The organism is Stieleria neptunia, from assembly GCF_007754155.1.
Classification (GTDB): Bacteria; Planctomycetota; Planctomycetia; order Pirellulales; family Pirellulaceae; genus Stieleria; species Stieleria neptunia.
Genome location: NZ_CP037423.1, coordinates 7,669,022 through 8,130,394, shown reverse-complemented (window position 1 = coordinate 8,130,394; position 461,373 = coordinate 7,669,022). Strand labels below are relative to the sequence as shown.

Sequence of the window (461,373 nt, the reverse complement as noted above, 5' to 3'; positions counted from 1 at the left end):
CTTGCACGTCGATCACGTTGGATCCGAATTGCGGCATGTGTCCTCGACCGGATTTCAGTGCGCGATAGAGCAGCACGCTGCGCTGCGGATCGCCCGGCGCGACGACGCGCGCGTCGGCAATGCCGAACGTTCCTTGAGCCGGTGGTTCGTCGAGATAGTTATTGAATTCCAATGACTTCGTCACATTGAAATTAAAATTGGCGGTGCCGCCGCCCTGTTTGCGATGGCAGGTCGAACAGTTCAGGGCGAGGTAAGATCTGGCCCTGTCCTGGATCGGCTGGGTCTCATCGTGTGGTGATGCGAGCGGTGGTTTCGCGGGAACCGGTTCGCGAAACAATCCCAGCTCGGCCAATCGGGTCAGCTGGTTGTCTTGCAGGGAACCGATGTTTAATTGTTCTGGCCAGAAGGCGTGCACGGTCCCGGCAGCCCAGATGTGACAGAGCAGGCACTCGCTGCGGCTGGCATGCCGCCAAGTCTGCGTCCGCATCCCGCCGGGAAACCGGTCGTCTTTGATGGTTAACTTGCGTTCGGTTGCGATGTCGTCTTGCAGCACCGCATCGGATTGATCGTCGTTCCAGACGTAGTTGTACGCTTGCCATTCGTCGCCGAGCAGATGCAGCAACTGGGTTTCCAAACGCCGCTCGGTCGCCGGGTCAGCCGGATCGCTGCGATAGGTGACCGTTTTGGCGATGACGGTGTCGGGAGGGAATTGGAAGCGCCCCGCCAGTTGTCCGGTTTGCCAATCGTCTCGATCGTACAGCGTCAGTTGTTCGTCGCCCGGGATCGCGATCCACTGACGGGATCGTGTTCCATCGGCCCAGTGGTGCGCGCTGATGCGGTACTCGACGACACCCTCGGCCGGCGTCAGAGAGACAACGTCGGCGAACAGTCCGGTCTGGCTGAGTCGCGTCGGAAACGATTGACTGGCCTCGGTGACCGGATTGGGCTGCAACCGCAGGATCGTGCCGTCGTAGCCGACGATCAGCACTTCGCCGCTCGGATCCAGCATGAAACAAATGACTTGCAGCGGCGTGTCGACCAGTTCTTTTTGCCACAACACGCGATCACCTTCGGGCTTCAGCGCCCACACTTTGCCGGTCATCCAATCGCCATAGATGTAGGCTCCCTTGAGTTCCGGCAATCGATCGCTGTTCCAAAAATGGCCGCCCGAGATGGATCGAGAATCCAGGTGGGTGTGTTCGAACAATGGCGGTGTGATCGGGATCTCGGGTTGTACGTCTGGCTTGACCGGTTGGCTGCCCTCCATCACGCTCCAGCCATGGTTGCGGCCCCGAGCGACGCGGTGAATCATTTCGCGCATTTCCCAGCCGACGTCGGCCGCCAACAGATCGCCGCTGTCGGGGTCAAACGCGATCTTCCAAGGGTTGCGGAATCCGTAGGCCCAAATCTCGGGGCGAGTTTTGTCGCGACCGACGAACGGGTTGTCCGCCGGAATGCGATAGGGTTGGTCGGCGGTCGGGTTGTCGACGTCGATTCGCAAGACCGCTGATTCAAGGTCGCTCAAGTCTTGGCCGGTGTTGTTCGCGTCCGGCGGATAGGGCGGCTGGCCGTCGCCGATCGAAACGTAAAACATGCCATCGGGTCCGAACTGCATCGAGCCGCCGGTGTGCCCCGAACCGCTCCATTTCGCCAACACGACCCGGCTGGTCAAATCGATCGTCGGGACGGTGGGATCGAGTACCTTGAAACGTACGAGCATGGTGGCCGGGTCATCGCCGCCTCGAAACGAATAGGTGACGAAACACCAAGGCTGGCCCGCAAGGTCGTGATGAAACTGTGTCGCCAGCGCTTGCGAGATCGGACGTTCGTGACACTCATTCAGGTCCAGGCACGGTTCCGCCGTTGCGTTTTCTGGATCGTTTTCGAAGGAGACGATCTGACCCTTGAGCTGTGTCGCAATCCATCGCTCGGCCTCCGGCAGCCAGACGATGTCCGTCGGGTGATCGAGCTGGACTCCGGCGAACACGCGTTGAGTGGTGTAGGGCAATGGTGGAGCGGGGCTGCCCTGGATCTTGGAACTCGTCCAAGGCACCTGCCGCGCCGGTGGCGTCTCCTCGCCGACCAGTCCGATGGGTGGCAGAGCGACGAAACAGACAGCGAGAAAGGAACCAAACGTACGCACGATGAAAGGTCTCTGCGGATCGGGAACTCCAGCGACAAGATTGATTTTTCAATCATACCAGGAACCTGCGCCGCGGCGTGACGGATTCCCGACCGGCTCAGAGCGTTCCCAGCCGTCCCAGAATTGCTTTCCGCAAATTGGAGAGTAGTCGGATGTAACGCAGCAGCAGCAGAACCATGATCACCAACAGGACGACACCGAACAGTCCCGCGATGATGCCAACGAAGTAGCCGGCGACCGCGGCAGCGATCCCTACGACAAACAAGACTGCCACCATCACCATCAGTGACTTCGCGTTCCCTTCCAAATCAGGACGTTGTAGGTGCGCGGAAAGGCGTTTTAGAAAGAGGACAAACAGCGCCGTTGCGGTCAACGACAGCAAGTTCCCTAGGCTTTGCGACCAAAATGGTACCGCGACAACCCACGAGATCGTCCAAATCAAGATGGCGGCCAAATCGAACGCGACCGCGGCGTTGATCAACCCCCTGGCTCGGCTTGCCTGGGGGATCGCCAGACAGAAAACGCGACCGATCAATCCCAGCACAATGCCGAGCATCATGACCAAGCCCATCGCGAAGGAAATCCAGTTCATCGTGCCCATGCTCGATCCACGCATCATCAGCGGCAAAACGAAGCGGCCACCGACGACCGACAGCACGATCAATGCGATGCTCCAGTAAACGAGACGCAACCCGGTTGCCACCCGCGCCATCGCCTGCGGGAAAGCGAACGCCGACATCGGATCAAACGAGTCATCAGGAATCGTCTGCGTTGGAGCGTACGGATTGAGTGGGGCTTGGGAGTGCGTCATGGTTGAAGGCTAAAGCTGGAACGGTGACTGCGTCGCGGCGATGGGGGCAAGACGATGGGGGCAAGACGATGGGGGCAAGATGATGGAGTGGCAGAATGATGGAGTGGCAGAATGATGGAGTGGCAGAATGATGGAGTGGCAGAATGATGGAGTGGCAGAATGATGGAGTGGCAGAATGATGGAGTGGCAGAATGATGGAGACAACTGCGGCACCGCAGGTCATATTTTGATCGAACGCTCCACCCCTATCTCCCTATCTCCTTGTCTCCTTGTCTCCCTATCTCCATCACTCCATCTTCTCCAAGGGCCCACCCGCGATGCCATCAGGGCCGCGGCGGCGGAGTGACCACCGCGGTGTCGAACAGACTCGGTTCGTTTGATTCCTGCTGTTCCAAGTCATGGGCGAGTTGCTCGGCGATCCGCTTGAAGACCGATGCCGAAGCACTGGGCAGTTCTCCCAGAGCCTGATGCGTCTCCTGCATGTGCCGGCCGAGCTGTTGTTTACTGACTTCGCCGGGGTCGATCCGCAGAAACGTGCCGGTGGAGCTGGGGGCTTTGGAAAGCAGTGTCAGGTATTTATCGAGAGAGGTCGCCGTCAACAACCTGGTCCGTGCCGCTTCATCGGCGGCGACATGAAATCGCTTCATCGTGCCCAGGCGTTGAAGCTTGAGCAAGCAACCCAGGAAGGTGCTGTCCAGGTATTCGCACCCCAGCAAGTCGACGGTCACCGTGGCAGCGGGATCTTCGACCAGGCATCCCTTGACGAATTCCGCAAACGCGGGGCTGTGGGTCGCCGTCCCTTTTCCCTGAACACGAACCACAAATCCATTTCTGGTTCGCGAAACACACAGATCACAGCGTAACGTCATCGGACCCACCTCCGCCAAGGAATCTCACTCGCTCCAGCACAACGAAAGCCTAACAGAGTTTTTTGATCGCAGCAAATGTTGTGAACGGGTGGCGCCACCCGGCGAAAACGGCGTTGAACGGCTCGTTCACGGCGGCGATCCGCGGGCCACCTCCCTGGCGGTGTGGCTATGATAGGGCGGAACGTTACCACCATGACACCGGAAGGCCGTTTGAATGTTGATCGTTTATCTGTTGTGTTTCTGCTTGGTCTCTCTGACCGCGTTCAGCGCTCTGCCTGCGGAGGTGCGGTCGTTGATTCTCGACAACTGTCGGAATTCGCAGGGACGTTTGAGACCTCGCTACGTGGCCCGAGAGATGCTTTCCGTCGCCAGGTTTTACGCCCAGATGCTGTTTGCCGCGTCACTGGTCGCTTGCGTCGTCCTGATCGCCGCGGTGTGGATCGACGATTACATCAAGTTGCAGCTCATCGCCGAGGCGCTGGAAAAATTCGAGCCGGACGCTGCCGCGTGGGAGGAGAATTTGAAGGCGGGCCCGAACAGCGTCAGCTCGCAATTCACTCAACACCATATGATGCAAGGTGGAACACAAGCCGGCGCCAAAATGCTGATGTGGACGTTGTGGAGACTGGTCCCGGTGGCGACCGTGCTGGTCTTCGCCGGGATGCTGCTTTATCTGCGATTGATGTCACAGAGTTTCAATCGCGCGCTTCGAGACCTGGTGCGCGAAGAATCGGCGCGAGATTTGAGGCGAATCCGACGTCGCTATTTGCAGAACACGGCTCAATCGCAGCGACCCGGTTGACGCAGCGACCCGGTTGACGCAGCGACCCGGTTGACGCAGCGACCCGGTTGACGCAGCGACCCGGTTGACGCAGCGACCCGGTTGACGCAGCGACCCGGTTGACGCAGCGACCCGGGCGCGGGACGTCGATTGTCGAAGTGGCGGAGTTGATCGTAGCGGAAGTCGTCAAGACTTTCGCGAGCCGCCGGCCCTCTCTGGCGTTTGCTTGCTGCGCAAACGCCGTCTCTCCCAGAGGGAGAGAATCTAATTCGGTTGCCAAATCTTGCGGTCCAAGAATCGACGTCCCACGCCCGGGCCGCATCGACGCCAATGGGGTTTTGACGACCCGCTGTCAGTTCTGAAAGAACTCGTGCTTGGGATCGCCGGCACTGATCAGGTAGGCGACCAGATCCAGGATCTCGTCTTGGGTCATTCGGTTGAACAATCCTTCCGGCATCGCCGACGTTTTGGAGACCATCATTTCTTCGATCGTCTTGCGGTCGATGTTGACGCGAGCATTGGGATTGGTCAGATCGGTATTGAGCGTCATCGAATCGCCGTTCAGGTTGACCACGACACCGACGTGAATGCGGCCGTCGTCGGTCAGAACTTTGACTGCCGAAAACTGGTCGTTGATCACCTTGCTGGGATGGATCACTTGATCCAACAGATCGTGCGGCGAGTAACGGCGTCCGGCCGACGTCAGGTCGGGTCCGGTCATGCCGCCTTGGTCGCCGAATCGGTGACAGGCATAACAGCCGGTCGCGGCGAACATTTTTCGACCATTTTCAAAGTCGCGTTGCTGCAACCCGGTGCGAGCGGCGGCCGACAATTCTTCCAGCGTCCACTTCGTTTCGGGGCGGCCCTCAAAGATCTGGCCCAAGTTCTCCAACGCGGACTTTTTGACCGGCTTGCGGGCCAACAGTTCCGCCATCTCGGTTCGTTGCGTTTCACTCAGCGAGGCCACCGCATCGTCGCGAATGAATTTGATGAACTGATCGAAACTGGCACCGCCTTTGTAATTGGCCGCCTTCAAAAACCACTCGAAGTACGCGGTGTGCAACTCGGGCGTCCAGCCGGCTTTCAGCATGCGAATCGAACGAGCATATTGCATCTGCTCTTCTTGCGTGGGGGCGTCGTGGATCAACGCGATTGCCTTTTCAGCGACCGTCGGCGATTGCAGCCAGGCGAGCGTTTCGCACAACAACCAATTCAATTCCGGCGTCGCGGCCGGAAACAGCGGGTCCAACTTGGCGATCAAGCGGTCGACCATGGCGTCATCGGGACGGCCGAATCGATTGAAAATGATTTGCGTTGCCCGGTGGAGTGTCAGTTGCTGCGTTTCGGTCAGGCTTGGCACGTCGATCGCGATCACTGCGTCCAGCAATTTGTCTCGCATCTGGGTGTCGACCGCGGCAGTCGAATCGTCGCGATGTTGTGGGCAAACGCCCGCCACGCGCGCCAGGGCCAGCAGCGCTTCGACTTGCTTGGCTGGGTCCGATTCGTTCAACGCTTTGTCGGCCCATTGATCGATCGGTTGGTGCTCGATGGCGGTGCGGGCGGCAAATCGAATGAAGCGATCTTGATCGGAAAGGTACGGCCACGCGACCGAGATCGCTTGGGGGGCCTGTTGACCATGAAAGGCTTCCAGCATGTGTCGAGTGTCGCGGGCTTTGTTTTTTGCCGCCTTGGCTTGGACGGGTTCGGTCGACTGATCGCCGACATAGGTCACGCGGTACAGGCCCGATTGCACGCGTCGCCCGCCGATCGTGAAATACATCGCCCCGTCTTGGGGACAGATGATCGCATCGGTGATCGGCAGTGGGGCGCCGGTCACGAACTCTTCTTTGGTCGCGGTGTACGACGACCCGCTCGGTTCCAGGTGAATCGCGTACAGTTTTCCCCAGCTCCAATCGAGTGCGTACAGGGCGTCTTGGTACTTGGCGGGGAATTTGGCACCGTAGCCGAACGTCGTGCCGGTCGGAGACCCCGGGCCGATATCAAGGACGCCGGGCAGGTTGTCGGCGTAAAACGGCATTCGTTTTCCGGCACCGTTTCGCCAGCCGAACTCGGCGCCACTGGTCACGTGGCAAATCCGCGTCGGGCGATACCACGGCGTGTTGAAGTCGTATTCCATGTCGGCGTCATAGGTGAACAGCTCGCCGTCACGATTGACCGCGGCGTCAAACACGTTGCGAAATCCGGACGCGTAGGCTTCGAAGGTTTGCCCGTCGGGAGAGACACGGTAGATGATGCCGCCGGGGGCGAGCACGCCGCGGTTGTGTCCGCGTCCGTCGGGCATGCTGGGCAACAAGTGGTCTTCGCCCCAGACCTGACGCACCGGCGAGCTGTCCGCCAGCGGCGGCGGCGTCGTGTTGTTGCCGGTGACCAGATACAGTGCTTTTCCGTCGGGGGTCGGCATCAGTGCATGAACGCCGTGATCGCTTCTGGATTTGACTTCGTGAAGCAATTCGACCTTGTCCAAGCTGTCGTCGCCGTCACTATCGCTGACCCGGTACAGTCCGGAGGGGATTTTTTGTTCGTAGTCGTTGACGCCGACGTAGAGCGCTCCGAAGGCCCAGACCATTCCGTTGACCGCTCGGATGTCGGCCGGGACTTTTTCGACGTCCGCGGTCTGGAGGGTTTCGCCGGCCGGCGGCGGTGTGATGCGATACAAGCCGCCGAATTGATCGCTGACCAGAATCCGGCCTTTGTCGTCGGTGCAGAGATTGACCCAGGAGCCCTGTTCTTCGCCGGGAACCGAATACAGCAGTTCCACTTCAAACCCCTCGGCAGCCTTGATCCGATCGATCGGAGTCGCGGTATTGCCGCCGATGGCCGGACCGACGGTCTTGGACCGCGCCGGTTTTGCTGCGGCTTTGCGAGCCTTGGCTTTGGCTGCCCCATTTTGGGCCGCCGCATCGGGGACGACGAAGGCAACGCAGAGTGCCGACAGGCAGATCGCAGCGACGTTCCGGCTGGTCGTCAGCGCCGCCGGGGAGGGGATCAATCGGAGGGAGGCTGGGTTCATTTCTGTTCTGGTTTCGCGGAGAGGATGGCGTGCGAGTGGGTGGGGGACGACGCTCTGGACCGAGCGGGAGCGATTGCGTCAGAGAGTGTTCCGCTCGGGGCCCCTTATGTTACACCGTCGGCCCGTGGATGACAGGCTGGAAGCCTTTTCCACTTGATTTCCCCTCGGAGCGGAAAAGGGGGCAGGTACCAAAAACCAAATGGCCCGCAGGGTGCTTCGCATTTTTGGTACCTGACCCCTTTACCGCGGTACCCTAAGTATAAAAGTTGACGCAGCACTAGCGGACGCGGCGCATGTAGTTGACGAGGTACTTGTCGATCTCGGCGACCGAGGCGTCGAAGGTTTCTTCGAACATTTCGATACGTTCTCGCGCGGTCAATTCGGCCATCGGTTTTCCGCTGCTCAGTTTCCGCAAATACTCCACGTACTCTTCCCGTCGCGTTTTGAGCAAGAAATAGGTCAGTGCCCAGCTCTCGGCGTAGGCATCGGTGGCGGTATCGGAGCTGCGAAACCGATCGTCGTCGGACAGCAACGTGACGAGCGAATTGGGGGGACGGACCGGCAAGTAATTTCGCCAGCGTTTGAGATTCACCTGGTTGACGCGACCGATCCCGCGCCAGCGTGACGCACTTTGGAAATCGGGCGATTCAAAAAACATCGCCAACCCTTCGCTGATCCACATCGGGTTGTCGGCGAATCGTCGTTGCAGGCCGCAGTTGTAGGCCAGTTGATGCGTGGCTTCGTGAATGATGGTCGCGACGTTGCGTTCCAGGTTGGGCATGTTGAACGTCGTCATCCGGTTGCTGGACAGGTGGTAGTAACCGATGACCAATTGGGCCGTGTCTCCGACTTCCGCTCCGGCGTGTTTTAAAAAGTCGTTGCGGTCGGCCAGCACCAGGGCGACCAGCGGAAACTTGGGCTCGGGCAGCCGCCAGCGTTGGTTTTTCCAGAACGTGTAAAAGCCTTTGTAGAGTTGCTCGAACAGCAATCCGACCTGTTTGACGTAGGCATCGGATGTGTTGTGGGCGATCACATAGTGGGCGGTTCGATAGATGGAAAAGCCGTGGGGCAACTCCTGTTTCATGCGTTCGGCCATCTCGTCGGCCGTCACCGGCTGCATCGCTTCGTCGTCGGAATTGCGTTCAACGATTTGATCGGGCTGGATCATCCAAATCCGGCCGTCGTCACTTTGCAGCATCAACCCCCCGTCCTGTGCCTCGACCAGGATTTCGCCGACGACGGTGCGTGTCGGCATCGGCGCACCATTGACCAGATCTTTTTTGTCCGATCGAAAGGTCACGGTTTCCACGCCGATGGCCGGGGTCGCCATCACGGTCAGGCCGGTGAAGCAGAGAAGACAAATTCGAATCGCAATCGCGTGGGCGTTGATCAACTTCAATTCGAGCATCCTTGGATTGAGAATCCATCGAGGGGGGGCAGGCGGCAAGTGGCCGCTTCCGTCTGCTCCAGTGTACGTTATCCGGCAGAGCGCTTCCAACGAATGGAACAAACGATCGTCACCCCGATGATCGAAATGACGTACCAGAACGCCAAAGCGGCTTCCTGATTGCGTGCACCGCTGTGCAGCAACGCGAACAATCGGGTGCCGACGGTCACGACACCTGGTGGCAGGACGGGCAGCGTCGCCGGGACATCTCCGCTGGCCATCACCGCCGCGGCGACCGCCGCGATCGCCAGCGGCTTGGCCAAAAGCGGGCGTTCGATCCACCAGACGCGGCCGATCCAGCCCAGATCGAGTTTCGCACTGTCCAGGATCGAGGTGTCGATTCCCGCATAACCGGCTCGCAGGATCCAGTAGGCGACCGGCACGGCGCGGGCCAACAAGGCCACCACGGTCGGTAGTAACGTCTGATGGTAGAGGGTTTGCAGACCCGGCACGGACAGCGTGAACAACCGCACCACCGTCAAGCCGACAACCGGACCGGGAATCAGAAACAGGATCAGCGAAACGAGGTCGACGGTGCGGCGCAGCCGGGGGCGTTGCCGCGTGGTCGACGCGACCACCCAAGCCAGGGGGAGACAGACCGCGGCGGTCAGCGCCGCCAGGACCGCCGTCCAAAGGTACTCCCTGGAGAATTCTTGCGGCGCCGACCCCAGCAACCCGATCGCCTGCCGCAGTGACCAACCGACCGTGAACGCCGGGTCGGAATCCGCGGACACGGTGATCCGGTGTCCGATCTTGACCCACAAACCGCCCAGCGGGAACGCAAACATCATCGTCGCCAGCACGATCGCGGCCGGCGCGGCGAGGTGGCCAAGCATGCCCAAGGGTTCGGCCGCGTCGCCGGCGGAGCGATTTGATTCGAGCAGTTGCACGTCCAACCGACGGCGGCGAGACACGGCGACGGTGCTGATGATCCCGATCGCCAGCACACAGGGCAGCACCAGGACGATCATGATGGACGTGATCGAAGGTTGGACGGCATGAAACAGGTAGAACTCGTCGGCCAGGGTCCGCACGCCGTACAGGTCGACGACCGTCATTTCGGTGGCGGCCAAAATCGCCGTCGCCAGCAGCCCCGTCACCACCCAGGGCGCCGCGATCGGCAACCGGATCCGCCACCAAGTCCAGATCGGTCCGCCGTCGAGTCGACTTTGATCGATCACTTGAGAAGGGATCCGCGAGGTGCCGAACCAGGTCGCCAGCGACACCAGGGCGGCCCCCAACAGTCCGTGGATCCAAACGCAGGCGACCAGTCCGCCGTATCGGCCGGCCAGCCCGGTGTAGGTGCGTGAGGCGGTTTGGGAAAACGTCAGCCAACCGAACTTGCCCGCCGTCGCCTCCCAAGCGGCCGCGTGCAGAATCATCGGGGTGGCGATGCAGGCGACCAGGCTGATCAGGCAATACCCGATGACCGCCCGGCCGACGCGGCGCTGGCGTGGGACCAACGAAATGAAAAACGCCAGCGTGATCCCGATCCCCGCGGCGACCAGAACGCTGAGCCCCATCAGCTGGAGCGTCAACAGAAGCGGACGGAACCAATGCATCAACTAATACACGCGGATTTCGATGGCCGTCGATTCGCTCGGGCGTTCCATGATGGTTTGCTCGTAGGTCGGCGGCCCGACCAGGCTCCGCGCGTTATTGGAAAAACCGTACGGTTCCACCGGGGCATTGAACAACGCCCGGTTCAGTTCGCCGTTGTCGTCCATATCATGGTAGGCCGCGATCGCGAATTGTTCCGGCAAAATGGCGAGCTGGATTTCCCAAACCACGAATCCGTCGATCGGCACCAGGGAGTCCTTGATGATCGCCCGTTCGGGATTCCCAAAACTTTCCGGGGAATCGTAAACCGCGATCCGAATCGGGCCTGCGGAATCGATCTGATTGGTCGTGACGCGAATCAGGATCACGTCGGGCGGCAGCGGTTGGACTTGGTCGGTGTCGGCCACGGCGCCCAGATCGACGTCAAACTCGGTCGGGTCGGGCGGGCTGGCCCAAATCATCGCCAACCCGATCAAGAAAATGATGCCGGCGAACAACAGCAACAGGTTGCCGTGACTTTCTTTCCAGGCGCGGCGGTAGCGGCCTTTCTCGTTCGGAGATCGGAACGGGAGTTTGTCTTTCTGAACTAGCATGCGATCAACGGCCGGGGGAGTCACCGAAGTTGAGTTCCAACTGAGTTTCGTCGACGGCTCCGCCGAACTCACGGTACATCAAACTGGGCTGAATGTCGCGGCTGTGCTGGTACTTGTCGCTGCAATACGCGGCACCGTCGCCGCTGAGTTCTTGATAGTAGATTTGGCAGATCTGCATGCCCGGAACGATCCTGACCGGTTGGACGCAATACATTTCCAAGGTCCAGGTGCCACAATAACCGACATCGCCGATCGACCCGCCGGGGTTGATGAACAAACCCAGCCGGCCGAGTGAACTGCGGCCCTGGATCAGCGGCACCAGACCGCGGGTTTCGGTGTATTCGACGGTTCGCCCGAGGTACAGCACGTTGGGCTGCAGCGTCAGCCCTTCGGCGGGGATTTCCAACCGTCGATAACGGTTGGGGGTGGCGACGTCGAGCACGATTTCCTCGTAAACCAACAGTTCGTCGTGCAGCGCCAGGTTGTATCCGTTCGGATTCAACCGGTCGGCATCAAACGGTTCGATTTTGATCTGGTCATTTTTCAGCCGCCGGTGAATCTCGTCGCTCGATAGAAGCATCGCCGTTCCGAATCGATCCAAATGGAAAAACCCGAGCCGGCAAACGATGCCGAGATCGGGCTATCCAGAGTGTAACAAAACCTCAGTGACGTCGAGCGAGAGGCCACTATTTTCGTCGCTTGGCGGAGACTTTTCCGCTGACGAATACCTTGAGCGAATGGCAGGGCATTTCGACGGCCCGATTGCTGGGCGGCATCGGCCCATTCAAATTGGGATAGATGTCGTTGGGGGAATCCGCGGCGGTGTCCAGGAACAGGTTCCATTTCATGCCACGCCCGATCGCCGGCATTTGCTGGGTGCGGTCGTCCCCGGTGCTGTTGAACAACATCACCAAATCGCGGCCGAGCCCGGCGGGATCTTCCGCGCGGCTCGGGGCGGCAATGTACGCCACCATGCTCAGGTGGTGTTGTCCCCAGTCCAACGGGCTGCCGTCATCGGCGTACCACGAAACGTCACGGATCAGGCGGCCGTCGACGGGCTGGCCGGTCAAAAAGTGGATTCGTCGCACGGTCGGTTGCTGGCGTCGAAACTGAATCAGCGTTTGGACGAATCGCAACACGTCCTTGTTTTTCTCGACCAACCGCCAATCGAACCAACTCAGATCGTTGTCTTGGCAATAGGCGTTGTTGTTGCCGCGGGCGGTGCGTCGGACTTCGTCACCACTGACGATCATCGGAACGCCTTGAGACAACAACAGCGTGGCGAGCATGTTGCGGACTTGTCGCCCCCGGATGGTGTTGACCCCTTTGCGACGCGTCGGGCCTTCGACCCCGTAGTTGTCGCTGATGTTGTGATTGTCACCGTCGCGATTGTCTTCGCCGTTGGCCGCGTTGTGTTTCTCTTTGTAACTGACCAGGTCATTGAGCGTGAAACCGTCGTGGCTGGTGACGAAGTTGATGCTGCAAAACGGCGGGCGTCCGGCATGCTCGTACAAGTCGCTGCTGCCGGCCAAGCGGGTCGCCAACGCGCCCAAGGTTCCGCCATCGCCACGCCAAAATCCGCGTACGTCGTCGCGGTAGCGGCCGTTCCATTCCGCCCAGCGGTGATTGCCGAACGAGCCGACTTGGTAGGCGCCGGCCGCGTCCCAGGCTTCGGCAATGATCTTGGTGTCGGCCAACAATGGGTCTTCGGCGATCAGCTCCACCATCGGCGGGTTGGGGACCAGGTTTCCGCCCCGGTCGCGCGACAGAATGCTGGCCAAGTCGAAACGGAAACCGTCGACGTGATAGTTGTGCACCCAATGCCGCAGGCAGTGGAAAATCATCTCGCGGACGACCGGGTGGTTGCCGTTGAGCGTGTTGCCGCAGCCGCTGTAGTTGGTGTAGTGCTCGCCTTCGCTGAGGATGTAATAGACTTGGTTTTCCAGTCCCTTGAACGACAACGTGGGGCCCTGCTCGTTGCCTTCACAGGTGTGATTGAACACGACGTCCAAGATCACTTCGATCCCGGCCGCGTGCAGTGCCTTGACCATCTGTTTGAATTCGTTGACTTGGGCGCCGGGCCGTTTGTCGTGGGCGTATCCGCGGTGCGGCGAAAAGAACGCCATCGGGTCATAACCCCAGTAATTGGGGCGTTGCGGCGGGTTGCCGTAGATGTCCAGGATCGGGAATTCGTTGACCGGCATCAATTCGACGGCGGTCACGCCCAGCGATTGCAGATAAGGGATCTTTTCGATCACACCGAGGTAAGTGCCGGGGCACTTGATTTTCGCGGTGCGGCTTTTAGTGAATCCGCGAACGTGCATTTCGTAGATCACCGATTCGCTCAATTCACGCCGCAAGTGCCGGTCGCCTTCCCAATCGAAGTCGTCTTTGACGACGACACACTTGGGTGGGCGAACGACGCCGTCGGTGCTGCGTCCGAAGGTTCCCGCGAGCGCCTGGGCATAGGGATCGATCAGGCGGGCGGCCGAGTCGAATCGTTGCCCCTTGGCCGGATCCCACGGTCCGCTGGCTTGGTAATGATACAGTTGGCCCGCTTCCAGCCCTTTGAGGTTCAGGCTCCAAACGTCGCCCCAGCGGTCGGTCTCGCGATCAAACTCGATGATGTCGGCCGGTTCCTGGTCGGTGACCTTGTTGTACAACAGCAAACGCATTGCGGTTGCCGAGCGGCTGAACACCGAAAACTGGACGCCGTTCTCCTGCAACGTTGCACCGAACGGCGGTTGGTAGGTGAACTGAAGGTTTCCGGTCGGTTGTCGCATAAGCATGTTGTGAGTGTCTCCTGCAATCCTTTCTAAACGCGTCTGTGGGGTGGCACACCATGTGCCATCTCCAATACGCCTGCATCACGTGCTTGCACAATGCTTGCCAGAAACCCTACCACCTGCGGGCCCGAGATCAGAAACCCTCGGGCCGGAGATTGGAAAACAGGCAGGCAGCCGATCACGCGATGACGCCTAGCGATGGATTGCCGAAGAAACCTCAGGAAACAGTTGGTGAAACGGTGACGGTCGGGACTATCAGCCGGGTTTTGGACCCGACATCTTTTGGTCAACCGGCACAGTTTACCGTTTTTCGGCGTATTTGGCGGCCTCAATGACGGCCGGCGGACGCCCGCAGGAGTGGGCGGATCATCGCAGCGCACTACACCGCCGATAATGGCGTTCTGATTGCCAGACGGCTACCAGAGCCGGGGCGGGGATGTCAAACTGGCTTTTGCTGACCAGACTTTCACTTCAATCTTGACTGCTGACCCCCCCTCCATGGCTGCGACTTATAAGGACGCCGGCGTTGACCTCGACGTTTACGCCGAATCGATGCGGCGTTTGCCCAAACTGATGCACCGCACTTTCTCGCCGCGCGTGCTGGCCAGCGATGGTGGGTTTGCCGGGCTGTTTCAGCTCGATTTCGCCGGCAAACTGTTCGCCCGCAATTACGAACAACCCGTTCTGGTCAGCGGCACCGACGGCGTCGGGACCAAGCTGAAAATCGCCCAAACCACCGGCATCCACCACACCGTCGGGATCGATTTGGTGGCGATGTGTGTCAATGATCTGCTCTGCACCGGCGCCGAACCGCTGTTTTTTCTCGATTATGTCGCGATGGGCAAAGACGATCCGGCGCGGTTGGAACGGATCGTTCAAGGGATCAGCGACGGCTGCGTCGCCGGCGACATGGCCTTGCTGGGCGGCGAAACCGCGATCATGCCGGACATGTACGGGGATGACGACTATGACCTGGCCGGCTTTGCCGTCGGTGTCGTCGAACGAAAACGATTGATCGACGGCAAACAGATCGGCGAAGGCGACGTCGTGCTGGGGATCGCATCCAGCGGGCTGCACAGCAATGGTTTTTCGCTGGTCCGAAAAATCATCGCCGATGCCGGCCTGACCTGGGATTCCACCCCCGACGCCCTGGGCGGCAAGACCATCGCCGAGGAATGCCTGACGCCGACTCAGATTTACGTCGCGGCCGTTCGCGCGATCCAAAATCACTACCGCGTCAAACAAGTCATCCACGGCCTGGCCCACATCACCGGCGGCGGGATCGAAGAGAATCTCGATCGCATCCTGCCCCCCGGCGTCGATGCCGAGATCGATCCCCAGTCCTGGGAACCGTCGGCGGTGTTCCGCTTTCTGCAGCAAACCGGCAACGTGGCCGACGCCGAAATGCGACGCGTGTTCAACATGGGCATCGGCATGGCCATCATCGTCAGCGATTTCTACGCCGCCAGTATCCAATCCCAGCTGACCGAGCTGGGGATTCAGGCCACGCCGATCGGACGGATCACCTTCGGAACCGGCAAGGTGCGCTACGTCTAGTGCTTCGTCAACTTTTATTCTTAGGGTACCGCGGAAAAGGGGTCAGGTACCAAAAATGCGAAGCACCCTGCGGGCCATTTGGTTTTTGGTACCTGACCCCTTTTCCGCTCGACAAACGCGGGCTCGAAAATTGAAAGCTGACAAAGCACTAGCCGTACACGAATTCGATCGGTGCCTCGATGTCGGGATGAATGCTTTGGTGAACCGGGCACTTCCGCGCAGCCGTCTCCAGTCGGGTTCGCATCGCGGCGTCGGTGACCGAGCCGGCCGGGAGTGTCACGACGGTCCGCAGCCCCCCGATGCGACGCACCGGTTGTTGGATCATCTCTTTGGTCACCGAGACCTCTGTCCCGGTTAGATCCAATTCGTGGCGCTCGGCGACGAGTCCCAAGATGGTCAGAACACAGCTTCCCAGTGCGGTGGCGACCAGGTCTGTCGGGGAGAACGATTCCCCCTTGCCGCCGTTGTCCAGCGGTGCGTCCGTGGTCAGTGTTTTGCCGCTCGGGCCGTGCGTGGCGGTGCATCCGAGCTGGCCGGTGTACACCCCGTGAATCTCAACAGCCATGTTTGCTACTCCTCGTCGCGCTACAGTAATTCGTGACGCCGCCTGAGACGGCATCCCCATTGATAGCCGAACAGATCGTCGGGGTGGATCCGGGGAGAGCGTTCAACCGCTGTGAAAGGTATGAGATTTTGGAAAATTTTCAGAAAACAAAACGTTTTTTCGAGCGTCTGATTAGCGTTAAGAGACGATTGCGGTAGATGGAACAACATTACGCGTTTTTACTGAATCCGAAAACTTGACTCCGATTCGGGTCGACGTAGGTGTTGCCGCCTGATATTTCTGCGTCCCAGCAAAATTTGCATTTTTGTTTGTCACTTCTGCGGCCGAAGTTCGCTTGTTCCCTTAGCTGAAAAACCCTTCTGCCGCTTGGGAGATAGCCCGATGGCTACTACACAATTTTCTGATTCGCGAGTCACCAACCTGATTCAGCGAATCGACACGGTTCTGTGTGCCCACCACGAGCTCTGCAACCATCTCGCAGACCTCAAAATTTCGATGGAGGGTTCCCGCATCGTGCTTCGCGGTCACCTGCCGTCGGTGGCACTCAAGCAAGCCCTGGTGCCGGCGATCCGCCAAGCCGGCGTGCTCGGCCAGGTCTGCAATTGCGTCGAAATCGCTTGAGACCGGATCGGCGTCAGCCGCTTTCGTGAACGTCTTCCGCTATCCGCTCCTGTTTTTTATGAGCGGAACGGCGCGAGCGGTCTATCGATTTAGTGGGATTGGTCGAGTCAATGGTGAGCCGCTGGCCGTAAGGCCTCGGGCGGGCGCCTGGATGCCCGGCCGCTTACGCGTCGCGGCTCACTCACTAAACCGACAGCCCGCGAGCCGTCCGGTCTATCAAGCTGTTTTCAAGCGAAACCGGTACGCCAGAAACGCGATCGGTACCAGGATGACGGCCCAAGGGATCACGGCGACGGCGAAGAGGACCAATCCGGTCGCGATCTGGACGATGGATCGGGTCGAACCGCCCCAGACGGCCGCGATTCGGTCGGTCAACGTCGGTGCCGCCGGCGGCTGGTAGGTCGCTTCTTCGACCACCCGCAGGGTCACCGTGGCCAGCGACGTTTGGTCCTTCAACACACGCATCCGGCCTTCCATGCGTTCGATCTCTTCACGGACGCGCGAAAGTTCTCGTTCGATTTCCATCAAATCGGTCAGCTTGCCGGGGCGTTCTTCCAGCATCGCCAGGATGCGTTCTTCCAGTTTCTGTTTGTTGCTGATGCGTGCTTCTAAATCGACATAGGCCTCGGTGACATCGTCGGACGTCTCGCTGCGGGAGCGTGCAAAACCGAGCGAGTCCAAACCGGAGAGGAAGGCGTCGTAATTCGCCACCGGAACGCGAATCACCCAGGTTCCGCCGCGGTGGTCGCCGTGCCGGCGGTCACTGCTGCGTTCGGAGGCATAGCCGCCGTGGCTGCCAATCACGCCGGAGATTTGTCGCTCGAAAACGGCGAAATCGTCGACGACCAATTCGACATCGGCGGTGTAGATGATCTTGCGGTTGGACACCGATCGCTCGACCGCTTCGCCCCCGGCAACCAGCGCGACGGGGATGGTTTCACCCGCCGCGGGCGCTTCGGCATGCTCAAGCACGCTGTCGAAATCCGCGCGATCAGCCTGCTGACCACATCCCAACAGCGGCAAGCAGACGGCGAGGGCTGCAAGGATGGTTTTCCAGTTGGCTCGTTTGATCACGTTTTCGTCCTCGGAGGGGGCCGTACGGGCTAGCACTACCGATCAGACGAGCGGGGAATCGATTCGGATTTCCGCAAATGGGAAATGTCCTGGAATTTCACCGCGTCCGCAATATTTTTTCCATCTTTCGCCCCTTCGCCAACTCGTCGACCAGCTTGTCCAAGTATCGGACCCGCTGGGTCAACGGATTCTCAATCTCCTCGACCCGATGACCGCAGATGACGCCCGTGATCAGGTGCGCGTTCTCGTTGACCTTGGCGGCCTGAAAGAATTGCTGGAACGTCGATTCGCCGCCGATGTGTTTCTGCAGCGTCTTTTCGTTGAAACCCGTCAACCATTTGATCACCTGATGCAGCTCTTCCTTGGTCCGGCCTTTCTTCTCAACCTTCGTGACATAGTGCGGGTACACGGACGCAAACGTCATGTTGGCGATGCGTTCATCGGTGTTGTTGGTGCGGTTCATGATGTTCAACTATTTCATCGTAGTGGTGGACGCTGACGTATTTACTCCGTGCCTCGCAGCACATCGGCCAAGTTCAGGTAGGTCGCCGGGTTGATGCTGGAGACAAATGCCGTGATCGCCTTCTGTGCCTCGGTGTCGTACCAAAACAGTCGTGATGTAATCGATGTGCCGTCGTTTCCCTCAATGAAAAAGCGACCGCCACGGATCCCGGTTCGACTCGCATCAATATCGCTCCATGCCAGAAATCGAGCGGTTGAAATAAACATGAATCCGGGACCTTCAATCCCCTGCGACGTGAGAATCACTCGCAAATTGGTCATGTCCTTCAATGACCAGAGTGCATACTTCAACACGTAGAGCAATGCGATCCAGCCGTATGGGTACCCAAGCAGCAGCGTTCCGATGTAGATCGAGATGCCGGCGGTGGAAGCAAGCCAACAGTTGTTGATGAAGAACCGCCATCGGACGACGTGGAACTCGCGGGGTTCTAACTCAGAGGTGGTGGAAAATGGTTCGTGGATGCTCACATCAACGACAGCGAATCGATTGTGATCGATCCGCTTTTGCGGAGGTATGGAGTTGGGGTGTCTGCCGGCGCCATCTCAGCACGAGGCGCGCCAGCGACAGGAACAGATTAGAGCGGATCCCGTCGGTCGATTCCAACGTTCGGGGCCCATGCGAATGATAAAAACCGATCGTCCTAAGCTGGATGGTCCCTTTCGCCGATCCCCGGACATCGCGGGGGCCCAGCAGGCGACTGCGAAGTCGCCCTCGCTCCGCTTGCGGAGCAGGTTTTACGCCGAGAGGGGTTGCAGCAACGAGACGGTGGTCGCCTTGACGCACCACCGGAATCCCAAACTCGATTGCCGATTGACCCCGGATGGGGTCACAGCATTGAGACGCTGCGATCCCCGGGGACGTCAATTGTATCAGTGACGGATTTGATCGTAGCGCAAGACGCCAAGGCCTGCGCAGCGCCGGCCCTCTCTGGTGTTTGCTTGCAGCGCAAACGCCGTCTCTCCCAGAGAGGGTTCTTCGTGGATTTTAGTGGCTAATCACTCAGGACCCAGGTTTTTTGAGGCATTGCTGCGATGTCCGAATGGGTGTTGGACGACAAACGCTCGGTTCAAACGCCCCTCCGGCGACGCGGGCCGGTGGAGGGCACGAAGCACCTTCGCCGCATCGCAGACCAGGTGATTCCTAGGCGGGTTGCTCCTCCGCAGATCCAGTCTCCGCTACAGCTGGCTTCGCCATCAGACCGAACAGAACCATCGGACATCGCAGTCATCCATTCGACGTCCTTCGGGGTCGATTGGACTGTTTTTTACCGTTCCGGCCGCGGTAGGTCTTCAGTCGTCAAACAGCTGCTCAAGTCGCGCCCTTCGCTGCTGTCGATGGTTCATCCCCGCGGCGCGTTGAAGCAGGGCCCAGGGCGGAATCATGGTCGCAGCGATCGTTGCCAACAAGAGCAAGAGTTGCCAGGGTGTTGGGTCAGTGACCGTGGTGTTGCCGTACGTCAATTCCCCGCCATTTCCGAAGCCGGCCACCAGCAGAATGCCCGCAAAAACAAGCCCCACGATCGTGAACGAACTGATGAGTCGTGTGAGGGCGATGGCGATGCGGAATTGCATCGCGACCAACACGCCAAGTCCGGTCAACAACAGCGGCGTCCATTGGGCAGTTGCTACGGAGTAGGATTGTGAAAGAAGATTGATCGCGAAGAAATGCAAAAGTCCAAAGACAATCAGCCAACTCCCCGCGACTGTGTTGAGATGCGTTACGGTCCATTCCGACGGACGAGCTTCTTCGACAGTCGACGGAGCATAGGGATTCGTCACGAGAGATCAATTCAGTAGGGGAACGAATTGCGATGGATCCGCGCACGCGGAGGAAAGGAGGGCGAACGAGCGCCCGGTTTCCTATTATTGCAGCATCCGTCCGATGCCGGCCGAACGGTCTTTGCGTTTCGCGTCGGGGTCGGTGTTCATGCCCTGGAACAGTCGTTCGATGGTTTGCCCAACGCCGTCGAGCGCCCGGCGTTCGATGTTGGGGTCATCCAGCGGTCCCGTCACGTCGACCGTCCACAACGTGTAACGCTGGTCCATCAGCGGACGCAGGATACGCGTGAACGTGTTGCGGGGGGAGACGCGGGTGTTGAAGGTCAGGTCGAGTTCGCGGCGGCGATCGAGCATGCCGTTTCCGTGCAATGCGATCAGGCTGCCCCACAGTTTCAGGTCATCAAAAAAGATCTCGTTCTCGCTCAGCCGGTAGTTGATGTCGGCGTTGGTGAACGCGACGTCTTCGGTCGGCGTGATCGACAGGACGTTCAACAATTGCATCAACACCGGCACCTGATAGAGGTTGGCATCGGTGATGACGGCATGGCCTTGGCCACGCAGCAGGTCGGTGGTCCCGAGCACGCCTTCCAGATTCATGCTGCCGACGAGCGAACCGGTCAAATCGCTCATGCCCTGCCCCAATTCGGCCAACAACACCGGAAGCTTGGCCTGGATCAGCGCCAGCCGCACATCAAAATTGGCGTCGGACAAGGTCACGTTGCCATCCATACGAATCGTGCCGTCGAATAAACGGCCTTCGATCGGTTGTTGGAACTCGCCGTTGCGACCCATGCCCCCCAGGCGAAGACGATCGTCGCGGATTTGAAACGGGCCGCGCAGCTGCGTGATTTGCAGATCATTAATGTGCAGCGAATCGATCCGGACTTCGCCCTCGGCGGCGATCTCGCGCGCGTCCTTGTGCCCCTTGACCAACAACTCTCCGCGCAGCCCGTGTACCGGACCGACGTCGCCGATCCGATTCCCTTCCAGTTGAAATTGCAGATCCCAGCCAAAGATCGGATCGGGATGGCTGTCATCAGAGAGCAGCGTTTCGGTCAATCCGCTCAGGCCGACCGGTCCGCGGAGGTTCAATCCACGCATGGCACCTCGCATCTGTTGGGGCAATGCGTTGATCAATTCGGCGTCGGGGATCAATCGGCTGCCGTTATGCACATCGACACTTAGCAGCCAGCGTCCGTCGTTGATTTGCCAGCAGCCACCGTCGGCGGAGACGGCGGACCTGCCGTGCTCGGCCCGAATCGAGTCGATCATGACGCGGCCGCCTTCATACCGAACCGCGGCTTCGACGATGTCCAACCGGTACGGCAAGGCGATCGGTTGCAAACGCAGCGTGTCCGAGCCGATGCGTTTGGAATCAAATTGGTGCGCGGCGACGTTCAGCTTCAACGGGCTATCGGGGACATCGCGAACCAATTTGATTCTCAGCGAATCGAGCACTCCACTGGGTGCGAGGTTGTCCCAGGTCTGTTGCGAAGCCGGCGGAAGCGAACTGCGAAGGGCTTCGTCGAGCGAAATGCGGGTGGCATCGAAATCCAAGACCAGCGATGGCCCCGAGAACGACGTGCCGGATGCCTCGTTTCCGGGTTCGTCGCGGCGGGGAGGAACCCGGTAGTCGCCTTCGCACCGAATCACGCCGCCGTTGGCATTGGATCCTTGAAATCCAGTGAGTGTCACGTGATCGTCGACGACGCGAATGTCGCCGGTGACGTTGTACAGCGGATACGGAAACGCATTGAACCGGAGCGTCGCATCACTGACTTTCAGCTCCATGTCCTGATGCTTGACTCCATCGGCATCGGTCCGCATCGTGCCACGGACCAGATGAATCGCTCCGAGTGGGTTCAGCGAACGAATGAATCGCTCCAGCGGCGTGACCTCGCCTCCGCGCGGCGACAGCGCGTTCAATAGTTCTCCATCAATCGCAATCGGTCCGGCCATCGCCACGGAAAACACACGTTGCTGCTGCGAATCAGGGCGCAGGGGCAGATCAAACACACACTGCATCAGTTGGCCACCGATCCGCCCACCGGCCAGTTTGGTTTGGACACGCTGGTCCTTGATCAACAATTCTCCGGTGATCTGCTGAACCGGGTAGGGGAATTTCTCATAGTTCAGGTCGACGCCCTTGCACGTGATTTCGGCAGTCGTTTCGATCTGGTCACCGACCACGTCAAAGTGTGCGTGGGTGACGTCGATCAATCCACGCGGCTCGAATTTTTTCCAGCCGGCTTCCAACCGCTGGGGGATCACGGCGGCGAACCGCTGGTCCAGCAACAGGTTGTAGGCCGAGACATCGAGATGGGCTTCGATGGGGTTGGAATAACCGACGGTGTAGCCGTCCAGCTTGATCCGCGCGTCGCCCCAGAACGCCTGGCAGGATTCCAGTTGCACACCGCTGGGACGACAACTCAGCACGCCACGAATGTCTTTCACCGGCATCGATGACTTGGGGTGCCGAAACCGGCCGTCGTGAATGCGACTGCGGGTCGCGAAGTTGATCGGATGGCCGGGCTGAATCCGCGCAATCGCCGTCGTGTCGGCCACCAATTCCAGTCCACGAAGCGGTTTCAGTTTTTCTTGCACTTGTGCCGGCAAGCGATCGATCAGCTCACCGGTCAGCTTGCCACCGCGAACCTCGCCGCGCAGATCGGTTTGTTTGTCGTCGCTGGTGATCTGCAACGCAAAATGCTCGGCAAACGCGGCGGTGCCATTGGCGGTGATGGTCGATGAGCATGAACCGGCGGCTCCGGCAGGATCCGTCGCGCATGCGAAATCCTTTAAGATCACCGCTTGAGCGACATCAATTTCGATCGGACGCGAATCCGGCGACTCGTTGGCCAACACCAGTTTCGCGTTGCGGACCTCCATCCTGGGACAGGCGACTTTGCCAAACGTCGGCAGCGGCCACAGCGATTCCAGCGACAGTTTGCCCTGTTCATCCAGCCAAGCGTGGGCGCGGACGCCACTGATCACAATCCGACGCGTGACCAGCGGGTTTTCGTTTTCCAACAGTTTTGAAACGTCGGCGCTCGCCACCACAACGATCTGACCAATCTGCACCAACTCGCGTGACGCGTCCGCGGAGATGCCCAGACGATCACTCAAGCTGCGCACTCGCCGCGTCGCAGCCGACTCGGACTTCTGCGGCTGCAAAATCCGGATGTCATCCAGGATCAATCCGATGTTCGGTTCGAAACGGCCCCGACCGATCGAGATTTCCAGATCCGGGTAGTGGTCGCGAAACGTCTGTTCGACATGACGTCGAACCTGCTCCCCCACGGTCTGCGGGGCGATGAAGCGAAAGATGAAAACGATCGCCGCAATCAACAGCGCAACGACCATCCATCGAGAGGACTTTCCCGACGATGTGATGTCGTTCGATTCGGCTTCCTTGCCGCTCAAAGAGTCTCTAGCTCCTGTGGAATGCGAGCCAGCATGGGGACGGATCGCCGGTCCGTCGTCCTGTTGGGCGTCTGGCGGATTGGCAATCCGCCAGACGCTCCGATAGTAGTCCCTGTTTTACGGGGCGAGCCAGCCCAAATACTGCCAAAAACGGTAAAGCCAGGGAGACTGCCAGGGACCGTCCAGCGAGATCGACATCGACGTCACGCTGGCTGCTAGCAAAACGTACGCCAGCCATCGCCCCCACGGGCGATCACTGAGCCACTCCGCAGGCCCGGCGATCGCGAACAACCACAGCGGAGCAAACCACAGCATCCAACGAAAACACACGCTGACCCCGCCGTAATTGCGGTCGATCTCCGGCCGAAGCAGATAAAATACGGCACAGACGACGGTCGCCAGTGCGATCACGGCGAGCAACAGACGCAGCTCGGTGGAGCGTGATGACAGCAATCCCAGAAACCCGATCGGCATCAGCAACCAGATCGGGGTCAGCGAGAAAATCCCATAGTGCCCCACCGTCATGTTGGCGAAATAGACCAGACGAGACGGTTCGCCGACGTCGACGCCTCGGCGTTTCCCATCGACCCAGTAGCTGGACGGATAGTCGTACCAGTCGTCCCAATGCCGCAACTGCGAAACTCCGTCGGCGTTGCGAATCAGACCGAATTGTTGTTTCCCATCGACGACCACGCGGGTCCGCCGGGGATCGCGTGACGGGCCGGTTTCGATCTGGGATTGTTCGGACGCCAAATCCTCCGCCACGAGTGCCGAACGCAATTGATCGTCGGTCGGTTCGGCTTGGTCGAGTGTGGTGATCAGCGCGCCGTCACCGCGGTGCGTGTAGGGCGGCCGCAGACTTTGGTGGGCGATCCAATTGGTCGCAAAAAATGCGGCCGCGACCACCAGCACGCCGGCGGAGTAGGCCGGGAGTGCCCGCCGCTGGACCAGCAACAACAGCCCGCCCCAGAAAACGGTCATCGACAGCGCCGGCAACTCATTGGCGGCGGTGAATCCGCCCGCCAGCCCCGCCAGCAACCACCATCGGTGGCCGGTCGGCACCTGGAGCGATCGGACGAAGATGAACAGCACCACCGCAGCCGACGCGGCCGCCGGCAAGTGATTGTTCAGCGCCACCGAAAACGGCAGCAGCATCGTGCCGAAGCAGACCGAGGCGGCGAGGAAACATTTGGCCCAAACGGAATGCGTGACGCGGTCGAGGGCCAGAATCGTGCAGAGCAAAAACACCAACAGCGTCGGGACGTTGACCAGCCACAGGATGACGCGGCCGACATAGATCGGATGGTCGCTCAGCCACATCCCCATCGTCCGCGACACACACCAATACACCCCGGCGTAAATCGTCGGCAGCAGCGGCGGCTTGCTGCTGTAGTAGTGCAGTTGCCCGTCGCGGCCGCGATGCCGAACCAGATCGATCGTCGCCCAGGGACGGCGATTCTGTTTGATCCCACGACGCTCCAAGAACGGATCGATTTGATAGGTTCCGTTTTCGACCAACGCGGCAATCGTACACCAGCGGGATCGATCGTTGGCGCTCAAGAACGGCGTGTCGCCTTCTCGGCTGATGACGGTGGCGATGCGGCCGGAGACGACCGACAGCGCGATCACGATCAACAACGTGTAGACGCCGGCGATCGGAATTCCTTTTTCGCTGGCGTCCTTCATCGTTGACCTCCGCCGGTTGATGCCGCTGACGCGTCGGTGTCTTGCAGGATGCTGTACGGGTACTTGGATTGCTCGGAAAGCGAAACGATCAGCTCGGCCAACAGCCCGGCCAGGAACATCTGGGCTCCCAACAGCAACGCGGTGATGCAGTAGTAAAACAGCGCCGAGGCGTGCAGATCGACGTCGGTCATCGATTCCAATTGTCGCGAGATCACCCACATCGCGGATAGATAAACCAGCCCGAAACCGCCGGTCAAAAAGAACAGCAAGCCGATCGCTCCGACGAAATGGAAGGGCCGCTTGCCGAACGTGGTCAAGAAAAAGATGGACAGCAGGTCCAGGAATCCTTTGGCCAATCGCGAGACGCCGTACTTGGATTGGCCGAACTGGCGGGCGTGATGAACGACGGGGATTTCGGCGACGCGCCAGCCCCGGGCGGCTGCCAGGACGGGAACGAAGCGGTGTCGCTCGCCGTACAGCGTGACGTCTTTGGTCACCGGCCCGCGGTACGCTTTGAACCCGCAATTGTGGTCGTGCAAGTGCACGCCGGTCATCCGGCTGACCAGCCAATTGAAGACCTTGCTGGGCAATGTTTTGTCGAGCGCGTCTTTGCGTTTCTGTTTCCAGCCGCTGACGACGTCAAAGCCCTCGTTCAGTTTGTCGATGAACGCGGGGATCTCTACCGGATCGTCTTGCAGATCGGCGTCCATCGTGAACACGACGTCGCCGGTGGCCTGGGCAAATCCGGCCGAGAGCGCCGCCGCTTTGCCAAAGTTTCGTCGGAACCGGATACCGCGGACGTGATCGTGCTGGGCTGCAAGCGTTTCGATCCGGGACCACGTTTGATCGGTGGAACCGTCGTCGATAAACAGCACGTCGTGGGGCAAATCGATGCCGCCGCAGGCCTCGCCGATCTTTTCGACCAACGTGTCCACGGTGTCTTGTTCGTCCATTGTGGGGATCACGAACGTCGCGGATCCCGGAAAACCATTCATCAAAGCAGTCTCATCAAGCGATTGACCTGTCGAAAAGGGGGACGGGGCATCCTAGCAGAAATGCGGTCGTTTTGTCCCGCCGGTGCGGTCGGTGGCGACTGCAGAGGGGGGGCCGGTGGGCTGGAGACGGACCGCATCGACTTTGGCACTGAAGGTGTTAGCGGAACGGCGCGAGCGGGCTGTCGATTGAGTCGGGATCTGCTGAGTCAATGGTGAGCCGCTGGCCGTAAGGCCTCGGGCAGCGTCGCAATGCCCGGCCGCTTACGCGTCGCGGCTCACAAAAACGACAGCCCGCGAGCCGTCCGGTTTCAGCGTGAAAGACCGGAGGGCTCGCGCCCTGCCGCTAACAAAAAACACCCCCGCGGCACTCAGCTTCCGCCCCAGACCAATTTCAGGTAGCGAATCTTGTTAAAGCTGCTCCTGCTTGGGATCTTTCACATGATCCACTCCGTCCTACAAACGCTCCATGATCCCGCGATAGGCGGCTTCGTCGATTTCGTCGGTCAGGAAGCGATAGGTCGCCACGTACTTGCCCACCCGTGCCAGGTCGCGCTGGAAGCGTTCACCGCGGAGCAAGACCCGGTCCAGGGAGAGGTTGTCTCGCAAATCGGACAATTTGACTTGCCGGGCGAGTTCGTTTTCTCGCAGCCGAATCACATAATCTTGGTACGACGTCTCGCTGCGGTGGGTCATCCGATCGACGCCGCGGACGACGGAATCGCTGAACCCCTGTGATCGAAGATCGTCCAGGGTGACTGACGTGTCTTCGACCAGATCGTGCATCACGCCGATCATTTTGGCGTCCAGCGAGTCGACGCCCATCATCACGCGGATGCAGTGCAAGATGTACGGTTGGCCCGACTTGTCGGTGATTCCGGCGAAGTGTTTTGCCGCCAGGGCGATGGCGTCTTCCAGCGTCGCTGACATGATGTTGGTTTCCTTGCGGTTGGAGCAAATGGAGTGAAATCGTGTCGGCCGATGCCAAGACTGGAACACGATTTGCGAATCACAGCAACCGCGGCGAGTGTTGTGCCAAAAAGACCTCCCGCTGTCACGCAATCGTCCTTTTCACCGCATCGCCGAGCCATGCACGCAGCTACTGAGACTTACGGAGCCCCCGGCCACGCCGCGGCCTATGAAATGACGCCGACCCATCCGGTGCTGGTCGGGTATCTCTACTGGATCCTCGGCATTTTTGGTGCCCATCGATTTTATTTTGGCCGACCGATCACGGGAGTGCTCTGGTTTTTCACCGGCGGCGTGTTCTTGGTCGGCTGGATTGTGGACCTGTTCCTGATCCCTTCGATGGCCGACGACGCGTCGCGACGGTACCGCAGGGGACGGGTCGATTACACGCTTTGCTGGGTGCTGCACACGTTCCTGGGCCTGTTCGGCGTACACCGCTTGTACATGGGCAAAATCTTTACCGGTGTGCTGTTCTTGCTGACCGGTGGGCTGCTGGGAGTCGGGTTCGTGTATGACCTGCTGACGTTGAATGAGCAGATCGATGAACTGAATGCGTGGGAGTAGGGGGAGGAAGTGGGATAGGCTTCCAGCCTGTCATGAGTCTCGTGACGGGGCTCCGCCTCGTCACGCACTGCTCTTGAGGCTCCGCCTCGCGTTCGCATGGGTCGAAGGCGGAGCCTCCGGGACCTTGCGTTCCCAGGCGGGAGCCTGGGAACGAGTTCGGTGTACTCGTGACGGGGCTCTGCCTCGTCACGCACTGTGCTTGAGGCTCCGCCTGGGCTGCGCAAAACCGACCGGTTTTGTGTTGAAATTGCTATTTGAGAATTTGACGGAATTGGTTCTCTTATATGCAGTTTTTCCGCGTCATGGAGGTTCAGTCATGTCTCAAGCCACGATTGAGTATAAGTCACCTGTTTCCAAACTTCTTGGTTCGGCACGCCGTGGACGAGAGAAATGGAAGAACAACGCCATGCAATCCAAGCGGTTGATTAAGGAACTCAAGCAAAACCTCTGCAATGCGAGAGAGAGCCGCCAGCGATGGAGAGGCGAGGCAAGCCAACTGCGGCGGCGCGTCGCCGAGCTGCAGAGTGAATTAGAGCAGTTAAAAACGCGGAGCAGCCCCTGAAGAATCGCCCGACGCAGCCGTCGACTCAATTGCTGCCGCCGGCCCCCCAACATTCTTTTTCGTTGAGTCTCGTTGTACTCACGATTTCTTGGGTGCTCCAAGCAACCATCAGCTATCGAGCTTGTGAGAAAATTGCCCGCACGCTAGGCACCATCCATTCTGGATTGTCTCACGCCCCTACGGCAAACACGATTCAGAACTGGACGCTGCGACGGGGGCTGCATGAATTAACGCGTCCCAAAGAACAGGCCGACGATTGGATTCTCCTGGTCGACCACACGATCCAATTGGGAAACGAGAAATGTCTTTTGATCGTTGGGATTCGCCTTGAACATTGGCTCAATCTCGATCGGCCTATCCGACTGAGCGATCTCTCGGCCATCCTGATCGAGATTGTCCAGACATCCAACGGCAAGATTGTTGCCGAGCAACTGAAGAAAGCTGCTGACCGAGTCGGTCAGGTCAAGGCCATCATTTCCGACCAAGGTTCCGACTTGGTCAACGGAATCGCTGGTTTTCAACAGGAAAGCGAGTCGACGATCGCATTGACCGACATGTGTCACCGAACTGCGACGGCACTCAAACATGTCCTGCAGAAAGACCCTCAATGGGATTCGTTTCTCGGGCACTGTGGAAAGACACAACCGAAAGCCAAACAGACTGAGCTGGGATCGTTGTTGCCTCCCAAACTCAAGGTCAAGGCACGCTTCATGAATCTGCACAGTCTGATCGGGTGGGCAGAGCGGATGTTGCGTCTGCTTGACACCCCCCATGAAGAACGTCAGCAACAAGATCGACTTGGTCGCCTGGAAGAGAAATTCGCTTGGGTGCTTGACTATCGTGAATCGATCGCAGTCTGGGCACGTCTGATGCGGATGGTCGACAAGACGTTAGAGCACTCACGAACAGTCGGTTTTAACGCAGACTCGGCTGCTTCCCTGGCTGAAAAACTTTCGTGTGATGTAGGCGATTGGCAGAGCCAAGCGTTTCGCGACGAGATCGTCTCGGCGATCGAAGAGAATTCAAGCATTCTTGCCCCCGGGGAGAGGTTGCCGGCGAGCAGCGAAATCCTTGAATCCTTGATCGGTAAGGGCAAGCAGATGGGTCGACAACATTCTCGCAGCGGTTTCACCCGCAACGTCTTATCAATGGCTGCCAGCGTCGCCGACGTCAGTGCGGAAGCCATTGAAACGAGCCTCGCCTCCGTTACCCACAAAACCCTATGCAATTGGGTGAAGGACAACCTCAGACAAACCATGACGATGTTCCGCCGCAGCGTACTACCGTCATCCCCAGGAACCGATACGGCCTAAATCTGCTATCCTTCTGAGTTGCAATTTTGCGCAGCCCAGGCTCCGCCTCGCGTTCGTGTCGGTCGGAGGCGGAGCCTCCGTGACCTTGCGTTCCCAGGCGGGAGCCTGGGAACGAGTTCGGTCTACTCGTGACGGGGCTCTGCCTCGTCACGCACTGTGCTTGAGGCTCCGCCTCGCGTTCGTGTCGGTCGGAGGCGGAGCCTCCGTGACCTTGCGTTCCCAGGCGGGAGCCTGGGAACGAGTTCGGTCTACTCGTGACGGGGCTCTGCCTCGTCACGCACTGTGCTTGAGGCTCCGCCTCGCGTTCGTGTCGGTCGGAGGCGGAGCCTCCGTGACCTTGCGTTCCCAGGCAGGAGCCTGGGAACGAGTTCGGTCTACTCGTGACGGGGCTCTGCCTCGTCACGCACTGTGCTTGAGGCTCCGCCTCGCGTTCGTGTCGGTCGGAGGCGGAGCCTCCGTGACCTTGCGTTCCCAGGCAGGAGCCTGGGAACGAGTTCGGTCTACTCGTGACGGGGCTCTGCCTCGTCACGCACTGTGCTTGAGGCTCCGCCTCGCGTTCGTGTCGGTCGGAGGCGGAGCCTCCGTGACCTTGCGTTCCCAGGCAGGAGCCTGGGAACGAGTTCGGTGGCTCACGTATCTGTTGGCGGCTACCGCCAATCCCTGCAGACCTCTAAAAGCCCTGGCTCACCAGCGTAGCTTCGCGCGCTGGAGTATCGCCAATGAATTGGGTCGTCGACATAACCTCGCTTGACCGGGTTGTGGTGGATGTAATCCAGTTTCTGCCACATCATCTCGTCGGTATCGATGCGTTTGGGATGACTCCCTTCTTGCCAGAGTTGGTGGTCTTGGTCCTTCTTGAAACGCTGCTTGAAAAAACGGAGTTGGTCGAGCAAAGTCTGGTAGCCTCGTTTCTGCATCTGACGAAGAATTCGTGTTGCGGTGTATGACTTGAATTCCCCCACACGCTTGCCGAGTGAAGGTCCCAGACCGATCCAGTGCAGGTGGTTTTCGAGGATGACCCAACCTAAGATTTCAATGTCGCGTTCCCGCTGCAGGAACCGCCAAGAATCAAGCGTGATCTCCACAAAGTCTGGATTGGAAAAAACCGGTAGCCATGCGTTGATGGTGCACGTCAAGAAATGGGGATAATGATCCTCACCGAATTTGTAACGTGATCGGCCCATTGAATGTCTCCTACGCGATTACAGTAATGGATGAGCTGTTGAATTTGCATAGGTGTGCTATGCAACCTTGTTTCATCAGCGCATCCGATATCGCGGGAGAGGCGGAGCCTCAGCGACCTCACGTTCCTAGGCAGGAACCTAGGTGCGGGATCGTTCTCGTGACGAGAATCCCCAGAGACATACGTCTCAGGCATCTTGCTTTAATGGTCGGAGGCGGAGCCTCCGGGACCTCGCGTTCCCAGGCGGGAGCCTGGGAACGAGTTCAGTGTACTCGATTCTACTCGTGACGGGGCTTTGCCTCGTCACGCACTGCTCTTGAGGCTCCGCCTCGCGTTCGTGTCGGTCGGAGGCGGAGCGTCCGTGACCTTGCGTTCCCAGGCGGGAGCCTGGGAACGAGTTCAGTGTACTCGATTCTACTCGTGACGGGGCTCTGCCTCGTCACGCACTGCTCTTGAGGCTCCGCCTCGCGTTCGCATGGGTCGGAGGCGGAGCCTCCGGGACCTTGCGTTCCCAGGCGGGAGCCTGGGAACGAGTTCGGGTTTACGCGCCGAGTTGATCTCGCATCGACGTCTTGGCGGCGTCGAGTGCGGCGGGCAGTTTGCTGGGGTCTTTGCCGCCGGCTTGGGCCATGTCCGGTCGACCGCCGCCGCCACCGCCGACCATCTTGGCCGCGGCGCCGACCCATTGGCCCGCTTTCAAGCCCTTGTCGACCAGCGTGTGACTGAGACCGCCCACCAGCACCACCTTGTCGCCTTGCACAGTACCGAGCAGTACGGCCGATCCGCCCGAGGATTTCTTGCGGATCTGATCGATCCAGCCGCGCATCACGTTCGGGTTCGCACCGGGGACTTCGGCGACAACGATCAAATCGTCGCCGACCTTTTCCCCTTTGCCGATCAAGTCGTCCGCGGTGATCTTTCCGCCGGCGGTGGCTTGCTTCAATTGGGCGACCAAGCCGGCGCGGTCGGCGAGCATCGAATCGATTCGCGAGAGCACGTCATCTTGAGACACATTCAATCGCCGTGTGATCTCACGGACGCTGGCCCGGACGCTGGGATAATCGCCGACGTCCGCGGCGGGGCAATCCTTGGCGACGGCGAAGGCGTCGGCATGCTCGGACGGTTTACCACTGGTGAGTTCCTTCTTCAGTTGTCGGACTTCGCCGGCCAACTGTTCAATCGCACCGCCGGCATGTGCGGGGTCGGTACCGAGTCGCGCGGCGATGTCGCCGAGCAACGCTTGCGTCTGTTGGCGATGCTGCTCGGCGCGGGCGCCGGTCAGGGCGACGATTCGACGGGTGCCGGCCGAGACGCTTTCTTCGGCCATCAATTCGAACGTTTGCACGCTGCTGGAACGGGTCACGTGTGTCCCCGCACAAAGCTCTTTGCTGTAGTCGCCGATGGAGACCATGCGGACGGGATCGGGGTACTTTTCACCGAACAACATCATCGCGCCGGCCTTGCGAGCTTCGGCCAGCGGGATGGTCTGCCACGAGACCTCGGCGTCTTCGCCGATCCGCGTCATGACGTCGCTTTCGATTTTGACCAAGACGTCATCGGGGATCGGTTTTTGGTTCGTGAAATCGAAACGCAATCGATCCTCTTCGACTTTGCTGCCCTGTTGTTGGGCGTGGTCGCCGATGTTGGTGTGCAGCGCGTGGTGCAGGATGTGGGTGGCGGAATGGGCGCGTGCCAGCGCGCCGCGTCGTTCGGTATCGACGACCGCTTTGCAGCTCGCGCCTTCTTTGATTTCACCCTTGGTCAGCGAGCCGTGGTGGACGATCAAGCCGCCGTGTTTTTGTGTGTCGTGGACGATGAATTCGAAATCGTCCGAGCGGATGACACCGGTATCGCCGACCTGGCCACCCGATTCGCCGTAGAACGGGGATTCGCTGAGCACCAAACGAAATTCAGCGTCGCCGGGACGGCTGATCCGGCTCAGCAATTGCCCTTCGTCGTCTTTGTCCTTGCCGTCGCCGGTGATGATGCCCTTGATCGTCGCGGTCGTCTCGGTCGTGTCGTAGCCGACGAACGGTGTTTCACGCAGCGCTTCTTTGAGTGTTTCCAGGGGACCGGTCTGGAACAGTTCGACTTGCCCGGCACCGCTGGCGATCGCGTGTTCGTGCATCGCGTCGCGATAGCCCGGCCAGTCGAAGGTGAAGTTCTTTTCGGCGGCCAGGGTTTGCAGCAATTCCGGCGGGACGCCATAGGTCGTGTTCAGTTCGGCGGCTTCTTTGCCGGGGACCATCACCGCGTCTTCGTCGTTCATCTCCTCGAACAGTTGTCCGATACGTTTCATGCCGCCGTCGATGGTTCCGAAGAAAGCATTCTCTTCCGACGCGATGACTTCGCTGACGCGCTCGACGGTTTCGCCCAGTTCGGGGTACGCGGTTCGGCTGGCGTCGGCGACGGCGGCAACGAGCTTGTGCAAGAAGGGCTCGCGGAGGTTCATCTGGTAACCGTCCAACACCGCGCGGCGGATCAGACGACGGACGACATACTTGGCCTTGTCGCGTCCGGGGTAGACGTTCTCGTGAATCGCGAAGGCACACGCCCGTGCGTGGTCGGTGATCCGTCGCAGGCGTCGTCCGTTGTCGCTGTCGGGGTCGTAGTGCACGCCGACGACATCGGCGGCGGCATCGACGATCGGCCGCAGTGAATCGATGTGGAAGTTGGTCGAGACGCCTTGCAGGACGCTGGCGGTTCGTTCCAGCCCCATGCCGGTGTCGATGTTTTGGCTGGGCAGGGGTTTCAGGTTGTCCGGCGGATCGCCGACGCGATTGAATTGGGTAAAGACCAGGTTCCAGATTTCGACGTCGCTGCCGTCGTCCAGGTGATAATAGATTTCGCTGCACGGACCACACACCCCATCGGGGCCTTCGCTGGGCGCCGAGGCGGGCCAAAAGTTTTCGTCTTCGTCCATCCGAACGATCCGCTCGTCCGGCAAGCCGATCGATTCTTTCCAGATCCCGTAGGCCTGGTCATCGTCTTTGTAGACCGTCACGGACAATTTGGCGGGGTCGATGGCCAGCCATTTTTTCGCCGTCAAGAACTCCCAGGCCCACGCGATGGCTTCCTTTTTGAAATAGTCGCCGAAGGAGAAATTCCCCAGCATTTCGAAAAAGGTGTGGTGATAGGCGGTCCGGCCGACGTTATCGATGTCGCCGGTGCGGAGGCATTTTTGGCAGGTCGTCGCGCGGGTGAAATCGAGTTTCACTTTGCCCAGAAAGTGATCCTTGAACTGGTTCATCCCGGCCGGGGTGAACAGGACCGAGGGGTCCCAGGTGGGGACCAACACATCGCTGGGCTTTCGGACGCAGCCCTTGGATTCAAAGAATTCGAGATATTTTTCGCGGAGTTCGTCGGTTTTCATGGGTCAACGCACGGAGATTGAAAGAAGTGCAGTGCCGCCGATGATATCGGATGGATCCGATTTCTCGTAGACGGAGCGTTACAGCTTTTCCGCCGGCGTCGGCACGTTGGCGATCCGGATCAGCAAAACGGTTTGCTGTTCCATTTGGTCGACGTTTTTGCCGCCGAACATCTCCGTGCCGAGCCCCTTCCGATCGGCCGTTTCGGAGATCACAAACAGGTCGCCCTCGCCGCCGATCAGTTCAAATTCCATCGCGTCGAGCGACCAGGATTGACGGCGGACGTCGATCCGCAAGGCCGCGTCCCCCTGGACCCAATCTTGTTGCATGTCGCCGTGCTGGATTTCGGGCCGCACCCGCAAGCGGATTTGCGCGGCGGAGCTGCCCGGCTGTGGGGTGACCGCCAGCAGAAACTGGGGGTCACGCAGCGTTTGACCGATCGGTTGCGGTTCCTCGTGAATGATCACCACGTGGTCGCCTTGCACCGGCAATCGAACCGGCAATTCATAGCGTTTTCCCAATCGCATCGGGATCGTCTTGGAGCCTTCGCTTTGGTGGCTGGCGACCGAGACCGAGCTGAGGAATTCGGCGACGACGTCGGGCGGCTGGGCCGATTGCAGCGAATCGAGTTTGCCGACCAATCGATCCAGCTGAGCCGCTTTCCCGATCCGTAACCCGTTGTGCCGGAGCACCGTGCGGGTTTCCGGCGGCAGCACCGTTTCATCGACCCATTGCCACATCGATTGCAGCTGATCGGGATCGGCCGGATTGAAGCGGATTTGGACAAATCGCGTTTCCAGCTCGATCGAACGGGGGATTTTTTTCAGCGGCAACGCGGCCGTCCGGGTGTCGTGCTGCGACTCGTCGCGGCCGGGCCAGCTGGACCAGGACGCACAGCCGGCCAGCAAGACGGGGGCGGCGAGCAGGGGGGCCAGAAACAGGGGCATCGCCAGGGGGCAACGGCGGCGGGTTTTGCCGAGTGGTCGACTCGATCGCGGCGGGTTGTGGCAGCGCGGCATGGAGAGCATATCGGCAAAGAATCGGATGTGTCGGGGGCCAACAACGGCAGCGGCCCGTCAGCGTCAGGGTGAACGTCGGCGACCGCGATCAGGCGTCGTTTCACGCCCCTGAACTACGAATTCTGCGGGCTCCGCGTCAAGACAAGGCCGCCGCAGATTCCTCTTTTCGTGAAACACGACTTTCACTAAAGTGCCCCGATCCCGCATCCCAGCTGCCTGATCCCCGCAACGTCGAAATGAATTTTGGCCGTCGTTCAGGTCGCTGAAAATGTATTGTTGCTGTGGCCAAGGAGGAGCCCGACCATGTTGTTGGACCGGATCGATATCGATACTCACGGCCCCCTGACTCGCGTCGAGCTGGGGCCATTTTCAGAATCCTTGAACGTGATTTGCGCGCCGGAGGGTTCCGGGAAAACCGCGATCGTCCGCTTCATCCGGGACTCGTTGATCCGACGCGACTACCCGCTGGGGATGATGAGTTCCTCGGCCGGCCGCGTGGTCTGGGCCGACCGCAACGGAAAAATCCATTGCCGGCGTGAGCATGACGGAACGCCCAGCGGACGACGGACCATCGAATTCGAATCCCGTGGCGAGGCCGCGCATCGATTCGATTGGCTGCACGGCAGCTGGATCAACGGGATCGCCGATTCGACCGACGCGACGCGTGCCTTGGAATCGATTCGCATTCCCGAATCGATCGTCGACGGCATCGTCACCGACACCGCCGTGATCAGCGTTTCCCGAGTTATCGGGGCCTGCCTGCGGAGCGGGCTGGGCGACCCCGCCTTGTTCGCCGGATTGCCGGTCAACCGTTCGATCGTCAGCGGGCTCTCACCGGCGGAATCCGCCGACCAACACACACCGCGGCGGGCGATGCGAGATGAATTGGCCCGCATCGAAGCGGAATTGGCATCGATTCGGCAGACGTCCACCGGCCCTGCGGACACGTTCGACGAGGGTTCCGGCTACCTGTATCCCTCCCTGTCGGACACGCAGTCCATCGCGGCGCGGCGGCGGCAGTTGCAGGCACGTCTGGCGGCCCTGCATCGCGCACAACAATCGGCACAGGCTTCACCCCAGCGGCGCGACCACGGCGCAGCGTTCGGCGCCGAGCTGGCGGAGCTTCACGATCAGATTTGGCAGCTTCGTGTCCGGCACAGTGAGCTGTCTCGCTGGCTGGCCCATCTGCAATTCGATCGCAATCGCGTTCGATACACCGCACCGATCACCGCGTCGCCCTACGCCCGCGACGCGCACGCCGATCTGGCCGGTGGGCTGGCGATCGGCCACGGGGCGGCGCTGGACGTCGACGCCGAATTGCGACGCAAACTGATCGACGTCGATGCCCAAATCACCCGTTGGCGTCGGGTGATGACGGAGTTGTCCGGTCTGCGCGAGATCATTTCATCCGATGTTCACCGTGACGCCGTCGGTCGGCCGCTGGGTGACGCCACCGCGCTGCCGATGTCCGAGCACATGCTGCGTCGCGAACGCATGCACCATTTCCTTTCGTCGCTGGACCGCTACGCCGGAGATCCCTCGGCGGCGGCGTCGTGGTCGGCATTTGCCGCCGGCGCACGTCCGACACGCTGGCCGGACGAAATCGATCTGCGGATCGAAGCGATCGTCCGACAAGTCGATTGGCTTGCCGCACGCTATGATCAACCCCACTCGGCGGCGCCGGTCTGGTATCGCGACCTGCCTGAGGATCTGGCCTATCGGGGAAGTCGCTCGTTGGTGCATTCGCTCCACGCGATCCGTGACGACTTGCAAAATGTTCGCCGACATGGATTCCGGTTTGCCCATTCGGCAACCGAACCATCGCGTGAAGCACGTGCCGCCGAACACGCCCTGGCCGTGCGTCGAGACCATGAACTGTACGATTTGCGACGCAGCGAACAGTGGGTCGTCGCGACGATCGAGCGGCTGCTGGCCTATCGCGAAGGCCTGGTTCGCAACCGCCAGCTGGCCGAACGGCTTCGCTATCCGTCTTGGATGGACGAAGCCTATCATCGGCAAACCTGGTCGGCTTGGTACATCAATCACCTGGATGGTGAAGCGATCGCGCGCGGCAAAGAACTCGATCAAGTCACCGCACAACTCGATCGCTGTGTCGCCCGGGCGGCGCAGTTGCGTCGTCAGATGCTGGCCCAACCGATGCACCCCGTCGCCGCACCACCGTCGGCCTACGCTGGGTTGGGCGATCCGGGCTTGGGTTATCTGGGCCTCGGCGATCTGGGGCCGAGCGGCTTCGCGGTGGATCCGTCGATGCTGCAAATGGAAATCGACGCGGTCGAATCCGAATTGCGAGCACTCGATTCGCTTCCCCAGCCGGACTGGGCCGATACGCCGCGAATGAAGTGGCTGAAACGTCGTCGAGCCGAGTTGATCCAAAGGCTCGGGGTGCCCCAAGCGGCGTCCCGCTCGGCGTCTCCGTTGGCCGATGAAGCGAGCCAATGGCTGGTCCGTCTTTCCGGCGGCCGGTTGTCGCGGCTGGATTGGAGCGACGCGGATTTCACCACCGCCCCCGGCCAGGTCGAGGCCGCGACGCGAGTCGGATTTGCCAAGATCGACGGCCGTGAAGAAGCGAACTGCCCCGCGGCCGATCGGGCGCTGGCGGCTCTGGCGCTGCGGATGGCCGCCGCCGACTTGCTGGCCCGAACCGGACGCGCGATCCCGCTGGTGATCGAAGTCCCGCGCGAACTGGTTCGCCTCCAGGATGTCGGCGACGCGTTTGGGGCGATCTCCGCCAGCGACGCGGCCTTCCCCATCCAGACCGGCGGTTCACCAGCGGTTGGCGTCAACCTTTCGGTGCTCGCGGCACTGGATGATTTCGCCAAGAATGGACGGCAAGTCGTGATGCTGGCCAGTGACTCGATGTTTGCCGACCAGGTCGCTCGCCACGGGGGCCAGGTTTTCACGATTCATGGTCAACGCGTTCAACATGAGCACCGGCCGCTGTGGAGTCCCCATTTTTCGGACGAAGGCTACGCCGGCCCCCACGCAGCGTCGCACTTGCCGCCGAGTTCCAATGGTCTGGGGGCCGATGGCGTGGTTCCCCATGACCCGATGCCGCATAGCGATGCCTTTGTGGACCGCTATCACGACGAGTACTTTGATCACCTGCCGATCGGTGCCTCGCTTGCCGACATCAATCGCAACCTGGATGCCGTCTGGCAGGAAGCGTACGGAATTTCGCCCTACGCTGAATCGCTGTCTGGCCGACACAACGCTCACGTCGCGCCTCATTCTCCGTCTCCGCGCTCGCCCTACGCAGAGTCGCCCTACGCAGAGTCTCCCTACGCAGAGTCTCCCTATTTGGGGGCTGGTTACATGGGGCCGGCGTCATCAGCCGCACCGGTTGCTCCCGCCACGCAGACGCAGACCTACCGGGCGTCGATGCCAGCGGGATCGCCCGGCCCGATGTTCGTTGATCCGGCGCAACACGACTCGGGGCATTGGCATGACGGGTATTATTTTGCCGATTCCTACACGACCGCGCCGGCTGCCCCGTCGATGCCGGCAACGCAGTCGATTCACGGTTCCCCCGCCGCGGCGTCTCGGTCGGCGTCGGGCCACCTGCAAGCCAAGACGGCAGACGCCCGTTCGACGACCCCGCAAGGGCCGGTGTCACCGTTTTTCCTGTCCGTCGACAGCCCCATCGATCAAGCGCCGTCGATCGACGCGGTCGCCGCGGCGCGGTTGCGAAGGTTACAGGTCACCCACATCAATCATCTGATGAACCAGGACCCCAACCGGCTGGCCGATTCGCTCGGGCTGGCCGGCGTGACGGCGGCGACGATTCGGCGTTGGCAGGCTGAAAGTCGCTTGGTTTGTCATGTTCCCCAGTTGCGTGGGTTTGACGCCCGGGTGCTGGTCGGATGCGGGATCGCCGATGCGGGGCATTTGGCATCGATCGACCCGGCCGACCTGCTCGATCGTGTGGAAGCGTTCCTGGCGACCGAACGCGGACAACGGATCCTGCTCAGCGGTACCAGTTACGAGCTTTCGCGGATCACCAGCTGGATCGCAGCGGCAAACGTGGACACCGACGACAACCCGTTGGGCATGATGCGCGACCACCAGACCGTCGATGGCCGGGTGCTCCGCCAGCCACACGATCGCAAGTCGCTCGACGCCAAACTGGACGACGATCGCTACGAATACGAATTTGTCGATGACAGCGGTAACGTCGTCCGCGCCTCGTCCAATCGGTCTCGATCAACCCGGCGTTCGTCCGGCACGCGGCAACGCAGCGGCGGACTGTCCGAACGATCCAACGGGTCCCGAAATGGCAGCCGATCGATCAACGGTGCAGCCCGCAGTCGCGACACCGGTTCCGACGGCCGTCGTCGCCGCGCCAGCCGGTCGGGATCAGGCCGCCAAGCCGATGCGCCGGAAACAACGGATCAGGGCTATCGGACCAGCGGTGACGAAACCGACCGGAGCGATCGCACGCGAAGCCGTCGCGGCGGCGACGCGCGGTCGCGTCGTTCGGCAAGCCGTTCGGCCAGCCGTTCTTCACGACGTGGAGCCGAGCGTTCGTCCTCCGAGCATGCTTCATCTTCAGAACGTGCGTCGTCCTCAGATCGTTCGCCTCGACGGGAGCGGATGCGTGATGAGACGCGTTCGTTCGACTCCGCAAACGACGACAAGGAACTTCGGTTTTACCTGCAACGCGAGAGTCCCATCGTGGACGCGCCGTCGATCGGATCGCGGATGGCGGAAAAGCTCGAGGCGGTCGGAATCTTCACGGTCGATGACTTGCTCAATGCCGATCCGACGGAGGTGGCCGATCAATTGAATCATCGTCGGATCGACGCCGAAGTGATCACGGCATGGCAAAACCAAGCGATCCTCGTTTGCCGAGTCCCGATGTTGCGTGGGCACGACGCGCAATTGTTGGTGGCGGCGGATGTCACGACGGCGGAGGAAGTCGCAGAGTACGACCCGAGCGAGTTGTTTGCGTTGATCGATCCGGTCGCCCGCAGCAACGAAGGCAAACGCATCATCCGCGGAGGCCAGTTGCCGGATCTGGATGAGATCACCGAGTGGATTCAGTATGCGGCGTTGAGTCGCGAATTGGTCGCGGCGTAGGGCGTGGGGCACCACCTCGTTCCAAGGCTCCGCCTTGGGACGGGCATCGCCGGAGGCTCCGCCTCCCGGTGACAAGGCGGAGCCTTCGAGCCATGGCGTTCACAGGCGGAGCCTGGGCTGCGCAAAATTGCAACTCAGAAGGATAGCAGATTTAGGCCGTATCGGTTCCTGGGGATGACGGTAGTACGCTGCGGCGGAACATCGTCATGGTTTGTCTGAGGTTGTCCTTCACCCAATTGCATAGGGTTTTGTGGGTAACGGAGGCGAGGCTCGTTTCAATGGCTTCCGCACTGACGTCGGCGATGCTGGCAGCCATTGATAAGACGTTGCGGGTGAAACCGCTGCGAGAATGTTGTCGACCCATCTGCTTGCCCTTACCGATCAAGGATTCAAGGATTTCGCTGCTCGCCGGCAACCTCTCCCCGGGGGCAAGAATGCTTGAATTCTCTTCGATCGCCGAGACGATCTCGTCGCGAAACGCTTGGCTCTGCCAATCGCCTACATCACACGAAAGTTTTTCAGCCAGGGAAGCAGCCGAGTCTGCGTTAAAACCGACTGTTCGTGAGTGCTCTAACGTCTTGTCGACCATCCGCATCAGACGTGCCCAGACTGCGATCGATTCACGATAGTCAAGCACCCAAGCGAATTTCTCTTCCAGGCGACCAAGTCGATCTTGTTGCTGACGTTCTCCATGGGGGGTGTCAAGCAGACGCAACATCCGCTCTGCCCACCCGATCAGACTGTGCAGATTCATGAAGCGTGCCTTGACCTTGAGTTTGGGAGGCAACAACGATCCCAGCTCAGTCTGTTTGGCTTTCGGTTGTGTCTTTCCACAGTGCCCGAGAAACGAATCCCATTGAGGGTCTTTCTGCAGGACATGTTTGAGTGCCGTCGCAGTTCGGTGACACATGTCGGTCAATGCGATCGTCGACTCGCTTTCCTGTTGAAAACCAGCGATTCCGTTGACCAAGTCGGAACCTTGGTCGGAAATGATGGCCTTGACCTGACCGACTCGGTCAGCAGCTTTCTTCAGTTGCTCGGCAACAATCTTGCCGTTGGATGTCTGGACAATCTCGATCAGGATGGCCGAGAGATCGCTCAGTCGGATAGGCCGATCGAGATTGAGCCAATGTTCAAGGCGAATCCCAACGATCAAAAGACATTTCTCGTTTCCCAATTGGATCGTGTGGTCGACCAGGAGAATCCAATCGTCGGCCTGTTCTTTGGGACGCGTTAATTCATGCAGCCCCCGTCGCAGCGTCCAGTTCTGAATCGTGTTTGCCGTAGGGGCGTGAGACAATCCAGAATGGATGGTGCCTAGCGTGCGGGCAATTTTCTCACAAGCTCGATAGCTGATGGTTGCTTGGAGCACCCAAGAAATCGTGAGTACAACGAGACTCAACGAAAAAGAATGTTGGGGGGCCGGCGGCAGCAATTGAGTCGACGGCTGCGTCGGGCGATTCTTCAGGGGCTGCTCCGCGTTTTTAACTGCTCTAATTCACTCTGCAGCTCGGCGACGCGCCGCCGCAGTTGGCTTGCCTCGCCTCTCCATCGCTGGCGGCTCTCTCTCGCATTGCAGAGGTTTTGCTTGAGTTCCTTAATCAACCGCTTGGATTGCATGGCGTTGTTCTTCCATTTCTCTCGTCCACGGCGTGCCGAACCAAGAAGTTTGGAAACAGGTGACTTATACTCAATCGTGGCTTGAGACATGACTGAACCTCCATGACGCGGAAAAACTGCATATAAGAGAACCAATTCCGTCAAATTCTCAAATAGCAATTTCAACACAAAACCGGTCGGTTTTGCGCAGCCCAGGCGGAGCCTGGGAACGAGCCGCCGAGTGATCCTTGATCCACCACCGAACAATCACAACTCGGTTGGGCGTCCGTACGCTTGCTAGCAAACCGTAGCTCCCGCAGGCCAAGGGTGATTGCCGCAAAACGTTCGATTTTCGATCCAGGCTCTTTGCCAACGGCTTGATCATCGCTTACTCTCTCGTCAATTCTTGCCACCCTTCATTTGCCCGACCAAAAGGAGTTTGGAATGAGCACGCGAATTCCACTGAGCCGCGCCGACGAGGAAGCTCGTTTGCGCAAAGAGCGTTTGGATTTGAGTATCGCCGAGATGGGGCTGTCGGTTCGGACGACGAACTGTCTTGAAGAAACCGGTATCCTGACGGTGCGTGATCTGCTGGGCGCGACGCCCAAGCGGCTGCTGTCGATCAGCAACTTCGGCGAGAAGACTCTCGGTGAAGTTTACGCCGCGTTGGAAGAGCTGGGATTCTTTCGTCCCAGCCGACGACCTCAGCAACCCCGTTGACATGGCGCGCTTTCTTCGACCCTGGAGCAAGAAACGGGGAAAGCGGTTCATCGGCACGGAGCTCCGCAGCCTGCTTTGGGAAACCGCCTTTTACAGCGGTGTTTTCTTAGTCGGGGTGTTTGTCGTGTCGTTGGTGGTGATCAGCCAGCTGTCTTCCTGGGACCAGCTGGAGACACTCAAAGAACTGACGAAAATCCAGCCCGAGGCCGTCACGCCTGAAGAGCTTGAGGGGGGCGGCTTGGCGAGCTGGATTTTCGGCATTTTAGGGGTCGCGGCGATCGGATCCGGCGCGGGCGGTCTGATTTATCGCCTGGTTCGCGTGGGGGCCAGCAATGAGCGTCGTTCGGCGATGGCCAAACGGGCTTCATCGATCGAAATCATCGTGCCTTCGGCGACTGACATCGAAAAGATGCCATCGGTGCCGCGGGGCAACGCGCTGACGGACAGCCCGGGGGAGCGGCTGACGTACCGTTTGGCGGCCGAGGGGACGTCGGGCAACGAACTGGTCGGGCCGGCGCTGCTGGCGCTGCTCTGGAACGCGGTCTGGTTCGTCTTGCTGGCCGTGGTCGTGCTCGGATTCTGGCATTCGAGTCCGCGTTATATTCTGACGGGACTGCTCGTGCCGTTTGGCGGGGTCGGTTATTGGTCGTTTCGATATTTTCTGGCCCAGTTGCGTCGATCGGCGGGGATCGGGCCGACGATTGTCGAAATCAGTGACCATCCGCTCTACCCAGGCTGCAAATACCGCCTCTTCGTTTCACAATCCGGACGGCTTCGGCTGCGTCGGCTGCGTGTTCGTGTCGCGTGCGAAGAAGAAACGGTGTATCGTCAAGGGACAGATGTCCGGGTCGAGCGATATGAAGTTTTCACGCAAGAATTGTGTGCCGAACGCGATGTTCGAGTTGACCCGCAGGCACCTTGGGAGCAACAATTCACGATCGACCTTCCATCCAATGTGATGCACTCCTTTGTGGCATCCCATAATGCGGTGCGATGGAAAGTGATCGTCTCTGGAGAAGCCCGTCCGTGGCCATCGTTCTGCCGAAGCTATCCCGTCGTCGTTCATCCTCCGGGTTTGCCTCCGAAACGCAGCCCGCGATGAGTGTGTCGCTATGCCGCGAGGACGGCATCTACGAGGGCGGGAAAGAGCTCTCGGCGACCTGGCGGGTTTCCCGCGTCACCCTGGATTCGCTCAGTGCGATCGAGATCTCCGTGCTCTGGTATTCCGAGGGCAAGGGCGACACCGACCTGCATGTCCACCACTTTGAGCGGTATGAGGAAGAGCAGATTCGCCGTTTCGGGCTGGCCGACAAGCACTCGCTGGCCTGCTTGCTGCCGGCGACGCCGTTGAGCTATCACGGCCGGCTGATCCGACTGCGGTGGTGCGTCCGGATGCGATTGTTCCTCAGTGACGGCCGAGAGATCGTCACCGACCAGCCGTTCTACCTGGTCGCTCCCCAGTCGATCCAAAGGGGCACCGCGATCGTCGTCGGCGACGAACGCCGGAGCCGTCCCCAGTAGTGGCACCCTAAGGTCGATCCGTTTCGCAGGTACGATGGCCCTTCCGCGCCGTCGTCCGTTGGACTCTGCGCGACGACCTGGAAAGGACGTCGTACAAACGATCCGGTCGCCTCGTGCCGGAGGCGGGAGCCTCTGTGACCTCGCGTTCCCATGCGGGAGCCAGGGAACGAGGTGCGTGATTGGCCTTCGCAGGTACGATGGCCCTTCCGGGCCGTCGTCCGCTGGGCTCTGCGCGACGACCTGGAAAGGACGTCGTACAAACGATCCGGTCGCCTCGTGTCGGAGGCGGGAGCCTCCGTGACCTCGCGTTCCCAGGCGGGAGCCTGGGAACGAGGTGCGTGATTGGCCTTCGCAGGTACGATGGCCCTTCCGGGCCGTCGTCCGCTGGGCTCTGCGCGACGACCTGGAAAGGACGTCGTACAAACGATCCGGTCGCCTCGTGTCGGAGGCGGGAGCCTCCGTGACCTCGCGTTCCCAGGCGGGAGCCAGGGAACGAGGTGCGTGATTGGCCTTCGCAGGTACGATGGCCCTTCCGGGCCGTCGTCCGCTGGGCTCTGCGCGACGACCTGGAAAGGACGTCGTACAAACGATCCGCCTCGCCTCGTGTCGGAGGCGGGAGCCTCCGTGACCTCGCGTTCCCAGGCGGGAGCCTGGGAACGAGGGGCGCAGCAAGTCATTTCAGCATCGACAGGCTGGAAGCCTATCCCACTTTTTTGTCCGCGCGTGATTAGCCTTTCATCGCATCGACGACGGCTTGACCCATGTCGGCCGGGGTCGGGGCGACGGTGATCCCGGCGGCTTCGAGCGCAGCGACCTTTTCCGTCGCCGTGCCCTTGCCGCCGCTGATGATCGCGCCGGCATGGCCCATGCGTTTTCCCGGAGGTGCGGTGCGGCCGGCGATGAAGGCCGCGACCGGTTTGGTGACGTGTTCTTTGACAAACGCGGCGGCTTCTTCTTCGGCCGATCCGCCGATCTCACCGATCATCAAAATCGCTTCGGTTTGATCATCGGCCTGGTAGCGTTTCAGCAGATCGATAAAGCTGGTTCCGACGATCGGGTCTCCGCCCAGTCCGACACAGGTGCTCTGGCCGAGTCCGAGTGCAGAGGTTTGCCAAACGGCTTCGTAGGTCAGCGTCCCGCTGCGGCTCATCACGCCGACTTTACCGGGGTTGTGGATGTAGCCGGGCATGATCCCGATCTTGCACTGGCCGGGGGTGATCAAGCCGGGGCAATTGGGGCCGATCAAAACCGCATCGCTGGCCCGGATCTTTTCGTAGACCCGCACCATGTCGACGACCGGGACGCCTTCGGTGATCGCGGCGATCACTTTGATGCCGGCATCGAGGGCTTCCAAGATGGCATCGGCGGTGAACGGCGGGGGGACAAAGATCATGGTCGCGTCGGCGCCGGTTTCGCCGACGGCTTCTTCGACGGTGTCAAAAACGGGGATCCCTTCGACGTCTTGGCCGCCCTTGCCCGGCGTCACGCCGCCGACCATTTGGGTGCCGTAGTCACGGCAGCCCAGGGTGTGGAATTTGCCCGCACTGCCGGTGATGCCCTGGCAGATGACTTTCGTACTCGCGTCAATCAAAATACTCATCGGAAGGTTCGTCTCAGTCGAGTCAGGTGTGCGTTGGGTTGGATGGTGAAGCGCGGTGAAACGCTTCGGGTTTCGGCTCTGGGGCGTCCCGGAGGAAGCTTGAGAGCTCGGGTTTCAGAATTGGGAATCAAACCCCGGTCGCGGCGACGATCTTCTTGGCCGCGTCGGTGATGTCGGTGGCGTTGATGACATCGACATCGCTTTCGGCCAACATCTTGCGTCCCTCTTCGACTTCGGTGCCTTCCAAGCGAACCACCAGTGGGACATCAAAGCCGACGGTCTTGCTGGCCTCGATCAGTGCACCGGCGATGGTGGTGCAGCGGGCGATGCCGCCGAAGATGTTGACCAGCACACCCTTGACGTTGGGGTCGGACAACAGGATCCGAAAGGCTTCAGTGACTTGTTCGCTGTTGGCGCTGCCGCCGACGTCCAGGAAGTTTGCCGGTTGGCCGCCGTGGTACTTGATGATGTCCATGGTCGACATCGCCAGCCCGGCGCCATTGACCAGGCAGCCGATGTTGCCTTCCAGTTTCACATAGCTCAGTCCGGCGTTGCCGGCGCGAAGTTCGCTCTCCTCTTCTTCGGCCAGGTCGCGGAGGTCGCTGTAGTCGGGATGGCGGAACAGGGCGTTGTTGTCGAAGGTGATCTTGGCGTCCAGGGCGATCATTTGGTCGTCGCCGGTGATGACCAGCGGGTTGACTTCGGCCAGCTCGCAATCCGAATCGACGTAGAATCGGCACATCGCCGGCATGAACTTCGCCGCCGCCTTGGCCGCCGCGCCGCTGATGCCCAGCTTTTTGCAGAGCTTTCGCACCTGATACGCTTCGAGCCCGACGGCGGGATCGAAGTGCTCTTTGTGGATCAATTCCGGTGTGTTTTCGGCGACCGTTTCGATCTCCATCCCGCCTTCGGTGCTGACCATCAGCACCGGTTTGGCGGCGGCGCGATCGAGCACGATGCCCAGGTACAACTCGCGGGCGATGTCACAGCCCGCTTCGACGAACACCTTGTTGACGGTTTGCCCGGCCGGTCCGGTCTGGATCGTGACCAGCTTTTTCCCCAGCAATCCTGCCGCGGCCGCCCGCGCTTCGTCGGCACTTTTGGCCAGCACCACACCGTGCTGCTTCGGGTCGTCGATGATCGTGCCCTTGCCCCGTCCACCGGCGTGGATCTGTGCCTTGACCACTGCGATCGCGCCGCCCAGTTTGTCGTAAGCCGCGGCAGCTTCATCGGGTGTGGTGGCGACGACGCCGTCCAAGACCGGCACTCCGGCCTGTCGGAAAAGTTCTTTGCCTTGGTATTCGTGGATTTTCATCGAGGTTTCGATCCGCGTGCGTGGAAGACGATGTTTCGGCGGGACGGCTGCGCCAGCCCGAGCCCCAGTTCCCGACAGCTCCAGCTGCCGAGAAGTCCCGAAGTGTGTGAGCCCCAGACCTTTGTATCGCAAGGACAGGTCGTCAGCGACAGACTCCCTTCGCAAAGGCAGACTGTCCCTGCGGCAAACATCCCAGCAAATGCTGTACCCTGGTGCTCCGGCTACGGGTCCGCGAATATACGTTCGCGGCGCAAGCGCCGGAACCATAGGCAGCGTGATTACGTCATCAGCAACGTCAAAGAAATGCCCGACTACCTTCGATTACACGCCGACGACAACGTGGTCATTGCGACCGAGTCACTGGACGCCGGCCGAGTCGTCCGGGTCGACGGAAATCCGATCACGCTGGCCGGCCCGATCGCGACCGGGCACAAGTTTGCGATTCGCCCCATCGCGGCCCAGTCGCCGGTCCGCAAGTATGGCCAACCGATCGGAATCGCTCGGGAATCGATCCAACCAGGCTGCCACGTCCACACCCATAATCTGCAAGACCAGCACACCGTTGCCGAGACGATCACGTCGACCCATCCGCCTGCAAAACCTTCGCCCCTGCGACGTTCTTTCCAGGGTTACGTTCGACCCGATGGGCGGATCGGCACACGCAACTACGTGGCGGTCTTGTCCACGGTCAACTGTAGCGCGACGGTTTGTCACAAGATTGTTGCGAGATTTGACGAACAACGGATGCGGCGTTGGCCGAACGTCGACGGAGTGTTCGCGGCGTCACACACGACCGGCTGTGCGCTCGAGTACGACGGACGCAAGCATCAAATGATCGCCCGAACGATGGCCGGTTACGCCGACCATCCCAACGTCGGCGGACGGCTGATCATCGGTTTGGGTTGCGAGCAAAACACGCCCGCCTATCTCGCCCAGCACCACGGGATCGTTCCGCTGCATGCTCCCGACGGTCGACCGCTGACCCGTGACGAAGGTGTTCCGATGCTGACCATGCAAACCGAAGGCGGGTCGCAGGCCACCATCGAACGGGGCGAACGGATGCTGGAGCAACTGCTGGATTTGGCCAACCAAGCCACCCGCAGCACCGCCGATGCGTCGGCACTCTCGATCGCCGTCGAGTGTGGTGGCAGCGACGGCTATTCCGGAATCACCGCCAATCCGGCCATCGGGATCGTCTCCGATCGAGTGGTCGCCTGTGGCGGCACCTCGATCATCTCCGAAACGACCGAACTGTATGGCGCCGAACACTTGTTGTGCGATCGCAGCCGGTCGCCCGAGGTCGCGCAGAAATTGGTCGATCGGTTGCATTGGTGGCAGCGGTACGTGGCCTACTACGGCGGCGAGCTGAACAACAACCCTTCGGTCGGAAACAAAGCCGGCGGATTGTCGACGATCACCGAAAAATCACTCGGCGCGGTTTCCAAAAGCGGGGCGACGGCGTTGGAAGCGGTTTACGACTACGCCGAACGTGTGACCGCCAAGGGGCTGGCGGTGATGGACACGCCGGGATTTGACCCTGCCAGCGTGACCGGCAAGGTCGCCGGGGGAGCCAATTTGGTGATGTTTTCCACCGGCCGCGGCAGCTGTTTCGGCTGCAAACCCGCCCCGGTGATCAAAGTGGCCTCCAACAGCGAATTGTTTCACCGCATGCGCGACGACATGGATCTGGACGCCGGCGAGGCGATCAGCGGCAAATCGATCGAGCAACTCGGCGACGAATTTTTTGAGTTCGCCTTGCGGGTGGCCAGTGGCGAACCAACGGCCAGCGAGCGGAACGGATTCGGCGACCATGAATTCGTCCCCTGGACCGTCGGCCCCACCCTGTGACGGGGAGTCTTAGGGGCCGTTCACTTCGGGGGCCGTCGCTACGGAAAGCAGCCCAAGGATATAACGCTGTGAAGCATTTTTTAGCGGTAGGGCGCGAGCGGGCTGTCGATTTAGTCGGGATCGGTTGAGTCAATGGTGAGCCGCTGGCCGTCAGGCCTCGGGCAGCGTCGCAGTGCCCGGCCGCTTACGCGTCGCGGCTCACAAAATCGACAGCCCGCGAGCCCTCCGGTGTTTTTGCAAAGAGGAAGAACCGGAGGGCTCGCGCCCTGCCGCTAAAACCTTGAGAAACACATGGGGGAAATGCTTCGCAGCGCTGCCATCGGAGGGCCATTTTTTCAGAATCCCCGTTTTTTGGGGCCCGTCGGTTTGGCAAACCCCTCTCTCACGTCACGATCTCCGCGCCAGCCCGAGTCCAGAGATTCGACCGCAGCCTAACCGTGGCGTAAACTAAAAGCCCCCGCGCCGTGTCGCCTCGCACGCGCAAGCAGCGAATCGTTCCGGGACCGCGGATCCGGATCGGATCGGTGAACCGAATTCTCCCCAGCCGAACTCCCAAAAGGCACACCAGCATGATGGCGCGATTCTTCTCTTCGACCCGCTCGGGGCACGCTGTGAAGCATTTTTCCCCTGTGTTTGTTGAGGCTAGAGCGGCAGGGCGCGAGCCCTCCGGTTTTTCCTCTTTGCCAACAGACCGGAGGGCTCGCGCCCTGCCGCTAAAAAATGCTTCACCGCGTAGCCGCTCGGGCCGTCTGTTGTTTGCAATGTTGCTGTTGGCTGCGCCCCTCTGTGTCTCGCAAGCGGCGTTCGGACAAGGCGCAGGATTAGGGCCGAGTTTGGGCCGCGAACCGATCGGCAGCGGTTATCCGTCGCCGGAGTATTACTTTGCGTTGGAGGTTTACCGCAGCGGTGATCTGGAACGGGCCATGGACGCCTTTGACGTGGCGATCGCGCGGACCCGGAAAGACATCAACGGGCATTGGATCGATGCGATTCCGGTGTTCGCGATGATGGGCGAATGCCAGTATCGGCTCGGTGACCTGGAAGGCGCGATGCAGAGTCTGGATATGTCGTTGAAGATCGCGATTCGATACCGCGGCTGGCTGGGGCGACCGGTGTGGACGGAAGTCCTGATGTCGCAGTTCAAAAATTCACCGAAGCAGTACTTGTGGCCCGAGGCCAACGCGGTCAATCGATTACCCGTCACGCGAACGATCAAGTTCTACTCCGGCGAACAAATGACCGAAGCCCGCTTGGCTCAGGGCGGCGTCATCGAAGAATTGAACATCAAGCCGATCGACGCGATCGAGATTTTGCGCGGGCTGGCGATCGCGTCCTACCGTCGTCGCATCATCCTGGGGCCGCTTGCCGAAGGGGACGCGTTGGCGACGCAGTTACTCGATAGCACCAAGTATCCCGCGGGGCTGCAATTGCCGATCGCGCGCAGTCTGATCGGTGCGATGCGGGCCGCCGAGCGTTTCGGCGCGATGCAAGATGAAGAGGCCGTGACCGATGCCGCGACCAAGGCCACGTACAACGGTGGCGTCCACCCGATCACGCCGATCACCGGGCTTTGTGCCGCATCGGCGCTGGCCGGATCGGACAAGCCCGCCGCGGCGATCCCGCTGTGCTTGGCGATCACGAACCAAGCCGCGTCGATGGATTATTTCGAATGGGTCGGCGAAGCGTTGCAGTTGGCCGCGGGATGTGCGACGTCCAAAGACGCCGCGGTGATCCAGCAGGCCGGACAAGTCGCGGCGACCAACCTGTTGCGGAAATCGCGATTGGCCGCACTGCATTGTCTGATCGCGTCGGCGGATGCCGCGGTCACCGCAGGCGATTTTGCTTCGGCCCAGGCGCGTTTGGGCGAAGCGAAATCGATCGCGATGCGGCGCGACGTGGTGCAACCCCGGCTGGATGCCTACGGTGCCTACGTCGCCGCCCGCTTGGCCACGCGCACGGCAAACGCATCGGCTGATTCCGGTGGGGGCCGCCCCTGGGACGATAGCTTGTCACAGATCTTTAACTTTGCGACCAACAGCCGAATGCGAAAACGTTCGCTGATTTCGATGCCGCGACTGTATCAATTGCAGCGTGTGCGGCTGGCGTTGGGGCGAAACTTGGATGGCCAGTCCGCCGATGTGTTGTTGTCTCGCTATGCCGATGATCCCTCGATCGATGTTTGGCGGCGCGACCCCGTCGATGCCATTGCCGGCGTGATCGCCGATCGCGATTCGTTGCGGCTGGCCCGCTTGCGAACGGCGGCCTCACGCGACAGCGGCCAAGACGTGCTCGCGCGCATCGAAGACCTGCAAGCGGGGCGGGTCCGCAGCCAGTTGCCGTTGGGGGGACGCGTGATGCAAGTTCGTGCGCTTTCGCGGATGCCGGATGAATTGCTGGAAAAGAAGGTCGTTGAATTTCGTAACGCCGCCGCTCAATCGATTCGTGACCTCCGCACCGCCGCCAAAGCCGCGTTGGATGCCAAGCCCGCCGCCGGCGCCGATCCGGCACTCGTTCAAAACCGCATCGATCAACTGGATGCTCAAGCTTGGGCGATTGCCATCGATCGCAATGAGCTGCCCGTCGTGATGCCTCATCCGCTCGATGACAAACAACCCACCGCGGTGCTGGCCGACGACGTCGGCATCCTGGCGTTTTGCGAGGACGGCAATGTGCTGCACGTCGTTCTGTGCACCAAACAGAAATCCACGTATTGGGCGATCAAGGGTTCCAGTCGCATCGCCGGCGAGATCGCCAAACTGACCCGTGGGATCGGGGCGGCACCGACGCGCGGCGCCCGGCTGCCCGAAGACGACCGCTGGCGGGACGACGCGGTCGCGTTGCGCGACCGTCTGATCGCGACCGGGACCGGGCCGCTGGTCACCGGCCGACTGGCAGGAATCAAACACCTGGTGGTGATCCCCGATTCGCTGCTTTGGTATCTGCCGTTTGAGCTGCTGCCGACCGACGGGCCCGATTCGCCGCTGTTGGGTGATTCGATCCAGGTGTCTTACGCCGCCACGCCTTCGCTGGCGATCTATCCGACGGCTTCAAAATCCACCAATCCTGTCATCGCCATGACGGCCGGAAAATTCTTCGCCCCCCGCGAAGCAGAAACCAATGCGTCGTTGGTGCAATCCATCCTCGATTCCATTCACGCCGGTGCCGCCGTCCGTCTGCCCGCCGATGCGTCGATCCCGACCAGCCGCAGCGGCGAGGTGGCCGGGCATCTGCTGGTCGGCGAACCGGTGACGCCCAACCCCGCTTCAGTACTCGATTCGCCGCTTGCCGCTTACGAAACGTCGCTGCGACAAGGCCGACTGCGATCCTGGCTGGGCTATCCCCCGGGAACACCCGCCAGTGTGTTCCTGCCCGGTTTCCGTTCCAACCTGGACACCAGCCAAGGCGTCTCGGGCCATGAGATCATGCACACGATCGCCGCGTTGCAGTACAGCGGCGTCCGTGATGTGATCCTTAGCCGGTGGGCGGTCGGGGGAGAATCGACGGCGATCCTGTTGCGTGAATATGTCCAAGAGTTGCCGTTCTTGGGTGCCGCCGATGCCTTGGCCCGAGCCAGGAGTGTCCTGCGTCGCAGCGAAATTTCGCCGCTGGGCGAACCTACCCTGTCCGGATCCGATCAAGAACGGGAGACACTGACCGGAAACGAACCGTTTTTCTGGTCCACCTACCTGCACGCCACACCGCTGAATTAACGCGTGGACACGACACACGAGATGATGACCGTCACAGGCGACGCCCTGGCGACGCTGCCGGTCGGCGATGACCTGTCGCCGATCACCGTGATCGGGACCGAGCCGATCCGCCAGTCCTTCGGCGGCGAAACGCTGGCTCAGGCGATCAACAGTCGCCGCGCACCGGGCGTTTCGCGCGTCGTGCTGAATCCCGACGCCCATGTCGGCTACGGCGCGCCGGTCGGCTGTGTGATGGTCTCGCCGACCCATGTCTATCCCGGCCCCGTCGGCGTGGACATCAAGTGCAGCATGAGTTTGTTGCAGATGGATTTGCCGGCCGAAGCGATCGAGTCGTTGCCGGTTCGGAAAAAGCTGATTCGCGCGATTTGCAAACGCGTCCCCACCGGCGCCGGGCGCGGACAACGTCACGCCCCCAAGTCTCGCCGCGTCGACGGCAAACTCGGTTTCCAAATCGCGACCGAAGGCGCTTCGAAACAGGTGCTGAAGAAACTCGGGATTCCAAAGTCGTGGGCCGACGCCTGCGAAGATGCCTTTCACACGGCACCCGATGGCAGCTCCGACACGTTGGCGGCGCGGCTGGAATGGATGGGACGCAGCTGCGATAAACTGGATCGGATCGAATCAAAGTATCGGCAACTGGGCAGCTATGGCGGCGGCAATCATTTCGGCGAAGCCGAAGTGGTCCGTGTCGTCGACTCGCAACGCGCGATCGCGGAAGCCTTCGGGCTCAAGGATGGATGCGTCGCTTTTTTATCGCATTGTGGTTCGCGCGGATTCGGGCATGACCTGGCCGTGGCGCAGTTCCGGGCATTGAAGACGGTGTTTCAAAAGCAGGGGCTGGCGTTCCCCGCCGGTGATCCCCAGTTGGTCTACGCGCCGGTGGATTCACCCGAAGGCCGTGACTATCTGTGCGACATGGCGATGGGAGCAAATTTTGCCACCGTCAATCATCTGCTGATCAACGACCTGGTCCTGGAAGCGTTCCGCGAAGTCTTTCCCGGCGTGCGTGGTGAACTCGTTTATTTCATTTCGCACAACATCGCCCGTCAAGAACCGATCGATGGACAGGTTCAATGGGTCCACCGCAAGGGGGCCACGCGCGCGCTGCCGGCCGGGCACTCACAATTGCTCGGCACGCGGTTTGAATCGACCGGTCACCCGATCTTGTTGCCGGGTAATCCACGCGACGGGTCCAGCGTGATGGTTGCCAACGTGGGAGCGGCGGCCGCGGCGTTCAGCGTCAATCACGGTGCGGGACGTCGGCTCAGTCGCACCAAGGCCAAGAAACAGTTGCTGCAACACGAAATCGATCGGGGTTTGGCAGAGCACGACGTCGTCAGCAATTGCAGCGTCTATCCTCGCGACGAAGCACCCGACGCGTACAAGGATTTCGAAGAGGTGCTGCGGAGCGTGCGTCAGGCCGGATTGGCCGAAGAAGTCGCTCGGTTGAAAGCGAAATTTGTGATCAAAGACGGCGCGGCCGCCGACGACTAGAATGGGCGGCGATCTTGCCCCGCCCATCACATCGCTTTCAGGATTTAAGCTCCGTGAGATTTGCCAACCGGTTCCCTTCCTTCGGACTTTTCGTTACCTCTGTCTTTCTCTTTCAACTCGCCTCAGCCGGATCCGCGGTACACGCGCAACAATCCCATTCCCGATCCTGGTCCATCTTTGCCGGAACCGGAAAACCGGATTCGCCGATCGCCGTCCAACCCTCGGATCCCAAGACGGTCGCACTGCAAAACGTTTACGGCATCGAGGTCACCGCCGACGGGATCTTTTTCAGTACCGTCGATGACCATTCGATTTGGAAATCGGATCACGACGGGACGACGATTCGGCGGATCGCCGGCACCGGAGAAAAGGGACTCAGCGGCGACGGCGGCCCCGCAATCGAAGCGACGTTCAATGCGCCGCACGAAATCCGGGCCGATCGTGACGGCAACTTGTTTGTCGCCGACACACGCAATCACTGCATCCGCCGAATCGATGCCGCCAGCGGAGTGATCGAGACCCTCGCCGGCGATGGAGTCGAGGGGTTTCGTGGCGACGGTGAGACCGGAGACAAGGCCCGCTTCAGTCAGCCCCACAGCATCGTGCTCGACGGCGACGGAGGCTTGTTGGTGGCCGACACCACCAATCATCGGCTGCGGCGAATCGATTTGGAAACCCGGATCGTGACCACTGTTTCCGGAGACGGCCAACGCAAGCTGCCCCAAGAAGGCAAGTTGGCATCCGAGGTTTCTGTCTTCGGTCCGCGGTCGCTGGCCATCGACGCGCAGGCGATTTGGTTGGTGCTGCGCGAAGGCAACAGTGTCTGGAGAATCGATCGTCAATCGGGATGGATCAATCGTGTCGCGGGAACGGGGAAACAAGGGCACAGCGGTGACGGCGGCGATCCGTTGTCGGCAACGTTCCGGGGACCGAAAGGCATCGCCGTGGATTCCGCCGGCAACCTGTTGGTGGTCGACACCGAAAACCAGGCGATGCGTTACGTCGATCTGGGGAACAACGTCATCGATACGATGAAGATTCCCTTCAAAATGAAACGCCCCCACGGAACCGCTGTGCTGTCGCGGGAAGGCAACCAGGATGTGTATTTCGTTTCCGATTCAGAAAACCACCGCGTGCTGGCCGGGCGGTAAAGTTTCGCTATAAATGCGGATCCAGGGAATACGCTTCGAAAACCGCCCCAGACGCACAAGGAATAGGTCGCGACGCCATGGACGAACAAACACTGAAACGAATTGCCGACGAACTCGATCTGCCGTTCAACAAGGTCCGTGCGGCGATCGAACTGCTCGAAGCCGGCAACACCATCCCTTTTATCGCACGCTATCGAAAAGAAGCGACCGGCACGCTCGACGAAATCCAGTTGCGGGCGATTGAAGACGCGCTCGAGCGAGCCAACGCGCTGGCGGCCCGTAAGGAGACGGTGCTGAAAACCATCGATCAACAGGGGCAACTGACCGACACGCTGCGAAAGCAGATCGAACAATGCGTCGACCTTCGCACGCTCGAAGCCATTTATCTGCCGTTTAAACCGAAGCGTCGCACACGGGCCACGATCGCGCGGGAACGCGGACTCCAGCCGTTGGCTGATCTGATCCTCAGCCAGAAAAAACTCAATCGTTCCAAGCAAGACGTTCTGCAATCCTTCGTCGCCCCGGACAAAGAAGTTCCCGACGGCCAGTCCGCGCTCGCCGGGGCGATGGACATCATCGCCGAGCAGTGGTCGGACGACCCTCAAACGCGGACCTGGCTGGCTGATCAGGCCAGCAAGTTCGGCAAGGTCACCTCGGTCGTCAAACGGGGAAAGAAATCCGCCGAAGGTGCAGAGAAGTTTGACCAGTATTTTGAACGACAAGAATCCGTCAACCGCATCCCCGGGCACCGGCTGTTGGCGATGCTGAGGGGATCCGCCGAAGGGATTCTGCGTCTGGGCGTAGCGTTGGAGGGTGATCGAGAGCTGACGGATTTGAAACGAAAGCTGGTGCCCAACCGCAACGGTGACTTCGCGGCCGAACTCAATGAATGCGTCGAGGATTGTTACGAGCGACTGTTGATGCCGGCCACCGAATCGTCGGTGCTGGGGCAATTGAAAGAACGCGCCGACGCCGAAGCGATCGAAGTGTTCGGCAAAAATTTGCGTGAGTTGCTGATGGCGCCACCGGCGGGCCCACGCGTAACGATCGGGATCGATCCCGGGTTTCGAACCGGCTGTAAAGTTGCCGTGGTCGACGGGACCGGGAAGTTTCTAGAGAACGCCACGATTTATCCCACGCCACCCAAAAGCGAGACGAAAGCCGCCGGCGACAAACTGTTGGCGTTGATCAAGAAACATCGTGTGGAACTGATCGCGATCGGCAACGGGACGGCGTCACGCGAAACCGATGCGTTTGTCACCGCGTTGATCCGCGACCATCAACTGGACATCACCAAGGCGACGGTCAGCGAATCGGGGGCGTCGATCTATTCGGCCAGTGAGATCGCGGTGAAGGAGTTTCCCAACTTGGACATCACCGTCCGAGGCGCGATCAGTATCGCGCGGCGTCTGCAAGACCCGTTGGCCGAACTGGTCAAAACCGATCCGAAATCCATCGGCGTCGGACAGTACCAGCACGACGTCAATCAAACCCAGCTGCGAAAGTGCTTGGACCGCACGGTCGAGTCCTGTGTCAATCAAGTCGGTGTCGATCTGAACATGGCCAGTGTTTCGCTGCTGTCGCACGTCGCCGGGATCGGGCCGAAGCTGGCCGAGCGGATCGTGGACTATCGCGATTCCCATGGCCGATTTTCCAGCCGATCGGAGCTGACGTCGGTCCCCAAACTGGGCAAAAAAGCGTTCCAACAAGCGGCCGGATTTTTGCGGATCCGCGGCGGCGATCAACCGTTGGACCAATCCGCGGTTCACCCCGAATGCTACCCGTTGGTCCAGCGAATCGCCAAACAATTGAAATCCGACGTGTCGGCGATCATCGGAAATCCACAGGTTTGTCAAAAGATCCGTGCCGAGGAGTTTGCCGATCAAACGTTTGGCATCCCGACGATCCAAGACATCTTGGCGGAATTGGGCAAACCCGGACGCGATCCACGCAGCGAGTTTCGTGCGGTCAAGTTTGATGATTCGGTCAGCGAAATCGGCGACGTCAAACCCAACATGGTCCTGGAAGGCGTCGTCACCAACGTGACGCATTTTGGCGCGTTCGTCGATCTGGGCGTCCACCAAGATGGGCTGATCCACATTTCCCAACTGGCCGATCAATTTGTTTCCGATCCCAACGCCGTCGTTTCGGTCGGAGACGTGGTTCGGGTCAAAGTGCTGGAAGTGGACATCGCCCGAAAGCGGATTTCGTTGACCAGAAAGTTTTGACCCGGCTGCGATCGGTTGATCTATAATCTGGCCCTCTCCTTTTTCCACCTACCGTTTTGAGACACCTGATGCTGCGCCGATCCTTGACCTCTCTGCTGACCGTTTGCGTTTTCTCACTGTTGTCCACCCCCGTGACCCATGCCGAAGACGGTTGGACGGAATTGTTCGATGGAAAAACCTTGGACGGATGGTCCGTCAAAAGCGGCTTTGCAACGTACAAGGTCGAAGACGGCGGGGTGATCGCCGGCAAAACCGCTGCGGGCAGCCCCAATTCGTTCTTAACCAGCGACAAGCAATACGGCGATTTTGAATTGATGTTCGAAGTCAAAGTCGATGACGGACTCAACTCCGGCGTCCAGATCCGGTCGCTGCTGAAAAATGTCGACGCCAAGAACTCCCACGGCGGTCGTCTGTATGGACCGCAAGTCGAAATCGAATCCGGACCGGGACAAGCCGGCTTCATCTATGGCGAAGCCACCGGACGGGGTTGGTTGTCGCCCGAGCCCCAGTCGAAAGACCCGTCGGTCAACCAGCACGACCACTTCAAAAACGGCCAATGGAATCAGTACCTGGTCATCGCCCAAGGGCCGAACATCAAAGTCTGGATCAACGGCGAAATGATCGCCGATCTGACCGACGCTGAAATCTACAAGACCCATCCCAAGGGCATGATCGGGTTGCAGGTCCACGGGATCGGCAAAAACAAAGAGACCTACGAAGTCCGCTGGCGCAACTTGAAGATCAAGCCGCTGTAACGCGACCGTGTTGTCACCGCGTAGGGCATGCTGTGCATGCCAACGACCTGGATCGCGGACTCAAATCGGCGGGCTGCCGTGCGACGTTGGAAACGCCAGCCAGAGGGCAGTCCCCAGTTCCCGATTTGAATGAACCCACCGATGGCAGAGCGAACCCACGGATAAAAAGCAGCCAGGGATCCGTGGGTACGCCCTGCCATCCGTGGGTGTGATCGGTTGCTGAGACCGGACGGCTCGCGCCGTTCCGCCAACCCCTTCCAATGATTGTTAGCGGCAGGGCGCGAGCCCTCCGGTCTCCCTTCGGTGCCAAGGCTTGCCCCGAAGGGTCACCGCATCTCCGAGCGATACCATCCATCCTCTCGCGAATCGACGTGCACGTCGGCGCGGAATAACGACGAGATCCGCGGGCTGGTTAGCCCGTCGGCCTTGGGGCCGTCGAACGTCACCCGTCCCTGATCCAGCAAGATGACGTGATTCATCGCCGGTGGGATCTCGTCGATGTGGTGGGTGACCAAGACCATCGTCATGGCATCTTGCTTGGTGATCGAATCGAGGATGTCCAGAAACAGGGCGCGGGCGGTCATGTCCAAGCCGTTGGTCGGCTCGTCGAGCACAAAGATGTCTGGATCGTGCACGATGGCCCGAGCGATCATCACCCGTCGTCGTTCACCGGTGGACAGCGTGCTCAGCGTTCGACGGCTCAGGTCCGACATCTTGACCGTTTCGATCGTGGCGGCGATGGCATCGGCCATGGCTTGATCCACGCTGGGGCCAAATTCTTTCAAACGCGTGGCCGTGAATCCGCTGGCGACCGCCTCGGTGACCGTCATGCGACCGGTACGGCCCGAGCTGAACTCGTAATCCAACGCCGGCGTCACGATTCCCATGCGACGACGCAGCCGGCTGACCTCCCAATCGGATTCCCCCAAAATCCGGACCGTGCCCTGGTGACCCTGATCTTCGACGGAGGGATAAAAGTCACGCGTCAGCAGTTTCAGCAACGAGCTTTTCCCGGACCCGTTGGGCCCCAGCACCGCGGTGTGGCGTTTGCGGGGGATGCGGACCGATACCCCACGCAGAATGTGAGTCTGTTCCCGAAAGACCGACACGTTTTCGATTTCAATCAGTGTTGTATCCAAGGTGGGGGTCTGCTCCAGAAAGAACGAAAAAACGACGACGGGGCGGGCGGAAGACGATTCGGAATCAAATTAACAAGTGTCGGCGATCAGCTTGTACAATATGCGCCACCCGGGCCGTTTCGTCCTCCCGGGTTCCCCCACTTCCCACCTCGTATCCGCCCGATCCACCGTGAATCTTTTTCGATCGACCCTGTCACGCATCCTGCCGGTCGCCTGCATCGTTTTCGTCAGCCACAGCGTGGCTTGCTCCGCTGAACCGGAGGCCGGTAAGACCGCAGCGGCGCGGCCCAACGTGTTGATGATCGCCATCGACGACTTGAACGATTGGGTCGAACCCCTCGGCGGCCATCCGCAGGTCAAAACACCGGCCATGGCCCGGCTGGCATCCCGCGGCGTCACATTCACCAACGCCCATTGCCAGGCGCCGCTGTGCAATCCCAGTCGAACTGCCATCATGACCGCGCGTCGTCCCACCACAACCGGCGTTTACGGGTTACGACCATGGATTCGGGACGTGGACGAATTGTCCGGCCTGGTCACCATGCCGCAACATTTCAGCGCCCATGGCTACAAGAGCTTGATCGGTGGCAAGATTCACCACGGTGCAAACGGACGTCGCAAGAAGCCGGCACAAGAGGCCGACGTGTGGGGGCCGCCGTCGTCGGTCGGTGCACGGCCCAAACAAAAACTGATCGGACCCACCCCCGGCGGCAACAACCCGCTGATGGACTGGGGAACGTTTCCGCACAAGGACGAGGACAAGGGCGATTGGGCGATCGCCAGTTGGGCGGTTGACCAGCTTGACGAATTATCCAAGACACCGGACCAACCGTTCTTTCTGGCCGCCGGATTCTTCCTGCCGCACGTGCCCTGCTACGTGACGCAAAAGTGGTACGACATGTACCCGGAGGAATCGTTGATCCTGCCACCGATTTTGAAAGGTGATCGCGACGACACGTCTGAATCGTCGTGGTACATCCACTGGTACCTGCCCGAGCCCAGAACGAGTTGGTTGCGGGAAAACAACCAGTTGAAGAACCTGACGCGTTCGTATCTCGCGTCGGTCAGTTTCGTCGACAGCCAAGTGGGACGCATCTTGGATCAATTGGACGCCTCCGGTTTGGCCGACAACACGATCGTCGTCTTGTGGAGTGATCACGGTTATCACATGGGCGAAAAAGCGATCTCGGGAAAGAACAGTCTGTGGCGTCACAGCACACGCGTCCCGTTGATCGTTTCGGTCCCCGACGGATTGACCGCGTTTGACGTCCCCGAAGCGGCCAAGTGCAATCAGCCGGCCGAGTTGATCGATCTGTACGCGACGCTTTCCCAATTGACCGGATTGCCGATCCCCGACGGGCAACAGGGGCTCAGCTTGGTGCCGCAGCTTGTTAATCCCGACCAGCCGCGCGAGCGTCCCGCCATTTGCACCCACAACGCCGGCAACCACTCGGTCTGTGACACCCGCTGGCGTTACGTGGTCTACGCCGACGGTGCCGAAGAACTGTATGACACCGTCGCCGATCCGTTTGAGTACACCAACCTGTTGGCCCAACGCGACATCAGCGACCAGCAGTCGGCGCGTTACCGCAACGTGATCGACCGCTTGAGTGCGTTTCTGCCCGAGCAGGAAGCCCCGCTCGCCCCCGGCAGCGCGGCGCGAATTCTTGAAAAGCGTGCCGACGGGTTCTACTGGGAAAACAAAAAGATCGTGCCCGAAGACAAGCTGTAGTGGTTCGGGGCGAAGGGGATTAGCGGAACGGCGCGAGCGGGCTGTCGATTGAGTCGGGATCTGCTGAGTCAATGGTGAGCCGCTGGCCGTCAGGCCTCGGGCAGCGTCGCAGTGCCCGGCCGCTGACGCGGCGCGCGGCTCACAAAAACGACAGCCCGCGAGCCGTCCGGTTACGCTTCAAAAACACCTCCAAAGACCGGAGGGCTCGCGCCCTGCCGCTAACCCAAGGCACACCCCGTCCGTAGCGCGCGCTACAGCGCCGCGGTGTACGCGAACGCGAGCGCACCGATCACGGGGGACTCGTCACCACAGCTTGAAAACTCCAGGCAATCCAGGTCGCGGAATCCATCGAGTGCGTGTTGGCGATACGCTTCTTCGGCGATCCGCTTGTAACGCTCTTTGACGTCGGCGGAGAGGTCACACACGCCGCCGCCGATAATCAGCAGATCAAAATCGCCGACGTAATTGAGGTCCAGCAGGGTGATCCCGAGGGCACGTGCTTGGTCATCAAACAATTCCAGCGCCAGGGCGTCGCCTTGGGATGCCAGCCCCCGCAAGGATTTGGCTTTGTCGCGGGTTGATCCGGCAACCGATTGCAGCGGATGGTCCGCCCATTGCGGCAGTGTTAGCCGGTATTCCAATTGGTGGGTCAATCCGGTCAGCGAAATCGCCGACTCGGCGGTGCACATGGCGTTGCCGACGCGCAGTTGTTGGTCATGTTCGTAGCGAAACGCATAGGGCGGAAGCAGCAAGTGTCCCGCATGGCCGGCTCGTCCTTCTTTCCCGCGCACCACGCGGCCGTCTTGGACTTGCCCGCCGCCCAGCCCGGTGCCGACGATCAGCATGAACAGCGACGACAACGCCTTGGGGCCGGCCGCCATCGGTCCGACACGATTCCATGTCACCGCACCGCTGCGAATTGAGTACTCGCCGTAGGCCGCCGCCTGGCCGTCGCCGATGTAATGAACCGATGCCCGGGGTGACCACTGGCGAATCTTTTCTTCCAGGGCGGCCCGAAAGGGAAAACCGTTCCACAACGCGGGGTCCAGGTTCGGCGTATTGCGGAGCACGCCGTCCAGCGTTGCCGGTCCCGGCGTCGCCAAACCCACATCGATGATGTCTGCGGTGGTTCCGCCGATCTCGGTCAGATGCGTTTCGATCTGATCCAAAATGGCTTGGGACGTGCATTGCGGGCCTTCCGCTGTTCGCGATTCGAACTGGTCCGAAACCACGACGACTTCACGCGTGTCATTTCCGATTGCGATCGTTGTGGTCGTGCCGCCTACATCAATGCCGATACGATACTTCACTGCTTCGGTGTCCGTTTGCAAGGCCAGCGACGTGGCTTGGACGGGAAAAACCCCCGTCCTCAGCCGGCGTGTCATTCGAGGAGCGTTCCGCCGGTCGGTTTTCAAGCATCCCGGCGGAAGGATGATCGGCAAGCATAAGCGTTTGTGCGAGAGTTTCCAAACCCACTGAGTGAAACGCCCGAATGCGTTCGAAGTTTCCGTCCTTTTTGTATGGGATTCACTTCGTTTTGTTAAAGAAGATCACCAGATTCTTGGTTTGACGCGCCGCGGCGACCAGATCGACCTTGCCGTCGCCGTTCAAGTCGCCCGCCTTCAGATCTTCCACGGCAACCCGTTCGCCGGAGATCCGCGTTTCACGCCACTCGGTTCCCTCGTCGTTTGTCGGTGTAAACATCTTGATTCCCGGCACGCCCGGCTCATTCATCGCCCGCCAGCCGACGACGATTTGATCGGACCCGACGCCCAGGTAATCGGCGACTGCCAGTGCATGTCCGTCTTTCAGTTCATTGCTCAGCACCGGAAGCGGCGTCCAAAGCTCGCCCTTTTGATCCGGTTGCCGGTACGCGGCGCAGCGTTGACCGTGCTTGGGCTCGACCGTGGCGATGAAACGTTGGCCGCCGGGCAGGCGTCCGTCGCGAATCTCACCGGCGAAGGGGGCGGTCAGCTGGGTCGATTTCCAACCGTCACGCTGCCGGTCGAAGTGCCAAACGCCTTCTTTGGCGGCAATGATCAGTTCCTCTTCGACATCGTCGTCCCAATTGACCGGATGGAAGTTGTGCGACAGGTGCAGGAAATCACTGACGACATCGTACCGCCACGGGGCGTCGGGATTGTCGGGTTTTGAATAGGCCAGCACCTTCAACCCCGGACCGTCTCCGTCCACGCTGCCTTTGCCACGCAAGGGTTTGACCACCAACTGGTACTCGTTGTTCGTCCCGCGTACCCAGTGCATGCGGTGGGTGCTCGGCTCGTTGTGCAGCTTGACCGCCCGCCACAACTGTGTCCGGTCCTGCGGCGGAACAAGATAAAACACCGCGCCGTCTTTGACGCTCTCGCGATAATTCCATTGACCGCCGACTGCGATTTCACACTTGCCATCGCCGTCGATGTCGCGTGCGGTGACGCACACGTTGTCGCGTTGGGTCAGGTCGCGTGCGATCACATGTTTTGTCCAGCTGGGATTCTCGTACCACTGGATCGTGTTCTTGTCGGCCAGCACGATGTCTGTTTTTTCGTCGCCGTTGACGTCGGCCAGTTGGATGCCATAACCGATTTGGATTTGGTCAATTTCCACCGCATCCCACGCGAACTCTGGAATCGGCTCGGCAAACGCAGTCGGCGCGATCAGGCAGAACAGGGCGAGCGAGAATTTCCACATGACGGTTGTTCCTGGTCGAAAGGGGCACAAAACAAGTGGGATAGGCTTCCAGCCTGTCGACGCAGATCGGTGGGATAGGCTTCCAGCCTGTCGATGCAGCGATGACGCGCCCGGAAACCTCTCCCACGTTTCCGATCCGGTCTCTCGCCTGCGCGCGATCCATCGGTTGCCGTGTTCCCGCATCATAGCACGGATTCTGCAATAATTGGCTGGCGACGCTCCAGACCCTCCCCACCGAAACCGCCCCCAGCGAACTCACCATGAACCACTTTCGATTCCGGCCGGCGTTGGTCATCGCGGCAGCCTGGCTGGCATACGGCCTGTCCTTCTCAGCCGCGTGCCCCGCCGCCGAACGCCCGAACGTTTTGTTTCTGATTTGCGACGACTTGAATTGTGACATCGGTTGTTATGGACACGACCAAGGACCGCCGGAACAATTAGTGTCGCGGGTTTTCGCTGGATGGGGTAGACTTTCCGCGTCTCAATCCACCAGCGAGGGTGCCAAGGATGGCGTTTGTATTCGAAAATCAGCTTGACGATCTGGCTGCCAAGCGAGCAGTCGATTTTTATTCAACCTTGTCCGAAAAGGATCGCCGTCGGTTCGCGGCTGTCGAGGCACAGCGTCTCGGGCGAGGAGGTGTACCGTACATCAGTCAATTACTGGGCTGCTCGACTCGCACCATCGAACGAGGTATCGCTGAGCTCGATCAACTCTCCAATGATCCGGCGAAAGGTAGGATACGGCGGCCAGGTGCTGGACGAAAAAAAAGATCGAAACCGATCCCGACCTCGAAGACAATCTGAACGAACTATTGAGCGTTCGTGTTGGAGGCGATCCTGATGAGCCCGACGTGGTTTACACAAACCTGGCCTCCACTGAAATGGCTGAGAAGGCGGCCGAGGCCGGCACCCCTGTGAGCGACAAGACGGTCTCCGCTTGGCTGAATAGCTTGAAGATCGGTTTTCGAAAAATGATCAAAACGATTTCCGGTGGCTTGTCAGCGGATCGCGAGCAGCAGTTTGATCTCATCGCAGGACATGTGGAGAGCTATCAGGCTGCCGGCAATCCGGTCTTTTCGATCGACACAAAAAGCAAAGAATTCCTGGGCCGTCTTTACCGGGCCGGTCGCATTCGCACCACAGAGCCCATTGAAGCGTTCGACCACGACTTTCCGAGTTGGGCTGATGGCGTTGTGATTCCTCACGGAATCTACGACATCGGACGAAATGCTGGGCACGTCAACATTGGACTCTCTCACGAGACGAGTCGCTTCGCGACCGATAGCCTCAAATGGTACTGGAACCGGATAGGGAAACGTTGTTATCCGGATACCAATTCCATTTTGCTATTGTGCGATTGCGGCGGTAGCAACTCAGCTTCAAAATACATCTTCAAGCACTACCTTCAAAAGTTGGTCGACACGATCGGCATCGAAATTCGGGTAGCCCACTATCCAAGCTACTGTTCAAAATACAATCCGATTGAACGCCGTTTTTTTCCGCATCTTGGACGTGCTTGCTCCGGGATGCTTTTCGATAAGTTGGAAACAGTTGTCAAGTTGATGCGGAACACATCGACTCGGACCGGCCTTCGCACTACGGTCAACGTCTTGCGAGGGTTGTACGAGACGGGTGAGAACGCGACCGCAACAATGAAAGCAGCTCTGCGTACAGTTTTTGACGAACAAATACCGAGATGGAACTATCGATTCTCGCCAATTAACCGACACTAATTGTTCCGGCGGTCCCAAGTCAAAACGCCGCACATCGACGCGCTGGCGGAGCGCGGGGTCCGCTTCGCCAACGCGCATTGCCAATATCCGCTCTGCGGCCCCAGCCGAGCCTCCTTCATGACCGGCTGGTATCCCGACCAAACACTGATCCACCGAAACGCGATCCATCTTCGCGAGCGCGCCCCCAACGTGAACACGATGTCCCAGCACTTTCGTGACGCCGATTACTTCGCCACACGAATCGGCAAGATCTATCACTACAACGTGCCGCTGCACATCGGCACCGGCGGGCACGACGATCCCTATTCGTGGAACGAAACTATCAATCCACGCGGACGCGACGTGATCGATCAAGACCAGGTGATCACCTTGCGGCCGGGACAATACGGTGGGACGCTCAGCTGGCTTGCCGCCGAAGGCACCGATGCCGAACAGACCGACGGCATTGCGGCGGCCGAAACGATCAAACGATTGAAACGGTACGCCCAAACCGGCGAAAACTTTTTCATGGCCGTCGGTTTGTATCGCCCCCACACGCCCTACGTCGCGCCCAAGCAATACTTCGACCTGTACCCGATCGATCAGATCGATGTGCCGACCGTGCCGAAGGGTTACTTGGAAACGATCCCCAAGCCGGCGGCAAAGTCGTTGAGTCGAAAAAAGGAACAGGTCAACCTCGACCCCAGCGTTGCCCGGCAAGCCATTCAAGCCTACTACGCATCGATCTCGTTCGCCGATGCACAGTTGGGATTGATTCTTGACGCACTGCGGCAAACCGGACTCGACGACAACACCATCGTCTTGTTCACTTCCGACCACGGGTACCACATGGGCGAACATGGCCACTACCAAAAGACGACGTTGTTCGAAAACGCCACGCACGTCCCGTTGGTGATCGCCGGCCCCGGCGTGCAGGCCGGCGGCGTCGCCGAAACGATGGCCGAAATGGTCGACTTCTACCCCACGCTGTCCGAGCTGGCCGGACTGCCGGTTCCCCCATCGGTCTCCGGGGTCAGCCTGGTGCCGGCGCTTCAAGATCCCACCGCGATCGTGCGTGAATCGGCTCTGTCCCAGTACGACATCGGCTACAGCATCCGAACACCGGGCTTTCGCTACACCAGTTGGGGAACCGATGGCAGCGGTGGCGTCGAGCTGTACGACGTTTCAAAGGACCCCGCCGAGATGAACAACGTGGCCGACGATCCGTCTTATGAAACGCAGCGCCGGCGGTTGGCGGCACACTTGCGCGACCGAATCGAACAAGCGGGCGCCGTCCCGGCGGGCAGCCGACGTGTCAAAGTGCAATTTGACCGCCAGCTGCGATCAAAGAACTGAGGCGCGGCTCGGCGGTTCGAATTCGGGTTCCTGGGTGGTCAGCCATTGATGCAGGTGACCGGCAAGGCTTTCACCGACTTGTTGTTCATCACCGGTCACCACGTGGGCACCGGCGATCAGAAAGTCGTCGGTGTGAACTTCATAGCGGGACCGAACGATCACATGAACGAACGGTGCGTTGCGGCGGACATGCTTTAGAATCGTCATCGCGGATTGGTGATGGGGAACGGTGATGACAATGGCTTTGCATTCATGCAGACGTGCGTGTTCGAGCACGTCGCTCTGTGTGGCATCACCGATCTCCGCATGAAAGCCCAATTGTTGGGCTTTGCGAACGCCGACTTGATTCAATTCGATGATCGTGACCCGCAGCCCTTTGTCGACCAGGGGGCGTGCGGCGATCTGGCCGGCCGGACCGAAACCGATGATCGCAACATCGGGCGGCGGCGTGCGTTCGCTGGTGTCGTCGGCGGTTTGCCGCTGTGCCCCGGTCAGGTTTGCCACCCAATTCCCCAGACGCGGCGCCGCCGGCACCAAGAACGCGCTCAGGAAGAACGACACGATCGACGCAGAGACGACCAAGGCATAGGTGTCTTCGGTCACCACGCCACTGATGCGTCCAATGCTTCCGAGCACGAAGGCGAATTCGCCGACCTGTGCCAAACACAGTCCCGTCGCAACGGAAACCCGTGTGGTTTGGCCCAGCAGGGCAAAGATCACCCAGATCACCAACAGTTTTCCGATGATCAAGGCGGCGACGACCAACGCAACGATGTGACCGTTTTTCACAATCCAAATCGGATCGGCCACCATCCCGGCGGCGCCAAAGAACAGCGTCAACAAGACGACCTGCAGCGGAGAGATGTCCGCACGAATCTGGGTGGCGAACGCGGAGCTGCCCAACAGCATGCCGGCGACAAAGGCACCCAGCGCCGGCGAAATTCCGGCTTCATGGGATGCCCAGGCGGCGCCCAGGCCTGTCACGACGGCGAAGATCACCGTCAGTTCGCGATTGCGGTGCAACGTCAACGTGCCCAGCGTCAGCACCGCGATTTTGGTCAACAGCATCAATCCGACGATCAACCCGCCCGCCATCAACAGCAAACGGCCGATGTTCCAGAGGACCTCGCCGGCACTGCCTTCGCCGCCCAAGATCGTCATCAACAAGGCCAAGGGCACCACCGCGATATCCTGGGTCAGCAAGACGCCCAAGCAGTTCCGCCCATGCGGCATCTCCACCTCACCACGCTCGGACAAGATTCGGAGCACCACCGCCGTGCTGCTGAGCGCGATCATCGCCCCGAACGCGATCGATTCCTTGCCCCCCAATCCGAACAGCCGGGCTCCGGCAAACGCCAGCAGAATCGTCAACACGACTTGGGACATGCCCCCCAACAGCGGTTTCGCGCCGAGCTTTTTCAGCCGCTCGACCGAAAACTCAAGCCCCAAACTGAATAGCAGCAATGCGACACCCAGCTCCGCGATCGCCTCGATCTCATGTTCCGATCCGATCGCGTGAATGCTTCCGGGCCCACCCAGCATCATGCCCGCAAACAGGTAACCCACAATCGGGCTCTGCCCGAATCGCGAGAACACGCCGCCGACCATCAGGGACGCCCCCAACAGCAGCACGATGTCTCGAAGAATCGTCCAAAGTTCCATAAGTCCTTCTGTGTCGAACAAACGTGACGGCTGGGTGACGGATCGGACTGAAATGTGGCGGTCGTTCCATTTTTTGTCACCACAGCTCGCCGCGGTTTCCAGAGTAGCGGTGGGGGCCGGCGCCTAGAACCCGGCCTACCGTCAGGTCAAAACCCGCAATCGTTTCGCAGGTTCGCCCCTTGCGTTTCCGGTGGGGCGCTCACGCGACCACCGGTGAGGTGCGTTGACTCCGAGCCGAAAACCAGGCGTTGACCAGGCGGGAGGATGGAGAGGGCCGGAACGGCGATTGACGTGGGGCGTCCCCCCCGAAAATGCCGCGATCGGCGTCGCCGCGACGAGTGCTCGCGAATTTTCGTAAAATTGGGGCGTCGTAAAGGGTGGTCTCGACAGACTATCCTGTAGCGTCGCGTCAGGAGCCGTTTGACCGTCATAGTTGGATCTCCCGCCCTCCGGGAACTGCACTGTCGCCCATTGAATCTGGGCGACCGGGGTGGGGACGTCCGATGGAGACCGACGGTCGACCGATCTTTATTTCGTCGATCGTCCCATGGATCGGGAAGGGACACTGGCAGGATGCCAGGGCCGTTCGACAAAACGTTTTCACGCGTTGGTTTGGTTCGTGGATTTTAAGCAATTTTTTGGCAGCGTCGTTCCCCCAACGGATCACTACGTTGCGATTCTCCGGCATTGGGCCGAGCATCGCAGCGATTCGGTGGCGTTCCGTTTCACAGACGTCGAGACACACGACACCTCGCTCACCTACGATGAGCTGTGGCGGGAAGTCCGCGCGCTGGCGGGGTACCTTCAGGGCAAGTGTCGGATTCGGCCGGGCGATCGAGTCTTGCTGTTGTATCCGCCCGGTTTGGATTTCATCGTCGGTTTTTTCGCCTGCCATGCGGCCGGTGCGATCGCCGTCCCGGCGTTTCCCCCACGATCCAATCGCAAAGCGTCGCGGATCCGATCGATCGTCGTCGATGCCGACGCCAAGTGGGCGTTGACGACATGCGGCATTGCCGAACGTCTGACCGGCCAAACCTGGCACGAAGACCTGGTCGGCGTGCAGATTCTGGGCACCGACAGCCCCGGCTGCCGCGACCTGGATCGCTACCGTGAACCGGCGATCGACGGCAACACCCTGGGGGTGCTGCAATACACTTCCGGTTCGACCGGATCGCCCAAGGGCGTGATGTTGACTCAGCGGAATCTGGTCGCCAATGCGGAACTGATTTGGCACGCGTTTGAACCCCAACCGCAAACGATCGGATTGTCCTGGCTTCCCACCTACCACGACATGGGCCTGGTCGGCGGCATCCTGATGCCGCTGTTCCTCGGATGCACCAACGTGCTGATGAGTCCGATGACGTTCCTGCAACGGCCGGTGCGCTGGTTGCGCGCGATCACCGAATACGGCGTCACGGTCACCGGTGGCCCCAATTTTTCCTACCAGTTGTGTGTCGACAAGATCGGCGAGCGGGAAATGGAAGGGTTGGACCTGAGCACGTTGGAGATCGCGTTCAACGGTGCCGAACCGATTCGGCCGAACACCTTGGAAGCGTTTCGCCGCAAGTTTGAACCCTACGGTTTTCGATCTTCGGCGAGCTTGCCGTGTTACGGGATGGCGGAAACGACGCTGATCGTCACCGGCGGCCCGAGCGATCCGCGTCCGGTGATGCGCTCCTTCGATCGCTTTGAACTCGATAAAAAGCATGTCGTCCCACGTGCCGAAGACGATCCCGCGGCACGCAAGTTGGTCGGCTGCGGTGCCGTGCTACCCAACGAAACGGTTCTGATCGTTGACCCCGACACCCGCCAGGTGCTCGCCGACGACCAGATCGGCGAGATCTGGGTGGACAGTCCCTCGGTCGGCGCCGGCTATTACCAGCGGAAAGAGGCGACCGAACGAACCTTCCGAGCGATGACCGAAGACGGCCGCGGCCCGTTCTTGCGGACCGGCGACCTGGGTTTTTTGTACGAAGGCCAACTGTACGTTTCCGGCCGCCTGAAAGACATGATCATCGTCCGCGGGGTCAATCGGTATCCCCAGGACATCGAAGAAACCGTCGAACGGGCCAGTTCCATCGTCCAGGCCGGAGCGGTCGGCGCGTTCGCGATGGAAAATGACGGTCGCGAACAATTGACGATCGTTGCCGAAGCGGCCCGGATCCGCGACGTCGATTGGGACGCCCAAATCCAAGCCATCCGGCGCGCCGTGACCGACGAACACGATCTGCCACCCGATGCGGTTTATCTGGTCCGCAACAGCAGCGTGCCGAAGACCAGCAGCGGAAAAATTCAGCGGCATGCCTGCCTGCACGCCGTTCGTGACAACGAACTGAAATTGATCGCCAAATGGGTCCGCTGGGAGGAAGTCGCCGGGATCGGCGTGGCCGCCAGCGAAGCGATGCCGATGATGCAAGCCGCCGCCGCCGGAGGGCGGGGCGAAAGCATCAGCGATGCCGACGTCAATCCGCTGGTCGTCGCGGCCATTCAATATCAGGTGCGGAGCGTCGCCGGTGAACGCGCCAAGTCGTTGAAACTGGACACCAACATCGTGCTCGATCTGGGGTTGGACAGCCTGGAACGATTGGAGATCGCACGCAATCTCGAACGGACCTTCGGCGGGCGATTCCCCGAACAGGTTCTCGACGAGATCGAGACGATCGGCCAAACCGCGCTGGCCGTCCAGCGGTATCTGCCACCGGGGGCCGATGCACGCGCCGAAGCGATGCTCTCCGGGACGCCCGACGTCCCCACCGAAACGCTCTCTGCCGGCGCCGAACCACGACCGGCCCCGCAGGAAGTGGCCGTGGAACCGGAGGATCGGGTGGAGCAATTCGCCGAGTATCGCCGGCTGAAGGCGACGATGGAACAGATGCGAATGACGGGCGTGCCCAACCCCTATTTCACCGTCCACGACAGCATTGTCGCCGATACGACCGTCGTCAACGGACAAAAACTGATCAGCTTTGCGAGCTACAACTACCTGGGGCTGAGCGGTCATCCGGACGTCTCCCAAGCCGCCGCCGATTCGGTCAAACGGTACGGCACCAGCGTCTCGGCCAGCCGGCTGGTGTCCGGTGAAAAACCGATCCACGGCCAATTGGAACGGAAGATTGCGGAGTTCATCGGAGTCGACAATTCGATTCTGATGGTCGGCGGTCACGCGACCAACGAAACGACCATCGGTCACTTGGTCGGCGAAGGTGATTTGATCCTGCATGACGCGCTGTCACACAACAGCATCGTGCAAGGCGCGTTGCTCTCGGGCGCCCGACGCCGACCGTTCCCGCACAACGATTACGAAGCCCTGGATCGAACGCTGGCGGAAGTCCGTTCGAAGTACCGTCGTGTGCTGATCATCGTCGAAGGCGTTTACAGCATGGACGGTGACTTTAGCAACGTGCCCGAGTTTATCGCGGTCAAGAAACGACACCAGGCGATGTTGATGGTCGACGAAGCCCACAGTTTCGGAACGATGGGTCCGCATGGCCGCGGCATGGCCGAGCATTTTGACATCGATGCCCGTGACGTTGACATCTGGATGGGAACGCTGTCCAAATCGGCGGCCTCCTGCGGCGGTTACATCGCCGGTTCCAACGCACTGGTCGAACTGTTGCGCTACACCGCCCCCGGATTTGTCTTCAGCGTCGGCATGCCACCGGCTCAAGTCGCCGCGGCACTGGCAGCGATTGAAACCCTGGAGAAAGAACCCGATCGCGTCGAGCGATTGCGGGAACGCAGCGAATTGTTTTTGACGCTCTGCAAAGAAGCCGGACTCGACACCGGGGCCAGCGGGGGCACACCCGTGGTGCCCGTGATCACCGGCAACTCGATGGTCGCCTTGCGTTTGTCCAACCGCTTGAAAGCCGATGGAATCAACGTCCAACCGATCCTCTACCCGGCCGTCGATGAATCCGCCGCCCGCCTGCGTTTCTTCTTGACCAGCGAACACTCCGAGGAGCAGATTCGCTTTGCCGTCTCCCGCACCTCGCACCACCTGGTTGAACTCGGTTTCGGCGCCGCCGCATCGGCGTAGGTGACGCCGGCCCTCTCTGGCGTTTGCTTGCTGCGCAAACGCCGTCTCTCCCAATGGGAGAGAATCTAAATCGTCACCACGCCCAACCGCCGCAACCAATCGGCGCACAAATCGGGCCATTGTTTTGCCCCCGGCAACTGCTGGGCCAGTCCCAGTCCATGCCGGCCTTCGGGGAACACGTGTAACTCAGCCGGAACGCCGTGCCGAACGCAGGCCAGGTAGTAATCCAAGCTGTTCTGAACCGGGACCGCCGTGTCGGCACCGGTGTGGAACAGAAACGCCGGCGGCGTGTTCTCGGTCACCTGTCTTTCGTTGGACAGCGATTCCAGCAAGGCCGCGTCTGGCTCCGCGCCGATCAGGTTTCGTTGGCTGCCCTTGTGCGTGTACGGCTTGCCAAACGCGACCACGGGGTAGCACAGGATGCTGAAATCCGGTCGTGACGAAACGCGTGCAATCGGGTCTTCCGAGGCAGGATCGGCGTCGGCAAAGTGTGTCGAGACGGTCGAACACAGGTGGCCACCGGCGGAGAATCCGATCACGCCGATCCGCTGCGGATCGATGTTCCACTCTTCGGCCCGGGCCCGCAAGGTTTGAATGGCCCGCTGGGCATCCATCATCGGCGCGGGGTGCCCGTAGCCTTTGCCCGCATTGCCTTTTCCCCGCAACCGGTACGTGCAGATCGCCGAACTCACGCCCATGGACTTGAACCATTCCGCGAATTGATAGCCCTCGTGATCCATCGCGTGCCCGCCGTATCCGCCACCCGGCAAAATCACCACCGCTGCGGTCGGCGCATCCGACTCGACTCGCGTCACGATCAATTGCGGAACGTCGCCTTCACCGCGGAGTGTGGTGCCGGGCGGCAGGTCGGGCCACAGCGATTCGGTCGTCGAGCCCGCAGGCGGCGCGGCTTGGGAAACAGAGACTGCGATCGAAAGGAATGCCAAACAACAAAGTCGAAATCCAAAGTTCATGAAAGGAATGCCAAAGTGTGAAAGAGTTGCAAGTTTGTCATGGTGCACGTGATGCGAGACACAGTTTACACACCGCGGCGCCCACCGCGCCATCAGAACCACCCGCGGGCGATCATCGCATCCCGAATTCACGTCGGCGGCGTGCCCATCCAAAGCTTGGAGTCTTTACGTACGACTTTCAGGCCCGGAGGGCCGGTAGAGTGTCTGCCGGTGGTGTCAGCCACCGGGGGTGGATCCCTCGGTTATGCCCAAGGCCCAGCGGGCCGACACAATCTTCGTCAATTGTATTACTGAGCGTTTACGTTTCTAGTGAAACGCCACACCGCAGAGCGGTGCCACAACACAGCCCGGGGTCGCGGAGCGCACCCCGGGTTGTGTTGAAATGGGAACTGGAACCCCAGCGGGGTTCAACAAATGACGCGATGTGATCCGGGGGACAACCTGCGTGAATCCGGCAAAACGTCTTGTTCAACCCCGCTGGGGTTGGCGGCCGAATGGTGGCCGGAACTTGGGGTGCGCTAGCGCGACCCCAAGCTTTGCTGTGGCACGCCGCTGGCGTGAAACCGCTGCCTCGGTGGAACGAGAATTGCGTCAGTAAATCAATTGAGGTCCCTCTGAGGCTTCATTGCGGATGTCCAGCGAAAACGGCAGCGCGATGGACGCGAGATGCCCACGGCAATTCCGATCGATTACATTGGCAAAGAACGATGGTTGACGTGCGTCCCCGTTGGCAGTGCGTCCCCGTTGGCAGTGCGATGCCGGCGATTGGATCATCTCGCTGACGCCGTCTCATTCGGCAAATCCCGTGTGCGAGTTGAACACTGATGTTCTGAAGAAACCAAAAAACTGTCTCCGTGTGCATTTTGCGCCTAACAAAGATGGACCCCACGCGTCGTCGTGGTGTGAACCTGTGTTGCTCAACCGTACATCCACCCAAAGAAGGACCATCTTATGTGTTCTCGACCTTCGCTCGTCACGTTCACTTCGATCGCCTTGCTGGTTGTAGGCACCGCGACAACGAGCCATGCGATGATCGGAATCAACGTCGTCACCCGAAAGGAAGCGAAAGCACTTGGCATCGACATTGGTGCAAAACCGAACGGACCGAAACAGGTTTGGGGCGAACTCGAATTCAAGGCCGAAGGCAAGCTGAAGGGCTTTCAGCATGTCAGCATGGAGATCAGGGACGGCAAAGAATTCATTGACATCACCAAGCTCCGCAAATAGCTCTTTGCAACCGGTTATCCGACAGACTCACTCCGATGACTGAACGTACGAAACGTTGGACTGCATTTTCGTTGCGATCACTGCTGATTTTGGTGACGATCGTCGCAGCGATACTCGGCCTGAGGACTCGCGCAAAGCATTTTCGCAATCTCGCGGCCGAGCATCATTTCAAAGCCATGGATGCCGGATATCAAGCCGCTGCGATTCAACGGCCCGTCGATCTGCGATGGGAATGGAAACGCCCGGCACCGATGAAGATGGATCATGCTACCATTAGCAAGGCCGCTCCTTTTTGGCAGGTCTCGAGGTATCACGCAGAACAACGAGACGTCTATCTCGCCGCAGCGCAACGACCGTGGCTGCCGGTTCAGGCAATGCCACCGAATCCATCGCCAGTCGTAGTACCCGATGGAGACGGACCGGCCGCACAATGGTGGAACGCCATGTTTGGTGCCTACGCTGAGCACAATCAGTGCCTGCTGGAACCACACATGGGTTTTCCTCCAGCCGATGATCAGAATCTAAACTACGCTCAGACGTTGCTGACGGCCGAGCAATTCTCCTCGCTGCAGAGTCGTTTCCGAGAGCGTCGTGGAATCGCCATCGGCCGCTAGTGGGCAGTCGGTTTTGTGAGTCGCGGGCGCGTAAACAACCGGGCACTGCGACCGGGCACTGCGACGTTGCCCGAGGCCTTACGGCCAGCGGCTCACCATTAACTCAGCAGAACCCGACTCAATCGACAGCCCGCTAGCGTACGATCTGACGAAGCGGCAGCGTCAAGTAGATGGACGCACCGCCCAAGACGGATGTGCCGACAACCAGCCGGCCGGCGTGCCCTTCGACGATCCGGCGGGCCGTGGCCAGGCCCAGGCCGGTTCCGATGGTTTTGGTGGTGTAAAAGGGTTCAAACACCTTTTCCTGATCCGCCGCAGGGATCCCCGGGCCGTTGTCGCTGATGACCATGGTGATCGCCGGACGCCCGCTCAATTGAGCCGACTGGTACGAAACATCGACCAGCGTGGTTTTGGAGCCGGATTCGGCCGCGTTACTCAAGATCATTTTCAAGGTTTGCCAGATCGCGTCTCGGTCCATTTCGCAATCCAGATCGATCCCTTGCAACAGATGTTGCAGCTTCAGTCGATCGTCAAAAGGGGGAAGGGATGCCCAAGCCTCCTCGACCACGTGGTCCAACCGGCCGACCGAAAACGACAGTTGGATCGGCTCGGCATAGCGTTGGACCTCTTGGTACATACCGACCAGGCGTCGTTGGGCGAGCTCGATGCGGTCAAGCAACTTTGTCGCCTCGGCGTCTTGCTCGATCGAATACCGCAGCAAATCGATAAAACCTTGGGCGCGATGGAGCGAGTTTCGGCCCTTGTGGCTCAATCCCTTCATCGCTTCACCGATCGCCGCCAGCCGCGTCGACTCGACCAGTTTGTTTTCCACCAGCTTGCGTTCGGTGATCGTCAGGTGGGCCGTCACCGCCTTGTCGGGATCGTTTTTCAAGGGTGAAGCATGCAGCATGAACCACCGCTGCTGTGTCGGCGAATGGCAGGGGTACTCGAGTGTGAACACCTGTCGCTTGCCGTGGAGCACGTCGCTGATTCCTTGGAAGGCCTGTTCGGCGTAAAACACGTCCGGGCCCTGAGTCGATCGGCAGACTTCCAGATAGTTTGCCCCGACGCCGGTCGCCGGGGGCCGGCCACCGTTCTGCATCGCAAAATCGTCCCAAGCTTGGTTCGTCGCAGCAATCGTCCCCGTTGAATCAATCACCGCCAACGACACCGTCAGCGAATCGAGCACTTTTGCCGCCAAGTCCAGACTCGGATGGATCCGCGTGGAACCATTCAACGCGTTGGTAACTGCCATTGGATGCTCATGGGACAGTGGTTCGTTTCCAGCGAAACCGGCGACTGTTGATTATAGCGCTCTTTGATGCGCAGCAACGCACAAAACTTCGACTTAATGTGCGAGATAGGCATCCATCTCCGTCCTGCGCCGCCGAGTTGGTTGTGGTGCACGTCGCATACCAAGCACATCTGGATCTGTTTGCATGGAATTAGGCGCGCACACTGGCCGGCGCGCTGAGCGTCGTTTCGACGATTCGAAACTTCATGCCGCGGATGGCCGCGCCGCCGTTGTGAAAGCAAAGCCCCTGGTACTGAATGCCGTCCAGATCGACATGCGTGTGTCCGAAGTAGACATCTGTCACGCCATCGGTCAGCCCATGGCCGATTCGTTCGACGTACGCGTTGATCCGCCGCAGCACTTTCATCTCTCGAATCGAGAGCACCACCAATCGATGCAGCCGCGCATGAATCGCCATGTCATAGGCGACGTGCCACATCCCGGTCTTTTTCTTCTTCCGCTCGAATTTCTGCCGCCTTGAATCCAATCGTGCATGATCGAGCGGCCCGTCGGCAACGTCGCCGTGCAAAAACAGGCAGTTGTCCAGACGGGCGAAGTAGCGATGCCGCGTGAAATTTGGATGTCGCGATGCCAACGCATCCAATTGCTCGACGAACTCGGGGCGTGAATCATGATTGCCCAGGATGTAGTGGTACTCGCAGTTGGCGTTTTGCTCCAACAGGTCCTCGATCCACTCGACGGCCTTTTCCACCGACCGCTCATCGCTCTCGTGGGTGCTCCACTTGAAATCAAAAATGTCACCGCCCAGTACAACCGTGTGCGTCTGACGAACCTTGTCGCGCAGTTCCGGCAGGATCAGGTCTCCGGTCGACCGATTGGAGAACAGATGCAGATCCGAGAGGAAATAAGCGTTTGTCGTTTCCGATTCACTCATCATTCTGCTCTGACTCCCTTTACGCACACGTTGCGGTAACGCTGTGAAGCACTTGTTAGCGGTAGGGCGCGAGCCCTCCGGTGTTTTGGAAAAGATGAAGAACCGGAGGGCTCGCGCCCTGCCGCTAGAACCTCAAGAAACACATGGGGAAAATGCTTCACCGCGTTGACGTTGCGGGTTGCGAACATTGCGCGTCACTCCACTTGTCGATGCCGGACATCCAGGGTCAACGGCCATCCCGGGATTTGCTCCTGATCCGGTTTGCGATCCGAATTCAGCGTGTGTAATTGTAGCGTGATCCGGCTGTTGGGTTTGTCGAACAGGACCATTCCATAGCCTTGCTTGCCCGGCGCGGTGGCGGCAACGGTCAGCTTGTTGCCGAAGCGGTCGTGGTGGTTCCCGGAGCCTTCGATCCCAGGGATTTCGCGGCCCTGGGCAGCCTCGCTCGGCCCCCAGCGGCGGTTCTGTTCGGAGGCAAACGCTGGCACCGAGAACGACCACGGACCATCGCCCCAGTCCTCGATTGCTAATTGTGCCAACGTTCCGTAGTGGATGTCGCCGGAAAGCATCACGGCCTGTGACGGCGCGATCGCTCGCAACGCCCGGTCCCGAGCCGATTGCGGCCAGCCGTTGGAATCCATGTCGCCGAAGCGTGTGTCGTAGTTTGCGATGTTGACCAACGGAGACTGATTCAGGACGGCGGCCAACTGTTTGCGTTGCTCGACCCGTCGGGCCCAGGTGCGAACAAAGTCTTCTTGGGCTTGACCGAGTAATTGCAGGTCCGGCCGGTCCAGCTTGGCCGCGTCGAAGGCCGGATCCATGATGACTTCCAGGGTCCGATTGGGGGCATCGGATTCGGGATCCTCGATGGCCGCCGAGAGCACCTCGCTGGGCGGAGATTTGAATTTCCGATCCTCGAGAATCGCCAGGGAGACCCCGCCATAGTCGAGTGACGTGAAGTACGCGTTGATGCCGTCGCCCCAGGGGCCCGGAGACGCGGGGTCGGGTAGATGGGCGGTTTGAGTCAACTCGACCGCATTGACCCACATCGGATCTGCCGGATAGCCGCCCGTGGTGCGGTCGCCCGTCATCCGCCGCCCGCCGTCGCCCCACAAATCGTTGGCATACACGTCGTGGTCATCGGTGATCATGATCGACGGTCGGTCTTTCAACAGATCACGAAAAATCAGTCCGAACTTTCGCCACTTGGCCAGATAATTGGCCATCCCGGCGGCGACTTCCGATTCGTCTTGCGGCGTGATCACTTCGCCGCCCGCATTGCTTTCATAGATTTGATCCCCGGCAAAAAACACCAGGTCGGGGGCTTGCCCGATCATTTGGGCGACGGCTTCGGTGTACGGAAAGAACTTGTCGTTGACGCAGGCCACGACCATCAATTTCACCACCGGCTGGTCCGTCGGTTCCTTTCGGATCACGCCCTGCCAACGGCTCTGTCCGCTGACGACGCGATACGGCACGCTCTGCGTTGGATCCCAATCTTCCAACCGGAACGTCGCCATCGAAGTCAGCGGATCAACGGGTGCCTCCGCTTCGGTCGACCACTGATTCTGACGATAAAGCTGCAATCTTACCGTCGCATCGCTGGGATGGAGCGGACTTGCGTCGGTGTGGGCGGTCAATTTGACGGTGCCGTCGCTCAGTCCGTACTGCGTCCAAAGAACCGCCGGCGTCTGATCGTCCGCGTTGGGCAAACGCGTGACCGTCACGAAATAGGCGCCGTGTCGCTTGCCCTCGGGCGTGACCAGCCAAGTCGACAGTTCACACGGTCCGGCCGGCAATTCCAACTCGAACTCGGCCGACGTTGCCTGTCCGGGATCCTCGATCGGCCGCTCCATCGTTCGACCAGCGATCTCGATTCCGGCGGCGGTGGAATCGATCGGTCGCTCCAGGTAGTCCGGCCAGCGCGAAAGTGAAAACCGATAGTTGCCGGCCTCGGCCACTTCGATCCACCAGGGACCATTGGCGATCATCCGTTTAACGACGTGGGCGTGTGCCCACGGCGGGTTTCCACCGGACATCACCCATTCCTGGCTGGTCAAATGGGTCGGATTCTCCCGCTCGGATCCGATCAAGATGCGAGTCGGTTGCATGCCGGTTTTGACCGAATCGAACCAGTCGAGGTGGGCTTGATTGAGGCTCGCGAAGACGTCCGGATGGTCCTCGGCCACATTGTTTCGCTGCGTCGGGTCGTTCTGCATGTCATACAATTCGCGGCCTTCGACGAGATGCCAGCGCTGTGTCATCGCGACACCGATTTCCCACGGATCGCCCGGTTTGACGTAGCCGTTTCCGCCGTGCATCTGACTGTGCAGCACACGCTCCGGCCAATCCGGGTTGGCATGCCGATTTGGGTTGAGAGGGCTGATCAGCGGCACCAACGAGCGTCCATCGAGTGCGGGCCAATCGGCCGGGCGGGTCAGACCGCACAGATCGATCAAGGTGGGCGTCAAATCCAAGTGGGCCGCCAGCGTGTCGATCCCGCGTGGCGATCCCAGATTGCCCTTCGGCCAGCGGATGAACAACGGCACGTGATGGCCGCCATCGTACGCCGAACTCTTTCCGCCACGTCGGCCGGCATTCTCGCGGGCGTCGACGGGCCAACCGGTGATGCGTCCTCCCTTGCCAAAGATCGTTCCGGCCGACGTGCCGTTGTCGGTCAAGAAGATCAGCACGGTGTTGTCGGCAAGTTGCTCGGTTTCCATCCAACGCAGCAACCGCCCCAGGTTCCAGTCGAAGTTCGCGACCATCCCCTTGAAAGCCGCTTGGGTTTTCGGCAGCCCCGCATCCAGAAAGGGCTGTTTCCATTTGTCAGCGACCAGATACGGACCGTGCGGCGCGTTGGTTGCCAGATAAACGAAGAACGGTTTATTGCCGCCGGCATCGCGCGACGCTTCGCTCATGAAGTTCATCGCTTCGTCAAACCAGACGTCCGTGCAATAGCCTTCGAATGGCTTCCAGCGATCTCCGACCAGATACGTGTCGTCGAAGTAGTCGTTCGTCCAGTAGTCCGAAATCTGAGTCAGTCCGCCGCAGCGGTGCCAAACGGATCGATCAAACCCGCAATCCATGGGACGTGACGGGGCACAATCGCCGAGGTGCCATTTGCCGAACATCCCTGTCGAGTAACCGTTTTGCGAAAATAGATCCGCCAACGTTTTTTCGCGTGGGTGCAGCGACGTGCGACCGGACGAGGTGCGATAGGCGCCGGTCCGAGCCGGGTAGCGGCCGGTCATCAAGGCCGCGCGTGTGGGCGTGCAATACGGCGAGACATGGAAATCGGTAAAGCGGATGGATTGGGCGTGAAGGGCGTCCAAGTGCGGCGTCTGTAAATGCGGGTCGCCGTGGCACGACATGTCGCCGTACCCTTGATCGTCCGTCATGATCAACACGACGTTCGGTCGAACGCCTGTGACAGCACCGCGCGCGGATTGGCCCACAACGGATGCGATCAAGACCACGCATGCAGCCACGGGCACCATGGCCAATCGCTCGGGCAGCAGGTGATCGAAAAGCAGACCATTGCCCGCGGAATGCCGAAACGAAGAGAAGATCATGATGGCACTGATGAGGTGTCGAAGAGATGACGGCGGTGTATTCACTTCCACTGCACTATAACAAAGTTGACCTGCCAACGAGCTTCCCTCCCGCGGTCCAACAACCGCGGCCATGCCGATCGTAATCTTCGCCATGCTCTTTCGGCGACTTCCCCCCGGAATGAGTAAGATAAGTTGCGACGATGCTCGCCCGCTTGTCGTCGAGCCTGAAGTCAACAGAATGTGATTACCAATTGACGCTGGTGAATTATAAAAAACCTGTCACAGTCGCGCGACAAACACGGTATGATCACAGCTTCGAGAGAACTGTTTTTCGATGACGGGGTTGCTTACCCGCGGCCGCCCAAACGCGGTCCAATTCATTCGGAACGACGCGATCCGAGACAGGAGTTCGGGGTGGTAAATTCGGCTGACTTGATGAATCGACACGGCGGTATCAAGTTGCTCTGCATCGACGATGATGTCCTAGGGCTCAAATCGTTGACGGTGCTCATGCAAACCTTGGGCTATCAAATTGATTGCGCCGAAAACGCGGTCACCGGATTGGAAATGATCCGCGCGGGAGACTATGACCTGGTCATGACCGACATGAATATGCCCGGGATGAATGGTCTGCTGCTGACTCAAGAGATCAAAAAGATCGTACCCGAAACGCCCGTGATCGTGATCACCGGTAGCATCGACATGGGGGATCGTGATCTGTCGTCTGCCGGCCACCCCGATTGCGTGCTCGTCAAGCCGCTCGATCTGCACGAATTCTCCGAGCAATTGAATCGCTTGTTGCATCGTGAAGCGTTGCCCGAGAGGGACTGAACGGTTCAGCCTACGTCATGCCTGCGCTCCGGGCCCGGGGATGCCGGCACCATGCTTGCCGGTGGCGTTACGGCCAATACCATCTCATTTGGCCTTGGAGCCGTTAGCGGAACGGCGCAAGCGGGCTGTCGTCTTAGTGAGCCGCGACGCGTAAGCGGCCGGGCATTCTGGCGCCCGCCCGAGGCCTGACGGCCAGCGGCTCACCATTGACTCAGCAGATCCCGACTCAATCGACAGCCCGCGAGCCGTCCGGTTGCATCGTGAAAGACCGGAGGGCTCGCGCCCTACCGCTCTTGCACGATCTCCGTTACCCGATCGCGGAGCGGATGCGATCGACCAATCCGTTGTCGCGGTCACGACTTCCGGGCAACAGGTACGTCGACGCGGCCAGATAGCTGTTGCGGAAATTCGGCGAGACCGCATAAAAATCTTCCAGCACCGCCGAACTGAATTTGTAGTCGTGGGAATCATTGCCTTTCAGGAACACCAATTGGCGGGCGGTGTGAATCATCTGGTCGGCCTGACCGCCGGCGGCCAGAAACTCCATCGCGCCGCGTGATGCTTCTTCACGATCGTCGTTGATCAGTTCAAAAATCTTAGCCACCGACGTCGCCTGCTCGGGGGCATCCATCTGTTGCAACTGGTCGATGCTGCGGGTCGCCACCTTGCCGCGCGACTGCATCGACGATCGGAAATGGGGAATGAACGCGGCGTTCTGCAACAGCAGCCGAATCCGAGTCTTTGGATCGCGGGCCGTCCGATAGGAGTACTGCATCGCGTTGGTGGTCGTGGACGAATGCAGCGAGATGATGCCCGGTTGCTGCATCAGCATTTCACCGGCCGACAAGAACAACGCGTCGGCGATCGATTGGGGATGGATGCCGGATTGAATCAGTTTGGCCGTCTCACGCACCGCCTGTTCGGGCGTGGCATCACGCAAGGTTTGCAAATGGGCCAGCGAGGCCGACGAATCCAGTTTGCCGCTGTTCCAGCGATCATCGAAACCGTCGACCAACGCATCCGTCACCCGCCATGCCGCGTCAGGCGCCAAATCGCTGGTCGCCGGATTGGGTTCCCCATGATGGTTCAACAGCGCGTAGGTCAGCGAACGCAAGACGGGTTCGGCATATCGCCAGCCGATACATTGCAAGGTGCGAAAGCTGTTGGCCACGAAGATGGCTTTGTGCCCGATGCTGCGAAAGTCGCGGCATCCGTAATGGGCCATCAATTCAAACACTTCGTTCGCGCCGGCGGACCGGGCCAATCCCGCGACCGCGGCATCGGCGGCATCGACGTCCCAGTTGTCCATCGCATCGATCAATGCTTGTCGCGCCAAATGGGGCGCCGGAACCGACGCTTCGTTCACCGCGGACATCGTCCAATTGCCTTCCCGGACGTCGCGGGCTTGGGATGATTTAAAGTAATCGAGCGCCCAGAAGATCGGCAACCAACGGTCTTGATCGGGCGAAGCCAAGCTGGCCAGGTGCGCCGAGTTGACCACCAGCACCGCGTGGAATTTGAACCCCACGCTCGGCCTCGGTTCGACGTTGCGGACGCCGGCCAACAGCAACGCCGTCAACACTTCACGATACGACGTACCGCCGCGGACTTTGCCCGCAAACACTTCCACGACCCGGTTGCGCGGTGTGTCTTCGAGCAATCGCACCAACGGTTCGATGTCGTCGCTGAAACGGACTGCTTGTTGGTCAAGTGCCGCTTCGGCCGCGCTCACACGCGGCAAATGGTTGATGATGTCAAGCTCACTGAATGCCAATGCCGCCGTTGCACCGCCACACACGCCCAAGAAGCTTCGCCGCGGGGTGCCTGCTGTTCGATTCATCGTCTTGCTCCGCAATTGCCTAGAACCTCAAAATGAGTCCGCCAACTCGCCATCGTAACCGATTGCACATCACGTATCGAATCCGTCGACTCGGTTGTGACCGAATCACTCGTCCGGGTCGATATCCTGACGCGATTCCCTGCGGCTGAATTGCTGTTCCAGCCGATACAGCAGCGGAAAGGTGATCCGGAACAACCACGCGACAACCAGAACGACCAAGACCGCAATGTACGCAAATTCACCGACGAAGTAAGAAGCCGATAGGTAGACCGCGATCAGCCCGATCGTACCGAAGAGTTTTGTGGGATGATTCAACAGCGTTTCCTCAGGCGTCAGACATTGGTGTCTACAGATCTTGCGACTTGTGTAGACATCAGTCGGGGATCTAATGCGTCAGCGAAAGCAGGTACGCCAACAAATCTTTGGTTTGCCCCTCATCAAGCGTTTCATGAAAATTGGCCGGCATGGGCGAGGTGCCGACGTTTTTTTGTCTTGTGATCTCATCGACCGGAACACTGATTTCTTTACCTGTCTGATCGACGATCACCAGCTGTGTTCCGTCGGTCCGCTTGATCAACCCGCTGTAAACTTGCCCGTCCTCGGTCAACACCACGCTGGCGCGGAAGGCGGCATCGATGTTGCGGTTGGGGGTCAGGATGTCTTCGATCAACCGATCCAAGCCGCGGTTGCCGATGCCGTCCAGGTTCGGCCCGACCGCGACTCCCTTTCCCGCGACTTGATGGCACACGGCGCACTGTTTGGCGAACAACTGGCTGCCGGCGATCGCGTCACCTCCGCCGACCAGATATGCGGCTTTGCGAGTGTTCATCGCAGCGATCAAGGTTTGATCTTCGTTCGGCAAATTGTTTGTTAGCTCCGAGATCCGCTGCGATTGTGCCTTCGTCGCCAGACTCTCCAATTTGCCGCGGACCGCCGGAGCGACCAGCAAACGCGGTGACGCTTGGCCTGCTTCGACCAGCATCAAGAGTGTTTCCACGCCGGCTTGGTCCGAGGAAAGCTTGCCGGCGATCCGTAGTTGTTCCGCCGCGGTCGCCAGCTTGGTGACTTTTCCAAGCGTCTCGCCCACCGCATCGTCGTTGTGACTCAACAGAACATTGGCCAATTCGCCACGCAGGGTGCGGTCAACGCCGTTGATCGAGAGCGACTCGGCGACCGCGGAACGTTGCGGCGTGGGATCGAAGGCGACCAACGCGGCGGCAAATTCAGCCGCCAACGCGGCGCTGGCATCCGGGTCCGCAAGAATCTGCTTTGCCACGCCGGCGAGTGCGCCGATGCGAAACTCACCGATCAGCCGGGCCGCCTTGCTGAACCGAACGACCTCGTTGCTCGGGTTCAATCCGTCGACCGAAAAACGTCCGACGGCCATCCATGCGTAAGCCCCTGCCGTATCACCATCAACCAGTTCGACGAACACCTCGCGACCGGCCGCTTCGCCGGAGTTCCAAGTCACCTTTTGCGCGGTGTCGTTCCGCGGGGGACTCCAGGTTTGCAGGACCGCTTGAGTCGCGGCGTCCCGCACCCGCACCAGGTTCAAACGCTGAATCGGTTTGTCGGGGTACCCGTCGTGGCCGGCCAAGTAGAACGAGAATTCCGCTGGCAGACGAAACGAGTCACTGCGATAGATCCCCGTTTTTGATTCCCCGCTTGGAAAGCTGCTGTGTAGCTTCGACGCTTGCTCACCGTCAGCAGCATTGCGTTTCGTCGACAGCACCCACGGATTGCCATGGTCGGGTGTTCCGGGGTAGGGGAAAAAGGTCCAACCGATTTGCCGGGGTCTTTCGGGCAGGGTATCGCCTTCGCCAGGAATGCCCAGGTACGACCGAGCCAATCGGGTTGCCCAAGCGACCACGACCGGCGGAGATGCGATGCCGCGCTGGCGAAGTCCCGTTTGGATCGAACGCAGCAGTTCCTCCTGGAAGTCAGCGTTTTCAGCGAACCGCGTTTGCGCCATCTGTGCGATCGTGCCCAGGTGTTCCGGCGACGCGTAACGCGCCGCGAAGGACAGGTAGGTGGAAAGTTGATCGGGCGCCAAGCCTTGCAGTTCGGTCACGTGTGCCGCCAGAAACTCGCCGGCAAAGTCGGTTTTGATGCCCAGGCACAGATCGATGACCGCCGTTATGTCGCGAGGCGATCGCGACGCGGTGAAGACACGAAATCGTTCGGCATCGCTCAGGTGATCACGCAGCGTCATGCGAATCGCATGCCTCAAGTGTGGATCCGACGCCGGCGCCGCGTGCAGCGTTTTCATCAGCTCCGTTGTCAACGGCAACGAGGGAAACACCGCCGTGGCCAGCGCGGCACGACGGCGCACCATGGCATCGGAATCGTGCAGTCCGACGGCCAGCAATTCCTGCAACGACCCGTCTGCGTCGCCGCCGGCACCGATGATCTGCATCACGTGAGCCCGCACTCGGGCGCTTGCATCCTGCGCAGCGGTTTGCAGATCGCCGTCGGTGATCGCGGCCAAACGGTGCAACACCCACAACAAGTGAATTTTGGTGTCGGGGTGCTTGCAACGCGCGAGCGTTTGACGAACGGGTTCGATCGCCTCCGCACCGAATTGATCGACCAGTTGATCCGATGCGATCGAGCGCCGAGTCAAATTCACCGAATCCAATTGATCGATCGCGTGCGTGATCGGGGAACCACCATCGCGCATCTTTTGATGCATCGATGTGACCGCTGGCACGTCGCGACGCGTTCGGTCATCGTCGTCATACACGATCCGCCAGATGCGGCCGCGATGGCGATCGCGGCCGGGGTGATCGAGTCCGACTTCGTAGTGGCCGATGATGCGGTTGTAAAAATCGGCAACGTACAGGGCTCCATCCGGACCGACCTGCAGATCAACCGGACGAAACCATGGGTCGCCGGAGATCAGGAAATCGGATTCTTCTCGCGCCGAAACGGTTGATCCGCTGTGATGAATCGAGTTGCGATTGACCCGGCTGGTCATCACGTTGCCGCCAAAGGCGTTGCCGTGAAAGACCGGCGGAAACGCATCGTCGTGATACAACGCAATCCCGCCGATCGCCGTGCTGCCGTGCAAATGATCCATCACGTTGGGGACGAAACCGAGTCCGTCGTGGGGCTTGCCGAAACCCTCGTAAACGCCGCCGGGCATCAGCAACGTGATCGGTTTGGTGTGGCAATCGGCGGTGAATAAATCGCCGTTCGGATCGATCGCCATCCCGAACGGATTGACCTGGCCGTCGGTGAAATGTTCGATCCGCGAGCCATCGGTGCGAATGCGAAACGTGTTGCCCGAATGCATCGTGACGTGGTTGCCATCTTTGCCGGCCACCGAGGACTGGTTGTTGAACCCGTGACAGGCATACAGCCAGCCGTCGAATCCGCGGGTGAATCCGTTGCACATGCCGTGCGTGTCACGCGAGTAGTCGAACGGGCCGTAAAGGACTTCGCGCGTGTCGCATCGGTCATCGCCATCGGTGTCACGCAACAACCAGATATTGGGGATGCTGTAGCAAATCACGCCGTCACGATAAGGATACAATCCGATCGGGATATTCAGTCCGTCGGCGAAGGTGGTGATTTTGTCGGCGCGACCATCACCGTCGGTGTCGTCCAGAATTTTGATCGTGTCACGCCCCTTTCCTTCGGCGGCGGGAAACGGGTATTCGACACTGCTGCTGACCCACAGCCGTCCCTTGGCGTCAAACGCCATGTTCATCGGTTTGGCGATCTCGGGTTCGGCCGCGACGAGTTGGGCTTTGAACCCCGCCGGCAGGACGAAGGTCTGTTGTTCTTCTTCAGGCGTCAGCGGCTCCGTCGTCCTGACCGCGTTCTTAAACTCGTCACTGCCCACCCGATGCGGTGCGGCGGTCGACGGCGTCGGTGGCGTTTCGGCCGTGCCGCGATTGAGCAGCACGTAGGTGCCCAGTTTGTTGCCGACCAGGACATCGACGTGACCGTTGCGATCAATGTCCGCGGTTGTCAATTGAGTCCCAACGCCGACGCGAACGTCGATCAAATGGGGCTGAAAGTCGACGCCGTAATCGGATCGCACGGTACGCAGCCAATACAGCACCGGCAATTCGCTGGCGCCCGGGTCGTTGCCGCCGTGCGCCCAGAACCGTTTGCCCGTCACGATGTCCATGACGCCGTCGCCGTCGATGTCCGTCAAGGCAACCGCGTGCATTTGCGATATCGCCAGACCGTACGGATTGTCGGCCGGTTGGCGTCCCAGGATTGGGTGTTCGACAAACAGAAACTCGTCGCCGGTGCCACGTCGCTCGAACCAACTCAATCCATAGCCGTGTGCGTTTTGGACGGAGAGGACGTCGTTGTCACCGTCGCCGTCAAAGTCATAGGCGAACATTTGCGAACCGCCCGATGCGGCAAACTTTACCGGGTGAAACTTGAACAATCCGCCTGCCGTTTCGGTTTGTTGCCACCAGCCGTCTTTTTCCAACAGGTCCGGTTTTCCATCGCCGTCCACATCTCCGACCCCCAGGCCGTGCGTGAATCGCCCGTAGCCCCGATTGTCGCTTACAGCGGTGAATTGCCATGCCGCCGTCGGGTCGGATTCGTCGGGCTTGGCATAGCCATAGCGTCCCTGGTGAATGCAAACCAGTTCGTCGATTCCGTCGCTGTCGATGTCCGCAAACGTCGGTGATTCGTTGTCCACGCTCGGCAAGGCGTGATGGCTCTTCCAAGCCTTCGATCGGTCCTCGCCGCCGGGGTTTTCGTACCACACACCGGCCGTGCCAGGCATCGGGATCGAGAAGATGTCGACGTGTCCGTCGCCGTTGAAATCGCGTGCGAAGGAAAAGAAGTGATCGGAGTAGCCTTTGATCGAGTAATCCTTGACCGCTGCGTAAGCATGCCGCGTGCGGAATTCGGGGCCTTCGTACCAGTAGGGGCCCGAAACGATGTCATGGTGCCCGTCACCGTTGAGATCTGCGGCGTCGGCCCCCTCGCTGTGAAAGGATTCGCTGAGGACGATTTTTTGGAACCGCGACGAAGGCGTCTCGGCGGCAATCGAGGACGACAACATGGCCACGACGAGCACGACCCGTATCGTGAACGAGAACAAATCGCAAGAAGGTTTCATCGGCAGATCGGGCGAGGGCTGAATCGTGGCAGGGAGAGGAAAGGCAGGTAAGGGCTAACCAGGATAACCGATGTCGAGCGCCGTAGGCTTGATTTCTCCCCTCGTTGCCGGGCTCCGCCTTGCAACGCAATGCCCCAGAGGCTCCGCCTGGGGGCGGCGATAAATCGGTTCATTCCTATCCGCATCGGGCAACAGTCTACCGGTCCATCATTCTGCCTTGAATCATTCTGCCATCCCTCCCCAGATTCCCAGCGACTCGATGGGGCTCGGCGAAGCGGGGGCAGCGCGACGCTGGAAACGCCAGGCTGAGGACAGCGCCCGGTGCCCGATTCGAATGAACCCACCGATGGCAGAGCGTACCCACGGATGAAAAGCAGCCGGGGATCCATGGCTTCCCCGCACGACACGTGTGTCTTGATGGCCGCGATCTGATAAAGTGTCCGGGCCGTCGAAAGACACACCACTGGACAGGTCGTTGCCGCTGGAGATCCATTGGGGCGCGGCGGGCAAACACAACGGCAACGGACGGGCAGGAAAATTTCGACGGCGAGACCACCACACTCCATGACTTTATCAGCCAAGCTTGTCGGACGAATCGCCGGGCCCGTTCTGTTCTTTTTGATCTTGCTGTTCTTTCATCCGCAAGGGTTGACTCCGGAAGCCAACGCGGTGCTTGCCGCGACGAGCTGGATCGCGGTCTGGTGGGTGACCGAAGCGATCCCGATCGCCGCGACGGCGCTGTTGCCGATCGTGCTGTTCTCGCTGACCGGCGCAGTGAAGTTGCAGGCCACCACGGCGCAGTACGGCCACCGTTACATCTTTCTGTACATCGGCGGATTCCTGATCGCGATCGCGATCGAGAAGTGGGATCTGCATCGGCGGATCGCACTCAACATCATCCACCTGATCGGGACGAACATCACCAGCATCATCTTGGGGTTCATGGTCGCCACGGCGGGGTTGTCGATGTGGATTTCCAACACCGCGACTTCGGTGATGATGTTGCCGATCGGAATGGCGATCGTGGCCCAGTTGCGTGACAACCCACAAACCGATGCCGGCGAGAACGAGGTGTTTGGCAAGGCATTGATGTTGGCGATCGCGTACAGCGCGTCGATCGGTGGCATCGCGACCCTGATCGGAACCCCGCCCAACTTGGTGCTGGCCGGTGTGGTTCAAGAAGTTTATGGGGTAGAAATCAGCTTCTTGCAGTGGTTCAAGTTCGGATTGCCGATCTCGCTGATCTTGCTCACGCTCTGCTGGGTCTATCTGACGCGTTTCGCCTTTCATTTCCGCCACAAATCTTTCCCCGGCGGGCGTCAGGAAATTCAAAAGCAACTCGACGCGTTGAAGTCGTTTTCGCTCGAAGAAAAACTTCTGCTGGCGGTGTTTTCGATCACCGCAATTGCTTGGATCAGCCGCTCGTTTGTTCAAAACCAACTGGGGCTTTTGCCGCTGCTCGATGACACGATCATTGCCATGACCGGCGGGTTGTGTCTGTTCTTGATTCCCAGTCGCAAGGTGGACGCCGAGGGAAAACGCGAACCACTGCTGGTGTGGGAAGACACCAAACAGCTTCCCTGGGGCATCGTCTTGCTGTTTGGCGGTGGGATGGCGCTCGCCGAAGGGTTCACGTCCAGCGGCTTGGCGGTTTGGATCGGTTCACAAACGACGCTGTTACAATCCGTCTCGATGCTGTTGCTCGTGCTGATCTTGGTCGCGTCGGTCAACTTTCTCACGGAAATCACATCGAACCTGGCGACGACGTCGATGTTGTTGCCGATCCTGGCGTCGATGGCGGTTGCGATGAACGTGCACCCGTTTTTGTTGATGGTCGGCGCGACGGTGGCCGCGTCATGTGCCTTCATGCTGCCGGTCGCAACGCCGCCCAACGCCGTCGTGTTCGGATCGGGATACTTGAGGATTCCCGACATGGTACGTGCCGGGATCTGGATGAACGTGATTTCAATCCTGCTGTTAACGGTCATTGTCTACTGGGTTTTGCCGGTGGTCTGGGGCATCGAGATCAGTGAGTTCCCGGAACAGTGGCGTTAGCAAGGAATGGGAGATCGATGTCGCATTTTATGACACTTTCCACGTCGTCCAACGGGCGTATTGAATCAAATGTGGTGGCGTTCAGCGAGAAGTGTCCATCTTATGGGGAAGCCTGTCCCATTGATTGACCGCTCTGCAGTTGTGCGTGAAACCACTCCCTCAGTGCCTTTCTTTCCGGGACGTCGTACAACACCCAAGTGTCCGTATGATCCCAGCCCTCCAGCGGTTGAAAGCTGAAGTTCCCATCGGGCATCACGTCCGCCAGATAGCGTCGTGTGGCGTCGACCGATTGCTCGTGACTAATGAATTGGGGTCGGTCACCAAGTCGACGTAACCGCTCCGCCGCCGACGCTCGATCGCTGTCGGGGTACGGCCATGACTTGACGCCATCGTAATGGCTGTGACAGATGAAGCCTCGCCACAGCGACGCGATTTGGTCGTCATGCAGACCGATGAAATTGCAGGCGATTGCTCCGCGGGAAAAACCGGCGATGAAAACGTTGTTCGCGTCGCCGCCGAAGTCATCACAGATGCTCGCCACGGTGTCCTCGCAATACCGAACGGTCGCGTCGACATCGCCCCACCACGTCTCCTGATTTCGCATTTCTGTCTTGTTCACGTAGGGCATGCAGACCCAGATGACACCCTTGCCGCCGGAGATTCCGTATCCGAGATTGCTGCCTTCGACCGTTCCGGGGCTGGTCCGGTACTTGTTACCGGCGTATTCAACGATCACCGGATAGGACTGGCCCGGTTGCCAATCCGTCGGCAAATAAAGCAGGTGATAGACGTTCGAGCCCGCGTAATCCGGATGAACTTGTTTGACACGTTTTCCCGCCGCCGGATTTCCATCGCTGACCGCAGGCGTCTGCAAGTCGGGCGTTCGATCGAACGACTGGGCGCAACACGTCCGCTGCCCGATCCCCAACACACCACCAAACACCAGCATCAGTAACGACAGCCGCAGCCCCGGCATTTTTCGACTCATTTTTCTGCCCCACGTTTTTCTGCCATCTTCCTACGGCTCCTTCATCGTTCTCATGTCACCCATTTTCGGACCGAATCCGAATTCCGCGGGTCAATCAGCTTTCAGGTAGTTCACTCGCAGATCATCCGGCAGCGGAGTGACTTGGTTTTCAGCTCCCCAGAGATCCCACGCCGCACCGAGTTCTTTGACCAGCTTCGGATGTTCGCCAGCCAGGTCATTCATTTCGGTGCGGTCCACGGTGAAATCGTAGAGTTCCCAAGGCTGGTCATCGAGCGCGACGAGTTTCCATTTCCCTCGACGCACCGCCCGATTGCCCTGGTGTTCAAAAAACAGTGTGCGTTCGGTGTTGGAGGCGTGGGCAGGTGAGTGGTTGATCTGGTCGATCAGGTCGATGCCTGGCAGGGGCATGCTGCCGTCGTACGTCGCTCCGGAAACCGCGACCGCAGTCGGCAGCAGATCGATCAGGTGCATCGGGCGGTCGACGATCGATCCCGCAGCGGGCGTGAGACCGGCCGGCCAATGAACGATCCCCGGCGATGCGATGCCGCCTTCATGATTGAAGTGCTTGTACAATCGCCAGGGCGTGTTGGCGGCGTTCGCCCAACCGGATCCGATGCTGTGAAACGTTCCCGGCCCGCCCATCTCATCCAGCATGGCCCCGGTATGCAAAATGTTCTGATTGCTGGAGACGATGTCGAACCCGAAGGGATCCCATTCAAAGCACGCTCCGTTGTCGGACGTGAAAACGATCAGCGTGTTTTCCAGTTCGCCGGCGTCTTTCAGGTCATCGATGACGCGTCCGATCTGTTGATCCATGCGATCGATCATCGCCGCGTAAATCGCCATCCGTCGGGCGAGGTCCTGTTGGCGGTCGCGGGAAAGGCTTTCCCAAGCCGGGTTCACGCCGATTTTGATTTCGCCGTAATTGCGCCAATGAGAACGTGCACTCAATTGTGTCTCATCGGGTACGATTCCGAGTTCTTTCATTCGTGTTAAACGTTCGGCACGCAGTTCGTCCCAGCCGTCTTGGTACCGATCGGCATACTTGGCAATCTCATCGCGGGGCGCATGCAAGGGGAAGTGCGGCGCGTTGTAGGCCAGGTACACGAACCAAGGTGTTTGCGGCGTGGTGCGGGCCAGCGAGAGGCATTGAAGCGCGTGATCGGTGACCGCGTCGGTCGCGTAGAATTCGTCGCTTGCGTCTCGTTTCGTCGACTTGCCGACCGGGCGATGAATCAAGTGGTCGGGGTCGAAGAAACGTTTCGCACTGACCAGCGTTCCATAAAACGCTTCGAATCCATGCCGCGTCGGGTCATCGGTGCCCAGGTGCCACTTCCCCGACATGAACGACCGATAGCCCGCCGACGCCAGGACTTGCGGGATGATCTGCGCGTTTGCCGAAACGACGCCGCGGTACCCCGGGCGTCCCAGATCGTTGGTCGTCATGTGGCCCAGTCCGACGCGATGGGGATACTGGCCCGTCAGCAAACTGGCGCGGGACGGACAACACCGACCGGTGTTGTAGAACTGCGACAGTCGCACGCCCCCGGCGGCCAGCGCATCGAGCACCGGCGTGTTGATCTCGCCGCCGTAACAACCCAGGTCGCTGTAACCGAGGTCGTCCGCCAAGATGTAGAGAATGTTGGGTGCGTCCGGGTTTGCCGCTGTGACGCGACCAACAACGCAGCACAAGACGAGTAACGGAAAGAGTGATCGAAGCATCAAAGGACCTGAAAAAGGTGTCCGACACCTTTTTGGAGGAATAGGCAAAATGGCCTGAGTTGGTGTCGGACGCGCTTTGGTGCGGCGCTAGCGGACCAGGCCTCGGTAGGGCATCGGGCCGGCGGTGTCGCTTTGGTAGCTGGCGGGGACTTGATAGTGGGTCGGTGCGACGACTCCGGCGCTGGCCGGCGCGAGGGTGGTCAGATCGATCGCGTTGGCGGCACCTTGCGGCATCACGAACAAGTTCGGGTCGCCGCTCAGGATCTGGTTGACCGCGTAGACGCCCACATCGATCTGCATCGACAACGGCTCTCCGACGCGAGGCGTCAGCGAAAACTGAACGGTGTGCGGCAACGAGCAATTGTGTTCGACATAGAACTGATGATTCGACGCGTGACTTTCCGCGATCGGCTGACCGCCCGACGGAGCGTACAAGAACTGATCGGTCACGTGTCCCGCGGCGGCGTCGATGTAACAGACGCGTTGGAACGTTCCGGCGGGCATCGGCAGGGCAGAACGAATTTCCAGCTTTCCATCGGGCCGCATGACCGGACCTTGGAGGACTTGGGCGGGATCGATTTGCACCAAACCGAGCGCGTCGGTCACCCAGGTCGGATCGACCGGCAGCACGGCGCGGTCGAGTTGTTGGCGGTATTGATCGTGACGGGCGAAGTACAACAGCCGGCTCATCCCCTCGGGGACTTCGAACCAGAACAGCGAATTGTTACTGCCCATGTCCAATCCGGATCCCATCACGATCGGCAGATTTGCCTTGAGCCGAAAGTCGCGTTCTTTGCGCAGGTTGATCGTCGCTGACAATTTCGGCAGCGCGGGCATGCTGAGGACATCGACCGAAGCGGTGTTGGTGGACAGTTCTCGGATCGCCGAGGTGCGATTGACCGCCGCGGCGACGAGTTCCAGGTTCGGCGTTTGCGGCAGCACCGGTGGCGGGGGCGGCAATTGGAGCGTGGTGTCGCGTCGGGCGCACGTGGCACCGCCGGAGACGAAGCAGACGCCGAGCATCAGCAGCCAAGTCAGGGCACGCATCCTTGCGTCAATGAGTCTCATCGATCATTCCTGTTGAATTTCGCTCGCTTCGCAATACAACAACTCGCTCAGCGATTCGCTCAACGATTCCGCTTCACGCTTGGCGATCTGGCACTCCGCCACGTCGATCGTCGAACCATCTTCGACGACTTCCAAGTGCATCAGCTTCGGTCCCGCCGTTTCTGAATCCGGCCCGTCGGGATCGCCGGCGGTGAGCGGTGGGCCGGTGATGACGCGGACGAATCGTCGACGGAGCAGAATCAGCGCCAACAGGTACCGCGTCTTCGCCTGTTCGGGCATGTCTTCCATCTGACGCAACAGGCCGATCAGCACCGCGCGCGGCGCCAGCACCAGCTTTTTTTCACCGGCGACCGGCATCCGGCATTTCCAATGACCCAGGCTGCCTTCGGGGGGGCCTTTCCAGCCCTCGGCGCTGTAGTCGCGGCGCTCGTAATCCTCGTCGTCGTTCTGCAGCACGACGCTGTAGTACCACTCGCCGTCTTTCAGCGGTCGCTTTTCGCGGTAGCACTGGCGGCTACATCGGCCAACTTTAATTTCTCCCAACATGTCACCGGTTGTAGCACAGCGGGGGGAGCGCTCGAAAGATGCGTTTCTTCGCGATCCTCCAGCCTGGGCATTGGTGTCGACACAAGTCGCAAGCGTCGAATTCACCCTCCCCTCGGGACGTCGCTACTTTTGCTGCAGGACTTGGCAACCGATTTAGATTCTCTCCCTCTGGGAGAGACGGCGTTTGCGCAGCAAGCAAACGCCAGAGAGGGCCGGCGGCTTGCGAAGGTCTTGACGACTTCCGCTACGATCAACTCCGCCACTTAGACAATCGACGTCCTCCGGAAGGGTCGCGGAGGAGTAGGCGCTCCGAGAGGGGAGGGTTGTTGCAACGCCAGAGTTGCTAGCCACGATGGAGCATCAATGCCGGAAGCCCTCCCCTCGCTCCGCTCGACCCTCCCTGCCAGGGAGGGTGACGTCTGACGCGGGAGCTCTGTGCCGTGTCCATGGCCCCTCGGCAGCGGGGCGGCGTGAATCCTTTGGGGATTCGTCCTGCCATGAGCTAAAATGGGGTACAAATTGTCCCTTTGGCCCGTTCAAGGGTGACGGATTCCTCTTCAAAACACGGCTAGGTCTGGCTTTCATGCATTCGCGATTCTCGATGTACTCCACAGTAATTCGACGGCCGATTTCGTTGCTGGTTCTGATGTTCACAATTTCCAGCCTTTGGCCCGTGCTGGCAACGGCCCAGAAACCGAAACCGAAGAAGAAACCCGCCCCCCCAAAGATCCGGCTTCCCGAAAGTGTGCGGACGCGGCCGTCGCATCTGATGGACGTCGCACCGGCGTCACGCGAGCGACGGACGGAACTGGAGCTGGCCGCCGCCCAATTGGATTCGCTGATCGAGGGGAAACTGACCGAACTGGGACAGTCGCCGAATCCCTACGTCGAAGACGACGTATTTTTGCGGCGGATCTACCTGGATGTTGCGGGACGAATTCCGACGCTCGCCGAAGCCCAAGCCTTTCTGGATTCCAACGACCCCGACAAACGCATCGAGCTGATCGACACGTTGCTCGGCAGCCCGGATTACGTCAGCCACACGTACAATTTTTGGGCCGACACGTTGCGGCTGCGTGAGCGTCCCCAGCCCAACATCGTGGCCGAGCCGTTTCTGGCGTACGTCAAAGACGCGATCCGGACGAACAAGCCGTACGACGAGTGGGTCTACGAGATGCTGACCGCCGACGGCAAGGTTTGGGAAAACCCTGCCACCGGTTACCAGCTGCGTGACGACGGCATGCCCTTGCCGTACATCGACAACACCGTGCGGATTTTTTTGGGCACCCAAATCGGTTGTGCCCAATGCCATGATCATCCCTTTGACCAGTGGAGCCAGTATCAGTTTTACGAGCTGGCGGCGTTGACGGCCGGGACACGGACACGCATCAAGCGTGGCGATCCGGGATACGAAAAGACGAACCCCGCCAACGCGATGATCAGCGAAGCTCGGAAACACTACGACAAGGGGCGTGTGCCCGGCGCGTTCCAACGGATGATCCGCGCGAACAGCTACAGCGTTTCGGAGGTCAAGGCGACGCTGCGATTGCCCCACGACTATGCCTACGCCGACGCCAAGCCCAAATCGGTGGTCGAGCCGGCGGTCTTGTGGGGCGAGATTCCTTCCAAAGCAAAGAACGCTTCGCCACGCCATCAGTTCGCCGCCTGGTTGACCAGCCCGGACAACCAACAATTTCAGAACATGATCGTCAACCGATTGTGGCAGCGTTTCATGGGCGTCGGGTTCGTCGAACCGATCGACGATTTCCGCGACGAGCATCCTTGCGTGAACGAGCCGGCGATGGAATACCTGGGCAAGGAACTGGTGCGATCGGGGTTTGACCTGAAGGACCTGATTCGCATCATCCTCTACTCCCGCACCTACCAAAGTGTTGCCTCGGACTATGCCTTGACCAGCGGCGAGCCCTACTACTTTCCCGGCCCGACCATTCGCCGCATGACGGCCGAACAGGTCTGGGATTCGATGTTGACGTTGGCGGTCCGCAATCCGATGCCGTTTCAACGTCCCGGTGCCGAAGAATTGAAACCGTACTTGGACGTCGATTTTGCGAACCTGACCTTTGATCAAGCCAAATCCCAATCGGAGCGGTTTGCCAAAACGTATTTCCTGTCGGCCTACAAGCGTGAATTGAACAAACACGCCTACCAGGGCAACATCCTGTGCCGGGCCAGCGAGCTGCCGGCGCCCCAACGTGCGGACCATTTTTTGCGTCAATTCGGACAGAGCGATCGGGAGACGATTGACGGGGCGGAAAAAGAAGCGACGGTGCCACAGATCTTGGCCATGTTCAACGGCCCGATCACCCACGTGATGCTCGAACGCGGTTCGGCGATCGTCGACGACGTGTTGGCGATCGACAGCACACGCGACCGAATCGATGCGATCTTTATGAGCGTGTTGGCGCGACGACCGGTATCAAAAGACCGACTGCTGGCCGCCCAGGAACTGTCGCGGACGCCCAACGACAACGTCGGTTATGGAAACATCATCTGGGCGCTCTTGAACACGCGCGAATTCTTGTTCGTGCAATAAAACATCCTGTCTGAATACGTCCCTGTTTGAAACCTTCTCTGTCTGCAACCTGTCTGAAAAAGCGATCGATATGCCTCTTCCAGAAACGACCAACGAGTGCCGCCGCGACTTCATGCGTAAGGTGGCCAACCAATGCCTCGGTGTCTCCTTCGGCGGCGCCGTCGGTTCCGGCGCGATGGCGTCACTCGGCGAAGCCAAGGCGGCCGGCACCGCGGCGGGAAAAGCGAAGCATATCATCTATCTGTTCATGGAAGGTGCGATGACGCACCTGGACACGTTCGATCCCAAGACGGGCGTCCCCGAAGCCGGCGAAACCAAGCCGATTCAGACCCGTGTTCCCGGCATCGCCTATGGCGACCGCTTTCCCAAACTCGCGTATCTGGCCGGCGCGATTGCCGTCGTTCGATCGCTGAGCACCGAGACCGGGGCTCACGAGAAAGGCCAGTATTTGATGCGAACGAGCTACAAGAAAATCAACAGCATCCAGCACCCGGCGATGGGCGGTTGGATGTTGGCCGAACAGGGACGACTCAATCGCGAGCTGCCGGGCAACTACGTGATCGGAAGCGCCAACCGACATCCCGGTGCGGGATTCTTGGAACCGTCCCTTTCACCGGTTCCCGTCGCCAGCCCCAGTGCAGGGATTCAAAACATCAAACTGCCCAAGTACCTGCCGGACGAACTGTTCGCCAGGCGGTTGATGTTGGCCGAACGCTTTGACACCAATTTTCAGACCTCGCATCGGGGTAGCACGAAAATCGAAGCCTACAACCAGCTGTACCATGAAGCCCGCAATCTGATGGGCAGCGATCACTTGAAAGTGTTCGATATCAAACAGGAACCCCAAGCCGTTCGCGACGCCTATGGGAACAACACGCTGGGGCAAGGCTGTCTGCTGGCACGTCGATTGGTCCAAGGCGGTGCCCGCTATGTTGAAGTGTCCTACGGCGGCTGGGACATGCACCAGGACATTTACTCGCGGCTGAACGATCGAGCCGGACACTTGGACACCGCGCTGGGAATCCTGCTGAAAGACTTGCACCGCACCGGATTGCTGGATGAAACCCTGGTCGTGTTGACGACCGAATTCGGACGCAAACCGTCGATTAACGTCAACGGTGGGCGTGATCACCACCCCGGCGCGTTTTGTTCGCTGTTGATGGGGGCCGGCATCAAGGGCGGCCAAGTCTATGGGGCCAGCGACAAAAAAGGATTTTCGGTCGACAAGGACCACGTTTCGGTCAGCGATTTCAACAAGACGATCGCTGCGGCGGCCGGTTTGCCGCTGCAGAAAGAGCAATTCGCCCCGAACGGACGCCCCTTCAAGATCGGCGGCGACGGCGATCCGATCGCGGCGCTACTGGCGTGACTGAATGCTGGCGTGACCGAATGTGTCCGGCGCCCCCTGATACTTCTTTCGCACGCAAACCACTGCCCGTGACGGACGCTTCGGCCGACCCAATTTGCCGCGTCCGGTTTGCAAATCAACCTTCAGGGGGACACGCCATGAAAAACGTACTACGACGCGCCATGTTCGATTCGGAAACCTTTGTCGTCGAAATGGTCTATTCCGATTCCAAAGGAAACCGCACCCGACGAATCGTCAGCCCGATTCGTTTTGTCGGCAGCGATCGCTTCTTGGCGCTGTGTCTGTGCCGCGAAGAACCGCGTCAGTTCTACCTGTCGCGGTGTGAAGATGTGCGGCTGATCCCGGCCGCCGAAGTGATCATGCCGATGCCGATGCAGACGATCGAACCGGCAACGCCCGTGCCCGCGGTTCCGGCGACAGCCGTTTGCGACGCCGGCGTCGCCTGCATCGCCTAGGACGCGACGAAAAAGTGGGATAGGCTTCCAGCCTGTCGATTCCGGGATGACAGGCTGGAAGCCTATCCCACGCGATGACAGGCTGGAAGCCTATCCCACTTTTTACCCACAGCCTTCTCCCCGCATGCCGATCCCCGTCCGCGAAACGTTTCCCACCGACCGCCAGGACTTGATCGTCCAGGTGACCGATGACGGCAGCTTGACGTTGGTGCGTGCCGGCAGCGACGACGCCTTTCACAGCGGCTGCGGCGCGGCGTCGGAAACCAGGCATGTTTACCTACGCAACAGCGGTGTGCTGGACCGGCTGCGGGACCGAAAGCAGACCCGGGTGCTGGAAATCGGCCTGGGAACGTCGATGGCGATGTTGATGACGCTCGACGCGGCCGTCGCCCGAGACACGGTGCTGGAGTATGTCGCCATCGAAACCGACTGGATCAGTGCGGCGACGTTGGAATACTTGAAGCCTCGCGATTGGACCGCGCGTCCCGACCTCGTTGATGCCTATTTGGACTTTCGCCGCTCGCTTCCAGACGAGGTTCCGCCGGGAACGTATCGATGGCGGTTCGATGCACGTCGAACGGTCGTCATTGAAGTGTCCGATGTGCGGGATTGGAGTGACGCGACGAGGTCGCCATTTGATGCGATTTACTACGATCCGTTTTGTTGCGAGAGCGCACCGGAACTTTGGACGAGTGACTGTTTTCGATCCATGCGTCGGTCGATCCGTGACACCGGCAAACTGACCACCTACAGTTGCAGTCGACCCGTTCGAGACGCATTGGAACAAGCCGGATGGCAGGTCCAGCGTGTTCCGGGGCCGGTGGGCGGAAAACGCGAAGTGATCATCGCGTCGCCGGTCTAGCTGTTAAACTCTCTGCGTGTTGCTTGGTCCCACCATTGCCAGAGAACGGTCCGTTACGATGCCCTGCCTGCGACTGCGAAACCTGCCCGTCATCCTGCTGCTCGTTTTAGCACTCTCGCCGCTGCGGTCGGTCGCGGGTGATCGCCCGAATGTCGTGCTGATCATGACGGACAATCATGGCGCATGGACACTGGGCTGTTATGGCAATCGCGACATCCGCACGCCGAACATTGACCGTCTGGCATCCGAAGGCACGTTGTTCACCCGCGCGTTCGCGTCCAACCCCGTTTGCTCGCCGACCCGTGCAACGTTTTTGACCGGATTGTTGCCGTCGCAACACGGCGTGCATTGCTTCCTGGGCGGTGGGCGTCTGCAAGTCGGTCCCGATGCTCGTTGCACGCTCGATCAAGTGACGTCGTTGCCCGAGGTTTTGCGCGATTCGGGGTATGCCTGCGGATTGGTCGGCAAGTGGCACCTCGGTGACAACCTGCGACCCCAAGAAGGTTTCGACGACTACTGGATCACCATGCCCCACGGCGGAACGAGTACGTTTTACGATGCGCAAATCATCGAAGACGGAAAGATCCGCAAGGAGCCCGAGTACTTGACCGATTTCTGGACCAAGCACGCCGTTCGCTTTATCGAGTCACAGTCGCAGCAGGACGATCCATTCTTTCTGTTCCTCTCCTACAACGGACCCTATTCCTTAAGTCGTTTGCTGCTACGTGAAGGTCGCAATCGCCACGCGGACTACTACGCCGACAAAGACCTGTCGTCGTTCCCGCGCGAACCGACGCATCCTTGGCAATTCAGTAACCGCGATTACCACAACAACCCTGTTTCCATCCGACGTGTTGCAACGGAAGTCAGCGGCATCGATGACGGCGTCGGCACGGTCATGGAAACGCTGAAACGTTGCGGTCTCGATGACAACACCCTCGTGGTCTTTGTTGCCGACCAAGGCTGGGTCGGTGGCCACGGCGGCTTTTTCGGTATGGGCGACCACACGCGGCCCGTCACCGCCCGCGACGGCATGATGCAAATCCCGATGATCTGGCGGCACCCCGACGGGATTCGATCCGACGCCCAATCCGATCGGATGGTCACCAACTACGACTTCATGCCCACGTTGCTGACGTATCTGAATTTGGCGGACAAAATGCCCTCCAGTCCGCCATCGCCCGGTCATGATTTCAGCGCCGTCCTGACCGGCGAATCGGATGGGGCGGGGCCTGAAAAACCGGTCTTCTACGAGTTCGAAGGGCTGCGTTGCATTCGCACCGAACGTTGGAAATACATTCACCGCCATCCCAACGGACCCCACGAACTCTATGACCTGGAATCGGATCCCGACGAGTTTCATAATCTGGTCCACGACGCGACGCATCGTGCAACAGCCGCAAAGCTGAAAGGTGAGCTCGATGAGTTCTTCGATCGCCACGCGGTGGAGCGATACGACATGTGGAACGGGGGCGGTTCACAAACCAGACTCTTCGTCGGAATCGATGAAGAACTCGCGCAGTCCGAACCGGTTCCGTCGCCGCCATTGCAGGCCGGCTTTCAACCGGCGGAGATCAAATTGCCCGAAGGGTTTTCGGCAGAACTCGTTGCCGGGCCTCCCTTGGTCACGCATCCCACGATGGGCTGTCTGGACGATCGGGGGCGACTGTTCATTTGCAACAACGCCGGGGTCAACCTGAGCGCGGACGAGCTTGAGGAACAGTTGCCCAATTCCATCCGCATGCTCGAAGACAGCGACGGCGACGGACGCTTTGATCGGTCGACGGTGTTCGCCGACCAGATGACGTACCCGATGGGAGGCGTGTGGCACGATGGAGCGTTGTACGTCGCCTCGCCGCCCAACATTTGGCGACTGGAAGACACCGACGAGGATGGCGTCGCCGATCTCCGTGAAAAGATCGTGACGAAGTTCGGCTACACCGGCAACGCCGCCAGCATCCACGGATGCTTTTTCGGACCCGACGGGCGTTTGTACTGGTGCGACGGGTACCACGGCCACGAATTCAAAGACGACGACGGCAACATCACCAGCAAACGCAACGGTTCGTATTTGTTTTCCTGTCGCACCGATGGTTCGGACGTCCGCATTCACTGTGGCGGCGGCATGGACAATCCGGTCGAAGTCGACTTTACCGACGAAGGCGAGATGATCGGAAGCGTCAATATCCTCTACAACCGCCCGCGCGTTGACGCACTGGTGCATTGGCTTTACGGAGGCGCCTACCCCCACCGAGAACGCGTGTTGGAGGAATTAAACGTCACCGGCGATTTGCTCGGTCCGATCCATCGTTTCGGGCATGTCGCCGTCTCGGGGATCACCCGTTACCGCAGCGGCGTCATCGACCATCGATGGCGTGATCAATTCCTCGCAACGTTCTTCAATTCCGGTAAAGTGGTTCGTGTGCAACTGCAGCGGAATGGATCGACGTTTCAAGCAACCCAGCAAGAGTTGCTGGCAGGGACGAGTGACGATTTCCATCCCACCGATGTGATCGAAGACGCCGACGGCAGTTTGTTGGTTGTCGATACCGGCGGATGGTTTTATCGCGGTTGCCCGACATCTCAAATGTCAAAACCCGATGTCCTGGGAGGCATCTATCGGATTCGCCGCGATGGCATGACGACGCAAGTGGATCCCTGGGGCAAGCGGATCGATTGGAAGGCTTTGTCCGACGCCGCGTTGATCAAGCATCTCAATGACACGCGCTATCGGGTGCGTGATCGGGCGATCGGTGAATGTGCGCGGCGGGGCGAGCGGATCGTGCCGGCATTGGCGCGATCGATGAAAAGCGACATCCGGGTCCGCCAAAACGCGCTTTGGGCGTTGACGCGAATCGTGGGCAACGATGGCTCGTTAAGTGCCGCCCGAGCGGCGATTCGCACTGCCCTGGACGATCGCGATCCGAGCGTCCGTCAAATCGCCTGCCGATCGATCGCCACCTACCCCGACGCCGACGCGGTTTCTGCGTTGATCGAACGTTTGGCCGACGATGTGGCGCCGGTTCGCCGTGAAGCCGCCAAAGCACTCGGCCGTATCGGTCAGGCCGATGCCGCTACCGCCTTGATCGCCGCGCTGGCCGAAGGCCGTCAACTCGATCGATCACTCGAACACGCGATCACCTACGCACTGATCGAAATCAACGATCTCGATGCGTTGCAGATGGGATTGCGTCATGCTTCACCGCGTGTACGGCGAGTTTGCGTCGTCGTCCTCGATCAAACCGATGACGTCGTCGTTTCGTCTGACGCCATCGCCGAGATGCTCAACACCGACGACGTCGATCTGCGACGGACAGCGGTCGGAATCCTCTCACGGCGGGCGCGGGCCGCAAAACTCAGCGAGAATCCAGACGCGGGACTCGCCGGGACGGCAACGCTGGTCGCCGAGCAGATGCGTCGCTGGTTGGACCAGCCGGATGCGTCGGCGACCCACGCGTCGTTGATCATCGAACTCGCCTCCGCCTTCGCGGCGACCGAGCCCGTGGCGGCGGAGATCGGGCGGGCGCTCGGGCGCGGACTCGACGATGCGGAGCCTGCCCCGTCTCGCGAGTTGCTGTTGACCGCGATCGGCCGTAGCGACAACCCGAGTCTGCATCCGAGTTGGAAGGAACCGTTGACACGCGCCTTGCGGTCCGACCGAACGGAAACCGCGCGGCTCGCCATCGCCGCGGTGACTGCCATCGGAACCAACGCCTTCGATGAAACATTGGTTGCGATCAGTCGTGACGAAACGCAATCGGGGATCAAACGCGCCAGTGCCTTGGCGGCGATGGAAAACAACGCGGCATCACTGAGCGGCGACCGTTTGGCGATTTTGCTGGAACTGCTCCGCGGCGGCGCGCCCACCGAAGCCAGCCAGGCGGCGCAGATGATTGCGACGTCTCGGTTGACGTCGGATCAGTTGCAGACGTTGGCGCCCTACTTGTCGGCTGCCGGCCCGGCCGCACTGCGAGACTTGATCCGGCCCTATGGTCGAACGCTTCCGGTCGACGTCGCCGAAGTCCTGTTGGACGCGCTGGAAACGGCTCGCAGCTTCGATCGCCTTCCCGCCACCGAGGTCTCCGACGTGATCAAGCGATTCCCCGCTGAACTGTTGCCCCGCGCAAACGCATTGCTCGATCGGCTGCAATCGCTTGATGATCAACGCGTTCAAAAACTGGACCGCTTGATTCCGCTGGTGCAAGCCGCCGATCCCGAGCGTGGTCGAGCGGTGTTCGCTTCGGAAAGATCGAAATGTGCCACGTGTCATCGCGTGGGAGCGGTTGGTGGGACGATCGGTCCCGATCTGACGACGATCGGAGCCAACCGGTCGGTGCACGATTTAATGGAGTCGATCGTTTTTCCGTCGGCAAGTATCGTGCGGCAATATGAATCGCACACGGTGTTGACCGATTCCGGTCAGGTCTATTCCGGCGTGATCACTCGCGAGACGGCCGACTCGATTCACTTGCAACAACAAACGGGCGATCCGATCGTGATCGGGCGCGACACGATCGAGGAACTTTCACCGAGTACGGTTTCGATCATGCCCCAAGGGATGGAAACAACGCTCAGCGAACAAGAACTCGCCGATCTGGTGGCGTGGTTGAGGGATCTGGGGAGATCGTAGCATCCAAACTCGTTCCCGGGCTCCGGCCTGGGAACGCGGGGTTTCGGAGGCTCCCGCCTCCGACGGTAGCGAGGCAGGAGCCTCGCGAGCAGTGCGTTACGAGGCGGAGCCTCGTAACGAGTTAAGTCGTTACGAGTGACACTCGTTCCCGGGCTCCGGCCTGGGAACGCGAGGTTTCGGAGGCTCCCGCCTCCGACGGTAGCGAGGCAGGAGCCTCGCGAGTCAGTGCGTTACGAGGCGGAGCCTCGTAACGAGTTAAGTCGTTCCGAGTGACACTCGTTCCCGGGCTCCGGCCTGGGAACGCGAGGTTTCGGAGGCTCCCGCCTCCGACGGTAGCGAGGCAGGAGCCTCGCGAGTCAGTGCGTTACGAGGCGGAGCCTCGTAACGAGTTAAGTCGTTCCGAGTGACACTCGTTCCCAGGCTCCGGCCTGGGAACGCGGGGTTTCGGAGGCTCCCGCCTCCGACGGTAGCGAGGCAGGAGCCTCGCGAGCAGTGCGTTACGAGGCGGAGCCTCGTAACGAGTTAAGTCGTCACGAGAATTACTCCAACTTCGCCAAATCGGCCCGCGTGTCTTCATACGTCGCGTGAAACTCCAACGCATGTGGATCTGGATCTTTGCCCCAGATCTGGCAGGCTTTCGCGTAGAGTTCGGGCCACCAATTGCGATGCTGCGTCAGGCCTTGGTCACGGTACGATTTCCAATGACTGAGCACCTTGGACCAACAGTCATCGCCATAGTCGAGCGCCTCCTTGAGCGTCGTGTACCTCGGGACATACCAACGGCGGCCGATTTGGGCGTGCAAGACTTCATCGGCCCAATCGAAATCTTGGAACAGGGCCGACAGTGGATCACCGCTTTTGTTGGCGATTTCCCATTCGTAACGTTTTCCGTTGCGCGGCATCAGGTTCTGTTCGATGAAGAACAAAACTCCGTGGCGTTGACGGGCGTCGAGTTGCAAATTCAGATTGCGCGACCAAGTGAAATTGATCGGGATCGTACGCCAATCGATTCCCAACGCCACAAAGCCGACTTCGCCCATCATCGCGTGACGGGCTTCGTCCCACAGTTGGCGTGACATCTCCATGTGGAATTCCCAGGGTTCGTCTGCGCGCAGTTCCACCAGGATGCTGGCCATCATTTCCGGAACATCGATTTCGCGAAGCCGTTTGTAGTACATCATCAGCGTCTTGTCTTGCGGCGAGAATTGTTCGTCGTACAAGAAGACTTCCGGGTTGACGCCGGCGTTGTAGCAATCGCAAAAGCGTTCGTCGCGGCGCGGTTCTTTGTCGTACTGGTAGGGTTGGGCACTGTGCCAGGGTTCGGGGACCGCTTCGTCGGCCGATTCGACGCCGTCGAGTTGGCCGGCGGCTTGCAGGCACTGTTCCAAGTGTCGGATCCAGGGCTCGCGATCGACTTGCGTGGAATCGGCTTGCTGGGAATCGCTGTCCAGACAGCGGAGGGCTTCGGCGCCGAAGCGGACAACGTCTTCGAGTTCAAACGCGATCAGTTTGGCGACGCGAACGGTCGGCGCGTCGGCCAGGGGATGCGCGTCGGTTTGCAATCGCCGGCAAGCCTGTCGCACCGCGGGCAAGACGACGCCGTAGAGACCGGCCAGCAATTCCGGCGTCGATGGCGCCGCGACGACTTCATCCATCAAACGCTCGAGCGCCGGATCCGGGATCACATCCAGCCCCAGCGGCGGCTCGCGCATCTCACCGACGCGACGACGGATCAACGTCACCTGTTCGGCACACAGGTAAGCGTGGTAGCTGAACGCCGTCTTCAGTTCGTAAATCGGCTCCGCGGTGATCTTGGCGGTCAACGTCTCGTGCAATCGTTTCAGGACGTAGTGAAGTCGTTTCAGCCGTCGCAAGCTTTGATCCAGATCCCAATCGCCGTCGACCGCACGCGCCATCGAACACAGTCCGGCCAGCGGTGGGATGCCACGATAGGATTCGTAGTCGCCATGTTCACGCATTGTTTTTCTCCCTGAGGTGCTACGATTCTAACGGCCCATCGGTCTTACTCGCGAGGATGATGATGTCCAAATCAAGGCAGGTACGCGGATTTGACAGGCTGGAAGCCTCTCGCACGTGCACGACACGTGTTCGCCGCTCGGCTTCGGTGTAAACTTGAATCCGCCGTGAAACGGATTCCATGTACGTTCTCGCCCCCCGTTCGCAATCAAAGATGTCTGTGCCATCCAACCCCGCCGATCACCGCACCGACCCGGCTAAACCGCTCGAGGATCTCGAGGACTGGGAGGCGGATCTGGTGCGTCGCTATCCCGAACCGAACAAGCCGACCGACGAGTTTCGAAATTATGGTGAAGACACGAAGCCGGGTGTCCGTGAGTTTTATCAGCTGAACCACCGGTATCAGACTTACGATTTTGTGCAACAGAAACGCGAACAGTTCCTTCCGCTGCGGCATTGCAAGATGACGGTCTGGGAAGCGATGGAGTATCTGAACCAATTGGTCGACGAGAGTGATCCCGACACGGATCTTTCTCAGATCGAGCATCTGTTGCAGACCGCCGAATCGATTCGCGCCGACGGCCATCCGCGCTGGTTTGTCCTGACGGGGTTGATCCACGATCTCGGCAAGGTGTTGTGCCTGTTCGGTGAACCCCAATGGGCGGTGGTTGGAGACACGTTTCCGGTAGGTTGCCGGTTCTCTGGGCGGATCGTGTTTCCGGAATTTTTTGCCGAGAACCCCGATTCGACCGACCAGCGGTACAACACCGAGTACGGCGTCTATTCGCCCGGCGTCGGGCTCGACAACGTGTTCCTTTCGTGGGGGCACGACGAGTACTTGTACCAGGTCGTCAAGGATCGGCTGCCCGCCGAAGCACTGGCGATCATCCGTTACCATTCGTTTTATCCCGGCCACCGAGAATCGGCGTACGACCATCTGATGAATGATCACGATCATCGGATGTTCAAATGGGTGCGGGCTTTCAACCCGTATGACCTGTATACCAAAAGCGATAGCCGGCCGAACGTGGATGCCTTGCGTCCGTTCTATGAAGAACTGATAAATGAGTTCCTTCCGGGGACGCTCGATTGGTGACCGTTGATCCCGATACGGTATCCTGTGGGCCGGACGTATCCCTTTTTATTCGAGCGGTTGTCGCGACATCGACGTGATCAATCCGGTCCACCGAGTTTCTTGCCGTGCCCTCCACCGATTCTGACATCGCCTCGGCAGACGCTCCTTCCGACGGCAGTAATCCCCGTTCGCGACTGTTGCTGGCCGCGGTCGCGGCGTTCTGCACGTACTTTTGCATGTACGCGTTTCGAAAACCCTTTACCGCCGGAACGTACGAGGGTCAGGAACTGTTGGGGATGGGGCTGAAATCGGTCCTGGTCATTTCGCAACTGGCCGGCTACATGATTTCGAAATTCGTCGGCATTCGAGTCGTCTCGGAAATGCCGCGTCATCGGCGTGCCATCGCCATCGTGGGGCTGATCCTGACGGCGGAATTGGCGCTGGTCGGATTTGCCTATGCGCCGCTCACGTTCAAGGCGCCCTTGTTGTTCTTGAACGGCTTTCCGTTGGGAATGGTGTTTGGGCTGGTCCTGGCCTACTTGGAAGGCAGGAAACAGACCGAGGCGCTTTCGGCGGCGCTGTGTGCGAGCTTTATCATTTCGTCCGGTGTGGTGAAGTCGATCGGACGTTGGGTCATCCAGGACTGGGGCGTCAGCGAGTTTCAGATGCCGATGCTCGTCGGGCTAATTTTCCTGGTTCCGCTGCTGGTTTCGGTCTGGTTGCTCCAGTCTACACCGCCTCCGGATCAAACGGATCGCCGACATCGCAGCGATAGAGATGCGATGACGCGGCAGGATCGGAGTCGATTTTGGATGGAGTATTGGCCGGGGTTGTCGCTGTTGATTTTCGTCTACGTGGCGTTGACCGTCATTCGTACCGTCCGAGACGATTTCGCGGTGGAAATCTGGCGCGACCTCGGGGTCGGCGAAACGCCTTCGGTTTTCGCGCGTTCCGAAATTGTTGTCGCACTGCTGGTCACGGTGTTCAACGCCTTTGCGGTTTGGATCCGGCACAACATGGCGGCCGTTCGAATCGTAACGATCTTGATGTGCGGTGCGTTCGCCATCGTCGGTGCGTCGGCGATCTTGCAGTCCGGCGGCCTGATCTCCCCGTTCATGTTCATGGTTTCGTGCGGCGTGGGCATGTATGTCCCCTACGTTGCGTTTCACACCACCGTCTTCGAACGACTGGTCGCGGCGTCCCGTCACCCCGCCAATGTCGTGTTTTTGATGTATGTTGCCGACGCCGTCGGTTACTTGGGGTACGCCGTCGTGTTGTCGATCCGAATGACGCTCCCGTCTCCGGATTCCGTCTTGCCGTCGTTTCGCATGCTTCTGCTGGTTTCAAGCTTCGTCTCGGTCGCCGCCTTGTGTTTCTCCCTACGCTATTTCCGCACCGTGATTGAAGTCGACGGCGTGGAAGTCGACGGCGAACGGAATCCGATGGCGGCGCATGCGGAACCGGTGCAAACCGTGGAAGCCGGGGGCGGCAATGCCTGAACGTCGCCCTTCCACGCCAGCACCGATGCAAGCGTCGAGTCAACCGTCGACTTGCCGAGCGGCGGTCTTTCATCGGGCCGGCCAACCGCTTGCATTGGAAACGTTTCCGCGACCGAGTCTGTTGGCCGGTGAAGCACTGGTTCGGATCCGGCTCTGCACGATCTGCGGCAGTGATCTTCACACCCTAAAAGGGTTGCGAATCGAACCGACGCCATCGATTTTGGCCCACGAAGTTGTCGGTGAAATCGTCGAACTCGCCGAACCCGTTCCGCAGGACGTCGAGGGGCAACCGCTTGAAGTCGGCGATCGCGTCACGTGGTCGGTCTGCGTCAGTTGCTTTGATTGCGACCGCTGCCGATCGGGCATGCCGCAGAAGTGTCGTCACTTGGTGAAATACGGCCATTCGGTCGCCGCCGGGCGCGAGGCGCTCAGCGGCGGGCTGGCCGAGTCCATTTTGCTGCGACGCGGCACGACGATCGCCCGGTTGCCGGCTGAGTTGCCGGACGAAGTGGCCAGTCCGATCAACTGTGCGACGTCCACCATCGCGGCGGCGTATCGGATGGCCGGCGACGTTTCCGATCAACGCGTTTTGATCTTCGGCGCCGGCATGCTGGGATTGACGGCCGTCGCCATGGGCAAGGAGTCCGGGGCCAAGCAGGTGACGATTTGCGACGTCGACCCGCAGCGGCTGGAGCTGGCCAAACGGTTTGGCGCCACGGACACCATTGCGGTCGACTCGATCGGATCACTTGACGGCCCCTTCGATGTCATCTTGGAATGTTCCGGTTCGCCCGACGCGATCGAAACGGCGTGTCGAATCGGCGATGTCGGTGCACGGGTGATCCTGGTCGGTTCGGTGATGGAATCACGGCCGGTGCAGCTGGATCCGACCAACATTGTTCGCAAGTGGATGTCCATTGTCGGCGTCCACAACTACGCGCCGGTCGATTTGCGTCGCGCGATCGACTTCATCAGCCGATGTCACCACAAGTACCCGTTCGCCGAACTGGTGGCACGGACGTTTGACCTGTCAGAGGCCAACGCCGCGATTGAATTTTCCATCCAGCATCGCCCGATCCGCGTCGCGGTGCGTCCCAGGGCTGTGCATCCCAGGCCGCAAACACCATGACAACAACCGAACAGATCATTAAGTTGTTTGATCGCAAGGGAGATTCGGAATACGGGGGCGAACCGGTGACGCAACGCGAGCACGCGTTGCAAGCGGCGTTTCTCGCCCTTCAGGCCGATGCAAAACCGTCGTTGATCGTCGCAGCCCTGTTGCACGACATCGGGCATTTGCTGCATGACCTGCCCGACGATGCACCGGATGCGGGGATCGACGATCATCACGAGCGATCCGGGGATCACTTTTTGCGTCCGCTGTTTTCCGATGCCGTCACCGAACCGGTCCGGATGCACGTTGAAGCGAAACGGTATCTTTGTGCCGTGGATCCGGACTACATGAGTGCGCTCAGCGAACCGTCTCGGGTCAGTCTGGCCTTGCAGGGCGGACCGATGACGGCGGAAGAAGCGGAACAGTTTATCGTCCAACCGTTTGCCGAGGACGCCGTCCGGTTGAGACGCTGGGACGATGAAGCCAAAATCGCCGGTCTGGAAACCCCGCCGCTGGATCGATTCGCCGAATTCCTGACGCAGCAGCTGGTGTCCACCGATCGGAAGTAAACCTCCCGTGAGGAGGTCGTGCGTTCTTTGAATCGTTGAAAATAAGACACTTCTCGCTGAACGCCATCTCATCGCGACGAACGCCCCCGATCGGTTGCACGGACGTCTCTGAATCTGTCGAGTGTCGCGAGAAGAAGGCTTCCTTTGGTGCGCCGAAAGGGCCGGAGACCACTAAAATGAAAGTGGCGATTCACCGTTCGACCTCCCCCTCACTTCGCTCATTCGGCCGGCCAACCCGCGCGACGCAGTCCTCCCGGGTTTCGGTTTTCCTGCGTTTTCGTGTTGAATCGATGCACGACCCCGACCGCCGTGGGCTCTCCTGATCAGTGGACCATGATTTCGCAGCGCGTCGGGTACGCGCCCATCGCCCAGGAACCTCCCCATGACGACGCCCAGCAGTCTCAAAAAGCCGCTTCTTTACCTGTTGATCGGTTCCGTGCTGTTGAGCGCGCTGTTGGGGATCGTGCTGGTGCTGCGGGGGAACTGGGGGTGGTTGGAAGTCCGCGTGATCTTGACCACGGTGATCATCGCGGTGGCCAGCGTGTGCGGGTTGGCTTGTGACCTGTCCCGCACCCCGTCGGGATTCAATGCCATGCCCAAGTCCGGGTTGGTGCTGACGGCGGTGACGACCGTTTTGCTGTTGTTTGGGATTTGGTGCGAAATCGGCTCGGAAGCCTACTGGAAGACGACGACCGTGTTGATTTCGATCGGTGTTGCGACGATCCATGTGTCGCTGCTGTCGATCGCCAAGCTGGCCAACCGATTTCGCTGGGTCTACTTCATCGGATCCCAGATCATCTTTGGTTTGGCCTTGTTGATCGCGGCGGTCATCGTCTTCGAAATCAACTCGGAACTCTTGTGGCGATTTCTCGCAGCCCATTCGATCGTCGTCGCCGCGATCTCGATCGTGATCCCGATCCTGCACCGGATCAGCAAGACCGACGCCAACCGTGGCGATCTGCTGATGCCGGTCGAAGCGAGGAACGTCGATTCGATCGATCGACAGATCGCGCAACTGGAAGAACGCCTGGCCCAGCTGCGAACGCTGCGGGAACAAATCGTCGGCGGGACACTCCGGTAACGGGAACCGCACCGCGTTCTAGTCGCGTGAAGTGTACGCGTGTCAGGTGGTGCAGGACGTCGCGGGGGAGTGCCACTAGGCTGGAATTCGCTCCCCGGCTGACCAATCGCGAGGCGGACAAAAAAACTCTGCAAAAATGACCACCCGATGGCGGGTGTCGGTCATGGTCTGCGAGAAGCAGGGTAAGGGCACCCCTCTCTTCCCACTTTTCGCAGGATCCGACCTATGTCATCGCGATTTCTAGCATTGGTTTTTCTTCTGACAACCCTGGCCGGTTTTGCTTCGGCGCAGCCAGGCGATCACGCGTTGAAGAAATTGCAGCAGCGCAGTGAAGCGTTCGAGAAACATTTCAACGGCCATGACGCCGACGCCCTGTCCACGCTCTATTCGAAGGATTGCGACGTCGTGCACAACGGAATGCCTCGCGTCGGGCGCGAGCACATGAGGCGTGAGTGGCAGAACTACTTTGATGCCAACCCCAACGTGCAGACGACGATTCGACGCGATGTGGGGTCACCTCGGTTGATTGATGAGAACACGGGCATCGAAAGCGGTCGTTGGGAAGACTCCCATCACCGCCAAGCGGGGCTGGTGACCGCCGGGAACTACACTTCGGTCTACAACAGAATCGATGGGGATTGGCAAATCGTCCACGAACGCGGTTGGCCGGACCCGACGGCACCTCTGTCGACGGGAAAGTCCGTCAGTGATGAACGTCTGATGCCCGAGGACGTCTATCGACAACTCGATCGATTGACGGGGCGTTGGTCCCTGCAGTCGACGTTCCAGGGTAAATCGTCTCGAACCGAAGGTTTGGTTCGTTGGGCCAAAGGCGGGCACTGCCTTCAATGGGAATTTTCTGGCCCCGATGCTGTTACCGGCGTGGTCTTCTCCGCGAACGGACTGATCGGATACGACCCGGTGACAGAAAAGGCGATCGAATACACGTTTTCTTCGGACGGCGACACGTCAAAATCGACCTTCGATTTCTCCGATCCCGATAACTGGATCTGCAAGGGTGAGTACTCCGAGAGGACGGTGGGCGGGAAATTCCAGCCGGCGACCGCAACTCGCGAATTCGCTTGGAAGAGTGACAACGAGTTGGTCATGGTGAAACGCGATTGGGTTCGGGACGGCAAAGCGATGCCTGAGATCACCACGGTTGCAAGCCGAACGTCGATCGCGATGCCATCGCAACTCGCCGAAGACTTGGAGACACTCCTGGGGCAGTGGGAATGTAAAGTGATGATCGGAGACGAAACGAAAGTCAAGCAATTTGACGCCGCTTGGCAACCGGGCCGCAACGCGATCGTTTATCGACAAATCAATCCAGAATCTGGCGCCTTTGACGATGCGATCGTCGGATGGGACGCGGCGAGTCAATCATTAGTTGAACATGGTTTTCGGTCGGACGGGTCAAAGTGGGAAATCCGCTGGTCAGACATCGGATCTGGTGTTTGGAAGGGAACGGGAACCAGTACAGTAGACGGCCAGACTCACCACTTCGCCTGTCAACTGACATTTGCTGGCGGAAAATCGGAGTACCGCGGTTCGTGGATGGGGAAACCCATGATGATCAAACGCACCAAGAAGCAGTGAGTCCGTGTGGTGAATCATCACTCAGAATCGGCGATCGTCGCTACAAATGCTCCGCACCGCTATCACGATCTGGACGCGTTTCGCGGCTGGGCGGTGCTGTTGGAAATCGTCTTGCGAAATCGAATGACGCTCGATGAGTTGATTCCGAGGGCCTTTGCGGATCCGGTGCGATACACGGCATCGATCATCGCATTGAAGGCGGTTTATCGTGCGATCGACGCACTGGCGATGTGGACGCTGGTGTTTGGCTTCTTGAGGTTCTTTCAGACCTACTTCCACCACCCCAGCGCCAGGCTGCGATACATTTCAGATTCATCGTATTGGCTGTACTTGCTGCACTTTCCACTGACGATCTGGATCGCGATGTATTTTTCGCAATTGCAGCTGGGGCCGATTGCGAAGTTCGTTTGTTCCAATAGAGTGACGCTTGGCTATCGTTGAGAGACTAACTCGTGAGTTCGGACGATATACTTTCGTTGTCAGCTGAGGAGCGAATCGACCGCATCGCGGACGCTTTCGAATCAAAGTTCGAGTCTGGTTCAAACGCATCGATTGAACAATTTTTAGATGGATGTCCGTCGGACGAACGCGACACCCTGCTGACGGAATTATTGACGACGGAAATCCAGATTCGTCATCAGCGCGGTGACTGGATCAATTTCAATGAGTACCACACTCGATTTCCTGGCGACACGAAAATCGTCGCGGAGGCGATCCGCAATGCGTCTGTCGCAGCCCGGCCGCCTCAGGTCGAACACGCCGGCAAATCGCCGGTCGAAAATGATCTACACTCGATCGGACGGTTTCACATCATTGAGTGCGTCGGCGGCGGGGGATTTGGACGTGTTTGTCGCGCCGTCGATCCGCGACTCAATCGCGTGGTTGCGGTCAAGTTACCGCACTTGGCGGGCAAGATCACCGGTGCGACGATCGACGTGTTTCTTCGCGAGGCGCGATCGGCCGCCCGATTGAATCATCCGTCGATCGTCACCGTCTATGAGGCGTTCGAGGAGAACGGCATTCCGGCAATTGTTTACGAATACGTCCAAGGCCAGGATCTTTCAACGTGGGCCAAAAGCCGAAAACTGTCCGCGCGTCGGGCGATGGAGATCATCGATGAGATCGCGGCGGGGGTTGCCCACGCCCATCAACGCGGTGTCATTCACTGTGATCTCAAGCTTGCCAACGTGCTGATCGATCACAGCGGTACGCCGCGGGTGACGGATTTCGGATTGGCAATTTCCGAATCCTTCCAGCAACGTTCCATGGGATCTCGCGTCGGTACGCCGATCTCCATGTCTCCCGAACAAATCCGAGGCGATGATAGGATCATCGATGAGCGGACCGACGTCTGGGGCCTGGGCGTCATGCTGTACGAATTGTTGACGGGGGGGCGCCCTTTTGTTGCACCCACGACAAACGAATTGTTCGAAAAAATCAGCAATCAGAAAATACAGATCCCATTCCCCAACGCCACCGAGATCCCGACGTCGGTGCAGAAACTTTGCGCGTGTTGTCTTGCAAAACATCCGGACGATCGATTCGATTGCGTCGATGACTTGCGCGCAGCGATCACACGTTGCCTTGAAGAACTGTCATTGGATTCACCAGAATTGGGGCCGGATGGGGATTTGATCTACCCGGGGCTCCGTTGCTTTACCGACCGCGACGCGAACGGTTTCCGAGAGCTGCTTCCGCTACCAGGGGAGCAAAACGGCAACGCGCCGTCGATTCAAGGATGGGTCTCTCTGCTTGAAGGAAGCGCAAAGCAAAAGGACTTCTGTGTTGGATTGATCTATGGTCCTTCAGGTAGCGGCAAGTCATCCCTGGTCCGTGCCGGGTTCTTGCCGGCTCTTGATCTCAACCGCGTTCTCCCGGTCTATCTCGTCGCATCACAGAACGACACCGAAACCGCTTTGACCCGGCGACTACGGCGAGCCATGCCCGGACACGAGCATCACACGTCATTGCCCGAACTGCTCGCATCGGTGCGCGACTCCGATCCTGCTCGTAAACTTTTGATTGTGATCGACCAGTTTGAACGTTGGCTGATTTCTGATCGATCCCACATCGACCCTGTCCTGGTGAAGGGATTTCAACAGTGTGACGGAAGTCGAGTTCAAGCTTTGCTGATCGTTCGCGATGACTTTTTTTCGAGTGTGAACCAGCTTTTTCAGACACTGGACCAACCGCTCGCCGAAGGCAAGAACTATTGGTTGATCCAGCCGTTCACGCCACGACATGCGCGACGCGTTCTTACCCGGCTGGGACAGGCATTGGGCAAATTGTCGACCCAGGTCTCGTCGTCACAGTCTCGATTTCTTGATCAAGCGGTTGCAACGCTGTCGCAGCAGGAAGGGATCAGTGCCGTCCGAATCGCGATGTTTACTCAGATGATGGCCGACAAACCGTGGGAATCGGACAGTATCGCTCAAGTTGGCGGTTTGGATGGATTAGGCGTGAGTTTCTTGAATGACGTTCTGGCGCTCGAGAAAACGGGGTTGTCTGTCGCCGAAGACCTCGCCCTGTGTCGCATCATGGGGAGCTTGTTGCCGGATTCCGATACGGCGGATCTCAGCGGTGCGGCGCGTCCCGTTGAATTTCTCGAGGTGGTGACGAGAGGACTGTACCGCAAGTCATTCCAACGGATTCTCACCCTCCTTGACGACAAACTGAAACTCATCACCGCCGTCGAACTGGGCGAAGATTCAAGTGACGAGGGATCGGTTTCCGGTCGCCCGGCCTATCAGTTGGCGCATGACTACCTTGTTCCCGCGATCAGAAAATGGCTCACCGCGAAACAACTCGAGACACGACGAGGCCGCGCCGAACGAAAGCTCAAGGAGTTGTCTGTGGCTTGGCAACGACGACGCGAAAATCGATTTCTGCCTTCGTTGATCGAGTATTCCGGAATTGTGTTGTTCTCCGAACGATCGATTTGGTCACAAGACGACATCGCATTGATGGTCAAAGCATCTCGACGTCATTTCGTACGCTTGGCCGGCATGGCAACGCTCCTCTTGTGCGCGTACGGGATGTTCGGCCATTTCGAACGACGCCGAAACCGGGAGCAATTGATCCAACGTTTGATCGATGCGGACATCCATCATCTTCCCAGGATCTCGCGCGAATTTGAGAAGCAAGGCATCCATTTTGACGATCCATCGATCGGACTTATTTTAAACGGAATGGCGTCCGATGAAATCAAATTGAAGTTTGGTCTGGTTTTCTTGGGGCGGTCGGATCAGGCCGAACCGCTGATCCGCGATTCTGTCTTCGCAGTTGCCGGGCCACAGAATCTACCGGCGATCAGCGAATTGATTGCCACCCGTCATAACCGTCTTGCCCGGTTCTTCCAAAACACGATCGTCGATGAGACGTCTGAACCGTCCAACTTTTTGATCGCATCCGGCCTTCTTGCGAGGATTGGCGGCGATGATGCCGCGATCTGGGACTCGGTGGCAAACCGTTTGGCGAGCGAATTAACGAACCAAAATGCCATCACGCTGCCCGTCTGGGAGAAGATTTATCGCCCGATCCGGCACCATCTTGCCGAGGCTCTGACGCAAATCTATCGCAACACTGCCGGCGACTACTTGCCATCCCAGGTGGCCGTCGCAACAGACTTGCTTGCCGTTTACGCCGTCGATGACACCGAGCTACTTTGCGAACTGGTGCTCGATGCCGATCCCGGCCAATTCAGAAAGCTGATCGGGCCATTGCGTCGGCGCGGAAGCAGGGCGCGAGATCGGTTCCTCGCGGAACTCAAGCACCCGCGCAAGTATTACTGGTCTGCCGACGAGATCGATCACCGTGACGTCGATCCAGAGCTTCACTCCGCCCTTGAACGCGCCGATGGCATGGTGACGAAAGACTTTGCGATCTGTCAAACGATGACGCGTCGGCAGTTTGATTCGATCCATCCCCAACTCGAGCAACTCGGTTTCCGGGCAACGAGAGTGCGACCCTACCGTGACGCAGCGGCAACCCGTGTTGCGGCGATTTGGCGACGTGACGCGTTGCCAGCGACGGTTGAATTGGGGCTTGATCGGCGTTTGCTCCGCGAGCGTTTCATCATCTATCAGTTCAACGGTTTTCAGTTGTCTGATGTCGCCGGCTACACCGTTGAAACGGATCGTGGCGTGATTGAACGATTCGCCGTGGTCTGGAGCCGACAACCACCAGGTGGCTCGGGGGAACAAGACTTCTATGCGGGAGTCTCTGAAGCCGAACGATGGCGCCGAGAGCGGACGCTGATCGATCGCAGGTTCAAACGGACCGTCTCGGTGCACGCCTACAATGGGCCCGACGGAGACATTCGGTATTGCGGCGTACAACAGATGGCAGCGGGACTGCCGACGGTCGAAACTTCGCTTCATTCAACTGCCCTCGCCGAGCATGAAGATCGTGTACGGCTTACTTGTGACATTTGCGTCAGCATGACTCCAGAGAGTCTTTCGTCCCGAAGCTACTGGCAACAGAGGCGTGACGACTGGGGCAACAGCGAGACCCGCGATATCTATCTGCAAGAAGAGCGGTTTCGATTCGAGCTGGGACGCGCCGACTTTTACCTCGGCAACGATGCAGAATCGCTGCGGAACCTGGATGAGTACATCAAACGCAGGCGGCACCATCGCGAAGCGTATCGACTCCGTGCGTTATTGCACGCGAGGGGCGGACGCCGAAGGGAGTCACTCGATGACCTGTGGATGCTCGAGCGGCTCGACGAACCGGAGCGGCGACTGGTGGCCACCAAAATTTTGGTCTCAGCACACCTGGCGATGGACCGCTGGCCCGTCACCATGATCGAACCGTCGGCAGAGCAGGAAAGCGACGTGGCGGTGCTTTTGGATGCCGCTGGCGTGTACGCCAGATCTGCCGGGATCATCCGAAGTCGCGACAACGAATCCGCCCGGCGATGGGCCGCTCGATCGATTCAGTTGCTTCGTCAAGCAATGCGGGCAGGCTTTGAAGATGCAACGCGGTTGCGATTGGATTGGATGTTCGATCCGATTCGAACGTCACCGGAGTTCATTCAATTGCAGCAAGAATTGCCCCCAGGAGTCGTCTACACTCGCTTCCGTTCCAGCGGCATGTGGGCCGACGAAAAAATCTTCCAGGGGAAGCTTGTTGGGGAACATACCGCGGATTTCAAAGTAGTAGCGCGAGAGCACTATCGACCGAATTCCATCAGCGTCACCGATATTGCCGGTCGATTCACCGCGGCGTCTGTCTGGCGGCGGCGGCGCGATGCGACTCGGACCCCCGAATCGTTTGAGCCGCGAAAGGCAAATGCGGTGGTCGCACTGTATTGTTTGAGAGAACTTAACTCCGTTTGGAATGTCTTGGAGTCTAGCGACAGTCCAGGAATCAGAACCGAAGTGATTGCCAAGCTGGGGCCATTCGGCTGCAACCCATCACCTATTCTGGATCGACTTGCGTCCGAAACCGATACGGGCGCCCGTCATGCCATGATCCTGGCATTGGGGCATTTCTCGCTCTCGCATCGGCAGCAATCTCGCTTGCTTGATCAATTAGAACACTGGTATGTCAACGACCCCGATCCCGGAATGCACGGAGCGATTGACTGGCTGCTACGTCGATTGGGATACGAATCAGAAGTGCAACAGTTAGACGCAACCTTGGCCGACGGAAAAATCCATCCGCAACGAGATTGGTTTGCGACTCGCCATCAAGGTCACGTTTTGGCGATCATCAGAGGGCCGGTGCGATTCATGCAGGGTACACCTCGCAAATTCTTGAGTCCGACAAACGCCCGCTGGGAGTCTCAGGCACCGACACGGATCAATCGATCCTTTGCGATGGCGACCAAGGAAGTCACGGTTGCGCAGTTCCTCGAATTCCTTGCCGACTTGCCACGCCCGATGAATCGCCTTCCCGACGGAATCAATAAAGATCCAAAATGTGCGGTCGCAAAGGCGAACTGGATGACGGCGATGCTGTATTGCAAGTGGCTGAGTGAGAAAGAGGGGATTCCAGAGGATCAGCACTGCTTTCCGACGATCCCCGAGGAAAAGTACCAAGAGCCGGTCGAACTTCCACACGATTACCTTCGCCGCACGGGTTATCGGTTGCCGACACAGTCCGAGTTCGAATTCGCGGCACGCGGGGGCACGACCACTCACCGTTTTTTTGGCAACTCTGACAATCTCCTTCATCAATACGCTTGGCACCTTGACAATGCCCCCCATTATGCCAGCCGCGTAGGTTTGCTGAAGCCCAACGCGTACGGACTGTTCGACGTGCTCGGCAACCTACGCGAATGGGGGATAGAAACCAGCTATTCCCGACACGGTCTCGGGCCGAAGGGCGATGACGTGGAAGATTTGACAAAAATCCACCCCACAATCCCTCAAAAACGCGTTGCGAACAACGCGAGTTTCCAAAGAATTGCGCGCAGCGTTTACGGATCAAAGACCGGCAGCAGTACTCCGTACAATTTCGGCGTCACAATGGGTTTCAGGATTGCGAGGACGATCGAGGACTTTCGGCCTCCAGCCATCGACGGCGAATGAGTGCAAGCTTGCGTTCAACCGAGCGCAACGAACAACCGAGTCGACTTGCAATCTCTTCGTTTCGCGATCCCGCCATTCTCGCCAACGCAATCTCTTTTAGACGAACGTCATCGAGTTGATCGAGTCTTCGCCGGAATTCCTCTTTGAAGATCATTGCTTGCTCCGGCGTCGGCTGCAGATCGCCGACTCGGTCGACCGGTGAGTCCGCGTTATTGGCAGCCTCGTCCACCATCTCGTCGGGGCCTGCCTTCGCCTCTGGACCACGCTTGATCGCGGTACGCCGTCGCTTTTCATCGATCGAGCGGCGAACGGTCAGCATCGCCAAGACTTGCCAAAGATCGCCTCGATCGTCGAGTCGCTGGAATCGTTCGTCCTGTATTCCCTTTAAAAGATCGTAATACGCTAACGACGCGACATCTTCGGGCTCGGTGAATCCTGGTTGGTCAACACCTAATCGGTCACGCGCCAAGCCGACCAGACGCTTCGTATAGCGGAACCATAGTTCATGCTCGGCGAAAGATTCACCTTCCTTTAGCCGACCGATATATTTCGTGACGGAGCCTTCTTCGGAGCACTCGTTCATAAAGTCGAATCGCGTGAGGATGGTTGGTGAAAGAGATCGCTGTGATCATGCCGGGCGTGGCCAAAAGTAAAGTGTAGCAACAGAAGTCGCGATGGGCCGTCGCAATTCTCATCGGGCGATAGGATCGCAACCGCAGATGCCGGCGAGTGATCGGACGATCGACCAGCGGCCCTTCGTTTCGGTTGGACGAATTGTACGTGATCAGCGACACGCCGATCCGCGAAGACAAGGGACCGCAAGGGCCGCGCGGACGTGTTAAGCTAATGCTTTGTCAATCTTCAAAAGCGGCGTCAGTTCCCAGCTTGCAGTTTCGTTTCACTGGTGAAACGCAAGCTGGAAGCTTACGCCACTTTCTTACTGAACTTAAAACTTAACGTTGACGAAGCACTGGGGTTTCAATCACCCTTTCACTTTTGCAGGCGGGCACGATGGGCGTTGTTGTTGCACTTGACCAGGGAACCACGAGTTCGCGGGCGATCGCGTTTGAGCAATCGGGGGCGGTGTTGGGCGTCGCCCAGCGTGAATTCACGCAACATTACCCTCGGCCCGGTTGGGTCGAACATGACGCCGACGAAATTTGGCAGTCACAACTGGCCGTCGCCCAGGAGGTGATGGCGTCCTGCGGTCTGTCGGCCGACGACGTCGCTGCGATCGGGATCACCAACCAACGCGAAACCGTTTTGTTGTGGGATCGATCCACGGGCCAGCCGATTCATCGCGCGATCGTCTGGCAAGACCGGCGGACGTCGGAATTCTGTGATTCACTTCGCGACCAAGGGCATTCCGATCTGATTCAGTCCAAGACCGGACTTCTGATCGATGCTTACTTTTCGGCGACTAAGATTCGTTGGTTGTTGGACCAGGTGCCCGGTGTCAGGCAGCGGGCGGAACGCGGCGAGATCGCGTTCGGCACGATGGACAGTTGGCTGATCTGGAAACTGACCGGGGGTCGCGTTCACGTGACCGACATCACAAACGCGTCGCGCACGATGTTGCTGGACATCGCAACCGGCCAGTGGGATGACGAACTGTTGGAACTGTTAAACATTCCCGCCGCAATCCTGCCCGAGGTGCGTCCGTCCAGCCATGTGTATGGAGAGACCGAAACGCAGTGGTTCGGCGGTCCGATTAAAATCGCCGGGGCCGCCGGCGATCAACAGTCCGCATTGTTCGGCCAAAACTGTACGCGACACGGGATGGCCAAGAACACGTACGGGACCGGTTGTTTCATGCTGATGAATATCGGCGACCAGCCGCAGGTGTCCAAACACCGACTGTTGACCACGGTTGCCGCCAGTGCCGCGTCGAAGCGAGAGTATGCGCTCGAAGGCAGCGTGTTTGTCGCCGGTGCCGCCGTCCAGTGGCTGCGCGACGGATTGGGGATCATCGAATCGTCGTCTGAAATTGAACCCCTGGCCCGCAGCGTGCCCGACAGCGATGGCGTCTATGTTGTTCCGGCGCTGGCGGGGCTGGGCGCGCCGCATTGGGATTCCTACGCCCGCGGAACCATTGTGGGGTTAACGCGGGGGACCAATCGCGGGCACATCGCGCGGGCGACGTTGGAAGGGATCGCCTACCAAGTCGCCGACGTCTTGGACGCGATGCAGCAGGACGCCGGAATCTCGATCAAGGAGTTGCGTGTCGACGGCGGCGCCTCGGCGAATGATCTGTTGATGCAATTCCAGGCCGACATCATGAAGACTCCCGTGGTCCGTCCGCAGATGACAGAGACGACTTCGATGGGCGCGGCCTATCTGGCCGGACTGGCGGTCGGTTTTTGGCAGGATCTGGACCAAATTGCATCGATCTGGAAAACCGATCGGGTCTTTGAACCGGCGATGTCGGACGCGGACGTGGCGCTGCGACGAGAGCGTTGGGCCGAGGCGCTGCGGCGTTCCAAATCTTGGCAACCGGAGCAACAGCATGACGCGACTTGATCGGCCCGAATCGATTGCCAAAATCCGCGACCGTCAAACGCCGTGGGACGTCGCGGTGATCGGCGGGGGCGCGACCGGTGTTGCCGTGGCACTTGATGCCGCCAGCCGTGGATTGGACGTGGTGCTGCTGGAGCGATACGATTTCGGCAGCGGGACGTCCAGCCGTAGCACCAAACTGGTTCACGGCGGCGTGCGGTACCTGAAGCAGGGCAACGTGACGCTTGTCCGCGATGCGCTTCGTGAGCGATCCTTGTTGCTCGAAAACGCGCCCCATCTGGTCCACGACCAAACGTTTTTGATTCCCTGCCGAAACCTTTGGCAATGGATGTTTTATGGCGTGGGGCTGAAACTCTATGACTTGCTCGCCACGCGAAACCGGTTTGGCCGTTCCCGTTGCATTTTCGCACGACGGGCGCTCGAATTGTCGCCCGCGTTGCGAAACGAGCGACTGCGTGGTGCGGTGCTTTATCATGACGGGCAATTTGATGACGCGCGATTGTTGATCGACATGGCCCGTGCGGCGGCGCAGCACGGCGCCAGCTTGGCCAACCACATGGCGTGCACGGGATTCATCAAAGACGACCGAGGTCTGGTCGCCGGTGTCGTTGCGGCCGACCAGGAATCGGGCGAATCGTTTGAGATCGCAGCCAAGACGGTCGTCAACGCGGCCGGTCCGTTTTGCGACGCGGTTCGATTGCTCGACGATGCGGAGTGCCAGCCGATGGTCGCCGCCAGCCAAGGGATTCATCTGGTTTTGCCCAAGGAACTTTATCCCGGCGAAACCGCGATGATCGTTCCCAAGACTTCGGATGGACGCGTGATTTTCTTTGTCCCCTGGCACGATCACATCCTGGTCGGAACCACCGATACCGCGATCCCCGACGCCGTTGCCGAACCGTCGCCCCAACCGCAAGAGATTCAGTTCTTGTTGGAGACCGCGGCGGAGTACTTGTCACGGCCTCCGACGATCGCCGACGTGTTGAGCATTTTCACGGGAGTCCGGCCGCTGGTCAAAGGCGACAAGTCCTCGCGAACGGCATCGCTTTCACGAGATCACGTGATCCGGCTCTCGGCGTCGAAACTGATCACGATCACCGGAGGGAAATGGACCACCGTGCGAAAGATGGCCGAAGACTGTGTCGACAAGGCGATCGAAACGGGCAATCTGTCCGCCGCAAAGTGCGTGACCGAAACGCTGCGGATCAATGCTCCCGATCCAGCCGCGATCGTCCAGTTGGAAAACGACGATCCCACGCTGGCCCAGCCGGTACATGAGTCGCTGGCCATCCGTCGTTCCGAGGTGATTTGGGCGGTCCGCAACGAAATGGCACGAACGGTCGAAGACGTGCTGGCCCGCCGGACCCGGACACTGTTTCTCAACGCCCGACTTGCATTGGATGCGGCACCCGCCGTCGCGGAGATCCTGTCCGACGAACTGGGAACCGATTCGGCGTGGCGCGATGAGCAACTCGCGGCGTTTGAGGCGGTTGCCGCGCACTACCTTCCGGCTTGAAAATACGTTGAAAGACCGGAGGGCTCGCGCCCTGCCGCTAACAAAACGCATTTTGTCCTGGCCAGATGGGTTTCGTCGCGTTGATTGGCGAGCTGAACGGCGTGCGGTGGAGATGGTATCTTAGGTGCGCCAGAAGGTTGGGGGTTTCCCACCCAAAGCATTCGAAGGGACAGGCGGCAGATGAAAGTTGGCATCACCAAGGAAATCTATTCCGGCGAGTGTCGTGTGGCGGCGACACCGGAAACGGCGCGACGATTGATCGGAAAGCTTGGGTTCGAGGTTCTGGTGGAATCCGGTGCGGGAGATGCCGCGAGCTTTCATGACGAAAGCTATCGCGAAGCCGGTTGCACCGTTTGCGGTGAAGCGGTCGAGATCTGGACAGGAGCCGACATTGTGTTGAAGGTCCGCAGTCCGCAGGATCGAGAGATCCAGCAGCTGCGGGCAGGCCAAACGCTGATTTGTTTCTTGGCACCGGGCCAGAACGAAGCGTTGTTGCAGAAGATCGCCGCCCGGAAAGCGACGGCGCTGGCAATCGAAGCGGTGCCACGCATCAGCCGGGCGCAGAAACTGGACGCGTTGAGTTCGATGGCCAACATCGCGGGGTATCGGGCCGTCGTCGAAGCCGCGGGGTTGTTCGGGCGTTTCTTTACCGGACAGATCACCGCGGCCGGAAAAGTCCCGCCGGCCAAGGTGTTGGTCATCGGCGCGGGCGTCGCGGGACTGGCCGCGATCGGGACCGCCAGGGGATTGGGGGCGATCGTGCGTGCCTTCGACGTGCGTCCCGAAGTCGCCGACCAGGTCAAAAGCATGGGTGCCGAATTCCTGATGTTGGAATTCGATAGCGACGAGCAAGGCGGGACGTCGGGGGGCTATGCCAAGACGATGAGCAAGGAATTCATCGATGCCGAGATGGCGCTCTTTGCCGCCCAGGCGAAAGAGGTGGACATCATCATCACCACGGCACTCATTCCAGGCAAACCGGCACCGAAATTGATCACGCACGAAATGGTCCGTTCGATGCGTCCGGGCAGCGTGATCGTCGATTTGGCCGCCGAACAAGGCGGTAATTGCGAGGCGACGATTCCCGATGAGGTGACCAAGGTCGAAGGCGTGCACATCGTCGGCTACCGCGATCTGACCAGTCGACTGGCACACACATCCAGCCAACTGTATGGGACCAATCTTTATCATTTGCTCGACGAGATGGGCGGCGCGGAGAGGTTCAGCGTCGACATGACCGACGACGTGATCCGCAGCGCGACGGTCGTCAAAGATGGTCAGGTCACCTGGCCCCCGCCGCCGGTTTCCGTCTCCGCAGCCCCCAAAGAGAAAGTGGTGGAGTCGGTCGCACCGTCCGCCGTGGTGGAAAAGAAAATTGGGACCTTTGACATCGCGTTGATGGTGATCGCGGCGGTGTTGTTGGTTGCAGTCGCGTTGACGCGCGATCAGGGTTTCATCACCGATTTCACCGTCTTTCTATTGGCCTGTCTGATCGGGTGGCAAGTGATTTGGAACGTGACCGCCTCGCTGCATGCCCCGTTGATGAGTGTCACCAACGCGATCAGCGGCATTATCATTGTCGGCGGGATGGTACAAATCGGGGCGTCCAACCCGGTCGCGGCATGGCTGGGCGGGCTGGCAATCTTTGTCGCGACGATCAACATCGCCGGCGGCTTTCTGATCACGCACCGCATGCTCAGCCTATTTCGCAAGTGATTTGGCTGCCCGTCTGATGTTGGATGTTCTGTTGTTTGAATGATCGTTTGCTCCCGTACGTAATAAACATGCCGTTTTCCCACCCACTCGTGATTGCTTCTCAGACGCTGCCCCTGAACCAGTCCCTGGCCACGGTCGCGTACATCGTGGCGGCGGTCCTGTTCATTTTCTCCTTGGCCGGGTTGGCCCATCAGACGAGTGCCAAGCGTGGCAATCTGCTCGGGATCATCGGCATGGTGCTGGCGGTCGGGGCGACCATCTTTGGCGTGATGAACGGCGGATACCTCTGGATGGCGGCCGCGATTGTCCCGGCGATCTTGATCGGCGTCCGGTTGGCCGCACGGTTATCGATGGATCATCTGCCGCAACTGGTGGCGATCCTTCACAGCTTTGTGGGATTGGCCGCCGTTTTCGTCGGCATCTCCAGCCACATCGAACCCGGGATCGCGGTCCCCGACGGCGAGATGCTGATTCACAAAATCGAGATCTACGTCGGCGTCTTCATTGGCGCGTTGACCTTCACCGGATCAATCGTCGCGTTCTTGAAATTGGCCGAACTTATCGGTGGTCGAGCGGTGACGCTGCCCGGTCGCCACGTCTTGAACCTCGTCCTGATGATCACCTGTGTCGGTTTGGGAATCTGGTACTGCCGTGTCGAGGGTGATGATGCGCTGGTACCGCTGTTGATCATGACCGCGATCTCGTCACTGATCGGTGTTCACTTGGTGATGGCGATCGGCGGTGCGGACATGCCGGTGGTCGTTTCGATGCTCAACTCCTATTCCGGCTGGGCTGCCGCGGCGGCCGGATTCATGCTGAAGAACCACTTGCTGATCGTCACCGGTGCACTGGTCGGCAGCTCGGGCGCGATTCTGTCGTACATCATGTGCGCGGCGATGAATCGGAGTTTTTTGAGCGTGATCATGGGCGGGTTCGGCAGCGGCGCGGGCGGGCCGGCCGCCGTGGTCGAAGGCACGACGAAGGAGTTCAGCGTCGACGAGACGGTCGCGATGCTGGAAGAAGCACAAAGCATCGTGATCGTTCCGGGCTACGGCATGGCGGTCGCTCAAGCACAACATTCCCTTGCCGAAGTCGTCAAGACGCTGCTCAAACGCAACAAAGAAGTCCGTTTCGCCATCCACCCGGTCGCCGGACGCTTGCCCGGGCACATGAACGTGTTGCTGGCCGAAGCCAACGTGCCGTACGACATCGTGTTGGAAATGGACGAAATCAATGAAGACATGTCCGATACCGACGCGATCCTGGTGATCGGGGCCAACGACATCGTCAATCCGGCCGCACTGGATGATCCCAATAGCCCGATCGCGGGCATGCCGGTGATCGAAGTCTGGACGGCCAAAACCTGTGTGGTGATGAAGCGCGGCATGGCCACCGGATACGCCGGCGTCGGAAATCCGCTATTCTTTAAAGACAATACGTACATGTTGTTCGGTGACGCCAAGCAAAACGTCGACGCGATTTTGCGGGGGCTGCAACGTTGAGGACCCGTGGGAGCGTCTTCCAGGATCGTCATTGCAGCATCGACAGGCTGGAAGCCTATCCCACGTGATCACATCCGCTGCTGAGCTGTTCCGTTCACATTGTTTCTCTCCTCGATGAGGTGCACGAGTGATTCGCATCATCCACCACACCGCGCTGGCGGCCATGCTCGGTGTCTTCGGTTTTTCCAACGTCGACGCGGCGGAGGTTTCGACCACGTCGTTGCGCCAGCAAACGCGGACACAACTGCGTCTGGAAGCGAACGCAACCGCAGGCCAAGCCCGTGACGATGCGGTCGCCGCACTGTGTGATTTGTACGTCGTGCTGCGAAGCGATCCACGGTACGCGACCAGCGAAATGCTCCAGGGCGACGCCACGAAAGTGCGACGACGATTGCTGACCGTCGCACGACGAATGGAAATTCAACTCGGGCGAAAAGGGATCCCCCGTCCCACCGGGTTATCGGATCAAGTGGATGCGGCGATCAACGCGGCACTCGACGATCCGAGCGATTCGACGAGTCCCGATCCCGCCCAGCCGTCGACGAATCACCGAGCCGGTGGGGCCGCCGCCGCGGGTGCCGGATGGCAACTCGTCGTCTTGATTGAACGGATCGTGGCACCGGATTTCTGGGAATCGCGTGGAGGCGTCGGCTCGATTCACTACTTTGCGATGCGTAAGGTCCTGGTCGTGCGAGCGACAAGTGATGTGCACCAACAAGTCAAAGATCTGCTGACGGCACTGCGGTAGGCGGGTGAGCCGTGCGGTTTCACCGTGAAAGACCGGAGGGCTCGCGGTCCGTCGATCAAATGGGATTTGTCCAGGCAATCAGAGGAGATTTGGGTGTCGTACGCTGACGAAATTGAATCCGGGAATTCCGGTTCCCGGTCGCGCCGCAAAACCATCGTTGCGATTGCCGTCATGGTCTGGGTCGCGATTGCGGTCGGGCTCGTGTTCTTTGCCAAGACCTCTGTGGAAGGAACCCGGTTGGTGTATCAGATCGAACCGTCGGATGTTCGCGCAGACCAAATCGTCTCGGCTGTCGAGCGACGGTTGGACGGTTTCTTCGATGGGGCGAAGGTGATCCGAGTGGTGGACGACGGAACGAGATTGCAGATCGATTTGGAAACCACCCAGAGCATGCAAGTCGATGCGATCGCGACGATGCTGCACCACGAGGGACACTTGCGATTTCTGGCCTTGGCCCAACCGGGGCGTCACAATGCCGTGATCGATGCGGCAAGGGATCAGGTCGACAGCGGTAATCTTGCGCGGGAGGTTCGCGACGAATCGGACGCGTCGGTCGGCAGATGGGGGTTGATCGACCAGACCGTCGATCGGGCAACGGGTTGGCCGAAGTTGAAGATCGAACCGAAGGGATTGATCCTGCGAAACTCGAAAACCGGTGCGCTGGTCGACTTGGCGTCGTCGCTTCAAACTTCCCAGGGGCAAGTCGAAGTGGGGCAATGGATGTTCGACAACAACGTCCCCGGACTGGACGCGTTGGTGATCGTCGAACCGGATCTTCAGCTGGACGGAGATTCGCTCAGCTTCGCCGCGATGACCGAAGATGCCAATGGTCAATTGGCGGTCTCGCTGGAGTTCACTCAGCAGGGCAGCACCGCGTTGGAAACGTTGACCAAACGCTATCTACCGGTCGGGCAACGGCAAACCCGACTCGGAATCGTCTTTGACGACCTGTTGATCACTGCGCCGAATATTCTGCAGCCGATCCGCAAGCAGGCAGTGATTACAGGCGACTTCGAAAAAGCCGAGATCCAGGCCATCATCGCCGTGCTCAAGGCCGGACGTCTGCCGATCGAGTTGCCCGAGAGACCACTGAAGCGAGAACCGGTCAGGCTGACCAAGCCGATGTTGAAGTGGCCGCTGTGACACGCACCGGTCTCAGCAAGTTTGAACTTTTCACGATGTCGAAGAAAATTGTTGACAGCGGCTCGGCCGACCGTCAGACTGACTTTGAAGTGTTAAAAATTTCTTGTCAGCGTTTCGGTCGAGGTGGTGTCAATGGCGGTGGAGCAACTCAGTCGTCGCGAGCGGGAAATCGTCGACATCTTGTATGCCAAGGAGGAAGCGACCGCGGCCGAGGTGCGGCTGGCCATGTCCGGGGATCCGTCCGACGCCACGGTTCGGACGCTGTTGCGGATCTTGGGCGAAAAGGGGTTGGTCAAGTTTAAACGTCAGGGGAGGCACTACCGGTATCGGCCGGTGCAGCCCAAGAAACGGGCGGCGAAACAGGCGTTTCGGCACGTCTTGAATGTCTTCTTTGGTGGATCGGTGGAAGCGGCCCTGGCCTCGCACCTGTCCGATCCGAAAACGCAATTGGATCAAGACGAATTGAATCGATTGCGTGAATTGATTTCCGAAGCCGAGCGGGGGGAAACGACATGAGTGAGTGGTTACACCGCTGGGATCTGATTGATCAAACGCATCCGGCGTTGGCAACGTTGATCCTCTGGGTCTTGCGTGCGGCGATGATCGTGATGGCCGCGTGGTTCATGGACCGTCTGGCGAGCAAGTGGTCGTCCGGTTTTCGTCATTGTGTCTGGATCTGTGCCTTCGGCGCGCTCGTTCTGTTGGTGCCGCAACTGCTGACGTCCTTTCCGATCCGGATTCCGGTTCGCGTGTTGCAATCATCCGCCTCGCCAGTCAGCCTGCCAACGAATGACGTCGCCGTCACGTCGGACCGACAACGCGCGGCGAGTTCGGTCACGGCTGAGCGACGGCGGCGTGAGACGAACGGTCCCATCTCGGACGCTCCCGTCCCCGCGCATTCGGCTGCCCCTCCGGTCCCGTCGATACCGGTGGGGGATGCCGTTTCGCCGGTGTCGGATGCATTTTCGGCAAGACCGCCCGAGCAACGTTCCGTCCCGGTCACAGCGGCGTCGTCGTCGGTTGCGTTGATCATGATCATGATCTACTTCACCGGGCTACTGGGATGGATTGTCAGGATCGTTGTCAGTTGGGTCAGATTGAGGCGTTTTGCGACCGAAGCCATCGAATTGACTGCGGAGCAGTGGCAACTCGCCCAGATCTGCGCACGGCGTTTGTGCCTGAGCGGAACGCCGCAGTGTCGCATTTCAGCATCTGTTTCATTGCCGCTGACGTTCGGAGTGCTGCGTCCGATGGTGTTGGTTCCGATCAGCTTTCGATCCTTCACTGTCGATCAGCAGCGGCATTGCCTGTTGCATGAAATGGCGCACGTTGCCCGGCGTGACTCATGCTGGAATTGGCTGGCGGAAATCACGTCGGCCGTCTATTGGTTTCACCCGTCGGTCCATTGGGCTCGCCGGAATCTGCGGCGGTCACGAGAGGACGCCGCCGACGATGCGGTCTTGCGCTCCGGCGAGAGCAGGGCCTCCTACTCTCGAAGTCTGCTGGAGATCACGCAGGGCATCGCTGCGGTTGCCCAACCACCGGCGGCGATTTCGTCCGGTACGAACCTGCAATACCGCATTGGACGGATGTTAGCTCGCACGTCGAAGGACAGCCGACCGCCTCGTTGGACGATCGCCGCGGTCGGCCTGGGTTTTTTGCTGATTGCATTGTCGGGAATCAGCTTGGAAGCCGTGGTTGCCCAAACATCCCCCGCCGTCGTTGAGAACAATGCGGTCCCGTTGGCCTCACCACCTCAGGATCGCGTCGCCGCGGACGAGGGCTTGTTTCAACGATTTCAAACCGTCGAACTCGCAAAGCCGGCGGGTGAAGCCTCTCAACAGGTCAACCTTGAATTGGTCGGCCGGGTGACCGATGCCAACGGTCCCGTGCTTGGGGCGGTCGTCTTGATTCGCGAATTTGTTTTCTCCCGCGGCCCGGACGGCAAATACATCTCGCCGCCGATCGTTGCCCGAACGACGACCGGTCAGGATGGCCGCTACCAGGTCCAGGGGTTTCCGACCATCCGCCTGAAGTCACTCGGTCGTGCCCGTTGGGAGATTTTGGTGGCCGATAAAACCGACCGACTCGGACTCGGCGTTTACGCTCTGTCACCGTTCGATCGCCGATCCCCCGCGTTGGGGACAGCATCGGTCGATATCCGACTACCTGGCAGCGAAGAAATTGCAGCACGAGTCGTGACGCCGACCGGAAGCGGAATCAGTGATGTCCGTGTCGCCGTGAAAGAAATCACCGTGCCGACGAGCGCCCACTCCAATGCCGATCCGTTTTCCGATCCGTTTACGCGGCGAAGAGGAGATCCCTTCACCAACGAACCCCACGCCTATCGCTTTCCCTCTGACAAAATCCAGCTGGTCGCAAAGACAGACGACGACGGCCGGGTCGCCTTTCAAATGCCGGAACGTGCATCGCTGGTGTTGGGAATTCGACGGGAGGGTTATTTCCCGCGTCTACACAGGGTCTCAGCGCCGGGCTATGCGACGGGCCTACGAGGAGCACCAGTGATTGAAGAGTCCGTCTCACCCGCAACGATCGAACTACGGAAACAGCTTTTCGTTTCGGTCGCCATCCATGATGATGCCGGTGCCCCCGTCAAACAGTACACGCTCTCCGCGTTGACGCCACAGGGCAAATCGCCGTCGCAGCGATTTCAGATTTCCGAGGACGGAAGGATGCGGACGACCGTTGAGTTCTTGCGTGGGACGTCGGACGACAACGGACAGGTTCAATTCATCGCACGTTTTCCGTTCGAGTCCGGTTTGCTGCCCCGCTCCTATGCGGTGCCGGCCGAATCAGTGATCGATCGACGCGAACTGCGTTTGCAGGCACAACATGGAATCCGGGCGTCCGGTCGAGTCGTACGGAAGGACGATGGCACCGGCATCGCCAACGCCCAAGTCTGTTGGCATCGCCAAGCGGGACGCATCGAAGATTCGCTCCTCCGTTCCACAACCGATGCACAAGGCGAGTGGCGGATGGTGATCCCGAAGGAAAAGGGCTACCTATCGGTCGTCGGTAGTTCGCCTGGATTGAATTTCCTTACGATTGATCAGTTCAATGTCGAGTCGTCAAGGCAACGGCAATTGACCCAAGCGATTGATGCTCGCGACCTCTTCGAGATAAGGGTGCCAGAATTCCAGATCCAAAGCATCCCCGCTCGATGGGTGACGGTCGTCGACACCAACGGATCGCCCGTGGAAGGTGCTTGGGTTCAATGCCAGTTTATCGAGACGCTCGATCGCGATCACCGAACCTATCACTTGTCTCAGACGTTGGCAGAGTCGGCGAAGACAGGGCCGGACGGTCGGTGTTCCTTGGTGCTGCGTCGATCGGCATGGGAACATGGAACGGTCAGCGTGATGAAAACCGATTACGAAGACGCCTCCCCGCGTCCCCGATTCACGGCGGCCCAGGCAACGATCAACCCCAACTCAAACGCCCCCATCAAGCTCGTTTTGCGTGATCCTTGGCTCGTCAGCGGGCGAGTGATGCTTGACGGCAAACCGGCCACCGGGCTTCATGCCGGGCTGACCACACGTCTGATCGGATCGGGAGACTTCGGTCAATTCAAGACCGATACCGTCCCGATCGGGGACGATGGCAGTTTCCAGATCACCGCCGTCGCGGGCTTGGAATACGCCGTCGCCGTGCGCAACGACTCTGACACAGGGCGAAAATACTTCTACTGGCAAACGCCGATCGAAATGAATGCCTCGGGCCGTCTCAACGTCGGAACGCTTCGCGTTTCAAGTGATCAGCTCAAGACACATCAACAGATGTACGACGAGCGTTACAAAACGGAAATTGGCAACACCGATCGCGGATGAAGCATTGAGCGGATAAAATGTGTCCGATCCTAACAGTGGGATAGGCTATCAGGCTCGTCATTTCCGCATCGACAGGCTGGAAGCCTATCCCACTTATTTCTCGCAAGGAACACACGATGACCGAACCGGAAACCACGCCCGAGCCCGAAGGCCCTTCCAAAGAAGAACTTCGGATGGCGATGAAGGCGTTTCGTAAACGATTGAAGCTGATGAAACTGGACGAAGAATCCAGCCTGGGGCATGGGCCGATGTCATCCGGCAGGAAATCCGGCATCGCCGCGATCCGTCCGCCGGATCAATTTCCCAAAGAGGTTTGGCAAGCATTGGCCCGCCAAGGAAAACTTCGCCACGACGGCGGCGGGTTGTATGCGATCACGGAAACCTAGTGGTCGGTCAGGCTTTCGATTGAGGGTGCCGCGGTCAGCGGATCGTTGTACGACGTCCTTTCTAGGTCGTCGGGGCGAGCCCTCCGGACGACGGCCCGGAAGGGCCATCGTACCCGGGAACGCGGTCGTCCTAAGCTGGACGGTCCCGCAAGGTTGGACACCAACGGCACCTGCTGTCGCAGGAAAATCGCAAGCTGGAAGCTTACGCCACTTTTGCCAGCGCGTGGATCGCTCTTACTTCTCCAACCGAGCGCCTTCGAAGGTTTCTGCCTGGGGAAAACCGATCAGCCATTTTGCCTGGATGACCGCTTGTCCGGCGAAGTCGGACGCGTCGAGCAGGTGTGACGGAGACGCTTTGATTTTGCCTGCGGTGTCCACGTATGCCTTGACCATGTACTCGCCCGGAACAAGCGGAAACGCATCGTCGGTAAGCTCTTGATCCGGCCCCAGATTCGACGCGATCACCAACAACGCTCCGTTGACCATGCCTCTGGGGGTCACCACGGATTGCGTGAACGCGACGGGATCGGGTGACCAATTGCCGGACGAATCTTTGCCGTGCACGAACAGCTGGACGACAGAGCCCGGTTTCCAATCCGCCGGCGTCCCTTTGACCCGCAGAATCCGCTGGGTGGGGATCCAGTTGTCCGAGGGTAATTCGTCGGCCGTCGCGTATTGGTCACCGACGACTGCGGCGTAGTCTTCCAGCCAAGCGACGAACAACTTGTACGAGTGGTCATCGACGTGCATCTTGATGCCGCCCATGTGGGAAACCGGGTCGGTCGAAGACGGCTTGCCCAGGGTGCCGTCGTCTTGCTTGGGCGGCAATTTGGCGGTCGGCTTGAGCACCAACAGACTCTTGGCGGGTTCCCTCAAGTTGATCAACGGGAATGTTTTACCGTTTTGCTTGCGGCTGCTGGCGACCAATGCCGCAAGGGTTGCTTCGGGGGTTTCGCGAAACAGATTCATCCGCGCGCCATAGGTTTTGACAAGTTCGCCGTGGCGCTCGGCCGGCTTTTGATGTTTCGGATTGTCGGCGTCCATTTCGTCGGGCGTGTGACAGGGGAAACAACGCATCCGCTGCGACCAAACGTTGCGGGTGAAGGCTTCCAGAACACGACTCTTGCGGGCATGACGAACGACTTCGATGGGTTTGGCCGGACCGACCGCCGCGAGTTGCTCGGGCGCCGAGCGTGAAACCAGGTCGGGGTCACTGCAACAGGCTTTGATCCACGCGGAGAACGCTTCGTATTCGGCCTTGCGTGTCTTCTCATGAATCCGCTTGGCCAACGGATCGGAATCTTTTTCGCCCATCTGAATCAACGTCAAAATCTTTGACTGTTCGGGAGCCTCGACATCGACCAAGCCGTCCGCCCGCAACGCGAGGAACGTTTCGGTGTGCGAGGGCAGGATGTAGTCCTTGATGTCGACCGACGAAAGGTGGCACTGCACACAACTGGACGGATTGGGCGAGCGAAAGATCGGCATGATCCGTTCTTCGAACAACTGCAGCGCCGTCGTCGGCTCGGATGCCTGTACCAAGGCTGTTGGAGACGCCGCGCAGCTGACGGCCGCCACCAGTGTCAAGAAAGTCATCCGAATCCGCGTGGGGAATGATCGTTTCGTCATGATCGTGCTCGAAGGAGGGGCGGTGTTGAGTTCGAAGAACGCGACCGAGTCGTTGCGTTGCGGCGCGGGATGGCTTCATCATATCCGAATGCTTGGCTTGGCAACGCACGGAACATAAGTGGGATAGGCTTCCAGCCTGTCGATGCTGAAATGACAGGCTGGAAGCCTATCCCACTTTCATTCTGCTGGTTGCCTATTCGCCGCGGACGTGGGCGATGGCTCGTGGGATCACCCCCGACTGACCCGGGGTGCTCTCGAAATGTGGGCTAATGGCGAGCATTCGCCCGTGGCCATAACGGGCGAAAACGATTGCCGGGGCGCCGATCATGGTGTTTTTTTGCGGCTCGTAAATCCCGTTCTCGCTGCGGAAGTAAGCCCACGGTTCATATTCCGGTAACGCGTCGTTGTCTCCCGGTGAAAGGATCGGGCCGTTTTGGTACTGAATCGACTGCGTTCCGGAGACGCCCAGCACCTGCGATCCCTGGTCGGTCAGTTCGACGTCGACATCGGTGGCGGGGCCGCGATACCACATCGACTTGCGGCCCTTGCCGGGGATCTCCACCGTTTGGTTGAACACGGCGGCATTCATCAGGTTCAGCGACCATGAATAGTGCGACGAGCACAGGTAGGCGCCGGCGCAGATTCCCACGACGCCCCCGCCATCGCGAATGAACTGGCGGACGTGATCGCGACCGTCCGGGCCGATCGCCTTGCCCTGTTTGCTTCCCGAGCCGCCGGGGAACACCAGGACGTCGAATTGATCCAACACTTCCGGACGGATGTCGTGCCGCCCGACCTGTCGCACCCGCAGCTCCGGCCGGCCCTCGAGAACCTTCAACACTTTCGCTTCGTTGGCTCCCGAATCGTCGAACAACGCCACGTTCGTGATCCCGCGCGACGGCTGCGGGGCCAAGTGATCGACACAATCCTCCGCAATCACGTCGATCGATAAGAGCGCAGTCGAAACCATCCGTCGATGCTGTCGCGTCCGACGCGAAAGGGGCTGATCTTTGAACGTCGTTTCAAAAATAAAACTCACGGCGCCCAGTTGTTCGTGACACGCTCGGGCCAGGCTGCCGACCACGGGACCGCTTTTGGCCAACACGTCGAAATGACGTTGCGGATCGACGTCTGCATTGACGGCTTGTTGAATCCGTTTGGCAAAATCACGTTGGCCGGGAAAGGCGATCACACTTGAGCCGACCGAGTCGGCGTTGAGACGATGGAAATCAAATCCCTCGTGAAGATCGAAGACCCAATCGGGCTGGTGATCCGTGATGAAGTCCCAGATCGCTCGGGTGTGTTCGGTCAACGCTTCGTCTCGCTCGGACGTCGGAAAGCTGCGGTTGAGGTCGCGGCGCTGGCGATCGTTCCGATGGTCCGGCGTCCAACGGATGTTGGCGGCCAGACCCAGCCGATTGATCTGCGGCAGGACCACCAGTTTTCCGCGTCTGATGGGCCAGTGACGAATCTGCTCGGCGGCTCGGAATCCCGCCGGTTCATTCCCGTGCACGCCGCCGGTGATCAACACCGTCGGGCCGTCCTGTCCGCTGTCGATGACATACCAGGGCGTTTCCCACGTCGTGCCCGTGCCCAGCGTCCCGGACGTGGCCGTCGGAGGCTGAATCGATGCGGCGACTTGGGCTTCCACCGGTGCGATTTCGCCCCCGGCGAGCCCGAGTGCCGAAATGAGGATCAAGAGCGCGGACAGGAGACGGCCGGTGAAGCGATGGGGGATTCGTGGTTTTTGCATGAAGCTAGCTGCCTCGGTCACGCTCGTAATTTGCGCGCTCGGATCGTGGGTATAGGCGTGGTCGGTCAACGTTGAACTTGCATCGGCGGCTTACGGTTCGACCTCCCCTCGCTTCGCTCGACCCTCCTGCCAGGAGGGTGACGTCCTGCAGCAGGAAGTTGGCCAAAATGTCCGGGGACTCTTCGATTCTCGATCAGCCCACCGATGGGCCGAGACCAAGTATAAATGTCACGTCCGCTCCGTGTTCATTCATTCATTCAACCAGCCAATTCACGTGGTCCCCATGCGCTCCCTGTCGATTCGTTCCTTCGTCCTCGTTTGCACACTGATTCTGGCGGGCAATTCGCCGGCCCAGGATCTTCCGCGCGACACGACCACGTGGCAGTACTCTGCCGATCAATTGCGACCGTTTTGGAAAGGCGACGTCGTCGAGCAGGAATCCGTGTTGTTTTTGCGTGATTCCGAGTCGGGGGAAGCACGAGGTTCGATGCTGTTTCCGATCCGCGAAATCATCTCGGTGCGCAGCTCATCGGGTGACATCACGTATCAGCCAGGCGTGGACTATCGATTCATCCCCGGCACTCGCGAGATCGTCATTCCCGCCGGTTCACGCGTGCTGACGACTCCACCGTCGGCGCTGCGGCGTCCGGCAAATTCACAGAGGCATCAATTGACGCACCGGGATGGGAACGGCGAGATCCTGTTCGGCGCGAAATTGGAATACCATCAAATGCAAACCCATGTCACCTACAAGAAAGCCGACACGGTGTGGCCGGTCACGATGCCGGTGTTCGATCCCGATTCGCTTCCGATCACACTGAAGAAATTGCGTGACCGACAGCCGGTTTCGATCGTCTTGCTGGGGGACAGCATTTCGACCGGCTGCAACGCATCGGGCTGGGGCGGAGCAGCCCCGTTCCAACCGGCCTACCAAGACTTACTCGTCCAGCATCTGCGCGAACATTATCAGGCGGACGTTGTGCTGACGAATCTCTCGGTCGGCGGCAAATCGACTCCGTGGGGCGTGACCATGATCGATCAAGTCACCGAGCAGCGGCCCGATCTGGTGATCTTGGCCTTCGGGATGAACGATTCCGCGGGACGCTCGCCCGAGGAATATGGTCAGAACACGGCCGCCATGATCCAGAAAACACGAGTGATTTGTCCCCAGGCGGAATTCATCTTGATCGCTTCGATGACCGGCAATCGCGACTGGGTGCGGCTGAATCACGACGTGTTTCCGAAGTACCGCGATCAATTGGCGTCGCTTTGTGAGCCCGGTATCGCGCTGGCGGATCTGACCAGCGTGTGGGGTGAGTTCATGCAGCGGAAAAAGGACTGTGACCTGACCGGCAACGGCGTCAACCATCCCAACGACTTCGGGCATCGGGTTTACGCCCAAGTGCTCTCCGCATTGCTGGTCCCCTAGTGCTTTGTCAGCTTTCAATTTTCGAGCCTGCGTTTGTCGAGCGGAAAAGGGGTCAGGTACCAAAAACCAAATGGCCCGCAGGGTGCTTCGCATTTTTGGTACCTGACCCCTTTTCCGCGGTACCCTAAGAATAAAAGTTGACGAAGCACTAGGCATTGCGTCGAATGCCGCCTCCGTTGACACCAAACGGGTTGTTCATGGTTAGCGGCAGGGCGCGAGCCCTCCGGTCTTACACGTCGAAACCGGACGGCTCGCCGGCTGTCGATTGAGTCGGGATCTGCTGAGTCAATGGTGAGCCGCTGGCCGTAAGGCCTCGGGCAGCGTCGCAGTGCCCGGCCGCTGACGCGGCGCGCGCGGCTCACAAAATCGACGGCCCGCTTGCGCCGTTCCGCTAACACGTTCGCGCCCTTCGGTTGAGCTTGATCGGGCGAGCGTTCAATCTGCCACGACATCGCTGGTCGGGTGGCCCCAGCGATCGCCATGCAAACGCGACACCTTGCGGCGGACTTCGGCCGGATCAAACCGCGCCGTCAGTCCTTTCAGGTAGTCGTTGCGTTGGGATTCGGAGTCGAATTCCAGCGGGCGTTTTTCGAACAGATCGTCGAGCGATTTCATGCGATGACGTTCCATGAAGTTCCGCAACCCATCGATCAGCGTGCGGACCACCGTCGGGCCATCGCGACAGACCGCCGAGGTGACCATGGCGACGTCGGCGCCGGCCAACAAGGCCTTCACGACATCGATGCTGGTGCCGATCCCGCCACAGGCGGCCAACGGCATGCCAGGACAGTAGCTGTGGACTTGCATCACCGGCCCGATGATCTTGCTGATCGTTCCCGGTTCGGTGAGCGTCCACTCGGATTTCAGCTGGAACGTGTCCAGGGAGATGTCGGTGTCGGGTAATCGGCCGAACAGAATCAATCCCTGCGCGCCCGAGAGCAACCGACAGGAAAGTTGGCTGAGCCGGGTGTAGCTGCGATGCAGTTTGACGAACAGCGGAATCTTGATCGCGTGATCGATTTTCGTCACCACCTCGACGACCGCGTCTTCGACCTCGCGTGCGGTGCCGTACACGCTCGGCGGAGGCGGCTGCAAACACAACTCGATGGCCGCCGCACCGGCCTGCTCCACCTCCTTGGCAAACTCCAACCAATGGCCGCCACTCTCTCCGTTCAGACTGGCGATCGCGGGAATCGAAAGCTGTGTCGAGGCACGTGTGACCATTTCCAGGTAGGACTCGGCATCCAATCCGGCATTCTCCACCGGAACGCGTCGGCTGCGTTTGAGCAACGCTTGTTCCTGGGCCGAAAACGCAATGCCGTTGCGATCGTTCCACAACAAGACCTGCTCTTGAAAGAGAGACGGCAGCACGATCGCCCCTGCACCGGCCGAAACCAACGCGACCTGGCTCGGCTCCTCCGCCGTCATCGGACAGGAGCCCACCACGATCGGTGATTGAAGATGCAAGCCGCCAAAATGGGTGCTGAGATCGATGCTCATCGAATTACCTGATCAAATGTAATCTGCGTGATCGATTGGCAACGCCAGTGAAAAGAACTCGCGCGGCCGTCATGCGGCTTTTGACTCGGACCTGTCTCCGCCGACTATCACGTCATCATAGCCTGCAGCGCTGCATCTCTTGTGCCGAGGCGATTCCGCTGCGTGATTTCCAATCGACTCGATCTTGCTATCAATCACACCGCTCAGGGGTAAGCCGATCGAGCGGCGGTCTGACTTCCCTTAGCAACGTGCCGTCAGCGACTGTCTCGGGTTACGTCGCTGACGTCGACAGCCATGGCGAGAAGGGATGGCAGAATGAAGGGATGGCAGAATGAAGGGATGGCAGAATGATGGGGTGGCAGAATGATGGGGTGGCAGAATGATGGGGTGGCAGAATGATGGGGTGGCAGAATGATGGGATGGCAGAATGATGGGATGGCAGAATGATGGGGTGGCAGAATGATGGGATGGCAGAATGATGAGATGGCAGAATGATGAGATGGCAGAATGATGAGATGGCAGAATGATGGGGCAACCGTACGATTCTGGCTCCGCCCTCTGAGCGGTCATTCCATCATTCTGCCCCGTATCATTCTGCCACTTCAATTCACTTTTTCGTTCCGCCCTCTCGAACACGAAACGCCTGTTTAGCAACAAACGGGAATGCTTGTACGGATTTCGCTTCCGCCCGACCCGAGGCGATGCTGACCGACCACACACAGTGCCGTTCCAGGCGGCGGGTATTCAGTCAACCTGCAATAATAAAATGCACGGGCGAATCCGCACAGTGGTTTGAGGGCGTCAGACGCTTACGTGCGAACTCGCACCTTCGACGCGACGTTTGACTTTCTGTTCGGCGAACGGTGCCTGGCGAATATCACGCACACCGACAGCGCCGCGTTTCTGCCGACCGCGGCGGAAATCCCGATCCGACCGCAAGCGGAGACGTGCGCGCCGCACAGGCCAACCGGACGCTTGTGGAATTGAAACAGGGGCACGTGCGAGGTGCCAAGGTGATCGTGATGGACGCTCCGTAATGCGGCCAGGCTGAGTCACGTGGGGTGACGTTGAGTCGTAAATCCTTGCCCCGCTGTCGCAGTTTCCCCTCATGGTTTTCATCGGCATCACTATGATGCAATCCCACCCTAACGCAACAGATCGAGGACGAAGGTTGCGGCTGAAAAAACTGCCGGATCCGTGATCGTCCTTCTTCAGGTAGAATACCGTCTGGTTTGCGTGTCCCGGCTCGATCAACGTGGAGAAGAAGTGACTTCGATTCGGCAATTTGTTTGGCGCTGTGTGTTGACCTTCGGTTTCTTGGCCTGCCCATGGGTGGGGATTGCTGCGGCCGAGTCGCCGGCGGTGTCACCGACCCAGGAACAGTTGGAGTTCTTTGAAAAAGAAGTCCGCCCGCTGTTGGCAGAGCATTGTTATTCGTGTCACAGCACGAAATCCAAGAAACTACAGGCGGGGCTGCGGGTCGACAGTTTGGCGGCGATGCTGCGCGGCGGCGATTCCGGTGAAGCGGTCGTCCCCGGCGATGTCGATGGCAGCTTGCTGATCGAAGCGGTCCGCTACGATTCCTACGAGATGCCGCCCAAGGGGAAACTGCCAGAACAGGACATCGCGACGCTGGAGCGGTGGGTGGAGATCGGGGCACCGTGGCCCCACGAAGACGCGCCGGAGGAGGCGGCGACACGGCCCGAATTTGATCTCGAACAACGTTCACAAGACCACTGGGTCTGGCAACCGATTCGGTCACCCCAGCCCCCTGCGGTGAAAAACAAGTCCTGGCCGCGACAGCCGCTGGACCATTTCGTGCTCCACCGGCTTGAACAGGCGGGGCTGGAACCGTCCGCCGACGCAGACCGATCGGCGCTGCTGCGACGCGTGTCCTTCGATTTGATCGGCTTGCCGCCGACCCCCGAGCAAGCCGAACGGTTTCTCGGCGACAAGTCTCCCCAAGCCATGGAACGGCTCGTCGACGAGCTACTCGACTCCCCACATTTCGGTGAGCGGTGGGGGCGGCATTGGTTGGACCTGGTCCGCTACGCCGAATCACGCGGTCACGAGTTTGACAATGATGCGCCCAACGCATTCCAGTACCGCGATTACATCATTCGCGCGCTCAACGCCGACGTGTCCTACGACCAATTGATCCGCGAACACATTGCCGGTGACTTGCTGGAACAGCCGCGGACGAATCCCGACGAAGGATTCAATGAATCGATTCTCGGCACCGGGTTTTGGTTTCTCGGCGAGTGGGTCCATTCACCGGTGGATATTCTCAAGGACGAGAGCGACCGCTTTGACAACATGATTGATGTCATGTCGAAAGCGTTCCTGGGTGTGACCGTGTCCTGCGCCCGTTGCCACGATCACAAATTTGATGCCATCTCGACCGCCGACTACTACTCGCTGACCGGTTTTCTACAGGGCAGCGATTACCGCCAAGTCCGCTTCGAATCGATCCAGCACAATCGCAAAATTGCCGATGCGTTGTCTGCGATCGACGCCAAATACCGAGACTCGGTCCGGCAGCTGTTGGCGGACCGTCAGTTGACGCCCAGTACGAGCGAACTCAGTCCCAACGAGCCGATCGCAAGCGACTTGGCGGCGGCGATCGTGGTCGATTACGGAACGATTTCCTCCGCACAGTACCACCAAGACGGCTTTTTGTTCGGAGACCGGCCGCAGCAAGTCGGCCAGCCGATCGTGGCGATGCGAGACGATAAGCCCGTGATCGAATTTTCCACCGCGGCGGCTGCGACAAGCGATCCCTTCTGGAATGGCCTGCAATCGGTCAGCGAAAAAGGGATGAACAGCCGAAACAAACTCGCCAATTTGCCTCGCAGCGGCCGCACCTTGCGAACGCCCACTTTTGAATTGACCGATGGCAACGTGGCCTGCCTGGTGCAAGGCGCCGGCCACGTCGTTGCCTGTGTGGACTCGCATCGTTTGATCGCCGGCCCGTTGCACGGCGAGACGATCAAGGCGATCAAGCCGACCGATGATTGGGTGCAATTAAATCTGAATCGTTACGTCGGCCATCGGCTGCATCTGGAATTCACGCCCGATGAAAATGCCCAACTGGAAGTTTCGTTGATCACCCAAGGGGCCTCCAAACCAATTCGAAAACGTCTGCAAAAACGGCAGCAATCGATCGCCGCGGGCGTGGAGAAGATGGCGAGTCGGGCCGGCGACATCCTGGCGGACGAACTTTCCGAAATCGCCCGCTTGTGGTCTCAAGAACGATCGCAACTGCAGTCTCAGATCATGCACCGCTCTCGACTGGCCATGGCGATGCTGGATGGGACGGGCGAAGACGCATCCATTTACATCCGTGGCAATTCGTCGAAGCCGGGTGAGGTCGAACCACGACACTTCTTGACCGCGATTTCCGGTGACGACCCGATGGAAATCCGGTCGGGCAGTGGACGACGAGAACTGGCCGAGCACATCAACGATCCCGGAAATCCGCTCACGCCCCGCGTCATCGTCAATCGAATCTGGCATCACTTGATCGGCCGAGGCATCGTGCCCACCACCGACGATTTCGGCGTGTTGGGCCAGCGACCGACACACCCGGATTTGTTGGATCACCTGGCGACCCAATTCCGTCACGACGGGCAAAGTCTCAAACGGTTGATCCGATTGATCGTGCTCTCACGCACCTATCGGATGTCCAGCCATACCGATGAAGCCGCGTTGGCCGCCGATCCCAAAAACCAGCTGTTTCATCACCGCCCTCCCAAACGCCTCGAAGGCGAAGTCATTCGGGACGCGTTGTTGTCGATCTCCGGAGCCTTGGACCCGACGCAGTTCGGTGAGCCGATTCCGATCCATCTGACGGCGTTCATGGATGGTCGCGGCCGACCGGGGCGGAGCGGCCCGCTCGATGGGGAACGTCGACGCTCGATTTACACGTCGGTGCGACGCAACTTCCTCTCGCCGTTCATGTTGACCTTCGATACACCGGTTCCGTTCAGCACGATGGGGCGACGCAACGTCTCCAACGTCCCCGCCCAGGCGTTGATTCTGATGAACGATCCGTTGGTGGTGGAATTGGCCGGCCAGTGGGCCGAGCGTGCGATCTCGCTGCACTCTTCCCGCCAGCCGCGGATCCGCTGGATGTATGCGTCGGCGTTTGCCCGACAACCGACTGACAAAGAACTGGCCATCGCCGATGCATTCTTGGACTCCCAACGCGAAGCCCGCCAAGTGGATCCGGACGACGCCGAATTGTGGGGCGATTTCGCCCACGCACTGATCAACACCAAGGAGTTCATTTTTCTGCGATGACAAATCACTCTCTCTTTCCCTGCCAACGCTATCAGACCCAGCCGACATCGCGTCGTGACATGCTGCGACGCTGCGCGAGTGGCTTTGGGGCCGTTGCGTTGGCCGGTTTGGCACAGGATGCCGCTTATTCTTTGGAATCGACGCAAGCGGATGAACTCGGCAAAGCCGGTCACGGACCGCATCACCAAGTGCGTGCCAAGAACGTCATCTTCTTGTACATGGACGGCGGACCGTCGCAGGTCGATACCTTTGATCCCAAACCGCTGTTGACCAAATTCAACGGCAAAGATCCCGGCAGTTTGTTCGACGTCGAACCCACGCAATTCAACAACAACGGCACCGTGCTGGGGAGCCCGTGGGAGTTTCAACAGCACGGCGAATCGGGCATCCCCGTCAGCAGTCTGTTTCCACACGTGGCGACCTGTGTCGACGAGTTGGCGGTGGTGCGTTCGATGGTTTCCGAGTTTCCCGAACACACCTTCGCCAACTACTTCTTGCACACCGGCAGCGGTCTGCAGGGGCGGCCCAGCATGGGCGCCTGGGTCAATTATGGCCTGGGCAGCGTGTGCCAAAATTTGCCCGGTTTTGTCGTCATCAACGGCGGACTGATCCCACCCGGCGGGCTGGATTGTTTCGGCAGCGGATTTCTGCCCGCCAGTTACCAGGGATCGGTGTTCAAGCCTTCCGGAAGCGGCGTCGCCAACATCGCTCCGACCGAGCCGTCTGCGGAACGACAGCGTGAGAAACTGGATCTGATCGGCAGGCTTGATGGCTTTGCCGCCGAACAGTTTGGCCGGCACGATAGCCTGGATTCGGCGATCCAGAATTACGAACTGGCCTATGCGATGCAGATGGCAGTTCCCGAAGTGATGTCGATCCAAGACGAACCCGCCCACGTGCAAAAGATGTACGGGATGGAATCAAAGTACGAGCCGACCCGGATCTATGCGGCGCAGTGCTTGATCGCTCGTCGCATGATCGAAAGTGGAGTGCGGTTTGTCGAGCTGACGTGCCCCAAGGTCGGCGGCGACCGCTGGGATCAACACGGCAATCTGAAACAGGGGCACGAAAACAACGCCCGCGCCGTCGACCAGCCCATCGCCGCGCTGCTCAAAGACCTTCGCCAACGCGGAATGCTGGACGAAACGCTTGTCGTTTGGGCTGGCGAATTCGGACGCACGCCCTTTGCCCAGGGGAAAGACGGACGCGATCACAACCAATTCGGGTTTACCATTTGGATGGCCGGCGGTGGCGTCAAACGCGGCACCACCTACGGCGCAACCGACGAATTCGGTTACAAGGCGATCGAAAATCGCGTCGAGGTCCATGACCTGCACGCCACGATGCTGCACCTGATGGGCGTCGATCACACCCGCTCGACCTTCCGATTCGGCGGCCGCGACATGCGACTGACCGATGTCAAAGGCCACGTGGTGCATGACATCATCGGCTGATGCCCTTCCACCTCGTTCCCAGGCTCTGCCTGGGAACGCGATGCTCTGCCGGCTCCCGCCGGCCGTGCGGCCAGGATAGGAGGCGGAGCCTCCGAAACCTTGTGTTCCCAGGCTGAGCCCGGGAACAAGTGGTAAGTGGGGTAAGCATCCTGCTTGCCATCCTGGCCGGCTCCGCCGGCGTCCCCTTCGCTTGACCGCCGGCTAATCGCAACCGTCCATCCCAACTTCCCCAACATTCCCCCCGTGCGAAATGAATCTCCAACACCCCATCGCGTCCGCTGAAGATCAGCCGAGTGCCGCCACTGAAACACTCCGCGATCCAAACACGATCGCGCGTGCCCAGCGCTGCCGCAATCTCATCCGATCAATAACCGCCGTGTTGTGCTGCGCGATCACCTTCTCCGTGTCCCCCGCTGCCGAGCCGGTGACCCACGGTTTTCTCGCTTGCGGCAAAGCGACGTACATCGTCGACGGCGACGGAAACAAAACATGGACTTACCCGCACGCGACGCGCGACGGATACGTGCTGGACAGCGGCAACATCGTTTTGACGCTCAACAAAGGCAAACGATACGCCGGCGGTGCGGTCATTGAGATCACTCCTGACGGAACGGAAACGCTGATCTGGAAAGGCACGCAGTCGGAAGTCAACAGCGCCCAGCCGACCGCCGACGGCACGTTCGTGATCACCGAAGCCGGAAAACAACCGCGATTGATCGAGGTGGATCGTTCCGGCACGGTGCGGGTCGAGTTCCCGTTGGCCTGCCAAAAGGAGAACCATCACATGCAGACGCGGATGGCCAGAAAGCTGGCCGACGGGACGTACCTGGCGCCCCATCTGTTGAATTTTGCGGTCTTTCATTACGACGCCAAGGGCCGCATCGTCGACCAGTTGGACACGACCGTGCCCGGCGATAGCGAGCATGCGATCCACACTTGGCCCTTCACCGCGATCCGTCACGGCGACGGACACACCTTGGTGTGCTGCACACACGGAAACCGAGTGGTCGACTTCGATGCGTCCGGCAAAATCGTTTGGCAGTTGACCAACGACGATCTGCCCGGACCCTGGTTGCAAGATCCCTGTGGCAGCCAGGTGTTGCCCAACAGCAACGTCGTGATCACCAGCTACGCCGGCGGACGCAAGAACCCTGCGGCGCCAAAGGTGTTTGAAGTCACACGCGACAAACAAGTGGTTTGGAAATATGCCGATGGCAAAAAAGTCGGCATCCACCACTTTCAAATCCTCGACACCAACGGTGAAAAACTGACCGGGTTGCCGTTGAAGTGATGGCGGGCATGCTGCCTCTGCTTCCCACGTCATCCCCCTTGTTCCCAGGCTCCTGCCTGGGAACACACGGTCCCGGAGGCTCCCGCCTCGCGCGTTACCAGTCAGCCGGCGGGAGCCGGCACTGCATTGCGTTCCCAGGCGGAGCCCTACGCCGTGAACGATTTGTTAGCGGCAGGGCGCGAGCCCTCCGGTGTGTTGGCAACGATGCGGAACCGGAGGGCTTGCGCCCTTCCGCTAACACCTCGTAAAACATCCCCCTTGTTCCCAGGCTCCTGCCTGGGAACACATGGTCCCGCAGGCTCCCGCCTCGCGCGTTACCGGTCAGCCGGCGGGAGCCGGCACTGCATTGCGTTCCCAGGCGGAGCCGGGGAACGAGTGGGAGTGGCCACCGGTCACGCACAGCGTGACCTACCCCTCCTGCTTCAACTTGCGGTAGATCGTTTTTCGATCCAGTCCGAGGATCCTCGCGGCTTGCGTCTGGTTGCCTCCGACGGCTTCCAGGACGTGGTTGATGTAGCGGCGTTCGACCTCTTCCATCGGGACCAGTTCACTCGGATCCAGGCCGCCGATGAACAGCGTGGTGGCGGAAAAGTTGCTGATTTTTTCCGGCAGGTCTTCGATCGTGATCTTGTCGTAACGCGTCAGCGCGACGGCCCGTTCGATCACGTTGCGCAGCTCGCGAATGTTACCGGGCCAAGAATAGCCGAGCAATTTTTCGGCCACGCCTTCGGCAAATCCGTCCACCGACTTGCGTTCGGATCTGGCAAATTGTTTCAAGAAATGTTCCGCCAGTCGCAACGTGTCGGTTCCCCGGGCTCGCAGCGGCGGCAATTGGATGCCGATCACGTTGATCCGATAAAACAGGTCCTCGCGGAAACGCCCCTCGGCGACGGAGGTTTCCAAGTCGCGGTTGGTTGCCGTCAACACGCGGACGTCAAAAGGAATGTCCTTGTCGCTGCCCACCGGACGGACCGATCGTTCTTCCAGAGCGCGCAGCAATTTGACTTGCATCGGCATCGGCATCTCGCCCATTTCATCCAACAGCAACGTTCCGCCGTCGGCTTCGAGAAACAGGCCCCGGCGTTCGCTCCGTGCATCGGTGAAGGCTCCCTTGACGTGGCCGAACAGTTCGCTTTCGAGCAAGGTTTCGCTGAGCGCGCCACAGTTAACGGCGACAAACGGTTTCTCGCCGCGTCGGCTGTTGGCATGGATCGACCGGGCGACAAGCTCCTTGCCGGTTCCGCTTTCGCCACAGATCAGAACCGCGGCCTCGGATTGTGCGACACGCTGCAGTTGTTCGTACAACTGGGCCATCGCGGGACTTTTGCCGATCATCTCGCCGAACGCGCCGACTTCATCGCTCGACGCGTTCAGCAATCGGACTTGCTCGGAAAGCTGGCGATGCTCGATCGCCCGCCGCAACGTGATCGCCAGCAAGTCCATCTCGATCGGTTTGGTGATGAAGTCGTACGCGCCGGCTCGCATTGCCGTGATCGCCGTTTCCAGCGTTCCGAACGCGGTCATCACGATCACCGGCACATCGGGCCTGGTTTCGCTGAATTGCTGGCACAGTTGCAATCCCGTCGTGCCAGGCATTTTGACATCGGTGAGCACGACATCAAAGTTTTCCTCGTGCAAGGCTTCCACCGCTTCGGCCGCTGACAGGCACCAGCGGCTGTTGATCCCCCGCAGTCGCAGATCGGTCTCGATCAACTCGCACATGTTTCGTTCATCGTCAACGATCAAGACGTTTGCGTTGGGCATGGTTCTGTTCATGATGGGGCGGCGGCGGATTCGGTGGCGGGGCCGTCGGCGGCGGGTAGGGAGACGCTGAAGGTGGTGCGTACGTTTTCTTCGCTTTGGACTTTGATGTCGCCGCCGTGTTCTTGCACGATCCCGTAGGCGATCGACAGTCCCAGCCCCGTTCCCTGGCCGATATCCTTGGTGGTGTAAAACGGTTCGAACACATGATCGAGTTGGTCCGGCGGGATGCCTCGGCCATGATCGGTCACGTGGACCAGGATCCGATCGCCCGGCGAGGTCTGTGGTCGCTGGAGAGCCACGGTGGCCGTGCCGCCCTCGGGCATGGCCTGGACCGCATTGGACAAAAGATTGGTCAACACCTGCTGGATCTGAGTGGCGTCACCGTGGATCGGGTAAGCCTGGTCCGTGCACTGGAGGTTGATGTTCACGGACGACTTGTCCGCGATCGGTTCGATCAAATCGCAAGTCGTTCGCGCGATTTGGCCGAGATCGATCCGCGTGTGGGTCGTCGGCGATTGTCGTGCGAAATCCAACAACTGACGAATCAACGTGGTCATCCGCTCGGCTTCGGACTTGATCGTCTGGGCGCTTTGTCGGACTTCCTCGGGTGACAGTTTTCCGCTCGCGATCAGACCGGCCCGCCCCGCGACGACATTCAACGGCGTGCCCATCTCGTGCGCCATGCCGGCGGCCAGCGTGCCGACGGTTCCCAGCCGATCGGTGTGCCGAATCGTGTTCTGTTGCTGGTTCAGCTGTCGGCTCATCTGGCTGATCGCCTCGGCCAGCGATCCGAGTTCGTCGTTTCGCTTGAGCGCGGGCGGTTGAGGCAACTTGCCTTCGCCGATTTGGTGGACTTGATCGATCAGCTGGCCGAGCGGTTTGCCGACCAGCCGGACGCCGCCGAAGTAGATCACCATGCCGGACAGGGCGGCCACGCCTAATAAAGACATCAGGGAAGCGATCATGGAATCGCGAATGAATTGGTCATGGTGTTCCATCGATTGAGACACTTCGACGCCGCCGGCTTGCGACCCGTCGATTTCCAAGGGGACAAACGTGTGGGCAACGGTTTCGCCATCTTGGTCGGAAACGGAGATCCGCGAAACCTTTCGCGACGTGATCTTGGTTTCCGAATCGCCGGCCGGCACGCCTTCGACCCAACGCAATTCTTGGCCGGGAATATGACGCGCGGTGACCTCGATGGCTTGTTGGATGGTCACCACACCGCCGTTGCGGTAGGCATCGTCGATCGCGGGCTTGAGCGCCCCGACGACGTCGTCGACGTGGTTGGCACGCAGCTCCTCGTCCCACCTCAGCTGTCGTCGAATGGTTTGCCAGGAAAACAGGGCGACGATGCCCAACACGCCCAGCATGAAAAGCAGGATTAATTTGGCGGCAAGTTTCATCGGTCATTCCTCGTCGATCGAAGCGAGCCACCAGGATACCCGTTGGCAACGACCGTCAAAACGTGGGCCGTTAAAAGAGCTGCCGCGGAAAAGGGGTCAGGTACCAAAAATGCGGAGCACCCTTCGGGCCATTTGGTTTTTGGTACCTGACCCCTTTTCCGCTCAAAAAGAGCGACCAACGCCGCGGGGACGTTGGTCGCATTGGGTTCGCGCCTCCTAGCTCGGGTGGGATGTCTTATCCTTCGATGACAACGAAGCGGGAGCCTCGCTCGCTGCGAACCAACAACAGCAGGGTTCCGTCCTCGTCCGATTTGACCGCGTTTTCAAACTCGGCCATCGTCGAGACGTCTTGACGATTGACCTGGGCAATCACCATCCCGGGGCTCAGCCCGGCTTGCTCGGCACGACTGCCCTCCTGGACTCGCGTGACCACCACGCCCGCCGATTCCTCCAAACCGAGTTGCTTGGCAACGTCGGCGGTCAACGGAGTGACTTCGATGCCCAGCGACTGCATCTTCACGCCGCCGGGTTTCTGTTTCGGTCCGGCAGCGGCAAAATCATTCGGTGCCGCTTCGGGTTCGTAGCTCAGCGCGACCGTTTTCCCGTCACGGACGATCTCGACCGAAACCGTTTGCCCGATCGCGGACCGTTCGACCGCCAGTTGCAATTGTTGCGGGGTCGCGACCGTGGCCGTTCCGAATTTCACGATCACATCGCCAGGCTGGAATCCCATCTTGGCCGCCGGCGTGTCGGGGAACACGTTGGTGACCGCGACACCGGCTCGGGGTGAAACGCCGAGCTGTCCGGCCAACTCATGGGACACCGGCTGAATGGCGACGCCCAAGTAAGCCCGCTGCACCGTGCCGCTGGCAACCAGTTGGTCGCTGACCCAACGGGCCATGTTGGACGGCACGGCGAACCCCACACCGTTGTTTCCGCCGCCGCGCGAGGAGATCGCGGTGTTGATCCCGATCACTTCGCCGTACAGGTTGACCAACGGACCGCCGCTGTTACCGGGGTTGATCGCCGCGTCGGTTTGAATGAAATTCTCGCGGGCGGTGATGCCGATCCCGCGATTCTTTGCGCTCACGATCCCCGCCGTGACGGTACTCTCGAGCCCGAACGGTTGTCCGAGTGCGACGACCCAGTCACCCACCGACGTGTTGTCGCTGTCGCCGAGTGTTGCGGCGGTCAGCGAATCGTCGCCGTTGATCTTGACCACGGCGATGTCGGTTTTCGGGTCCGTGAACACTTCGACCGCCTCAAACTCGCGACCGTCGTGAGTCTTCACGATCACCGTCCCGCCGCCTTCGACGACATGATTGTTGGTCAGCACGATTCCCGACGCGTCGATGATCACACCCGATCCGATGCCGCCTTGAGAGCGCGGAGCTTGGCGTGGCGTCGTGCCCGGTCGCATCGGGATCTGGCCGTCGCGGAACATGTCTTCAAACGGAGTCCCTTTGAAGGGATTGGGTGTGTTCATCGAGTTGCCGTCGGGAGCGGCTTTGGCCGCACGCCAGGACGTATCCGGACGGTTCTCGATGGCGACGACGGCCGGCAGCACACGATCGGCGACGTTGCGAAACGCTTGCGAGAGTGAATTGGCGATGTTCAGCTGTTCGGGCGTGATCGCCGGTGACGGCGCGGGGCGTGTCGCCGCTGCCGGCGCCGGTGTGGTATCAAGTTTGGTCGCCGGAGCGGCCGCCATCAGCAGACCGGTTGCTGCCAAGGCCAAGGGGGCCGCGACGAGTGCTGTCCTCAGACGGCTCTTGTATTTCTTCATGGTTTGATGTCCTTCAATCAGACGGAGGAGGTTGCAGCGGCAACACGCCGCGTCATCGACCTGTCTGAAAGGCACGCCGCGTACCAGAGCGGTATTGTTTCACTCGGAATTCGCGTTCGACCCGTCATTTACGACGCGAAACAAGTTTCATTGGTGGGATGAATCGACTGACACCATCCAGTCACTTCGTCCCAAAAAGTCGCGGCGGGGCAGAATGCCCCAACACACCACGCCGTCATCGGCGGGTATTCTTTTTGATGCCGTGGCGATCACATCGACGAGAGTGCACTCGCTGTCGGATGACATCTGCCTTGTGCGACGTTTCACACCTTGATCATAAAGCCCGACCCCATGTTGCGAATCCTCTTTCTCTCGCTCCTCTTGACGCCCCTCGTCGTTTGCCAACGGTCCCATGCCGATAGCCCGGGCGAGCAGGCCATGCAGCAACTGCTCGATCGCGATGCCGTGGTGATCCCACTTTGGCCGGACGATGGGGGGCCGCCGAATCAGACGCAACCGGTCGCCGCCGAGACCGTCGCCGATTCCAAGAGCGGCAAACCGGCGATTGGCAACGTCACCAAACCGAGCATGGTTCTGTTTGCCCCGCCACCGGGCGTCGAAGCGACCGGGACCACGATCCTGTTCGCGCCCGGTGGAGCCTATGGACGGCTTTCCTTGCCCAACGCCGTCGATGTCTGCCACTGGGCCGGAGCCATCGGCGCCCACTGTGCCGTGCTGAAGTATCGCGTTCCCAGAGCGGCGGATGATCCCGGTCATCGTGTGCCACTGAGTGACGCCCAACGCGCCGTGCGGCTGTTGCGAACGGGCGCGGCCGATCTCGGCATCGATGGGAACAAGATCATCATGATCGGATCCTCCGCAGGCGGTCACTTGGCGTTCAATTTGGCCAACAATCACGACGAGTCGACGTACCCTGCACAAGACGCCGCCGACCAACACAGCGCACGTCCCGACGCGGTCGTTTTGATGTATCCGGCCTACCTGACTCAGCCGACGGGTTCGTTGACCGCCGACCCAAGCTTACACCTGGACCGATTGAGCCCCGAACGGACGCCGCCGACGTTGATGACGGTCACGCGAAGCGACAAATTCACGTTTGGGGCCGTGAACACGATGTTGCGGCTGAGACAGGCGAAGGTACCGGCGGAGCTTCACGTGTATCCCGACGGCGGCCACGGCGGCTGTTTTGACAAGTATCCGTTGATGGAATTTGTCCGTCCGGCCGCCCGGTTTTTGAAGGATCATGGGATGTTCACCGAAACCATGCAGCAACAGAGCAATGCGTTTCTCGATCGCCTGCAAGCCACGTTTTTGAAACGAAATCCCGTCTCGGGTGATGTGGCAAAATCGGCTGCGGCGGAAATCGAACCGGTGACACCCTCCGCGGATTGGACCGCCGGCGACCGGCAACTGGCGGCGCTCCGCAAGCCGGCACCGGAAATCATTTCGCTCTGGCCGGGTGACGGCAAACGGGCCGATGATCCCGGTGCAGAGCTAAGTGAAGAGCTGCCCCAGCGGCCCGATGGGCTGGTTCGCATCACCAACGTCTCGCGCCCGACGATCCACGTTTGGCGGCCGGAACGCCCCGACGGTCGGGCTGTGATCCTCTTTCCCGGCGGGGCCTACAACGCCTTGGCGGCCGAACACGAAGGCACTCAGATCGCTCAGTGGCTGTGCGACCAAGGCATCACTGCGTTTGTTACCAAGTACCGCGTCCCGCGTCGCGAAGGAATGGACAAACACGCCGTCGCATTGCAGGACGCACAGCGGGCGATCCGGCTGGTGCGCAGCCGGGCAGATTCGTTCAACGTCGACCCGCAACAAATCGGGGTCCTCGGGTTCTCTGCCGGCGGCAACTTGGCGACCTTGACCGTGCATCTTTCTGACCGGCAAAGTTACCCGCCCGGCGATTCCATCGATGCAGTTCGTGCCAATCCCGATTTCGCGATTCTGATTTATCCCGCCTACCTGACCGCCGACGACACGGCTGATGGCCTGGATCCATTGATTCAACGCCTGAAATCAAGCAACGATTACCCGCCGATCTATTTGGCGGTCGCGGCGGATGATCGGTTCGCGCCCGATTCGTTGCACTACCTGCTGCATCTGCAACGTGCCAAGGTGCCGGCAGAATTGCACGTCTACGCCAGCGGCGGCCATGGCAAGGGGCTACGTGAGATCGGAGGCCCGTTCGCCCAATGGACGCAGTCTTGTGCGCGTTGGTTGGCGGATTTGCAAAACGGAACCACCAACGTGATCGTCAAAGGAAGTCGCTGATCCAACGATCTGTCCTGAAGCTCCACCTACCAGCCTTGTCCGCCCGCGATCTCGCAGAAGGCGAGTCGTTCAAGCCCGGCGGGCTGACAGAGTGGTTGCCGGGCCCGTCAGGACGTCAATTTTTTTGCTGCAGCCTTCGCAACCCATTTAGTTTCTCTCCCTCTGGGAGAGACGACGTTTGCGCAGCAAGCAAACGCCAGAGAGGGCCGGCGGAAGAATCAGTGGGATAGGCTTCCAGCCTGTCATGGCGAAAACGACAGGCTGGAAGCCTATTTCGCAATCAATCCCCGCCACCTATTCTTCCGACGGTCCTGAGACAATCGACGCCCCCGATTCTCCCTCCGGTCCCGGACGAATGCGCAGCGAATCCCGGCACCCCGCCGAGCGCAGCTTCCGGGAAAAATGGAGACTCCAGAGACCGACCGAACAACCGGCAGCGATCGCTGGGGCAAGTCGGTTGGCTGTATTTGCTATGCCGTCTGCTGACGAAGACGATTTTCGACAAATGCGAATCGGTCATCCGCGATTGCCAACACATTATCAATCGGGACTTCCCAAGGTTTTTTGGTCGGCTGGAGCTCGTGCCCGTTCGGATTGTAGATCGCCGTGACATAGCCGATTCGCTCCAACTCCTCGATAAATTCGGAGGTACTGATGCCGTGGCGTTTGGAATACCCAGCCATTTCGATCAGCATGACGGGAGGGTTATGGCTCTTGGTCCATTCTGAGGCACCTCTGATCGCAAACGGTTCGTAACCCTCGATGTCGAACTTCATCATTGCGTACGGAATGTCGTCGAGGATCCGATCCAATCGCCCAATTGGAATTTGAGTGTCCGTGGTAGTCGAAGAGCCGACGATGTGTGACGTACAGTCATCGCCGTCTGCGGAAAAAGCAGCCGACCCTTCGACGTCGGCGAGCCCGATCTCATGTACGGTGACATTATCCGCGGCATTGAGTGCGAGCGATTCACGCAACATTGCGGCGACCTGGGGATTCGGCTCAAACGCATGGACATGACCGCTGTCGCCGACGACCGACAGAGCCAAAAGTGTGTAGAGTCCGACGTTTGCTCCCGCGTCGACAAAGGTGTCACCGGGGCGAAGGTAGTCGAGGATGAATCGCATCTCGCGGTAATCGGGCAAACCGGAAAAATAGATGGCACGCGATGCGGAATGGTTCGTCGGATGGCAACGCAGAATCTTTCCGTGGTAGGAAAGGTCACGTGGACGTCCTGTCAGTCGCTTTGAAAACTGCCAGCGGACGGCGCGCATCAGTGCTTTGACGCGTGCGTTGTGATTCGCCGGATGACTGACAATGGCGTGAAGGAGTTGGAGCATCGACGTGAGGCAGAACGAATGGCGATCGATCCGCGCAGGAGGAATGAGAAACGATCGGGCGTCAGGACTTTGACGCCCCCAAAGGTGGGCCGGTCAGCATAGCTGATTAGAACGGTTCATGTCATGGCTCTCCATTCTTTCGAGTCGCAACCATAAAGTTGAGTGGCTGATCGGTTGGTATCAACACCAGCGAATCCCCTTTCGTTTCCGCTGCGACGTACGGCTTACCTGAAACCACAACCGACCCAGCGGCAACAAGGTACCACTGCGGCATCGATTTGCTCCCATCATCCGGTCTGGGGACTTGGACTGTGTCCGCATCAATGAAGTCCCATTGTGCGGATTCAATCCTTCCGTCTGAACTCTTTCGTTGAACGTCCCAGATACCGAGAAGATCAACGTCAGGGCTGATCAGTGTTAAGTCTTCCTCGAGCTTCTCGGATACCGGTTTCAAAATACTTTTGAGACGCTCCTCTCGTCGTCGTCGCATGTCTTGCCGTTTGGCTTGCGCTTCGACAACCGCAAGCTTGACAAAGGATAGATCCGCCAGGAAGTTCGCCACTCCGTCTTGAACACCAGAAGTCGCATTGACGTAGATCGCTTCCACGTGTGGAAACACGCCAATGCAGCATGAGCCGCCCAGGGATTCCCATTCGCCGGGAAACACTGACGTTTGAATGGCTGCCCGTAGTCCAGTTGGTCTGCGGCGGCTTCGGCATCTTTGCCGGTGGACCGGAGGAGATCACCGACTTCGTAAAATTTTGGATAAGGATCCTCTGACTTGCGTTTCGCCTGACCAGACGCGTATCCTGCTCGGAATCCGACACGGTTGCCGGCAAGGAAACCCGCGATGCAAAGGCAAGCAAACAGCATGAAAGCAATCGAGAAACGAAGGTAGCTGCGGTTCAAAGTGAGACTCCGGTTGTGAACGAGTTTACGTCGGGCGAATGTCCACGGTTGATCGGGCCGCGGCGAACGAAATCGTGTTATCGGCTGACGCCGACTTCGTCACTCCGTGTGAATCCGTTGGTCACGCGTCCGGCCTTGTGCCACGTACGAGCGGCATGTAGAGCTGGTACCCAGGAGGTGGCATCGTCCATTCAGTACATGGGTGACACGCGAACCGCCGTCGCATCGCTATGATCACAGCGACTGCCATGAGAATGTGGGCAATGATGATCGGCAACAATGTCAGTTCGACGAACGGGGCAACAATAGCGCCGCCGATTGCAATCCCCACAACTCCTGAGCAAATCAAGCGGGCTAGCGGTCGCGACAGTATAAGTGTGCGTTTGGGAACTCTCCAGTGTTTTGCCATGCCGTCGGCCTTGGCCGTTGGCAAGAAGTAAACAAACGGGACGCCAAAGAGAGAGCCGACCGTTGCAATCAGTAACAAGTCATCGGGAATGGGAGGGAAACCAAGTGGTTGTGCGCTGAGAAGGGCGAAATGTAATGCCCCTTGGATCGCGAATAAGAATACGCCCCATCGAAAAACAAGCGGGTCGAATCGGCCAAGATGCAACGCAATCCAAGATGAATAGTTATCCAATTCTGACTCAGCGGGAAATCAGGAGCGGCAGTTTCGCGTAAGGCCCACTATACCCAGGGTGCGAAGCCCGTCGGGCTGACAGAGTGGTTGCCGAGCCCGTCAGGGCCCGGACTCCAGTGTAACGTCTGGCAGGCCTGGAAGGCCGAGACAGTGCGCGCTGGGGCATGGACTCTGTCGCCCCTCCAGGGCTGCTGCAGCGGAACGCACTCTCATCCGGCGGCTTACACCGCCGGCAGACACTGTGCCTGCCCTCCGGGCATCGTCGGTATCCCGCAGGGATTTCAGCAAGTAGCCGGGGGTCAGCGCAGCGCCACCTCCGGACCACGCCCTAACTCCTCCCCTCGACCCCGGGCGGGGTCGCAGCGAGTTCCGGCACCCCGCCGAGCAAGAGTCAGCGTGCGACGCGTCGTGTCCACTATCTCAGGGTGCGAAGCCCGTCGGGCTGACAGAGTGGTTGCCGGGCCCGTCAGGGCCCGGACTTCAGTATAACGTCGGCGCAGGCCTGGAAGGCCGACACAGTGCGCGCCGGGGCGAGGCCGCGGCATGGACTCTGTCGCCCCTCCAGGGCTGCTGCAGCGGAACGCACTCTCATCCGGCGGCTTACACCGCCGGCAGACACTGTGCCTGCCCTCCGGGCATCGTCGGTATCCCGCAGGGATTTCAGCAAGTAGCCGGAGGTCAGCGCAGCGCCACCTCCGGACCACGCCCCCAATCCTCCCCTCGACCCCGGCTGGGGTCGCAGCGAGTTCCTGCACCCCACCGCGACCGCACGTCAACCGTCGGGGCGGTAAGCAATTCGATTCAGTTCAACGAACGCGATCACCGCGAATGAATCACCACGTCAAGAACCTCAACTCGGCGTCTCACGTGCATGGTCTGCTTCTGCTTGCCCGTTCTTGGTTGCATTCAACATGATGGCAGTAAGTGAGAACAGAACTGCGTCAACGATCCCCTAGCCGTCGCCTCAGGTTGCGGGCGGCTTCTTGAAGGACCAGTGGCAACTTGCTGCGGACGTAGTTGGAACCGGCGAACCACTGCTCCGGCTCCGCCATCACAAAACGCGCTTCGACGAACACGGCGTCCATTCCCTCCAGCGAGGTCGCTGTCAGCCAACCCCGAAACCCCGAATACTCTCCGCCAACCCCGCGTCCATCGGTGGCCTGCCAACGGTTGTCGAATGCCTCAACGAGCGAGATGTCGATCCGGTTTTGCGTGGCGGATGAACGCTGCGCGATCCGCAGCAATCCCGTCAATCGAACCTTGTCTAGCAACTCGAAATCCAGCTTTCGGTAGCGGACCTGTGGCCCGGCGTCGTCGATGCCAAGACTCTGCAACGTCTCGGCCGGGACGTCGGCCACATCGGGTGAGGTTGCGGCAGTCTCGTCGGCAACTTCCCCGCTGAGTCGCCGAGCAATATCCTGGTCCGAAAACGATTGCAAGCTCTCGTGGATGATGAAGACGACATGGACATCGTGTCCCAAACGGTCGCCGGCATCGTTGGTGATGTATCGCAAGTAAATGCGCACCGGTGCGACGACTGAATCGCGGGCGAATTGGCTGAAACTCAGTCCCCGCAGTAGCGGCGTGATCCGGCGTTGCTGCGCATCGGCATCCAAATCGGGGCCGAGCGTCGGCTCGGCCAACGTGACCGATTGATCGCCGATTTGGACGGTCGTTGGGGGCGTTGAATTAAGCGGCGAATCATCGCCGAGGGCAGCGTCGTGCCAGTTAAGGCCGGTCAGTACCGCGAGCGTCAGATAGAACGTGACGGCGAGCGGCTTGAGGATTTGATCGTTCATCGGCGCAGGCTGGGGCGGTAAGATTCGCCGTTCTTGCCTTTCCTCGTGCTCTGTAAGCTTTGTGTGTTTGGGTTGCGTTTGTCGAACGGACAAGAGTAACAAGGGATTCGGCAACCGTTGGTGTTTAGCCGTGAGGCGATTCCCGGTCGCTGCTAGGCAGCGACAGTGGGCGGCTAAAGCTTGCACACCAACACATATGAGTGGCCCCTTTTCCGGAGCAGCCTCGACAGGCTGGAAGCCTATCCCACGGGGTCAGTTGACGAAGCCGGGGTAGCGGGTTTGCAGTTCTTGGCGGGCTTCGGCGGCGCGTTCGGTTCGTCCGACTTTGGGCCACAGTTCGACGAGTCGGCTGAGCGCGGTGGCGTGGGCGTCGGGTTGGCCGGAGAACATCAGGTGCGTGTGCAGGTAGGCCAAGATGGCGCCTTCGATATCGCCGGCGGCTTCGTAGCTGGCTCCTTGGGCGTTGTAGATCTTGGCAGACATTTCGATATCGGTGGGGTTCAGTTCGCTGATCAGTTTGTCGGCCAACTCCAGTCCCTGTTTGCCTTTGCCGCCCTTGGCCAGCGCGACGGCTTGGCCCGCTTTGGCGAGCGTTTTCAGTCGCAGCGCGCTGGTCGAATTGACCTCCACGGACGCGACATCCGAAAACGCTTTCTCCGCTCCCGGAATGTCGTCTTGCTCCAGCATCGTGACGCCGATCAGGTAACGCGATTGGATTTTGGACTCCGTCGACGGTGCTTGGGCGAGGGCACCGTAGAACTGGAGCGCTTTGGCGTGCTGTTTTTGCGCCAGCGCGAGATCGCCCAACAGTTTGGCGACTGAATAGAAGTGGAATGAATCACGATTGCTGGTGGCGAAACTGATTCCTTCGGCTGTCGCGGCTTTGCGATCGCCTTGTCCGGCCAAAGCCAACTTGGCACGAGAGAGGAACCGATAATACGCGGCGTCAACTTTGATCAGTTCTCGTGAGAGCGTGTTGAAGTCGAGCGCCTTCAATTCGTCGAGTGCCTGTTCGTATTGGCCGTCGATGGCAAACTCGCGGGCGCGTGCCAAGGGCGGCGGATCGCCTTGGAAGGCGACCTTGCGAATCTCGTCTTCGCTGAAATTTTTCGTGTTCGCTCCGACCTTCAGTTGGATGCCGTTCTTGGTCACCGTTGTGATGGTGCCGCTGGACGCGGTCCCGGAGTCGTAGGTGTAGACACGATCGAGTTGCGCCTGGGCATCCTCGATCATGAGACCGAAGCTGAAAACGGCGGCAACAACGGAGAGGCAGAGTAGGCGAGGGTGGGTCATGAATCGTGTTATCGTGGGACGCAAAGGTTGAACGTGTTGTCAGTGGATAAAAGAGGCGGCGGACTCTAGTTCGGTTGAGGTTGGGGCTTGGCGATCCCGACGGGGTTTTGGCCGACCGAGCGTTGCGCTTCCTTCATCAGCGCGTCGTACTCGGCCCGTCGTTTGGGACCGCCGAGGTCGGGGAACAACGTGGCCGCTTCTCGAATCACCTTGATCGCTTTCTTGGTATCGTCGTCCCGCTTTCCGGCTTTTCCCATCAGGTACAAGCAGAGAGCGACGTGGTAGCGGGATTCAAAAAATTTCTCCTTAAAGTTTTCATTGCGATTGATCATCTTGCTGGTCTTGCTGCTGATCTCCGCCCAACCCCAGATGACATTCTTTTTGTCCTTGCCCGGACGAGCGCCTTCCAAGGCGGCCCGGTAGGCTTTGTAGGCGATGTTGGGCGGCAGGCTGCCGGCCCAGGATTCGTAGGCCTGGGCGGCTTCGACCTGGGCTTCCAGCATCAGCGGTTTTTGCTTCAACAATTTGTCAAACGTGTCGATCGAGTCCTTGTACTCGCCCACCAACCGCTGGGAGAGTCCCAACAGATAGGCGGTCGTCGGGTTGTCTTGATCGGGCAGCGCTTTAAACGTTGCGACGGCTTGGTTCAACAAGTCCTTGGCCTGACCGGTCGCCTTGACCTGACCTTGCTCCATCGAAGCCTCGCCCATCGACATCAGCGTCTGGCCGACCCACCGCAGGGTCGCGTTGTCGTTGGTGGCGTCGGAGATGCGTTGCAGCATCACACGAAATGCTTCGATCAACTTGGTCTTTCTGGCCGGCGTGGCGGTGTCGAGTTGTGATTTCAGATCGTTGGCCAAACGCATGTAGGTCTGTGTCAGCCTGGTTTGCGATTCTTCTCCCTGGTACGCCTTGCGAAGTTTTTCCATCGTGGCGGTCATCCGATCCAGATAGGATTCCGGCGTGTCCGACTCGAGCATCTGTCCGACCAAGGCCTTCAGTTCGGTGCTGTACAACTCACCGGCGAAGGATTCCGACTGCTTGCCGAGTTTGGTGATCCATTCCAGTGGACCGTACTTCGGATGATCAAGGACCTTGAGGGCGGCGGCGCTGTCCTGTTGCATCAGATGAATCTTGGCCAGCACCGTGGCGGCTTGCATGCCCTCGACTTCGATCAGATTGCCTTCGATCTCGTCCAACCCGGATTGCAGATTCTGCTTGGCGCGGTCCAACAATCTCTCCGACTTGGCGTCATCGCTCTCTTGGGTCCGTGCCACGATCGATTGGTTCCACAACAGCTGACCGAGCAAGCGTTTGAACGATGCCCGTTCGTTGCCGGCGGCCATCTGATCGATCAACTGCTGGGCGCCGTCGAAGTCGTCTTTCTTGAGCAACAATCGGATCTGCAGACCTTGGGCGGCGGCGGCGTTGGGGTCATCCGGCCAGGTCTTGGCCAAAAAGTTGCCGAGTGATTCCAGCTGCCGGATCAAACCTTCGTTGGCATCATCGGGGACTTCGGCCAACAGCAACTGCATGCTGGTCAGCGCCATCAAGCCGCCTTTGAGTCCCAGTTCGGTGCCGGGGGCATGGCGTGCCAAGAAGTTCCCCACCACCACGGTCTCACGAAGCCGCTTGGACTGGTACAGGAAGTACGCCAAAATCTGACGCGCCTGGTTAAGCGATTCGATGTTGGTGTCGGGCGTCACCATCGCCAACCCGCCGCGAAGGACTTGCACGCCGATTCGATACGATTCGTCGATCTGCTTTTGAATGTCGTCGATCTGTTGTTTCAGTTGAGGCGTTTGCTTCTGGGCTTGGATGACCTTGAGCGCTTCTTCCAAATCGCTGGTCACGTTCAAGACCTGCGTCGCCTTTTCCATCGCATCGTCAAAGCTGGAGGGGGGCTCCGCGGTGGGCAGTGTTTCGGCTTCCTGCTCGATCCCCAAGTCGGCCAACATCGCTTTGGCCTGTTCGACGTGCGGCCCGGGCACCTTGCTCGCGGCCCGCAACAGGTCGCGGCCTTCGGATTTGGCGCGACCGATCTCACCTTTTTTCAAACTGTCGTCGGCCGCTTTGGCGAGATAGGCTTTGGCCAATTGAATGCGAAATTCCTGCACCACCGGCAGAGACTCCTCGTTGGGGCGGATCTCCTTGACCCAGTTTGCGGTGCGGTCGATTGCTTCTTGGTAGGCCGGCGGGTCGGCGGCCAGCTTGAGTCGAATCACGCCCGCGGCGGACGTGAATTTGGCTTCGCGAAGTTGGTCGACGGCAGGTTCTTCGAGCATCCGCAGATAGTTGTCCAGTGCCGCATCGGACTTGCCGAGGATCTCGTTCAAATCGCCGAGATGGGACAACGCGATCGCGCCGGGAGAGTAGGTGGCATACTTTTTGTTGAGTTCCTCGAAGCGTTTGACGGCGTCTTGGAGTTGTTTTTTGCCGTCTTTGGCCGGTTCCGCGTGCGTCTTTGCGGCGAGCTTGATGGCATCGGCGGCGTTGAGCTGGGATTGCAGGAATTCGAATCGATATTGATCGCGGAGTGCGGCCGCGTCGGGATCTTTCTCGGGATCGATTTTCTGGCCCCGCATCGATTCCAGTTTTCCCCTCAGGTCACTGACGATGCCGTCGAACGTCTTGGCGGCCGCCAAATAGGACTCGCGGGCTTGCCGTTTTTCGGTTTCGACGGGGTCGCCGGCCAGCAGTTGAGCCGCCCGAATCATTTGCAGCTTGCCCAACTGCAGCCGCGCTTCGCTTTGACGCGGGTGGCTTTCGCGGGTGAGAAACTCCTGGAGCGAGGCTTCGGCATCGGCGAACGCCTTGTCGCGGTCGTCGGGGTTGCGAGAGTTGAGTGCCGTCTCGATGTAGGTCTGCGCTTTCTCGAGCGGAATGGCGGCCACGAACGAGGGATCCACGCCCGGCAGCTTCTCCGCCCGATCCAGGTAGCTGATCGCGGTATCAAAGTAGCCGACGTTGCGAAGTTGTTTGACGAAGGCTTCGGCGGGTTCGCCCTCGCCACGCACGTCTTGCGTCATCGCCAACGCAAACAGCAAGCAAGCTGCGACGACCGAAAGGCGGCCAATGGGATTTGACGGCCGATGGAAACACGACTTCGGCCGGCTGTGGCGCATAAGATTCGTCATACCGCGATTTGTCGAAAAGTGATCAGATTGAAGAAAGAGGTTAATCTAGCGTAAAGTCGTCCCTGCAGTCATTCAAGCGCACGCCCCCCTTCGGTCCGACGAGTCATGCGAATCCCATCGCAATTTAACGATTCCAGCCTTTATCGCCCCAGGCGAGGGGAGGGAAATCCGAAAAAGCGGACGTCAGCCCCCGGCGCGGCGGACAACCGGCGGCGGCTGATTCGGCTGGGCGTGGTGTTGCTGTTGGTGATCGTGGTGATGCGCGAGGCCCGTCGGCCGGGACTTTACCAGACCTTTTTTGTCGCCCCAGAAGAAACCTGGGTGCCGATCGAACCGGCAACCGAGCCGGCGTCGGCCCTGGCCCAGCGGCGCGACACATCCGGTGATGTTCCGGCCAACCGTCCGGCCCGCGAAGACGCGACCCCATCCGCCGCGGCAACGTCCCTTGCGACGGATTGGGAATCCGCCCCGCAGTGGGTCGACGCGATGGAGCTGTCGTTGCAACGGGCCTGGATCCAGTCGTTGATCCAGCTGCAATCGGTCGGCCGGCAATCCGGTGGCGATCGGGAACGCTTCAACTGGGGCGGCTTGTCCGTCGACCAACTCGATGCGTCGGCCGAACGATTGCAACAGCAGTCGCCACCCCAAGACGGCGAGGCGAAAACGAAGATCTTGGCGGCGCTGCAGACGCTGCGCACCTGTGCCGAAACGGGCGAGTGTTCCCGGACCATGTGGAATCAGATTTCGTCCTGGGCATCGCCGTTGCTGGATGCCCTGCAAACCGCGGCCTTTCAACGCGTCGACGACGGAACGTTTTGGAGCAGCGCCGACAGCGATGCGTTTTACTTGGGTCTGGCTCGTGCCGATCAGCTTGCCGCCGATCAGGGCGTCACGACGGGCACGCTGCCGCTGCTGCAACAACCCGAGGTCTATCGCGGTCAGACGGTTCGACTGGTCGGTCGGTTGCAACTGGCGGAGAAGAAAACCGCCCAAGCCAATCGCGTCGCAATCGAAAGTTACTGGAAACTGTGGATCATTCCCGCCGACGGCGGCATCCGCCCGACGATCCTGGTGACGCGACAACTGCCCGAGGCCATCGCGGACTCGTTGACCGCCGACGGATCATGGGATCGACAATCCAATCCCGCCAACCCGGACGGCCAGATCGCCGCGGTCGGTCGGTTCATCAAGCGGCTGCCCTATCGATCATCGATCGGTGCCGACTTGGCACCGGTGGTGATCGGTCGACTCGTCGGAGCCAAGGGGGGCGCAGCGGCGACGGATGGGCAACCGGCAGGGAACGCCGACGGCGGACCGGATGCAAATGCTGATAAGGTGATGGGGATCACCGGGATCTTGCTCGCGGTGCTTGCCGGCATCGCGTTGGCCGGAGGGTTGATGTACCGCAGCGCCCAAGATGCCAAGCGAACCCGAAACTTGCGGCAACAGGCCGGCGACGATGTTCGACTCGACCTCGATGCCCTCACCCACCACGACTCCGAAAAGCAGGGAACGCCATCATGAGATTCGTTTGGACCAGAATGGTCTTTGGCACCCCTGGCACGGGCATGCGTGTTGGTGTGCAGGCTTTAGCCGCCAACTGTCGCTGCGATGCAGCGACCGGGAATCGCCTCAAGGGACCGTCCAGCTTCAGGCGACCGCTTTTCCGAGTACGACGGCCCTTCCGGGCCGTCGTCCGGAGGACTGTCTCACTGATGATCGCGATCGCTTCGACGTTGTGCTTTAGCGGGCAGTCGCCGGCGCAATCCGCCATCGATCTGCTCAGCGGTTTTGACGCCCAGCGGATTGAAGCCTGTTATCCGGTCAGCGATTCCAACGTGGCCGGTGAAATGTCGCGGCTGTTGTTTCGAATGCGCAAATCGGATGAAGACGCGCTGGCATCGCGATCGGCCGGTTCGATCACCGACCCGACCGTTGCGGCCGAGTTGACCACCGGCGATGCGGTTGAAGTCGAAGGCACGATCGAGGCCGTTCGTCAATACAGTGTCCCCGAATCGTTGACCGAGTTCCTGGAGTTGGAAACGTTTCAAGAACTGGTGCTGGCGCTGCCGGATTCCGAAGATTCGATTGCGGTTTTCGCACCGTCGCTGGTCGGCAAGATTTCCGAAGGCGACCGAGTCAAAGCGAATGCGATCGTGATCGACGCGTCGAGCGCCGAACAAGTCTTTGCGGCCGGGCGTGTCGCGTGGTTCCCGGCGATGGCCGAAAGTGTGGGCTGGAAGCTGCTCGCGCGCCAGGGTGTGGACTTGAGCCGCATCGCCGAAGCGGCATCCAGGAATCGTCGGTCGCTGGAAGCCGCCGACGGCGACGCGTTTTACTCGATGCTCGCGGCCGCCAAAAACCTGAACACCGACCCCTTTGATCCGGCCACCTCCCCGGATCCCCTGGCGATCGAGCCGGTGGAATTGCTGCAGTCCCCGCAGGACTATCACGGGCAGTGGATCCGAATGAACGCATCGACGGTTCGGATCACACGCATCAGTGTGTCCGATCCGGCGCGGCGGGCGCAACTGGGCCAGGACCACTATTACCAGGTCGACGCCAGCGGCGATCTGGGCAATACGATCATCCAATTGGCGCGCAGCGAGGACGATCCCGGCGAGCCGATTCGGATGAGCGGTTCGTATCCCGTCTCGCTGGTCGCGGCCTCGTTGCCGAGTTTTCTGATCGAGCAGCTCGGGGACAACGACGCCGTCGTCACCATGCTCAGCCACCCCGTTGCGATCGAAGGATTCTTTTATCGTTTGTGGAGCTACAAGAACGAATTCATGACCCGCGAAGGTGGCGGCAAACAGGTCGGTCCGTTGATCGTCGTTTCGGCCTGGCAGTCGATGGCCCCGCCGGCGAGCGATGACGGCCAGGTTCAAGTGATCGGATACGCGTTGGCGGTCGGGATCGCGGTCGCAATCCTGGCCACGATCTGGTGGACCCGGCGCAACGCCAAAGAAGACGCCAAGGCGCGTGAGAGCACACTCGATTCGATCAAGATCGATCTGTAGCCTTGGACGCTCCAACCGGTCCCCAGGCTCCGCCCAACGCGTGAACGATGGATTGCCTGTGTTTGACAAGGCTGTCTTTTTTGTGAGCCGCGACGCGTCAGCGGCCGGGCACCGCGACGCTGCCCGAGGCCTTACGGCCAGCGGCTCACCATTGACTCAGCAGATCCCGATTAAATCGACAGCCCGCTCGCGCCGTTCTGCTATCACGTTCAGAGCCAAAGTTAGCGGCAGGGCGCGAGCCCTCCGGTCGTTCAAAACACCGATCGGCAGCGACACGCTACACTGCCTCCTCTTGACCGTGACGGCTGCTCTGAGACGATGGGCGTTTGTGACGATGGGCGTTTGTCAGTCGTCTTTCCCTATTCGCCCCTTTCCCTGAATCAAGAATCAACCATGCGTCGCGCAAAAATCACCGTCATCGGAGCTGGTAACGTCGGAGCAACCTGTGCACATTGGTGTGCCGCTGCGGAGCTCGGTGACATTGTCCTGTTGGATATTCCCCAAACCGAAGACATGCCGGCCGGGAAAGCACTCGACCTGATGCAGTCGTCGCCGATCATGGGATTCGATTCCACGATCGTGGGAACCACCAGTTACGACGACGCGGCGGACAGCGACGTGATCGTCGTCACCGCCGGAATCCCGCGAAAACCCGGCATGAGCCGCGATGACTTGCTGAGCACCAACGCGCGGATCATCACCAGCGTCGGCGAAGAGATCAAGAAATCCAGCCCCAACGCCGTCGTGATCGTCGTCAGCAACCCGCTCGACGCGATGGTCCAGCAGATGTGGAAGGTCACCGGTTTCGATCGCTCCAAAGTCTGCGGGCAAGCCGGCGTTCTGGACACCGCGCGATACCGCACGTTCTTGGCGATGGAACTGGGCGTCAGTGTCGAAGACATCAGCGCACTGCTGATGGGCGGTCACGGCGACACGATGGTTCCGATCCCCAGTTGCACCAGCGTCGGCGGGATTCCGGTGACCCAGTTGATCGACCCGGCACGCCTGGAAGAAATCGTCGAGCGAACCCGCAAGGGCGGTGCGGAAATCGTCTCGTTGCTGAAGACCGGTAGCGCCTACTACGCCCCCGCGGCCGCCTGTGCCCAGATGGTCGAAGCGGTCGTCAAAGACAAGAAACGCTGCATCCCCGTCGCCGCACTGTGCGAAAGCGAATACGGCGTCGGCGGCTACTACGTCGGTGTGCCCGTGATCATGGGCAGCGCCGGTGTGGAAAAGGTGATCGAATTGAACCTGACCGAATCCGAAACGGCTGATTTCCAAAAGAGCGTCGACGCGGTCAAGGGCTTGGTCGCATCGATGGACGCGTTACTCGCCGGTTAGCATCACGCCGGCAAACGGGTGCGTTGCACCCGATCCTCGTTCCAATCCGATCCTCGTTCCAAGGCTCCGCCTTGGAACGCATTGCCGGTGTGGCTCCGCCACGCGTTGGGGACGATTCGGAGGCGGAGCCTCCGGATCAGTGTGTTCCCAGGCAGAGCCTGGGCTGCGCAAAATTGCAGCTCAGAAGGATAGCAGATTTAGGCCGTATCGGTTCCTGGGGATGACGGTAGTACGCTGCGGCGGAACATCGTCATGGTTTGTCTGAGGTTGTCCTTCACCCAATTGCATAGGGTTTTGTGGGTAACGGAGGCGAGGCTCGTTTCAATGGCTTCCGCACTGACGTCGGCGACGCTGGCAGCCATTGATAAGACGTTGCGGGTGAAACCGCTGCGAGAATGTTGTCGACCCATCTGCTTGCCCTTACCGATCAAGGATTCAAGGATTTCGCTGCTCGCCGGCAACCTCTCCCCGGGGGCAAGAATGCTTGAATTCTCTTCGATCGCCGAGACGATCTCGTCGCGAAACGCTTGGCTCTGCCAATCGCCTACATCACACGAAAGTTTTTCAGCCAGGGAAGCAGCCGAGTCTGCGTTAAAACCGACTGTTCGTGAGTGCTCTAACGTCTTGTCGACCATCCGCATCAGACGTGCCCAGACTGCGATCGATTCACGATAGTCAAGCACCCAAGCGAATTTCTCTTCCAGGCGACCAAGTCGATCTTGTTGCTGACGTTCTTCATGGGGGGTGTCAAGCAGACGCAACATCCGCTCTGCCCACCCGATCAGACTGTGCAGATTCATGAAGCGTGCCTTGACCTTGAGTTTGGGAGGCAACAACGATCCCAGCTCAGTCTGTTTGGCTTTCGGTTGTGTCTTTCCACATTGCCCGAGAAACGAATCCCATTGAGGGTCTTTCTGCAGGACATGTTTGAGTGCCGTCGCAGTTCGGTGACACATGTCGGTCAATGCGATCGTCGACTCGCTTTCCTGTTGAAAACCAGCGATTCCGTTGACCAAGTCGGAACCTTGGTCGGAAATGATGGCCTTGACCTGACCGACTCGGTCAGCAGCTTTCTTCAGTTGCTCGGCAACAATCTTGCCGTTGGATGTCTGGACAATCTCGATCAGGATGGCCGAGAGATCGCTCAGTCGGATAGGCCGATCGAGATTGAGCCAATGTTCAAGGCGAATCCCAACGATCAAAAGACATTTCTCGTTTCCCAATTGGATCGTGTGGTCGACCAGGAGAATCCAATCGTCGGCCTGTTCTTTGGGACGCGTTAATTCATGCAGCCCCCGTCGCAGCGTCCAGTTCTGAATCGTGTTTGCCGTAGGGGCGTGAGACAATCCAGAATGGATGGTGCCTAGCGTGCGGGCAATTTTCTCACAAGCTCGATAGCTGATGGTTGCTTGGAGCACCCAAGAAATCGTGAGTACAACGAGACTCAACGAAAAAGAATGTTGGGGGGCCGGCGGCAGCAATTGAGTCGACGGCTGCGTCGGGCGATTCTTCAGGGGCTGCTCCGCGTTTTTAACTGCTCTAATTCACTCTGCAGCTCGGCGACGCGCCGCCGCAGTTGGCTTGCCTCGCCTCTCCATCGCTGGCGGCTCTCTCTCGCATTGCAGAGGTTTTGCTTGAGTTCCTTAATCAACCGCTTGGATTGCATGGCGTTGTTCTTCCATTTCTCTCGTCCACGGCGTGCCGAACCAAGAAGTTTGGAAACAGGTGACTTATACTCAATCGTGGCTTGAGACATGACTGAACCTCCATGACGCGGAAAAACTGCATATAAGAGAACCAATTCCGTCAAATTCTCAAATAGCAATTTCAACACAAAACCGGTCGGTTTTGCGCAGCCCAGGCAGAGCCTGGGAACAAGTGTAAAACGCTGTGGGCGTAGAGGGTTCACGAGACCGGCAAACGGGTGCGTTGGATGCGGTGGTTGTTGCTGTCCAGCACGTGCATCCTGTTTTTCGAATCGACGACCAGCCCCCAGGGCTGGTAGAGCTGGCCGATTTCGAACCCCGGCGCGCCCCAGATCGACAGCGGCGTGCCGTCGGCGGCCAGGCGTTGAATCCGCTGGTTGCCGTATTCGCACACCAGCACGCCGCCGTCGGCCAGCAGCGCCAAGTCATAGGGATAATGGAACTGGCCGGGTTGCTGGCCTTGTTGGCCCCAGGCGTCGATCCAGCGTGGCGCCGGGCCGCTGATGTCGTAGCGTTGAATCCGATGGTTACACGCATCGGCGATCCACAACACGTCGCCGGCGATCACCAGGCTTTGCGGACGAACAAATTTTTTCTGCTCGCGTCCCGTCCCGCCCCACTGGGTCATGAAGTTGCCATCGGGATCAAATTTCTGGATGCGGTCGGAATCGCCGTATTCGCCGATGTAATAACAGCCGTCGTCGTCCGAAACGGCATCGGTGACGAAGGCGAATTGGCCCGGGTCTCGCCCCGGCTGGCCGCCGATTTCTTTGGACTCGATCCGTTGGCCATCGAGGCGGTAGACCAGCATGCGATAATAGTGGGTATCGGCGACGAGTAACAAATCGTCTTCGGGGCGTCGCCCGTGTTGGATCGCCAGCCCCGTCGGCCGCCCGTTTTTCGTCTCCGGCGTTCGCCATTGGCGCAACCAATTCCCGTCGCGATCAAAGACTTGGATGCGACCGGTGGTATCGACGATGTAAAGCTGATCGTTGCGATCGATGGTGATGGCGCGAGGCTTGAGGAAACGGCCCGAGCTCTGTCCCCGTCTGCCCCAGACCAATTCCGTCTGGCCGTGTCCGCTGGCCGGCACACAGCCCGTCGCGGCGGCGGTGAGCAACGCTGCGGTGCCGAGCCCTGCCCGCTTCAGCATCGCGCGACGCGGCATCGGGGTTGATTGTCGCAGGGCCGGTTGTCGCAGGTGTCTCATCGGATCCGATTGACGTGTGATCGTTTTTTGCGGGGGACGCTCTCATTCTACAGGGCTTTTCCCGTTCGTCCGGTTGTGGACTTAATTTTGCGGCTCTTACAATGTCGGCACTCGATCCGGGGCGCGGGCCCTGCTCGTCTTTGACAGACTCATTCGTCGGCATTCATGACCAAAGTTCTTGATCTTCGCGAAACCGACGACCCCAGCGACATCATCCACCGCACCGTCCAAGCGTTGACCGAAGGGCAGGTGGTGGCGTTTCCGACCGACACGGTGTATGGGGTGGCCGCACATGCGTTGGATGCCCAAGCGGTGGAGAAATTGATCGCGATCAAGGGGCGGGGCGAGGCACCGATGGCGATTTCGGTGCGGAGTCGTCAGGCGGCCGAAGATTTTTTCTGTGAAGCGTCCCCGGTCGCACGTCGGCTGAGCCACCGCTGTTGGCCCGGTCCGTTGACCCTGGTCACCCCCTGTGAAAACGACCACTCCGCGGTGCACCAGTTGCCCGCCTCGGTCCGCCGGCGGATCGCCGGACCCAGCGGGGGGGTCGGGTTTCGCGTCGTCGACCACCGAATTTTGCAGTCGATTCACCGATTTATGGCCGCCCCGTTGGTGCTGACGAGTGCCAATTTAACCGGGAAACCGACGCAAACGACCGCCGCCGGCGTCCTCGAGCAGCTCTCCGGCACGCTACCACTGCTGCTCGACGACGGCCCCACGCGTTATGGTGGGGCATCCACGGTGGTCCGGGTGATCGGAAAACGTTGGGAACTGTTGCGAGAAGGAGTGATCGAGCGAGCCGCCATGAATCAATTCGTCAAACCCGTTATTGTAATGGTATGCACCGGCAACACCTGTCGCAGCCCGATGGCGGAAACCCTGATGCGTGAACTACTGCGAAAAAAGATGGGTCGGGAAGATGCCGTCCGGGTGCTTTCGGCCGGCGTCGCCGCCTCGGCCGGTGGCAGCGCGAGCCCACAATCGATCGAGGTGATGGGAGAGCGTAAACTGGACTTAACCGGACACGCCAGCCAACCGCTTGGTGATGACATCATGAACGTCGCCGATCTCGTCTTGACGATGACCCGTTCGCACCGTGCGGCCATCTTGGCCGCGTGGCCCGACATGCACGATCGGGTGTTCACCTTGCGTCACGACGGCGGCGACATTTCCGATCCGATCGGGATGCCCGTCGATGCGTACCGACAGTGTGCCGACCAGATGGAAGGCGAGCTGGAAAAATGGTTCGAGCGTCTGGACGACGACTTTTTTCCCGAGGTCTCCGACGGAGATCAGGAGTCTGCGTAATGCGTATTTCACTCGGCAGCGATCATCGCGGCGTGCAGATCAAAGCACGCCTGATCCAATCCCTGACCGCCAACTCGTACGAGATCCTCGACGAAGGCACCTTCAACGACTCCTCGGTCGATTACCCGGACTTTGCCGAAGTGGTCGCCCGGCGCGTCAGCGACGGCCAGGCGGATCGAGGCATCCTGATCTGCGGCACCGGCATCGGCATGGCCATCACCGCCAACAAATTCGCCGGCGTCCGCGCGGCGCCCTGTTACGACGAAGTGATGGTCGAAATGAGCCGGCGGCACAACGATGTCAACGTGCTCTGTCTGCCCGGCGATCTGATCGGCGAACGTTCCATCGACGACCTGGTCCTTCGCTGGCTGCAAACCGAATTTGACGGCGGCCGCCACGCCGAACGGATCGCCAAGATCGAGAAGATCGAAAAGGAAAACGTAAACGGCCCCAATTGCCACAGCAACAACCGTGCGGCCGGTCACACGACCGCGGCGGATTCCCAGGCCTCATGATCGCCAACTGGACCGATCTGATCGGAAACCGCCACCTGGAACAGTGGTTCGGTAACTCGATCCGGCAACAACGCTTCGGCGGCAGTTTCCTGCTGGTCGGCCCGCCCGGTGTCGGCAAACGCAGCGTCGCCACGTTGCTGGCCCGGACGCTGTTGTGCAGCCGCAATCCGCCCGAGGCGATGCACCCCTGCGGAACCTGTGAAGCGTGCGTCCAAGTCGACGCCGAAACCCATCCCGATCTGATTCGCATTCGCAAACCGAAAGACAAAACGGTGATCCCCGTCGACCTGTTGATCGGTCGCCCGGAAGTACGGATGCAAGAAGGATTCTGCCGCGATGTCCGGCTGAGTCCGTATTGTGGACGCCGCAAAGTCGCGATCCTGGAAGACGCCGATTTTCTGAACGAAGAAGGCGCCAATTGCCTGCTCAAGACGCTCGAAGAACCGCCCTCGGATGCCGTCATCCTGCTGGTCGGCACCAGCGAACAGAAGCAATTGCCCACCATCCGTTCCCGCTGCCAAGTGATTCGGTTTGCGCCCTTAAACGCCGAAGAAGCGACACGGTTGATCCGCGACGTCCAGCAAATCCCCGCCGACCCGGCCGAAATCTCTCACGCGGTCGAGATCGCCGGCGGAGACGTTCCGGCGGCACTGCGTCTGCTCAGCGACGACTCAAGACGCTTTCGCGATGCCCTGATCGGCGCCCTGGCGAACCCCTTCCCCGATCCGATCGCGATCCGACGGATCGTCACGACACGAGTGGACGAAGCCGGGAAAGAAGCCCCGAAAAAACGCGCCGTGTTGCGCGACGTTTTTTCGATGGCCATCGGACACTATCGCAAGACGATGCGAGAAGAAGCCTTCGCCTCGGCCCCGCGACCGATCACCCTGGCGCGGCTGGATCGCAGCGTACGAGCACTCCGCGAACTCGAACGGATGGCCAATGTCTCCACCCTGGTCGATTGCTTCGCCGCCGACATCGCCGCCGGGCAAACGGGTGACCGGGGTGAAATCGGCTCCTAAAGCTCCATCATTGTTGCCGGGCTAAGCAAGGAAAAATAATACCCACTGATGGCAGCGCGAACCCACGGATGACAGAGTGCCAAAAATCCGTGGGTCCGCGCTGCCATCCGTGGGCTCACTGGTCACTTCATCGCTACGCAAGTTACAGCCCGAAAGTCAAAGCTGACAAAGCACTCGCATGACAGCCGAAGCCGTCACCGTGGAACTCTGGGCGGCCCGTCTGCCGGGCCCCTTCCGATTTGCCGAGCATTGCTGGCTGCTGATCCGTCGCGGCGACCAATGCGACCGCTGGGAAGTCTGGCAAGACGCGGATTTCGGCGGAGAAAGCTGGGGGCATCTGCATCGAAATCTGATGGCACCGACCGCCGGCATTCGCAACCACCCCGCGTACTTTCTGCATCGGTGGTGCGATCACGAAGCCGCTCGGATTGCGATTCGGACCGACGCGGCGCCCGATTCCTATCCGTGGTGCAGGACCTATCGCTACGTCCCCGGCCCCAACAGCAACACCTTCGTCCAGTGGTGCCTGGAAGACCGCTATCGACTTTCCTGGCGAAGCGTCGGAGCGGGGTACGCGCGACGGATGCGGAAAGATGGGTCAAAACAGGGGTGGGGCAAACAATGATCAGACTCCGGGAACGGTGTCCCTCAGCCGGCCCCAATCGTTTGACCACTCAATCTTTTGACCAGTTCTTCCCCTGGCACCGCACCGCCGCCTGACCGGTGCCGCCATCTCACTCCCCGTGAATGTAGCCTTGCGGCGAAAGTCTCAAGTACTTGCCTTCATGGATTCTCCACAGCCCGGTGCGTCCGACGATTTTTCCGATCGCGGTCAGCGGGGCCGGCAGGTCGGCCGCCAGCAGTTGTTCGGCGTCGGCCGGTGCGACGGTCAGCAACAGTTCGAAATCCTCGCCGTCGCTCCAGGCGTGTTGGAACGGCTCGCGGCCCGTCTTGGCGGACAGCTTGATCGCATCGGGGTGGATCGGGATCGCGTCGACATCCAGTTCGACGCCGTATCCGCTGCTGGCGCACATCCGGTCCAGGTCCAGGGACAGGCCGTCGCTGACATCGATCGCCGCGTGGACGGTGGCCTGTTTTCGAATCGCCGAGGCGAGTTCGATGCGCGGGGTCGGCCGCAGGTGCCGTCCTCCGATGCTGCCGCCAAAGCCGCCGCTGGCCAACACGACATCGCCTTCGACGGCACCGCTCCGCAACCAGGGATCGCCGTCGCTCACGTGGCCGAGCAAGGTGATGCTGATCGCCAGGGGGCCGTCATAGGTCGACAGATCTCCGCCGGCGATGGCGACGTCGAACTGCTTGGCCGCTTCGAGGATCCCTTCGTAAACCTCTCCGGCGATCTTCGTGGCGTTTTGTTTGGGCAGGGTGAGGGTGACCAGGGCGCTGGTCGGGATCGCTCCCATCGCGGCGATGTCACTCAAATTGATCGCCATCGCCTTAAAGCCGACGTCAGCCAGGTCGTGTTCGTCGATCGCAAAATCGACGCCGTCGATGATCTGGTCCGTGCAGACGATGGACGGCGAGGCGGGGGATTGGATCACGGCGGCGTCGTCACCGATCCCGACGGTGACCTGCGGCAACGACCGCGTGCGGCCTTTCAAATAAGCGAGAAAAGACTGTTCCATGATTTGATACTCTCCTGGGGTAGGCTTCCAGCCTGTCATTCCAGCGTCGACAGGCTGGAAGCCTATCCGACTTATTTTCCGCCCGTTGCTTAGCCGATGGAAAAACCACGATTGCGTTGCAGCGAATCTACCCACGTCACTTCGCAATCGTCGATCGAACCGGCCGGCCGCGACTCGATCCGGCGGATCAGTTCCTTTAACTGGCTCTTGGGCCCATCGGCGTCGACCAAGACGCTTCCGTCGGGCTGATTGCGAACGAAGCCATGGATATCCAGGCCGCTGGCGTGAAACAGCACCGTCGCTCGAAACCCGACGCCTTGAACGCGGCCACGGTAGCGTGCGATCAAACGAACGTTCATCGCAGCGCCGTATCGATCTCGTCGTCATCGACCGTATCGACCGGAGCGGTCGGCTCGGCGTCGGACGGGGTCTCTGGCTGGGTCTCCGGCGGTGGCTCGGGAGGCTGCGTCCGCTGGATCACCACCATGCACATGTCGTCAAACGGCGGGGCGTCACCGACGTGTTTCAGCACCGCCTCGACGACGCGGTCTTTAATCGCCCCGGCTTCGCTCTCCATTGCGGCGAGCTTGCGAATCGATTCGATCCCGAACTCGTTGTCCTCGGCGTCCATCGCTTCGTTGACGCCATCGGTGTACATCAACAGCACGTCACCGGGTTCCACCTCGACGCGGACCGCTTCGTATTCGATTCCGGCATAGATTGCGATCGGCAGCCCTGATTCTTCGCCGCCGGGTTCGGTGATTTCGCCGCTGCGGGCGTGCCGCCAAATCGGAGGCATGTGCCCGGCGTTGACGATCGTCACGTGGGGGCTGGCCGGATCGACGACGACCAGCAAGAACGTCGCGAATCGCTCGACGCCCAGCTCGCTCATGCGATCGTTCAATTTTTCGATCGCCCGGGCGACGTCCGGGTCACCGGCCAAGCAGAACCGCGTTTCGGCGGACAATTTGGCCATGTACATCGCCGCCGCCACGCCGTGTCCGACGACATCGGCGACCACGATTCCGATTTTCCCGTCGGACAACTGGATGTAGTCGAAGTAATCGCCTCCGATGTGATTGGCCGCCTGGTAATAGCTTTCCACGGCGTAGCCGGTCGCGTCGGGCGACCGCTGGGGCAAAAACGCCTTTTGGACATCCGTTGCCAGCTTCAGGTCTTGCTCGACCTCGCGTTGTTGCAATGCCCGTTCGTGCATCTGAGCGTTGGTGATCAGAATGCCCGCCTGGGCCGCAATGCCGGCCAACAGATCGATGTCCTCTTCGACGAACTGGCCACGCCCTTGGGTGGAATCGATTTGAATGGCCCCGAACCGATTGCCGTCGGAGTCGCCCAGCGGTGCACAGATCATGCTCTTGATCGAAAAGTCTGCGATCGATTCGCTGCTGTCGAATCGGCTGTCCTGCATGGCGTCAAACGACAGCAGGGCTTCACCGCTTGAGATCACGCGGCGAATGATGGTCCGGCTGATCCGCACCGTTTCGGTTTCGTCACGAGCCTGACGGGTTTTGATCCAGCGGGTCTGCAGCCCGCCGTCTTCGGTCTCCATCACGATGAAACCGCGGTCGGCCGAAGGAAAGATCGCGAACAGACTGTCCAGAATTCCCGGCAACACGCTGTCCAGCGAGAGCGTGTTGCTGAGGTTGCGGTTGATCTTCAGCAATGCCTCAAGCTTCGCCTCGGGCGTCGCTCTCATCTTCAGGCCTTCGCCCGATTTTTCGAACTCCACCTGCGGTGTGACGACGCGCGAGTTATCCGATTCGTCGTCGACCATCACGATTCCGAAACTGGAACCGCTGAACGTCAATTCCGAAGCCCCGCCGGCCGCGAATTCGGGATAGCTATCGCCGTGGAAGATCAGTTCGATATCGCTGATCCGGATCCGGTCGCCCTCCCGCAGCACCTGGCCGCCGGAGAGCAGCTGGCCGTTCAGGAAGGTGCCGTTGCGGCTGCCTTGATCGAACACCGTGTACTGGCCGTTCTGGCGAACGACCTTGGCATGGAATCGGCTGACGGCGCCGGCATCGACCACGATATGGCAATCGGGATGGCGTCCGATCGAAGTCTCTTCCTCGGCCAGTTCAAAACGTTCCGGCCCGCCGCTGATCGCGCCAGCGGCGGAGTCCACGCCTGTACCGAGTGCACTACTTCCGACACTAGTTGACAAAAACGCCATCGATCCGTTGGCCCCTCAAAAGGTTGCCGGTGCTCGTAGAACCAGGTCCGAATCAATCCTTGTCTTGATCGGACGAACCCGGCAGCGGCGACTCGGGGACGCTGTTGTCCTCGTACTTCGCTTCCGGAATTTCCGAATCGGCTTTCGTTCCGAAGACGCTGTGCGACACCGGATAGGAGTCCTTGGTCGGATCATCCATCTCAGCCGAAACCTCTTCTTCGGTAACCTTGGCGTTCTCGACGACCAATTCGATCACCTTTCGCTCGACGATTTGATTGCGCAGTGCATCCATCTGTCCGGTCTTTTCCAGCCGCGCCCGGGTGGCTCGCAGACTTTGTCCGGACTGCTGCGAAATCAACATGATTTCGTTTTCGAATTCCTGCGGCTCGGCGTCGATCGACTGCTCTTCGGCGATCTGCTCGAGCACAAAGTGCTCACGCAACGCCGTCTCGGTCGACGCACGGGCGTTCTGCTGCAGTGCATTGACGATCCCGCGGATCGTCGTGTCGTCGAATCCGTTGCGACGCATTTCCAACACGCGTCGTTGCAGCTCGCGATTGGTTTGACGACGCACCAGGTCTTCGGGCAAATCAAACGTGACCGACTCGGCCAACAGGTTGGTCACCTTTTGGCGAACGGCTTGTTGGGTGCGGTATTCGGCTTGACGAACCAGCGAATCTTTGACGAATTCGCGAAGCTCTTCTTCGGATTCAAAGTCGCCGAGTTCTTCGAGCACGTCGCTGGTCAGTTCGACGTTTTCGAGTTTCTGAACTTCCACCAGTTCGACTTCGGCCGTGATCGTGCGGGCGTCGTCGGCATCGCCGTCCGACTCACCCAGCTTGACCGCCGTGGTCACGGTATCGCCTTCCTTCTTGCCGGCGACATCGGCGCCGAAGGATTCGCAGACGGCGTCACTGAGCGACAGTGCCTGCGCCAACGTGATGTTTTCTTCTTCCATCGTCGAAATGACTTCGTCGCCTTCTTTGAAGCGAATCGTGACGACCAGCTTGTCGCCCAGTTCAGCCGGTTCGTCGGTCGCTTCAAAGGAAGCCCGGTCATTGAGCACCCGCTGCAACGCCGCGCTGACCGCGTCGTCGTCGATGTTTTCGACCGGCTTGGTCAGCTCCAGCCCTTTCCAGTTGGGAGTCTCAAACTCGGGACGCACTTCGATCGAGAATTGGAACGAGAAGGGGCCTTCGCCGGGATCGGGGATCGAGTTGTAGTCGAAGTCCGGCTCGCTGATCGCCGAAAAGTCTTGGCTTTCGGTGACCTGCGAAAGGCTGTCCATCAACAACTTGCCTTTGACCTGCTCGACCACTCGGTCTTTGAACTGTTTTTCCACCAGACGGCGCGGTGCACGCCCGCTGCGGAAACCTGGCACCTGAGCCTCCGGCACCAATTCATCATACGCGTCCTTCAGGTAGCGTTTGACTTCGGACTCGGGAACAGTCACGACAACATCGCGGACACACGCCTGCGGGGAGCTGACCTGGACCTCCAGTTGGAGTGGGGTCGCTTCTTCGGCGTTTTCGGGGGAATCTATGGACGTGGACATCCTGTAACGCACCTTGGACGGGAACGGGGTGAACAAAATTAGTGTGTCTGCCGCAAAGCGTTTTTTCGCAGCAGCGAAATGCTCTGTTTGCTGGAGAAGCCCGTAATCTATCGCGGTCGAGTCAAAATCGGCAAGTCGCCGCCGCGATTTTACGCTGCTTCCGGCCATTCTCGCACAATCGTCAGGATTTCTGAAAACAATCTGCCTCAAGTTTCCCCGAGGGCTTGCCGATTCTCACAATCTGTTGATAATCTCCCCGCACTGACAGAAATGACGCGGCTGTAGCTCAGTTGGCAGAGCATCACGTTGCCAACGTGATTGTCGTGGGTTCGAATCCCATCAGCCGCTCTCAAATGCGAAAAAGGCACCCCGGTTCCGCCGAGGGTGCCTTTTTTCGTGTCTGCACTGCGACGCCAGCCGGAAGGAGGGCGCCAGCCGGAAGGAGGGCCTCGGTCGATACGGGCCGTGGGCCGTGGGCGACCGTGTTTTTCGGCAGCCATTTCTCAGGTAGCCGTGGGCGAAGGGGGGGGGGCGAGATTGCAAATTGCAAATTGAATATTGGGTATTGCGAATTCTAGGAGAGTCGCGGCGGAACCCGCTCTCGCGGCCCAGTGCAGAAAGTCGCAGATTCACAGATCGCGCTTCGCGCCTGCCAGCACTGCGCCGGCCGGGGCGAAGCCTCGCCACTGGTCGACACAAGGGAGGCCAGTTGCCCTTTTGCAATGTTCATTTTGCAATTTGCAATTTACCACCACGGCCAACCGGCGCCGCCTCGCTATTCTCGCCTGCCAACGCTGCGCCGGCCGGGGCGAAGCCTCGCCACTGGTCGGCACAAGGGAGGCCAATTGCCATTTTGCAATGTTCATTTTGCAATTTGCAATTCGCCACCACGGCCAATCGGCGCCGCCTCGCTATCCTCGCCTGGCGGCGCTGCGCCGGCCGGGGCGAAGCCTCGCCACTGGTCGGCACAAGGGAGGCCAATTGCCCTTTTGCAATGTTCATTTTGCAATTTGCAATTTGCCACCACGGCCAACCGGCGCCGCCTCGCTATTCTCGCCTGCCAACGCTGCGCCGGCCGGGGCGAAGCCTCGCCACTGGTCGGCATGAGGGAGGCCAATTGCCCTTTTGCAATGTTCATTTTGCAATTCGCAATTTGCCACCACGGCCAACCGGCGCCGCCTCGCTATCCTCGCCTGCCAACGCTGCGCCGGCCGGGGCGAAGCCTCGCCACTGGTCGGCACAAGGGAGGCCAATTGCCATTTTGCAATGTTCATTTTGCAATTTGCAATTTGCCACCACGGCCAACCGGCGCCGCCTCGCTATCCTCGCCTGCCAACGCTGCGCCGGCCGGGGCGAAGCCTCGCCACTGGTCGGCACAAGGGAGGCCAATTGCCATTTTGCAATGTTCATTTTGCAATTTGCAATTCGCCACCACGGCCAACCGGCGCCGCCTCGCTATTCTCGCCTGCCAACGCTGCGCCGGCCGGGGCGAAGCCTCGCCACTGGTCGGCATGAGGGAGGCCAATTGCCATTTTGCAATGTTCATTTTGCAATTTGCAATTTACCACCACGGCCAACCGGCGCCGCCTCGCTATTCTCGCCTGCCAACGCTGCGCCGGCCGGGGCGAAGCCTCGCCACTGGTCGGCACAAGGGAGGCCAATTGCCATTTTGCAATGTTCATTTTGCAATTCGCAATTTGCCACCACCGCCTATCAGCGCCGCCTCCCTGCTCGGCATCGGCCCCCTGCTCGGCAGCCGCGATCGTTAAAGATCCGCCTTCTCGTTTCCCTGCTCGTCGTAGCGGTTGAAGGCAAAGTAGGCAAAGGGCACGGGCAAACAGGGGATCAGCAGATAGAAAAACCTCCCGACCGTGACCGCCAGGACAATTGTCAGTGCCAAGAAGCCGATCCAAACCCACCAAGTGTCACGCCAGAGCCCGCCGAGCTGATTCACGATACAAATACTCCATCTGATTTTAGTTTCGCCGTTTCCCCACCGATCTATCCGATCTGCACCGAGAGCAGGCTGTCATATATCTGATAGCGGCCCGCCAGATGCGTGTCGACGTGGCAAATCGCCCAAGGCGGCGGTTTTGGGTCGTACCGGCAGCCTCGCCAGACCCCGTGAAATCCCACCGCAACCAATTTGAAGAAACTTTTCATTAGTTTTTGCGAAGAGCCGTTGACGCTCACCAGAGCCGCCCCTACATTCTCGCCCTCCCGTGAGACGAACGTCGCTCGGGAAACACCTCGCCGACCGGCCAGGTGTCACCGTCCATTGTTTCGCCACTCATTTTTACTGGAAGCGTACTGTGTCAGCCGGAGCCAACGAAGTCATTCGGATCCGTATGGAAGCATACGATCACTCCGTGCTCGATCAGAGTGCCCAGGAGATTGTGGATACGGTCAAGCGAACGCACAGCGAAGTCCACGGGCCGATCCCGTTGCCGACTCGCATCGAGCGCTACACCGTTCTTTCAAGCCCGTTTGTGAACAAGAAGGCTCGTCAGCAGTACGAGATTCGAACCCATAAACGCTTGATCGACATCGTTCAGGCAACTGCCAAGACGATCGAAGCACTGAACAAACTGAGTCTGCCCGCCGGGGTGGATATCAAAATCAAAGCTTCGGCTCGATAGCACGGACGTCGCTCGTTGCGACGTTTCGCCCTTGCCTCACCGCCTGGCGCGGTGCGGGTCGATGCCCCAAAGTTTTTTTAGGTCCGGTATTCCGCATGAACGGATATCGCTCCCGATAACCCTAGCTGCCAGTCGCCTGTCGCAGGCGATGCAAGCTTCCGGTTCGGGGCGAGAAGTTCAACACCCAGATACGAGCGATAAATGACCGCGGCGAAAGCCGGGGTGCTAGAGCTATGTCACCATCAATACTTGGTCGCAAAATCGGAATGACTCAGGTCTACGAAGAGGACGGTACCGTCGTCCCCGTGACCGTGGTTCAGGCCGGCCCGTGCAATGTGCTCCAGATTCGCTCTGCTGATCGCGACGGCTATAGTGCTGTCCAACTGGGTTTTGAAGACAAGCCGCGACGACTCGCCAGTCGGGCGGAGCGTGGTCACGTGGCCAAGCTTGATAGCAAGCGGTCCAAGAAACGTGCCGACGCCGGCGTCGAGTTGATTGAAAAGGCCGGTTGTGAGCCGCAGCGATTCGTTCGCGAATTCCGCGGCGAAACCGACTTGTCGGTCGGTGGCACCGTTACGGTCGAGTCTTTTGAGGGTGTGAAACGCGTCGATGTGACCGGCACCAGCAAGGGCCGCGGGTTTTCCGGTGTCATGAAGCGGCACAATTTCTCCGGCCAGCGTGCCACGCACGGCGTGAAGAAAGTGCACCGCCACGCCGGTGGTACCGGTTGCAGTGCATCGCCGAGCCGTCTGTTTAAGGGTATTCGCATGGCGGGCCAGTATGGAAACGCCAAAATCACGACGCGGAACCTGGAGTTGGTGCGAATCGTCGCCGAAGACAATTTGTTGTTGATCCGCGGTGCCGTCCCCGGGCCGAACGGTGGCCTGGTGACGATCCGTCAAACGAACAAGGTGGGTTAGTCCCGATGGCAACACTCTCAATCGTCAACGAGTCCGGCGAAGAAGTCGGAACCTACGAAATTGATTCTGCCGCGATCGCGGACCGGATCAGTAAGCAGTTGCTTCACGACGCAGTGGTGATGTACCAGGCGAATAATCGCCAGGGGTCGCACAACACGCGGACGCGTGGCGAAGTCAGCGGTACCAACAAAAAGATGTACCGCCAAAAGGGCACGGGCCACGCCCGGGCCGGTTCCAAGCGGACCAACGTTCGCCGCGGCGGTGGTGTCGCACGCACGATCAAGCCGCGTGACTACAGTTACCGGTTGCCCAAGAAAGCGTTGCGGCGCGCCACTCGTATGGCGATTCGCAGCAAAATCGATGACGGCGAGATGCTGGTCATCGATCAGCTCAACTATGACGCTCCGAAGACATCGAAGCTGGCGACGACGCTGAAGAAACTCGGCCTCGGAGCGACCAAGACGCTGATCGCGACTGCGGACGTTGATGCCGCGGTGTACAAGAGCGGCCGAAACATTCCCGGGGTCGACGTCCAGCCGGTTCGCCAGTTGAACGCACTCTCGGTGCTTCGGCCCCAGCGAATGCTGGTCACCAAGGCGGCGTTGGACAAGATCAAAGATGGCTCGTTTGCCGACGGGCAGGCCGTTTAGGTCCGACCGCACCCCCATACTAATACAAGAAGAATTTGAGCGATGGCAAGAATTCAACCACCTGCCCAGCCGGAAACGAAGATCAAGCTCGAGCCGCACCAGATCCTGTTGCGTCCGCTCGTGACTGAAAAAGGCGTTCACCGCGCGACACGGCATAACGAATACGCATTCGAAGTGCACCGCATGGCCACCAAGCCTGAGATCAAGTCGGCTGTTGAAAAGCTGTTTGATGTCAAGGTCGAAAAGGTTTGCACGCAGAACCGCAAAGGCAAGTTTCGCCGCACACGCAACGGTCTCGGGCGGACGTCCGACTGGCGACGGGCGATCGTTCACTTGCACGAAGATTCCAAGATCGACTTCTTCTAGGCCGTCAATCGCCTTTTGAGAAGTTGTTCAGCCACTCGCCCCACCCGGGTCGGGCGTTCAGAAACCAGTTATTTCCTAACAGCCAGATAGAACTCAGCGATGGGAATTCGCATCTACAAGCCGACCAGCCCCGGTCGCCGAAATGCATCGGTCAGCGATTTCGCTGAACTGACGCCCGGCTACACCGTGGAAAAGTCGCTGCTGAAGCCGAAACGAAAGACCGGTGGTCGCAACAACCAAGGCAAGATCACTGCCCGGCATCGCGGCGGCGGTCACAAGCAGATGTACCGCTTGATCGACTTCCGTCGTGTCAAGGACGGCGTGGCGGCGACGGTCGATTCGGTTCAGTACGATCCCAATCGGTCGGCTCGAATCGCATTGCTGAAGTACGCCGACGGTCAAAAGACCTACGTCGTGGCTCCCTCGGGACTGAAGGCCGGCGACAAGCTGCTCAACGGACCGGAAGCCCCTCCGACACTGGGTAATTGCCTGCCGCTGAAGAACATTCCGCTGGGCACCACGGTGTGCTGCATCGAAATGCGAATCGGTGGCGGTGCCGTGCTGTGCCGATCGGCCGGGACGGGTGCCACGCTGATGGCCCGCGAAGCGGATTGGGCGCAATTGCAACTTCCCAGTGGTGAAGTGCGGCGTGTCCCCAGTCGTTGCCGGGCAACGATCGGGCAGGTCGGCAATAGCGAGCACATGAACGTGGTCCTGGGTAAAGCCGGCCGAGCTCGATGGCTCGGGCGTCGCCCCCACGTGCGTGGAACCGCGATGAACCCGATCGATCACCCGCACGGTGGTGGTGAAGGCCGAACCAAGGGCGGTCGTCACCCGGTCAGCCCGCAGGGCAAGAGTGCCAAGGGTGGAGCCACGCGCCAGAAACGTAAACCAAGTAACAGCTCGATCGTTCGTCGTCGCAAGAGCAAGCGATACGGTCAGTTGAAACTGCACAAGTAATCAGGTAGCTGAAGAACGATGAGCCGCAGTAGCAAAAAAGGTCCCTACGTCGACCCGAAGCTGTACTTCAAGGTGCAGAAGCAGGCCGAGGAAGGCAAAAAGACGCCGATTAAGACTTGGGCTCGTGCCTGCACGATCGTTCCCGAGTTCATCAATCTGACGTTCATGGTCCACAACGGACGGGCACACATTCCCGTCCAAGTGACCGAAGACATGGTGGGTCACAAGTTGGGCGAATTCGCTCCGACTCGGACGTTCAAGGGTCACGGCGGCAAAAAGAAATAGGTCGATACGATGTCAACATTTGTAGCAAGCCATCGCAACGCTCGGATCAGTGCACAGAAAGTGCGTCTGGTTGCCGACCTGGTGCGTGGCCAATATGCCGACGAAGCGCTCGATACGCTCAAGTATCAGCCGCAACGCGGTGCCCGCATGCTGGAAAAAGTGATCCGCAGTGCCGTTGCCAACGCACTCGATCCGGACCAGACCGGCGGCAGCCCGCACCGGATCGACGAACTGGTTTTGACCGATGTGCGAGTCGACGGCGGGGCGATGTTCCGGCGGATGCGCCCCAAGGCGCGTGGCAGTGCCCACATCATCAAAAAACGCAGCAGCCACATCAGCGTCAAAGTGACGCCGATCGACGAAATTTAAGCCCCTCGGAAACAGCACAAGCAAAGAGTCGTAAACGATGGGACAGAAAGTCAATCCAATCGCGTTTCGAACCGGTGTCACCCGCGGCTGGTGCAGTCGATGGTACGCGTCGAAACAAGATTTTGCGGACCTGTTGGTCGAAGATCGCAAGCTGCGAAACTTCATCACCAACCACCCCAAAAAGAACCAATACAAGAACGCCGGAATCGATCGCATCGAGATCGAACGAACGCGTGACGAAGTGCGAGTGATGATGTACGTCGCTCGGCCCGGTTTGATCATCGGCAAGAAAGGCCAAGAGATCGAAATCCTGCAAGCCGAATTGCAGAACTTGATCGGCCGCCGCATCAATTTGAAGGTCGAAGAGGTCGGGCGCCCCGAGTTGCAAGCTCAACTGGTGGCCGAAGACATCGCACAGCAGTTGCAGAAGCGATCGAGTTTCCGGCGGACGATGAAGCGATCGCTCGAGCAGACGATGGACGCCGGTGCCAAGGGCATCAAGATCCAGCTGGCCGGACGATTGGGCGGAGCCGAGATGGCACGCCGTGAAAAACAAAGCATGGGCTCGATTCCGTTGAGCACGTTGCAAGCGAAGATTGATTACGGAACGACTGAAGCGATGACGCCACAGGGGCACATCGGAATTCAGGTCTGGATTAACCAAGGTACTTACGGAGACGACAACGATGGCGCTGATGCCCAAACGGGTCAAGCATCGAAAAAGCCAAAGAGGGCGCATAAAAGGTAGTGCGACTCGTGGCAACACGGTCGTCTTTGGTGATTACGGGATCCAATCCTTGGAACCCGGTTGGATCAAGGCGACGACGATCGAGGCCGGACGGATTGCAGCTCAGCAGTACGTCCGCGGCGAAGGAAAGCTGTACATCCGAATCTTCCCGGACAAGTCCGTCACCAGCACCCCGCTGGAAACACGGATGGGTAAGGGTAAGGGTGAACCGGATTTCTGGGCCGCGGTCGTCAAGCCGGGGACCGTCCTTTACGAACTCGGCGGTGTGACCGAACAGCAAGCCAAGGTTTGTTTCGCCCGATTGGCGAGCAAGCTGCCGGTGAAAGTACGATTCGTCGAGCGACGGTCGTTCTAACTAGGGAATCAGAGAATGGCTCTGATTCGATTGAGACAATGAGTAGCCGACGGGCGGCAGACGCCCACGGACCCGACCTCCACTTTTGTTTACCGAAGGCCTGGTCATGACCAGCAACAGCGAACTGAGAGAGATGAGCGACGAACAGCTCGAAGCGACCGCGGCCGAAGCGGCTGCCGACTTGTTTCGACTGCGTTTTCAGTCTCAGTCGGAGCGTTTGAACACGCCCAGCGACATCCGCAAGAACCGACGTTTGATCGCTCGCGTCAAGACGATTCAGACCGAGCGAAGCAAAGCAGCCAACAACACCCCAGCCGAAGCGTAGCACCATGCCAAAACGCGTAGTTTCGGGCATCGTCACCAGCGACAAGATGAATAAGACGCGCCGCGTCGAAATCAACCGTCTGGTGAAGCACCCCAAGTACAAAAAATACATCAGCCGTCGAACGGTTTGCCACGTCCATGACGAGTCAAACGAGTCGGGCGTCGGTGACCGCGTCGAGATCATCGAATCCGAACCGCTGAGCAAGTTGAAACGCTGGCGTCTGGTTCGAGTGATCGAGAAGAGCACCGAAGTGGACTTGGTCGCCTTGCGTGCCGCACGTAAGGAAGCTGAACAAGCAGAGGCTGCGTCGGCCGGATCCGAGAGCGAAAGCGAATAATTTTTCAGTTGAATAACCAGCCATGATCCAACAAGAAACCCGTCTCGATGTTGCCGACAACACCGGTGCTCGTCAGGTGATGTGCATCAAGGTGCTCGGCGGCAGCCGACGCCGATTCGCCCGCGTGGGCGACGTCATCATCTGCAGCGTCAAAAGCGTGATCCCGGGCAGCGAGATCAAGAAGAAGGCGATCGTGCGAGCGGTCATCGTTCGGACGAAAACCCCGACCCGCCGCAACGATGGCAGCTACATCAAATTCGACAGCAATGCTGTGGTCCTGATCGATAAAGACAAAGCGCCTCGCGGCACGCGGATTTTCGGTGCGGTCGCCCGGGAACTGCGTGAGCAGAGCTTCATGAAGATCGTCAGCCTGGCCAACGAAGTGGTCTAACCATCCAAGCAGCCGGAGTCGCAGACTCCGAGTCTCGAAACAAATCACATTGGGTGCCCCGTCGCCCAGTCCATGCAGAGTATTCCAGTCATGTTGCTCAAAGTAGAAGACGAAGTGCTAGTGATCGCCGGCGGTGACAAGGGTCATCGCGGGAAGGTGCTGGTCGTCGATCGCAAGAAAAACAAAGTTGTCGTCGAAGGCGCCGGCTTGGTGCGGAAACACGTTCGGAAAAGCCAGAAGAACCCGCAAGGGGGCCGTCTGAGCAAAGAGATGCCGATTCACGCCAGCAACGTGATGGTCATCGATCCGACGACGAACGAGCCGACACGGGTCGGAGTCCGCTACCTGGACGACGGCACCAAGGAACGATTTGCAAAGAAAAGCGGTGCAAGCCTGGGAAAAATCTCCCCGCCCCGTGACAGCTATAAGAAGGCGTGAACCGAACCATGGCAGATAAACCAAGACTCCAAACGGCCTACGAAGATTCCATCCGCTCCCAGTTGGTGGAACGCTTCGGCTACAAGAACCCGCACCAAGTTCCGCGTCTGGAAAAGATCACGCTGAACATGGGTGTCGGACAAGCCATCGGGGACAAGAAAATCCTCGACCTGGCGTACGATGCAATGACCCAGATCGCCGGTCAAAAACCGGTGATGACGGTCGCCCGAAAATCGATCGCGAACTTTCGCTTGCGTGAAGGCATGCCGATCGGATGCATGGTGACCCTGCGTCGACAACACATGTATGAATTCCTGGACCGGATGGTCTCGATCGTGCTGCCCCGAGTCCGCGACTTTCGCGGAATCAGCCGCAAAGCGTTCGACCGCCGTGGGAACTATACGATGGGGCTGACCGAGCAATTGGTCTTTCCCGAACTGAACCCTGACAAGTTTACCCGCCCGCAGGGCATGAACATCACGTACGTGACGTCGGCCAAGACCGATGATGAAGCACGAGCGTTGTTGGAATTGTTCGGCATGCCGTTCAAAGCGGCACCGGGAAAAAGCGACGCTGCGTGAGCGACGTTTTAACAGTCACTTTATTTTGCGAACCGTTTCACAGCTGCAACCCCAAGACAGCCAGTGGCAAGTAAATCAAAAATCGCCAAGGCAAATCGGAAGCCGAAGTTCAGTACCCGGCGCGAGAACCGGTGCAAGTTCTGTGGTCGACCTCGTTCGGTCTACCGCAAGTTCGGTTTGTGCCGAATCTGTTTCCGCGAGAATGCGAACTTGGGTTTGATCCCCGGTGTTCGTAAGGCCAGTTGGTAAAGCAACGGAGCGACGAAAAGCCATGATGACAGACCCGATTGCCGATATGTTGACCCGAATCCGCAACGCCGTTCGCGTAGAACGTGCCTTTGTGGACATCCCTTCCAGCCGCGTAAAGCGGGGGATTGCCGACGTGCTGAAGCGCGAAGGTTTCATCTGGGATTGGGCGGAGGTCGAAGAAAGCCCCGTCAACGTGCTTCGCCTGGAACTGAAATACGGTTCCAACGGCGAACGCGTGATCCAAACCATTCGCCGAATGAGCAAACCCGGACGCCGTTTGTACGCTCACTGCAAGGACCTGAAACCGGTCTTGGGCGGGCTGGGCATCACGATCATCAGCACCAGCAAGGGTGTGATCAGTGACCGTGAAGCTCGGCGAGAAAAGATCGGCGGCGAAATCCTTTGCGAAGTCGCCTAACACCCGTACAAATAACGTTTTCAGCAAGTGATCTGAAATGAGTCGTATCGGAAAAAAACCAGTCCAGATCCCCAGCGGTGTCACCGTCGGCGTTGCCGATCGTGTCGTCACCGTCGAGGGTGCCAAGGGCAAGCTGACCTTTACCCATCGTCCCGAGATCTCGGTCAACGTCGAAGGTGATGCCGTCAACTGCTCGCGCAGCGGTGAAGACCGAACCAGTCGAGAGTTGCACGGGTTGACCCGCGCGATCATCGGCAACATGGTCGAAGGCGTCAGCAACGGCTACGAAAAGAAACTTGAGATCGTCGGCGTGGGATACCTCGCCAGCATCTCCGGCGATACGCTGCAACTGCGTGTCGGCTACGCTAACGAGCTGCACCGCAAGATCCCCAGCGATCTGACCGTGACCTGCCCCGACCAGACGCACGTCGTCGTCCAGGGCTGTGACAAGCAAAAGGTCACCCAGTTCGCCGCCGAAATCCGATCGCTTCGCAAGCCCGAACCCTACAAGGGCAAGGGGATTCGCTACCAAGGCGAACAAGTTAAGATCAAACCCGGTAAGTCGGCGACCAAGTAAACCCGTCAGACCCGTTTCAAATAACGAAAAGAATCGGCCGCGATACAGGACGGCACTTCCATGGACAAAAACAAGAAACTCGGACAACGACGCGTTCGTCGACGCAACCACGTGCGGAACGTGCTCCGCGGTTCCGCGGACCGGCCCCGCCTGTGCGTGCAACGCACGCTCAAGCACTTTTCCGTTCAACTGGTCGATGATTCCAGCGGACGGACCTTGGCCAGTGCCAGCACGCGAGACAAAGCGCTCCGCGAATCGGTCAAGGTTGGTGGCAACTGTGAAGGTGCCGCCGAAGTCGGCAAGGCCATCGCTGCCAAGGCGGAAGCCGCCGGGATCAAGGAAGTCAAACTGGATCGCGGGCACAACAAATATCACGGACGCGTCAAAGCGTTCGCAGACGCCGCCCGTGAAAGCGGGCTCGTGCTTTAAACCAAAAGCAGAGATTACGAAAACCAATTCAACTTGCCGTACCCCGAAAGGGCGGCTAACCGAGGGTCGGAACAATTAGTAGCGGAAGTAACCAGAATCGTCGTCGTGGCGGAAAGCAAGCGGAAGAGTCGAAAGATGACGGCTTGCTCGATCGCGTGGTGAAGATCAAACGCTGTGCAGCTGTGGTCAAGGGCGGTCGTCGCTTCAGCTTTGCCGCCATGGTCGTCGTCGGTGACGGCCAGGGGAAAGTCGGATGGGGTTACGGAAAGGCCAATGAAGTGCCCCCGAGCGTCCAGAAAGCAACCAAACAAGCCACCCGTGACATGGTCAAGGTGCCGCTGGTCGAAGGCAGCATCCCCCACCAAGTCTGGGGCAGTTTCGGTGCCGCAAAGGTCACGTTGATCCCCGCCGGGGCTGGTACCGGGATCATCGCCGGCCAGGCCGTGCGTGCGGTTTGCGAAGCCTGCGGCATCCACGACATTTTGACAAAGTCCTACGGCACCAATAACCCGGTCACGCTGGTCAAAGCCACCGTCGAAGCCCTCAAGCAACTGCGGACGCGTGAAGAAACCGCCGCACTGCGTGGGCTGACCGTCGAAGAACTGTCGTCCTAAAAAATACAAACAAGATTGACGCGTCCGGAACGAATGAAGCCGCGACGCAACTTGCAACATTGCTTACCTGGGTTTCGTTATGAACCTGAATGATGTCCATCGCGGAATTCAAAAGAACCGCAAACGTAAACGTATCGGGCGTGGTCCCGGCAGCGGCACCGGCAAAACGTCCGCCCGCGGTCACAAGGGTCACAAGAGCCGTAGCGGGTACAGCCGTAAACCCAGCTTCCAAGGCGGGGCGATGCCGATGTTCCGTCGCGTCCCCAAACGCGGGTTCAACAACCGTTGGGCGACGACCGTGTTTGCGGTCAACGTCGGCAAGCTGAACGATCACTTCGACGACGGTGCCGAAGTCACGTTGGAAGCGATGGCCGCCAAAGACGTCGCCAAGGGGACCTTCGACGAAGTCAAGATCCTCGGCGACGGCGAATTGACCAAGAAGCTGACCGTGTCGGCGCACCGGTTCAGCAAGTCGGCCGAAGAGAAAATCACCGCCGCCGGCGGGACCGTCAACAAGCTGGCTCCCAAACGGACCCCCGACGAACGCGTCGCGGCCCTGAAGCAAGCCTGATCGTCGGATCGCTCGGCCGGCGAGCGAACACTCGCTTGAGACAACGAGCCACCGAATGAATTTTTCAGAACGTCAGTCGCCCCCGCGGACTGGCGTTTTGTTTTGAACGGGCGTTGCCCTCGCCATGGATCGCCAAAACCACTAAATTTCCGCAGGCGGCACAAATTCGGCCGATCGCCAGAGTTGCCGCGTCCCAATCAACGAAAGACGGATCGAGCGAATGCTTGAAAAACTGCGAATCATGTTCACCATCCCCGAGTTGAGGAAGAAAATCTTCCTGACCCTGGGATTGCTGGCCATTTATCGGATCGGTTTCCACATCCCGCTGCCAATGGTGGACAACGCCCCGACGGATTCGGCCGGCGGTGGTGCGGCCGATTTCTTGGAAAAAGTCAGCTTGTTTGCCGCCAGTGATCTTCGTCAATTGACGATCTTCGGCCTCGGCATCATGCCCTACATTTCCGCCTCGATCATCCTGCAGTTGCTCGGAACGACCGTTCCCGCACTGGCGGAATTGAAAAAGGAAGGCCAGGCGGGGCAGAAAAAGATCAACGAATACACACGCTATCTGACCGTCGGCATCTGTCTGGTGCAGAGCTGGATCTATGTCTCGGTCATGCTGTCCGCCAGTGGACCCGGCGGCGGCAACATCAACGCCAACTTCTTGAACGAAGCCGGCACGGGGCTGTACATGCCCTGGCAGTTCGTGGCCGTCGCGGTGATGACCTGCGGCAGTGTGTTCCTGATGTGGCTGGGCGAACAAATCGACGAACACGGGATCGGCAACGGCATCAGTCTGTTGATCATGGCCGGGATTCTGGCCCAGATGCCCAAAGCCCTGTACGAATTGATTCGCAACATGGAAACCCAGTTGACCGGGCTGAGCCGCGGTCAGGTCGGGATCGAGACGTTGATCTTGCTGTTTGTGCTGTTCATCGGCGTGGTCGTCGGGGTGGTCTTCATCACCCTGGGCCAGCGTAAAATCCCGACCCAATCGGCGAAATTCACCCGCGGCCGCAAGGTCTACGGTGGAACCCGACAACACCTGCCGCTGCGGATCAATCAGGCCGGCGTGATGCCGATCATTTTTGCCAGCAGCTTGTTGATGATCCCCGGCGTGTTCTTCGGCTTGATGGCCGGTGCATTTGAAACCGGCGGCGCGATCTTCAAGGGATTGAACCTGGTCAGTCTGACGATGCAGGACCAGGCGTCGTATTTCTTCAACCTGCTGTACGTCGCGTTGATCTTCTTCTTCTGTTACTTCTGGACCGCGATCACGTTCAACCCGAAAGAGATTTCGGACAACCTGCGGGACAGCGGGACGTTCATTCCCGGCTATCGGCCCGGAAAACGGACGACCGACTACTTGGAAAAAGTCATGGTCCGGATCACGTACGTCGGTGCAGGGTTCCTGTCCATCGTCGCGATCGTCCCGACGATTGTTTATGGCTCGCTCGGTGTGCCCTATTCGATTGCCGGATTCTACGGCGGGACGGGGTTGTTGATCGCGGTCAGCGTCGCCTTTGACCTGGTCCAGAAAATCGATAGCCACCTGGTGATGCGAAACTACCGCGGCCTGTTGGAAGGCGCCGGCGGTGGCGTCAGCCCGGTCGTCTAATCAAATCGTGGCGTAAGCATCCTGCTTGCGAATCCAAACAAACTTCGCAAGCTAGAAGCTTACGCCGCCCTCCTCGCTCGAAGCGATCAAACCAGTGCGTCTCGTCTTTATCGGTCCACCGGGTGCGGGCAAGGGCACGCAGTGCAGACGGCTCAGTGGCGAGTTTCAGATCCCGCACATCTCTTCGGGTGACATGCTGCGGGCCAGCCGGGATGATTCAAGGATCGGTAAGCTGATCGCCGGTTACATCGACGGCGGCAACCTGGCCCCCGATGACTTGATGATGCAGTTCATCATCGATCGGCTCCGACAACCCGATTGCGAAAACGGGTACCTGCTGGACGGATTTCCCCGCACGGTCAATCAGGCCGAGATGCTGACCGGATTCTTGACCGAGCGTGATCAACGGCTCGATTCGGTGGTCAATTTGATGGTGGACGAAAACGCGCTGGTGGAACGCTTGCTCGCCCGGGCGGAATCGGAAGGACGCGCCGACGACACCCCGGAAACGATTCAGACCCGGTTGAAGGTGTTTCGAAACCGAACCGAACCGGTGTTGAAGTATTACCGCCAGCGGGGCATCGTGATCGACGTCAACGCCGCCGGAACACCGGACGACGTGTTCGCAGTCGTCCGCGATGCGCTCGGCTAAGGTTGGTGTCCAGGCTTTAGCCCGGATATTGCATCCGCTGAGTGGTTGACTGTGATTTTGGACTGAGTTACGGCGGCGTTGCCTATTATGGCCGATTTTCGCTGCAATTGATTGGCTTTGGGCAGAGGCCCCCCACCCCCAGAGGACAAAATTGTCGCTGGGTGATGAATCGCGATGCGATGGGGGTAGCTAGTCGCTACGACAAAGACGCGTCAGCACCTGATTGAACAGCGGTTCCCAGGGGCAGTGGCTGCAGAGATGAAAGATCACACGACGGCAAGTCACACGCACGCGTGCTGCAATTTTCAATAGACGCAATCGAATTGTGTCCACGCGTAGACGACTATGTTTCGTTCCACTCAGGCCCAGGCGACGCACCCCATCGAGTAGAACGTAAGCAAATGATGAAAGCATCACGCGGAACTGATTGGCAATAAAACGGGTGCAACTGGTGCGATCAGCGAACAGGCAAAGCTGTTGTTCTTTGATCCGATTCTCCATCTCGCCACGCATGCAGTAGTGCTCTCGATAAAACTTCTCCGGGTCAAAGGCGACAGAACACCATGTTCCTGGAGTCTTAACTTGCAACGGTTGCCTTTTGCCGTTGACCATCGGTCGATGGTAGGTCGTGTCGACAATGCCATCACTTGAGAAACGGTTTGTTACGACGAAGCGAGGATTGGGGCCTTTGCCAGTGTACTCTGCTTTGCCGACCACCCAGCGATGGCGGTCCCAAGTCCTGCCGGTGCGATAGCGAAACCATTTGAAGCAGGCTTGTTTCCCACCCCGGTGTGATCGAAGGATTCTTGCCCGTGTCATTTCGCAAGCAATTTCCTTGACTAAAACCTTATTCTTGGGCAAACCAAAGATGTAGTGGACATCGTTTTTGTCGCACCAACGCATCAGGCGTTCGATCGCAAAGCCTCCGTCACCACGAAGGGTAATTTTGACCTGAGGCCATCGTTTGCGGATCCTTGCGACGAGTAATTTTGTGATCCCGCGTGCGTGGTGTGCATCACCGAGATTGGCCGCACGAAGATAAGAGACGAGAAGTTGGTCGCCGCAAAATACGTACAGCGGTTGGAAGCAGTAACTGTCGTAGTAGGCATTGAAAGCCCTTCTTTCTTGCTCGCCGTGTACCTTGTCGTCCGTTGCGTCTAGATCGAGCGTGATTTCACCAGGCGGGGTGTCGAAGCTGTCAAGGAAAATATCAACGAGGATCTTGCTGAGCTCGAAGAGTTCTTTTTTGCCGATTCGATTTTCAAATCGCGAATGCGTCGAGGGACTTGCCAGAGTGGGATCTTCATCGTCGTCCGCCCCGGCATTGATTCGAGGGGTCCGTCCGGCGGCGACTTGAAAGGCGGCATCGTTGCGAAGATGCTGTTGATCGTTTGCATCTTCGTATCCTGCAGCGATCGCAAAGATTCGACTGATGAGGATTTCCGCTTGCGAATGCTTGGTGTGAAACGGATCACGTGGGTCGTCGATGGCTTGGTCAATCCGCTCGATCAAATTGAGCTTTTTGTCGACTTCACGAAGCAGGACGAGGCCTCCGTCGGAGGTGAGCGATCCGCCGTTGAAATCCACCTCAACGGCCTGCCTGCGGAGGCGTTTCAATGCGGGACGTTTTCGATTACGCTTTGTCATTGCCGAAAGCCTTGGTTTCGTGTTCTGTGAAGTGTCGTAACTCCAATAGATACACGAACTAAGGCTTTCGCGCTATAGGGGGAATCGTATCAGCGGATGCAATATCCGGGTTAGAGACCGTCCAGCTTAGGGCGATCGCTTTTCTGACGTACGATGGCCCTTCCGGGCCGTCGCCCGTGGGGCTCTGCGCGACGACCTAGAAAGGACGTCGTACACCCCTCCGCCGACCACCTCTGGCGTTTGCTTGCTGCGCAATCGCCGTCTCTCCCAGAGGGAGAGAATCTAAATCGGTTGCCAATATCCTGCGGTAAAAGAATCGACGTCCGAAGCAGCGAAACACCAACGGATTTCCGTCGCAACGCGATCCACCATCATAAAATGGTCAGCTGCGGGCGCCTTTTTTGCCCTCGGGCGCTACAATGGTGACTGCGGCGTGCTGCCTCGCCGCGTCTGCTCCGCTGTTCCGCTCCGCAAGTCGTTTGAACATGAAATCAGCTGCTCCATCCGCCGTTTCCTGTACGCCTCGGTTCCTCGCGCTGTCGCTGGCGCTGATGCCGGCGATTTTGTTTGCGTTGTGCGGTGGTGATCGTGCCCGGGCCCAGCAGGGCCGTTTCGGGGTGGGGTTTGATCAAAACATGTCGCGGTTCATTCCGCCGCCACGATTGCTGAATCAGCGATTGAAGGACGCCGAGGAGGCGATCGCCGACGCCAGGTACAGTGACGCGGTGGTTGTCTTGGGCGACTTGCTCGAACGCCACGTCGACCCGACAAACGATCCGACGATCGCAGGCCAAGACTTTTTTCTGGAGATCCGCGACAGCGACCAGCAGCGGTTGGACAAGAGTTTTTTGCGTCATTGCCGCGATTTGATCGGGGCGTTACCCAGCGACGCGTTTGCCACCTACGAGCTTCGCTACGGCGCACTGGCCAAACAATTGCTCGATGACGCGACGGGTGACCGCGATTGGAAACGTCTCCGCAGCGTCCGCCGCAAGTACTTTCACACCGCGGCCGGGTATCAGGCGTCGTTGATTTTGGCCCAGCGCGAGATGTACCTGGGGCATCCCCTGGCGTGCTCGTTGTTGCTCGATGATGTGGTGGCCAGTCGACACGCGGTCGATCAACTCGGCGACGGGTTGTTGGCGATGCATGCGATCGCCTGTCGTTTGGCCGGTCGCACGGTCCCGCGTGATCTGGGGTCGATCAGCGTGCAATGGAATGGGGACGACGCCCCGACCGCCGAAACCGTGACCGATTGGCGGAGCTGGATCGATGGGCACTATCAAGTGCCCCAAACCGATTCGATCAGCCGTTCGACCGACTATCCGTTGCTGGGCGGATCGGCCTCGCGAAACGAAACCGCCGACGGCCAGCTACCGCTTTCGACGCCCCGCTGGATGCTGGAAACCACCGCGACTCCGTTGGAAGAACAACGGTTGAGGCAAAAGGCGGAGGAGTTGGCGGCCAGCGGTCGATTGGTTCCGCCCAGCTGGACACCGATCCGAGTGGGCAATCAGTTGTTGATGCGGACGACCGAACGTCTGCGGGGCGTGGACTATCGAACCGGAAAACGGGTCTGGCAGTATCCTTGGTTTCAAACCGACGTTTCGGCCGACAATGAACAATACGACGCGATGCTGGGGATGGGATCCTCTGATCCGCCGGACCGTCTCAGCCGCCGGGTGTGGAATGATTTACCGTACGGTCAAATCACCAGCGATGGCGAGCGGGTGTTCTTGCTGGACGACCTTTCGCCGTTTCAGATGTTGCAAATCAATCCGCTGATGGGGGTTCGCAACACGAGCACGGCCGACGGCGGACGCAACACCTTGGTCGCGTTGGAATTGGAAACCGAAGGCAAGACGCTGTGGCGTCTGGGCCAAAACCCGACCGTCGAAAGTGAGCTGAACCAGGCGTTCTTCTTGGGGGCGCCGATTGCGGTCGATGGGGCTCTGTACGCGATGGCGGAAATCGCCGGTGACATCATGCTGGTCAGCCTGGATCCGGCGACGGGAAACCTGTTGTGGCAGCAACAACTGGTGGCGATCGAGGGTGCCGGGATTCAGTTCGACGCGATCCGACGCATTTCCGGCGCGACGCCCAGCTACCACGAGGGCGTGTTGATTTGCCCGACGGGCGCCGGCGCGACGGTCGCGGTCGATCTGGCCGACCGGACGCTACGTTGGGGAAATCCCTATCAACGCCGCGCGATGGGCAGCATCATGTTCAACTCGCGTTCGGGGAAGTCATCCGACCAGTTGTTGCAGCGCTGGCACAACGCCGCCGCAACGGCCAGTGGTTTGAGTGTGCTGGTCACACCGGCCGCGACCGACAACCTGTACTGCTTTGAACTGGTCGATGGCAAAAAGCGATTCAGCAAATCGCGACAGGCCGCGTTTTATGTTGCCGGAATTCGCGACGACCAACTGTTGATGGTCAGTGCACGTGAAGTCGTCAGCCATGACCTGGAAAACGGGCGACTGAATTGGCGGACCGATCAGCGTTTGATTTCCGCCGGGCAACAGATCGTCGGCCGGGGCGTGTTCGGCGATCAATCCTACATCGTTCCGACCAGCGGCAACGAGTTGGTCGAGATTTCGTTGGAAGACGGCTCGCTGGTCGATCGCGTGACGGCCCAGTTCCCGCTCGGCAACCTGATCGCCATCGACGGTGAGATCATTTCACAGGGCCCCACACGGCTGGTCGTCGCCCTCGGTAAAAAAACGTTGGGACCGCGTGTCGAACGGATTCTTCAAGACGACCCGGACAACCTGGACGCGCTCGTCCAAAAAGCGCTGTTGTTGAGCGAACGGGGCGAGCGTCAAGAGGCACTGAAGGTGCTGCAGAAAGCACGCCAGATCGATCCCGACAGCGACGACGTGCTGATGTTGTCGATTTCTTCCATGCTGGGTGAGATGCGTGAAAACCCGACGCCGCCGCCAGGTTTAGAAGAGGAACTCGATGCGTTGATCGACACGCCGGCGCAACGCTTGGAGTTCGTGGCGTTGAGAATCCAATCGGCACTGCGAAACCGATCCGTCCAGGCGGCGACGAAGCGGTTGCTGGAATTTTCCAGCGTGATGACCAACCTTTCCCTGGTCGGCAATGAAGACGATTCGATCCTCCGCGACCCCACACGCGATTGTGCACTCGACAGCTGGGTCTCCGCGCGAGCCGCCGAGGTGATGCGGATCGCCGAAGAAGACAACCAACTCGACAGCGTTGAACAGGAACTAAAAGCGCATCTGGAAGCGATGCCCGCCGATTCGAGCAAACGGTTGTCGGTCATGAGCGGGCAATTCGGCCCCCTGGGCATTGATGAGCTTGTCGTCTCGCTGGCCAAACGACGGGTCGCCGAGGACGAATTGTTTTCGGCCGAACGCTTGCTGTTGGGGCCGACCCTGCCGTCTCGGCTTGTTGACCAGCAACAGTGGCGTTACACGCCGCGGCGCGCCGCCATGCTCGGAGAGGTCTACAGCGAAGGTTCGCTGTACCAAGATGCCGTGGCCGTCAGTCAGACGATCTTGAATCCCGTTGCGGAAGACGAAGACTCCGCCGATCTGGCTGCGGATTTGAAAACCAAGGTGCGGGACATGCAGACGCTCGCCGAAGACCAAATCGCCGCTCAGACGCTGCCGCTGGATGTCACCGCGCCGGTCTCGCTGTCGTGGCAATCTCAATCGCTGCCGGGCGGGGGACGGTCGACGTTTCTGCAAGCGGTGGTCGACCCGACGCTCTACGGCGGACGGACCTTTCAAGGCTGGAAAGTGGTCAACCGTGGCGGTTCGGTGATGTTCCAGAACCCCAATGGCGACGTGATCCCGTTGCCGATGGATGAGTTTCGTGCGGCAAGGATTCAAGACCGCAAGGCCAAGATCAGCGGCGGGCTGATGATCCTGGAGCGTCCGGGGCGAATCTCTGCGGTCGACCTATTTGCGATGCAGGGCAGTCGCCGCAGCGAAGCGTCGTTGTGGTCGCGCGACTTCGGGGCCGACGGGGCAACCAACACCCAGCGCAAGATCGAAACGACCGTCTTCGGGGATTCCAATTTTTCCTACCCGACCAATTCCGGCGCGGCCAATCAGATCAGCGAGTTCCGCGTCGGACCGGTGCTGGGCGATCGCGTTCTGGTGTTGCAAGCGGGTGACTTGATTGCCGTGGATACGCAAGACAAAGAAACCCTGTGGCGAAATTCTTCGGCGCCAACGATTGGGCACATCGTGGTCAACGACAGCCGCGTCGCCGTTGTATCCTACGTCAAAGGAATCTTCGCTTCGGTGTCACAGTTCGACCTGTATGACGGTCGCAAAATTGATTCGGCCGACTGGCCCTACGGCAAGGTCTGGGCAACCAGCGGGAAACACGTCTTGGCCTATGACGTCGATCCGAAATCCTCCGCGGCGATGGTGCGTTTGGTGGATCCCTTCAGCGGCCAAGTCGCTTTGGAACTCGAAGCGTTGATCAAACAACCGCTGACCCAGGGGGCCGGCCGAGGTTGTGGACGAATCTTGCAAGACCGCTATCTGGTGCTGTTCGATAGCACGGGGCGACTGGTGATTTGGGACCTGCTGAGCGCGACCGAGCTGTGTCGCCACGAGCTCGGCGAGATGCCGGAGCTGCAATCGATGTACGCGATGTGGATGGACGGCCAGATCCTGGTGCTGCCGGCCAACGCCGTCGTGCGTCAAAAAGGCGACATGCTGACCCAGCACGGTGAAACGCACCGTACCGTGCACCAGATCATCGCGGTCTCGACGCAATCGGGGGAGATCAATTGGACCCGTGATTTCCAACACGATCCCTGGGGCATGACGATCGACCAGCCGTATGGATCGCCCGTGGTGTTGTTGGCCCGTTCAAAAACCATTTACGAGATCAACAAATCAACGCCCAAGATGGACGTCGCGATGCTGCGTCTGACCGATGGCGAAACGATCCACGAACAGTTGGAGCGAGTTGTTTCGCCACAGTCGACCGGGCTGACCACCTTCCTGACCGCCCAACCGGAACTGCGCCGCGTTCGAGCGACGATCGACGGTGAAACCTTGATCTACACGTTCGGTGAATCGCCCCAGCCGATCCAACAACCGGTCGATTGAGCCGGATCTTGGATCCCGCCGCCGGCGACCGTTTTTTGTTCGCGGCAGGGCGCTCGCGGGCTGTCGATTGAGTGGAATGGGTTGAGGCAATGGTGAGCCGTTGGCCGTAAGGCCTCGGGCAACGCTTGGATGCCCGGCCGCTTACGCGTCGCGGCTCACTCACTAAAACGACAAGCCGCTCGCGCCGTTCCGCCAACTCCTCCGGTGGCGTCGGGCTGCCCGATGCCGGAAAACCTCGCGGCTGCCGATCCGCAGGGCTGATCGGATCCCCCTCATTCGGCGAGGCGTGCATCACGCCATCATCGGCGGACAACGGGCAGCTCGGCAACGCTAGCGATGATAGGCATTGACGCTCCGGGAAGCTCCCCCAGGCTAACAGGGCGCAGGTCGGCGATTCCTTTGGCTGAGGTGCCATCGGGCAGCCGCGCGTCTGCTATTCTTTTCGTGTTTTCGTCATTTTGTCTCCAACCACCCAGATTTTTATGTCGCTCCTTCGTGAAAATCTCTCACTGTTCCATGATGCGGATGAATTACAGCGTGCCGTCGGTTGGGACAAGTCGCTCACCACCGACCCGGTCGAACGTGACAACCTCCGCACGTACTTGGTCTTACAACTGGCTGCGGCCGGGCTGCTGGGCCGTGACAATGAACTCGGCAACGCGATGACCAAGTTTTCGAGTGGGATTCTCGATAACATTCGTGAAAAATCGCGTTTGCTCTCCTCGCACCGCGTCCCCGTCGACACTCGAATCGAAACGTTCCTCAACGGCTATTTTGCCGATGAACTGCGCAACGGAACCCTTCATCTTCCGTCCAGCTCGTTGACGTTGGACCGTCACGGGATGGCCCGCAAATTGAGTCTGCCGATCAACGGAGACTCCTTTGAAAACGATCTGGTCAGTTCCTATCGCTGCACCAATGGGGTGTTGAACAATCCACGTGCGGACCGTCGGACGACCGCGGGGACGTTCCATGTGGTCGAAGGCGGGCTGCCGATTCCCGGTGACAAGCGTGCCGTCCCCAAGGGCGTGTTCGTCAAACTGTTCCGGGCGGCGATGAATCCGCCGAAAGATCTGATGCTGCTGCCCTACACGAGCGAGTTGAAGGACCCGGCGCACACCTGGGTCTCACTGATGTTGCGGCCGTTGGTCTGCCCGGAGGTTCCCGGGTTCACCAACGCGCTGTCGATGGAGACACGATTCTTCGCACCGGCCAGCTTGGTGAGTAACCTGGATTTTGTGGAATCGATCTTCGGCAACGGAGGCGATCCGCTGATCCCCGAAAACGATGCCGGACTCGATGTGAAATCCTGGACGGGGCATACGGGCTGCGTGATTTTGGCCCCCCACCTGACCAAGTTGACGAAGAAGGAACTTGGATTGCCGCATGAGAGCAGTGCGTCGGAGCGGCAGCGCCGCGACGGGATGTGTTGGAGTGATGAATCGGAATGCTACAACAACGGCACGGCGTTCAAGTTGACCTGTCGCGACCGCCGTGGCGTGGTCGTCACGCTGATCGCGGACAACTACTACGGATACTGCAAGAAAGAGGTCAAGACGCAGATCAGTTACGCCTGCAATCTGATGGGGCGATCGGAAGAGGAGCACGCCGGCGGAGCGCTCGCGTTCGCGTCGTATTCATTGGGGGAAGAATTCCAAGTCGACAGTCAACGCTACAACGGGCGGACGTTTGATGACGTCGTCCGCGACTATGCGGAATTTGTCGATGCCAAACCCGAAGGCTACGGCGTTGATCGCAACGACGAGTCGATCATCTACATTCCCGAGAATGCCAAGGTGACCTTGGAAGAGCGGTGCATCAAGTGGACACGCGACGGCAACGAACACCGGATTCCGCTTTCACCGGACCAAATCTACATCGCCCCGAGCGGCTATAAAATCCGCTTGGAAAAACACCCCAACGCGCCCTCCTGGCGACTGGTCGGAACGGTCGGCGAAGGCGTTTTCTGTCACAAGCCCTGCACCGTCAGCGGTGGCGGCAAGAGCGAGATCAGCAAGAGTCTTCGCGACTACATGCTCTACGGCCCGATCTTTGTCGGCGACCGAGACGATGACTTTGCCAAACTGGACGATATTTTCGAGAAGGATTACTCCCAACGCTGGTCGGACAGCTATTCCGGACGAACCGATTACACCGATGGACCGAGCCGCAGCGTGTTGAGCCCGGCGCGGAGTCTCGGCAGTGTGATCAAGCTGCTGACGCCGTCACCGGATTACAACGACGATTACAATCGCTGGCTCGAAGGCATTCCCGAACGCGTTTACTCGATGGCCTTGATCATCAAACGATTCACCAAGGAAGGCGAAGCGTCGAATTGGAAAGATCGATTCGGCGTGGACATCGTCAACGGTTCGCCCGGACACGAATTGAAGATCGGCGATCGAGCTCTGGTGGGGACGTATCTTCGTGTCGGCTTGGATAACAAACGCTGGAGAACGTTCAAGGTGCGTCAGGATTTCATCCCGGCTGCGAAGGTGCAGCGTGAAGACGACATCAGCGCCAGCACCGTCGTCCCGGCCGACCGCATCGAAAACCTTGGCGACAGCGTCATTCCCGCGACCAGCTACAAGTTTATCGAAAACTGCGAGTACCGCTTGTTCCAACGTCCCGATGATGCCATCCATCGAGGATTGGACAAACAGACCGAATGGGACTTGTCCCGGCCGGCCAACTTCATCAGCAATTTCCATCCCTTGACCCACGATGAAGTTCGCGACATCGTGCTCGATGCGATCGAGTTTGACAAATTCACCGGCCCGATGGCGGATCTGCTCACCAAGGCCTACGAGCAGGGGGACAGCTACGTCGTCAGCACGGCCAATCCCCGCCTGGTCGACGGCAAACAGACGAAAAACCCACGCTACTTGCAAGACCGGCCCGACATGGTCTTCGCCCGCGAAACCTATGTGGCCCGGCGCGGGGTCCAGTTCAACCGAGGACTCGGCCCGGATGAACCGATCCATATCCCGGTCGGCGCCGTGCTCGGAGGACGCCGGAACAATCCGCCGGAGCCCGAAAAACGAATTCGTTCGTTGGCTGTCTACTCCCCGCTGCATTATCAAGAGTTGCCCGAATTGGTGATGGACTACCTCTGTTCATTGACCGGCAAGAGCCCCAGCACCACCGGTGCCGGCAGCGAAGGCGCACTGACCAAGGGCCCCTTCAATGCCCTGATGCCGTCGACCGACATGAACAACATGATCGTGTCCATGATCCTGACCGGGCTGGGAGGCTACAGCACCGCCGCCGGTCACATCGGACCGCGGTTCGAAGTCGGACACGACATCTCGTTGCTGATCCCCGAGGTCTGGTGCCGATTGACCCCGGAAGAGCGATCGCCGCAACACATGATCGACAACGGAATGCTGGAACGCATCGAAGATTTCCAACACAACGGTGTCGACATTCCCGCCAGCCGACTCGGATATCGCATCACCCGGCGATTCGTCCGCACCTACATGGCGCGCGTGTTCGATAACCCCAGCAAAGTCTTTACCGACGATATCCTGAAACCGGAACTTCAAGACCCCGATTCGTTCGCCGACGGAATCCTGCATATCGCTGAGGCGCATGCCAAAGTTGCCAAGCTCTACATGGAAGACGGCGGGTACGAGTTGGCCTGCCCGCCGCTCCGGGCCATCGTCAGTATCCTGGCGACAGGCAAGTACGAAGGCAAAACGATCGACGATCCCGAGGTCCGCAACCTGTTCACTTTGGACAACATGCTGCAAAGCGATTGGTATCGTCGTCGCCTGGTGGAACAACAACAACGTGACATCCAGCATTGGACCGACTGCATCGAGCGGATTGAACGGGCGATCGAAACCCTGGACGGTGACCGCCCGCGGATCGATCTCGATCTTGACGAGCGCCTGGCCTACGCCAAAGAACGATTGGCCCAAGCGGAATCGTCGACGTATTTGAAGAGCCTGGTCGGAACGCTCGGCGCCGATCCGATGCGGGTGGCCGCGGACGATCCGGTCCTGGCCGACCGGATGGCCGGCGTTTGATCACCTCCGATGCGGGACCGCCACGATGAAAGTGCTCGTGCTGACCGGCGCCGGGATCTCCGCCGAATCCGGGATCCCGGTTTTCCGCGGCGCAGACGGATTGTGGGAAGGGCATCGGTTCGAGGACGTCGCCACACCGCAGGCGTTCGACCGCAACCCCGATCTGGTGCATCAGTTCTACAACGCTCGACGCCGCAAGCTGCTCGATGAATCGATTCAGCCCAACGCGGCACACGTCGCGTTGGCAGGATTTGAAAAGCAGCACGACGATGCGTTTTTGCTGGTGACCCAAAACATCGATGACCTGCATCAGCGTGCCGGCAGCCGGAACGTCTTGCCCATGCACGGCGAATTGCTCAAAGCACGTTGCATGTTGACAGGCGAACTGTTTGATTGGCGCGGCGATCTGAGTGTCCGAACGCCGCACCCGACCGAACCCGATTTGGTCGGCACGCTGCGACCCCACGTCGTCTGGTTCGGTGAAATGCCGATCGGTCTGGATCGCATCGCCGACTTTGCCGCGGACTGCGATTTATTCTTGGCCATCGGCACGTCGGCCGTCGTTTATCCGGCCGCGGGCATCGTCGCAAGCACGCCCCGGCATTGTCGCCGCGTGGAAATCAACCTGGACGACACGCCCCAAAGCGACCAATTTGATTTGACCATTCGGGGCAAGGCGTCGATCGAAGTGCCGAAGTTTCTCGACTCGTTGAAAACATCCTCGATCGGCTGAGGATCAACGTGTTGCCGGGCTCTGAGGGTGTTGGCGAGCCGTCCGGTTGCACCGTGAAAGACCGAAGAGGCTTGCGCCCTACCGCCAAAAAATCTTTGACGGCGCAGGACCCCATCATTCTGCCCCGAATCAATCTGCCATCCCTGCCCTGACTTCCCACCGACTGGACAGCCCACTAACGCCGTTCTTGCTTGGTGGCATGTTCCTGCATCAACGCATCGAACTTGCTCCATCCCATCTTGCAGCCGTTCGTCGTGCCTTTGGGAAACCAGACCAGCGAGCCGTTGGAAACCGTCAACGTGCCCAGCACGCTGCCGTCTGCCTTGACCGTGAATTCGATGTCCGCGCGACCGAGGGGGCGTTTGGGAACATCAAACTCGACTTCATGCTTTGCCATCGGGATTGTCCTTGATCACGGAATCAAAGCGGCCCCACTTCGCCAACTCCACTGTCACGGCGGGGCGCGCAGGCTGCGGATGATCCACATCATACAACACGTCGCCTGCCCTTCGGGTAACGCTGTGCAGCATTTGTTAGCGGAACGGCGCAAGCGGGCTGTCGATTTAGTGAGCCGCGACGCGTAAGCGGCCGGGCACTGCGACGTTGCCCGAGGCCTTACGGCCAGCGGCTCGCCATTAACTCCGCAGAACCCGACTAAAACGACAACCCGCGAGCCGTCCGGTTGCGTTTCAAAAACACCGCACGACCAATAGGTGTCGGTTTTCGTAGTGGAGGTTCTTCGCGGATCTTAGTGGGTAATCACTCAGGACCCAGGTTTTTTGAGGCATTGCTGCGATGTCCGAATGGGGGTTGGACGACAACCGCTCGGTTCAAACGCGCCTCCGGCGACGCGGGCCGGTGGAGGGCACGAAGCACCTTCGGCGCATCGCAGACCAGGTGATTCCTAGGCGGGTTGCTCCTCCGCAGAGCCCGTCTCCGCTACAGCTGGCTTCGCCATCTGACCGAACAGAACCATCGGACATCGCAGTCATCCCTCAAAAAACCTTCCCCGAGTATCCGAGAGCAGCCAGTAAATTCGCGGAAGAACCCGTAGTGGACGCGGTTACGAGTCCCTCGCGATAGGACTCGTAACCTCGTCCACTACCCTGTAATGGACCGAGCGTTGCTAAATGCTTGAGTGCCAAAGTGGATGATGTGCAGTGCGAATCGGCGCGGCCGGTTTCGAAGGTGTGCGTTGAGCGGTTGAGTTGGTTCGCTAGCGCGCGGATTGGCACGTTTTTGACCGCAAGCATGCGATCAGAATGGTCGGTTCGCTTCGGGCGTACTCAACGAATGTTTTTCCTCGGGACCCGGATCGGATGTCGGCAACCGCAGTCCGCCTCACTGCGATGCCTGGTTGCGGTCAGACGTTGACCTGGATTGGCGGCCTGGATTTACAGGGCGGCTTCACCGGTTTCGTCGGTGCGGATTCGCACGACGCGTTCGAGGGGCGTGACGAAAATTTTTCCGGCGCCGATGTGTCCCGTCTTCGCGACCTTGCAAATCGCCTCGATGACCGGGTCGACCAAGGCGTCTTCGATCGCGACTTCCAGCTTGACCTTCGGGTTAAATTTCACGTCCACGACCGCCCCCCGATACATTTCCGTATGCCCTCGTTGGTGTCCGTAGCCCTTCACCTCGGTCGCCGTCGCTCCTTTGGCGCCGATTTCGGCCAGGGCGTCCCTCACCGCGTCCAGTTTCAAGGGGTTGATGATTGCACTAACAATTTTCATCGCAGAGTTCCTCCGGGATAGGGGTCAGTCTCAGTTCTCTGCATCATTGGAGGCAATTTGCGTGCCAAATCGATCACTGCACGAGGATCGAGAAATCCGCCATCGTGGAGTAAACGGCAAACACGATCGCGATCAGCAGCAAACCGACCGGTTTGGCAAATCGCCACGCCGTCATGTCCACCGCGCCGACATCCTCCTGCACAAATTCCGTCTCGCGCGGTTTGATCTCGCCGATCACCAGCATCAGAATCAGCAACCAGGCGAAGACGATTCCCAGGAAATGGTACTCGTGCAAGGACGAAACGATTTTGTCGAAGGGGTGCACAAAGTAGCCGACGGCAATCACCGTAAACCCGGCGATCAAACCGACCTTGGCCGCCAACGGGGGAACCCGCTTGGTGAGCATGCCGATCAGCACCACCGCAAAAATGGGAATGAAATACATGCCGTTCATCTTCTGCAGGTAGCCGAAGATGCTGGTGGTGTTGGCCAGCAGCGGTGCGATCGACATGGCGACCACCGCGACGATCCATCCGAAGATCTTTCCCGAACGGACGACCGCCTGCTCACTGGCGTCTTTCTTGATCACGTTCTTAAACAGCCCCAGGCTGAACAGCGTGCAGGAACTGTTCAGCGCCGAGTTAAAGCTGGACAAAATCGCTCCGATCATCGCGGCGGCAAAGAAGCCCGTCAGCGGGGCGGGAAGCACCTTGTTGACCAACATGCCATACGCCTGGTCGGCCTTGATGTCATCGCCGGCGAACAAGCTGTACGCCAACATGCCGGGGATGACCAAGTAGAGCGGCCCCAGTAACTTCAACGCGCCGGTCAACAAGACCCCTTTTTGACCTTCGGCCAAGCTGCTGGCGCCGAAGGTCCGCTGGATGATTTGCTGGTTGGTGGTCCAGTAGAACAAGTTCAGCAAAAAGATGCCGCTAAAAATCGTGCCGAACGGTACCGAACTGTCGTCGCCGCCGACCGAGTTGAATCGATCGCGTTGTTGTTCCACCAACAAGCTCGCGCCTTCGGAAATCCCCCCCTCGCCGCCGAGCTGCGCCAGTGCGAAGGCGGTGATCATGAAGCCGCCGACCAGCAGACCGACGCCGTTGATCGTGTCGGAAACCGCGACGGTGCGCAGCCCACCAAACAACGCGTACACCGAACCGATCAGACCCACCGCCCAGACGATCAACCACAGCGCCATGGTGCCGGGGTCCATCCCCACGCTCTCGGGCAAACTGCCCAACATCGAAGGCACATCCAGAATGCCGACCATCCCTGTCGCGCCCGTGTACAGAATGATCGGCAACAAGATGCCGACGTAGGCCAACAGAAAAATCAGGTTGGTGATCACCTGGGTTTGATGGTCAAAGCGGATCTCCAGGTATTGCGGAACGGTGGCCACGCCGCTTCGCAAAAACCGCGGCAAAAAGAACCAAGCCATGAACACCAGCGCCACCACACAGACCACCTCCCAGACCATCACACACAGTCCGTCGGTGAAGGCCGCTCCGTTGAGCCCGACCATTTGTTCGGTCGAGAGGTTCGTCAGCAGCAGAGAGCCTGCGATCAGCGGAAATGTCAGCGAACGCCCGCCCAAAAAGTAGCCGGTGCTGCTGCCGTGGTCGTCTTTGCGAGTGATCCACCAGGTACACAGGCCCACGAGCCCCGTGAAAAAAAGGAACGAGAGAAGGGTGACCAAATACACAAGATTGTCCCTGATGGCCCGAAAGCCGTGAATGAGTCGGAAGGAGAGCGTGCTCGGAAGAGTGCCACGGGGCGCGGGCCGTGGCGTCTTCTCGCCGCATCGCCCGCTCGTCCAATGCGACCAGAATGTCGGTAGTCCACAATGTAGCGACCTTGTCCCCGCGTCGCTTGCTTGCACGACGGATTCTCGGCCCGACGTCGTGAAAGCCGTCGACGGCCCGACCGGTTCGTTGCCCCGCACGGTCAAGCCGTCCGCACGGTCAAGCCGTCCGCACGGTCAAGCCGTCCGCACGGGCGCGCGGTCCGGAGCATCCGATCGATCGGGCGTGTGCGACATGTCTCAGCGACATCGGCAAACTCGCGGAAAACGAACGACTGCTGAAAATCGCCGAATCACGGTCTGGCGTCGGAGGCGTGTTCCACGGTTTCTCGCCGCTGCGGCCGGGGTTCGCCCGACTGCGCCCGCCCGGCCCCATGGAACGCCATTTGCATTCCTTGACCGACTTTCACCTTCGATTCCGGCGTGATCATGCTCGGCGTGTTCAGCCGGCATCGTCGCGCTCGCTGCCTACCCCCAGCCCACCCCATCCCCATCTGATGGTTAGGAGTTAACCATGGTCCAAACCCCAGCTTCCTCCGAAACGTCCCGTCGCCAATTCATCCAACGATCCGGTGCCGCGGCGGTCGGCGCGACGATGTTCGGGCAATCCATTCCGGCGGTCCACGCGGGTGAAAACAACACGATCCGGTTGGCACTGATCGGTTGCGGCGGACGCGGCAATGGCGCCGTCGTCAACGCGCTCAACACCAGCAATCAAGGCCCGATCGAACTGTATGCCGTCGCAGATTTGGAAGCGAGCAAGATCGATAACTCGCTCAAACCGCTGGCGAGAAAGTTCCCCGACCGGATCAATGTCTCCAAAGACCGACAGTTCCTCGGATTCCAGGCCTACAAGGCTGCGATCGACGTGCTGCGCCCCGGCGACGTCGCGCTCTGCACCACGCGCGCCTACATCCGTCCGGTGCACGTCGAATATGCCGTCCAAAAGGGCATCAACGTGTTCATGGAAAAACCGTTCTCGCCGGATCCGGTGGGGCTGCGGCGGATGCTCAAAGCCGGCGAACTGGCCGAGCAGAACGGCGTCAAGATCGCGGCCGGTCTGCAATGCCGACACTCACCGGCACGGGCCGCGTTGATCGACAAGATCGCCAGCGGCGCGATGGGCGAACTGTCCTACATCCGGGCCAATCGATTGACCGGCAGACGCTGGCTGGGCGACCAACGCGACAAGTCAAACCTGTTCGGCGAACAGCTCAAATTCGGCAAGGCCCAACTGATGTGGGTCGGATCCGGGCACATGGTCGATAACTTGATTCACCAGATCGATGAATGCTGTTGGTTGATGGACGATTGGCCCGTCAGCTGTCACGGCATGGGCGGTCGCGAAGTCAACAGTGAAGATCGTGGCCAGAACAACGACCTCTATTCGATGGAGTACACGTTCCCCAATGGCAAGAAAGCGTTTTGCGGCTTCCGTCGCGCCAAGAACGGCGACAACGACTTTGCCACCTACGTTCATTGCAGCAAGAAAGCGGGACAGTTCTCCGGCAACGTTCACAAGGCGACCGTCCACATGTTCAAGGACCATCGGATCGCCAAAGACAACATCGAGTGGACGCCCACTCCCGATGCCGAAAACCCCTGGGACTACGAATGGATCGACTTCATTCAAAGCATCCGTAACGACCGGCCGCACAACGAAGCCAAACGCGCGGTGTACGCCGACTTTGCCTCGCTGATGGGCCGCGCTGCGGCGCACTTGAATCGCACCGTGACGTGGGACGAAGTCACCCAGTCAAACTTCCAATTCTGTGACTACCTGGATGATTTGACCGAAGAGAGCGAACCGCCGGTGAAAGCCGACGAGAACGGTTTCTTCCCGGCGCCCGAAGCCGGCGAGTGGGTCGAACTGTAACGCTGTCCTCCGCCGCAAGGGCTCGCGACCGACGCGAGCCCGGCGGCGCACGCATCCTCCGGCCGGCTTCCCATCTATTGATCAACCCATCTTTTGACCGACCCGTCTCTCATCGATCCGCGTTTCGCGAATCGCCACCCTGATGCCCCATCCACATGCAGACTACGGACCCGTCGATTTCGGCATTGCTCCACTGATGTTCTATTATGAAGTGACGCAGGCCTGCGATTTGGCTTGCCAGCATTGCCGCGCCTCCGCACAACCGGCTGCCGCCCCCGGGCAGCTCACGCCCGTCCAATCGCGGGCCCTTCTCGACCAGGTCGCCACCTTTCCGCGACCGCCCGTCGTCGTGTTCACCGGTGGCGATCCGCTCAAACGCCCCGATCTGTTGGATTTGATTCGCCACGCCCGTGACAAGGGATTGCAAATCGCCCTGACCCCGTCGGCGACACCACTGGCCACGCGTGAAGCCCTGCAGCAGGCCCGCGATGCCGGCGTCAGTGTGCTGGGCATCAGTCTGGACGGCAGCGACGCCGAGACCCACGATGCGTTTCGCGGTTGGGAAGGCAGCTTTGAGCGGACGCTGCGGATGTTGGCCGATGCGCGTCAGTTGGAACTCCCCGTTCAAGTCAACACGACCGTCACCCGCCGCAACGTGCACCAGATCGATGCCATGGCGGAGCTTTTCGCCGATCAACAGATCATGATGTGGTCGGTCTTTTTCCTGGTGCCGGTGGGACGCGGGACGATGGAGGAGCGGATTTCGGCGGCCGAGTACGAGCAGGTCTTCGAAAAACTGTGGACGCAATCGCAACGGCGTCCCTATGGGATCAAGACAACCGAAGCACCCCACTATCGACGCTTTGTGATGGAACGGGGAGGCGACCCGCTGGCCTCGTCTCAACCGGGGCGGCGACGGCGTGCGCCGTTAGGCGTCGGCGACGGCAAGGGCATCATGTTTGTCAGTCACACCGGACAAATCTATCCGGCCGGTTTCCTGCCGCTGGAGTGCGGACGGTTTCCCGAAGACAGTGTTGTCGAGATCTATCAAAACCATCCGACGTTTCGTTCGCTGCGTGACCCGCAACAATTCAGCGGCAAGTGCGGCGTGTGCGAGTATCGAGATCCTTGCGGCGGCAGCCGTTCGCGCGCCTACGCCGTCTTCGGCGACCCGCTGGCCAGCGAACCGGATTGCGTCTACACGCCGATTGGAACAGACGCCGTGGCGAACCTTTCATGAACCCGAACCAACAACGCGTCGCCATTGTCGGTGGGGGAATCAGCGGTCTGGCCGCCGCTCACCAGTTGAGCCGATCGGACGCATCCCTTGAGATCATCGTGTTTGAAGCGAGCGATCGGCTGGGCGGCGTCCTGCAAACCGAACACACCGACGGTTTTTGCATCGAACTCGGTCCCGATAGCGTGCTCAGCCGAATGCCATGGGCGATGAACCTGTTTCGCGATCTGGGGATTGCGGACCAGTTGATCAGTACCAATCGATCGCACCATGGGGTCGACGTGGTCTGTCGCGGGCGGTTGGAACGGTTGCCCGATGGCTTGGCCGTGATGGCGCCGCAGCGAATCTGGCCGATGGTGACGACGCCGATTCTCAGCTGGCGCGGCAAACTCCGGCTCGCCGCCGAGCGTTTTCTTCCCAGACGCCGTTCGACCGACGATGAAAGTCTGGCCGCGTTCGCCTGCCGCCGACTCGGTCGCGACGCATTTGAGCGTCTCGTGCAACCGCTCGCCGGCGGGATCTACATGGGCGACCCGGAACAGCTCAGCATCAACGCGACCTTTCCCCAGTTCGTGGAGATGGAATCCAAGTACGGCAGTCTGATCAAAGCAGCCAGGGCCGGCGCCAAGACGCAACGGGCGGGAGCACCGGGCGCCAAGCACCAACGGCCGGGCGCGGGCGGCCCCGAGTACAGTTTGTTCGTCGCGCCGCGGCGTGGCTTGGGCAGCGCGATCGAGGCGTTGGCCGCCGGCTTGGAGAACAGTCGCATTTGCACCGACCATCAAGTGTTGTCGCTGTCACGCGATCACGACGGTTGGGTGCTGCAAGTCAAACCCGCCGGGAACGCCGAAACCCGGCAGGAAGCGTTTTCAGCGGTGATCCTGGCCGTGCCGGCGCATCACGCCGGTTCGATGCTGCAATCTGCCGACGATGAACTTGCGCAGGCGTTGAGCGAGATTCCCTACGCGGGATGTGTCGTGGTCAATCTGGCCTACGATCGAGACGCGTTTCCTTGCGAGCTGGATAATTTTGGCTTCCTCGTGCCGCACGTCGAACAACGGCCCGTGCTGGCCTGCACGTTCAGCAGCGTGAAGTATGCCGGTCGGGCACCGGATGGAAAAGTCTTGTTGCGAGCGTTCCTCGGCGGGGCCTGCCGCGAGGAAGTGATGCAGTGGTCCGACGAGACGATTGTAAAGACCGTTCAAGATGAGTTGGGGCGATTGATACACGTCAGCAAGCCACCGTTGTTTTCGCGAATCAAGCGTTGGCATCGTGCGATGCCGCAATGCGTGCTCGGGCATGCGCAACGCGTCGAACGCATCGAACAGCTTGCCGCAAAACACCCGCGTTTGGAACTGGCCGGAAATGCCTATCACGGCGTCGGCATTCCGCATTGCATTCGCAGCGGACAGCAAGCGGCCGATCGGGTGTTGAACAGCTTGCAAGCGAGCTGAGCGTGGCCGATTGGACTCGAACCGAGTCGGCTTGATCGATTCCGTGAAGTCTTGCAGACAATCGTAGGTGCGCGAGATGAAGAAACGTCGACGTCCCCGCGTCTCTCAGTTCCGGTTCGCTACCCGAAGGCTTCCGTAGTGCGCTGACGATCGCGTCCTAGGATCAACTGGATCGCTCGGGGAAAGTGTGTTGCCCCGAACAGTTTGGAGAGATGGTCCCAAGACAAGGAGCCGATCATGAGCTTCGGTGAGAGCGACTTCAATGAAAACGCAGAAATCAGACCCTCTGCGGACGAGGGAGGCGGGTTCGATACGCCGCCGACGCCCGAAGGCCAGGTGAGCGACTCCGACTCGGAATTCGACCCGCCGCCGTTTGGTGATGAGGAGGGCGGCGAGGCGATCGAATCGAGTGCCGCGGCCGATCGGGTGCGCGAGATCAAATCACAGATCGAACAGCGGCTCGCCGAGGCGGCATCCTCCAATGCGATGTCGCTGGCCAGCGCACGGCATCTCGACAGCGCCGGTGTCCAAGGCGTCGGAATCTCCGGTGGCGTCATCCCCGGTGAACCCAGTCTGATCGTGTATGTCGAGAGCGACGCCGACCAGGAACAGGTCCGTCGCGAGATCGTCGACACGATGGGAGTCCAAGCCGCATCGAGCGATGACATGCCGATGGAGATCGAGGTCACCGGTGAGATTGTGCCGTACACGACGAATCGATCGAAGTTTCGGCCGGCTCCGGCAGGCGCCTCGGTCGGTCACTACAAAATCACCGCCGGCACGATCGGAGGCTGGGCCCGCGGTCGTGATCGTACCCGTCGACGACGTCTGCTGATGGTTTCCAACAATCACGTCCTGGCCAACTCGAATGATGCCCGGTTCGGCGATTCGATCATCCAACCGGGACCGGCCGATCAGGGCGTGAACCCCGCCGATCGCATCGCCATTCTGGAGCGTTTTGTGCCGATCGACTTTAACGCCGGTGCCATCAACCTGGTCGACGCCGCCACCGGATGGTGCTGGCCCAGTCGCGTCCGGCGTGACCACGTCTACCATCGTGGCGGTTCGACGGCACGTTATTTCAAAATCGGCAATTCGGTGATCGAACCGTCGGTCAATCTGGTTGTGGGAAAGACCGGGCGAACGACCGACCTGACCCAAGGAACCATCCGCGCCACGGGTGTCTCGATCAACGTCAATTATGGGGCCGCGGGTGTGGCGCATTTTCGCGACCAGTTCTCCGTGCGATCGACGACCTCCGGAACGTTCTCCGCCGGCGGGGACTCCGGTTCCATCGTCTGGCAGTGGCGGTCGGGGTTGCCGCCGGTCGGTCTGCTGTTTGCCGGTGGCGGCGGCACCACGTTCTGCAACCGAATATCGCGCGTCGTCTCGGCGCTCGACATCACGCTGTATGAACTCAGCTGAGAATTGATTCCGTGTGTGATCCGCCGTAGGATGGGATAGATTGATCCGGACGCCGGCGTCCGGTTGATCCCGAACCCGCGCCCGTTGCGATCGCCGTTTTGCGTCGGTCGATCGGGCGGCACACAACCCATGAGGGAATCCCGCATGAGTCTCAATGAGAATGCAGCCATGCCCTATCATCCCGCCGACGACGAACCGACCGGGACGGCTGCCGCCATTCAAGTTGCCTTGGCCAAGGCGGAAAAGCAGTTGTCGCACCGCAAGGGCGTGATGGGCATGGGGATGACCAAGACGCCGAGCGGCCGCGACGCGATCGTGGTTTACGTCGACCAACAACAAACGATTTCACAACTGCCCGCCGAGGTCGATGGCTTTCCGATCGTCGGTGATGTCACGGGCGAGATCCGAGCGTTCTGATCCGAGCGTTCTGAATCGAGCGCACGCCCAACCGTTCAATCGAAATCGCCACGTTCACTTCAGTGAGGTCCATCCCCGTCGGCACAACAACGTAAACCCTCTCCTCGCTACGCTCGACTCTCCCAGGGGGAGAGTGACGAAAACCCTGTCTTTTTAAACGACTTCAAAACCGGACGACCTCTCCTCTTGAGGCCCACCGCTGGAAGACACCATGCCCCGCCAATCCAGACCCGTGACGTCGCGTGAATACAAGGTCATGCTTCGGGCAAGCAGATTCGTGGGGAACGGTCAGGAGGTTCTCGCCGCAACGGAACACTTTCGATCGGTGTTCGCCCGGGCCATCGGCCACGCCGTCGCGAAGCAGTCGGACGATCCGGCCGTCCGCGGTGTATTCGAACCGAAACAGGACGACAAGCAGGCCACGGTGCAGTTCTATGACACCAAAGACCGCCGGTTGCGCAACGCCGGTTTTGTCTTTCGGCAGCGTCAGCCTCTCTCGGGAGGACCACTTGAACTGACGCTGAAACGCCGCCATCGTGATCGCTTCTTTGTCTCGGGCAGCAAGACGGGAGGCAAGACGAAGTTCGAGGAAGATATCAAGGCGACTGTGGACCACGAGTTTCTTTCGCTGTACAGCCTTTCGGGAAAAGTCACGGACGTCGATGCGGGCACCGAGTTCCACGCGTTAAAAGACATCCGCCGCGTTTTTAAACCTGTCAAATCACAACTCGGCGATGCCTATGAGGGCCGCAAAGAACTGCTACGCGTCTGCGATTTCATCGCCAACCAAACGGTCTTGGAAGGCGTTGAATTTCAAGCCAGCGACAAGGCCCGCGCCCAGTGCGCGGTGATCGTCTGGCATCGAAAGGGAGGAAACGCCGCGTCGCCGGACGTCGTTGAATTCAGCTTTCGCTATCGCGACAAGGGGTTGGGGGCCAAGCAGGAACCGTTTACGACCGAGATGGCGGAGCGTTGTTTCAAGATTCTGCAAGTCTTTCGCGACGAACGTTCACCACTCGCGGCTTGGGTTGATTTAAACGGCCCGACCAAGACGTCCTACGCCTACGGTCTCACGCGAGCCTAGTGCTGCGTTGCAGCTCGTTTTTTGGATTGTCCACGGAAACGGGGTCAGGAACCAAAAACCAAACGGCCCGAAGGGTGCTTCGCATTTTTGGTTCCTGCCCCCGTTTCCGATCCAACGCGCCACCCGAAGATTAAGTTGCAAGGCAGCACTAGCCGCAGAGCATTCTGCGGCGTTTGAACCGAGGCGATCCGACTGTCAACTCCTTGAGCAGTGTGCAGCGCGTTTGTGCTGCGTGTTTGAGCAACGCGGTCGAAGAAACGGCCCACCTGTTTTGATCGCATGCCCCATCGGCAACCGCTAGCGTTCCGATTCAGGAGCGATCTCCACCCCAGACCGGGTGGGCGGAACGATTCGGAATCCCGGCACGATGTTTGCAAATCCGAGCGATGTTTGCCATCGAAATCGATGGATGCGATCGAACAATCACTTCATCACAAACACGGAGTTGCAAAATGCAAAACCACATGTTGAGTCATCGATTCGTAGAGTTCGTCGAACACGTTCAAGCCACCTATGCGGCCGGTGGACGAATGCTGCAAGTCCTTGATTTGCGACTCGCATGTCGGGCGCAGCGTTTGACCGAGTATCCCGATTGGTCGACATCCGACCTGGAACTGATCGAACGGGAAGCGGCGCGCTACCGCAATGAAACAGAACTGTCCCAGGTCCTTTCTGGTGAGGCGGCGCCGGAATTGATTGAAGTGAACTCCTGGATGAATTCACCGTCACCCTTTGCGTGGACGTGATCGTTCTGCAATGCTTTTCGCGCCCTACCGCTAAAGAACTTCACCGCGTAGCCTTCTTCTGCCCTCTCTTCCGTTCCCGTCCCTTCGGGTCCAAGGTTCTTCGGGTCCCACAATCCTTCATGCCATTCGGCAGGCCTTACCAGGCCGTCTGGCGCCGTCGGATTGTTGCTGGATGACAGCGGCATGCGCTCATTTTGATGGTCAGGGTTTTGCCTTCGTTATCCATCGGATGTCTTGTCGTGGGTGTCTGCGCGGACTGTCTATCGTCTGGCAAATTGAGGCTCATGCAGAAGTCTCGTTGGGTTTTCCGCGCCGCCACGGACCGGGTGTAGACCGAGCCATTGATGTCCGAAGCAAGCTAATGAACAAATACTCATCTTGCCGCAAGCGTCTCGTCAACGATGCCCGGCGGTTTTTTTCCATCAATGGCACTCGCTCCCAGCGGCGCGGATGCAGACCAAGGAGTGGACATGAACACTTTCACGACACGAAACCTGGCCCTGAATTGTGGTTTCGTCACCCTCGTCACGCTGGCAGTCGGCTGTGCGACGACCAGCACCAGCAACACGGCTCGAACGGGGACCGAGCAACTGCTGATCTCCGCCGCCATCGATCGGGCGATGTCGAACGTCACGTTCGATGACTTCAAAGGCTACCGTGTCTATGTGGATGAGAAGTATCTCGATTCAGTGGACAAGGGATACTTAGTCGGTTCGTTGCGTCACCGCATCTTGCAGGCAGGCGGTTCGCTCGCACCGGCAGCCGACCAAGCCGATCTGGTCTTGGAAGCTCGCAGCGGCGGAGTCGGCACGGACACGCAAGAGAGCTTTCTCGGAATTCCGTCGCTGGGCATGCCGGGGTTGCCGATCGAATTGCCCGAAATCAAACTCGCTTCGCGAAGCACACAGATGGGAACGGCCAAATTGGGCTTGGTTTGCTACGACGCCAAAACCGGACGCGCGCTCGGCAACGGTGGCGAGTCCACAGCACTGACGCACAACAACGACACCTACGTGATGGGGATCGGACCGTTTCGAAGCGGAACCGTGCTCAAGCAGCGTGAGCAGTCGGTCGGATTCAATGGAGTCGGCGGCAGTTTTATGAGCAATCCGATCCACGTCGCTCGGCGGCAACCGGTTCGTATGCTCGACAACCTCGGCGGTGACGGCTACGAATCGGCGATCGCTGAACTGCCGACGACGCAGAGACGCTAGGCATCGACTCAGGTCAACCCTTTGGCGTTTTCGACCGTCTCCGCCATGGTAAACATCGCCTCTTCCTTGGGGTCTCGCGAAATCAACTTACAGGCTTCGAGGATGTCTTTCAGATGCTCGCTCAAGCCGCACAAGATGATGACGGGCTCGTCGAGATGTCGTCGCAAGCCCATCAGAGCCAGAAACCCGACGCTTCCCATGAATCGAACCTGGCTCATGTCGATCACCAAGCGTTTCGCTTGATTCTCTTTCGCCAATGCGATCATCTCGCGGCTGATCGTGGAGGCGGTTTCGGAATCTCGGATTTGATCGGTCTGAATGTCAAGCACGAGGCTCGTTCCATCAAACGATGCCTGCACGAATGGATTTTCATTTTCGGTCATGGTGGTGCCGCGAGAAGCGAAATGCGTTGAGACGATCCGACGCTATTCTAAACCCCAGATAGACGGAAAAGTTGCTGGGCGAAAGTTGCCGGCGGTGGCGGCAAAGTCGGCGAACTCGTTTCGCGGCGGATTTGAGCGGTCCTACGAGGTCACGCAGTTTTTCCCACGTGCTTTGGCCCGATAGAGTGCCGCGTCGGCGTCGGTGACCAGCGACAGGGTATCGGCAGCGGTCTTGGGAAAGCAGGCCACACCGATGCTGATCGTGGGCCGCAGTGCGACTCCATTCTTTTCAAATCCCGCCGATTCGACCGCCACGCGAATCTGTTCGCCGATCCCGAGTGCGGCCTCCAGGTCGAGACCGGGCAAGAACGCGCTGAACTCATCGCCGCCGAACCGGCACGCCTGTCCACGGGATCCCAGCACTTTGGCAATCAACCGCCCGGTCTCACCGATCACGTGTGCGCCGTAGAGATGCCCGTAGGTGTCGTTGATCTGCTTGACGCCGTCCATGTCCATCATCAAAACGGCCAGCGGAATCGCGCGGCGTTGCGAAGTCTGCAGCGAAAACTCCAACGCTTCGTCAAAGCGACGCTTGGAGGGTAGATCGGTCAGCGGATCGCTGCCGATGAGGGTTGCGACTTCGCTGTGAAAATCGATGTCCAGCTCGTCGGCCAGGGAAAATCGAATCACCGTTTCCCCGACGAAGATTCTGTCACCGTCCCGCAGCGTCCGGCGACCGATTACGGACGTGGAGTTGACACGCGTTCCATTGGTGGAATTTAAATCCTCCAGAACAAATTCGCCGTCACCGTTGGGGGTGATCGCGGCGTGATGCCCGGACACCTTCAAGTCGTGCAGCGGAAACGTGCATGTCGGGCTGCGGCCGATCACCGTTCGCCCCTCCAGAAACGCATTGACGCCGAAGTCGGCGCGGCTGCGAATCACATTCAAAAACGCTCGCCTGGGGGCTTGGCGATCCGCAGGCATCACCCCTTCATCGACCCGGAGGGTTCCGGCTTCGAACGTTTGTGTGTCCGAATACTTGGCAGACGGTTCGGAGGAATGGAGGCTCATATCAAATCGAATGCTTGCAATGAAACGTACGTACCGCAACGGCACTCCCCAGGTGTATCAAGTCTTGCGCTTCCGCGTCACCAGCGATTTTGCGTTGCCACCCATCAGAGTGCAGCTCGCGGTTTGCGATTGGCATGGCGTTCGATACCGCTGCACGCGCGATCTTTAGCAATCACGAACAGAGCTGGGACTGTTACCGACCCGGATCAATACCAGCAGATGATCGCTTGTGCGCCGACGGTGCTATGCGGCATCGGGATAGTACCGCTGAAGAACGTCTTCACTGCGGGCTTCAAAACGAGACAAAATTTGAGGGTCGACCTCTTTGCGAAAGGAATCCGTTTTGCCTTGGCGTACGAAACAGGCGGGTTTGGTAAAGACGCCCTCGTTGGCTCGTCTCCAATCACTTCGTTGTTCGACGGCTTTCATGTGGTCCAACGATGTCAGTCGGACCACCTCCTGGATCTGTTGATCGCTCCGTTTGAGATCAAGAAACTCACAGATGCGTTTCAATTGCGTTAGTTTGTCGCTTTTGAGTTCTTCGTAGCGAATCCATAGAATGTTGGCACCAAAAGGGTTCGATTCCCAGGCGGCGACGTGTTCATGCCATTGCCCACCCTGAATTTGTAGCTTTCCAGAAAACACGGATTCATGTGAAATGTCCTGTCCCATATTTTTCAGCATGTGGTAATAGGACAACATCGCCTCACGTCCATCGCGCATGACGTAGATGACATTGCGATGCTGGGCTTTCGGAGGTTCGTGGGTTTTCAGGAAGCAACGATCTCGATGCCGGAAATAATGCGTGTTGGCATGGACATCCGGCACCAATAGCTGAACAAGAGTACGACCGACGTTCTCGTTAAGCCCATAGACCAAGTGGGCAATGATGTGCTGAAGAAGCGTGTTTCCAGATTTGGGGTATCCGGCAATGAAAACATCGTCGGGTAACGTTTCGTCAATCGGGAAAAGACGATCGGGAAACGAGACGGGTGAGTCCGTGGAAGATGGATCCATCCTGGATTCCGCTGAAATTGATTGCATGAGACTGTCAGAAACAGCGCCGAGGTATACGGAACTTTTCGGAAATCCGGAAGAGCGATCGCAATTGCTAGCTATCGCGGAGTGCACCCCACGTTTTGCCATCATCATTCTGCCGCGGCCTCAACGTCGGGTGCCCGACGCGGCCCCCGATCCCGTTGCAGCCTGAGACGTTTCGGTCTGTTGTTGCAGATACCGCATCACGGTGTCGGTGATGTTGATGCCGGCGTCGTGATAGACGACGTTCCTCATGACGTGCCGAATCACCGAATCGTTTTGCTGCGGATCGACGTCGTCGCCGCCCAAACGCAACACCACGTTGATGTTGTTGTGGACGGCAACGGCCTTCACCGCAGCCTGCAGTCTCTGATAGCCGTCGTAATAGATTTTCGCCTCGGCTTCACTCATCGCGCTGTGTCGGCGTCTCATGTCCAACCGCAACTTCGAATCCATCTCCGCAACGAGTTCCTCTTGCCGGTTGTATGCCGCCGTTCCGGGCGTCATCGATTTCAGTCGGATGGCAGCCTGGTTCAGTGCGTCCCGCTTCTGTTTCACCTCCGCCTCGTGCTTTGCCAGCTCGGCTTTGACCTTGCGGACTTGGGCCTGGATCGAAGGTAGATTTTTAAACACATGGCTAACGTCGATCACCGCAATCCGGTGACCGGGTTGATCCATTGGCGAGACTTGTTGGGCCGAGGCGGTCTGTTGGGCCGAGGCAGTCTGTTGGGCCGAGGCAGGCGATATCGCCACGGAACCAACGGCGAGCACGGCACACGCCAGGGCGGCTCTGCCGAACGCTCGCCGCGTTGCACTCCGTTGCCCCGAACATCGTTCGACTTCCATTGAACCACCGGGGGAGATCTGAGATTGAAACATGGTCGAATTCCTCCTGAATTCTGTTTGCGGGTCATCCTGACTCTTCGCAGCCCGTTCGACTCAATTGCCCCAGCGGGTCGGTCCAACGGCCGGCTGCCACCACCAAAGCAACCGGCATGCCAAAAGCTTCCGCCACGCATCCGCAAAGCCTGATCGGGGGCCATGGCGGAATGTCTCAGCGGTGTGGACGGAGGCGGAAATCGCGGTATTTCGATTGGGCCCAATCAGTCCAACGAAACCGGAGTCCTCGGAAAGGCCCCATTTTTCAAACGATTGTAGATTTTACACTCCCGACGTCGGCCTCCCACAAGGGCAACGCTGTGAAGCATTTTTTTGCGGTAGGACGCGAGCGGCCTGTCGATGGAGTGTGATGCGACTAGCGGACCGTTGTACGACGTCCTTTCTAGGTCGTCGTCGGGAGTCCAACGGACGACGGCCCGGTAGGGCCATCGTACTCGAGAAACCGGAAGTCCAACGGACGACGGCCCGGAAGGGCCGTCGTACTCGAAAAACCGGAAGTCCAACGGACGACGGCCCGGAAGGGCCGTCGTACTTGAAAAACCGTTCGTCTAGCTTTCAGTTTTTGATGGCGTTGAAGAATTCGGCCCGGGCTCGGGAGCGGTCTTGTTTGAGTTGTTCGAATTGCAGCATCTGGTCGCGTTGCTGATCGAGCTGCATTTGCTGTTGCCACAGCTTTGGCGACTCCGTGCTGTCGGCCTGTTGGATGGCTTCATTGAGTTTCGCGTAAACCATCGCGCTCTCTTCCGGAATGTACTGTGCGGCGTTCATCTTGACGATGTCGATGCGATCGGGCAACGCGCGTTGGGTGGCAACGAGGTTGCCGATCCCTGATTCCTCATCGTCAAGAATTCCATCGATGATCTCGGTCAATTTGGCGAATTGTTCATCCTTGCCATCGACCGCCATCGAACTGGACCGGGCGATTTCGCGGACGGCCAACAGCAGTGTGACGGGGCGGACAAGCGTCTCGCTCAGTCGGGCGATCTTCGTTTGTTCGTCAATGTCATCGATTTGATTCCACGAATCCTGTAACAGTCGCACCTTCAAATCCGCTTGCTGCAATTCCCTCTTGGCACGGCGCAGCAGTCGTCCGGTGAGTCCCGCGATGTCGTCGTTGGAGAATCCGTTGAGTCCCTTGATGCCGATACTGTCACGGTACTCATCGAGGATCGCATCGAGTTCCTTTCGCCAGCGGAAGACTTCGGAGAGATACATCGCGATCACGGTGGATTTATCGTCCGGCCCGAGTGCCAGAGCCGTCATGACATCGGATCGTGTATCACGGAGATGGTTGCAGGTAAACCGAAACCGAACGACGGATAACGGCTGTTCGCCGAATTGCCGAGGCTGGAAGACGGCGGTGGTTGCCGCAACCAATTCCTCTTTGGTGAAATCAAAACGGATCGGATCGGCCCGCAGCGTTTGGGGATCACGTTCAATGGTGGCGACCATGCGGGATTCGAGCGAGTCCGACAACGACCGTTCGATGTCCATTTGCTGTTGATCACTGGTGCGCAGCGCGTTGGTGTACACGGCGTTGTTGAGTGCGCTCAGCGGACGTGTTGCCGAGGCGAGCGGTCCGCCACGCGAACCCGACGGCTTGGCCCCCGAGTCGATTTCGATGAAGACGACGCCACGCCGGCGAAGTCGATCCAGGACCACGGATTCTCGCCCGCGCGGATCGGCCGCGGCCTTCTTCTCCAACGATTGGATGACGGCATGCAATGAGTCGATGCCCGTGTTGTCGACGACACCTCCGTCGAGCAGCCGCAGCGTCTTGCGTTGACTCTGACCGCGAATCGGGGGCGCTTTCTTGTGGATTTTTAACGCCGGTACCGACGATTCGGACAGCATTGGAACACTGAATCCGAATGGGAAATTCGAGGAGAGTCGGACCGCCCGTGTCAGCGAGAGGTTCGGGACCGGGTCCGCGGCGAAATCACACAACGGTAACGGCGCGTATTCTGCATCACGACCCGCTCCGGACGTATCGGCATGCGGCGACCCGACCAACGACCCTCGGGTAAGCCTGGGGAATCCGACAATCACACGACGCCCGCCGTCGGCGTCGCTGGTGTTGAACAGCACCGAAGGCAACGGGCGCCGCGGATCCGAGGCGGTGTTCGGCGGATCGGATGAAGCGACGTCTGTGGCGACTTGGTGCGATCCCCGTTGGTGCACCGCTCCCCAGCCGAATCGATGGCGCCAAAAGTGATACAGCCCCTGGCCTCGCGTTGCCAGCGGGGTGATGAAACCGCGCAGGATCGGCGCCATAAAATCCATCGACATGTCGTCGGCCATCCGCGATGAAAACGCTTGCGTGACCGTAGCGGTGTCCTGGTCGTTCTCCAATGATTCCCAATCGGCCGTCTCACGCAAACGGTCGACCTGATTGGCCACTTCCTGCAGCCGTTTCTGTTCCTCCTCCAAGACCCTCGCGAGCAAGATTTCGGACGTCTCATTGGTTTTGGACTTGGCTTCTGCGGCCTGTGACGCTGCGCTGTCTGCCCATTGTGCCAGTTTGCGACGCGTCAAATCCAGCAAGTCGTCGCGAACGCTGTAGCGAAGATCCGGCAACGTGTCGTCCGCCGGAAACCCGTTGTTCCAGACGTATCGCGCGCTGGCGAGGCTGCCGCCGGACACGCAACTGATCAAGACAATGTGATCCCCCCAAGTCCCTTGGTCGACCGAGTCGGTGAGTTCCACCCGCCGCGCCTCCGGAAAATCCGCCATCGGCTCGGTGGCGAGCATTTGCAGTACCAGGGAGGTGAACAGCGCCGCCCGTGAACCACCGCCGCTGGCGGCGACCATCACGACCGGCCCCTCCGGCGTCGTGCGAATCCGCTCGTCCAGGACGGCCAAGAAATCAGCCGGCGGCGGCGATTTTTCGGCAGACACCTGCTGTGAGCCGTCTTCGTGGTCGGAAATGGTGCCGAAACTGCCGTAGATCAACATCACCACGATCAACGCGACGGTCAGAAACCTGGCCGGCAAAGGTGTGGTTTTCTGCAGAAAATCGACCAGCCAAGCGATGACGATCCAGAGGATCGCGACATGAATCAGCGCCGCAATGCTGTAGAGACGATACGAAGCCCCCGGGACTTCGTAACTCGCTGTGACCCAAAGCGTCTCCAAGATCGTGCCCATCACCGCCAACCACGACAGCACCTCGCCGCAGGCCTGCCAAGCCGATCGGGGTTGAATATCCGGTTCCGCTGTCAGGGACGACGCGCGTTGCATTCGTCTGGACAAGGTCTTGCCGACCAACATCCGATCGGCGCCAAGAAACTTGCCGACGATCAACCAGATGGAGACGAAAACCAGCCACAACCCCACGGTTTTGACGAACCCGCCGAACAACACGTACGGCGTGTTCAAATCAATGCCGACCGAGAACAACAACCCCAGTCCGATCAGCAACAGGACAAATGGGACGGCATAGCCGAAGGATCCCCGGGCCAATCGCGACAGTTTCCGGGCGATCCACAGCAACCAGCCGTTGACGAAGTCAGCCGGTTTGAACAGTTTAAAAAACTGCGCGTCCGGCCAGATGAATCGCACCAGTGTTGTGGCATAGATGTAGGCCAACCCAGCCAGTAACAACAGGAACCAGAACGTCCACAGATTCCAGCTGGGCGTCGGCCGAATCAAATTGGTGACCTGCGGCACGAAAAACAGCATGAACACCGAAACGCACGACGCGATGATCAGGAACAGGTTGTCGCCGATCGCGTCGCGCAGTCTGCGAAATCCGGATTCCCCGTCTCGTGTCTGGCCTGCTTCATTTGACATGGCCCCCATCCCCCCCTTTTCGATCCGCGTTTGGCAACAAAACAAACCAGCCCGCTGGGGGGATTATAGGGCATCCCCTGTTCGAAAGCACGCGCAGAAGCATGCAAAATCCGAAACACCCGAGTCGATTGTTTCAAACGGCTCGGAGGCTTCGCGGTATCGTTTGCGTTCGCCTGTTTTGTCGCTGCATCAGATTGCCGCAATTCACCCGAGTGAGGGACGAAGGCTATCGAAGCATGTTCACGATTGAAACCATTCCCAAGCAATCGATTTCGCGTCAGAGCCGATGGATCTATCACATCTTCGTCAGGAATATGCACTCCAATCACTCGACATCGATCATGTCGATCCGAGCCCCTTGGTTCAATTCGAGCATTGGTACCGACAAGCGACAACGGCTGCATTGCTGGAACCCAACGCGATGGTCTTGTCCACGGTCGATCCCGATGGCCAGCCGACGCAACGGACGGTGTTGTTGAAGTACTTCGATGCGACCGGATTTGTCTTCTTTACCAATCACGGCAGTCGAAAGGCGCGACATATCGCACTCAATGCGCGCGTCTCCATCCTGTTTCAGTGGCTGCCCTTGCAGAGGCAAGTCGAAATCGGCGGGACGGCCGAGCGGGTCAGTACCGCGGAATCGCTGAAGTATTTCATGACACGACCACGTGGCAGCCGACTCGGCGCGTGGGTTTCGCACCAAAGCGAGGTCGTGTCATCACGGTCGCTCTTGGAAGCCAAAATGCAGGAAATGAAACAGCGATTCGCGTCCAAAGAAGTGCCGCTGCCAAGTTTCTGGGGAGGCTACCGCGTCAAACCGACGCGTTTCGAATTCTGGCAGGGACGTCCGAACCGACTGCACGATCGAATCTGTTACGAACCCGACGAACACCAAGACTGGGAACGCAAACGCCTTGCACCCTGAAAAAGGTGTCCGACACCTTTTTGGCAGCCTGGGTAAGCTACCGTGTCAAACCGACACGTTTCGAATTCTGGCAGGGACGTCCGAACCGACTGCACGACCGGATCTGTTACGAACCCGACGACGACGACGACGACTGGGAACGCAAGCGTCTTGCGCCATAGAAAAACGTTTGGGCAGTCCGGAATGAATGGCAGAAGGATGTGGGCAAAACGATGTGGGCGGAATGCGGGTTGAATCCTGCAAGGTGTCTTCCGGGCTGATTGTCTGACTTATCATTCTGCCCCGAATCATTCTGCCATCCCACTCCCCACTCCCCACTTCAGCCCGGCCCGTGATCGTTGCCCGCGTCGCCGAACCCGCGCAGGCTCCGCAGTCGCTGCAGCAGCTCCGCCATTCCCTCGCCGGTCTTGGCGGAAACGTCGAAGGTTTCGATTCCCGGCCGGACGGATTGCAGGCTACGCTTTGCCTCGGCGGCGTCGAATTCGACGGCGGCCGCCAGATCCATTTTGGTGATCACAGCCACGTCGGCGGTGTTAAAGATGGTGGGATATTTGAGCGGTTTATCTTCGCCTTCGGTCACCGAAAACAGGACCAGACGCAATGCTTCGCCGAGGTCCCATGTGGCGGGGCAGACCAGATTGCCGACGTTTTCGATGAACAAGAAATCGAGTTCGTCGGTGTTCCACCCCTGCAGCGCGTCGGCGACCATGTCCGCTTCCAAATGGCACACCGTTCCGGTCGTGATCTGCTTCGTGGGGACTTCGGCGCGGGCCAAGCGTCGGGCGTCGTTGTCGGTGGCCAGATCGCCGACCAGCGCGGCAACTCGGTAGTTCTCGCGCAGCCGCAGCAACAAGTCTTCCAACAGGGCCGTTTTACCCGAGCCGGGGCTGGACACCAGACTGACGACCGTCACGCCGTCCTGCCGGAACCGCTCCCGCAGCTCCCTCGCCAACACATCGTTCTGTTTCAAGATCTTCGTGCGGACTTCGACAAGACGGGTTTGAGAATTCATGCTTTGATTTCCGGTTCAGCGATTTCCAACGCAGTGATTTCCATCTCTCGCCCCGCGACCACATGGTTGGAGGGCGTTCGGCAGACCGGGCAGACGAGTTCCTGAATCGACTCGACCGGTTGTTCGGCCTGACAGGGTTCACAGTAGATGACGATCGGCACGTCTTCCACCACCAGTCGCGAATCGGGCAAGGACGAATGCTCTCGGGCAAGATCGAATGCGGACAGCAACGCGGATTTGACGATCCCGGAAAGCGGGCCGAGTTTGATATGGACGGCTTCGACGCAACCGATGTTCCGACGTTCGGCTTCTTCGGCCGCGACGTCCAGGATATTCAGTGCGATGGAGAGTTCATGCATCAGCGATCACCTGCTTTGACTCGATCACCCGCAGCGTCTTGGCGACCATGGTCGCGACAGCCGATTCCGCCTCGGGGGTCAAACAGCGATCGCTCAACTCGAACGTCCGACCTGGAAAGGTGATCGCGAACGCTTCCGGAACGTCATCATACAAACGACGCGTGAGACTCAACAATGTGCCGAGACTCAACTGGTGCCCGAGTGCCTCGGCGGCATGGGTTTCCTGCAGCCGTCGGACGAGGACCCGATCGGCAGGGCCTTCGATGGACGCATCCAGGAAAACGGCGCGTCCTGTTTTGCTGAGTTCCAGTGCCAGATCGGGTGTCGGCTCGCACCGGTTGATGACGCGGACCGCTTGCGGATCAACGACCTGCCGCACCCGTTCGGCGGCGATGGGCCCGAGCGCATCATCACCGCGTAGAGTATTGCCGAGACCGATGACGAGCGCCGCGAGTTTCATGGGATGTGTCGTTCTTCACTTGTTCCCGGGCTCCCGCCTGGGAACACAAGGCCGATGTGGCTCCCGCCACACGCGGTTTGCGGCCAGGAGGCGGGAGCCTCCAAGACAGTGCGTTCCCAGGCGGGAGCCTGGGAACGAGTTAATGTGGGATGCTTCTTGTTAGCGGCAGGGCGCGAGCCCTCCGGTTTTTCACGCGCCGCGGGCGGCGTCACCGGACGGCTCGCGCCGTTCCGCTAACACCTACAGCGTTCACTTGTTCCCAGGCTCCTGCCTGGGAACACCAGGCTGGCGTGGCTCCCGCCACACGCGGTTTGCGACCAGGAGGCGGGAGCCTCCAAGACGGTGCGTTCCCAGGCGGGAGCCTGGGAACGAGAGACTTGATTTACGAAACCTCACGCAGCAACTGATCCAAAACCTTTCCGCGTGAATCGTGCAATTCGATTCGCAGCGGCATTTGGCCGAAGGCGTGCGAGGCACAACTCAAACACGGGTCATAGCAGCGGATCACCGCCTCGACTCGATTGAGCATCCCTTCCTGCATGTTGTTGCCGTCGACGAAGTGTTCGGCCGCCTGCTTGATGCCGCGATTCATCGCCAGGTTGTTGTGACCGGTCGCGATGATCAGGTTGGCCCACGTGATCAGACCGTCGTCGTCGATCTTGTAGTGGTGAATCAACGTCCCCCGGGGCGCTTCGGCAACACCGATGCCCTCGTCGCGGTTGCCACGTGCACGGGCTCGAACCCGCGTGTCCAGGATGTGGGGATTGTCCAGCAACTCCTTCATCCGTTCCAGGGCAAAGATGATTTCAACGAGTCGGGCGAAGTGAAAGTGAAAGCTGCTGCTGACCGGACGACCGTGCTGCAAGGCGCGAAACTCGTCCAGCGCCGCGTCGGCGAGTTTGGTTCCGCAGAAGTCACAGTTGTTCAATCGAGCCAACGGTCCGACACGGTAAATCCCCTCGGGGTAGCCTGCCGGCAGATAATACGGAAACTTCATGTATGAATACGGTTCGACCGCTTCACCGATGACGCGTTCGTATTCCTCCAGCGGCACCATGTCTTCGACGATCGCCCCGCTGTCGTCTTTGATCCGGAAGAAACCGTCGTAGTGTTCCAGCCCGCCGTTGGGTTGGATCAGGCTCAGGTACATCGTCGGGAAATTGCCGAAGTGTTCGATTTCCTCGGAAAACTTTCCGATCAAGCCCTTGAAGGATTCGAAGGTCCGCTGGGCGATCTCCAAGCCTTCGGGCAGCATCGCCAACATTTCGGTTCGCTTCTCTTCGGTGATCGGCGCGCTGACGCCGCCGGGGACCATCCAGCCGGGATGGATCTTTTTGCCGCCCAGAATTTCGATGATCGTTTGGCCGATTTGCCGCAATCGGATTCCGTCTTTGGCCAATTGGGGATCGACGGCCAACAGCCCAAAGATGTTTCGCGACTTCGGATTCGAATCCATGCCCAACAGCAGGTCGGCCGAAGAAAGATGAAAGAACGACAGCGCATGGGATTGCATCAATTGAGCCAGGTTCATCAACCGCCGCAGGTTGGCCCCGGTCGGCGGAATCGTCACGCTCAACAGGTGATCGCAGGCTTTGGACGAAGCGACCAGGTGGCTGACCGGGCAAATGCCGCAGGTCCGGGCGGTCAGCGCGGGCATTTCGGGGAACGGCCGTCCCTCGCAAAATTTTTCAAAGCCACGGAACTGCGTCAGGTGGAATTTCGCATCATCCACGTTGCCGTCATCGTCCAGGTGCAGCGTGATGTGCGCGTGACCTTCGATGCGAGAAACGGGATCGATTTTGATCGTGCGTCCCATGGCGGACTTCAGGCTCCGAAGCGGGTGATTTGGGTGGGATCCGGGGTGCGGCCTGCGATCAATTCGGTCAACACGTACCAGATGGTGTCCGCCGACGGAGGGCACCCCTGGACAAACAAGTCGACGTTGACGACATGATGAATCGGCACGACGGTCCGCAACAGCGTCGGCAAGCTTTCGGTGGGCCGGCCCGGTTGTGCCTGGACCGTTTCAACAAACGCGCGGTCAAAAACCTCGTCCAAATCGAACGTGTTTCGCATCGACGGCACATTGCCGCTGACGGCGCAGTCGCCCAGGCTGATCAGATACTTGCAACGCTCGCGGAACATCTTGGCTACCTGCAAATTCTCTTCGGTGCTGACCGCGCCTTCCAGAATCCCGACGTCGACGTCGCCGGGCAATTCTTTGGTGTCGACGATCGGGCTGTAAACGATGTCGACTTTCTCGGCCAACTCGATCAGCCGTTGATCGAGATCCAGGAACGACATGTGGCAGCCCGAGCAGCCGTCCAGCCACGCGGTCGCCATCGTGATTTTTGCTGATTCGCTCATTGGTTGCCCCGCATTTGGGCCAGGTACGGCAAGAACTCGTCGTGTTTTTCCATTTCTCCGGCCGCCGTCCCTTTCTTGACCAAGGCTCCGGTCGGACAGACCTGGACGCACTTTCCACACGAAGTGCACGAGCTGCTGTCACCCCAGGGCTGGTTCAAATCGGTGATCACCTGGCACTCAATTCCGCGGCCCTTGACGTCCCACGTGTGGGCGCCTTCGATTTCATCACAAACGCGCACGCAGCGGGTGCACAGCACGCAACGGTTGTGGTCGACGCGATACATTTCGTGCGTCGAATCGATGGCGTAGGGCTGATTGCGATAGGGGACGCGGACGTGATCCATGCCGCACTCGGCGGCCAGATCTTGCAGTTCGCAATGGCCGTTGGAAACACAGACGCTGCAAACGTGGTTGCGTTCGGCGAACAGCAATTCCAGGATCGTGCGTCGATAGCGTTTCAGCCGGTCGCTATGGGTCGTGATGACCATGCCCTCGCTGACCGTCGTCGAGCAGGCGGAGACCGGCCGGGGGTAGCCTTCGATTTCGACGACACACAATCGGCAGGCGCCCCACGTACTGAGCCCTTCCAAGAAACACAGCGAGGGGATGCGAATGTGGTTTGCTTGAGCGACGTCCAAAATGGAGTCCGTTTCGCGGGCGCCGATGTCGTGTTCATTGATCTTCAGCGTGACGACGCGGACTTTCACGCCGGGCGCGGTGGTAACGGGCGGTCCAGGCATTCAATTGTCTCCCGTCACGACAGGTAGAAGTGGCCAGCGTTCGGATTCGGGACGCAGCTTTTCATCGTACTCGTGCCGGAAGTAGCGCAACGTGCTCAGCACGGGATTCGGCGCGGTCTGCCCGAGTCCGCATAGGCTGGTGGCTTGGACGACGTCGCAGAGATCTTCCAGTAGATCGAGGTCCGTTTGCGTCGCCCGGCCTTCGGCGATTTTGTCCAGCAACCCGTGCATCTGAACCGTGCCGGCGCGGCAGGGGACGCATTTGCCGCACGATTCGGTCATACAGAATTCCATGAAGTAGCGCGCGACATCGACCATCGACGACGTCTCGTCCATCACGATCATCCCGCCCGACCCCATGATCGAACCGGCCGAACGCAGCGTGTCGTATTCGACCGACATGTCGAGGTGTTCTTCGGGAAGACATCCGCCGGAGGGCCCGCCGGTTTGCACCGCTTTGAACCGTCGCCCATCGGGGATCCCGCCGCCGATTTGTTCGACAATCTCGCGCAAGCGGATTCCCATCGGGACTTCGATCAGGCCGGAATTCGCGATCCGTCCGGCCAAGGCAAAGACCTTCGTGCCGGTCGACTTCTCGGTGCCGATTCCCTTGAACCAGTCTCCGCCGCGGGCCAAAATCGCAGGGATATTGGCCAGCGTTTCGACGTTGTTGATCAGCGTCGGACACTCCCACAGCCCCTCCTCGGCCGGATACGGTGGCCTGGGGCGCGGCTGGCCACGAAGCCCTTCGATCGACGCCATCAACGCGGTCTCTTCGCCGCACACGAACGCGCCGGCTCCCAGACGGATTTCGATTTCGAAATTGAACGTCGTGTCACTGATGCGGCGACCCAACAACCCCTTCTTGGTCGCTTGTTTGATCGCCTTCTTCAGCCGCTCGACGGCCAGCGGGTACTCGGCGCGGATGTAGACGTAGGCGTGCTCGGCTCCGATCGCATAGCCGGCCAACGCCATCCCTTCGAGCACGCGATGCGGATCCGATTCCAACACCGCTCGGTCCATGAAGGCACCGGGATCGCCTTCGTCGGCATTGCAGATCACAAACTTGTGCGGCTCGGGCGCCATCGCGACCGTGGACCATTTCAGCCCCGCCGGATAACCGCCGCCGCCGCGTCCCCGCAATCCACTCTGCTTGACCTCGCGAAGAACGTCCGCCGGCGTCCTTTCGGTCACCGCCCGCACCAACGATGCATAACCGCCGGCTGCGATGTAATCGTCGATGTGTTCCGGATCGATGACGCCGGAATTTTTTAGCACGATGCGTTGTTGGCGGGCAAAGAACGGAATGTCCGTCGAGCAGCGCAGACGTTCCAGCGGATCGCCGTCCAGACTGGAATACAACTCCGCGGCGTCGTCCGGCGTGACGTCTTTGTACATCACCTCGGTTTTCGGCTCGGTCGCGTCGACGCTGACCAAGGGGCCGGCCGAGCAGAGCCCCATGCAGCCGACCGATTTGACGTGAACCCCGCCCTCGGCGTCCTGTTCGGCATGCTGCCGAAGACCGTCCAGCACCGCGCCGGCGCCGCTGGATTGGCAACTGGCCGCCATGCAGACGCGGACACAGTGTCGCTGTTTTTTTTCAGCTTCGGCAGATTGTTCGGCGATCTCCGCCAGGTCTTCCAGGTTCATTCAGAGGACCTCCTCAATCTCGGCGATCAATCCGTCTGGCGTCTGTTCCCCGAGAACGTCTCCGTCCAGGACGACCGTCGGGGCAACGCCGCAGGAGCCGATGCAGCGAGCGCTCAACACGGACAACGCGTCGTCGGCGGTCGTCTGCCCCGGCTTGATCCCATAACGGTTCTCGATCGCCGCCACCAAATCGCGAGACCCCTTGATGTAGCACGCCGTTCCGGTGCAGACCACACAAGTGTGCTCGCCCTGCGGTTTAAGCGTGAACAAGTGGTAGAACGTGGCGACCCCGTAGACCTTGCTCAACGGCAGCTGCAACGACATCGCGACGTAACGGAGGGAACGGTCTTCCAGATACCCGAAATAACTTTGCACGGCATGCAACGTTTCGATCAACGCATGCCCCGAGTAGCCGTTGCGACGCATCGTGACGTCGATGATCTTCCAACGTTTGTCGTCGTCGGGCGGTGCGACCACGGCGGATCGTTCCGTTCGCGGACGGTCCATCAACATTGTTTCCGCTCCGTCTGTCGAGGTGCCATTGCGGGATTCATTCTCTGTGTCGACCTCTCAACACGATTAACGTTTCGATCGAACCTCGCACGCACACGCGCTCACCACTCGGCGGAGGAACGGGGGAACAATGCTTGCCGTGAGCAACTCCTGTTCCCAAGCATTCCGTTGTGCCCCAGAGGGCCGTCGCCCAAGGCCATCTACTTTGGCACTGAAGGAGCGAGCGGAATGGCGAGCCGTCCGGTCACCCTTCAAAAACACCGTGAAAGACCGGAGGGCTCGCGCCCTACCGCTAACAAGAAACACCCCGTTTGGTGTCAGAGCAGGTGGCATTGAGACGTCGACTGCGAAGCGCGCCCATTCGCCCAGCCGCAGCCATCACAGCACGCGAACGCGATCACTCCTGTGCCGAGCCGCACAGTCAGAACGTCACGTGGAAGCCAGCGTCGTGGGCTCGCCAACCAAAGCGTATCGCTGCCACGATCCAGCGTTGAGCGTGTGGATCGCACGGTCCACCGTGAACCCGAGCGACACCGGCTGTCGCAGTGGAATGTGGTTCACCGAGAACACAACAAAAAAGCCCGTCTTCTCGCAACAAGTTAAGACGTCAGTTCGTCATTGAGGTGAAGTCACCCTCCTGGCAGGAGGGTCGAGCGAAGCGAGGGGAGGTCGAACGGTGAAACGCCTGTTTCACTTCACTCTTGATGGGCGCCCCCAAGCAACAACGCAAACCCTCTCCTCGCTACGATCGACTCTCCCAGGGGGGCTTCGTCGATATTAATGGCTAATCACTCAGGACCCAGGTTGTTTGAGGCATTGCTGCGATGTCCGAATGGGTGTTGGACGACAACCGCTCGGTTCAAACGCCCCTCCGGCGACGCGGGCCGGTGGAGGGCACGAAGCACCTTCGCCGCATCGCAGACCAGGTGATTTCTAGGCGGGTTGCTCCTCCGCAGAGCCCGTCTCCGCTACAGCTGGCTTCGCCATCAGACCGAACAGAACCATCGGACATCGCAGTCATCCCTCAAAAAACCTTCCCCGAGTATCCGAGAGCAGCCACTAAAATCCGCGAAGAACCCCCAGGGGGAGAGTGACAAAACCCTCCACGATCAATGACTTGAAAACGAGAGAGAAGCAAGAAGCTTTTTTCCAAAATCCTCTTAAGGCCTTCGCACCCTGATCTCGCAGGAATGGGTGCAAGCTCCCTTTGCGATCATGCCACGGTGACAGGCGGCCAGCCGCCACGCGACCCAACGCACGGCACCAAGCCGCATCGCGATCGCGGGAATCTTGCGAATCCACCCGGTCAATGCGGTCGATCCGGCGGATCGATCTCACGGTGGTAGACGTGATACCGCTAAACTCGGGGCTGCGAAATTCACGCAGCCTGGACGCACACCCCCCAAAGATGATGGATCAACCAGCAACAACCAGGCGACGCGCAAAACGCGGTCGGACAGCGGATCAACGGAGACGCCAGTTTCGCACCAGCATCGAAGCACTCGAACCGCGACGGCTGCTGGCCGTCAACGCGGTCGGTCCGGGCAACAATGTCTTTGCCCCCACCCCCGGCAACGATCTCTATGAATTCGGCACCGCCGACTGGAACGGAACGAACATCAATGAATCCGCCGCCGCGGACGGATCGCTGGACACGCTGGATTTTCGCAACGTCATGGAAAACCTGACGTTTCGTATCCAAGCCAAAAACCGCGTGGAAGTGACCAGCGCGAGCGGCAAGAAAGCGACGGCGACTCATGTCGAGCAGTTTGTTCCCGGCCCGATGGAAAATGTTTTCATCGTCGAACAAGGCGCGGCACTGGACCAGGGCGCCATCCTGGGCAACGGCCGCGCAGGGTTTCCGGTCTCGCCCAGCCAGATCGTGTTGGCGTACACCAGCGACTACGAAAACCCGAACAAGTTGTTTGCCAGCGGCGTGACGAAACCGCTGACCTTGGATCGGAATGCCGGCCCGACCACAACTTCGGCGGGCGTTCGCTTTGACGTCTTGGAGGGGAGCATCGAAATCGTCGGCGGCCGCGGAAACGATACGCTCACCGCGCGTTCCGACACCGATCAGAACGTCGTCCGCGGCGGCAAGGGCAACGACCGCATCGTCGGCGGTGACCTCGTCGACGGTCTGCTCGGTGACGCCGGCGATGACACCTTGCTGGGCGGCGGTGGGCATGACCGAATTCCAGGGCTGTTCGGTTTCGACGCCGCGGCGCTGTTGGGCGGCGGCGGGAATGACCAGGTGTTTGGAGGTCCCGGAAATGACGTCGCATCCGGGGATGACGGCAACGACTCGCTGTACGGAGACGCCGGCGACGACGAATTGTACGGCGGCCCGGGTGCCGACAAGCTGTTCGGCGACCACGATTCGTCCGACGCGGCGGCCGACTTCGCCGTCGGAAACGATACCTTGGAAGGTGGCCCCGGCGATGACCGTTATTATTTCGCCGCCAACTCACCTGCAGAGGGTTGGGGCAAAGACCGGGTCGGCGAGGCGGCCGGCGAAGGAACAGACACGCTGGACTTCACGCCTGTCACCACCGATCTGACGATCACGCTTGGGGAACCGACGAAATTCATTCAGGTCACAACGCCGGCGGAGAGTGGCCAGGTTCATGAAGTTGCAGCGAGCAACCACATCGAGCGAATCATTTCCGGTTCGGGGGCCAACACCATCGTCGTGCGTGACGCGTTCGGTGACTCACTCGCCGTGGACGGTTTCTTCAACAAGACGTTCACGATCGCCAATCCGCTGATGCCCAGCGACGATCCGACGGCGGTGTTGGATCTGTCGCAGCTGACCAGCAACGTAAAAATCACGCTCGCCAAACGCGATTCCGGTCGCCCGGTGCACAACAACGTCACGGTCACGTTTCAGTCGGGAAAGAAACTGTGGGTGACGAACGTTCGCAGCATCATCGGCACCCAGGCTCGAGACGAGGTGACGGTGGAGCAAGGCGCCCGGTTGGCCGGTGACCTGGACGGCGGAACCGGCGGCGCGGAATACCTGTACGTCCCGGACGATCCGCCAAGCAGCGGTGCCGATGGGAACTTGGATCCCGAAGACGCCACGGCCATCGATACGATCACCGCCGCGTTTCCCCAACTGTTTTCGCCCAACCCCTCCGGCGTGCGTTTTTCGATCGGGACCGACACCGGCGACTTCCCGGCCATCGGTGGAACGGCCAGCAACGTCGTGGCGGTCAGCGGCGGACGCGGCGAAGACTTTTTGTTCGCCGAAACGACCGGCAGCAACTTGAGCGGCGGCGATGGAAACGATGCCGTGGTCGGCGAAGCCGGCGATGACGTGCTCTCCGGCGGCGATGACGACGACTATGTGTCCGGCGAAGCCGGCGCTGATCAAATCAGTGGCGACTCCGGCGATGACGTCCTGCTCGGCGGCCAGGGCAACGACAGCATCGACGGCGGAAGCGGTGATGACACGATCGTCGGCGGATCGGGCGATGACACGCTGGCCGGCAACGGCGGTGAAGACACGTTCGAATTCGAAGACGGTTTTGGTGACGACACCATCACCACCGGGCTGTTGGAATTTCGTACCGACAAACTGGATTTCAGCAAAACGACGACTGATTTCACGTTCGAAGTGAAATCCCAACAGATCGCCGCCAGCGATAGCCTGGGCAATCAGGTCAGCACCGAAGGCGGGCTGGGCACGGCGGTGAAAACGGTGATCACGGGGACGGGCAATCAAACCATCCAGATCGGCAATCGCTGGAAAGACCTGCACTTTGACACCTCCACGCAGCGACAACCCGAGACCCAGCTGACCTTCGACTTTTCCGGCTCGGCCATCCCGCTCAAATTCGAGCCCTTTCAAAACGACGACGGCTCGGTTGGCATGCGGATCAAGCGGGGACAAGTGCTCACCGACGCGATAGAGAATGTTCTCCCCTCGCAAATCGACGATTACTTCTTTGACAAGTACGCCGACTCGATCTGGATCTCCCACGTCGATTCCGACACCACGATCATCAGCGGCATCAACGAAAACACCTATCTAAACGAAATCGATGTCGACTTCCCCGGCAAATTGATTCTGGCAGACGGTTTTCGACACCGTTCCGTCCCCCGCACCGAGTTGTCGGTGCCCAACGGTCAAAACGTCGGTCACACCGTCGACATCACCCACGGAATCTACAACACCAGCAACACCGCCGACCTGCGAACGGAGACCGTCAATGGTCTGAAACTGCAACTGGATTCGGCCGGGAACCAACGCATCACCGGCGTCGAATACGCCGGCGGTTGGAACAAGTTCTACGGCAACAGTCTATCGAATCGATTCATCCATGAGCGACCATTGCCGGGGCTGCACATGATCGCCGGCGGAGCCGGTGCGGACACCTACAGCTTTACCAATTTCTGGGGCGCCGCTGCGATCGTTGACTATCCCGATTTGGAACTCAACGGCGAGCCGATCCCCGAATCGCTCGACACCCTGGATTTCTCCCGGATGGTCGGCAGCCTCGTCGTCGACGTCTACTCCTATGGTGTGGACGATGCCTTCGATGCAGCCCACGAAGCGATCGCTGGTCCCGGCCAGACGTTCTTCGAAGATCCTATCGGCCCCAATCTGAACACCAATTTTATCATCGTCCGCGATGTGACTCCCGACGCTGTCTTGAATCAATGGCTCGGTGACCCCGAAACAGGGCCGATCACCGACTTCCTACGCGACAAAGCCAGCTTCCTGGTCGCGATGGACATCGAGTCGTTGCAGGGACCGGAACTGGGCAACATGACGGTTCGCTTCCACGGTGACGCGACTCTTCGGGGCACCATCAATTCGGGCAACAACGGAACCGTGACCCTGGACTACTCGGATTACGCGTCGGCAGCGTCCAGCGACGTTCCGACGGTCGACGTTCTGGCAGACCGACATGTGTTGGGCAAGACGGTCGACGGCGAGCGGCATCCATACCTTCAAGAGCTGTTGAACAAGACACAAACCTACGTGCTCGACGGCGACATTCTGCCACCGTCGCTTGCCACGGCGGCGACTACATCCGGCCGGGCTTCGGGCGTCAGCGGTCACCGGTTGCAAGGTCTGACATCGCTGTTGGATGTCACCAAAATCGTCGGTTTCGATAATCCCGTTTCCGGCGTGTTGGAACAGTTCGGCGTTTCGGGGCTGACCAAGGTCATCGGAAGTTCCAAGCCCGATCGCCTGATCAGCGACAACCTGGACATCGAATTCGTCGCGAACCAGGGCGACACGATCAAAGGCGTCTTGAATCTGTTCGAGAGCGGCGTTGACGATGACCTGACGATCGACATCGACACCCACAGCGTCACCCACCAACCGGGATCGACGCCCGAAGAGTTTTTGACGTGGGAGGACGGTTCGGATGTCGTCTCCGGGCACGGGAACGACACGATCATCGGATCCAGCGGCGACAACGTGTTCTATTTTGCCGCCACCGGTGATTCAGACGGCTGGGGACACGATGTTCTGCGTTCCAATGCGACCGCGTCAGAGACCGATACCCCAGTCGGACGCGATACGATCGACCTGACCCGCATTCCCCGCGACTGGACGTACGAAATCGTGACGTCCGGCACCGACATTGTTTTCCAGTTTGCCGACGGCGAAGGCGTCAGTCTTCCACACACGATCACGATCGTGCCGAATCAGAAATTTGACCTGCGAATCCGTGACCAGGACGGAACGATCGCGAGGGACAAATGGCCGATTCAAGTCATCGTCCCTACGCCGGGAACGGTCGACGGACCGCTTCCGGCCGTCGGTTCCAACGGGCGACTCTCGGCCGCGATTCCCGATTCGATCACTGCCTTGCCGACCGGTCTGGTCGATCAAGCCCTCACGGTATTCAACGGCACGACGCTGCGGCTGGTCGACAACGACGGCAACGAAGTCCTGGTCGGCTTGACCGCCGGCCCTGCGGACTCGGGCGAAGCTTACGAGATCAAAACGGACTCCGGACAGGTCCTGCTGGTCAGCAACAATCTGCCGTTTCTGATCCGGGACCTTCCCGACGGCCAGCTGTCCGACCGCAACAATTCAGGCGATGTCCTGATCGATCATACCGGCGGTGATTTCGGATGGGATGACACCGGATCGGCAACGGTTCAAGCCGATCGCATGGATCTGCTTTCGGTTTTGATTCACGAAATCGGCATTCTGTTGCAACAGGTTCCCACGCAAACCGAGCTTGCACCCGGTGTGGCCAGTCGCGGTGTGGATGCCACGATCACGATCGATCCGCTGGCCAACGATCCGCCGCCGCTGGTTGCCGGCGAAGCCCCGGCAGTTCAGCTGGACGCCTCCACCGACCTGACACCGATCATCGCCGAAGCCGTCTCGCGATGGCAGGGCGTGGTCGGCGGTTACACGGTCATCGCCGGCGGCGGTGCGACGATTTCCGTCGAAACGCCGACGGTGGTTGTCAAACATCTTCCCTTGGGCGAGGTCTCACGATCGCTTCCCGATGGCACGATTCAAATTGATCCCACGGCGGCAGGGCACGGATGGTTTATCGATCCCAGCCCCGACGCCGACCTCGACAACGAACGAATCGATCTGTTGCATGTGATCATGCACGAGATGGGGCGTGCGATCGGGCTGGGCAGCGATGCCAACGCAGCCGCGCTGATGCACGAAACGGTTTCACCGGGAACGCGAATCGATCCGCCGACCGACCAGCACGTCGTCTCGTCCGCCACGGCCGATCAAGCGAAACTGGAAATCGGCTTGGAGGCCTTCGCGGGCTGGGTCGCCGGTGCCAACAACGGCGAAAGTCTAGCCAATCGGTTCGTCGAAACGCTCAGCCCACGCGTCTCGATTCCGTTGTTGGGATCGCTGTCGGTGGCGGATCTGTTCGGCATCGACTTGGATGGGAAGGTGTTTGCCGGCGATCTGCAAACGGGATTGCGGAACGACATCCTGACGCCGATCCAAAACGCGTTTGCCGCCGCGACCGTTGGAAACGAAGTCACCAACGTGACACTGGCCGGATTGGACCACATTGATTTTGCCGCCAGCAACAATCCGATGTCGTTCGTCGCCAGCGTCGACCTGTCCGCGTTTGATTACAACCAAACGATCCCGATTAATTTTGACGAGCTGCGGTTGGGCGGATTTGATCCCAGCGCATTCGGTTTCAACGTCAACAGTGACACGCCGCCGGTCGTGAACGTCAACGCCGGCATTGAGCTGACGTTTCAGTTCGGGATCGATTCCGGCGGGCAGTTTTACGTCGATTCGCCTGCGTTGGTCGCCGATCTACAAGTCGACACCGGACGCGACGTCGACGGGAATTTGGTGCCGTTCGACTTGGACGTCAACCTGGGACCGGTTGGGTTGAGCGTCGTCGCAGGGACGGCGGAAATCGGCGGCACGATGATCTTGGAAACCAACGAGCGGCTCTCCTACCGCGACTTGGTCAACGGCACCTCGCTGGCCAGTCAATTGCTGCCGCGACTGGGAACCGATTCGATCGTCGACATCAATTTGCCGATCCAGTTGAACGGGTTTCTCTCCGGACTCAACGACGACGGGCTTGCGATACAGGCAAGCGGTACCTTCGGCGACACGATCGGAACGTTGGAGAGTCTGGTCTCGGGAATTCGCTTCGATGTGCCCGAGTTCGGCGATATCCTTGGGCTCCGCGGCGTCAGTTTGGACGCGATCCTGGACGGAATCATCGCGGGGCTGGACAAACTGGTCGACGAGGATCCCGTCAACGGTAGCTTGATCGCCCGCAAGATTCCCGGGCTGAACCAGAGTGCGATGGAATTGTTTGGTGACGGCACCGACGATTTTATTGTCGGACTCAAGAACGCGATCGTGGACGTGCGCGACAACGCGAACAGCCATCTGGGCAACCTCGCCGATCAATTGAACGCTGCGGTGAACCAGTTCTTTGACGAAGCCGTCGATCCCTTCACGATCACCTATCAAGATTCAAACTTCTTGATCGACTTTGCCCTGGAACGTCTGTTGGTCGACAAGCAGTTCGATTTTTCGGTGGACCTGAACGCGTTGTTTCAGGACGAGATCCAAGACTTTGTGGACAACAGTCCGCTGTTGGCCGACGTCACCGTGGACCTGGCGGCACTGGATGTGCGTCTGGGCGATTCGGACGGGCAAATCAAACTGGACGTGACCGGTTCGGGCGGAATCCGATTCGGGTTCGGATACGACTTGAGCGACGTCTTGAATCCGGTGTCGTATTTTACCGACGCGTCGGAAGTTTTTGTTTCTGCGACCGCCGGTCTTTCCCAACCGGTGGATCTGGACGTCCGTTTGGATTTGGCGGATCTGATCGGACAGAGTGACAACACATCGTTGGGCACGATCGGGTTCTCGATCAAACAGGCGACCGCGGAAATCGATGTGCGGGCGGCGTATGGACTGCAAGACAACGACGACGGACGTCACGAAGTCGGCCAGATCGGCGCGGACGATTTAGAGATCTCGGTGGCCGGACGGGCGGATCTGTCGCTGCCGCTGTACCTGGGTGACAACCTTCCCGTCGGCGGAACCACGGCAGACGACGACAATAACGGATTCGGCGACCATGTGCTGCACGTCGGCGTTTCCATGGAAAGCCAAAACTTCAGCGGTGGCGACTTCGATTACGACCTGTCCGGCCCGGGGGGCAAGGAGCTGTTCGGGCTGGGGGCGATGATCAACGATCCGCAAAACCTGCTGGACGGATTGGAGCAACTGTTTGCGGGGCTGAATTCGGATCTGGACGCGAAATTTGCCGAACTCGGATTGCCGCTTGCCGGCGACGCGCTCCAGGACGCCGCTTCATTTGTCGGCGACCTGGAAGACGACTTGTTGGGCATCAAGCAAGACGTGCCCAATTCCGGCGGGTTCTACTACTACGGCGATGCCGGCTATGACGCGCGATTGGGTGCGGCACTGGAATCGGCGATCGCAAACGACGAAGCGGTGCTCGATCTGATCCGTGCGGAACTTTTCAAATTGGTCGGCAAGCTGGGCGATGGCGCGTTGAGGGTGCCGGACTTGGATTCGGAAGGTCGTTTCCAGTTTGACGGCGAAGGACGGTTGCTGCTGAAGGACATCCAAACGCCCGAAGACATCGGTCTGACGATCCGAGACGACGCGGTTCAATTTAATCTCGTGCTCTCGGGCGAGGTGTTTGAAGACATCACGGTGCCGCTGACATTCGATGCCAGCGTACCGGGTCTGGGACTCCGCTCGGACGACGACAGCGCGATCACCATTCAGATGGATTACGTCTTCGGGTTTGGGTTTGGTCTGTCCAGCGACGATTGGTTTTACGTCGACACCAATGGCGTGACCGATAGCGGCGCAGAATTTTCGCTCGAACTGTCCGCCACGCTCGCTCCCGGAACGTCGCTGATGGGCGAACTCGGATTCTTGCAAGTTCAGCTCGACGAAGTCGATGACGCCGATGGTTCCAGCGGCTTGGTGGGCAGATTCGAAATCGATTTGCAGGACGGTGATGGCAACGGACGTTGGGCACCGCTTCAACTGGAAAGTCTTGGCATTCAAGGCCGTTTGGTCGCCGAGGCGAATGTCGATCTGGACGCGACGGTGCAATTGCCTGAATCCAACGGGTTGCAATTGCCGAACCTGACGACGACGTTGCATTACGACCAATTGTTCGCCGAAATCGAATTCGGCAGCGGTGGTTCCGCGGCGACGTTTGGCGGGTCACCGATCATTGAATTCGCCGACGTGAAACTGGACTTGGGCGAGTTCATCAGCGGTTTTGCCGGGCCGGTCATTTCCGAAGTGGCCCGCGTGACCGAACCGCTGGAGCCGATCGTGTCGGTGTTGACCGATGACATCCCCCTGCTAAAGAGTTTGGGCGCCTCCCAAACCTCGTTGCTCGACATCGCCAAAGTCGTTTTGGGTCCGACGAAATTTGCCCCGGTCGCCAAGGGGGTCACGGCGATTGCGGCGGTCGTCGAATTGGTCGACAGCGTCGAAGCGTTTCTCAACGACTCCCAGGGCGAGTCCTTGATCATTGATTTCGGCAGTTTCAAAATCGGTGATGAAGTCCGCTCGCCCGGCGGCAGCGCGACGCCGTCGACTGATGGAGCCAAAGACACGACGTCTCAGTTGGACCAATCGACCAACCCGAAAACCAAGGGCGTGACCGACAAGATCGGCACCACCAAGGGATCGATCGAGTTTCCGCTGCTGACCGATCCGTTCGCCGCGTTCGGGTTGCTGCTGGGAAAGGACGTCGACTTGTTCAAGTACGAAATGCCCGGATTGAATTTGAATTTTCGGTACGGCAAGTCGTTTCCCGTGTTTCCCGGTTTGAACGCGCGTTTGGGCGGCCGCGTGCAAGCCGATACCGATTTTATCTTCGGTTTTGACACCTCGGGGATTCGCCAGTGGAAAGAAGAAGGCGACTATGCAATCTCCGAAGCCGATAAAATCTTTCAAGGGTTCTATGTCGACGACCAAGTCACGTTCAACGGTGACGGATCCATCCGCGCGGATCTGCCGGAAGTCACGCTCAGTTCAACGATCACGGCCGGGGCGTCGGTCGGCATCGCGGGCTTGATCGAGGCGGGTGTCGAAGGCGGCATTCGAGCGGACGTCGGGTTTAACTTGAATGATGTGCCCGATCCCGCGATCGCTGGAGTCGACGTTTACGACGGGAAACTGCGATTCAGCGAGTTGGATCAACGACTCGATCAAGGGGCTCAATGTCTGTTCGACACCTCCGGAAAACTGTCGACGTTCTTGGATGCCTTCTTTTGGGTCGGACTGGACTTGGGCATCTTCGGCGAAATCACCGTGTTCGAGGCCCGCGAGACGTTCTTCAGCGCCGTGCTTGCCGATTTTGATTTCAGCTGCCCCAATCCCAACGCAACGATCGCTTCACAGAGCGACGATGTGGTCACGATCAAGTACGAACCCGGCCCCGGCGAACCGGTCGATCCCAATCGCGGCGAAAAGTACGTGGTCGAACAAAAGATGGTCGACGCCACGCCCGCGGATCCCACCGACAACACGCAGCATCTGCGCATCGTCGTCAGCTCACGTGGCAATCGAGAGGAATTTGATCCGGCCACCGTGTCGAAAATCTTCATCGCCGGGACACCCAACGATGACGAATACATCATCGCGGCCGACGTCACCGCCGCGATCGAAATTCATGGCGGTGCCGGCAACGATACGATCGAGGTCCATTCACCGTTGGGCGCCAGTCGAAAACTGTTCGGCGGCGACGGACACGACACGATCATCGGTTCGGATGAAGCCGATGTGATTGACGGCGGCGCAGGCGACGACGTGGTTGGCGGGATGGGCGGCGACGATTCGATCAGTGGCGGCAGTGGCAACGATTTGATCGGTGGCGGCGACGGCAATGACACCATCGACGGCGGTGGCGGTGACGATGCGATCACCGGTGACAACGGCGACGATTTCATCGTCGGTGGCGAAGGCGAAGACCGCATCGATGGTGGTGACGGACACGACGAGATCTACGGTGACGTGATCACGATCGCCGGCGATGGGACCGTCACCGTTGACCCCGCCGGCGAACAAGATTTTCTTCGCGGCGGTCATGGCGATGATGTGATTTGGGGGCAAGGCGGCCCGGATACCATCACCGGTGGACCCGACATCGATACCCTCCGCGGCAACCACGGCGAAGACACGTTCGAGTGGATGGTCGGCGACGGCACCGATGCATTGATCCTGGGCGGCCAGTCGACCAAAACGGTGGACGGCGAAACCGTCGATGACCTCGATACGATCCGGGTGATTTCCATCGAAGATCGGATCGATGATACCGTGACGCTCGCTCCGTCGCCGTCCGATCTCGCCGACGTCGTGCTGGCATTCCAGTCGGAGTCGTTGCCGGATCAATTCCAGACTGACACGTTGCTGTTGCAGGAATTCCAACGCGTGATCATCCGCCTGGAAGCCGGCGCCGATTCGGTCACGATTGAGGATGTGACATCGACGACCCTGCAGAACGTCGACGTCGACTTCGGGACGGGCGAAATCCTGGAATTCGTTCCCGTGACCGAACAACTCAAGACGGGAGAAATGCTGATCCTGGACGGATCGAATCTTGCGCATGTCTTTTCACCCGACGATCCCTTCGACGCGGACACCACCACGGCGACAAGCTTTTATCGTCAGACATTCGACGGCGGATCGTACGCGTTCGAAGCGGACGGCACGCCGACGTTGACCGAACAGACGCTGCCGAGCGGCCAGGTCGCCCTGGTCCAGTCGCACAGCGGTGGGAACGCGGTGTTGTCGGACGGCGAGCCGATTTTCGTGGCCTTTGAAACCAGGGCCGAGATCGACTATCGCGAGGTTCGCCGCGTCTTCGATGCGTCGCAGTCGTTCGATCAAGGCATGTCGTCTGACGACACCAGCGAGCGATTTCGGCGCCAGCAGCTATCCGCCGAATCCAGTTACCGCTACGACGCCGGCGGCGCCCCGATCCTGGGAAGTTTGACCGAGGACGGCACACTGATTTACTTCCAAGAAATCGAAGGCGGCGGAATCGTCGACGCGGCGGGCGAACCGGTTTGGCATGTCGACTCGGAATCGATTCCGGTGCTGTTTGAACTCCGCAATGTTGAACGGTCACGCCAGCGATCGATTCCCGTCTATGGCCCGGACGGCAATCCGCTGCTGGACAGCCAGGGCAATCCGATCGAAGAGGTCTTTATCACGCCGGAGTATGGGATCGATTTCGACGCCGATACGCTGCGACTGCTGGGCACCACGGGCGACGACTCGGTCACCGTTCGCAGCGACGACGAAACGATTTCTGGTTCGATCGAAAACAGCATTCAGTTTTCGATCAGCAATGCTGGCGTCGAACGCGGCGATCAGTTGATCATCGAAACCTATGCCGGTGACGACACAATCGATGCCGGCGACGTTTCGGCATCACTGGTCGAACTCTCCGTTTTCGCCGGCGCTGGACACGACGTCTTGATCGGAACTCCGTTTGTCGACACGCTGGACGGCGGATCGGGAGACGACTTGTACACCGGCGGCCGCGGCGTCGACCTGTTCATCGATGCCGGCGGAACCAATGCGTTGACGGAATCACGGGACGCCAACTTCACGCTCAGCGATGCTTCGTTGACGATCGCCGAATTGGCACCGAGCGTAGGCCAAACCCCACGCATCGTCGTGCTCGAAGAAGTCGAACCGGTGACGATCTTTTCATCGATCTCGCTTTTCGGGTTCGACGACGTCAGCGGCAATGAACCCACCGACGTCAACCGGTTCGTCGTGGACGGATTCAGCGGCGACGCGACGTTCGACGGGGGAATCGGAAGCGACCTCTATGAAGTCTCCCTGAACGTGACGGTCGCCGGCAGCAGCGATTCAATCTTGCGGATCGAAGACTCCGGTGCGAGCGGGCTGGATGTTTTGACGGTCGTGGGAACGCAAGACGACGACGTTTTGCGTTTGGGCGGTGGAGCGATCCAGCGTTACCTGCCACAACAAGGCGACTCGCTCGATTCGCTGTTCGCGGTGTTGACACAGTTCACGACGGACCTGGTCGTCCGCAGCCCCCAATTGGCGGCCCTCTATCGTCAAGAGGTTCAGTACTTCACGACCGAGTTGGTCACGCTGCGTGGCTTGGCCGGCGATGACCTTTTCATTGCCGACGACACGGCAACGGAGATGTCGATCTACGGTGACGATGGCAGCGACCGCTTCTTCATCGGCAACATCCTGTCGACCAAAACGTTCAACCATCCGACGCTGGGCGTGATCGACGTCGTCGACCAGATCACCGACGGCGTGTCGTTCCCCACCAGCTTTTATGGCGGCAGCGGCAACGACTACTTCGAAGTCAACCACAACCTGGCGGAGATTTCACTGTTCGGAGAATCCGGCGATGACATCTTCTTCATCCAAGCACACCTGACGACCAACGAAGCCGGTGACGAGGGCCAACCGCTGTCGCTCAATACCGTGAACGTGATTTCCGCGGCCGGCGAAAACGACACGCTTTCCTACGTTCGCAACGCACAAGTCAATGTCGACGGCGGCGACGGGATCGACACGCTCGTCATCTTGGGCACACAGGTCGATGACGAGTTCATCGTCTTTACCGAAGAAGTCGATGGCGAACCGGTTCAACGGATCTTCGGCGCCGGGTTGGTCGTTCCCGAAATTAAAAACGTCGAACGATTGATCATCCTGACCGGCGCCGGCGACGACAAGGTCTATGTGTATGGCACGCTGGCGGAGTTGGAAATCCAAATCAACACCGGCAGCGGCGACGATCAGGTCTTCGTGGGCGGCGGCCAACGAGGGTTGCAGATCCTGATTCCCGAATCCACCTACACCCGGATCAATCGCATCCCCCAGCCGGACATCATCACCACCCAGAGCTACCTGATTCGAGCGGCCTATTCCTACAGTAAGATCATCGGCTACGGCATTCCCATTTTCAAACTGTTTCCAATTTACAAGCGAGTCTACGTGCCGGCCCGCTATGGCACCCGGACCATTCGGACGCCGCAAGATGATCTGCTGGTTCCCGAACAGATCACCGTGCCCGCGTATTCGGAAACGGTCAACATGCCCGAGACGCGTCATTTGGGACGCCTGGACGGACCGGTGATTGTCGACGGGAATCGATTTGCCGGTAGCGACCAATTGTTCATCGACAACACCCTGTCCCACCTGGACGGTGACAACAACGGCCAGGTCGATGGCAGTGGAGTCGGCGTGCTGCAGCGGACGGTGATCGAGACCCGGTCGCTGACGACAGATCTGGACATCCTGGAACCGATGGTGCCCGCCGGGATCTCCGCCGCACTGCTGGAAAATGCGGTCAGCAACAAGATCCGTGATCTGCATCGGATTCGTCAAAAAGGTCTGGTCGACGAAATGTTGGCCAGCCCCGGTTTGCAAACATCGCTCCGTTTCCTGCCCGGCGTGGCCGTCCAGGAATTCGCATCCTTGACGGAGTTCCAGTCGTTTGCGACGAACCATCCGTTCGATGTGGTGGTCACCGATGGTGTGGTTTCGATCGCCGAAGACGCGATGTTGTCCTCGGGCATCGGTGTCAGGATGGAAGCCGACTACGCGGTCGATGACGAAGTCGAGGAAATCCGGTTGTTCACCACCAGCGGTTTCGATCTCGATCTACCCAACGCGTTTGTCACCGGATTCTCGCTCGATGATGAGACGGAATTCGATGCGATCGACGGATTCGCCTCGGCGTTCGGAGTCTACTACACCGGGATCGCCAGTTTGCAAGTGCGGCTGGGCGTCTCGCAGGACAACCTGTTGATTCGTGACACGGCAGTCGGCGTCAGCAACACGATGGTTGACTCCGGTGGCGTCAATCAGTTCGCCGTTCACGCAACCAGCGGTCCGGTGGATTTTTCGACCAGCGGCGGTGCGAACGTGTGGACGATCGGAAAGGATGGGCAACGGGCGGACATCACCGATGCCTTCATTATCCATGCCACGGGCGGCAGCGACGAGGTCTTCTTCGACGCCGCACTGTCCGCATTGCCGTCGAACGTCAGTGTCGAATCCGATCGTGTCAGCGGTCTCGATGCCGACGGGGTTCGATACGACGGCTCCATCGAGCGTGTTCGTGTTCACACCGGATCGGCCGATGACCAAGTTCACATGTCGGTCGGAGCCGCGGCAAACGCCATCGACCTTTCCTCGCAGCAAGTTTTCGTCGACGGAGGCGCAGGCGAAAATCACCTGACCGTCGATGTCGACGGCGCGCTGGTCGCCGACAACCAAGCGTACCAATGGATCGAAGCCGATGAATTTGCCATCGAAGTCAACCAAACGAACGTCCCGGTCGCAGAGCGACATCCCTGGTTGATCACGGGATCGGGTGTCTCTGCCGTCCCGACCACCCAGACGATTCGGCCGTCGAGACGACTGATCGCGTCATCCTCCGCGACATCGATGACCTTGGTGACTCCGGCGTCCCAGGTCTACGTCCCCCAAACACCGGCCTATTGGGGCGAAACCACCGTTCGATACACCGGCCAGACCGCTGAAACCACCGTCGGCACGCCGGGGCTGACCAACATTCCCTGGTTTCCTAGCTCGCTATCCGATATCGATTCTCCATTGATCATCGACTCGGGCGACCTGCCGGCAACGGTGCTGTTGGACGACCGACACGACACCGCGCGGTCGACGAAAGTTGGCTGGTTCACCGGTGACGTGTTCAGCGGTTTCGGCGGTTCAAGCGTCACCGTTCGCAACGATGCGGGGACGTCGCCTGCGGTAACGTTCCTCGGGGCGGACCGAATCGACTATGACCTGATCATTGACTCACCGGCACTTGCTTCATCAATCCAGTTGGGCCGTGGGCGAGACAGCGTCAGACTGACCGATCCACATGAGTTGTTGCAACTCTTCCTCGGTGACGGAGACGATTTGCTGGTTGCCGGCCGAGTCGATGCATCGATCACGGTTGACGGCGGTGCGGGCCGTGACCAGTTTGTGTTGGATCAAAGCGACCTGGACGTCGCCATCACCGATGGGGCGTTCGATGTCGATGCGGGACAGGTGATCGTCGGCTGGGGGCAAATCGCCGGCGGGCTGACATCGGAGCTGAGATTGGCTGATTTCGAAGGCTATGAAGGCCGCTTGGGAACGGGGGATGATGTGTTTCGGTTTGCGTCGACCTTGGACGCGCCCGTTCGATTTGGCGGCGGCGAAGGCGATGACGAGTTTCAGATCACAGCGTCGTATCCACCGGGTTTACAGTTGGTCGGTGACGCAGGGAATGACGTCGTTTCGGTCGGGATGAGCCCGTTGCCGACGGCCGAGTTGTTCGACGATGTCTGGATCGATGTCGAGACCGTGGCGTTGGATGACCAGTCCAGCTCGCAACCGACCGCTTGGGTCCGTCACGGCGATGGCTCCGTCTCGGCGCGGCGACTGGATACGACCGATCCGGCCATCACCGTGTTCCGAGCGGACCCGGACACCCGGATTCGGATTTCCGGCGGCACCGCTGCGGACACCCTCGCGGTCGAAGCGGCCGATTCGACCGCCCCCGTCGCCCGGTTGCTGGGACCGACGATCGATTTGAATCCGGTCCCGTTGGTGATCGGCGACTCGGCCCCGATGGTTTATCCTTCGGTCGGTCAGCAGATCGCGTTCGAATCGCTCGTATCCGAGGTGACACAATACAGCGAAGGCGGACTGCAGTTTTCGGTGACCGGTACAACCGCAACGATCGGCGCTGCGGCCGGAGTTGGCAACGCCGCGCGGGTCGAGAACATCACCATCGTCAATCCGACCGACGGCATGGGATTCGGAGCGTTCGGCGTCGACGTCTGGCAAACCGATCAAGAACAATTGATCCGCTGGGCGGGAATGACCATTGACTCGTCGTTGGTTGTTTCCGAGATGCGGATTCCGGCGGGCCAAGGATTCATTCGAAAGACGCTGCCGTCCAGTTTTGCCGGCCTGAAATCGCTGGAATTGCAATCCGACGGGGTGACGATTGATAACCTGCAGTACGCGATCGTTCCGGAATCGTACGCGCTGCCGATCACTCCGGTGCTGTCTCCGATCGCAAATTCCAGACAGGTCGACATCGACACCTCGGCGCTGACGCTGGCGGGGTCATCCAGTTTTTTCAATCGAACGCGGTTCTATGCCGAACACATCGCCGACGGCACGATCGCCCAGTTCCGTTTTGCGGGCGACTTGTTCCTACCCGACAATTCGGTGGTGCGGGTCGTCGGCAGTCGCACGCGGGGCGTTTCGTTTTACGTCGCCGGAGACATCTATATCGGTGACAACGTGGTCTTCGAATTCGCCGCGACAGAGGATTCCCCTGGCCCGGGTGGCGGAGAGCGAGGCTATGGGGGCTCCAGTGGCCTCGGTGGCGAAGGCGGACTCGGCGGTGAAAACGGGTACGGCGGGTATGGCGGCTTTGGCGCATTGTTTGATGATGACACACCCGGCGAAGAAGGTGAAATTGGGGTAATCGCCTTCGACGGTGAATTCGGGTACCAGGGCGAACGTGGCGAACCGGGGGAGTCGGGACAAGCCGGCATCAACGGCGGCAGCCCCGGACTGTTCGGTGACGGTGGCCAAGAGGGCCTCGCGGGCGAAGGAGGATTCGGCGGTGCGGAAGGTTATGGTGGGCAAGGCGGAGATTCGGTCGACGTCGAGGGAAGCCAGGGACTCAACGCGTCTGATGGCCAGAACGGAGAGCCCGGGTTCGCCGGCGAAGATGGACTCCATGGAGAGAACGGTCTGCCAGGTGGCGACGCAAGCCTCGCCCGAACCGTCCCCCTCGATGCCTTGATCATCACCGGCGGCGGTGGCGGAGCCGGCGGCGGAGGCGGCGGTGGAGCAGGCGGCGGCGGCGGTGGTGGCGGCGGAGGAGGTGGTGGTGGCGGCGGTGGCGGAGGAGCCGTCGCCGGATTCCTCGACGACGAAGGCGAAATCGACTACCCGTATAACGAAGGTGGTGAAGGCGGTCTCGGAGGCGACGGTGGCTACGGCGGTGACGGAGGCGAGGGCACCGAAGGAGGCGACGGCGGCGATGGCGGAAATGGTGGCGGCGCGTTGGAGATTATCGCGGCAGGCCGAGTCGTTTTTGCCCCCGATCTTGATCATAACCAACGAGGAACGTCCATCGCCGTCGCCGGCAGTGATGGCACGCCCGGTCTGTTGGCCGAGACGATCGAAGTCGGCTATCTCGGCGGGACCGGGTATTCCGGCGACGAAGGCTTCGATGGCTACTATGAAGGCGACGTGCCGTTCTTGCCCGGCAACGGTGGCGACGGCGGCAACGGAGGGAAAGGCGGCAACGGCGGTAACGGCGGCAAGGGCGGTGACGGTGGAGCCGGTTCCGGTGGTGCAGCCGGAAGCGTCAAATGGTTCGCATCGTCGCTGAACTTCTCCGACGACGTCGCAGTCGATGCCAGCGGTGGAGTCGACGGGCGTGGTGTGCCCTCCGATCACGGACGAATCTTGATCGGCAGCAACACCGCCGTCGTCGATCCGGTCTTGGTCGGCGGCAATGGAACCATCAGCCGTTTCGACGGGACCGCCCAGCCCGGACTGATCTCGCGCAGCAATCCCTTCGTCCAAGGCAGCCCCGTGACGCCTCGCATTCCCGATGTGCTCGGGGGTGCCGAAGCGTTCGGGTTGTTGACCGAGTACACCGCGGATGACTTCGAAGCCTTCCGTGATCTCGCGGACACCGATGCCATCGTCGGGATCTTGCGACTGGACCAATTGGATACCGATCGCGATGCAACGACGAACGATGACTTTGTCGGCTACGATGTCTTGGTGATCGCCAACCTGACCCATCACTATCTGGCCGATCCCGGATTGATCGTCAACGGTGGTGCCGGTGCGACGACCGTGCCGTTGGCCGTCGGCGGACGACAGATCGATCCGGCATTCGGTGGTGCCGCCGGAACCGGACCAGGCGGAGCGCATGTTCTCAACGCGTTGCCCGCCCGCAGCGTCTGGATCACCTTGGTCCCCGAAGGCGACGTCGGCCTTACCGCTTCGGTCGCAGGGGCAAGCAACGTCATCGACAACCAGATCCTTGCCGCCGGTCAAATGGCGACCCTGTCCGGCGATGTCCTGGGCGTCAATGGCGTCACAGACCAGTTCGATGCGGTCGCACTCAGCCCCGACGGCGACACGTTGTATGCGGTCAGCGCTGCAGACGACTCGTTGTTCGTGATCGATGCCAACGACGGAACGCTTCGTCAATCACTCCGCGACGGCGTCAACGGCATCCACCTCTTGGGCGGAGCATCGAATGTCTTGATCAGCCCGGACGGCCAGAACGTCTATGTCACGGCTGCAGATCAGGGGCGAGTCGCCATCTTGGATCGAGACGCCACGACGGGACAGGTCACACTCCTCGGCTCGATCGCGGTGTCGGTGTCGCTTGATGACCCGATCTTCGAAATTTCCGGCGACGGTGAAACGATCCTCGTCGGCAACGGGACGTTTGTCACACTGTCGCGCGCCGCCGATGGATCCCTGACGACCCTCATTGAAACGACGCCCTTGGGTACCGAAACCGCGGCCGCGTTCATCACCGACGCGACCGATCCGAACCCCATGGTCCTGACCGCGGATTCCGCCGGGACGCTCCGCGTGAGTCGTCTGGCTGTTCCGGTGATCACCGATCTTGACGTGACCGTCCAGATCGAGAATGCGGACATGGACGAATTGGATGTTTATCTGATCGCGCCGAATGGTCGATCGGTGCGATTATTCGATGACGTCGGTGGTTCCCGTGATTCCAGGACGGTCACGCTGAGCGACCAGGCCACACGTTCAATCGTTTCTTACACCGGCGGCGGAACCTACCGACCCGAACAATCATTGGCGGTCTTGGATGGATTGACGCTCGACGGCGATTGGCGACTGCAAGTGACCGACGATGACAACTCCGTCGATTTTTCCCGCACGGTTTTCCGCTCTTGGAGTCTGCGTGCGACCACCAATTCCGGCCAGGTGTTCGTCGCCTCGGCGAATCCCAACCTGACGATCGGGAACGGGTTCAGCTTCGCCGGCACCGTCAAGTCGGTGATGTCCTTTGGCTCGGGCATAGGCCTTCAATACCTGACCGAGTTGGCCGTCGCGACCTCACCCGGAGTGACCGATCTGGCGGTCATCGGATCCGCCAGCGGACAGTTCATCTACACCGCGTCTCCGGTCGCTGATGAGGTTCGCGTGTATCGCCGCGACCCGGCATCCGGTCAGATACTTCCCGTGCAAACGCTTCGCGACGGCGACACCGGCGTTCGTGGTCTGCTCGACGTTGACCAAGTCGAACTGTCGTCGGATGAATCCATCGCAGTCTTCACCAGTCGCGAACAGAATACGATCGTCACTTACGCGATCGATCCCGCCACGGGTGGACTGTCGTTGATTCAATCCGTCACGGTCGAAATGGTCGGCGATCACGTTTCCATCGGAACGTCGGGTCTGGCGGTCGGCGATAGCGACCTGTTTCTAGCAACCGGTTCCGGAATCCGTCGCACCGGTTTCGATCCGAACGCGACTCAAACGGCCGGGTTACAAACAGAGTTTCAAAACATCGAATCGGTCTCCATCGCCACGCCCGGCGACAGCTTCACGGTCGACACGCTGCCGCCCGCCCCCGCCGGTTTGGCTTGGGACGTGATTCGCCAGACGGATCAACTGCGATTGGAATTGGTGGACATGGTGGATGTGATGTCACGTTCGCTCGGTACCGGGACACAGCGATCGACGGTGAACGAACTTGAACTGATCTTTGACGGCGCAGTCGACATCGATGCCGACGCGTTTCGGGTGGAACGACGTGACGATCAGCCCGTCGCGGTCGAGACAAGCCATACCGTCGAGACGGACGCGGATGGCAATACGGTTGTCACGCTCTCCTTTAGCGGTGATGCCACGCGAGCCGGAGGCGCCCTGGTCGATGGGAACTATCAGTTGACCGTCGATCCATCCAAGGTGCGCCGCGCCGGCACATCGGCTGAGTTTGACGGCGACGGTGACGGCGTCGCCGGGGGCGCTTTACAGTTCGGTGCGACCGAAGCGGACAGCTTCTTCGCACTCTACGGCGACACCGATGGCGACCGAGACGTCGATGGCCAAGATTATGGACGATTCGGACTCGCGTTCCTGACCAGCGAGGGCCAGCCCGGCTACGACCCATCCTTGGACAGCGACGGTGACGGCGACATCGACAGCCAAGACTACGGCCGCTTCGGGCAACGCTTCTTGCGAACGCTACCGTTTTGACGTCGTCGATTCACACTCCGCCAAACTCGATGAGTCTGCCCGTCGCGAGACAGACAGGGCGATTCGGGAGACAAGGAGAGGGGGAGACAAGGAGACAAGGAGACAAGGAGACAAGGAGACAAGGAGAGAGGGAGACAAGGAGAGAGGGGGAGGATGCAAGCTGCGAAAACTTGGCGACCTCCATCGTTCTGCCACTCCATCGTTCTGCCATCCCGCCGTTCTGCCATCCCATCAACATCCGTGGGGACGCCTTGCCATCCGTGGGTTCATCCTTCTCAATCGGTGAGTCCAATCTGCCTCGCCTCGCGTCACACGACCGTCACTTGGGATGCTCCCATATCGAGTTCTGCATCAATCAGTTGCCCGACCGTCTTCTCGCAGACGGACATCGATTTGATGGTTCCGATCGCGAGTCACTTTCGTCCGATAGGTTCCTGGTATGCTACGTGTCGGAACCGATGACGCCGACCGCCCGCTGGAAGTTCTGAATCGCCGTCTAGCGGAGCAAGCCTTCACGTGATGAGAGAGAAGACCATGATCTTACGAATGCTGCTGCTGACCGTCTTTCTCGCGGGCGCCTCCTTTCTCCCGAGTTCATCGGTCATCGCAGAGGATCGAGTCTTGTTCAAATTCAACGACGCTGATGCGGCCATGGCCTGGCAAACCGTCAACGATGGCGTGATGGGCGGCCGCTCCGATGGCCGCTTCCAAATCAACGAAGACCAACACATGGTGTTCTACGGCACGCTGTCGCTGGAGAACAACGGGGGCTTCGCATCGGTCCGATCACGAGAATCCAAACTGGGGCTCAAACAAGGCGATTCGATCGTGATCCGAGTACGCGGTGACGGTCGTGAGTACAACTTCCGTCTCAATGTGCCACGAAGCGTCAGCAGAAACTCCTACCGACAATCCTTCAAAACCGAAAAGGACAAATGGATCGAAGTCGTGTTGCCGATGGACAAGTTCGTGGCCACCTGGCGAGGCCGCGTCGATCCGAACGAGAAGTTTGATCCCGGCAACGTCAGCGGAATGGGAATCCAGCTCAGCGACAAGCAAGCCGGGCCGTTCAAGCTGGAAGTCGAATGGATCAAGACGCGCAGCGACCCGGCCGTCTCTGAAACAATGACCGTGCGTCGTGACATCGCCTACGTCGACAGTGGCCACGCGCGGCAAAAACTCGATGTCTATGCGCCCACCGAAGGCGAAGACCATCCGATCGCCTTCTGGATTCACGGAGGTGGCTGGCAAAAAGGTGACAAAGCCGGCGTGCAACGCAAACCCCAAGCGTTTGTCGAAAAAGGAATGGTGTTCATCTCTATCAACTATCGCTTCGTGCCGGCGGTCACCGTCGAGGAAATGACTGGTGACATCGCCAAGGCGATCAAGTGGGGCCACGATCACGCCGACGATTTCGGCGGTGACCGGGAAACACTCTTCGTTGCCGGACACTCGGCGGGAGCCCATTTGGCGGCGTTGATTTGCACCGATGAGCGTTACCTCAAGGCCGAGGGGATGTCTCTGGGCGACATCACGGGCTGCATGCCCGTCGATACAGCCGCGTACGATGTTGCCAATCACGCCAAGAGCATCCGTCCCCGGCGGAGCCCCCTGCAGATTGCGGTTTTCGGCGAAAGCGAAACGCGTCAGAAGGAATTGTCGCCGATCACCTACGTGGCCAAGGGCAATGACATTCCACCGTTCCTGATCCTTCACGTCGCCAGCCGTGCCGACTCCACCGCTCGATCACAAGCTTTCGCGGATGCCCTGAAAAAGGCTGGTGTTGATGCTCGAGTCTTCGCGGCAAAAGGCAAGACCCATGGAACGATCAATCGAGAACTGGGGCTGCCCGGCGATCCGCCAACAAAGGCACTGTTTAAATTTATCAATGAAGCGCGATGAGCGTTTATGATGGGCGTTTATGATGAACGCTCACAGACTCCGATTGGACGCTGGTACGCTATCAAGTTGACATGAAGACAATTTCGATTCTTCTCACCACCATTTTCCTTGCGACAGCCGGATTCGCTGCCGCAGCCGAACCGATCCTTGAGTGGCGTTTTGATGGAGCCTCATCGCCTGGAGCGTGGACGGGCAAGCCGGGGACTGCCGCCGATGGCCCTCGTCCGCCCAGGTATCCCGGGTTTGACGCCATGAACCGTGCCATGTCGTTCACCGGACACGCTGGCGCGATCGAGGTGAAAGATCATCGGCGGGGTGGATTCACCAACGTCCGGTTCGGCATCGGCGACACGTTCGGTTTCGAAACCTGGGTGAAAATACGGTCGTTGGGGCGGGGACATGTCGCCTATGTCGTCGGCAAGGGACGACACGTCAGTCATGGCGAAACGTTTCCCGAGACGAACCAGAATTATGCCGTCCGGTTTCAGGAAACCGGCGGCGGCGCCCGATTCGGGTTCCTCTTCACCAGCCGGCATCCCGAGACCCAGGAATTTGCGTGGCATCGGTGGTGGAGCGAAACGACCGTGCCTTCCACCGGCTGGCATCACGTGGCATTGCAGTACACGTTCGGCAATGCAGAGAGTCTGCAAGCTTGGATCGACGGAAAACCGGTCACGGGCAAATGGGATCTGAACGGCAAGACGGATCTTCCACCCGTTCAGGACGCCGACGACCTTGTCATCGGCACCGGATACACACGCAGCGCAAACTCGTCGTTCAACGGGTGGCTCGACAACCTGGCGATCTATCGCAGCGGCTTTGACACGAACGAAATCGCTCAGCGATACCGGTATGTGCCGCCGCCGCCGGCTGTCACACGCGAGATGATTCCTGCCGGAAAAGTGCTCGTGCAGATCAGCGAACAAGGTGTCCCCGAATCGAGTGGCTGGCCCGAAGAGCCGCGGGTCACCGAAACGTACCTGGAAGACGTGTTCGGCTTGTTCGCAGTCCCGCACAAGTACATCTCCACCGGCGTCCGGGCCGACCGTCACAATCCGTCGCACGTCCGGGCGTCGGCCGTCGTGAAATTGCCCCAAGGCAAACATCGTCTGCTGCTGCGTGGACGGGGATTATCACGGTTGTTCATCGACGGAAAAGAGATACTTGAGAACGGACCGCGAACACTCGACTCCGGTGGCCATACGCCGCTGGCTGCACAGGACGATTACCTCGATCTCGGTCCGGATTTCCGCTTCGCGCCGCCCGGAAACCGCGACGCCTGGTGCGAGTTTGAATCTGCCGGCGGCGAGCACTTCGTGATTCTCGAATCCATGCTCGGCAACATCAAAGGCAATTCAAAACAAAGGCCGGAACTCGGTGAAACCGTCGCCGCGATCTCACTGCAAGGCAGCGAATCGTGGTCGCTGCTTTCGCCTGGAAAACGTCAGGTGGCTTACAACGATGCCGGCTGGAACGCGTTTGCCGCCGATCGACAGGCGTGGCTCGACCAAGTCAACGCAACTGCCCGAGAGAAATGCCGCGCAGGTCACAGCGATTACTGGAACCGGCGTCGCATGGCCGCATCCGATTGGCTGGCCGCCACCGAACCGGTCGTCGTCCCGGAACTGCCCGACGGCTTTTCGGCGAACAATGAAATCGACCATTTCATCGCCTCTCGGATCGCCTCGGTTGCCCGCGAGGCAAACCAGAGCAAACGGTCCGAAGTGGACTACTTCAAAGACATCCGCCCGCTGCTGGAGGAGCGCTGCTACGATTGTCATCAAGGGCAGAAGGCTCAGGGCGATCTGCGCCTCGATGATCACGCGTCCGTGCTGGTCGGCGGCGAGTCTGACGGACCTGCCATCGTTCCCGGCAAAGCCGACGCCAGTGCGCTGCTCGATCGCATCACGTCACAAGACGAAGGCATCGTCATGCCGCCGACGGGCGATCCGTTGTCTGATGACCAGATTGATCGGTTGACACGGTGGATCAACGACGGCGCCGCGTGGCCCCAGTTCGATGTGGTCGATTTCGAACCGACTCCGCCAGCCGACGACCTTACCTTTCTTCGCCGGGTCACGCTCGACACCGTGGGCGTGCCCCCCAGCGAAGCTGAAATCAATGCCTTCCTGAATGACGACGTACGGCGGCCATCCGACGTCGTCCGTGTCCAGGGTTCGATGTCCTCGGAAAGCGATCTTGCCAGTGCGGACCGTCGCGCTCGTGTCATCGATCGGCTGCTCGACGACAAGCGATGGGCCGATCATTGGATGGGCTATTGGCTCGACGTGCTGGCCGAAAACCCGAATATCATCAACCCGACGCTTAACAACACCGGCCCGTTTCGCTGGTGGTTGTACGAATCACTGGTTGACAACAAACCCGCCGATCTGTTCGTCACCGAATTGATTCGGATGGAAGGCAGCGAACGGTTTGGTGGACCGGCGGGCTTCGGCACGGCGTCGCAGAACGATCTGCCGATGGCGGCCAAGGGAATGATTGTCAGCTCGGCGTTCCTCGGCGTCGACATGAAATGTGCCCGTTGCCATGATGCTCCCGGGCACCTCTCGCGGCAGAAAGACCTGATGCAGCTTGCGGCGTTGCTTAAAAAGGACACGATCCAGCTGCCCAAAACCAGCAGCGTCCCTCAGGATCAACTGCATCAACGCGGCCGCAAACCGCTGATTGAAGTGACGCTCAAACCCGGCGCCAAAATCAATCCGGCTTGGCCATTCGAGCGTTACTGTGACGAATCGGTTGCCGACGTTCTGGCCGAAAATCCAGACGACTCACGCGATCGGCTCGCGGCCCTGATCACGGCGCCGCAGAACGAGCGGTTTGCTCAGGTGATGGTCAACCGCATTTGGCAGCGTCTGATGGGACGGGGGCTCGTGGCAAATGTGTCGGATTGGGAAAAGGGCGAACCATCACATCCAGACCTGTTGCGCTGGCTGGGGCGTCGGTTCGTCGAATCGGGGTATGACGTCAAGGCGATCAGCCGGCTCATTCTGAACTCCCATGCCTACCAACGGGCCACCGATCCGCTGCTCAGGGAAACCAGTCCGCTGTACATCTCGCCGGCCCCGCGTCGTCTGACGGCCGAACAGATCGTCGACTCGGTCTTTCACGCGACAGGCACCCCCTTCGATCTGGAAGAAGTCAGTCTGGATATCGACAGCGTGCGGGAGATCAAAAACGCACTCACACTGGGCAAGCCCCGCCGATCTTGGATGCTGGCGTCCACGTCCAACGAACGCGATCGCCCCAGTTTGGGACTGCCCCGCGTCACCGCCGTGGCCAGCGTCCTGAAAGCCTTTGGCTGGCGCGGCGCCCGACAGGATCCGCGCAGCGAGCGTGATACGGAACCCAACATTTTGCAGCCGGCCATTTTCGGCAACGGTGTGATGAGTGTCTGGCTGACGCGACTGAGCGACCGTCACGGGATCACGCAACTGGTGCTGGAAGACCAACCGGTCGAGCAGCTTGTCGACCGCCTGTTCCTGCGTTTGTTGACACGGCGGCCGACGGCAGCCGAGCGGAACCGTTATGTCCGATTCCTGTCCGAGGGATATGACACTCGAATCATCCCCGAAGCGGAACGAGTCACACCGACGCCCGTCAAACGCGAACGGGTTCGCTATGTGAGTTGGTCCAACCACGTCGACGGCCCTGCCAACACGCTGGCCGTGCAGAAAGAAGCCGCCGCCCGTCGTGGCGAACCCGCAACCTACGCCTTGACCAACGACTGGCGTCTCCGCATGGAAGACGCGCTGTGGGCGATACTCAATGCGCCCGAATGGATCTATTCCCCGTAAAACGCCAGGACGATCGCCTCCCATGGCCGCCAGTCGTCTCCGCCGACATCCTGCACCGACAACCTGGGAACGCCGTTGCACATTCCTCTCCGACGAAACCCCTCATGAATCGACGACACTTTCTTCAACAATCCGCGACAATCGCCGGATCCGCCGTTGCCGGAATTGGGCTGCAGGCCGCACCGGCGCCGGTTCACATTCCCAAAGGCAGGGCGGAACACGTTGTGTTCCTCTGGCTGGGCGGAGGGATGTCACAGATCGACACGTTCGATCCCAAGCGACGAGGCAATTCCAAAGCGTCTCCCAAAGTCGCCGGATCGGAATACGAGACCGTTGATACGATCGTCCCCGGCGTAAAATTCTGCGAGCACCTGCATCGCACTGCAAAGCTCGCCGACCGGCTGACCGCGATGCGGACGATCAATCATCACCTGATCGACGAACACGCCTTCGGCACCAACTTTGTCCACACCGGGCGCCAGATCAGCGGCAGCACGACGTACCCGTCGATCGGTTCGATCATCGGGCACGTTCGAGGTGCCGCGAATCCCGATGTGCCCGCTTATATGCTGATCGGTTATCCCAACGTCAGTCGCGGCCCGGGATTTCTCGGCGCCAAGGGCGGATACGTTTATCTGGTCGATACCGAAAGTGGTCCGGCCGGATTCACGCACCCGGATGATGTCACGCCGGCACGGATCCAACGCCGCCATGAACTGCTGGAACCGCTGACGGGAAACGTCCCCCGAGGCTCCGTCATCGAGCAGTACAAGGCTGCTCAAGCCGAAGCGATGCGACTGGCGGGTCCCGAATTCATGCGGAACTTCCGACTGCAGGACGAACTCGCCGATCTCCGCAACGCCTATGGTGGCGAATTTGGCCAACGATGCCTGCTGGCTCGGCGTCTTGTTCAAGCCGGCGTGCGGTTCATCGAAGTCTCGCACAATCTCAATTTCATCAACGGCACGGGGTGGGACACGCACAACGAAGGTCAGCGAAACCAGCATCTGCTGATTCAGGAACTCGACGTCGCCCTGTCGGCACTGCTGACCGACCTGGAGCAACAGGGATTGCTCGACAAGACGCTCGTCGCGCTCGGTACGGAATTCGGACGTCCGGCCAGCTACGACGGTCGAGGCGGCCGCGGCCACCAGGGCAGTTGCTTCAGCCTGCTCCTCGCCGGCGGCGGGCTGAATCACCAAGGCGCCTATGGGGTGACCGACGAGCTGAGCAAAAAGGTCGTCGAAAACCCCGTATCCGTTCCCGACTTCCACGCCACCATTCATGCGGCGCTCGGCATCGACCCGGCTCTGGAACTGTTCGACGGAGCGCGACCGGTGCCGATTACCGATCGCGGCAAACCTGTCAAAGCTCTTTTTGCATAGCGCAAAAGCATCGCCCACACGAACTCGCTCTCACCATGCCAACCATCATTCGATTCATCGTGCTGCTTTCCGCAAACGCCAACACCAATCGCCCCGGATGAACCCCCAATCCCTATAAATGCCTTTCCTTCATTCTTGCGATTGACCAGTGAACCCCGGTCACCGCAACGATTGGCCGCCATCGTGACGTTTGAAGCGACCCTCGGCGAGCTTCTTTCGATAGTCTGCGAGCGATCGGACGGCCAGGTGCCCCAGGACCAGCACGATCGGGATGTTGGCCCAGAGCATGGCGCCCGTCCCCAGGTCCATGAACTTCACCATTTCGTCGGCGTTCTCGATCCAATTTGCGGCGTAGATCGCACCCGCCAAGAAAACGCACTTGAACGGCAGCACACTTTTCTGGCCCAGCAAGTAGATCATCCCTTGCTCGCCGTAGTAGCTCCAAGAGATCATCGAAGAAATCGCGAACAGCCACGCTGCGAACGTCACCAACCAACGCCCCAGCCCCGGGAATTCGCGGTCGAACGCAAACGCCGTGAGTTCGGCACCGGCGTGGTCGCGATAAACGGCGGCTGACCCGATCGTGATCTCCCCGACCACACCGTCCCAATCGCGCGGAATGACCGAAAGCGGCTCCCATCGGATGGAGGGTTCTTGGTCCTCGGTGATTTCGCCAAAGAGTTTGACGCGAGAGCTTCCGGTTTTGCGATGGATTGCGTCGCCCGCATCGCCGACGATGAAGAAGCGGTCGCCGACAGCCCACGCACCTGATTCGTCCGTCGGAAGATCCGCCGGTTCCGCGGCCGAGACAACGGAAAAGGTGATGTCCCCGTCTTCCCCGGGTTGGACCTGCTTTTGGATTTCCAGCCGTCTCGTACACTCCCCGATCGGCTCCCGATTCCACGTGCTCGTGCAAAGGATCACCAAACCTGTCAGCGTGCAAATGCAAAGGGTATCGATGAACGGTCCGAGCCCGCCGACGATTCCTTCGCGCGCCGCTTCGCTGGTCTTTGCCGCTGCGTGGGCGATCGGCGCGGATCCCAGTCCCGCCTCGTTGGAGAAGAACGCCCGCTTCATCCCTTGAATGAATCCCCAACCGGCGGTGCCTCCAACAAACGCGCCGACCGCCTCGGTGGGTTGGAACGCGCATCGTACGACGGTCATCAGAAGTGACGGGATCTCAGTGACATGAATCGCCAAGACGACGAACGCGGAGACCAAGTACAGCAGGCACATCATCGGGACAAGTGTCGCGGCAACGCTGCCGATCCGTTTGATGCCGCCGACGATGACCAGGCCGACGATCAGCGCCATGGCGATGCCGGTGAACAGCTTGGGGACGCCGAAATAACGCTCACTCAATTCGGCGACACTCCACGCCTGGAACATATTCCCATTGGTGAACGTCGCGATGACAAGCGTGATGCAAAAGAACACGCCGCAGGCTCGGCCGATGACCCGCCAAATGCCTCCCTTGCTGCCGAGCACTTGCTCGACGACCCACATCGCGCCGCCGGATGGATTTTCCGGATCCTCCGTCTTTCGGTACAGCATCGCGAGCGTGATTTCGACTGATTTCAACGCCATGCCCAGAACACCGACGACCCACATCCAAAAGAGCGCGCCGGGGCCGCCCGCACCAACCGCAAGCGCGACGCCTCCGATGTTTCCCAAGCCGACAGTTGCCGACAGCGCAGCGGAGAGCGCTTGGAAGTGACTGATCGCACCCGGGTCATCCGGATCGTCATAGCGACCGCGAATCACATCGACACCATGCGTCACCGCGGTCCACTGAATGAAGCGGGTCCACACCGTGAACAGCACCCCCGCGGCGAGCAGCGCATACGGAGTCCAAGGACCCCATAAGATCTCGTTGATCGAATCGAGGGTGAAGAGGTTCAGATACATCCTGCCCAAGGGGGTAAACGGAAAATGGATTGTCGTTGCTTCGTCAAGAATTATAAGTGGGGTAAGCTTCCAGCTTGCCGTCTCGTTTCACTCGTGAAACGCAAGCTGGAAGCTTACGCCACTATGTTGCCGACCCCAAAACCTAGCGTTGACAAAGCACCAATAAGGACGTTTTACAACGATCCGCTGACCACGTCACACTCAATCGACCAGATCGTTGGTCTTTGTCGCGTTTCGCGGCAATCGATGGCCTAGACTTCACACGGTATTTTCCCTACCAGACTCCAACCTGCGGGTTTTCCGGCTTGGAATCGCGGGATTCGACCGGCAGTGAAATGGGAGTTTGATGTCGGTGGGAACCGGAGAACGCTTCACCATTGACTACCGAAATTCGGTCGTGCACGACTGGAGTTTCGTTCGCGAACACCTCGTAAACATGACCCCGTTACACTCCGCCCTTTCCTCGGCAATCCGGTACGTCGGTCGGGTTGTGATTGCGATGGCAGTGATGGCGTCACAGAGAAGCCTTTCTGCTCAAACGCCAGTGGCGGCGGCTCCCCAGCTCGTTCAGAAGGCCGACGCAAAAACCGGGCGTTATTGGACGACCCGATGGGAGTTTGAAAACGTCGACATCGACAAACTCGCCGGACGGCTCAAATCCATCGGCATTGATCTTGGGCTCCAACTGCGCGGAACCGCGACCGTCAAACTGGACGTGGGGATTCCGCTGACGTCGCTTAGGGACGGCGCCGCCTATCGTTTTGATGGCACGCTGACCAGTCCGGGACTGGTGATCGATGATGTCGAACTGAAGGACTTCGAAACTTCGGTCTCCTATCGCAACGGGTTGGCAACGCTCACACGGCTGAAGTCGTCGGTCGTCGCCCCTGATCGCAAATCGAGCGGAACGGTCCAAGGCGGTGGCAGTCTGCAATTGGTCCCGCGCGGAGATGCGACAGCCGATCTGAAGATCAACAACATCGCGCTCTCCCCGATCAGTGACCTGATCGCCAAATTCCTCCCTTCGCAAAACGATTTGTTGCCGGACGCAGGAAGGCTGTCGGGTGACATTCGTTTTCGCGCGCCGATCGACCGCATCAGCGAGATGGAGTCGTACGAACTTGCAGGGAAGGTCAATGGACAAGGATTGAAGCTCGCCAGTCTGCCGCCTGCCGATGTAAAAATCGACAACCTCACGATGGAGGACGGACGCCTGAAGTTCAGTGGATTCGATCTGATCGCTTCGTCATCGAACGTCGGACAATCCGACATTCGACTGATCGGTCGGGGTGACGTGCCGCTCGGTGGTGAAGGAGCGTTTTCGTTCGAACTCGCCGGCGATGATCTACCGCTCGGCGCGATCGCTCGACTTTCGAGTCGATCCACCCAACGGACAACCCCAGCGGTGGTCGATGGAAAACTCGACTTTCGCGTCCGTGGCGCCGGTGTCCTCGCCCCTGAAATGGAAGCGTCGACTTGGAAGATCGATGGTTCCGTCGCATCGCCGTCGTTGCAAGTCGCAGGTGTCGACCTGGGCGTTCTGGAACACACCCTCCGATTCACGCCCAATCAATTCGATGTGCTGCCACGACGCGATGAAGCGACATTGCCGCCTTCGTTCACGTTGGTGAAGATACGATCGAAGTATTCGATCACCAGCGAATCGCTGACGCTCCAGTCGCTATCGGCGACAGCCTTCGGTGGACAGATTTCGGGAACCGCCACACTGCCGCGTCAGGGCCAAGGTGACTTGGTTGCCGTCTTGTCATTCGCCGACATCCGTCCCAACGTCCGAATTCCAGTCTTCGGCAAGGTTTCTCCGATCGCTACAGCCACCATCGCGGGAAACATCGACTGGCGTGTTCCGATCGACAAGCTATTGGAACCGAATCAGCACGTGGGCAAGGCAACGCTGTCTGTCGCAGAGATCAGGATCAACGAGGAACGGGTCGGCGAACTGGTCGCAGAACTTGTCGCCAATCAAGGCGAACTAGCGTTGCAAGCGAGCGGCGATCTGTTGGGTGGGTCGGTCGAGGTTCAAACCGTCGCCAACGTGCTGGCGACCGATCGTTGGTCTGATGTGATGTCCCGACTCGGCCAATCGACATTTCGTTTCGAACACCTTTCGATCACCCCTTTGGTCGATCTGTCGGTCGGTCGTCGTGTCGGGCTGACGGGTGACGCGAGCGGCCACGTCGTTGTCGATTTCGACTTGCAACCCAAGGCCCAATCGAACCTCCAGGCGAAGGTGTTCGTTGAGTTGTCACGCGTCCATTATCGCTCGCGTCTTCTTTCGCGAAAGCTGAGTCTCAACGGCCGACTCGAAAAGGGTGTTTTTGTGGTCCAACCGCTCTTAGGCGACTATGCGAATGGATCGCTGCGGCTCGATGGTCGAGTCGACTTGTTTGATCGTGACGAAGCATTTTACCCACGTGCCGACCTTCGTTTGGTTGCATCGAGAATCCAGATGGATCGCGGACTGTGGTTTCTGGGTAACAAGGCCGAGCGAATCCAGGGACGCGTCTCGACCAAAGTAACCATTGCCGGGCATCAAGAATCGGTTCGAATACGAGGGAGTCTCCATGGACGCGAGTTGGTGGCATACGACTTGCCGATCGGCGTGGCACGCGGTGCCCTCACGGCGTCCGCCAACTTGAAATCATGGCGTTGGGATGTGAGCATCCCGTCGGTTCGATCAAGTGTCGGTGGCGGACAGCTTGACGGCGAACTGCACCTGTCGTCCGGTCGTCGTGGCGGCTTTGACATGACGAGCCGGTGGAAAACGCGGCGAGTCGACGTGTTTCGATTGACGCATCCGTTCGGGCGCTCCAGTTCGCTCGCAAGTGGAGAGATCACGGGCGAAATGTCACTCGGGGGCAAGTCGGTTCGTTCGGTGGACGACCTTGCCGGTCGATTCGATTTCCAGTTGGGGCGAACGCGTAGTGCCGCGATTCCTGGCCTGATCGCGGCATCGCAGTTCCTCGGCCCCGTCTCACTCGCGGGTCAGACCTTTGATGTGGGAGAAGCGAAAGGATTGATCGGTCAGGGGGTAGTCGTGATCGACGAATTCTGGCTGGGTTCGGACAACGCGTTGGTGCGAGCGGACGGAAAACTCTATCTCCGCAGCGGTCGTCTGGACATGATCGCACTGATCGCAACCGGCGACTATCGTGACATCGCCGCAAACCTTGGCCAATTGGCACAGAAGTATGCTCTGCGTTCTCTGCTGCCCGCATCGGCCATCTTCAGCGTGACCGAACTGTTTCGCGATCGGACCGTAGTCCTCGCGGTGCTGGGGACAACTCAAAACCCGATCGTGCGTTTGCGACCCGTCGAAACGTTTCGTGAGGAAGCCGCTCGGTTCCTGCTTCGCGAAGGCCAACGGCTCGTCCTTGCGGGGACCTCGTTAAGCGTATTGAATGGATTGGACGGAGGTTCGTAATCGGATCGCTTTCACCGATACGTTCCGGTGCTGCGGATGGCGCGTGTCGCCATAGCAAATCTGTTTTCAGCACGCGCGCTCGACTCACCGTGCCGATTGTCTTTCTGGATAGTGTTCCACGACAATGGGTGAGGCGATGCAACGATCTGTTTACCAAGTTCTGCTTGTACTGGCAGCTCTGTTGACGACCGCAAGTGCCGGATGCGCACCCTTGGGGCTTTCACTCTATCCTTCCAACTCGACGTTGACGACGGAAGCCAAAACTGTTCTCGAAGCCTCACGCATCCCGCACAGCATCCCGCGAGAGAACGCCAAGAGCGCGTTGCCGCTACATTCGCTTCAACCGGGCGATGCACTGTTGATTGAACCGGTCAATCAGGATCGCGATCTGCGTTTACCGGCCGATCAATCGGTGCTCGCCGACGGCACGGTCGATCTCGGTCCCTACGGCCGCGTCATCGTTGTCGGCAGGAATCTGGAACAGGCCGAGGCGTTGATCGAGAGACAGATCACCGACCAGATCCGCCGACAGATCTCGGCCTGTAAACCGTTTACAAGCCCCGACGTCAAGGAATCACTCTCTCAACCTTCGCTTCCCGACGACTGCGACACGATCGCCATCAACGTCAGACTGCTTGAACCGGTTCATCGTTTTTATGTCTTTGGTGAAGTCAACGCGCCCGGCTCCTTTCCGTTGACAGGATCAGAAACGGTGCTCGATGCGATCGTCAGCGCCGGTGGGCTGACGTCCAGCGCCAACCCGTGTCAGATCCTGCTGGCCCGACCGACGGATCCCGGTGAGTGCCGCGTCACACTGCCGGTGTGCTATCGCGAGATCGTTCAGATGGGGAACACGGCAACGAACTATCAGCTGCAGCCCGGTGACCGCGTCTTCGTCGCCGCACGATCTTGCATGGACGAACTCATGTTCTGGCGGGCAAGCCAAACGTGTTCCCGTTGCTCAGGCTGCAACCGGGCAAGTCGACACCCAGAACATTCGACGGCCAAACCGATGGCGATGGTCGACCAGACGATGATCTCACCCGGCAGCGTGGGCTGGACGCGATTGACGGACGATCCGCTCCGACCGAGTGACCTGATGAACCTGAATGAAGTCAACACTCGGTTTGAACCTCAGTTTGGCAAGTCTCTCGACGACCCTCTGCCCGGCGAACCGGCGGACGCCAAAGCTGGCAATTCCGACGTCGATGGCGAATTAGAGTTCGCGCCACTGTCGGAGTGATGCCCAGGGAGAGTGCGCGTCGGCTTGGGATACGTCCAACCCTGCGGGCCCGAACGAGATCGGCAACGCCGCAGCATCGCATTCGGCCAGCCGTTCGGACTATCGCGTTGAGACGTGCGATTCTAGCGCGGACACTAGCGATTCGGTTTTGGAGTTGGGCTGAGCGGATTGCCTTGCGAGTTGCAGATGCTCTTGGGCAGCGTCGAGATTGCCGGCGTCGATGTCCAGGATCGCGAGGTTGTGATGGGCGACGGTGGATCCGTGGGCTTGCTCAAACTGTTGGAACGCTGCTGCTCGGTCGCCTTGTCGATAGTGAATCATTGCCAGCGTTGATCGGAGACGGACGTGGTTGGAGTCGTTTTGTAACCCCCGGCTCGCTTCGGTGATCGCCTGGTCATAACGCCCGGCTTCCATCAAAGTCCAAGCGAAGTTGTTGGACAGCTCGACGTCATCAGGCGTGCGCTCGACGCATCGTTGGTACCGTTGGATCGCAGCGTTTTGATTGCCGACGTCGGCGTACAAGGGGGCAAGCTCGGCATCAAGCGGCGCGGCGGCTGGATCGAGTTGCTCAGCACGTTCGTAAAGTTGAATGGCTTCCGCGGCGTACCCTTGTCCGGCCACGGTCTTGGCGGTTTCCATGCACAGCGATCGTTCACTGGGCATCGGTTCGCGTTTCGCTTTGGATTCAGCCGGCGACGACGATGCGAGCGGCTTCAAAAAATCCGAATCGCGATGCTTTTTGATGCTGCTGCAACCGACCGAAAGCGCGAGTGCCAAAGAGATGACCGTCGCGTTGCGAGACCGCCGGTTTATCATCATGCCGATTCTCATCAAAAGATGCCTCCCGGCAAGTTGCCGCCGAAACTGCCGGACTGACTGCCGAGACCAGAGGTCTGCGAAATCGGTGCGCCAGTGCCCGCGGAGGAGTTCCGTGTGCCTCCGAATCCGCTGGCGACTCGTTCCGCCAGTGGGCCTCGCATTCCGAGTGCCGCGGGCGTGGCGATTTCGGTCGTCGGCGCGGTGACTCCAAAGCTGACCAGTTGACGGTTGACCGAGTTCACGCGCGCGGCGTCTAACGAAGCGTCGCCGGATGGTTCAATCATCGCCGGCTGCATGCCAGCCAATCCGCTGTTCGCATTGCGTGCCATTCGTTCGATCGCACCGGGTGACAGCGTGGTACTCGTGCCGATGAAGTCGGATCGATACAGCATTGTTTGATCGGCGACCGCACCGCCGACTTGAGCCGTTTGCCAATCGCAAAGTTTTGCGCCGGCTTGTTGCGGAACGGCACCCGCTGGAACGTCGGCACAACAATCCACGCCCAGGATTCCGCCGCGAGACGCGCAACCGCTTGCGGCCAGTGAAACAACGATCAGACCGGTGAGCAGGAATCCATTCGGCGTCGTCTTGTGCCAATTATTGAGCATCCATGCCTCGTCGAATCATGCCGGGGAAGGTTGTGCCGGGCGCTGCACCGGGTATGCCCTGCGGTTCAATCAGTTCCATCGTGGGGCTGTGCTGCGTTGGCGTGCTGTGCGTGCTGCTTGCAGACGGAATCGCAGCATGCGGGACCGGTGCCGGTCGCGGATAGCAGCGATCGGTCGGGCCGACTTCGCCGATCATGAACTGTTCCGCACGACAATGCTCGGCATGCCTTTGACGTGCGTAGTCCGTGCGAACCGACGAGCGATAGTCTTTGGAGCGGCGACTCTCCAATCGATTGGCAATGAAGAATTCGATGTCGGTGGGTTCGTGAACATCGCGGCCGGGCAATGCGGGGGCGGATCCGGCGTCGACGGGGGCTACCAAGTGTGGTGTGACCAAGACAACGAGTTCCTGCTCGCCACCGCTCGTGCGGTTGACGCCGCCGGTGGCACCGATGATCGGCAAGTCACCCCAGAAGGGAACGCGATCCGTACTGGACCCGTAGTTCGTTTGTAATAGTCCCGCAACGGCAATCGTTTGGCCGCTGCGCAGTTGCACCGTGGTTGAAAAGTTGCGGCTGTTCAGTCCCGAAACCTGAGTCCCACCGCCTCCACCGCCGATGCTCGTGCCCAAGGACTCATCGCGAGTGCTCACTTCCGCGTTCATCTGCAATCGAATCACATCGCGATCTTGGATAAAGGGCGTGAATTGCAACTGCACACCAAAGGGCACGAACGAGACACCTTGAAGATTGTTTCCGCCGCCTCCGCCTGAGCTGATGACGGGAATCGGAAATTGACCGCCCGCTTGAAAGTCCGCAGACTGGCCATTCATGGCGACCAGATTCGGTTCGGCCAAAGTGCGAGACAGGTTCATGGTGCGGAGCGCTTCGATGGCCAAACGAACTTGGCCCATGTCCAACGAGGCGAGGATGTTGGCACCACTTTGATTGCCGGCACCACCGGCTTGCGTCAAACCACCGGTCAGCGATTGAAACACGGTCAAACCGTCGTTGTTGTCGACCCCGAAGTTCAACCCGATGCTGCGCGCGGCACTGCGGTTGACTTCCGCGACCGTGACTTTCAACATCACTTGCTGCTCGCCAACGATCTTCAGTTGGTTGATGATGCCGGCCTCAGCAAGAGCGCGTGCGTCGAGAATGCGGTCGGCGAATGCAGCTGCCCGCTCCGATTCCAGTCGCTCAGCGGTGGTGGTGAAGTTCACTGCTGTGAGTGCGGCCTGCGATTCCAAAGCTTGACCGCTCCAGTTTCTAGCTTGCCTCGCCCCCAATAGCACATCGAGGATCTGCGACATCTCGATCGCATCGGGCGTTTGACCGCGGACGATCAACCGATCGGCGAGTTCGTCCAGTTCGATGTAGCTGTTGGGGAACTTTTCATTGAGGTCCGCTTGCAAGTCTTCGGTTGGACGCGCAAACAGTGGATCGGCATAAACACGGACTTCATAAGCCACGGTACTTTGACCGCCGGGGGCACCATCGTCATCGAACCAAAAGATCAACGTCGTTGTGCCCGGTTGCATTCCAGTGACGGCGACCTCTTTGCCGCTTTGCTCGTCAATGATCTCCGTGCGAATGATCGTGTCAGCGGGCGTGTAGATCCGTTTGGGCGTTTCGGCAAGTTGCAAGACTTTCGGGCGTCCCACTACCAGCTTCAACGACAGTTCGGGGTCAATCGACGTGGGAATGAACCGCGACGCATCCCGCTCGGCTCGTTCGCTGGGCGGCGGCAGGATCAATTCCTGGGGAAAATTGCTTTGCAATCGCGAGCGAATTGGCACCGACTCGGCCGGAGGCGCGGGCGGAGTCGCCGGTTGCTGAGCCAGGATCGACGGCGAAACTTCGATCTCCTGTGCCACAGCGGGAACGGTCACCGCGACCATCAATCCGGCGAGCAGCAATGCAAGTGATCGCTTTCGATGATGTCGTCGCCAAGAGGGTTTCATGGAATCTCCGTCAGTCAGACCGATACAAGTTGCCGCGTGCTGTGCCCGTTCAATGCCGGAGCGACGCGACCAAAGAAGTCCGACCAAAGGACACCAGGTTGATTCGGCGGGACCCGCACATTCGCTTGAATCAAATCGACTCGAATAACCGTCAAAACGCCTATTGCCCCCGCATATCGCCCAAATTAAATTGTCCGTTCGTCCTGTGGTCGGACCCCATTTGCTTTCCCACAAAGAGTTTCCCAGCGTGAAACGCCGACCACTTGCTCTTGAATCACTGCACGACCGTTGCCTGATGGCGGCCGATATCGAGGCAGTTTCGTCCGAACTCACCGAGTCTGCCGTCTATCACTCGCGGGCCGTTCCCTCCGCAGCCATCGCCGGAACGCGTTTGATCGAACCAGCCGCGGGGACACGCGATGTCGTCGATAGTAACGATGGTTTTCGCATCGAAATCGTGCCGGGCGTGAATCTGCGAAACCAGTTCGGGGCATTGGCGGCCGTCGAGCGGGCGGCGGCCCAGTGGGAAGCGATGCTGAACGATCCGATCACGGTCTCGATTCAGATCGATTTGCAGTTTGAGGAAATTTCGTCGAGCCAGTTCGGAACCGATCTTCCTGCCGAAGTGCTCGGCTTCGCCCGCCCCGTCGAAGTCGAGTTGCCGTATGCGCAAATTCGTACCGCGATGCAGAACGATGGCTTGATCGAACAAGACGATTCGATCCTCGCTTCGCTGCCGTCGCCCGAGTCGATCGAATTCGCTTATCCGGGGTCGCTTCGTTACGACGATCGTATCAGCCTGACCAAAGCCAACTTGAAGGCGCTCGGCTTGCATTCGGAATCCGTTGACGACGAATTGGGAGTCGCCGACGGGCAGATCTTGCTTAATCCTGAGGCACTTCTGCCGAATCAGCCTCACCGCTTTGACTACAACAGGGCAGACGGGATCTCACCCGGCCAATTCGATTTTGAATCCCTTGTCGTCCATGAGATCGGTCATGTCTTGGGATTCATCTCATCGGTTGATCGCATCGACCAAGCGATTCGTGCAGGCGTGACCGAGACGGCGATCGCTCCTTCCACGCTGGACCTGTTCCGTTTCCGATCGCTACCCGGTTCGGGAAACCCGCGAACAGCGGCGGCGTTTGAAGAGGTGCGGCGAGAGTTGCGGCCATCCACGCCAGCCGTCATGGACTTCGTCACCGCCGACGGTTGGACGACTTTGGATCATGAATATCCAGTCGAGCTTGGTGAAGACATCGGTTTGATTGATCCGGGTGTGGCGTTCGGATATCAAGCGAGCCACTGGCAAGCAGAAGATTTGTTTGGAATACCGATCGGTGTGATGGCCCCGGCGCTGCCGCCGCAGACGATCTCGCCAATTTCCAACGTCGATCTGCGAGTCTTCGATCTGATCGGCTACGATGTGCTACCGCCTGGCGAGCCCCTCACGGCACCGGAACTTCGCGATGATGCGGCGACGGTCAACAGCCAGCGAACGATCGTCATCGATGCTCTGGCAAACGACCAAAACAACACTCGAGCGTTGAATTTGTCGTCATTGCGAATCGTCGAATCGCCCGCCGGCGGGTCCGTCGAATTCGACCCGGTTACGGGCTTCTTTGTCTACACCGCCGATGCGGATTTCGCGGGCGAGGACATCTTCAGCTACATCGTTGCCGACGATCGCGGCATCTATGCCCAGCCCGCTCTGGTTTCCGTTCAGGTCATCGGTACAGCGGTCGGCGAAGCCCCGATCGCGACCGACGACTTTGTCCTGGTGCGACAAAATCAATCGGTCACGTTCGATCCACTGGCGAATGACCGCGACGAAGAGGAATCGCTTTCGTTCGCAAATTTGCGTGTCGAAGTGCAACCGGCCCATGGGGCGGTTCGTCCGGGAAACAACCGCTTGGTCTATGTGCCTCGAACCGACTTCGTGGGCGACGATTCGCTGACCTATTCTATTGCCGACAGCGATGGAAACCGATCGTCCGCCGTTGTGCGAATCACCGTCGGTGCGACGTTGCCACCGGTGGTGATTTCTGGTCTACCGCTCAGCCTGATGCAGCGGGCCGATCTCAGCGGCGATGCCCGAGTGACCGCGATTGATGCATTGATGGTGATCAACTATCTGGATCGGCGAGGCACCAACTCAATCGTCACCGAGACGGACACAAACGCACACGATGTCAATGCTGACGGCCAAGTGACGGCGCTCGACGCGCTTGTGATTATCAACGCTCTGAGCCGTAGTGACGGTGGAACCGCAGTTGTGGCTGTCACCGATCTTTTGGATCGAGAGGACGACGACCCGTTGCTTGGAAGCGAGCCCGCGGAATTGTTCTAAGGGAAGCGGCTAATCGCACGAAAAGGGCGGCGCTCACTGCCCACGATGTTCATCGCACCCACTGCGCGCCCAACACCAACCCGTGGAACGAAATCTGACTCGCCTTTGATTGCTGACCGTTTTGCGTCGCCGATTGAACGACGTTGTCCAAGAAGAGTCCTTGGTAACCCAAGCGGAACGACACTGATCTTGATACCTGGTGTTCCAGCGTGACTTCCAAATCGCCCAACCAAGCGAACTCGTTGGAGTCGTTATCGAATGTTGTTTCAGCAATCCCATCGATTACGATTGCATCGTTGAAACCCGGCCCGGATTGCTGCACTTGATTGTTCATCAGGCCAAGCTTGGCGCCCAAGTGCAATCGTGTGCTGCCGCCACCCAAGTCCAGGCCCACACCGGCCTGAGGCCCGAACGCATCATTGGTCGCCTCGCCTCGTGCTGTTTCCTCGATGAGTGGCCCGAATCCGGTATCCAAGCGGTAGGCTTCCGAAAACGAATCGCGATAACGCAGGTAACGCAACCCGATCAGCCAGTGTGAGTCGACCTCGGACTGCCCGCCAAAAAAATTCCACTCGACGTTGTGAAGCTCGGCGTCGTAGTCGATTGTCGCGTCCAAGTCAGGCAGCGGTGCGACATTTCGCAATGTCGCGGACGATTCCCATCCAACGGTGCCGAAGTAGCTCAGTTCGGTGCGAAACGAGTCCAGCAACAGCGTTCCCATTCGGACCCGCGGAGCGACCGGCAATCCGTGATCAAGGGTTTGTGCGATCGTGACCGTGTTATTGCCCGGATCCAGGATTTCGGAGCGAAACTCGCTGCCAGAATGCGTCAACCACAAACTGTCAACGCCAACCCAGAACAGCGATTGATACCGGCCGTTGGCGAGCGTTTGCCCGAGGCAACCCGTGTCTTGGGCGAAACAACTGCCTTCGTCGCTGAACCGGTAGCAAGCCGAATCACCTGACTCTGAATATCCGGGTTGTGAGTCATCGCAACCACGATCCCATGCCAATGTCGGCAACGTGGCAAGCCACCACACCGCGATTCCCAACCCGAGCCGACCGATATGTCGCATCGAAAAATTTCCAAAAGCCGTGATGTGTAGACAACCGGCCCGACCGAGACTTGGTATCGGCACGGCAAAACCCACACATTGCAGACGACCATTTGAATGGTCAAAGTTATCCCAAATTACCACGCCGGCATCGTGACCGGCGCAATCGTGGGCGCGCGTGCCAGCATCGCAATGCGCTCTCGCCGATGGCCTGCCGCGACGCGAAATTCAGATGCTTCGCCGGCAAGCATCGATCTCGTGCTCTTCGAAACACGCCATACTTGCACAGGGATTGCATGTGCGGTACGATTGCCTCCGTCTGTGCTTCACTCGTTCGGAGAATTTCCATGTATCGTCTTAGCCTGCTAGCGGTCGCGGTTTGCTTGCCCGGAAACTTTCTTCATCGCGCAGTGCTTGCAGATGAGCCCGCGGAGACAGTGGTCGCTGTTTCTGATTGGCGGGCTGCATCGTTGCTTCGCAGCTTTTCGTTCAACACAACGGCAACCGACGTGCTCGTTCAGAACGATGGCGACGACTACCAAACCGCCAATTCTCGCGAAATCGCGATGAGGCGGGCGACTCATGTGGTCTACCTCGGTGGCGACGAGTCGTTGCTTTCTCGCATGTTCCGCGAACGTTTGATGATGCAAGGTGCCCGCCCGATCGATTTGCGGACTGTGCAACGCGCTCACCAACATGGTCGCCAACGTGTGGATCACCACCGGGCTCTATCTAGCAATCACCTGTCCCTCGCAGTTCTCTTGAACCAACCATGAACATGTCCCAATCGAATCGATCGAAACACCTACCCGTCACTGTCCTTTCCGGCTTCCTCGGCGCGGGCAAGACGACGCTGCTGAACCACATTTTGACCAATCGCGATAACCTGAAAGTTGCGGTGATTGTCAACGACATGAGCGAAGTCAATATCGACGCGGCACTTGTGAAGTCGGGTGACGCGAATCTGTCGCGCACCGAAGAGCAGCTCGTCGAAATGTCCAACGGCTGTATCTGCTGCACGCTTCGTGAGGACCTGCTCGTTGAGGTCCGTCGACTTGCTCGCGACGGCCGATTCGACTACTTGCTGATCGAATCGACCGGAATTTCCGAGCCGATGCCGGTGGCCGAGACGTTTACGTTCGAGGATGAAAACGGCGATAGTCTCTCGCTGGTTGCTGAACTTGACACGATGGTCACGGTCGTCGACGCGGGCAACTTCATGAAGGACTTTGGTTCCTGGGACGACCTGACCGATCGTCGCTTGGGTCTGAGCGAAGACGACAGGCGGAACATCGTTGATTTGTTGGTCGATCAAGTCGAGTTTGCCAACGTCGTCATCGTCAACAAGACCGATCTGGTGTCGCCTTACGACCTCGAACAGCTCAATCAAATCCTGCGGCGGCTCAATCCGAACGCCAAGTTCATCAACACGACCGAGAGTCGAGTTGACTTGACCGAGATCATGGGCACGGGGCTTTTTTCACTCGGCGAAGCTGAATTGCAACCGGGTTGGTTGGCGGTCCCGCGAGGCGAAGAAGAGACGGAAACCGAAGAATACGGAATTTCGCATTTCGTCTATCGCCGCCAGCGCCCGTTTCATCCCAAACGATTGACCGACGTGCTTGATGGCGACATGGACGAGGGCTTGTTTGATGGTGTTCTACGCAGCAAAGGACTGATGTGGATCGCATCGCGTCACGACTGGGCTTACGATTGGTCGCAAGCGGGCTGTTCGATCCGAATGAATCCCGCCGGATTTTGGTGGGCGGCCGCTCCGAACGATGAGTGGCCCGAAGACCAAGAATCAATCGCCGAGATTCAATCGAAGTTCGTCGGCGACTATGGCGATCGACATCAACAGTTGGTGTTCATCGGCAACGTGATGGACCAGGATCGGATCACGCAGATTCTCGATGGCTGTTTGCTGACGGATCTTGAGTACGTGCAGGGGCCGGAGTTCTGGCGGAATCTTGAAGACACTTTGCCACCGATTGAATTGGAAACCGGTGAAGAGCTTATGGAAGAGGGGGTAGTGTGATGTCGCGTCAATCGTCGAGGCTCGTTTTCAAATCACAGGAGAAACGACCAATGCATCACAGCGACTTCACCGCGATGAGTCTTGCATTATTGACCTGCCTGCTCGCGATGATCCTTGGTTGCGGAACCGGTTCGCAGGAATCGACAACTGAGTTCGTAAACGAAGTCGGCCTGCCGACGGTCAGCGGACGTGAATTGGAGCGTTTTGTTCAGGCGAGCCAAGTGCCGGTGCTGGTGGAGTTTGGCGTCGATTTCAATTGTCCACGTTGTGCGCAAACCAAAAGCGATGTGGTTCGACTGCGCGAATCCTTGGAGGGCAAAGTCGACGTGATTCGAGTCGACTTCAACGCCAACGCCCAAATGGTCGCGAAGCTCGGTGGAACGATTTGTCCAACGTATGTCCTTTTCGATCATGGCCAGCCGGTCCTAACTCGAAGCTTTCCGGTCTCGATTGACCTTTTGGAAGGGGAGATACTGAGATTAGAGGGCGACTCCGGGAAGTGACCCACGGGTGTCGAGCGGTAGGGTTTCAGCAACCGTTGGTGTCTAGCCTTTAGGGAAAGTCCAGCTTAAGACGATCGCATTTCTGAAGTACGATGGCCCTTCCGGGCCGTCGCCCGTGGGGCTCTACGCGACGACCTAGAAAGGACGTCGTACACCCCTCCGCCGACCACCTCTCACCCATTCGGTCAGATCATTCAGATTTGTCGCGTTTCGCGCTAGCCCTAAGCTGGACGGTCTCTAAAGCCTGCACACCAACACGTAAGCCTGACCCCTTTTCCGCGTTCGCCAAGGACGGACGTTGGAGCCGGGTCACCCAGCCAATGCGACTTTGGCGGTATAAAAGAAACCAACGCCGAGAATGAGCGAGGCTCGGAGATACGCCCACGGCAGATTTCCCAGCCAACTGTCTTTGCGAATCAGGTTGCCGCCGAAACGTTGAAGCAACATGCCGACGCAGGTCAGCGAGCTGGCGATGCCGGCGGCAAACAGTCAGTTCGTGGGTGTGTTGGTGCATGAGTTTATATTCACTTGTCAATCGAAAGGTCCACTACGCAGTTCAGCCAAGGATCGTTCACGAATCCATCCAACTCAGTTGCGTTCCGTCGGCGACGTCGACCGAACCGGGGCTGACTTCGATAACTCGGGCGGTCCCGCGATTACAAATCACGACACGCCAAGGGCGCATTCGCAACTTCTTTCCCAGTACCACGTTCTCCCGATCCAGCATAATGACATCGATCGAAAATCGCATGAAGCAAGTATGGAGTGACGAACAAGGCGACAACAACAATCCCGAACCCTGTGGCAGCGAACGTCGCAACTGCAAACCTTTGAACCGTTTCCAATACGTGTCTGCGAACTCGAGTTGATCGAGCAAGACTTCGCCGCTATCGGCATTGATCAGCTTCATCACTCAAAAACCTCCGCCACGGGTGAAGGTTTCGGTCAGTTTGAACAGTTGCACGAACGCGGGACCGAGCGTCCAGACGAACAGACCGGGCAGGAAACAAATCACCAGCGGAAACAATCGCTTGACGGGCAGCGAATTGGCGAAGGCAATCGCTTTCTCACGGCGTCGCGCGCGGATGTCGTCGGCTTGCGTGCGAAGGACTTTGGCGATTCCCATCCCCATCTGTTCGGCTTGGACAAGCGCGGAAACAAGGATCGAGATCGAACCGATGCGGATTCGGCCGCTGAGCCGCCTGAGCGATTGAATCCTCGGACGGCCGGCGAGTAGGTCGGCGTGATAGAGATTCAATTCGTTGGCCAGCGGTCGCCCGGCAAGGCGAGTTTTCAAAATCCGCAACAGCGCCGAATCGAAACTCAAGCCCGCTTCGCTGAGCGTCGCCATCAGCTCCATGGCAAGCGGAAGATCCTGCTCGATCATCGCGACCCGTTTGCGTCGAGCCGAGCGGACGATCGTGACGGGTAAACAGATCAGCAGGATGGCGATGATCCAGGGGGCGACCCAAACGACCGGCAAGAACGTCTCACCGACGCCGCCGGGAACCAACACGACCGTTCGCTCCATGACCTGTTGCAAACCCGAGAGCAAAAACAATGTTGCCGCGCCCATGCCAACCATCGTGCAAGTGATCATTCCGGCGACGAAGGTCCACGGTGCCGCGGCACTGCGATATCCAGCCAGAAACAGCCAGCCCGACAGCCATCCACGTGGTGACGAGGAATCGAGGGCTTGGTTGACGTCAACGTCTGCCGCTTGTTCCCAACGCGCTCGCGTTTGCTCGCGCAAAAGCATCCAGCGGATCGCGTAGAATCCGATTGCGACAATGCCGGCCAGCAGACCGAACGCGATGATCAAATTGATGCTCGGCATAAGGACTCAGAACTTCGGCTTTGAGATCAAGTTCATCCACGCAATCCCGACCGCTTGCATGATGATGGAACCGGCGATGAACCAACTGCCGACGGTGGACGTGACGAACTCTCGCATCGGTTCCGGCCCGTTTCGCCAGACGATGACGGCGATCAAATAGATCAGTCCCAGGATCGCAAACGTGCTGAATTGCGATTGGGCGATGTTGGATTGAATGCGACGTGTGATTTCGATGCGGTCGCGGATCGTTCGTCCGACGGTCGCCAGTGTGGGGGCAAGCCGGCCGCCGACTTCGAAGTGAACGGCCAGCGATGATGAAAACAGCAAAAACGTTTCCAACGGTACACGATCGGCAAGTGACCGAAACACCGACGCGGGATCGTCGCCCAAACGAATCCGTCCCGCAATTTCTTGCAGATAAGGTTTCAGTGGTCGATCGGTTTCAAGCGTCGCCGCGTCCATCGCCGGACCGAGCGCGGCGCCGGCACTGACCGCCCCGACCATGATGTCAATCGCGTCGGCGAGTTGACGTTCTAATTTCGCGATGTGACGTGTATGGAGGAAACTTTCAAATTGGTTCAACAGCAACGATACCACCGCACCGATCGCCAGCACATATTGCGGCGGCCAACGAAAAACAATCCAAACCGACAACGCCATCAGGATGCCAACCGTCCATGGCACCCAAAACCAACGACGGGCCAGGCGGCGTGCCGATGAATCGAGACCGAACGTTTGGTCGGCAGAGCGATGCCCCGCTCCTGCTTCCGGCTTCGACCATTCCTCGGTCGCTTCGGAAAACCGTTCAAGCGTTCGCTGGTGCCGGGTGTAAAGCTGATACCCGCCAACGCCGACCAACCCAACGATTGCCCACAACGCAATGACGCCGACGACTACCACGATTGCCGCCAATCCGATTGGTCGGAATCATTCGACTGGTCAAAACGCTCTGTCTGGCTTGGCTCGGGCATCGATGTGCCCGCTGGTCGTTGGAACAAGTGCATCGGCACGTCAACGTGATTCTCCCGCAATCGCTCGGCCACCCGCGGCACGACCCCCGTCGCAACAAAATCACCGGTGATGCGACGATTGGCTTTGCCCGTCGAAACGAAACGAAAGATTTCCTGCAACTGAGCCGTTTCGCCTTCCATGCCGACCAGTTCCGAAATCGACTGCACCCGCCGGACCCCGTCTTCATAACGCTTGACCTGAACGATGACGTCGATCGCCGAAACCGCTTGCTCGCGAATCGCCCGTGCGGGCAAATCGATCCCCGCCATCAAGACCATGGTTTCTAGACGGGCGATCGCGTCGCGAGATGAGTTGGCGTGGATCGTTGTCAGTGATCCGTCGTGACCGGTATTCATCGCTTGCATCATGTCCAGTGCCTCGCCTGAACGGACTTCGCCAACGATGATGCGGTCGGGTCGCATTCGCAACGCGTTGACGACCAGGTCTCGGGCCACGATGCGGCCTTGGCCTTCGATGTTCGGCGGTCGTGTTTCCATGCGCACGACGTGACGCTGATCGAGTTGCAGTTCGGCGGCGTCTTCGATCGTGATGATGCGTTCGCTGTCGGGGATCGCTTCGGCCAACGCTCCCAGGAACGTCGACTTGCCTGAACCGGTACCGCCGGAAACAATCATATTGATGCGACCGCGAATCGCCAGCCGCAAAAATTCCAACATCGCCGGCGAAAACATCCCCAGTCGAGCGAGGTCATCGCTACGAAGCCGCCGCCGGCCGAACCGTCGAATCGACAATGTGGGACCGTCGATCGTCACCGGCGGCAGCGTCGCGTTGACGCGGCTGCCGTCGGGCAAGCGGGCATCGACCATCGGCGAGCTTTCATCGATCCGCCGACCCACGCGAGCGGCAATGCGGCCGATGATGCGGGTCAAGTGTTCGTCGTCACGAAAGCGAACGTCGGTCGATTCCAGTTGCCCGAAACGCTCGACAAAAACCGTGTGCGGACCGTTGACCAAAATATCGGTCACTGCGGGATCGGCCAGCAACGGAGCCAACGGACCAACACCGATCGTCTCTTCGATCAGGTCATCGACCAACTGTCGCCGTTCCGAATCGTTGAGCGGCCAATCTTGTGTCTCCAACGCGTCGGCCACGTAGTCTTTGACCAATTCGGTCAATTCATCTTCGCTCGCCGTGATCCGATCGCGTCGATCCAAGTCTTCCAGCAACTGCGTGTGCATCGCCGCCTTGACGGACGCAAACGAGGCGCTGCCCGGCTCCGCAACGCTCGGCTGCGAACTCGCAAAACCCTTGCTCGATTGACGCGACGTTTCCGGAAGCACCCGCTCACTGGGCAAACGCAAACTGGTTCGCGTGAACAGTTCGCGAGCTGAGGGCTCTTCGGCTGGATCCATTCGTTTCGTCTTCATCGTTCCAGGTCTCCAGGTGACAACGCGAGCGATGATCCGTCGGCGATCGGATCCGGTGCGTTGAGCGGTTGTTCATTCAATGCGATGCGTGACGCTTTCGGATCCAGGTGTCCGGCAACGTCGTTGGCCAGTTGTTCGAGCGCGCGACTAAAACCGCTAAAACGAAGCGTCGCCATCGCGATCGGGACGCCGCAGTTCGCCGCCGCCATCACCTTCTTCTCAAACGGCAACACGTGATCAATGTCACGCTGCATCTGCTCGGCCACATCATCGACCGTCAAGCTGCCTGTCACCCGTTGTTCACGATTGAGAATGATCGATTGGCGCGAGGCCGGATATCCGATCCGCTCCAGCACGCTCAGCAATTTCACACCGCCCAGCAGCGTCGGCACGACATTCTCCAGCACGACGTAGACACGATCGCTCAGGTCCAGCGCCGCGATCACCACCTGATCAAACATCGGAAACGTGTCGACGATCACGACGTCGTACGTTTGACGCGCGAGCGTGATGACGCGGGCCATCAGCAAGTCATCGATTTCCATTGCCTCCACGGCATCGGCCGGTGCCGCCAGCAAATGCAGCCCGCTGGAATGCACCGCGGCGGTTTGCCGAATCATCGTCGGATCAAGACGATCCGATTCGCGAGCCAGGTCGGTCAGCGTCGCCGACGGTCGCAGGTCCAACAGCGCCGCGGCGACCCCCATTTGGATCGAACCGTCGATCAACAGCACGCTCTGTTTGCCACGCCGCGCGATCGCGACCGCGGCATTGGTGGACAGCGTCGATTTCCCCACGCCGCCTTTGTTGCTGATAAAGGAGACCACGCGTCCGAGCGGTCGAGACTGGATGTGGGAATCGCGATCGTCATCGGAGGATGCTTGCTGGATCAGCCGCGACAGGTCTGCCGTCGAGAGCGGTCGCCGCAGAAAGTCGCAAACGCCGCACCGCATCGCGTCGATCAGGACCGCGGATTCGTTGACACTTTCGGGAAACCCTTCGGGACGCAAGATTGCGGCCACCCGAGTGCCGGGCGAAGCCGATCGGATTTGACCGACGACGGCGGTCAGTTCTTGGGGATCGGCAGTGAACTCGATCAGCACCAACGAGATCGGCTGCGTCCGTAACGCTTCAAACAGATGGCCGGATTGTTTCACCAGGCGAAACCGAGGCGTGTTTTCGCCCAGCCCATCGAACGCCAACTTCGCCTCGTCGACGATCTTCTCGTCGGTGCTCAGGATCAGGACGGATGCGGTGATCGACATGGGTTAATTCCTCACCAACACGGGGGCCATGAATGAATCACTACGTGATGCATCAACGAACGAAAGATGGTCCTCCACGAACACCCGCTTGTCTGCAATCGAGGGTTGGTCATCTAGCGAAAGCAAATCTCCGTTCGAATCACGTGCTGCAATACCGAAGCAGTAGGACGCGGATGCGTTTTGGTGAGCCAGAAATGTACTTGCCTGGATAGTATTGGAGGCCTGTACTTCGACTCGGGTGAATGCAATTACCCGCGGAACATCGTATATCTGATGAATCCCAAGATATCCTGATCGGGGCAAGCTTCCGAAATTGGTCACAGTAGTCGAAGTAACGGGGTCACCAATGCAACGTCCATGAAACTCCAATGGATTGCTCAGGTCGCCCGCCTCAAAGTCTGCGGCAGAAACTGACATCCCGATGCTCCCGATAATGTTGCGAGCCGGATCCTCCGAACCAACACAAACAATTGGACGAACAGAAGCAATGGAGGTAGCCCTAACGCGCATTCCATCGCCGGTGAGTCCACGATCCATCAGCGATCCTCGCCCGAATAGGTAGGGGATCGGTGGGCCGGAACTGCCCAATTCGGAACTGAGCGTTTCACCCGTCCGTCGCAGTCGTACAAGAAAAGCATTGTGCGTGGATCGCTGGGCCATGTCCCCGGCAATGAAGTTCCGCCTGACATACTGTCCCGTGTCATCGTCAACATATTCATTCTCGGATGGCGGTATGTCCGAATCGAAGTTGGGATTGTCCAAGGTTCGATCGAAATAGCCCGATACCATGTCGCCAGAGTCGGAATTCGGAGAAGTCCCACTCAGGTTCGTCGACAACGTGGGGCGATAAAACGGTGTCGGAGGTGTGGACATCGTTTGCGATGCATTCAGTGATGCATCTCCCGCCCCCCCGACAAAATCGACGATCGGTCCACCACCGTAGGTGTGATCGTCGGATGTCGCGCCAAGGTCATCATCAAAAGCATTCGTCACCCATTGCTGAACATGGGTTCGTCTCTCAACCTCAAAATCCGTTGACGAGGCGTTCGGCGGCAACTGATCCCGAAATCGCAAACCTTCCAACGCCGCAGAGTCCGCCGCGGACTGCATTTGTCGCTGGGCGAGTCTGGCAAATCCCAAGTCGATCACGAGCGCCGCCATGGCGAAGAGTCCGAACAGCAACATCGCCAGCAGCACCATCACGTATCCGCCCCGGTGTGGTTGTCCGCTTCTCATAAGCCACCTCCGCCGTAGACTTCCACCGATCGACGTCCGCCGATGATGAGCTGCGTCGTCTTCACATTCGCCAGCGGGTCAAACGATGGAATCTCGTCACTGCCCGCGACGATCACGTCGTCATCACGTCGCTCGATGCCGACAGCGACCAGGTGCGACCGGTCTTCAAAGTCATCGCGATCGGTCAGCGAACGGGCGATGGCGGCTTGCAGGCGAGTCAGGTGCTCATTGGGAATTTCTAAAATGGATTGCCCCGCAACGCTGGCTCGTGCGATTCTCACCGCCGGCACGACGACGATGGAGGTCGCAACGCCCGCACCACCCGCGGCTCGTTGCGTGACCGGTGATCGCAGCACACCTCGAAGCAAGATTGAAACAGGGTCACCCGACTCGAACGCGTCAAGCCCTTCGATCTCCCGGTCCGCAATCGGCAGCAACGTGAATCCGACCCGAGCCGAAGCGGCGATTCCGGCGGCCGTTCCCGCTGGCAGGAAGTCTGCCGCCGTGAAGAACTCGCCCCTTGGTTTGTCGTTCTTCAACACCCGTCCATAGAAAGAGGACAACTGTTCCAGCGTGATGGCGTCGGCGAACCGTGGATCGGATGTCGCTACCGTTCGCGTCGCGATGCTGCGGCGATTGCCCTTCCAAGCGTTCTCGGTCAGCGCCGCATAGGCGGCGATACTCTCGGGGGCGATCGCGATTGTCTTTCGCCTCGGCGATGGGGACGCGGAAGCGGCTGCGTGGAAGGCTACCGTGAACAGTGACTCGCGAGTGGCCATGGCCGTCGCGAATGATTCGACATCTTGATCGGAAACCGCGATGATGACAGCCGGCCCGGCCATGCGATCGGATCGGTCGGCTTGGGGATTGCCACCGGATTGGATGGCCCTAAGCGCCGCCGCCGGTGCGGGAAAGCCGACGGGCGCGACAACGATCGCATCGGAGGCGACAAACCACGGTTCGGCACGGTTGCCAAACGTTTCCTCCCAACTTCGCTGGGTCGTTCGCGGCGTCAGCGATTCGGACTTGCGAACGATCACGGTTCCATCGGGACGCGTTTCAGTTTCCTCTTCATCGCGTAGTCGCTCGAGCGAATAACTGGCGAGCAGGTCGATCGAGTCACCGATTTGAAGGTGTTCGGCACCATAAATTCGGTTCAGCGGAATCGCAAACGCAGTGCGACCGGCGGGAATGAAGGTCGTGATCGCCGGTCGATCACCGACGGCGGTGGCCGATGGGGCGGTTCGCGCTGCTTCCGGCGTTTGCAGCATCGAAACAAGCTGCATTCCGCCCGCGGTGTTGGTCCGATGGACGGCCGCTTCCAAAGACGTGTCCGCTTCCTTTCGCTCGGCCGGCGGGCCTTTCAGCAAATCGCTTTGACGCAGATAACGCCCGGCCGGGATGTCTTGTCGGGTGAGCGCTCCGAGAGCCTCCGTGACCGACCTGATCACGTCCATCCGATCGGCTTCTCGCCGCGAGATCGTGGCGGTCTTGATCGACCGAGTCGCTGACGAAACGAAGGCGTCCCGCGAGACGACTTGATAGGCCAAGATCGGACGGACCGTCACCGGCACACGAACTTCATCGATCGAACGGTTGACCAGCGCGGTTTCATCTTCCTGCACCGGTTGCATCGAATGGGCGACGCAAGTGATCGGCAGTTCCTGATTGAGCGCGTTTTGCAGCGGGATCACGTCGTCGGCTGCCACCGCAATCGCGACTTCATACTTTGGCACGTTGGATACCGAGGCACCGTTCATCAACGAGGCCGATTGAGTCACTTCGTTGCGCACGTAAACCGGACGCAGCACCTTGGCGTTCTGCGCGAGAAGTTCGACTTCGCTCGCTGTCGCGGGGACTGCCGCTCTCGTGTCGCCGACCGGGACGCTGGCCAACAAATCAATCAGGTCCCCCGCGCCGAGCGAATGCACGCCGGTCAAGCGGGTCGCGTCCAGCGTGATCGCCCGCATGCCCTGTGGAGTCGCCCCCGCCAATCCTTCGGGCGTACCCTTAGGAAAGAACGTGCTCTCCTGGAATCCCAAACCGGCTCGCTTGTCCGCTTTGACCACCCGGCCGATGATCGCGTTGATATTCATGATCGCACCGCCAAGCGAAAGCGTTTGTCCCTGACGCACCTCGGCGCCACCGGTGACCACAAATACCACTTCGTCATCGACGTTCTTGATCGACTCGACGCGACTCTCCACGTGCGAACCGTTTTGGTCGACGCCGACGATCGACATCCCAACGGCGGCTTGCGGGGGCACCTTCTGGTACATCAATCCTCCCTGATTCGGATTGAGCAAATGAGAGCGATCGACGCGGGCGTACGCAGGGATCGGCGTCGCGTTGATCGGAATCCGAACCATGAACGGATCTTCGACCGGTTCGCGATCCGCGAACGGATTGAGCGGCACGCCGGCGAGCCACAGGGTGCCAATAATTCCGACAGCCGTAAGAGCGAATAGACCGAGCCCACCCAGGATCAGCGTTGGCATTCGCGATCGACGAGACGAGTTGCGATAGTTTCGTGGTGGCATGGATGGTTTCTTCTATGTGTTTGGTTAGCAACATCCGTGTTGTTTGAGTTGTTTAACGTGTCTTATCGCCTCCCCCAGCGAATCCGGGGGAGGTCGGTGCGAGCGAAGCATGTCTCGGAAGGAGGCCGGTTGTAATCATCACTGAAACACCTCGCGGCGATAAATCGCTTGTGCCGAAATCACCCGGCGAAAGGGTCGAACGACTTGACCGAAAGCTCCTTGAGCACCTAATCCGTATTCTCCGCCATAGGTTCCCGCGTAGTTGTTACCGGACAGCAATGGCTGGGCGATCAAGTCACCGGGACGCGCCACTTCGTTTGACTCGGTCACTTCGCCGTCATCAGCGACATTGCGATTGCCGACTGTCGATTCAAATGGCCCCGCGACGTTCGGTTGAAAACTGCTCATCAAAGCCGATTGAAATGGGTAGTTGATTCGCAAGGCAACGATGCCGTGTGTTTCTGAATTGGCGACGCTAAACGGGTTGTGTCGAGCCGCGTTCACGTCATCCGGCTCGACTTCTTCGATTACGGGAATCCAACGAATTGTTTCAGTCCCCGATCCGTCGCGACCAGTCACAAGCGGAATGCCAACGGTGTATCCCGTCATCGTTGACGGATCACTCAGCAGTGCTCCCGGATATCGAATCAAATTTGCATCGGGAGTGCCATCGCCGTCGAAGTCCGGTCGGTCAACGATCATCACTGTCGCGAGTTGCTGATTTACCAGCGGCCATGCTGGTACGACGTCTTCAAAGAACGATTGGCCGCCAAGCGTATCGAGATCGAACACCAAGAAATCGTCTTGGTATATGCCGTCGAGCGAACCATCGGTCATTACCGCTTCAAACGTGGTCACTGCCGGAAGCGGGGTTCGTGAAATCTCTCGCGCCGCCAAGTCCGCCGCGCCTTGCAATCCCTGCGCGACGTACAGCGCATGACCGAACGTCAAGATCGCGGCCAGCAACATGTACAACACAAGTGCGACGACGGCGAACTCGACGAGCGATTGACCGGAGCGTGGTGGGTGCCGCCGCTGTTTCATTTCACGTTCTTCATCAGTTCCATGAGGTTTGCCAAGATCTTGTGAAGTTCTTCGCGACCCGACGTCACTTGCTCGTGCTTCTTGGCCATCGCCTGATGCTGGGCGTGGACGGTTTCGTGTTCCTTTTTCATCTTTCATCCCTTCGCACAAATTTTCAGATGAGAGAAACGACACTGACATACCAAACGAATCCAGCTGTGATGGCGGGCACATAGGCGTAGTCTCGTTGGCCGCGAAACATTGCAACCAGCGAGAGCACGCCACCAGCGATGGCCATGACGAACAACACCATCAAAAGCCCAACCGGACCGACGACGCAGCCAATCGCTCCGATGAGTTTTGCATCACCTCCGCCGAAATGGGCAAAACGAAACAACAGCCAGCCGACAAAGATGCCTGCGAATCCGCCTGCAAGCATCCAAACTGGACCGACCCCGTGCCAGCCTGCCATCGATGACATCAATCCAATCGCTGCAATCGCCACGGAGACCCAGTCGGGAATCTCGCGGGTGCGCAAATCGCAAGCCATTGCGATCAACAACAGCGAGATGACGGTCATTGCGATGAAAGTAAACATGGTATGCAAGCAAAAGAAATGACTTGCCTATCGGTAAGCGGAGATTCGGATGACGCAACGAGGAACCTGGGGATGAAAACCAACCATGGCGAGTCTCTCTCGCCATGGTTGGCAATATATCGCAATTCGAATCCGATTCAGGCTACGGCGTTGGTACCGATTCGAGGATCAGGCCGCCGAAGCCATCCGCGGTTCCGTCGGAGCCCAAGACATTTGCATCCAAGCGACCGCTGTCGCTGTTCCCAGCGATCGTTTGGGCGTCCAAGGCAATTGCGCCAGTGTCCGCACCAGTCGTTTCGATCAGCTTGCCACTCACGACCGGACCGTTGTCATCGGCGTGAGCACCGGGCAGAACCGTTGCGACGGCACCGATCAAATCGCTGGTCTTGTGACCGAACACGGAAACGGCTGCGGCACAAATCAGCGCCACACCGGCGATGATCAAACCGTACTCAACCAGACCTTGTCCCTTCTTGTTACGAAGCATCTTACGCATGTTTGTTTTCCTTCTAGAAAACGAGAGATAGAAACGTTTTTTTGCCGCCTGACCAAAGGTTCCGCATGACCGATGCAGGCGTGTGCGGCGGCGACGAACAATCCGCACACGTTATTTCGGTTTGCCTTCCTCCCCCTCACCAACGCTCGACTCTCGCAGCGCGAGAGCCAACTCATGGGAAGTACAGGCGATGTAAAAGGAGCCCCACCGCGCAGACGCAACCGATCGGGTTTGGTCGGACCGTTGACCGATCGCACCGCACGCGGTGGGACGTATGAAGCCGGCAGTCCATTTGTTTTGATGCTCGCGCACAGCGACCCATCAAATCCAAACGTGGTGGAACAATCGTGGGATAGGCTTCCAGCCTGTCATTCCAGCGTCGACAGGCTAGAAGCCTATCCCACGCTCAGACAGCGAAAGCACTTACGCGACGGCCGGTGGCCCGCGAGGCTGCGGGATCGAAAGAAGTGTCGCCGGAAGAAATGAATCCGCGGCGACGACGACCGGATGCGAAATGAACTCCGATGGAAGTGAAACCAGCAATTCCCACGTCACACCACTCGGACTCGCCAATGACTGGCAAATCACGCAGGTGTCGGAATCATGCGGGTGCTGTTCACCCGAATCGTGGGGATCAGAAACCGGATCGGCAGCTTCTGACGGTGACGCGTGATGCTGGCACCCGTGCGAGCAAACCGAAACGACAGCCGTCTTTTCGGTCGCGACGCCGGATGGAGCATGGCCATGGCCTTCGCAGTGAGCCACATGCAGCCAAGCGGGGGCATGACCGAGAACGATCATGCAGCACAGCAGGCTTGCCAGAATGGGTCGGAACGACGAAGACATCAAATGAAGTTCGTTTGAAGACGATTGAGTTGCAAAGCGGTCCGACCAAAGACAATTGCTACGCTCTACGATGACCACCCGCGATCGGTTCGTCAAGACTTCTGAGCCTTTTTTGATGCCCGCTCTTTCGACGCAAACCGTTGGAGGTTCGCGTGAAGCTGCTTCCGAGCGAGCGGCCGAGTCGGGAATGAAACCTTCTCCTGGCGCCGCAAATTTTTTCACCAGAAATGACGCAACACGTGACGCTTTCCCCCGATAACATGACGGGCTGGGAAATCTGCGGTCGCGCCGTCGCGCGACTCGACGCACCGCAACGCCTCTGTCGCGACTGAATGGAAACACGGGACCGCGATGTTCGGGCGTTCCGCATCATTCACCAAACAAGCTGGTAAATGTCATGATGATGACGATTGGAAAGTCGGTCGGAAAAGGCGGGGCCAACCGGGGCCCCGACACCATGACCGTTCAGAGTTTGCTGAATCTGAACCTCGACACGCTCAACGCGAAGCTGGCCGCCAATGGCGAGCCGAAGCTGGCGGTGCTGGCCGAGGACGGCAAGATCGGGACCAAGACGAAAGACGCGATCGGGGCTTACCAGCGGCACATCATCGGCATGAAGTCGCCCGATCAACGCGTCGACCCGGGCGGCAACACGCTCAAACAGCTGAACCGGGTCACGGCGACGCTGCCGGCGATCACCAACCTGACCGCCGTGTTCGAGAAGACCTTCAAGGCGAGCAAACTCAACCAGATGAAAACGGGACGGATCCGCGTCAACAACACGACGTACGCCTTCCGCTCCGGCAACAGCGGGCGGGGCAACCTGCCGATCGGCTCGTACACGGTGGACAACTACCGGACACGCTCCCAGACGGGGTTTAAGGTGGACGGGGTGGGATTCACCTACGACGTCAGCGACATCAAGGACAGCTTCAGCGACCGGAACGCGGCCGCCAAAAAGAAGGGGCTGGCCGTCGGCAAACGCACCGAGCTCCGCATCCACCCCGACGGCGGCAAACTGGGAACGGCCGGCTGCATCGGCATCATCGGCTCGGCGACAACACTCCGGGCCTTCAAACGCGACATGGACGCGGAACTCACCAGAGCCAAGAACGGCCAAGTCACGCTGAAGGTGAAGTAGCGCGACCGGGTGTCCAACGTCGTGATCGCCCCAGACACCGATCACACCTGCATCGGGGGACGTCGATTGGATAAGAGGCGGAGTTGATCGTAGCGGAAATCGTCGAGACTTTCGCGAGCCGCCGGCCCTCTCTGGCGTTTGCTTGCTGCGCAAACGCCGTCTCTCCCAGAGGGAGAGAATCTAAATCGGTTGCCAAATCGTGCAGTAAAAGAAGCGACGTCCCGGGATGCAGCTTGCACCGATTCAACGGAGCGAACTCGCGTCAGCCGATGCAATCGTCGCGTCTTTTGACCTGCGGCAACCCGTTATCATTTGGAAAAACCCGCGCTCTGCCGCCTAGGATCGCCGGAACAATCAGTGGGATAGGCTTCCAGCCTGTCATGGCGAAAACGACAGGCTGGAAGCCTATCCCACACTCCATTCCCGTCACTTCTTGTTCCGAAGTTCCTTACCCTCGTTGAGGAACGCTTTGATCTGCTCAACGGTATGAACCAGGAATTGACGTCTGGAATCGGACGAAACTTTGGGAGCAAAGCTTAACCATGCCAACTGCGTGTCCTTGTACCCATTTCCCAGCTTGAACTTCATTTCACCGCCTTCGTCGATGCGTTCAATGGCTCCGAACTCCGAACGGATGAGAACGGGTACGTCGTGTCCTTGAATCGTTTTCCACTCGATCGTCTGTTCCAGGACGCTGCGGGACGAGCCATGGCTCAATCGCTTTACCTTCATTTCCGTCGGCCTAAACTCTGGGAGCCGGTATTCCCAGCTTCGGACTCCATCTGACGCGCCTTACATGATCCACTCTGCCAGCTGCGTGGGCGGGTTCTGATTGAGTGTTTCGTCTTTCTCGATGGCTGATTTCAGGACGTTCAGCCAATCGAGGAATCGCATTTCTGACAAGTCTGGGACGCAGCGCGACGTGATCTCCTGGCAGTCGTAAAGGCTGAGATGCTTGAGGTGAGTCATTTCTGAGAGGATTTTCACGCCACGGTCGGTCACGCGCGATGACGTGAGATCGATCGAATGAATTCTCGACAAGTCACGTAACTGGCGCACCGTGTGGTCGTCGCAGGTCTTTCCATAAAGTTCAAGGCTGTTCAGGGCAGGAAACGACGCCAGCTCGGCAAACACGGCATCCTCGATTTCGCAAGAATAGAAGGAAATGTGAGTCAACCGTGGAAGTCTCCGCAGATCGGACAGGTCACCTGGGGAAAGTTTGACGTTGCTCAATCGCAACACCGTCAAAGACTTGATCGCGGCGATGCGTGAATAATCTGTTTGTGACATCTCGTTCTTGAATGCGAGACTGAGTTCCTTCAGTCGTCCGGTTGCATCCAGCCATTCGGTGATCTGCTTCTCAGTCGCTCCGCCCAAATGCAAATCGGTTAGGTGCGAGAAATCGCATCCGCTCACAGATAGCGACGAATCGATGTCACGGATAACGAGTTCCGTCGCCTGTGTGACTCTCGAAGCGGCGATCAGTGTCGGTTGCGATTTGATTTTGTCGAAGTGCAGTCCGACACACGGAATCTCCCCTGACAAATGCTCCACCTTCACTTGGTCCTCAAGGAACGTGTCGGCGTTCCAGTGATCCCAAACGTTGGGCTTCGCATTTGCCCGATTCAGTTCTGCCGCGATGTCTTCGAATGTCGTCTGATCCATCCAATGCCGAAGTCCCAACGCGAGAACAGCAAAAACAGCGGTGGCGTAAAACAAGAATCGGACCGAGTATCGGAATCGCATGCCGCTAACCTCTAAGGCTTCAGCCAATTCGCTCAGGCTGCTGGAGTCGCGATCAAGACGTGAACAGCAAACCCGACACCGCGGCCGACGCGTTGCGTCGAATCGAATCGGCACCAGAGACAGACGCGTGTTGAATCACGTTGAATGATAGACTGCCTGGCCACGCGGCGTTCGGATCACCCCCGCACCGAAAGAGGTTCTCTGCCAGCTTTCGGTCGTTGTCGCCGACGCGCCATCGATTTGGATTGTACGGTGCTCGCCGGGGTAACGATCGTGCAATGAGACCGACGGGACAGTCGCCCGTGACCATTCCGGGCTCAGCGACGAACGGAGCAAAGCCGAGTAGTGAGAGCGACAACTGCGATTCCCAGCACTATGGCTGCATCTCCTGCTTGATCTCGCGCATGCTCACGTTGGCGTGAGACAGACTTGAAACAAAATTGCCTTCACCAGGATGTTCCAAATAGTTTGGCAAATGCCAGACCGATTTGCCTTTGTGCTTCAGCCATAGTTCTTGAAATGCCAGTGACCCCGGAGCGTACTTCCAAATCAGTCCGTTGTCAGTCTTGTGGCATTCGATCAGCAACGTTAGCTCTGGATCGGTCCCCAACTGGTTCGTAAAAATGAATAGGCATCCATCAAGAACGGATGAATTTGCGTTTCGCAGCGCTGATGCATCGAGCCGAAACACAGCGTTCGGTTGCAGCTTTAGAGACTGAATCTTGCCCGTCGTCGCTGATCTTGTTTCGGCGGTAAATTGCCGTGCGAGGCCCCGCATCTGAACGTCGCGTTGCCGACGGGCAACACGATCGGAACCTTTTGATGGGGCAGGCGCCTGCGGGATCGGCCTTAGTTTGACTCCGACCGGCGACCATAACTCTCCCCATTTCGTTGGACTTCGAATCGGCATTGGGGGCGTGTCGATGAGTGCCTGGAACTCGTGGTACACTTCGCGGCCCGCCCCGATGGGTTGCGACAACACGCCGCCAACGACAACCGCGCGGCCGTTTAAGGTCCAAACGAAAACGTCTCCGGAATTGGGGGCCGCCGTGTCGCGGAATTCCTGATAGTCAAGCCCCGTCCATGTGAACACGGGACCTTGCATTTTCAGCGTTCCCTGGCCATCTGTCCCCACCTCAAACTCGAATGTGCCCGCGCGGTAGCGATAGAACTGCTTGAGCGTTTCATAGTCTTCCCCGGTAGCGATTGCTCCCGAGACTACCATCCACAGAGCTGTTAGCGTTGCCATTCGCATCTCACTATCCCATCAAATTCAACAAGGTCGATTCAAAGCAACTTGACTCGTCCGTCAATCACAACCGCTGCCAACCGTTTTGCCGCGAGGGACTACAGACATTACGTCTTTACTCTGCCATCTTACCCCGTAGCAGCGCGGTGGCAAGCATGGTAGCCACAGTTGTGGCCGACAGATTGACCATCCGCAACGTTAAGTACGAACGAAAACGCCCGCGACGGATATCTCCATCGCGGGCGTTCCATAAGTGGCGTAAGCTTCTAGCTTGCGTCAGGATGCTTGCCCTATCGTTACAACTCGACGGCTTCCACTTCGCGGACGAAGCGGGATGCGTCGTTTTCTAGGAACGATGCGACGACGTGGAAGACGGCGTCGCTGAAGCCTCCGACGGTCAGGATGTCCTGGCGGTCGGGTGCTTGCGTGTTGCCTTAGGGGGCGATGTCGATGCAGACCAGCTCTGGATCGGCGATGCCGTTCTTTCGCTGCGCCTTCTTGAACTTCTCGCACTCCGCCGAGGGTGAAGTTGGAAGGGGGAAATTCAACAGGGATACCCATTGTTCAGTTCGAATACGAAATGCAGCTGTGATAATGAATGCGAAGCCCTGTCACGCGGGCGTCGAGCCGGAACAAGAAGTAGGGGTAAAATCCACGCCTGCAGGAAATTCACGCGTGCAGGATCCCGTTTTCGCGTACTACGCTTACGCACTGCTGCACAGAGTCAGGCGAGTCAGGGCGCTTCGGCGGCTACACCGTGACCTGGAGCGATCTGACACCCGGGGCGTGCATGTAGCGTTGGCCACGGCGGGTCGCTTCAATTTCCAGCTCTCGGAGGTACCGGCCGCTCGCTTGAAGAGCCGCCCGAGTTTCTCGACAACCGTTAGCCAGCCGTCCGGGTTGATTCCCAGCCGAGCGAAGATCGGAGCCAGGTCCTCTGGGATCGAACCGCGTTTGCCGTTCCTGATTTGACGACCAGTCCAGTCCAGCAGATCGAGATAACGTGAAAGAGAAATCGGAAGAAATCCTTTCTGACTCGCCCGGCGGCCGGTGGAATCCACATCGGGACCCGTGGGGTCTGACTTCTCGTTGATTTCGATGGGGCTCATCCAGGCGCTCGCTTGTCGACGACGACTGCGTTCCCAATCGCGCGTGCGTTCCAATGGCAAAACGGACTCAACCGGCTAACTCTTGTATGCGGAAGTGCTCCGGTCGCCTCCCTCGAGGCTTCATCACCGACGCACTCTGGCCGAGCGGCGAGAATTCGTCGAGGTGCGTCACCGAAGCACTCTTGGTTCGAGTCCCGATCGGGGAGCCTTCGGACGGTTGTGCGAACACGAAACGGGTTCACACGCTGTACGAGAGGTAAGGTTTCGTAGAATTGCACCAAAGTTTTTCCTGCAACTCAACACTTTAACGGTCGCCGCCGGAAACGTGAATCACTTGCCCTGTTATCCAACGAGCTTCGTCGGAAGCAATAAAAGACACAACAGGTGCAATGTCATTCGGTTTACCGAGACGGCCCAGAGGAGTTTGGGTGGCAACTTGCTTCGCCCAGTCGCTATCGATTATACCAAGTGAATGCGCACCCTCAGTTTCAACCATTCCTGGACTGACCGAATTTACGCGGATGCCTTTGGGTCCTAGTTCTTTTGCAAGCGACATCGTGATCGCGTCGACTGCTGCTTTCGTCGCGCTGTAGATAGAGCCAGTTGGAGGCGCAGCCGACGCGGCAACGGAACTAATATTGATCACATTGCCACCTTCAGCCGCGAATTGTTTTGCTGCTTCGCGCGTCGTCAAAAGAACCCCGAGCACATTTAGACCAAACAAACGTCGATACTGTGCTTCGGTCATCTCTTCGATTGCACCGAACTCATAGACGCCTGCGTTGTTCACGAGGATGTCAACTCGACCGAAGGCCTTTCGTGTGTCTGCAAATAACTTCAACACGTCGGCCTCCTTCGATACATCTGCCTGAATCGCAACCGCTCTGCCACCCGTTTCGGTGATCTGAGCGACGACTGCGTTAGCGGCATCTTCGCTGGATGAATAGTTCACAACGACGGTGGCCCCATCTCCGGCAAGCTGCCTTGCAATTTCCGCCCCAATACCCTTCGATGCTCCGGTAACAACTGCCACTTTGTCTGTTAGTTTCTTCGACATGACATTATCCCTCGATTCTTTCTATTTGAAATGGTCAACACTTGGTTTGATTCCCTTGCGTTCAGGAAGGAGCCAAATTCGATAAAGATGAGTCGACTCGGTTTCGGAGGGGGTGAATTCGCTGTGCGTTATTCCCGTTCCAGCACTCATGCGTTGGAACTCGCCGGGACGAAGAACCTCCCCGTTTCCCATCGAGTCTCGATGTTCCACCGCCCCTTCAAGGACATACGTCACGATTTCCATGTCTCAATGCGGGTGCGTACCAAAGCCTTTCCCAGGCGCGACGACATCCTCGTTCATCACTCGCAAGCTGCGAAAACACCTGTGTCTCGGATCTCGATAATTGGCAAACGGGAACGTATGCCGTGCATTCAGCCACCCGTGATCAACATGGCCTCGTTCTTCGGATTTTCTAAGTTTCAACATGGCAACCTCCTTTTGGTTTGCATGTAAAGCAATACTCAAGAAAAATGTCGCCCTTACAGGGGCGACACAAAAGGCATTAATATCCTGTGGCGATTGCTCGCGCTTTGCTGATACTGCCGAGCGACTCTAATTCCCAACCCGGATATCGAATGTGGATGGAGCACTAGATTGGTTTTTGATCTATCTCTCTGTTGTTTCCTTGCGAGAAAACAACTCGACAGCGCTTAGAGGCCCATTTAGCTCCATCATTCGCCCGGCAGTAGATAGCGAACCAAGCCGGATTGGATGCAGCCCAAGTTCCGTGATGATTCCTTGGATGGTGTCCAACGCGGGCGTGTCATCTCCAGCCAGAAACAGGATTCGCGATAGGCCTGATTCAACTGGTGCAAACATCTTTTCAATGGGAAGCGTGTTGAACGCTTTCACAGTGCGAGCGGAAGGCGCCAATCTCGCTACCGGAATCACCATTCAGGTCGGCGATTCGGAAGTCCGGGGAATAGCTCAGAAAGATGTTGGTTGCGTCTACGAGAATGCGGCCATTCCACTCTTGCTCGGGAGTGAGAACTTCCTCGATTTTCGTCCACGGGACCGCAAGCAGGACAACTTCGCACCCGCTGGCGTCGGTAACTGATGCGGGAGTGATGCGAACATCTATCTCGGCGAGACGCGCCCGAAGGCTTTCTGGTCCACGACTATTGGCAACCAATACTTCGTGACCAACGGCTACGAGTTTGGCAGCGAGTGTCGTGCCGAAAGGGGTGCATTCCCATTTAGTTGACGCAAAAATCACGTTAATCGTCGGCCGAAAGGAGTTGTTGGTCAGTGGCTTCAACTTTGCAGCTCATTGGACGAGGCTCCCAGTGCCAACTGTCGCTTGCCTGGGTGCGACGGAATTCGGCCAGCTCGCCGATTGATTCATCCCAACGATTAGGAATCAGATGAGCGCGAACTTGAAGCATCTGCTCCGCGTTTTCGCTTTTCCAAAACATTGCATTGCTCTTTAGACGCAAATTGATCACGCGGCGAATGCTGCTTTCGATCGCCCCGCTACCACAAGGGATTCCGCTGCGACGATAGGCAGGGTAACTCAACCGACCCGCTTCACCATGTCGGCAAAGGTAATGGATTTCTGTTTCCAGTTCTGTGGCCGATTTTCCGACGCGTTCTAGGCCGGCGAGCTCATCAACCACTCGCCGCCATTGACCGTTTCGCAGCAGCGTTCGGTACTGACGATAAAGCCCCTGGCGGACGTCTGCGTCGAGCCCAAGCGAAGCAAGCGCTTTGGAAACGTGATGCACCGCATGGCAGCAGTCCAAGACCTGATGCGTGACGACGCTCGTGAGTCCCGCATATTGAATGATGCGATCAATACGATCCCAAATCCAGGGGGCGCCATCGGCGACGAACGTCACGCTATGTGCCTCCGCGGCTCCGAGCCGATGCAGATGCATCGCAACCAATTCGGCGATCGCGTCGGGCCCAGTCAGGGTGCCATCGATCGTCGCTTCATGCTCCTTCACCATCCGCCCCTGCTCGTCGTGAACAAAAATCGTCATCAGTTTAGGCTCCCGCCAGTCCGCTTCAAACGAGCGTGCAGGTTTCTTTGCCGAGCGTCCGGGCGAGTCAGCTTGCCCCTGAGCGACATCATCGCTTGACGCATTGGAAGTCGATGCAGGTAGCATTTTGCCGCGTATTTTCATTCTTCCGCCATCAATTTGCACCGACACTCGTTTCCCGGCCAATTCACCGGTGCTCGCCAACTTGCCCTGCCGAAACAGTTTGAGCCGATGCCGTCGTAGGCGCAATAAGCCGTCGCCAGATTGATAGGCGATCCGTTTGACCGCCTTGATATCAAGTGTGATACCATCGCGAACCAGTTCTCGGTGAGCCACTTCGATCGAAGGACACAATGCCACTTGGCGTGCCACGCGACTCTCCAGCGCGGGCGAGACGCCTTTGCCGAACCCGAATTGAGCAAGCGAAACATGCAAGCCGACGCGGGGCGAATCGTCTCGACCAAGCAACTTTTTCTTAGGGGCACAGTAGAGCGCTGTGGCCCAGAACAGCATGCCGCCGAGCAATCGAACGGCGACCCTAGTCTCGCGCCCTTTCTGAAGCGGTCTTGAGAAGTTGACCCGACTCGATTGGCATGCTTTTTCAAAACCTTTTTCGATCATGGTCGCGGAGATCAGCCCGGCGACGACCATGTCCGCACCGCGGGCAAAGGCATCATGGATGGTTCTTTCCAGCGTTGCGAGTTGCTCGGGATGATCTGAGATCCGTTGTTTCCAGAGCGTAACTTTGGGAACCAACTGAGCGTAAAAGAGCGCGAGCATTTCTTCAGCCGACTCAATCCGCTCACCATTCTCTTGCCCCATGTCTAGTCCTTGCATTGTCGTCGGCATCCTTGCTAGGCGAGTGGGAAATCATCCTTGAATCGCCCAAGATACCGTCAACACCGGATCCAGAAACAGCAGCCAAGCCCCCGACGGGTTGCTAGCAAAAACGTCAACTAAATGGGAATGCACCCGCCGAAAGTCGCTGCGCCTATGATTCCAATATTCATTATGTAGGCTCCCTATCCGAATCGCTTTGTGGTGATTTGTGGTGAATAAAATGCTGCCAGACTCTCACCGACCTCATGGTTGGATCTGAGACACACGAGCCAGCCGCGGGATTGTCGTTGAGCGGTTTTGATCCTGCACTCGGACTCGTTCAACTTCAGCAATGCTTGCCAAATCGATGACTCCGTCGCGGCGTGTTGCAACTGGAGCGTTCATCATGTCGTAAACGGGAGAGTCGCCAAGCGAATTGGCGTTGATGATCTTGAGGTCTTTTAGCTCGCCACCTCGTTCGAAACGACGTGGGATGATGATGCCATCGCTTGAGCGAGCAGCGGTAATGCGTCGGGCGTCTTCGTCGCTTCCATCGGAATGGCGACTTGAAATATGCGGCCTTCGCGAGCGACCATGAAGAACTGGCTGAGCAGCGGAGCGTCAACGGTTTGAGCGCCTTCGCCTATCGGGAGGCGGATGTTCGGTTTGGCAAGTGGGTTTGTCCAGCCGCGACGTTTTTCCTCGATGGCGAAACGGTCACCAGCGGCTTCCCACAACGGTGAAAGTTTGGGCTCGATCCGATTGCCGATCTCGAATAGTTGGTCGACACTATAACCGGGCGGTGGGACCATCACGCCGCAGATAACGTTGCGGTTTCCTTTCGGCAGATAGTCGAGCGGTGGCAGCAGGTAAACGGCGTAGGTCGCCTTCACGAACCGTTAACTCAACCAGTCTTCCAGCTTCCAGTGCCGCAACATCACCGCGAGCAACGGCTCGCAAAGAACCAGTCACCTGCTGACGTTGTTGCAGCGTTTGCTCCTGCGCTTTGGCGATTCGCACCGACGATTGGGCTTGAGCAACGGTGGCCTGCAGAAATACGAGAGTCGTCAGAATTGAGCTGCGAAATATCATGTTGAGTTTCCCCTTGGGACTTTGTTCGAAAGTACAAGCGGGAATACTCCGGCTTTTTGCGGACCTTGCAAAAGAAGTCGAATTTCCTGTCCGCGAAGTAGTGCCCTAAAGAAGACTTGATGGCAAGTCCAATGCCCAACATTAAGGGGGAGAGGGTCTATTTTGGCATCTCAGAGACAAACGTAGCAATCGTTTCCTCGAGTGAACCACTGGTTTCCAGAGTGATGACTCGTAGCTCTCCACGCGAGAATCGGAACTTGTTGGGATCAGAAGCTGATTGGCCCACGAAAACGTCTGTCGCTAGATGGGGGAACCAAATGCCTGGAGCAATTTCGCGATAGTCACCAAACCGAGTTAATTCGACCGGGTGGGCCATTTCATCGAAATAGAGTGAACCGTAGAGTCCAGCCAATCGTTGGAATGTCGCTTGGTCAGTGCCCTTCCCAAACTCACGAAACGCTTCGATCGTTTCAAACTTTCTGCCGCATAGTTTTTCGACTTCTGGCGTCTCGTGGAACGGTGAGGGCTCAACGCTGTCTAGCGGCGATTGGTTTTCCCGGCCGTGTTGCCTCAGCCGAGAAGGATACCCAAATGGAAGGACTAGAAAGAATGCTGGCATAGGGCTGCTGAGCGTAGCGAAGCCGCCCTATGCCAGCGGTTACATTTTTCATAGGCGAGCAAGACACTTAGGTCGCCGTGGTGCCCGTCACTAATTTCCTTGCCATGATATTCCGCCACTGACTCACGCGACGTTGAAGCGTTCGTAGTTGACCGCCGTTGTATTTGTCGGGCGATCGTTCGATGAGCCTTTCGAGTAACGACGACGCAGTTGCGTCTGGGGATTTTTCAAGCCATCCAAGAATCGTCGTCCAGTCTCCTTCAAAGGGGTCTGGACGCGTTCGATAATCTCGCGTTCGCATCGGCTTCGGCTGATGAGTTGGTCGGGCCTCGCCTTTCTTCCATAGCTCCGGTAACTGTGAAAGAAATTCTTCGAGATCAATCTGCTGCTCCTGGGAGAGCGAATCCTCCGTCGACAGCGAATCCAGCGCAGCTTGCGATTGTCGGATTGCGTGTAGTAGTTCTAGCGGGTCCTGTTCAAGACGGTTGCGTCGCAAATACTCTTTCGATTCGGATGATACTCGCGAGTCACTAAGTAGCCGTTCACATGGCGTTTGAGGTGAGTGAAACTTCTTGCTTACCCTGGCGCCGTCACGAGTCTTGCTTAAGAGCTTGAAGGATGGCTGAAACATGTTCACGTACCAACGAACACTATCGAAAAGATGTGCGATGGTTTGGCATGCGATCGGTCCCGAGAATCGCTGATAGCCGAGGTGTTTGCGAACGATAGAACCGTTCTTCTGCTCGATCCATGCCTGATCGTTTTTTCGATAGGGCCGTGATCGAGTAAATGTGATACTTTGGGAATCGCAGAATTTGATGACTGATTCGTTGATGAACGAACTGTCATTGTCAGTGTTTATTCCCAGGACTGGAAACGGAAATCTGTTCCGCAGCAATTCCAAAGATTCGACGACGAGAGACTGCTCGCGAATCAGAATCGGGATGCATTCCGTCCATCCAGACGCAACGTCTGTAGCAACCAAACTGTGTATGAATGGGCCGGATAGATTCCCTCCGCAGTGAGCAACAAAATCTACTTCGAGACTCCCAGGGGCGACATCATCCCATTCGGAAAAGGTCTTGACGGCAACTGCAGCGCGGACCTTTTTCTTTGGGCGAACGCGTTTCTTTCCAGTCGCTTCCTCACGTATAGGACGAAGCAGTCGGTCTATGGTTGAAGCACTTGCCGACAACACCCGCGTCTTGAGAGAATCATCAAGATTCATGTGACCGTGCGACTCCATCGACTTCAGCAACTCGGGAAGAATCGCTTTGAGGCGTTTGCCGCATAGGCGATCGGAAGATTCCCAGAGCGTTACAAGCACCTCCTTGACCGCGCAGTCGTATATTTTGCGGCCCACGACTTCACAACGCTCTGGGGTGGTGTTTTGGCGTTCAGCGAGAATTCGCAGCGCGTACTTACGTTGGTGTCCGGTAATCGCAACAAATTCATCGAGTATCCGCGACTTGTCTCGTTTCCGTGCGCCGTAGTATCGCGAACGAATCGAGTCAATCAGTGCAGCTTTTGCTTGCATTTCCATGGCGCCACCTACGATTTGGGTATCTTTCTGTTGAGGCAACCACCATCGTTCGGTATCCGAATTGTTGAGGCAATGCGACGGAAAGGTTAAAGAACTGCGGCGTTTGCTAGCATCTGGCAAGTCACTGGCCGCATCGTCAAGGATGACTGAGATGGATGAGAAAACGGCAAGACATTATCGAAACGACAATCGGCTCCCCTCTCAGCGGAAGAAGCCGCGAGATTACCGGACTCGCATCGATCCATTCGCCGATGTCTGGAACGAGGTGCAGATCAGGCTTGAGGCCGAACCGCGACTGCAGGCCAAGACCCTTTTCCAGTGGCTGCAAGACCGCTATCCAGGCGTCTACCCAGACTCCACTCGACGAACCTTCGAACGTCGAGTCCGATTGTGGCGCAGTACAGAAGGTCCAGACAAAGCAGTGATCTTCCCGCAGGTCCATCATCCGGCTCGGGTTGCTGCGAGTGACTTCACCGTCATGAACACACTGAACGTGACCATCGCGGGCGTTTCGTTTGAACACATGCTCTTTCATTGTGTCCTGACGTATTCCAACGTCGAGTCGGTCTCTCTGTGTTTCTCCGAATCTTTCGAAGCGCTCAGCGAGGGGATTCAAAATGCGTTTTGGGAATTCGGCGGAGTGCCCGAGCGTCACCGCACTGATAGCCTTAGCGCTGCGATCAACAATCACTCTTCAAAGAAAGAACTCACTGCTCGCTATGGAGCGTTGATGGATCACTATGGCACCAAGTCAGAGCGAATCAACGTTCGCTGTGCGAACGAAAACGGCGACGTTGAGTCATCCAACGGTCATCTCAAGAATCGAGTCGACCAAGCATTGCTACTTCGCGGTAGTCGCGACTTCGCCAGTCGTGAAGACTACATGCATTTCGTTCGATCCCTGATCGTTCGCGCTAATGATGCGCGCTTAAATCGATTTGAAATTGAACGCTCGCATTTGCGACCACTTCCCGATAGTAAGCTTGATACCGATGACAACCAACAAGGCATCATCGTCGGCAGTAGCAGCACGATTAATGTCAAGAAAAACATCTATTCGGTTCCTAGCCGATTGATCGGTCAAAAAGTCGATGTGCGGATCGGTGCCGAGTGGATCGATGTGACGCATCACGGCATCCACGTGCAACGGATGCCACGACTTACTGGCGTCGGCGGATCGGCCATCAACTACCGGCACGTGATCGATTCATTGGTTCGCAAACCGGGAGCATTCGAAAACTACAAATACCGTCAGGACATGTTCCCGACGAGTCACTTCCGAATCGCCTATGACATGCTATGCGACGCTCACAGCGAGAAGGTGGCGGTGAGGAAGTATCTTGAGATCCTGCAATTAGCGGCTCGAGAAAGCCAAGATGCGGTGCAGAATGCACTGCGTCTTCAAATCCAATCGGGACAATCCATCGATGTCGATCAGGTTCGGCTGATGGTGAGTGAAGCGATCGAGATCAAGCCGGTGACCGACATCGATGTCAAAGCACCGAACTTGAAAGACTATGACGAATTATTTGACACGTTTGACAAGGAGAGTCCAAACGATGAATCAATCAACCACACGAAAGCCCCAATCGAAAAAGACCGAATCGTCGATACGGCAGCCTCCCAAGACCCCGCCCACGAGGACGAGCAACGAACGGACCGAGGAGCGGCTGAAGGAGCAGTTTCGCAGCTTGCGTCTGCCGATGTTTCGCGACCAGTTTCAAGCGACGGCCGACCGAGCAGCCGCGGAGGATCTCAGCCATGTTCAATACTTATCGGAACTGGCGGAACTGGAATGCCAGGCCCGCAACGAGAGTCGGATCAAGCGTCTAATGACCAACTCACGTCTTCCGCTGGGCAAGACATGGGAGACGTTCAACTTCGATCGCTTGCCATTGTCAGTGACACGACAACTGGAGAGTCTTCGGGAGGGATCGTTCTTGGATCGTCGGGAGAACGTACTGATTTTCGGTCAGCCCGGTGCGGGGAAGAGTCACGCGCTTTGTGCCTTGGCGAATCAACTCGTCCAGCAAGGCCGGAGCATGCTTCTGACAACGTGCAGCTTGCTGGTGCAACAGTTGCTGATCGCAAAGCGGGATCTTCGCCTGCAGAAGTACATCAAGCAACTGTCTCGTTTCGAGGGCCTGATGATCGACGACCTGGGTTACGTGCAGCAGAATCGAGAAGAGATGGAGGTGCTGTTCACGCTGCTGGCGGAACGTTACGAGAGAGGGAGTGTTCTGTTGACGAGCAACTTGGCGTTCAGCAAGTGGGACCAGATCTTCAAAGATGCGATGACGACGGCGGCGGCGATCGATCGCTTGGTTCACCACAGCGTGATCATCGAGTTGAACGTGCCAAGCTATCGCGTGGAAACAGCCAAGAAAACGAAGTCAGCTGGACGGTCAGCAAAGGCCTCTCAATAAAAATCGGATTCGTAATCGGGAATACTAGTTGTCGCTAAAGCGGAGAACCAATTGTCGCCGAACAGTCAGCAAAAGCGAATTGGTTTGTCGAGCCAAATACAACCAAAACGCATAGGAGGATCTTGCCCAGAACGTATTTCCCTTCAATGGATTTACCTCTCAACTCGCATTGCCGCATACTTCCCCAATACATCTGGTGTCGTGTGCGGTTTTTCATTGGAAGCACCCTGCTGAACCTGATGTTGAATGCGATTGCCAGTCTGCAAAAGCATGAGCGGAAAGCAATTTGTAACGATCTGCACGCACGCTAGCGGTCGGACAGGAAATGCATGTCAGGTTGAGGGTCCTTGGCGTTCTGAGGTTATGACCCGATCACGTCCATTCCCACTCCGCTCGCTCGAAGCCATTGTCTGCATTCAGGATAACCTGACAGGACCTCTCTGACTTCATCAGGCAAAGAATTATCATGGTTGAGTCTCTCAACGGCCCTATTTAATCGCGTGCGGTCGTCGTTTTCGAATTTTCTGGCGGTTTCAATCTGTGTCCCACCAAGCAACCCACGCTGGGACTCAACCGGAGAATCCAGCCGTCGTATGAGTTCGATGTGACTGGCGGGCCGAGCCGACGGACATCAAAGCTGCTGACGTGCTTACTCGCAGACTGTTGGCATACATGCCCCATCATAACCGCTGTTGCTTCCTGGCCTCAGAAATTCCAAATCGCGCTCGGTGTCTCGTAACTTTGGTCCAATTGTTCGCCTGTGCAAGGGCCAACAGCTCATGGGCTACGTTCCATCAATTTGTACTGTGCCGGTTCATCTGCCGTGCGCAATGAGGTCAGCAAGTCACCCAACTCGGCATCGGACAGGTGGTCGCGTATGCACTCGGCAAACAAATAGGCCGGTTTCGGGGTACTTTCGGGGGTGCTTTCGGGGGTACTTATGCTGGTCGATTCGTTTCGTCCCGTGTTTTCCGCAGTCGGGGATACCCTTGCGGGGTAGCTTGCTTCATGCTCCGGTGGCCGACACCGGAGCGTGTCCAGGCCTAAAAACAGCGAAAAAATGGGGCATATTCCTTGATGGGATTGGCATAGCTATTCGCGGAAGCTTTGTTGCGGTCGCGGTGCCGATCATCTCATCGACGAACAGACGCTCGAGGTCGAGCCAGATCTTTCGATTCGTTGGCGTGTCCTCGTTTGAGACGGCAGCCTGCATTTCTCGGACGCGGTTGAGCAGTGGCTGCCATGACTCACGCAGCTTCGTCTCCTGCGTTTCCGAATCTGCAAGATCGATTTCGGCTTTCTTCCGAGTCCATTCGACGATGACCCGCCGGTAAGAGCTCTCCTTTGTCTCGCCCGGCTTGGCTGGGAAGAAGTACTCTTGCTTCCTGTATCGCTTACGCCAACGTCGCTGCGATGCAATCCAAGTCAGCTCATATCTGCGACGCACGTCTGCACCCTTCTCTGCACCCGAAATAACAGGATTTTATCGAAAAGGGGTGCACGGCGCATGGAAAAAGCCCGTAAAAACGGGCTTTTCAAGTCGGGGCGACACGATTTGAACGTGCGACCTTCTGGTCCCAAAAAGGTATTTTCTCTTATAAGAGAAACCGTGTTTTTCCGGCGTTTCCTCTGGAAAAGAAGCAAAATACCAATGTTTTCGAGGTGACGCAAACCGGTACACAGAATCACGCTAAAACACGGCAAATCGCGGTATTTTCATGCACCCCCCGATTGCCAAAACGGTATGGAACTCACCACCGATTTGCTCCCAGGCCGACATCATTCTGCCTCTCCATCATTCCGCCTCTCCATCGTTCTGCCTCTCCAGGGTTCTGCCCCTCCATCAATCTGCCATCACCAATCTCCAGCTCGAAGCTTTCCATCAGTGCCCCCATCGCTCTACCAGACAAACTTGCATCCGAGGCCGTGCCATGCCTACGCAATACGGGACCGAATCAAAGTTCACCCGAGCCGAATTCTATGAACTGGTTTGGTCCAAACCGGCGACGCACATCGCCAAAGAACTCGGCTGCAGCGACTCGGAGATCGGTACGCTTTGCAAATCCCACGATATCCCCAAGCCATTTGCCGGATACTGGATGATGCTGGCCCACGGCAAAGCACCCGAGCGTCCGCCACTCCCTGATAACGAAGCCGAAGCAAGGCGGACGATCAGGGTCGTCAATCGCGCTGTGAAGAAGGTTCGTAGTGATCATCCGGAACCGCAATACGATCAGGAGATCACAAGAATTCTAGAGTACGTTTGTAAGCGCCCAGGAGCACCATGGGTTAGGTGGGCCAACGGGGCGACGCCGTGGCCATGTTTCAGGGAAAGAGCTATCGCCCGATTCTCGGATCCACTGGCCGTAGATGATCCGCGATCCGCCGGGACAAGCGTCTTGATCTCATAGGGCCCAACGCGAGCTTAGCAGGCGCGTGACTCCCTCGTGACGCGCGAGGTGTGTTCTACGTCAGTTTTCTTTTATCGAAAGACAGTCCTGAATGCTGCCTTGCAGTGCCAGCTACTGATCCAGGCGGGCGAGGCGGCGGCGAAGCCGATCTCGCTCTCGACGGATGTTGTCAGCTTCACGCTCCTTTTGCCGGTGGGCCCGGATCGACTCCGGATGCGCTGTCCCCCATGCGTCAGGACGCAGCGCGGCATAGTCGCGACTGCCTGCGAGAAGCTGGTCGAGTACGTCTTCCAAGTACGCCGCCACATCCAGGTCGTTTCGTATCGCGCTGCTGACGACCGTCATCAATGTCGCCGTACGATAACCCGATGCAAGACTGCCAAGAAAAAGCCAGTTCTTGCGACCCAGTGCTACTTGCTTCATCAGCTGCTCGCATGAGTTGTTGTCGATCGGGATTTCCCCGTCTTCAAGGTGAGCCGTCAGTCCTTGCCATTGATTCAAGATGTAACTTCGCGCATCGCTGATCTTGTCACTACTCAGCACGTCCATCATCTTCATCTGGAGGTACTCGCGCATCTGGCCCCAAAGGGGAGCCGATTGCTTTTGGCGAAGTGTCAAGCGTTCTGCTGGCGACAACTCTCGAGCTTCGTCTTCGACATCATAAATCAATCGAAACAATCCAAGTAAATGCTTTGCATGCTCCGCGTGATTGTCTAGCGCAGCTTCCACCTTCCGACGCGCATGGGCCGCGCAAGCGGCATGAACGATCAATCCGTTTGATCGTATGTAAATCCCCGTGTTCGCTCCGTAGCAGTCTCCCAATAGAGTTCCCGTATACTCGCTATCGACTAAAAATTGGTCCGGCCCATCACGGTGACGACTGACCGTAAAGTCAAACACGTTGATTGGAATATGAACGCCTCGGTAGGCCCACATCTTTGCCGTGATGCTTTTGAGCCCTTTCGACTTGGCTGCTGCAAAAACTTCCGCAGCACGCCGACCCTTCGGATCGTCCTCGCGTGCTTCGGGAATGTCTTGCGGCAACAGTAAGCGGATCGACGTGTCGTCACTTCCGATGCAGCTGTCGGTGCGAACCAAGTCAGCAAGCCACTGCACGAACGGCCGGAGCACGCGTTCGGCAGCTTCTTGAAGGTTTAGTAGCGTACTGCGTGAAAGGTAAAGGCCGCACTCGGCGAACATGTCCTCTTGACGATAGATCGGCAGATGGTAGCCAAGTCGATTGGCAATGACCGAGGCAGCGAATGAGGTGTCGTAGCGATCGCCTTGAATCAGCGCCGCGGGGCGTGGGGCCTGCAAAATACCGGCGCGGGGATCCTCCGGGTGAACGTACTTGGGGAAGATCTTTCGAATGATATAGGCCGCACCCCGGGTGAAGTGTGCCGATTCGACCACGTCTTCTCCGATCCGCACCAAGCCTTCTTTTTCTTCGTCGCTTAAGTCGACAATCACTTCCTTGCGCGGCAGGCTGTCGGGAAAACGCTCTTCACGCTTGCGTCGCTTGGGCGGCTTGTTGCGTTTGCCGGCTCGATCATTTTCTTCGATCGCCTGCTTGATGCCTTCACGAGCGTCGTCGATTTCTGCTTGACTGGCGAATTCGAACTTCAGCTGGTCGTCGTCTTCAAAGCGTTCGCTCTGGCGGCCAAAGATGCGACGGATCAAAGCGTCGAGTTCGTCTTGCTTTTTGGAGAGTTGCTTTCGTAAGTCCTCGTTCTTCGATTCAAGGTCCTCTTTGGCCGCAGCGAGTGACTTGGCGTCTTGGACGAGAGACTCGTTGGTGGTAGCAAGCGATTGGTTGTTTACAGCGAGTGAATCGACTTTGTTGGTGAGTGACGCATTGGTGGCAGCAAGCGATTCATTGACGGACTCAAGCGTGCTGTTTTTCGCACGCAGGGCTTCGATTTCGCGTTGAAGTTGCTTGAGCTTGTCCATGTACAGAAGACTAAAAGCTTCTCGAAATCGCGCAATAGCAAATCACCGTCTGGGCAAGAAAAAAAGCAAGTTTTCTTCGCCGAAGAAAACTTGCTCCCAAGTGTGGTCCGTCGTCACTGCTTCCGCGGCAGCTTACGCTGCCTTGAGCCGTTTACGTCTCTTGGCATTTTCGATTGAGATTCCACCAAGCAGCATCGCCAAGTCGGCTGCGTCGAGCTTGACGCTCGCCTCGCCATCTTGCCTGATTCTTTCAAAGGTGCCTTGCTCCAGACTTTTGTACCACACCGCCATTCCATCGCGGTCCCAATAGAGTGCTTTGAGTTTGTCCTGGCGTCGATTGATAAACAGGAACAAGCTTCCGTCATTTGGCGTTTTGCCTAGCTCGTTTCGCACGATGCCAGCCAGGCCCGAGAAACTCTTTCGCATGTCGGTCGGCTTGGCGTAGAGAAAAATGCCGCCAGTGGTTGGTAGCGCGATCATTGCTGCAACTCGCTTGGTTGTGGTGCCAACCGGTCGACGATGATCATCAGGCTGTTGGCATCGCAGGAAGCAAGCTCGATCTGCGTGCCACAGGGAAAGCGGACAGTGGTGCCGCCGATTTGGGGACGCGGCTGCTCGATCTGCACGGCAAGAAACGCGTCGCTCTGATCGGCGTCGCCCTGCAGCCTTTGTCGCCATCGATAAAACGATGCGGTGGAGACTCCGTGCAAATCGCAAAATTCGGAGACCGCAAGATCGGACTGTTCGTGAAGTTGGATCAGCCGCGACCAACGTTGGCGAACGGCGGGGTCTGGCAAGCGAACCATGGAAACCTCCTGGTTACGTGAGTGAAAACCCACCAGCCTACGCCACGCGCCAAGAATGGTTTCCTCGGGCGCTTACGTACGTTTCGCAGCACGGTCCGGTATGCGTTACCAGGTCGCTCAGGCGTCCCCATCACCTGGTCACCAAAACTCGAAATCAAATCAAAGAGAATCTGGCCTACTGCAAGAGCAATCGAGTGCCTGAAAAGGACTTCGGCCGCTACTCTCGAAAGCGAGACATGCTTTCCGTGGAGGTCAGCCCCAAAATGACCGACCGGGCGTTACGCATCATGGACGCGTTGGTGAAGCGCATCTTTGCAATTGGTGGTGCCGTTGAGATCCGCCTCTGCCGCAACGATCGAGAAAGACGAGCGACAACCATCGTGATCGCGGGCGTGGACGTCACAACGATCCGACTTCGCGAAAAGCGAGAGAAAGTCGTATCGGAGAACGACGATCTTTCGGGTCGATCGCGCGAGATCCGAGTCGATCTGGTGTCGACCGGAGTCCTTCTCTTTGATCGCGGACCAGGAAGCCTGGAAACAGAGCTCTTGATAGATGAGGGACCGAAGAAAGTTGAAGATGGCCTGAACGACCTGATCATTCGTCTGATCAAACACGCTGGGGAGACGAGACTCAAGGAGAATGAAAGACAGGAGAGGCTGGCACGATGGGAAGCGCGGCAACAAATGGAAGGAACGCAGGAGAAAGTGATCAAGTACCGGATCGGCAATTTTTACGAGCAGCAGGCATTGGAGCGGGAACGCGTCAACGAACTTTTCAACGATGCCGATGCATACCAACAGGCCCAAAAGATCCGGGTGTTCGTCGATGCACTTTCTGAATGCATGTCGACCGAAGACGGAACGGTGGCAATCGACAGCGACGAGGCTGATTACCTGCGTTGGGCGCACCAGCTGGCCGATCGCGTGGATCCACTTTGCGAATCGCCACCTTCTATTCTCGACGATGGTTTTAACGTCGCGGAGATTGGCCCGAAGCGCCCTCGGTAGTCGTGGCGGCGAGTGCAACGTTCTCCGTCGTTAACGCTTGGAGTGACCAACACCTGCACAATGATCTTGACAATCAAAGCATACGAGACGGGCCGACTTTCTCCTCTAGCATTCAATTCTCCCTGCTTCGTCGCAATCCGTGGATTCCCAATCCGACCGCCACCAGGCTCACCGCACCGATGGCGAAGCGTAGCCAATCGGAAAGTTCGTGCCTATCGACGAAGTAAACGCAGGAAAGCCCCAACGCACCGAAAAGAATTGAGCACTGTGAGATCACCTCCAAACCCGACATCGGTTCTGCAGCCGGCTCGACGCTAACGTCGACCGAGATCTCCTCGGGGCTCCGATACGGATTTGATTTGCGCGTCATCCACAAGCTATTTCATCGAGTTTTCGACCCACTTGAAGTTTTCGGCCTTCAGCACCGACTCGCCGTCCCAGCGATACGCGACCAGTTTCCCGCCCTTTGCCACACTGTAATCGGTGCAGGCAACATTCGGTGCCAACGGCGTTGGCGTCCCGGTCAGCCAATAGTGCCCCACGAACACCGGTGGCGCGTCCTCGGGATAGCCAGTCAGCCCATCGACAGTTTCGGCGTCAATCGCCACGTCGGGCACATCATCCGATCCCAAATGATAACCGCGATACGTCCGCCGGGCAGGTTCTTCGTACCACTTGAACCGAACCGTATCTCGCTTGTGCCCCGCCTTGTCCACAATCCAATGCCCAACCGGCAAAGTCAGCTCCGGCCCCTTCAGCACCTCTTCCACAGCCGAATGCAACTCACTGCCAGTCGTCTCGGACTCTGCAAGGAAATCTGCGTCAAACCGCGAGGATGATTTGAGCGTCTCGTTCAGTAAGCGGATTTTCTCGTCCCGCCAAGCAGCGTGTACCACGCGAATCCCGTCCAGTTCCTTCGCGACCGGCAAAGTCTTGAACCAAGCAATCGCGTCTGCCATCTCGTTAGGCGAAAGCTGATCCAACGTTGCTTGGTGCTGCTTCAAATTCTTCGGCGAATGCTCGCGAAACCAAGAATCCTTCTCGCCGGGCACAGCCGTGTGATACGCAATCGCGTTGTACTCATGGTTCCCCATGACCGCAAACCCATCCCCGGCGTCCACCGTTGCCCGAGCGATCGCGATCACCTCGGCAATCGCCGGTCCCCGATCGATGAAGTCACCGACAAACACCAGTTGCCGATCTGAGCGGCGATAGCCAGCCCCATGGCGGCGATACCCAAGGTGCTCCAGCAATCGCTTCAGTTCTTCTGCGTGACCGTGAATGTCACCGATAATGTCGTAGGCTGGCATGCTATTCTTCATCCGTGAAATAATGGGTTGAGGAAACGGCACGTTTTGTTGAAAGCAAGCGACGGCTCCGTGTCCCCGTGTGAATTCCGAAAGTCAAAAGTCTTGAAGTCAGTCACCCTGATCCGTTGGGAGTTCGACTCCAGTCGTCTCGTGAGGGATTTCTCCGACGTCAACCGATGATTCCGGGTAGATCCAGAGCGTAAGCTCCGATAGCGGCGGAAACGAATGGGGGATGAGGGATAAATCAAAGGGCAGGTCAAGCTGTAGTGCTTCTGCCAATGGCGTTGGCATTAAACCGTTTTCGTCGCAGAAACGGGACACCAGTTTGAGGTATCTCCGAAGAAGTAGAATCGCAGGAAACCCGTCCTTCTTCGACATCCACTCGAGCATGTCGCGACCCTGTTTCGAACTATTGCATTTGCGGCACGCCCAAACCAAATTATCTGCATCGTCAGCGCCACCTCGAACCCGAGGGATCAGGTGATCGATGGACAAGTTGTCGGTCGCGCCACAGTAGCAGCAAGCTTGTGGCAAAGTCATTTTGAGGCGTTCGTCGTCGTACATCGATCGGATCGCCATGGTGCCATTTTTCAGTCCGTTAAAAAGCCTGCTTCGAATGATGTGATGGGTTCGTTGGTAGCTCCTGCACCCGCCCTGAAGTGCCGCGTCGGCACGCGCAAGATTCGCGTATGACCATGCGATGTGGTCACTGACGGTGATGATTTCCGGTTTGCGAGCTTTCTTGATTGGCGCAGTCATATTGAATTCGTTTGCGATAACGCAGTTGCAATAGGCTGAATCGCAACATACCGACGATAGGACTACAAAAGTTACTCTGCTAACCATTCCCGCTGGTTCCAACGCACGGACTATCAGAGTGGCGTAACCAGGCACCTTGGCCGCTACCGTTTACACGGATTAGCGAATCTGCTGAAACTCACTACCAAGCAATTCGATTAGCTGATCGGCTGTAAGGCTTTGTAAGTCATAGGTTTTTTCGAGCTGACGGATACGGATTGGAAACCGATGGAGTAGGTCGCCGGCTTTAACCTTTCCTGGACTTGTGACGCCGCTGAACGCCCTCTTCGTCGATTCGTCCCAATAGACCCTGTCCAGCACTTCGAACACCGCTGGAATCCTGGTTAAGTACAGCCGTTTTATCACCTCTGCTGTGAATCTGTCCAGTTGACTCACTGGGCCATCCAGCAATAGGCGGTTGTGACTCGGAGCGATGTGCTGTACGTACCACGAGACAAACAGCAGGTGCCGATAGAAATAGCGAGACTCACGCGGCATGTAGATGTAGGTGTAATCGTTCCTGACCTTGCGATTGCCAGCCACCGCAGGGCAAATCTGGTCAAAGTAGAAAAGAGAAAGCCAAGTCCACAGACCGGCGTCATAACGCAATGACTCTGCTCGAATGATCCCCAACTTTGCATGAAGGTATTCAGCTGCTTCTCGCCTCGAATCGAACGATCTCGAGTCGATCTCAATGGTTTCCGTTGTCAGCGACGTGAATTCATCGCTTTCCAGCAGTTCCCACGGCGTTGGCGTTGACGGTGCGTCTCGACATGTCCTGAGAAACTTGCGAAATGCTTCGATTCCAGATGGATTGAATCTCCGTACATGCATCGTTCACTCGTCTCCATAACCCGACGCGTACCCTGAGCTCACAAACTTTGATCGCAGTTCGTGCAAGTCGCAAAATGATTGCACAACAATTTCGGTCCATTCCTCGGCGGCTTCCGTGTCATCGGGCGGTGGCGGATCTTCGTGGTCGGGGTGAAGCTTGCGCCCAAACGCCAGCCAGAGTACCGGCCAACGGTCGTCGTTTTCGTCCGGTTCGGCTCCCTCGTTGATCGCTCGAGTCAGAACTTGACGCATGACTTGTGGATAGATCAGCGAGAAGAATACAGGATCGGATCGGATACTCTCGGACAGTCCGGGCACATTCTCGTTTACAAGCAGGTAAACATCGTGGTCGCGGAATTCCAGCTTCCACAATTCCTGACCCAGAGGGGCTCTCTCGACCGGCAAAATCCCCTTGCGGCCGCTAACGGTTTGCTTGCCGGTTGTGAGCGGTTTGATATTCTCCGCGACACCAAGTAGTCGGCCAATGTGCTCGCTTCTGTCGATGATTTTCAGTGAGAAAAAGACATTATGCCCATGAAGATCGCTGAGCGGTAATTGCTTTGGTTGCTTCAATTGACCGACGGTGCCGCAGGAATATCTGCGAACCAGCGAAGATCCAGCGCAAGTTGCCTCCATGACGACTGAAGCGTTGGGATCCCAGACGTGTTCACCGAAATCGATGTTCGCGGTAAATGATCTAGGGTCACCGTCATCAACCGCAATCGCGACGCAGTCTCGTGAAACACGTTTTCTGCCAAGAGAATTGACTCGCTTGATCATGTGGCGACCTCTCCAGAGTTTGCATATTGATCCAATTGCGATTCCTCCAGTTCGACTTCATCGATTCGCACAATCAAATCGCGATGGATATCGAATCCTGACACGGTCAGGCTGAAGTCCGGATCCGCGATCTCCATTTCGATGACATTCCCCGCCTTCGCGGTGGCTTTCACGTTCGCGAGCTTAAAATTCAGGCTTGAAGCTTTGGGCTTCCGAAAATCAAAGTCGAATTTGCTCCAGTGCTTCATTGGATTTCCGCTCGGCAGATCATATGCGACCGAGATCCGCAGAATCGCTCCCTCGGGAGTTGGCAGACTGGATGAATCACAGATCGTGAAGCCGCCCGTTTTTCCCTGCATTCGGTACCAGTGAGGCGTTGGATCAGGCGGGTCAAAATCCCTAGTCCTTTCACCGCCCTCCTTCGGCTTTCGTTTCGGCTGGGGTGCCGTAACCTGCTCAATCGAAAAGAAGTCACTGAGTAAGTCAAAGTCTACTTTGTCTGGAGGTGGTGTAAGCAACTCAGCCAGTCCATCGATAATCTTGACGAAAAACTTCACTCGTCCTTTCCAGGTCTTCCATACCCGATTCGGACGTTCATCATTCGAAGTATCCCAACTGATGTGCGACGGACCCTCGGTGTCACCCAGCAGAGATGCGAGCGGCCCAGGATCGACAACAACCAGTCCCTTTGTGCCGCGCATGGATGGTTTGGAATTGAGCCGAGTGATCGTCATCCCCTCGCGGACGTAGTAGCTCTCGTATCGGTCGGCGACAGGCGTGCGTTGCAAAAAAACGGTTAGCTCCCCGATTTCAGCTTTACCGACCTTTTTGGGCAAGGCCGCACGAACTCGAATCGCGACCAGCTGCTCAAGGGCAAATCGCTTGCGAAGCTCCGCCAGTGTTGCGGCCGAGAACGCAGTCTCATCCATAACCGGAACGCGTGACTCGCCAAGCACATTTGTCGGCACCGCTTGATCGGCGTTCGCCAAGCAGTCGCGCGCGAAATCAAGCGGTGGCGGATTGCTTAGTTTTTGTCTCGCTTTGCCAGTCCAGCTGAGCTTGCCACAAACGTGATCGATGGAGGTATGATCGAGCCGGAATTCGGAGTTCCGGCCAGGAAGTCCCGGCCCAGCCACATCGACGATCAACTCTTGCTTCAGAATCGGCACGAAGAAGTTGACCGCAACCAGTCGCAAGATGCTTTCCGCCTTCAGCTCATCGGCGACATAGGGAACAACGACCGACAAACCGGGCTCGTCGGTACGCGTCAAATTCCATTCGCTTGCGAATTGCACCAAGTCCTTTTCGTGACTGATGGGCAACGGTGTTTCCGCTTGGTTGTATCCGCTGCACCAGAAACCCTCCGGCGCAAATTCCGTTCCGTTGTATTTGTGAATGCGTAGTACAGCTTGCCCCATCAGCAGACGTGCACCGTCCGACTTGCGGACCGTTAAACCGAGCATGCATCCGACACGGCTCGCGGCACGATAGACCGTTTTTCCCAATCCCCATCGCCCAAGATCATCACCAGTCTTCCCACTGCGTCCGATGTTTCGCCAGAACCAAAAAAAATCCTGGCAGTCAGGGTTACCTTCCTGCGGATCAGTTGCCAGCAGCGGATCACCGTCCAGTCCCCGAGTCCCAAAGTCTTCACAAACGAGGTAGCCATGATTCAGCTGAGGAACCCCCGATCCGTTAAACTCCACATCGCGATACACCAAGCCTGGTTGCAGTCGCGCAAAATAGGTCGCAAGACGGTCGTCGTCGGGAAGGGAGGAATGCGGATGCAGGGCAAAACGAACACGAACCGGCCCATGGCCACTCCCTGCGTCGATCGAGTTTTGCAACACTTCACGGACCAACGCATCAGTCCCGGCGTATTCGTCTTCGCCTGCTTGTTCGGTCTTGAAGAGTTCCGTTTCGTTCGGATCGCGACGCACCGCCGCGCCGGACAATTGTGCGAAAATCCACTGAGTCATCTGTTCCCTGTCGAAATATGCTCTTAGATGTCGACTCGTTGTGAGTCAGAATTGTAATGCGTTTCGACGTTCTCTGGGGAGTCCAGCGGCTGAACCGCTTGATGCGACGACCGCACTAGACTGTAAAACCCTGGTCCGCCAAGAGATCTACGAGGCAGCGATTAGGTGGGGCAACGAGTGCGAAGGCAATAAAGGAGGTCGTCGTTGAAAAACAACGAAACAGGGACGATCTGAAGAAGGCGGAAGACGTTTTAACGCCTTACTAAAGCAGCGTTGAGACTCCTCTCTGATGGTGCAGTAAGAAGGACGGTTTGTTGAGAGGCGGGGATTCATTCGCGACGAGTCATGTGTCCATGGCCTGGAAATCGGATTAGCTTAGCCACATGCATTCGAGATGGCCGCGTTCATCACGGTTGAATTCAAAGTCTAATCGGTTAGCTGCAGCGTCAACCGATCCAAACTCTGGTCATCGAGTTTGGCGATCGCTTTGAAGAGGGATGGGCGCTCACGAATCCGGATCCTGATTGATTCGGGGACCTTGTCAGCAAGCATCATCAAGTCATATTCGTCCGCATTGAGTGTTGCTGCTAGCCTTTGGATGAAGGTCTCCGATGGATAGTCACCGAACTGCAAACCGTCGTTTTCGACTTTGCAAATGTACGAAGCACTTACGCCCATTTGCTCCGCCAACTGTTGCTGGGTCAGGTGACGCGAAACGCGTAGTTCACGCACCTTGTCACTGAACTGCATTTCTCGGCACTCCGCTGATTGTGGGGGCCCCCTGCAGAGTGTATGCTTCCGTCACTATACGGTCAAGAAATGCTCGCTTTGAATTCCTGATGTCCAAGTTCTTTGACGATCCGATACTGAATTCGCCCTACGACTATCCCGAGATGCATTGGGAGCTGCTGAATGGTCAGCCGACCGAAAAGATCATCGGGAATCGTCGTCGGGCCGAATTCATTACACCGATCCCCAAAACGAAGAAGCAGAAGCAGTCAAAGCAACAGCAGGAACTCAATCTCGGCGCTGACGACGGCCTGTCATCTGAGAATCAAAAGTACGATGAAATCCCCATCATTAATGAGTTGCGTAGCCACATAGACGAGTGGCGAAAATGGCCCAACTCGAGTGAGTGGCAGGTTACCCCTGAGACCGCGAGGCTGCTCCAGCATTGGCGACACCACGATTTTCAGGGGATCCGGCCCTTCTTCTGTCAGGTCGAAGCCGTGGAAGTCGCCATCTGGCTGACGGAAGTCGCCCCAAAGTCAGCGAATGGCAAAAAGTTCCTCGCTCACCTTGCCAATGCGAACGCCGAAGCCAATCCGGAAATCATGCGGCTTGCGCTGAAGCTTGCCACCGGTGCCGGTAAGACGACCGTCATGGCAATGTTGGTTGCCTGGCAAACGATCAACGCCGTTCGTCGCCCCAGCAGCAAGAAATTCACCAAGGGGTTCTTGATCGTCACGCCGGGCATCACGATCCGTGATCGCCTCCGCGTGCTGTTGCCAAACGATCCGGAGAGTTACTACGACACTCGCGAACTGATCCCGAGCGACATGGCCGCTGATCTGCAAAAAGCCAAAATCGTCATCACCAACTATCACGCATTTAAGCTGCGTGAGCGGATTGACCTCGCCAAGGGTACCCGCGGTGCACTCGAAGGCTGGCGCGGCGAGAAGATGCAGACGCTGGAAACCGAGGGCCAAATGCTGCAACGGGTCATGCCCGAACTGATGGGTATGAAGAACATCTTGGTCCTGAACGACGAAGCTCATCATTGCTACCGCGAGAAACCGCAGCCTGACGAGGATGAAAAGCTAAAGGGCGACGAAAAGAAAGAAGCCGAGCAAAACAATGAGGCCGCGCGTCTTTGGATATCGGGTATTGAAGCGGTCAATCGCAAGATCGGCGTGATGAACGTCATCGACCTCTCCGCGACACCATTCTTTCTTCGCGGAAGCGGCTATCTCGAGGGCACTCTTTTCCCATGGACGATGAGCGATTTTTCGCTGATGGACGCAATCGAGTGCGGCATCGTCAAATTGCCGCGGGTTCCCGTCGCCGACAACGTGCCCGGCGGCGACATGCCAAAATTCCGAACGCTGTGGGAGCACATTCGCAGCAAGATGCCCAAGAAGGGGCGTGCGAAAGCGGGCGACAAAGAATACGACCCATTGGCGATTCCCAAATTGCTCGAGAGCGCACTGCAAGCACTCTACGGTCACTACGAAAAGACATACGATCTTTGGCAAGAAGCCGGCATTCGAGTTCCCCCCTGTTTCATTGTCGTTTGCAACAACACATCAACCTCAAAGCTGGTTCACGACTACATCTCTGGGTTCGAGCGAATCCATGCCGATGGCTCAACCACACTTGAAAACGGACGGCTGGCCCTGTTCCGTAACTTCGATGAACACGGCAATCGACTCGCCCGACCACGCACCCTGCTGATCGACAGTCGGCAACTCGAATCGGGCGACGCTCTGGACAAGAATTTCCGCAATCTTGCCGGCGACGAGATCGAACGATTCCGACAAGACATCGTTCAACGCACCGGTAACATTCGCGATGGCGAGTCAATAACGGATTCGGACCTACTTCGCGAAGTCATGAACACGGTCGGCAAAGTCGATCGTCTCGGCGAATCCATTCGCTGCGTGGTATCGGTGTCCATGCTGACCGAGGGCTGGGATACGAACACCGTGACACACGTCCTGGGCGTTCGCGCGTTCGGGACTCAGTTGCTCTGCGAACAAGTCATCGGCCGCGCCCTTCGCCGTCAATCCTATGACTTGAATGAAAAAGGCAGATTCAACACCGAGTACGCCGACATCCTTGGCATCCCCTTTGATTTCACAACAACCCCTGTCGAAGTCAAACCGGCCAAGCCGCGAGAGACGATTCAAGTCAAATCCGTCCGCCCGGATCGCGATGTGTTGGAGATCCGTTTTCCGCGCGTGGAAGGCTATCGTGTCGAATTGCCAGAAGAACGTCTCGAAGCAAGCTTTAATGAGGACTCCGAATTGGTACTGACGCCCGATCTCGTTGGTCCGTCCATCACCCGCACCGAAGGGATCATTGGTGAAGGCGTTGATCTAACGCTCGAACACCTCGAGGACACTCGGAAATCGACTGTTCTATTTCACGTTACCAAACGATTACTCTACACCAAATATCGCGATCCCGGCGATGAACCGGAGCTGCACTTGTTCGGTCAGCTCAAACGAATCACGCGGCATTGGATTGACGGCTATTTGACCTGCAAAGGCAATACCTAAGCACGTGAGCATGTGTAGTTCATGGAAATTGGCAAGGCTTTTGCAGGTTTGTCACGATGGGCGCGGTTCGTTCTTTTGCTAGCTAATTGTCCGGTCGTCGGACGGGCCTGGCAAGGTCGGTGCCTCCCGACAATCACGGGAGACTTACCATGGCAAGACCTGCAACCGTTTTCGCGAAAATCACGAACCAGCAGCAACGTGACCGTCTGATTGAGCTTTGGAAACAGCATCCAAACCATTACACACGAATACGGGCACACGCGATTCTTCTGAGCGATGCTCAATACGAAATTGAGCAGATCGTCGATATTCTTAGTGTCAGTAGAGACAGCGTGCGAGCTTGGATCAAACACTTTGAACAAGACGGACCAGACGCCCTGCTGGACGAAAAGCGACCAGGCGGACCGAGGAAGCTCAATGAACAGGAAGAGCAAATCCTCAAAGATTTGTTGCGGCAATTTCCCTCCCGGCCTGCCACAGTCCTGTCGCGTTTGCGAACACGGACCGGCAAATCGATCAGCCGACATTCGCTGCGTCGTTACGCCCGACGATTCAATTTGAGCTGGAAGCGGTTTCGGCGCAGCCTGCGGAAAAAACGAGACGAAAAGGCTTTCCGGTTGGCTCAAGAGGAACTCGCCGAGTTGCTCAATGAACCTGAACTGGATGTCGTATACTTTGACGAAGCGGGATTTTCGCTTAAGGGCGTGGTGCCATACGGATGGCTTCCCATCGGCGAACGGACCGATGTGCCAGTCACCGGCGCCCATGGGGCGACGGTTCAGGCACTTGGCTTTGAGCATCAAGATGGAACCACCCATACCTATCTTCACAAAGGGTACGTCAACACGCAAACGGTCATTGAAATCATGGATGATTTTTGTGAGACGATTGACCAAACAACGGTGGTCATCCTCGACAATGCATCTTGCCACACCAGCGGAGCTTTTGAAGCATCGATCGAACGCTGGGCAGAGCGTGGGCTGCTGGTTTATCATCTTCCGCCGTATAGTCCCGAACTGAATTCGATCGAGCGACTATGGAGGCAACTAAAGTATCAACAAATGCCCGCCACGGCCTGGGAACGATTCAAAACCTTGTTACAAACGCTGACGACGAAGCTATGCGAAATCGGTGAGGTAACCTACATGCCATCACTTGAAAGTTATGCCGAATAACTCGTGCTGACGTGCTTACCCGGCACAGCTGCTGTATCAAGAGCTAGCCGACATGGCATGCGAACGAATCACTCATGGCATTTCGCGAGCGTTCATCGGTGAGAAACCAATCAAGGCGATGCTCGATCCGTATAACCCGACCGGCAGCACTAACTTCGTGAACTTCAATACCAGCAAATCGATTCGCTGGGAAACAAGCTCCAAACTTTGCCACATCAACTGGGTCATCTGCGACAGCGACTGGGAAGCAGAATTCTGCCGTGTCCTTGAATCGCACGACCGCGTCCGCGCCTATGTCAAGAACCAAGGTCTGGGCCTCGAGGTACCTTACAAGATGGGCAGCGAAGTCCGCAAATACATTCCCGACTTCGTTGTCCGTGTCGACGACGGCCATGGCCCTGACGACCTGCTGAATCTGATCGTCGAAGTCAAAGGCTATCGTCGCGAAGACGCCAAAGACAAAAAGGCGACGATGGAGAACTACTGGGTGCCTGGCGTTAACAATCTTGGCACCTACGGCCGGTGGGCGTTCGCAGAACTCTGCGACGTCTACGAAATGGAACTGGACTTTGATGAGAAGATCGAACCGGCCGTCAATGAACTCATTGAAAACGTTTGCATGACGCACGAAACGCAAGCTGGGAGCCCTGCCTGATGTTCGATTCTACGAAAGAAGACCTCAAAGACATCCTTCGTGATGCTGATGAAGGCAAGCTTCAGTTGCCCGATTTTCAACGTGACTATGTTTGGGCCGACGAAGATGTCCGCAGCCTGATCGCTTCGATTGCCAAGGGTTTCCCCGTTGGCGCGTTGCTGACGCTCGAGACCGGCAGCGAAGTGTCGTTCAAACCACGGTTGATCGTTGGCGTTCCGGAAAAGAAGGTCGAACCATCGGAACTGCTGTTGGATGGCCAGCAGCGAATCACGTCTCTCTACCAATCGACGTTCTCTGGTGAACCGGTTCGCACGCGGCTAAGAAAGAAGAAAGTCGAAGTGCTACGACACTACTACCTCGATATCAAACGGTCGGTATCAGGCGTTGTCGATCTCTATGAGGCAATCGTTGGCGTCCCTGAGGATCGTGTCATCCGAACGAATTTCGGCAAAGACATCGAGCTTGATCTTTCAGCGACCGAACTGGAGTACGAACACGACATGTTCCCGCTGGACTGTTCGTTTAAGAGCATGACTTGGTTCTTTGGATGGATCAATCATTGGAAGGCGAAAGGTCGTGACGTCACCGGAATGCATGAATCGTTCTACCGAAGCGTTTTAGAACGAATCGAACGTTACAAGATGCCGATCATTCGGCTCGACAAGAAGAATAGCCGGGAAGCAATCTGTCTGGTGTTTGAGAAGGTCAATGTGGGTGGCCAGAAACTTGATGCATTTGAGCTGCTGACCGCAGTCTATGCGTCGGATGGATTTGATCTGCGCGAGAAATGGAACGGTGAACCGCCGAGTCCAGGCAAGAAGAAGAAAGACCTCGACTGCGGAATTAAAAAACGCCTGATTGGCACCGATATGCCTCGCAGAGTTCTCAAAGACATTGAGAATACGGATTTCATCCAAGCCTGCACCTTGCTTCATACTCGCGAACAGCGTCTGGCAAAAGAAGCCGCTGGAGCGACCGGCAAAGACCTTCCGCAAGTGTCATGCAACCGGCAAGCATTGCTAGGGCTTCCCGTTAGCGCATTCAAAAAGTACAGCCAACCGGTCGAAGAGGGGTTCATTTCCACTGCGTCGTTTCTTAACGAGCAAAAGATCATTGGCAAACGAAACGTGCCGTACGGATCGCAGGTTGTGACACTAGGTGCGGTGTTTGCTGCTCTCGGCTCGGATGCCGAAACCATCCCCGCTCGCGAAAAACTTGCCAAATGGTTTTGGGCAGGCTCGCTGGGAGAGCTCTACGGTGGCAGCAGTGAAACCCGTATGGCTCGCGACCTGATGGATGTAGTCACATGGATAAGAGACTCTGGTGACATTCCTCAAACGGTCAACGACGCCATCTTCCAGCAAGATCGGTTGCGCACGCTCCGGACCCGCAACTCCGCCGCGTACAAGGCGATCCACGCACTGCTGATGCGTCAGGGGTGTCGCGACTTCATTCATGGTGAACCAGTTGAGTTGATGACGTTTTTCAAACGCCAGATGGATATCCATCACATCTTTCCGCGAGATTGGTGCACGAAACAGGGGATCGACAAAAAGGTTTTCGATAGCGTCATCAACAAGACCCCGTTGTCCAAAAAGTCCAACATCATCATTGGTGGTGTCGCCCCGTCGGTTTATCTCGCCAAAATCGAGCGAAACACTGGTATCGATTCTACGGCACTCGATGAGGTCTTGCGGTCACATTTGATCGAGCCATCGTTTTTGCGAAACGATGATTTCGATGGCTTTTTTGAAGCTCGCATGAATGCTCTGTCGGACATGATCGGCGGTGCAATCGGCAAGACGGTCGTGCTGGACCACGGGACGAATGAGCCCGAGGTTGAGATCGATGACGATGATTTCGACAGCGAATCCTAGCTCACGCCCATCTCCTTTTCCCATTTCCCACCTCACCTTTCGTATATACCCTCCATGGCTAAAAAGTCCACACGGAAGAAGACCGCCAAAAAAAAGTCGGTCGAGACGCTGACGCATGACGAGGCGAAGCGGTCGAACATTCCCACCGCCGAACTGGAAACGGTGATGGAGGAAAAGGAAGCGTATTCGATCGAGGTGGCGATCGAGCGAAGGAATCCCGATCTCGATCCCCAATTGGTTTGGCGCGGCAAAGATACGAAGAACTGGTCCGATTTGGTGGTCAACACGCCGCCGCTGTTCATTCAAGAGAAGGTTCACCCCAAGGTTCTCATCGATGATTTGAAACGTCGAACCGAAGAGCAGGAAGCGACCGGCGAGCAGGTGCAGCTCGACTTATTTTCGGACTTCAATGGCCTACCTGACACATCGGCCAAGACCGAGTTCTACCAGCACGAATCGAACTGGACCAACCGCATGATCCTGGGCGACAGTTTGCAAGTCATGGCGTCGCTGGCGGAAAGAGAAGGCCTGCGCGGCAAAGTCCAGAGCATCTATTTCGATCCACCGTACGGAATCAAGTTCAACAGCAATTTTCAGTGGTCAACGACTAGCAAGGACGTTAAAGATGGGCAGATTAACCACGTTACACGCGAGCCCGAACAGGTAAAAGCGTTTCGAGACACATGGAGCGACGGAATTCATTCATACCTTACGCATCTGCGGGATCGCTTATCGATCGCGCGAGATCTCCTTAGTGAAAGTGGCTCCTGCTTTGTTCAAATCGGTGACGAAAATGCACATCGTGTTAAGTCTGTCTTGGACGAAGTGTTTGGGGATAACAATTTCCTGAGCCTCATAACTTTCACGAAGACTGGCGGACAAACAGACAATCGCCTTGCTGGTGTCGCTGACTACATCTTTTGGTATGGACGTAATGCTGAGGCAACGAAGTTTCGACAACCGTACCGCCCAAAAGTGGTTGGGGCGATCGGCGGCTCGAAGTACACGGAATTGGAGTTGCCCGATGGACGTCGATTACCACTAAATGCATTTCAAAAGAATAGTCGCGAACTCCCAGCAGGATCGCGCATATTTCGCAAAGACACAATTACAAGTCAAAGTCCTGGGACTCGTTATGATGTGCTGCACGACGGACGCAAGTTCCGTCCCGAGCCGGGATACTGGAAGACTGATGAGCCGAGGATGGCGAATCTGCTAAAGGCCCGACGAGTCGAGCCGACTGCACGAAAGCTAGCATACGTGCGCTATTTTGATGACTTTCCAGTATTTGCTCAGACAAATGTATGGACAGATCTTGGCGGCGTGCAGAGCCGCGCCGATCCGAAGGTCTACGTCGTGCAAACAGCAACGTCTGTTGTTGAACGCTGTCTGCTGATGTCCACCGACCCCAGCGATCTAGTTCTTGACCCGACGTGTGGGTCAGGAACAACCGCTATGGCTGCCGAGCAGTGGGGGCGTCGATGGATCACGATTGACACTTCGCGAGTAGCTTTGGCCCTTGCGAGGTCGCGGATCATGGGAGCTCGATATCCGTACTATCTTTTAAGTGACAGTGCCGAGGGACGAGCAAAAGAATCTGAGTTGACTCGAACTGAACCTGTTGGAGCACCTACTCACGGTCGCATCCGCCAAGGCTTCGTTTACGAACGTGTACCACACATCACGCTAAAGTCGATCGCGAACAATGCCGAGATCGAAGTTATCTATGACGAATTCCAAACCAAGCTCGAACCGTTGCGAGACAAATTGAATGGGTCATTGGGGCAGTCTTGGGAAGAATGGGAGGTCCCTCGCGAACCGGGTGAGCGTTGGGAAGCCGATGCAGCCGCCGCACACGCCGAAGTGATGAAGCTGCGTGAAGAACTGGGGGCCACGCTCGAGGTGCTCGTCTCGGTCGAACTCAGTCAGCACACCGACCGCGTCCGCGAATTGGTCGCGAGCCAGGCCGCCAAGCCACTCTCGACGATCAACAAATTGACTGGCAGCAAGTTCGACTTTGATTCGCTGCCCAGTGAGCCGGGTGATCCATGGCCAGCCGAAGCCAAGAAGCTGCATGCTCAGTGGTGGAAGCTACGCATCGAACGCCAAAAAGAAATCGACGCCTCGATTGCCGCCAAAGCCGACTTTGAATACCTGTACGACAAACCGTATGAAGACAAAACCAAAGTCCGTGTGGCCGGCCCCTTCACCGTCGAAAGCCTCTCGCCCCACCGTACCCTGGGTGTCGACGAGAACGACGAACTGATCGAACCGGAATCGGAACGCCAACAAGCCGCTGGCGAAGCCGACTTCGCGACGATGATTCTGGAAAACTTGAAAACGGCCGGCGTCCAGCAAGCTCACAAAGAAGACCGCATCACCTTCACTTCCATCACGCCCTGGCCCGGCGAGTACGTCGCCGCCACCGGCACCTATGTCGAAAGTGACAGTGAAGACGCACCCGAAAAGAAATCCGCCATCTTTATCGGTCCCGAATTCGGCACCGTCGCTCGCGCTGACTTGGTCGCCGCCGCCCGCGAAGCCGCCGACGCCGGCTTCGACGTTTTGGTCGCGTGCGCTTTCAACTACGACGCCCACAGCGCCGAGTTCGACAAGCTCGGCAAAGTTCCCGTGCTGAAAGCCCGCATGAACGCGGACCTGCACATGGCCGACGAACTCAAGAACACCGGCAAGGGCAACCTGTTCGTAATCTTTGGGGAACCCGATATCGACATCCTGCCCGCCAAAGGCGACGACGCCAAACTCGACCAGATCCAAGTCAAGATCAACGGCGTCGACGTCTTCCATCCGCAAACTGGCGAAGTCCGGAGTGACGGAGCCGAAGGCATCGCCTGTTGGTTCATCGACACCAACTACAACGAAGAAAGCTTCTTCGTCCGCCACGCCTACTTCTTGGGCGCTGGCGACCCCTACAAGAGTCTCAAAACAACCCTCAAAGCCGAAATCAATGCCGAAGCCTGGGCCACGCTCAACAGCGACACCTCCCGCCCCTTCGACAAACCCAAAACCGGCCGCATCGCCGTCAAAGTCATCAACCACCTCGGCGACGAAGTGATGAAAGTATTCAAAGTTTCCTAAGGCCGAGGTCACAATGCGAATTCGTAAGATAGAAATCGCGAACTGGCGGCATTTCAAGAACGTCAGTCTAGAGGTCGCCGATGACGCAAGTCTGGTGTGTATCGTCGGCGCAAACGGAACGGGCAAGAGTCATATCCTGGAGCTCATATCCGGCTGTGCCCACAAACTCGGATTATCGCAAGGAATCAATTTACCGCGTGGAGATCCATTCGCCGATCAGCACGACTTTTCACTTCAGTTCTATCTTCAGGAAGGAGCCAGCCCCGCGGTCGATGATCTATACAAAAGCGATGCGTCAGTCGAAACGTGGGATCGAACGCTGACGATTTCAGATCGCAGGTCAGAAACCGCTTCGAGTCGCATCACAGCTGGAGGTATCACCAACGCAAACAATAGCACCGAATTCGCGCAACGCGTCGTGAATCAGCTGCAGCAATCGAAAGACGTTCACTTTCTTACTTTGGATGCGGATCGAGCGTACCCCCAAAAAGCTATGAATGTGCACGAGCTCGCACAAGCGTACGAAACGGACTGGCACGGCGCGGAATTCACTCGCGGACGTTCGTTCATGTCGACCAGTACGCTGTATGACGAGTGGATAAAGTATTTTCTTGCGCAGGAGAATAGTGCTGGTACGCGTCTGATGCAGGATATGCGTCGAGCAAAAGAAGCTTGCTCGGCCCCATCACCATTTGAGGATCACTTTCAAGCTTACAAGGACTCGCTCAAGAAAGTGTTGCCTCATGTAGTTTTCAGCGGCGTTGACCCTAAGAAACGAACGCTTCTCTTTGATACTACCGGGCTGCAATTGTCGTTTGGCCAACTTAGTGGCGGAGAACGCGAAATCGCATTCTTACTTGGTCAAATTGATCGCTTCGGCTTGCGTGAAGGTTTGTTCTTGCTTGATGAACCGGAGCTGCACTTAAATGCGGACCTAATCCGCACTTGGATCACATATCTCATAGGGACCGTCTCAACCGGACAAATCTGGTTGGCTACACACTCTCTTGACGCAGTGGAGGCTGCTGGGCCACATGCAACCTTCGTATTGGAAAGAAACCTTGAGACACGAAAGGTAGATCAAGTTGCTCGCCTCGATTCGCTCCCCGTAGTTTCAGCTCTTTCTCGTGCTGTGGGTACACCCGCGTTCTCAATTACCCAATTGCGTTTTGTGTTTATTGAAGGGGAAGAAGGAGTTGGTGAGCGAGACCGATTTCTTAAGTTGACGGGACAGCCGGAGGACACACGTTTTCTTGAATGCGGATCTTGCAACGAGGTAATTCGGCGCGTAATGGCTATTAGCTCACTCGCGAAAGAATCTGGAAACGACATCCGAATCGGAGGAATTCTAGACCGTGATTTCCGATCTGCAGCAGAGGCCGCCGACATCGCGAAGTTGAATGGAGTGTACGTTTTGCCGGTCCATGAAGTTGAAAATTTTTTCCTCCATCCAAAGACACTCGAATCGCTTCTGCGACAGAACGGGAATAATGTGGCTATTCCTAACGAGTTGATTCGAGAGACGGCGGACAAGCGCGCAGGCAATTGGATTTTTCAGTACGCAATGTACACCAACCATGCGAAGAATCTGCCTGACATGAAACCTCAAGTAAAGATCGTAGCGAAAGGAATGTCTTGGGAACAGATTGATGGTGATGCAGACGCCGCAAGCGAAAAGATTTCTAAGGCATGTGGATTTCCAGCGGATGATGAAAAGAAATTCAGGGATATTCTTCAGGTAGCCATCAAGGCATACCGCCGGCGACGACTTGAGGATACTTTTTGGAGAGACTGCGAAGGTAAACAGGTTTTAAATGATATCGCTGTTGCTATTGGGTTCTCCGGCGTGGCAGCGATGATGCGAGCAGCTTACGCGCTTTGGGAACGCGATTCAGCATGTGTTTCCGTTGAGCTCGCGGAATTTAGGTCCAATGTCAACGGCATTTAGGAGAGGGAAGGACGATAACATGGAATTCCGCATCTCCGATACGTTCACCGACAGCCTTACTCGCCTGACCGGCGATGAGCAAAAGTCTGTCAAGACGACAGCTTTTGACCTGCAGATTGACCCAGTTAATCCGGGGATGCAGTTTCATCGCATCCATCGTTGCAAGGACCCGAATTTCTGGTCCGTGCGTGCAGGGCGTGACATTCGTGTGATCGTTCATAAGACCGACGCCAGTTTGCTGCTGTGCTACGTCGGGCACCACGATGCCGCCTACGCTTGGGCGGAGCGACGGAGAATCGAACGCCATCCGCGCACGGGGGCCGCTCAGTTGGTGGAGGTGCGGGAAACCGTTCGTGAGATCGAGATCCCGAAGTATGTCGAGCAGGAAGTCCCCGCACCGACAAAAACGGCGCTGTTAAGGCGCGTGTCCGCTGATGATCTGCTTGGTTACGGCGTTCCACCGGAATGGATCGACGATGTCTTGGCAGTGAACGAAGACACGCTTTTCGATGTTGCCGATCGTTTGCCACGCGAGGCGGCTGAAGCGGTCTTGGACTTGGCGACCGGCGAAACGCCACCGAAACCTGTTCACGCCAGCGAGGACGCGGACCCGTTCGCCCATCCGGACGCGATCAGCCGATTCCGCGTGATGGCCGATGTCGAGCAACTGCGACGAGCACTCGATGCGCCTTGGGATAAATGGGCCGTCTTCCTTCATCCTTCCCAAGAATCAATTGTCAGCCGAACCTTCAAGGGGCCGGCTCGAGTGTGCGGATCGGCCGGAACGGGCAAGACAATCGTCGCCTTGCACCGGGCGGCACATGTAGCCAGGCAGAATTCCAAGGCACGAGTTCTGCTCACTACATTCTCCGATTCGCTGGCCGCGAATTTGCGACGACGATTGAAATGCTTGGTCGGCGAAGACGAGCCGTCAAACCGGATTGTCGTGAAGACACTTCCCCAGGTAGCCCGTGAATTGCTTGGGTATGAACCTGCGATGGCGTCGGAGGCTACGGTCGAGGAATTGATCGGCGAAGCTGGACGAGATGTTGATCGGCCGATGCGGTTTCTGATGGGCGAATGGGCCACCGTGGTCGATGGGTGGCAGGTCCATACCTGGGATGAATACCGCGATGTGCCACGACTAGGCCGACGTACGCGTCTTGGAGAACCGCAGCGCAAAGAACTTTGGACGGCGTTTGAAAAGGTGCTGGAGCGGCTCAGTCAATTGGGCCAACTCACTGAGCCAATGTTACTCGGTGACGTTACTGACAAGCTCGCCAGCGGTAGCGCCGAGTCTCCCTACGACTTTGTAATCGTCGACGAAGCACAAGACATCAGCGTGTCGGAATTGCGATTCGTCGCGGCCTTAACATCTGCGCAACCGGCGGGCCTCTTCTTTGCCGGCGATCTGGGGCAGCGAATTTTCCAAGCTCCATTCTCGTGGAAGTCACTGGGCGTGGACATTCGCGGTCGATCACAAACTCTCAAGATCAATTACCGCACCTCGCATCAAATTCGTACCCAGGCCGATCGATTGCTGCCGAATTCGATCGCAGATGTGGATGGCAATGCGGAAAACCGGGGAGGAACGATCTCCGTTTTCAACGGCCCGAAACCTTCGGTCACCGTTTGTGATTGCGGTGACGACGAGATAGCAACGGTTGCTGCTTGGATCACCGGGCGACAGAGCGAAGGCGTAGCGAGGGGCGACATTTGCTTGATTGTCCGGTCCTCAGATCAAACAAGCCGAGCGTCATCGGCTGCCGCGAAAGCGGGTCTCGATTCAGTCATCTTGGACAGCGAATCAGAACCCGACCCGACGAAGGCTTCTATTGCAACGATGCATGAAGCCAAAGGCCTTGAGTTTCGCGCCGTGATCGTGATGGCCTGCGATGACGAAGTCTTGCCATTGCAGGAACGCATCGAGTCAGCAGCCGACACCTCGGAACTGGAGGAAGTCTACAACACAGAAAGGCATTTGCTGTACGTCGCCTGCACCCGAGCCCGTGACCACCTGCTCATCACGGCCGTCGACCCGGCCTCCGAGTTCCTTGACGATTTCATCGAATCGAGGAACAACTGAGCATGGACATTTCCGATGACGAAGTCAGCCAATGGGCTGAGTTTTGGGCGATCTGTGTCCGCCTTTTAGTGGTCTATCCCGAGCGTCCTGCCGCAATGAGCAGCGATGCGGAACCGAAACAGTTGGAGCGACAGCTAAAGTCTCTCTCGCAAGACCTTTTGCCATTACTTTGCGAGAACGAAGTCTGGTTGACCGACGCATCCGTTGGCAAAGGCACTTGGGCTGCTGTTCCCTGGGTCGCGATATTCGACTCTCGCGAATCGACGAGTGCTCGTCAGGGCGTTTATCCAGTCATCCATCTCTCAACCGAAGAGCCTGTTGGTGTCCGAATCGGGTTGGGGGTATCGGCAACTGCATTCAAGCCCCACGAAGACGAAAAAGCAGCCCAAGTGTGGGGTGAGCTTAAAGAGTCTGAAAAGACTTTGCTCTCTGACTCTGGGTTTATTGATGTCGTTCAGGGTGATGGGGAACGAGTCGAAATCGGCACAGGGAATCCTGCGCGGAAATATGCGAAGGGAATGGTCTTCGAGAGGTTTGTGCCATTAGATGAACTCAAGTCTTCGCCGAAATCGCTTACCGATTCGCTTCGAGCATTAGTCTGCACGTACAAGGCGTGGGTAGACCGAGGTCAGGGAACGACCGCAACCACCCCATCATCGTTCTTGGAAGTGATGAATCAATATGCTTCCGAACGAGTGGTCTACCTGAGCCCCGAGCGAAACAATCGCTACTTTATCAGTGACGTCGATGACGCAGGTTGCCTTGTTAATCGACTTGACTCCAATGAGCCGGTACGAGTGAATGCGGCCGACTTCGAAGCCAAACGAGATTGGTTGCGTGAACATGGCGGCCAGACACCTCGGCGTGAGCTCTATTCCACGGTTGCAGTTCACATGTGTTACTTGCAGGCAGCGGATGTTTCGCTTGCTGCAGATCGTCGGACTGCTGTCTTCCTGGAAGGTGAGGGAGCGGCATGCGATCATTTCATTTCGCTGATCGAGGCAATGCGGACGGTCACGCTTTATAAACCCGTGATCCTCGCATTGGTTGCTGAAGCGATTCGAGATGGAGAATTGCATGAAAACCATATCGAATTCGACTGGCTGTTGCCGCGTTTCATCGCCCGTTTACGGGAACATGGGCACGACGTCGGAGAACAACAACTTGCCGAAGGATTCGGACGGATGGCGGGTGACCTGTTTTGGTTACACGCTTACAAGGATCCCATCGAGCTCATTGCGATGGATCAACCGACGCCCAGCCAGATTCGCAATCGGATTTCGCACGCTCGACTCCAAGAGCCATTCTGGAGAATACTGTGGCACCGCGAGTATCAACATCAAATCTTGGCTGCATTGGCAAGGAAATGGTGGCCTGACATGAGTAATGGCGATTCCGAGATCACGGATCTTTCGGTTTCGACCGAGCGATTGATTGAATCGATTGCGGCCAAAGGATTTATCTTCCAGCCGTGGCAAGTTGCGACGTACATTACGGCGCTACGCACGAAACCGTTTGTGATTCTTGCCGGTGTGTCTGGAACCGGGAAGTCAAAATTGCCGGCGTTGGTTGCTGAATTGACCGGCGGGAAGATGACGCGAATTTCCGTTCGTCCGGACTGGACCGACAGCTCTGACGTCCTCGGCTACGTTGATTTGAGTGACAAGTTTCGTCCGGGGGTAGTGCTGGAAGCTGCGAAGCAGGCAACGGACGATGGTGAGCGGTTTCATACCTGCTTGATCGATGAAATGAATTTGGCACGGGTCGAGCACTACTTTGCTGAGGTGCTTAGTACGATCGAAGATCGACGGCGTGCCGTCGGTGGCGGGTTTGAGTCGACTCCCCTGATCTCGCAGAGACTTCAACCAGAGTTCGAATCGTGGCAGCAGCAGAATCTGCCATCGAACCTTGGTATTGTCGGTACCGTCAATATGGACGAGAGTTCGCATGGATTCAGCCGCAAAGTATTGGACAGGGCGTTTACGATCGAGTTGTCGGAAGTCGATTTAAGCTTGGACAATTCGACGTCGGGCAATGGTCCGACTTCTCCCGCGACTTGGCCAAAAGCCTTTTGGCAGTGTCCAGCCACACGGCTCTCTGAGATAGACGCGTCGACGCCTCAATTTCGACTTTGTGCAGAGCGAGCGACGATGCTGCTGCAAGAGGTGAACCAATGCTTGGTGCATAGTCAGCTTCAGGTTGGCTATCGAACCCGCGACGAGGTCATCCTGTTCCTGCTGAATGCCGAAGAGATGAAGGGGGCATTTCGTACTCGCGATGGTCAGGCGGTGGATCCACTTGACTTGGCGATCATGATGAAAGTGCTTCCGCGTTTAGTTGGAGGTAGTAACGCGATCCGCCGAACGCTGATTGGTTTGCTTGGACTCGCGAAGTCTGGCCAAGCTTTCAGCAGCGAGGACGATGCCGCAGACGCGGTCGAAACCTGGACAGCCGACGGACGCCCGGACGCGACTGACGGTGCAAAGTACCCGCGAACCGCATCACGTCTTTGTCTGATGTGGGATCGATTGTTGGCCGAAGGCTACACGTCATTCTGGTTGTAGTCATGAAGCGACTGTTTCACCTCGCAACGAATCGGTTCACTCTCGACTGGAATCGAGTCCGGGATCAGGACCAGGCTGTGCTCGCGCGGACGTTGCCGGTTGTGGGGCGATTGAAATTGATGCCCCATGTCCGTGAACTCGAGTGGCTTGACACGACGAAGCGGGCGGGTGTCCCAGACTCGCTCGCCACCGATGAACGAATCGAAAATGGTCCGCCTCTATACGAGCAAACGGACTACCAGCTTTATCTTCGTGCCTCAGGAACCGGCGACACAATCGAAATTCGGCACCGCGACCCTGCCATCGAACGATCGCTCAATCTTCAAGAGAAGGGCCGCGTTGTTCATGGCGTGATCAACTTTCGCGGACAAATTGGTCGCAGTCAGTTTTCGGTGTATGTCAACGGAGTGCGACAACTCGATTTCGAGGTCGAGGTGTTTCCCACCAAGGTTGACTACGAATCGGACTATCAAGAGATTGTCGCGGATGTCCAGTCGATCTTGACGAGTCTTGCGTACGAGTACTTGCGCTCGACTTATCAGATGGGGCGGTTGGAAGCAGCCAACCGTCCGTCAAAGCTGGAATGGCTAGTCCTGATTGAGCACGTCATCGGCGAACTCGAAACCGCGATGAACTACATCGCACAGCGACCAACGCGCGGCTTGGTCCGTCGCGAGCAATCAACGCGTCTGGAACGAATTCGCCGGGTTGATTCACGGGTTCGTTCGCAAGTGCGGCGTGGGCATGGGAAAGGGCCCATGGTGCAACTCGCCGGCGTAATGGCTCGAGAACGGTTGGTGCAACGGCCCGCAGAGCTCACCTTGGACACGATGGAACATCGATGGCTTCGGAATCAGTTAATCGAAGTGCAGCGGACACTGAGCCAAATCGTGACGATCTACGACGGCGATGAAGAACTTTCTGCACGACGGCAGAGAACATTGGATGGCATCACCGGGTTGAAAGGTCGTGTGTCACGACTGCTGCGTCTAGAGCCTGTCGAGTCAGCCGACGGTGATCCGCCGATGGGGTTCGCGTCGCTGCAGTTGGTGTCGGCACCTGGATACCGCGAGGCGTACCGAATGCTAATGTTCCTAAAGATGGGACTAAAGCTCGAAGGTGACTTGATAAAGCTTGCGGTGAAAGACCTTGAAGTGCTTTACGAATACTGGACCTATCTGACCGTCGTGCGGATCATTCAAGAGGAACATGGTCCACCTCAGCGACTTGATCAGTTCTTCAAAGTTCGGCAGTCAGGGCTTTCCGTTCAACTGAAGCAAGGCAACGGCCAGAGGATCTCGTTTCGCACAAGGGCGGATCGCAGAATCAGTGTTTTGTACAACCCGAAATTCGAGAATCAAGACACGACGCTTATCCCGCAAAAGCCTGATATCCTGATTCGCTTCGAGGAAGACGGATGGCCTATCATTCAATTGGTATGTGACGCGAAGTATCGAATCGACGCCACCGACAAATACCGACAACAGTTTCGGTCGTTCGGTCCGCCAATCGACGCGATTAATGTGTTGCACCGCTATCGTGATGCGATTCTTGAATGGGGAAGCAGTGAGCATGAAGCGACCGGACTGAAGCGATCGGTGGTCCAGGCCGCCGCATTGTTCCCAATGAACCAATTTCCAGACGAAGATTTTCGTGCAAGCCGACTGTGGCAGTCGATCGAACGACTTGGGGTCGGAGCCATTCCTGCGTTGCCTGGTAACACCGCGTTTTTGCAGGAGTGGTTGCATTCAGCTCTTCGCCAAGGCGGATGGTCGATGGCGGATCGGGCGATCGCCAACCTCGCTGACAGCCGCGCTCGCGATTGGCGTGTTGCGGCGAGCGAACCCGTGCTCGTGGGCGTCTTGCGTTCGCCGGGAACGGAGCAGCATCTAAATTGGATAAAACGGGAACGGCTGTATTACCAGCCCCTGACGAAGACTCAACGCCGTCAGTTTTTTGTCAGACAAGTCGCCTTGTATATTCCATCTGGCCTAAATGAACCGAATGGAATTCGTTACTCCGCCGACGTGGAGCAGATCGAGGTGGTCGACCGATCGGAAATTCCAACGCCTTGGCCGGCTAGACGCACCGAGCAAATGGTGCTTTACCGACTGGGGGCCGTTCGTCGGCTGCCAAATCCGATCGACGTCTCCTCGGAACATGCAACGACGGTTCGCGGCTCACGTTGGACGACACGTCTTGGACTACAACGAGCAAGAACGATAGGCGAGATCGCATTGGAAACAGAACCTGAATGGCGTCTACTCGAATGGCTGCAAGCCAATGGCATCCTCTACAAGATCAGGCTTGATCCAGCACGCGTGCAAGATGCAGACAATCCGAAGGGACGAGCGTGGTTTGAATTGGAGACCGGCGAACAAATTAGATACGACGGCAGCAACGGTTTCCTTTGGCGAAAGGCAGGCACCAATAACCGGTACGTCACGCTACGAGAAATTTTCAATCATCAGCACAATTGAGATGGAATTCACTTATTAGCAGTGAGAGGCAGTTCTTGTCGTCGTCCCGTGTGGTCATTTCTAGAGTTTGGGCGACGAGCCAGATACTGGATTATCCATTCTCATAGCCAGTAGTCCCGAAACGATGGAATCCAGGCATTCTGGGGTGCCACTCCGCAACTGAAAGATCCGTAAAACTTGCCAGGTCGTTGCATTCGTTACGTCTTAGAGACCTTTGGCAGGGCATGCAGGCACCCCAACACTCAGAGGGGGTGGTTTGATAGTATGTTCTTCGGTGCGATGAACTTCGAAATTGGGGGAGTGGAACGTGGACCTTGCAGCTGTTATCGAGAAGACGCGGCGTGACTTACTGGAGTTAACGGCGCGGAATCGACTGGTTCATACGCCGCTTGATGGCAAGCGAAAAAGCTGGATCCAGGTTCACGACGAACGCAGTGACAATGTCTTTGATTTGCTGGTTCGTCAGGGGAAGACGATGTCCTTTCTGCCGGTTTCATCCGAGGAGAATGAGGATGACCGCGAACAGTTTCTCCGCGAATTCGAAGAAACGAACGACGATCAACTCGATGACGATTCAGAGTGCTCCGGAGAAGATGGTGAGCTTCCCGAACGCTATACCGATCTGTTTCTGCAGACGAAGTTTTCCCAGGATGCCTTGAACGATCGATTGCTGAAGCTTTACTACGAAGCTCGCACGGCAGAGGAGGAGCAAGGCGTAAGTATTCTGTATCTCGCCTGCGGATTTTTGAAATGGCGTGAATCGGGCAGCTCCGCGGTGGACCGTTATGCGCCGTTGTTGTTGATCCCGGTGGAGCTGTCTCGGAATTCCGTGCGAAGCAAGTTTCGCGTGAATTTTCGCGATGACGAAATCGTGACCAATTTGTCGATTCAAGCTAGGCTACAGCAAGATTTTGGTGTCCGTCTGCCCGACCTTCCCGAAGACATCCAGGACGAATCACCGTGGACACCGACGGCCTACTTCGATGAAATCCGCAAGTTGATCGAGGGACGCGATGGTTGGGAGGTCCTGGACAACGAAATCCTCCTGTGGTTCTTCTCATTCACGAAGTTCCTAATGTTCAGGGACCTTTCCCCGGCCGCGTGGCCGGAAGGTGCCGGCTTGACCGAAAACGGCCTGATTGCGGGGCTGCTCGGCGATGCATTTGCCTCCGGAAGTGCCTTGCCTCCCATTTGCGGTGACGACGAGCCGATCGACCAAATGATCAATCCGGCGGATGTCGTGCATGTGACAGACGCAGACTCCTCCCAAGCGGTGGTCATCGAAGAAATTGTCCGTGGCCGTAATCTGGTCGTGCAGGGACCGCCGGGGACTGGCAAGTCGCAAACCATTACCAACGCGATCGCCGCTGCGGTTCACGCCGGGAAGCGGGTGTTGTTTGTCGCCGAAAAGATGGCGGCGCTTGATGTGGTGAAACGTCGACTGGATGCAGTCGGTCTTGGGCCCATGTCGCTCGAGCTACACAGTCACAAGGCTCGGAAGAGCGAAGTCTTGGAAGATCTGAAGGCGACGATGAACCTGGGGGCTCCAACCGCCGGCAATCATGTGCCGACCGACGAACTTCGGCAGACGGTTGAGCGTTTACGCCATCATGACGTGACGTTGCACGGTCAAGTGGGTGAGTCCGGCTGTTCGCCTTTCCAGGCGATGGGGAGTCTACTGAATCTGCGGCAGCAGGGGCGGGCGGCTGCGGCCTATCGCGTTGCAGAGATGAGTCAATGGACACCAGAGGCGTACCAGCGTTGTCGACAGGTCGCCAAGGAGCTGGATCAATTGTTGCTGGCGTCTGGAACGCCCGCTTCGAACCCCTGGCGCGGTGCGCAGTGCAAGCCGATGACACCCGCAAACGTCGAAAGGCTACTTGGCACCTTGAAGGACGTTCGCGATGCCGTTGACAAGCTTGATGCGGCGAATGGTGCTCTTGCTGAGATTTTGGAATTGCCCGCGGCGAAGGACATCAAGGAAACCGCAGAACTGGCTCAGCTTGCGGCTTACGTCAGACGCTGTCCTGCCATGGTCGACCGAGAAGCGATTGGCCATGAGTCTTGGCAGACGGAAATCGAACGGCTTGAGGCCATTGTGAAGGAAGTCCGAACGTTGCAGGAATCACGTCGATCCCTGGACGGGCAAATCAGCGACGCCGCCTGGAATCTCGATTGGTCCGCGATCCGCATTGCTCTGGCGGGCCACGGCAAGAGCTGGTTTCGTATTTTCAATTCGTCGTTCCGTAGCGCCGTCGCCACACTGCGCGGCGTTTGCCTCAGTGAGTTCCCCAAGAACGCTGACGAGCGAGTTGCTTTGGTCGACCGCATTCTCTCCATTCAAAAATCTGTCAAGCAGGTTGGCGACGAAGAATTGCTCTGCCGTTCGGTGTTTGGGCGAGTCTGGTCGGGGACTGATTCTCCGATCGACGATCTCGACACGATCGTGGCCTGGGTCAAGGACGGACATAAGGCCAGTCTGCTCAGGCAACACGGACGCCGTCTCGCGGAGGATGCGACACGGGGACGTGCATTGGCGGAGCCTCTCAACCGAATTGCAAAGCTGCTGAAGACGGTTGATGGTGAACTGGGCAAGGTCGCTTCTGTTCTAAAAATCGATTTCCGACGAGCGTTTGAGACTCAGGATGCTCGGACCACGTCCTTGGCCGATTGGCGTGCTCGCATGGACGAGTGGCAAGGGGCATCTGAGCAATTAAGTCATTATCTCGCTGCGATGGCTCGCGTGAAGACGTTGCAGGATGCAGGCCTTCGCGAGTTGGTCAATGAGATTGAACGTGGCACGTTGGTCGCCGGCGATGTGGCCGAGCAACTCGAATTGATTCGTAGTGATGCGATTCTTGCAGAAGCATGGAGCGACCGTCGGGACTTGGCGGAGTTCCACGGTGACACTTACGAAAAACTCCGAAGCCGATTTGCCGAATTAGATACGGATCGCATCGCACAAAGTCGCGTGGACGTCGCGAAGAAGCACCACGAAAATCTGCCGGCCAGATCCGCGGACGGCGGTCAGGTCAGCGTGGTCATGCGGGAAACGAACAAAAAACGGAGGCACATGCCGATCCGGCGGCTGATCAAAGAAGCGGGGCACGCAATCCAAAGGATCAAGCCCGTGTTCATGATGAGCCCGCTTTCGGTCGCACAGTACCTGGAGCCAGGCGCTGTGGAATTTGACTTGCTGGTCATCGACGAAGCCAGCCAGGTGCAGCCGGTCGACGCGTTGGGAGCGATCGCGCGCAGCAAGCAGATCGTCGTCGTCGGTGACCAGCGGCAGCTCCCGCCGACCGATTTCTTTGGTCGAATGTCCGATGGTCAGCCCGACGACGATGACGATGCGGTGACGAACGCAAGTGACCTGGAAAGCATCCTGGGGCTTTGCGAGGCTCAAGGGCTGCCCAGCCGCATGCTGAGCTGGCACTATCGCAGCCGGCATGAGTCGCTGATCGCTGTCAGCAACCGCCAATTCTACGACGATCGATTGTTCATCGTGCCGAGCCCCGTCCTCAGCGGCGGGTCGCTCGGATTGAAGCTTCGGTACATCGCGGATGGTTGCTATGACCGGGGCGGTTCGCGTGCAAATCGCAATGAAGCGATCGCGGTTGCAGAGGCCGTGCTCGAACATGCTCGGCAGCGACCACATCTTTCGCTCGGCGTTGCGACGTTCAGTGCAGCCCAGCGCGATGCGATTCGGAACGAAATTGAGCTGCGTCGAAAGGAAGATGCGTCTATCGAAGAGTTTTTCAACAGCGGCGGTGCCGAGCCATTCTTCGTCAAAAGCCTGGAGAATGTGCAGGGGGACCAGCGTGATGTGATTTTTATCTCGATTGGCTACGGCAAGGACAAAGACGGCTACTTCGCACATAGTTTCGGTCCGCTCAACCGCAAGGGCGGCGAGCGTCGGCTCAACGTCTTGATCAGTCGTGCAGCGTCGGCGTGTGAGGTTTTCACGTCATTGAAGGCCGATGATATCGACCTGGCTCACACCCAGAGTGAAGGCGTCGCCGCATTGAAAATGTATTTAAACTACGCCGAACATGGGCGGCTGGATGCGACTCAGTCCCACGGCGGAGCAGACAGCATTTTTGAAGAACAGGTCGCAAAGGCGCTCCGCAACCGTGGGCTTGAGGTCGATCACCAGATCGGCGTCGGAGGGTTTTTCATTGACCTGGCGATACGAGATCCAGAGCGACGAGGACGCTACTTGTTGGGAATCGAATGTGACGGCGCGCAATACCATAGCGCGAGGTGGGTGCGTGACCGCGATCGAATTCGGCAACAAGTCCTGGAGGCCCGAGGCTGGATCATCCACCGGATTTGGAGCACCGATTGGTTCCAGCGCCCTGAGGAGCAAATTGAAAAGACGCTTGAAGCCCTCGAAGAAGCGAAGCGACATTGGGAGCAACAGGATGCCGAGGACAGAAACGGTGCATGCCGTTCAGCGACGCCGTCCACCACACCGGACGCAGACGATCATCCGCCGATTTCCCGAGAAGAGCTTCCGGAAGCGATGACAGCGTGCGAGTTAAAAGGCGAGGATTACAGGGAAACCCGAATGCCGAATCAGCATTTCGAAGGCGGTCCGGCAGAATTTGCGGATTCAGTGCTGACAGCCTTTGCGCGGCAGATCATCGAAATCGAATCCCCCATTCACATTGACGAGATCGGGCGTCGGATGATTCGGATTTGTGGTCAGGGACGCCTTGTTTCCTCCCTGAAATCTCGCATTGCCGATTCGGTCACCGTACTGCAGGAAGCGGGCACCGTGGAACAACGCGACGCCTTCGTCTACGCCGCCGGACAACAGCAGTTTCCCGTTCGCTATCGCAAACATCTCGACAACGCGAAGCTTCGGAACATTGATTTCGTCCCGCCGGAGGAATTGCGCGGAGCCATCTTTGCTGTCGTCGAACACCAAATTGGCACCGATGAAAAGGAAACAGCGGCGTCCGTGGCAAAGTTGTTGGGAATCAGCAAAAGCAAATCCCTTCAGGCTCACGTTCAAAAACAAATCAAACGTCTCGTGGAAATGCACGCCATCGAAAACCGCGACGGCAGCCTCTTCGTCGCCTCCGGCGCGGTGAATCAGCAGCAAGTTTCTTCCCGCGTCTGAGCCGGGCCCATCTCGTTGAAGACGCATCTGCGGCCACACAATGGCAGAGAATCGTGGGTTATGAAACTCATTGCGATCATGCAAAGAAAGCTTCACGCAACCTGTCACAATTCAGCAGGCAGTAGCGGCGTTCATTGGGCTCGCATCACGGAGCAGGTGCGGGCTTTGGTAAATTTTGCTCTGATGATGACTCCAGGTCCAGAGAGTCAATCAGCTCGGTAAAAGGCGCAGGCGTTTCCTCCGCCGAAACACAGGGTGTCGTTAACTTCTCGGAGCAACAGTCTCCGAGCGCGACTATCAATTCGAGTTTTCCATCGACTTCGATAAAAGGCCATTTGCCAAATCGTAGTAGCAATTTACGGGAACTGGCGAGAACGGTGGATCGCGTCTGCGTCTGCCAATTGGTCGGCCACATGGTCGACCGTCGCGTTGTCCGAGACGGTTGAGGAAAGCGCATTTTCGTCTGCTACCCAATTTCGGGCCTGCCTGGAAAATCACGTTCATGTCAGGCCCTGAAGACGCCGCGATTTCCCGTGTCGATGTCGTGCTATCGAGCTTTTTGACGCCAAACTCAGCGCCAGCTTTCGACGAATTGGCACTGGCGGCTGTTTTCCGGTGCCGGTCGATGACAGGTTGTTTCGTCGGCTTCACGGAGGGTCTTGAGCATTTCGATTGCTTGGTTCGGTTCGACGTGTCCGTGTCGGATGAGCCAACAGCAAACTGAGATGCCGGTCCTGCCGACTCCGCCGAAACAATGAATGAAGACCGGCCGGTCCGCTGCAAGCGAAAGATCGACGGCGTCCAAAATGCACGTCATTCGGTCCGCCGAGGGCACGCCTAAATCTTCGATCGGAAAACGCAGGTGCGTTACAAACTCTCCGGCAGCAGACGCAAGCTCACGGAGCAGGCCGTCGTACCGGAGGAACGGCTGGCCGTAATTATTCGTTTCGGCTTCTTCGACTAGGTTGATAAAGGTGCGTATCCCAAGCTTCCAGAGCTGTTCCACTCGGTGACGATGCGCCGCCGGATCGGCCGCGCCCGGATACGCACCGGCGAGGAACTTCGATTCGACCACCCAGTAGGCTCTCGCAACCGATGGTTTTGACGGTCTCGTAAATGACACTGCGATTAACCCTCTCGACATGATCGAGTCGCGAAAAAAGGTGCGGAAGCGAAGCGTCGCGCCGCCACAGCATACACTCACGCGGTGGATCTAGCGCAGCACACGTCTGACTCACCATTCACCGTCCACGTCGCTCACTCGGATTGGTGCAGGGCAAGTGCAATATCGATCGAGCGAACCTAAAGAGCTTTCCCGAAGTCTTACTCAGCAATATCGTTCAAGAGAACGCCAGGAAAACTCGGACAAATCGCAATGAGAAAACTCGCAACCATCCGGACTGTCAACGAAACGCGGCCGATTGACGGGGCCGACATGATTGAGTTGGCGGTTGTCGATGGCTGGAAATGTGTCACGAAGAAAGGAGAATTCTCGGTCGGAGATGCGGTGATCTACTGCGAAATCGATTCGTTCTTGCCGGTGCGAGACGAATTTGAGTTCTTGCGCAAGTCGTCGCTGAAAACCATGGACGACCGCGAGGGCTTTCGACTGCGAACGGTGAAGCTGCGCGGCCAGATTTCGCAGGGGCTGTTGCTGAATCCATCCGTGTTGGGGCGATCGTTCCAGGTCGGCGAAGACGTGACGGACGAGTTGGGCATCGTGAAGTACGAAGCGCCCATTCCCGCTTGCCTGGGCGGCGAGGTTGTGGGAGCGTTTCCTGCGTTCATTGCGAAAACGGATGAGGAACGAATTCAGAACCTAGCCAGCGATTTCGTAACCTACCGTGGCAAGGAGTTTTATGTGTCGGAGAAGATTGACGGCACTTCATTCACGGCCTTCGTAAAAGACGGCGAGTTTGGTGTTTGCGGACGCAATTGGCAGTTGGCGGAGGACCAGTCGAACAGCCATTGGCGGGTCGCTCATGCGTTCTCGCTTCACGAACGAATGACAGCCCTGGGACGGTCGCTGGCCGTGCAGGGCGAATTGGTCGGTCCGGGAATCCAAAAGAATCGGTATGGATTGAAGGAGCCGGCCGTGTTCGTGTTCAACGTCTATGACATTGACGCTTCGGCGTTCTTGGAGAAATCGGCAATGGAAGCCGTCAGTGAACAGCTTGGGTTGCCCATCGTTCCTCCGCTCGGAATGATTGCCGTGCCAGAAACGATCGACGAGATCCTTGCGATCGCCGAAGGCAAGAGCACGCTGAATCCGAATACCGAACGCGAGGGGCTGGTCTGGGTACACGGTTCAGGCGACGATCGAATTTCGTTCAAAACGATTTCAAACCGATTCCTCGCCAAAGGCGGCGATTAGGGAACGGCCACGTCAGGGCAGCAAGTTGGAACGGTAACGTTCGCATGGGTGATGCTCATTCAGCGGGACTGGCTATTCCAGAAAACTCGTCGCCAACTTCGCAATCTTGGTGAAACCTGGGCCTTTGTCGCTTGGCTCCTTCGCTGCACGTTTTCTCAAAATTCGTCCGAAATGTCGAGAAGCATGCATTGAAGCAATTTCGCTTCGACGCGGAAGTTGATGCAACCTCCCGCACGAAGGACTCGCGTTTCCTCTCTTCGGTGCGGTCGCACTCATTCATTCTGGCTCCCTTCTCCCCCACGGCGAGAGCGAGTGGTGCTCGCTCTCGTTGTGGGGGAGAAGGGCTGGGGATGAGGGGGCAATGTACTACAGAAGTGCATCAATTGCATGTTCGATCTGGTGCCGCACCGCAGCTGGATTACGCAAGGCCTCGTAACCCGGGATCCGCACGACTTGGTACCCTTGCTCGGCCAAGTACTGGTCGCGGCGCTGATCATACTGACGGCCCTCATCCGTCTGAAGTTGCTTTCCATCGACCTCAACGATCAACTTCAAGTCCACACAACAGAAGTCAACAGTGTACGGTGCAATTGGGTATTCGCGCCGAAACTTCTGATTTCGACAACGGCGATTGCGCAGCATCTGCCAAACATCCTGAGCAAACTCGTTCGCGCGAGCCCGTTGATCGCGGGCAAATGAAATCGCCTCTGTGTCTCGCCGAGTCCTTCGGTTCATGATGCCCCTAAGATTCGTTGGTGCCGTCAGCTCGCCCCCTCATCCCCAGCCCTTCTCCCCCTTGGATGAAAGTGAGCACGACTCGCTTTCATCCAAGGGGGAGAAGGGAGCCAGTATAAAGTAGGCAGTCCAGGGAGTGGAGACCGCAACTTCGTACCCCATCAGACTCCAAATCCAGTTTCAAACATTCGATGACCGCTTCGGTTGGACCACGCGCCAGCAGTTGCGGGTGTCGCCAAATGTGTTCGGTGCTGGAGACCAATGCGGGCGTTGGTCACACCGCCAGCACGCTCCGGCGGCCAACGCCGGAGCGCCCCCAGCGCATCGTGTCACACGTATTTCGCTGAAATCCCGGTGGGTTTGCGCGGACGCGGGAAGGTTGACCAAAAGCTGCCCGTGTCACGGGGCGCTTCAAAAGGGACCACCGATGGGCGCTTTTGGTCCCTTTTGAAATTGGTGGTCGAGATGTCGGCGATTGTTCGTGTCCGGAACGAATCTCTCGGCCGCTTTACAGCTCGAACAAAGCACCGACGCACTTCACAATCAGGTCCACCTCCGTGAAGACGATGCAACCGAGATATCGAAGGAGTATTCCAAACGGCGTTCGGTGTCCTGCTGCTTGTGAAAAGGAGCCAAGCCGAGTAGGGAGAGCGACAACTGCGATTCCCAGTACTATGGCTGCATTTCCTGCTTGATCTCGCGCATGCTCACGTTGGCGTGAGACAGACTTGAAACAAAATTGCCTTCACCAGGATGTTCCAAATAGTTAGGCAAATGCCAGACCGATTTCCCTTTGTGCTTCAGCCATAGCTCTTGAAATGCCAGTGACCCCGGAGCGTACTTCCAAATCAGTCCGTCCTCAGTCTTGTGGCATTCGATCAGCAACGTCAGTTCTGGATCGGTCCCCAACTGGTTCGTAAAAATGAATAGGCATCCATCAAGAACGGATGAATTTGCGTTTTGCAGCGCTGATGCATCTAGCCGAAACACAGCGTTCGGTTGCAGCTTTAGAGACTGAATCTTGCCCGTCGTCGCTGATCTTGTTTCGGCGGTAAATTGCCGTGCGAGGCCCCGCATTTGAACGCCGCGTTGCCGACGGGCAGCACGATCGGAACCTCTTGCTGGGACAGGCACCTGCGGGATCGACCTTAGTTTGACCCCGACCGGCGACCATAACTCTCCCCATTTCGTTGGACTTCGAATCGGCATTGGGGGCGTGTCAATGAGTGCCTGGAACTCGTGGTACACTTCGCGGCCCGCCCCGATGGGTTGCGACAAGACGCCGCCGACGACAACAGCGCGGCCGTTTAAGGTCCAAACGAAAACGTCTCCGGAATTGGGGGCCGCCGTGTCGCGGAATTCCTGATAGTCAAGCCCCGTCCATGTGAACACTGGACCTTGCATTTTCAGCGTTCCCTGGCCATCTGTTCCCACCTCAAACTCGAATGTGCCCGCGCGGTAGCGATAGAACTGCTTGAGCGTTTCATAGTCTTCCCCGGTAGCGATTGCTCCCGAGACAATCATCCACAGAGCTGTTAGCGTTGCCATCCGCATCTCACTATCCCATCGAATTCAACAAGGTGGATTAAAAGTAAATTCACTAGTCCGTCAATCACAACCGCAGCCAACCGTTTTGCCGCGAGGGACTACAGACATTGCGTCTTTACTTTGCCATCTTACCCCGTAGAAGCGCGATGGCAAGCATGGTAGCCGCAGTGATGGCCGACAGATTGGCCATCCGCAACGTTAAGTACGAACGAAAACGCCCGCGAGGGATCTTGCCTCCGCGGGCGCTTCGTAAGTGGCGTAAGCTTCTAGCTTGCGTGTCACGGCAAGCAGGATGCTTGCCCCACGTTACAGCTCGACGGATTCCACTTCGTGGACGAAGCGGGATGCGTCGTTTTCTAGGAAGGATGCGACGACGTGGAAGACGGCGTCGCTGAAGCCTCCGACGTTCAGGATGTCCTGGCAGTCGGGGGCTTGCGTGTTGCCGTAGGGGGCGATGTCGATGCAGACCAGCTTTGGATCGGCGATACCGTTCTTCCGCTGCGCCTTCTTGAACTTCTCCCACTCCGTCATCACGCCCGTCGAACCGCCTCGGCCGTAGCCGTACGCACGTCCCGAGTTGATCCAGCTCTGGTTGTCGCTGACCAGCACGATTCCAGCAAACGCACGCTTTGCGTAACGCTTGTTGGCTTCAACCAATGGCAACGAACAATCCGTTCCGCCGCCTCCGTACTTCGACAACCGTGCCGACAGACTTAGAATCGAATCGCTTGGATCGATCTTGGCCTGATAGGTCCGGGTATCGAACGGAATCACGACGCTGTCCGGGTTGCGACGCAGGATCGCAGCGGCGAACAATGCCGCAACATCGACGCAACGCATCTTCGTCGTTCCTCCGCGACCACGGTAGCCCGTTGCCGGACATCCCATCGATCCAGAAGTGTCCAAACCGATGATCACCGGTGCCGGTAGCTGCGGGATGTTACCACAAGCGATCTCCGCCGCGTCGTGCAGCGCCGTCTTGACCTTCTTCGGCACTTCGTCCGAAGCGTTCAAGTAGGCCGCCAGGAACTGGTACGGGAACTGGCGCGAACGACGGATCGCGTCTGCGTCAGCCAATTGGCCGGCCACATAGTCGATCATCGCGTTGTCCGTGCCGCCGAACCGCAGCAGCCCTGGCTTCTTGAAGACTTCGTGACGCAGCAACGTGTTCAGGTTCATCCGCAGTGCCTGCGGTCCCATCTGGCGAGCGATTGCCTTCCAGACGATCGGACCCTTGGCCGCATCCGCCAGCAAATCCCAACGAACTCGCAGATCACCCGCGATCAACGCCTGAGCCTCTTCGGTCTCCGCCGCACGGAACGCCTTCAGTGCCTGAACCGCCGCCGGCAAGTCGGCTTCCGTCGCCGGAGCCCACTTCTCGACGTCCTTTTCTGTCAGCCATCCGAACATCGCTCGTCGAGCGTCATCCTTCGGCTTCGGGCGTGCCATTCGCAGCACGTCACGCAGGCTCGGATCGTTACCGATCGAGCTTGACAGCAACTTGCCCGGCGACGCCTCGTTCAGCCAGCGCTGAAACGCTCGCTGCAGCGAAGACGACAACCCCTTGCGACCGAACTGTCCCGATCGAACCATCTGGAACAGCGTACGCAGAACACGCCCGTTGTCAGCCACTCGGTCAAAGACCTTGTGCATCAACGCCGTGTCGCGCGTCGACAGCGTGACCAGCAGCGCCGCCGGCATGTCCTTCATGTATGCTCGCTCTCGCGAGTAAACCGCCAGCTTTGCCAGGAATTCATTGTCGTCGACTTCGTCGATCAGCGTTCGCATTTGATCCAGCTGGCTCTGCGCAGACGCGTAGTAGACGTTGCCGAAAGTACCCGTCGCGGCCAGCTGAGCCAGCGCATGCTTTGCCGGTAACTTGTACGCGGGACCACCGGCTTCGTTGACCGCGGTCGCTCGAGGCAGAACGCTCGTGATGCTCTGGAAAAGAGACTTGTTGGCCATGGGTGATCTCCTGAGTTGCGCAGGCTGTTCGCCTGCTATGGCAGTCGCGACAAGCGGATAGCCTGCATTACGACGAAATGAAAAGACCCGACGAAGTTTGGTGCAGAGTTGGCTCCCGATTGAGCCGCGTCCCCGAGTGTTCATCGACTGGGATATGCCGAGTCGATGGAAAGTGGGGACGGAGGGAATCGAACACTCATGTACTCCACTCCGGCAGTCGGGCCGGGTGGCTTGCCACCGCATGGAAACGCCTCATATTTGAGGGGCCGTTTCGGCATACAGTGGTTTTGGATTGTTGCCGTGGGATAAGCTTCCAGCTTGTCAATTACGGGACGACAGGCAGGATGCCTATCCCACTTTGGTTATGATGCAAAAAACGCGATCGACGAAGATGTGAATCAGAGGTTTTACGGCGCTCTACCACTGAGCTACGGCGCTGCGTTCTCGCGGATTGCAGTTGCGCCGGTGGGAGTCGAACCCACGGCCTCCGGCTCCTGAAGCATGGACTCCGAGTCGGCAGTCGATCGTGTGCGATTGCTATTTCTGCTTGTTCTTCAAAACCTTCTTCATCCGTTTCCACACCGCACGGCCGTTTTCCCGGTCGAGCCGGACAAGTTGGTGCTGTCGTGTGTCGAAAGTGATGATGCTGCCTTTGGGCCGTTTGGCATATACAAACGGCAAGCAAACGGCGACCACTTTGAATGGCTGCCCCGCTTCACTTGGCATGTAACGGATTCGTACCGGATCTTCGGCTGACAACGACGCGGCCGAGCAGCTCCATAAGAACGAAGGCAGTTCGACGATTTCGTTGAGGACGGAGACGTAGTCTCCTTGGTGGATGTCTTCTCCTGCGATCCGTGCCGCGACGGTCGTTTGGGATGGAGTTTCGGTGGTAGCTTTCATGGTTTTCACATTGCTTGATGAGAGTGTTTTCTGTAGGTGCAAAGGTTCTTCGTACGACGGGTGATTACCCGACGCCTTTGGGCGTAATTACGAAGAAATTGAATTGCACACGCATCGTTCGCTTTCTCAAGCATTAGTAAAAAACGACTGACGAAGTTTTTGAATCAGAGACTTTTTGCTCGACGCTCTTCCGTTGAGCTACGACGCAAGCGTCGGCGGGAGTCGAACCCGCAGCCTTCGAGTCCCTATGTACTCCGATTCGGCAGTCAGTCGTGAATGGTTGGCGACGAAGGGTTGACTCAGATCACTTGCGTGTAGGAATCGAACCTACCGACCGTTTGAAACGAACCCCAGACTCACCGGACGCAATCGTTGGTGGATGGATTCCAAGTCGGCAGTCGCCAAAGGACGCTTGAAGAATGGGGCGCGAATGAGCCCGGAGATGGGCCAGCTTCTTTCGCCGTTCACTCTTCCAATATCAAACTTCAAAAAGACGGATCGACGAAGGGACAGCTCAGATGGTCACATTTAACAGATGTAATCCGAGCCTGCAGTCGATCTGTCAGAATCGCCGGTGGGAGTCGAACCCACTTCGACCGGGTTGCAACCGGTTGCCTGGCCATCTGGCTCCAGCGATTTCGTGTCCACTCAGGCAGCGGACGTCTTACTCATTTGCGTCATCGAACGCAGCGTTTTCAGCGACCTTGATCGCGATCTCGACGGTTTCCTTCGTCAGATGGAGCCCCGTTGAGAATTCGTCGTTGGTGGCGACGACGCGCGGCGGTGTTTCAGGTACGTAGACCAAGTCATCCGCAGTCCGAAACACGTCATCGCCCGTGCTGGTCGCGAAGCGCCCAAAGTCGTCGCTCGTTGAAATGCAGGCACGACCGATATCGTCAGCGCTGTTGACCCCGATTCGGGCAACATCGTCGGCACAGCGGCCAAACATTCCCAGCAAACCAAGCAAAGCGGCACCAGCGCCGTGGGCCAATGCGTTTTCGTTTTCGTTCTTCATCATCAGCCTCCTTTTTATGTGGTGTTGTTTTAAGTACCTCGCCAGGGAGTCGAACCCCGTCTAACGGTTTCGAAGACCGTCGTGCTGTCCATCACACTCGCAAGGCATGTTGTTTCGTCACGGCATTGCCGCCACTTGATGCTCGTCTCGATAGACGATCATTCCCGGTTGATTGGTTCGCACCTTTGTCACGAAAACACCTTCGTCTTCGAGCAAATAGGCCAATTCCCAAAGGCGTCGGATGACCGGCTGTGAGTCCGAGCGAAACCAGAACAAACATCGCCAATCCGATTCATCCAACGCTGGAACGGTTAAGTTGCGGTTGAACCAAATGAGCACTTCGCGAAGTCGATCGCGCGTCGCATCGGGCAAGGTGGTTCTGTCTTCAATGCGTCCGGCCGCGACAAAGATTCCCGCGGGCCGACCGGTGTTGCAGCATCGCAACTGGGTTTGAAAACGAATGTAGGTGTCCATCGGTCATCAAGTCATCGCGGTGTGGGGTCAGGTTATTGAAGAGCCGACGACTGGGTTCGCACCAGCATGAGCCACTTTACAAGAGTGGTGCCTTCCTAACTCGAGCCACGTCGGCAGGGGAAAAAGGCCCCGCACCGAAGTGCGGGGCCGCAGATCCAATGGAGGCACTGATCAATCGATGAATGCGACGTGTCGCATTGCGATCGATTCGTTTTCTGTGTTCATCAGAACTTGGTGCCATTCGTTCAACACAATTCTCTTGTGATCGGGATGACGGACCCGTCCGCGAACGAACACGCTTGGGTTTCGTCGCTGAGCCACCCAGTGCAGATGACGAAGTTCCGGCTTTCGGCTAATCAATCGCCGATGTTGACCTTCGGTCAAACCGTTTGGGTATTGGTTGCTGACGTAGACCAGTTGTCCACCTTGCCGAACCAACTCTTCGCACATGTGTGGCTTTCCGCCGCCACGCGCGATCGGCTCGTTCCGCAGCGTCAGACGCTCATCGACCAACGCGGGATTCTCGACGGGAACGAAGAACCATTCACCCTGACGGATGAACGCCTCGTTGCGTCGACGGTTTCGCTTCCGCGGCTTGACGCCGAGACGGTTTTCGAGAGCCCGAACCGCAGGCGGCTTGAGGGCATCGAACGCCGTCTTCACGGTTGAAACAGCTGCCCGCTCAGGGACGGCCGCAACGAACCAATGTCGCTCGTCATGTCCGCACAGGAACTTGTGTTTTCCGTCGTCGTGTCGCGACATCAGCAGTAGGTGCCGAAGCGAAGGCTGAACGTCGATGACCTGTGTTTCCGCCAATAGAGACGGCTGGACAGCGATATCAAAGAATTCGCCCGCGGCATCGTTGCCGATGTCGATTGAAACTTCGGGAGTCGTTACCCAGCGTCGAACGACCGGGGCGTGGACCTTTGCTCGGGCACCAATCCGCGTGAATTGACGCTCGATCTTTTGCATGCACATTGGAAGTTCGAAGTAAGAAGTTTGAAGTTTGAAGAATAAGACGCTAAGATTTTGGAACTTGATACTCGATGAGCTATGCAATGAAGAGTGACCTGCCCGATCGGACGTTCGCGTTTGCTGAAGGGTGCATTCCCATTTAGTTGACGTTTTTGCTAGCAACCCGTCGGGGGCTTGGCTGCTGTTTCTGGATCCGGTGTTGACGGTATCTTGGGCGATTCAAGGATGATTTTCCACTCGCCTAGCAAGGATGCCGACGACAATGCAAGGACTAGACATGGGGCAAGAGAATGGTGAGCGGATTGAGTCGGCTGAAGAAATGCTCGCGCTCTTTTACGCTCAGTTGGTTCCCAAAGTTACGCTCTGGAAACAACGGATCTCAGATCATCCCGAGCAACTCGCAACGCTGGAAAGAACCATCCATGATGCCTTTGCCCGCGGTGCGGACATGGTCGTCGCCGGGCTGATCTCCGCGACCATGATCGAAAAAGGTTTTGAAAAAGCATGCCAATCGAGTCGGGTCAACTTCTCAAGACCGCTTCAGAAAGGGCGCGAGACTAGGGTCGCCGTTCGATTGCTCGGCGGCATGCTGTTCTGGGCCACAGCGCTCTACTGTGCCCCTAAGAAAAAGTTGCTTGGTCGAGACGATTCGCCCCGCGTCGGCTTGCATGTTTCGCTTGCTCAATTCGGGTTCGGCAAAGGCGTCTCGCCCGCGCTGGAGAGTCGCGTGGCACGCCAAGTGGCATTGTGTCCTTCGATCGAAGTGGCTCACCGAGAACTGGTTCGCGATGGTATCACACTTGATATCAAGGCGGTCAAACGGATCGCCTATCAATCTGGCGACGGCTTATTGCGCCTACGACGGCATCGGCTCAAACTGTTTCGGCAGGGCAAGTTGGCGAGCACCGGTGAATTGGCCGGGAAACGAGTGTCGGTGCAAATTGATGGCGGAAGAATGAAAATACGCGGCAAAATGCTACCTGCATCGACTTCCAATGCGTCAAGCGATGATGTCGCTCAGGGGCAAGCTGACTCGCCCGGACGCTCGGCAAAGAAACCTGCACGCTCGTTTGAAGCGGACTGGCGGGAGCCTAAACTGATGACGATTTTTGTTCACGACGAGCAGGGGCGGATGGTGAAGGAGCATGAAGCGACGATCGATGGCACCCTGACTGGGCCCGACGCGATCGCCGAATTGGTTGCGATGCATCTGCATCGGCTCGGAGCCGCGGAGGCACATAGCGTGACGTTCGTCGCCGATGGCGCCCCCTGGATTTGGGATCGTATTGATCGCATCATTCAATATGCGGGACTCACGAGCGTCGTCACGCATCAGGTCTTGGACTGCTGCCATGCGGTGCATCACGTTTCCAAAGCGCTTGCTTCGCTTGGGCTCGACGCAGACGTCCGCCAGGGGCTTTATCGTCAGTACCGAACGCTGCTGCGAAACGGTCAATGGCGGCGAGTGGTTGATGAGCTCGCCGGCCTAGAACGCGTCGGAAAATCGGCCACAGAACTGGAAACAGAAATCCATTACCTTTGCCGACATGGTGAAGCGGGTCGGTTGAGTTACCCTGCCTATCGTCGCAGCGGAATCCCTTGTGGTAGCGGGGCGATCGAAAGCAGCATTCGCCGCGTGATCAATTTGCGTCTAAAGAGCAATGCAATGTTTTGGAAAAGCGAAAACGCGGAGCAGATGCTTCAAGTTCGCGCTCATCTGATTCCTAATCGTTGGGATGAATCAATCGGCGAGCTGGCCGAATTCCGTCGCACCCAGGCAAGCGACAGTTGGCACTGGGAGCCTCGTCCAATGAGCTGCAAAGTTGAAGCCACTGACCAACAACTCCTTTCGGCCGACGATTAACGTGATTTTTGCGTCAACTAAATGGGAATGCACCCTTTGCTGAACGAATTGTTCGACTTTGTCAGTTTCTTGAAAGTGAAGGCATCGTCTCCAGCACATTGATGAAACAGGTGCTTCGCTCAGGGACTGCAATCGGCTCGCATGTTGAGGAAGGTCAGGCAAGCGAGAGCAAGAAGGACTTCATTCACAAGTATTCGCTGGCGTTAAAAGAGGCCCGAGAGACCCACTATTGGCTACGCCTTCTCGCCGCCGCCGAGGTTGTGCCCGCGGCGCGTCTCGAGCCAATCACGCAAGAAGCGAACGAGTTAGTCGCGATTCTGACCACGATCTGCAAGAAGAACCGCGAGTAGTTTCACACTTCAAACTTCTTACTTCAAACTTCCGAACGCCATCGATTTCCTGCTTGTCACGCAGGCGTCTTAGCCGCTGGACCACGCGATCATATTTCGCCATTTCGATCAGTGACCGAGGTGGGAGTTGAACCCACAAAATCGCCGCGCTCTCGACGCGACCGCTTTGCCAGTTTGCGTACCCGGCCGGATCAGGGAATGAGCTTCCAGCTTGTCAATTCAACATTGCAAGCTTAAACCTCACGCCACGTAAGTAGCGGATCCGGGTGTCGCACCCGGCGGTCCTGGCATATGAAACCTGGTTGAGCACTGGCCCATCCGCGCTGTTGTCACATTCAAGTAGCGGGTTCGGGGGTCGCACCCGACGGTCCAGGCTTATGAGGCCCGGATGAGCCTGGCTCACCCGCATCATTGTTTCACTTTGGAGAAGTAGCCAAGGCGAGAGTTGAACTCGCACGCCGCATGTGGGCACGACATTCTGAGTGTCGCGTGTCTACCAATTCCACCACTTGGCTGTGTGTTGGTGTGGTTTTTTCGAAGTAGCGAGGAAGGGAGTCGAACCCTTAAAATCACGAACGTTTGAAATTCGCCGCTTTGCCAGTTTGCGTACCGCGCCGATTTGTGGGAGAGGCTTCCAGCCTGTCGAAACGGACATGACAAGCTAGAAGCCTATCCCACTTCAAAGTACTGAGGGCGGGAGTCGAACCCGCAAGCACCTGTTCCTAAGACAGGCGGCTCGCCGATGGCCTACCTCAGCGTTTCTCGAAAGCGAGTGGAGCACCGGGGAATCGAACCCCGATTTTCTGCTTGCAAAACAGACGTCTTCCCGTTGGACGAGCACCCCAGATGAACTGTGAAGTTAGAAAGGTGAAGTGTGAAACGGGTTCGGAGTTTTTTTTTAACTTCACCTTTCACCTTTCACTCTTCAATCTTCCTCAAGTGCCCAGAGCAGGGGTCGAACCTGCAAACATCCGGGTTTAAGCCGGACCGCTCTGCCGATTGGCGTATCTAGGCATGCAAGTAGTCCCGGATGGAATCGAACCATCGTTTCTTGCATGTGAAACAGGTGTCGTAGCCGTTGGACCACAGGACTTTAAACTTCATAGCACGTCCCCAAGGATTTGAACCCTGACTTACTGGTTTGGAATCAGCAGTGCTACCGTTACACCAAGGACGTGTGAGTGAAGTGGGAACGCAAGGAATCGCACCTCTCGCCGACTACCACACAATTGATGGCAGGAGATTTACAGTCTCCCGTGTGGAAACGCTCCCGAGCATTCATTCAAAGCGGAAGCCGTGGGACTCGAACCCACAACGGTTTTTGACCGCAGCTGTTTTCAAAACAGTGTCCTCATCCGGCCGGGTGACTTCCGAAAGTGCCGCGCGATAAACGCGAAGCAAGTGACGTGAGCGGGAATCGAACCCGCGGACTCCTGGATGAAAACCAGACGATTCTGCCATCAGAATCTACCACGCCGTTTTGACAAGCCGACTTTGTCGCCGACCGAGTACCGCATAGGAGTTTCGATCTCCTTCCTGCTGCCTGAGAAGCAGCCGACCTAGCCAGTAGTCGAATGCGGCAAAACAAAAGCGCTGGTAACGAGGATCGAACTCGCCGCGACCTGATCGACAATCAGGTACCACCACCAGGTGGCCTCACCAGCGGCAAATGCTTGCTCCGATGCTCGCCGTCAGCTTTTTTAAAACTGACGACTGGGACGAAGCGACTGAGGTGACCAACCGGAATTGAACCGGCGACAAACTCATTCACAGTGAGTCTCTGGAAACCAGCACCAGATCTGGCCACAGTCGGGTATCAGTGAGTCGCACACTGTCCATGCGTGGTCCCAAACCACACCGCTTACTCCAAGCTATACCCGCAATTCTTCATTGAGCGCCGAGGACAGGAATCGAACCTGTGTTTGCCTGGTTCAGATCCAGGTGCAACGACCAGCAGTTGCCGCCTCGGTGTTTGGAAGTTTGAAGTTGGAAGGGTGAAGTTTGAAAAGCACGGGTGGCAGGATTCGAACCTGCATACCACTGCTTCAAAGGCAGCTGGCTTACCGTTAGCCAACACCCGAGTGTCACGACAAGTCTCCTCGTTTCTAACTTCAAACTTCATCCTTCCAACTTCCTTGCAGCTCCGGTGGATGGGCTCGAACCATCACTCGTCTCCTTAACAGGGAGCCGCCCTACCGATTGGGCCACACCGGAGTTTGAGATAGGGAGAATGGGAGTGGGAGAGAATGGGAGCGGGTACCATCGCATCTCTCCCAAACTCTTTCACTCCCCATCTCCCCTTCTACAAGAGCGCCCAGCGAGAATCGAACTCGCATTTTCTGCATGGCAAGCAGATGGGTTACCACTACACCATGGGCGCGTTTGCATCACAACCAAATTGTCAAAGATCTGTTGAAGTTTGAAGTGAGAAGAGTGAAGTGTGAAAATACCGCGCTCGGCAGCCTTCAAACTTCTCACTTCGTACTTCAAACTTCCGAAAGGTGGGACCGGTGAGAATCGAACTCACATGATTCGGTTTAAGAGACCGACGCATTACCTTGTCTGCCACAATCCCAAAATTGTTTCGTAGTCGTTGTTCCGTTTCAGTCGGCGTGGCGGGAATTGAACCCGCGACCGTCGCCTTATAAGGACGCCGCTCTCACCCCTGAGCTACACGCCGAGGTAGCGATGGGGCCGGAGGGAGTTGAACCCTCACCGAACAGATTAAAAGTCCGTCATGCTGCCAGTTACACCACAACCCCGAAGTAGGTTTTTAGGTATTAGGCGTTTAGGCTTTAGGTTTGTCTGACGGATGCTTCGCATCGCTTCTCTCCTTTCAAACTTCACTCTTCCAACTTCAAACTTCCAAAGTGCTACCCGCCCATCTCTGGGTCGTTTTTGGCGTCACCCGTTCGATCCGGGTACGAAAAAAGGCCCGATGTCTGCGTGACATCGGGCCTTGTGGAAAGGCGCTTCAATAGAAGCAGATGTCACATGCGCAAACGATACGCGATGGGCTGATCATTCAACGGCTGCCCGCCGAAGAGATTGCCTTCGTGTATCTGTTCGAGTCGACTTGATTGGAATTTCGATAACATGGAACTTTCTGCTCTCGCTTGTCGGGCGTTTTGTTGTTGTGTTCTGAGAGTAAGAGACACATCCATCGAATGGGTTCGCGACTTTTTTGCAAAGCACTGAATACTTTGCGCAGTCCTACTCGGCACAGTGATACGTTGCGCCCGGTCGCTGGTTTATTTCAAAAGCTTCGAAACTTTTCCTCCGAGCATCACGGCTTATCGATCGCCGTCCACCTCGAATGACTCGGTGTATTCGTGCAGTTCCGTGCCATCCCACATTGGGTCACCGAGTTGGCGAATGAATTCGTCCCAGGTCACCAAGACTCCGTTGAAATAAATCTCGCCGTTCTGACAGAGTTTCACTCGCGGACCAGCATCCGGAGCGATTCGGCCTTCGTCTGCTGTTTCGGAACGCATTCGGTTGATGAGGTGCTGGTCTTGGGATCCCACCGCAGACCGCAATTCATCGATGGAGACAGCGAATAAGGTTGTTGCGTATCCCATGGAATGAGACGATCACCGTTCGAATTGTCATTTTGCCCAGTGCGGAAACTCGTTGGTAATTCATTCCGCTCGCAAATTCTAGCATCCTCGAATGTTCCGGCTGCACGCAACTTGAATGGAACGTCGTGCTGGCGGTTTCCACGTGCGCAGTGGGGGCACACCGCAGCGTCTCAGGCAATGTGTTTCGTGGCACAAGCGTTCACGCCGTTACGTATCCGAAAAGGTGGTGGTGGTGGTGGTGATGATTTTTTTCGCACCTGCCAGCGAGAGGTGTTCGAGGCGGAACCCGCGATGGCGGCCTCCGCCCCCTCGGAAGGACCCGTCGTTTGCTTGGTGGGAATGGCCGGCATTGCTTGGGATTCGTCGCGTTTTACGCGGTCCGGGGCGTTGTTGACGGGGGCCAGAATCGGCCGATGATGCCCGCGGAAACACGCCGCGCGGCGTGTCAAGAAACGCCACCCGGCAGCGGTGCAACGCTAGCCGGGTGACTTGTCCGCACTTTCGAGGAGTGCAAACCGTGAACGATGATACCCGAAAGCGTCTTTTGAAGCGCCGCTACCGATTCTTTTCCGACCCGTCCCACGCGTGGCTACGCGTCCCGATGGCCGACATTGTGGCGCTTAGGCTGGAAGACTCAATCACGCAATTCAGTTACACGCGTGACTCGATTGTGTACTTGGAAGAGGACAACGACGCGACGTTGTTCCGAATCGCCTACCAAAATGCGACGGGGGAGCTCCCCACAATCACCGAAGCGCCCCCGGCCAACAACGCGTCCCGGATCCGCGGCTATGCCGCATGGAATCGGCGCAACGTCCTCTTGAACGTCGAACTACGCAAACAACGCGACAAGCAAACCGATGCCCTGCCCGTGTTTGAAACGCGTTTGGCCAAAATTCAAGAGGGATCCGGCCGCTATGAAACGCCGATCACGTCGACGCGTATCGCATGCGATACCCTGCCGGCATTGCTGCGCGACTACTTCGCGGACCGTTGCGATTGCGAGGAATTCGCGATTGTCACTCTCGACACGAAACACCGGCCGACCGGATTGGTACGCGTGACGCGTGGCACTCTTGACGCGTCATTGGTGCACCCGCGGGAAGTGTTCCGCGCGGCCATCGCTGCGAGCGCTTCGGCCATCATTCTGGTTCACAATCACCCATCGGGAGATACCACGCCTAGCCGGGAAGATCGGGCCGTGACGGACCGTTTGACCGAATGCGGCAAAATGTTGGGTATCAACGTTCTCGATCACATTGTGATCGGTGGCGCAAGCGCAACCAGCATTCGGGAGGCCGCCTAATGTTGTTACGCACCAATGCCAAGCTTGAAAAGCTAGCCGGTTTGCCCTACCTGTCAGCCGGGCTCACACTCGCGCCGCACAATCTGTCCGGGCACAACGTTTGCGCCGGCGCGTCGAATGGTTGCGCCGCGTCATGCGTCCTCTGGTTTGCCGGGTTGCGCGTCTCGTCGACGTCTCGACATTCGGCGCTGCGCGACACGCAATGGTTGTTCGGCCATCGCCGATCGTTCATCGACCAATTGAACCGCGATATCGTCAATCTCGTGCGATTGGCGGAGCGTAAACGCGTCAAACCGGCGGTCCGGTTGAACGTCGCGAGTGATCTAGAATGGTTTGACCTGATTGAACGATGGCCGACCGTGCAATTCTACGATTACACGAAAATACGCTCGCGCTTCCGCGATTACTTGGCGGGGGAGCTCCCCGCGAACTACGCGTTGACGTTTAGCCGGCATGAAAAGCACCACCCCGCCACCATCGCAAGCTTCTTGCGCCGCGGCGGGAATGTGGCCCAAGTGTTCGACGTCGATTATCATCCGCAATCCGGCCGCGTCGGCGACTTGCCCGAATCGGTCCGTATTCACGGCCGACAATGGCCGGTGATCGACGGGGACAAACACGATATCCGAATTCCGTCAATCGACGGCCGCGGCGTGGTCGTTGGTTTGCGGTTGAAAGGGACCAACGCGGCCAAGTCGCGCGCCCGCGTCAACGGTTTCGCATTCAAGGGAGAACAATGAAAGATCTACTGCAACGCGTTTCGGTATTCTTGCGCCACATCATTGACGCGCCCGAAACGATGCCGGAAACGCGTGAAGTAGCCGAAGAGCTCGAGCGCGACGTAGACGACGCAATCAACGGAAACTACCGGGAGGGCGACGACGAAGAGGAATAGCGGCTAGCTTCAAACCATAGGGGAGACCCCAAGCGCTTGGGGGCGTGTTGGTTTCCGGTCCGATTGGATCGGTTGCCGATGCGCCCCCTCGTTTCGTTGACGGGGGAGCGTATCGGCTACGCTCCCCCGTTTTTCTATGCGCTCCCGATGCATCCGCCCCATCTATCGCCGCGGCCGTTAGCGGCCGATTCTCGCGATTCTGCGCGAGCGCCTCCCACACTGCGCGGTAAACCAGTGGGATATGCTTCCAGCCTGTCATTCCAGCGTCGACAGGCTGGAAGCCTATCCCACATCGATCGACGTGGACAATTCGCGGGCATCGTCAACGAATCGCGGGGATTTTGAAAAACTTTCGCGCGAATCTTGCGGGGGAGATCCGCGCGCAGTCGGGCCGAAAATCCGCCCCCTATCAGGGGTGCGGTGTAGCAGAATTTCAGACCGCGTGATTTCGCGTGTCTATTGATGCGAATTGCAGGCGAGCGAACGCACAGAGCTTCATGGCATCAACATTTCATATTTTTTTCGTTTGTGTCGGTGCTTCGATCCGTTTTACGTGCGACGCGAAATGGCGCTCTGGAAAGAGGGGTGTCGATTCTCGTTTCTCCCTTCGCATCAAGTTAAGCGGTGCGTTCATCAAGGAAGTTGGATTCACCCTCTGGGATGGTCGCGGAGGAGTTTGCGTTCGGAGCGGGGAGGGCTGGTGCGATGCCAACGTTGTTGGAAATCGATGGTTCATCAGCGCCGGGAACCCTCCCCTCGCTTCGCTCGACCCTCCCGCACACGGGAGGGTTACTTCTGAACTTGTTGCGTAGGCTCCTCGCTTCGCTCGAACCTCCTCCACACGGGAGGGTTACATCTTAGCTTGTTGCGTATGCCTCAAACTCGGTGTGGAAATTGGGATGTTCCGTAATCACCGGTTCGTGGAACTCGCATCGATTTGCGTCAAACACCATCGGGACGACGCCGCGCGGTCCCTGGCGATTCTTCTCGATGATGAACTGTGTTTCGGCTGAGTCGCGTTGGCGATGCAGAAACCAGACGCCGTCGGCATCTTGCTCGATCGCACCGGATTCTCGGAGGTGTGACAACTTTGGCTCCTCGCCTTCGCCCTGCCGGTTTAGTTGTGCAAGGGACAGGATCGGGATGTCCAGCTCGGTCGCCAGCGTCTTGATCTCATTGCTGATTTCAGTCACTTGCTCCGTTCGGTTCGGCTTGCGATCGCGTGGCCCAATCAGCTGCAGGTAATCGATGACGATCAGGTCCAATCCGCTGGTCGCCTTCACCGATCGAGCGTATCCACCGATTTGCGCTACCGTGGCCCTGCGAGCCGGCTTGATCAGGAGCCGGGTTTCGCGGTGGGTGCGAGCGAAATCACGAATTCGCTCGCTGTCTTGGCAGGTGTGGTTTCCCGTGCGTTGGTCAACCAAGGAAACGCCCACCTGCCCCGCGGCGATCCGTTGGGCAAGCTGCAACTCCTTCATCTCGAGGGACAAGACCAAGACGACTTGTCCAGATGTTGCGGCGTTCATCGCAATTTGCATCCCCATCGCAGTCTTTCCGATCGACGTTCGCGCCGCCAAGACAATGGAATCGCCGGCGAACATTCCGCCGGTGGTTTCGTCCACCGACTCGAATCCCGTGGGAACGCCCGAGATCGTTCCCTGGGCCCGATCCGCATCCAACTTGTCGGCCAGGTGGGTCATCATTTCGGATAGCGAGACAACTTCGTCGCGGCCCTGGGCGGTGACGTCGATCGATTTGGCTTCGATCTTGGAGATGAGTTCGTCGGGGTCGGCTGCCGGGTCATCGACTTGGTCACCAACCTCACTCACGAATGCCGCAATTCTGCGGAGCCTGAACAGTCGATTGACTTCGCCGGCATGATAGATCACGTGTGCCGCCGTCGGAGCTTCCGTCGCCAACTTGGCGAGCCCTGCGCTGCCGCCCAACGCCTCGAGAATGCCCGCTTTTCGGAATTCCGGAACCAGAACGGTGATGTCATTGACCGGTAGTCGAGCCGCATACCGGTCGGCTACGAGGTCGAACGCCTGTCCGAGAACCGAATGGGTGAATTGGGCACCGGTGGTCAGCTCGCAAACTCGATCCAGCATGGAAGGATCGATCAGCACACCGGCAAAGAGCGAGCGTTCGATTTCCGCGGAGTGTTTTTGGATTCTATTCATGCGACCGCCTCCCGCCCGGCCCCGTGTTTCGCTTTCTTCTCAGCTCGACGGCGACGGGCCTCGGCTGCAAGGTCGTTCCTCGGCGTGGGGGCCAATGTTTTTCCACCGCCCATCCTTGCGTGCAACTGGGGAAATTGTTTTCGAAGTTTGCCAGGACAGAGGATGTTCTTCGACCAGAACGAATCTGCGTTGGCCCACCGAAAGACAGCCCGGATTTCGTCGCGAGTGTGACCGTCACGTTCTCGCATCAAGCGGATGTCATTGATCCACGTCTCAAGGTTCGGTGCTTTCGCCTTGGGCACAACACGTTGAACTTCGCGAAACATCCAACTTGCAAGTTCTTTGTCGAGAGTCTTCTCCTTGTTGACGGTGGAATCGTCGACATGCTTTTCCTTCTTTGTTTTGCTTCTTCTATCCGTGTCAATCAGCGTGTCAGCGAGCGTGTCACTCGGCGTGTCAATTTCTGACACGCTGAAAGGGTCCTGCGTATCAAATTTTGACACGCTGCCCTGGTACTTTTCCCAGTTCACGACGGTCAGAATGGAGTACTTTGAAGTCGACTCGACTTCGACCGCACCGATCTGGACCAATTCGCCGACGCGTTTTCGTAGCGTTCCGATTGCGACAGGTTTCGGCATCGCACCCTGGAGGCGTTCCGGCAGAGTGCGCCAGGCAAAAACGATTTGGCCGGGCAGGATCTCCCTGCCCTTGAAGCGAGCCCGTTTCCAATTGCAGGTCATGATGATCATGGCAAACGTATGAAACGTCCCTTCGTCGGCGGCGACGTCACTATGAAGAATCTTGCGATGCAGCTTGATGAATCCATTCATTGCTTACCTCGAAATGGCCCCTCGACCGGACTTATCATTCCGGGCATCGGCTCTACCCAACACAACGTGTCTGGCATTTTCCCACTGCTGGGCTGCCGAAGTTTCGGTTCGTTCGCCGTATTCGATCGAAAGAACGATGCAGGCCAACATTTCCCCGAGTGTTCCGGGCTCGCCGGGAGCTGCTCTGCGCACTTCGTGCGATTTTGAGCGAAGGCTGTTTTGCCTTGTCACAACATCCTGATTCTGTATCATCAATGAACCTCGTTGATACTGGTCCAGTCGCCAAACTTTCGACCAGTGCCCCCGCCGACCGATACTTGTCGGCGCGGGGCTTTCTTTTTGGGAAGGAGTACCGATCGCCGGAGGGCAATCACAAATCGTCGTCAGCAATCAGTAGCCGGCCGCCGCCAATTCATCATTGGCACGCGACGCAGCGTCTTGATCGAGACGCTTTGGTTTTCTCCCGCCGTTAGCGGATGCGGTGACCGCTTCAAAGAATTCACGGATCCATTTCTCAGTTGTCCGACGGTGCCCGCCGGCATAGGCCGTGCGAAGTCGGACGCCCTTGAGTCCGCGCGACGCCCATCGATGGAGGGTTGCCACGTGCGGCCGCTCCCCAGTGATTTTTTCCACGACCTTGGCTGCCGCAGAGACGCGGATCATCCGGAGCGGATCGTCTAGACCTTGGCCTGACATCTCTCTTCGTTCCATAACTAACAAAACTCGCGTAATGGTGGGTGCCATCGCGCGAGTCTTTGCGTCTCATCGCGATGACGGGATTGCCAACGCGATTCAGGCTAAGAGAGATTCAATAAGGAATTCCGAGTTGACCTGAGTTTTGGTGAAAACATGCCTGAGTTGGCCTGAGTTGGCTCAAATTGTGCCTGAGTTGGTATGAGTTGACCGAATCGCCCCCCCCTTTTTCCTTTACTCGCCACTCGGACGAGGAGCGATGAATGGGTGCGATTTCGCAGGAAACTGCCTGATGTCAAAGACGAATTGCTGCCGGGAGAGCTTTTCGCAGACGATCGTTCCGTCTTTGATGCAGTTGCTAAGCCATCTTGAGCCATCTCCATACCGTCCCAGGTAGCGTGCGGCTGCCACCTTTGACAGTGGCCTGGTTTTGAACTCTTCGTCGATGATCGAGCGCGACTCGGTTTGCTCGCGGCCCGTGACTTGCTCGCGGCCCATGAAATCGACAAGCCTGCGAAACCATTGCTCCCCAATTCTGTTTTGCTCTGCGAATTCGGCGAATTCACTCAACACGTGGGATTCCAACTCGTGGTATGGGAATTCGGTTTCCAAACTGGATTTTAGCGCATAGTGAGCCTGGAACTCCACTTGTTTGGCAAACTGCTGATCGGATTCGGCGCGCTGAGCCGATTGTTCCCAGAGATCGCAGCCAGTCTGGAACGTCTCCTCAAACTTTCGCCTCCAGTCGCGATCGTTTTCAGAGGCCCGTTTGAGCAGTCCCTTCACTGGGTAGACCAGGGCCTCCGATAACTTTTCTGGTTCGTTGTGGAAAAACCAGAAGGAAGCAGTTGAGAGTGCTTCTGTGCCAAGCTCGAACGCATAGGAGGTCGCTGAACTTGCGTGCGTCGGCAATCGCTGATGTAGACCGACTAGTCTTGCGGCACGAGCAAATTCGAGGATTCGCTTGGTGTCTTGATGCCAATAATTGAGCTCAGCGACATGTTCACTGAGCTCCCCGAATTGCCGAAGCAGATGCCCCATCTCTTGGGGACTGACATCACACTGAGTGTCAACGATGTACTTGCAATGTTCCAGCGTTGCCATCGTGCGGTAGATGCCGATCGCGGCAACCGCAAAATCCTCGTCCATCCTCTCGTCCCTTTGCTTAAGTGGCATCACGGCCGGCGGTGGTGCAAAGAGAAACCACCGTCGGCGCGCGATACCCAATCGGCCGCACCGTCGCGCGGCGATTGTTTTGTGTGTCAACAGCCGTCGCCATTGACACCTTCAATCTATCCCGTTTTGCGGGCAACGTCACGGGCCTTTTCGGCGTCACGCTCCGCGTAAATTTCGGTCACATTCGCGACGGAATGACCGAGAATGACCTGAGCCGCCTCCAGGCCAAATTGCTTTCGGACCTCCGTCCCGCGGGTGTGCCGCAATCGATTCGGCGACCATCGATGTTCTGACTGCCAGATCTTCAGTGCGTCACCGTCAAGCGGTGTGCCGGGAGGGAATGCGACGTCACAGGCACGATGAATTGCGCGACGGTAACTGTCGCTTGTGTAGCGCGTTCCCGGTGGCCGTTTCGCCTTTTTTCCGGCCAAACCCGCGTGGCAGAAACCCGGTCGGCTGCCGTGGTGAAGCGGCGTCACTCTCGCCGCGTGTTGGGCCCCTTGCTGCTGCTTGACCGCTTCGCGTGGCGAGAAACAATGGGCGTTCTCGGACCGGAGAAGATAGGGCGTCAGGATGGCTTGGCCTTCGGGGCCAATGTAGACGGTGCGGTCACGTCCATGGTGTTCCGTCTTGTGTCCTTCCGGCCGATACTCCCAGACATCTCCCGAGCGGTCGATGTCGATTGGACGAAGCGAACAAACCTCCGCGGGGCGCATTCCGGTCAGCAATTGAACTCGAATCATGTCGCGGACGACGTCACAGAGATGCTCCATCGTCGTTTCGACCGTTGACAGGTCGATGGGCAGAACTGGATTGGTCTCACGAGCCTCCGTGCGGCCCCGTTTGAGTCCCTCCACGGTTGAGAGCGCCTGCGGGATTGCGACTGGGATCAATTCTTCGGATGCTGCCCAGCGGAACATGCGAACGATCCGCTGGACGTTCTTGTTGATCGTTCCTCGTGCGTGGCCGGCTTGGATCCAAGATTCCCGAATCGCCTTGAGCGCCAGGGGGCCAAATTCCGAGGCGGGCTTTGTCCCGTAGAGTTGCCGGATCGGACGGATGATCGTTTTGATCGCGTACGACTCGCTCGTCGGAGTGCCATTCTTCTTGTAGTACCGCTCGGCGTACTTGCGGTATTTGTTGAGGACCTGCGCGACTGTGAGGGACGTCTCGTCTTCGCGCGGGAGCGAACGGTCGTTCGCCAAGTACTCCAAGATCAGCCGGTCAAACTCCAGCCTGCTGGCTCGGGTGCCGTGGGGGCCGAGATAGAAGTCACGTCCGTCGAGTGTGACGACGGCTTGTCCGCTCGCTCGATGCTTACGGTACTTGGGATGCGATGTAGTCAACTTGGGCATGCGATGGGTCTCCTGAATGCCAAAACGGTATGTACCGTTTTGGCTCCGGTGGAAACGCCGCACGCTTGACCATCAAGCGGAACCCAAAATCGCGGTTTCGGCTATAAGAAAAAGAAGTCTTTTGTAACAGTCGGGGCGACACGATTTGAACGTGCGACCTTCTGGTCCCAAACCAGACGCTCTACCAGGCTGAGCTACGCCCCGATCGGCGATTGTGGCGGCAAGATAACGGAGTTCTCGCTCCGGCGAAAGGTTCACTCGACGAGCTTTTTTTCGCCGGACACCTTTTCAGCGAAATTCTCCGCCGACGGGCCAGTGGTTGGATCTTGGCCGGGCAATAGCTGTGGGCGCGTTTTGCGCCCGAGTGGTTGATCGCCGAACTCGCGTGCCGGGGGCGGCTGGGGGTTCGCGGGCGAACCCGGTGGCAAGCAGGATGCTTACCCCACTTTGCGATGGCAAGCAGCATGCTTACCCCACTTTACGATGGCGAGCAGGGGGCTTACCCCACTTTAAGATGGCAAACTGGAGGCTGCTCCGCTTAGCTGACTTGGGCGGGTTCGCCGTTGCCCAGTTGCGCGAGGACTTGCAGGACGCCGTTGAGATGGGCCAAACGGGGGCCAAATCGGTCGACGAACTCGTTGAGCATGAATTCGCTCTCTTCCAAGCCGTCTTCGCTGTCGCAGATCTCTTCGGTCAAATTGTCCAAAAACTGCGTTTGCACCCGGCTCAGCGTCTCCGCCGCGGCGCGACAGGAACGGGCCAGCCGAGGGTTGGCTTCCTTCCACTGTTGCAATTCACTGGCACGCTGCTCGTTCATCGCGTTGTTCTGCTGAATCAATCGCTCCAGCAGTTGATTCTGTTGCTGCTGACCGGCAACCAAATGACGCAACAAATCGACCACCACCTGATCCTTGGATTTTCGAGGCTCGCTGTCTGACTCGGCAGTCACGTCGATGCGGAAAACGGGCGAAAGCGGTTCGTGCTCGTATGACGACATGTGCAATAAATCCTGGGGAGCTGCGACAAAGCTTTTGCTAGCGGAGCCAAAAAATTTCCCGCCGGCGTGTCTCGATGAAGCCCCGAGTATAACCCGACAAAAATGGGCTTGTCGATTAATTGGAAACAGCCCGGGAAAATTCCCGCCGCACGCCAGGAAAAATCGTCAGAAGCGGGTTTTCTTCATTTCCAACAAGTCGCTTCTGTGGCGTCGTGACCGTTAAAGTCAACCCAAGCAGAAAGCCGAAGTCTACCGGTGCGGTGACCACTGATTCGCACGCGAGCCTTCTCGCGATCGAATCACCGCCAACCTCCCAGTTTCTGTTCGCGGTTTCGGATCGAATGCCTGACAACTTGCCTAAGAAGAATGACGCGACGATCGGTTATTTTACCGTCGTGGATGACCCGCGGACCGGCTGGACCGGCGGACTGCTGGTCTTGGACCGAGCCGGCCGACCGCTGGAGTTCCAATGCACCCTGCCGGTCCGTCCCACCCGTGCCCACGAAATCTTGTTCGGCCCCACGCTGCGTTCCCACCTGGTCGCCCAGGTGATCGGAAAGCTGTTGATCGCAAAGTGCCGCACCCCGCTTTCGCTGATCTGCTGTGATCTGCCGGAAGGGTTGAAGCTGGAATCGTTCACGAAATCTCCGGTCGCCCTCGTTCTGGAAGCCACGACGGTGGACGGCAAGCCGGTCGCGGCGGATGCGTTCTCCGGATCCGAAGCGGTGCAGTTGGCCGGATCGACGTTTCTGGTCCCGATGGAACGCCACGCCGAGCTGGACGCCATCGCCGAGTTTTACGTCGACCTGCCCGACGCGGTCGAACCCTTTGAACGGATTCGCGAAGCGGTCAAAGAAGCCCACTCGCAATTGTCCCGCCAAGGTTCGGAAGCGGCCTGATGAGTTTTTTTTCTCCCCGACGACGCGACACCGCCGGCGACGCGTCGGAGTTGGTTGCGGCGATCGATCCGGATCTTTCCTGGGTCGCCGACTCGATGTTCCAAGTCGAAGTCAGTGAGCTGTCGCTGCCGACGATTGAAACGGTATCGATCCCGATCCGGCTGCCCAAATTGGCGACGCAAACGCGTGGATTTCAGTTCCCGGATTCCGCGCGTTGGATTCCACCCAAAACCGCATCGCCGGAGAACTCAGCGGCTGCACCGGCCGCGTCCAAACGTAAGTCGGATTCCAAACGAAAGCACAACCGGATCAAGCCGCCGTCGGACATCGTCAAACTGCAAGACCGGCTGTACTACTTGCTGCAACCCCCGTTGGACCTGTTGGTCGGCAGCGGGCAGCTGAATTTTCCCTTCGAGCCGTTTCCGTACCAGTTGGACGGCATGGCGTTTCTGTTTCCTCGCTACGCCGGCATCTTGGCGGACGAAATGGGGCTGGGGAAAACGATGCAGGCGATCAGCACGATCCGGTTGTTGCTGTGCAGCGGCGAAGTCCGCAGCGTGCTGTTGGTTTGCCCAAAGCCGCTGGTGACGAACTGGTTGCGCGAGTTCAGCGTCTGGGCGCCGGAGATCCCGATCGCGGCGATCGAAGGCAATTCGGCCAAACGGGAATTCCAATGGCGTTCGCCCCAGGTTCCCGTCAAGGTCGCAAATTATGAATTGTTGATGCGCGACCAATCAATCCTGACGGACGATTCGATGCATTTTGATTTGGTGGTGCTCGACGAAGCCCAGCGGATCAAAAATCGCAGCAGCACGACCAGCCTGGTCGTTCGCAGCATCCCACGGACGCGATCATGGGCTTTGACGGGAACTCCGGTGGAAAACTGCCCGGACGATCTGGTCGGTATTTTCGAATTCCTTTCACCGGGCTACCTGAAGCCCGGCATGCCGATGCCCCAGATCGCCAAGCAAGCCGGGGACTATATCTTGCGTCGCACCAAAGACATGGTGCTCGACGACATGCCACCGAAACTGTATCGCGACGCGGAATTGGATCTGACGCCGGAACAATGGTCGACTTATGAATCGGCGGAAAAGGAAGGCGTGTTGTATCTGGAAAACCTGGAGCAGTCGTTGACGATTCAGCACGTCTTCGAGTTGGTGTTGCGGCTAAAGCAAATCTGCAACTTCGACCCCGTCACCGGCAGCAGTTGCAAGCTGGAACGATTGGTCGCCGACGTGGAAGAAGTGGCCGCGAGCGGCAAGAAGGCGATCGTGTTCAGTCAGTGGGTCAAGAGTCTGGATAAAATCCGCGACGCGCTGGAGCCCTATGGGCCGCTGGAATACCACGGCAAGATCCCGCAAAAGAAACGCAACACGGTGATCGACCGATTCAAGGAAGACCCCAACGCGCACGTGATCCTGATGAGCTACGGGGCGGGCAGTGTCGGATTGAATCTGCAGTTCTGTGAATACGTGTTCTTGTTCGACCGCTGGTGGAATCCGGCGATCGAAGACCAGGCGATCAACCGCGCCCACCGGCTGGGCGCCGCCGGAGCCGTCACGGTGACGAAGATGATGGCGATGAACACGATCGAACAGCGGATCAACGACGTGCTGGATCAAAAGCGTGAGATGTTTGACGCGCTGTTCTCCTCCAGCGAAACGCCGACGCGAAACGTGGGACTGAGTCGGGAAGAGATTTTTGGGCTGTTCGATTTGCGGGCGCCCTGTGGGAAGAAAGTGGCGTGAGGAGTGTTGGTGTTTAGCCTTGAGGGGATTGCGGGACGCTGCGGCTGAAGGGACCATCCAGCTTGGGGCGACCGATTTTTCGAGTACGATGGCCCTTCCGGGCCGTCGTCCGTTGGACTCCCGGCGACGACCTAGAAAGGACGTCGTAAAACGGTCCGCTGACCGCATCACACTCAATCGACGAGATCATTAGGATTCGTCGCGTTTCGCATCGTTCCTGAGTTGGGCGGTCCCTAAAGCCTGCACACCAGCGCGGGTTCTCTACGGGCTGACGATGCGTCCGTCGGCCAGACGCAGCTGGTGATCGGCTCGGGCGGCGACGGCTTCGTCGTGGGTGACGACGACCAAGGTGATCGATTGGTTGCGATTGAGGTCTTCGAGCAGCTGCAGAATCGAGTCGCCCGTCTCGCTGTCGAGGGCCCCGGTCGGTTCGTCGGCCAGAATCAACTGGGGCCCATTGGCGAGTGCCCGGGCGATGGCTACGCGTTGCGATTCGCCGCCGGAGAGTTGGCTGGGCAAATGGTTTCCGCGGCCCGACAAGCCGACTTGATCGAGCAAGCGTTTCGCCCGTTCGGCGCGCTCGGCGGCGCCGTAGTCTGCCTCGAACATCGGGATTTGAATGTTCTCGGCGGCCGTCAGATTTGGCAACAAGTAATAGCTTTGGAACACAAAACCGACGTTGTGCGAACGATGGCGATCGAGGTCGCTGTGGGCGTCGAGCGGTTGTCCGTCGTAAACAATTTCTCCGGAGGTGGGGCGGTCGAGGCCGCCGATCATGTTGAGCAAGGTGGTTTTTCCGCTTCCGCTCTTGCCGACGATGGCGACATAGTGTCCCCTGCCGATGGAAAAAGTCGCCTCGGCGAGCGCATCGACTTTTCCTTCGTCATAATGGCGAGAGACCTGTCGCCCTTCGATCAGGACGGGGGCGGAAACGCTTGATCCCGGAGCCGATGGGGCAGACTCTGGTGACGGAATTTCGCCGGTATGCGTCGATGGAGATTCGGTACGGTGCTGGGACATCTGGAAGTGATCGACGTGGTCATGAAACAAACTCACACTCTAACGGATGTTGATTCGATGCAGTACAGCCCGGCGCCGCGGCGTCGAACGATTCCACGACTCGTGCCGGAAACGCTGCGTTTCGCTGCGGTCGTGATCGGCGTCTGGTTCGCATCGCATCTGACACCGGTGCAACGTTCCGCTGCGGTCGCGAATGATGCGATGTTTCAGCCGGTCCCGATTGCGGTGATCGATCCCGGTACACGGGTGACAGATGAATCCGAGCAGGTGTCATGGAATCGGCAGATTTTGGTCGCGTCGCCGAAGATCAACAGCGGCGACACCGATTCGGTCAGCGGATCGATCCGCGATGCCGCAACCAAGTGCGCGCTGACGATCATGGCACGGGTTGACCAATCGGATTCGCACGGTCGGTACGAATTGCAGCAGATCGGCGTGGGGTACAGTGTCGAAGGTCCTGCGGGGCGAATCATCATCTCCTCGGACACGGCGTCGGAACTGGAAGTGCCGCTCGGTTTCATCGCGCGACAAGTACTAAAGACCAACGAGCGACAATTTGCCGAGGTGTCGTTGATCGCCCAAAGCCCGGCGCTGGCGATGTTCGATGCCCCGTCGGTGATGCTGCGCAACGGGCAACACCGCAAGTATCTGACGCGCCATTTGGTGTACCTCGATCCGGTCTCCGGTGAAGGTGCGATGGTGACCTGGCTGCTCGTTCCGCCGACCGATGAGGAGCATCCGATGGCGATCATCAATCAGCCGATGCGCGTGACGAAGTGGAGCACGAACGAATCTCGCAAGATTCACGTCGATGCGAACGAGTTTAATTTTTTGGGGGTGCCGGGAGAATTGGCGTTTGCGTTGGAAGACTTGCCGCCGGGCATCGACATCGCCTGGACGAAGCGGGCGGCACGGCTGGCGGGCAACAAGGTGTTTACGAAGACGGAGCTGCGCGAGTTGGCCGACGCGTTGCGCGAAGCGATGGCAACGAAGTAGTGGACCGTCTAGCGGTAAACGTCATGCGCCGGTCATCCGTCTGATTGGATCGCGGAGTCAAACCGGCGGGTTGCAGTGCGACGTTGGAAGCGTCAGCCTGAAGACAGCCCCGTGTGCCCGATTTAAATGAACCCACGGATGGCAGAGCGAACCCACGGATGAAAAGCAGCCTGGGATCCGTGGGGACGCGCTGCCATCCGTGGGTGTGATCCATTGCTGTGGTACCGGAGATCGTCTGTTCGATCGATCCAGGGAAGCCGATTGCCAGACGGTCCATGGCTCTCTCGCATGACATCTACCGATAGACGCTGCAGTAGGTCACGCTGTGCGTGACGGATGGCATGCGTCGTATGCTCGGCGTGTTTGAGAGGCGGAGCCTCCGAGACAGTGTGTTCCCTGGCGTAGGGCGGAGCCAGGGCATAAGGTGCGCGTGGATGACAGGCTGGAAGCCTATCCCACGGTTGGGGGCGAATCGATCAGTGCGTGTTGGACTTCGCCGTGCACGTCGGTCAGGCGGAAGTTGCGGCCTTGGTACTTGAACGTCAATCGTTCGTGGTCGATGCCCAGCTGATGCAGGATCGTTGCCTGTAGGTCATGAATGTGGACGGGATTTTCGGCGATGTTGTATCCGAACTCGTCGGTCGCGCCGTAGGTCATGCCCGGCCGAATCCCTCCGCCGGCCATCCACATGCTGAAGCATCGCGGGTGGTGATCGCGTCCAAAGCTGTTGGGCGAAAGTTTGCCTTGGCAGTAATTGGTGCGACCGAATTCGCCGCCCCAAATCACCAACGTGTCTTCCAACATGCCACGTTGCTTCAAATCGGCCAGCAGCGCCGCGGAGGGTTGATCGGTTTCGCGGCATTGTCGGGGCAAGCCGTTTTGGATTCCGCCGTGGTGGTCCCAGCCCGGGTGGTACAGCTGAATGAACCGGACGCCGCGTTCGGCCAGCCGTCGCGCCAAGACGCAGTTGGCGGCAAACGTGCCGGGGTTCTTGGCGTCGTCACCGTACAGCTTGAACGTGCTTTCCGGTTCGTCGCTCAAGTTGGTCGCATCGGGAATACTGGATTGCATTCGATAGGCGAGTTCGTACTGCGAGATCCTGGCTTGGACCAGCGGATCGTGGGTTTGGTCGAGTTTGATTTGATGCAACTTGGACAGGGCACCGACGGCACTGCGCCGGCTGTCTGGGTCGATCCCGTCGGGGTTGTTCAAGTACAACACGGGATCTTTGCCGCTGCGAAACCGGACGCCTTGGTGGCGGCTGGGCAAAAAGCCGCTGCCCCAAAGCCGCGACACCAATGGCTGGCCGCCCTTGTTCTTGGTGACCATGACGACAAACGAGGGCAGGTCGTCGTTTTCGCGGCCCAACCCATAATCCAACCAAGCCCCCATGCTGGGACGTCCGGGGAACATGCTGCCGGTTTGCACGAATGTGACGCCGGGGCCGTGGTTGATCGCTTCGGTGTGCATCGACCGCACGATGCACAATTCGTCCGCGACGCCGGCCAAGTGGGGCATCAGCTCGCTGAGTTGGGCGCCCGATTGACCGTAACGCGAAAATTTCCAAGGCGAACCGACCAGCGGCAAACTGGATTGATTGCCGCTCATCCCGGTCAATCGTTGCCCGCCGCGCACCGAGGCTGGCAACTCGGTCCCATGCCGTTCGTTGAGCAGCGGTTTGTGGTCCAGCAAATCCAATTGGCTCGGTGCACCGGATTGGAATAGATAGATGACCCGTTTGGCGCGCTGCGGCAGATGCAGCCCCATCGCGCGGGGCGACGGATCGGTCGCGGGAGCGGCGCTGGCATCGCGACGGGCCATCGCGGCCATCGCCAGGCTGCCCATCCCCAGTCCGCCGGCGGCAAACAATTCACGACGCAACAACGACGTTCGGTTCGGATGGAGGGGGGAGGTTTCTTTCATCGCTTCATCACACTTTCGTCGTAGTTCATGAGGGTCCCGATCACGACGGCGGTCGCGGCAAGCGCTGCTTGATCGGATGACGGGACGCCGTCGTGTTTATCAAACTTGATCTCTCCGACCGACAAGTATTCTTTCGCGCGGTCGGGATGCTGGCGGAAATAGGCGAGCTGGTCGGCGTACAGATCGCTGACGACTCGGGTTTCCGCATCGGTCGGGTAACGGCTGGTCAACGTCCGAAAGGCGGCCAACAGCACGGCGTCGGCATCGTCACCCTGCTCGGTGATCAAACGAAACGCCAACACACGTGCCGATTCAACATATTGGGGACCGTTGAGCAGCACGAACGCTTGCAGCGGCGACGAGGTCCGTTCACGCCGGACGCGACAGACGTCTCGTTTGGCCGCGTCCAAAGTCATCATCGCCGGCGCCGGTCCGGTGCGTTTCCAATAGGTGTAGATGCTGCGACGATACAGGCCTTCGCCGGAATCGCGTTTGGACGGTTTAAACGAAGCCTCGACTTCATAGGGTTTGACGGGCGGTCCGCCGAGTTTGGAAACCAATTGTCCCGACAGCGCCAGGGCTTGGTCGCGCAACATCTCGGCGGGAAGCCGGTAGGCGTTGTGGCGGGACAGCCAACGGTTTTCGGGATCCCGATTCCAAACCGCCGGGTCCGGGTGCTCGCTGGACGCCTGGTAGGTCGCCGACATCATGATTTGTTTGATCAATCGTTTGATGTCCCAACCGCTGTTGACGAAATCGATCGCCAACCAGTCCAGCAATTCCGGGTGCGTGGGCGGTTCGCCTTGGCTGCCAAAATCTTCGGGGGTTCGAACCAGACCGACACCGAAACAGAGCTGCCAGATTCGATTGACGGCGACGCGACTGGTCAGCGGGTGATCGGGGCGAAGCATCCAATCGGCCAGCCCCAATCGGTCCTTGCGCGTGGAGTCGTCCAAACCCAGAATCGCTTTGGGGGTGCCCGGCGTGACCGCTTCGGCCGGCGCGTCATAGGCGCCGCGTTCCAGTCGGTACGTGGTGCGGACCCCCGGTGCCTCTTTCATCACCATGATCTCTTGAATCTGGTCCTGAAGCTGACACAACACCCGCCTGGCTTGCCCGAGCCGCTCTCGGTGTTGTGCCAAATCGGCGTCGTGTCGCCGCAGCAGATGGTCGGACATGATGTGGCGTTGCGCAGGCGTCCAGTCCTGGGGAGCCGAGCGGACCCAAGTCAATGATTCGTCGCGACGTGCCAGACGCTGAATCTCCAGATCGGTCAATTCACAATCGAACACGCGAAACGAATCGACTTCGCCCGACGTGAACCCGCGATCGCGAAAGCGTTGCCCGATCGCCAAGTTGTCGCCACCGCCTCCGGTGATCTGCTTGGTCAAATGGTCGCGCACCGTGACCGCCGGGACACGTTGCCCGTCGATGGCGATCGACAATCCGCCGGCTGAACTGGAACCGTCGTTGGTGACGACCACGTGAACCCATTGATTGACGGGAATCGGGTCGGGGGTGCGGATGCGAATCGCGTTGCCGGGCCAAAAATGAATCAATGACCAACTCAGGTGTCCGTCTTCGATCAGCAACTGATAACCGCGGCTGGCGGCGTCGGTCCAAGCGCGGGAACGATGGAAAACGACGGCGCGGTCTTTGACGTCGGGCGTCTTGATCCACAGCGAAACCGAGAACGGTTGGTCGCGACGAAAATTTCCCGTCTTGAGATTGACGACGTCATCGCCGGTCAAGCGAACGGCGTTGCCGGCGATCCCCGGCACCGACTGATTGGGCGCCGACGGTGGCGATTCAAAGTCCAGCGATTCGATCGGCGTGGCATACAGACGATCGACCGGATCGGTGTCATTGTCATTGTTGCCGCTGGACTTGTCGCTTGCCTGGGCAGACGCCGGCGTTTCGGTTGGATCCGATGGGGCAGCGTTGGTGTCGAGCAGGTCGCGATAGGCATCGATGTCGATTTGCTTCTCACAGGCTTTGTGATAGCTGGCCAAATGCGAATCGATGTCACGTTGCAGTTGTGACAAACGAACCGCTTGCGCGTCGTTGGGCAGTCCCAGGGTCGGAGTCGGAATCGATGGCGTGAAAAACGAATACAAGCCGGCTTCGTCGATGTTGGCGAAAAACGCAGAGAGCTGGTAGTACTCGGTTTGAGTGATCGGATCGTACTTGTGCGAGTGGCATCGACAGCACTCCATCGTCAGCCCCAGGAAGGCGGTTGAGACGGTCTGGGTTCGGTCGGCGACATACTCGATCCGAAACTCTTCGGGGACGCTGCCGCCTTCGACCTTTTGTGGATGCAACCGATTGAAGGTCGTTGCCAGGATCTGGTCGCGTGACGGGTCGGGCAGCAGATCGCCGGCGAGTTGTTGGCGGAGGAAATGGTCATAGCCGAGATTGCGATTGAACGCATCAACCACCCAATCACGGTAGGGCCACACGAAACGATCGCGATCGACTTGATAACCATACGTGTCGCTGTACCGCGCGACGTCCAGCCAATCGGCGGCCATCCGTTCGCCGTAGCGAGAATCGGCCAGCAGTCGGTCGATCACTTTTTCGATCGCGCGGGGGGATGTGTCGGCCAGGAAGTGGTCGAGTTCGGCAATCGTCGGCGGCAGCCCGATCAAGTCAAACGTGATTCTGCGCAGCAGCGTTTCTTTGTCGGCAGCCGGTGCGAGTTGCAGCGAGTTCGTTTGCAGCCGATGGAAGATGAAGTGATCGATCGGGTTGACGGCCCGGTCGCCGGCCACGGCCGGCACTCTCTGGGCGAGCGGCGTTTGAAACGACCAGTGGGCTTGGTACGAGGCACCTTCGTTGACCCAGCGGCGAAGCAACTGTTTTTGTTTTTCTGTCAGCGCACGTTCGCTGTCCGCCGGGGGCATCAACGTGTCGGGATCGTCGCTGAAAATCCTCGCCACCAACTCGCTGGACTCGGCCTCTCCCGAGACGACGGCCCATTCTTTCGCGCCTTCTTCGGTATCCAATCGCAACTCGGCTTCTCGCGCCGAAGCATCCGGGCCGTGACAGTGGTAACAGTTCTCGGACAGGATCGGGCGGATGTCGCGATTGAACTGAAGCGGTTCGTCGGCGGAGGCATTGTCGGTCGACGTGCCCATCACCGTCGGAGCGGCGAGGATGATTGGGAAAAAGAAACGAAACAATCGCAGCATGGCAGAATCAGGCGGGACGGGCGGTGAGGGCTGGATTGGAATTATACCCCAGCGGAGGACCGAAATCCTGGGTTTCGCAACGTCGCCGAGGAATCGAGGGAATTGCCAACGCGTCGGTTGTACCCTGCGGACGCGTTTTGTTTCCCAGGCTCCGCCTCACGTGTCGAACGTGCGTCGGCGAGGGGACGTCCATTGAATAGGTGGCGGATTTGATCGTAGCGCAAGGCGCCAAGACTTTTGCAGCGTGGGCCCTCTCTGGCGTTTGCTTGCTGCGCAAACGCCGTCTCTCCCAGGGGGAGAGAATCTAAATGGTTTGCCAAAAGCTGCCGTTATACAATCGATAGCCCGAGCCTACGGTTCACGGCGTCGGGCGGAGCCAGGGAGCGAGTGCTGTGACGCCTAAAGACCGTCGGAAGAACAAGTGGCGGGGATTGATTGTGGGACAGGCTTCCAGCCTGTCGTTTTCGCCATGACAGGCTGGAAGCCTATCCCACTTCTTCTTCCGACGGTCCTATGTCTTTCCACCCCCGTCCTCCGGCGGCGTTTCGGGCGTGTCGGATTCGCCGACCGGATCGGGTTCCGGATCGACCACCGCCGAATTGGTTGCAGGCGGATCCATCCGAATGTGTCGTGTCTGGAATTCGGTGATTTCGCTCAGCAGCACGATCTTCTGCCAGATCTTTCGCGACAGCCCCGTCGTCAATTGTTCGACTTCGCTGACCGCGGCGACGGATGCGGAATCATTAAATCGCTGGACATACAGCGCTGCGATCTTGCCGATCAGGGACAGCATCTCGGTGCAGTAGTCGAGGTAGCGGTTCAGCTCCAACGGGCCCATCGCTTCGGCCGGCGAATGGTCGGTTTGACGATACCGCTCCAGCATCCGTTCGGGATCTTTGGTCAACTGGTGCATGTCCACCACGTGTGCGATCGATCGCAATTCGTGCACGGCCACCAAGGCGCGACGACGTTTGATTCGAATTTCCAGACTTGTCAGAAAGTAGAGCGTCGCGCCCAAGACGATCAGCGTGTTTGCGCCCGCGTCGAACGTTCCGATCAGATCGGTCCAGCCGATCGCTTCATCCTTGAAACGGACCGAGTGGGTGACGAACCAGATCATCGAACCGACCAGCACCATCACAACGATGGCCAGCAGATAGCCGCAAATGCGAATCCACCAGACGGATTCGCCAATCCCTTGCGCCCGAACGGCTGACTTTTCGGCAACCTCCAGCAACTGGGTGCACAGATCGGACAGCCCGCTGCCGGGAAAGCGATCGGAAATGCGTTGGTGCAGCGCCGCGACCGTTTCGATGATCGCTCGCTCGCTGAGGATGAGTTTGGAGGACATGGTCGGCTGAGCGGGAGGCTTGGGATAGCAGCCGACCATTCGAACGAACCCGCGATCGACAGGCTGGAAGCCTATCCCACTGCTCGATGGCTGGTTACTGAACGATTACTGCTCGCGTTTATCACATTCGATGAACGCGTAGGCATTGTGATTGTGGATCGATTCGTAGTTTTCGCTGCTGCACTGGTACCAGACGATTCGGTCGTCGTTGTTGAGTGCAACGGCCAAGTCGCGGACGATGTCCTCTACGAATTTTGGGTTCTCGTAGGCCCGCTCGGTGACCCATTTTTCATCGGGACGTTTCAGCACGCTGAAGACTTGTGTCGAAGCGCATTGTTCGACGATCCCGAACAGTTCTTCGATCCACAAGTGGACGCCTTCGGCCATTCGGACTTTGACCGTCATGTCACAACGTTGGTTGTGGGCGCCGTAATCCGAAATCTCCTTGGAGCAGGGACACAGGCTGGTCGCCGGGATCTTCAGCGTCATCACGAAATCGTCGGTTCCGTTGCTGGCCAATTCAAAGGCGACGTCAAAATCCAGTTTTCCGGACTGCCCGCTGACGGGAGCCGTTTTGTCAACGAAGTAGGGGAAGCTGAGTTCCAGGTAGGCATCCTGGGACTCCAGTTTCTCCTTCATCCGATTGGCCACCAACGGCAACGCGTCGCTGCTGAGTTCTTCGTGGTATTCGTTCAGCACTTCCAGGAACCGCGACATGTGTGTTCCTTTCACGTCGTGCGGCAGCGAAACAAACATGTTGATCGTCGCGACGGTGTGAATGAACTCATTGCCCTTTCCCTTGCCAGGCGTCCGCAGGGAAATGGGGTAACGGACATTGGTCACGCCGACTTTATTGATCGCGACCTTTCGTCCGTCGCCGGTCGATTGGATGTCGGGCAACGGGGTCGCGGTGATAGAAGCTTCGGTCATGGGCTGTCTGTATCTATGCAAAAAAGGTGATTGGTGGTGAGCGATCCGATGGAATCGCCCCGACTGCGGACGCATCCGCAAACCGAAAACGTTACTTTCGGCGTCGCTGTGCCGAGCGAACACGCCGGCTCAGCCGTCCAAATCGTTTGGCGGTGGTTAAACAGTTAAGCGGGGAAAGGCGGCTACCGCGGGCGAGCCTTTTCCAGCTGGCGGGAGTACGTTGCTCAAAATCGCAAATCGCGATCGAGCCGTTTGCAAGCGCAGTCGTCCCGGCCCGTCCAGTGTGACGTGGCGGCAACCCCTACACAATGGCTGAGGCGTGAAGAGCCGCAAAACACCGATGATTTAGCGGGAAAAGCGTCGGGAAATCGGCCCGAATTTGTCCTTGATCACGGACCAAGTGTCCGCCGGACGGGGCCGTTGAAGCCCAAGACGGACGTTCCGCCTTGTCATTTCCGCATCGACAGGCTGGAAGCCTATCCCACTTGTTGCGCTACTGACGCAGTTGACTTGCTTTTTCAAAGCATTCTGCGGCCAGTTCGTTCTCACCGAGGGACTCGTGCAAGCGGCCCAGTGACTCGTAGGCCGCGGCTTGCCGCAACCCCTGACTGACGAACACGGCTTGCATCAAATATCCCTTCGCCGCATCGGTATGACCTTGCATGGCCAAAAGCTCACCAAACGGACGACAGGCTCGATCGAAATCTCCGATCTCAAACAGTTCCGTGTACTGCTCGATCGCTGCGTCGATTTGTCCCTCGTGGACCAGACAATCCGCCAAAATGTATCGACTCTCCAAGTCCAGCGGCAGCAACCGCAGGGCGTCGTCGGCATTCCTCCGGGCCTCCTCGAATTTCCCCGCCCAGTGGGTCAGTTTGGCCAAATTCCGAAACGCGACCGCCTGGGCTCGCCGATCAATGTTGCTTCGAACCTCTTCAGCCGCAGCGACAATCTGTCGGTCGGTTGGCGTGGCGGGCACGATCGCCCGGTCGGCAAGCGAGCGCACGATCGCCAACGCGATTTCGCGATGCACGTCCACGGTCGGGTGGACATGATCCAGAAACGACTCTGCACCAAAGCAGACATGCCCTTGTTCACGCTGCGATCGAGCGGCCAGATGGGCTTCAAAGTCGACGGGGATCACGGAGCTTTCCGAAAGGAATTCGCGTAGGATTTGCTTGATCGGAGTCGTTGCACGCAAGGGGCAGATGTCTTCATCGATCGCACGTTGAAAGCTGTTCGCGGCATCATTCGCGAGACCGACTTCCAACAGCGCGCGGCCGCGCAGGAAATGGACGTCGGCGTGAACCTGGTCTTGTTCCAGAATCAGCTCCAGCACTTCCAGCGCCTGAGCCGCCGCACCGTCGGCCAGCAACTCGCGAGCGGTTTCAAGATCTTGTGTCAATCGCTGTCGCGTCGGACCATCGATGCCGTCTCCGAAGTCGGCTTTGAAAGGCGAACAGTCGCGAAGATTGGACGCCGGCACGACGACCGCCAACGCCGCGCCGGCCCCCTGGGCGATTTGCTGCATCCGCCGCAGATTGATGCGAAAGTGTTCTTCCACACCGCGATGCCAGGACGGATTTCGCTGGTAACTGGCCGGTCCAATCGTGTGGTTCAAAATCTCGTCGACTTCGCCGGAGAGGATCTGTTTGGAGTCCTGGTGACCCGTTGAACGAAGACGATCAACCAGCAACTCGATGGATTGGCCGACGCGCGTTTTGGTGGCGAGCGTTGACAGCGCACGGGCCGCCGGCACACCAGGCGTTTCCGACGATTCGATCAGGTCGCCGTACGTCCGCCATTCCAGAAACTCATTCTGGCCGGTGTACAAGATGAACAGGTCGACGTCGTGCCCAGCGAATTCCTGCATCACACCCGCGACGCGATAGCTGGCATAGCTGACGCCGCCGGCGTTGATCACTTCCCATTGTCGCTGCGGGCCGACCAGCGGCAACAACGTCCTCAGCCAACCACAAAACGAAGTCGAATCATCGAAGGGGCGGCCGAAGGTTGTCGATCCGCCCAGGCAGACAATGCGGTAGGTCCCCGCCGGCTTGGATGCCGGGAACGATTGATCGTTGAACCACACGAGCTTGGCGGGATTGATTCGCAAACCAGGTTCCGTCGCATCGCCGTTCGGATCCGAACGTTCGTCTTCGACCAGCAGCGGGACGCTGGGAGAAAATCCGACGAAGGGGTCGGTCGGTGGCGGGGGATCCCAAAAGCAAGCCAGCAGCAATTCCGCGATGCCGAACAATGCGAAACACAGCACCAAGGAAAAGAGCAGCCGTTTCGCCAGGCTGATGCGTGGTGCATTGCGTGGGGCGGGTGGGTGCGTGACGTTGTGGTTCATGGGGGCAGTATAGACACCCGTGGCCTTGCCGGTCTTGCGCCCGGGCTCTGCCGGACGCCGTGAACGATTGGTTTCCCGTGTTTTAAGCACGTCAGCACGAGTTATTCGGCATAACTTTCAAGTGATGGCATGTAGGTTACCTCACCGATTTCGCATAGCTTCGTCGTCAGCGTTTGTAACAAGGTTTTGAATCGTTCCCAGGCCGTGGCGGGCATTTGTTGATACTTTAGTTGCCTCCATAGTCGCTCGATCGAATTCAGTTCGGGACTATACGGCGGAAGATGATAAACCAGCAGCCCACGCTCTGCCCAGCGTTCGATCGATGCTTCAAAAGCTCCGCTGGTGTGGCAAGATGCATTGTCGAGGATGACCACCGTTGTTTGGTCAATCGTCTCACAAAAATCATCCATGATTTCAATGACCGTTTGCGTGTTGACGTACCCTTTGTGAAGATAGGTATGGGTGGTTCCATCTTGATGCTCAAAGCCAAGTGCCTGAACCGTCGCCCCATGGGCGCCGGTGACTGGCACATCGGTCCGTTCGCCGATGGGAAGCCATCCGTATGGCACCACGCCCTTAAGCGAAAATCCCGCTTCGTCAAAGTATACGACATCCAGTTCAGGTTCATTGAGCAACTCGGCGAGTTCCTCTTGAGCCAACCGGAAAGCCTTTTCGTCTCGTTTTTTCCGCAGGCTGCGCCGAAACCGCTTCCAGCTCAAATTGAATCGTCGGGCGTAACGACGCAGCGAATGTCGGCTGATCGATTTGCCGGTCCGTGTTCGCAAACGCGACAGGACTGTGGCAGGCCGGGAGGGAAATTGCCGCAACAAATCTTTGAGGATTTGCTCTTCCTGTTCATTGAGCTTCCTCGGTCCGCCTGGTCGCTTTTCGTCCAGCAGGGCGTCTGGTCCGTCTTGTTCAAAGTGTTTGATCCAAGCTCGCACGCTGTCTCTACTGACACTAAGAATATCGACGATCTGCTCAATTTCGTATTGAGCATCGCTCAGAAGAATCGCGTGTGCCCGTATTCGTGTGTAATGGTTTGGATGCTGTTTCCAAAGCTCAATCAGACGGTCACGTTGCTGCTGGTTCGTGATTTTCGCGAAAACGGTTGCAGGTCTTGCCATGGTAAGTCTCCCGTGATTGTCGGGAGGCACCGACCTTGCCAGGCCCGTCCGACGACCGGACAATTAGCTAGCAAAAGAACGAACCGCGCCCATCGTGACAAACCTGCAAAAGCCTTGCCAATTTCCATGAACTACACATGCTCACGTGCTTAGGAGGTGTTAGCGGCAGGGCGCGAGCCCTCCGGTTCCGCTGTCTTTGCCGAAACACCGGAGGGCTCGCGCCCTGCCGCTAACAAATCGTTCACGGCGTAAGGCTCCGCCTCTCGTGCGTCGGAGGCGGAGCCTCCGGCAAAGCCCGTTCCAAGGCGGAGCCCTGGAACGAGGTGGGAGGCGGAGCTTTGGAACGAGGCTCCGGTGTGGATGCTCACCCCATCATTCTGCCCCGAATCATTCTGCCATCCCTCCCCCGATCCCCAGGGGCGTCTCCGGGGAGGAACGCTTGATGCAAAACCGGATTCGTCGTATCAAGATGCCCCGCGCGACCCGCCGATCAAGTCGGTGTGCGTTGTGATTGACCGCTTTCCCCGTGCCGCTTCTGCCCGATGCCCGAAAAGACTCGCGTTGTCGCTCCCGGACCCTCCGCCCAACAGGTCGTCGACGAAGACGGAACCAAGCTGTCGATTCCGACCGGCTGGGAATTGTTGCCGCCCGGCGATGCGGGGCTGACCCGTCGTGTGAAAGCGGCCGGGCCGACGTGGACGGTGAAAGAACGCCGCGGGCGACGGGTGTTTTCCAAAGGCGTTTGGGCGGACGCCGATCAGATCGCCGCCGCCAAGGCAAAACTGGATGCCGAGCGGTCGACCGACGCGTACGCAAAAAAGCGAAAAAGTGACGTGGCCCGACGCGAGAAGAAACAAGCCGAGTACGTCGGCGAGTTCGAAAACGCGGTGCTCACCTTCCTCAATTTTCATGCGGCCCATCACGACATCGCCAAGCGGCTGGCCGTTGCCGTCACCACACATGCAACGCCCGTGGGCAGCGGCACCGTCGCCCGCACGCAACGCATCCCGGTCGAGCGTCGGGCGGAGTCTGCGGTGATCGCCTGGATGCGTCACCAGACGACCGCTTATGACAACCTGTCGATCCCACGGGTGAAAGGGAAACGGCGCGAAGTCCGCCGCATGCTGGCCGCCGAATCACGACGGTTGCTGCAAGGTTACCGCAGCGGAAAACAGATCGATGCGGCGCAATGCCCGTTGCAACGGGCGCTGGCGAACGCGAGCGAGTGAAGCGGGATGGGTTTCGGTTGAGACGGCGACGAGTCGGGCTGAGGCGAACGTGGCGTTTGGACGTTCGACCCTCCCCTCGCTGCGCTCGACCCTGCCTGCCAGGGAGGGTGGCTTCTTTACTTGGGGCGCGAGCCTCGCCTGCCAGGACGCTACCGCCCCAGGCTGGCGGCTTCGTCGACCGGGATCATCGACGCCAGTGCGGTTTCAATTTCCACCGATTGGCGCTTGCGACCGAGAAAGAAATTCACGTGCGTGTAGCCGACGCTCTGCAGCAGCCGCATGGCGGTTTCATAACCGTCGCCGACGCGCTGGGGCGTGTGGGCGTCGGCCCCGAGTGTGACGGGGATCTCACGTGACTTCATTTCAGCCAGCATGTCGGGAAAGGGATTCATTTCCGAGATGCGCTTGTTGACCCCACTGGTATTCAGTTCCATCGCCACGCCGGTCTTGGCGATCCGATCGAGCGCCGGACGGATCACGTCCAAGATCGAATCGGGATCCCAGGCTTCGGTGGTGAAATTCTTGATCAAATCCGGATGGGCCAATGAGTCGAACAACCCGGTCTCCGCCGACTTGGCCAACAGGTTGAAATAGATCCGTTGGACTTCGACCAAGTCGTCTTGCCAATACGTCTCACGAAACTCGCCGATCTGGGGATGCACCGAACCGAGCACGAAGTGAAAGTCGGCGGCGGAGAGTTGTTTTTCCAAATACGCTTCGTGGCCTTCAAAATAATCGGCTTCCAGGCCCAATCGAACGTCGACGCGCCCTTTCCAATCATCGGTCGCCTGGGCAACCAAGTCGACATAGGCGTCGAATTCCGATTCCGCCATGCGGACGCCGGAGGAGAACCCATTGGGCATCGGGTTGTGACAGGTCACATGCATGCCCCGCAGTCCGCGCGACTCGGCCACCGCGGCATACTCGGTCGGCAAGCCGTCAGCGTGTTTGCAAAGCGGCGTGTGCGAATGGGATTCGAAAAGGACGGGATCTACTGCGGACATGGACACGTCGAAGGCTGGCGGTGTGATTGGAATGAAAGTGGCGTAAGCTTCCAGCTTGCGACTCGAAGCAGAAAGCTGAAGTGGCGTAAGCTTCCAGCTTGCGACCCCGGTGCAAGCAAAGCTTGCACGGGAAGGCAAGCAGGATGCTTACCCCACGGTGTTAGAACAGGGGGTCGTTGTCGTCTTCGGGATCGCCGCACCATTTCTTCAGGCTGGCGATCACGTGGTCGCGTCCACGCAGGCTGGTCCAGACCGATTCTTCGACATCGAGTCGGATTTCATATTCCCCTTCGCGCTCGCAATCTTTGTCGCCGCACCAGTGGGGAAGGTCGGCGACCCAGACGATGCGGTAAAGTGGGACGTGCTTGTCGTCAACGAGGATCAATGGTGAATCCATGCGACCTGCCATAACGGGGGATAAAGTGGAAAACGTAGAAAGCCGGTTTGGCGCTCTATGTTCTCAGAAATTACGATCAGGACAATCCTTTAACTCTCTCGGTTCGTCAGTACCGAAGTCGTCAAAACCGCCAGGAAATCATGAATCTTTCACTCTTCGGTCGGATCGCCTGTTGTCTCGCGACCGTTTTTTGGGCCGCCGTGACCTGCCGGGGCGATGATCCCGCCTCGGCCGCGGAAGCCGCGGGGGCAACGCCCCCCGCCGCCGTCCAGGTCCGCGGGGACCTGCACCGCAGCCGCGAAATCTTCGCCACCACCGGGCAAGGACGGGTCGCTTTCATCGGGGGATCGATCACCGAGATGGACGGTTACCGACCGATGGTCATGGATAGCTTAGTGGCTCGTTTCCCCGACACCGAGTTCAACTTTACCAACGCCGGAATCGCATCCACTTGCTCGCACACTGGGGCATTTCGGTTGCCTTCGGATGTCTTGAGCAACAAACCCGACTTGCTGTTTGTCGAATTCGCCGTCAACGACGACCAAGACGCCGCCCATAGCTATCAAGACGCACTGCGGGGGATGGAAGGTGTGATCCGTTCGGCCCGGTCCAGTCTGCCCAACGTGGACATCGTGATCACCTACTTCGTCAATCCGGGGATGCTGCAAACGGTCCAAAATGGCAAGCTGCCGACCAGCATCGCCGCGCACGACGCGGTCGCCAAGCACTATGGCATTTCGACGTGCAACGTGGCGGTGGAATTGGCCAAGCAGATCGCCGAAGGGAAAACCAGCTGGGCGATTTACGGCGGTGTCCACCCGAAACCGGCGGGCAATCGGATCGCGGCCAACTTGATCGACGACGTCTTTCGGCACGCCAAATTTTCGCTTGCCGATGCGAAGGCGGCCAGCCGCCAGACCTTCGCCCCCCATCCGCTGCCGCCGCCGATTGACCCGACCAGTTTTTGGCACGGCCGGTTTCTCCCTCGCGACGCGATTGCGTTGGGCAGCGGATGGTCGTTTGTCGAGCCCACTTGGAAAGACATTGCCGGCTCGTTCCGCGAACGGTTTGCCGGCCGGCCGCTGACGGTCGCCACGGTTCCGGAGGCGGAATTGGAGGTCGCGTTTTCAGGGACGGCGATCGGGCTGTTCGTGTTGGCAGGCCCCGATGCCGGCGTGGTCGAATTCTCCATCGATGACGGCGATTGGCACGCCGCAGACCTGTTCCACCGCTTCAGCAAGGGACTGCACTATCCGAGAACCGTCGTGTTGAAAGCGGGGCTGGAAGACGGCCCACACCAGATGAAGCTGCGGGTTTCGAAAAAGAAAAACGGAGCCAGCCAGGGCCACGCCGTTCGAATCCTGGAGTTCGTCGCGTCGTAGGCAACAAAGTGGGATAGGCTTCCAGCCTGTCAGGCGCGTGATGACAGGCTGGAAGCCTATCCCACCCCTATCCCGTGGTCACGACGCCGCCTCCGACAACCGCTGCACCAATTGCGTCCGCAGTGGACCGGTTGCTAGCAATGCCGAGTGGTCGAGCAGGCAGAGTTGTTCGCCCAGGATCCGGCAACGGTCCAGCGTGCCGACTTTGTCACAGCGTCGATCACTGCTGCGGTGCATCGATCGATAGCCCGGACCGACCGGCAATTCGTCGCGGCGGAGTGTTTCCAGCATCGTGTCACGCCGCTCGGACAAGAATGCGAATTTATAGAACGTCGCTTGAGGCGTCACCTGGCATTCCGCGGTCGCTTGTCGGATCCAGTCGACCCCTGCGTTGATTGCCGAAACGGTCTGCCAGCGGATTTGATTGCATTCGGCCAGACGATCCAGTTGGGGCAGCAGCGCCGCGGCTTGCAATTCGCTCATCGGCGCCGCGTCACTGGGCCGATCCAACCAGGCGTTCAGGCGGCTGGCAATCGGATCGCGGCTGGTCAGCACGGCTCCGCCATTGCCGGCGGTCAGCGGTTTGCTGCCCCCGAAGCTGAGCACACCGACGTCGCCCCAGGCCCCGGCGGGGCGGCCCTCGATTTGCATGCCGGGCGTCTGGCAGGCGTCTTCGATCAGCATCCAGCCCGCGCGGTCACAGATTTCGCGGAGGCGGCGGATTGGGGCGGGCACGCCGTAGAGATGCGAGACCACGACGGCTTTCACCGCAGTTTTCGCGTCCGCCTGTTGTGCCAGGCGTTGCAGGGGCTGTGGATCCAAGGAATAGCTGGACGGATCGGCATCGACGAGGACGGGTCTGGCCCCCAGCAATTCGATCGCCCGAAAATTTCCGGGGTAGTCGTAGCCGCAGAGGACGACTTGGTGACCGGCCGCGACCCCGGCGGCGCGGAGGGCCAATTCGATGCCCAGCGACCCGCTGCTGACCAAACGGACATGGCGGCAGCCGACCGCTGCGGCGATCTGTTCCTGCAGTGCGGCCGTCGCTTCCCCCCGGTAGCGTCCCCAGTCGCCGCGGCGGACGGTCCGCAAAATCGACTCGGTGATCTCGGGCCATTGGGGGGGCCAGGCGGGAAACATCATGGAGTTGCGGGCGGTGTTGGTCGTTTTCGAGCGATCTGGGAGTGTGGCAAACAGGCGTGTCAGTTTGGGGGGAGTGGCGAGTTGGGGCCGGAAGTCTGGCAAAAGCGTCGAAACTTCGTTGCTGGCTGGGCTTGTGACCAATTTTGGCCTTCCATATCATGCCGCTCTTGTATTTTGCCTACCCAACCAGATTAGAACCCATTCGGTCCGAATTGTGATCCAACCGCTGCTTCAATTCGTACCGTGGACGATTCTGGCCGACGATGTGGCCCCGGAGGTCGCCGAGCCCAAGCCATTTCTCTTGCAATTGATGGAGAATCCGCTGTTCCCGATTGCGGGAATCATCTTGATCTTCTACCTGACGTTGATCGCTCCGGAGCGTCGACGCAAGGCGGAAGAGGCAAAGCGGATCGCGGGGATCAAGAAAAACGATCGCGTGATCACCAGCGGTGGATTGCACGGCACGGTGGTCAGTGCACCGAGTGACAGCGATGTGGTGACGATTCGGCTGGACGAAAGCGGGACGTTACGGGTGAAGGTCAGCCGCTGGGCGCTGACGGTCATCGAAGAAAAAAAGCCGAAGGACGACGCGAAGGACTAAAGAACATCGATTCGAAATCGAATCCCCCCTCCCCGGAAACGCGCGAGTTTCGGATCGTTTGCCCGCAACAACAGATTCAACCAAGACTGCCCCCATACACCCGAGGTGGTGACGCGACCCGACTGGCGTTGCGGTTTCCACGTTCCCGATCACTGCATTCGTCACGTTTGCATTCCTTTCGACTACGAAACAACCAACGATGGACTGCTTTTCTCTCGTTCAGCCCCTGGCCGATGTAAGTCTGACCGCCCCGAGTCTGCTGCCCGGTCTGCTTTCGACGATCGATTCCGCTTCGATCGCGGGATGGTTCGGCGACCTGCTTTCGGCCAGCCCGATCGCTCAAGGCGAAGCCGAACAAGGTATTTCATGGCAGCAGTACGGATTGCTGGCCGTCGCACTGGCGGTGATCATCCTGCCGTTCACGGTCGGTGGATTTTTCGCCAAGCGGCTCAAGATGCCGACCCATGCCACGCGGATCGGCTTCATCCTGCTGGCGATCACGGTCAGCGTGACGGTGCTGCTCAACCGCTTGCCCGATCAAGGGGTGGACCTTCGCGGCGGCACGATTTTGGTCTACGAAATCGACCCCAGCAAAAGCAATCCGGACGCCGAACAGCAGGGCAACGGAGTCAAATCGAAGGACTTGGTCGGCCCGTTGACCAAGCGGATCAACCCCAGCGGGACGCGCGAGATCGTGATTCGCCCGTACGGTGATTCGCAAATCGAAATCATCATTCCCGAAGTCGACCAGCGCGAAGTCGCCCTGATCGAAGAGACGCTCAAGCAAGCCGGGATTCTGCGGTTTGCGATCGTCGCCAACCGCACCGACCACCAGCGGGTGATCAACCTGGCGGCCGAGCAAGCCGCGTCGCCGGAACGTGCGATTCGGATGAGCGAAGTGATCTCCGACGTCGACGGCAGCACCGTCGGCCGCTGGGCGATCGTCGACCGCGAAACCACAAAAACGGGTGACAACGGTCCGTTTCGCGTCAACATCGGCAACGCGATTGTGCGCAATCCCGACACCGGCGAGTTCGTCGAATTGCCAACACAGGTCCGCGGCGATCAAGTCTTGCAAGCCAACTGGGTCGACAACAACGGGCTTTCGGGTCTGGAAGTCCTGATGATCATCGACCCCCAGATCGACGTCAAAGGGGAAGACCTGGCCTTCGCCTCGACGACCTTTGATGAACAAGGTGCACCGGCTGTCGCGTTCAACCTGACCGACTCGGGCAGCAACAAGTTCCGCGTGCTGACGACCGAAAACTCCCCCCAGGGAACACGACAACGTCAACTCGGGATCGTGATGGACGACCGCCTGTTGTCGGCGCCGAACATTCTGCAGCCGATCAGCAAGCAAGGACGCATCACCGGGAACTTCACCACCGAAGAGGTCAAGGCGCTCGTCGATATCCTGAAAGCCGGCCAATTGCCCGCCGCGTTGACGAAGCAGCCGATCGCAAAGAATCAGATCGATGCGACGCTCGGTGCCGACACGATCCGCAAGGGCGTGATGGCGATCGGCGTGTCATTGATGCTGGTCCTCGTATTCATCCTGTTCTACTATCGGTTTGCCGGTGCGATCGCGTGCTTTGCCCTGGTGCTGAACCTGGCGATGATCTTGGCGACGATGGTGTTGATCCACCAGCCGCTGACGCTGCCCGGATTGGCCGGTCTGGTTTTGACCGTCGGTATGTCGGTCGACGCCAACGTGTTGATCTTTGAGCGGATACGCGAGGAAATCAACAAGGGCGCCAAGGACCGCATGGCGATTCGAAACGGGTTCGCCAAAGCGACCGTCACCATCGTTGACGCCAACTTGACGACGCTGTTCACCGCGATCGTGTTGTATGCGATCGGGACCGACCAGATCCGCGGCTTCGCCGTCACGTTGATCTTGGGCATCCTGTATTCGATGTTCACCGCGATCTACATGTCGCGAACCCTGTTCGACATCGCCGAACGACACAACAAAGTCTCGCTGGGCATGTCCGACATGGTCAACGCGATGAAGAACTCGGTGTCCGGTGGCGGCATGATGGACTTCATCGGCAAAGGCAAAATCGCCCTGGCGATCTCTTCGGTCCTGATTTTGATCGGCATCGGATCGCTCGTCGCTCGTGGCAAGACCATCCTGGACATCGACTTTGCCGGCGGTTCCTCGGTGCAATTCCGGGTCAGCCAATCGACCACCACGCAAAGTATTCGAGATATTGTCGGGACGGGAATCGGTGAACAAGACGGAACCCCCGTCCAGTTCACCGTCAACGGCGTGACCATGGACGGGGCGGACGACGGCACCGTCTTCAAAGTCGACTCGTCGCTGGTGTCGGTCGATGACCTGCAAACCAGGATCGTCGAATCCTTTGCCACCGCGGCGGACACCGACCTGGTCACCTACGACGTCAGCATCTCGGATGCAACCGGCGGATCCGATACCTCCGCGATCGATCGCGATTCCAACGGCGTGATGCTGGTCGCGATGCAAGCGGAAACGGAGGCGGCAGCCGAAGACGCGACCGCTGAAGACGCGACCGCTGAAGACAGTGACTCACCCGCCTCGACGTCTGAGCCTTCCTTGACCGCGGGCGAATCAGCCGTTCGCCGCATCAGTTTGGGGATCGGCGGCGACGACACGAGTGCATCGATCAGCGGTCCGACGTTGATCCAGCGGATGAAAGAAGCCGCCGACGAATTGAAGATCCCACTCAACGAACGGGCCATTGACCTGTTGCCCAGCGGCGAAGGCGCCGAGGACTGGAAGAGCGGATCGAGTGTTCCGTTTTCCGAGTGGAAAGTGACGTTGCCGATGGGCAATCAAGCCGCCGACCAGGTGATGCAAGCCGTCGAACGATCGCTCGGCAACGAACCGGTCTGGGTCAGCAGCAGCAGCGTCGGTGCACGGGTCGCCGGTCAAATGGTCGGCCGTGCCTCGGTCGCCCTGTTCGCCAGTTTGATGGTGATCATCTTGTACATCTGGTTCCGATTCCAACGCGTCATCTATGGCTTTGCCGCCGTTGCCGCTCTGGTCCACGATGTCTTGATCACGCTCGGTGCGATCGCGATCAGCTACTACGTCGCCGACGCACTCGGGTTCCTGTTGATCGACCCCTTCAAGATCAGTCTGACCGTGGTCGCGGCCCTGCTGACGATCATCGGTTACTCGCTCAACGACACGATCGTGGTCTTTGACCGGATCCGCGAAACGAAGGGCAAAGCACCACGATTGACCGGTGAGATGATCAACACCAGCATCAATCAAACGCTCAGCCGAACGTTGCTGACGTCGATCACGACGTTGATCGTGGTCGTGCTGTTGTATCTGTTCGGCGGCCAGGGCATTCATGCCTTCGCATTCTGCCTGGTCATCGGGGTCTTGGTCGGGACGTACAGTTCCGTGTTCGTGGCCAGCCCGATCCTGCTGATGCTGGTCAAGCGAGGCGAAAAAACGGCCGAAGCGGCCTGAGATCGCTGCACACTTGTTCCCAGGCTCTGCCTGGGAACACACTGTTCCGGGGGCTCCGCCTCCGACTGCGGAGGCTGAACCACCGGGGCACGCCCGTCCCCAGCCAGAACCGGGCAACGAGGCGATGGGCGATGCCCCAGGCAATGGTTGTCGATACCCTCGTCGGCGTCAGCAAAGATTGAACAGTTGCAGCGGCAACCATGGCAGTGGAAAACCCCGTCGATGATCATCCGAAAGACCGTGCCGTTTCTCAAGTCGCCCTCCATCCCAACTGTCTCGGCGTTGGTCGTTCTGTGTCTGACGTTATGGAATGTCGCACTCCCGTCGGTCGGCTTAGGGCAGGCCCCCGCTGCCACGGCTTCGGTGGAGAATGCTTCCGCCACAGTGACCGAGACCCTTCGCCGGGACATTCGATTCTTGGCGTCGGAGGAACTTCGCGGGCGGAGCGTCACCGACGAGACGATTGATGTGGCGCGCGACTACCTCCGTGAGCGGATGGAATCGATCGGGTTAGAACTCGACTCCGTCGCCGGCGGTCCGTTTCAACGTGTTGAAATCGCGGTCGGCAGCGAAGTCCGCAACGAGTCGGGGAACGTCTGCCGGATCCAGATCGCCGACCAGCCGGCTGTCCAGGCCGGGCTCGCCGACGGGTTTGGGCCACTGGGGATCGGAAGCGACAAGCAATCCGTGTCGGCCCCGGTCGTGTTTGCCGGGTACGGGATCACATCCGAAACGCACGACTACGACGACTATCAATCGATCGATGCCCGCGGCGCGATCGTGATGCTGCTGCGGAAAGAACCTGGCGCCAGCGATCCGGACAGCCCCTTTGACGGGGTCAAAAACACGCGCCACGCCTACTTTGCCACCAAGGTGATCAACGCGATCGAGCACGGTGCGGTCGCCGTTTTGATCGTCAACGATCCAGACAGCACGCGTGAAGCGGTGCAAAAGGTGCAAAATCGGATCGACCAGGAACAGCGCCGCAAAGAGGGACTGGTCGAGATGCTGTCCAACTTGCCGCAGCAAGCGGTCAAGAACCGCGCGGCGACGGCCGAAAAAATCGCCGGCACGGAGCGGATGATCGCGGCGATGCAGGCTGAATTGACGTCGGCCCGACGGGGCGTGTTGGGAATCGCGGACGCCGGCACGAAGTCCCAGCAGAGCAAAAAGATCCCCGTCGCTTCGATTGCCCGCGACCTGGCCGACCGGATGTTGCGTGCCGATGGCGGCGCGTCGCTGGAAGCGGTCGAAACGCAAATCAACCAGACGTTTCGTCCGGCCAGCCGAGCAATGGATTCGGTCACGGTCGAACTGGCCGTCGATCTGAAGCCGGCGATTGCGGTCAGCGACAACGTGATCGGCCGGCTGCCCGGCAAGGGATTGCTAGCGGACCAGACCCTTGTGGTCGGCGCGCACTATGACCACGTCGGGATGGGCGGATTCGCGTCGATGGCGCCGGGGACGATCGCGGTCCACAACGGGGCCGACGACAACGCCAGCGGCACGGCGACGATGCTGGCATGCGGGGCGGAATTGAAGCGTCGGCTCGCCGGAGCGGACTCGCATCGCACGATCCTGTTCATCGGGTTTACCGGCGAGGAGCGTGGGTTGTTGGGCAGTCAACGCTATGTGGAAGCCCCGGTGCGACCGATCGAAAACACGACCACGATGATCAACTTGGACATGGTCGGCCGACTTCGCGACAATGAGTTGACGGTGTACGGAACGGGTTCGGCCAGCGAGTTGGAGCGTGTCGTTGACACGGCCAACCGAGAATTTCGATTCAATCTTTTCAAGGTGGCCAGCGGGTATGGCCCCAGTGATCACCAGTCGTTCTACCGGGTCGGCGTTCCCGTGCTGTTCTTCTTTACGGGTCTGCACAACGATTATCATCGCCCTTCTGACGATTTCGACAAAATCGATTTTGGGAACCTAACCCGTGTAACCGATATGATCAGTGGTGTGGCATTCCGCCTGGCGGTGCTCCCCCAACGGCCCGTTTATGCCGAGACCGATCCGAGGGTTCAGATTCGTCGTCAAATGACAGCGTTTATGGGCATTCGAATTTCGGAGCAAAACGGTGTGGTGAAAGTCACCGAGGTGACCGATGGGGGGCCGGCATCAAAAGCGGGATTGCAGATCGACGACCAAATTCAGCGTATCGGCCGACAGGCGATTCGCACCACCGGTGACGTCTTGTCCTGGGTGCGGGCGCACGAACCGGGCGACAGCTTCGAAATCGAAGTCCGTCGAAATGCGAACACCGTCGTGTTGCGTGGAAAGCTTGAAAAACGCTCGTAGAAAATGGTGTGATCAATCTTTACGTGGCCCAGGGCGATTGCCACAATCGGAAAACAGTGAACAAAGGCCGGAGCGATTTCGGCACGTCAGCGAACGAGTGTTTTGGTACAGGCAACGGATGTCTGCGTCGAGCCATTCCGAGCGAATCGATACCGTAACACGATTCGTTTCATCGCTGTGACAAAGGACTGCGACTCAATACGCAAGGAGAGCGAAAGTGCGAACCGTTCGCCATCAAGTCTGTGGAATTGCCATCGGATTGGCAACTGTGTTGGCCCCGTGTCTGATGACCGGTACTGCGTCTGCACAGGATTCGGCTCCTCACCGCGTTGCGGTCGTGGACGTCGCGTACATCTTTAAAAATCACCCGGGCATCAAGGTCCAGGTGGCGAACGTCGAAGGCGACCTGAAAGCCTACGATGCAGAGCTGAAACAAAAGCGTGAACAGCTGCAGAACACCGCTGCAAAGCTGAAGACGTTGTCGCCGGGTTCGCCCGAGTACGCTCAATTGGAAGAGCAACTGGCGAGCATGGATTCAAAACTCCGTCTCGACATGGCTCGCAAACGCAAAGAGCTGGCCGACGCGGAAGCCAAGATCTACTTTGACAACTATCAACAGATCGCCGCGGGCGTGAAGTTCTTGGCCAACCACTACAAGATCAACTTGGTGCTTCGTTACAACAGCGAAGAAATGAATCAGGCTCAAGGCGAATCGGTCATCCGTGGCGTGATGAAGAACATCGTGTATCACGATGCCGCTTTGGACATGACCCCGGGCGTCATGCAGTACCTGGACAAGGTGATCAAGACCGATCCGGCGATCGCCGGCCGCAACGGCACCTCGCAACGCCAGTAGGCTGTGAGTGATGCCAGCAGGCAATGAGGCACGTCAGGGGCAATGGCGTTGGCTCGGCTAACGAACAAAACGGCGGACAGCGATGTCCGTCGTTTTTATTTTCCTGATTCAAAATGTGGCTTGATTGAGCAGGGAGGCACGCCGTGAAGTTATCACGCAACCAGCATTCGATCGCTTCGTCTTGCCGGCTGAGTGGTCGAGGTTATTGGACGGCCAAAAAAGTCGAAGTCGCCATTCATCCGGCCCCGGTGAACACCGGAGTCCAGCTCGTCCGGACGGATTTGCCCGGTCATCCGTCGTGCCCGGCCCATGTCAGTCGCCGGACCGACGCCCAGCTCCGAACAAACGTGGCACAGGACGACGCCAAGTTCGAAATGATCGAACACTTGATGGCGGCACTCTATGCGATGGAAATCGACAATTGCATCGTCGAAATCAACGGCTGCGAACTGCCGGGACTCGACGGCAGCAGCAAACCCTTCATTGACGCCTTGGCGACCGCCGGGTTGGTGATTCAAGCCGGTGAGCGACGGCGTTTGGTGATCGACCAGGTGATCACACTGCGTGAAGGTTCCTCATGGATCTCCGCGGCACCGGTTCCGACCGGCGTCAGTCACTTCGGATACCAGTTGGTGTTCGACCAGGAAGGCGAGATCTCCAACCAATGTTACGGCTTTGCCTGCACACCGACGCGTTTCAGCCGCGATGTTGCACCGGCGCGAACGTTCGTGACCGAGAGCCAGGCCAAGGCGCTGCACGCGCGCGGCGTGGCCCAACACGTTTCCTACGAGGACTTGCTGGTCTTCGGTGCCGACGGGCCGATCGACAACAGCATCCGCTTCAAGAATGAATGCGCCCGCCACAAGGCCTTGGACTTGGTCGGCGACCTGGCCCTGGTCGGTGTCGAATTGGTCGGCAAGTTCATCTCCTATCGCGGCGGCCATCGATTGAACGGCCGGATGGCGCAAGCACTGCATGATCTGGCCGTGCAATCACAGTCGCGGAGCCAAGTCGGTTGTTTCAGCGATCGACGTCATGCCGCCTGAATCGCGGTGCGAAAAACTTTCCATCGGTGGACGAAAAAACAGCCTGATTCCTCTCGATCCAGAAGACCGTCATTCGCTACGTTCCCAATGATCCGCGATTTGATTTCGCTTTTCAGATCGCAACTTCCTTTATCAATCATCCATATTGGTTTGCCATGAGTGTTGTCATCGCTCAAACAGCCGTCGTTGATCCGCGAGCTCAGCTAGGGAACGGCGTTCGAATCGGCCATTTTTCGGTGATCGGGCCGCATGCGAAAATCGGCGACGGCACGCTGATCGAAGAACACGTCGTCATCACCGGACATTCGACGATCGGCGAAGACAACCACATCTTCCAAGGCACCGTGATCGGGGCGCATCCCCAAGACACCAGCTACAAAGACGCGCCGACAAAAGTCGTGATCGGCGACAACAACGTTTTCCGCGAACACTGCACCGTCAACCGTGCGACGGAAAAGGAAGACGGCCTGACCGAGATCGGGCACGACAATTATTTCATGGCCGGCACCCACGTCGCCCACGACTGCAAAGTCGGTGACCGGATCGTGATCGCCAACAACGGCATGTTGGGCGGCCACGTTCGCGTCGGAAACGATGTCACCATCGCGGGTGGCGTCGGCGTGTCGCACTTCGCCAGCGTCGGACAACTGAGTTTTGTCAGCGCGATGAGCCGGGTGCTGCACGATGTCCCGCCCTACACGATCGTCGACGGCCAGCCGACCAAACCGCGAGCGGTCAATACGATCGGCTTGAAACGACACGGTTACACCAGCGAGGACATCGCGGTGCTGACCCAGGCGTTCAAGTTGTTGTATCGGGCACGCGTCGGCGTCGACAAGGCTCGTGAGATCGTTTATTCGCAAGGCCCGATCCGGCCCGTCATCAAACACCTTTTTGATTGTGTCGATCGTTCGTGCAACGGACGCCACGGACGCGGTCAAGACCAACGGAGCAAGAAAGCAGCATGACACGTTTGCGCGTAGCCGTCATCGGGGCCGGCCATCTGGGACGAATTCACTCCAAGCTTCTCGGCAGCGTCGAGGGTGCCCAACTGGTGGCGATCAGCGATCCGATCGAGGCGGCCAGAAACAATGCGGCAAAACTTTTTGACGTCCCGACGTTTGCCGACTACCGCGACTGCATCGATCAAATCGATGCCGCCGTCATCGCCGCCCCCACCGATGCGCACGCCGAGATCGCAACGAACCTGTTGAAGGCCGGCAAGCACTTGCTGGTCGAAAAGCCGCTGGCGACCACCGCCGCCGACGCCGACAAACTGGCGATGCTGGCCGCCTCGCGCCGGCTGACCTTGCAAGTCGGCCACGTCGAACGATTCAACCCCGCGTTCACCGCGTTGGGAGATATCGGTGTCGACGTGAAGTACGTGGAAGCCGTCCGCGCCTCGCGCTTTCCCGGCCGCTGCCTGGACGTCGGCGTCGTGATGGACCTGATGATCCATGACATCGACCTGGTTTGTTCGATGACCGACGCAGCCATCGCCGATGTCTCCGCCAGCGGGATCGCGGTCGTCAGCGACCACGAGGACTTGGCCGAAGCGCGTCTCGAATTCGCCTGCGGTCTGGTCGCGAACTTGAAAGCGTCGCGGGTCAGCCCCACGCCGGCGCGTCAGATGCAAGTCTACGGTTGTGGCGGATTCGCCGAAATCGATTTCTCCGGACCGGCCCTGCACGCGGTGCGGCCGAGCGAGTCGCTGGTCGATCGCGATTTTGACTTGGACGAAGCCACCGACAATCCACTCGGCTATGCCGACACCTTGTTCACCGACCATCTGCAGTTGGAGACCCAGCAGCTGGAATCGCGGAATGCGATCCTGGACGAGCTGCATGACTTTGTGATCAGTATCCAATCGGGAATCTCACCGACGGTCAGCGGACTGGCCGGTGCCCGAGCCGTCACGATCGCCGAAAAGATTCTCGACGCGATCGCCCGGCGGGCCTGGTACGCCGCAGCCGCCCCGTCGGAAATCGGCCCCCTGGCCAGTGTCCGCCGACGCATCGAAGCGCCCAGCCGACTGCGAAAAGCCGCCTAAGCACAACGTGGCGTAAGCTTCCAGCTTGCGATCCTGCAAGCTAAAGCTTGCCCCGGAAGGCAAGCAAGATGCTTACCCCACTGTAGGCAAGCAAGATGCTTACCCCACTGTAGGCAAGCAGGATGCTTACCCCACTTGTGCGATCGCTTGGTGGATGGCCTTGGACGTGGCCGCACAGGCGGCATCGTTGTCCAGCTTGTTGAGGTCTTGATTGAAGGGTTCGGCGCGAACGGGGCCGTCGTAGCCGACATCGATCAAGGCCTGCAGGAAGGACTTCACGTCGATCACTCCGGTCGCCGCGGGTAGCTCACGTCGGTTGTCGATCTGTTCGTCGACGGCCAGTCCCGTGGGCGCATCATTCAAATCACAGCCGACGATCTGCTGCGGATTCAACGAGCGAATGTCGTCGGCGGTTTCGCCGGCGGTGTACCAGTGCCAGGAATCGAGCACGAAGCCCATGTTGTCCACGCCGATGGCTGAATGCAGTTCCGCCGTTTCCCGCATGGTGTGCAGGAACGGAAATCGTTTGGAGTTACGCAACGTCGACGTGCCGACGTATTCAAGCCCCAATCGCAGCCCGTGGTCTTTTAAGATTTTGGCGCACTCGCGAAGCCGATCGGCGTGTTGTTTGAAATTGGCGACGTAGGTCAATTCGTCATGGCATGGCGAGATCCAGGTGCCCATCCGGTCGACACCGGCGCGGCGCAGTGCGGCGGCCAGGGCGGGCAAGGCGGCCAGATCACTCTTGAATTTCGCCTCGTCCTTGCGGAAATCGACGGGCAGCCCCGAGGAGCCCCACACCAGGCCTTTCGCTTTCAAGTCATTGACCAACGCTTCGCTTTCGGCATCGGACAACTTGGCCAAATCGTGGGGCGCGGCGGCGACAGACTCAAAGCCATGTTTTGCCGCCAACTCGATCGCTTCGTTCTGGTTCGCTTTGACGCCGATGCTGCCCCAGCGAAGGTCGACGGTGAACTTGCGTTTCGACTCGGACAAAGCGAACACGGAGGGGCAGGCCGTAAGCGAGAGCAATCCGGCCGAAGCCGAGAGGACGTCGCGTCGAGAGAGTTTCATAAAACATCCGCGTGTGGTGTGTAAGAAGCAATCGGTGTCTAGTGCTTCGTCAACTTTTATACTTAGGGTACCGCGGAAAAGGGGGCAGGTACCAAAAATGCGAAGCACCCTGCGGGCCATTTGGTTTTTGGTACCTGACCCCTTTTCCGCTCGACAAACGCAGGCTCGAAAATTGAAAGCTGACAAAGCACTAGTTTAACATCGATCATTTCTCCGCGTGCTGGCCGGAGGATCGATTCGGCTGATATCCTTTGCAGGGGACGTCGATTGTAGAAATGTCGGAGTAGATCGTCGCGGAAGTCGTCAAAACTTTTGCGAGCCGCCGGCCCTCTCTGGCGTTTGCTTGCTGCGCAAACGCCGTCTCTGCCAGAGGGAGAGAAACTAAATCGGTTGCCAAATCCTGCGGTAAAAGAATCGACGTCCCGCGCAAACGCCCCCCCTTTCCAACACCGTTCCCGATGATCCTGATTGCAACCGACGAAGCCGGATATGGTCCGAAATTGGGGCCGCTTGTCGTCGCGGCTTCCGCCTGGCAGGTTCCCGTCGACCCTGCGGGCCCGTCTGATTTGCACGATGCATTCTCGGCCGTCGCCCGACCCGTGATGGTCGATGGCAGACGCATCGTGGTCAACGATTCCAAGGCCGTTTTCAAGCCCCAGTCGGTCACCCAAAAATCAGGCGGGTACGGCAAACTGGAATGCGTGACGCTGGCCGGCGCCCGCTGGTGTGGATTGGCCGACGAGCGATTGGACCTTGTCGGCGATCTGGCGGCTGACGACCGAGACTCGATCGGTGCGGCACCGTGGCTGGCGGGTCTGCTGGAACAGACGATCGAAACGGGTCAGGCGAATCCGTTGATCGCCGCCTGGGAGTCCGGTCCGGCCAGGCTGGTCGGACTCAAGACACGCGTGATCACCGCGGCGGCCTTCAACCGATCGTGTTGCGGGGGATCGAACAAGTCGGACTTGTTGTCACAGAGCACGCTGGAGTTGGTGAAGTATCTGCTCGGCGAGCTGACGATCGCCGCCGACGAACCGGTCGCGGTGTATTGCGACCGACATGGCGGACGCCGCTACTACGCCGGCCCCTTGCAAGCAGTCTTCGATGGCACGCTGGTTCGTGTCATCGCGGAATCGAAAGACGAAAGCTGCTACGCGGTGCCCTACCATGACGGTGAATTCACGATCCGGTTTACGGTCAAGGGTGATTCCTTCACGCCGGTGGCGTTTTCATCGATGGTCGCCAAGTACGTCAGGGAAAAGGCGATGGAATCGTTGAACGCGTACTTCGCCGACCTGGCACCACAACCGCTGCGTCCCACCGCGGGTTACCCCGTCGATGCGGATCGTTTTTTGACAGACATCGAAACGATCGTCCGAGAGCAGAACATCGACTTGGCTGCGTTGGTGCGCTCGCGATAGCAGGCCTGCGGGCCCGAATGGCAAGCGGTAGAACATCGTTTAGCGGCAGGGCGCGAGCCCTCCGGTCCTTCGCGCCGTCACCGGACCGCTCGCGCCGTTCCGCTACCATCGCTCGAGGGTTTTCGTGTTGGCGGCAGGGCGCGAGCCGAATACCACTAAATTGAGAAGCGAACATGAATTACCATGGCTCCCCTCTCCCCCGATTTCTGGCGAGCCTAAGCGAGTCAGAAATTGGGGGAGAGGGGCTGGGGGTGAGGGGGATATATTCTGTGCGACGTTGCCGGATTGCGGCAACGATACGCTCTCGAATGCCGGCTGGACCGGGCGGAGTGTCGTACCCTGGAATGCGAACGACTTCAAATCGACGCAGCATTGATCAATGTTGTATGGACCTATCGGATACTCGGTGCCCTTGTGATGGCATCGTCGATTCGTCATGCGGATTCCCCCTCACCCCCGGCCCCTCTCCCCCAAACAAGCCTTTCCTCGTTGCAACGTTTTCGCATTTTAAGATCACTTGACGCACACGATCAATTCGAATGAACCAGGAGGCTTGTTCGGGGGAGAGGGGAGCCATTTTGGGGCAAGTGGCTTCTCGTGTTAGCGGCAGGGCGCGAGCCCTCCGGGATGAAACACGTGATCCCCAGCCTCACCCGACTCATCCGCGCTGCCGAAAACCCATACCGCCTTGCAAGAATGCTCGCAGGTGGTTGCGGCAGGCGGTCGCGAACTCGGCCACTGCGGCGGTCCGGTAGTCGGGGTAGGTCCAGCGATGGTGCACCCATCGTTTGGCCGTGTAGGTCAGCGTGATCTCGCCGAACATCCCGTCGCGCAGGTAAACGCGATGATCGCGGTCCTTGGTCGTCGCCAGGACCAGTTTGGCTTGGGTGATGTAGCCGGGATCCAGATTCAGCGGGCGTGTCGGTCCGGAATCCGCTGCGGAATCGGCTGCGGCGAACTGCGTTTCCACCGTGTTGGTCCAATGTTTCCAGTCGGCCAGTTCGGCTGCGTCGCGGGGCTGGCGAAATCCGATCAGTTCTTTTTGCAGTCGCTCGCCCATCGATTCGGCGTAGTAGCCGCCGGCTTCGAACGGCAGGGGGCCGGATTGATGGAAAATCTCGCCCCAGTGGTTTTCCAGGTGCTCGATCGCCCGTCGCCGAACCAGGGCGTCGCCAGAAATCACCGCACAAAACCGAATCACCGGTTCTACGTATAGCACCTCGGCCACAAGTCGTCTCTCGTCTAGAATCAATCTTCGTTTCTTTTGACGTGACGCTTGACGCCGCGTCGCCACCGATTTTTCAGAGCATAGCAGAGCCATGCATCCTTGGATCGCCGACCGAACCACGACCTTTGACGCCAGCGGGATTCGTAAAGTCTTTGACTTGGCGGCCAAGCTGAAGGATCCGATCAATCTTTCGATCGGGCAACCCGACTTTGAGGTTCCGGAGTCGGTCCAGGATGCGGCGATCGATGCGATCCGTGGCGGCAAGAACGCCTACTCGCCGACACAGGGCATCGGGCCGTTGCGGTCGGCACTGCAACAAGAAATCGACTCGCGGTACGGCCACGACGACCGCGAGGTGTTCGTCTGCAGCGGCACCAGCGGCGGGCTGATGCTGTCGATGCTGTCGATGATCAATCCGGGGGACGAAGTGATTTACTTGGACCCGTTCTTTGTGATGTACCCGGCGCTGTTGAAGATGTGCGGCGGGGTCGCGGTGCCGATCGATTCGTACCCCAGTTTCCAGCTCGATCCCGACGCGATCGCGGCGGCGGTGACGCCCAAGACGAAGATGATTCTGCTCAACAGCCCGGCCAACCCGACGGGGGTCACGGCGACGGCCGAGCAGCTCGAAGCGGTCGCCCGATTGGCGGCGGAGAAGAACATCGCGTTGATTTCCGACGAGATTTACTCGCGGTTTCATTACGACGACGCCTTCGTGTCACCGGCCCAGTTCAACCCGGACACGATCGTGATCGACGGGTTCAGCAAAAGCCACGCGATGACCGGTTGGCGCGTCGGTTACGTCCACGGCCCCGGCGAAGTGATTGCGACGATGCTGAAAATCCAACAGTACTCATTCGTCTGCTCGCCCCAACCGGCCCAGTGGGGTGCCTTGCGTGCGATGGAAGTCAACCTGCAAGGCCACATCGATGACTATCTGAACAAGCGCGATTTGATCTGCGACGGATTGGCCGACCGATTCGAATTCACGCGTCCCGGTGGTGCGTTTTATCTGTTCCCCAAGGCGCCCGGCGACGCGGGCGGCGAAGCGTTCGTCCACAAGGCGATCGAGCGGGGCTTGCTGATCATTCCGGGCAAGATTTTTAGCGCCCGAGACAGCCATTTCCGGATCAGTTTCGCGGCCTCGGACGAAACCATCGCCAAGGGCGTCGCGCTGCTGAATCAATTGGCAGACGAGGCCTAGCACCAGTCCCCTTCCGAGATTCCCGTCTCTGAACGAAACTAGTGGGCATTCCCTTTACACCACCGGTCTCCCGAACCCCCCACCGAAACATCATGAAATATGTCATCGTCATCCCGGACGGATGCGCGGACGAACCGATCGAGGCGTTGGGCGGAAAAACACCACTACAGGCGGCAGCGCTTCCGGCGATGGACCGGGTCGCGGCGAGCGGGGCGAGTGCCCTGTCCAACAACACGCCGGCACACTTTCCCGCGGGCAGCGAAGTGGCCAATTTGTGCTTGTTCGGCTACGACCCGGACCAGTACTTCACCGGACGGGCGCCGTTGGAAGCGGCCGCCAGCGGGATCACATTGGGGAAGCATGATTTTGCCGTCCGCTGCAACCTGGTGACGATCGAAGACCAGATCATGGTGGACTTCACCGCCGATCACATCAGCACCGAGGAATCTCGGCAACTGCTGGCCGCCGCCGGCGAGGCCCTGCTGGGGTCCGAAGGCGGTCGTTTTGAGTTTGTCCCCGGCGTCAGCTATCGGAATCTGTTGATCTACCGCGGCGACGAAAACACGCCGCCGCCGTTTTCGTCCGAGACGCGTTCGACCGCGCCCCACGATCTGACCGATTTGTCCGTCACCGACGATTTCCCGCGCGGGCCCGGCAGCGATCTGCTGGTCCGGTTGATGAATGGTTCGGCCGACGTGTTCGCCGATCATCCGGTCAACCAGGCCCGACGGGCCGCCGGCAAACGCCCCGCGACGCACGTCTGGTTGTGGGGCCTGGGCGGGGCTCCGTCGATGCCCACCTTCGAAGAACGGTTTGGCGTTCGCGGCACGATGATCACGGCAGTGGATCTGTTGCGCGGGATCGCGGCGCTGGCCGGATGGCCGCGGATCGAAGTCGAAGGGGCGACCGGTTACCTGGACACCGATTACGCGGCCAAGGGTGCCGCGGCGATCCAGGCACTGCAACAGTACGACCTGGTCTGCGTGCACATCGAAGCCCCCGACGAAGCATCCCACGAAGGGCGTCACGACGCAAAGATCGAAGCGCTCGAGCAAATCGATCGCCACATCGTCGGGCCACTCGCCGAGGCGCTTGCGGGATACGGTGACCACCGGATTCTGGTCACTCCGGATCACCCGACGTTTTGCAGTACCAAAAAACACACCCACGGCATGGTCCCGTTGGTCATGGCCGGGACGGGAATCGAATCGGATTCGCAAACGACCTATGACGAAATCGCAGCCGCAGCGTCTGGGCGTCGCTTCGACCACGGCTGGGATTTGATGGATGCGTTCATCTGCCGCTAGCTCTTTGTCAACTCTTTAACTTAGGGTGCCGCGGAAAAGGGGTCAGGTACCAAAAATGCGAAGCACCCTGCGGGCCATTTGGTTTTTGGTACCTGACCCCTTTTCCGCTCGACACCGCATTTTTTAAAACCACACCCCATGTCTCTGATTGTTCAAAAATTCGGCGGAACAAGTGTCGCCGATGTCGAAAAGATCCGCGCCGCGGCGCGCAAAGCCATTCGTGCCCAACGCCAAGGCCATCGTGTCGTGATGGTCGTCAGCGCGATGGGAAAGAACACCGACCGGTTGTTGGAATTGGCGCAAGAAGTCGGCCCCAATCCGCCGGCACGTGAAATGGACATGTTGCTCAGCACCGGCGAACAGGTCAGCGTCGCCCTGGTCGCCATGGCCATCAACGCGCTCGGCAGCGAAGCGGTCAGTTTGACCGGCGGTCAGATCGGGATGCAAACCGACAGCAGTTTCAGCAAAGCTCGCATCCGTTCGATCTCCACCGAACGCATCGAACGCCTGTTGGACGAAGGCAAGATTGTCGTGGCCGCCGGATTCCAGGGGATCGACAATGACCTGAACATCACCACGCTCGGACGCGGCGGCAGCGACACGACCGCGGTCGCGCTGGCCGCGGTGCTGAAAGCCGACGCCTGCGAAATCTACACCGACGTGGACGGTGTCTACACGACCGACCCGAGACTGCTGCCCGAAGCTCGTCGCGTCGATGTGATCAGCTATGACGAGATGCTGGAACTGGCCAGCCTGGGCGCCAGCGTGATGCACAATCGCAGCATCGAATTCGCCAAAAAATTCGGTGTCCCGATTCACGTCCGCAGCAGTTTCTCGGACACCGAAGGGACGATGATCGTCACCGAGCAGGAGTCCGGGACCGCGCCGGTCAGCGGAGCCGCGATGACCCCCGACGAAGCCCGTGTGACGGTCTTGGGGGTTCCCGATGTTCCCGGCATGAGCTTGCAGATCTTTTCGGCGATCGCGGAGAAAAAGATCGCCGTGGACATGGTGGTCCAAAACATCGGGGACGGCGGCAAGGCGGACGTTTCCTTCACCGTCCGACGCGATGACCTGCAGGCAACCCTGTTGGCGCTCGCGCCGGTCATCGAGGCGATCGGTGTGGAAGGCGTGACCCACGATGATCACGTCAGCAAAATCTCCGTCGTCGGGGCCAACATGCCCGACCAAGCCGGTGTGGCCAGCGAAATGTTTCGCGCATTGGCCGGGGCGGGCGTGAACATCCAGATGATCACCACCAGCGAAATCAAAATCAGTGCGTTGGTGCCGCGTGACCAGGCATCGATCGCGCTCCGCGCCGTCCATGAAGGATTTAAACTGCACGAGAAACCCGATGACGCCAAATCGTGGAGCCAGATCAAGGCCGACCGGGAAGCAGGCGTCGAAGTGGAAACGTTGATCAGCCGGCTCCGCGATGATGCCCTCGAAGCGTTGACGTTGACCGGTATCTCCGTGCTCGATCACCAAGCTCGGGTGACGTTGATGGGGGTCCCCGACCGACCGGGGATCGCGGCGGACATGTTCGAACGCATCGGCGCGGCCGGTATCTCGGTCGACATGATCGTCCAGGGATATGACGGCGAAGACGGATCGACCAGCGTCAGCTTTACCGTCCCCCAGGACGCGCTGGAGGCGAGTCTGAAAGTCGCCGAAGCCATCGCGGCCTCACACGGCATGCGCGGCGTTCAAGGCGTCCGCGAAATCGCCAAAGTCACCGTCAGTGGGATCGGACTGCGCAGCCACACCCATGTCGCCACGCTGCTGTTCGAAACGCTGGCCAGCGCGGACATCAACGTCGACATGATCAGCACCAGCGAATTGCAAGTCAACGCCGTGATCAGCAGCGACGCCGCCGACACCGCCAAACGCGGATTGGAAAAGGTCTTCGCCGGATCGCTGGGGTAGGGGGAGGGAGAGGGAGACAAGGAGAGAGGGAGACAAGGAGGGAGGCTTTTTGTCCAGCTCCTGGGTGGAGGCACTTAAAGAATTGTTCCCAAGCCTGTCGAGGCGGGTTCCTTGAGGAATAGGCGGAAAAACCGAGCGTTTATCGCTTTGTCGGCGTACAAAACGATTGCATCGGGGCCTGGATTGAGAGATATTCCACGGGTAAAGGATCTGCCCGGGCCAGGAATCCCCGTCCGTTTTGCAACTCTGATTCACCGAAATCCGGCTCCGCAATGCCCGTCCCGCCTTCCAACGCCGCCTCAAACGGCCTCCCCAAGCACGGGGCTTCTCAAGCCGTCAAGGTAGCGGGCAGCGGCCACGCACGCCCCAAGGTGTTGTTGTTGGTCGAAACGACGATGGCGTTCGGACGCAGCGTGTTGGAAGGGATCAGCCGTTACCGGATCGAACGACAACCCTGGTCGGTGCAACTGGACTTGCGTGAGCTGATGGCCGGACCGCCGGCCTGGTTTCGGTCCTGGGATGGCGACGGCATCATCACCCGTGACACGACGCCCGAGATGATCGAGATCATCCGCGAGACCGGGATTCCGACGGTCAATCTGGGCGACATTCGAGACGACCAAACCCTGCCTTCGGTGATCAACGATCATGAAGCGATCGGCCGACTCGCCGCATCGCATCTGGCCGACAAGGGCATCGAACATTTCGCGTTTGCGGGATTCAGCGACCACCATTGGTCGTCCCAGCGGCTGACCGGATTCCTCGCCGGACTTGCCGAACGTGGCGTCGAGGATCCGCAGCGCGTGCACGTGCATCAATCCGGTTGGTCATCGGCCAGCCAGGGCGGATGGCAACAGCAGCAAGACCAGATCGTTGCCTGGGTTAAAAGTCTGCCGCGTCCGATCGGCATTCTGGCCTGCAACGACTTTCGCGGACAACACATCCTGGAAGCCTGCCAAACGGCCAAGGTGTCGGTGCCCGATGAGATCGCAGTGCTGGGCGTCGACAACGATCATGTCCTGTGCGATTTCTGTGACCCGCCGCTTTCGAGCATCATTCCGGCGGCCGAACGCATTGGCTATCAAGCGGCGGTGATGCTAGACCAAATGATGCGCGGGCAAACGCCGGATAAGCTGCATGTCCAGATCGCACCGCTGGGGATCGCCGAGCGATTGAGTACCGACGTGATGGCGATCGACGATGAAGACGTGGCCGCGGCGATTCAAATGATTCGTTTCCGGGCCTGCGAAGGATTGACGGTCTCGGACATTTTGGCCGAGGTTCCGATCGCGCGGAGCAGTTTGGAACGTCGCTTTCGTCAATACCTGGGACGTTCACCCCAAGCGGAAATCCGACGCGTCCAGATCAAACGCGCCTGCCAGTTGCTGCGTGACACCGAGCTGAGTCTGGTCAAGATCTCGCGGCTGACCGGTTTCAAGCACGCCGAGTACTTCAGTGTCGTCTTCAAACGCGAAGTCAAGCAGACGCCCGGCCGCTACCGCGACGCCAGCCGTGCGAAAGCGAGAAAACCGTTCGGATGATCATGACGCTATCAACAAAGCGAAGTTCAGCATGCCTGTTCTGCGCCGCCGTCCTCCTCGTTTTTATTCGTCCGGTCCGCGCCGAGACGGTTTACGAGTCGACGATCCGACCGCTGATTCAGAAGTATTGTTTCAGCTGCCACGGCGGCGAGGATGTCAGCGGCGATGTCGATCTGCTCAAGATCCGGACCCAGCAACAAGCGCTCGACCAGTTCGAAGTCTGGGAGTCGGCCACCGAATTGATCCGCGACTCCGTCATGCCACCGGAGGACCAACCGCAGCCGAGTGAAGCGGAAAAGGAGCAGATCCTCCGCTGGTACCAGAACCGATTCGTCGACTCCGTCCAGGCACACCCGGGACACTTTCGTCCCCGCCGGCTTTCGGCACACGAGTATCGTAACACCCTGCACAGCGTGTTCGGGTTTTCATTGGATGTGGCGATCATCGAAGCCGAACAGACGATTTCGGAGAAGTCGTTGGTGATGAAATTGCTGCCGACCGATCCGCCGGGTGCCTCCGGTTTCAAGAACGACACCTCGGGGAACCCGCTGACCACCGTGGTTTGGGATCAATATGCTTATCTGGTCGATTTCGCGATTGAAAAACTGTTCTCAGCCGGCGGTCATCCGCAATTAAACAGGCTGATCGGTTCAGAGACCGACGGGACGCTTTCACACCAGCAGGCGGCAACGCTGCTACGCCGAATCGCACAGGCTGCGTATCGACGCCACATCAGCGACGACGTGATCGCTCGTTCGCTGGCGAATCTCGCCGCCGCGTCATCGAGTGAACTCCAGCGGGTCACCCGTCAGGAATTGAAGACGGTTCTGATGTCACCTCGATTCTTCTATCGGGGATTGATGATGCAGATCCCACGCGACCGGATTGAGCCGGTCGACGCATTCGAGCTGGCCGAACGGATCAGCTATTTCCTGTGGGCCGACATGCCGGATGAAGAACTGATGCGTCTGGCGGCGGCCGGGTCGCTGACAGACCCGTCGGTCCTGGAAGGACAAATCGACTGCATGCTTGCCTCGCCCAAGTCGCGAAGCTTGGCCGAACACCTGGGCGTCGAGTGGTTTTCGTTGGATGAAATCGATCAGGTCTCGAACAATCCTCCGGTCGCCGATGCGTTGAAAAGCCAGCCCATCGATTACCTGCATTATCTGTTCACCGAAGGGCGGCCGGTCTTGGAACTGATTGATTCTGACGTCGCATTCGTCAATGCGCATACGGCGAAGTACTACCCCGGGGATCGTCGACAGTTGGTTGCGTACAAAAAGGGCAAGGGGATTGAGGTCGAGCGGCTGCCGAACCAGAAGATCGACTTGGTGCAGAGTGTCCATCGTGGCGGATTCTTGACGATTCCCGGCGTGTTGGCGATGAACCGAGGTCCGGTCTTGCGCGGGACCTGGATGCTGGAGCGAATCCTCGGCGACGACTTGCCCGAACCGCCAGCGAATGTCGGTCAAGTGCCGAGCAATCGGCGTGGCGAAAACCTGACTTTTCGAGAACGCTTTGAGATCCATCGCAGCAACCCGACGTGTGCGGTGTGTCACGACAAAATCGATCCACTCGGTTTTGCGCTGCAGTACTACGACGATTCCGGGGCGCATTTGCTTGTGGAGAAACCCGGCAACAAACGTCGGAAAAACGAGGCGGCGGTGGATGTGGAACAGATCGATGCGAGCGGGCGACTGCCTTCGGGTGAGAGCTTCACTGACTTCGAGGAATTGAAACAGATTCTCGCCACCAGCCAGAAAGAACCGGTCATCCGAAATGTCGTCGAGCGGTTTTTGGCATACGCCCTGTGTCGCAAACTCGAGTATCATGACCGTCCCACCGTGGATCGGATCCTTGCCAAGCTGCTGCAATCCGACGGAACGTTTCGCGATCTGATCCATGAAGTTTGCACGTGTTTGCCGATGCGTCAGACCTTTATTCGCAGTGATCAAAACAGTGACAGCCGTGCGGCGACGGGCGAAACGACAACCAGCCAGTAGGGATCAACATGAAGTGGCACATCGATCGACGCACGTTTCTTCGCGGGGCCGCGGGCCCACTGTTGCCGTTGCCGTTTCTGAATCTGATGGAATCCTCGGCGTCGGGGGCAATCGACGACGCGCCGCCACTCCGGTTTGTGACGCTGTTCAAGCCCAACGGCGTGCACCCGCCCAGCTGGAACATCAACGGAGGCACCGAGTTTGATTTTCGCATGTCCCCGTTGATGCAGCCGTTTGCCAAGCACAAGGACGACCTGCTGATTCTGGACAACATGGGCGATTTTGGTTTTTCCTCCCACGCCAATTCGACGCGGCGTTTTCTGTGCGGTCATCATCAAAGCACCAAAACTCCGTCGATCGACCAACTGATCGCCGACAAGATCGGCGGCGACACCGCGCACCGATCGTTGGAATTGACCACCGAAGGGCTGTTTCCCAATCAATTCGGATGCAGCTATATCTCATACGATCAAAACGGAGATGCGATCCCGCGTGAGAGCGATCCGCAATTGATTTATGACCGGCTGTTTCAAAACCCGATGTCCAATCCGGCCAAACGTGCCGAAATGACCAGCCTGTTGGATCGCGTCGCCGAGGACGCCCGATCACTGCAACGCCGTGCGGGTCTGGAAGATCGACAAACGCTGGATCAGTACCTGAGCGTCGTTCGCGAAACGGAAAAGCGAATCGCCAATCTGCAGCAAACGAAAAATACGATCCCGATTCCGACGATCGAGCGGCCGCTTGCCCCGGCCAACCTGAACGAACAAGTCGAATCGATGATCGACTTGATCGCCCTGGCGCTCTGGACCGACTCGACGCGGTGCGTCACCTACATGCTCGGCAACAGCAACAGTCGGATGATCTTTGATTTCCTGGGCATCAAAGAACAGCATCACTACCTGTCGCACTTCTTCCGGAACTTTTCACGGTCCAACCTGGACGCGTTGCTAAAGATCAGCCTTTGGCACATGGAAAAATTCGATTACTTGCTCAACAAAATGAAATCTTACAAGGACCACAACGGATCCTTGTTGGATCACAGTCTTGTGTTGTTCGGTTCCGGCATGGGACACAGCGACAACCACACGGTCAAACGGGTGCCGATCATCCTGGCCGGTCAGGGCGGCGGCCGATTGAAGACCGGGCGTTATGTTCGCTATGCCGAAAATCAACAACTCGGTCGGCTTCACCTGGCCTTGTTGCAGAAATTCGGTATCAACATCGATTCGTTCGGGCAATCCAATCAGCCCTTGCCCGGGCTCGACGGATCCGATTACACGCCGTTCCGCGAGCGTTCGTTCGAAAGCTGGGTGCGCTACGAATCGGGAACGATCACGGTCCAGGGGCGATTGAGGCTGTCCGAGGACTTAAACGAAGCCAAGATCTTTTACGTCGACGTCCCGGGCCGATTGCCGGTTCGCGTGGAGATCGAATTCCGTGATTTCCACGATTTTAATTTGGCCTACCACTGCGGGACACCGATCGAGCTGACCGGCGACGGAACGCAGCGCAATGGCCAGCTGGTGATCACCAAGATCAAGGGCTTGCGATCACTGTTCGGAAAAAAGCCGGGGACGCAGAACGGGTGAGGCCCGAGGGCTTGGCGGGGCAATTTCCCCAGACGTCATGGGGGCAATCCGTCGTCCGACGCCGGTGCGCTGCAGTGCAGGACTCAGCGACGAGCAGTCGTTGGTCAAAGTGGTTGAGATCGACTTGCTCGATGGCGTGGCCGACGGAAAGATGGAATGCGGTTACGGTACCATTGGCCTGCAGGGAGCGTTGCCTGCCACTTTTCCGCCGTGCGAATCGATGCATCGGGATCAGTTCCATTGGGTTAGCGTGGTGACGTCCTTCATGATGTGAAGAGCTGCAGTGCTGTGCTTGGCCGGTTGCGTCTTCGTTTGCTCTTTCCAGAACTGTTCCAACATCCGTTGGTTGGGAAGGAAGCCTTTGACGGCACAGGAATCGCGACCTCCGATGAACCGGAAGTGTCGTTTCTTTTTGATGATCGGAACACGCCAGATTTGATTGTTCGTGTATGCCCTAACCGTCTCGTGTGTCGTTTTCGGCTCGATCACGACGATTGTGATGTTGGTCACTTCGGGCGTCTGGCCGGCGTTGAGATTCGCTTTCATCTTGCGAAACATGCGGGGCAACTCGGTGGTCGTGAAAATCGAATCGTCCCGCATTCCGTGACGAACGACTGCTGTGATGTGGCCACGTGCGGACGCCCCCAATTGATCGGACGCTTCGCGAAAGTACCGTTCGAAGGCACCTTCTTCCCATACAAATTGCTTGTTGACGTAGCGAGCCGGAGTCGTTGCTTCGAGTTGCCCAAAGACCTCGCGTCCGTATTTCACATTCCACTCTGATACCAGCTTCGCAAGTGCGAGCTCGTTGATTCCGTTCCAGAAAATGCCACCATCGACCGGCGTTGACCCGTCAAAGTCGGCCATCAATAGATCGTAGGCCTGTTGGGCTAGCCTCTCTTTTTTGTCTCCTGCCAGCAATTCATCTTCGTAGCGTTTCGCGATCGTGTTTTTGACTCCGCCACCGACTCCACGCGCATTGACCGTGACGAGTCTGGGCCCGGGCCGATTCGCTCCGCCTCGTCGTGCTCCGGCGAGCGCCATCCACCGGCGGTGAACGGCCTGCATGACTTCCGGGCTCGCGCAAGACGGCTTCATGACGAAATTAGGAAACTTTTCTTTGAATGACGGTTTCTTGATGATCCGATTCAGCCAAGCGTAGTCTTTTTCCCAGATCGCGACCCGCGGGAATTCATTTTCCATCCGAACGTATAATTCAAAGGGGATTCGGCCGCGATAGTTGGAATTGGTATAGGACACCGTGTTTTTCCCGATTCAAGAGTCTTCGTGGAACCGGATCCGATCGTCGTCGCCCCGGCATGCACCGTTTCTTTCCGGGGCGACGCGGAAACCTAACGGCAGCATCCAAAAATCCAGACAAAAAACTCTCCGACCGACGCGTCTGTGCGCGGCGTCTGTGCGATGCGTCTGTGCGCGGCGTCTGTGCGCGGCGTTTGCGGTCGGCTATCGCGACGGGGGCGGCGGAGCGATCGACGACACCGCTAGAACGCGTGACGCAGCTCGAATCGAATGATGTCGCTGTACCACCTGCTGTCGGTCAGCACGGTTCCATAGCCGACGAATAGGCTGTTGGTCGAATCGGAAAACCGGAGGCCGACCTTTAAATTGGTGATCGCGTCATTGATCGCTGATAGCCGTTGCCCCGATGAATTGCTGTGCAGTCCGTCGAACACATGCCATCCGACCAGCTCGGTGACCGAAGTGACATTGACGCTCGAACCTTGATAGGCGTGATAGCCGATCCCTAGCCCGTAACGCAGGACATCACCGCTAAAGTCGCGTGGTTCTCCCGAGCCGTCGATCCCGGATGCCGTCGATCCTCCGATAGGAATCCAGTACCGAAGTTCGGATTCGATCGTTAGCCTGGACGATGCTTTGAAGAGTCCCAACAGCGCCGGTTCCAAACTCACGTGATCCGTACCCAGCCCCGATCGAGCGTCGCCCGTGGGAAAATAGCCACGGAGTTGGGCGGACAGTAGCGATCGATCATCTTTTAAAAGCGCGGTTTTAAAGCCTGCTTGGATATCGTACAGCCCGCCCGTGTTGTCGTTGACGACCGGATCGATCCAGCGGAATGGGACGTCTGTGAACAGCGACAGGTTTTCCAACGGCTGCCATTCCAAGTACGCCGACAGCTCCTGATGATTGTCGATCCCTCGCTCCAGCTCCGGCGCACCCGCCTCGCCATACTGAGCGTAGACGAACTCGGCTCGGTCGGCGAATCGGCTGTCATAACCGGCATCAAATCGAAGTCGAACTTGGTTTCCCAGGACGGCCGAATCGATGTATCCGACGCTGCTGTCACCGACCAAGATTTGCGCGTCCGCATCGGATGCACAAAGCACGCCTACCAACAATGCGACCAGCGAGATCGTCCAGCTTCGTGTCGGTCGTTGGCTTGCTGGCATGTTGGATTTCAACTCAATCAGCCGCGGGCGCGTTGACGTCCGATGTATGGCAAGACAACTGTGGCTAGTGCCTTGCAGCTCAACGGTTGGATGAAGCTGTTGGCGAGTTCCGCTGCCATCACGCGGATTGAAAACAATCGTTAACGCCACCATCGACACGATCGCGCGTGACAATGAACGGATTCTTCCAATTAATTCGATTCCAGCCGATTTTGTACCGTCACCTGAAAGGAGCGGTGCTGCTCCAGGAACGCGGCGAACTCGGGATTCTTGGGCTGCCTCTGGAGCGCGGCCTGCTGGTGATCAATTGCGTCTGCGACGAAGTCCCGAGCGGATTGCCAGTCACCGTTCTGCGAATGTAAAAATCCGATGCCGCCACAAACACGGCCCCAAAGGCTGTGAAACTTGGCTTCGGTCTGGGCGAATTCTGGAAACTCGACCTGCAGTTGTTCGAGCTGCGATTCGGCACGCCGGAATTCGGTCATCGATGCAGGTGACTCGCCCATCATTGCGAGTATCCCCGCCAAACTGTTTCGCGCATTGGCGGCTTCGTATAAGTAGATCGGGATACCGGGAAAGTCTTCGGTCAGCCGATCAAAGCGTTTCGCCGCGCTGCCTGCATGATCGCGTGCCGACTGTTTTTCGTCGGGCACGTTCAAAAGCAAAAAATTTCCAAGGTCAACTTCTGCCACGGCCAAACGAAAACGGTGATCTCGATCATCCGGTTCGAGGTCAACGCTTTGTCGCAACGTTCGCAGCGCGGTTTCATACTGCTGGCGCGCTTCGCCGGCACGTTCAGGAAGCCTTCGTAACAACACGCCAAGGTTGATTTGCGAGCGTGCCAGGTCGGCCAGGACATCCGAAAGCTCGGTCGCGGGCAGAGTTTTACTTCGCGAGAGTTCGTCAAGAATTTCGATTCCGATCTGCAAGTGGTCCTCGGCGAGTGGATAGTCGCCTGTTTCGGTCAGCAACAGTCCCAGGTTGTTCAGCGTCCGACTTTGTTCCCTCGCGTAAATCGCCTTGTCGGGGAAGGCTTCGCGCAACGCGCGTTGTGCCGTCAACGCATCGTCAAAATGTCGTCGTGCCGGCACCGGCTCGGTCTTCCGAAGCGCTTCACCGAGCATCGTATGGGCTCGCGACCAAGAGAGCTGCAACTGCGGGTCATCAGGGGTTTGTTTGCGAAGTTGGTCAAACAACTCGATCGCATCACGATGGGCGACCTTGGCTTGCTCGACTTCGCCCAGCAAATCGTGCAAGATGGCGATGCGATAGCGAGTGCGTGCGTAGGCGGCCAGCAATTCGGGACTGCTCGGTCGCGATTTGGACAACCGGGTGTACAGCATCAACGCTCGATTCAGTAGATCACGCCTAGCCTGCTGCATCTGGGGGACGTGTTCAAGTGATTCGCCGGCGTAGTCGGTCACCATGTCATGGATCACGTCCAGAGAGACCGTGAAGAATTCTTCGGCCTCCTGTCGGGCTTCGCGTTCACGATTGACCAATCGTTGCAACTGGATTGCCGATAGCATTGAGACGACCGCGACCAGCACAAGCAAAACGGCGACTCCGCCAGTCAATCCGGCGACGGCGGGATTGCGACGGCACCAACGCATGAACCGCTCGGTACTGCTGACCGGTCGAGCCTTGATCGGTCTGCCGTCCAGGTAGCATTCCAAATCGGCAGCGAACGCTTCGGCGGTGCGATACCGTTTGGACGGCTCCTTTGCCAATGCCTTGAGCGTGATCGTTTGCAGATCTGCTTCGATCGCCCGGTTCAGTTCGCGCGGTGGCACGGGGTCTTCACCAATGACTTGGCGAAGGGTCTCCAGCGGCGACGCGGCGCGAAAGGGTGGACGACCGGTCAGGGCAAAGTAAAGCGTCGCCCCAAGACTGTAAACGTCGCTGGCGATCGTGCAACGCGAAGCATCCTGGGCTTGTTCGGGTGACATGAACGAAGGCGATCCCATGACTTCGCCCGTGTGCGTGCTGCTGGCGCCGCCTTCGTCAAGCGTTTTGGCCAAGCCGAAATCGGCGACGTAGGGTCGATCACGGCCGACAGCGAGCGTTGTTCCCGTCGCGGCGCCCGTTTGCGGCTGCTCGCGGACCAAGATGTTTTGCGGTTTGATGTCTCGGTGCAGGATTCCCTGTCCGTGGGCGTGATCGACCGCCGAAGCCACTTTGGCGATCAACTCGGCCACACGACGGTTCTCGATCGGACTCTCGCCGACCATCTGTGACAAGCTGCGACCTTCGATGAATTGCATCGAGTAGTACAGCGTCCCTTCGACCTCACCGACTTCGTAGATGGTGACGACGTGTTCGTGATCCAAACGTGCCGCGGCTTTTGCTTCGGCGCGAAAACGTTCTTTCCAGACTTCACGCCGGTCGGCCGGCAACATGGCCAGTTGGTCGGGCCGAATCAGTTTTACCGCAACCATGCGATCGGCGCTTTTCTGGCGGGCTTGGTAAACGATGCCCATTCCGCCGGCACCCACCTGACGCAGCAATTCATAATCACCAAAGTCCTCACGCGGATCATCTGATCGCCTCCGCTGACCCGGCGATTCCGGTTCGCGATTGCCACCGGCGTGGTCAGACTGCGTGGAGGACGCAGATTTGCGGGTGTGCGCCCGATTCTTTGAGCGAGCCTGCGGAGCGGTATCAAATTCGGTTGCCGGGAGATCCAACGTACCTGAACTGGCCTGTCCTGAACTGGCCTGCCCGTCGGTCTTCGGCCAAGCGATGTCTTGCCGAGCCAGCAACGTTTCAATGGCGACGTTCGTTGCGTCATCTGTCTCGGCCAGTGCTTGCAGCCGGTCGCCACAAGTCGGGCAGGATCCGACATGTTCGATCAATGATTGGTCGGTGGAAACCGATGTCTGGTCCAACAGTCGCCGAAACGCTTCGTCAGGCGGGCACGTCATCATCGGCCGCCTTCTGGACGAAGTTCCTCGCGCTCAAGCGTCGCCAATTCCTCTTGCAGCATCTTCTTGATCTTGCTTTTGGCGACCCACACTGCGCCGATCTTCATCTCCAGCCGCTCAGCGACTTCGGCACCCGAGAGACCATCGCGCGTGGTCGCTTCGAAGGCTTGCCATGTATGTGGCTTGACACGTTTTTGAACACGCTCCATTGCTCGTTCGAGCAACTCCTGTCGCCACTCCATTTCCAACTGATCGGCGAAAGCGTCGCCGTCTCCCTGGTTCTCCAGCAAGCCCAGGACTGCGGAGTCGCCCGTGGCGATCGCCTGCCGTCGACGTTTGTCCAGTAAATCACACCAGGCGCGACGGGCAATGGTGCGCAAGAATCCGCGAAAGCTTTGCGATTGGTCGTACTGAAACGTCGACATCTGTTTGCAGAGCGCCAGCAGGACTTCCTGGCCGATGTCCTCGGCGTCTGAGGCCTGGGCACCCCAGCGTCGACACCATGACGCGATCAGGGGCGCGTATCGTGTTTCGAATCGCTGCCACGCGGACTGATCGTCCGCATGGGAATGCAGATGGCCCAGCAAGGTCGGACTGGTTTCAAATTCGCTGTCGTTGGACAAGGCTGCCGAACCTTTGGAAACTTGGGGGCATGAATTGCGGTCGCACGAAAGCTAACAAAAAATCGATGTTTTGACGTTAGGTTTCTCAAATTCGAGAGAAGGACAAGGTGTTTCAACACTCTGTTGCCCCGACCGGCGACCCCATCTCTCGGAGAAAATCGATGAAGCGTGCATCTTCCCACAATACCAACGTAAAACGCCGCCGCCCAGCCAACACACGGCGAAACCGACTCACTCGTTCGATCCAGATTGAATCGCTTGAAGATCGCCGTTTGTTGGCAGTCACCGCAGCCTTGACCGGGGGAGTGCTCTCGATCGTCGGCGACGCAGAATCCAATCAGATCGAAGTCAGCAAGACTCCCGAAGGCGTCATCCAAGTCAATCAAGGCGAAGTCGAGATCGCGGGCGACACGCCAACGACCGACAACACGTCGGCCATCCTGGTGCAGGGGCTCGGCGGAGACGATGAAATCACTGTCAACGATCCGAGTGGTGAACTTCCACAAACCATCTTGGTCGGGGGATCAGGAAATGACGTTCTAGTCGGTGGAGCCGGCAATGATTTCCTGATCGGTGGCGGTGGCAACGACTTCCTCAGCGGTGGCGATGGCGAAGATCGGTTGGCCGGTGGTGCCGGCAACGACACACTGATCGGCGGCAAGGGCAACGACATCAAGCTGGGTGAAGAAGGCAATGACCTGATGGTCTGGAACAACGGTGACGGAAGTGACCTGATGGAAGGCGGCGAAGGCGACGATACCGTGCAAGTCAACGGAGCCGATGCCGCCGGCGATGACTTTTCGATCAACGCCAACGGCGATCGAGTCAATTTCCAACGCAATAACCTGGGGCTGTTTCAACTGGACATCGGATCGACGGAGAACTTGGACGTCAACGGTCAGGGCGGCAATGATGTGATCGCGGGCAGCACCGGCCTGGTCGGTCTCATTCAGTTGGACCTGGATGGTGGTGAAGGGAACGACTTGTTGATCGGCGGCGACGGTGTTGACGTGCTTCGAGGAGGTGCCGGCAACGACACACTGATCGGCGGAAAGGGCAACGACATCAAGCTGGGTGAAGAAGGCAATGACCTGATGGTCTGGAACAACGGCGACGGAAGTGACCTGATGGAAGGCGGCGAAGGCGACGACACCGTGCAAGTCAACGGAGCCGATGCCGCCGGCGATGACTTTTCGATCAATGCCAACGGCGATCGAGTCAATTTCCAACGCAACAACCTAGGGCTGTTTCAGTTGGACATCGGATCGACGGAGAACTTGGACGTCAACGGTCAAGGCGGCAATGATGTGATCGCGGGCAGCACCGGCCTGGTCGGTCTCATTCAGTTGGACCTGGATGGTGGTGAAGGGAACGACTTGTTGATCGGCGGCGACGGTGTTGACGTGCTTCGAGGAGGTGCCGGCAACGACACGTTGATCGGCGGTAAGGGCAACGACATCAAACTGGGTGAAGAAGGCAATGACCTGATGGTCTGGAACAACGGTGACGGAAGTGACCTGATGGAAGGCGGCGAAGGCGACGATACCGTGCAAGTCAACGGGGCCGATGCCGCCGGCGATGACTTTTCGATCAACGCCAACGGCGATCGAGTCAATTTCCAACGCAACAACCTGGGGCTGTTTCAGTTGGACATCGGATCGACGGAGAACTTGGACGTCAACGGTCAGGGCGGCAATGATGTGATCGCGGGCAGCACCGGCCTGGTCGGTCTCATTCAGTTGGACCTGGATGGTGGTGAAGGGAACGACTTGTTGATCGGCGGCGACGGTGTTGACGTGCTTCGAGGAGGTGCCGGCAACGACACACTGATCGGCGGAAAGGGCAACGACATCAAGCTGGGTGAAGAAGGCAATGATCTGATGGTCTGGAACAACGGTGACGGAAGTGACCTGATGGAAGGCGGCGAAGGCGACGACACCGTTCAAGTCAACGGAGCCGATGCCGCCGGCGATGACTTTTCGATCAACGCCAACGGCGATCGAGTCAATTTCCAACGCAACAACCTGGGGCTGTTTCAGTTGGACATCGGATCGACGGAGAACTTGGACGTCAACGGTCAGGGCGGCAATGACCGCGTCTTCGCAGGTGACATGACGGGTGTCGACGATCTGTCGGAGATTGATCTCGACGGCGGCGCGGGCAACGACCGTATCGACGCGCGAAGACTGAATGCGGAAGTCGACCTAATCGCTCAAGGCGGCGATGGCCGTGACATCATTTTCGGTGGGATGGGGAACGATCTGTTGCTGGGTGGCGATGGGAATGACTTCATCCGCGGGTTCGCCGGCGATGACACTATCGACGGTGGGGACGGTCGGGATGTGATCTTTGGTGACCTGGGCAACGATGACCTGAGCGGTGGAGCGGGAAATGATGCCGTGATTGGCGGCCGTGGCGATGATGCACTCGATGGCGGCGATGGGTTTGACTTGTTGGTCGGAGGCTCCGGTAACGACACCGGCATCAACGGCGAGATCAACATCAGCGTGAACTGAGCGACCGCAATAAAAAAATCCCGCTGCCTGGTGGCAGCGGGATTTTTCAGATGGCGTTGGTGAGCGAACTTGCTCTACTCGCGGGGGCGAATCGCTCCCGTCAAGCCGCTATCGTCGACTCGGTCGGCGTTGTGCCACAGGGTCAGTCACAAGCGATGTGGCGGACACCTTTTTTACTTGTCGATCACGCGGTCGCGGGCGGAAACGCCCCAGTACATGAAGTGGGGGCGGTCGCCGACGTAGGGCACCGCCCGTTCACATTCCCAAACCCGACTGCCTTTGTAATCAAGCAGCAGCGGCAGATTGCTCAATTGGGCGGCGGCGAATCGCCACTGGTGCGTGCCGGCCGACTCGGCGGCTTCGATCAACAGAATCAACTCGGGGTCTGTCCCCATCACGAACGCAAACACCGCACCGTCGATGATCCCGTGGCGATCGCTGTGGTAACGATAAATCGGTTGAGCGAGCAGACGGAGCGAACCTTGTCCGTCGCCAAGCCCCGGTGGGATCGTCGCTTCAAATCCACGGGCCAAATGCCGCATCTGCGTCAGACGAAGGTTTGCCGTCCGCGCCGGTGGCGGTGCATCGGGGACCTTTTTCGGATCAACCCCGGGCTGACTGCTGATCCAATCGGGAACCGGTCCCCGTCGACTTTGACGCGGCTCGTGATCGGAGCGAATCGGCGCAAGGGACAGGGAATGAAACTCATGTGACAGACGCCGCTTCGTCGAATCATCCGGGGAGATGACCGACCAGATCGCCCCAACCACTTCGGGCCGCCCGTCACTGGTCCAGACGAACGCGGCCCCATGCGTGTCCCGAACGCGGACCGGGTTGGTGAACGTCAGGATGGGGGATGGAACGAGTTGCAACACCTCGGGGCTGTCGCCTTGCCGGATCATTTCGTACGCGGCGGCTTCCTGATGGTACACATCGACCCAACGTTGCCGTTGATCCTGCGTCGGCACCTCGTCCTGGCCGGACGCGCGCCCCACGATCATGACCAAGGCGAGCAACAGCAAACATTGAAATCGTGGCGACATGGGGACGCTCCGGATCGGCTGGCTGGAAAAGTGAATTCGCCAAAATAGTCGAGGTGTCTATTTTGTAGTCATTGCTCCCGGGCCATGCAACCTTTGCCCTCGATCGCGGTCTTAGAAAGTGGCGTAAGCTTCCAGCTTGCGATTCCGGCGACGCAAGCTGGAAGCCGTCGCCACGTGCCGTCCCGAGGTCGTTACAGAATCATTGCCCGAACGCCGGGTTGCGGGCGGCGGGGCCTGGGGCCAAACCGGGGCCGGCTTGGTTTTGGAACATGGCCGCGGTCATCATCGCTTGAGTCAGCGCGGCGTCGAACTCTTGTTGGGTCGTCGCGTCGAGCATCGGCTGCAGAAACTGGTTGGCCATCCCGGCGATCATCCCGGTCGCTTGTGCCATCTGTTGTTGCGACGCCTTGAGTGTTTCTTGGTTGTTTTCAAATTCCTGGGCTAATCCGCTGGCCATCGTGCCGCCTTTTTCTTTCCAGGTCGCGACGAAGTCTTTCGGCATCCAACGCCCACCATAGGCGACCATTTCAACGACCGTTGTGCCACCGTCTTGTTTGGGTACCGTGATCGTTCCACTCGCATCATCGATCTGATCGACGACGATCTGGCTGGTGAACTGCTCGATCATCCCGGGCGGGGCGGCCTGGACCAAGACGCGCATGTGACCTCCGATCCGAGGCCCGTAGTGATCGACGAAGGTCGTGACCGATTCGTCGACCATCATTTTTGAATCAAACGCGCAGTGGACCAGTTCGTAAATCAGGCCGCTGGCAGGATCGTACAACGGTCGGACCATCTGCATCACTTGCGGCGGCGCCATTTTGACCATTGGCGTGTTCAGGATGAATTGCTTTTTTCGGATCAGGATTTCACAAACTTTGTTGGCCACATCCTGAATCGGTTTTTGCGCGTCGACTTGCATTTCGATACTGGGACGCATCGCCGCACGGACTTCGTCACTGTCCACTTCTTTGCGGACCTCGGCCGGCAGCGCGTACCAGACGACTTCGGGATGCCCCGCCAAGGCTTGTGCGATCACGAAGTCGACGGTTTGTTGCAGCGAACCGTTGTCGGGAAAGGCCGGCATCGGGGGAACGGGGGGAACGGCCGGTGCAAAGTCATCGCGATTGCGAGCGATCGACGGTGTCGTCGATCCGGACGTTGCGTTTGGCGTGGCAGGCTCGGCGACCATGGGGCTGGCAGCGGCCGGTTTCGATTTTGCAGCCTCATAGAGTTGCTTGGCCCGATTCCGGCTGGCGTCACTCAGCCGTTCAATCGGAACGTTTTTGGTCGAACCGTCGGCCAGACGCAAGACGACCGATCGGCCTTCGACGCCGACAAATTCGGCTTCGATTTTGAATTGTCCGGTGTTGTCCGTCCACGTTTCCGCCGAGACCTGATCAGGAGTGGCCAGCGGAAAAAGAAGGAATGCCAGAAGAAAAGACAGGGAAGGTCTCATGGAGAATGCCTGGGATGAGGGTCAGCGGATGGAATGACAAGAGGCCGGGCCCGAGAGGGGAACGATCAGGGCGCCATTATAGGCAACTCCGTTTTCAGGTAGTGCTTTGTCTTCTTTAGATTTTGGGGTTGCGGCGGTCGGGCGAAAAAGGGATTGGGCAACCGTTGGTGTCTAGGCTTGAGGAGACCGTCCAGCTTAAGGCGATCGCATTTCTGACGTACGTTGGCCCTTCCGGGCCATCGCCCGTGGGGCTCTGCGCGACGACCTAGAAAGGACGTCGTACACCCCTCCGCCGACCACCTCTCACCCATTCGGTCAGAAGCCCTAAGCTGGACCGGTTTTTCGAGTACGATGGCCCTTCCGGGCCGTCGCCCGCTGGGCTCCCGACGACGACCTGGAAAGGACGTCGTACAACGGGTCCGCTGACCACACCAACGCTCTTGCCGGTGCCATTCGGGGCACTCGATGCCGTAGCGATCCCGGAAGCAGTTGCGATGGGTGCGGGCCAATTCACTCTGGGGCCGTCCGGCCGGCGGCGTCGGCCGCGATCTGCTCGGGCAGCTCCGCGAACGCCAGCATCGGCTCGGCGCCCAAGTCCCATCCGCCACGAACCCACAACTCGTGGACTTTGGCGGGCGCCGAAGGTGTCTGCGTATGTGAAAAGCGTCTTGGGTGACTTCAAGTATCCCGATGATGTTCTGCAGAATATCGCCCTACGCGCAACGTCAGACTCTCAAGAAGGATACCGCAAACCTGCTACACTTATAGCCACCCGTATTGGATCCTCCCATCTAGAAACCGGTGCTGTTGATGAACCGAAAACGAATCTCTGTGTTAGTGCTATTGCTTACGACCGCGATCTCCCCGTGCTCCGCCTGCGACGAACCTGCGAAGCAAGAAACGACGACTGCGAATCGATTCCTCGAGTCGCTCAAGCGCGGCAAGCAAGCCCACCTCAGGGTCGCGGAGAAGATCAACACGGGCGACAACCCAATGAAACTCGATCCCGATAAGCTGGTACTTCGCGAGTACGACGAGGCTATCGCAAGTGCGGAAAAGATCATCGCGGCGGGGGGAATTTATGCACAGAAAGAAGTCGCGGCCGATCAAAAACGGATCGATGAAGTCGCGAAACGAGTCCGCGAGAACTACGCCAATGCGGCCAAGACCCAGATTGCCGACGCTCGCAGAAAAGCCTCCGAAACGTACGAACGCGCGGTGGCAGAGGCGATGAAAAAGCGTGCCGCCACGTTGTCAGACTCCAACGCGACTTACCGGCGCTCGGTTGCACAGTCGAACCTAACGCTTCGCTTGAAGCGAAACGCCGGCAAGCTGGGGATCGTGATTTGGAATCTTCCTGCCAAAGCTAAGCTGCACGATCGTTCCACGGTCGCGGTCAAAATCGAACTCCTACAGCAAGACCGCGTGGTTTGGACCAACAAACTTGCCAGACTCAACCGCCGCGCCGACAACAGCCTCTTTCGCCTCCCCAATGTTCTGTTTGACAAGGTCCGAATCGAAACCACGCGATGGACGGGCAGCGGCAGCGGGCTCGCCGAGGTCGAGGTGTATGTCGGCACAGAGAACCTCGCGCTGGGACGACCCTGCGAAGTCAGCAGCATTGAAACCCTGCCAACACACCTGGACGATCGTGACGCATTGACCGATGGCATGGCGCAGCCGACCGTGGAAGGAGAGGGCTACTGGATTCCGGAAGAGAAAACAAGGGCTACCGTGACGATCGACCTGCTGGGCGAGCCCAATCAAGAAATCATCGATGCCGCACAGGCACGTGCTGCCGAGGCGCAGGCCGCCAAGATTCGCGCCGCTATTCCGACTCGTTGAGCCGATCAATCTTGCGTTGCACGGATCGCTTGCGGGAGTCGCTCGTCGTTACCTTCAGCTGTTCTGCGTAGGCTTTCTTGGCCAAGTCAACTCGCTTTAGTTTGACGTACAAGTCAGCCAGTTGGCCGAGGTTGGATTCGTATTGTCGGTCCTCCTTGTCTTTCAACAGTAGCGTTGCCCACTCGTTGGCGACCACCAACCCTGTCTCGTATTCTTCAGCACGTGCCCACGCGTCAACGGCCATGCGGTAGTACGTTCCGGCAGACGAGGGCGTTTGCTTCGCCTGATTGTGATAGTTGGCTGCTTGCACACGATATCGATTCAGTGGGTCAAGCCTCTTGGCAACTTCAGCATCAAAGTTTGGAATGGGCAGCGAATGCGTTCGGCAAACAAGTTTGATCTTCTCAAAATACCGTTGCGCGCTACTATCGCTGCGACAATGCTTGACCGCAGCGACCAGACAGCGGACTTCATCGGCTGGCTTCCCATGCTCAGCGTACGCCTCTGCCGCTTGCACGTAGGGCGTCTCCGAGCGTGAACTGTTTGCGCCGCTGGCGATGGTGTCGATGGCCTTTTCCGCAGTCGCGATGCAACGCAAGGCTTCTTCTTTCTCGCCTGCATCGTTCCAGTACCCCGCCGCCCGCAACAGATTCATCGCGCGCCCGGAAGCATCGTAGGAGCGGCTCGCTTCGATCTCTTTGGCCTGGACTCGCGGAGCATACTTGGGATCGAGCAGCGGCTTCGTTTGTTCGTCAAGGGTCAGCGAAGCATCCTCCTGCATCAACGCCTCGATTTGAATCTGGTAGCCTGAGATCGACGAAGCAAGCTTTTCACTCCTGAGCGCAAGAATCCATTGGTTCAATGCCGCCTGGTTATCGCCCGCACGGACAAACAACTTGGCAAGCTTATCGTGATTCGAACGAGCGGATGTGCCCGCACGCTTGTTGGCAGCCGAAGCCTTTTTGATCGCTTTGATCGCCCGGGCGTTGTCTCCCGCTTTGAGCCACAGGTCTGCTGCTTCCATCATCGAATTCAATATCAAGGTCGGGTGGGTACTCGCATTCGCTTCGGCCTGAGCGGCAGCGATGGCAAATCGGCGTTTGGGATCGAGCAAGGATTCGTCGGAGGGCGGAGCCGCAGCGGCGCCTGCTTGGCCGTCGGGCATAGCGGCAACGGTTGGTTGCTGGCCGACCGCTTGGGCAAGCTTCGCCTGCAACTGTTCGACTGAGTAGTCCGGGGCTTGCGCGATGAGCGCGGATCGGTACCGCTCGGCCGCCAAGTCACGTTCCTCAAGCCGCATGTAGAGATCTCCCATCTCGACGTAGGCGTTGGCGATCGCGTGGGATCGGGCAGCTCGCCACTCTTGAAAGGCCAGCTTGAGCGACGTCATGGCTTTCGACTTATTGCCGGCTTGCACCCAAGCCGCTGCTTGCAACAGATACAGGTTCGCTTTTTGTGTTCCGAACGCCGAGTGGATTTCTCGTTCAGTCAACCGCGCCGCTTCCAGTCCGTTACCCGCCTCTATCATGAGATTGGCAAGCGTGATGTAGCGTTCGATTTCCATCCGTTCGCCGCGCGAACGGAGAATCTTGTCGAGTCGCTCCAGCACAACCAGATGCTTTGTGTTGTCACGCTGAATGTCCGAATAGAAATGATCCAACACGAGCAGCGTGGGCTCGTGATTGGGGAATTTGGCGAGCTGAGGTTCGAACGTGTTGGCGATCGCCCGCGTGGTTGACAATGGCCATTGAAACGGTTCGATAGGATGACTCCAAGAAGGGTCTTTCCTAATCATCGCTTGCAACGTGGCAAGCATCTGTTCGCGTGTTCGATTCACTTCCCGCGGGGTGCGGCAGTTGTGGATGATGTAACAGTACACATCCAGCACCGCTTCGACCGAGTCCATCCGCTGGTAGAACTCAACGGCTTCCTCACAGACTTTCAGTCGTATCGTTGCTGTCGTCGCAGCTCGGATGGCAATTTCAAAGTGGGGAGCCGCGTCGCGCCACTTGGTTGAAGTAGAAAGTCGCCTCGCTGTTGCCAACGCTTGTTCTGCCACGCCGGGTTTGGTCCCCATCGGCAACGAGGAAATGTTCATCCGCTTAATCGCGGGAGCGGGGGGCTGCGCGGGAACTTGCCGCGGCGCGTCGGCAATTGCATTGGGCATCGCAACGGTCGCGCGGCGCCCCAGTTTCAGTGCATTTGCCAATTGGAAAAATGAGTCGACGAACGTTTCTCGCTTTACAACACCTCCTTTGCGGAGCAGCGAGCCGACGCGACGAATGAGATTGGCATCGGAAAGCTTCCTGAGTTCTTCCAGCATTGACTCCGGCGTCACACCAAGTTCAGCCGACGCCAACGGCAAATCCAGCTCGCCGTTGTATCGCAGGGAAGCCAGGACGATGGGTTCGCCTGCCTGCGTTGGCTGTTCGATACCAATCTCGCTGGCCGCCAAGGCTGTCAGGTAGGCCTTCGTGTCCTTGGCGATCGCAGCCGATAAGGTTTCCGCATCGGGGTAGAGATCAAGAATGTCATCCGCTTTCGGATAAGCTGCCTTATTGGCCAACACGTGTTGCCGAACTTCGTCGGACTTCTGAATGAATCCGCCGTAGTGGCACGACATGCAGGAGACACCGTTTACCACCGCACGATCCGGCTGACGCGGGTCACTGACGATGCTGGTGGGGCCTTTGTCGATGCGTTTCCCCTCCGCGTCGACCAGCATGTAAGCCAACATCCCGTTGGGAAGATGAAAGATAATCTCACCTCCGTCATGTTCGAAGTCGGTTGCCGTCTCACCAGGTCCCATCGGTAAGTCAAACAAGTTCCTGCGGCCGGCTGAGCCGGCGAAGTCATAGCTTTTCCAGTAGGCTCCGAAAATCGACTCGTGCCGCTCGATCAAGCGATTGTGCTGCGAGACACCGGATCGAGTGAAACCGGCGCGAACCACACGCATCTCTTCCAAATTGCGCTGGACGTCCAATTGAAGTAGTTGTTCCAGCTGACGATCGGTTGCCGGGATCTGCGCCAAGACGTGATAGAGCGGCGGACGCGAGGCGGCCGACGTAAACCAATCCGCTCGCACCACGGGGATCTGTGAATGAGTTTGAGCGCGGACCGTGACAGCGGCCTCGCTTGGGTGCATCAGTCCGTAGGGGTAGGCCGCGAGGATCGATTTCCAGTTCGTATCCGTCCACTTCAGATCGCGCAGGTCGATCCGATACACCGTTTCCAGGTTGTTGACGATCCGCAAATTCGCGAGCTGCCGATTCCAGGACAGACTGTTGAGCAACTTGGCCAGCGCGGTGCGGTAGATTTCGAGCTCATCATCGGAATAGCCGGCGTTCGCCAAATGGGTTGTCGAAAAGTACCGAACATAGACGCGTTCCTTGGCCGGAATGGTGTTTAAGTCCCGAGCCACGAATTCATAAAACGCATCCGTGCTGACGAATTGTTGCGGCACCGATTCCTTGAACGGTTTGGAGCCGGACTGAATCCAGTTGCGAATGGTCTCAACGTCCTCATCGGTTGGACGTGGCGATTCCCCGCCTGGAGGCATCGGCGACTCCGCCGAGACCATTCGCTCGAACAACAGGGAATCCTTGGGACTGCCCGGGACAACAAACCCGGACGAGATCAGCTTTTTACGCGAGGTCACAAAACCGAATCCACCCTCGTCGGACTCGTTCTCTCCGTGACATCGATAACAATTCCGGCGGAGGATGGCCTCTGCTGCGGTCGCAAGCTGCTTTTCGACGACGTGTGGATTTTCACTGGCAGAGGATGATGCGGAATCGTGTGCAGTGGTGTCAGCGCGCGGGAGTTCGCTTGATTGCGTAGCACTCTGTTGAGTCGGTATCGTGACCTGCGTCGACGACATGACTTCCGTTTGTTCCACGGTTCCACCGCCGGCAGACGATTCGCTTGTCGCAGTGTTGAGAGCTTCAACAGGTGATGGCTGTGCCGCATTTCGCTCACTGATCGTTTCGGATGACTGATCGGATCGCAACGCGGGATCCATCGACGCGTCGATCGCCGGGTCAAGTGTCTCGCCAGCCGCCGACGAGGGAGGATCTGTTTTCGAGGCCGCATTGGTATCTTCGGGACCGGGCTCCGCCATAACGGGCTGCGGTGAGCTTTCGGTTTTGCTTGCGACGACGGCTGGCTCTACGCCGCCCATGAGAAAGTACGCCGCGCCACCGAGACCAACGAGGACAAGCAAGCCCGCCGCGACGAACAGCACGGCTTTCCCAGACGACCGCGCGTCTGGGGCCGTGTCGGCCGACGGGACAGGCATGCTTTGCGCGGTCGGGGCTGTGTGCGAGGATGATTGACGTGTGGCAGATAGCTTTGACAGATAGTCCTGTCGACGCGGAGGACTTGCTAACACCTGATAGGCACGCTTGATTTCGGCAGCTAGCTGTTTGCACGCCTCGTGGTCCGCACCGCCTTGCTGACCGCTTTTGTGCTGACGCAGTTTTTGCATCTGCGCATTGGCAGCCTCCTTAATCGCTTGAGGATTAGTTTCGTCCTCTGAAAGTCCGAGCAACTCAAACAGATTCGGTCGTGGGGATGTCTCGATTCCCAAAAGGCGACGATAGGGATTCATTACGATCGGATCCAAAAGCGTTGATGGCCTGCGTGTTCGGCAAACGCATCATATCAAACTGCATCGTGACAGTTGGGCCGCCGGAGTCCTTTTGCAAGGGGCCCTCATCATCGTTGCGAGCGATCGACGGTGTCGTCGATCTGGACGTTGCGTTTGGCGTGGCGGGCTCGGCGACCACGCGTCTGGCAGCGGCCGGTTTCGATTTCGCAGCCTCATCGAGTTGCTTGGCCCGATTCCGGCTGACGTCACTCAGCCGTTCAATTGGAACGTTTTTGGTCGAACCGTCCGCCAGACGCAAGACGACCGATCGGCCTTCGACGCCGACAAACTCGGCTTCGATTTTGAAATGTCCGGTGTTGTCCGTCCACGTTTCCGCCGAAACCTGATCAGGAGTGGCCAGCGGAAAAAGTAGGAAAGCCAGAAGGAAAGACAGGGAAGGTCTGATGGAGAAGAACTGGGATGATGGTCAGCGGATGGAATGACAAGAGGCCGGTGCCATTCGGGGCACTAGATGCCGTAGCGATCTCGGAAGCAGTTGCGATGGGTGCGGGCCAATTCGCTCTGGGCCGTCCGGCCGGCGGCGTCGGCCGCGATCGCGATCTGCTCGAGCAGCTCCGCGAACGCCAGCATCGGCTCGGCACCCAAGTCCCATCCGGCACGAACCCACAACTCGTGGGCTTGGGCGGGCGCCGCCTGTTGGGCCAACGCGGCGAAGTGCTCGCGGACTTGATCGCGTCGATCGCTGGCCGAGGTCACGCGTAGGCTTTCGAAATAACCTTGCTCGACCGCATCAGAAGGTTCGTAGCCGAGCTGCATCAGCCGTGCGGCCGAAAACTTTTGGCCTTCACCGCAATACCCGTGCGTCCTGACTCGCACCGTTTGATCGGTGAAGATGGAACAGTTCAGCCCACTTCGGTAGTGATCGATCGCGGCGGTCCGATTTCCCGACCGCTCTTGGCTGTACCCCAGCACATCCCAGGCCCAGCCGAGTTCGGGTGCGATCTCGCTGGCGCGACGGCAATGGCGTTCGGCCGCGTCCCAATCCTGTTGGTCGAGGACCTGTTGGTGCGAAACGTTGTTTGCGACCACCTGGTCGATCCAGTCCGTTTCCATCAGTCGGTTGTCGAACAAACCGCGTTGCAGTCGTTCGGGATCGTCGATGTCGAGCGCGCGGAGCGCATCATCGCGGAGCAATGGGTTTTCTAACGCGTCGATCACCAATTGGCACAACACCGCCGCTTGGCTAATGCGGCGATCGATCATCGCGTCGGCCAGCTCAAGTCCGCCGAGCGGTTCTAATTCGGACGCCGCCCGATGTTCCAGTCGGCTGATCGCCCATCGGTTCAGCTGTTGGCAGGTTCGATCGTTTTCGTCACCGGCCGAACCTGCGGAGATCGCGTGGTCGCGACGGCTGCCGGGCAGCTTGTGCCGAACGTGGTCAAAGTAGATCGCTTCGGCGAGCGAGTCGCCCCAGGGGATCCAGTCGCCGCCGCCGTGATACCAGTGGACGATTTGTCCGGCTGCATTGTCGGCGGCGAGACGGACGCACAACCAATCGCCCATCGTGTTCGTCAAGATCGGCAGAAAGTCACAGGGCATCAGCGCCGGCCAGATCGCCGCGGGCGCCTCGTCGATGAGTTCCTGGGGCGGGATCGCCGAGGCGAATCGGTTGCCGGTGCTGCCGTCGGCAAAACGCCAGATCTCATCGTCAAACCATCGCGATAAGTCGTCGGAAAGGACGCATCGAAACCTCGCTTGGATCTGGTCAGTCCAAGATCCCGAGGCGGCGGATGGTTGGGTCGGCTGTTGCAAGGTTACCGAATCAAACTCATGTAAAAGCTGAAGATACGCTCATTGTCAAAGTCCGACTTGTTGACCGGGTAGGCAAAGTCGAAGGCGAGCGGGGCCGGCCCGAGCGCGGGGATTGCAACACGCAATCCCAAACCGGGCGCGACGCGAAACGAGTCGGCATCCAGTTTAACACTGCTTTCCACGGTACCAAAGTCACAAAATGCCACACCGCGAAAGGCGTCGTCGGCCGTGATCGGGAACATGTACTCGACCGAGTTGAGGAATTGGAATTCCCCCCCCACGGCAACGAAGGGATTTCCGCCCGTACCGCCCACCACGGGGCCGGCACCACGAAAATCGAAACCTCGCAGCGTCGCGTAACCGCCGGCGAAGAAGTTTTCGAAGATCGGCGTGTCATTCCCGCTGAATCCGACCTGCGTGCTGTAGGAAAACGTTTGTTTACCACTGCCGTCGGCCCGCGACGCCAGCAACCAGTACTTGCGGTACTCCAACTCGATCCGCGAGTAGTCGTAGTCGCCGAACGTTTCTTCGAATTGGAACTGGAAATAGTGCCCCTGGCTGGGCTGAATCGGACTGTCACGGGTGTTGTGCGTCAGCGTGATGCTGCCGCTGTACAGCTCGTTGTCACCCTGGGAGTCGGTCAATTTCTGGTATTCGGCCGCGTCGCCGGGCGACAAGATGGCGGTGTTGAGTGCCCGAATGTTGCTCATGTCGACGTTTTGGCCGCTGATCCCGACGGCGATCGACAAGTCGGGCGTGATCCGATAACCCAGCGAGAATCGACCGCCCAAACGGTTCTCGTCCCAGTCGTCATAACGTCGGTCGTATAAGAAACCGCTGGCTGAAAAACTGATCGGCAGGTAACCGAACAGGTTCGGGTCGGCGAACTGAACGCTGTAGCGATCAAAGTCGCTACCGGGTGCGGCTTCCAATCGAAAGGTCTGTCCGGCACCACGGAATGCCGTCCCGCCGAACAGGTCGCGGAACGAACGAGGCCAGCGCATGATGTCGAAGTTTCGCTCGTCGACCGTGATCTGACCGGTCACGCCGGCGTCACTGTTGACCGCACCACCAAACATGATCCGTCCGGTCCGGGCGGGAAAACCATTGACGATCAGGTCCGCGACGCGAACGTTGGGCGTGTACACCGGATCGGTGCCGATCGGCGGGAACGCGGTGCCGCTTCCGGGAACCGATTCGCCGGGCAGCAACACACGCTGACGCGGCCCGAACTGAGTCGGCGGAAACGCCGTCTGTGGCGCCGGCTGTTGCGGCACCGGCTGCGGCACATAATTCTGCTGCGGCGCGTAGTTCTGCTGCGGCGCGTAGTTCTGCTGCGGCGCGTAGGTTTGCTGCGGCTGGACGTAGGTCCCGTTTGCCGGGGTGTAACCGGGCGGATAGTTCTGGGCGTGCGCCGACTCGGTCCAGGTCAGTGCGGTCCAGGTCAGCGCGGTGCAGGCGAGCACGGCGATTGGAACCGCCAGGGCACGTGCCATCGGCGTCTTGATGGCGGCTCGCCTGGCCGATCGTTTCGGCAAATCGATCGATTCCATTCGGGTTGATTCGCTTGCTGGTGTCAGGGGTGATGGGAAAACGTTGCGGTCGGTGTCGGGGCGGGAGGGGGGATTCATTAAAACGCATCCTCCCGGGGATCGACGATGATGTCCGGTGGGTCAGCGATTTGCGGATTGGTTTCCAGCAACTGGCTGTTGCTCATTCGCCGTCGACCGATTTCCAACAGTCTGCGGTCGATGAAATCCCCCTCGCGCATTTCCAGCATGTTCAGCATCACGGTCTCCCGCATCAGGTGTGGTTCGCCTTCGATGTTGACGCGGATTTCGCCGATCTTCCAGCGGTCGCCTTCTTCGATCTGGTAGACCAAGTCGACGGTGTTTTCTTCGTCACGCATCACGGTCTTGGGTTGGACGTCGGCATAGATGAATCCCATCTCGCCGTATCCATAGACGATCTCGCCCACGTCGCGTTTCAAGATGGTGCCGTCGAACATGTCGCCGGCCTTCAATTCCAAACGCTGCCGCAGTGAAGCCTCGGTGATAAATTGGTTGCCGATGATTTGCACGCTATTGATTTTGAAACGCTTCCCTTCATTGACCACAAACGTCACGTCCAACCATTTGCCGTCTTCGCTGTACGAAATGCGTCGGCCGACGTTGGCGGTCAGGTAGCCGAGGTTGTGATAGGTCCCTTCCAAGATATCGACGTCGCGATCGATCTTGGCCATGTCGGCGACGTTGAAGGTGTAGTAGCCGAGTTTGAGAAACGGGCCGCGGCTTTTGATCAGTTTTTTCAGCCGGGCTTCGCTCAACAGTGTATTGCCGATGACGTTGATGCTGGCGATTCGTTCTTTGGGACCCTCGTTGATCCGAAAGATCACCATCCCCGGTTTGTCCTTGAACCCGATCGTCGACGTGATCGCGACCTGGTTGAACCCTTCGTCTTTGTAGTAGTCGATCAATCGCCGGCGTGCGGATTCGACGGAGAACTCGCTGAGCGGATCCTTGACTTCCAAACCGGCGCGGCCCTTCAGATCGCGGTCGTTGATGCGGTTGTTGCCGTGAAAGGAGATGGCGGTGATCAGGGGGCGTTCATGCACCACAAACGTCACGTCGACCCCGGCGTCGTTTTCTTTGGTTTTGAATGTGACATGGTCAAACGACTTCATTTCATTCAACCGGTGGACGTCGCCGAGTAAGACTTCGCGGCTGAAAAATCGCCCTTTCTTGGTCTGCATCTTTTGCAGGATCTCATGCTCGCCGAGCGTTCGATTGCCGACAATGCGAACGCTGGAGACGACCTTGTCGCCATGTTCGCGGCCGATCGGCAAGGCAGCCTGGTTGTGGACGTGATCGCGAAACTTGGGACGCTCCGCCGGCCCCGCCGGGCCGCCGCTCTGAGGACCTCCGCCGCCACCCATGCCCCCCATGCCGCCGCCCATCTGGGCCGCCGCAGGCAAGGACATCACCAAACTGGCCAGGAGTGCGATCAGCACCGATGCCGACGCGCCGCCGGCGGTCGTGCACCAGCGGATTTCGGTCTCGGGGCATCCGTGCGTATTGATTCGTTGTGTCATAAGACGAAGGCAAACCGTTTCGACGAGGAAAACGCGATCCATCCGTGGAGCGTGTTTAGGCCAACGCGCGGTCATTGACGACACGAGCGCTTCATGGCGTGAAAGGGTGTTACCAATGCGGCAAGTGTCACGACAAGGCGGATTCCCCCAGCAACTTGCGTGAATCCGGTTGGAATCTGCGAAGAATGATGCGACAAAGAGGGTCAGGTACCCGAGAGACGAGAACCTTTTCCGCACCGAGAGCGATGACGTTGGACGTGATTTTGTTTACCAGCCCGAAAGCGGGCAGCGGTGCGGCACGGGAACAATTGCCCCGGTTGGCCGGATTGCTCGCCGCCGCCGGGATCCAGTGCCAGACGATGTCGTGCCCCCAAACACTGCACGCCGTCGCGACGCAACGGCGTGAAACCGGTGTTTCACAACCGGTCGTGGTCGCCGCCGGCGGTGACGGCACGATCAGCCTGGTCGCAGCCAGCACGTTCCCCGAGACGCCGCTGTTGCCGATGCCGATGGGCACCGAAAATCTGCTGGCCAGGCACCTCGGGCAATCCAATGACGCCGAAGCGGTGATGAAAACGCTGACCGCAGGACGCGCCGTCAACCTCGACGCCGGGGAAGCCAACGGGCGGCTGTTTCTGATCATGGCGACGGCCGGGTTCGATGCCGAAGTCGTCCGCCGCTTGCACCTGCGACGCAAAGGTCACATCCGTCGCCACAGCTACCTGAAACCGATTTGGCAAACCTGCCGGACGTATCGATTCCCGGCGATCCGAGTCACCGCGATCGACGCCTCCGGCAAGATCATTCAGGAACGCCGCGTCGGCTGGGCGATGGCGTTTAACCTGCCCTGCTATGCCGCGGGGTTGCGGATTCATCCCGCGGCAACCGGCGACGATGGGAATCTGGACCTGATCACGTTCGCCGGTCGCGGACTGCTGAGCGGATTGGGCTACGTGCTGGGAATCGTCACCGGACTGCACCGAAGGTTCGCCGGCGTCCAAGAGAACCACGTTTTGAGCCTGCGTTTGGAATCCGACCAACGCGTCGCCTACGAACTCGACGGAGACTACGCCGGACGCCTGCCGCTGGAAATCAAGACCCTGCCCCAACGGATTCGTTTGTTGGTGCCGAGTTCGTAGTGGGCAGTGGGCAGTTGGCGAAAATTTGTTTTCAGCGGGGGGCTCTTTTGATCTGAAATCTGCTGACTCGAACGGAATCGATGTATGGCATAGAGATTGTCTGTCGAGTGATTCTCTAGGCCCAGAGGGCCGGCAGAGTGTCTGCCGGTGGCGTCAGCCACCGGAGATGATTGCAAGGAATTTGCAAGGCCCAACGGGCCGACACAATGTCCAGGGTTTTATGCCTCGGGGGCCAACGCCCGATTGTGCCGGCCCTTCAGGCCTTCGCGTTCTAGTTCCCTTGCACCGGTGGCTAACGCCACCGGCACGCATTGTGCCAGCCCTCCGGGCCTCAGCGCAGGCATACATTGATTCCGTTAGAGCCAGGAAATCTGAAATCTGAAATCTGAAATCTGACGACTGACGACTGACGACTCAAACAAACCGTCCATGTAAAAACCATTCCCCGGTCTTTAGCTCTTGAAACACCCACCACACTCTGCCCGCATCGGTTTCGATGCGGTAGTAGTCGCGGCGAATCGTGGGGCCGTCCCACCAACCGGTTTCGATGCGTTCGGGCCCCCAGAAAAATGCGACTCGGTGCAGGGCAGCTTCGAATCGGAACGCTGGCAAGGATTGGAACGGATCGGCGGGACCGGCGGGCGAGTTTTCGATCGCGGTCAAGCGAACGGGTTTGCGCAACAATTGCATCGGGCGGCGCCGTGCATCGTCACGCCGTGGAGCGTGAAAGGTGGAGCGTTCGCCCGCCGTCTTTCGCCGCGTCGGTTGCTTCGACGGCAACCGCCGCAGCGTCTTGCGGGTCCGATGATCGGTCAAGGAATAGGTTCGAAAGGCTTTTTCCGGCAACGGATTCTCGCTCAATCGGACACCCAAAACCGCATCGCGTCCGAGCCGTCCGGAGAGCGTGTCGACGAGTCGGGCGAGGGATCGATCGGAGACCGCGTCGTCAGCGAATGCAACGGCGTCGTCGGCGAACAGCGCGTTTTGCTGCGTCCGGAGCGGACCGCTCTGTAAGACCGACAAGGTGAGTTTGGTGATCGGTGACGCGACGCGCAACGATTCCAGACTGGAGTTGAGCAAACAGTGAAGGTGTTTTTGATCCTGTGTCGGGGCGAACATGCCGATCACCGTGCTCAACGGCGCGGCGTCGACGAGTTCTAAACGACACGCCACGCGCAGCGCCCCGCGCTGGCACGCCACCAGACTCGCCACGACCGATTCCGCCAACCGGCCCACGCGGTCCATCACGATCTCGAGATCGTCCGTGGGGTATTCCAGTTCATGACTGCTGTGGTGCTGTTGTTCGGCGTGGTGGATTTCCAACGGCACCTCCACTTCACCCAACACTTCGGCAATGCGTTTGACGATTCCATCGCCCAAGCGTTGGGCCAGCCCGCCGCGTGGAAGCCGCAGCAGGGCGCCGATGGTTTCGATGCCCAATCGGTCCAGCGTGTGCTTGATCTCCGATTCGATCCGCAGCGCGTTGACGCTTAGGTGCTGTAGATCGTCGACACCGCGTGTGGAGACCATTGGATCGTGGACAGCGTAATGGGCCAGCGCCCAAGCGGCGGCGGCGTGATCGGCGATGGCCAGCTTGCCGACCAATCCGAGTTCGGCGAGACAACGGCTGGTGGCGTCCAAGATTCCGGCTTCATGTTCGAATAGATGCGTCACCCCGGACAGGTCGCAGAACAAGGTGTCGGGTTCCAGCAAGACTTGACCGGCCCAAAGTCGTTTGCCGAGCGTTTCGATCGCGACGAGCGGACTGATCTGATGTTGCAGGGCATCGGCAACGCGTCCCAGGGCAATCGAATCCGCGATCGGATCGTGCTCGGCGGTGATCGGCGTCACGCCCGCGGAACCGGCCAGTTCTGTCGCTTGGGCGATCGCGATGCCGGTGCGAACGCCCAACCGCCGCGCCGCGGCGCAGCAGCCGACGACCAACCGTCCGCGGCGGTGATCGTTCTTCCAAAGGATCAGCGGAGCAGTCTGGTTGTCCTGCGACGCATCACTAAGAAGCGGTTCGGGCGTCGCGTCGCGTCGCCACTCGCTTTGCAATCGCTGGATGGGCCAGTTGCGAAGCCAGATGCTCAGCAGCCGTTTCATGCCGTTTCGTCTGTGGGCCGGTGGTGGAAAGCGGACGGATCGTCGCCGCGTCGATGATTTGCAGCGCAAGCTGTCTGCCGACCGCACCGCCACGCACGCGGTCGAGGGTCACCGAAATGACTTCGAAATCACGCGAGCGGTTCGTGACCGAACGCGCGTTATCAGAGCGGTTCGTGACCGAACGCGTTTCATCAGAGCGGTTCGTGACCGCACGCGCGGGGGCACGCTGCTGCTGCGACACATAAAACTGGACTTCGGCGAAGCTGGGTTTTCCCCGCGCGGCAAACCCACGCACCAGCAACCCCGGCGTTCGACCGGTTTCGGCCGCCAATTGCAAACGTCTGGCGTCGCGATCGTCGACTCGCATGGGCAGTGAAGCCCAGACGGCCGCGGCGGCCCCCGATCGCAATGATTGGTCGATCGCCCAAATCGCATCGGCACCACTGCGGGGACGCAACAGAATCATGCGTTGATGCGGCACGCCCAGCGAGACGGCCGCCGGCGGATAGAACGTGCCGCTGCAATCGACGATCACCAGCGGTCGGCCGGGAATTTGACGCAATCGATTCGCCGCGGCTGCCATCGCCAAGGAGCCTGCGGCGGCGCTGTCGTGGGCGGCGATCCATTCGGTCAGCGTCGACGGGTGCAAACCGCCGCCGGGCAGCCACTGATCCATCGCTTCGCAGCCGGTCGAAAATCCCCCGCCATCGCTCTGCCGTGCCGTGCTGATGCACCCGACCTTGGCCCGCAAGGATTTCAAAATCGTTTCGCGGCTGGGGGGGCTGGGCCGCGCAGACGAAGGGCGTCCCCCGTCTCTTTCGAGGTCGTCCGGTTGGGTGTCACCCTCCCCCTGGGCCTTGGTCTCTACACAAGTCGCAACAGTCGAAGTCACCCTGCCTGCCAGGGAGGGTTGCTGGTTGACGGGCGCAGCAGCGGGCGCAGCGACGGCCGGAGGCTCCATGAACGAAAAAAATTGCTGCTGATTGGCCATGTCGATTCATCCCGAACGAAATGGATGCAGGAAAAGAAAAGGAACGCCCGCATCCAATGCCAGCATAACGAATGCTAGCATTTCGGGCTCCTTTTTTTGCGGTTGCCGTTTCGGCCGGGCAGACGGCTCGGCACAATCAAGTCACTGGCACTTCACCGAACGTTTGGCACTTCACTGGACAGTTGCATCATGGCGCGAATTCGATGGTTTTTGATCATTTCCGGCGTATTGGTGCTGATGGTCTTTTCGCTCTCCAACACTCAGAGTGTTTTGCTTCGGATGCCGCTGGTGTTTCACATCGAAGTTCCGTTGGCGATGTTGCTGGCGATTTCGGGGCTGATCGGATTTATGGTCGGCGCGATGTGGACCGCTTGGATGCTGCACCGAAAAAAGGAGCGATTAGGCAAAGCAGGCAAAAAAGATGGCCAGTTGGAGGAACCGGCGGGTGGCGGTTGACCGCCGGGGGTCAGTTTCCGCGTCGGGCGGCCATTTCCTGGCGTCGTTGGGCGACCAGTTGGTAGCGGAGCAGAACCAGGCGGGCCAAATCGCCCATGCGGTGGATCCCGTCATCGGCCTCTGCGTGATTGCGGCTCCCGCGGGGGGTGTTGCTGGCCGCCGCCGACGGGGCGGTACGGGAACGGGAAACGACGGGGCTGGCGGTCACAGTGCTGGCGGTCACCGCAGCGGGATTCACGGCGACGGGGGTGCTGGGGGCGAGCGAGCAGGGGTCGAACAGCATCATTTGGGTCATGGCAAAAGCTCCGGCGAAACAGTCCAAACAGATCCCGAATGAGCGATGTCTCATTCGTTGGCTGAATCATCGAGAGCGTCATGACACGTCAGGTCACAGCTGACGTGACTCTGTGCGAATCCACAAAAATCGTCTAGAATCTCCGGGACAGACATCCCAAATCATTCCCAATACGAAAAGGCCTTTCAGCATGGCAGCCGGCGACGACGAAATCGATTTCAAAATCTCAGCGGATGACCAGGACGAGCACAGCTTCGTCTCCATTTGGAACATCGCCTCGGCAACCTGTGACGGCCAGCTCGCCGAGACGCGAGCGTTGGCGAGCAAACTGTTGAATTTCCTGTGCAAACGCGATTGCGACTTCGTGGTTTGCAGTTCAGCGAACATCGAGTACCTGGACGAAAAATTCGAATCCGACAACAAGATCCTGTACGACTGGAAACCGGAAAGCGAGCACGTCGACATCATCGCCCAGCACGCCGAAGTGCCGGGCAAGGCGTTCATGTCGTTCTTGAAAACGCACAAGTTCAACCCCGAAACGAAATACAACCCGCGCCGTGCGGACCGCGTCGAGTGGTTCAACGATCGCTGGTGCATCGGTTAGCGGAGAACGGTTTGATCATTGACGCCCCAGGCAAGCACCGACTTGACCGCTACGTCGCCGGCTTGGTCTGGGCGGCGTCTCTGATCCTCGTTGGCATCCCGGGGGCCGCACAGGCTCCCGCTCCCACCGAGCAGGCTCCCACCGAGCAGGCTCCCACCGAGCAGGCCGCCGCAGCGACGGCCCCCCGGGAAAACGGCACGCCGCAGGCTGCTCAGGAGCCGCGTCGGGTCCCCCGCGACGAGCGGACGCTGGAGTACTGGGCCAGCCAGCTGTCCCACGAACGCTTTCTCCGCCGCCAATCCGCTCGACGCCACCTGATCGACGGCGGCCTGGATTCGGTCCCGGTCTTGCGTGACCTGCTCGACGCGGGCGATTTGGAAACGGTTGAAAACGTGATCCTGATTTTGGCGAAAGTCGCCGAAGACGAACCGCCCTGGCAGACCGACGGCGCCTTGGCGACGCTGGAATCGATCGCCGAGACAAGTTTCGGCACCAAAGCCACGTTGGCGAAGTCGACGCTGGAGTCGTTCGCCGAGTCGCGTGGCCGCGAAGCCAGGGTCCAGCTGTCGGACGCCGGCGTCTTCATCGACACCGACACCGTCGCCTTGGCGTCTCGCAGCAGCCCGCGCGAGATCGTGCGAATCGACCAGCAATTCAACGGCGACGTCGACGCACTGGCCTGGTTGCGTTGGATTCGTGACATCGATTTTGTCCTCATCGAGGATTCGATGGCAACACCGCAAACGCTTGCCGCGGTGATGAAGATGCCCGACGTGACGACGCTGGTGATCGTCGATTGCGAACTGACCGTGCCGGCCGTCCAAGCGATCCAACAACGTTCGCGACTCGATGCGATTGAATTGCGGTACGTGCGTTTGAATGAGCAGCTCTTGGCGGAACTGACCCGCGTCCGATTGCGTGATGCCTTGCACTTGATGGGCACCGGCGTTTCCGAACAGCGTGTCGAGCGGTTGCGTGTCGAAATGCCCGGGCTGGATATCACCCTACGTCGCGGGGGTTTTTTGGGCGTGATGTGCAGCACGACCCTTCAAGACACCTGTGTCGTCAGCCAAGTCACACCCGGCAGCGGCGCCGCGGACGCTGGCTTACAGGCCGGCGACGTGGTGATTCGAATCGACGACGCCAAGATCACTCGGTTTGACGATCTGCAACAGCAAATCAACACGCACATTCCCGGCGACGAAATCGCGATCCGTTACCGGCGTGGCGATCAGGTGTTTGACACCACCGCAACGCTGAAGAAGCAACACAACCAATAGCGTCCCACACGATCCGACACCTTGCCGACTGAGACTCCGCCACATCACGACGACTGGCAACAGACCCGCTGGCGAACCGGTTTGCGTCGCAAGCTGCTCGCCTGGTTCTCCGACCATGCCCGGGAAATGCCCTGGCGCAGCGATCCGAGGCCGTATCACGTCTGGGTCAGCGAGATCATGCTGCAACAGACCCAGGTCGCGACGGTGCTGCCGTATTATCGACGCTGGATGGAATCGTTTCCCACCGTCGCCGACTTGGCCGCCGCTGATGAGTCCGAGTTGATGCGTCACTGGGAAGGCCTGGGGTACTACCGCCGCGTCAGATCGATGCATGCCGCAGCCAAGCAGATCATGTCCGAGCATGGCGGCGAGTTTCCGTTGCAGTACGACCAAGTCCTGGCGCTGCCCGGCGTCGGACGCTACACCGCCGGCGCCGTGCTCTCGATCGCCGCCGGTGCCAAGTTGCCGGTGCTCGAAGGCAACACCCAACGCGTGTACAGCCGCTGGATCGCGCTGCGAGTCCCGCCCACCGATCGTGCGGCCAACAAACTGTTGTGGGACGTGGCCGCGCGGATGCTGCCCCGCAGCGGCAGCGGACAATTCAATCAGGCGGCGATGGAACTGGGCGCGTTGGTCTGTCTGCCCAAAAATCCGAAATGCGACCAATGCCCCGTTCATCACCACTGTCGCGCCGCCGAACTGGGTTTGCAGGCCGAGATTCCGGGGAAGATTAAACGCATCGCCTACGAGGATCGAACCGAATTCGCGTTGATCCTCAGCCGCGAAGCACGAGGGGCGACGCAATACCTTGCCCGGCCGCTGCCTGATGGCGGACGTTGGGCCGGGCTCTGGGATTTCCCCCGTTGCACCGAGGCGGCAACCGAATCGGTCGACGCCGCCGCCGGCTGGTTGTCGCAGCAATTGGGCACGGAAGTTGCCGCCGGAGTTCGCCTACAGACCCTTCGTCATGCGGTCACCAAATTTCGCATTTCGCTGCACGTGCACCAGGCCGCGTTATCCAACGCCGGCGTCGCGGCAGACCGAACGGCACCGGCACCGTGGCAGTGGGTCTCACTTGATCAAATCCGCACATTGCCCTTGAGTGTCACGGGACGAAAAATCGCCGAATTCCTGGCCGCCGACGACCAATCATTTTTGCCGCTCAGTTAGAGTAATCGTGGCGTAAGCTTCTAGCTTGCGTTCGCGCTGCATCGCAAGCTGGAAGCTTACGCCACATCCTGCATCGCAAGCTGGAAGCTTATGCCACACCCTGCATCGCAAGCTGGAAGCTTACGCCACATCCTGCATCGCAAGCTGGAAGCTTACGCCACATCCTGCATCGCAAGCTGGAAGCTTACGCCACATCCTGCCTTCAAACCCCACCTTTGAGATGTCAAAACACAACCGATTTACGCTGCGATCCCTGTTTTCGTTGGCACCGCTTTGCCTGGCTTCGATGGGCTTGGCTTCGATTGCCGGCGCCGCACCGCTGGACAGTTCCGACGCGTCCCAATCCACGACGATCACGCTTGGCGAAGACCACTCGCTGTTGATGGGAATCCCTGGCAGCGGAAAGTTGACGTTGGAGGAAGTCCGAGAATGGCTGTCCCAACCGAAGCAACACGCCGAGTTGTCGGTCACGTTGCCCAAGGGGCTCAGCGCCGCCCAAGGCAACATCTTCATCCCCGAAGACAATCCCCTGACGCGGGCGAAGATCGAGCTCGGGCGACAACTTTATTTTGATCCCCGGCTGTCCAGTGACGGCACGATCTCCTGTGCCTCCTGCCACGACCCTGCCCAAGGGTACGGCGCCCAGACCCAATTTGGTGTCGGAGTGCGTGGCCAAGAGGGCGGTCGAAATTCACCGGTCGCCTACAACCGTATCGTCAGCCAGGCCCAGTTCTGGGATGGCCGCGCTGCGACACTGGAAGAGCAAGCGGTCGGCCCGATCGCCAACCCGATTGAGATGGGCAACAGCCACGAATCCTGTGTCGCCGACTTGGCCGCCAACCCGGTCTACAAGCTTCAGTTCGACAAGGTATTCGGCGATGGTGTGACGATCGACAATGTCGGCAAAGCGATCGCCGCGTTCGAACGCGCACTCGTCACCGGGCCGGCACCCTACGATTTCCAAAACGATCTGGATACGTTCGAAAAAGTGTTCGCCGATGATCTGGAATATTTGGACGAAGAGCCGGAGCTGAAGGAAGACTACGATGCGCTCAAGGCCGCGATCGCGGACAACCCGATGAGCGAAGCGGCCAAGCGGGGGATGAAGCTGTTCGCCGGAAAAGCGAACTGTGCGACCTGCCATGCCGGTGCCAATTTTACCGACGAGCAGTACCACAACTTGGGCGTCGGCATGGAGGCGGACAAACCCGATTTGGGACGCTACGAGATCACCAAGGAAGAAAAGGACAAGGGAGCTTTCAAGACGCCGACCTTGCGAAACATCGCGCTGTCAGCGCCCTACATGCATGACGGCAGCCAACAGACACTCAAAGAAGTCGTCGACTGGTATGACAAGGGTGGGCACAAGAACCCTTGGTTGAGCGACAAGATGAAGGTGCTGAACTTGACCGATCAAGAGAAAGCCGATCTCGTCGCCTTCATGAAGGAAGGCTTGACCGGCACGTTCCCCAAGATTCAAACGGGACGCTTGCCCGAGTAGGGCATGCGGTGCATGCCAACCGGCCTTGATGAACGACTCGTTACGGGGCTCTGCCTCGTGACGCAGTGTCGGCGAGGCTCCGCCTCGCGTTTGTATCGGTTGGAGGCGGAGCCTCCGAGACCTTGCGTTCCCAGGCGGGAGCCTGGGAACGAGTTCGGCGAGTCTTGCCCCACGCCGGTCAACGCTTCACCAGGTCAACAAACCGTTCGAATCGTCGTCCTCTTCCCAGTGGCGGCGGACTTCGCGTAGGCCATAGGCACACATTTCGAAGTGTTCGCTCATGCGGTGGATCAGCTCCGAGGACGGTCGGTCGGCACCGCCGTCAATTTCCGCGGCGATCGCGTAGGCCCGTTTGCCTTGGCGGCAATAGTCGATCAACTGATCCGGCGATTCACCGCGGTTCTTCTTGGCCGCCAAACTTTCCGGATACATGCCCGACCAGAACAGCGTGAAGTCACCGACATGCCGATAGACTTCGCGTTTGGCCAGACCGATTCGACGCTCGGCTTCGGAAATCATTTGCACGACATGCTTGGTTCGCATGCCGTCGCTTTGTCGCAACGAATACAGGGAATCGACGCGGACGAATCGCAACATCAAATCGCTGACGTAGTCGACCAGCTGGACGTCCGCGACACCGAGTTTGGTATGAAAGATGAACTCGCTGATGCCGCGAAAGAAACGCTCGACCGTCGAACCACACAGTGACTCGTGATCGGGTTCGTCCCCACCCTGTTCCTCGTTACCGTGCCGATCAGGACCGTGACTCGAATGTGACGCCATGATGGATCTCCCGAAATTGAACAGTGCGAATTACCCGTTTTCGCGATGTCGTCTTTCGACAGCTAGCGGCAAGGCCTGGATGCCGTCAAGACCAGTTTAGCATACTCAAAAATTAGTCTTTCGCACGAAGACTTCCCCACCAATCCGGATTTGGCTGCCAATCGGCCTCCAGGATCCGCGAATGGAATTCCTCCAGCCGCTGTTTCAGCTTGGTCTGTTTCTCCTGATAGTACCTCTCGGTCGTTTTTGGATCGTAGCGTGGATCCGGTTCGGGCCGTTTCGCCTGGACATCGTTCAACCAAGTGTCCAGTTGCTGCCACATGGCAGCGGCGCGGGCCGGTTGGGTGCGTGACAGATCGCTTTGTTCACTCGGATCGGTCGCCAGGTGATACAGTTCGTTGCGTCCGTCTTCGTAGTAGTGGATCAGTTTCCAGCCGTCCTGGCGGATGATCGCGTGCGGTTCACCGCCTTGATTTCCGTAATGGGGGTAATGCCAAAACAGTGGTCGGTCGGGGATCGTCCCACCGGTCAACAGCGGTTTCAGGCTGACGCCGTCTTGGTGCTGGGTCGGCCGCAGCGGTAGCCCGCACAAATCCAACAGCGTCGGATAGAGATCGGCTCCGGTCACGGGCGTGTCGTCGGACGATCCGGGGGGAACCAGTGCCGGATAGCGAATGTAGAACGGTTCACGGATGCCGCCTTCCCATTGCCGGCCCTTGCCGCCGCGGAGAGGCAAATTGGAGGTGCAAAAGGCGTCCCCCGACGAGACCCCGCCGTTGTCGCTGGTGAACACCACGATCGTGTTGTCCGTCAAACCCTTCGCGTCGATCGCATCGAGCACCAGCCCCACGGCGTTGTCGACGGTTTCCACCATCCCGGCATAAACGGGGTGATCTTGGACTTGGCGTACCGGCAACGTGCGATCGACTTGAAACCGTTGTTGCCCGGCGGGCAGCTCCGGCGCGAGCTCCCGGTACTTTTCCCACAGCGTTTTGCTTGTCTGGACCGGACCATGCACGCTGTAGAACGACAGCATCGCGAAGAACGGTTTCTCGTTTTGCTCGTTGATGTAATTCACCGTCTCTTGCGCCAGACGCATCGGCAGGGATTCGCCGTCGGGGCCGTTCTCCAGCACCGGATTGGTATACGGTGCAAAGTAGCCTCCCGGTGGACTGCCCTTGTCGTGTCCGCCCTTGTTGACCTGGTAGCCATGGTCGGTCGGCCAGGAGCCCTTGTCGCCCAAGTGCCACTTGCCGGCAAAAAAAGTGGCGTAGCCGCCCTCACGAAGTGCCTCGGCGATCGTCGCTTCCTCATCCGGCAAGGCGTGCACGTACTCCGCCGGAAGCACGCGGTCGGGACGCTTCCAATCGAGACCGGTTTTTGCGCCGATCCAGTCGGTGATCCCGTTCCGCGCGGGAAACGTTCCCAATTGAATGCTCGCGCGGGACGGGCTGCACACACAGCAGGTCGCGTATCCGTTGCGAAAACGCATCCCCTGTTCGGCGATGCTATCGATCCGCGGCGACTGGTAATACGGACTGCCTTCACCGGACAGGTCGATCGCCCCCATGTCATCCATCAAGATCAGGACGACGTTGGGTCGAGCGGCGATAAGCTGCGCGGGGCACAGGCACAACGAGCACACCACGCCTGCCAAGGTCAGGCCGATGGCGAGCGTCAGCGTTTTGATTGGTGGGCAATGATCGATCAAGACGAACCGATGTGTCATGGAGAGAGCGGGGGGAACGTGGGGAATCGGGCTGGCAGTGTTGCGGCAGACTATCATAGTCGAATCGCACGCGTGCCTAGTCGCACTCACTTCGGCTCGGAAGGTGTTAGCGGAACGGCGCGAGCGGGCTGTCGTTTTTGTGAGCTGCGACGCGTAAGCGGCCGGGCACTGCGACGCCCGCCCGAGGCCTTACGGCCAGCGGCTCACCATTAACTCAGCAGATCCCGACTCAATCGACAGCCCGCGAGCCGTCCGGTTGCGTTTCAAAAACACCGTGAAAGACCGGAGGGCTCGCGCCCTGCCGCCAAAAAATCGTTCACGGCGTAGGGCGGAACCTGGGAACAAGTGGAAGCGGCGCGGTCCCCTCCGTTTCGTATACTGGCACGATGCCCCAAGACAACGCAAAACGCCATCAAGAAACACGTTCGCAGTGGAAAACACTGGACGGTTCCCCCCGCGCGCGGCGCGGTCTCGGCCAGTCGACGATCATGAGCGTCGTTCGGCAGGCCCCGGTCGGCCCCTTGTCGCCGGTGATCGCGTCCCTGGTCGTCGCGGTCTTGTTGGGCGTGACGCTGTATGTCGGCTGGCTGGTCCGCGAGAGCGTGCGGGGCAGCATTCGCAATTCGTTGGAAACCGTGTTGGCGGCCAACATCAACGCGTTGCAGTTGTGGCTTGCCGACCAACGTGAAACGGCAAAACTGTACGCGGCCGAAGATGGATTGCGGGGTTACGCGATCGAGTTATTGGAACAGCATTCCAAAGCATCCGAGCCGGCGGGTGATCTCGCGGCGGTGCACGAACGGGGCCCCAATCGATCGGAATATTTAAAGGCCCTGACGGCGCGGCTGAGTGATGCCGGCTACTTGGGATGGGCGATCGTGGATCCGTTGGGCGGAGTGCTGGATTCCAGTGACGCCCGGTTCAACGGCGGCACGATCCCACTGGGCCAAGATCTGTTCGCGCGATTGACGGCCGGTACGGTGTCCGTGACACGTCCCTTCGAGATCGAAATCCGCCGCGCCGGCGAAGCGGAAACGCCGACCGGTCGGATGGCGGTCATGTGTGCGGTCGCCCCCGTTCGAGACGACCTGCGAACGACCGGTTCGGTGGTGCTGATGATCGATCCGGCCAAACAGTTCAGCAAGATCTTGTCGGTCGCCCAGATGGGCAGCAGCGGTGAGACCTATGCCTTCGACCGAAACGCGGTGATGATCTCGAGCAGTCGTTTCGAATCTCAGTTGACCCAAGCGGGGCTACTGTCACCCGGCGAAACGAGCCCGCTGAAGATTCAGGTCCGCGATCCCGGCGTGGACATTCGCGCGCGAAACTCGGTGCCGGGGGAACCGGCGACCTGGCCGCTGACGTGGATGGCGGACCATGCGACGCGTGGAGGCGTCGGTTCGAATGTCGTCGGATACAACGGCTATCGAGGCGTTCCCGTGGTCGGCGCGTGGACTTGGCTGTCCGAATACCATTTCGGCATCGCCAGCGAGTTGGAGGTCGAAGAGGCGTTTGCGTCGCTGCGGATTTTGCGCAATTCGTTCCTCGCCCTGTTCGGCGCCGTGTCGATCGCCGCGGCGATTCTGTTGGGGTTGGTTTGGATCACGCGACCGCGCGACATCAATGCAGACCGAGTCGAGGAGCTGAAGCGACGATTGGGACAATACGATCTGCAGCAGCGAATCGGACGCGGAGGCATGGGCACTGTGTATTTGGGCGAGCACGGTTTGCTGGATCGCAAAGTCGCCATCAAAGTCCTCGAAAACGCCAATGCGACCGAGCGATCCCTGGCCAGGTTCCAGCGTGAAGTCCAGCTGTCGGCACGCTTGAAACATCCCAATACGGTCGAAATCTACGACTTCGGACGAACCGACGAAGGCACGTTCTTTTACGTCATGGAGTATGTCGAAGGGATCTCGCTGGAACAGCTGGTGGACTACTACGGACGTCAACCGGCCGAGCGAGTGATCTATCTGTTGCTTCAGATCTGCGGGTCGATCGCCGAAGCCCATGCGGCGGGCATGATTCACCGCGACATCAAACCGGCCAACGTCCTGTTGACCTCACGCAGCGGGATCCATGACTTGATCAAAGTGCTCGATTTTGGATTGGCGAAACAGATCGACCATGAATCGATGCAATTGACGCGCGTCGATTCGCTGACCGGCACACCGCTTTACATGTCGCCCGAGGCGATTCGTGATGCCGCCTCGGCCGATGTGCTCAGCGACATCTATTCGATCGGTGCGGTCGGCTATACTCTGCTGTGCGGTCACGCTCCGTTGGAGGGCGAATCGGCGACCGACGTGTGCGCCAAAAAACTTCACGAGGAACCGGAGCCCCCGGAGCGGCGCATCGGCGTCCCGCTGGCCAAGGATCTTCAACGGGTCCTGCTGCGCTGCCTGCATCTGGATCCGCTCACACGGCCCCAGTCCGCTCAGCAATTGGCAAACGAGCTGTTGGCGTGTGCGGACAGTCCCCATTGGACGCAAGCGGATGCTGCTTTATGGTGGCGTGAGATTTTCGACGGCCCGTACTTGGACGATTTTGAGCTGAGCGAAGACAATCCATCGGCCGAAGGCACCCAAGGTGACACCGCCGTGAACGAAAAACGTCCAGCGGCAAGCCCACTGGCCCAATCAACGGCGAGCTGAACACCGGATATGTTTGGTCACAAACGACGAAAAACCCCGACCCAGGTCGACTGGCCGCGTTTGAAAGCGTTACTCGAAGACGATGATCGTCGAGCCGCGGTCGAGCGTCTGTACCCCGATCCCCGCAACGAAAGTTTCCTCTCGTCACTTCGTCGCGTCCAACCGAACTTGGCCGGCGACGTGGTGTCACTGGGACGCCAAGTTTTCCATGGTGCCCGCTTGGCCGAGTACCCGACGTTGGCCGTCGCCGGCATGCTCAACAGCGGTAAAACCAGCCTGGTCGCCGGGCTGCTCAGCCGGCACGGTCGCGCCCGCACGCTGCGTGGTGTCGCCAACCGCCAAGGCACGCACCGATTCGTTTTGTGGCTGCCCCAGAAATGGCGTGAAGAATCCGCGTTGTGGCAGTTGTTGCTGGATGATTTTGGCGATGCCGTCGGTCATGCCCCGGAGTTGTTGGCCGAAATGCCCGAAGAGGCGCATGAACAATACAACAACCGCAGCGGCGGCGTCGACGCGTTGGGCGTTCCACTGGTCGCGACCGATCCGGCGTTGGATGATTTGGGGATCGGTTTGCTGGATTGCCCCGACATCGTTTCCGACGAAGTCTTTGGCGTCGGGTCGCCGGAGCGAAGACGTGAACTGCTGGGCAAGGCATCGACGTTTTGCAGCGCCTTTCTGGTCGTGTCGACACCCAGCATGGCCCGCGACCGTTCGCTCGGGGACATCCTGCAAACGATCTCGGACTTGATGCCCGGCATTCCGCGTCTGCTGGCGGTCAACAAGATTCGCCCCGGGCAAACCCCCGAAGATGTGTTGGAATCCTTCGAACCCCAGGCCAGCAAATTCGGCGTCGAAAGAGTTTACGGGGCCTACGATTACGAGTTGCCCAAAAGCGAACCCTTTATTCCGAAATCGGCCAAAGACGGGGACCAGGAAGTCACGATCGAAAACCCCGACGACGATCCGCTCCCGATTTTCTTTTCGCTCTCGACGCATCCCGACGAAAACCCGCCGGCGGAGATCGGCTGCGATCGATTATTGACCCATCTGACGCGTGAGTTGGATCGCCCGGAATCGTCGGATCGTTTTTTGATGGGACGCCATGCCGCACTGCGTCGCGCGGTCTGGGACATGGGTCTGGCCGCGGTCGAAAAGGACGCCGAGCAATCGCTGCGGTTGACCGAGCGGGCAAGGCAAACGCTGTTGGACACGACGATCAGCCTGTTCACAAAGCAGTCGACCGGAGGTGCGATCACGGAGGTTCGGATGCACCAATCCGAACGCATCGTCCGCCAGCTGGCCGACGCGTTCTGCGAAGCCGCACCCTGGTACGCCCGCTGGGGTGTGAAGATCAACACGTTCATCCAAGGCCGCACCAAGGCGGCGTCTGATTTGTTCAAACAGTACGTGCCGACCGCGATGGCGGAACGGTATGCCGAATCGATCAAGGAGAAATTCAAGGCGAAGAAGGTCGGCCAACTCGTCGATCCGGAGGACCTGGACACGTCGCTTCGGCGGTTCGGCGCGCCGTTGACGTTGCCGCATTGGTTTGACGGGCAAAACGATCCGATCGATCCCGCCGCGTGGACCCAGTCGATGCACGAGGTGTTGCAAACGTTTCATGAAAATGACCGCGTCGTGTTCGATAGCGATCAATTGCGTGGCGTCGCCGAAGAGATGTGGCGTCAGATCCCGCGTCACAAAAAGTTGGCCTTCGGGTTGACACCGTTGGCGGCTCTGCTGGCCACGTTCGGAAGCGTGCTGATGTTGCCGGTCGATTTCGGCGCGACCGTTCTGGTCGCCAACGCCTCGGTCGTCGAACTGCTGGCCGCCGCCGGGCTGACCGCTTTTTCAGCCTACTGGGCCGGCGGAAAGACGGCCCAGACGCTCAGCACCCAAGCCGCGGTCGAACAGATGTCGATGTTCTATGTCTTGCTGTGTCACCAGATCGGTATCGATCCCGGCAGCCCGCTTCCCTCGATCCGTCTCAAACAATCCAACATCATGTTCCCGACTCCGAATGTAAAGGTCGCTGCCGGTGGCGGAGCAAACGCGACGCTGGCGGTCTATCGTATGAATCAAACGTTTCGCCAAGAATTGAACGGGATCCTGCCCCGCGAGTCCAAACATGCATGAATCCTTCGCAGACACCGTGACCCCTGACGACGAATTTTTGAACCGGGTTCGTCGCGCCGGGGCGTCGGTTTTGGGCGACAGCGAAACGGGGCGCCAAGTTCGATCGCTGTGTGAGGAACACGCCCGGGCCCGTCACCTGATCTCACAAGATCGGGCCGCCGGCGCGTTGGTCTTGGCGGTCGTGGGCGCGACCGGACAAGGCAAATCGTGGCTGATCCGCCAATTGATTCGTCGCTCGCCGCTGGCCGCTTCCATTCGCAGCGGCAACAATGCCGACCAGGCGACGGAGGAACTGGTGTGGGTCGGCCCGCACACGCCGGTCGATCTGGACCCGCGTTTTGAACGATTCGTCCGGGTGTCCTCGGCCGACATGGAGCCGATCGGTACGCCCTACATGCTCGTCGATGCGCCCGGGGCGACGGATGATCGGCAAGGGATCGCCGAGGTCGCCAAACGGGCACTCTCGCTGGCGTCGGCGATCGTGTTGGTCGTCCGCCGCGATCAGATTCGTGGCCAAACCCCAGCCGCGCTTGCGGTGGCCAGCGAAGGCACGATCGTCATCCCCGTGGTCAATACGATCGGTGTCGACGATGCGGCGCTGCATGCGGACATCGATGCCTTCCTGGCGAACCTGCGGACCGCCGCGCCCGAGAGCGTCATCGCCCGCCCGATCCAGGTCACCGATTTTGAACTCAGCGGCGAAAGCGAACAGCAGATCGGGGCGCAGGCCGCAACCGAACTGCTCCGCCAGTTGCAAATCGAATTGGAAAACAACCCCGACAGCGATCGGCGCAAATCGACCCGGCTGGCGGCCCTGGACGGTCGATTCCGATCCGCACTCAGCGGGTTGCTGGCCGACGAACTGCCGGGCCTGACCCGTGCGGTCAATCGGTTGAACGACGAAGCGACGAAACTGCCGGGCGAAGTCGCACAAACGTTGATCGGGCCCGACGGTCCGATGCAGGCCGCCGTTCGCAGCCGGTTGCGTTTGAAACTGTTGACATCGACCGGCGCCATTTGGTTTCCCTACCGTTCGATCTTGGGCGTGTTGAATTTGACGCATGGGGCCTGGGATCGCGTGCTGTTGTCGCTCTCGGGTTCGCTTCCGTCGTTGGTCAGCACGATCTGGACTTCGACGCGCAGTCTGACATCGGATCGCAACGCCAACGACGAACTCCGTGACGGGCTACAACGCCGCAGTGCCGCGGCAGTCACCGATCGACTGGGCCCGCTGGCGGCACAGTTTCGAGAGGAGTTGGCGTTGCTCAGAAACGCCGATCAGGGCGACGACGGCAAATCAATCCCCGGCGATCCGTGGCGCGTCACGTCGCACTCCGAAACTCAACACGTCGCCTCGCTGGCCGGCATCGATGCCCTGCAAGAACGCTCGCACGAGATCTTTGAAGACGCGGTCGAGCAGAATTCGATCTCACCGTCGACCGCCACGATCATGGCGATCGTCGGCACGCTGATCTTTTGGCTGCTGATGGCCGGCCCCTTTGTCGCCCTCTACGGCGAATACTTGAAAGCCAGCTACGACACCCTGGTCCAGGTCTCGGCGCAAGACGCCGGAGAGGGGCAGCATCCGCTGGAGCATTTTCCCAAACCCGAATTCGCGATGGTGCTCACCAGTTTGGTGCTGTCGCTCTTGCCGACCGCGATTTTTGCGATGATCGCGCTCTCCGCGGCGCAATCCAACGGCCGCACGCAGCGGGCTCAACACGCCATTCGCCACGGTCATGACGAAGCGATCGCGGAGTTGCAACAAGACCGTGTGCTGCGACTTCGCTGGGACGATCCGCTGTTGACCGACGCCGAGTTCCTGGTGTCCGCCGGTCGACACTAGCGGGCTGTCGATTGAGTCGGGATCTGCTGAGTCAATGGTGAGCCGCTGGCCGTAAGGCCTCGGGCAGCGTCGCAGTGCCCGGCCGCTTACGCGTCGCGGCTCACAAAAACGGCAGCCCGCTTGCGCCCTACCGCTAACAACAAACATTCCGCTTGGCGTCAGAGTCGATGGCCTGGCGCGCCAGCCCACGGGTTCCGATCATTCTGCCCCGAATCATTCTGCCACGGGTTCCCTGATTCCCACCGACCGTTTCGCGACGACGGTGAACTGATACACTGTGCATCCTCCTTCACCGCACCGTCACCACTGATCCACCAGCCAACCATGCCGCAGGGATTGCCGATTCAATTTGAGGTGTTGCTTGCCCAAGGAAATGCCGACCAGGCGGCCGAGAGCGCGGGGTTGCTGGACATCGTGCTCAGCGGCGGGATCGTCGGCGCGGTCATCTTGGTGGTGCTGCTTTCGCTCAGCTTTTTGGCGGCGTACCTGGTGTTCGACCAGGTGATGACGCTCCGCCGTGGCGAAGTCTTGCCGGAGGGGTTGAGCGAAACCGTCCGCCAAGCCTTGCTGACCGGCCGGCTGCAAGAAGCCGATGCGGCGTGCCGGCGTGAACCGAGCGTTCTGAGCGTGGTGTTGTTGTCGGGGATTGCGGAAGTCGAGTACGGCTGGCAGGGCGTGGAAAAGGCGGTCGAGGATGCGCTCGCGGAACAGTCCGCCCGCATGATGCGACGGATCGAATACTTGTCCGTGATCGGCAACATCGCCCCGATGGTCGGGCTGTTGGGAACGGTGACCGGGATGATTTTTGCGTTCCAGCAAGTCGCCACGACGCGGGGGGCCGCGGGAGCCGGTGACTTGGCCGAAGGGATTTACCAGGCGTTGGTGACCACCGTCGGCGGCTTGGTCGTTGCGATTCCCGCATTGGCGGCCTATGCCGTCAGCCGCAACCGAGTCGACACGCTGATCGCGGACGTCGCGTTCCAAGTCCAGCACGCATTGGCCCCGATCAAACGCCGCCCGACCAAGAACGTCGCCGCCCCCAAACGGACGTCGTGAGCGTTTCCTCGCTCCACGCGCCATCGGCGGTCCTACCACAGTCGACGATTCGGCGTCGGCTTGGTAACCTCACCGGCGTTTCCATTTCGCGCCCTCCTGCCCCCCTCTGTCCGCCGATATGGCCGTATTGATTCAAGTGCGAAACGCCCACAAGCGTTTCGGCGACCAAGTCCTGCTCGATGGTGCCGACGTTTCCCTGGTCGACGACGTCAAGGTCGGCTTTATCGGCCGGAACGGTGCCGGGAAAAGTACGTTTTTGAGGGCGCTGCTGGGCGACGAAGAACTGGAACAGGGCGAGGTCATTCACCATCCCTCGCTGCGGATCGGCTACCTCCGCCAACACGACCCCTTCCAGCCGGGGGAATCGGCGTTGGATTTCCTGATGCGGGAAAGCGGCCAACCCGATTGGCGCTGCGGCGAGGTCGCCGGCCAATTCGAACTCAAGGGGGACTACCTCAATGGCCCCGTCAAAGCACTCTCCGGTGGGTGGCAGACACGGGTCAAACTGGCGGCGTTGCTGCTGAACGATCCCAACCTGTTGATGCTGGACGAACCGACCAACTTCCTGGACCTGCGAACTCAGATTCTGCTGGAACACTTTCTGCGGACGTTCAATAAAGCGGCGTTGATCGTCAGCCACGACCGCGCGTTTTTGAAAGCCACGTGCTCCCAGACTCTGGAACTGTCGCGCGGCAAATTGACGATGTACCCCGGCAAGATCGATCGGTTTCTGGAATTCCGCGAAGAGCGTCGCGAACACGATCGCCGAGTCAATGCGACCGTCATCGCCAAACAAAAACAATTGCAACGGTTCATCGAGAAAAACCGCGCCAACGCCTCCACGGCCAGCCAGGCACGCAGCAAGGCCAAGCAATTGGAGCGTTTGCAGACCAGTGAAGTGGAGGTGGACGAACCGACCGTTCACATCCGCGCGCCGCGCGTCACCCCGCGACAAGGCACGGTGATGCGAACCGAGGAGCTGGCGATCGGCTATCCCGGCCACACCGTCGCCGAAAACATCTCCCTGGAAATCGAACACGGCCAACGGGCGGCCATCGTCGGCGACAACGGCCAAGGAAAAACGACGCTGCTGCGGACCCTCGTCGATTCCCTCGAGCCGATCAATGGTTCCATCAAATGGGGCCACGCAACCGAACTCGGCACCTACGCCCAACACGTTTACTCCAGCCTGGATGATCGACGGACCGTGTTGGAGCATTTGGAGTATGAATCCAACGCGGACACCACGCGACAGGATTGCCTGGCGATGGCCGGAGCGCTGCTGTTTCGCGATTCGCACATCAATAAGAAAATCAAGGTGCTCTCCGGAGGTGAACGCGCGCGATTGTGCATGGCCGGCCTGCTGCTGGGAACCGCCAACGTGCTCGTCTTGGACGAACCGGGCAACCACCTGGATGTCGAAACCGTCGAAGCCCTCGCCGATGCCCTGGTCGACTACCAAGGCACCGTGATCTTCACCTCGCACGACCGACACTTCATGCAACGTGTGGCGACCAACGTGATCGAGGTTCGCGACGGGACGGTCAAGAATTATTTCGGCAACTACGAGTCCTATCTGCAGAGCGTCGAAAGCGAGGTCGACGAAGGCGAACGGGAACGCGACCGGATCGCCGGAAAAGCCGCCCCGCCGCCGCCGACCAAAGCCGCCAGCGCCGAGGATTACCGGGCCAGTCAGCGTCAATCGCGCAAGGCCGAAAAGGAAATCAAGAACCTGGAAAAGAAGATCGCGCAGCTCGATGACGAGAAAAAATCCGTCAACGAAAAACTGTTGACCGAAACGGACCCCGACGAAGCGGTGCGGTTGCACGACAAGTTGACCGAGATCAGCGAAGAACTCGAACAAGCCGAAGAACGTTGGATGGAACTGAGTGATTTCTGAGCGTGTCGCTCACGCCGTGCATGCCCCGTCGCCCCCTCGCCCCCTCGTTCCAAGGCCCCGCCTTGGAACGCAATGCCGGTGTGGCTCTGCCACACGCGGTTGACGACCGAGAGGCGGAGCCTCCGCGACAGTGTGTTCCCAGGCGGCAGCCTGGGAACAAGTAGATGCCCCGTCGCCCCTCGTTCCAAGGCTCCGCCTTGGAACGCAATGCCGGCGTGGCTCTGCCACACGCGGTTGACGGTCGCGAGGCGGAGCCTCCGCGACAGTGTGTCCCCAGGCGGGAGCCTGGGAACAAGTAGATGCCCCGTCGCCCCCTCGTTCCAAGGCCCCGCCTTGGAACGCAATGCCGGTGTGGCTCTGCCACACGCGGTTGACGACCGAGAGGCGGAGCCTCCGCGACAGTGTGTTCCCAGGCGGCAGAGCCGGGGGACAAGTAGCAGGTCAACCGGCAAGCACAGCAAGCCCTACCGCCGCGAAAACAGATCGCTGATCACGATTTGCTCGATCAGCTCTCGCGTCGGATACTCGTTCTTCGCCAACCGCTCCAGGATGGCATCGATCGTTGCCCGGTCGCTCCACTCGATCCGCCGCCCGAGTGCATAGGCGAACAGCTTTTCGGTGAACGCTCGCGCGAAAAACGCTTGGCGCTGCACCAACAGCGTCTTCAATTCTTCGACGCCGGCAAAGGCTTGCCCGCTGGGAAGTTTTCCCGACGTGTCGATGGCCGCTTTGTTCTCGTAACGCGTGCGCACCTCACCGATCGGATCAAAACACTCCAGTGCAAAACCGAGCGGATCAATTTTGCGATGGCATTCGTTGCAGGCGGCCGAGGTCCGATGCTTCTCCAACAAGTCACGCACCGACGTCGCCCCCCGCACATCGGGATCGATCGCGGGCACATCGTCCGGCGGAGGCGGCGGGGGAGTTCCGAGCACGTTTTCCAGCATCCAGACACCGCGGACGACGGGCGAGGTTTCGATCCCGTTGGCGGACACCGTCAACACGCTCGCCTGGCCCAACAGTCCGCCACGACGCCGGTCGCCGAACACGACTTTCCGAAACACATCGGCACCTTCGGCAGGCACCTGATCCACCACGCCATAGAGCTTTGCCAGGTCTCGATTGATGAACGAATAATCCGCATCCAGCCAGCGTACGATCGACGCGTTTTCATCGATCAGGTGACGCAGAAAGCGACGCGTTTCCTGTTTCATGTCGGGCTGCAAATTGGATGCGTAGTAACGCCAAAACTGATCGCGGTCCGGCGGCATCTCGCCCAGTGCGCGTAGATTCAACCAGGCGTCGGTGAACCCGGCGATCATCGCGTCGGACTTGGTATCGGCCAGCAATCGGCGCGTATGTTCGATCAACGCCTCGCGATCCAACTGCTGTGAATCGGCCGCTTCCCGCAAGATCGCATCGGGCATCGATCCGGTCAGAAAGTACGACAATCGGGCGGCGAGCGCATGTTGGGACAGCTGATCGGAATCGGCAGGGCAATCGGGATGCAGATACAAAAACGCCGGCGAACAAAGCGCGGTCTTCAACGTGTCCTTGAATGCGCCGAACGGATCACGACCGTGCCGCAGACGTGTCTGATAGACCGACATCAACCGATCGAGTTCTCCCGGTTTCAGGGGCCGTCGATAGGCGCGGCGGGCAAACGCTGCGGTCAGCTCGCGGGCGTCGTCGGGCTGGAATCGGCCGCCGGGCAAAACGCTTGCCAAGGTCGCGCTGGGCCACTGTCGAAAAATCGGACCGCGGATCACGACTTCGTGAATCCGGATTTGCGGGACCTGGCCGTATCGCAACATCGCGTTGCGTGCGCGAACGATTCCCTGGCCGCCGCGGGCATGTTCGGGTAACAAGTCGGCGTATTTCCGATGCAGCCGCGTGTGCAGGGGACGCACCTCGCGCAAGCCGTTTTCAAACGTGAATCGCGGGGTGAAACCGCGATCCAACGGCACCTCCATCGTGTACCACCGTGGCTCACCGTCGTCGATCGTACGCTCGGCCAGCAAGGGTTGAATCGGCTGCATCGTGTGCAAGCTGCCCGCCTTGGCGTTTCCGGGGCGGATGCCCAAGCGAAACTTTTCGCTCAAGTCGATCTTCAGGTCGGCTTCTGAATAAGGCGTGTCGCGGTGAAGCGCTTGGGCGAGCACACGGATCTCATAGACGCCGTCCGACGGCACGCCCTCGGCAAACTCTTCCAGCGGTCCGTACGCACCCTCGGGGCGATCCGCCAGCGGGCTGTCGTACAAACACAGATAGCGAAAGTTAAAAGCCGCCCGGTGAGCCCCATCCAGCTCGGGTTGCTGACGAAAATGGTCGTCGAAGTGCCAACTTTTTTCGTCGGGTTGCGTGCGGTTGGCGAGCGCTTTTTCGACGATCGCATCGGCCGCGTCCAGGTATTGTTCCAACAGGTGTCCCGAGGTCACCAGGGCGTCGCCGACGTTGTCGAGGTGTTCGACGGTGTTGTCCCGCGGAAACCGATCACTGGGATCGAACATCGACATGTCCATCTGGAACAGATCGCTGACGGTGGCCAGGTACTCGCGACGGGTCAACCGACGCAGCACCGTTTGACCGCCGGTGCTGGACGACTGGTTGCGCAGCTGCTGCAGCGACGCGGTCAGCGAATCGATCGCCGCCAGACGCTCACCACGTGTCGGCTGCTCCGCGTCCTCGGGCGGCATGTCGCCGAGCGTCAACTGGTCGATGATCTCCTGCACGATGATTTGCGTGTCGTGATCGGTCGACGACAAGTCGAGCGCATCAAATTCACGCTCACCACCGGCATCGTCGGCATTGTGGCAATCGACGCAGTAGGTTTCCAAAAACGCGATCGCATCTTCGGCCTGGCTCTGCGGTTGCGTCAATCCGCCCGACAGTGCAAACCCGACGCAGAGGGCGCGCGCCATAATGGAAAGACGCATCACGCCAACTCCAAACCCGAAAGCGTGCCGGTGCTGGTCGAGAAACGTTCTGCCGGAATCCCGAACCGATGCAGCAAGGTCAGGTACAGGTTGGTCAACGGGGGACGGTGTGGATTCGACGAATCAAACCACATCGTGCCCCGATGCCGCAGCCCTCCGCCGGCGACGACGATCGGCAAGTTCGTGTTGGTGTGCGAGTTCGCGTTCCCCATCCCGCTGCCGAACAACACCGACGTGGTTTCCAGCAGATTGGAATCGCCGCTCTCGGTCTCACGCAGCTTGGTCAGGAAGCGAGAAAACTGTTCGACCTGGTACGATTCAATCTTCTTCAACGCGTCGATCGATTCCTTGCGTTGGCCGTGGTGCGAAAGCGAGTGATAACCGCTTTTGAAACCGAAATCACGGGCTTCGAAGTCGCCGCCGAGTTCCAACGTGGCGATCCGAGTCGAATCGGTTTGCAAGGCCAGCGCGATCAGCTCGTACAACATCGGCAGATCGTCGACCATGTTCGTGTTGGCCGGTGCAGCAAAGGGGGCGGGAGGTTTTTCGATGTCGATCCACTGTTTGCGATTGCCCAATCGTTTTTCGACGTCGCGAATCGACGTCAGGTATTCGTCCAGCTTTTGGGCGTCGCGTCGATTGAGTTGTTTTGAAATCGTCTTGGCGTCCCCGTTGACCGCATCGAGGATCGATTCCTGCATGCGAAACCGATCCGCGGCGCGCTGTTTGTCGGCCGGTTTGACTCCGACAAACAGTTTTTCGAACAATTCCCGCGGCCCCGTGATCGGTGGGACCCGGGTGCCCGAGCGGCTCCATGACAGTTGGCATCCGCCGTGGATTCCCGAATCGCTGCCGACGGTCAAGGAGGCAAACCGGGTGCGGCCGGCGATCGTTTCGGCGGCGAACTGGTCCAGCGTGATGTTCCCGTCGGGCATCGATTTTGCGTCCACACTGCGAACGCCGGACAGGAACGCGTGGATCGCAAAATGGCCGCCCTTGAGCCCATGGTCCAACCCGCCGATCACGGTGAAATCACCGGAGTGTTCGGCCAGCGAGGCGAGTGTCGTCGACAGCGACGACGCGTCGTCACGGACGGTCGTTGTTCCGTCCGCCGAGGGCTTGCCGGGCCAAAACGCCTCGGGGTAAAAGCCCAACATGTTGCCGATACAGACCATGCGACGCGGCGGCTGTGACGATTCGGCAGACTTCGTCGACGGGGAATCCGATTCGCCCGCGGTCGCCCGGCTGCGAAGCGAATCGAATGCCGGCAGAGCGATGGAAATCCCCGCGGCCTGCAAAATGGATCGGCGACCGACGACCCGCGGATTGGGACGATGTCGATTCATGGCGAGAGACCAGGGGCTGGAAGTGCAGGGGAAAAGGTGGGACCGTCAAATCGGCCCCACCAGTTTACACGAACGGCCAGCGTTTCCGAAATCGTGCGATTTGGAGCGTTTTGCGCTCCCCGCGGCAACGCTGTGAATCATTTTTTCCCCGGGGTTCTTAAGGCGTCAGCGGCAGGGCGCGAGCCCTCCGGCTTGCCCATCGTTGCCGAAACACCGGAGGGCTCGCGGGCTGTCGATTGAGTCGGGATCTGCTGAGTCAATGGTGAGCCGCTGGCCGTAAGGCCTCGGGCAGAGTCGCAGTGCCCGGCCGCTTACGCGGCGCGCGGCTCACAAAAACGACAGCCCGCTCGCGCCCGACCGCTAAAAATGCTTCACAGCTTGGTCCCCGCAGGTTAAACCACGTCGACTTTGCCGATTGGTTCATCGGTTCGACAGAGCCGCGACGGATTGGTCGATGTTCCTAGTCGGCCTTTCTTTTACGACCCTTGGCGCGATCATCCGATCGATGGCGAAATGGAATCAAAGCTGCCTGAACAATTGGGAATTTGGCGACTGGGCTCAAGTTTGTGTGCCAATGCGGCGTTTTGCGTCAGCTTCGCCCAACCGGTCGATGCCGCCGGTAGCCCGCGCTGGGACTATGCCATGAAGGTGGCGATGAGGCCCGAAGATCGCGATGGAATCACGGGTTCCCTGACCGCCGGAGCCCAGATCCGGCATCCCAACGTGGTCCCGATCCTCGACGGCGACGTGTCGGGAGCGTGGCCTTACTTGACGATGCCGCTGTTGGACGGGCGGACGATGAAATGGCATCTATCCAGCGGTCCACGAAAACCCCTGCCAGTCGCGCTCTGGCTGATCCGACAGATTTGCCAGGGGCTCGGCGCGATCCACGCCGCCGGTTGGACTCACGGCGACGTCAAACCCGACAACGTGATCGTGGGCAGCAATGGGCACGTGACGCTGATCGATCTGGCATTTGCCCATCGGGGCACACTCGACCAGTCGGCACCGTTTCGCGGCACTCGGCAATACGCCGCACCCGAGCTGCTCGTCAACGCGTCCGCGGGAAGCCCGGCGAGCGACATCTTTGCCGCCGGACGCATGCTGTGGGAATGGCTGGCGCGGGTGGAAACGACCAACGAGCAAGTCCTCAGCCCGGCGTGTGAGTTGGTCGAGTGCATGGTCGACGCGGCGCCGGAAAACCGTCCGTCTGCCGACGAGGTCACCGCGGCGTTGTTGCGTTTGGAAATCGACACGCTTGGCGAACACATCGTCCCGGCCCGGCCACGACGCGCCGCGTAGCAAATAGTGCTTCGTCAACTTTGATACTTAGGGTACCGCGGAATAGGGGTCAGGTACCAAAAATGCGAAGCACCCTGCGGGCCATTTGGTTTTTGGTACCTGACCCCTTTTCCGCTCGACAAACGCAGGCTCGAAAACTGAAAGCTGACAAAGCACTAGGCGTTCGACGCCCAACGGTATCCGAACAGTTCCTTGGCCGACGTGGTACCGAACGCATCGGACAGGATGTCAAAATGCTTCAACTCCACGTCGCAGGGATGCGGCACGCCGCATGCCCGACCGAGCTGTAACAGTTCCTTTCGCAGTGTCACGACGTAGTTGGCAAACCGATGCGACTTGTCGGTCGGATCCAGCCCTCCCATCAGCCATCGATTCTGGGTGGCGATGCCGGCCGGACAGTGCCCGGTGTGACAGCGTTGTGCCTGGATGCATCCGATCGACAACATGGCTTCACGGCCGACGTTGATCATGTCACACCCCAATCCGAAGGCCAGCAACGCGCTGTGCGGAAAGCCGAGCTTACCGGATCCGATGAAGACGATGTTTTCATGCAATTCGGCGTCTCGAAAGATGCGATACACCGAACTCATCCCCAGTTTAAAGGGCATGGCGACATGGTCGGAAAAGACCAGGGGCGCCGCGCCCGTCCCGCCTTCGCCCCCGTCGATGGTGACAAAGTCCACGCTGCGACCGGTCTCGTGAATCTGGCCGGCCAAGTCGTACCAGAAATCCATTTGCCCGACGGCCGACTTGATGCCGACCGGCAAACCGCTTTCCTGGGCGAGTCGTTCGACAAAGTCGAGCATCGAGTC

318 protein-coding genes, 23 tRNA genes and 2 pseudogenes (2 of these 343 only partly in view) are annotated in these 461,373 nt (G+C 58.8%); 158 read left to right on the top strand and 185 right to left on the bottom strand.

The features are described 5' to 3' along the window. The 3 genes from Enr13x_RS28340 to Enr13x_RS28330 form a co-directional block, all read right to left on the bottom strand. On the bottom strand, positions 1-2,143 hold the 5' portion of the coding sequence (locus tag Enr13x_RS28340; protein ID WP_145390228.1) for a carbohydrate-binding family 9-like protein. The gene continues 1,424 nt to the left of window position 1, outside the view; only the first 2,143 of its 3,567 coding nucleotides appear in the window; it begins with the start codon at positions 2,141-2,143; its stop codon lies off the left edge, out of view. Between the two features lie 97 nt (positions 2,144-2,240). Next, the gene (locus tag Enr13x_RS28335) at positions 2,241-2,954 is read right to left on the bottom strand and encodes a hypothetical protein (protein ID WP_145390227.1); all 714 of its coding nucleotides are present in this window, start codon (positions 2,952-2,954) and stop codon (positions 2,241-2,243) included. Between the two features lie 323 nt (positions 2,955-3,277). Further along, the gene (locus tag Enr13x_RS28330; RefSeq protein WP_145390226.1) at positions 3,278-3,775 is read right to left on the bottom strand and encodes an STAS domain-containing protein; all 498 of its coding nucleotides are present in this window, start codon (positions 3,773-3,775) and stop codon (positions 3,278-3,280) included. 262 nt (positions 3,776-4,037) lie between these two features. Here Enr13x_RS28330 and Enr13x_RS28325 point away from each other — a divergent pair, with 262 nt between their 5' ends. After that, entirely contained in the window at positions 4,038-4,625 is a 588-nt protein-coding gene (locus Enr13x_RS28325) for a hypothetical protein (RefSeq protein ID WP_145390225.1), read from the top strand. A 331-nt stretch (positions 4,626-4,956) separates the two neighbouring features. Here Enr13x_RS28325 and Enr13x_RS28320 read toward each other — a convergent pair whose 3' ends face one another. The 6 genes from Enr13x_RS28320 to glgX all read right to left on the bottom strand — a co-directional run bounded on the left by Enr13x_RS28320 (position 4,957) and on the right by glgX (position 14,024). Next, on the bottom strand, positions 4,957-7,635 hold the full coding sequence (locus Enr13x_RS28320; RefSeq protein WP_231743831.1) for a c-type cytochrome: 2,679 nt from the start codon (positions 7,633-7,635) through the stop codon (positions 4,957-4,959). Between the two features lie 277 nt (positions 7,636-7,912). Continuing rightward, a complete protein-coding gene (locus Enr13x_RS28315) occupies positions 7,913-9,043 on the bottom strand; it encodes a DUF1570 domain-containing protein (protein WP_231743830.1) in 1,131 nt (376 codons plus the stop codon). A 68-nt stretch (positions 9,044-9,111) separates the two neighbouring features. After that, the gene (locus Enr13x_RS28310; protein WP_145390224.1) at positions 9,112-10,644 is read right to left on the bottom strand and encodes an ABC transporter permease; all 1,533 of its coding nucleotides are present in this window, start codon (positions 10,642-10,644) and stop codon (positions 9,112-9,114) included. Positions 10,645-10,647: 3 nt separating this feature from the next. Continuing rightward, complete coding sequence (locus Enr13x_RS28305; protein ID WP_145390223.1) at positions 10,648-11,235, bottom strand: DUF2141 domain-containing protein; 588 nt, start codon at positions 11,233-11,235, stop codon at positions 10,648-10,650. 4 nt (positions 11,236-11,239) lie between these two features. Beyond that, positions 11,240-11,815: a dCTP deaminase gene (dcd, locus tag Enr13x_RS28300; protein ID WP_145390222.1), complete on the bottom strand. Its 576-nt coding sequence runs from the start codon at positions 11,813-11,815 to the stop codon at positions 11,240-11,242. 106 nt (positions 11,816-11,921) lie between these two features. Next, positions 11,922-14,024 (bottom strand): glycogen debranching protein GlgX, encoded by a 2,103-nt coding sequence (gene glgX / locus Enr13x_RS28295; RefSeq protein WP_145390221.1) that lies wholly within the window; start codon positions 14,022-14,024, stop codon positions 11,922-11,924. Positions 14,025-14,519: 495 nt separating this feature from the next. Here glgX and purM point away from each other — a divergent pair, with 495 nt between their 5' ends. Then, complete coding sequence (gene purM, locus Enr13x_RS28290; RefSeq protein WP_145390220.1) at positions 14,520-15,578, top strand: phosphoribosylformylglycinamidine cyclo-ligase; 1,059 nt, start codon at positions 14,520-14,522, stop codon at positions 15,576-15,578. 148 nt (positions 15,579-15,726) lie between these two features. Here purM and Enr13x_RS28285 read toward each other — a convergent pair whose 3' ends face one another. Then, positions 15,727-16,143, bottom strand: a complete 417-nt coding sequence (locus tag Enr13x_RS28285; RefSeq protein ID WP_145390219.1) for an OsmC family protein — start codon at positions 16,141-16,143, stop codon at positions 15,727-15,729. A gap of 381 nt (positions 16,144-16,524) precedes the next feature. Here Enr13x_RS28285 and Enr13x_RS28280 point away from each other — a divergent pair, with 381 nt between their 5' ends. Then, entirely contained in the window at positions 16,525-16,764 is a 240-nt protein-coding gene (locus tag Enr13x_RS28280) for a hypothetical protein (RefSeq protein ID WP_145390218.1), read from the top strand. 216 nt (positions 16,765-16,980) lie between these two features. Here the strand turns inward: Enr13x_RS28280 and Enr13x_RS28275 are convergent, their stop codons facing one another. The 8 genes from Enr13x_RS28275 to Enr13x_RS28240 all read right to left on the bottom strand — a co-directional run bounded on the left by Enr13x_RS28275 (position 16,981) and on the right by Enr13x_RS28240 (position 27,170). Further along, on the bottom strand, positions 16,981-17,838 hold the full coding sequence (locus Enr13x_RS28275) for a DUF4349 domain-containing protein (protein ID WP_231743829.1): 858 nt from the start codon (positions 17,836-17,838) through the stop codon (positions 16,981-16,983). Between the two features lie 97 nt (positions 17,839-17,935). Then, on the bottom strand, positions 17,936-18,301 hold the full coding sequence (locus tag Enr13x_RS28270; RefSeq protein WP_145390217.1) for a DUF2200 domain-containing protein: 366 nt from the start codon (positions 18,299-18,301) through the stop codon (positions 17,936-17,938). 41 nt (positions 18,302-18,342) lie between these two features. After that, positions 18,343-18,828: a hypothetical protein gene (locus Enr13x_RS28265; RefSeq protein ID WP_145390216.1), complete on the bottom strand. Its 486-nt coding sequence runs from the start codon at positions 18,826-18,828 to the stop codon at positions 18,343-18,345. An 822-nt stretch (positions 18,829-19,650) separates the two neighbouring features. Then, entirely contained in the window at positions 19,651-20,139 is a 489-nt protein-coding gene (locus Enr13x_RS28260; RefSeq protein WP_145390215.1) for a hypothetical protein, read from the bottom strand. Between the two features lie 84 nt (positions 20,140-20,223). After that, the gene (locus Enr13x_RS28255) at positions 20,224-23,562 is read right to left on the bottom strand and encodes an AsmA-like C-terminal region-containing protein (RefSeq protein ID WP_145390214.1); all 3,339 of its coding nucleotides are present in this window, start codon (positions 23,560-23,562) and stop codon (positions 20,224-20,226) included. A gap of 117 nt (positions 23,563-23,679) precedes the next feature. Further along, positions 23,680-25,248, bottom strand: a complete 1,569-nt coding sequence (locus Enr13x_RS28250) for a hypothetical protein (RefSeq protein WP_231743828.1) — start codon at positions 25,246-25,248, stop codon at positions 23,680-23,682. Beyond that, positions 25,245-26,243, bottom strand: coding sequence for a glycosyltransferase family 2 protein (locus Enr13x_RS28245; protein WP_145390213.1), 999 nt, complete (start codon positions 26,241-26,243; stop codon positions 25,245-25,247). Before Enr13x_RS28245 ends, Enr13x_RS28250 begins: the two co-directional genes overlap by 4 nt. 453 nt (positions 26,244-26,696) lie before the next feature. Further along, entirely contained in the window at positions 26,697-27,170 is a 474-nt protein-coding gene (locus Enr13x_RS28240) for an HD domain-containing protein (RefSeq protein WP_145390212.1), read from the bottom strand. Positions 27,171-27,329: 159 nt separating this feature from the next. Between Enr13x_RS28240 and Enr13x_RS28235 the strand changes: the two genes are divergently transcribed. From Enr13x_RS28235 to Enr13x_RS28225, 3 genes are all read left to right on the top strand, one after another. Then, positions 27,330-27,773, top strand: coding sequence for a TM2 domain-containing protein (locus Enr13x_RS28235; protein WP_197455410.1), 444 nt, complete (start codon positions 27,330-27,332; stop codon positions 27,771-27,773). 316 nt (positions 27,774-28,089) lie between these two features. Beyond that, a complete protein-coding gene (locus tag Enr13x_RS28230; protein WP_145384425.1) occupies positions 28,090-28,335 on the top strand; it encodes a hypothetical protein in 246 nt (81 codons plus the stop codon). A 92-nt stretch (positions 28,336-28,427) separates the two neighbouring features. Then, the gene (locus Enr13x_RS28225; RefSeq protein ID WP_145384426.1) at positions 28,428-29,648 is read left to right on the top strand and encodes a hypothetical protein; all 1,221 of its coding nucleotides are present in this window, start codon (positions 28,428-28,430) and stop codon (positions 29,646-29,648) included. Positions 29,649-30,295: 647 nt separating this feature from the next. Here the strand turns inward: Enr13x_RS28225 and Enr13x_RS28220 are convergent. From Enr13x_RS28220 to Enr13x_RS28210, 3 genes are all read right to left on the bottom strand, one after another. Further along, positions 30,296-30,832 carry an REP-associated tyrosine transposase gene (locus Enr13x_RS28220; RefSeq protein WP_145390211.1) on the bottom strand — a complete coding sequence of 179 codons (537 nt, stop codon included), beginning with the start codon at positions 30,830-30,832 and terminating at the stop codon, positions 30,296-30,298. A 540-nt stretch (positions 30,833-31,372) separates the two neighbouring features. Beyond that, the gene (alaS, locus tag Enr13x_RS28215) at positions 31,373-34,204 is read right to left on the bottom strand and encodes an alanine--tRNA ligase (RefSeq protein ID WP_145390210.1); all 2,832 of its coding nucleotides are present in this window, start codon (positions 34,202-34,204) and stop codon (positions 31,373-31,375) included. Between the two features lie 78 nt (positions 34,205-34,282). Beyond that, positions 34,283-35,221, bottom strand: coding sequence for a hypothetical protein (locus tag Enr13x_RS28210; RefSeq protein WP_145390209.1), 939 nt, complete (start codon positions 35,219-35,221; stop codon positions 34,283-34,285). A gap of 303 nt (positions 35,222-35,524) precedes the next feature. Here Enr13x_RS28210 and Enr13x_RS28205 point away from each other — a divergent pair, with 303 nt between their 5' ends. Continuing rightward, positions 35,525-40,318 carry a DUF4332 domain-containing protein gene (locus Enr13x_RS28205; protein WP_145390208.1) on the top strand — a complete coding sequence of 1,598 codons (4,794 nt, stop codon included), beginning with the start codon at positions 35,525-35,527 and terminating at the stop codon, positions 40,316-40,318. A 151-nt stretch (positions 40,319-40,469) separates the two neighbouring features. Here the strand turns inward: Enr13x_RS28205 and Enr13x_RS28200 are convergent, their stop codons facing one another. Both Enr13x_RS28200 and Enr13x_RS28195 read right to left on the bottom strand, forming a co-directional pair. After that, entirely contained in the window at positions 40,470-41,690 is a 1,221-nt protein-coding gene (locus tag Enr13x_RS28200) for a hypothetical protein (RefSeq protein ID WP_145384837.1), read from the bottom strand. A 92-nt stretch (positions 41,691-41,782) separates the two neighbouring features. Next, positions 41,783-42,028 (bottom strand): hypothetical protein, encoded by a 246-nt coding sequence (locus tag Enr13x_RS28195; RefSeq protein ID WP_145384425.1) that lies wholly within the window; start codon positions 42,026-42,028, stop codon positions 41,783-41,785. A 333-nt stretch (positions 42,029-42,361) separates the two neighbouring features. Here Enr13x_RS28195 and Enr13x_RS28190 point away from each other — a divergent pair, with 333 nt between their 5' ends. The 3 genes from Enr13x_RS28190 to Enr13x_RS28180 are packed head-to-tail and all read left to right on the top strand — an operon-like array spanning position 42,362 to position 44,158. Further along, positions 42,362-42,637: a DNA-directed RNA polymerase subunit alpha C-terminal domain-containing protein gene (locus tag Enr13x_RS28190; protein ID WP_145390207.1), complete on the top strand. Its 276-nt coding sequence runs from the start codon at positions 42,362-42,364 to the stop codon at positions 42,635-42,637. Between the two features lies 1 nt (position 42,638). After that, on the top strand, positions 42,639-43,739 hold the full coding sequence (locus Enr13x_RS28185) for a hypothetical protein (protein WP_145390206.1): 1,101 nt from the start codon (positions 42,639-42,641) through the stop codon (positions 43,737-43,739). Further along, positions 43,736-44,158 carry a hypothetical protein gene (locus tag Enr13x_RS28180; RefSeq protein ID WP_145390205.1) on the top strand — a complete coding sequence of 141 codons (423 nt, stop codon included), beginning with the start codon at positions 43,736-43,738 and terminating at the stop codon, positions 44,156-44,158. Before Enr13x_RS28185 ends, Enr13x_RS28180 begins: the two co-directional genes overlap by 4 nt. Before the next feature lie 727 nt (positions 44,159-44,885). On the opposite strand, the gene sucD is transcribed toward Enr13x_RS28180, so the two are convergent. Both sucD and sucC read right to left on the bottom strand, forming a co-directional pair. Next, entirely contained in the window at positions 44,886-45,758 is an 873-nt protein-coding gene (gene sucD / locus Enr13x_RS28175; protein WP_145390204.1) for a succinate--CoA ligase subunit alpha, read from the bottom strand. 127 nt (positions 45,759-45,885) lie between these two features. Further along, positions 45,886-47,073 carry an ADP-forming succinate--CoA ligase subunit beta gene (gene sucC, locus Enr13x_RS28170; protein ID WP_145390203.1) on the bottom strand — a complete coding sequence of 396 codons (1,188 nt, stop codon included), beginning with the start codon at positions 47,071-47,073 and terminating at the stop codon, positions 45,886-45,888. A 303-nt stretch (positions 47,074-47,376) separates the two neighbouring features. Here sucC and Enr13x_RS28165 point away from each other — a divergent pair, with 303 nt between their 5' ends. The 6 genes from Enr13x_RS28165 to Enr13x_RS28140 all read left to right on the top strand — a co-directional run bounded on the left by Enr13x_RS28165 (position 47,377) and on the right by Enr13x_RS28140 (position 58,259). Continuing rightward, positions 47,377-48,921 (top strand): UxaA family hydrolase, encoded by a 1,545-nt coding sequence (locus tag Enr13x_RS28165; RefSeq protein WP_145390202.1) that lies wholly within the window; start codon positions 47,377-47,379, stop codon positions 48,919-48,921. A 761-nt stretch (positions 48,922-49,682) separates the two neighbouring features. Further along, complete coding sequence (locus tag Enr13x_RS28160) at positions 49,683-52,631, top strand: CHAT domain-containing protein (RefSeq protein WP_197455409.1); 2,949 nt, start codon at positions 49,683-49,685, stop codon at positions 52,629-52,631. Between the two features lie 21 nt (positions 52,632-52,652). Beyond that, positions 52,653-54,125 carry an RtcB family protein gene (locus Enr13x_RS28155; RefSeq protein ID WP_315856930.1) on the top strand — a complete coding sequence of 491 codons (1,473 nt, stop codon included), beginning with the start codon at positions 52,653-52,655 and terminating at the stop codon, positions 54,123-54,125. A 53-nt stretch (positions 54,126-54,178) separates the two neighbouring features. Further along, entirely contained in the window at positions 54,179-55,276 is a 1,098-nt protein-coding gene (locus Enr13x_RS28150; protein WP_197455408.1) for an NHL repeat-containing protein, read from the top strand. A gap of 77 nt (positions 55,277-55,353) precedes the next feature. After that, positions 55,354-57,504: a Tex family protein gene (locus Enr13x_RS28145; RefSeq protein ID WP_231743827.1), complete on the top strand. Its 2,151-nt coding sequence runs from the start codon at positions 55,354-55,356 to the stop codon at positions 57,502-57,504. Between the two features lie 68 nt (positions 57,505-57,572). Next, a complete protein-coding gene (locus Enr13x_RS28140; protein ID WP_145390199.1) occupies positions 57,573-58,259 on the top strand; it encodes a 3-keto-disaccharide hydrolase in 687 nt (228 codons plus the stop codon). Positions 58,260-58,585: 326 nt separating this feature from the next. On the opposite strand, the gene Enr13x_RS28135 is transcribed toward Enr13x_RS28140, so the two are convergent. After that, positions 58,586-59,398 carry an ABC transporter ATP-binding protein gene (locus tag Enr13x_RS28135; RefSeq protein WP_197455407.1) on the bottom strand — a complete coding sequence of 271 codons (813 nt, stop codon included), beginning with the start codon at positions 59,396-59,398 and terminating at the stop codon, positions 58,586-58,588. 169 nt (positions 59,399-59,567) lie between these two features. Between Enr13x_RS28135 and Enr13x_RS28130 the strand changes: the two genes are divergently transcribed. Then, complete coding sequence (locus Enr13x_RS28130; RefSeq protein WP_197455406.1) at positions 59,568-61,130, top strand: sulfatase; 1,563 nt, start codon at positions 59,568-59,570, stop codon at positions 61,128-61,130. Between the two features lie 251 nt (positions 61,131-61,381). Here the strand turns inward: Enr13x_RS28130 and Enr13x_RS28125 are convergent, their stop codons facing one another. Both Enr13x_RS28125 and Enr13x_RS28120 read right to left on the bottom strand, forming a co-directional pair. Further along, positions 61,382-62,515, bottom strand: coding sequence for an ROK family protein (locus Enr13x_RS28125; protein ID WP_145390197.1), 1,134 nt, complete (start codon positions 62,513-62,515; stop codon positions 61,382-61,384). A gap of 142 nt (positions 62,516-62,657) precedes the next feature. Further along, complete coding sequence (locus tag Enr13x_RS28120; RefSeq protein WP_197455405.1) at positions 62,658-63,818, bottom strand: FG-GAP repeat domain-containing protein; 1,161 nt, start codon at positions 63,816-63,818, stop codon at positions 62,658-62,660. An 812-nt stretch (positions 63,819-64,630) separates the two neighbouring features. Between Enr13x_RS28120 and Enr13x_RS28110 the strand changes: the two genes are divergently transcribed. Beyond that, positions 64,631-65,551 carry an ISAzo13 family transposase gene (locus tag Enr13x_RS28110; RefSeq protein ID WP_231743739.1) on the top strand — a complete coding sequence of 307 codons (921 nt, stop codon included), beginning with the start codon at positions 64,631-64,633 and terminating at the stop codon, positions 65,549-65,551. Next, positions 65,552-66,886, top strand: a complete 1,335-nt coding sequence (locus tag Enr13x_RS28105) for a sulfatase (protein ID WP_145390195.1) — start codon at positions 65,552-65,554, stop codon at positions 66,884-66,886. On the opposite strand, the gene Enr13x_RS28100 is transcribed toward Enr13x_RS28105, so the two are convergent. Further along, entirely contained in the window at positions 66,875-68,548 is a 1,674-nt protein-coding gene (locus Enr13x_RS28100) for a cation:proton antiporter (RefSeq protein WP_145390194.1), read from the bottom strand. The two genes, Enr13x_RS28105 and Enr13x_RS28100, sit on opposite strands and share 12 nt — an antisense overlap. 619 nt (positions 68,549-69,167) lie before the next feature. Here Enr13x_RS28100 and Enr13x_RS28095 point away from each other — a divergent pair. Beyond that, positions 69,168-72,584: an aminotransferase class I/II-fold pyridoxal phosphate-dependent enzyme gene (locus Enr13x_RS28095; RefSeq protein WP_231743826.1), complete on the top strand. Its 3,417-nt coding sequence runs from the start codon at positions 69,168-69,170 to the stop codon at positions 72,582-72,584. A 65-nt stretch (positions 72,585-72,649) separates the two neighbouring features. Here the strand turns inward: Enr13x_RS28095 and Enr13x_RS28090 are convergent, their stop codons facing one another. Then, positions 72,650-73,558 carry an alpha/beta hydrolase gene (locus tag Enr13x_RS28090; RefSeq protein WP_145390192.1) on the bottom strand — a complete coding sequence of 303 codons (909 nt, stop codon included), beginning with the start codon at positions 73,556-73,558 and terminating at the stop codon, positions 72,650-72,652. A gap of 951 nt (positions 73,559-74,509) precedes the next feature. Between Enr13x_RS28090 and Enr13x_RS28085 the strand changes: the two genes are divergently transcribed. Further along, complete coding sequence (locus Enr13x_RS28085; protein ID WP_145390191.1) at positions 74,510-74,785, top strand: hypothetical protein; 276 nt, start codon at positions 74,510-74,512, stop codon at positions 74,783-74,785. A 35-nt stretch (positions 74,786-74,820) separates the two neighbouring features. Further along, a complete protein-coding gene (locus Enr13x_RS28080) occupies positions 74,821-75,399 on the top strand; it encodes a hypothetical protein (RefSeq protein WP_145390190.1) in 579 nt (192 codons plus the stop codon). 133 nt (positions 75,400-75,532) lie between these two features. On the opposite strand, the gene Enr13x_RS28075 is transcribed toward Enr13x_RS28080, so the two are convergent. From Enr13x_RS28075 to Enr13x_RS28065, 3 genes are all read right to left on the bottom strand, one after another. Further along, complete coding sequence (locus Enr13x_RS28075; RefSeq protein ID WP_145390189.1) at positions 75,533-76,654, bottom strand: ATP-binding protein; 1,122 nt, start codon at positions 76,652-76,654, stop codon at positions 75,533-75,535. A gap of 190 nt (positions 76,655-76,844) precedes the next feature. After that, positions 76,845-77,591 carry a metallophosphoesterase gene (locus tag Enr13x_RS28070; protein ID WP_145390188.1) on the bottom strand — a complete coding sequence of 249 codons (747 nt, stop codon included), beginning with the start codon at positions 77,589-77,591 and terminating at the stop codon, positions 76,845-76,847. Positions 77,592-77,782: 191 nt separating this feature from the next. Beyond that, a complete protein-coding gene (locus tag Enr13x_RS28065) occupies positions 77,783-81,163 on the bottom strand; it encodes a sulfatase-like hydrolase/transferase (RefSeq protein ID WP_145390187.1) in 3,381 nt (1,126 codons plus the stop codon). Positions 81,164-81,580: 417 nt separating this feature from the next. Here Enr13x_RS28065 and Enr13x_RS28060 point away from each other — a divergent pair, with 417 nt between their 5' ends. Beyond that, positions 81,581-81,976, top strand: coding sequence for a response regulator (locus Enr13x_RS28060; protein WP_197455404.1), 396 nt, complete (start codon positions 81,581-81,583; stop codon positions 81,974-81,976). A gap of 307 nt (positions 81,977-82,283) precedes the next feature. On the opposite strand, the gene Enr13x_RS28055 is transcribed toward Enr13x_RS28060, so the two are convergent. The 3 genes from Enr13x_RS28055 to Enr13x_RS28045 form a co-directional block, all read right to left on the bottom strand. After that, entirely contained in the window at positions 82,284-83,816 is a 1,533-nt protein-coding gene (locus tag Enr13x_RS28055; RefSeq protein ID WP_145390185.1) for a hypothetical protein, read from the bottom strand. A 105-nt stretch (positions 83,817-83,921) separates the two neighbouring features. Next, the gene (locus tag Enr13x_RS28050) at positions 83,922-84,131 is read right to left on the bottom strand and encodes a hypothetical protein (protein WP_145390184.1); all 210 of its coding nucleotides are present in this window, start codon (positions 84,129-84,131) and stop codon (positions 83,922-83,924) included. Positions 84,132-84,201: 70 nt separating this feature from the next. Further along, positions 84,202-88,911, bottom strand: coding sequence for a PVC-type heme-binding CxxCH protein (locus tag Enr13x_RS28045; protein WP_145390183.1), 4,710 nt, complete (start codon positions 88,909-88,911; stop codon positions 84,202-84,204). A 564-nt stretch (positions 88,912-89,475) separates the two neighbouring features. Between Enr13x_RS28045 and Enr13x_RS28040 the strand changes: the two genes are divergently transcribed. Beyond that, a complete protein-coding gene (locus tag Enr13x_RS28040; RefSeq protein WP_145390182.1) occupies positions 89,476-90,966 on the top strand; it encodes an SLC13 family permease in 1,491 nt (496 codons plus the stop codon). 100 nt (positions 90,967-91,066) lie between these two features. Here the strand turns inward: Enr13x_RS28040 and Enr13x_RS28035 are convergent, their stop codons facing one another. The 4 genes from Enr13x_RS28035 to Enr13x_RS28020 all read right to left on the bottom strand — a co-directional run bounded on the left by Enr13x_RS28035 (position 91,067) and on the right by Enr13x_RS28020 (position 95,290). Next, a complete protein-coding gene (locus Enr13x_RS28035) occupies positions 91,067-91,954 on the bottom strand; it encodes a hypothetical protein (RefSeq protein WP_145390181.1) in 888 nt (295 codons plus the stop codon). Between the two features lie 90 nt (positions 91,955-92,044). Further along, on the bottom strand, positions 92,045-93,676 hold the full coding sequence (locus Enr13x_RS28030; RefSeq protein WP_145390180.1) for an arylsulfatase: 1,632 nt from the start codon (positions 93,674-93,676) through the stop codon (positions 92,045-92,047). Positions 93,677-93,763: 87 nt separating this feature from the next. After that, positions 93,764-94,744, bottom strand: coding sequence for a hypothetical protein (locus tag Enr13x_RS28025; RefSeq protein WP_145390179.1), 981 nt, complete (start codon positions 94,742-94,744; stop codon positions 93,764-93,766). Positions 94,745-94,747: 3 nt separating this feature from the next. Next, positions 94,748-95,290 (bottom strand): hypothetical protein, encoded by a 543-nt coding sequence (locus tag Enr13x_RS28020; RefSeq protein ID WP_145390178.1) that lies wholly within the window; start codon positions 95,288-95,290, stop codon positions 94,748-94,750. 646 nt (positions 95,291-95,936) lie between these two features. Between Enr13x_RS28020 and Enr13x_RS28015 the strand changes: the two genes are divergently transcribed. The 5 genes from Enr13x_RS28015 to Enr13x_RS27995 all read left to right on the top strand — a co-directional run bounded on the left by Enr13x_RS28015 (position 95,937) and on the right by Enr13x_RS27995 (position 105,160). Continuing rightward, complete coding sequence (locus tag Enr13x_RS28015) at positions 95,937-97,844, top strand: DUF1549 and DUF1553 domain-containing protein (RefSeq protein ID WP_231743825.1); 1,908 nt, start codon at positions 95,937-95,939, stop codon at positions 97,842-97,844. A 70-nt stretch (positions 97,845-97,914) separates the two neighbouring features. After that, complete coding sequence (locus Enr13x_RS28010) at positions 97,915-99,213, top strand: DUF1501 domain-containing protein (RefSeq protein ID WP_145390176.1); 1,299 nt, start codon at positions 97,915-97,917, stop codon at positions 99,211-99,213. A 137-nt stretch (positions 99,214-99,350) separates the two neighbouring features. Next, the gene (locus tag Enr13x_RS28005; protein WP_197455402.1) at positions 99,351-99,668 is read left to right on the top strand and encodes a WYL domain-containing protein; all 318 of its coding nucleotides are present in this window, start codon (positions 99,351-99,353) and stop codon (positions 99,666-99,668) included. Positions 99,669-99,792: 124 nt separating this feature from the next. Continuing rightward, the gene (gene mnmD, locus Enr13x_RS28000) at positions 99,793-100,530 is read left to right on the top strand and encodes a tRNA (5-methylaminomethyl-2-thiouridine)(34)-methyltransferase MnmD (protein ID WP_197455401.1); all 738 of its coding nucleotides are present in this window, start codon (positions 99,793-99,795) and stop codon (positions 100,528-100,530) included. A gap of 58 nt (positions 100,531-100,588) precedes the next feature. Beyond that, positions 100,589-105,160, top strand: a complete 4,572-nt coding sequence (locus tag Enr13x_RS27995; RefSeq protein WP_145390174.1) for a PVC-type heme-binding CxxCH protein — start codon at positions 100,589-100,591, stop codon at positions 105,158-105,160. Between the two features lie 539 nt (positions 105,161-105,699). Here Enr13x_RS27995 and Enr13x_RS27990 read toward each other — a convergent pair. Beyond that, a complete protein-coding gene (locus Enr13x_RS27990; RefSeq protein WP_145390173.1) occupies positions 105,700-107,139 on the bottom strand; it encodes a hypothetical protein in 1,440 nt (479 codons plus the stop codon). A gap of 212 nt (positions 107,140-107,351) precedes the next feature. Here Enr13x_RS27990 and Enr13x_RS27985 point away from each other — a divergent pair, with 212 nt between their 5' ends. The 8 genes from Enr13x_RS27985 (at position 107,352) to Enr13x_RS27950 (ending at position 120,610) form a co-directional block, all read left to right on the top strand. Then, complete coding sequence (locus Enr13x_RS27985) at positions 107,352-108,233, top strand: inositol oxygenase family protein (protein ID WP_145390172.1); 882 nt, start codon at positions 107,352-107,354, stop codon at positions 108,231-108,233. A 104-nt stretch (positions 108,234-108,337) separates the two neighbouring features. Then, on the top strand, positions 108,338-109,711 hold the full coding sequence (locus Enr13x_RS27980) for a DUF5690 family protein (RefSeq protein ID WP_145390171.1): 1,374 nt from the start codon (positions 108,338-108,340) through the stop codon (positions 109,709-109,711). Between the two features lie 25 nt (positions 109,712-109,736). After that, on the top strand, positions 109,737-110,840 hold the full coding sequence (locus Enr13x_RS27975; RefSeq protein WP_197455400.1) for a zinc-binding dehydrogenase: 1,104 nt from the start codon (positions 109,737-109,739) through the stop codon (positions 110,838-110,840). Then, a complete protein-coding gene (locus tag Enr13x_RS27970; RefSeq protein ID WP_145390169.1) occupies positions 110,837-111,394 on the top strand; it encodes a phosphonate degradation HD-domain oxygenase in 558 nt (185 codons plus the stop codon). The genes Enr13x_RS27975 and Enr13x_RS27970 overlap by 4 nt, the downstream gene beginning before the upstream one ends. A 382-nt stretch (positions 111,395-111,776) precedes the next feature. After that, positions 111,777-112,475, top strand: coding sequence for a hypothetical protein (locus Enr13x_RS27965; RefSeq protein ID WP_145390168.1), 699 nt, complete (start codon positions 111,777-111,779; stop codon positions 112,473-112,475). Positions 112,476-112,700: 225 nt separating this feature from the next. Continuing rightward, positions 112,701-114,074, top strand: coding sequence for a YybH family protein (locus Enr13x_RS27960; protein ID WP_145390167.1), 1,374 nt, complete (start codon positions 112,701-112,703; stop codon positions 114,072-114,074). A 9-nt stretch (positions 114,075-114,083) separates the two neighbouring features. Continuing rightward, positions 114,084-114,515: an acyltransferase family protein gene (locus Enr13x_RS27955; RefSeq protein ID WP_145390166.1), complete on the top strand. Its 432-nt coding sequence runs from the start codon at positions 114,084-114,086 to the stop codon at positions 114,513-114,515. An 11-nt stretch (positions 114,516-114,526) separates the two neighbouring features. Then, positions 114,527-120,610: a bifunctional serine/threonine-protein kinase/formylglycine-generating enzyme family protein gene (locus Enr13x_RS27950; protein ID WP_145390165.1), complete on the top strand. Its 6,084-nt coding sequence runs from the start codon at positions 114,527-114,529 to the stop codon at positions 120,608-120,610. Here Enr13x_RS27950 and Enr13x_RS27945 read toward each other — a convergent pair. After that, a complete protein-coding gene (locus Enr13x_RS27945; RefSeq protein WP_145390164.1) occupies positions 120,555-121,193 on the bottom strand; it encodes an ECF-type sigma factor in 639 nt (212 codons plus the stop codon). The genes Enr13x_RS27950 and Enr13x_RS27945 overlap by 56 nt on opposite strands. Before the next feature lie 428 nt (positions 121,194-121,621). On the opposite strand from Enr13x_RS27945, the gene glpK reads away from it, so the two are divergent. The 9 genes from glpK to Enr13x_RS27900 all read left to right on the top strand — a co-directional run bounded on the left by glpK (position 121,622) and on the right by Enr13x_RS27900 (position 133,986). Beyond that, positions 121,622-123,130 (top strand): glycerol kinase GlpK, encoded by a 1,509-nt coding sequence (gene glpK / locus Enr13x_RS27940; RefSeq protein ID WP_145390163.1) that lies wholly within the window; start codon positions 121,622-121,624, stop codon positions 123,128-123,130. Then, positions 123,117-124,643, top strand: coding sequence for a glycerol-3-phosphate dehydrogenase/oxidase (locus Enr13x_RS27935; RefSeq protein WP_145390162.1), 1,527 nt, complete (start codon positions 123,117-123,119; stop codon positions 124,641-124,643). The genes glpK and Enr13x_RS27935 overlap by 14 nt, the downstream gene beginning before the upstream one ends. 180 nt (positions 124,644-124,823) lie before the next feature. Continuing rightward, positions 124,824-126,359: a Re/Si-specific NAD(P)(+) transhydrogenase subunit alpha gene (locus tag Enr13x_RS27930; RefSeq protein WP_145390161.1), complete on the top strand. Its 1,536-nt coding sequence runs from the start codon at positions 124,824-124,826 to the stop codon at positions 126,357-126,359. Between the two features lie 89 nt (positions 126,360-126,448). Further along, the gene (locus Enr13x_RS27925) at positions 126,449-127,861 is read left to right on the top strand and encodes an NAD(P)(+) transhydrogenase (Re/Si-specific) subunit beta (protein ID WP_231743824.1); all 1,413 of its coding nucleotides are present in this window, start codon (positions 126,449-126,451) and stop codon (positions 127,859-127,861) included. A 127-nt stretch (positions 127,862-127,988) separates the two neighbouring features. Continuing rightward, entirely contained in the window at positions 127,989-128,609 is a 621-nt protein-coding gene (locus tag Enr13x_RS27920) for a hypothetical protein (RefSeq protein WP_145390160.1), read from the top strand. A 93-nt stretch (positions 128,610-128,702) separates the two neighbouring features. Continuing rightward, positions 128,703-129,752, top strand: a complete 1,050-nt coding sequence (locus tag Enr13x_RS27915) for a SecDF P1 head subdomain-containing protein (RefSeq protein ID WP_145390159.1) — start codon at positions 128,703-128,705, stop codon at positions 129,750-129,752. Between the two features lie 132 nt (positions 129,753-129,884). Continuing rightward, positions 129,885-130,268 carry a BlaI/MecI/CopY family transcriptional regulator gene (locus Enr13x_RS27910; RefSeq protein WP_145390158.1) on the top strand — a complete coding sequence of 128 codons (384 nt, stop codon included), beginning with the start codon at positions 129,885-129,887 and terminating at the stop codon, positions 130,266-130,268. Beyond that, positions 130,265-133,600 (top strand): M56 family metallopeptidase, encoded by a 3,336-nt coding sequence (locus tag Enr13x_RS27905; RefSeq protein WP_145390157.1) that lies wholly within the window; start codon positions 130,265-130,267, stop codon positions 133,598-133,600. The genes Enr13x_RS27910 and Enr13x_RS27905 overlap by 4 nt, the downstream gene beginning before the upstream one ends. Before the next feature lie 116 nt (positions 133,601-133,716). Further along, a complete protein-coding gene (locus Enr13x_RS27900) occupies positions 133,717-133,986 on the top strand; it encodes a hypothetical protein (protein WP_145390156.1) in 270 nt (89 codons plus the stop codon). Between the two features lie 234 nt (positions 133,987-134,220). On the opposite strand, the gene Enr13x_RS27895 is transcribed toward Enr13x_RS27900, so the two are convergent. Next, positions 134,221-135,615, bottom strand: a complete 1,395-nt coding sequence (locus Enr13x_RS27895) for a hypothetical protein (protein ID WP_145390155.1) — start codon at positions 135,613-135,615, stop codon at positions 134,221-134,223. Between the two features lie 193 nt (positions 135,616-135,808). Then, a complete protein-coding gene (locus Enr13x_RS27890; protein ID WP_145390154.1) occupies positions 135,809-137,368 on the bottom strand; it encodes a BPL-N domain-containing protein in 1,560 nt (519 codons plus the stop codon). 283 nt (positions 137,369-137,651) lie between these two features. Here Enr13x_RS27890 and Enr13x_RS27885 point away from each other — a divergent pair, with 283 nt between their 5' ends. Then, positions 137,652-138,797: an SGNH/GDSL hydrolase family protein gene (locus Enr13x_RS27885; protein ID WP_145390153.1), complete on the top strand. Its 1,146-nt coding sequence runs from the start codon at positions 137,652-137,654 to the stop codon at positions 138,795-138,797. A 435-nt stretch (positions 138,798-139,232) separates the two neighbouring features. On the opposite strand, the gene Enr13x_RS27880 is transcribed toward Enr13x_RS27885, so the two are convergent. Continuing rightward, positions 139,233-140,297 (bottom strand): beta/alpha barrel domain-containing protein, encoded by a 1,065-nt coding sequence (locus Enr13x_RS27880; RefSeq protein ID WP_145390152.1) that lies wholly within the window; start codon positions 140,295-140,297, stop codon positions 139,233-139,235. 813 nt (positions 140,298-141,110) lie between these two features. On the opposite strand from Enr13x_RS27880, the gene Enr13x_RS38320 reads away from it, so the two are divergent. The 4 genes from Enr13x_RS38320 to Enr13x_RS27865 all read left to right on the top strand — a co-directional run bounded on the left by Enr13x_RS38320 (position 141,111) and on the right by Enr13x_RS27865 (position 147,344). Next, positions 141,111-141,284: a hypothetical protein gene (locus tag Enr13x_RS38320; RefSeq protein ID WP_197455398.1), complete on the top strand. Its 174-nt coding sequence runs from the start codon at positions 141,111-141,113 to the stop codon at positions 141,282-141,284. A gap of 345 nt (positions 141,285-141,629) precedes the next feature. After that, positions 141,630-144,599, top strand: a complete 2,970-nt coding sequence (locus tag Enr13x_RS27875) for a PSD1 and planctomycete cytochrome C domain-containing protein (RefSeq protein WP_390621118.1) — start codon at positions 141,630-141,632, stop codon at positions 144,597-144,599. Between the two features lie 59 nt (positions 144,600-144,658). After that, the gene (locus Enr13x_RS27870; protein ID WP_145392725.1) at positions 144,659-146,053 is read left to right on the top strand and encodes a DUF1501 domain-containing protein; all 1,395 of its coding nucleotides are present in this window, start codon (positions 144,659-144,661) and stop codon (positions 146,051-146,053) included. Positions 146,054-146,303: 250 nt separating this feature from the next. After that, positions 146,304-147,344, top strand: a complete 1,041-nt coding sequence (locus tag Enr13x_RS27865) for an SMP-30/gluconolactonase/LRE family protein (protein WP_231743822.1) — start codon at positions 146,304-146,306, stop codon at positions 147,342-147,344. A gap of 408 nt (positions 147,345-147,752) precedes the next feature. On the opposite strand, the gene Enr13x_RS27860 is transcribed toward Enr13x_RS27865, so the two are convergent. The 3 genes from Enr13x_RS27860 to Enr13x_RS27850 form a co-directional block, all read right to left on the bottom strand. Further along, positions 147,753-149,108, bottom strand: coding sequence for a sigma-54-dependent transcriptional regulator (locus Enr13x_RS27860; protein ID WP_145390151.1), 1,356 nt, complete (start codon positions 149,106-149,108; stop codon positions 147,753-147,755). Between the two features lie 8 nt (positions 149,109-149,116). Beyond that, a complete protein-coding gene (locus tag Enr13x_RS27855) occupies positions 149,117-150,514 on the bottom strand; it encodes a sensor histidine kinase (protein ID WP_145390150.1) in 1,398 nt (465 codons plus the stop codon). 235 nt (positions 150,515-150,749) lie between these two features. Then, entirely contained in the window at positions 150,750-152,300 is a 1,551-nt protein-coding gene (locus tag Enr13x_RS27850) for a Do family serine endopeptidase (RefSeq protein ID WP_145390149.1), read from the bottom strand. Positions 152,301-152,651: 351 nt separating this feature from the next. Between Enr13x_RS27850 and Enr13x_RS27845 the strand changes: the two genes are divergently transcribed. After that, on the top strand, positions 152,652-154,598 hold the full coding sequence (locus tag Enr13x_RS27845) for an alpha/beta hydrolase (protein WP_145390148.1): 1,947 nt from the start codon (positions 152,652-152,654) through the stop codon (positions 154,596-154,598). A gap of 470 nt (positions 154,599-155,068) precedes the next feature. On the opposite strand, the gene Enr13x_RS27840 is transcribed toward Enr13x_RS27845, so the two are convergent. The 6 genes from Enr13x_RS27840 to Enr13x_RS27815 form a co-directional block, all read right to left on the bottom strand. After that, positions 155,069-155,938: an FkbM family methyltransferase gene (locus tag Enr13x_RS27840; protein WP_145390147.1), complete on the bottom strand. Its 870-nt coding sequence runs from the start codon at positions 155,936-155,938 to the stop codon at positions 155,069-155,071. A gap of 121 nt (positions 155,939-156,059) precedes the next feature. Continuing rightward, positions 156,060-156,545 carry a hypothetical protein gene (locus Enr13x_RS27835; RefSeq protein WP_145390146.1) on the bottom strand — a complete coding sequence of 162 codons (486 nt, stop codon included), beginning with the start codon at positions 156,543-156,545 and terminating at the stop codon, positions 156,060-156,062. Between the two features lie 423 nt (positions 156,546-156,968). Continuing rightward, the gene (locus tag Enr13x_RS27830; RefSeq protein ID WP_145390145.1) at positions 156,969-157,487 is read right to left on the bottom strand and encodes a hypothetical protein; all 519 of its coding nucleotides are present in this window, start codon (positions 157,485-157,487) and stop codon (positions 156,969-156,971) included. Between the two features lie 941 nt (positions 157,488-158,428). Then, positions 158,429-159,286, bottom strand: coding sequence for a hypothetical protein (locus Enr13x_RS27825; protein WP_145390144.1), 858 nt, complete (start codon positions 159,284-159,286; stop codon positions 158,429-158,431). Positions 159,287-159,538: 252 nt separating this feature from the next. Continuing rightward, positions 159,539-160,579, bottom strand: coding sequence for a hypothetical protein (locus tag Enr13x_RS27820; RefSeq protein WP_231743821.1), 1,041 nt, complete (start codon positions 160,577-160,579; stop codon positions 159,539-159,541). A gap of 65 nt (positions 160,580-160,644) precedes the next feature. Then, positions 160,645-163,716, bottom strand: a complete 3,072-nt coding sequence (locus Enr13x_RS27815; protein ID WP_145390143.1) for a tetratricopeptide repeat protein — start codon at positions 163,714-163,716, stop codon at positions 160,645-160,647. 105 nt (positions 163,717-163,821) lie between these two features. On the opposite strand from Enr13x_RS27815, the gene Enr13x_RS27810 reads away from it, so the two are divergent. The 3 genes from Enr13x_RS27810 (at position 163,822) to mdh (ending at position 168,077) form a co-directional block, all read left to right on the top strand. Further along, entirely contained in the window at positions 163,822-165,240 is a 1,419-nt protein-coding gene (locus Enr13x_RS27810; RefSeq protein WP_145390142.1) for a hypothetical protein, read from the top strand. 191 nt (positions 165,241-165,431) lie between these two features. Next, complete coding sequence (locus Enr13x_RS27805; protein ID WP_145390141.1) at positions 165,432-166,736, top strand: hypothetical protein; 1,305 nt, start codon at positions 165,432-165,434, stop codon at positions 166,734-166,736. 393 nt (positions 166,737-167,129) lie between these two features. Beyond that, a complete protein-coding gene (gene mdh, locus Enr13x_RS27800) occupies positions 167,130-168,077 on the top strand; it encodes a malate dehydrogenase (protein ID WP_145390140.1) in 948 nt (315 codons plus the stop codon). A gap of 197 nt (positions 168,078-168,274) precedes the next feature. Here the strand turns inward: mdh and Enr13x_RS27795 are convergent, their stop codons facing one another. The 3 genes from Enr13x_RS27795 to Enr13x_RS27785 all read right to left on the bottom strand — a co-directional run bounded on the left by Enr13x_RS27795 (position 168,275) and on the right by Enr13x_RS27785 (position 170,993). Beyond that, positions 168,275-169,495, bottom strand: coding sequence for a hypothetical protein (locus tag Enr13x_RS27795; RefSeq protein WP_145390139.1), 1,221 nt, complete (start codon positions 169,493-169,495; stop codon positions 168,275-168,277). Between the two features lie 92 nt (positions 169,496-169,587). Further along, positions 169,588-169,833, bottom strand: coding sequence for a hypothetical protein (locus Enr13x_RS27790; protein ID WP_145384425.1), 246 nt, complete (start codon positions 169,831-169,833; stop codon positions 169,588-169,590). Positions 169,834-169,982: 149 nt separating this feature from the next. Next, positions 169,983-170,993: an NHL repeat-containing protein gene (locus Enr13x_RS27785; protein ID WP_145390138.1), complete on the bottom strand. Its 1,011-nt coding sequence runs from the start codon at positions 170,991-170,993 to the stop codon at positions 169,983-169,985. Between the two features lie 165 nt (positions 170,994-171,158). On the opposite strand from Enr13x_RS27785, the gene Enr13x_RS27780 reads away from it, so the two are divergent. The 4 genes from Enr13x_RS27780 to Enr13x_RS27765 all read left to right on the top strand — a co-directional run bounded on the left by Enr13x_RS27780 (position 171,159) and on the right by Enr13x_RS27765 (position 174,463). Continuing rightward, positions 171,159-172,301, top strand: a complete 1,143-nt coding sequence (locus Enr13x_RS27780) for an L-threonylcarbamoyladenylate synthase (protein WP_145390137.1) — start codon at positions 171,159-171,161, stop codon at positions 172,299-172,301. Next, positions 172,301-172,816, top strand: coding sequence for a ribose 5-phosphate isomerase B (rpiB, locus tag Enr13x_RS27775; RefSeq protein WP_145390136.1), 516 nt, complete (start codon positions 172,301-172,303; stop codon positions 172,814-172,816). The genes Enr13x_RS27780 and rpiB overlap by 1 nt, the downstream gene beginning before the upstream one ends. After that, complete coding sequence (locus Enr13x_RS27770) at positions 172,813-173,838, top strand: DNA polymerase III subunit (protein ID WP_145390135.1); 1,026 nt, start codon at positions 172,813-172,815, stop codon at positions 173,836-173,838. Before rpiB ends, Enr13x_RS27770 begins: the two co-directional genes overlap by 4 nt. A 178-nt stretch (positions 173,839-174,016) precedes the next feature. Then, complete coding sequence (locus tag Enr13x_RS27765) at positions 174,017-174,463, top strand: DUF3750 domain-containing protein (RefSeq protein ID WP_145390134.1); 447 nt, start codon at positions 174,017-174,019, stop codon at positions 174,461-174,463. A gap of 109 nt (positions 174,464-174,572) precedes the next feature. Here Enr13x_RS27765 and Enr13x_RS27760 read toward each other — a convergent pair whose 3' ends face one another. The 4 genes from Enr13x_RS27760 to tig all read right to left on the bottom strand — a co-directional run bounded on the left by Enr13x_RS27760 (position 174,573) and on the right by tig (position 179,230). Beyond that, a complete protein-coding gene (locus Enr13x_RS27760) occupies positions 174,573-175,481 on the bottom strand; it encodes a thiamine-phosphate kinase (RefSeq protein WP_145390133.1) in 909 nt (302 codons plus the stop codon). An 89-nt stretch (positions 175,482-175,570) separates the two neighbouring features. Continuing rightward, positions 175,571-175,840 carry an acylphosphatase gene (locus Enr13x_RS27755; RefSeq protein WP_145390132.1) on the bottom strand — a complete coding sequence of 90 codons (270 nt, stop codon included), beginning with the start codon at positions 175,838-175,840 and terminating at the stop codon, positions 175,571-175,573. Further along, positions 175,837-177,627, bottom strand: a complete 1,791-nt coding sequence (locus Enr13x_RS27750; protein ID WP_315856927.1) for a SpoIIE family protein phosphatase — start codon at positions 177,625-177,627, stop codon at positions 175,837-175,839. The genes Enr13x_RS27755 and Enr13x_RS27750 overlap by 4 nt, the downstream gene beginning before the upstream one ends. Positions 177,628-177,727: 100 nt before the next feature. Further along, on the bottom strand, positions 177,728-179,230 hold the full coding sequence (gene tig, locus Enr13x_RS27745; RefSeq protein ID WP_145390130.1) for a trigger factor: 1,503 nt from the start codon (positions 179,228-179,230) through the stop codon (positions 177,728-177,730). A gap of 275 nt (positions 179,231-179,505) precedes the next feature. Here tig and Enr13x_RS27740 point away from each other — a divergent pair. Continuing rightward, positions 179,506-179,578, top strand: a tRNA-Gly gene (locus tag Enr13x_RS27740). A 378-nt stretch (positions 179,579-179,956) separates the two neighbouring features. On the opposite strand, the gene Enr13x_RS38315 is transcribed toward Enr13x_RS27740, so the two are convergent. The 3 genes from Enr13x_RS38315 to Enr13x_RS27730 all read right to left on the bottom strand — a co-directional run bounded on the left by Enr13x_RS38315 (position 179,957) and on the right by Enr13x_RS27730 (position 181,184). Beyond that, positions 179,957-180,232: a hypothetical protein gene (locus tag Enr13x_RS38315; protein WP_197455396.1), complete on the bottom strand. Its 276-nt coding sequence runs from the start codon at positions 180,230-180,232 to the stop codon at positions 179,957-179,959. A gap of 404 nt (positions 180,233-180,636) precedes the next feature. Beyond that, positions 180,637-180,912: a hypothetical protein gene (locus Enr13x_RS27735; RefSeq protein WP_145390129.1), complete on the bottom strand. Its 276-nt coding sequence runs from the start codon at positions 180,910-180,912 to the stop codon at positions 180,637-180,639. A gap of 83 nt (positions 180,913-180,995) precedes the next feature. Further along, on the bottom strand, positions 180,996-181,184 hold the full coding sequence (locus Enr13x_RS27730) for a hypothetical protein (RefSeq protein ID WP_145390128.1): 189 nt from the start codon (positions 181,182-181,184) through the stop codon (positions 180,996-180,998). A gap of 358 nt (positions 181,185-181,542) precedes the next feature. On the opposite strand from Enr13x_RS27730, the gene rpsJ reads away from it, so the two are divergent. The 22 genes from rpsJ to Enr13x_RS27620 all read left to right on the top strand — a co-directional run bounded on the left by rpsJ (position 181,543) and on the right by Enr13x_RS27620 (position 193,722). Then, positions 181,543-181,869 carry a 30S ribosomal protein S10 gene (rpsJ, locus tag Enr13x_RS27725; RefSeq protein WP_095738333.1) on the top strand — a complete coding sequence of 109 codons (327 nt, stop codon included), beginning with the start codon at positions 181,543-181,545 and terminating at the stop codon, positions 181,867-181,869. A gap of 266 nt (positions 181,870-182,135) precedes the next feature. Further along, on the top strand, positions 182,136-182,789 hold the full coding sequence (gene rplC / locus Enr13x_RS27720; protein ID WP_231743820.1) for a 50S ribosomal protein L3: 654 nt from the start codon (positions 182,136-182,138) through the stop codon (positions 182,787-182,789). 5 nt (positions 182,790-182,794) lie between these two features. Next, positions 182,795-183,439, top strand: coding sequence for a 50S ribosomal protein L4 (gene rplD / locus Enr13x_RS27715; protein WP_145390126.1), 645 nt, complete (start codon positions 182,795-182,797; stop codon positions 183,437-183,439). Positions 183,440-183,481: 42 nt separating this feature from the next. Further along, positions 183,482-183,805 (top strand): 50S ribosomal protein L23, encoded by a 324-nt coding sequence (gene rplW / locus Enr13x_RS27710; protein WP_145390125.1) that lies wholly within the window; start codon positions 183,482-183,484, stop codon positions 183,803-183,805. Between the two features lie 99 nt (positions 183,806-183,904). Next, positions 183,905-184,765 carry a 50S ribosomal protein L2 gene (gene rplB, locus Enr13x_RS27705; protein ID WP_145390124.1) on the top strand — a complete coding sequence of 287 codons (861 nt, stop codon included), beginning with the start codon at positions 183,905-183,907 and terminating at the stop codon, positions 184,763-184,765. 18 nt (positions 184,766-184,783) lie between these two features. Further along, positions 184,784-185,050, top strand: a complete 267-nt coding sequence (gene rpsS, locus Enr13x_RS27700; RefSeq protein ID WP_095738328.1) for a 30S ribosomal protein S19 — start codon at positions 184,784-184,786, stop codon at positions 185,048-185,050. A gap of 9 nt (positions 185,051-185,059) precedes the next feature. Then, positions 185,060-185,419: a 50S ribosomal protein L22 gene (gene rplV, locus Enr13x_RS27695; RefSeq protein ID WP_095738327.1), complete on the top strand. Its 360-nt coding sequence runs from the start codon at positions 185,060-185,062 to the stop codon at positions 185,417-185,419. A gap of 37 nt (positions 185,420-185,456) precedes the next feature. Further along, positions 185,457-186,167: a 30S ribosomal protein S3 gene (gene rpsC / locus Enr13x_RS27690; protein WP_145390123.1), complete on the top strand. Its 711-nt coding sequence runs from the start codon at positions 185,457-185,459 to the stop codon at positions 186,165-186,167. Next, entirely contained in the window at positions 186,106-186,522 is a 417-nt protein-coding gene (gene rplP / locus Enr13x_RS27685; RefSeq protein ID WP_095738325.1) for a 50S ribosomal protein L16, read from the top strand. Before rpsC ends, rplP begins: the two co-directional genes overlap by 62 nt. Before the next feature lie 106 nt (positions 186,523-186,628). Then, positions 186,629-186,847, top strand: a complete 219-nt coding sequence (gene rpmC / locus Enr13x_RS27680; RefSeq protein ID WP_095738324.1) for a 50S ribosomal protein L29 — start codon at positions 186,629-186,631, stop codon at positions 186,845-186,847. A 4-nt stretch (positions 186,848-186,851) separates the two neighbouring features. Beyond that, on the top strand, positions 186,852-187,184 hold the full coding sequence (gene rpsQ, locus Enr13x_RS27675; RefSeq protein WP_145390122.1) for a 30S ribosomal protein S17: 333 nt from the start codon (positions 186,852-186,854) through the stop codon (positions 187,182-187,184). A gap of 22 nt (positions 187,185-187,206) precedes the next feature. After that, the gene (rplN, locus tag Enr13x_RS27670) at positions 187,207-187,575 is read left to right on the top strand and encodes a 50S ribosomal protein L14 (protein ID WP_095738322.1); all 369 of its coding nucleotides are present in this window, start codon (positions 187,207-187,209) and stop codon (positions 187,573-187,575) included. 90 nt (positions 187,576-187,665) lie between these two features. Continuing rightward, entirely contained in the window at positions 187,666-188,013 is a 348-nt protein-coding gene (rplX, locus tag Enr13x_RS27665; protein WP_145392722.1) for a 50S ribosomal protein L24, read from the top strand. Positions 188,014-188,021: 8 nt separating this feature from the next. Beyond that, positions 188,022-188,594, top strand: coding sequence for a 50S ribosomal protein L5 (rplE, locus tag Enr13x_RS27660; RefSeq protein ID WP_145390121.1), 573 nt, complete (start codon positions 188,022-188,024; stop codon positions 188,592-188,594). A gap of 63 nt (positions 188,595-188,657) precedes the next feature. Further along, entirely contained in the window at positions 188,658-188,843 is a 186-nt protein-coding gene (locus Enr13x_RS27655; protein ID WP_095738320.1) for a type Z 30S ribosomal protein S14, read from the top strand. Positions 188,844-188,865: 22 nt separating this feature from the next. Next, positions 188,866-189,261: a 30S ribosomal protein S8 gene (rpsH, locus tag Enr13x_RS27650; RefSeq protein WP_095738319.1), complete on the top strand. Its 396-nt coding sequence runs from the start codon at positions 188,866-188,868 to the stop codon at positions 189,259-189,261. 37 nt (positions 189,262-189,298) lie between these two features. Continuing rightward, complete coding sequence (rplF, locus tag Enr13x_RS27645) at positions 189,299-189,838, top strand: 50S ribosomal protein L6 (protein WP_145390120.1); 540 nt, start codon at positions 189,299-189,301, stop codon at positions 189,836-189,838. A gap of 60 nt (positions 189,839-189,898) precedes the next feature. Further along, positions 189,899-190,267 carry a 50S ribosomal protein L18 gene (gene rplR, locus Enr13x_RS27640; RefSeq protein WP_145390119.1) on the top strand — a complete coding sequence of 123 codons (369 nt, stop codon included), beginning with the start codon at positions 189,899-189,901 and terminating at the stop codon, positions 190,265-190,267. A gap of 143 nt (positions 190,268-190,410) precedes the next feature. Continuing rightward, on the top strand, positions 190,411-190,881 hold the full coding sequence (gene rpsE, locus Enr13x_RS27635; RefSeq protein WP_197455395.1) for a 30S ribosomal protein S5: 471 nt from the start codon (positions 190,411-190,413) through the stop codon (positions 190,879-190,881). Positions 190,882-190,960: 79 nt separating this feature from the next. Then, complete coding sequence (rplO, locus tag Enr13x_RS27630; RefSeq protein WP_145390118.1) at positions 190,961-191,452, top strand: 50S ribosomal protein L15; 492 nt, start codon at positions 190,961-190,963, stop codon at positions 191,450-191,452. A 220-nt stretch (positions 191,453-191,672) separates the two neighbouring features. Next, positions 191,673-193,070 carry a preprotein translocase subunit SecY gene (secY, locus tag Enr13x_RS27625; RefSeq protein WP_145390117.1) on the top strand — a complete coding sequence of 466 codons (1,398 nt, stop codon included), beginning with the start codon at positions 191,673-191,675 and terminating at the stop codon, positions 193,068-193,070. 94 nt (positions 193,071-193,164) lie between these two features. Further along, complete coding sequence (locus Enr13x_RS27620) at positions 193,165-193,722, top strand: adenylate kinase (protein ID WP_145390116.1); 558 nt, start codon at positions 193,165-193,167, stop codon at positions 193,720-193,722. Between the two features lie 189 nt (positions 193,723-193,911). Here Enr13x_RS27620 and Enr13x_RS27615 read toward each other — a convergent pair whose 3' ends face one another. Beyond that, on the bottom strand, positions 193,912-195,369 hold the full coding sequence (locus Enr13x_RS27615; protein ID WP_145384429.1) for an IS1380 family transposase: 1,458 nt from the start codon (positions 195,367-195,369) through the stop codon (positions 193,912-193,914). 485 nt (positions 195,370-195,854) lie between these two features. Here Enr13x_RS27615 and Enr13x_RS27610 point away from each other — a divergent pair, with 485 nt between their 5' ends. From Enr13x_RS27610 to Enr13x_RS27600, 3 genes are all read left to right on the top strand, one after another. After that, positions 195,855-200,468: an outer membrane protein assembly factor BamB family protein gene (locus Enr13x_RS27610; protein ID WP_197455394.1), complete on the top strand. Its 4,614-nt coding sequence runs from the start codon at positions 195,855-195,857 to the stop codon at positions 200,466-200,468. A gap of 482 nt (positions 200,469-200,950) precedes the next feature. Beyond that, positions 200,951-204,499, top strand: coding sequence for a hypothetical protein (locus Enr13x_RS27605; RefSeq protein ID WP_145390114.1), 3,549 nt, complete (start codon positions 200,951-200,953; stop codon positions 204,497-204,499). A gap of 25 nt (positions 204,500-204,524) precedes the next feature. Continuing rightward, positions 204,525-205,232 (top strand): NAD-dependent deacylase, encoded by a 708-nt coding sequence (locus tag Enr13x_RS27600; protein WP_145390113.1) that lies wholly within the window; start codon positions 204,525-204,527, stop codon positions 205,230-205,232. Between the two features lie 175 nt (positions 205,233-205,407). Here Enr13x_RS27600 and Enr13x_RS27595 read toward each other — a convergent pair whose 3' ends face one another. From Enr13x_RS27595 to Enr13x_RS27585, 3 genes are all read right to left on the bottom strand, one after another. Then, on the bottom strand, positions 205,408-205,629 hold the full coding sequence (locus tag Enr13x_RS27595; RefSeq protein WP_145390112.1) for a hypothetical protein: 222 nt from the start codon (positions 205,627-205,629) through the stop codon (positions 205,408-205,410). Between the two features lie 997 nt (positions 205,630-206,626). After that, positions 206,627-206,965 carry a P-II family nitrogen regulator gene (locus tag Enr13x_RS27590; protein ID WP_145390111.1) on the bottom strand — a complete coding sequence of 113 codons (339 nt, stop codon included), beginning with the start codon at positions 206,963-206,965 and terminating at the stop codon, positions 206,627-206,629. A gap of 73 nt (positions 206,966-207,038) precedes the next feature. Next, positions 207,039-208,673 (bottom strand): solute:sodium symporter family transporter, encoded by a 1,635-nt coding sequence (locus Enr13x_RS27585; RefSeq protein WP_145390110.1) that lies wholly within the window; start codon positions 208,671-208,673, stop codon positions 207,039-207,041. 613 nt (positions 208,674-209,286) lie between these two features. Between Enr13x_RS27585 and Enr13x_RS27580 the strand changes: the two genes are divergently transcribed. The 8 genes from Enr13x_RS27580 to Enr13x_RS27545 all read left to right on the top strand — a co-directional run bounded on the left by Enr13x_RS27580 (position 209,287) and on the right by Enr13x_RS27545 (position 218,225). Further along, positions 209,287-210,648, top strand: coding sequence for a Gfo/Idh/MocA family protein (locus tag Enr13x_RS27580; protein WP_145390109.1), 1,362 nt, complete (start codon positions 209,287-209,289; stop codon positions 210,646-210,648). 142 nt (positions 210,649-210,790) lie between these two features. Then, positions 210,791-211,888, top strand: a complete 1,098-nt coding sequence (locus Enr13x_RS27575; protein WP_145390108.1) for a TIGR04053 family radical SAM/SPASM domain-containing protein — start codon at positions 210,791-210,793, stop codon at positions 211,886-211,888. Then, on the top strand, positions 211,885-213,339 hold the full coding sequence (hemG, locus tag Enr13x_RS27570) for a protoporphyrinogen oxidase (protein ID WP_145390107.1): 1,455 nt from the start codon (positions 211,885-211,887) through the stop codon (positions 213,337-213,339). Before Enr13x_RS27575 ends, hemG begins: the two co-directional genes overlap by 4 nt. Before the next feature lie 237 nt (positions 213,340-213,576). Beyond that, complete coding sequence (locus Enr13x_RS27565; protein ID WP_197455393.1) at positions 213,577-214,764, top strand: chymotrypsin family serine protease; 1,188 nt, start codon at positions 213,577-213,579, stop codon at positions 214,762-214,764. A 144-nt stretch (positions 214,765-214,908) separates the two neighbouring features. Next, positions 214,909-215,181 (top strand): hypothetical protein, encoded by a 273-nt coding sequence (locus Enr13x_RS27560; protein WP_145390106.1) that lies wholly within the window; start codon positions 214,909-214,911, stop codon positions 215,179-215,181. Positions 215,182-215,392: 211 nt separating this feature from the next. Beyond that, positions 215,393-216,265, top strand: coding sequence for a hypothetical protein (locus Enr13x_RS27555; protein ID WP_145390105.1), 873 nt, complete (start codon positions 215,393-215,395; stop codon positions 216,263-216,265). 452 nt (positions 216,266-216,717) lie between these two features. Continuing rightward, positions 216,718-217,011 (top strand): hypothetical protein, encoded by a 294-nt coding sequence (locus tag Enr13x_RS27550; protein WP_145390104.1) that lies wholly within the window; start codon positions 216,718-216,720, stop codon positions 217,009-217,011. A 470-nt stretch (positions 217,012-217,481) separates the two neighbouring features. Continuing rightward, positions 217,482-218,225 (top strand): DUF6655 family protein, encoded by a 744-nt coding sequence (locus tag Enr13x_RS27545; protein ID WP_145390103.1) that lies wholly within the window; start codon positions 217,482-217,484, stop codon positions 218,223-218,225. 8 nt (positions 218,226-218,233) lie between these two features. Here the strand turns inward: Enr13x_RS27545 and Enr13x_RS27540 are convergent, their stop codons facing one another. The 5 genes from Enr13x_RS27540 to Enr13x_RS27520 all read right to left on the bottom strand — a co-directional run bounded on the left by Enr13x_RS27540 (position 218,234) and on the right by Enr13x_RS27520 (position 225,412). Beyond that, positions 218,234-218,608: an STAS domain-containing protein gene (locus tag Enr13x_RS27540; protein ID WP_145390102.1), complete on the bottom strand. Its 375-nt coding sequence runs from the start codon at positions 218,606-218,608 to the stop codon at positions 218,234-218,236. Between the two features lie 141 nt (positions 218,609-218,749). Next, the gene (locus tag Enr13x_RS27535) at positions 218,750-219,682 is read right to left on the bottom strand and encodes a GGDEF domain-containing protein (RefSeq protein ID WP_145390101.1); all 933 of its coding nucleotides are present in this window, start codon (positions 219,680-219,682) and stop codon (positions 218,750-218,752) included. A 243-nt stretch (positions 219,683-219,925) separates the two neighbouring features. Beyond that, positions 219,926-220,834, bottom strand: a complete 909-nt coding sequence (locus tag Enr13x_RS27530) for a sulfotransferase domain-containing protein (RefSeq protein ID WP_145390100.1) — start codon at positions 220,832-220,834, stop codon at positions 219,926-219,928. A 12-nt stretch (positions 220,835-220,846) separates the two neighbouring features. After that, positions 220,847-221,599 carry an OmpH family outer membrane protein gene (locus tag Enr13x_RS27525; protein ID WP_145390099.1) on the bottom strand — a complete coding sequence of 251 codons (753 nt, stop codon included), beginning with the start codon at positions 221,597-221,599 and terminating at the stop codon, positions 220,847-220,849. Between the two features lie 576 nt (positions 221,600-222,175). Beyond that, the gene (locus Enr13x_RS27520; RefSeq protein ID WP_197455392.1) at positions 222,176-225,412 is read right to left on the bottom strand and encodes a patatin-like phospholipase family protein; all 3,237 of its coding nucleotides are present in this window, start codon (positions 225,410-225,412) and stop codon (positions 222,176-222,178) included. A 286-nt stretch (positions 225,413-225,698) separates the two neighbouring features. Between Enr13x_RS27520 and pdxH the strand changes: the two genes are divergently transcribed. After that, positions 225,699-226,337 (top strand): pyridoxamine 5'-phosphate oxidase, encoded by a 639-nt coding sequence (gene pdxH, locus Enr13x_RS27515; protein WP_145390097.1) that lies wholly within the window; start codon positions 225,699-225,701, stop codon positions 226,335-226,337. A 5-nt stretch (positions 226,338-226,342) separates the two neighbouring features. Continuing rightward, entirely contained in the window at positions 226,343-226,498 is a 156-nt protein-coding gene (locus Enr13x_RS39135) for a pyridoxine 5'-phosphate oxidase C-terminal domain-containing protein (protein WP_231743819.1), read from the top strand. A gap of 158 nt (positions 226,499-226,656) precedes the next feature. Here Enr13x_RS39135 and hypB read toward each other — a convergent pair whose 3' ends face one another. From hypB to hoxE, 8 genes are all read right to left on the bottom strand, one after another. Beyond that, entirely contained in the window at positions 226,657-227,349 is a 693-nt protein-coding gene (hypB, locus tag Enr13x_RS27505) for a hydrogenase nickel incorporation protein HypB (RefSeq protein WP_145390096.1), read from the bottom strand. Then, positions 227,346-227,708 (bottom strand): hydrogenase maturation nickel metallochaperone HypA/HybF, encoded by a 363-nt coding sequence (locus tag Enr13x_RS27500; protein WP_145390095.1) that lies wholly within the window; start codon positions 227,706-227,708, stop codon positions 227,346-227,348. Before Enr13x_RS27500 ends, hypB begins: the two co-directional genes overlap by 4 nt. Further along, positions 227,701-228,168 (bottom strand): hydrogenase maturation protease, encoded by a 468-nt coding sequence (locus Enr13x_RS27495; protein WP_145390094.1) that lies wholly within the window; start codon positions 228,166-228,168, stop codon positions 227,701-227,703. Before Enr13x_RS27495 ends, Enr13x_RS27500 begins: the two co-directional genes overlap by 8 nt. Positions 228,169-228,550: 382 nt before the next feature. After that, on the bottom strand, positions 228,551-229,984 hold the full coding sequence (locus Enr13x_RS27490; protein ID WP_145390093.1) for a Ni/Fe hydrogenase subunit alpha: 1,434 nt from the start codon (positions 229,982-229,984) through the stop codon (positions 228,551-228,553). Between the two features lie 8 nt (positions 229,985-229,992). After that, positions 229,993-230,535: an NADH-quinone oxidoreductase subunit B family protein gene (locus Enr13x_RS27485; protein WP_145390092.1), complete on the bottom strand. Its 543-nt coding sequence runs from the start codon at positions 230,533-230,535 to the stop codon at positions 229,993-229,995. After that, positions 230,532-231,275: a bidirectional hydrogenase complex protein HoxU gene (hoxU, locus tag Enr13x_RS27480; RefSeq protein WP_145390091.1), complete on the bottom strand. Its 744-nt coding sequence runs from the start codon at positions 231,273-231,275 to the stop codon at positions 230,532-230,534. The genes Enr13x_RS27485 and hoxU overlap by 4 nt, the downstream gene beginning before the upstream one ends. Further along, on the bottom strand, positions 231,276-232,925 hold the full coding sequence (gene nuoF / locus Enr13x_RS27475; protein ID WP_145390090.1) for an NADH-quinone oxidoreductase subunit NuoF: 1,650 nt from the start codon (positions 232,923-232,925) through the stop codon (positions 231,276-231,278). Then, positions 232,926-233,438, bottom strand: a complete 513-nt coding sequence (gene hoxE / locus Enr13x_RS27470) for a bidirectional hydrogenase complex protein HoxE (protein ID WP_145390089.1) — start codon at positions 233,436-233,438, stop codon at positions 232,926-232,928. It lies immediately after the preceding gene. A 1,408-nt stretch (positions 233,439-234,846) separates the two neighbouring features. Here hoxE and Enr13x_RS38305 point away from each other — a divergent pair. From Enr13x_RS38305 to Enr13x_RS27440, 4 genes are all read left to right on the top strand, one after another. After that, entirely contained in the window at positions 234,847-255,219 is a 20,373-nt protein-coding gene (locus tag Enr13x_RS38305; RefSeq protein ID WP_197455391.1) for a beta-propeller fold lactonase family protein, read from the top strand. 534 nt (positions 255,220-255,753) lie between these two features. Beyond that, entirely contained in the window at positions 255,754-257,121 is a 1,368-nt protein-coding gene (locus Enr13x_RS38300; RefSeq protein WP_197455390.1) for a CIA30 family protein, read from the top strand. A gap of 251 nt (positions 257,122-257,372) precedes the next feature. Next, positions 257,373-260,936 carry a DUF1553 domain-containing protein gene (locus Enr13x_RS27445; RefSeq protein ID WP_197455389.1) on the top strand — a complete coding sequence of 1,188 codons (3,564 nt, stop codon included), beginning with the start codon at positions 257,373-257,375 and terminating at the stop codon, positions 260,934-260,936. A gap of 104 nt (positions 260,937-261,040) precedes the next feature. Next, on the top strand, positions 261,041-262,321 hold the full coding sequence (locus Enr13x_RS27440) for a DUF1501 domain-containing protein (protein ID WP_145390087.1): 1,281 nt from the start codon (positions 261,041-261,043) through the stop codon (positions 262,319-262,321). Between the two features lie 159 nt (positions 262,322-262,480). Here the strand turns inward: Enr13x_RS27440 and Enr13x_RS27435 are convergent, their stop codons facing one another. Beyond that, positions 262,481-264,229, bottom strand: coding sequence for an alanine/glycine:cation symporter family protein (locus Enr13x_RS27435; RefSeq protein WP_145390086.1), 1,749 nt, complete (start codon positions 264,227-264,229; stop codon positions 262,481-262,483). A 508-nt stretch (positions 264,230-264,737) separates the two neighbouring features. Here Enr13x_RS27435 and Enr13x_RS27430 point away from each other — a divergent pair. Both Enr13x_RS27430 and Enr13x_RS27425 read left to right on the top strand, forming a co-directional pair. Then, positions 264,738-267,671, top strand: a complete 2,934-nt coding sequence (locus tag Enr13x_RS27430; RefSeq protein WP_231743818.1) for an AsmA-like C-terminal region-containing protein — start codon at positions 264,738-264,740, stop codon at positions 267,669-267,671. Positions 267,672-267,807: 136 nt separating this feature from the next. After that, on the top strand, positions 267,808-268,914 hold the full coding sequence (locus tag Enr13x_RS27425) for a polysaccharide biosynthesis/export family protein (protein WP_145390085.1): 1,107 nt from the start codon (positions 267,808-267,810) through the stop codon (positions 268,912-268,914). Positions 268,915-269,013: 99 nt separating this feature from the next. Here the strand turns inward: Enr13x_RS27425 and Enr13x_RS27420 are convergent, their stop codons facing one another. Genes Enr13x_RS27420 through Enr13x_RS27410 form a run of 3 tightly spaced genes read right to left on the bottom strand, consistent with a single transcriptional unit; the run spans position 269,014 to position 272,304 of the window. Further along, the gene (locus Enr13x_RS27420; RefSeq protein ID WP_145390084.1) at positions 269,014-269,733 is read right to left on the bottom strand and encodes a tetratricopeptide repeat protein; all 720 of its coding nucleotides are present in this window, start codon (positions 269,731-269,733) and stop codon (positions 269,014-269,016) included. Between the two features lie 11 nt (positions 269,734-269,744). Beyond that, on the bottom strand, positions 269,745-270,341 hold the full coding sequence (locus Enr13x_RS27415) for a hypothetical protein (protein WP_231743817.1): 597 nt from the start codon (positions 270,339-270,341) through the stop codon (positions 269,745-269,747). After that, positions 270,331-272,304 carry a type II and III secretion system protein family protein gene (locus Enr13x_RS27410; RefSeq protein ID WP_145390083.1) on the bottom strand — a complete coding sequence of 658 codons (1,974 nt, stop codon included), beginning with the start codon at positions 272,302-272,304 and terminating at the stop codon, positions 270,331-270,333. The genes Enr13x_RS27415 and Enr13x_RS27410 overlap by 11 nt, the downstream gene beginning before the upstream one ends. 247 nt (positions 272,305-272,551) lie before the next feature. On the opposite strand from Enr13x_RS27410, the gene Enr13x_RS27405 reads away from it, so the two are divergent. Further along, positions 272,552-274,654 (top strand): NF038122 family metalloprotease, encoded by a 2,103-nt coding sequence (locus Enr13x_RS27405; protein WP_145390082.1) that lies wholly within the window; start codon positions 272,552-272,554, stop codon positions 274,652-274,654. A 49-nt stretch (positions 274,655-274,703) separates the two neighbouring features. On the opposite strand, the gene Enr13x_RS27400 is transcribed toward Enr13x_RS27405, so the two are convergent. Further along, a complete protein-coding gene (locus Enr13x_RS27400) occupies positions 274,704-275,729 on the bottom strand; it encodes a BBP7 family outer membrane beta-barrel protein (protein WP_145390081.1) in 1,026 nt (341 codons plus the stop codon). Between the two features lie 326 nt (positions 275,730-276,055). On the opposite strand from Enr13x_RS27400, the gene Enr13x_RS27395 reads away from it, so the two are divergent. The 3 genes from Enr13x_RS27395 to Enr13x_RS27385 are packed head-to-tail and all read left to right on the top strand — an operon-like array spanning position 276,056 to position 278,249. Continuing rightward, on the top strand, positions 276,056-276,484 hold the full coding sequence (locus Enr13x_RS27395; protein WP_145390080.1) for a hypothetical protein: 429 nt from the start codon (positions 276,056-276,058) through the stop codon (positions 276,482-276,484). A gap of 2 nt (positions 276,485-276,486) precedes the next feature. Continuing rightward, on the top strand, positions 276,487-277,746 hold the full coding sequence (locus tag Enr13x_RS27390; protein WP_390621009.1) for a GTP-binding protein: 1,260 nt from the start codon (positions 276,487-276,489) through the stop codon (positions 277,744-277,746). 50 nt (positions 277,747-277,796) lie between these two features. After that, on the top strand, positions 277,797-278,249 hold the full coding sequence (locus Enr13x_RS27385) for a thioredoxin family protein (RefSeq protein WP_197455388.1): 453 nt from the start codon (positions 277,797-277,799) through the stop codon (positions 278,247-278,249). Between the two features lie 571 nt (positions 278,250-278,820). Here the strand turns inward: Enr13x_RS27385 and Enr13x_RS27375 are convergent. The 12 genes from Enr13x_RS27375 to Enr13x_RS27325 all read right to left on the bottom strand — a co-directional run bounded on the left by Enr13x_RS27375 (position 278,821) and on the right by Enr13x_RS27325 (position 290,489). Further along, positions 278,821-279,159, bottom strand: coding sequence for a DUF192 domain-containing protein (locus Enr13x_RS27375; RefSeq protein ID WP_145390077.1), 339 nt, complete (start codon positions 279,157-279,159; stop codon positions 278,821-278,823). Between the two features lie 3 nt (positions 279,160-279,162). Next, positions 279,163-280,086, bottom strand: coding sequence for a type II secretion system F family protein (locus tag Enr13x_RS27370; RefSeq protein WP_145390076.1), 924 nt, complete (start codon positions 280,084-280,086; stop codon positions 279,163-279,165). 6 nt (positions 280,087-280,092) lie between these two features. After that, a complete protein-coding gene (locus Enr13x_RS27365) occupies positions 280,093-280,986 on the bottom strand; it encodes a type II secretion system F family protein (RefSeq protein WP_145390075.1) in 894 nt (297 codons plus the stop codon). Next, positions 280,980-282,485 (bottom strand): CpaF family protein, encoded by a 1,506-nt coding sequence (locus Enr13x_RS27360; RefSeq protein WP_231743816.1) that lies wholly within the window; start codon positions 282,483-282,485, stop codon positions 280,980-280,982. The genes Enr13x_RS27365 and Enr13x_RS27360 overlap by 7 nt, the downstream gene beginning before the upstream one ends. Then, positions 282,482-283,750 carry an AAA family ATPase gene (locus Enr13x_RS27355; protein WP_145390074.1) on the bottom strand — a complete coding sequence of 423 codons (1,269 nt, stop codon included), beginning with the start codon at positions 283,748-283,750 and terminating at the stop codon, positions 282,482-282,484. Before Enr13x_RS27355 ends, Enr13x_RS27360 begins: the two co-directional genes overlap by 4 nt. Before the next feature lie 3 nt (positions 283,751-283,753). Further along, positions 283,754-284,950 (bottom strand): Tad domain-containing protein, encoded by a 1,197-nt coding sequence (locus Enr13x_RS27350; protein ID WP_231744453.1) that lies wholly within the window; start codon positions 284,948-284,950, stop codon positions 283,754-283,756. A gap of 32 nt (positions 284,951-284,982) precedes the next feature. Beyond that, positions 284,983-287,526 carry a CpaB family protein gene (locus Enr13x_RS27345; protein ID WP_145390072.1) on the bottom strand — a complete coding sequence of 848 codons (2,544 nt, stop codon included), beginning with the start codon at positions 287,524-287,526 and terminating at the stop codon, positions 284,983-284,985. Between the two features lie 138 nt (positions 287,527-287,664). Next, the gene (locus Enr13x_RS27340; protein WP_145390071.1) at positions 287,665-288,570 is read right to left on the bottom strand and encodes a TadE family protein; all 906 of its coding nucleotides are present in this window, start codon (positions 288,568-288,570) and stop codon (positions 287,665-287,667) included. After that, the gene (locus Enr13x_RS39485) at positions 288,567-288,701 is read right to left on the bottom strand and encodes a hypothetical protein (RefSeq protein ID WP_261344155.1); all 135 of its coding nucleotides are present in this window, start codon (positions 288,699-288,701) and stop codon (positions 288,567-288,569) included. The genes Enr13x_RS27340 and Enr13x_RS39485 overlap by 4 nt, the downstream gene beginning before the upstream one ends. Positions 288,702-288,724: 23 nt before the next feature. After that, positions 288,725-289,147 carry an A24 family peptidase gene (locus tag Enr13x_RS27335; protein WP_145390070.1) on the bottom strand — a complete coding sequence of 141 codons (423 nt, stop codon included), beginning with the start codon at positions 289,145-289,147 and terminating at the stop codon, positions 288,725-288,727. Between the two features lie 142 nt (positions 289,148-289,289). Further along, a complete protein-coding gene (locus tag Enr13x_RS27330; RefSeq protein ID WP_231743815.1) occupies positions 289,290-289,643 on the bottom strand; it encodes a Flp family type IVb pilin in 354 nt (117 codons plus the stop codon). A gap of 423 nt (positions 289,644-290,066) precedes the next feature. Then, positions 290,067-290,489 carry a DUF2946 family protein gene (locus Enr13x_RS27325; RefSeq protein WP_145390069.1) on the bottom strand — a complete coding sequence of 141 codons (423 nt, stop codon included), beginning with the start codon at positions 290,487-290,489 and terminating at the stop codon, positions 290,067-290,069. Between the two features lie 397 nt (positions 290,490-290,886). On the opposite strand from Enr13x_RS27325, the gene Enr13x_RS27320 reads away from it, so the two are divergent. Beyond that, complete coding sequence (locus tag Enr13x_RS27320; protein WP_145390068.1) at positions 290,887-291,630, top strand: hypothetical protein; 744 nt, start codon at positions 290,887-290,889, stop codon at positions 291,628-291,630. A gap of 426 nt (positions 291,631-292,056) precedes the next feature. Here Enr13x_RS27320 and Enr13x_RS27315 read toward each other — a convergent pair whose 3' ends face one another. The 9 genes from Enr13x_RS27315 to Enr13x_RS27270 all read right to left on the bottom strand — a co-directional run bounded on the left by Enr13x_RS27315 (position 292,057) and on the right by Enr13x_RS27270 (position 302,885). Continuing rightward, positions 292,057-292,362: a hypothetical protein gene (locus tag Enr13x_RS27315; protein WP_145390067.1), complete on the bottom strand. Its 306-nt coding sequence runs from the start codon at positions 292,360-292,362 to the stop codon at positions 292,057-292,059. A 60-nt stretch (positions 292,363-292,422) separates the two neighbouring features. Beyond that, a complete protein-coding gene (locus Enr13x_RS27310) occupies positions 292,423-293,376 on the bottom strand; it encodes a leucine-rich repeat domain-containing protein (RefSeq protein WP_145390066.1) in 954 nt (317 codons plus the stop codon). 373 nt (positions 293,377-293,749) lie between these two features. Further along, entirely contained in the window at positions 293,750-294,631 is an 882-nt protein-coding gene (locus tag Enr13x_RS27305; RefSeq protein ID WP_145390065.1) for a hypothetical protein, read from the bottom strand. 1,407 nt (positions 294,632-296,038) lie between these two features. After that, the gene (locus Enr13x_RS27295; RefSeq protein WP_145390064.1) at positions 296,039-296,791 is read right to left on the bottom strand and encodes an SDR family NAD(P)-dependent oxidoreductase; all 753 of its coding nucleotides are present in this window, start codon (positions 296,789-296,791) and stop codon (positions 296,039-296,041) included. A gap of 21 nt (positions 296,792-296,812) precedes the next feature. After that, positions 296,813-297,034, bottom strand: coding sequence for a pirin family protein (locus Enr13x_RS39940; RefSeq protein ID WP_390621008.1), 222 nt, complete (start codon positions 297,032-297,034; stop codon positions 296,813-296,815). Positions 297,035-297,614: 580 nt separating this feature from the next. After that, positions 297,615-298,049 carry an NADPH-dependent F420 reductase gene (locus tag Enr13x_RS27285; protein WP_145390063.1) on the bottom strand — a complete coding sequence of 145 codons (435 nt, stop codon included), beginning with the start codon at positions 298,047-298,049 and terminating at the stop codon, positions 297,615-297,617. Next, positions 298,009-299,595 (bottom strand): hypothetical protein, encoded by a 1,587-nt coding sequence (locus Enr13x_RS27280; RefSeq protein WP_145385934.1) that lies wholly within the window; start codon positions 299,593-299,595, stop codon positions 298,009-298,011. The genes Enr13x_RS27285 and Enr13x_RS27280 overlap by 41 nt, the downstream gene beginning before the upstream one ends. 458 nt (positions 299,596-300,053) lie before the next feature. Beyond that, positions 300,054-300,485 (bottom strand): hypothetical protein, encoded by a 432-nt coding sequence (locus Enr13x_RS27275; protein ID WP_145390062.1) that lies wholly within the window; start codon positions 300,483-300,485, stop codon positions 300,054-300,056. Between the two features lie 885 nt (positions 300,486-301,370). Further along, positions 301,371-302,885, bottom strand: a complete 1,515-nt coding sequence (locus Enr13x_RS27270) for an integrase catalytic domain-containing protein (RefSeq protein ID WP_197455208.1) — start codon at positions 302,883-302,885, stop codon at positions 301,371-301,373. A gap of 22 nt (positions 302,886-302,907) precedes the next feature. On the opposite strand from Enr13x_RS27270, the pseudogene istA reads away from it, so the two are divergent. Together istA and istB are read left to right on the top strand one after the other, a co-directional pair. Next, positions 302,908-304,008 (top strand): annotated as a pseudogene (gene istA / locus Enr13x_RS39935) (IS21 family transposase); the annotation flags it as partial. 355 nt (positions 304,009-304,363) lie between these two features. After that, the gene (istB, locus tag Enr13x_RS39930) at positions 304,364-305,272 is read left to right on the top strand and encodes an IS21-like element helper ATPase IstB (RefSeq protein ID WP_390621100.1); all 909 of its coding nucleotides are present in this window, start codon (positions 304,364-304,366) and stop codon (positions 305,270-305,272) included. Positions 305,273-306,278: 1,006 nt separating this feature from the next. Here the strand turns inward: istB and Enr13x_RS27260 are convergent. From Enr13x_RS27260 to tnpA, 4 genes are all read right to left on the bottom strand, one after another. Further along, positions 306,279-306,719 carry a hypothetical protein gene (locus Enr13x_RS27260; protein WP_145390061.1) on the bottom strand — a complete coding sequence of 147 codons (441 nt, stop codon included), beginning with the start codon at positions 306,717-306,719 and terminating at the stop codon, positions 306,279-306,281. 1,075 nt (positions 306,720-307,794) lie between these two features. Next, positions 307,795-309,633 (bottom strand): IS66 family transposase, encoded by a 1,839-nt coding sequence (tnpC, locus tag Enr13x_RS27255; protein WP_145384494.1) that lies wholly within the window; start codon positions 309,631-309,633, stop codon positions 307,795-307,797. Between the two features lie 132 nt (positions 309,634-309,765). Further along, complete coding sequence (gene tnpB / locus Enr13x_RS38295; RefSeq protein ID WP_145389223.1) at positions 309,766-310,113, bottom strand: IS66 family insertion sequence element accessory protein TnpB; 348 nt, start codon at positions 310,111-310,113, stop codon at positions 309,766-309,768. Beyond that, positions 310,110-310,439, bottom strand: a complete 330-nt coding sequence (gene tnpA, locus Enr13x_RS27245; protein ID WP_145384496.1) for an IS66 family insertion sequence element accessory protein TnpA — start codon at positions 310,437-310,439, stop codon at positions 310,110-310,112. The genes tnpB and tnpA overlap by 4 nt, the downstream gene beginning before the upstream one ends. Positions 310,440-310,633: 194 nt before the next feature. On the opposite strand from tnpA, the gene Enr13x_RS27240 reads away from it, so the two are divergent. Then, positions 310,634-311,449 carry a hypothetical protein gene (locus Enr13x_RS27240; protein WP_145390060.1) on the top strand — a complete coding sequence of 272 codons (816 nt, stop codon included), beginning with the start codon at positions 310,634-310,636 and terminating at the stop codon, positions 311,447-311,449. A 377-nt stretch (positions 311,450-311,826) separates the two neighbouring features. On the opposite strand, the gene Enr13x_RS27235 is transcribed toward Enr13x_RS27240, so the two are convergent. The 6 genes from Enr13x_RS27235 to Enr13x_RS27210 form a co-directional block, all read right to left on the bottom strand. Further along, positions 311,827-312,759, bottom strand: a complete 933-nt coding sequence (locus Enr13x_RS27235) for a metallophosphoesterase (RefSeq protein WP_145390059.1) — start codon at positions 312,757-312,759, stop codon at positions 311,827-311,829. A gap of 108 nt (positions 312,760-312,867) precedes the next feature. Further along, positions 312,868-313,518 carry an HNH endonuclease gene (locus Enr13x_RS27230; protein WP_197455386.1) on the bottom strand — a complete coding sequence of 217 codons (651 nt, stop codon included), beginning with the start codon at positions 313,516-313,518 and terminating at the stop codon, positions 312,868-312,870. Positions 313,519-313,677: 159 nt separating this feature from the next. Then, positions 313,678-314,391 (bottom strand): hypothetical protein, encoded by a 714-nt coding sequence (locus Enr13x_RS27225; protein WP_145390057.1) that lies wholly within the window; start codon positions 314,389-314,391, stop codon positions 313,678-313,680. A 3-nt stretch (positions 314,392-314,394) separates the two neighbouring features. Next, positions 314,395-315,171 (bottom strand): hypothetical protein, encoded by a 777-nt coding sequence (locus Enr13x_RS27220; protein WP_145390056.1) that lies wholly within the window; start codon positions 315,169-315,171, stop codon positions 314,395-314,397. Further along, the gene (locus Enr13x_RS27215) at positions 315,168-316,466 is read right to left on the bottom strand and encodes a hypothetical protein (protein WP_145390055.1); all 1,299 of its coding nucleotides are present in this window, start codon (positions 316,464-316,466) and stop codon (positions 315,168-315,170) included. The genes Enr13x_RS27220 and Enr13x_RS27215 overlap by 4 nt, the downstream gene beginning before the upstream one ends. Positions 316,467-317,576: 1,110 nt before the next feature. Beyond that, complete coding sequence (locus Enr13x_RS27210) at positions 317,577-317,900, bottom strand: helix-turn-helix domain-containing protein (RefSeq protein ID WP_145390054.1); 324 nt, start codon at positions 317,898-317,900, stop codon at positions 317,577-317,579. 89 nt (positions 317,901-317,989) lie between these two features. Here Enr13x_RS27210 and Enr13x_RS27205 point away from each other — a divergent pair. The 10 genes and pseudogenes from Enr13x_RS27205 to Enr13x_RS27160 all read left to right on the top strand — a co-directional run. After that, a pseudogene (locus tag Enr13x_RS27205) lies at positions 317,990-320,428 on the top strand (BPTD_3080 family restriction endonuclease); the annotation flags it as partial. 152 nt (positions 320,429-320,580) lie between these two features. Further along, positions 320,581-321,606, top strand: a complete 1,026-nt coding sequence (locus tag Enr13x_RS27200) for an IS630 family transposase (protein WP_145385672.1) — start codon at positions 320,581-320,583, stop codon at positions 321,604-321,606. 52 nt (positions 321,607-321,658) lie between these two features. Next, positions 321,659-322,261, top strand: coding sequence for a restriction endonuclease (locus Enr13x_RS27195; RefSeq protein ID WP_197455385.1), 603 nt, complete (start codon positions 321,659-321,661; stop codon positions 322,259-322,261). After that, entirely contained in the window at positions 322,261-324,138 is a 1,878-nt protein-coding gene (locus Enr13x_RS27190; RefSeq protein WP_145390053.1) for a DUF262 domain-containing protein, read from the top strand. Before Enr13x_RS27195 ends, Enr13x_RS27190 begins: the two co-directional genes overlap by 1 nt. Positions 324,139-324,303: 165 nt before the next feature. Next, on the top strand, positions 324,304-327,237 hold the full coding sequence (locus tag Enr13x_RS27185) for a site-specific DNA-methyltransferase (protein ID WP_231743813.1): 2,934 nt from the start codon (positions 324,304-324,306) through the stop codon (positions 327,235-327,237). A 13-nt stretch (positions 327,238-327,250) separates the two neighbouring features. Continuing rightward, positions 327,251-329,185: an AAA family ATPase gene (locus tag Enr13x_RS27180; protein WP_145390051.1), complete on the top strand. Its 1,935-nt coding sequence runs from the start codon at positions 327,251-327,253 to the stop codon at positions 329,183-329,185. A 19-nt stretch (positions 329,186-329,204) separates the two neighbouring features. Next, complete coding sequence (locus Enr13x_RS27175) at positions 329,205-331,271, top strand: 3'-5' exonuclease (protein WP_145390050.1); 2,067 nt, start codon at positions 329,205-329,207, stop codon at positions 331,269-331,271. Between the two features lie 2 nt (positions 331,272-331,273). After that, a complete protein-coding gene (locus Enr13x_RS27170) occupies positions 331,274-333,835 on the top strand; it encodes an MrcB family domain-containing protein (protein WP_145390049.1) in 2,562 nt (853 codons plus the stop codon). A 2-nt stretch (positions 333,836-333,837) separates the two neighbouring features. Further along, a complete protein-coding gene (locus Enr13x_RS27165) occupies positions 333,838-336,315 on the top strand; it encodes a DUF2357 domain-containing protein (RefSeq protein WP_145390048.1) in 2,478 nt (825 codons plus the stop codon). A 307-nt stretch (positions 336,316-336,622) separates the two neighbouring features. After that, positions 336,623-341,443 carry a DUF3320 domain-containing protein gene (locus Enr13x_RS27160; protein WP_197455383.1) on the top strand — a complete coding sequence of 1,607 codons (4,821 nt, stop codon included), beginning with the start codon at positions 336,623-336,625 and terminating at the stop codon, positions 341,441-341,443. Between the two features lie 571 nt (positions 341,444-342,014). Here Enr13x_RS27160 and Enr13x_RS27155 read toward each other — a convergent pair. After that, positions 342,015-342,566 carry a protein-tyrosine phosphatase family protein gene (locus tag Enr13x_RS27155; protein ID WP_231743812.1) on the bottom strand — a complete coding sequence of 184 codons (552 nt, stop codon included), beginning with the start codon at positions 342,564-342,566 and terminating at the stop codon, positions 342,015-342,017. 252 nt (positions 342,567-342,818) lie between these two features. Between Enr13x_RS27155 and Enr13x_RS27150 the strand changes: the two genes are divergently transcribed. After that, the gene (locus Enr13x_RS27150) at positions 342,819-343,817 is read left to right on the top strand and encodes an RNA ligase (ATP) (RefSeq protein ID WP_145390045.1); all 999 of its coding nucleotides are present in this window, start codon (positions 342,819-342,821) and stop codon (positions 343,815-343,817) included. A 366-nt stretch (positions 343,818-344,183) separates the two neighbouring features. Here Enr13x_RS27150 and Enr13x_RS39925 read toward each other — a convergent pair whose 3' ends face one another. From Enr13x_RS39925 to Enr13x_RS27110, 10 genes are all read right to left on the bottom strand, one after another. Continuing rightward, a complete protein-coding gene (locus tag Enr13x_RS39925; RefSeq protein ID WP_390621007.1) occupies positions 344,184-344,459 on the bottom strand; it encodes an endonuclease domain-containing protein in 276 nt (91 codons plus the stop codon). A gap of 765 nt (positions 344,460-345,224) precedes the next feature. Then, on the bottom strand, positions 345,225-346,106 hold the full coding sequence (locus Enr13x_RS27140) for a hypothetical protein (RefSeq protein WP_145390043.1): 882 nt from the start codon (positions 346,104-346,106) through the stop codon (positions 345,225-345,227). 300 nt (positions 346,107-346,406) lie between these two features. Then, on the bottom strand, positions 346,407-348,065 hold the full coding sequence (locus Enr13x_RS27135; RefSeq protein WP_145390041.1) for a TROVE domain-containing protein: 1,659 nt from the start codon (positions 348,063-348,065) through the stop codon (positions 346,407-346,409). A gap of 537 nt (positions 348,066-348,602) precedes the next feature. Next, on the bottom strand, positions 348,603-348,968 hold the full coding sequence (locus Enr13x_RS27130; protein ID WP_145390040.1) for a hypothetical protein: 366 nt from the start codon (positions 348,966-348,968) through the stop codon (positions 348,603-348,605). 566 nt (positions 348,969-349,534) lie between these two features. After that, positions 349,535-349,605, bottom strand: a tRNA-Cys gene (locus Enr13x_RS38290). A 27-nt stretch (positions 349,606-349,632) separates the two neighbouring features. After that, entirely contained in the window at positions 349,633-349,986 is a 354-nt protein-coding gene (locus tag Enr13x_RS27125) for a hypothetical protein (RefSeq protein ID WP_145390039.1), read from the bottom strand. 31 nt (positions 349,987-350,017) lie between these two features. After that, positions 350,018-350,089: transfer RNA gene (locus Enr13x_RS38285), tRNA-Arg, on the bottom strand. A gap of 11 nt (positions 350,090-350,100) precedes the next feature. Further along, positions 350,101-350,457, bottom strand: coding sequence for a hypothetical protein (locus Enr13x_RS27120; protein ID WP_145390038.1), 357 nt, complete (start codon positions 350,455-350,457; stop codon positions 350,101-350,103). A 41-nt stretch (positions 350,458-350,498) separates the two neighbouring features. Then, positions 350,499-350,572, bottom strand: a tRNA-Thr gene (locus Enr13x_RS27115). A gap of 56 nt (positions 350,573-350,628) precedes the next feature. Then, positions 350,629-351,435, bottom strand: coding sequence for a hypothetical protein (locus Enr13x_RS27110; RefSeq protein ID WP_145390037.1), 807 nt, complete (start codon positions 351,433-351,435; stop codon positions 350,629-350,631). Positions 351,436-351,709: 274 nt separating this feature from the next. Here Enr13x_RS27110 and Enr13x_RS27105 point away from each other — a divergent pair, with 274 nt between their 5' ends. Both Enr13x_RS27105 and Enr13x_RS27100 read left to right on the top strand, forming a co-directional pair. Continuing rightward, positions 351,710-353,296 (top strand): hypothetical protein, encoded by a 1,587-nt coding sequence (locus tag Enr13x_RS27105; RefSeq protein WP_145385934.1) that lies wholly within the window; start codon positions 351,710-351,712, stop codon positions 353,294-353,296. 8 nt (positions 353,297-353,304) lie between these two features. Beyond that, the gene (locus Enr13x_RS27100) at positions 353,305-353,646 is read left to right on the top strand and encodes a four helix bundle protein (protein ID WP_145390036.1); all 342 of its coding nucleotides are present in this window, start codon (positions 353,305-353,307) and stop codon (positions 353,644-353,646) included. Positions 353,647-353,758: 112 nt separating this feature from the next. Here the strand turns inward: Enr13x_RS27100 and Enr13x_RS27095 are convergent. From Enr13x_RS27095 to Enr13x_RS27020, 19 genes are all read right to left on the bottom strand, one after another. Beyond that, positions 353,759-353,834: transfer RNA gene (locus tag Enr13x_RS27095), tRNA-Leu, on the bottom strand. A gap of 242 nt (positions 353,835-354,076) precedes the next feature. Further along, a tRNA-Leu gene (locus Enr13x_RS27090) sits at positions 354,077-354,161 on the bottom strand. 25 nt (positions 354,162-354,186) lie between these two features. Further along, a tRNA-Leu gene (locus tag Enr13x_RS27085) sits at positions 354,187-354,262 on the bottom strand. Between the two features lie 69 nt (positions 354,263-354,331). After that, a tRNA-Leu gene (locus Enr13x_RS27080) sits at positions 354,332-354,403 on the bottom strand. 16 nt (positions 354,404-354,419) lie between these two features. Further along, positions 354,420-354,490 (bottom strand) — tRNA-Ala (locus tag Enr13x_RS27075). A 96-nt stretch (positions 354,491-354,586) separates the two neighbouring features. Continuing rightward, positions 354,587-354,660: transfer RNA gene (locus Enr13x_RS27070), tRNA-Leu, on the bottom strand. 7 nt (positions 354,661-354,667) lie between these two features. Beyond that, positions 354,668-354,739 (bottom strand) — tRNA-Val (locus Enr13x_RS27065). A 13-nt stretch (positions 354,740-354,752) separates the two neighbouring features. Continuing rightward, positions 354,753-354,823 (bottom strand) — tRNA-Trp (locus Enr13x_RS27060). Positions 354,824-354,934: 111 nt separating this feature from the next. Next, a tRNA-Ser gene (locus Enr13x_RS38280) sits at positions 354,935-355,018 on the bottom strand. A 30-nt stretch (positions 355,019-355,048) separates the two neighbouring features. Further along, positions 355,049-355,123, bottom strand: a tRNA-Glu gene (locus tag Enr13x_RS27055). A gap of 114 nt (positions 355,124-355,237) precedes the next feature. Continuing rightward, positions 355,238-355,310: transfer RNA gene (locus Enr13x_RS38275), tRNA-Asp, on the bottom strand. A 67-nt stretch (positions 355,311-355,377) separates the two neighbouring features. Beyond that, positions 355,378-355,453: transfer RNA gene (locus Enr13x_RS38270), tRNA-His, on the bottom strand. Positions 355,454-355,655: 202 nt separating this feature from the next. Next, positions 355,656-355,726: transfer RNA gene (locus Enr13x_RS27050), tRNA-Gln, on the bottom strand. Between the two features lie 61 nt (positions 355,727-355,787). Continuing rightward, positions 355,788-355,860: transfer RNA gene (locus Enr13x_RS27045), tRNA-Asn, on the bottom strand. A 95-nt stretch (positions 355,861-355,955) separates the two neighbouring features. After that, positions 355,956-356,026 (bottom strand) — tRNA-Gly (locus tag Enr13x_RS27040). 122 nt (positions 356,027-356,148) lie between these two features. Next, a tRNA-Lys gene (locus Enr13x_RS27035) sits at positions 356,149-356,221 on the bottom strand. Positions 356,222-356,253: 32 nt separating this feature from the next. Beyond that, a tRNA-Ile gene (locus Enr13x_RS27030) sits at positions 356,254-356,326 on the bottom strand. A 9-nt stretch (positions 356,327-356,335) separates the two neighbouring features. Further along, positions 356,336-356,408 (bottom strand) — tRNA-Lys (locus tag Enr13x_RS27025). Positions 356,409-356,939: 531 nt separating this feature from the next. Next, complete coding sequence (locus Enr13x_RS27020) at positions 356,940-357,140, bottom strand: hypothetical protein (RefSeq protein ID WP_145390035.1); 201 nt, start codon at positions 357,138-357,140, stop codon at positions 356,940-356,942. Between the two features lie 604 nt (positions 357,141-357,744). Here Enr13x_RS27020 and Enr13x_RS27015 point away from each other — a divergent pair. The 3 genes from Enr13x_RS27015 to Enr13x_RS38265 are packed head-to-tail and all read left to right on the top strand — an operon-like array spanning position 357,745 to position 359,428. Then, on the top strand, positions 357,745-358,533 hold the full coding sequence (locus Enr13x_RS27015; RefSeq protein WP_231743810.1) for a JAB domain-containing protein: 789 nt from the start codon (positions 357,745-357,747) through the stop codon (positions 358,531-358,533). Further along, a complete protein-coding gene (locus Enr13x_RS27010; RefSeq protein WP_145390034.1) occupies positions 358,533-359,273 on the top strand; it encodes a GP88 family protein in 741 nt (246 codons plus the stop codon). Before Enr13x_RS27015 ends, Enr13x_RS27010 begins: the two co-directional genes overlap by 1 nt. Next, complete coding sequence (locus Enr13x_RS38265; RefSeq protein ID WP_197455382.1) at positions 359,270-359,428, top strand: hypothetical protein; 159 nt, start codon at positions 359,270-359,272, stop codon at positions 359,426-359,428. Before Enr13x_RS27010 ends, Enr13x_RS38265 begins: the two co-directional genes overlap by 4 nt. Positions 359,429-360,285: 857 nt before the next feature. On the opposite strand, the gene Enr13x_RS27005 is transcribed toward Enr13x_RS38265, so the two are convergent. The 7 genes from Enr13x_RS27005 to Enr13x_RS26975 form a co-directional block, all read right to left on the bottom strand. Continuing rightward, on the bottom strand, positions 360,286-361,611 hold the full coding sequence (locus Enr13x_RS27005) for a replicative DNA helicase (RefSeq protein WP_145390033.1): 1,326 nt from the start codon (positions 361,609-361,611) through the stop codon (positions 360,286-360,288). Then, positions 361,608-362,441 carry a hypothetical protein gene (locus Enr13x_RS27000; protein ID WP_145390032.1) on the bottom strand — a complete coding sequence of 278 codons (834 nt, stop codon included), beginning with the start codon at positions 362,439-362,441 and terminating at the stop codon, positions 361,608-361,610. Before Enr13x_RS27000 ends, Enr13x_RS27005 begins: the two co-directional genes overlap by 4 nt. 390 nt (positions 362,442-362,831) lie before the next feature. Continuing rightward, the gene (locus Enr13x_RS26995) at positions 362,832-363,104 is read right to left on the bottom strand and encodes a DUF1580 domain-containing protein (protein WP_197455381.1); all 273 of its coding nucleotides are present in this window, start codon (positions 363,102-363,104) and stop codon (positions 362,832-362,834) included. A gap of 264 nt (positions 363,105-363,368) precedes the next feature. Then, positions 363,369-364,361 (bottom strand): hypothetical protein, encoded by a 993-nt coding sequence (locus Enr13x_RS26990; protein WP_145390030.1) that lies wholly within the window; start codon positions 364,359-364,361, stop codon positions 363,369-363,371. A 65-nt stretch (positions 364,362-364,426) separates the two neighbouring features. Further along, on the bottom strand, positions 364,427-365,665 hold the full coding sequence (locus Enr13x_RS26985; protein WP_145390029.1) for a tyrosine-type recombinase/integrase: 1,239 nt from the start codon (positions 365,663-365,665) through the stop codon (positions 364,427-364,429). Between the two features lie 130 nt (positions 365,666-365,795). Further along, positions 365,796-365,869, bottom strand: a tRNA-Pro gene (locus Enr13x_RS26980). A 334-nt stretch (positions 365,870-366,203) separates the two neighbouring features. After that, positions 366,204-366,662 (bottom strand): hypothetical protein, encoded by a 459-nt coding sequence (locus tag Enr13x_RS26975; RefSeq protein WP_145390028.1) that lies wholly within the window; start codon positions 366,660-366,662, stop codon positions 366,204-366,206. Between the two features lie 341 nt (positions 366,663-367,003). Between Enr13x_RS26975 and Enr13x_RS26970 the strand changes: the two genes are divergently transcribed. Beyond that, positions 367,004-367,561, top strand: a complete 558-nt coding sequence (locus tag Enr13x_RS26970; protein ID WP_145390027.1) for a hypothetical protein — start codon at positions 367,004-367,006, stop codon at positions 367,559-367,561. A 95-nt stretch (positions 367,562-367,656) separates the two neighbouring features. Further along, the gene (locus Enr13x_RS26965; protein ID WP_231744451.1) at positions 367,657-369,312 is read left to right on the top strand and encodes a DEAD/DEAH box helicase; all 1,656 of its coding nucleotides are present in this window, start codon (positions 367,657-367,659) and stop codon (positions 369,310-369,312) included. A gap of 261 nt (positions 369,313-369,573) precedes the next feature. Here the strand turns inward: Enr13x_RS26965 and Enr13x_RS26960 are convergent, their stop codons facing one another. Next, a complete protein-coding gene (locus Enr13x_RS26960; RefSeq protein ID WP_145390025.1) occupies positions 369,574-370,332 on the bottom strand; it encodes an ABC transporter ATP-binding protein in 759 nt (252 codons plus the stop codon). A 21-nt stretch (positions 370,333-370,353) separates the two neighbouring features. On the opposite strand from Enr13x_RS26960, the gene Enr13x_RS26955 reads away from it, so the two are divergent. After that, on the top strand, positions 370,354-371,328 hold the full coding sequence (locus Enr13x_RS26955) for a hypothetical protein (protein WP_145390024.1): 975 nt from the start codon (positions 370,354-370,356) through the stop codon (positions 371,326-371,328). Between the two features lie 450 nt (positions 371,329-371,778). On the opposite strand, the gene Enr13x_RS26950 is transcribed toward Enr13x_RS26955, so the two are convergent. The 6 genes from Enr13x_RS26950 to Enr13x_RS26925 form a co-directional block, all read right to left on the bottom strand. After that, positions 371,779-373,251, bottom strand: a complete 1,473-nt coding sequence (locus tag Enr13x_RS26950) for a DUF1501 domain-containing protein (RefSeq protein ID WP_145390023.1) — start codon at positions 373,249-373,251, stop codon at positions 371,779-371,781. Then, positions 373,248-376,442, bottom strand: coding sequence for a DUF1553 domain-containing protein (locus Enr13x_RS26945; protein ID WP_145390022.1), 3,195 nt, complete (start codon positions 376,440-376,442; stop codon positions 373,248-373,250). Before Enr13x_RS26945 ends, Enr13x_RS26950 begins: the two co-directional genes overlap by 4 nt. A 511-nt stretch (positions 376,443-376,953) precedes the next feature. Then, on the bottom strand, positions 376,954-377,793 hold the full coding sequence (locus tag Enr13x_RS26940) for a hypothetical protein (protein WP_231743809.1): 840 nt from the start codon (positions 377,791-377,793) through the stop codon (positions 376,954-376,956). A gap of 105 nt (positions 377,794-377,898) precedes the next feature. After that, positions 377,899-378,723: a GTP cyclohydrolase FolE2 gene (gene folE2 / locus Enr13x_RS26935; protein ID WP_145390021.1), complete on the bottom strand. Its 825-nt coding sequence runs from the start codon at positions 378,721-378,723 to the stop codon at positions 377,899-377,901. Positions 378,724-379,216: 493 nt separating this feature from the next. Then, positions 379,217-381,079 (bottom strand): tetratricopeptide repeat protein, encoded by a 1,863-nt coding sequence (locus Enr13x_RS26930; RefSeq protein ID WP_145390020.1) that lies wholly within the window; start codon positions 381,077-381,079, stop codon positions 379,217-379,219. A 101-nt stretch (positions 381,080-381,180) separates the two neighbouring features. Next, complete coding sequence (locus tag Enr13x_RS26925; protein WP_145385672.1) at positions 381,181-382,206, bottom strand: IS630 family transposase; 1,026 nt, start codon at positions 382,204-382,206, stop codon at positions 381,181-381,183. A gap of 542 nt (positions 382,207-382,748) precedes the next feature. Here Enr13x_RS26925 and Enr13x_RS26915 point away from each other — a divergent pair. Further along, entirely contained in the window at positions 382,749-383,435 is a 687-nt protein-coding gene (locus tag Enr13x_RS26915) for a DUF2293 domain-containing protein (protein ID WP_145390018.1), read from the top strand. Between the two features lie 149 nt (positions 383,436-383,584). Here the strand turns inward: Enr13x_RS26915 and Enr13x_RS26910 are convergent, their stop codons facing one another. Both Enr13x_RS26910 and Enr13x_RS26905 read right to left on the bottom strand, forming a co-directional pair. Continuing rightward, positions 383,585-384,439 (bottom strand): histidinol-phosphatase HisJ family protein, encoded by an 855-nt coding sequence (locus Enr13x_RS26910; RefSeq protein ID WP_145390017.1) that lies wholly within the window; start codon positions 384,437-384,439, stop codon positions 383,585-383,587. Positions 384,440-384,599: 160 nt separating this feature from the next. After that, positions 384,600-384,836 (bottom strand): hypothetical protein, encoded by a 237-nt coding sequence (locus tag Enr13x_RS26905; RefSeq protein ID WP_145390016.1) that lies wholly within the window; start codon positions 384,834-384,836, stop codon positions 384,600-384,602. A 140-nt stretch (positions 384,837-384,976) separates the two neighbouring features. On the opposite strand from Enr13x_RS26905, the gene Enr13x_RS26900 reads away from it, so the two are divergent. After that, the gene (locus tag Enr13x_RS26900; protein ID WP_145390015.1) at positions 384,977-386,218 is read left to right on the top strand and encodes an SGNH/GDSL hydrolase family protein; all 1,242 of its coding nucleotides are present in this window, start codon (positions 384,977-384,979) and stop codon (positions 386,216-386,218) included. 78 nt (positions 386,219-386,296) lie between these two features. Here the strand turns inward: Enr13x_RS26900 and Enr13x_RS26895 are convergent, their stop codons facing one another. Further along, entirely contained in the window at positions 386,297-387,361 is a 1,065-nt protein-coding gene (locus Enr13x_RS26895) for a DegT/DnrJ/EryC1/StrS family aminotransferase (RefSeq protein WP_145390014.1), read from the bottom strand. 214 nt (positions 387,362-387,575) lie between these two features. Here Enr13x_RS26895 and yajC point away from each other — a divergent pair, with 214 nt between their 5' ends. The 7 genes from yajC (at position 387,576) to Enr13x_RS26860 (ending at position 397,684) form a co-directional block, all read left to right on the top strand. Continuing rightward, complete coding sequence (gene yajC, locus Enr13x_RS38260) at positions 387,576-387,962, top strand: preprotein translocase subunit YajC (RefSeq protein ID WP_197455380.1); 387 nt, start codon at positions 387,576-387,578, stop codon at positions 387,960-387,962. Positions 387,963-388,161: 199 nt separating this feature from the next. Beyond that, positions 388,162-391,428: a protein translocase subunit SecD gene (gene secD / locus Enr13x_RS26885; protein WP_145390012.1), complete on the top strand. Its 3,267-nt coding sequence runs from the start codon at positions 388,162-388,164 to the stop codon at positions 391,426-391,428. A gap of 222 nt (positions 391,429-391,650) precedes the next feature. Next, the gene (locus Enr13x_RS26880) at positions 391,651-393,732 is read left to right on the top strand and encodes a M28 family peptidase (RefSeq protein ID WP_145390011.1); all 2,082 of its coding nucleotides are present in this window, start codon (positions 391,651-391,653) and stop codon (positions 393,730-393,732) included. Between the two features lie 217 nt (positions 393,733-393,949). Then, on the top strand, positions 393,950-394,588 hold the full coding sequence (locus Enr13x_RS26875; protein WP_231743808.1) for an OmpH family outer membrane protein: 639 nt from the start codon (positions 393,950-393,952) through the stop codon (positions 394,586-394,588). Between the two features lie 143 nt (positions 394,589-394,731). Beyond that, positions 394,732-395,634, top strand: a complete 903-nt coding sequence (lpxC, locus tag Enr13x_RS26870; RefSeq protein ID WP_145390010.1) for a UDP-3-O-acyl-N-acetylglucosamine deacetylase — start codon at positions 394,732-394,734, stop codon at positions 395,632-395,634. Between the two features lie 155 nt (positions 395,635-395,789). Then, on the top strand, positions 395,790-396,602 hold the full coding sequence (lpxA, locus tag Enr13x_RS26865) for an acyl-ACP--UDP-N-acetylglucosamine O-acyltransferase (protein ID WP_145390009.1): 813 nt from the start codon (positions 395,790-395,792) through the stop codon (positions 396,600-396,602). Further along, positions 396,599-397,684, top strand: coding sequence for a Gfo/Idh/MocA family oxidoreductase (locus Enr13x_RS26860; protein WP_145390008.1), 1,086 nt, complete (start codon positions 396,599-396,601; stop codon positions 397,682-397,684). The genes lpxA and Enr13x_RS26860 overlap by 4 nt, the downstream gene beginning before the upstream one ends. Before the next feature lie 126 nt (positions 397,685-397,810). On the opposite strand, the gene Enr13x_RS26855 is transcribed toward Enr13x_RS26860, so the two are convergent. Beyond that, on the bottom strand, positions 397,811-398,758 hold the full coding sequence (locus Enr13x_RS26855; protein WP_145390007.1) for a sugar phosphate isomerase/epimerase family protein: 948 nt from the start codon (positions 398,756-398,758) through the stop codon (positions 397,811-397,813). A 458-nt stretch (positions 398,759-399,216) separates the two neighbouring features. On the opposite strand from Enr13x_RS26855, the gene Enr13x_RS26850 reads away from it, so the two are divergent. Next, positions 399,217-400,179 (top strand): hypothetical protein, encoded by a 963-nt coding sequence (locus Enr13x_RS26850; RefSeq protein WP_145390006.1) that lies wholly within the window; start codon positions 399,217-399,219, stop codon positions 400,177-400,179. 658 nt (positions 400,180-400,837) lie between these two features. On the opposite strand, the gene Enr13x_RS26845 is transcribed toward Enr13x_RS26850, so the two are convergent. Then, positions 400,838-401,407, bottom strand: coding sequence for a DUF4416 family protein (locus tag Enr13x_RS26845; RefSeq protein WP_145390005.1), 570 nt, complete (start codon positions 401,405-401,407; stop codon positions 400,838-400,840). Positions 401,408-401,498: 91 nt separating this feature from the next. On the opposite strand from Enr13x_RS26845, the gene Enr13x_RS26840 reads away from it, so the two are divergent. The 6 genes from Enr13x_RS26840 to Enr13x_RS26815 all read left to right on the top strand — a co-directional run bounded on the left by Enr13x_RS26840 (position 401,499) and on the right by Enr13x_RS26815 (position 410,980). Beyond that, positions 401,499-402,611 (top strand): pyridoxal phosphate-dependent aminotransferase, encoded by a 1,113-nt coding sequence (locus tag Enr13x_RS26840; RefSeq protein ID WP_145390004.1) that lies wholly within the window; start codon positions 401,499-401,501, stop codon positions 402,609-402,611. A gap of 92 nt (positions 402,612-402,703) precedes the next feature. Continuing rightward, entirely contained in the window at positions 402,704-403,918 is a 1,215-nt protein-coding gene (locus Enr13x_RS26835) for a cofactor-independent phosphoglycerate mutase (RefSeq protein WP_145390003.1), read from the top strand. 138 nt (positions 403,919-404,056) lie between these two features. Further along, positions 404,057-405,844: an aspartate kinase gene (locus Enr13x_RS26830; RefSeq protein ID WP_145390002.1), complete on the top strand. Its 1,788-nt coding sequence runs from the start codon at positions 404,057-404,059 to the stop codon at positions 405,842-405,844. Between the two features lie 272 nt (positions 405,845-406,116). Then, entirely contained in the window at positions 406,117-407,385 is a 1,269-nt protein-coding gene (locus Enr13x_RS26825) for a XylR family transcriptional regulator (RefSeq protein ID WP_145390001.1), read from the top strand. A gap of 2 nt (positions 407,386-407,387) precedes the next feature. Beyond that, positions 407,388-409,388 (top strand): DUF1592 domain-containing protein, encoded by a 2,001-nt coding sequence (locus Enr13x_RS26820; protein WP_197455379.1) that lies wholly within the window; start codon positions 407,388-407,390, stop codon positions 409,386-409,388. Between the two features lie 8 nt (positions 409,389-409,396). Further along, a complete protein-coding gene (locus Enr13x_RS26815) occupies positions 409,397-410,980 on the top strand; it encodes a DUF1552 domain-containing protein (protein WP_145389999.1) in 1,584 nt (527 codons plus the stop codon). 231 nt (positions 410,981-411,211) lie between these two features. Here Enr13x_RS26815 and Enr13x_RS26810 read toward each other — a convergent pair whose 3' ends face one another. The 4 genes from Enr13x_RS26810 to Enr13x_RS26795 form a co-directional block, all read right to left on the bottom strand. After that, positions 411,212-412,240 (bottom strand): hypothetical protein, encoded by a 1,029-nt coding sequence (locus tag Enr13x_RS26810; protein WP_145389998.1) that lies wholly within the window; start codon positions 412,238-412,240, stop codon positions 411,212-411,214. Between the two features lie 242 nt (positions 412,241-412,482). Next, positions 412,483-413,409 (bottom strand): hypothetical protein, encoded by a 927-nt coding sequence (locus Enr13x_RS26805; protein WP_145389997.1) that lies wholly within the window; start codon positions 413,407-413,409, stop codon positions 412,483-412,485. A gap of 191 nt (positions 413,410-413,600) precedes the next feature. Further along, entirely contained in the window at positions 413,601-416,336 is a 2,736-nt protein-coding gene (locus Enr13x_RS26800) for a serine/threonine-protein kinase (protein WP_145389996.1), read from the bottom strand. Next, a complete protein-coding gene (locus Enr13x_RS26795; protein WP_145389995.1) occupies positions 416,333-416,956 on the bottom strand; it encodes an RNA polymerase sigma factor in 624 nt (207 codons plus the stop codon). The genes Enr13x_RS26800 and Enr13x_RS26795 overlap by 4 nt, the downstream gene beginning before the upstream one ends. Before the next feature lie 161 nt (positions 416,957-417,117). Here Enr13x_RS26795 and Enr13x_RS26790 point away from each other — a divergent pair, with 161 nt between their 5' ends. Then, on the top strand, positions 417,118-419,472 hold the full coding sequence (locus Enr13x_RS26790) for a calcium-binding protein (RefSeq protein WP_145389994.1): 2,355 nt from the start codon (positions 417,118-417,120) through the stop codon (positions 419,470-419,472). Positions 419,473-419,645: 173 nt separating this feature from the next. On the opposite strand, the gene Enr13x_RS26785 is transcribed toward Enr13x_RS26790, so the two are convergent. Together Enr13x_RS26785 and Enr13x_RS26780 are read right to left on the bottom strand one after the other, a co-directional pair. Further along, positions 419,646-420,515, bottom strand: coding sequence for a hypothetical protein (locus Enr13x_RS26785; protein WP_145389993.1), 870 nt, complete (start codon positions 420,513-420,515; stop codon positions 419,646-419,648). Positions 420,516-420,714: 199 nt separating this feature from the next. Beyond that, positions 420,715-421,974, bottom strand: a complete 1,260-nt coding sequence (locus Enr13x_RS26780; RefSeq protein ID WP_145389992.1) for an SHD1 domain-containing protein — start codon at positions 421,972-421,974, stop codon at positions 420,715-420,717. A 993-nt stretch (positions 421,975-422,967) separates the two neighbouring features. Between Enr13x_RS26780 and Enr13x_RS26775 the strand changes: the two genes are divergently transcribed. Continuing rightward, positions 422,968-423,819, top strand: a complete 852-nt coding sequence (locus Enr13x_RS26775) for a hypothetical protein (protein WP_145389991.1) — start codon at positions 422,968-422,970, stop codon at positions 423,817-423,819. Here Enr13x_RS26775 and Enr13x_RS26770 read toward each other — a convergent pair. The 5 genes from Enr13x_RS26770 to Enr13x_RS26750 form a co-directional block, all read right to left on the bottom strand. Then, complete coding sequence (locus Enr13x_RS26770; protein WP_261344213.1) at positions 423,803-427,699, bottom strand: c-type cytochrome domain-containing protein; 3,897 nt, start codon at positions 427,697-427,699, stop codon at positions 423,803-423,805. The two genes, Enr13x_RS26775 and Enr13x_RS26770, sit on opposite strands and share 17 nt — an antisense overlap. A 670-nt stretch (positions 427,700-428,369) precedes the next feature. After that, positions 428,370-428,768, bottom strand: a complete 399-nt coding sequence (locus Enr13x_RS39920) for a hypothetical protein (RefSeq protein WP_390621117.1) — start codon at positions 428,766-428,768, stop codon at positions 428,370-428,372. 167 nt (positions 428,769-428,935) lie between these two features. Then, positions 428,936-430,240: an SMI1/KNR4 family protein gene (locus Enr13x_RS26760; protein WP_145389989.1), complete on the bottom strand. Its 1,305-nt coding sequence runs from the start codon at positions 430,238-430,240 to the stop codon at positions 428,936-428,938. 2 nt (positions 430,241-430,242) lie between these two features. Then, positions 430,243-431,871, bottom strand: coding sequence for a BamA/OMP85 family outer membrane protein (locus tag Enr13x_RS26755; RefSeq protein WP_145389988.1), 1,629 nt, complete (start codon positions 431,869-431,871; stop codon positions 430,243-430,245). After that, positions 431,871-433,331: a BamA/OMP85 family outer membrane protein gene (locus Enr13x_RS26750; RefSeq protein ID WP_231743805.1), complete on the bottom strand. Its 1,461-nt coding sequence runs from the start codon at positions 433,329-433,331 to the stop codon at positions 431,871-431,873. Before Enr13x_RS26750 ends, Enr13x_RS26755 begins: the two co-directional genes overlap by 1 nt. A 245-nt stretch (positions 433,332-433,576) precedes the next feature. Here Enr13x_RS26750 and Enr13x_RS26745 point away from each other — a divergent pair, with 245 nt between their 5' ends. After that, positions 433,577-434,470, top strand: a complete 894-nt coding sequence (locus tag Enr13x_RS26745; RefSeq protein WP_145389987.1) for a diacylglycerol/lipid kinase family protein — start codon at positions 433,577-433,579, stop codon at positions 434,468-434,470. Between the two features lie 414 nt (positions 434,471-434,884). Here the strand turns inward: Enr13x_RS26745 and Enr13x_RS26740 are convergent, their stop codons facing one another. Both Enr13x_RS26740 and Enr13x_RS26735 read right to left on the bottom strand, forming a co-directional pair. Next, on the bottom strand, positions 434,885-436,576 hold the full coding sequence (locus Enr13x_RS26740; RefSeq protein WP_145389986.1) for a Y-family DNA polymerase: 1,692 nt from the start codon (positions 436,574-436,576) through the stop codon (positions 434,885-434,887). Then, a complete protein-coding gene (locus tag Enr13x_RS26735; protein ID WP_145389985.1) occupies positions 436,482-437,336 on the bottom strand; it encodes an ImuA family protein in 855 nt (284 codons plus the stop codon). The genes Enr13x_RS26740 and Enr13x_RS26735 overlap by 95 nt, the downstream gene beginning before the upstream one ends. Positions 437,337-437,756: 420 nt before the next feature. On the opposite strand from Enr13x_RS26735, the gene Enr13x_RS26730 reads away from it, so the two are divergent. Continuing rightward, positions 437,757-438,023, top strand: a complete 267-nt coding sequence (locus tag Enr13x_RS26730) for a lipopolysaccharide assembly protein LapA domain-containing protein (RefSeq protein WP_145389984.1) — start codon at positions 437,757-437,759, stop codon at positions 438,021-438,023. Positions 438,024-438,033: 10 nt separating this feature from the next. Here Enr13x_RS26730 and Enr13x_RS26725 read toward each other — a convergent pair whose 3' ends face one another. Further along, a complete protein-coding gene (locus tag Enr13x_RS26725; RefSeq protein ID WP_145389983.1) occupies positions 438,034-438,318 on the bottom strand; it encodes a hypothetical protein in 285 nt (94 codons plus the stop codon). A 190-nt stretch (positions 438,319-438,508) separates the two neighbouring features. Here Enr13x_RS26725 and Enr13x_RS26720 point away from each other — a divergent pair, with 190 nt between their 5' ends. From Enr13x_RS26720 to Enr13x_RS26705, 4 genes are all read left to right on the top strand, one after another. Next, positions 438,509-438,922, top strand: a complete 414-nt coding sequence (locus tag Enr13x_RS26720) for a hypothetical protein (protein ID WP_145389982.1) — start codon at positions 438,509-438,511, stop codon at positions 438,920-438,922. Next, entirely contained in the window at positions 438,892-440,202 is a 1,311-nt protein-coding gene (locus Enr13x_RS26715; RefSeq protein ID WP_197455377.1) for a PDZ domain-containing protein, read from the top strand. Before Enr13x_RS26720 ends, Enr13x_RS26715 begins: the two co-directional genes overlap by 31 nt. 21 nt (positions 440,203-440,223) lie before the next feature. Continuing rightward, positions 440,224-441,372 carry an A/G-specific adenine glycosylase gene (gene mutY / locus Enr13x_RS26710; RefSeq protein WP_231743804.1) on the top strand — a complete coding sequence of 383 codons (1,149 nt, stop codon included), beginning with the start codon at positions 440,224-440,226 and terminating at the stop codon, positions 441,370-441,372. Positions 441,373-441,592: 220 nt separating this feature from the next. Next, positions 441,593-442,873: a cytochrome-c peroxidase gene (locus Enr13x_RS26705; protein ID WP_231743803.1), complete on the top strand. Its 1,281-nt coding sequence runs from the start codon at positions 441,593-441,595 to the stop codon at positions 442,871-442,873. Between the two features lie 186 nt (positions 442,874-443,059). Here Enr13x_RS26705 and Enr13x_RS26700 read toward each other — a convergent pair whose 3' ends face one another. Further along, positions 443,060-443,656 carry a hypothetical protein gene (locus Enr13x_RS26700; RefSeq protein WP_231743802.1) on the bottom strand — a complete coding sequence of 199 codons (597 nt, stop codon included), beginning with the start codon at positions 443,654-443,656 and terminating at the stop codon, positions 443,060-443,062. 112 nt (positions 443,657-443,768) lie between these two features. Further along, positions 443,769-445,385 carry a sulfatase gene (locus Enr13x_RS26695; RefSeq protein WP_145389980.1) on the bottom strand — a complete coding sequence of 539 codons (1,617 nt, stop codon included), beginning with the start codon at positions 445,383-445,385 and terminating at the stop codon, positions 443,769-443,771. Positions 445,386-445,771: 386 nt separating this feature from the next. Between Enr13x_RS26695 and Enr13x_RS26690 the strand changes: the two genes are divergently transcribed. The 5 genes from Enr13x_RS26690 (at position 445,772) to Enr13x_RS26670 (ending at position 454,977) form a co-directional block, all read left to right on the top strand. Then, positions 445,772-448,039, top strand: a complete 2,268-nt coding sequence (locus Enr13x_RS26690; protein ID WP_145389979.1) for a serine/threonine protein kinase — start codon at positions 445,772-445,774, stop codon at positions 448,037-448,039. A 9-nt stretch (positions 448,040-448,048) separates the two neighbouring features. After that, entirely contained in the window at positions 448,049-450,175 is a 2,127-nt protein-coding gene (locus Enr13x_RS26685; RefSeq protein ID WP_145389978.1) for a hypothetical protein, read from the top strand. Beyond that, positions 450,168-452,021 carry a GTPase domain-containing protein gene (locus Enr13x_RS26680; RefSeq protein WP_145389977.1) on the top strand — a complete coding sequence of 618 codons (1,854 nt, stop codon included), beginning with the start codon at positions 450,168-450,170 and terminating at the stop codon, positions 452,019-452,021. Before Enr13x_RS26685 ends, Enr13x_RS26680 begins: the two co-directional genes overlap by 8 nt. Before the next feature lie 324 nt (positions 452,022-452,345). Further along, positions 452,346-453,077 carry a MotA/TolQ/ExbB proton channel family protein gene (locus tag Enr13x_RS26675; RefSeq protein WP_145389976.1) on the top strand — a complete coding sequence of 244 codons (732 nt, stop codon included), beginning with the start codon at positions 452,346-452,348 and terminating at the stop codon, positions 453,075-453,077. Between the two features lie 118 nt (positions 453,078-453,195). Continuing rightward, positions 453,196-454,977 carry an ABC-F family ATP-binding cassette domain-containing protein gene (locus Enr13x_RS26670; protein ID WP_145389975.1) on the top strand — a complete coding sequence of 594 codons (1,782 nt, stop codon included), beginning with the start codon at positions 453,196-453,198 and terminating at the stop codon, positions 454,975-454,977. Positions 454,978-455,441: 464 nt separating this feature from the next. Here Enr13x_RS26670 and Enr13x_RS26665 read toward each other — a convergent pair whose 3' ends face one another. Next, positions 455,442-457,913, bottom strand: a complete 2,472-nt coding sequence (locus Enr13x_RS26665; RefSeq protein WP_145389974.1) for a DUF1592 domain-containing protein — start codon at positions 457,911-457,913, stop codon at positions 455,442-455,444. Then, positions 457,913-459,259, bottom strand: coding sequence for a DUF1552 domain-containing protein (locus tag Enr13x_RS26660; protein WP_145389973.1), 1,347 nt, complete (start codon positions 459,257-459,259; stop codon positions 457,913-457,915). The genes Enr13x_RS26665 and Enr13x_RS26660 overlap by 1 nt, the downstream gene beginning before the upstream one ends. Positions 459,260-459,772: 513 nt before the next feature. On the opposite strand from Enr13x_RS26660, the gene Enr13x_RS26655 reads away from it, so the two are divergent. Next, a complete protein-coding gene (locus tag Enr13x_RS26655) occupies positions 459,773-460,561 on the top strand; it encodes a protein kinase domain-containing protein (RefSeq protein ID WP_145389972.1) in 789 nt (262 codons plus the stop codon). Positions 460,562-460,716: 155 nt separating this feature from the next. Here Enr13x_RS26655 and Enr13x_RS26650 read toward each other — a convergent pair whose 3' ends face one another. After that, positions 460,717-461,373: the 3' portion of an FMN-binding glutamate synthase family protein gene (locus tag Enr13x_RS26650; protein WP_145389971.1), read on the bottom strand. It continues 825 nt past the right edge of the window; 657 of the gene's 1,482 nt are visible here — the last part of the coding sequence; the start codon falls outside the window, past its right edge; it ends in the stop codon at positions 460,717-460,719.

What these genes read in the sequence shown, in the direction of transcription:
- nuoF (WP_145390090.1), bottom strand. Translation starts at nt 232,925, where the DNA reads ATGAACCTGGAAGACCTGGCGGAGATCGCCGAACAATCTGCCGAAGCT.
- rplO (WP_145390118.1), top strand. Translation starts at nt 190,961, where the DNA reads ATGAACCTGAATGATGTCCATCGCGGAATTCAAAAGAACCGCAAACGT.
- Enr13x_RS27930 (WP_145390161.1), top strand. Translation starts at nt 124,824, where the DNA reads ATGAAAGTTGGCATCACCAAGGAAATCTATTCCGGCGAGTGTCGTGTG.
- Enr13x_RS28070 (WP_145390188.1), bottom strand. Translation starts at nt 77,591, where the DNA reads ATGATGAGTGAATCGGAAACGACAAACGCTTATTTCCTCTCGGATCTG.
- Enr13x_RS26835 (WP_145390003.1), top strand. Translation starts at nt 402,704, where the DNA reads ATGAAATATGTCATCGTCATCCCGGACGGATGCGCGGACGAACCGATC.
- Enr13x_RS28165 (WP_145390202.1), top strand. Translation starts at nt 47,377, where the DNA reads ATGCCCGACTACCTTCGATTACACGCCGACGACAACGTGGTCATTGCG.
- Enr13x_RS27135 (WP_145390041.1), bottom strand. Translation starts at nt 348,065, where the DNA reads ATGGCCAACAAGTCTCTTTTCCAGAGCATCACGAGCGTTCTGCCTCGA.
- Enr13x_RS27105 (WP_145385934.1), top strand. Translation starts at nt 351,710, where the DNA reads ATGGGGCAAGAGAATGGTGAGCGGATTGAGTCGGCTGAAGAAATGCTC.
- Enr13x_RS28090 (WP_145390192.1), bottom strand. Translation starts at nt 73,558, where the DNA reads ATGAACTTTGGATTTCGACTTTGTTGTTTGGCATTCCTTTCGATCGCA.
- Enr13x_RS26915 (WP_145390018.1), top strand. Translation starts at nt 382,749, where the DNA reads ATGCCCGAAAAGACTCGCGTTGTCGCTCCCGGACCCTCCGCCCAACAG.
- rplX (WP_145392722.1), top strand. Translation starts at nt 187,666, where the DNA reads ATGTTGCTCAAAGTAGAAGACGAAGTGCTAGTGATCGCCGGCGGTGAC.
- hypB (WP_145390096.1), bottom strand. Translation starts at nt 227,349, where the DNA reads ATGAATTCTCAAACCCGTCTTGTCGAAGTCCGCACGAAGATCTTGAAA.
- Enr13x_RS28140 (WP_145390199.1), top strand. Translation starts at nt 57,573, where the DNA reads ATGCTGCGCCGATCCTTGACCTCTCTGCTGACCGTTTGCGTTTTCTCA.
- rplC (WP_231743820.1), top strand. Translation starts at nt 182,136, where the DNA reads ATGACTCAGGTCTACGAAGAGGACGGTACCGTCGTCCCCGTGACCGTG.
- Enr13x_RS26745 (WP_145389987.1), top strand. Translation starts at nt 433,577, where the DNA reads ATGACGTTGGACGTGATTTTGTTTACCAGCCCGAAAGCGGGCAGCGGT.
- Enr13x_RS28040 (WP_145390182.1), top strand. Translation starts at nt 89,476, where the DNA reads ATGACTTTATCAGCCAAGCTTGTCGGACGAATCGCCGGGCCCGTTCTG.
- hoxE (WP_145390089.1), bottom strand. Translation starts at nt 233,438, where the DNA reads ATGTTGATGGACCGTCCGCGAACGGAACGATCCGCCGTGGTCGCACCG.
- Enr13x_RS28035 (WP_145390181.1), bottom strand. Translation starts at nt 91,954, where the DNA reads ATGAGTCGAAAAATGCCGGGGCTGCGGCTGTCGTTACTGATGCTGGTG.
- Enr13x_RS27410 (WP_145390083.1), bottom strand. Translation starts at nt 272,304, where the DNA reads ATGAAACCCTCTTGGCGACGACATCATCGAAAGCGATCACTTGCATTG.
- Enr13x_RS27225 (WP_145390057.1), bottom strand. Translation starts at nt 314,391, where the DNA reads ATGCATGTACGGAGATTCAATCCATCTGGAATCGAAGCATTTCGCAAG.
- hemG (WP_145390107.1), top strand. Translation starts at nt 211,885, where the DNA reads ATGAACCCGAACCAACAACGCGTCGCCATTGTCGGTGGGGGAATCAGC.
- Enr13x_RS27140 (WP_145390043.1), bottom strand. Translation starts at nt 346,106, where the DNA reads ATGCGGATGGCAACGCTAACAGCTCTGTGGATGATTGTCTCGGGAGCA.
- Enr13x_RS27785 (WP_145390138.1), bottom strand. Translation starts at nt 170,993, where the DNA reads ATGAGACACCTGCGACAACCGGCCCTGCGACAATCAACCCCGATGCCG.
- Enr13x_RS27810 (WP_145390142.1), top strand. Translation starts at nt 163,822, where the DNA reads ATGCGAATCCCATCGCAATTTAACGATTCCAGCCTTTATCGCCCCAGG.
- Enr13x_RS27420 (WP_145390084.1), bottom strand. Translation starts at nt 269,733, where the DNA reads ATGATGATAAACCGGCGGTCTCGCAACGCGACGGTCATCTCTTTGGCA.
- Enr13x_RS28240 (WP_145390212.1), bottom strand. Translation starts at nt 27,170, where the DNA reads ATGTCAGCGACGCTGGAAGACGCCATCGCCCTGGCGGCAAAACACTTC.
- Enr13x_RS27440 (WP_145390087.1), top strand. Translation starts at nt 261,041, where the DNA reads ATGAATCGACGACACTTTCTTCAACAATCCGCGACAATCGCCGGATCC.
- Enr13x_RS28160 (WP_197455409.1), top strand. Translation starts at nt 49,683, where the DNA reads ATGTTGCTGTTGGCTGCGCCCCTCTGTGTCTCGCAAGCGGCGTTCGGA.
- Enr13x_RS26750 (WP_231743805.1), bottom strand. Translation starts at nt 433,331, where the DNA reads ATGACACAACGAATCAATACGCACGGATGCCCCGAGACCGAAATCCGC.
- Enr13x_RS28010 (WP_145390176.1), top strand. Translation starts at nt 97,915, where the DNA reads ATGCCTCTTCCAGAAACGACCAACGAGTGCCGCCGCGACTTCATGCGT.
- Enr13x_RS28120 (WP_197455405.1), bottom strand. Translation starts at nt 63,818, where the DNA reads ATGTGGAAATTCTCGCTCGCCCTGTTCTGCCTGATCGCGCCGACTGCG.
- Enr13x_RS27385 (WP_197455388.1), top strand. Translation starts at nt 277,797, where the DNA reads ATGCATCACAGCGACTTCACCGCGATGAGTCTTGCATTATTGACCTGC.
- Enr13x_RS27435 (WP_145390086.1), bottom strand. Translation starts at nt 264,229, where the DNA reads ATGTATCTGAACCTCTTCACCCTCGATTCGATCAACGAGATCTTATGG.
- Enr13x_RS27010 (WP_145390034.1), top strand. Translation starts at nt 358,533, where the DNA reads ATGTTGTTACGCACCAATGCCAAGCTTGAAAAGCTAGCCGGTTTGCCC.
- Enr13x_RS27935 (WP_145390162.1), top strand. Translation starts at nt 123,117, where the DNA reads ATGACGCGACTTGATCGGCCCGAATCGATTGCCAAAATCCGCGACCGT.
- Enr13x_RS27280 (WP_145385934.1), bottom strand. Translation starts at nt 299,595, where the DNA reads ATGGGGCAAGAGAATGGTGAGCGGATTGAGTCGGCTGAAGAAATGCTC.
- Enr13x_RS27005 (WP_145390033.1), bottom strand. Translation starts at nt 361,611, where the DNA reads ATGAATAGAATCCAAAAACACTCCGCGGAAATCGAACGCTCGCTCTTT.
- Enr13x_RS27165 (WP_145390048.1), top strand. Translation starts at nt 333,838, where the DNA reads ATGAAGCGACTGTTTCACCTCGCAACGAATCGGTTCACTCTCGACTGG.
- Enr13x_RS27995 (WP_145390174.1), top strand. Translation starts at nt 100,589, where the DNA reads ATGCCCTGCCTGCGACTGCGAAACCTGCCCGTCATCCTGCTGCTCGTT.
- Enr13x_RS27020 (WP_145390035.1), bottom strand. Translation starts at nt 357,140, where the DNA reads ATGCGTTCCGAAACAGCAGACGAAGGCCGAATCGCTCCGGATGCTGGT.
- Enr13x_RS27760 (WP_145390133.1), bottom strand. Translation starts at nt 175,481, where the DNA reads ATGGAACAGTCTTTTCTCGCTTATTTGAAAGGCCGCACGCGGTCGTTG.
- Enr13x_RS39485 (WP_261344155.1), bottom strand. Translation starts at nt 288,701, where the DNA reads ATGAAAAAGGAACACGAAACCGTCCACGCCCAGCATCAGGCGATGGCC.
- Enr13x_RS27520 (WP_197455392.1), bottom strand. Translation starts at nt 225,412, where the DNA reads ATGTCAAATGAAGCAGGCCAGACACGAGACGGGGAATCCGGATTTCGC.
- rpsS (WP_095738328.1), top strand. Translation starts at nt 184,784, where the DNA reads ATGAGCCGCAGTAGCAAAAAAGGTCCCTACGTCGACCCGAAGCTGTAC.
- Enr13x_RS28125 (WP_145390197.1), bottom strand. Translation starts at nt 62,515, where the DNA reads ATGACACGCCGGCTGAGGACGGGGGTTTTTCCCGTCCAAGCCACGTCG.
- Enr13x_RS27370 (WP_145390076.1), bottom strand. Translation starts at nt 280,086, where the DNA reads ATGCCGAGCATCAATTTGATCATCGCGTTCGGTCTGCTGGCCGGCATT.
- Enr13x_RS27315 (WP_145390067.1), bottom strand. Translation starts at nt 292,362, where the DNA reads ATGAAGGTAAAGCGATTGAGCCATGGCTCGTCCCGCAGCGTCCTGGAA.
- Enr13x_RS26730 (WP_145389984.1), top strand. Translation starts at nt 437,757, where the DNA reads ATGGCGCGAATTCGATGGTTTTTGATCATTTCCGGCGTATTGGTGCTG.
- Enr13x_RS27815 (WP_145390143.1), bottom strand. Translation starts at nt 163,716, where the DNA reads ATGACGAATCTTATGCGCCACAGCCGGCCGAAGTCGTGTTTCCATCGG.
- Enr13x_RS27610 (WP_197455394.1), top strand. Translation starts at nt 195,855, where the DNA reads ATGAAATCAGCTGCTCCATCCGCCGTTTCCTGTACGCCTCGGTTCCTC.
- Enr13x_RS28320 (WP_231743831.1), bottom strand. Translation starts at nt 7,635, where the DNA reads ATGAACCCAGCCTCCCTCCGATTGATCCCCTCCCCGGCGGCGCTGACG.
- rplE (WP_145390121.1), top strand. Translation starts at nt 188,022, where the DNA reads ATGGCAGATAAACCAAGACTCCAAACGGCCTACGAAGATTCCATCCGC.
- Enr13x_RS27900 (WP_145390156.1), top strand. Translation starts at nt 133,717, where the DNA reads ATGACCGAACCGGAAACCACGCCCGAGCCCGAAGGCCCTTCCAAAGAA.
- istB (WP_390621100.1), top strand. Translation starts at nt 304,364, where the DNA reads ATGACGAATTATTTGACACGTTTGACAAGGAGAGTCCAAACGATGAAT.
- Enr13x_RS28180 (WP_145390205.1), top strand. Translation starts at nt 43,736, where the DNA reads ATGAGTGTGTCGCTATGCCGCGAGGACGGCATCTACGAGGGCGGGAAA.
- Enr13x_RS26965 (WP_231744451.1), top strand. Translation starts at nt 367,657, where the DNA reads ATGTTCCAAGTCGAAGTCAGTGAGCTGTCGCTGCCGACGATTGAAACG.
- Enr13x_RS26895 (WP_145390014.1), bottom strand. Translation starts at nt 387,361, where the DNA reads ATGATGTTTCCCGCCTGGCCCCCCCAATGGCCCGAGATCACCGAGTCG.
- glgX (WP_145390221.1), bottom strand. Translation starts at nt 14,024, where the DNA reads ATGCTTATGCGACAACCGACCGGAAACCTTCAGTTCACCTACCAACCG.
- sucC (WP_145390203.1), bottom strand. Translation starts at nt 47,073, where the DNA reads ATGAAAATCCACGAATACCAAGGCAAAGAACTTTTCCGACAGGCCGGA.
- secY (WP_145390117.1), top strand. Translation starts at nt 191,673, where the DNA reads ATGCTTGAAAAACTGCGAATCATGTTCACCATCCCCGAGTTGAGGAAG.
- rplW (WP_145390125.1), top strand. Translation starts at nt 183,482, where the DNA reads ATGGCAAGAATTCAACCACCTGCCCAGCCGGAAACGAAGATCAAGCTC.
- Enr13x_RS27860 (WP_145390151.1), bottom strand. Translation starts at nt 149,108, where the DNA reads ATGCCCAACGCAAACGTCTTGATCGTTGACGATGAACGAAACATGTGC.
- Enr13x_RS26665 (WP_145389974.1), bottom strand. Translation starts at nt 457,913, where the DNA reads ATGCGTCTTTCCATTATGGCGCGCGCCCTCTGCGTCGGGTTTGCACTG.
- dcd (WP_145390222.1), bottom strand. Translation starts at nt 11,815, where the DNA reads ATGCTTCTATCGAGCGACGAGATTCACCGGCGGCTGAAAAATGACCAG.
- Enr13x_RS26945 (WP_145390022.1), bottom strand. Translation starts at nt 376,442, where the DNA reads ATGCTGCGATTGTTTCGTTTCTTTTTCCCAATCATCCTCGCCGCTCCG.
- Enr13x_RS27335 (WP_145390070.1), bottom strand. Translation starts at nt 289,147, where the DNA reads ATGTTTACTTTCATCGCAATGACCGTCATCTCGCTGTTGTTGATCGCA.
- Enr13x_RS27540 (WP_145390102.1), bottom strand. Translation starts at nt 218,608, where the DNA reads ATGACCGAAAATGAAAATCCATTCGTGCAGGCATCGTTTGATGGAACG.
- Enr13x_RS27865 (WP_231743822.1), top strand. Translation starts at nt 146,304, where the DNA reads ATGAATCTCCAACACCCCATCGCGTCCGCTGAAGATCAGCCGAGTGCC.
- Enr13x_RS26975 (WP_145390028.1), bottom strand. Translation starts at nt 366,662, where the DNA reads ATGTCGTCATACGAGCACGAACCGCTTTCGCCCGTTTTCCGCATCGAC.
- rplV (WP_095738327.1), top strand. Translation starts at nt 185,060, where the DNA reads ATGTCAACATTTGTAGCAAGCCATCGCAACGCTCGGATCAGTGCACAG.
- Enr13x_RS27150 (WP_145390045.1), top strand. Translation starts at nt 342,819, where the DNA reads ATGAGAAAACTCGCAACCATCCGGACTGTCAACGAAACGCGGCCGATT.
- Enr13x_RS26790 (WP_145389994.1), top strand. Translation starts at nt 417,118, where the DNA reads ATGAAGCGTGCATCTTCCCACAATACCAACGTAAAACGCCGCCGCCCA.
- Enr13x_RS27905 (WP_145390157.1), top strand. Translation starts at nt 130,265, where the DNA reads ATGAGTGAGTGGTTACACCGCTGGGATCTGATTGATCAAACGCATCCG.
- Enr13x_RS26800 (WP_145389996.1), bottom strand. Translation starts at nt 416,336, where the DNA reads ATGATGACGTGCCCGCCTGACGAAGCGTTTCGGCGACTGTTGGACCAG.
- Enr13x_RS26900 (WP_145390015.1), top strand. Translation starts at nt 384,977, where the DNA reads ATGAATCTTTCACTCTTCGGTCGGATCGCCTGTTGTCTCGCGACCGTT.
- Enr13x_RS27180 (WP_145390051.1), top strand. Translation starts at nt 327,251, where the DNA reads ATGCGAATTCGTAAGATAGAAATCGCGAACTGGCGGCATTTCAAGAAC.
- Enr13x_RS27350 (WP_231744453.1), bottom strand. Translation starts at nt 284,950, where the DNA reads ATGGTGCTGCTGGCGATGTTGCTGTTCGGACTCTTCGCCATGGCGGCG.
- rpiB (WP_145390136.1), top strand. Translation starts at nt 172,301, where the DNA reads ATGCGTATTTCACTCGGCAGCGATCATCGCGGCGTGCAGATCAAAGCA.
- Enr13x_RS28315 (WP_231743830.1), bottom strand. Translation starts at nt 9,043, where the DNA reads ATGCTCGAATTGAAGTTGATCAACGCCCACGCGATTGCGATTCGAATT.
- Enr13x_RS27190 (WP_145390053.1), top strand. Translation starts at nt 322,261, where the DNA reads ATGTTCGATTCTACGAAAGAAGACCTCAAAGACATCCTTCGTGATGCT.
- Enr13x_RS28325 (WP_145390225.1), top strand. Translation starts at nt 4,038, where the DNA reads ATGTTGATCGTTTATCTGTTGTGTTTCTGCTTGGTCTCTCTGACCGCG.
- Enr13x_RS27395 (WP_145390080.1), top strand. Translation starts at nt 276,056, where the DNA reads ATGTATCGTCTTAGCCTGCTAGCGGTCGCGGTTTGCTTGCCCGGAAAC.
- Enr13x_RS27220 (WP_145390056.1), bottom strand. Translation starts at nt 315,171, where the DNA reads ATGATCAAGCGAGTCAATTCTCTTGGCAGAAAACGTGTTTCACGAGAC.
- tig (WP_145390130.1), bottom strand. Translation starts at nt 179,230, where the DNA reads ATGTCCACGTCCATAGATTCCCCCGAAAACGCCGAAGAAGCGACCCCA.
- Enr13x_RS27770 (WP_145390135.1), top strand. Translation starts at nt 172,813, where the DNA reads ATGATCGCCAACTGGACCGATCTGATCGGAAACCGCCACCTGGAACAG.
- Enr13x_RS28205 (WP_145390208.1), top strand. Translation starts at nt 35,525, where the DNA reads ATGTTGTTGGACCGGATCGATATCGATACTCACGGCCCCCTGACTCGC.
- Enr13x_RS38265 (WP_197455382.1), top strand. Translation starts at nt 359,270, where the DNA reads ATGAAAGATCTACTGCAACGCGTTTCGGTATTCTTGCGCCACATCATT.
- Enr13x_RS27320 (WP_145390068.1), top strand. Translation starts at nt 290,887, where the DNA reads ATGATGATGACGATTGGAAAGTCGGTCGGAAAAGGCGGGGCCAACCGG.
- Enr13x_RS27195 (WP_197455385.1), top strand. Translation starts at nt 321,659, where the DNA reads ATGGCATGCGAACGAATCACTCATGGCATTTCGCGAGCGTTCATCGGT.
- Enr13x_RS27360 (WP_231743816.1), bottom strand. Translation starts at nt 282,485, where the DNA reads ATGAAGACGAAACGAATGGATCCAGCCGAAGAGCCCTCAGCTCGCGAA.
- Enr13x_RS27880 (WP_145390152.1), bottom strand. Translation starts at nt 140,297, where the DNA reads ATGAGCATCGATCTCAGCACCCATTTTGGCGGCTTGCATCTTCAATCA.
- Enr13x_RS27580 (WP_145390109.1), top strand. Translation starts at nt 209,287, where the DNA reads ATGGTCCAAACCCCAGCTTCCTCCGAAACGTCCCGTCGCCAATTCATC.
- Enr13x_RS26940 (WP_231743809.1), bottom strand. Translation starts at nt 377,793, where the DNA reads ATGTCCTCCAAACTCATCCTCAGCGAGCGAGCGATCATCGAAACGGTC.
- Enr13x_RS27965 (WP_145390168.1), top strand. Translation starts at nt 111,777, where the DNA reads ATGACGACGCCCAGCAGTCTCAAAAAGCCGCTTCTTTACCTGTTGATC.
- tnpB (WP_145389223.1), bottom strand. Translation starts at nt 310,113, where the DNA reads ATGATCGCGCTACCAACCACTGGCGGCATTTTTCTCTACGCCAAGCCG.
- Enr13x_RS27415 (WP_231743817.1), bottom strand. Translation starts at nt 270,341, where the DNA reads ATGCTCAATAATTGGCACAAGACGACGCCGAATGGATTCCTGCTCACC.
- Enr13x_RS28250 (WP_231743828.1), bottom strand. Translation starts at nt 25,248, where the DNA reads ATGAAGGACGCCAGCGAAAAAGGAATTCCGATCGCCGGCGTCTACACG.
- Enr13x_RS27890 (WP_145390154.1), bottom strand. Translation starts at nt 137,368, where the DNA reads ATGCAAAAACCACGAATCCCCCATCGCTTCACCGGCCGTCTCCTGTCC.
- Enr13x_RS27355 (WP_145390074.1), bottom strand. Translation starts at nt 283,750, where the DNA reads ATGTCGATCACCGCATCCGTCCTGATCCTGAGCACCGACGAGAAGATC.
- Enr13x_RS26780 (WP_145389992.1), bottom strand. Translation starts at nt 421,974, where the DNA reads ATGAGACCTTCCCTGTCTTTTCTTCTGGCATTCCTTCTTTTTCCGCTG.
- folE2 (WP_145390021.1), bottom strand. Translation starts at nt 378,723, where the DNA reads ATGACCGAAGCTTCTATCACCGCGACCCCGTTGCCCGACATCCAATCG.
- Enr13x_RS26960 (WP_145390025.1), bottom strand. Translation starts at nt 370,332, where the DNA reads ATGTCCCAGCACCGTACCGAATCTCCATCGACGCATACCGGCGAAATT.
- tnpC (WP_145384494.1), bottom strand. Translation starts at nt 309,633, where the DNA reads ATGGACAAGCTCAAGCAACTTCAACGCGAAATCGAAGCCCTGCGTGCG.
- Enr13x_RS26830 (WP_145390002.1), top strand. Translation starts at nt 404,057, where the DNA reads ATGTCTCTGATTGTTCAAAAATTCGGCGGAACAAGTGTCGCCGATGTC.
- Enr13x_RS27895 (WP_145390155.1), bottom strand. Translation starts at nt 135,615, where the DNA reads ATGACGAAACGATCATTCCCCACGCGGATTCGGATGACTTTCTTGACA.
- rpsH (WP_095738319.1), top strand. Translation starts at nt 188,866, where the DNA reads ATGATGACAGACCCGATTGCCGATATGTTGACCCGAATCCGCAACGCC.
- Enr13x_RS28270 (WP_145390217.1), bottom strand. Translation starts at nt 18,301, where the DNA reads ATGAACCGCACCAACAACACCGATGAACGCATCGCCAACATGACGTTT.
- Enr13x_RS27805 (WP_145390141.1), top strand. Translation starts at nt 165,432, where the DNA reads ATGATCGCGATCGCTTCGACGTTGTGCTTTAGCGGGCAGTCGCCGGCG.
- Enr13x_RS27310 (WP_145390066.1), bottom strand. Translation starts at nt 293,376, where the DNA reads ATGCGATTCCGATACTCGGTCCGATTCTTGTTTTACGCCACCGCTGTT.
- Enr13x_RS27185 (WP_231743813.1), top strand. Translation starts at nt 324,304, where the DNA reads ATGGAGGAAAAGGAAGCGTATTCGATCGAGGTGGCGATCGAGCGAAGG.
- Enr13x_RS27340 (WP_145390071.1), bottom strand. Translation starts at nt 288,570, where the DNA reads ATGAAACAGCGGCGGCACCCACCACGCTCCGGTCAATCGCTCGTCGAG.
- Enr13x_RS28285 (WP_145390219.1), bottom strand. Translation starts at nt 16,143, where the DNA reads ATGGCTGTTGAGATTCACGGGGTGTACACCGGCCAGCTCGGATGCACC.
- Enr13x_RS27530 (WP_145390100.1), bottom strand. Translation starts at nt 220,834, where the DNA reads ATGATGATGGCAAAACGTGGGGTGCACTCCGCGATAGCTAGCAATTGC.
- Enr13x_RS27550 (WP_145390104.1), top strand. Translation starts at nt 216,718, where the DNA reads ATGCAAAACCACATGTTGAGTCATCGATTCGTAGAGTTCGTCGAACAC.
- Enr13x_RS27170 (WP_145390049.1), top strand. Translation starts at nt 331,274, where the DNA reads ATGGACATTTCCGATGACGAAGTCAGCCAATGGGCTGAGTTTTGGGCG.
- Enr13x_RS27400 (WP_145390081.1), bottom strand. Translation starts at nt 275,729, where the DNA reads ATGCGACATATCGGTCGGCTCGGGTTGGGAATCGCGGTGTGGTGGCTT.
- Enr13x_RS26805 (WP_145389997.1), bottom strand. Translation starts at nt 413,409, where the DNA reads ATGCCAGCAAGCCAACGACCGACACGAAGCTGGACGATCTCGCTGGTC.
- Enr13x_RS27120 (WP_145390038.1), bottom strand. Translation starts at nt 350,457, where the DNA reads ATGGACACCTACATTCGTTTTCAAACCCAGTTGCGATGCTGCAACACC.
- Enr13x_RS27975 (WP_197455400.1), top strand. Translation starts at nt 109,737, where the DNA reads ATGCAAGCGTCGAGTCAACCGTCGACTTGCCGAGCGGCGGTCTTTCAT.
- sucD (WP_145390204.1), bottom strand. Translation starts at nt 45,758, where the DNA reads ATGAGTATTTTGATTGACGCGAGTACGAAAGTCATCTGCCAGGGCATC.
- Enr13x_RS27445 (WP_197455389.1), top strand. Translation starts at nt 257,373, where the DNA reads ATGAACCGTGCCATGTCGTTCACCGGACACGCTGGCGCGATCGAGGTG.
- rplP (WP_095738325.1), top strand. Translation starts at nt 186,106, where the DNA reads ATGGCGCTGATGCCCAAACGGGTCAAGCATCGAAAAAGCCAAAGAGGG.
- Enr13x_RS27200 (WP_145385672.1), top strand. Translation starts at nt 320,581, where the DNA reads ATGGCAAGACCTGCAACCGTTTTCGCGAAAATCACGAACCAGCAGCAA.
- Enr13x_RS26690 (WP_145389979.1), top strand. Translation starts at nt 445,772, where the DNA reads ATGCCCCAAGACAACGCAAAACGCCATCAAGAAACACGTTCGCAGTGG.
- Enr13x_RS27295 (WP_145390064.1), bottom strand. Translation starts at nt 296,791, where the DNA reads ATGTCGAAGAAACTAACAGACAAAGTGGCAGTTGTTACCGGAGCATCG.
- Enr13x_RS27605 (WP_145390114.1), top strand. Translation starts at nt 200,951, where the DNA reads ATGTCGCTCCTTCGTGAAAATCTCTCACTGTTCCATGATGCGGATGAA.
- Enr13x_RS27375 (WP_145390077.1), bottom strand. Translation starts at nt 279,159, where the DNA reads ATGAAGCTGATCAATGCCGATAGCGGCGAAGTCTTGCTCGATCAACTC.
- mdh (WP_145390140.1), top strand. Translation starts at nt 167,130, where the DNA reads ATGCGTCGCGCAAAAATCACCGTCATCGGAGCTGGTAACGTCGGAGCA.
- Enr13x_RS27990 (WP_145390173.1), bottom strand. Translation starts at nt 107,139, where the DNA reads ATGCGTGAACATGGCGACTACGAATCCTATCGTGGCATCCCACCGCTG.
- Enr13x_RS27535 (WP_145390101.1), bottom strand. Translation starts at nt 219,682, where the DNA reads ATGAGCCTCCATTCCTCCGAACCGTCTGCCAAGTATTCGGACACACAA.
- Enr13x_RS27945 (WP_145390164.1), bottom strand. Translation starts at nt 121,193, where the DNA reads ATGAACGAGTGCTCCGAAGAAGGCTCCGTCACGAAATATATCGGTCGG.
- Enr13x_RS27130 (WP_145390040.1), bottom strand. Translation starts at nt 348,968, where the DNA reads ATGAAAGCTACCACCGAAACTCCATCCCAAACGACCGTCGCGGCACGG.
- Enr13x_RS27560 (WP_145390106.1), top strand. Translation starts at nt 214,909, where the DNA reads ATGAGTCTCAATGAGAATGCAGCCATGCCCTATCATCCCGCCGACGAC.
- Enr13x_RS28220 (WP_145390211.1), bottom strand. Translation starts at nt 30,832, where the DNA reads ATGGGCCGATCACGTTACAAATTCGGTGAGGATCATTATCCCCATTTC.
- Enr13x_RS28230 (WP_145384425.1), top strand. Translation starts at nt 28,090, where the DNA reads ATGTCTCAAGCCACGATTGAGTATAAGTCACCTGTTTCCAAACTTCTT.
- Enr13x_RS27210 (WP_145390054.1), bottom strand. Translation starts at nt 317,900, where the DNA reads ATGCAGTTCAGTGACAAGGTGCGTGAACTACGCGTTTCGCGTCACCTG.
- Enr13x_RS27330 (WP_231743815.1), bottom strand. Translation starts at nt 289,643, where the DNA reads ATGCGTAAGATGCTTCGTAACAAGAAGGGACAAGGTCTGGTTGAGTAC.
- Enr13x_RS28030 (WP_145390180.1), bottom strand. Translation starts at nt 93,676, where the DNA reads ATGCTTCGATCACTCTTTCCGTTACTCGTCTTGTGCTGCGTTGTTGGT.
- Enr13x_RS28310 (WP_145390224.1), bottom strand. Translation starts at nt 10,644, where the DNA reads ATGCATTGGTTCCGTCCGCTTCTGTTGACGCTCCAGCTGATGGGGCTC.
- Enr13x_RS27565 (WP_197455393.1), top strand. Translation starts at nt 213,577, where the DNA reads ATGAGCTTCGGTGAGAGCGACTTCAATGAAAACGCAGAAATCAGACCC.
- Enr13x_RS27500 (WP_145390095.1), bottom strand. Translation starts at nt 227,708, where the DNA reads ATGCATGAACTCTCCATCGCACTGAATATCCTGGACGTCGCGGCCGAA.
- Enr13x_RS27820 (WP_231743821.1), bottom strand. Translation starts at nt 160,579, where the DNA reads ATGACCCACCCTCGCCTACTCTGCCTCTCCGTTGTTGCCGCCGTTTTC.
- Enr13x_RS28005 (WP_197455402.1), top strand. Translation starts at nt 99,351, where the DNA reads ATGAAAAACGTACTACGACGCGCCATGTTCGATTCGGAAACCTTTGTC.
- Enr13x_RS26905 (WP_145390016.1), bottom strand. Translation starts at nt 384,836, where the DNA reads ATGGATTCACCATTGATCCTCGTTGACGACAAGCACGTCCCACTTTAC.
- Enr13x_RS27755 (WP_145390132.1), bottom strand. Translation starts at nt 175,840, where the DNA reads ATGAACGTTCGTTTGATCGCACGCTACCGTGGCCGCGTTCAAGGCGTC.
- Enr13x_RS28065 (WP_145390187.1), bottom strand. Translation starts at nt 81,163, where the DNA reads ATGATCTTCTCTTCGTTTCGGCATTCCGCGGGCAATGGTCTGCTTTTC.
- rplR (WP_145390119.1), top strand. Translation starts at nt 189,899, where the DNA reads ATGGACAAAAACAAGAAACTCGGACAACGACGCGTTCGTCGACGCAAC.
- Enr13x_RS27305 (WP_145390065.1), bottom strand. Translation starts at nt 294,631, where the DNA reads ATGCGAATGGCAACGCTAACAGCTCTGTGGATGGTAGTCTCGGGAGCA.
- Enr13x_RS26860 (WP_145390008.1), top strand. Translation starts at nt 396,599, where the DNA reads ATGACACGTTTGCGCGTAGCCGTCATCGGGGCCGGCCATCTGGGACGA.
- Enr13x_RS27960 (WP_145390167.1), top strand. Translation starts at nt 112,701, where the DNA reads ATGTCATCGCGATTTCTAGCATTGGTTTTTCTTCTGACAACCCTGGCC.
- hoxU (WP_145390091.1), bottom strand. Translation starts at nt 231,275, where the DNA reads ATGCCTGGACCGCCCGTTACCACCGCGCCCGGCGTGAAAGTCCGCGTC.
- Enr13x_RS28190 (WP_145390207.1), top strand. Translation starts at nt 42,362, where the DNA reads ATGAGCACGCGAATTCCACTGAGCCGCGCCGACGAGGAAGCTCGTTTG.
- Enr13x_RS27595 (WP_145390112.1), bottom strand. Translation starts at nt 205,629, where the DNA reads ATGGCAAAGCATGAAGTCGAGTTTGATGTTCCCAAACGCCCCCTCGGT.
- Enr13x_RS26705 (WP_231743803.1), top strand. Translation starts at nt 441,593, where the DNA reads ATGTCAAAACACAACCGATTTACGCTGCGATCCCTGTTTTCGTTGGCA.
- Enr13x_RS26670 (WP_145389975.1), top strand. Translation starts at nt 453,196, where the DNA reads ATGGCCGTATTGATTCAAGTGCGAAACGCCCACAAGCGTTTCGGCGAC.
- rplN (WP_095738322.1), top strand. Translation starts at nt 187,207, where the DNA reads ATGATCCAACAAGAAACCCGTCTCGATGTTGCCGACAACACCGGTGCT.
- Enr13x_RS26950 (WP_145390023.1), bottom strand. Translation starts at nt 373,251, where the DNA reads ATGAAAGAAACCTCCCCCCTCCATCCGAACCGAACGTCGTTGTTGCGT.
- Enr13x_RS27230 (WP_197455386.1), bottom strand. Translation starts at nt 313,518, where the DNA reads ATGACTGCGCCAATCAAGAAAGCTCGCAAACCGGAAATCATCACCGTC.
- Enr13x_RS28145 (WP_231743827.1), top strand. Translation starts at nt 55,354, where the DNA reads ATGGACGAACAAACACTGAAACGAATTGCCGACGAACTCGATCTGCCG.
- rpsQ (WP_145390122.1), top strand. Translation starts at nt 186,852, where the DNA reads ATGCCAAAACGCGTAGTTTCGGGCATCGTCACCAGCGACAAGATGAAT.
- Enr13x_RS27390 (WP_390621009.1), top strand. Translation starts at nt 276,487, where the DNA reads ATGTCCCAATCGAATCGATCGAAACACCTACCCGTCACTGTCCTTTCC.
- Enr13x_RS26815 (WP_145389999.1), top strand. Translation starts at nt 409,397, where the DNA reads ATGAAGTGGCACATCGATCGACGCACGTTTCTTCGCGGGGCCGCGGGC.
- Enr13x_RS27735 (WP_145390129.1), bottom strand. Translation starts at nt 180,912, where the DNA reads ATGAACATTGCAAAATGGCAATTGGCCTCCCTTGTGCCGACCAGTGGC.
- Enr13x_RS26785 (WP_145389993.1), bottom strand. Translation starts at nt 420,515, where the DNA reads ATGTCGCCACGATTTCAATGTTTGCTGTTGCTCGCCTTGGTCATGATC.
- rplF (WP_145390120.1), top strand. Translation starts at nt 189,299, where the DNA reads ATGAGTCGTATCGGAAAAAAACCAGTCCAGATCCCCAGCGGTGTCACC.
- pdxH (WP_145390097.1), top strand. Translation starts at nt 225,699, where the DNA reads ATGGATCTATCACATCTTCGTCAGGAATATGCACTCCAATCACTCGAC.
- Enr13x_RS28155 (WP_315856930.1), top strand. Translation starts at nt 52,653, where the DNA reads ATGATGACCGTCACAGGCGACGCCCTGGCGACGCTGCCGGTCGGCGAT.
- Enr13x_RS27345 (WP_145390072.1), bottom strand. Translation starts at nt 287,526, where the DNA reads ATGCCACCACGAAACTATCGCAACTCGTCTCGTCGATCGCGAATGCCA.
- Enr13x_RS27425 (WP_145390085.1), top strand. Translation starts at nt 267,808, where the DNA reads ATGCAACGATCTGTTTACCAAGTTCTGCTTGTACTGGCAGCTCTGTTG.
- Enr13x_RS26755 (WP_145389988.1), bottom strand. Translation starts at nt 431,871, where the DNA reads ATGAATCCCCCCTCCCGCCCCGACACCGACCGCAACGTTTTCCCATCA.
- Enr13x_RS27000 (WP_145390032.1), bottom strand. Translation starts at nt 362,441, where the DNA reads ATGAATGGATTCATCAAGCTGCATCGCAAGATTCTTCATAGTGACGTC.
- Enr13x_RS27110 (WP_145390037.1), bottom strand. Translation starts at nt 351,435, where the DNA reads ATGTGCATGCAAAAGATCGAGCGTCAATTCACGCGGATTGGTGCCCGA.
- Enr13x_RS28195 (WP_145384425.1), bottom strand. Translation starts at nt 42,028, where the DNA reads ATGTCTCAAGCCACGATTGAGTATAAGTCACCTGTTTCCAAACTTCTT.
- Enr13x_RS28100 (WP_145390194.1), bottom strand. Translation starts at nt 68,548, where the DNA reads ATGGAACTTTGGACGATTCTTCGAGACATCGTGCTGCTGTTGGGGGCG.
- Enr13x_RS27485 (WP_145390092.1), bottom strand. Translation starts at nt 230,535, where the DNA reads ATGAGCGAATCAGCAAAAATCACGATGGCGACCGCGTGGCTGGACGGC.
- Enr13x_RS38315 (WP_197455396.1), bottom strand. Translation starts at nt 180,232, where the DNA reads ATGAACATTGCAAAAGGGCAATTGGCCTCCCTTGTGCCGACCAGTGGC.
- Enr13x_RS26775 (WP_145389991.1), top strand. Translation starts at nt 422,968, where the DNA reads ATGAAACTCGATCCCGATAAGCTGGTACTTCGCGAGTACGACGAGGCT.
- Enr13x_RS26955 (WP_145390024.1), top strand. Translation starts at nt 370,354, where the DNA reads ATGAAACAAACTCACACTCTAACGGATGTTGATTCGATGCAGTACAGC.
- Enr13x_RS26725 (WP_145389983.1), bottom strand. Translation starts at nt 438,318, where the DNA reads ATGACCCAAATGATGCTGTTCGACCCCTGCTCGCTCGCCCCCAGCACC.
- Enr13x_RS28210 (WP_145390209.1), bottom strand. Translation starts at nt 35,221, where the DNA reads ATGCCGCGCTGCCACAACCCGCCGCGATCGAGTCGACCACTCGGCAAA.
- Enr13x_RS26655 (WP_145389972.1), top strand. Translation starts at nt 459,773, where the DNA reads ATGGAATCAAAGCTGCCTGAACAATTGGGAATTTGGCGACTGGGCTCA.
- Enr13x_RS28245 (WP_145390213.1), bottom strand. Translation starts at nt 26,243, where the DNA reads ATGAATGGTTTTCCGGGATCCGCGACGTTCGTGATCCCCACAATGGAC.
- Enr13x_RS27615 (WP_145384429.1), bottom strand. Translation starts at nt 195,369, where the DNA reads ATGACAAAGCGTAATCGAAAACGTCCCGCATTGAAACGCCTCCGCAGG.
- Enr13x_RS27845 (WP_145390148.1), top strand. Translation starts at nt 152,652, where the DNA reads ATGTTGCGAATCCTCTTTCTCTCGCTCCTCTTGACGCCCCTCGTCGTT.
- Enr13x_RS26770 (WP_261344213.1), bottom strand. Translation starts at nt 427,699, where the DNA reads ATGTCGTCGACGCAGGTCACGATACCGACTCAACAGAGTGCTACGCAA.
- Enr13x_RS28020 (WP_145390178.1), bottom strand. Translation starts at nt 95,290, where the DNA reads ATGTTGGGAGAAATTAAAGTTGGCCGATGTAGCCGCCAGTGCTACCGC.
- Enr13x_RS27545 (WP_145390103.1), top strand. Translation starts at nt 217,482, where the DNA reads ATGAACACTTTCACGACACGAAACCTGGCCCTGAATTGTGGTTTCGTC.
- Enr13x_RS26685 (WP_145389978.1), top strand. Translation starts at nt 448,049, where the DNA reads ATGTTTGGTCACAAACGACGAAAAACCCCGACCCAGGTCGACTGGCCG.
- Enr13x_RS28335 (WP_145390227.1), bottom strand. Translation starts at nt 2,954, where the DNA reads ATGACGCACTCCCAAGCCCCACTCAATCCGTACGCTCCAACGCAGACG.
- Enr13x_RS26930 (WP_145390020.1), bottom strand. Translation starts at nt 381,079, where the DNA reads ATGAACCACAACGTCACGCACCCACCCGCCCCACGCAATGCACCACGC.
- Enr13x_RS26985 (WP_145390029.1), bottom strand. Translation starts at nt 365,665, where the DNA reads ATGCCCAAGTTGACTACATCGCATCCCAAGTACCGTAAGCATCGAGCG.
- Enr13x_RS26880 (WP_145390011.1), top strand. Translation starts at nt 391,651, where the DNA reads ATGATCATCCGAAAGACCGTGCCGTTTCTCAAGTCGCCCTCCATCCCA.
- Enr13x_RS28185 (WP_145390206.1), top strand. Translation starts at nt 42,639, where the DNA reads ATGGCGCGCTTTCTTCGACCCTGGAGCAAGAAACGGGGAAAGCGGTTC.
- Enr13x_RS26970 (WP_145390027.1), top strand. Translation starts at nt 367,004, where the DNA reads ATGCCTGACAACTTGCCTAAGAAGAATGACGCGACGATCGGTTATTTT.
- Enr13x_RS27840 (WP_145390147.1), bottom strand. Translation starts at nt 155,938, where the DNA reads ATGCTCCAACTCCTTCACGCCATTGTCAGTCATCCGGCGAATCACAAC.
- Enr13x_RS28015 (WP_231743825.1), top strand. Translation starts at nt 95,937, where the DNA reads ATGTTCACAATTTCCAGCCTTTGGCCCGTGCTGGCAACGGCCCAGAAA.
- Enr13x_RS38300 (WP_197455390.1), top strand. Translation starts at nt 255,754, where the DNA reads ATGATCTTACGAATGCTGCTGCTGACCGTCTTTCTCGCGGGCGCCTCC.
- Enr13x_RS28085 (WP_145390191.1), top strand. Translation starts at nt 74,510, where the DNA reads ATGTGTTCTCGACCTTCGCTCGTCACGTTCACTTCGATCGCCTTGCTG.
- Enr13x_RS27870 (WP_145392725.1), top strand. Translation starts at nt 144,659, where the DNA reads ATGCTGCGACGCTGCGCGAGTGGCTTTGGGGCCGTTGCGTTGGCCGGT.
- Enr13x_RS26675 (WP_145389976.1), top strand. Translation starts at nt 452,346, where the DNA reads ATGCCGCAGGGATTGCCGATTCAATTTGAGGTGTTGCTTGCCCAAGGA.
- rplD (WP_145390126.1), top strand. Translation starts at nt 182,795, where the DNA reads ATGGCAACACTCTCAATCGTCAACGAGTCCGGCGAAGAAGTCGGAACC.
- rplB (WP_145390124.1), top strand. Translation starts at nt 183,905, where the DNA reads ATGGGAATTCGCATCTACAAGCCGACCAGCCCCGGTCGCCGAAATGCA.
- Enr13x_RS26925 (WP_145385672.1), bottom strand. Translation starts at nt 382,206, where the DNA reads ATGGCAAGACCTGCAACCGTTTTCGCGAAAATCACGAACCAGCAGCAA.
- Enr13x_RS27855 (WP_145390150.1), bottom strand. Translation starts at nt 150,514, where the DNA reads ATGAAACTTGCCGCCAAATTAATCCTGCTTTTCATGCTGGGCGTGTTG.
- Enr13x_RS26740 (WP_145389986.1), bottom strand. Translation starts at nt 436,576, where the DNA reads ATGAAACGGCTGCTGAGCATCTGGCTTCGCAACTGGCCCATCCAGCGA.
- lpxA (WP_145390009.1), top strand. Translation starts at nt 395,790, where the DNA reads ATGAGTGTTGTCATCGCTCAAACAGCCGTCGTTGATCCGCGAGCTCAG.
- Enr13x_RS27555 (WP_145390105.1), top strand. Translation starts at nt 215,393, where the DNA reads ATGCCCCGCCAATCCAGACCCGTGACGTCGCGTGAATACAAGGTCATG.
- Enr13x_RS27850 (WP_145390149.1), bottom strand. Translation starts at nt 152,300, where the DNA reads ATGAAGAAATACAAGAGCCGTCTGAGGACAGCACTCGTCGCGGCCCCC.
- Enr13x_RS27600 (WP_145390113.1), top strand. Translation starts at nt 204,525, where the DNA reads ATGAAAGTGCTCGTGCTGACCGGCGCCGGGATCTCCGCCGAATCCGGG.
- Enr13x_RS38305 (WP_197455391.1), top strand. Translation starts at nt 234,847, where the DNA reads ATGATGGATCAACCAGCAACAACCAGGCGACGCGCAAAACGCGGTCGG.
- Enr13x_RS27765 (WP_145390134.1), top strand. Translation starts at nt 174,017, where the DNA reads ATGACAGCCGAAGCCGTCACCGTGGAACTCTGGGCGGCCCGTCTGCCG.
- Enr13x_RS26695 (WP_145389980.1), bottom strand. Translation starts at nt 445,385, where the DNA reads ATGACACATCGGTTCGTCTTGATCGATCATTGCCCACCAATCAAAACG.
- Enr13x_RS27910 (WP_145390158.1), top strand. Translation starts at nt 129,885, where the DNA reads ATGGCGGTGGAGCAACTCAGTCGTCGCGAGCGGGAAATCGTCGACATC.
- Enr13x_RS28080 (WP_145390190.1), top strand. Translation starts at nt 74,821, where the DNA reads ATGACTGAACGTACGAAACGTTGGACTGCATTTTCGTTGCGATCACTG.
- Enr13x_RS26820 (WP_197455379.1), top strand. Translation starts at nt 407,388, where the DNA reads ATGACGCTATCAACAAAGCGAAGTTCAGCATGCCTGTTCTGCGCCGCC.
- Enr13x_RS26720 (WP_145389982.1), top strand. Translation starts at nt 438,509, where the DNA reads ATGGCAGCCGGCGACGACGAAATCGATTTCAAAATCTCAGCGGATGAC.
- Enr13x_RS27825 (WP_145390144.1), bottom strand. Translation starts at nt 159,286, where the DNA reads ATGAACGATCAAATCCTCAAGCCGCTCGCCGTCACGTTCTATCTGACG.
- Enr13x_RS27780 (WP_145390137.1), top strand. Translation starts at nt 171,159, where the DNA reads ATGACCAAAGTTCTTGATCTTCGCGAAACCGACGACCCCAGCGACATC.
- Enr13x_RS39925 (WP_390621007.1), bottom strand. Translation starts at nt 344,459, where the DNA reads ATGCTGCGCAATCGCCGTTGTCGAAATCAGAAGTTTCGGCGCGAATAC.
- Enr13x_RS26910 (WP_145390017.1), bottom strand. Translation starts at nt 384,439, where the DNA reads ATGTCCGCAGTAGATCCCGTCCTTTTCGAATCCCATTCGCACACGCCG.
- secD (WP_145390012.1), top strand. Translation starts at nt 388,162, where the DNA reads ATGGACTGCTTTTCTCTCGTTCAGCCCCTGGCCGATGTAAGTCTGACC.
- rpmC (WP_095738324.1), top strand. Translation starts at nt 186,629, where the DNA reads ATGACCAGCAACAGCGAACTGAGAGAGATGAGCGACGAACAGCTCGAA.
- Enr13x_RS26850 (WP_145390006.1), top strand. Translation starts at nt 399,217, where the DNA reads ATGATCCTGATTGCAACCGACGAAGCCGGATATGGTCCGAAATTGGGG.
- alaS (WP_145390210.1), bottom strand. Translation starts at nt 34,204, where the DNA reads ATGAAAACCGACGAACTCCGCGAAAAATATCTCGAATTCTTTGAATCC.
- Enr13x_RS27235 (WP_145390059.1), bottom strand. Translation starts at nt 312,759, where the DNA reads ATGCCAGCCTACGACATTATCGGTGACATTCACGGTCACGCAGAAGAA.
- Enr13x_RS26995 (WP_197455381.1), bottom strand. Translation starts at nt 363,104, where the DNA reads ATGATCCGCGTCTCTGCGGCAGCCAAGGTCGTGGAAAAAATCACTGGG.
- glpK (WP_145390163.1), top strand. Translation starts at nt 121,622, where the DNA reads ATGGGCGTTGTTGTTGCACTTGACCAGGGAACCACGAGTTCGCGGGCG.
- Enr13x_RS27495 (WP_145390094.1), bottom strand. Translation starts at nt 228,168, where the DNA reads ATGAAACTCGCGGCGCTCGTCATCGGTCTCGGCAATACTCTACGCGGT.
- Enr13x_RS28280 (WP_145390218.1), top strand. Translation starts at nt 16,525, where the DNA reads ATGGCTACTACACAATTTTCTGATTCGCGAGTCACCAACCTGATTCAG.
- Enr13x_RS26825 (WP_145390001.1), top strand. Translation starts at nt 406,117, where the DNA reads ATGCCCGTCCCGCCTTCCAACGCCGCCTCAAACGGCCTCCCCAAGCAC.
- Enr13x_RS28060 (WP_197455404.1), top strand. Translation starts at nt 81,581, where the DNA reads ATGAATCGACACGGCGGTATCAAGTTGCTCTGCATCGACGATGATGTC.
- Enr13x_RS27885 (WP_145390153.1), top strand. Translation starts at nt 137,652, where the DNA reads ATGCGCTCCCTGTCGATTCGTTCCTTCGTCCTCGTTTGCACACTGATT.
- Enr13x_RS27125 (WP_145390039.1), bottom strand. Translation starts at nt 349,986, where the DNA reads ATGATGAAGAACGAAAACGAAAACGCATTGGCCCACGGCGCTGGTGCC.
- Enr13x_RS26700 (WP_231743802.1), bottom strand. Translation starts at nt 443,656, where the DNA reads ATGGCGTCACATTCGAGTCACGGTCCTGATCGGCACGGTAACGAGGAA.
- purM (WP_145390220.1), top strand. Translation starts at nt 14,520, where the DNA reads ATGGCTGCGACTTATAAGGACGCCGGCGTTGACCTCGACGTTTACGCC.
- Enr13x_RS28025 (WP_145390179.1), bottom strand. Translation starts at nt 94,744, where the DNA reads ATGAGACTCATTGACGCAAGGATGCGTGCCCTGACTTGGCTGCTGATG.
- Enr13x_RS26855 (WP_145390007.1), bottom strand. Translation starts at nt 398,758, where the DNA reads ATGAAACTCTCTCGACGCGACGTCCTCTCGGCTTCGGCCGGATTGCTC.
- Enr13x_RS27575 (WP_145390108.1), top strand. Translation starts at nt 210,791, where the DNA reads ATGCCCCATCCACATGCAGACTACGGACCCGTCGATTTCGGCATTGCT.
- Enr13x_RS28305 (WP_145390223.1), bottom strand. Translation starts at nt 11,235, where the DNA reads ATGCTAGTTCAGAAAGACAAACTCCCGTTCCGATCTCCGAACGAGAAA.
- Enr13x_RS27430 (WP_231743818.1), top strand. Translation starts at nt 264,738, where the DNA reads ATGGCGTCACAGAGAAGCCTTTCTGCTCAAACGCCAGTGGCGGCGGCT.
- Enr13x_RS26660 (WP_145389973.1), bottom strand. Translation starts at nt 459,259, where the DNA reads ATGAATCGACATCGTCCCAATCCGCGGGTCGTCGGTCGCCGATCCATT.
- Enr13x_RS26840 (WP_145390004.1), top strand. Translation starts at nt 401,499, where the DNA reads ATGCATCCTTGGATCGCCGACCGAACCACGACCTTTGACGCCAGCGGG.
- Enr13x_RS39940 (WP_390621008.1), bottom strand. Translation starts at nt 297,034, where the DNA reads ATGGAAATCGTGACGTATGTCCTTGAAGGGGCGGTGGAACATCGAGAC.
- Enr13x_RS27790 (WP_145384425.1), bottom strand. Translation starts at nt 169,833, where the DNA reads ATGTCTCAAGCCACGATTGAGTATAAGTCACCTGTTTCCAAACTTCTT.
- Enr13x_RS27525 (WP_145390099.1), bottom strand. Translation starts at nt 221,599, where the DNA reads ATGTTTCAATCTCAGATCTCCCCCGGTGGTTCAATGGAAGTCGAACGA.
- Enr13x_RS27970 (WP_145390169.1), top strand. Translation starts at nt 110,837, where the DNA reads ATGACAACAACCGAACAGATCATTAAGTTGTTTGATCGCAAGGGAGAT.
- tnpA (WP_145384496.1), bottom strand. Translation starts at nt 310,439, where the DNA reads ATGGTTCGCTTGCCAGACCCCGCCGTTCGCCAACGTTGGTCGCGGCTG.
- mnmD (WP_197455401.1), top strand. Translation starts at nt 99,793, where the DNA reads ATGCCGATCCCCGTCCGCGAAACGTTTCCCACCGACCGCCAGGACTTG.
- Enr13x_RS28235 (WP_197455410.1), top strand. Translation starts at nt 27,330, where the DNA reads ATGCACGCAGCTACTGAGACTTACGGAGCCCCCGGCCACGCCGCGGCC.
- Enr13x_RS26680 (WP_145389977.1), top strand. Translation starts at nt 450,168, where the DNA reads ATGCATGAATCCTTCGCAGACACCGTGACCCCTGACGACGAATTTTTG.
- Enr13x_RS27325 (WP_145390069.1), bottom strand. Translation starts at nt 290,489, where the DNA reads ATGTCTTCGTCGTTCCGACCCATTCTGGCAAGCCTGCTGTGCTGCATG.
- Enr13x_RS27590 (WP_145390111.1), bottom strand. Translation starts at nt 206,965, where the DNA reads ATGAAAATTGTTAGTGCAATCATCAACCCCTTGAAACTGGACGCGGTG.
- Enr13x_RS27490 (WP_145390093.1), bottom strand. Translation starts at nt 229,984, where the DNA reads ATGGGACGCACGATCAAAATCGATCCCGTTTCTCGCATCGAAGGTCAC.
- Enr13x_RS27985 (WP_145390172.1), top strand. Translation starts at nt 107,352, where the DNA reads ATGTCTGTGCCATCCAACCCCGCCGATCACCGCACCGACCCGGCTAAA.
- Enr13x_RS27175 (WP_145390050.1), top strand. Translation starts at nt 329,205, where the DNA reads ATGGAATTCCGCATCTCCGATACGTTCACCGACAGCCTTACTCGCCTG.
- rpsC (WP_145390123.1), top strand. Translation starts at nt 185,457, where the DNA reads ATGGGACAGAAAGTCAATCCAATCGCGTTTCGAACCGGTGTCACCCGC.
- Enr13x_RS28055 (WP_145390185.1), bottom strand. Translation starts at nt 83,816, where the DNA reads ATGAATCGAACAGCAGGCACCCCGCGGCGAAGCTTCTTGGGCGTGTGT.
- Enr13x_RS28045 (WP_145390183.1), bottom strand. Translation starts at nt 88,911, where the DNA reads ATGAAACCTTCTTGCGATTTGTTCTCGTTCACGATACGGGTCGTGCTC.
- Enr13x_RS28075 (WP_145390189.1), bottom strand. Translation starts at nt 76,654, where the DNA reads ATGGCAGTTACCAACGCGTTGAATGGTTCCACGCGGATCCATCCGAGT.